454 protein-coding genes, 4 tRNA genes, 1 other RNA gene, 2 pseudogenes and 1 riboswitch (2 of these 462 cut by a window edge) are annotated in these 444,475 nt (G+C 61.2%); of the genes and pseudogenes, 209 read left to right on the top strand and 252 right to left on the bottom strand.

The window, feature by feature from the left end; all coding sequences use genetic code 11:
* The 6 genes from ACLM42_RS03615 to ACLM42_RS03640 all read right to left on the bottom strand — a co-directional run.
* On the bottom strand, positions 1-10 hold the beginning of the coding sequence (locus ACLM42_RS03615) for a hypothetical protein (protein WP_415399772.1). It extends 479 nt beyond the left edge of the window; only the first 10 of its 489 coding nucleotides appear in the window; its start codon is at positions 8-10; its stop codon lies off the left edge, out of view.
* A 320-nt stretch (positions 11-330) separates the two neighbouring features.
* Positions 331-594: a hypothetical protein gene (locus ACLM42_RS03620; protein ID WP_247911288.1), complete on the bottom strand. Its 264-nt coding sequence runs from the start codon at positions 592-594 to the stop codon at positions 331-333.
* On the bottom strand, positions 591-833 hold the full coding sequence (locus tag ACLM42_RS03625) for a DUF3721 domain-containing protein (protein WP_415399773.1): 243 nt from the start codon (positions 831-833) through the stop codon (positions 591-593). Before ACLM42_RS03625 ends, ACLM42_RS03620 begins: the two co-directional genes overlap by 4 nt.
* Entirely contained in the window at positions 830-1,555 is a 726-nt protein-coding gene (locus ACLM42_RS03630; protein ID WP_415399774.1) for a DUF305 domain-containing protein, read from the bottom strand. Before ACLM42_RS03630 ends, ACLM42_RS03625 begins: the two co-directional genes overlap by 4 nt.
* A 563-nt stretch (positions 1,556-2,118) precedes the next feature.
* A complete protein-coding gene (locus ACLM42_RS03635; protein WP_415399775.1) occupies positions 2,119-3,321 on the bottom strand; it encodes an FAD-dependent monooxygenase in 1,203 nt (400 codons plus the stop codon).
* A complete protein-coding gene (locus ACLM42_RS03640) occupies positions 3,318-3,809 on the bottom strand; it encodes an HdeD family acid-resistance protein (protein ID WP_415399776.1) in 492 nt (163 codons plus the stop codon). The genes ACLM42_RS03635 and ACLM42_RS03640 overlap by 4 nt, the downstream gene beginning before the upstream one ends.
* A 100-nt stretch (positions 3,810-3,909) precedes the next feature.
* Between ACLM42_RS03640 and cysK the strand changes: the two genes are divergently transcribed.
* On the top strand, positions 3,910-4,890 hold the full coding sequence (gene cysK / locus ACLM42_RS03645) for a cysteine synthase A (RefSeq protein WP_247911284.1): 981 nt from the start codon (positions 3,910-3,912) through the stop codon (positions 4,888-4,890).
* Here the strand turns inward: cysK and ACLM42_RS03650 are convergent, their stop codons facing one another.
* From ACLM42_RS03650 to ACLM42_RS03665, 4 genes are all read right to left on the bottom strand, one after another.
* On the bottom strand, positions 4,891-5,118 hold the full coding sequence (locus ACLM42_RS03650; RefSeq protein ID WP_247911283.1) for a DUF6447 family protein: 228 nt from the start codon (positions 5,116-5,118) through the stop codon (positions 4,891-4,893).
* Between the two features lie 26 nt (positions 5,119-5,144).
* Positions 5,145-5,531 (bottom strand): hypothetical protein, encoded by a 387-nt coding sequence (locus ACLM42_RS03655; protein WP_247911282.1) that lies wholly within the window; start codon positions 5,529-5,531, stop codon positions 5,145-5,147.
* 9 nt (positions 5,532-5,540) lie between these two features.
* Positions 5,541-7,277: an ABC transporter ATP-binding protein gene (locus ACLM42_RS03660; protein WP_415399777.1), complete on the bottom strand. Its 1,737-nt coding sequence runs from the start codon at positions 7,275-7,277 to the stop codon at positions 5,541-5,543.
* 156 nt (positions 7,278-7,433) lie between these two features.
* A complete protein-coding gene (locus ACLM42_RS03665; RefSeq protein ID WP_415399778.1) occupies positions 7,434-9,152 on the bottom strand; it encodes a putative bifunctional diguanylate cyclase/phosphodiesterase in 1,719 nt (572 codons plus the stop codon).
* Between the two features lie 285 nt (positions 9,153-9,437).
* On the opposite strand from ACLM42_RS03665, the gene ACLM42_RS03670 reads away from it, so the two are divergent.
* From ACLM42_RS03670 to folP, 5 genes are read left to right on the top strand one after another with little or no spacing between them, the layout of a single operon-like run.
* Positions 9,438-10,280: an ABC transporter substrate-binding protein gene (locus ACLM42_RS03670; protein ID WP_415399779.1), complete on the top strand. Its 843-nt coding sequence runs from the start codon at positions 9,438-9,440 to the stop codon at positions 10,278-10,280.
* A gap of 59 nt (positions 10,281-10,339) precedes the next feature.
* A complete protein-coding gene (locus ACLM42_RS03675; RefSeq protein ID WP_415399780.1) occupies positions 10,340-11,530 on the top strand; it encodes a GGDEF domain-containing protein in 1,191 nt (396 codons plus the stop codon).
* A gap of 9 nt (positions 11,531-11,539) precedes the next feature.
* The gene (locus ACLM42_RS03680) at positions 11,540-11,764 is read left to right on the top strand and encodes an RNA-binding S4 domain-containing protein (protein WP_247911277.1); all 225 of its coding nucleotides are present in this window, start codon (positions 11,540-11,542) and stop codon (positions 11,762-11,764) included.
* 45 nt (positions 11,765-11,809) lie between these two features.
* Positions 11,810-12,541 carry a triose-phosphate isomerase gene (gene tpiA, locus ACLM42_RS03685; protein ID WP_247911276.1) on the top strand — a complete coding sequence of 244 codons (732 nt, stop codon included), beginning with the start codon at positions 11,810-11,812 and terminating at the stop codon, positions 12,539-12,541.
* Complete coding sequence (gene folP, locus ACLM42_RS03690) at positions 12,541-13,374, top strand: dihydropteroate synthase (RefSeq protein ID WP_415399781.1); 834 nt, start codon at positions 12,541-12,543, stop codon at positions 13,372-13,374. Before tpiA ends, folP begins: the two co-directional genes overlap by 1 nt.
* Here the strand turns inward: folP and ACLM42_RS03695 are convergent.
* Positions 13,371-14,051, bottom strand: coding sequence for a hypothetical protein (locus tag ACLM42_RS03695; protein ID WP_415399782.1), 681 nt, complete (start codon positions 14,049-14,051; stop codon positions 13,371-13,373). The two genes, folP and ACLM42_RS03695, sit on opposite strands and share 4 nt — an antisense overlap.
* A gap of 183 nt (positions 14,052-14,234) precedes the next feature.
* On the opposite strand from ACLM42_RS03695, the gene ACLM42_RS03700 reads away from it, so the two are divergent.
* The 5 genes and pseudogenes from ACLM42_RS03700 to ACLM42_RS03720 all read left to right on the top strand — a co-directional run bounded on the left by ACLM42_RS03700 (position 14,235) and on the right by ACLM42_RS03720 (position 39,679).
* Positions 14,235-15,968 carry an ABC transporter transmembrane domain-containing protein gene (locus ACLM42_RS03700; RefSeq protein ID WP_415399783.1) on the top strand — a complete coding sequence of 578 codons (1,734 nt, stop codon included), beginning with the start codon at positions 14,235-14,237 and terminating at the stop codon, positions 15,966-15,968.
* The gene (locus ACLM42_RS03705; RefSeq protein WP_415399784.1) at positions 15,965-18,109 is read left to right on the top strand and encodes an ATP-binding cassette domain-containing protein; all 2,145 of its coding nucleotides are present in this window, start codon (positions 15,965-15,967) and stop codon (positions 18,107-18,109) included. Before ACLM42_RS03700 ends, ACLM42_RS03705 begins: the two co-directional genes overlap by 4 nt.
* A 35-nt stretch (positions 18,110-18,144) precedes the next feature.
* The gene (locus tag ACLM42_RS03710; RefSeq protein ID WP_415399785.1) at positions 18,145-19,542 is read left to right on the top strand and encodes an HlyD family type I secretion periplasmic adaptor subunit; all 1,398 of its coding nucleotides are present in this window, start codon (positions 18,145-18,147) and stop codon (positions 19,540-19,542) included.
* A 292-nt stretch (positions 19,543-19,834) separates the two neighbouring features.
* Positions 19,835-20,575: pseudogene (locus ACLM42_RS03715) on the top strand (DUF5801 repeats-in-toxin domain-containing protein); the annotation flags it as partial.
* 99 nt (positions 20,576-20,674) lie between these two features.
* Positions 20,675-39,679: a hypothetical protein gene (locus tag ACLM42_RS03720; RefSeq protein WP_415400195.1), complete on the top strand. Its 19,005-nt coding sequence runs from the start codon at positions 20,675-20,677 to the stop codon at positions 39,677-39,679.
* A gap of 7 nt (positions 39,680-39,686) precedes the next feature.
* Here ACLM42_RS03720 and ACLM42_RS03725 read toward each other — a convergent pair whose 3' ends face one another.
* On the bottom strand, positions 39,687-39,959 hold the full coding sequence (locus ACLM42_RS03725; RefSeq protein WP_247911257.1) for a Nif11-like leader peptide family natural product precursor: 273 nt from the start codon (positions 39,957-39,959) through the stop codon (positions 39,687-39,689).
* 88 nt (positions 39,960-40,047) lie between these two features.
* Complete coding sequence (locus tag ACLM42_RS03730) at positions 40,048-44,049, bottom strand: magnesium chelatase subunit H (RefSeq protein ID WP_415399786.1); 4,002 nt, start codon at positions 44,047-44,049, stop codon at positions 40,048-40,050.
* A gap of 156 nt (positions 44,050-44,205) precedes the next feature.
* Here ACLM42_RS03730 and dapB point away from each other — a divergent pair, with 156 nt between their 5' ends.
* From dapB to ACLM42_RS03755, 5 genes are all read left to right on the top strand, one after another.
* Positions 44,206-45,060: a 4-hydroxy-tetrahydrodipicolinate reductase gene (dapB, locus tag ACLM42_RS03735; RefSeq protein ID WP_415399787.1), complete on the top strand. Its 855-nt coding sequence runs from the start codon at positions 44,206-44,208 to the stop codon at positions 45,058-45,060.
* A gap of 26 nt (positions 45,061-45,086) precedes the next feature.
* Entirely contained in the window at positions 45,087-45,734 is a 648-nt protein-coding gene (locus tag ACLM42_RS03740) for a hypothetical protein (RefSeq protein WP_415399788.1), read from the top strand.
* A gap of 74 nt (positions 45,735-45,808) precedes the next feature.
* Complete coding sequence (locus ACLM42_RS03745; protein WP_247911253.1) at positions 45,809-46,063, top strand: high light inducible protein; 255 nt, start codon at positions 45,809-45,811, stop codon at positions 46,061-46,063.
* A gap of 70 nt (positions 46,064-46,133) precedes the next feature.
* Positions 46,134-47,294, top strand: a complete 1,161-nt coding sequence (locus ACLM42_RS03750) for an FAD-dependent monooxygenase (RefSeq protein ID WP_415399789.1) — start codon at positions 46,134-46,136, stop codon at positions 47,292-47,294.
* A 13-nt stretch (positions 47,295-47,307) separates the two neighbouring features.
* The gene (locus tag ACLM42_RS03755; protein WP_247911250.1) at positions 47,308-47,520 is read left to right on the top strand and encodes a DUF2949 domain-containing protein; all 213 of its coding nucleotides are present in this window, start codon (positions 47,308-47,310) and stop codon (positions 47,518-47,520) included.
* 10 nt (positions 47,521-47,530) lie between these two features.
* Here the strand turns inward: ACLM42_RS03755 and ACLM42_RS03760 are convergent, their stop codons facing one another.
* Complete coding sequence (locus ACLM42_RS03760) at positions 47,531-48,055, bottom strand: adenine phosphoribosyltransferase (RefSeq protein ID WP_415399790.1); 525 nt, start codon at positions 48,053-48,055, stop codon at positions 47,531-47,533.
* A 39-nt stretch (positions 48,056-48,094) separates the two neighbouring features.
* Between ACLM42_RS03760 and ACLM42_RS03765 the strand changes: the two genes are divergently transcribed.
* From ACLM42_RS03765 to ACLM42_RS03785, 5 genes are read left to right on the top strand one after another with little or no spacing between them, the layout of a single operon-like run.
* Positions 48,095-48,631, top strand: a complete 537-nt coding sequence (locus ACLM42_RS03765) for a DUF3038 domain-containing protein (RefSeq protein ID WP_415399791.1) — start codon at positions 48,095-48,097, stop codon at positions 48,629-48,631.
* Positions 48,632-48,639: 8 nt separating this feature from the next.
* A complete protein-coding gene (locus ACLM42_RS03770; protein ID WP_415399792.1) occupies positions 48,640-49,236 on the top strand; it encodes a DUF4335 domain-containing protein in 597 nt (198 codons plus the stop codon).
* Positions 49,237-49,272: 36 nt separating this feature from the next.
* The gene (locus ACLM42_RS03775) at positions 49,273-49,521 is read left to right on the top strand and encodes a hypothetical protein (protein ID WP_247911244.1); all 249 of its coding nucleotides are present in this window, start codon (positions 49,273-49,275) and stop codon (positions 49,519-49,521) included.
* The gene (locus ACLM42_RS03780; protein ID WP_415399793.1) at positions 49,518-49,913 is read left to right on the top strand and encodes a hypothetical protein; all 396 of its coding nucleotides are present in this window, start codon (positions 49,518-49,520) and stop codon (positions 49,911-49,913) included. The genes ACLM42_RS03775 and ACLM42_RS03780 overlap by 4 nt, the downstream gene beginning before the upstream one ends.
* 47 nt (positions 49,914-49,960) lie before the next feature.
* The gene (locus ACLM42_RS03785; protein WP_415399794.1) at positions 49,961-50,536 is read left to right on the top strand and encodes a linear amide C-N hydrolase; all 576 of its coding nucleotides are present in this window, start codon (positions 49,961-49,963) and stop codon (positions 50,534-50,536) included.
* A 139-nt stretch (positions 50,537-50,675) separates the two neighbouring features.
* On the opposite strand, the gene ACLM42_RS03790 is transcribed toward ACLM42_RS03785, so the two are convergent.
* The 3 genes from ACLM42_RS03790 to ACLM42_RS03800 form a co-directional block, all read right to left on the bottom strand.
* Positions 50,676-51,023: a hypothetical protein gene (locus tag ACLM42_RS03790; protein ID WP_247911239.1), complete on the bottom strand. Its 348-nt coding sequence runs from the start codon at positions 51,021-51,023 to the stop codon at positions 50,676-50,678.
* A 42-nt stretch (positions 51,024-51,065) separates the two neighbouring features.
* Entirely contained in the window at positions 51,066-51,257 is a 192-nt protein-coding gene (locus ACLM42_RS03795) for a hypothetical protein (protein WP_247911237.1), read from the bottom strand.
* A gap of 235 nt (positions 51,258-51,492) precedes the next feature.
* Positions 51,493-51,577 (bottom strand) — tRNA-Ser (locus ACLM42_RS03800).
* Between the two features lie 127 nt (positions 51,578-51,704).
* On the opposite strand from ACLM42_RS03800, the gene ACLM42_RS03805 reads away from it, so the two are divergent.
* Complete coding sequence (locus ACLM42_RS03805; RefSeq protein WP_247911236.1) at positions 51,705-51,875, top strand: hypothetical protein; 171 nt, start codon at positions 51,705-51,707, stop codon at positions 51,873-51,875.
* 3 nt (positions 51,876-51,878) lie between these two features.
* Here ACLM42_RS03805 and ACLM42_RS03810 read toward each other — a convergent pair whose 3' ends face one another.
* Complete coding sequence (locus ACLM42_RS03810) at positions 51,879-52,076, bottom strand: hypothetical protein (RefSeq protein WP_247911235.1); 198 nt, start codon at positions 52,074-52,076, stop codon at positions 51,879-51,881.
* A 98-nt stretch (positions 52,077-52,174) separates the two neighbouring features.
* Here ACLM42_RS03810 and ACLM42_RS03815 point away from each other — a divergent pair, with 98 nt between their 5' ends.
* On the top strand, positions 52,175-52,450 hold the full coding sequence (locus ACLM42_RS03815; protein ID WP_415399795.1) for a hypothetical protein: 276 nt from the start codon (positions 52,175-52,177) through the stop codon (positions 52,448-52,450).
* Positions 52,451-52,483: 33 nt separating this feature from the next.
* Here the strand turns inward: ACLM42_RS03815 and ACLM42_RS03820 are convergent, their stop codons facing one another.
* From ACLM42_RS03820 to nrdJ, 3 genes are all read right to left on the bottom strand, one after another.
* Complete coding sequence (locus tag ACLM42_RS03820) at positions 52,484-52,687, bottom strand: hypothetical protein (RefSeq protein ID WP_247911233.1); 204 nt, start codon at positions 52,685-52,687, stop codon at positions 52,484-52,486.
* A gap of 58 nt (positions 52,688-52,745) precedes the next feature.
* A complete protein-coding gene (locus ACLM42_RS03825) occupies positions 52,746-53,012 on the bottom strand; it encodes a hypothetical protein (protein ID WP_247911232.1) in 267 nt (88 codons plus the stop codon).
* 137 nt (positions 53,013-53,149) lie between these two features.
* Complete coding sequence (nrdJ, locus tag ACLM42_RS03830) at positions 53,150-55,486, bottom strand: ribonucleoside-triphosphate reductase, adenosylcobalamin-dependent (protein WP_415400121.1); 2,337 nt, start codon at positions 55,484-55,486, stop codon at positions 53,150-53,152.
* Positions 55,487-55,666: 180 nt separating this feature from the next.
* Here nrdJ and ACLM42_RS03835 point away from each other — a divergent pair, with 180 nt between their 5' ends.
* From ACLM42_RS03835 to ACLM42_RS03850, 4 genes are all read left to right on the top strand, one after another.
* A complete protein-coding gene (locus tag ACLM42_RS03835) occupies positions 55,667-56,329 on the top strand; it encodes a class I SAM-dependent methyltransferase (RefSeq protein ID WP_415399796.1) in 663 nt (220 codons plus the stop codon).
* A 22-nt stretch (positions 56,330-56,351) separates the two neighbouring features.
* Positions 56,352-57,995, top strand: a complete 1,644-nt coding sequence (locus tag ACLM42_RS03840) for a peptide chain release factor 3 (protein WP_415399797.1) — start codon at positions 56,352-56,354, stop codon at positions 57,993-57,995.
* Between the two features lie 78 nt (positions 57,996-58,073).
* The gene (locus ACLM42_RS03845; RefSeq protein WP_415399798.1) at positions 58,074-58,298 is read left to right on the top strand and encodes a hypothetical protein; all 225 of its coding nucleotides are present in this window, start codon (positions 58,074-58,076) and stop codon (positions 58,296-58,298) included.
* Positions 58,299-58,335: 37 nt separating this feature from the next.
* Complete coding sequence (locus ACLM42_RS03850) at positions 58,336-59,028, top strand: CPP1-like family protein (RefSeq protein ID WP_247911224.1); 693 nt, start codon at positions 58,336-58,338, stop codon at positions 59,026-59,028.
* A gap of 235 nt (positions 59,029-59,263) precedes the next feature.
* Here the strand turns inward: ACLM42_RS03850 and hslO are convergent, their stop codons facing one another.
* Both hslO and ACLM42_RS03860 read right to left on the bottom strand, forming a co-directional pair.
* Positions 59,264-60,181, bottom strand: coding sequence for an Hsp33 family molecular chaperone HslO (hslO, locus tag ACLM42_RS03855; RefSeq protein WP_247911932.1), 918 nt, complete (start codon positions 60,179-60,181; stop codon positions 59,264-59,266).
* Positions 60,182-60,218: 37 nt separating this feature from the next.
* The gene (locus ACLM42_RS03860) at positions 60,219-60,863 is read right to left on the bottom strand and encodes an ABC transporter ATP-binding protein (protein ID WP_247911221.1); all 645 of its coding nucleotides are present in this window, start codon (positions 60,861-60,863) and stop codon (positions 60,219-60,221) included.
* A 69-nt stretch (positions 60,864-60,932) separates the two neighbouring features.
* Between ACLM42_RS03860 and ACLM42_RS03865 the strand changes: the two genes are divergently transcribed.
* Positions 60,933-61,391, top strand: a complete 459-nt coding sequence (locus tag ACLM42_RS03865) for a DUF3531 family protein (RefSeq protein WP_247911220.1) — start codon at positions 60,933-60,935, stop codon at positions 61,389-61,391.
* A gap of 4 nt (positions 61,392-61,395) precedes the next feature.
* Entirely contained in the window at positions 61,396-62,142 is a 747-nt protein-coding gene (locus ACLM42_RS03870; protein ID WP_415399799.1) for a 16S rRNA (uracil(1498)-N(3))-methyltransferase, read from the top strand.
* Between the two features lie 12 nt (positions 62,143-62,154).
* Here the strand turns inward: ACLM42_RS03870 and ACLM42_RS03875 are convergent, their stop codons facing one another.
* Positions 62,155-62,547 (bottom strand): hypothetical protein, encoded by a 393-nt coding sequence (locus ACLM42_RS03875; RefSeq protein ID WP_415399800.1) that lies wholly within the window; start codon positions 62,545-62,547, stop codon positions 62,155-62,157.
* Between the two features lie 126 nt (positions 62,548-62,673).
* On the opposite strand from ACLM42_RS03875, the gene ACLM42_RS03880 reads away from it, so the two are divergent.
* Positions 62,674-63,438, top strand: coding sequence for a DUF92 domain-containing protein (locus ACLM42_RS03880; protein ID WP_415400122.1), 765 nt, complete (start codon positions 62,674-62,676; stop codon positions 63,436-63,438).
* Here ACLM42_RS03880 and ACLM42_RS03885 read toward each other — a convergent pair.
* The 7 genes from ACLM42_RS03885 to ACLM42_RS03915 form a co-directional block, all read right to left on the bottom strand.
* Positions 63,435-64,196 carry a sigma-70 family RNA polymerase sigma factor gene (locus ACLM42_RS03885; protein WP_415399801.1) on the bottom strand — a complete coding sequence of 254 codons (762 nt, stop codon included), beginning with the start codon at positions 64,194-64,196 and terminating at the stop codon, positions 63,435-63,437. The two genes, ACLM42_RS03880 and ACLM42_RS03885, sit on opposite strands and share 4 nt — an antisense overlap.
* A gap of 78 nt (positions 64,197-64,274) precedes the next feature.
* Entirely contained in the window at positions 64,275-64,952 is a 678-nt protein-coding gene (locus ACLM42_RS03890) for a GDSL-type esterase/lipase family protein (RefSeq protein ID WP_415399802.1), read from the bottom strand.
* A gap of 9 nt (positions 64,953-64,961) precedes the next feature.
* Entirely contained in the window at positions 64,962-66,497 is a 1,536-nt protein-coding gene (locus ACLM42_RS03895) for a phosphonate ABC transporter (protein ID WP_415399803.1), read from the bottom strand.
* A complete protein-coding gene (locus ACLM42_RS03900; RefSeq protein WP_415399804.1) occupies positions 66,494-67,243 on the bottom strand; it encodes a phosphonate ABC transporter ATP-binding protein in 750 nt (249 codons plus the stop codon). Before ACLM42_RS03900 ends, ACLM42_RS03895 begins: the two co-directional genes overlap by 4 nt.
* Positions 67,244-67,334: 91 nt before the next feature.
* Positions 67,335-67,571, bottom strand: coding sequence for a hypothetical protein (locus ACLM42_RS03905; protein ID WP_247911213.1), 237 nt, complete (start codon positions 67,569-67,571; stop codon positions 67,335-67,337).
* A gap of 39 nt (positions 67,572-67,610) precedes the next feature.
* Positions 67,611-68,570: a putative selenate ABC transporter substrate-binding protein gene (locus tag ACLM42_RS03910; RefSeq protein ID WP_415399805.1), complete on the bottom strand. Its 960-nt coding sequence runs from the start codon at positions 68,568-68,570 to the stop codon at positions 67,611-67,613.
* Between the two features lie 34 nt (positions 68,571-68,604).
* A complete protein-coding gene (locus ACLM42_RS03915) occupies positions 68,605-69,783 on the bottom strand; it encodes a pyridoxal phosphate-dependent aminotransferase (protein ID WP_415399806.1) in 1,179 nt (392 codons plus the stop codon).
* A gap of 82 nt (positions 69,784-69,865) precedes the next feature.
* Here ACLM42_RS03915 and ACLM42_RS03920 point away from each other — a divergent pair, with 82 nt between their 5' ends.
* The 4 genes from ACLM42_RS03920 to ACLM42_RS03935 all read left to right on the top strand — a co-directional run bounded on the left by ACLM42_RS03920 (position 69,866) and on the right by ACLM42_RS03935 (position 73,579).
* Positions 69,866-70,255 carry a VOC family protein gene (locus ACLM42_RS03920; RefSeq protein WP_415399807.1) on the top strand — a complete coding sequence of 130 codons (390 nt, stop codon included), beginning with the start codon at positions 69,866-69,868 and terminating at the stop codon, positions 70,253-70,255.
* 10 nt (positions 70,256-70,265) lie between these two features.
* A complete protein-coding gene (locus ACLM42_RS03925; RefSeq protein ID WP_247911205.1) occupies positions 70,266-70,865 on the top strand; it encodes a uracil-DNA glycosylase in 600 nt (199 codons plus the stop codon).
* A gap of 37 nt (positions 70,866-70,902) precedes the next feature.
* Entirely contained in the window at positions 70,903-72,126 is a 1,224-nt protein-coding gene (gene ispG, locus ACLM42_RS03930; protein WP_247911204.1) for a (E)-4-hydroxy-3-methylbut-2-enyl-diphosphate synthase, read from the top strand.
* A 100-nt stretch (positions 72,127-72,226) separates the two neighbouring features.
* Positions 72,227-73,579, top strand: coding sequence for a S41 family peptidase (locus ACLM42_RS03935; protein ID WP_247911200.1), 1,353 nt, complete (start codon positions 72,227-72,229; stop codon positions 73,577-73,579).
* A 78-nt stretch (positions 73,580-73,657) separates the two neighbouring features.
* Here the strand turns inward: ACLM42_RS03935 and ACLM42_RS03940 are convergent, their stop codons facing one another.
* Complete coding sequence (locus tag ACLM42_RS03940) at positions 73,658-73,846, bottom strand: hypothetical protein (protein ID WP_415399808.1); 189 nt, start codon at positions 73,844-73,846, stop codon at positions 73,658-73,660.
* Positions 73,847-73,921: 75 nt separating this feature from the next.
* Positions 73,922-77,473 (bottom strand): transcription-repair coupling factor, encoded by a 3,552-nt coding sequence (mfd, locus tag ACLM42_RS03945; RefSeq protein WP_415399809.1) that lies wholly within the window; start codon positions 77,471-77,473, stop codon positions 73,922-73,924.
* Positions 77,474-77,565: 92 nt separating this feature from the next.
* On the opposite strand from mfd, the gene ACLM42_RS03950 reads away from it, so the two are divergent.
* The 4 genes from ACLM42_RS03950 to ACLM42_RS03965 all read left to right on the top strand — a co-directional run bounded on the left by ACLM42_RS03950 (position 77,566) and on the right by ACLM42_RS03965 (position 81,701).
* Complete coding sequence (locus tag ACLM42_RS03950; RefSeq protein ID WP_415399810.1) at positions 77,566-78,291, top strand: hypothetical protein; 726 nt, start codon at positions 77,566-77,568, stop codon at positions 78,289-78,291.
* Positions 78,292-78,402: 111 nt separating this feature from the next.
* Positions 78,403-79,746 carry a hypothetical protein gene (locus ACLM42_RS03955; RefSeq protein WP_415399811.1) on the top strand — a complete coding sequence of 448 codons (1,344 nt, stop codon included), beginning with the start codon at positions 78,403-78,405 and terminating at the stop codon, positions 79,744-79,746.
* A gap of 6 nt (positions 79,747-79,752) precedes the next feature.
* A complete protein-coding gene (locus ACLM42_RS03960) occupies positions 79,753-80,091 on the top strand; it encodes a hypothetical protein (protein ID WP_415399812.1) in 339 nt (112 codons plus the stop codon).
* 848 nt (positions 80,092-80,939) lie between these two features.
* Positions 80,940-81,701, top strand: coding sequence for a hypothetical protein (locus ACLM42_RS03965; protein WP_415399813.1), 762 nt, complete (start codon positions 80,940-80,942; stop codon positions 81,699-81,701).
* A gap of 435 nt (positions 81,702-82,136) precedes the next feature.
* On the opposite strand, the gene ACLM42_RS03970 is transcribed toward ACLM42_RS03965, so the two are convergent.
* The 4 genes from ACLM42_RS03970 to ACLM42_RS03985 form a co-directional block, all read right to left on the bottom strand.
* On the bottom strand, positions 82,137-82,385 hold the full coding sequence (locus tag ACLM42_RS03970; protein ID WP_415399814.1) for a hypothetical protein: 249 nt from the start codon (positions 82,383-82,385) through the stop codon (positions 82,137-82,139).
* Positions 82,386-82,647: 262 nt separating this feature from the next.
* Positions 82,648-83,394, bottom strand: coding sequence for a M20/M25/M40 family metallo-hydrolase (locus ACLM42_RS03975; protein WP_415399815.1), 747 nt, complete (start codon positions 83,392-83,394; stop codon positions 82,648-82,650).
* Between the two features lie 795 nt (positions 83,395-84,189).
* Positions 84,190-84,360, bottom strand: a complete 171-nt coding sequence (locus ACLM42_RS03980; RefSeq protein WP_415399816.1) for a hypothetical protein — start codon at positions 84,358-84,360, stop codon at positions 84,190-84,192.
* A 608-nt stretch (positions 84,361-84,968) separates the two neighbouring features.
* Complete coding sequence (locus ACLM42_RS03985; protein ID WP_415399817.1) at positions 84,969-85,601, bottom strand: hypothetical protein; 633 nt, start codon at positions 85,599-85,601, stop codon at positions 84,969-84,971.
* Positions 85,602-85,845: 244 nt separating this feature from the next.
* Here ACLM42_RS03985 and ACLM42_RS03990 point away from each other — a divergent pair, with 244 nt between their 5' ends.
* Complete coding sequence (locus ACLM42_RS03990) at positions 85,846-86,016, top strand: hypothetical protein (RefSeq protein ID WP_415399818.1); 171 nt, start codon at positions 85,846-85,848, stop codon at positions 86,014-86,016.
* On the opposite strand, the gene ACLM42_RS03995 is transcribed toward ACLM42_RS03990, so the two are convergent.
* Both ACLM42_RS03995 and ACLM42_RS04000 read right to left on the bottom strand, forming a co-directional pair.
* A complete protein-coding gene (locus tag ACLM42_RS03995; protein WP_415399819.1) occupies positions 86,011-87,042 on the bottom strand; it encodes a hypothetical protein in 1,032 nt (343 codons plus the stop codon). The two genes, ACLM42_RS03990 and ACLM42_RS03995, sit on opposite strands and share 6 nt — an antisense overlap.
* 822 nt (positions 87,043-87,864) lie before the next feature.
* Entirely contained in the window at positions 87,865-88,647 is a 783-nt protein-coding gene (locus ACLM42_RS04000) for a hypothetical protein (protein ID WP_415399820.1), read from the bottom strand.
* Positions 88,648-88,709: 62 nt separating this feature from the next.
* On the opposite strand from ACLM42_RS04000, the gene ACLM42_RS04005 reads away from it, so the two are divergent.
* The 5 genes from ACLM42_RS04005 to ACLM42_RS04025 all read left to right on the top strand — a co-directional run bounded on the left by ACLM42_RS04005 (position 88,710) and on the right by ACLM42_RS04025 (position 92,698).
* Positions 88,710-89,453 carry a TerC family protein gene (locus ACLM42_RS04005; protein WP_415399821.1) on the top strand — a complete coding sequence of 248 codons (744 nt, stop codon included), beginning with the start codon at positions 88,710-88,712 and terminating at the stop codon, positions 89,451-89,453.
* Positions 89,454-89,458: 5 nt separating this feature from the next.
* On the top strand, positions 89,459-89,806 hold the full coding sequence (locus ACLM42_RS04010; RefSeq protein WP_415399822.1) for a DUF6464 family protein: 348 nt from the start codon (positions 89,459-89,461) through the stop codon (positions 89,804-89,806).
* Positions 89,806-90,453: a hypothetical protein gene (locus ACLM42_RS04015; protein WP_415399823.1), complete on the top strand. Its 648-nt coding sequence runs from the start codon at positions 89,806-89,808 to the stop codon at positions 90,451-90,453. Before ACLM42_RS04010 ends, ACLM42_RS04015 begins: the two co-directional genes overlap by 1 nt.
* A 208-nt stretch (positions 90,454-90,661) precedes the next feature.
* On the top strand, positions 90,662-91,906 hold the full coding sequence (locus ACLM42_RS04020) for a DEAD/DEAH box helicase (protein ID WP_247911930.1): 1,245 nt from the start codon (positions 90,662-90,664) through the stop codon (positions 91,904-91,906).
* 6 nt (positions 91,907-91,912) lie between these two features.
* Positions 91,913-92,698, top strand: a complete 786-nt coding sequence (locus ACLM42_RS04025; RefSeq protein ID WP_415399824.1) for a DnaJ domain-containing protein — start codon at positions 91,913-91,915, stop codon at positions 92,696-92,698.
* Here the strand turns inward: ACLM42_RS04025 and fmt are convergent.
* From fmt to ACLM42_RS04080, 11 genes are all read right to left on the bottom strand, one after another.
* Positions 92,695-93,726: a methionyl-tRNA formyltransferase gene (gene fmt, locus ACLM42_RS04030; protein ID WP_415399825.1), complete on the bottom strand. Its 1,032-nt coding sequence runs from the start codon at positions 93,724-93,726 to the stop codon at positions 92,695-92,697. The genes ACLM42_RS04025 and fmt overlap by 4 nt on opposite strands.
* 9 nt (positions 93,727-93,735) lie before the next feature.
* Positions 93,736-95,109: a TldD/PmbA family protein gene (locus ACLM42_RS04035; RefSeq protein ID WP_415399826.1), complete on the bottom strand. Its 1,374-nt coding sequence runs from the start codon at positions 95,107-95,109 to the stop codon at positions 93,736-93,738.
* 1 nt (position 95,110) lies between these two features.
* Complete coding sequence (locus tag ACLM42_RS04040) at positions 95,111-96,463, bottom strand: TldD/PmbA family protein (protein WP_247911929.1); 1,353 nt, start codon at positions 96,461-96,463, stop codon at positions 95,111-95,113.
* A gap of 205 nt (positions 96,464-96,668) precedes the next feature.
* Positions 96,669-97,766, bottom strand: coding sequence for a magnesium-protoporphyrin IX monomethyl ester (oxidative) cyclase (acsF, locus tag ACLM42_RS04045; protein ID WP_247911175.1), 1,098 nt, complete (start codon positions 97,764-97,766; stop codon positions 96,669-96,671).
* A 78-nt stretch (positions 97,767-97,844) separates the two neighbouring features.
* Positions 97,845-98,273 carry a DUF2996 domain-containing protein gene (locus tag ACLM42_RS04050; RefSeq protein WP_415399827.1) on the bottom strand — a complete coding sequence of 143 codons (429 nt, stop codon included), beginning with the start codon at positions 98,271-98,273 and terminating at the stop codon, positions 97,845-97,847.
* Positions 98,274-98,317: 44 nt separating this feature from the next.
* Positions 98,318-98,821: a hypothetical protein gene (locus ACLM42_RS04055; RefSeq protein ID WP_247911173.1), complete on the bottom strand. Its 504-nt coding sequence runs from the start codon at positions 98,819-98,821 to the stop codon at positions 98,318-98,320.
* Between the two features lie 20 nt (positions 98,822-98,841).
* Entirely contained in the window at positions 98,842-99,480 is a 639-nt protein-coding gene (locus tag ACLM42_RS04060) for a flavin prenyltransferase UbiX (protein WP_247911172.1), read from the bottom strand.
* 4 nt (positions 99,481-99,484) lie between these two features.
* The gene (locus tag ACLM42_RS04065) at positions 99,485-101,782 is read right to left on the bottom strand and encodes an RNB domain-containing ribonuclease (protein WP_415399828.1); all 2,298 of its coding nucleotides are present in this window, start codon (positions 101,780-101,782) and stop codon (positions 99,485-99,487) included.
* 142 nt (positions 101,783-101,924) lie between these two features.
* On the bottom strand, positions 101,925-102,239 hold the full coding sequence (locus ACLM42_RS04070; protein ID WP_247911170.1) for a TMEM165/GDT1 family protein: 315 nt from the start codon (positions 102,237-102,239) through the stop codon (positions 101,925-101,927).
* A gap of 5 nt (positions 102,240-102,244) precedes the next feature.
* On the bottom strand, positions 102,245-102,598 hold the full coding sequence (locus ACLM42_RS04075; protein ID WP_247911169.1) for a TMEM165/GDT1 family protein: 354 nt from the start codon (positions 102,596-102,598) through the stop codon (positions 102,245-102,247).
* Positions 102,598-102,978 (bottom strand): YkgJ family cysteine cluster protein, encoded by a 381-nt coding sequence (locus tag ACLM42_RS04080; protein ID WP_415399829.1) that lies wholly within the window; start codon positions 102,976-102,978, stop codon positions 102,598-102,600. The genes ACLM42_RS04075 and ACLM42_RS04080 overlap by 1 nt, the downstream gene beginning before the upstream one ends.
* A 116-nt stretch (positions 102,979-103,094) precedes the next feature.
* Between ACLM42_RS04080 and psb30 the strand changes: the two genes are divergently transcribed.
* Positions 103,095-103,202: a photosystem II reaction center protein Ycf12/Psb30 gene (gene psb30, locus ACLM42_RS04085; RefSeq protein ID WP_010317475.1), complete on the top strand. Its 108-nt coding sequence runs from the start codon at positions 103,095-103,097 to the stop codon at positions 103,200-103,202.
* Between the two features lie 74 nt (positions 103,203-103,276).
* Here psb30 and recJ read toward each other — a convergent pair whose 3' ends face one another.
* Positions 103,277-105,217, bottom strand: coding sequence for a single-stranded-DNA-specific exonuclease RecJ (gene recJ, locus ACLM42_RS04090; RefSeq protein WP_415399830.1), 1,941 nt, complete (start codon positions 105,215-105,217; stop codon positions 103,277-103,279).
* A gap of 101 nt (positions 105,218-105,318) precedes the next feature.
* On the opposite strand from recJ, the gene ACLM42_RS04095 reads away from it, so the two are divergent.
* Both ACLM42_RS04095 and ACLM42_RS04100 read left to right on the top strand, forming a co-directional pair.
* Positions 105,319-106,080, top strand: a complete 762-nt coding sequence (locus tag ACLM42_RS04095; RefSeq protein WP_415399831.1) for an HAD-IA family hydrolase — start codon at positions 105,319-105,321, stop codon at positions 106,078-106,080.
* Complete coding sequence (locus ACLM42_RS04100) at positions 106,077-106,421, top strand: DUF565 domain-containing protein (RefSeq protein WP_247911165.1); 345 nt, start codon at positions 106,077-106,079, stop codon at positions 106,419-106,421. Before ACLM42_RS04095 ends, ACLM42_RS04100 begins: the two co-directional genes overlap by 4 nt.
* A 72-nt stretch (positions 106,422-106,493) precedes the next feature.
* On the opposite strand, the gene rpmF is transcribed toward ACLM42_RS04100, so the two are convergent.
* A complete protein-coding gene (rpmF, locus tag ACLM42_RS04105) occupies positions 106,494-106,670 on the bottom strand; it encodes a 50S ribosomal protein L32 (protein ID WP_185187802.1) in 177 nt (58 codons plus the stop codon).
* Between the two features lie 127 nt (positions 106,671-106,797).
* On the opposite strand from rpmF, the gene ftsH (ACLM42_RS04110) reads away from it, so the two are divergent.
* A complete protein-coding gene (gene ftsH, locus ACLM42_RS04110) occupies positions 106,798-108,612 on the top strand; it encodes an ATP-dependent zinc metalloprotease FtsH (protein WP_371820660.1) in 1,815 nt (604 codons plus the stop codon).
* Here the strand turns inward: ftsH (ACLM42_RS04110) and ACLM42_RS04115 are convergent.
* From ACLM42_RS04115 to thrC, 3 genes are all read right to left on the bottom strand, one after another.
* Positions 108,609-109,592: a cupin gene (locus ACLM42_RS04115; protein WP_415399832.1), complete on the bottom strand. Its 984-nt coding sequence runs from the start codon at positions 109,590-109,592 to the stop codon at positions 108,609-108,611. The genes ftsH (ACLM42_RS04110) and ACLM42_RS04115 overlap by 4 nt on opposite strands.
* 106 nt (positions 109,593-109,698) lie before the next feature.
* Positions 109,699-109,974 (bottom strand): MoaD/ThiS family protein, encoded by a 276-nt coding sequence (locus tag ACLM42_RS04120; protein ID WP_415399833.1) that lies wholly within the window; start codon positions 109,972-109,974, stop codon positions 109,699-109,701.
* A 35-nt stretch (positions 109,975-110,009) separates the two neighbouring features.
* On the bottom strand, positions 110,010-111,290 hold the full coding sequence (thrC, locus tag ACLM42_RS04125; protein ID WP_247911162.1) for a threonine synthase: 1,281 nt from the start codon (positions 111,288-111,290) through the stop codon (positions 110,010-110,012).
* A gap of 164 nt (positions 111,291-111,454) precedes the next feature.
* On the opposite strand from thrC, the gene ACLM42_RS04130 reads away from it, so the two are divergent.
* Complete coding sequence (locus ACLM42_RS04130; protein ID WP_415399834.1) at positions 111,455-114,307, top strand: UPF0182 family protein; 2,853 nt, start codon at positions 111,455-111,457, stop codon at positions 114,305-114,307.
* A gap of 84 nt (positions 114,308-114,391) precedes the next feature.
* On the opposite strand, the gene fba is transcribed toward ACLM42_RS04130, so the two are convergent.
* The 15 genes from fba to ACLM42_RS04205 all read right to left on the bottom strand — a co-directional run bounded on the left by fba (position 114,392) and on the right by ACLM42_RS04205 (position 127,353).
* Positions 114,392-115,465, bottom strand: coding sequence for a class II fructose-bisphosphate aldolase (fba, locus tag ACLM42_RS04135; protein WP_247911160.1), 1,074 nt, complete (start codon positions 115,463-115,465; stop codon positions 114,392-114,394).
* Positions 115,466-115,514: 49 nt separating this feature from the next.
* On the bottom strand, positions 115,515-116,624 hold the full coding sequence (locus tag ACLM42_RS04140; RefSeq protein ID WP_415399835.1) for a Gfo/Idh/MocA family protein: 1,110 nt from the start codon (positions 116,622-116,624) through the stop codon (positions 115,515-115,517).
* An 18-nt stretch (positions 116,625-116,642) separates the two neighbouring features.
* Positions 116,643-117,071 carry a hypothetical protein gene (locus ACLM42_RS04145; RefSeq protein ID WP_415399836.1) on the bottom strand — a complete coding sequence of 143 codons (429 nt, stop codon included), beginning with the start codon at positions 117,069-117,071 and terminating at the stop codon, positions 116,643-116,645.
* Complete coding sequence (gene accD / locus ACLM42_RS04150; protein ID WP_247911157.1) at positions 117,068-117,943, bottom strand: acetyl-CoA carboxylase, carboxyltransferase subunit beta; 876 nt, start codon at positions 117,941-117,943, stop codon at positions 117,068-117,070. Before accD ends, ACLM42_RS04145 begins: the two co-directional genes overlap by 4 nt.
* 33 nt (positions 117,944-117,976) lie before the next feature.
* Positions 117,977-118,819, bottom strand: a complete 843-nt coding sequence (locus ACLM42_RS04155; protein WP_415399837.1) for a prepilin peptidase — start codon at positions 118,817-118,819, stop codon at positions 117,977-117,979.
* Positions 118,819-119,085: a hypothetical protein gene (locus ACLM42_RS04160; RefSeq protein WP_247911155.1), complete on the bottom strand. Its 267-nt coding sequence runs from the start codon at positions 119,083-119,085 to the stop codon at positions 118,819-118,821. Before ACLM42_RS04160 ends, ACLM42_RS04155 begins: the two co-directional genes overlap by 1 nt.
* Positions 119,086-119,197: 112 nt before the next feature.
* Entirely contained in the window at positions 119,198-120,100 is a 903-nt protein-coding gene (locus ACLM42_RS04165; protein WP_415399838.1) for a phosphoribulokinase, read from the bottom strand.
* Between the two features lie 80 nt (positions 120,101-120,180).
* Complete coding sequence (leuB, locus tag ACLM42_RS04170) at positions 120,181-121,263, bottom strand: 3-isopropylmalate dehydrogenase (RefSeq protein WP_247911153.1); 1,083 nt, start codon at positions 121,261-121,263, stop codon at positions 120,181-120,183.
* Positions 121,264-121,297: 34 nt separating this feature from the next.
* Positions 121,298-122,365 carry a UDP-3-O-(3-hydroxymyristoyl)glucosamine N-acyltransferase gene (lpxD, locus tag ACLM42_RS04175; protein ID WP_247911152.1) on the bottom strand — a complete coding sequence of 356 codons (1,068 nt, stop codon included), beginning with the start codon at positions 122,363-122,365 and terminating at the stop codon, positions 121,298-121,300.
* Positions 122,366-122,412: 47 nt separating this feature from the next.
* Complete coding sequence (gene proB, locus ACLM42_RS04180) at positions 122,413-123,486, bottom strand: glutamate 5-kinase (RefSeq protein WP_415399839.1); 1,074 nt, start codon at positions 123,484-123,486, stop codon at positions 122,413-122,415.
* Between the two features lie 2 nt (positions 123,487-123,488).
* Complete coding sequence (locus ACLM42_RS04185; protein WP_256463420.1) at positions 123,489-124,025, bottom strand: YqeG family HAD IIIA-type phosphatase; 537 nt, start codon at positions 124,023-124,025, stop codon at positions 123,489-123,491.
* A gap of 4 nt (positions 124,026-124,029) precedes the next feature.
* Positions 124,030-124,599 carry a DUF3727 domain-containing protein gene (locus ACLM42_RS04190; protein WP_415399840.1) on the bottom strand — a complete coding sequence of 190 codons (570 nt, stop codon included), beginning with the start codon at positions 124,597-124,599 and terminating at the stop codon, positions 124,030-124,032.
* 20 nt (positions 124,600-124,619) lie between these two features.
* A complete protein-coding gene (gene ruvX, locus ACLM42_RS04195) occupies positions 124,620-125,099 on the bottom strand; it encodes a Holliday junction resolvase RuvX (protein WP_415399841.1) in 480 nt (159 codons plus the stop codon).
* On the bottom strand, positions 125,099-126,130 hold the full coding sequence (locus ACLM42_RS04200; protein WP_415399842.1) for a hypothetical protein: 1,032 nt from the start codon (positions 126,128-126,130) through the stop codon (positions 125,099-125,101). The genes ruvX and ACLM42_RS04200 overlap by 1 nt, the downstream gene beginning before the upstream one ends.
* A gap of 41 nt (positions 126,131-126,171) precedes the next feature.
* Complete coding sequence (locus tag ACLM42_RS04205) at positions 126,172-127,353, bottom strand: F420-0:Gamma-glutamyl ligase (protein WP_247911147.1); 1,182 nt, start codon at positions 127,351-127,353, stop codon at positions 126,172-126,174.
* Positions 127,354-127,438: 85 nt separating this feature from the next.
* On the opposite strand from ACLM42_RS04205, the gene ACLM42_RS04210 reads away from it, so the two are divergent.
* Entirely contained in the window at positions 127,439-128,851 is a 1,413-nt protein-coding gene (locus ACLM42_RS04210) for a PhoH family protein (RefSeq protein ID WP_415399843.1), read from the top strand.
* Positions 128,852-128,855: 4 nt separating this feature from the next.
* On the opposite strand, the gene fumC is transcribed toward ACLM42_RS04210, so the two are convergent.
* The 7 genes and pseudogenes from fumC to ACLM42_RS04245 all read right to left on the bottom strand — a co-directional run bounded on the left by fumC (position 128,856) and on the right by ACLM42_RS04245 (position 134,669).
* Positions 128,856-130,232 (bottom strand): class II fumarate hydratase, encoded by a 1,377-nt coding sequence (fumC, locus tag ACLM42_RS04215; RefSeq protein WP_415399844.1) that lies wholly within the window; start codon positions 130,230-130,232, stop codon positions 128,856-128,858.
* Entirely contained in the window at positions 130,229-130,795 is a 567-nt protein-coding gene (locus ACLM42_RS04220; protein ID WP_415399845.1) for a thylakoid membrane photosystem I accumulation factor, read from the bottom strand. Before ACLM42_RS04220 ends, fumC begins: the two co-directional genes overlap by 4 nt.
* Before the next feature lie 32 nt (positions 130,796-130,827).
* Entirely contained in the window at positions 130,828-132,438 is a 1,611-nt protein-coding gene (locus ACLM42_RS04225) for a DUF3685 domain-containing protein (RefSeq protein WP_415399846.1), read from the bottom strand.
* Positions 132,439-132,518: 80 nt separating this feature from the next.
* Positions 132,519-132,878 (bottom strand): Fur family transcriptional regulator, encoded by a 360-nt coding sequence (locus tag ACLM42_RS04230; RefSeq protein WP_415399847.1) that lies wholly within the window; start codon positions 132,876-132,878, stop codon positions 132,519-132,521.
* A 103-nt stretch (positions 132,879-132,981) separates the two neighbouring features.
* Positions 132,982-133,755, bottom strand: coding sequence for a 1-(5-phosphoribosyl)-5-[(5-phosphoribosylamino)methylideneamino]imidazole-4-carboxamide isomerase (hisA, locus tag ACLM42_RS04235; RefSeq protein WP_247911925.1), 774 nt, complete (start codon positions 133,753-133,755; stop codon positions 132,982-132,984).
* Between the two features lie 81 nt (positions 133,756-133,836).
* A pseudogene (locus tag ACLM42_RS04240) lies at positions 133,837-133,977 on the bottom strand (TIGR02450 family Trp-rich protein); the annotation flags it as partial.
* Positions 133,974-134,669, bottom strand: coding sequence for a Coq4 family protein (locus tag ACLM42_RS04245; protein WP_247911142.1), 696 nt, complete (start codon positions 134,667-134,669; stop codon positions 133,974-133,976). The pseudogene ACLM42_RS04240 and the gene ACLM42_RS04245, both read right to left, overlap by 4 nt.
* 87 nt (positions 134,670-134,756) lie before the next feature.
* Here ACLM42_RS04245 and ACLM42_RS04250 point away from each other — a divergent pair, with 87 nt between their 5' ends.
* Entirely contained in the window at positions 134,757-135,677 is a 921-nt protein-coding gene (locus tag ACLM42_RS04250) for an NAD-dependent epimerase/dehydratase family protein (RefSeq protein ID WP_247911141.1), read from the top strand.
* Here ACLM42_RS04250 and ACLM42_RS04255 read toward each other — a convergent pair.
* The gene (locus ACLM42_RS04255) at positions 135,646-136,182 is read right to left on the bottom strand and encodes a CDP-alcohol phosphatidyltransferase family protein (protein ID WP_415399848.1); all 537 of its coding nucleotides are present in this window, start codon (positions 136,180-136,182) and stop codon (positions 135,646-135,648) included. The genes ACLM42_RS04250 and ACLM42_RS04255 overlap by 32 nt on opposite strands.
* Before the next feature lie 76 nt (positions 136,183-136,258).
* Here ACLM42_RS04255 and ACLM42_RS04260 point away from each other — a divergent pair, with 76 nt between their 5' ends.
* Positions 136,259-136,723: a CBS domain-containing protein gene (locus ACLM42_RS04260; protein ID WP_247911139.1), complete on the top strand. Its 465-nt coding sequence runs from the start codon at positions 136,259-136,261 to the stop codon at positions 136,721-136,723.
* 4 nt (positions 136,724-136,727) lie between these two features.
* On the opposite strand, the gene ACLM42_RS04265 is transcribed toward ACLM42_RS04260, so the two are convergent.
* The 6 genes from ACLM42_RS04265 to ACLM42_RS04290 form a co-directional block, all read right to left on the bottom strand.
* A complete protein-coding gene (locus ACLM42_RS04265) occupies positions 136,728-138,062 on the bottom strand; it encodes a hypothetical protein (protein ID WP_415399849.1) in 1,335 nt (444 codons plus the stop codon).
* Between the two features lie 144 nt (positions 138,063-138,206).
* Entirely contained in the window at positions 138,207-138,851 is a 645-nt protein-coding gene (pdeM, locus tag ACLM42_RS04270; RefSeq protein WP_415399850.1) for a ligase-associated DNA damage response endonuclease PdeM, read from the bottom strand.
* The gene (locus tag ACLM42_RS04275; protein ID WP_415399851.1) at positions 138,848-139,426 is read right to left on the bottom strand and encodes a glutathione S-transferase family protein; all 579 of its coding nucleotides are present in this window, start codon (positions 139,424-139,426) and stop codon (positions 138,848-138,850) included. The genes pdeM and ACLM42_RS04275 overlap by 4 nt, the downstream gene beginning before the upstream one ends.
* Before the next feature lie 38 nt (positions 139,427-139,464).
* Positions 139,465-139,911 carry a gamma-glutamylcyclotransferase family protein gene (locus ACLM42_RS04280; RefSeq protein WP_415399852.1) on the bottom strand — a complete coding sequence of 149 codons (447 nt, stop codon included), beginning with the start codon at positions 139,909-139,911 and terminating at the stop codon, positions 139,465-139,467.
* A gap of 90 nt (positions 139,912-140,001) precedes the next feature.
* Positions 140,002-140,172 carry a hypothetical protein gene (locus ACLM42_RS04285; RefSeq protein WP_247911135.1) on the bottom strand — a complete coding sequence of 57 codons (171 nt, stop codon included), beginning with the start codon at positions 140,170-140,172 and terminating at the stop codon, positions 140,002-140,004.
* Between the two features lie 67 nt (positions 140,173-140,239).
* Positions 140,240-140,368 (bottom strand): hypothetical protein, encoded by a 129-nt coding sequence (locus ACLM42_RS04290; RefSeq protein WP_415399853.1) that lies wholly within the window; start codon positions 140,366-140,368, stop codon positions 140,240-140,242.
* Positions 140,369-140,457: 89 nt separating this feature from the next.
* Here ACLM42_RS04290 and ACLM42_RS04295 point away from each other — a divergent pair, with 89 nt between their 5' ends.
* Positions 140,458-140,688: a hypothetical protein gene (locus tag ACLM42_RS04295; RefSeq protein WP_247911134.1), complete on the top strand. Its 231-nt coding sequence runs from the start codon at positions 140,458-140,460 to the stop codon at positions 140,686-140,688.
* On the opposite strand, the gene ACLM42_RS04300 is transcribed toward ACLM42_RS04295, so the two are convergent.
* Both ACLM42_RS04300 and ACLM42_RS04305 read right to left on the bottom strand, forming a co-directional pair.
* A complete protein-coding gene (locus ACLM42_RS04300) occupies positions 140,674-141,156 on the bottom strand; it encodes a nucleoside 2-deoxyribosyltransferase (protein WP_415399854.1) in 483 nt (160 codons plus the stop codon). The two genes, ACLM42_RS04295 and ACLM42_RS04300, sit on opposite strands and share 15 nt — an antisense overlap.
* A complete protein-coding gene (locus ACLM42_RS04305) occupies positions 141,149-141,541 on the bottom strand; it encodes a phosphoribosyltransferase (RefSeq protein ID WP_415399855.1) in 393 nt (130 codons plus the stop codon). The genes ACLM42_RS04300 and ACLM42_RS04305 overlap by 8 nt, the downstream gene beginning before the upstream one ends.
* A 206-nt stretch (positions 141,542-141,747) precedes the next feature.
* Here ACLM42_RS04305 and ACLM42_RS04310 point away from each other — a divergent pair, with 206 nt between their 5' ends.
* Together ACLM42_RS04310 and ACLM42_RS04315 are read left to right on the top strand one after the other, a co-directional pair.
* Complete coding sequence (locus ACLM42_RS04310) at positions 141,748-142,305, top strand: hypothetical protein (protein ID WP_415399856.1); 558 nt, start codon at positions 141,748-141,750, stop codon at positions 142,303-142,305.
* A gap of 98 nt (positions 142,306-142,403) precedes the next feature.
* Entirely contained in the window at positions 142,404-142,709 is a 306-nt protein-coding gene (locus ACLM42_RS04315) for a hypothetical protein (RefSeq protein ID WP_415399857.1), read from the top strand.
* Here the strand turns inward: ACLM42_RS04315 and ACLM42_RS04320 are convergent, their stop codons facing one another.
* Positions 142,710-142,922, bottom strand: coding sequence for a hypothetical protein (locus ACLM42_RS04320; RefSeq protein WP_415399858.1), 213 nt, complete (start codon positions 142,920-142,922; stop codon positions 142,710-142,712).
* Between the two features lie 150 nt (positions 142,923-143,072).
* Between ACLM42_RS04320 and ACLM42_RS04325 the strand changes: the two genes are divergently transcribed.
* Entirely contained in the window at positions 143,073-143,270 is a 198-nt protein-coding gene (locus tag ACLM42_RS04325; RefSeq protein WP_247911129.1) for a hypothetical protein, read from the top strand.
* Positions 143,271-143,278: 8 nt separating this feature from the next.
* Here the strand turns inward: ACLM42_RS04325 and ACLM42_RS04330 are convergent, their stop codons facing one another.
* From ACLM42_RS04330 to ACLM42_RS04340, 3 genes are read right to left on the bottom strand one after another with little or no spacing between them, the layout of a single operon-like run.
* Entirely contained in the window at positions 143,279-145,768 is a 2,490-nt protein-coding gene (locus tag ACLM42_RS04330) for a ligase-associated DNA damage response DEXH box helicase (RefSeq protein ID WP_415399859.1), read from the bottom strand.
* The gene (locus ACLM42_RS04335; RefSeq protein WP_415399860.1) at positions 145,765-147,399 is read right to left on the bottom strand and encodes an ATP-dependent DNA ligase; all 1,635 of its coding nucleotides are present in this window, start codon (positions 147,397-147,399) and stop codon (positions 145,765-145,767) included. The genes ACLM42_RS04330 and ACLM42_RS04335 overlap by 4 nt, the downstream gene beginning before the upstream one ends.
* Entirely contained in the window at positions 147,396-148,421 is a 1,026-nt protein-coding gene (locus ACLM42_RS04340) for a ligase-associated DNA damage response exonuclease (RefSeq protein ID WP_415399861.1), read from the bottom strand. The genes ACLM42_RS04335 and ACLM42_RS04340 overlap by 4 nt, the downstream gene beginning before the upstream one ends.
* 97 nt (positions 148,422-148,518) lie before the next feature.
* On the opposite strand from ACLM42_RS04340, the gene ACLM42_RS04345 reads away from it, so the two are divergent.
* Positions 148,519-149,601 carry a class I fructose-bisphosphate aldolase gene (locus ACLM42_RS04345; RefSeq protein ID WP_415399862.1) on the top strand — a complete coding sequence of 361 codons (1,083 nt, stop codon included), beginning with the start codon at positions 148,519-148,521 and terminating at the stop codon, positions 149,599-149,601.
* Positions 149,602-149,609: 8 nt separating this feature from the next.
* On the opposite strand, the gene nadA is transcribed toward ACLM42_RS04345, so the two are convergent.
* Positions 149,610-150,578, bottom strand: coding sequence for a quinolinate synthase NadA (gene nadA, locus ACLM42_RS04350; protein WP_415399863.1), 969 nt, complete (start codon positions 150,576-150,578; stop codon positions 149,610-149,612).
* Between the two features lie 46 nt (positions 150,579-150,624).
* On the opposite strand from nadA, the gene ACLM42_RS04355 reads away from it, so the two are divergent.
* From ACLM42_RS04355 to ACLM42_RS04365, 3 genes are all read left to right on the top strand, one after another.
* On the top strand, positions 150,625-151,476 hold the full coding sequence (locus tag ACLM42_RS04355) for a TIGR04168 family protein (protein WP_247911123.1): 852 nt from the start codon (positions 150,625-150,627) through the stop codon (positions 151,474-151,476).
* 2 nt (positions 151,477-151,478) lie between these two features.
* Entirely contained in the window at positions 151,479-152,546 is a 1,068-nt protein-coding gene (locus ACLM42_RS04360; RefSeq protein WP_415399864.1) for a hypothetical protein, read from the top strand.
* Between the two features lie 409 nt (positions 152,547-152,955).
* Positions 152,956-153,711: an endolysin gene (locus ACLM42_RS04365; RefSeq protein ID WP_415400123.1), complete on the top strand. Its 756-nt coding sequence runs from the start codon at positions 152,956-152,958 to the stop codon at positions 153,709-153,711.
* Positions 153,712-153,722: 11 nt separating this feature from the next.
* Here the strand turns inward: ACLM42_RS04365 and ACLM42_RS04370 are convergent, their stop codons facing one another.
* A complete protein-coding gene (locus ACLM42_RS04370; RefSeq protein WP_247911120.1) occupies positions 153,723-154,559 on the bottom strand; it encodes a TPM domain-containing protein in 837 nt (278 codons plus the stop codon).
* Between the two features lie 48 nt (positions 154,560-154,607).
* Between ACLM42_RS04370 and ACLM42_RS04375 the strand changes: the two genes are divergently transcribed.
* Positions 154,608-155,774 carry a class I SAM-dependent methyltransferase gene (locus ACLM42_RS04375; protein WP_415399865.1) on the top strand — a complete coding sequence of 389 codons (1,167 nt, stop codon included), beginning with the start codon at positions 154,608-154,610 and terminating at the stop codon, positions 155,772-155,774.
* Here ACLM42_RS04375 and aroB read toward each other — a convergent pair.
* Both aroB and recQ read right to left on the bottom strand, forming a co-directional pair.
* Positions 155,771-156,889, bottom strand: coding sequence for a 3-dehydroquinate synthase (gene aroB, locus ACLM42_RS04380; protein WP_247911118.1), 1,119 nt, complete (start codon positions 156,887-156,889; stop codon positions 155,771-155,773). The two genes, ACLM42_RS04375 and aroB, sit on opposite strands and share 4 nt — an antisense overlap.
* 25 nt (positions 156,890-156,914) lie before the next feature.
* On the bottom strand, positions 156,915-158,741 hold the full coding sequence (recQ, locus tag ACLM42_RS04385) for a DNA helicase RecQ (RefSeq protein WP_415399866.1): 1,827 nt from the start codon (positions 158,739-158,741) through the stop codon (positions 156,915-156,917).
* 57 nt (positions 158,742-158,798) lie between these two features.
* Between recQ and ACLM42_RS04390 the strand changes: the two genes are divergently transcribed.
* The 9 genes from ACLM42_RS04390 to ACLM42_RS04430 all read left to right on the top strand — a co-directional run bounded on the left by ACLM42_RS04390 (position 158,799) and on the right by ACLM42_RS04430 (position 171,124).
* Positions 158,799-159,695, top strand: a complete 897-nt coding sequence (locus ACLM42_RS04390; RefSeq protein WP_247911116.1) for a carbohydrate ABC transporter permease — start codon at positions 158,799-158,801, stop codon at positions 159,693-159,695.
* A 35-nt stretch (positions 159,696-159,730) separates the two neighbouring features.
* Positions 159,731-160,951, top strand: a complete 1,221-nt coding sequence (locus ACLM42_RS04395) for a 5-(carboxyamino)imidazole ribonucleotide synthase (protein ID WP_415399867.1) — start codon at positions 159,731-159,733, stop codon at positions 160,949-160,951.
* A gap of 15 nt (positions 160,952-160,966) precedes the next feature.
* Positions 160,967-161,149, top strand: a non-coding RNA gene (gene ssrS, locus ACLM42_RS04400) — 6S RNA.
* A 556-nt stretch (positions 161,150-161,705) separates the two neighbouring features.
* Complete coding sequence (locus ACLM42_RS04405; RefSeq protein WP_415399868.1) at positions 161,706-163,391, top strand: iron uptake porin; 1,686 nt, start codon at positions 161,706-161,708, stop codon at positions 163,389-163,391.
* Between the two features lie 531 nt (positions 163,392-163,922).
* Entirely contained in the window at positions 163,923-165,710 is a 1,788-nt protein-coding gene (locus ACLM42_RS04410; RefSeq protein WP_415399869.1) for an iron uptake porin, read from the top strand.
* Positions 165,711-165,957: 247 nt separating this feature from the next.
* Positions 165,958-167,610, top strand: a complete 1,653-nt coding sequence (locus tag ACLM42_RS04415) for an iron uptake porin (protein WP_415399870.1) — start codon at positions 165,958-165,960, stop codon at positions 167,608-167,610.
* A 1,738-nt stretch (positions 167,611-169,348) separates the two neighbouring features.
* Positions 169,349-170,032 carry a helix-hairpin-helix domain-containing protein gene (locus tag ACLM42_RS04420; protein ID WP_415399871.1) on the top strand — a complete coding sequence of 228 codons (684 nt, stop codon included), beginning with the start codon at positions 169,349-169,351 and terminating at the stop codon, positions 170,030-170,032.
* Positions 170,033-170,330: 298 nt separating this feature from the next.
* Entirely contained in the window at positions 170,331-170,546 is a 216-nt protein-coding gene (locus ACLM42_RS04425; protein WP_415399872.1) for a hypothetical protein, read from the top strand.
* A 329-nt stretch (positions 170,547-170,875) separates the two neighbouring features.
* Positions 170,876-171,124 carry a DUF1651 domain-containing protein gene (locus ACLM42_RS04430; RefSeq protein ID WP_247911923.1) on the top strand — a complete coding sequence of 83 codons (249 nt, stop codon included), beginning with the start codon at positions 170,876-170,878 and terminating at the stop codon, positions 171,122-171,124.
* Position 171,125: 1 nt separating this feature from the next.
* Here the strand turns inward: ACLM42_RS04430 and ACLM42_RS04435 are convergent, their stop codons facing one another.
* Positions 171,126-171,404, bottom strand: coding sequence for a DUF2103 domain-containing protein (locus tag ACLM42_RS04435; protein ID WP_247911106.1), 279 nt, complete (start codon positions 171,402-171,404; stop codon positions 171,126-171,128).
* 79 nt (positions 171,405-171,483) lie between these two features.
* Between ACLM42_RS04435 and ACLM42_RS04440 the strand changes: the two genes are divergently transcribed.
* Positions 171,484-171,708 (top strand): hypothetical protein, encoded by a 225-nt coding sequence (locus ACLM42_RS04440; RefSeq protein ID WP_415399873.1) that lies wholly within the window; start codon positions 171,484-171,486, stop codon positions 171,706-171,708.
* 9 nt (positions 171,709-171,717) lie between these two features.
* On the opposite strand, the gene clpS is transcribed toward ACLM42_RS04440, so the two are convergent.
* A complete protein-coding gene (gene clpS / locus ACLM42_RS04445; RefSeq protein WP_415399874.1) occupies positions 171,718-172,029 on the bottom strand; it encodes an ATP-dependent Clp protease adapter ClpS in 312 nt (103 codons plus the stop codon).
* 77 nt (positions 172,030-172,106) lie between these two features.
* On the opposite strand from clpS, the gene petN reads away from it, so the two are divergent.
* Genes petN through ACLM42_RS04465 form a run of 4 tightly spaced genes read left to right on the top strand, consistent with a single transcriptional unit; the run spans position 172,107 to position 174,855 of the window.
* Complete coding sequence (gene petN / locus ACLM42_RS04450) at positions 172,107-172,208, top strand: cytochrome b6-f complex subunit PetN (RefSeq protein ID WP_247911103.1); 102 nt, start codon at positions 172,107-172,109, stop codon at positions 172,206-172,208.
* Between the two features lie 24 nt (positions 172,209-172,232).
* Entirely contained in the window at positions 172,233-172,388 is a 156-nt protein-coding gene (locus ACLM42_RS04455; protein WP_247911102.1) for a hypothetical protein, read from the top strand.
* 53 nt (positions 172,389-172,441) lie between these two features.
* Positions 172,442-173,617, top strand: a complete 1,176-nt coding sequence (gene cofH / locus ACLM42_RS04460; protein ID WP_415399875.1) for a 7,8-didemethyl-8-hydroxy-5-deazariboflavin synthase subunit CofH — start codon at positions 172,442-172,444, stop codon at positions 173,615-173,617.
* An 8-nt stretch (positions 173,618-173,625) separates the two neighbouring features.
* On the top strand, positions 173,626-174,855 hold the full coding sequence (locus ACLM42_RS04465; RefSeq protein ID WP_415399876.1) for a hypothetical protein: 1,230 nt from the start codon (positions 173,626-173,628) through the stop codon (positions 174,853-174,855).
* Here ACLM42_RS04465 and psb29 read toward each other — a convergent pair.
* A complete protein-coding gene (gene psb29, locus ACLM42_RS04470) occupies positions 174,852-175,532 on the bottom strand; it encodes a photosystem II biogenesis protein Psp29 (RefSeq protein WP_415399877.1) in 681 nt (226 codons plus the stop codon). The two genes, ACLM42_RS04465 and psb29, sit on opposite strands and share 4 nt — an antisense overlap.
* 102 nt (positions 175,533-175,634) lie before the next feature.
* Here psb29 and clpP point away from each other — a divergent pair, with 102 nt between their 5' ends.
* Together clpP and ACLM42_RS04480 are read left to right on the top strand one after the other, a co-directional pair.
* Entirely contained in the window at positions 175,635-176,225 is a 591-nt protein-coding gene (gene clpP / locus ACLM42_RS04475; RefSeq protein ID WP_247911922.1) for an ATP-dependent Clp endopeptidase proteolytic subunit ClpP, read from the top strand.
* Between the two features lie 18 nt (positions 176,226-176,243).
* Entirely contained in the window at positions 176,244-176,444 is a 201-nt protein-coding gene (locus ACLM42_RS04480; RefSeq protein WP_247911098.1) for a DUF2256 domain-containing protein, read from the top strand.
* Positions 176,445-176,477: 33 nt separating this feature from the next.
* Here the strand turns inward: ACLM42_RS04480 and ftsH (ACLM42_RS04485) are convergent, their stop codons facing one another.
* The 4 genes from ftsH (ACLM42_RS04485) to pyk form a co-directional block, all read right to left on the bottom strand.
* Complete coding sequence (gene ftsH, locus ACLM42_RS04485; protein ID WP_415399878.1) at positions 176,478-178,415, bottom strand: ATP-dependent zinc metalloprotease FtsH; 1,938 nt, start codon at positions 178,413-178,415, stop codon at positions 176,478-176,480.
* A 110-nt stretch (positions 178,416-178,525) separates the two neighbouring features.
* The gene (locus ACLM42_RS04490) at positions 178,526-178,729 is read right to left on the bottom strand and encodes a DUF1830 domain-containing protein (protein WP_247911921.1); all 204 of its coding nucleotides are present in this window, start codon (positions 178,727-178,729) and stop codon (positions 178,526-178,528) included.
* A 169-nt stretch (positions 178,730-178,898) separates the two neighbouring features.
* Complete coding sequence (locus ACLM42_RS04495) at positions 178,899-180,128, bottom strand: ABC transporter permease (RefSeq protein WP_415399879.1); 1,230 nt, start codon at positions 180,126-180,128, stop codon at positions 178,899-178,901.
* A gap of 27 nt (positions 180,129-180,155) precedes the next feature.
* Complete coding sequence (gene pyk / locus ACLM42_RS04500) at positions 180,156-181,613, bottom strand: pyruvate kinase (protein ID WP_247911095.1); 1,458 nt, start codon at positions 181,611-181,613, stop codon at positions 180,156-180,158.
* A 61-nt stretch (positions 181,614-181,674) separates the two neighbouring features.
* Here pyk and ACLM42_RS04505 point away from each other — a divergent pair, with 61 nt between their 5' ends.
* Positions 181,675-182,004, top strand: coding sequence for a nucleoside triphosphate pyrophosphohydrolase family protein (locus ACLM42_RS04505; protein ID WP_415399880.1), 330 nt, complete (start codon positions 181,675-181,677; stop codon positions 182,002-182,004).
* Positions 182,005-182,023: 19 nt separating this feature from the next.
* Entirely contained in the window at positions 182,024-182,533 is a 510-nt protein-coding gene (locus ACLM42_RS04510) for a hypothetical protein (RefSeq protein WP_415399881.1), read from the top strand.
* On the opposite strand, the gene ACLM42_RS04515 is transcribed toward ACLM42_RS04510, so the two are convergent.
* Genes ACLM42_RS04515 through ilvA form a run of 3 tightly spaced genes read right to left on the bottom strand, consistent with a single transcriptional unit; the run spans position 182,530 to position 185,132 of the window.
* Positions 182,530-182,817, bottom strand: a complete 288-nt coding sequence (locus tag ACLM42_RS04515; RefSeq protein ID WP_247911092.1) for a YggT family protein — start codon at positions 182,815-182,817, stop codon at positions 182,530-182,532. The genes ACLM42_RS04510 and ACLM42_RS04515 overlap by 4 nt on opposite strands.
* A 55-nt stretch (positions 182,818-182,872) precedes the next feature.
* On the bottom strand, positions 182,873-183,508 hold the full coding sequence (gene scpB, locus ACLM42_RS04520) for an SMC-Scp complex subunit ScpB (RefSeq protein ID WP_415399882.1): 636 nt from the start codon (positions 183,506-183,508) through the stop codon (positions 182,873-182,875).
* 31 nt (positions 183,509-183,539) lie between these two features.
* A complete protein-coding gene (gene ilvA / locus ACLM42_RS04525; protein WP_415399883.1) occupies positions 183,540-185,132 on the bottom strand; it encodes a threonine ammonia-lyase, biosynthetic in 1,593 nt (530 codons plus the stop codon).
* 118 nt (positions 185,133-185,250) lie between these two features.
* Between ilvA and dxs the strand changes: the two genes are divergently transcribed.
* Both dxs and ACLM42_RS04535 read left to right on the top strand, forming a co-directional pair.
* Positions 185,251-187,158 (top strand): 1-deoxy-D-xylulose-5-phosphate synthase, encoded by a 1,908-nt coding sequence (gene dxs / locus ACLM42_RS04530; RefSeq protein ID WP_415399884.1) that lies wholly within the window; start codon positions 185,251-185,253, stop codon positions 187,156-187,158.
* The gene (locus tag ACLM42_RS04535) at positions 187,151-188,362 is read left to right on the top strand and encodes an NAD(P)/FAD-dependent oxidoreductase (protein ID WP_415399885.1); all 1,212 of its coding nucleotides are present in this window, start codon (positions 187,151-187,153) and stop codon (positions 188,360-188,362) included. The genes dxs and ACLM42_RS04535 overlap by 8 nt, the downstream gene beginning before the upstream one ends.
* Positions 188,363-188,449: 87 nt before the next feature.
* On the opposite strand, the gene psaK is transcribed toward ACLM42_RS04535, so the two are convergent.
* The 7 genes from psaK to ACLM42_RS04570 form a co-directional block, all read right to left on the bottom strand.
* Complete coding sequence (psaK, locus tag ACLM42_RS04540) at positions 188,450-188,707, bottom strand: photosystem I reaction center subunit PsaK (protein ID WP_247911087.1); 258 nt, start codon at positions 188,705-188,707, stop codon at positions 188,450-188,452.
* Positions 188,708-188,765: 58 nt separating this feature from the next.
* On the bottom strand, positions 188,766-189,098 hold the full coding sequence (locus ACLM42_RS04545) for a DUF3593 domain-containing protein (protein ID WP_415399886.1): 333 nt from the start codon (positions 189,096-189,098) through the stop codon (positions 188,766-188,768).
* Entirely contained in the window at positions 189,095-189,397 is a 303-nt protein-coding gene (locus tag ACLM42_RS04550) for a DUF2499 domain-containing protein (RefSeq protein WP_247911085.1), read from the bottom strand. The genes ACLM42_RS04545 and ACLM42_RS04550 overlap by 4 nt, the downstream gene beginning before the upstream one ends.
* Before the next feature lie 22 nt (positions 189,398-189,419).
* A complete protein-coding gene (locus ACLM42_RS04555) occupies positions 189,420-189,605 on the bottom strand; it encodes a hypothetical protein (protein ID WP_415399887.1) in 186 nt (61 codons plus the stop codon).
* A gap of 56 nt (positions 189,606-189,661) precedes the next feature.
* Positions 189,662-190,252, bottom strand: a complete 591-nt coding sequence (locus tag ACLM42_RS04560) for a DOMON-like domain-containing protein (protein WP_415399888.1) — start codon at positions 190,250-190,252, stop codon at positions 189,662-189,664.
* Between the two features lie 2 nt (positions 190,253-190,254).
* Positions 190,255-191,373, bottom strand: a complete 1,119-nt coding sequence (locus ACLM42_RS04565; protein ID WP_415399889.1) for a phosphotransferase enzyme family protein — start codon at positions 191,371-191,373, stop codon at positions 190,255-190,257.
* 86 nt (positions 191,374-191,459) lie between these two features.
* Positions 191,460-191,696, bottom strand: coding sequence for a DUF3136 domain-containing protein (locus tag ACLM42_RS04570; protein ID WP_247911081.1), 237 nt, complete (start codon positions 191,694-191,696; stop codon positions 191,460-191,462).
* A gap of 148 nt (positions 191,697-191,844) precedes the next feature.
* Here ACLM42_RS04570 and ACLM42_RS04575 point away from each other — a divergent pair, with 148 nt between their 5' ends.
* Entirely contained in the window at positions 191,845-192,042 is a 198-nt protein-coding gene (locus tag ACLM42_RS04575) for a hypothetical protein (protein ID WP_415399890.1), read from the top strand.
* 1 nt (position 192,043) lies between these two features.
* On the opposite strand, the gene ACLM42_RS04580 is transcribed toward ACLM42_RS04575, so the two are convergent.
* Positions 192,044-192,697 carry a class I SAM-dependent methyltransferase gene (locus tag ACLM42_RS04580; RefSeq protein ID WP_415399891.1) on the bottom strand — a complete coding sequence of 218 codons (654 nt, stop codon included), beginning with the start codon at positions 192,695-192,697 and terminating at the stop codon, positions 192,044-192,046.
* 75 nt (positions 192,698-192,772) lie between these two features.
* Here ACLM42_RS04580 and ACLM42_RS04585 point away from each other — a divergent pair, with 75 nt between their 5' ends.
* Together ACLM42_RS04585 and ACLM42_RS04590 are read left to right on the top strand one after the other, a co-directional pair.
* Positions 192,773-193,699, top strand: coding sequence for a transglycosylase SLT domain-containing protein (locus ACLM42_RS04585; RefSeq protein WP_415399892.1), 927 nt, complete (start codon positions 192,773-192,775; stop codon positions 193,697-193,699).
* Between the two features lie 20 nt (positions 193,700-193,719).
* Positions 193,720-194,172 (top strand): nuclear transport factor 2 family protein, encoded by a 453-nt coding sequence (locus ACLM42_RS04590; RefSeq protein WP_415399893.1) that lies wholly within the window; start codon positions 193,720-193,722, stop codon positions 194,170-194,172.
* A gap of 3 nt (positions 194,173-194,175) precedes the next feature.
* Here the strand turns inward: ACLM42_RS04590 and ACLM42_RS04595 are convergent, their stop codons facing one another.
* The 7 genes from ACLM42_RS04595 to ACLM42_RS04625 form a co-directional block, all read right to left on the bottom strand.
* Positions 194,176-194,592: a hypothetical protein gene (locus ACLM42_RS04595; protein WP_415399894.1), complete on the bottom strand. Its 417-nt coding sequence runs from the start codon at positions 194,590-194,592 to the stop codon at positions 194,176-194,178.
* Positions 194,593-194,615: 23 nt separating this feature from the next.
* On the bottom strand, positions 194,616-194,864 hold the full coding sequence (locus ACLM42_RS04600) for a hypothetical protein (RefSeq protein ID WP_415399895.1): 249 nt from the start codon (positions 194,862-194,864) through the stop codon (positions 194,616-194,618).
* Positions 194,865-194,928: 64 nt separating this feature from the next.
* Positions 194,929-195,723: an ABC transporter permease gene (locus tag ACLM42_RS04605; RefSeq protein ID WP_415400124.1), complete on the bottom strand. Its 795-nt coding sequence runs from the start codon at positions 195,721-195,723 to the stop codon at positions 194,929-194,931.
* The gene (locus ACLM42_RS04610) at positions 195,720-196,517 is read right to left on the bottom strand and encodes an ABC transporter permease (protein WP_415399896.1); all 798 of its coding nucleotides are present in this window, start codon (positions 196,515-196,517) and stop codon (positions 195,720-195,722) included. The genes ACLM42_RS04605 and ACLM42_RS04610 overlap by 4 nt, the downstream gene beginning before the upstream one ends.
* A gap of 2 nt (positions 196,518-196,519) precedes the next feature.
* Entirely contained in the window at positions 196,520-197,518 is a 999-nt protein-coding gene (locus ACLM42_RS04615; RefSeq protein WP_415399897.1) for an ABC transporter ATP-binding protein, read from the bottom strand.
* Positions 197,519-197,520: 2 nt separating this feature from the next.
* On the bottom strand, positions 197,521-197,844 hold the full coding sequence (locus tag ACLM42_RS04620) for a hypothetical protein (RefSeq protein WP_415399898.1): 324 nt from the start codon (positions 197,842-197,844) through the stop codon (positions 197,521-197,523).
* 11 nt (positions 197,845-197,855) lie between these two features.
* Positions 197,856-199,331, bottom strand: a complete 1,476-nt coding sequence (locus ACLM42_RS04625) for a bifunctional orotidine-5'-phosphate decarboxylase/orotate phosphoribosyltransferase (protein WP_247911072.1) — start codon at positions 199,329-199,331, stop codon at positions 197,856-197,858.
* Positions 199,332-199,584: 253 nt separating this feature from the next.
* Here ACLM42_RS04625 and ACLM42_RS04630 point away from each other — a divergent pair, with 253 nt between their 5' ends.
* Both ACLM42_RS04630 and ACLM42_RS04635 read left to right on the top strand, forming a co-directional pair.
* Entirely contained in the window at positions 199,585-199,785 is a 201-nt protein-coding gene (locus ACLM42_RS04630) for a Nif11-like leader peptide family natural product precursor (RefSeq protein ID WP_247911071.1), read from the top strand.
* Positions 199,786-199,865: 80 nt separating this feature from the next.
* Positions 199,866-200,024, top strand: a complete 159-nt coding sequence (locus ACLM42_RS04635) for a hypothetical protein (RefSeq protein ID WP_247911070.1) — start codon at positions 199,866-199,868, stop codon at positions 200,022-200,024.
* Here ACLM42_RS04635 and ACLM42_RS04640 read toward each other — a convergent pair.
* From ACLM42_RS04640 to ACLM42_RS04660, 5 genes are read right to left on the bottom strand one after another with little or no spacing between them, the layout of a single operon-like run.
* On the bottom strand, positions 199,998-201,122 hold the full coding sequence (locus tag ACLM42_RS04640) for a zinc peptidase (RefSeq protein ID WP_415399899.1): 1,125 nt from the start codon (positions 201,120-201,122) through the stop codon (positions 199,998-200,000). The genes ACLM42_RS04635 and ACLM42_RS04640 overlap by 27 nt on opposite strands.
* On the bottom strand, positions 201,119-201,685 hold the full coding sequence (locus ACLM42_RS04645; protein ID WP_247911068.1) for a rhomboid family intramembrane serine protease: 567 nt from the start codon (positions 201,683-201,685) through the stop codon (positions 201,119-201,121). Before ACLM42_RS04645 ends, ACLM42_RS04640 begins: the two co-directional genes overlap by 4 nt.
* Positions 201,682-202,266: a hypothetical protein gene (locus ACLM42_RS04650; RefSeq protein ID WP_415399900.1), complete on the bottom strand. Its 585-nt coding sequence runs from the start codon at positions 202,264-202,266 to the stop codon at positions 201,682-201,684. Before ACLM42_RS04650 ends, ACLM42_RS04645 begins: the two co-directional genes overlap by 4 nt.
* Positions 202,241-202,816 carry a PCC domain-containing protein gene (locus ACLM42_RS04655; protein ID WP_415399901.1) on the bottom strand — a complete coding sequence of 192 codons (576 nt, stop codon included), beginning with the start codon at positions 202,814-202,816 and terminating at the stop codon, positions 202,241-202,243. The genes ACLM42_RS04650 and ACLM42_RS04655 overlap by 26 nt, the downstream gene beginning before the upstream one ends.
* Before the next feature lie 17 nt (positions 202,817-202,833).
* Positions 202,834-202,992 (bottom strand): hypothetical protein, encoded by a 159-nt coding sequence (locus ACLM42_RS04660; protein ID WP_247911065.1) that lies wholly within the window; start codon positions 202,990-202,992, stop codon positions 202,834-202,836.
* Between the two features lie 136 nt (positions 202,993-203,128).
* Here ACLM42_RS04660 and ACLM42_RS04665 point away from each other — a divergent pair, with 136 nt between their 5' ends.
* The 3 genes from ACLM42_RS04665 (at position 203,129) to ACLM42_RS04675 (ending at position 205,271) form a co-directional block, all read left to right on the top strand.
* Positions 203,129-203,320: a hypothetical protein gene (locus ACLM42_RS04665; protein ID WP_415399902.1), complete on the top strand. Its 192-nt coding sequence runs from the start codon at positions 203,129-203,131 to the stop codon at positions 203,318-203,320.
* A gap of 146 nt (positions 203,321-203,466) precedes the next feature.
* Positions 203,467-204,501 carry an SDR family NAD(P)-dependent oxidoreductase gene (locus tag ACLM42_RS04670; protein WP_247911063.1) on the top strand — a complete coding sequence of 345 codons (1,035 nt, stop codon included), beginning with the start codon at positions 203,467-203,469 and terminating at the stop codon, positions 204,499-204,501.
* 17 nt (positions 204,502-204,518) lie between these two features.
* Positions 204,519-205,271, top strand: a complete 753-nt coding sequence (locus ACLM42_RS04675) for a sulfite exporter TauE/SafE family protein (protein ID WP_415400125.1) — start codon at positions 204,519-204,521, stop codon at positions 205,269-205,271.
* Between the two features lie 2 nt (positions 205,272-205,273).
* Here ACLM42_RS04675 and ACLM42_RS04680 read toward each other — a convergent pair whose 3' ends face one another.
* Positions 205,274-205,474 carry a hypothetical protein gene (locus ACLM42_RS04680; RefSeq protein WP_247911062.1) on the bottom strand — a complete coding sequence of 67 codons (201 nt, stop codon included), beginning with the start codon at positions 205,472-205,474 and terminating at the stop codon, positions 205,274-205,276.
* A gap of 221 nt (positions 205,475-205,695) precedes the next feature.
* Here ACLM42_RS04680 and ACLM42_RS04685 point away from each other — a divergent pair, with 221 nt between their 5' ends.
* Entirely contained in the window at positions 205,696-206,187 is a 492-nt protein-coding gene (locus ACLM42_RS04685) for a WbuC family cupin fold metalloprotein (protein WP_415399903.1), read from the top strand.
* Entirely contained in the window at positions 206,180-206,818 is a 639-nt protein-coding gene (locus ACLM42_RS04690; protein ID WP_415399904.1) for a hypothetical protein, read from the top strand. The genes ACLM42_RS04685 and ACLM42_RS04690 overlap by 8 nt, the downstream gene beginning before the upstream one ends.
* Here ACLM42_RS04690 and ACLM42_RS04695 read toward each other — a convergent pair.
* Positions 206,788-207,264 carry an NUDIX hydrolase gene (locus tag ACLM42_RS04695; protein ID WP_415399905.1) on the bottom strand — a complete coding sequence of 159 codons (477 nt, stop codon included), beginning with the start codon at positions 207,262-207,264 and terminating at the stop codon, positions 206,788-206,790. The two genes, ACLM42_RS04690 and ACLM42_RS04695, sit on opposite strands and share 31 nt — an antisense overlap.
* A gap of 38 nt (positions 207,265-207,302) precedes the next feature.
* On the opposite strand from ACLM42_RS04695, the gene ACLM42_RS04700 reads away from it, so the two are divergent.
* The gene (locus tag ACLM42_RS04700; RefSeq protein WP_415399906.1) at positions 207,303-208,832 is read left to right on the top strand and encodes an alpha/beta fold hydrolase; all 1,530 of its coding nucleotides are present in this window, start codon (positions 207,303-207,305) and stop codon (positions 208,830-208,832) included.
* A 93-nt stretch (positions 208,833-208,925) separates the two neighbouring features.
* On the opposite strand, the gene ACLM42_RS04705 is transcribed toward ACLM42_RS04700, so the two are convergent.
* Positions 208,926-209,738: an ABC transporter ATP-binding protein gene (locus tag ACLM42_RS04705; protein WP_415399907.1), complete on the bottom strand. Its 813-nt coding sequence runs from the start codon at positions 209,736-209,738 to the stop codon at positions 208,926-208,928.
* Positions 209,739-209,793: 55 nt separating this feature from the next.
* On the opposite strand from ACLM42_RS04705, the gene ACLM42_RS04710 reads away from it, so the two are divergent.
* The 6 genes from ACLM42_RS04710 to ACLM42_RS04735 all read left to right on the top strand — a co-directional run bounded on the left by ACLM42_RS04710 (position 209,794) and on the right by ACLM42_RS04735 (position 214,275).
* Entirely contained in the window at positions 209,794-210,618 is an 825-nt protein-coding gene (locus ACLM42_RS04710) for a PAS domain-containing protein (protein WP_415399908.1), read from the top strand.
* 257 nt (positions 210,619-210,875) lie between these two features.
* On the top strand, positions 210,876-211,058 hold the full coding sequence (locus ACLM42_RS04715; protein ID WP_247911055.1) for a hypothetical protein: 183 nt from the start codon (positions 210,876-210,878) through the stop codon (positions 211,056-211,058).
* A gap of 24 nt (positions 211,059-211,082) precedes the next feature.
* Positions 211,083-211,394, top strand: a complete 312-nt coding sequence (locus tag ACLM42_RS04720; RefSeq protein ID WP_247911054.1) for a thioredoxin family protein — start codon at positions 211,083-211,085, stop codon at positions 211,392-211,394.
* A gap of 319 nt (positions 211,395-211,713) precedes the next feature.
* Positions 211,714-212,757, top strand: coding sequence for a polysaccharide pyruvyl transferase CsaB (gene csaB, locus ACLM42_RS04725; protein ID WP_415399909.1), 1,044 nt, complete (start codon positions 211,714-211,716; stop codon positions 212,755-212,757).
* Entirely contained in the window at positions 212,748-213,950 is a 1,203-nt protein-coding gene (locus ACLM42_RS04730; protein WP_415399910.1) for a glycosyltransferase, read from the top strand. Before csaB ends, ACLM42_RS04730 begins: the two co-directional genes overlap by 10 nt.
* A gap of 142 nt (positions 213,951-214,092) precedes the next feature.
* Positions 214,093-214,275, top strand: a complete 183-nt coding sequence (locus ACLM42_RS04735; protein ID WP_247911051.1) for a hypothetical protein — start codon at positions 214,093-214,095, stop codon at positions 214,273-214,275.
* A gap of 5 nt (positions 214,276-214,280) precedes the next feature.
* Here ACLM42_RS04735 and ACLM42_RS04740 read toward each other — a convergent pair whose 3' ends face one another.
* The 3 genes from ACLM42_RS04740 to ACLM42_RS04750 form a co-directional block, all read right to left on the bottom strand.
* Positions 214,281-214,841: a peroxiredoxin gene (locus ACLM42_RS04740; RefSeq protein WP_415400126.1), complete on the bottom strand. Its 561-nt coding sequence runs from the start codon at positions 214,839-214,841 to the stop codon at positions 214,281-214,283.
* Between the two features lie 31 nt (positions 214,842-214,872).
* Complete coding sequence (rpmB, locus tag ACLM42_RS04745) at positions 214,873-215,109, bottom strand: 50S ribosomal protein L28 (protein ID WP_010317109.1); 237 nt, start codon at positions 215,107-215,109, stop codon at positions 214,873-214,875.
* Between the two features lie 62 nt (positions 215,110-215,171).
* On the bottom strand, positions 215,172-216,203 hold the full coding sequence (locus ACLM42_RS04750; protein ID WP_247911049.1) for a mechanosensitive ion channel family protein: 1,032 nt from the start codon (positions 216,201-216,203) through the stop codon (positions 215,172-215,174).
* A 101-nt stretch (positions 216,204-216,304) separates the two neighbouring features.
* Here ACLM42_RS04750 and ACLM42_RS04755 point away from each other — a divergent pair, with 101 nt between their 5' ends.
* Together ACLM42_RS04755 and ACLM42_RS04760 are read left to right on the top strand one after the other, a co-directional pair.
* Positions 216,305-217,819: an FGGY family carbohydrate kinase gene (locus tag ACLM42_RS04755; protein WP_415399911.1), complete on the top strand. Its 1,515-nt coding sequence runs from the start codon at positions 216,305-216,307 to the stop codon at positions 217,817-217,819.
* Complete coding sequence (locus ACLM42_RS04760) at positions 217,779-219,362, top strand: FAD-dependent oxidoreductase (RefSeq protein WP_415399912.1); 1,584 nt, start codon at positions 217,779-217,781, stop codon at positions 219,360-219,362. The genes ACLM42_RS04755 and ACLM42_RS04760 overlap by 41 nt, the downstream gene beginning before the upstream one ends.
* Here ACLM42_RS04760 and ACLM42_RS04765 read toward each other — a convergent pair.
* Positions 219,272-221,020: an alpha-amylase family glycosyl hydrolase gene (locus ACLM42_RS04765; RefSeq protein ID WP_415399913.1), complete on the bottom strand. Its 1,749-nt coding sequence runs from the start codon at positions 221,018-221,020 to the stop codon at positions 219,272-219,274. The genes ACLM42_RS04760 and ACLM42_RS04765 overlap by 91 nt on opposite strands.
* Positions 221,021-221,081: 61 nt before the next feature.
* A complete protein-coding gene (gene stpA / locus ACLM42_RS04770) occupies positions 221,082-222,287 on the bottom strand; it encodes a glucosylglycerol 3-phosphatase (protein ID WP_415399914.1) in 1,206 nt (401 codons plus the stop codon).
* 55 nt (positions 222,288-222,342) lie between these two features.
* Here stpA and ACLM42_RS04775 point away from each other — a divergent pair, with 55 nt between their 5' ends.
* Positions 222,343-223,884, top strand: coding sequence for a hypothetical protein (locus ACLM42_RS04775; protein WP_415399915.1), 1,542 nt, complete (start codon positions 222,343-222,345; stop codon positions 223,882-223,884).
* A gap of 8 nt (positions 223,885-223,892) precedes the next feature.
* Here the strand turns inward: ACLM42_RS04775 and ACLM42_RS04780 are convergent, their stop codons facing one another.
* From ACLM42_RS04780 to htpG, 6 genes are all read right to left on the bottom strand, one after another.
* Positions 223,893-224,936, bottom strand: coding sequence for an ABC transporter ATP-binding protein (locus ACLM42_RS04780; protein ID WP_415399916.1), 1,044 nt, complete (start codon positions 224,934-224,936; stop codon positions 223,893-223,895).
* 39 nt (positions 224,937-224,975) lie between these two features.
* The gene (locus tag ACLM42_RS04785) at positions 224,976-225,767 is read right to left on the bottom strand and encodes a carbohydrate ABC transporter permease (protein ID WP_415399917.1); all 792 of its coding nucleotides are present in this window, start codon (positions 225,765-225,767) and stop codon (positions 224,976-224,978) included.
* Positions 225,767-226,657, bottom strand: coding sequence for a carbohydrate ABC transporter permease (locus ACLM42_RS04790; RefSeq protein WP_415399918.1), 891 nt, complete (start codon positions 226,655-226,657; stop codon positions 225,767-225,769). The genes ACLM42_RS04785 and ACLM42_RS04790 overlap by 1 nt, the downstream gene beginning before the upstream one ends.
* Complete coding sequence (locus ACLM42_RS04795; RefSeq protein WP_415399919.1) at positions 226,658-227,914, bottom strand: ABC transporter substrate-binding protein; 1,257 nt, start codon at positions 227,912-227,914, stop codon at positions 226,658-226,660.
* Entirely contained in the window at positions 227,914-229,383 is a 1,470-nt protein-coding gene (ggpS, locus tag ACLM42_RS04800; RefSeq protein ID WP_247911039.1) for a glucosylglycerol-phosphate synthase, read from the bottom strand. Before ggpS ends, ACLM42_RS04795 begins: the two co-directional genes overlap by 1 nt.
* A 181-nt stretch (positions 229,384-229,564) precedes the next feature.
* A complete protein-coding gene (htpG, locus tag ACLM42_RS04805) occupies positions 229,565-231,466 on the bottom strand; it encodes a molecular chaperone HtpG (protein WP_415400127.1) in 1,902 nt (633 codons plus the stop codon).
* 155 nt (positions 231,467-231,621) lie between these two features.
* Between htpG and ACLM42_RS04810 the strand changes: the two genes are divergently transcribed.
* Entirely contained in the window at positions 231,622-232,458 is an 837-nt protein-coding gene (locus ACLM42_RS04810) for a DUF3598 family protein (protein WP_415399920.1), read from the top strand.
* A 275-nt stretch (positions 232,459-232,733) separates the two neighbouring features.
* On the opposite strand, the gene ACLM42_RS04815 is transcribed toward ACLM42_RS04810, so the two are convergent.
* The 5 genes from ACLM42_RS04815 to ACLM42_RS04835 form a co-directional block, all read right to left on the bottom strand.
* Positions 232,734-233,006 (bottom strand): hypothetical protein, encoded by a 273-nt coding sequence (locus ACLM42_RS04815; protein ID WP_415399921.1) that lies wholly within the window; start codon positions 233,004-233,006, stop codon positions 232,734-232,736.
* A 334-nt stretch (positions 233,007-233,340) separates the two neighbouring features.
* Complete coding sequence (locus ACLM42_RS04820) at positions 233,341-233,565, bottom strand: indolepyruvate ferredoxin oxidoreductase subunit alpha (protein WP_247911035.1); 225 nt, start codon at positions 233,563-233,565, stop codon at positions 233,341-233,343.
* 55 nt (positions 233,566-233,620) lie between these two features.
* Positions 233,621-234,796 (bottom strand): ATP phosphoribosyltransferase regulatory subunit, encoded by a 1,176-nt coding sequence (locus ACLM42_RS04825; RefSeq protein ID WP_415399922.1) that lies wholly within the window; start codon positions 234,794-234,796, stop codon positions 233,621-233,623.
* A gap of 28 nt (positions 234,797-234,824) precedes the next feature.
* Positions 234,825-235,715, bottom strand: a complete 891-nt coding sequence (locus ACLM42_RS04830; RefSeq protein WP_415399923.1) for an inositol monophosphatase family protein — start codon at positions 235,713-235,715, stop codon at positions 234,825-234,827.
* A gap of 8 nt (positions 235,716-235,723) precedes the next feature.
* The gene (locus ACLM42_RS04835; protein WP_247911032.1) at positions 235,724-236,089 is read right to left on the bottom strand and encodes a 2Fe-2S iron-sulfur cluster-binding protein; all 366 of its coding nucleotides are present in this window, start codon (positions 236,087-236,089) and stop codon (positions 235,724-235,726) included.
* A 118-nt stretch (positions 236,090-236,207) separates the two neighbouring features.
* On the opposite strand from ACLM42_RS04835, the gene ACLM42_RS04840 reads away from it, so the two are divergent.
* Positions 236,208-236,294 (top strand) — tRNA-Ser (locus tag ACLM42_RS04840).
* Positions 236,295-236,348: 54 nt separating this feature from the next.
* Here ACLM42_RS04840 and pstB read toward each other — a convergent pair.
* The 3 genes from pstB to pstC are packed head-to-tail and all read right to left on the bottom strand — an operon-like array spanning position 236,349 to position 239,053.
* Positions 236,349-237,164, bottom strand: coding sequence for a phosphate ABC transporter ATP-binding protein PstB (gene pstB / locus ACLM42_RS04845; RefSeq protein ID WP_415400128.1), 816 nt, complete (start codon positions 237,162-237,164; stop codon positions 236,349-236,351).
* Between the two features lie 50 nt (positions 237,165-237,214).
* Positions 237,215-238,096 (bottom strand): phosphate ABC transporter permease PstA, encoded by an 882-nt coding sequence (pstA, locus tag ACLM42_RS04850; protein ID WP_415399924.1) that lies wholly within the window; start codon positions 238,094-238,096, stop codon positions 237,215-237,217.
* Positions 238,097-238,099: 3 nt separating this feature from the next.
* Positions 238,100-239,053: a phosphate ABC transporter permease subunit PstC gene (gene pstC / locus ACLM42_RS04855; RefSeq protein WP_247911030.1), complete on the bottom strand. Its 954-nt coding sequence runs from the start codon at positions 239,051-239,053 to the stop codon at positions 238,100-238,102.
* 92 nt (positions 239,054-239,145) lie between these two features.
* Between pstC and dnaK the strand changes: the two genes are divergently transcribed.
* From dnaK to murQ, 4 genes are read left to right on the top strand one after another with little or no spacing between them, the layout of a single operon-like run.
* Entirely contained in the window at positions 239,146-241,473 is a 2,328-nt protein-coding gene (gene dnaK / locus ACLM42_RS04860) for a molecular chaperone DnaK (protein ID WP_415399925.1), read from the top strand.
* 17 nt (positions 241,474-241,490) lie between these two features.
* A complete protein-coding gene (locus ACLM42_RS04865) occupies positions 241,491-242,453 on the top strand; it encodes a DnaJ domain-containing protein (RefSeq protein ID WP_247911028.1) in 963 nt (320 codons plus the stop codon).
* Positions 242,454-242,482: 29 nt separating this feature from the next.
* Positions 242,483-242,923, top strand: coding sequence for a DUF3110 domain-containing protein (locus ACLM42_RS04870; protein ID WP_247911027.1), 441 nt, complete (start codon positions 242,483-242,485; stop codon positions 242,921-242,923).
* Positions 242,920-243,837 carry an N-acetylmuramic acid 6-phosphate etherase gene (gene murQ / locus ACLM42_RS04875; RefSeq protein ID WP_415399926.1) on the top strand — a complete coding sequence of 306 codons (918 nt, stop codon included), beginning with the start codon at positions 242,920-242,922 and terminating at the stop codon, positions 243,835-243,837. Before ACLM42_RS04870 ends, murQ begins: the two co-directional genes overlap by 4 nt.
* Positions 243,838-243,843: 6 nt before the next feature.
* On the opposite strand, the gene ACLM42_RS04880 is transcribed toward murQ, so the two are convergent.
* Positions 243,844-244,755: an S-methyl-5'-thioadenosine phosphorylase gene (locus tag ACLM42_RS04880; protein WP_415399927.1), complete on the bottom strand. Its 912-nt coding sequence runs from the start codon at positions 244,753-244,755 to the stop codon at positions 243,844-243,846.
* Between the two features lie 69 nt (positions 244,756-244,824).
* Between ACLM42_RS04880 and ACLM42_RS04885 the strand changes: the two genes are divergently transcribed.
* Positions 244,825-245,265, top strand: coding sequence for a peptidylprolyl isomerase (locus tag ACLM42_RS04885; protein ID WP_305852209.1), 441 nt, complete (start codon positions 244,825-244,827; stop codon positions 245,263-245,265).
* Positions 245,266-245,333: 68 nt separating this feature from the next.
* Here ACLM42_RS04885 and ribBA read toward each other — a convergent pair whose 3' ends face one another.
* Complete coding sequence (gene ribBA, locus ACLM42_RS04890) at positions 245,334-246,923, bottom strand: bifunctional 3,4-dihydroxy-2-butanone-4-phosphate synthase/GTP cyclohydrolase II (protein ID WP_415400129.1); 1,590 nt, start codon at positions 246,921-246,923, stop codon at positions 245,334-245,336.
* Positions 246,924-247,042: 119 nt separating this feature from the next.
* On the opposite strand from ribBA, the gene argC reads away from it, so the two are divergent.
* Positions 247,043-248,107 (top strand): N-acetyl-gamma-glutamyl-phosphate reductase, encoded by a 1,065-nt coding sequence (gene argC / locus ACLM42_RS04895; protein WP_415399928.1) that lies wholly within the window; start codon positions 247,043-247,045, stop codon positions 248,105-248,107.
* Here argC and purN read toward each other — a convergent pair.
* Complete coding sequence (purN, locus tag ACLM42_RS04900) at positions 248,104-248,784, bottom strand: phosphoribosylglycinamide formyltransferase (RefSeq protein ID WP_371820647.1); 681 nt, start codon at positions 248,782-248,784, stop codon at positions 248,104-248,106. The two genes, argC and purN, sit on opposite strands and share 4 nt — an antisense overlap.
* Between purN and ACLM42_RS04905 the strand changes: the two genes are divergently transcribed.
* Genes ACLM42_RS04905 through ACLM42_RS04915 form a run of 3 tightly spaced genes read left to right on the top strand, consistent with a single transcriptional unit; the run spans position 248,776 to position 251,706 of the window.
* Positions 248,776-249,120, top strand: coding sequence for a DUF1257 domain-containing protein (locus ACLM42_RS04905; protein WP_247911022.1), 345 nt, complete (start codon positions 248,776-248,778; stop codon positions 249,118-249,120). The two genes, purN and ACLM42_RS04905, sit on opposite strands and share 9 nt — an antisense overlap.
* 19 nt (positions 249,121-249,139) lie before the next feature.
* Complete coding sequence (locus ACLM42_RS04910; protein ID WP_415399929.1) at positions 249,140-250,861, top strand: M61 family metallopeptidase; 1,722 nt, start codon at positions 249,140-249,142, stop codon at positions 250,859-250,861.
* Positions 250,862-250,863: 2 nt separating this feature from the next.
* Positions 250,864-251,706, top strand: coding sequence for an N-acetylmuramoyl-L-alanine amidase (locus ACLM42_RS04915; protein WP_415399930.1), 843 nt, complete (start codon positions 250,864-250,866; stop codon positions 251,704-251,706).
* Between the two features lie 9 nt (positions 251,707-251,715).
* Here ACLM42_RS04915 and ACLM42_RS04920 read toward each other — a convergent pair whose 3' ends face one another.
* Positions 251,716-252,480, bottom strand: a complete 765-nt coding sequence (locus tag ACLM42_RS04920; protein WP_415399931.1) for a helicase DnaB — start codon at positions 252,478-252,480, stop codon at positions 251,716-251,718.
* Between the two features lie 249 nt (positions 252,481-252,729).
* On the opposite strand from ACLM42_RS04920, the gene ACLM42_RS04925 reads away from it, so the two are divergent.
* Positions 252,730-254,331: a glucose-6-phosphate isomerase gene (locus tag ACLM42_RS04925; RefSeq protein ID WP_415399932.1), complete on the top strand. Its 1,602-nt coding sequence runs from the start codon at positions 252,730-252,732 to the stop codon at positions 254,329-254,331.
* 7 nt (positions 254,332-254,338) lie between these two features.
* Here the strand turns inward: ACLM42_RS04925 and leuS are convergent, their stop codons facing one another.
* Positions 254,339-256,987 (bottom strand): leucine--tRNA ligase, encoded by a 2,649-nt coding sequence (gene leuS, locus ACLM42_RS04930; RefSeq protein WP_415399933.1) that lies wholly within the window; start codon positions 256,985-256,987, stop codon positions 254,339-254,341.
* Positions 256,988-257,029: 42 nt separating this feature from the next.
* Entirely contained in the window at positions 257,030-257,215 is a 186-nt protein-coding gene (locus tag ACLM42_RS04935; protein WP_415399934.1) for an Hfq-like protein, read from the bottom strand.
* A gap of 98 nt (positions 257,216-257,313) precedes the next feature.
* Here ACLM42_RS04935 and dapF point away from each other — a divergent pair, with 98 nt between their 5' ends.
* From dapF to ACLM42_RS04960, 5 genes are all read left to right on the top strand, one after another.
* The gene (gene dapF / locus ACLM42_RS04940; RefSeq protein WP_415399935.1) at positions 257,314-258,456 is read left to right on the top strand and encodes a diaminopimelate epimerase; all 1,143 of its coding nucleotides are present in this window, start codon (positions 257,314-257,316) and stop codon (positions 258,454-258,456) included.
* Positions 258,453-259,640, top strand: coding sequence for a cysteine desulfurase family protein (locus ACLM42_RS04945; protein ID WP_415399936.1), 1,188 nt, complete (start codon positions 258,453-258,455; stop codon positions 259,638-259,640). Before dapF ends, ACLM42_RS04945 begins: the two co-directional genes overlap by 4 nt.
* 24 nt (positions 259,641-259,664) lie before the next feature.
* The gene (locus tag ACLM42_RS04950; protein ID WP_415399937.1) at positions 259,665-260,354 is read left to right on the top strand and encodes a DUF1995 family protein; all 690 of its coding nucleotides are present in this window, start codon (positions 259,665-259,667) and stop codon (positions 260,352-260,354) included.
* A gap of 62 nt (positions 260,355-260,416) precedes the next feature.
* A complete protein-coding gene (locus ACLM42_RS04955; protein WP_247911013.1) occupies positions 260,417-260,932 on the top strand; it encodes a DUF4330 domain-containing protein in 516 nt (171 codons plus the stop codon).
* Positions 260,933-260,934: 2 nt separating this feature from the next.
* The gene (locus ACLM42_RS04960; protein WP_247911012.1) at positions 260,935-262,215 is read left to right on the top strand and encodes a D-alanyl-D-alanine carboxypeptidase/D-alanyl-D-alanine-endopeptidase; all 1,281 of its coding nucleotides are present in this window, start codon (positions 260,935-260,937) and stop codon (positions 262,213-262,215) included.
* Here the strand turns inward: ACLM42_RS04960 and ACLM42_RS04965 are convergent.
* Positions 262,212-263,147 carry a hypothetical protein gene (locus ACLM42_RS04965; RefSeq protein ID WP_247911011.1) on the bottom strand — a complete coding sequence of 312 codons (936 nt, stop codon included), beginning with the start codon at positions 263,145-263,147 and terminating at the stop codon, positions 262,212-262,214. The two genes, ACLM42_RS04960 and ACLM42_RS04965, sit on opposite strands and share 4 nt — an antisense overlap.
* A 20-nt stretch (positions 263,148-263,167) precedes the next feature.
* Positions 263,168-263,644: a pantetheine-phosphate adenylyltransferase gene (gene coaD / locus ACLM42_RS04970; RefSeq protein ID WP_247911010.1), complete on the bottom strand. Its 477-nt coding sequence runs from the start codon at positions 263,642-263,644 to the stop codon at positions 263,168-263,170.
* Between the two features lie 83 nt (positions 263,645-263,727).
* Here coaD and ACLM42_RS04975 point away from each other — a divergent pair, with 83 nt between their 5' ends.
* Genes ACLM42_RS04975 through ACLM42_RS05005 form a run of 7 tightly spaced genes read left to right on the top strand, consistent with a single transcriptional unit; the run spans position 263,728 to position 269,914 of the window.
* Positions 263,728-264,210: a flavin reductase family protein gene (locus ACLM42_RS04975; RefSeq protein ID WP_247911009.1), complete on the top strand. Its 483-nt coding sequence runs from the start codon at positions 263,728-263,730 to the stop codon at positions 264,208-264,210.
* The gene (gene uvrC, locus ACLM42_RS04980; RefSeq protein WP_415399938.1) at positions 264,207-266,255 is read left to right on the top strand and encodes an excinuclease ABC subunit UvrC; all 2,049 of its coding nucleotides are present in this window, start codon (positions 264,207-264,209) and stop codon (positions 266,253-266,255) included. Before ACLM42_RS04975 ends, uvrC begins: the two co-directional genes overlap by 4 nt.
* Positions 266,256-266,260: 5 nt before the next feature.
* Entirely contained in the window at positions 266,261-266,548 is a 288-nt protein-coding gene (locus tag ACLM42_RS04985) for a hypothetical protein (RefSeq protein WP_247911910.1), read from the top strand.
* On the top strand, positions 266,545-268,068 hold the full coding sequence (locus tag ACLM42_RS04990) for a cryptochrome/photolyase family protein (RefSeq protein WP_415399939.1): 1,524 nt from the start codon (positions 266,545-266,547) through the stop codon (positions 268,066-268,068). Before ACLM42_RS04985 ends, ACLM42_RS04990 begins: the two co-directional genes overlap by 4 nt.
* Positions 268,069-268,097: 29 nt before the next feature.
* The gene (gene hemJ / locus ACLM42_RS04995; RefSeq protein ID WP_247911006.1) at positions 268,098-268,682 is read left to right on the top strand and encodes a protoporphyrinogen oxidase HemJ; all 585 of its coding nucleotides are present in this window, start codon (positions 268,098-268,100) and stop codon (positions 268,680-268,682) included.
* Complete coding sequence (locus tag ACLM42_RS05000) at positions 268,682-269,350, top strand: PHP domain-containing protein (protein WP_415400130.1); 669 nt, start codon at positions 268,682-268,684, stop codon at positions 269,348-269,350. Before hemJ ends, ACLM42_RS05000 begins: the two co-directional genes overlap by 1 nt.
* Positions 269,351-269,377: 27 nt before the next feature.
* Positions 269,378-269,914, top strand: coding sequence for a hypothetical protein (locus tag ACLM42_RS05005; protein ID WP_415399940.1), 537 nt, complete (start codon positions 269,378-269,380; stop codon positions 269,912-269,914).
* Here the strand turns inward: ACLM42_RS05005 and cobN are convergent.
* The gene (gene cobN, locus ACLM42_RS05010) at positions 269,911-273,600 is read right to left on the bottom strand and encodes a cobaltochelatase subunit CobN (protein WP_415399941.1); all 3,690 of its coding nucleotides are present in this window, start codon (positions 273,598-273,600) and stop codon (positions 269,911-269,913) included. The genes ACLM42_RS05005 and cobN overlap by 4 nt on opposite strands.
* A gap of 86 nt (positions 273,601-273,686) precedes the next feature.
* Here cobN and ACLM42_RS05015 point away from each other — a divergent pair, with 86 nt between their 5' ends.
* Genes ACLM42_RS05015 through ACLM42_RS05025 form a run of 3 tightly spaced genes read left to right on the top strand, consistent with a single transcriptional unit; the run spans position 273,687 to position 278,522 of the window.
* The gene (locus ACLM42_RS05015; RefSeq protein ID WP_247911907.1) at positions 273,687-274,604 is read left to right on the top strand and encodes a branched-chain amino acid transaminase; all 918 of its coding nucleotides are present in this window, start codon (positions 273,687-273,689) and stop codon (positions 274,602-274,604) included.
* A 7-nt stretch (positions 274,605-274,611) separates the two neighbouring features.
* A complete protein-coding gene (gene metH / locus ACLM42_RS05020; RefSeq protein ID WP_415399942.1) occupies positions 274,612-278,220 on the top strand; it encodes a methionine synthase in 3,609 nt (1,202 codons plus the stop codon).
* A gap of 26 nt (positions 278,221-278,246) precedes the next feature.
* Complete coding sequence (locus tag ACLM42_RS05025; RefSeq protein WP_247911002.1) at positions 278,247-278,522, top strand: DUF4090 family protein; 276 nt, start codon at positions 278,247-278,249, stop codon at positions 278,520-278,522.
* A gap of 1 nt (position 278,523) precedes the next feature.
* On the opposite strand, the gene ACLM42_RS05030 is transcribed toward ACLM42_RS05025, so the two are convergent.
* Positions 278,524-278,751: a hypothetical protein gene (locus ACLM42_RS05030; protein ID WP_247911001.1), complete on the bottom strand. Its 228-nt coding sequence runs from the start codon at positions 278,749-278,751 to the stop codon at positions 278,524-278,526.
* A 128-nt stretch (positions 278,752-278,879) separates the two neighbouring features.
* Here ACLM42_RS05030 and ACLM42_RS05035 point away from each other — a divergent pair, with 128 nt between their 5' ends.
* From ACLM42_RS05035 to ACLM42_RS05065, 7 genes are all read left to right on the top strand, one after another.
* Positions 278,880-279,260, top strand: coding sequence for a DUF2237 family protein (locus ACLM42_RS05035; RefSeq protein ID WP_415399943.1), 381 nt, complete (start codon positions 278,880-278,882; stop codon positions 279,258-279,260).
* Positions 279,260-280,177 carry an NAD(P)H-dependent glycerol-3-phosphate dehydrogenase gene (locus ACLM42_RS05040; protein ID WP_415399944.1) on the top strand — a complete coding sequence of 306 codons (918 nt, stop codon included), beginning with the start codon at positions 279,260-279,262 and terminating at the stop codon, positions 280,175-280,177. Before ACLM42_RS05035 ends, ACLM42_RS05040 begins: the two co-directional genes overlap by 1 nt.
* Before the next feature lie 33 nt (positions 280,178-280,210).
* Positions 280,211-281,104, top strand: a complete 894-nt coding sequence (locus tag ACLM42_RS05045) for a PhzF family phenazine biosynthesis protein (protein ID WP_415399945.1) — start codon at positions 280,211-280,213, stop codon at positions 281,102-281,104.
* Between the two features lie 36 nt (positions 281,105-281,140).
* Positions 281,141-281,980: an ATP adenylyltransferase gene (locus tag ACLM42_RS05050; RefSeq protein WP_415399946.1), complete on the top strand. Its 840-nt coding sequence runs from the start codon at positions 281,141-281,143 to the stop codon at positions 281,978-281,980.
* Between the two features lie 60 nt (positions 281,981-282,040).
* Positions 282,041-282,754, top strand: coding sequence for a sigma-70 family RNA polymerase sigma factor (locus ACLM42_RS05055; RefSeq protein ID WP_415399947.1), 714 nt, complete (start codon positions 282,041-282,043; stop codon positions 282,752-282,754).
* 311 nt (positions 282,755-283,065) lie between these two features.
* Positions 283,066-284,631: a DUF3370 family protein gene (locus ACLM42_RS05060; protein WP_415399948.1), complete on the top strand. Its 1,566-nt coding sequence runs from the start codon at positions 283,066-283,068 to the stop codon at positions 284,629-284,631.
* 25 nt (positions 284,632-284,656) lie between these two features.
* Positions 284,657-285,733 (top strand): J domain-containing protein, encoded by a 1,077-nt coding sequence (locus tag ACLM42_RS05065; protein ID WP_415399949.1) that lies wholly within the window; start codon positions 284,657-284,659, stop codon positions 285,731-285,733.
* A 676-nt stretch (positions 285,734-286,409) separates the two neighbouring features.
* Here ACLM42_RS05065 and ACLM42_RS05070 read toward each other — a convergent pair.
* On the bottom strand, positions 286,410-286,904 hold the full coding sequence (locus ACLM42_RS05070; RefSeq protein WP_415399950.1) for an allophycocyanin: 495 nt from the start codon (positions 286,902-286,904) through the stop codon (positions 286,410-286,412).
* A 107-nt stretch (positions 286,905-287,011) separates the two neighbouring features.
* Between ACLM42_RS05070 and rlmD the strand changes: the two genes are divergently transcribed.
* Positions 287,012-288,388: a 23S rRNA (uracil(1939)-C(5))-methyltransferase RlmD gene (gene rlmD, locus ACLM42_RS05075; protein ID WP_247910991.1), complete on the top strand. Its 1,377-nt coding sequence runs from the start codon at positions 287,012-287,014 to the stop codon at positions 288,386-288,388.
* On the opposite strand, the gene pheT is transcribed toward rlmD, so the two are convergent.
* Positions 288,377-290,839 (bottom strand): phenylalanine--tRNA ligase subunit beta, encoded by a 2,463-nt coding sequence (gene pheT / locus ACLM42_RS05080; protein ID WP_415399951.1) that lies wholly within the window; start codon positions 290,837-290,839, stop codon positions 288,377-288,379. The genes rlmD and pheT overlap by 12 nt on opposite strands.
* 116 nt (positions 290,840-290,955) lie before the next feature.
* Between pheT and rpmG the strand changes: the two genes are divergently transcribed.
* From rpmG to ACLM42_RS05095, 3 genes are all read left to right on the top strand, one after another.
* Complete coding sequence (gene rpmG / locus ACLM42_RS05085; RefSeq protein WP_010316985.1) at positions 290,956-291,150, top strand: 50S ribosomal protein L33; 195 nt, start codon at positions 290,956-290,958, stop codon at positions 291,148-291,150.
* A gap of 47 nt (positions 291,151-291,197) precedes the next feature.
* On the top strand, positions 291,198-291,419 hold the full coding sequence (gene rpsR, locus ACLM42_RS05090) for a 30S ribosomal protein S18 (protein ID WP_010316983.1): 222 nt from the start codon (positions 291,198-291,200) through the stop codon (positions 291,417-291,419).
* Between the two features lie 219 nt (positions 291,420-291,638).
* Positions 291,639-293,450 (top strand): ribonuclease catalytic domain-containing protein, encoded by a 1,812-nt coding sequence (locus tag ACLM42_RS05095; RefSeq protein WP_415399952.1) that lies wholly within the window; start codon positions 291,639-291,641, stop codon positions 293,448-293,450.
* Here the strand turns inward: ACLM42_RS05095 and ACLM42_RS05100 are convergent.
* Positions 293,439-295,274: an FAD-dependent oxidoreductase gene (locus tag ACLM42_RS05100; protein WP_415399953.1), complete on the bottom strand. Its 1,836-nt coding sequence runs from the start codon at positions 295,272-295,274 to the stop codon at positions 293,439-293,441. The genes ACLM42_RS05095 and ACLM42_RS05100 overlap by 12 nt on opposite strands.
* Before the next feature lie 73 nt (positions 295,275-295,347).
* On the opposite strand from ACLM42_RS05100, the gene metG reads away from it, so the two are divergent.
* Both metG and lptC read left to right on the top strand, forming a co-directional pair.
* Positions 295,348-296,916, top strand: coding sequence for a methionine--tRNA ligase (metG, locus tag ACLM42_RS05105; RefSeq protein ID WP_415399954.1), 1,569 nt, complete (start codon positions 295,348-295,350; stop codon positions 296,914-296,916).
* Positions 296,916-298,133, top strand: coding sequence for an LPS export ABC transporter periplasmic protein LptC (gene lptC, locus ACLM42_RS05110; RefSeq protein WP_415399955.1), 1,218 nt, complete (start codon positions 296,916-296,918; stop codon positions 298,131-298,133). The genes metG and lptC overlap by 1 nt, the downstream gene beginning before the upstream one ends.
* Here lptC and ACLM42_RS05115 read toward each other — a convergent pair.
* Positions 298,066-298,728, bottom strand: coding sequence for a cofactor assembly of complex C subunit B (locus ACLM42_RS05115; RefSeq protein WP_415399956.1), 663 nt, complete (start codon positions 298,726-298,728; stop codon positions 298,066-298,068). The two genes, lptC and ACLM42_RS05115, sit on opposite strands and share 68 nt — an antisense overlap.
* Before the next feature lie 98 nt (positions 298,729-298,826).
* Between ACLM42_RS05115 and ACLM42_RS05120 the strand changes: the two genes are divergently transcribed.
* From ACLM42_RS05120 to ACLM42_RS05160, 9 genes are all read left to right on the top strand, one after another.
* Positions 298,827-299,252, top strand: a complete 426-nt coding sequence (locus tag ACLM42_RS05120; RefSeq protein ID WP_415399957.1) for a tellurite resistance TerB family protein — start codon at positions 298,827-298,829, stop codon at positions 299,250-299,252.
* A gap of 72 nt (positions 299,253-299,324) precedes the next feature.
* The gene (psb32, locus tag ACLM42_RS05125) at positions 299,325-299,969 is read left to right on the top strand and encodes a photosystem II repair protein Psb32 (protein ID WP_415400131.1); all 645 of its coding nucleotides are present in this window, start codon (positions 299,325-299,327) and stop codon (positions 299,967-299,969) included.
* Between the two features lie 7 nt (positions 299,970-299,976).
* Complete coding sequence (pxcA, locus tag ACLM42_RS05130) at positions 299,977-301,122, top strand: proton extrusion protein PcxA (RefSeq protein ID WP_247910982.1); 1,146 nt, start codon at positions 299,977-299,979, stop codon at positions 301,120-301,122.
* Positions 301,112-301,690: a bifunctional adenosylcobinamide kinase/adenosylcobinamide-phosphate guanylyltransferase gene (gene cobU, locus ACLM42_RS05135; RefSeq protein ID WP_247910981.1), complete on the top strand. Its 579-nt coding sequence runs from the start codon at positions 301,112-301,114 to the stop codon at positions 301,688-301,690. The genes pxcA and cobU overlap by 11 nt, the downstream gene beginning before the upstream one ends.
* Positions 301,691-301,695: 5 nt before the next feature.
* Positions 301,696-302,169 carry a tRNA (cytidine(34)-2'-O)-methyltransferase gene (locus ACLM42_RS05140; RefSeq protein ID WP_247910980.1) on the top strand — a complete coding sequence of 158 codons (474 nt, stop codon included), beginning with the start codon at positions 301,696-301,698 and terminating at the stop codon, positions 302,167-302,169.
* Between the two features lie 155 nt (positions 302,170-302,324).
* A complete protein-coding gene (locus ACLM42_RS05145) occupies positions 302,325-303,377 on the top strand; it encodes a peptidoglycan DD-metalloendopeptidase family protein (RefSeq protein ID WP_415399958.1) in 1,053 nt (350 codons plus the stop codon).
* Positions 303,378-303,431: 54 nt separating this feature from the next.
* Positions 303,432-303,505, top strand: a tRNA-Met gene (locus tag ACLM42_RS05150).
* A gap of 156 nt (positions 303,506-303,661) precedes the next feature.
* Positions 303,662-304,258: a uridine kinase family protein gene (locus ACLM42_RS05155; RefSeq protein ID WP_415399959.1), complete on the top strand. Its 597-nt coding sequence runs from the start codon at positions 303,662-303,664 to the stop codon at positions 304,256-304,258.
* Complete coding sequence (locus tag ACLM42_RS05160; RefSeq protein WP_415399960.1) at positions 304,255-304,902, top strand: alpha/beta fold hydrolase; 648 nt, start codon at positions 304,255-304,257, stop codon at positions 304,900-304,902. Before ACLM42_RS05155 ends, ACLM42_RS05160 begins: the two co-directional genes overlap by 4 nt.
* Positions 304,903-304,918: 16 nt before the next feature.
* Here the strand turns inward: ACLM42_RS05160 and rpaB are convergent, their stop codons facing one another.
* Both rpaB and ACLM42_RS05170 read right to left on the bottom strand, forming a co-directional pair.
* Positions 304,919-305,683, bottom strand: coding sequence for a response regulator transcription factor RpaB (rpaB, locus tag ACLM42_RS05165; RefSeq protein ID WP_247910976.1), 765 nt, complete (start codon positions 305,681-305,683; stop codon positions 304,919-304,921).
* A gap of 110 nt (positions 305,684-305,793) precedes the next feature.
* Positions 305,794-306,123, bottom strand: coding sequence for a hypothetical protein (locus ACLM42_RS05170; RefSeq protein WP_415399961.1), 330 nt, complete (start codon positions 306,121-306,123; stop codon positions 305,794-305,796).
* Positions 306,124-306,277: 154 nt separating this feature from the next.
* Here ACLM42_RS05170 and ACLM42_RS05175 point away from each other — a divergent pair, with 154 nt between their 5' ends.
* Entirely contained in the window at positions 306,278-306,868 is a 591-nt protein-coding gene (locus ACLM42_RS05175; RefSeq protein ID WP_247910974.1) for a peroxiredoxin, read from the top strand.
* Between the two features lie 29 nt (positions 306,869-306,897).
* Here ACLM42_RS05175 and ACLM42_RS05180 read toward each other — a convergent pair whose 3' ends face one another.
* The 3 genes from ACLM42_RS05180 to purS are packed head-to-tail and all read right to left on the bottom strand — an operon-like array spanning position 306,898 to position 308,822.
* Positions 306,898-307,899, bottom strand: coding sequence for a S66 peptidase family protein (locus tag ACLM42_RS05180; RefSeq protein WP_415399962.1), 1,002 nt, complete (start codon positions 307,897-307,899; stop codon positions 306,898-306,900).
* The gene (gene purQ, locus ACLM42_RS05185; protein ID WP_415399963.1) at positions 307,896-308,549 is read right to left on the bottom strand and encodes a phosphoribosylformylglycinamidine synthase subunit PurQ; all 654 of its coding nucleotides are present in this window, start codon (positions 308,547-308,549) and stop codon (positions 307,896-307,898) included. Before purQ ends, ACLM42_RS05180 begins: the two co-directional genes overlap by 4 nt.
* A gap of 3 nt (positions 308,550-308,552) precedes the next feature.
* A complete protein-coding gene (gene purS, locus ACLM42_RS05190) occupies positions 308,553-308,822 on the bottom strand; it encodes a phosphoribosylformylglycinamidine synthase subunit PurS (RefSeq protein ID WP_247910971.1) in 270 nt (89 codons plus the stop codon).
* Positions 308,823-308,913: 91 nt separating this feature from the next.
* Here purS and ACLM42_RS05195 point away from each other — a divergent pair, with 91 nt between their 5' ends.
* A complete protein-coding gene (locus ACLM42_RS05195; RefSeq protein WP_415399964.1) occupies positions 308,914-309,249 on the top strand; it encodes a hypothetical protein in 336 nt (111 codons plus the stop codon).
* On the opposite strand, the gene cobW is transcribed toward ACLM42_RS05195, so the two are convergent.
* The 3 genes from cobW to ACLM42_RS05210 all read right to left on the bottom strand — a co-directional run bounded on the left by cobW (position 309,246) and on the right by ACLM42_RS05210 (position 311,509).
* Positions 309,246-310,313, bottom strand: coding sequence for a cobalamin biosynthesis protein CobW (gene cobW / locus ACLM42_RS05200; RefSeq protein ID WP_247910969.1), 1,068 nt, complete (start codon positions 310,311-310,313; stop codon positions 309,246-309,248). The two genes, ACLM42_RS05195 and cobW, sit on opposite strands and share 4 nt — an antisense overlap.
* 2 nt (positions 310,314-310,315) lie before the next feature.
* Positions 310,316-310,906, bottom strand: coding sequence for a HupE/UreJ family protein (locus ACLM42_RS05205; protein ID WP_247910968.1), 591 nt, complete (start codon positions 310,904-310,906; stop codon positions 310,316-310,318).
* A 23-nt stretch (positions 310,907-310,929) separates the two neighbouring features.
* Positions 310,930-311,078: riboswitch (cobalamin riboswitch) on the bottom strand.
* Positions 311,079-311,083: 5 nt separating this feature from the next.
* Complete coding sequence (locus tag ACLM42_RS05210) at positions 311,084-311,509, bottom strand: pentapeptide repeat-containing protein (protein ID WP_415400132.1); 426 nt, start codon at positions 311,507-311,509, stop codon at positions 311,084-311,086.
* 166 nt (positions 311,510-311,675) lie between these two features.
* On the opposite strand from ACLM42_RS05210, the gene upp reads away from it, so the two are divergent.
* The 3 genes from upp to ilvD are packed head-to-tail and all read left to right on the top strand — an operon-like array spanning position 311,676 to position 314,393.
* Positions 311,676-312,347 carry a uracil phosphoribosyltransferase gene (gene upp, locus ACLM42_RS05215; RefSeq protein ID WP_415399965.1) on the top strand — a complete coding sequence of 224 codons (672 nt, stop codon included), beginning with the start codon at positions 311,676-311,678 and terminating at the stop codon, positions 312,345-312,347.
* 30 nt (positions 312,348-312,377) lie between these two features.
* Positions 312,378-312,674, top strand: a complete 297-nt coding sequence (locus ACLM42_RS05220) for a hypothetical protein (RefSeq protein ID WP_415399966.1) — start codon at positions 312,378-312,380, stop codon at positions 312,672-312,674.
* Positions 312,675-312,716: 42 nt separating this feature from the next.
* Positions 312,717-314,393, top strand: a complete 1,677-nt coding sequence (ilvD, locus tag ACLM42_RS05225; protein WP_415399967.1) for a dihydroxy-acid dehydratase — start codon at positions 312,717-312,719, stop codon at positions 314,391-314,393.
* On the opposite strand, the gene ACLM42_RS05230 is transcribed toward ilvD, so the two are convergent.
* The 7 genes from ACLM42_RS05230 to glpX all read right to left on the bottom strand — a co-directional run bounded on the left by ACLM42_RS05230 (position 314,390) and on the right by glpX (position 321,488).
* On the bottom strand, positions 314,390-314,773 hold the full coding sequence (locus ACLM42_RS05230) for a hypothetical protein (RefSeq protein ID WP_415399968.1): 384 nt from the start codon (positions 314,771-314,773) through the stop codon (positions 314,390-314,392). The genes ilvD and ACLM42_RS05230 overlap by 4 nt on opposite strands.
* Before the next feature lie 7 nt (positions 314,774-314,780).
* Positions 314,781-315,353: a CIA30 family protein gene (locus ACLM42_RS05235; protein WP_247910963.1), complete on the bottom strand. Its 573-nt coding sequence runs from the start codon at positions 315,351-315,353 to the stop codon at positions 314,781-314,783.
* A 4-nt stretch (positions 315,354-315,357) separates the two neighbouring features.
* A complete protein-coding gene (gene pgl / locus ACLM42_RS05240; protein WP_247910962.1) occupies positions 315,358-316,083 on the bottom strand; it encodes a 6-phosphogluconolactonase in 726 nt (241 codons plus the stop codon).
* Between the two features lie 10 nt (positions 316,084-316,093).
* Entirely contained in the window at positions 316,094-317,512 is a 1,419-nt protein-coding gene (gndA, locus tag ACLM42_RS05245) for an NADP-dependent phosphogluconate dehydrogenase (RefSeq protein WP_415399969.1), read from the bottom strand.
* Between the two features lie 147 nt (positions 317,513-317,659).
* A complete protein-coding gene (locus ACLM42_RS05250; RefSeq protein ID WP_415399970.1) occupies positions 317,660-318,955 on the bottom strand; it encodes a glucose-1-phosphate adenylyltransferase in 1,296 nt (431 codons plus the stop codon).
* 136 nt (positions 318,956-319,091) lie between these two features.
* Positions 319,092-320,396 (bottom strand): glutamyl-tRNA reductase, encoded by a 1,305-nt coding sequence (locus ACLM42_RS05255; RefSeq protein ID WP_415399971.1) that lies wholly within the window; start codon positions 320,394-320,396, stop codon positions 319,092-319,094.
* A gap of 87 nt (positions 320,397-320,483) precedes the next feature.
* Positions 320,484-321,488, bottom strand: a complete 1,005-nt coding sequence (glpX, locus tag ACLM42_RS05260; RefSeq protein ID WP_247910958.1) for a class II fructose-bisphosphatase — start codon at positions 321,486-321,488, stop codon at positions 320,484-320,486.
* 236 nt (positions 321,489-321,724) lie between these two features.
* Between glpX and rpe the strand changes: the two genes are divergently transcribed.
* Entirely contained in the window at positions 321,725-322,393 is a 669-nt protein-coding gene (rpe, locus tag ACLM42_RS05265; RefSeq protein WP_247910957.1) for a ribulose-phosphate 3-epimerase, read from the top strand.
* Between the two features lie 81 nt (positions 322,394-322,474).
* Here rpe and ccsB read toward each other — a convergent pair whose 3' ends face one another.
* The 8 genes from ccsB to ACLM42_RS05305 form a co-directional block, all read right to left on the bottom strand.
* Positions 322,475-323,419 carry a c-type cytochrome biogenesis protein CcsB gene (ccsB, locus tag ACLM42_RS05270; protein ID WP_415399972.1) on the bottom strand — a complete coding sequence of 315 codons (945 nt, stop codon included), beginning with the start codon at positions 323,417-323,419 and terminating at the stop codon, positions 322,475-322,477.
* 24 nt (positions 323,420-323,443) lie between these two features.
* A complete protein-coding gene (locus ACLM42_RS05275) occupies positions 323,444-324,646 on the bottom strand; it encodes an LptF/LptG family permease (RefSeq protein WP_247910956.1) in 1,203 nt (400 codons plus the stop codon).
* Positions 324,643-325,371 carry an LPS export ABC transporter ATP-binding protein gene (gene lptB, locus ACLM42_RS05280; RefSeq protein WP_247910955.1) on the bottom strand — a complete coding sequence of 243 codons (729 nt, stop codon included), beginning with the start codon at positions 325,369-325,371 and terminating at the stop codon, positions 324,643-324,645. The genes ACLM42_RS05275 and lptB overlap by 4 nt, the downstream gene beginning before the upstream one ends.
* Positions 325,368-325,925, bottom strand: a complete 558-nt coding sequence (locus ACLM42_RS05285) for an LptA/OstA family protein (RefSeq protein ID WP_415399973.1) — start codon at positions 325,923-325,925, stop codon at positions 325,368-325,370. Before ACLM42_RS05285 ends, lptB begins: the two co-directional genes overlap by 4 nt.
* A gap of 49 nt (positions 325,926-325,974) precedes the next feature.
* Positions 325,975-326,370, bottom strand: coding sequence for a DUF309 domain-containing protein (locus tag ACLM42_RS05290; protein ID WP_415399974.1), 396 nt, complete (start codon positions 326,368-326,370; stop codon positions 325,975-325,977).
* The gene (gene typA, locus ACLM42_RS05295; protein ID WP_247910953.1) at positions 326,367-328,175 is read right to left on the bottom strand and encodes a translational GTPase TypA; all 1,809 of its coding nucleotides are present in this window, start codon (positions 328,173-328,175) and stop codon (positions 326,367-326,369) included. The genes ACLM42_RS05290 and typA overlap by 4 nt, the downstream gene beginning before the upstream one ends.
* 285 nt (positions 328,176-328,460) lie before the next feature.
* Positions 328,461-330,980: a DUF3656 domain-containing U32 family peptidase gene (locus tag ACLM42_RS05300; protein ID WP_415399975.1), complete on the bottom strand. Its 2,520-nt coding sequence runs from the start codon at positions 330,978-330,980 to the stop codon at positions 328,461-328,463.
* Positions 330,981-330,996: 16 nt separating this feature from the next.
* Positions 330,997-331,701, bottom strand: a complete 705-nt coding sequence (locus ACLM42_RS05305) for a D-alanyl-D-alanine carboxypeptidase family protein (protein WP_415399976.1) — start codon at positions 331,699-331,701, stop codon at positions 330,997-330,999.
* Positions 331,702-331,896: 195 nt separating this feature from the next.
* Between ACLM42_RS05305 and chlP the strand changes: the two genes are divergently transcribed.
* The gene (gene chlP, locus ACLM42_RS05310; RefSeq protein ID WP_247910950.1) at positions 331,897-333,261 is read left to right on the top strand and encodes a geranylgeranyl reductase; all 1,365 of its coding nucleotides are present in this window, start codon (positions 331,897-331,899) and stop codon (positions 333,259-333,261) included.
* A 68-nt stretch (positions 333,262-333,329) separates the two neighbouring features.
* On the opposite strand, the gene ACLM42_RS05315 is transcribed toward chlP, so the two are convergent.
* Complete coding sequence (locus tag ACLM42_RS05315; protein WP_415399977.1) at positions 333,330-334,277, bottom strand: fatty acid desaturase; 948 nt, start codon at positions 334,275-334,277, stop codon at positions 333,330-333,332.
* A 227-nt stretch (positions 334,278-334,504) separates the two neighbouring features.
* Entirely contained in the window at positions 334,505-336,670 is a 2,166-nt protein-coding gene (gene glyS / locus ACLM42_RS05320; RefSeq protein ID WP_415399978.1) for a glycine--tRNA ligase subunit beta, read from the bottom strand.
* A gap of 175 nt (positions 336,671-336,845) precedes the next feature.
* Here glyS and sir point away from each other — a divergent pair, with 175 nt between their 5' ends.
* Entirely contained in the window at positions 336,846-338,576 is a 1,731-nt protein-coding gene (gene sir, locus ACLM42_RS05325) for a sulfite reductase, ferredoxin dependent (protein WP_415400133.1), read from the top strand.
* On the opposite strand, the gene ACLM42_RS05330 is transcribed toward sir, so the two are convergent.
* The 11 genes from ACLM42_RS05330 to ACLM42_RS05380 all read right to left on the bottom strand — a co-directional run bounded on the left by ACLM42_RS05330 (position 338,565) and on the right by ACLM42_RS05380 (position 349,363).
* Positions 338,565-339,287 carry a M15 family metallopeptidase gene (locus tag ACLM42_RS05330; RefSeq protein ID WP_247910948.1) on the bottom strand — a complete coding sequence of 241 codons (723 nt, stop codon included), beginning with the start codon at positions 339,285-339,287 and terminating at the stop codon, positions 338,565-338,567. The two genes, sir and ACLM42_RS05330, sit on opposite strands and share 12 nt — an antisense overlap.
* Positions 339,287-341,725 carry an ATP-dependent DNA helicase RecG gene (gene recG / locus ACLM42_RS05335; RefSeq protein ID WP_415400134.1) on the bottom strand — a complete coding sequence of 813 codons (2,439 nt, stop codon included), beginning with the start codon at positions 341,723-341,725 and terminating at the stop codon, positions 339,287-339,289. Before recG ends, ACLM42_RS05330 begins: the two co-directional genes overlap by 1 nt.
* A gap of 14 nt (positions 341,726-341,739) precedes the next feature.
* Complete coding sequence (locus tag ACLM42_RS05340; RefSeq protein WP_415399979.1) at positions 341,740-342,963, bottom strand: hypothetical protein; 1,224 nt, start codon at positions 342,961-342,963, stop codon at positions 341,740-341,742.
* A 31-nt stretch (positions 342,964-342,994) separates the two neighbouring features.
* Positions 342,995-343,651, bottom strand: a complete 657-nt coding sequence (gene tsf / locus ACLM42_RS05345) for a translation elongation factor Ts (protein WP_247910946.1) — start codon at positions 343,649-343,651, stop codon at positions 342,995-342,997.
* A 105-nt stretch (positions 343,652-343,756) separates the two neighbouring features.
* Positions 343,757-344,476 (bottom strand): 30S ribosomal protein S2, encoded by a 720-nt coding sequence (rpsB, locus tag ACLM42_RS05350; protein WP_415399980.1) that lies wholly within the window; start codon positions 344,474-344,476, stop codon positions 343,757-343,759.
* Between the two features lie 140 nt (positions 344,477-344,616).
* A complete protein-coding gene (locus ACLM42_RS05355; protein WP_415399981.1) occupies positions 344,617-345,549 on the bottom strand; it encodes a glycosyltransferase family 2 protein in 933 nt (310 codons plus the stop codon).
* Between the two features lie 72 nt (positions 345,550-345,621).
* A complete protein-coding gene (locus ACLM42_RS05360) occupies positions 345,622-345,777 on the bottom strand; it encodes a hypothetical protein (protein ID WP_006850288.1) in 156 nt (51 codons plus the stop codon).
* 47 nt (positions 345,778-345,824) lie between these two features.
* On the bottom strand, positions 345,825-346,535 hold the full coding sequence (locus ACLM42_RS05365; protein WP_247910944.1) for a DevA family ABC transporter ATP-binding protein: 711 nt from the start codon (positions 346,533-346,535) through the stop codon (positions 345,825-345,827).
* A 4-nt stretch (positions 346,536-346,539) separates the two neighbouring features.
* On the bottom strand, positions 346,540-347,727 hold the full coding sequence (gene devC / locus ACLM42_RS05370) for an ABC transporter permease DevC (protein WP_415399982.1): 1,188 nt from the start codon (positions 347,725-347,727) through the stop codon (positions 346,540-346,542).
* Entirely contained in the window at positions 347,724-348,632 is a 909-nt protein-coding gene (locus ACLM42_RS05375) for an HlyD family efflux transporter periplasmic adaptor subunit (RefSeq protein WP_415399983.1), read from the bottom strand. Before ACLM42_RS05375 ends, devC begins: the two co-directional genes overlap by 4 nt.
* Entirely contained in the window at positions 348,632-349,363 is a 732-nt protein-coding gene (locus ACLM42_RS05380) for a phycocyanobilin:ferredoxin oxidoreductase (protein WP_247910942.1), read from the bottom strand. Before ACLM42_RS05380 ends, ACLM42_RS05375 begins: the two co-directional genes overlap by 1 nt.
* On the opposite strand from ACLM42_RS05380, the gene ACLM42_RS05385 reads away from it, so the two are divergent.
* Together ACLM42_RS05385 and ACLM42_RS05390 are read left to right on the top strand one after the other, a co-directional pair.
* Positions 349,341-350,690, top strand: a complete 1,350-nt coding sequence (locus ACLM42_RS05385) for a M16 family metallopeptidase (protein WP_415399984.1) — start codon at positions 349,341-349,343, stop codon at positions 350,688-350,690. The two genes, ACLM42_RS05380 and ACLM42_RS05385, sit on opposite strands and share 23 nt — an antisense overlap.
* On the top strand, positions 350,687-351,970 hold the full coding sequence (locus ACLM42_RS05390; protein WP_415399985.1) for a M16 family metallopeptidase: 1,284 nt from the start codon (positions 350,687-350,689) through the stop codon (positions 351,968-351,970). Before ACLM42_RS05385 ends, ACLM42_RS05390 begins: the two co-directional genes overlap by 4 nt.
* Here the strand turns inward: ACLM42_RS05390 and ACLM42_RS05395 are convergent.
* On the bottom strand, positions 351,967-352,185 hold the full coding sequence (locus ACLM42_RS05395) for a DUF3148 domain-containing protein (RefSeq protein ID WP_247910939.1): 219 nt from the start codon (positions 352,183-352,185) through the stop codon (positions 351,967-351,969). The genes ACLM42_RS05390 and ACLM42_RS05395 overlap by 4 nt on opposite strands.
* A gap of 55 nt (positions 352,186-352,240) precedes the next feature.
* Between ACLM42_RS05395 and ACLM42_RS05400 the strand changes: the two genes are divergently transcribed.
* The 3 genes from ACLM42_RS05400 to ACLM42_RS05410 all read left to right on the top strand — a co-directional run bounded on the left by ACLM42_RS05400 (position 352,241) and on the right by ACLM42_RS05410 (position 354,898).
* A complete protein-coding gene (locus ACLM42_RS05400) occupies positions 352,241-352,813 on the top strand; it encodes a biotin transporter BioY (protein WP_247910938.1) in 573 nt (190 codons plus the stop codon).
* Entirely contained in the window at positions 352,813-353,262 is a 450-nt protein-coding gene (lspA, locus tag ACLM42_RS05405) for a signal peptidase II (RefSeq protein ID WP_247910937.1), read from the top strand. The genes ACLM42_RS05400 and lspA overlap by 1 nt, the downstream gene beginning before the upstream one ends.
* 61 nt (positions 353,263-353,323) lie before the next feature.
* Positions 353,324-354,898 carry a GTP-binding protein gene (locus ACLM42_RS05410; RefSeq protein ID WP_247910936.1) on the top strand — a complete coding sequence of 525 codons (1,575 nt, stop codon included), beginning with the start codon at positions 353,324-353,326 and terminating at the stop codon, positions 354,896-354,898.
* A gap of 140 nt (positions 354,899-355,038) precedes the next feature.
* On the opposite strand, the gene ACLM42_RS05415 is transcribed toward ACLM42_RS05410, so the two are convergent.
* A complete protein-coding gene (locus tag ACLM42_RS05415; protein ID WP_415399986.1) occupies positions 355,039-356,472 on the bottom strand; it encodes a pyridoxal phosphate-dependent decarboxylase family protein in 1,434 nt (477 codons plus the stop codon).
* A gap of 31 nt (positions 356,473-356,503) precedes the next feature.
* On the opposite strand from ACLM42_RS05415, the gene ACLM42_RS05420 reads away from it, so the two are divergent.
* Complete coding sequence (locus tag ACLM42_RS05420) at positions 356,504-357,052, top strand: nucleoside deaminase (RefSeq protein ID WP_247910934.1); 549 nt, start codon at positions 356,504-356,506, stop codon at positions 357,050-357,052.
* Here the strand turns inward: ACLM42_RS05420 and ACLM42_RS05425 are convergent.
* On the bottom strand, positions 356,982-358,172 hold the full coding sequence (locus ACLM42_RS05425; RefSeq protein ID WP_247910933.1) for a pyridoxal-phosphate-dependent aminotransferase family protein: 1,191 nt from the start codon (positions 358,170-358,172) through the stop codon (positions 356,982-356,984). The genes ACLM42_RS05420 and ACLM42_RS05425 overlap by 71 nt on opposite strands.
* Positions 358,173-358,226: 54 nt before the next feature.
* Positions 358,227-358,757, bottom strand: a complete 531-nt coding sequence (locus ACLM42_RS05430; RefSeq protein WP_247910932.1) for an allophycocyanin subunit beta — start codon at positions 358,755-358,757, stop codon at positions 358,227-358,229.
* Between the two features lie 240 nt (positions 358,758-358,997).
* On the opposite strand from ACLM42_RS05430, the gene glnA reads away from it, so the two are divergent.
* Positions 358,998-360,416, top strand: coding sequence for a type I glutamate--ammonia ligase (glnA, locus tag ACLM42_RS05435; RefSeq protein ID WP_247910931.1), 1,419 nt, complete (start codon positions 358,998-359,000; stop codon positions 360,414-360,416).
* Between the two features lie 52 nt (positions 360,417-360,468).
* Here glnA and ACLM42_RS05440 read toward each other — a convergent pair whose 3' ends face one another.
* On the bottom strand, positions 360,469-360,699 hold the full coding sequence (locus ACLM42_RS05440; protein ID WP_247910929.1) for a hypothetical protein: 231 nt from the start codon (positions 360,697-360,699) through the stop codon (positions 360,469-360,471).
* A 163-nt stretch (positions 360,700-360,862) separates the two neighbouring features.
* On the opposite strand from ACLM42_RS05440, the gene ACLM42_RS05445 reads away from it, so the two are divergent.
* Both ACLM42_RS05445 and ACLM42_RS05450 read left to right on the top strand, forming a co-directional pair.
* A complete protein-coding gene (locus tag ACLM42_RS05445) occupies positions 360,863-361,918 on the top strand; it encodes a class I SAM-dependent methyltransferase (protein ID WP_247910928.1) in 1,056 nt (351 codons plus the stop codon).
* A gap of 56 nt (positions 361,919-361,974) precedes the next feature.
* Positions 361,975-362,292 (top strand): copper-binding protein, encoded by a 318-nt coding sequence (locus ACLM42_RS05450; protein ID WP_247910926.1) that lies wholly within the window; start codon positions 361,975-361,977, stop codon positions 362,290-362,292.
* Between the two features lie 9 nt (positions 362,293-362,301).
* On the opposite strand, the gene ACLM42_RS05455 is transcribed toward ACLM42_RS05450, so the two are convergent.
* Positions 362,302-362,574 carry a hypothetical protein gene (locus ACLM42_RS05455; RefSeq protein ID WP_247910925.1) on the bottom strand — a complete coding sequence of 91 codons (273 nt, stop codon included), beginning with the start codon at positions 362,572-362,574 and terminating at the stop codon, positions 362,302-362,304.
* Between the two features lie 9 nt (positions 362,575-362,583).
* Here ACLM42_RS05455 and ACLM42_RS05460 point away from each other — a divergent pair, with 9 nt between their 5' ends.
* Complete coding sequence (locus tag ACLM42_RS05460) at positions 362,584-362,916, top strand: DUF6439 family protein (protein ID WP_247910924.1); 333 nt, start codon at positions 362,584-362,586, stop codon at positions 362,914-362,916.
* Between the two features lie 9 nt (positions 362,917-362,925).
* On the opposite strand, the gene ACLM42_RS05465 is transcribed toward ACLM42_RS05460, so the two are convergent.
* A complete protein-coding gene (locus ACLM42_RS05465) occupies positions 362,926-363,315 on the bottom strand; it encodes an ATP-binding protein (RefSeq protein ID WP_247910922.1) in 390 nt (129 codons plus the stop codon).
* A gap of 61 nt (positions 363,316-363,376) precedes the next feature.
* Positions 363,377-364,099, bottom strand: a complete 723-nt coding sequence (locus ACLM42_RS05470; protein ID WP_415399987.1) for a GUN4 domain-containing protein — start codon at positions 364,097-364,099, stop codon at positions 363,377-363,379.
* A gap of 96 nt (positions 364,100-364,195) precedes the next feature.
* Here ACLM42_RS05470 and mnmH point away from each other — a divergent pair, with 96 nt between their 5' ends.
* The 4 genes from mnmH to ACLM42_RS05490 are packed head-to-tail and all read left to right on the top strand — an operon-like array spanning position 364,196 to position 367,756.
* Positions 364,196-365,257, top strand: a complete 1,062-nt coding sequence (gene mnmH / locus ACLM42_RS05475; protein WP_415399988.1) for a tRNA 2-selenouridine(34) synthase MnmH — start codon at positions 364,196-364,198, stop codon at positions 365,255-365,257.
* A gap of 24 nt (positions 365,258-365,281) precedes the next feature.
* Positions 365,282-365,650: a photosystem II reaction center protein Psb28 gene (gene psb28, locus ACLM42_RS05480; RefSeq protein WP_247910918.1), complete on the top strand. Its 369-nt coding sequence runs from the start codon at positions 365,282-365,284 to the stop codon at positions 365,648-365,650.
* A 49-nt stretch (positions 365,651-365,699) separates the two neighbouring features.
* Positions 365,700-366,758: an AI-2E family transporter gene (locus tag ACLM42_RS05485; protein ID WP_415399989.1), complete on the top strand. Its 1,059-nt coding sequence runs from the start codon at positions 365,700-365,702 to the stop codon at positions 366,756-366,758.
* Positions 366,755-367,756 (top strand): AI-2E family transporter, encoded by a 1,002-nt coding sequence (locus ACLM42_RS05490; protein WP_247910916.1) that lies wholly within the window; start codon positions 366,755-366,757, stop codon positions 367,754-367,756. Before ACLM42_RS05485 ends, ACLM42_RS05490 begins: the two co-directional genes overlap by 4 nt.
* Here the strand turns inward: ACLM42_RS05490 and ACLM42_RS05495 are convergent, their stop codons facing one another.
* From ACLM42_RS05495 to ACLM42_RS05530, 8 genes are all read right to left on the bottom strand, one after another.
* Positions 367,757-367,954, bottom strand: coding sequence for a hypothetical protein (locus ACLM42_RS05495; RefSeq protein ID WP_415399990.1), 198 nt, complete (start codon positions 367,952-367,954; stop codon positions 367,757-367,759).
* Positions 367,951-368,928: a protein translocase subunit SecF gene (gene secF, locus ACLM42_RS05500; RefSeq protein WP_247910913.1), complete on the bottom strand. Its 978-nt coding sequence runs from the start codon at positions 368,926-368,928 to the stop codon at positions 367,951-367,953. Before secF ends, ACLM42_RS05495 begins: the two co-directional genes overlap by 4 nt.
* Positions 368,928-370,409, bottom strand: coding sequence for a protein translocase subunit SecD (gene secD, locus ACLM42_RS05505; protein WP_415399991.1), 1,482 nt, complete (start codon positions 370,407-370,409; stop codon positions 368,928-368,930). Before secD ends, secF begins: the two co-directional genes overlap by 1 nt.
* Before the next feature lies 1 nt (position 370,410).
* A complete protein-coding gene (locus tag ACLM42_RS05510) occupies positions 370,411-371,394 on the bottom strand; it encodes a pyruvate dehydrogenase complex E1 component subunit beta (RefSeq protein WP_247910910.1) in 984 nt (327 codons plus the stop codon).
* A gap of 172 nt (positions 371,395-371,566) precedes the next feature.
* Positions 371,567-371,923 carry a DUF3082 domain-containing protein gene (locus ACLM42_RS05515; protein ID WP_247910908.1) on the bottom strand — a complete coding sequence of 119 codons (357 nt, stop codon included), beginning with the start codon at positions 371,921-371,923 and terminating at the stop codon, positions 371,567-371,569.
* A 21-nt stretch (positions 371,924-371,944) separates the two neighbouring features.
* Positions 371,945-372,877 carry a 4-(cytidine 5'-diphospho)-2-C-methyl-D-erythritol kinase gene (gene ispE / locus ACLM42_RS05520; protein WP_415399992.1) on the bottom strand — a complete coding sequence of 311 codons (933 nt, stop codon included), beginning with the start codon at positions 372,875-372,877 and terminating at the stop codon, positions 371,945-371,947.
* Between the two features lie 16 nt (positions 372,878-372,893).
* Positions 372,894-373,706: a 16S rRNA (adenine(1518)-N(6)/adenine(1519)-N(6))-dimethyltransferase RsmA gene (rsmA, locus tag ACLM42_RS05525; RefSeq protein WP_415399993.1), complete on the bottom strand. Its 813-nt coding sequence runs from the start codon at positions 373,704-373,706 to the stop codon at positions 372,894-372,896.
* 47 nt (positions 373,707-373,753) lie between these two features.
* A complete protein-coding gene (locus tag ACLM42_RS05530; RefSeq protein WP_371820638.1) occupies positions 373,754-374,230 on the bottom strand; it encodes a YraN family protein in 477 nt (158 codons plus the stop codon).
* A 42-nt stretch (positions 374,231-374,272) separates the two neighbouring features.
* Here ACLM42_RS05530 and ACLM42_RS05535 point away from each other — a divergent pair, with 42 nt between their 5' ends.
* The 4 genes from ACLM42_RS05535 to ACLM42_RS05550 all read left to right on the top strand — a co-directional run bounded on the left by ACLM42_RS05535 (position 374,273) and on the right by ACLM42_RS05550 (position 377,012).
* Positions 374,273-374,767, top strand: a complete 495-nt coding sequence (locus ACLM42_RS05535; protein WP_247910904.1) for a pentapeptide repeat-containing protein — start codon at positions 374,273-374,275, stop codon at positions 374,765-374,767.
* A 12-nt stretch (positions 374,768-374,779) separates the two neighbouring features.
* Positions 374,780-375,229: a hypothetical protein gene (locus ACLM42_RS05540; protein ID WP_415399994.1), complete on the top strand. Its 450-nt coding sequence runs from the start codon at positions 374,780-374,782 to the stop codon at positions 375,227-375,229.
* A 78-nt stretch (positions 375,230-375,307) separates the two neighbouring features.
* A complete protein-coding gene (locus ACLM42_RS05545) occupies positions 375,308-375,742 on the top strand; it encodes a LexA family protein (protein WP_415400135.1) in 435 nt (144 codons plus the stop codon).
* Positions 375,735-377,012 (top strand): Y-family DNA polymerase, encoded by a 1,278-nt coding sequence (locus ACLM42_RS05550; RefSeq protein ID WP_415399995.1) that lies wholly within the window; start codon positions 375,735-375,737, stop codon positions 377,010-377,012. The genes ACLM42_RS05545 and ACLM42_RS05550 overlap by 8 nt, the downstream gene beginning before the upstream one ends.
* Here ACLM42_RS05550 and ACLM42_RS05555 read toward each other — a convergent pair.
* Complete coding sequence (locus ACLM42_RS05555; RefSeq protein ID WP_247910901.1) at positions 377,009-377,272, bottom strand: hypothetical protein; 264 nt, start codon at positions 377,270-377,272, stop codon at positions 377,009-377,011. The two genes, ACLM42_RS05550 and ACLM42_RS05555, sit on opposite strands and share 4 nt — an antisense overlap.
* A 120-nt stretch (positions 377,273-377,392) precedes the next feature.
* Complete coding sequence (gene dnaG / locus ACLM42_RS05560) at positions 377,393-379,495, bottom strand: DNA primase (RefSeq protein WP_247910900.1); 2,103 nt, start codon at positions 379,493-379,495, stop codon at positions 377,393-377,395.
* Positions 379,496-379,541: 46 nt separating this feature from the next.
* On the opposite strand from dnaG, the gene ACLM42_RS05565 reads away from it, so the two are divergent.
* Entirely contained in the window at positions 379,542-380,417 is an 876-nt protein-coding gene (locus tag ACLM42_RS05565; protein ID WP_415399996.1) for a DMT family transporter, read from the top strand.
* Here the strand turns inward: ACLM42_RS05565 and ACLM42_RS05570 are convergent.
* A complete protein-coding gene (locus ACLM42_RS05570) occupies positions 380,414-380,893 on the bottom strand; it encodes a hypothetical protein (RefSeq protein ID WP_371820732.1) in 480 nt (159 codons plus the stop codon). The two genes, ACLM42_RS05565 and ACLM42_RS05570, sit on opposite strands and share 4 nt — an antisense overlap.
* A 22-nt stretch (positions 380,894-380,915) precedes the next feature.
* Here ACLM42_RS05570 and ruvA point away from each other — a divergent pair, with 22 nt between their 5' ends.
* From ruvA to ACLM42_RS05585, 3 genes are all read left to right on the top strand, one after another.
* Positions 380,916-381,569, top strand: coding sequence for a Holliday junction branch migration protein RuvA (ruvA, locus tag ACLM42_RS05575; protein ID WP_415399997.1), 654 nt, complete (start codon positions 380,916-380,918; stop codon positions 381,567-381,569).
* 63 nt (positions 381,570-381,632) lie between these two features.
* Entirely contained in the window at positions 381,633-381,902 is a 270-nt protein-coding gene (rpsO, locus tag ACLM42_RS05580) for a 30S ribosomal protein S15 (RefSeq protein WP_185187548.1), read from the top strand.
* Position 381,903: 1 nt separating this feature from the next.
* Positions 381,904-382,323 (top strand): photosystem II biosynthesis protein, encoded by a 420-nt coding sequence (locus ACLM42_RS05585; protein ID WP_415399998.1) that lies wholly within the window; start codon positions 381,904-381,906, stop codon positions 382,321-382,323.
* Here the strand turns inward: ACLM42_RS05585 and ACLM42_RS05590 are convergent.
* The 10 genes from ACLM42_RS05590 to ACLM42_RS05635 all read right to left on the bottom strand — a co-directional run bounded on the left by ACLM42_RS05590 (position 382,298) and on the right by ACLM42_RS05635 (position 392,840).
* Positions 382,298-385,837, bottom strand: a complete 3,540-nt coding sequence (locus ACLM42_RS05590; protein ID WP_247910895.1) for a DNA polymerase III subunit alpha — start codon at positions 385,835-385,837, stop codon at positions 382,298-382,300. The two genes, ACLM42_RS05585 and ACLM42_RS05590, sit on opposite strands and share 26 nt — an antisense overlap.
* 106 nt (positions 385,838-385,943) lie before the next feature.
* A complete protein-coding gene (gene gatA / locus ACLM42_RS05595) occupies positions 385,944-387,404 on the bottom strand; it encodes an Asp-tRNA(Asn)/Glu-tRNA(Gln) amidotransferase subunit GatA (RefSeq protein ID WP_415399999.1) in 1,461 nt (486 codons plus the stop codon).
* A gap of 59 nt (positions 387,405-387,463) precedes the next feature.
* Entirely contained in the window at positions 387,464-387,709 is a 246-nt protein-coding gene (locus tag ACLM42_RS05600; protein ID WP_415400000.1) for a DUF1816 domain-containing protein, read from the bottom strand.
* Between the two features lie 52 nt (positions 387,710-387,761).
* Positions 387,762-388,988 carry a 23S rRNA (guanosine(2251)-2'-O)-methyltransferase RlmB gene (rlmB, locus tag ACLM42_RS05605; RefSeq protein WP_415400001.1) on the bottom strand — a complete coding sequence of 409 codons (1,227 nt, stop codon included), beginning with the start codon at positions 388,986-388,988 and terminating at the stop codon, positions 387,762-387,764.
* Positions 388,985-389,449 carry a hypothetical protein gene (locus tag ACLM42_RS05610; protein WP_415400002.1) on the bottom strand — a complete coding sequence of 155 codons (465 nt, stop codon included), beginning with the start codon at positions 389,447-389,449 and terminating at the stop codon, positions 388,985-388,987. The genes rlmB and ACLM42_RS05610 overlap by 4 nt, the downstream gene beginning before the upstream one ends.
* A gap of 34 nt (positions 389,450-389,483) precedes the next feature.
* A complete protein-coding gene (locus ACLM42_RS05615) occupies positions 389,484-389,837 on the bottom strand; it encodes a Mini-ribonuclease 3 (RefSeq protein WP_415400136.1) in 354 nt (117 codons plus the stop codon).
* Positions 389,838-389,886: 49 nt separating this feature from the next.
* Positions 389,887-390,234, bottom strand: a complete 348-nt coding sequence (locus ACLM42_RS05620) for an STAS domain-containing protein (RefSeq protein WP_247910889.1) — start codon at positions 390,232-390,234, stop codon at positions 389,887-389,889.
* Positions 390,235-390,335: 101 nt separating this feature from the next.
* The gene (carA, locus tag ACLM42_RS05625; RefSeq protein WP_415400003.1) at positions 390,336-391,481 is read right to left on the bottom strand and encodes a glutamine-hydrolyzing carbamoyl-phosphate synthase small subunit; all 1,146 of its coding nucleotides are present in this window, start codon (positions 391,479-391,481) and stop codon (positions 390,336-390,338) included.
* A gap of 25 nt (positions 391,482-391,506) precedes the next feature.
* Positions 391,507-392,535 carry an anthranilate phosphoribosyltransferase gene (trpD, locus tag ACLM42_RS05630; protein ID WP_415400004.1) on the bottom strand — a complete coding sequence of 343 codons (1,029 nt, stop codon included), beginning with the start codon at positions 392,533-392,535 and terminating at the stop codon, positions 391,507-391,509.
* A 41-nt stretch (positions 392,536-392,576) separates the two neighbouring features.
* The gene (locus tag ACLM42_RS05635; protein ID WP_415400005.1) at positions 392,577-392,840 is read right to left on the bottom strand and encodes a DUF3288 family protein; all 264 of its coding nucleotides are present in this window, start codon (positions 392,838-392,840) and stop codon (positions 392,577-392,579) included.
* Between the two features lie 140 nt (positions 392,841-392,980).
* Between ACLM42_RS05635 and ACLM42_RS05640 the strand changes: the two genes are divergently transcribed.
* The 7 genes from ACLM42_RS05640 to ACLM42_RS05670 all read left to right on the top strand — a co-directional run bounded on the left by ACLM42_RS05640 (position 392,981) and on the right by ACLM42_RS05670 (position 396,866).
* Complete coding sequence (locus tag ACLM42_RS05640) at positions 392,981-394,741, top strand: ABC transporter ATP-binding protein (RefSeq protein ID WP_415400006.1); 1,761 nt, start codon at positions 392,981-392,983, stop codon at positions 394,739-394,741.
* An 83-nt stretch (positions 394,742-394,824) separates the two neighbouring features.
* Complete coding sequence (locus tag ACLM42_RS05645; protein WP_247910884.1) at positions 394,825-395,079, top strand: hypothetical protein; 255 nt, start codon at positions 394,825-394,827, stop codon at positions 395,077-395,079.
* 55 nt (positions 395,080-395,134) lie between these two features.
* Positions 395,135-395,872: a peptide-methionine (S)-S-oxide reductase MsrA gene (gene msrA, locus ACLM42_RS05650; RefSeq protein WP_371820731.1), complete on the top strand. Its 738-nt coding sequence runs from the start codon at positions 395,135-395,137 to the stop codon at positions 395,870-395,872.
* The gene (locus tag ACLM42_RS05655; RefSeq protein ID WP_415400007.1) at positions 395,872-396,165 is read left to right on the top strand and encodes a hypothetical protein; all 294 of its coding nucleotides are present in this window, start codon (positions 395,872-395,874) and stop codon (positions 396,163-396,165) included. Before msrA ends, ACLM42_RS05655 begins: the two co-directional genes overlap by 1 nt.
* Positions 396,165-396,347, top strand: a complete 183-nt coding sequence (locus tag ACLM42_RS05660) for a hypothetical protein (RefSeq protein ID WP_247910881.1) — start codon at positions 396,165-396,167, stop codon at positions 396,345-396,347. The genes ACLM42_RS05655 and ACLM42_RS05660 overlap by 1 nt, the downstream gene beginning before the upstream one ends.
* 121 nt (positions 396,348-396,468) lie before the next feature.
* Positions 396,469-396,777, top strand: a complete 309-nt coding sequence (locus ACLM42_RS05665) for a hypothetical protein (protein WP_247910880.1) — start codon at positions 396,469-396,471, stop codon at positions 396,775-396,777.
* A 15-nt stretch (positions 396,778-396,792) separates the two neighbouring features.
* Positions 396,793-396,866 (top strand) — tRNA-Pro (locus tag ACLM42_RS05670).
* Positions 396,867-396,943: 77 nt separating this feature from the next.
* Here ACLM42_RS05670 and ACLM42_RS05675 read toward each other — a convergent pair.
* The gene (locus ACLM42_RS05675; protein WP_247910879.1) at positions 396,944-397,207 is read right to left on the bottom strand and encodes a hypothetical protein; all 264 of its coding nucleotides are present in this window, start codon (positions 397,205-397,207) and stop codon (positions 396,944-396,946) included.
* An 89-nt stretch (positions 397,208-397,296) separates the two neighbouring features.
* Entirely contained in the window at positions 397,297-398,238 is a 942-nt protein-coding gene (locus ACLM42_RS05680; RefSeq protein ID WP_415400008.1) for a 3'-5' exonuclease, read from the bottom strand.
* Positions 398,239-398,315: 77 nt separating this feature from the next.
* On the opposite strand from ACLM42_RS05680, the gene ACLM42_RS05685 reads away from it, so the two are divergent.
* A complete protein-coding gene (locus ACLM42_RS05685; RefSeq protein ID WP_415400009.1) occupies positions 398,316-398,780 on the top strand; it encodes a peroxiredoxin in 465 nt (154 codons plus the stop codon).
* The gene (locus tag ACLM42_RS05690) at positions 398,777-399,502 is read left to right on the top strand and encodes a DUF1350 family protein (RefSeq protein ID WP_415400010.1); all 726 of its coding nucleotides are present in this window, start codon (positions 398,777-398,779) and stop codon (positions 399,500-399,502) included. The genes ACLM42_RS05685 and ACLM42_RS05690 overlap by 4 nt, the downstream gene beginning before the upstream one ends.
* Here ACLM42_RS05690 and acs read toward each other — a convergent pair.
* The gene (acs, locus tag ACLM42_RS05695) at positions 399,487-401,457 is read right to left on the bottom strand and encodes an acetate--CoA ligase (RefSeq protein ID WP_415400011.1); all 1,971 of its coding nucleotides are present in this window, start codon (positions 401,455-401,457) and stop codon (positions 399,487-399,489) included. The genes ACLM42_RS05690 and acs overlap by 16 nt on opposite strands.
* A 90-nt stretch (positions 401,458-401,547) precedes the next feature.
* Here acs and ACLM42_RS05700 point away from each other — a divergent pair, with 90 nt between their 5' ends.
* A complete protein-coding gene (locus ACLM42_RS05700) occupies positions 401,548-402,222 on the top strand; it encodes an HAD family hydrolase (RefSeq protein WP_415400012.1) in 675 nt (224 codons plus the stop codon).
* Here the strand turns inward: ACLM42_RS05700 and sds are convergent.
* Genes sds through ACLM42_RS05725 form a run of 5 tightly spaced genes read right to left on the bottom strand, consistent with a single transcriptional unit; the run spans position 402,216 to position 406,831 of the window.
* The gene (sds, locus tag ACLM42_RS05705) at positions 402,216-403,187 is read right to left on the bottom strand and encodes a solanesyl diphosphate synthase (RefSeq protein ID WP_247910874.1); all 972 of its coding nucleotides are present in this window, start codon (positions 403,185-403,187) and stop codon (positions 402,216-402,218) included. The two genes, ACLM42_RS05700 and sds, sit on opposite strands and share 7 nt — an antisense overlap.
* A 50-nt stretch (positions 403,188-403,237) precedes the next feature.
* On the bottom strand, positions 403,238-404,086 hold the full coding sequence (gene murI, locus ACLM42_RS05710; RefSeq protein WP_415400013.1) for a glutamate racemase: 849 nt from the start codon (positions 404,084-404,086) through the stop codon (positions 403,238-403,240).
* On the bottom strand, positions 404,083-405,162 hold the full coding sequence (locus ACLM42_RS05715) for an N-acetylmuramoyl-L-alanine amidase (RefSeq protein ID WP_247910872.1): 1,080 nt from the start codon (positions 405,160-405,162) through the stop codon (positions 404,083-404,085). The genes murI and ACLM42_RS05715 overlap by 4 nt, the downstream gene beginning before the upstream one ends.
* A 46-nt stretch (positions 405,163-405,208) precedes the next feature.
* Positions 405,209-406,027 (bottom strand): carbon-nitrogen hydrolase family protein, encoded by an 819-nt coding sequence (locus ACLM42_RS05720; protein WP_247910871.1) that lies wholly within the window; start codon positions 406,025-406,027, stop codon positions 405,209-405,211.
* 48 nt (positions 406,028-406,075) lie between these two features.
* Positions 406,076-406,831, bottom strand: coding sequence for a 2-phosphosulfolactate phosphatase family protein (locus ACLM42_RS05725; RefSeq protein ID WP_247910870.1), 756 nt, complete (start codon positions 406,829-406,831; stop codon positions 406,076-406,078).
* 63 nt (positions 406,832-406,894) lie between these two features.
* On the opposite strand from ACLM42_RS05725, the gene ACLM42_RS05730 reads away from it, so the two are divergent.
* Entirely contained in the window at positions 406,895-408,460 is a 1,566-nt protein-coding gene (locus tag ACLM42_RS05730) for a UbiD family decarboxylase (protein ID WP_415400014.1), read from the top strand.
* 3 nt (positions 408,461-408,463) lie between these two features.
* Positions 408,464-408,898, top strand: coding sequence for an Rrf2 family transcriptional regulator (locus tag ACLM42_RS05735; RefSeq protein ID WP_247910868.1), 435 nt, complete (start codon positions 408,464-408,466; stop codon positions 408,896-408,898).
* Here ACLM42_RS05735 and ACLM42_RS05740 read toward each other — a convergent pair.
* Complete coding sequence (locus ACLM42_RS05740; protein ID WP_415400015.1) at positions 408,895-409,146, bottom strand: Nif11-like leader peptide family natural product precursor; 252 nt, start codon at positions 409,144-409,146, stop codon at positions 408,895-408,897. The genes ACLM42_RS05735 and ACLM42_RS05740 overlap by 4 nt on opposite strands.
* 87 nt (positions 409,147-409,233) lie before the next feature.
* On the opposite strand from ACLM42_RS05740, the gene aroA reads away from it, so the two are divergent.
* From aroA to glmU, 3 genes are read left to right on the top strand one after another with little or no spacing between them, the layout of a single operon-like run.
* Positions 409,234-410,541, top strand: a complete 1,308-nt coding sequence (gene aroA / locus ACLM42_RS05745) for a 3-phosphoshikimate 1-carboxyvinyltransferase (RefSeq protein ID WP_415400016.1) — start codon at positions 409,234-409,236, stop codon at positions 410,539-410,541.
* On the top strand, positions 410,516-411,418 hold the full coding sequence (locus ACLM42_RS05750) for a tRNA (5-methylaminomethyl-2-thiouridine)(34)-methyltransferase MnmD (RefSeq protein WP_415400017.1): 903 nt from the start codon (positions 410,516-410,518) through the stop codon (positions 411,416-411,418). Before aroA ends, ACLM42_RS05750 begins: the two co-directional genes overlap by 26 nt.
* Positions 411,419-411,446: 28 nt before the next feature.
* The gene (gene glmU / locus ACLM42_RS05755; RefSeq protein ID WP_415400018.1) at positions 411,447-412,787 is read left to right on the top strand and encodes a bifunctional UDP-N-acetylglucosamine diphosphorylase/glucosamine-1-phosphate N-acetyltransferase GlmU; all 1,341 of its coding nucleotides are present in this window, start codon (positions 411,447-411,449) and stop codon (positions 412,785-412,787) included.
* Between the two features lie 25 nt (positions 412,788-412,812).
* Here the strand turns inward: glmU and ACLM42_RS05760 are convergent, their stop codons facing one another.
* The 6 genes from ACLM42_RS05760 to menD all read right to left on the bottom strand — a co-directional run bounded on the left by ACLM42_RS05760 (position 412,813) and on the right by menD (position 419,768).
* Entirely contained in the window at positions 412,813-414,171 is a 1,359-nt protein-coding gene (locus tag ACLM42_RS05760; protein ID WP_415400019.1) for a UDP-N-acetylmuramoyl-tripeptide--D-alanyl-D-alanine ligase, read from the bottom strand.
* A 4-nt stretch (positions 414,172-414,175) separates the two neighbouring features.
* The gene (locus tag ACLM42_RS05765; protein WP_415400020.1) at positions 414,176-414,742 is read right to left on the bottom strand and encodes a hypothetical protein; all 567 of its coding nucleotides are present in this window, start codon (positions 414,740-414,742) and stop codon (positions 414,176-414,178) included.
* Between the two features lie 185 nt (positions 414,743-414,927).
* Positions 414,928-416,454: a glycogen synthase GlgA gene (gene glgA, locus ACLM42_RS05770; RefSeq protein WP_415400021.1), complete on the bottom strand. Its 1,527-nt coding sequence runs from the start codon at positions 416,452-416,454 to the stop codon at positions 414,928-414,930.
* 41 nt (positions 416,455-416,495) lie between these two features.
* On the bottom strand, positions 416,496-417,101 hold the full coding sequence (locus ACLM42_RS05775) for a L,D-transpeptidase (RefSeq protein ID WP_415400022.1): 606 nt from the start codon (positions 417,099-417,101) through the stop codon (positions 416,496-416,498).
* Between the two features lie 49 nt (positions 417,102-417,150).
* Positions 417,151-418,002, bottom strand: a complete 852-nt coding sequence (menB, locus tag ACLM42_RS05780) for a 1,4-dihydroxy-2-naphthoyl-CoA synthase (RefSeq protein ID WP_415400023.1) — start codon at positions 418,000-418,002, stop codon at positions 417,151-417,153.
* A complete protein-coding gene (gene menD / locus ACLM42_RS05785; RefSeq protein WP_415400024.1) occupies positions 418,002-419,768 on the bottom strand; it encodes a 2-succinyl-5-enolpyruvyl-6-hydroxy-3-cyclohexene-1-carboxylic-acid synthase in 1,767 nt (588 codons plus the stop codon). The genes menB and menD overlap by 1 nt, the downstream gene beginning before the upstream one ends.
* 53 nt (positions 419,769-419,821) lie before the next feature.
* Between menD and lepB the strand changes: the two genes are divergently transcribed.
* Together lepB and ACLM42_RS05795 are read left to right on the top strand one after the other, a co-directional pair.
* Positions 419,822-420,403, top strand: a complete 582-nt coding sequence (gene lepB / locus ACLM42_RS05790) for a signal peptidase I (RefSeq protein WP_415400025.1) — start codon at positions 419,822-419,824, stop codon at positions 420,401-420,403.
* A 29-nt stretch (positions 420,404-420,432) separates the two neighbouring features.
* A complete protein-coding gene (locus ACLM42_RS05795) occupies positions 420,433-420,780 on the top strand; it encodes a DUF760 domain-containing protein (RefSeq protein WP_247912083.1) in 348 nt (115 codons plus the stop codon).
* Positions 420,781-420,789: 9 nt separating this feature from the next.
* Here the strand turns inward: ACLM42_RS05795 and ACLM42_RS05800 are convergent, their stop codons facing one another.
* Complete coding sequence (locus ACLM42_RS05800) at positions 420,790-421,950, bottom strand: DUF4336 domain-containing protein (RefSeq protein ID WP_415400026.1); 1,161 nt, start codon at positions 421,948-421,950, stop codon at positions 420,790-420,792.
* An 8-nt stretch (positions 421,951-421,958) separates the two neighbouring features.
* Positions 421,959-422,834, bottom strand: a complete 876-nt coding sequence (gene zupT, locus ACLM42_RS05805) for a zinc transporter ZupT (RefSeq protein WP_415400027.1) — start codon at positions 422,832-422,834, stop codon at positions 421,959-421,961.
* Positions 422,835-422,922: 88 nt separating this feature from the next.
* Between zupT and ACLM42_RS05810 the strand changes: the two genes are divergently transcribed.
* Positions 422,923-423,216, top strand: coding sequence for a cell division protein SepF (locus ACLM42_RS05810; RefSeq protein WP_247910854.1), 294 nt, complete (start codon positions 422,923-422,925; stop codon positions 423,214-423,216).
* 141 nt (positions 423,217-423,357) lie between these two features.
* Here the strand turns inward: ACLM42_RS05810 and ACLM42_RS05815 are convergent, their stop codons facing one another.
* From ACLM42_RS05815 to ACLM42_RS05825, 3 genes are all read right to left on the bottom strand, one after another.
* A complete protein-coding gene (locus tag ACLM42_RS05815; RefSeq protein WP_415400028.1) occupies positions 423,358-424,203 on the bottom strand; it encodes a PfkB family carbohydrate kinase in 846 nt (281 codons plus the stop codon).
* A 127-nt stretch (positions 424,204-424,330) separates the two neighbouring features.
* Positions 424,331-425,407, bottom strand: coding sequence for a photosystem II q(b) protein (gene psbA / locus ACLM42_RS05820; RefSeq protein ID WP_415400029.1), 1,077 nt, complete (start codon positions 425,405-425,407; stop codon positions 424,331-424,333).
* Between the two features lie 187 nt (positions 425,408-425,594).
* On the bottom strand, positions 425,595-426,110 hold the full coding sequence (locus ACLM42_RS05825; protein WP_371820730.1) for a YcjF family protein: 516 nt from the start codon (positions 426,108-426,110) through the stop codon (positions 425,595-425,597).
* Between the two features lie 997 nt (positions 426,111-427,107).
* Between ACLM42_RS05825 and ACLM42_RS05830 the strand changes: the two genes are divergently transcribed.
* The 5 genes from ACLM42_RS05830 to ACLM42_RS05850 all read left to right on the top strand — a co-directional run bounded on the left by ACLM42_RS05830 (position 427,108) and on the right by ACLM42_RS05850 (position 430,991).
* Positions 427,108-428,037, top strand: a complete 930-nt coding sequence (locus ACLM42_RS05830; RefSeq protein WP_415400137.1) for a cation diffusion facilitator family transporter — start codon at positions 427,108-427,110, stop codon at positions 428,035-428,037.
* Positions 428,030-428,542: a hypothetical protein gene (locus ACLM42_RS05835; RefSeq protein ID WP_247910849.1), complete on the top strand. Its 513-nt coding sequence runs from the start codon at positions 428,030-428,032 to the stop codon at positions 428,540-428,542. The genes ACLM42_RS05830 and ACLM42_RS05835 overlap by 8 nt, the downstream gene beginning before the upstream one ends.
* A 19-nt stretch (positions 428,543-428,561) precedes the next feature.
* Positions 428,562-429,029 (top strand): hypothetical protein, encoded by a 468-nt coding sequence (locus ACLM42_RS05840; RefSeq protein ID WP_247910848.1) that lies wholly within the window; start codon positions 428,562-428,564, stop codon positions 429,027-429,029.
* A 61-nt stretch (positions 429,030-429,090) separates the two neighbouring features.
* Entirely contained in the window at positions 429,091-430,119 is a 1,029-nt protein-coding gene (trpS, locus tag ACLM42_RS05845) for a tryptophan--tRNA ligase (protein WP_415400030.1), read from the top strand.
* Between the two features lie 209 nt (positions 430,120-430,328).
* Positions 430,329-430,991, top strand: a complete 663-nt coding sequence (locus ACLM42_RS05850) for a glycoside hydrolase family 104 protein (protein WP_415400031.1) — start codon at positions 430,329-430,331, stop codon at positions 430,989-430,991.
* Here the strand turns inward: ACLM42_RS05850 and ACLM42_RS05855 are convergent.
* A complete protein-coding gene (locus ACLM42_RS05855; RefSeq protein ID WP_247910846.1) occupies positions 430,982-431,344 on the bottom strand; it encodes a DUF2605 family protein in 363 nt (120 codons plus the stop codon). The two genes, ACLM42_RS05850 and ACLM42_RS05855, sit on opposite strands and share 10 nt — an antisense overlap.
* Before the next feature lie 176 nt (positions 431,345-431,520).
* On the opposite strand from ACLM42_RS05855, the gene thrS reads away from it, so the two are divergent.
* From thrS to ACLM42_RS05885, 6 genes are all read left to right on the top strand, one after another.
* On the top strand, positions 431,521-433,239 hold the full coding sequence (gene thrS / locus ACLM42_RS05860) for a threonine--tRNA ligase (RefSeq protein WP_415400138.1): 1,719 nt from the start codon (positions 431,521-431,523) through the stop codon (positions 433,237-433,239).
* Between the two features lie 6 nt (positions 433,240-433,245).
* Positions 433,246-434,250, top strand: a complete 1,005-nt coding sequence (glk, locus tag ACLM42_RS05865) for a glucokinase (protein WP_415400032.1) — start codon at positions 433,246-433,248, stop codon at positions 434,248-434,250.
* 31 nt (positions 434,251-434,281) lie between these two features.
* Positions 434,282-435,226, top strand: a complete 945-nt coding sequence (thrB, locus tag ACLM42_RS05870) for a homoserine kinase (protein ID WP_415400033.1) — start codon at positions 434,282-434,284, stop codon at positions 435,224-435,226.
* Positions 435,227-435,380: 154 nt separating this feature from the next.
* Positions 435,381-437,006 carry an NAD(P)H-quinone oxidoreductase subunit 4 gene (locus ACLM42_RS05875; RefSeq protein ID WP_415400034.1) on the top strand — a complete coding sequence of 542 codons (1,626 nt, stop codon included), beginning with the start codon at positions 435,381-435,383 and terminating at the stop codon, positions 437,004-437,006.
* 63 nt (positions 437,007-437,069) lie between these two features.
* Positions 437,070-439,196, top strand: a complete 2,127-nt coding sequence (locus tag ACLM42_RS05880) for a M3 family metallopeptidase (protein WP_415400035.1) — start codon at positions 437,070-437,072, stop codon at positions 439,194-439,196.
* A gap of 38 nt (positions 439,197-439,234) precedes the next feature.
* The gene (locus tag ACLM42_RS05885; protein ID WP_415400036.1) at positions 439,235-440,644 is read left to right on the top strand and encodes a hypothetical protein; all 1,410 of its coding nucleotides are present in this window, start codon (positions 439,235-439,237) and stop codon (positions 440,642-440,644) included.
* Here ACLM42_RS05885 and ACLM42_RS05890 read toward each other — a convergent pair.
* From ACLM42_RS05890 to ACLM42_RS05915, 6 genes are all read right to left on the bottom strand, one after another.
* The gene (locus tag ACLM42_RS05890) at positions 440,618-441,748 is read right to left on the bottom strand and encodes an alpha/beta hydrolase (protein ID WP_415400037.1); all 1,131 of its coding nucleotides are present in this window, start codon (positions 441,746-441,748) and stop codon (positions 440,618-440,620) included. The two genes, ACLM42_RS05885 and ACLM42_RS05890, sit on opposite strands and share 27 nt — an antisense overlap.
* Positions 441,749-441,751: 3 nt before the next feature.
* Positions 441,752-442,207, bottom strand: coding sequence for a hypothetical protein (locus ACLM42_RS05895; RefSeq protein WP_415400038.1), 456 nt, complete (start codon positions 442,205-442,207; stop codon positions 441,752-441,754).
* A gap of 109 nt (positions 442,208-442,316) precedes the next feature.
* Positions 442,317-443,021: a DUF6629 family protein gene (locus tag ACLM42_RS05900; protein WP_415400039.1), complete on the bottom strand. Its 705-nt coding sequence runs from the start codon at positions 443,019-443,021 to the stop codon at positions 442,317-442,319.
* A 76-nt stretch (positions 443,022-443,097) separates the two neighbouring features.
* Positions 443,098-443,697 carry an esterase/lipase family protein gene (locus ACLM42_RS05905; RefSeq protein WP_415400040.1) on the bottom strand — a complete coding sequence of 200 codons (600 nt, stop codon included), beginning with the start codon at positions 443,695-443,697 and terminating at the stop codon, positions 443,098-443,100.
* Positions 443,698-443,701: 4 nt separating this feature from the next.
* Entirely contained in the window at positions 443,702-444,073 is a 372-nt protein-coding gene (gene folB, locus ACLM42_RS05910; RefSeq protein WP_415400041.1) for a dihydroneopterin aldolase, read from the bottom strand.
* A protein-coding gene (locus ACLM42_RS05915) for a glutamate-5-semialdehyde dehydrogenase (RefSeq protein WP_371820729.1) crosses the window boundary here: on the bottom strand, positions 444,070-444,475 show its 3' end. It continues 836 nt past the right edge of the window; the window shows 406 of its 1,242 coding nt (coding positions 837-1,242); its start codon lies beyond the right edge, outside the window; the stop codon is at positions 444,070-444,072. Before ACLM42_RS05915 ends, folB begins: the two co-directional genes overlap by 4 nt.

The following is a 444,475-nucleotide window of genomic DNA, read 5'->3' on the forward strand; positions in this document are numbered from 1 at the left end:
TGACGCTCACCCCGGCTCCCAGAATGCAAGCCGAGGCAAGAGTTCGAACAACGGAATGGAGCACGGACTCGTTCATGCATGGCTTCTCCAACCATGGCGAGGCAGCGAGAGAAATGCCTGAACCAGCAACAGTTCTCAGCTGTCTGGCTCAGGGGCTTCCCGACTAATCATTTAACCAAAAGCGCCCGCTGTCCCGAGGGAGCCATCTGATTCGGGAGTCCTCGAAACTCGAGAGCAAGTGGGATCGATGAAGGGTTCAGCCGCCAGCCGATAGCGCTGCCATTGAAGAAGCTCAAATTCAATTGGGCACTTGAAGGATCTGGGACCAGCTCAAAAACGAAGGTCTTTCTTTCGCGTTGGAACGAGAAGAGAAAGCCCAGACAGGATGATGACCAGTGTAAGTATTCCGAGCGTTGCGGAGTAGTAGGGCTGCAGGTTGATGGGGCCGAAGCGTCCTGTATGGATCTTTAGCAGCCAGAAAGCATCAATTCCCTGCTCAAGTAATCCGCTATAAATCGATCCTGATAGAGCCGTAATTAACAAGGGCGCGGCCGCGATGGGTACGAGAAGTCGGTGGATCTTCCGTGCCTTCATTGCTTTCTTTGGGCTCGATGCAGTTCAGCTTCGTCACGGCAAGGCATCCATGCACCATTGTTTTGATGGGCGCCTTCGCATCCGAGCTTCTTTGCTTGCTCGAGTGCAGCTGCTTCTGTCTTGTAGATCCCTTTGCTGTGGGCGATGGAAGCCTGTGGAAGGATGCCAATCATGGCCAACGAAAGCAAGAGTCTTGAGAGTCCGGCTCTCGGACTCTTTTGATGAAAAAGACGCATCATCTTTTTGCCTTGATGGAGAAAAGGTGATCAAATTGCCGATACTCAGGCTTGCTTAGCCCCTGATGTTTGAGCATTTGCCTTAAGCGGTTGATCTCGTGCCTTTGACTGCGGATGATTTGCTCTGAGAGTCTTTGGATTGTCGTGCTTCTTGACTTTTTCAAGGCATCGTGAGCCATCTGCAGTGCTCCGCCATGGTGCATCAGCATTCCCTCCAGAAACCAGACGACCCTGGTTTCTGGAGTCGGCTTGGTTCCCGTCATTTGCATCCCCTGAATTTGCGCAGGTGTCATGCGTACAAGCTCAGCCTGGTTGTTTGGGTTTGCTCCAGAGCGCCAAGCAACTGGGTAGACGGGTGCGTCTGGATACCAGGCTCTGCGCCACTGGAGCATCGCCTTGATCTCCTTGGCCTGCTCGTACCAAATGTCATTGGCTAATGCGCCAAGACCAGGTGCGCCGATATTGAAAACCTCTTCGCTCATTCGCAAGGCACCCGTGTGGTGCTGAACCATTGCGTCGAGCCATCGCAAGTCGTACGTGGTGCCAGCGGGTCCTAGATCGTGCTGGTGTTCATGGCCGGCATGGGGTGCATCAATTGGCTTTGGGGCACTATGTGCTTCCGGCATCGCGTGATGACCGTGATGCATGTGGTCGTGATGCTGTTGCGTCATCACCGGAGCAGCCCACATGGTTGTGGCGGTGATGGCAGCAAGCAGACGGTTCACGGAAGGGCCAGGGCTGATCAATCATTAGAGCCTCCACCAACTGGAGAGTCAATCCGTTTCTACTGGGATGAGGGCTTGCTGGAGCCCACTTCAAGCAGTCAATCGTGCAATCGACGCTTCAACGAACAGATGTTCGCGGAGTTGGCCTTGATCTCTCGCTTGCGGGCTATGGATCTTCCACTCGTCAACGTCGCGTACTCCAGTCCACCCTCAGAAGCAAGGTGGAAGAGATAGGGGCCCGCTTGGTTGAGCGGTCCCTGTTGAAAGAGGAGCTCTGGTTCCCTTGGGGCCTGAGGATGCCTTGACTGCCTTTTGACCGTAATGACAGTTCTCTATCACCTAGATCTCAATCGGCGGCGGCAGAAGTCGAACCTGTGAGCTAGTGCATCCCAGCTCGATTGATAAGTCCTGGGTTGTTCTGGTGAGCGTGTGCTCTCTGCCAGTACAGCAGCTCAAGCGCTGTACCTCATCCAATCTGCTCTGATGGTTTTCTGCAGCAATCTGCTGCAACGGTTGTTGTTGCTTCGGCTTCTCCTCACTTACCAGGAGATGATGGTCGTCTTTTAGGGCGCTAGCAGCTTTGGCTTCGGCAGCTGCCCTGGGAGTCCATCCCTTAAGGGCCGCTGCCGGGCCATCCAAACCCGTTTGGCGATCGGGCCCATTAGGCCTCGGCTCAGCGCTAACCCGTGGCGCAGCGCATCAGTGCTTCCAATCCAGTGGCCCTGGCGTGCCTCGGCCTGCTGCAGGCTCTGCAATCGATTGACCTCTGGTCGCCGTCTGCGCTCGATTGTTTCCGCTGCGGTGTCAAGGTCCTGGCCGGCCAGCAGCTGTTCGGCGGCAACAGCGCTGTCCCGCAGGGCCAGGTTGATGCCCTGGGCGCGAACCGGACTCATCGGGTGGGCGGCATCGCCAAGCAAGAGAAGGCCTGGTTGCCACCAGCGCTCCGCCATGCCGACCTGGACCTTGAAGCGCACTGGAGCACTAAGCGCGTTCCCCCGCTCCCGAAGCAGCTGGGCTAGGGGCTCTGGCGCCAGTGTTGCCAGTCGCTCAGCCCAGGCCTCGGCGTTGAGACTCTCAGCGCTGTCCTCTTTCCTGAGCAACCAGGCCAGCTGCAGTTGGCCCGAGGCATTCAGGCAGGCACTGCCGATCCGCCCTCCGGCAACGAGGGTCTGGAAACCCCAGACGCAGTCCTTGGGGATTGGCCCGGGCAATTCAAACCACAGCAGCTCCAGGGGCTTGCCCGAGGTGCGGAGCTGGATCCCTGCCTGTTGACGTAGGAGTGATCCGCGGCCATCGCAGCCGATCACCAGGTCGGCCTCCAGTTGCTCGCCGTTGCTGAGTTCCACGCCACTGATGCGCGCCCCCCGTTGAATCACGCGCCGGACGGCTTGCCCAGGGCGCCAGTGCAGCGTGGGGCAGCGCAGCGCCCGCCCAAGCAGCGCCTCCAGCAAGGTCTTCTGGGGCACCAGGCGACAGGGCTGCAGGGACCCCAGAGGTTCCGCGACGTGAAACAACCGGCGCCGCTCAAGCCAGACGCTCCAGCCTTCCAAGGGGCGCTGCGGCAGGTCCCTGAGGAGTGATAGCAGCCCCATTTGGGCCAGGGCCTCCTGGCCGCTGGGCATCAGGGCATCACCACGGAACTGCCGGCTGAAGCGCTCACTGGCTTCGATGAGCTCGACCTGGGCTCCGCCTTCGGCAAGCTTGAGCGCGAGGCTCAGGCCAGCGGGTCCCGCTCCGACAACGATGAAACGGGGCGGTGGGGTCACTCAGCCGTCAGCAGCCTGAACCCAGTGAAGAACAGAGAGATCCCAAAGAGGGTGCCGACGGCCCAGAGGCTGTCGCTGGGCCACTCCGCCACCAGTAGGCCACCCAGGAGTGCCGTCACGAGACCATCGGCCAGCACCAGGCCCCGCGCTTCTGCCTGGTTGGCGGCGGCGGAGGCCAGCTCCATCACTCCTTCGAAGATCAGAAGCAGGCCGACGAAGAGCGTCAGGCTGATTTCACTTTCGACCGGGTAGGCCACCACCCAGATGCCAGCAATGACATAGAAGAGGCCCGAGAGCGCCCGAAAGATCTTTCCTTTGGTGTCCTCGGCTTGGCCGATGCGCAGTAGTTGGGTGATTCCAGCCACCGCGGCAATCACGCCAAAGCTCAAGGTGAGGGCGGTGGCGGAAATGAAGGGCAGTGCGATCGAGGTGACCCCAGCCAGAACAAGCAGCACGGCGGCGATGCGACGCAGGGTGTTGGGGGCCACAGACCGACTACGAAATCAACCGAAAGCTAGGAACGCTTTCCCTATTTGCCTGCCCCGTTCTTAGGGTGCGAACACAGTTGTGTGTGCAGCCCAGAGCCCCATGGCCGCGATCTTCAGCGACAACAGCCTCACGATCGGGCGCACCCCACTGGTTCAGCTGAACCGCATCACTGAGGGCTGCGGAGCGCGGGTGCTGGCCAAGATCGAAGGTCGTAATCCCGCCTACTCGGTGAAGTGCCGGATCGGTGCGGCCATGGTCGCGGCAGCTGAGCGCGACGGTCTGCTCGGCCCCGGCAAAGAACTGATTGAGCCCACCAGCGGCAACACGGGCATCGCCTTGGCCTTCGTGGCAGCGAGTAAGGGGATCAAGCTCACCTTGACCATGCCAGAGACGATGAGCCTGGAGCGGCGCAAGCTGCTGACGGCCTTTGGCGCCCATCTGGAACTCACCGAGGGCCGGCTCGGAATGACAGGGGCGGTGAACCGGGCCAAGGACATCGCCGCGAGCGACCCCGATCGCTACGTGCTGCTGCAGCAGTTCGTGAATCCCGCGAATCCTCAGGTGCACCACGACACCACGGGGCCTGAGATCTGGAGCGATACCGATGGCAATGTCGACGTCTTTGTCTCCGGCGTCGGCACAGGCGGCACCCTGACCGGGGTGAGCCGCTATATCAAGAACACCCTGGATAAGCCCCTGCATACGGTGGCGGTTGAGCCGATCAACAGCCCGGTGATCAGCCAGACCAAGGGCGGCCATGCCCTGCAGCCCGGTCCCCACAAGATCCAGGGCATCGGTGCTGGCTTCGTCCCAGGGAACCTGGACCTGGCCATGGTCGACTCGGTCGAGCAGGTCAGCGATGAAGACGCTGTGGAGATGGCCCGTCGCCTCGCCAAGGAGGAGGGGATCTTGGCCGGCATCAGCTGCGGGGCTGCCGCGGTGGCAGCCCTTCGCCTGGCCAAGGATCCAGCCCATGCCGGCAAGACCATCGTCGTGGTCCTCCCCGACTCCGGTGAGCGCTATCTGAGCTCGGTTCTCTTTGAGGGGATCTTCAACGAGCGGGGCTTGCCGATCGCCTGATCAGTCCGCCATCGGGGTGACGCCCTGCAGCCTTTCGTTCAGCTGCATGGCCATGGACTGACGGCCGACGGCCAGCACCTTCAGGGTGTCTTCGTGCATGCGCAGTTGTGCATCGGCAACCTGCATGCCGCGGACCAATTCTTTGACCTCTTCCGGAAGACCGTTGAGGTCGTAACGCTTCCCTTCAAAGGTCAGAACGGGGGGGATCTGGGCGGCGGAGTCGGTCACGACACAAGGCGGTAGACCGGGCCACCTTACGGGTCTTTCTTGGTCTCTGCTGGCGCAATTTGCTTTGGAAGGGGGCGCAGCGGCCGCTTGAAAAAGAACATCAACAACTGCCCAACCTGGGTGGTGGTCGTGAGCTCCCAACCCTCCTTACCCAGAAGATTCAGGAAGTACTGGAGTTGCTCGGCGGGGTGCTTCGGTGCGGCCTTTGCCTTGGCCTGTTGATCGGGTCCGTACTGCTGCGGAAATTCCCGGCTGATGAATTCGGGGCTGAGCTTGCCGCCCATCCGCTCACTGGCCACCTTCGGGTCAGGGGGAGCAGGCGGATTGTTGTTGTCCACATTGATGTGGATGACCCGATACTCCCAGACGGGCATCTCACCGAGTGGCTTGGCGGTGGGCCCTGGATCCGTCATGGGACCAGGTTAAGCACCGCGAATCAGCTGGCGTTCGCAGAGGTCGCGGTAGCGGCCCGGGCGGCTGATCAAGAGATCGTGGTTGCCCTGATCAACAATCTGGCCGTTCTCCAACACCAGGATGGAGTCGGCCTCCTGCACGGTGGAGAGGCGGTGGGCAATCACCAGGACCGTTCGGCCCTGCATCGCTTGATCAAGGCCCCGTTGCACGGCTTCCTCCGCTTCAGCATCCAGGGCGCTGGTGGCCTCATCCAGCAGAAGCACCGCCGGGTTGCCGAGGACTGCCCGGGCGATAGCCAGGCGCTGGAGTTGACCGCCGGAGAAGTTGCTGCCCCGTTCTTCAACGCGTGCGTCGTAGCCCCCCGGAAGGGCCTCGATGAAGACATCGGCATTGGCCAGGCGTGCAGCCGCTTGGATCTGTTCGCGGCTCGCCGGGCGGCCAAAAGCAATCGCTTCGGCCACGGTCCCGGAGAAGACGGCGCTCTGCTGGGGCACCAGCGCGACGGCCGTCCGCAACTCGGCTGCCTTGAGGTCCGCCAGGTTGCGGCCGTCCAGCAACACCGCTCCGCCTTGGGCGGTGTTGAAGCGCAGCAGCAGTGAAAAGAGGGTGCTCTTGCCTGCACCGGAGGGACCCACCAGGGCCACCACCTGACCCGGTTTGACCTGTAAGGACAGGTTCTTCAGGACAGGCTGCTTCGGGTCATAGCCGAAGTTCACCTGCTCTAAGAGCAGCTCGCCGGCAACGCGGCCCAGGGGTTGGGCATCGGGGCGGTCGGGTTGCTCTACGGCTTCCCGTTCGATCTCCCGCAGTCGCTTGAGGGAAGCCTGGCCCTGCTGGAACTCGTTGAAGTTTGTGGTGAGGTGGCTGATCGGGTCGATCAGCATCAGCAGAGCTGCGACATAGCTGCTGAAGCCCTGACCATCGAGGTCGCCACTTTGGATCCGAGCTGCGCCCATCAGCAGCACAGCCAAGATGCCGGCGGCCTCAAGGAATCCCACCACGGGGTATTGCAGGGCCAGCAGCTTTTGGGTCCGGTAGCGGGCCTTTCGGTGCAGGTCGATCTCGACCTCAAAGCGCTGCTGCAACCAGGGTTCAGCGGCAAAGGCCCGCACCAGGGGGAGCCCTGAGATGGCCTCGCCCAGTAGGGCGGCCAATTCGCTGACTTGCTTTTGGCTCTTCTCTGCGGCGCCCATGACCTTGGCACCAAAGACGCTGACCAGCACCGCCACCAAGGGAGCAAGCAGCAGGGTCCCGATGGACAGCTTCCAGTCCAACCAGACCATGTAGCCGAAGACCACGACCAGCTGCAGAACCGAAGGGGTGGTGTCCTGGATGGTCTTGTAGATGACCTCACCAACCCGGTCGGCGTCTTCGGTGAGGCGGTAGGTCAGGTCGCCGGCGGAGAGCTTCTCGAGGACCCCGAAATCCAGGCGCTGGAGCCGTGCAAAGAGACGGCGGCGCAGTTCCTGGCTGACCTGCAGCGCCGGTCCGGCCAAGAGGGTGTCCTGGCCAAACTGAGCCACCTTCTGGAGCATGAAGACCGTCAGGGCCAGGCCGATGACCTGGAGCACCCTGTTGAAATCACCGGCACCAATGGCAGGAATCAACTGACCGGCCAGCCAGGCCAGCAGCGGCCAGCAGAGCACAAAGACGAGCATGCAAGCCCCACCGGCAATGAGTGCGGGGCGGTGGGGCTTCAGCAGCGGCAGCAGACGCCGGAAGCCGGCCGATGAGGGAGCAAGCATCGAGGCAAGCTATCAGCGCTTTTTGAAACGACTGCCGCTGGAAGAAAGAGTCTCTGGTCGTTTAGGGAAAGGTCCACGCACGCTGTGTCGACGCAAGCTGGTCGAGCTGCTGGCGTACGGCCTTGTCTGATTGGCGCTTGATCTGGCTAGGTCCACTCATCCAGGCTCGGTGCCCATGCACAGTCGCTTCGCATGGCTGAGCAGGTCGTTGAGCTCACTGGCCGTCTCTTCGGCACTCTTCGGCTTTGCCAAAAGAAAGCCTTGAAAGCCATCACATCCCAGTCGCTTGAGTTGCTGGAGTTGTTGGATCGTCTCAACTCCTTCGGCTAGGGATTTCAATCCCAGTCCGTGGGCGAGTTGGGTTGTGGCTCGAACAATCGCATAGTCATTAGGGTCTCGCTCCATATCTGTGACAAAGCCCTTGTCAATTTTGAATCCCTTGAGTGGCAGCCTCTGCAACGTTTTCAGATTGGAAAATCCTGTACCAAAATCGTCAACCCAAAGACAAACCCCCAGCTTTTGAAGTCTTTGAAGGCGCATTGCTGCGTCATTCGGATTTTTGAGTAGTGCAGTTTCTGTGAGTTCCAGCTCGATACGATTGGGTGAAAGACGCTCCTGCTGACAGATTTCGGCTATTAACTCATCGAGCGGGTCTGCATCGGGATTGAGTTGTTCGGCTGAAACGTTGATAGATAGTTTTGGAATGTGGATGTTGTTGCGCTCCAGCTCGGCGAATTGTTGAACTGCTGTTTTTAAAGTCCAGCTCCCAATACCTTCTATTAATCCACTCTGTTCGGCGATAGGGATAAATCTTGTGCACGGAACAAACGCTTCCCCTTGGCGGTTCCAGCGAAGCAGTGCTTCTGCTCCCATGAGGCTGCCGTTGTGATCAAACTGCAGCTGATAGTGAAGTTTGAGTTCATTTCTTTCTATGGCCCTCGAGAGTTTTTGCTCGAGGTCGAGGGCCTCGCGAATCGACGTGCTGAGAGATTCTGAGTACACCTGAACTTTCCCTTGGCCGCGTCTTTGAGCAGCAGCAAGAGCTGTTCTGGCGGCTTTAATCGGATCGTCATCGGCTGTCGTGATGCCAGGCCAGGTGCTGATTCCAACGCAGGCACTGAGGTGTATGGATGGCAATCTTTCTAGGCTCCTCGAGGCTGTTCGAAGACTCTCCTGTAAGCGTTTGCCATGCTGGATGGCGTCCTCAGTGCTCTTGACTACGTCTGTCTGAATGATGACAAAGCTGTCGCTGTCGAACTTTGCAAGCCAGTCTTTGGGGGCGATCTGATCGCGAAGATGTCTCGCTAGCCAGACTAAGAGTCTGTTCCCATTTGAGATTCCAAAAGTGTCATTGATCTCTTCGAAATGATCGATATCTAGGCAGGTGACTGTGATCGTGGTGTTTTTGCTGGCTCCACTGATGATGTCACTGATGTAGATCTCTGTTGCTGCTCGATTGGGTAAATGTGTGAGTCTGTCTGTTTGGATGGGCTCGTATCTTTCGCCTTTAGTGATTTGAAGCTCTGGGTACTCCTGTATGGTCCCGATGGAGTAGAGGGGGTGCCCTTCGTTGTCGAAGCTTGTAAAGCAGCGATGATCCACAAAGCGCTCAGTACCATTCTTCAATCGAAGTCGATGCTCGATTCGAGTGGCTTGTCCGCTCAATTGTGATTGCTGGAGTTCCGTTCGGACTCGCTCTCGATCTTCTTTGGCAACGACATCGAGTAACTGGTCCATGGTCTGCCCGCTTCCTTCCTCCGAGCGAAGAAGCTGACAGAGCTGCGGCGACCAGAGCATCGACCCATCGCCACCATGCTTCTGCAGCCAGCAGCCAAGTTTGAGGTGGTACTCGGCATCCAGTAGCAGCTGAAGCATGGCCTCTGGATCACTGACTGCTCTTGACAGAAGGCACGACGAACCAACTCTTCAGCTCAACCCTAGTCACAGATCTGAGTGAGATCTGCTTCGAGTGAAAGGCTTTTTCCTCAGGGTTGGCCAATAGGTTGAACTTGGCCTCAGGCTGCCCCCTGGATGTCTCGGAGATCCCTTCCTGGCCTACTGCTGGCTGCCTGCCTTGTCTGGTTCGTTGGGTCTTGCGCTTCACGTCGCCCCTCCATTGATGTCCCTGTCTCGAGTTGGCCTGGCTATGAGTACTTCTATTTGGCTCGCGAGTTGGGGTTTGATCGGGTCGAGGGTATTGAGATCTTTCCTCGGCAGTATCCAGATCCTCAATCCATTGTTCATGCTTATCTCAGGGCAGAGCTTCCGATAGCACAATTAACCACTATCGAGTTGGTTGAACTTTGTGCTCGAGTGCCTGAGCGGTGTCCGGTTGTTGTCTTGGTTCTGGATGAGTCAGTCGGGGCTGATCAGATCATTTCTGTTCCGTCACTCCGCTCAATTCGAGATCTGAAGGGCAAGTCGATTGCCGTCTCGCACTCCAACTTTGGGCCGTTTGTCCTCGGTCGGGCACTACAGCTTCATGGTTTATCGCTCAGTGAGATCAAGATGCGCAAGATGGCACTTGGGTTGATGCCAAAAGCCTTGTTCACTGGCTCTGTCGATGCAGCGGTCCTTCCCTCTCCCTCTAGCAGCGTCACATTGCGAGGTGCTGCCTTTCGCCCACTCTTCAATAGTGCAGTCATTCCAGGTGAGGTCTTGACTGTTTTTGTGGTTGAAAAAAACTTTCTTAGATTAAATCAAAATATTGTTGTTTCCCTATTGAGGTCCTGGTCTGCAGCCCACACCGAAGCCAGGCTAAGGCCTCAGAGCGCCCTCCCACTTCTGGCTGAACGGGAACGCCTGACCGTCGATGAGTTCCGAGCAGCGGAACAAGGTTTGCGTTATTTCAGTTTGTCCGATCAGGTCGAAATGCTACAGCCTGAAGGACACGTCGCTCGCAACATTGAAGCGGTGCGTGACTTGCAAGAGAAACTGCAGCTCATTCCCCGGGGGTCGATCACACCGACGGTGACTTCTACGTATGTTGAAGCGGCACAATGAGTCATCTCAGATCAGCACAACGACTTGTTTCATCAACCAAGGGGCTTCTGCATCAACGGGTGAATCAGGAACTGATCTTTCTGTCACTGGTCGTGACCGCTTTGGGTTCTTGCCTCTTGGTTGGGGTTAGCGGATTTCTGGTTGTGCAAGCCGCTATGAGCGAGGCAGAACGCCAGGCACGATCCATTGAGCACGATCTTGTCACTAGTGTCACCAGTTATCAACCTGTCGAGCAGGTCCAGCGGGAACTCCAGCTCAAAGCCGCTTCAAGAGATTTGCAATCGGTTGTTCTTCTAGGTCCAGGTGGAAGAGTCATTGCGGCGAACGACAATACGATGCTGGGTCGTTCAGTCTTTGGCCTCAGCTGGTGGAAAAGGCTGGGGAGAATCCCGAGTGACGTGTTGACTTGCCTTCGTCCAAGCGATGTGGCTGCCGCTTGCCATTCTGTTCAACCAGTGAATCAGTTTCAAGGATTCATCCCTGCCTTCGGCAGCCAGCGACTGGTCCACTTTGCTCCGACTCCCTTAGCGATTGAGGGGCGGCCTGATCTGGGTAACCGTGGGCTATTGGTACTCGAGCTTGATCTCTCTCCCGTGACTCAGCGGTGGTCCCGTTGGATTGCGCTCGTTTTTGTTGCAGGTTTTGCACCACTCTTTCTCACGGAAACGGCGCTGGTGTTCTTTTTGCGTCGCCGCCTTTTGCCAGAGTTACTGGGATTGGCTCAAGTTGATTGTTTGTCTGGGGTTTTTAATCGACGTTCTTTTTTTGAGATGGCTGCCCAGCGGATTGGAGAGTTCAAGCAGAATCAGTGCCTGTGTGTTGTCGCTTTGATTGATATCGATCGTTTTAAGTCGATTAATGATACCTATGGTCATCCTGCTGGGGACGAAGTGATCACTCAGTTATCCGCCCTCTTTCGTGATGTGATTCCTTCTGGCGATCTGATTGGCCGCCTCGGAGGCGATGAATTTGGTGTCCTGATGCTGGAGTCCGCTGCGGAAGCTGCTGCTGTTCTGGAGTCCTTGCGCTGTCAGGTTGCAGCACGTTCCTGGCGGATGAATGACGGGTCTCTTGTGCATTTCACGTTGTCGATTGGCATGGCGGATTCACGCCTGGCTCAGGCCTGCAACATCGATGAGCTCTTGGCTGCTGCGGACGTGGGTCTCTATACGGCTAAAGGCAATGGTGGGAACAGCCTGGTTCCACCGAACGAGGCGGGAACTCAGGGTTGGACAATGCAATTGGCATGAGTTGACAGCGTGAGCACACCCCTGGGGACTTCCGAGCCCATTCGCTTGGATCAATTTCTGAAATGGCAAGGCTTGGTCTTCACAGGTGGTGAAGCCAAGCAGCGCATTCAAGGCGGGGAGGTCCGGGTCAATGGCTTCCAGGAGACCCAGCGTGGTCGGAAGCTGAAAGCCGGTGACCGGATCGAGCTCGCTGGAGAGACAGTTCTCGTACCTCAGCAGCTCGACCTTCGCTGAGGTCCTCAGACCTTAGGTTGGATCGTTAGTCGACCTATGAACGCAGTGCGGAAGGCTGTCATCGCGGGCAATTGGAAGATGCACATGACCTGCGCTGAGGCGCAGGCCTTTGCTGAGAGCTTCAAGCCTCTGGTGGCCGGCCTCCCTAGCGATCGTGAGGTGGTTTTGGCCCCTCCTTTTACGGCCATAGCCAGCTTGAGCAGTTCCCTTGCGGGCAGTGGGATTCGGATTGCGGCTCAGAACATCCACTGGCAAGAGAAGGGGGCCTTTACGGGGATGGTCTCTGCCGGAATGCTCCTCGAGCATGGAGTGAGTCACGCCATCGTTGGCCACAGTGAGCCCCGCAAGTACTACAGCGAGACCGACGAGCAGATCAATCTTCGGGCCCGAAGTGCCCAGAAGCACACCATCACCCCGATCCTGTGCGTTGGCGAGAGCGATTCGCAACGGGAGGCAGGGGAAGCAGAGAAGGTGATCCGCCGCCAGGTGCAGCAAGGGGTGGATGGCTTGGATCCCAGCCGATTGATCATTGCCTACGAACCGATTTGGGCCATCGGCACGGGTAAAACCTGTGAAGCTGCTGAAGCCAATCGGATCTGCGGTCTGATTCGAGAGTGGGTTGGTTATTCCGACGTGGTGGTGCAGTACGGCGGTTCTGTGAATCCAGGAACGATTGACCAGTTGATGGCCCAGAGCGATATCGACGGTGTTCTCGTGGGTGGGGCTTCCCTGGATCCAGAGGGCTTTGCTCGCATTGCGAATTACCAGCCGGTCTGATGGCCAGGGCCTTGGGCCAGCCAACCCAGGTAATGGGGGTGATCAATCTCACTCCTGATTCCTTCAGCGATGGAGGTCGCTTTCGCTCTCCAGACCAGGCTTTGAGGCAGGCCAGGAAGCTGGTCAAAGCAGGGGTAGGGATCTTGGATCTTGGGGCCCAAAGCACCCGTCCCGGTGCTGAGGATGTCGGCGGTGTAGAGGAGCTGAATCGCCTCCTTCCAAGTCTCCAGACGATTCGATCAGCCTTCCCGCCGGGATTGGGTCAGCCGCTGATCTCGGTGGACACCTATCGGGCCTGTGTCGCCCAGCGGGCCATTGAAGCTGGTGCGGACTGGATCAACGACATCAGCGGCGGCGTTCGGGATCCCGATTTGTTGGCTGTTGTCGCTGCAGCGGACTGCCCCTATGTGCTGATGCATTCCCGAGGCGACAGCCATTCCATGGATTCGTTGACGGACTACGGCCCTGAGGGAGTGATTGCTGGCGTGCTCAGGGAGCTTCGGCATGCCACGGAGCGTGCTCTTGCTGCGGGTATTCGCCCGGAGCGCTTGATTTGGGACCCGGGCTTGGGGTTTGCCAAAACCACGGAGCAAAATCTTGAGCTGCTCCAGGGACTTGAGCAGCTCAAGGTGGATGGCATCCCGCTTCTCGTGGGGCCTTCGCGCAAGCGGTTTATCGGAGCTGTGTTGGATGAGCCCCGCCCTAAGGCCCGACTCTGGGGTACAGCAGCTGTCGTCGCCCGGTGCGTCGCGGCTGGTGTGGATGTGGTGCGTGTTCACGATGGAGCGGCCATTGTCCAGGTGGCACGCATGGCGGATGCGCTTTGGGCCTAACTCGCGAATTCAATCTCGCCGGCTGGCGTGAGTTGTGCCTCACTAAAGAACTTGGCCGTTTGCTCTGAAATCACCCCTTGGCTCGCCAGGATCTCTCCAAGCCGCTTGCCATTCATCCGCTGGTCGGCCAGGGCTTGATTGAGTGTGGTCTCGCTGATGAGCTCTAGCTCCTTCAGGCGCTCTCCGAGGCGCTGGTCATTGAAGCCTCGATCGGCATAGAGCGACGGATTGATCAGTAATTCCAGCATCGGCCCAGAGACCTTGAGATTCAGCCTGAGGAATTCACCCAAACGCTGGTTCGCGGCAAAGGGTTGGTAATCCAACAGGAGTTTCTCGAGCTCGTTCAGATCGATCACTCCTGCACCAACCAACTTTTGGCCAAGGGGCTTGGTCTGAAATAAGTCTTTCGCGGCCTCGTCATCGAGCAGGGCTTCTTCGAGTTCTCCTTCGATCACCGTTGGGCTCTGAAAGCTTTCTTGAATCCAGGGGTCGTTTTGAAGAAAGTTCAGTAGATCCCCTGGCTTCACACACAAAGAGCCAAAGTGCTGTTCGACTAACTCCTCAACAAAGGCCATCTCGGTCGCTGGACCGATCACCTGAAAGGGTATGGACTGTCCTTGTCCATTGGCGATTAATTCCACTTGATTGCGCTCAGTGGATAACTCAAAACGAAACACGAGCCAATCCTCGCAGCTGTACCGAAGACTAATCAGATCGATTTCTGCTGTCGGTTGATGGGGTGTGCTTGATGCTTGTGTTTCGAAACGCGACGCGAAACGACTCCCTTTCTTAAGAGTTTCCCTGGGGCCTCCATCAGGCTTGGAGCTGCATATCTTTTCTTCAGGCAATTTTGAGGGCGCATGGTTTCGAGCCTTGATGAGGCGTTCCAATCGCGCAAGAGCGTCCGGCATGTTCTCTCGGCATCGGTTCGTCGCAGCAAACAGTCGCTGAATGCTGCATTTGACCTCTTGGAAGAAGCGATGTCCCATCGCTTCTTCCAGTCCTTGCGAAACGTTCAGTGGTCGGATTACCAGCTGAAGCCCATCTTGGTGGCTTCAGTGCTGATCAACATTCTCGAGCTTTCTTCCCCGCTTTACATCAATATCGTCTTCACCTCAGTCCTCCCCTCTGGCTCGATGTCGAGCTTGGTGGTCTTGAGCGTGGGTGTCGTGCTGTTGATGATCTTGGGGGGCTGGCTCAAAAGTGTGCGTCTGGTGTTGACCGGTGCTGATGGAGCTCGCGTCGAGCATCAGAAACGGCTCGAGGCTGTGTCCCATTTCTTGCAGTTGGGACTGCCGGATTTCTTGGCACTATCTCCAGGCCGGCATTTGCAGCGTTTGAACAGCATCAACCTCCTGCGGGATGAGAGTTCTTTGCAGGCGCTGACCACGGCCATTGATTTGGTCTTCTCGCTGCTGTTTGTGGTCGTCTTGTTCTTGATCGCTGGCAGCGTTGGCGTGATCGCTGTTCTTGCGATCATTGTCTACCTCTTTCGCGCTCTGGCCTTCGCGCGGGACTATGAGCGGCTCTCACGACGTCGGGACCAAACCGAGCTTGAGACCCGCACGTATCAAGACAAGTTGGTCGATGCCATGGATTTGATCAAATCCAATGGTCTTGGTTCGCAGTTTTTGGTGGCTAGTGAGCGCTACCAAGAAGAGCAGGCCTATGACCGGATGCTGCACAACACCTTCGCGGGGCAGTACCAGGCTTTTGGTTCCTTGATGGGACAGATCACCTTCGCCGCTGGCGTCACCTGGGGGGCGCTGTTGGTCGTGAACGATCGTCTACTCGTCGGTGCCCTTGCTGCCGCTCTGCTGTTGCTTGGCAAGATCCTCGCCCCTTGGCAGCAAGCGATGGGGCTATGGAACAGCTATCGCCGCTTGAGCCTTTCGAGGGATGAATACGACGCACTGATGGCCTTGCCTGTCGAGGGTAGTGGGGGCAGCAGGCAGCTTCCATCTGGGGGGCTGCTCACGATTTCGCGGCACGGTTCTCCATTGGTCGAGGCGAAGAAAGGCTCTGTGGTGTTGCTTCGGGATCAGCGCTTTGGCGTCGATGTGCGGCAGTTGTTTTTGGAGTTAATTCAGGTCAGCCCCAACCCTGAGTTGTGCCTGGATGGTGAGCCGATCGCGTCCTATCGACGCGTTCAGCTACGGGATGACATTGCTTACGTCGATCCATCCCGCGCTTTTTTCCAGGGGACGTTGCTGGAGAACATCACCTGTTTTCAGCCCAGTCGTCTGAGACGAAAAGCCTTGTTCTGGTCCTTCCTGACTGGCTTGGACCAACAGGTTCGTGCCTTGCCCCATGGCTATGGAACAGCCATGGGTGGAGCGCTTCCAACGGGCCTCTCGCGTGACGCTCAAGCCCTTGCGCACCTGGTGACGGCTCTGACTCGTAATCCTCACCTCCTGCTTCTTGATCTCAGTGATTGTTCCTACGGGAAGGCTTTTATCGATGGACTCACACGGGTCCTTCATCGCTGTCACGGCCACTTAACCGTGTTGATTGCGGGTAGGGGGTTGGTGCTCTCCGAGCTTGCTGATCAACAACTCGATCTCCAAGCCGCCCTGCAGGAGGCCAGCTCATGACGTTGTCCCGCAATGGCTCTGACTCCAGCAGTCGCGCTCAGTTGATTCGTGATCTCACGCTTAGTTCCGACGCTCCGTTGGCCTTTTGCCTGCGACTGTTGTTGCAGCAGTTGATGTGGATGGGACGGTCAGAGCAGCTGTTTGAGCTGTTTGGTCCTGATCCCCGCCAGATGGACCTGGTTGATGCCCGGAATCTGCTGTTGCGGTTGGGCTACGGCAGCACCCAGGAGATTCTTCAGAGCTGGGATCAGCTACAGGGTTACGGCCTACCGGCGCTCTATCTGACACCCGAGCAGCACCCTTATGTGCTGTCACGGGACGAGCAAGGCCGCCTGTTGGCTGCCAACGCTGAAGGTCGCGTTGGCATTGAAAATGTGCCTGTCGGCGGCAGCCTGGTTGTTTTTTACGAAGCGCCTCCCAGCGACCGCGTGGCCTTGGTGCAGCAGGTGCTGTACCGCTTCCGGAATCGCATTTCGCTGCTCTACGGCATCAGCTTTGCCCTTGCTCTATTGGCACTGGTTGTGCCCTTCTACATCAGGGCCGTTTACAACGTTGTGATTCCCAGTGAAAACCTCTTCACCGGAGCCTGGTTGTTTCTTGGCGTCTTGTTGTTGTTTGGTCTGGATTGGACCTTGCGTCAATGGAGAAGCAGTCAGTTGGCGCAGCTGGCGGCACGCCTTGATGCCTTATTGGGAGTCAAGCTGATCGAGAAGACGATCGGACTGGATTCCAACCAGACTGAAACCTTAGGGACTCGCAGCTACCGCAATCGGCAACGCAATCTCGATGCGCTTTTGGTGTATCTGCAAGGACCGCTTGCCCTGGCCCTGCTGGACTTTCCATTTGTTCTGCTCTATCTGGGTGCGATTGCACTTATCGCAGGGCCCTTGGTCTTGATCCCCTTGGTGTTGATGGGCATCACCGCCATCTTGGTCCTGGTGATGGCTCGTTATTACGGCGTCGCTGCTGATCTGAGCCTCTCCAGTGAAATCGGAATCGCTCAGGCGCAGCAGGAGTTGGTGAGCCGTTTTCTGGAGGTCAAGCAATCCAGTTTGGAGTGGGTCTGGCTTCAGCGGTTGCGCGGTCTCTCGGCTCAGAGCACCAGCAGCGCACTGACGATCAATCGCCAATTGGGGCGCCTGCAGGTTGTTGTCAGCACCGCCTCTCAGCTGGCCGGGGTGTTGACTCTGGCTTTCGGGGTTTGGCTCGCTTCGAACAGTGAGGAGGGTGCCGCTGCCATGGGCACTCTGATTGCCGCAATGTTCTTCGTCTGGAGGGTCTTTACGCCCTTCCAGCAGTTGATGAATGCGATGTTGCGTTTGGGTTCGATGCGCAAGCAGTTCGCCCAACTGGATCAGTTCTTCAAGCTTCGTCAATCCACGCGGATGGCAGCTGAATCACCGCATCATCGGCTCTATGGCTCGGTCCTTTTGGATTCCGGCACCTGTCGATTGGGTCGTGACAGCAGTTTGGCTTTGACGCGGGCTTCCCTGTCGGTCGAACCCGGACAAATCCTGGCCCTGACGGGGAAAGCCGGCTGCGGAAAAAGTGCGGTGTTGCGGGTGATTGATCAGTTGTATCCGCTCTCCAATGGCTCATTGCTCTTTGACGGTGTCGACTATCGCCAGTTCAGTCCTGATCTGATTCAAAGCAACATCGCTTTCGTGATGGAGCGCTCAGAGCTGCTGCCTGGGACGGTGCTCTCCAACCTGATGGCGATGAATACCGACGTCACGCCGACCCACGTGCGCTCGATTTGCGATCGCATCGGGATTTTGGACTATCTGGAGTCATTGCCTGATGGGCTTGATACCTCCCTGGATGAGGCATTCGTCTATCAGCTGCCCCATGGGGTATTGCGTTTGCTCTCCTTGGCGCAGGCCCTGATTAAAGACACCCCAATCCTGTTGATCGACGACCTCAGTCAGGGGTTGTCTCCGGATCAATTCCAAACTTTTCTCGAGGCCCTGCCCTCTTTTCGGGTGTCGTTCTTTAGCGGCCAACCGCGCAGTGTTGTGATCGCCACCGACAACCGCTTGTTACTGGAGAAGGTCGATCAGCTCTGCATCCTCGACAAAGGGGTGACGACCTTCCAGGGCACTCCTGAGGAGTTACGCCAACGGCTGCAAAACAATCCCTAGATCCGATCCACTGTTCACCATTTTCTCTTCATGCCATGACTTCCTTCCCTGTCAACACCAACCCTGAGCCAACCAAGAACGAGGGTGCATCCACTCCCCCCTCTGCCGGCTGGTTTGCCAAGCTGCCTGGCTTGGATCAATCCGACGTGGCGGCGTTGGTTGGACATCAGCGTTTATCCCAGGCCCTTGATCTCGAGCAAAAGCCGGACAATCGTCACCTGCGCTTGTCCTTGTACTTCCTTGGTGGTGCAGCAGCTTTGTTTGTTCCCTGGGCGGCGCTGACTCCGTTGACGCAGGTCGTTCAGGCTTCCGGTGAGGTCGTGCCGGAGGGTGCGGTGAATGTGGTTCAGCACCTGGAGGGAGGGATTGTCTCCAAGGTGGATGTCCGCGATGGCCAGGAGGTGAAAGAGGGACAGGTGTTGCTGGAGCTCAACCCCAAGTTGGTGGGCAGTGAATATGACGCCGCTGAGCAGAAGCTCGAGAACCTGTTGCTGCAGCAAAAGCAACTGCAGGCGGCGATTCGTGGTGACGCCACCATCTCAGTTGGCGATCTCAAGGGGATGGAGCAGGGCAACAAGGTCAGTGCTGCCCAGCAACAGCTGCTGACCAGTCGCCTTGCCAATCGAGCCGACCAGCTGGCGGCTGCTCGGGCGACGGTGCAGCAGAAGCAGGCAGAGGTCGATGGGTTGAACGAGCAGATCAATCTCCAAACCCAGCAGGTGGCGATGTGGGCGTCGCTTCAGGAATCCGGCGGGGCCTCAAGGTTGCAGTTGCTCCATACCAAGACGCAGTTAGCGGAGATGAAGGGGGCGCGGAATGAAGCGCGCAAGGCCCTGAGCCAGGCACAAGCCAACCTGAAGGGGGTGGAATCCGGACTGCAGTTCGAGAACAACTCACAAATTGCGGAGTTGGTGAGCGAAGAAGCTGTCGTGGCCGAAAACATCAAAAAAGTGCGCAACCAGCTCGAGCGCACCAAGGTCACGGCCCCGGTCAGTGGGGTGATCAGCGACCTGCGCTACAAGGCCCCAGGTGCTGTGGTGGGCCCAGGTGCCGTGGTTCTGCAGGTCGTTCCGACTGGCAGTAAGAAGTTGGTGGAGGTGCGGGTGCCATCCAAAGACATTGGCTTTGTGAAGGTGGGTCAACGGGTGGACGTGAAGCTCCAGCCGTTTGATTCCACCATTTATGGCTCTGTGCCCGGCAAGGTGCTGAGTTTGGCGGGCACAACGGTTCAAGATCCGGATACCCGTGCCTACTACTACCTGGCACGGGTGGAGCTGGACCGGCAGTTTGTGGATCAGCGCCGCAAGAAATTTCCGATTCAAGCGGGGATGCCTCTGGTTGCGGATATCCAGGGGCAACGCCGCAGCGTTCTGCGTTATCTCTTCCAGCCGTTTACTCGGACGATGGATTCAGCCCTTCGAGAGAGTCGCTAAAGACCTCTCTTTTGTTTTTTCGCTTGATCACTTCCTTCCAGATCCAAGCCTGCATGCGGGATCTGGAAGGCTTCTTTCTATCTCCTTTCGATTTGCCTTGATTCTTAACCACCTGCCCTACTTCTTTGCCTTCTGAAGGCAACCGATGTCAATACCTTGGCAATAGATGTGCGCTTCGGCGTAGGGATCGATGCCAGCAGAAGAAGGACTCGGTTTTGCTCTCAATCCTGGTGGCGATGCCCAAGCGGCAGAAACCGATCGGGACATGGCGGGCAACGTCCAGGACCGGAAGATGCCCGATCCACACGGTGAGTTTCTTCTGCCAGGTGGGGCCACGGCGTTTCAGAACATTCCCTACGAAGGGATCCCGGAAACGGTGGACCAGCCACCACCGCCAGAGGTTGTGGCGAAGCCCACGATCCCTGGTCCGCAGTACGCACCGCAGGGGAGCAGCGGGGGCATCCCTTTGTTCCCCACTACAACTGTTGAGGAGTCCCAACCGGCATTGGTCCCGCAGCAGGAGCCTGGCCAGCCACCGACGGGGGATGCGTCTGATCCGCTCCAACCCCAGGCATTTGCGGTCGAAGGCGACACGATTAGTGATTTAACGAACACTTCCCCCGGGACGCCGGAGGATCCACCTGAGCTGGAGTTCAGTCTTGATGATGATCCACTGTTGACGCAAGACTCATCTCTCTCTACTGCAACTAATCCAAGCGAGGGATCAAATGTAGGTGACGGTCAAGATGTGGCTCTCTCAGAGGTCACGATTTCGATTCCTGTTGTTGCTCCGGCTCCGGGCACGTTGGCCTTTGAGCTTCTGCTTGGCGATAGTACCGACCTGCCACTGGTGGATGTCAGCACAGGTCAGACGGTTACACTGGTTCAGGTGAGTGAGCTCGTTGTTGAAGGGCGCAATACTGACGGCGATGTTGTCTTTCGTGTCTCCACGGCTAGTACTAGTGGCACTGTCACACTGACGCAGTTGCGAGCTGTTGAACATGGTGTTCCTGGCTCGGAGACTGATAATGAGATTGGCTTGGGTCTCGATACAAGCCAGACTGCGATTCAATTACAAGGGACCCTCACCACTTCTACTGGTACAGCGACGGATATAGTCGATCTAACTCAGTTGATACGGTTCGGCGATGACGAACCGGAAACCACTGCGGTCACCCCCGTCTTCACCGGTCTGTCGCTGATCACGGGCGATGGTGGTTTGTTTGGTGGCAATGACACCGCTCTGGCCGCTTCCGATACGGACGATGGGATCGCTGATGTAGCGGCGGCGTTTATTGCAGCGGTGACGCCTGTATACGGAGCGGATGGATTTGGAACGGTCACGATTAATACGGCTGAGAGTGATGCGGACGGTGACGGAGTAAACGATCAGGGCATTCGATTTGTGTCGGATGATCTGACGGCCGGCGGAGCTGGATTCGATACGGGTCTTGTGCTGTCGTCGGATGGAACGACGAAGGTGTATGCGTTCTTGTCAGCTAATGGATTGACGTTGACGGGAGCGAGCTCTGCCGACATCGGAGCCACCCCATTGTCGACGGCATTCACGATCACGATTGATGGAACGACGGGTGCGATGACGCAGACCCAGTCGCTGTCTTTGGAGCACGGAACGGCGACGGACGGAACGGATTTGAGTTCGTATAGCGGTGTCTATAGCGGAGATCGAGTTGACCTTGCGGACGGCGGGCTGGATCTGAAGATCCAAGCGTCAGTGAGGACGACGGATGCGGATGGAGATTATGTCAATCAGCTGGTGACATCAGCCGATGTGGCGTCGAGCTTTGTGTTTGGCGATGACGGTCCCGGTGATGGAGTCGTTGGGAGTGTGAATTTGGGATCGCTGTCGCTGATCACGGGCGATGGTGGTTTGTTTGGTGGCAATGACACCGCTCTGGCCGCTTCCGATACGGACGATGGGATCGCTGATGTAGCGGCGGCGTTTATTGCAGCGGTGACGCCTGTATACGGAGCGGATGGATTTGGAACGGTCACGATTAATACGGCTGAGAGTGATGCGGACGGTGACGGAGTAAACGATCAGGGCATTCGATTTGTGTCGGATGATCTGACGGCCGGCGGAGCTGGATTCGATACGGGTCTTGTGCTGTCGTCGGATGGAACGACGAAGGTGTATGCGTTCTTGTCAGCTAATGGATTGACGTTGACGGGAGCGAGCTCTGCCGACATCGGAGCCACCCCATTGTCGACGGCATTCACGATCACGATTGATGGAACGACGGGTGCGATGACGCAGACCCAGTCGCTGTCTTTGGAGCACGGAACGGCGACGGACGGAACGGATTTGAGTTCGTATAGCGGTGTCTATAGCGGAGATCGAGTTGACCTTGCGGACGGCGGGCTGGATCTGAAGATCCAAGCGTCAGTGAGGACGACGGATGCGGATGGAGATTATGTCAATCAGCTGGTGACATCAGCCGATGTGGCGTCGAGCTTTGTGTTTGGCGATGACGGTCCCGGTGATGGAGTCGTTGGGAGTGTGAATTTGGGATCGCTGTCGCTGATCACGGGCGATGGTGGTTTGTTTGGTGGCAATGACACCGCTCTGGCCGCTTCCGATACGGACGATGGGATCGCTGATGTAGCGGCGGCGTTTATTGCAGCGGTGACGCCTGTATACGGAGCGGATGGATTTGGAACGGTCACGATTAATACGGCTGAGAGTGATGCGGACGGTGACGGAGTAAACGATCAGGGCATTCGATTTGTGTCGGATGATCTGACGGCCGGCGGAGCTGGATTCGATACGGGTCTTGTGCTGTCGTCGGATGGAACGACGAAGGTGTATGCGTTCTTGTCAGCTAATGGATTGACGTTGACGGGAGCGAGCTCTGCCGACATCGGAGCCACCCCATTGTCGACGGCATTCACGATCACGATTGATGGAACGACGGGTGCGATGACGCAGACCCAGTCGCTGTCTTTGGAGCACGGAACGGCGACGGACGGAACGGATTTGAGTTCGTATAGCGGTGTCTATAGCGGAGATCGAGTTGACCTTGCGGACGGCGGGCTGGATCTGAAGATCCAAGCGTCAGTGAGGACGACGGATGCGGATGGAGATTATGTCAATCAGCTGGTGACATCAGCCGATGTGGCGTCGAGCTTTGTGTTTGGCGATGACGGTCCCGGTGATGGAGTCGTTGGGAGTGTGAATTTGGGATCGCTGTCGCTGATCACGGGCGATGGTGGTTTGTTTGGTGGCAATGACACCGCTCTGGCCGCTTCCGATACGGACGATGGGATCGCTGATGTAGCGGCGGCGTTTATTGCAGCGGTGACGCCTGTATACGGAGCGGATGGATTTGGAACGGTCACGATTAATACGGCTGAGAGTGATGCGGACGGTGACGGAGTAAACGATCAGGGCATTCGATTTGTGTCGGATGATCTGACGGCCGGCGGAGCTGGATTCGATACGGGTCTTGTGCTGTCGTCGGATGGAACGACGAAGGTGTATGCGTTCTTGTCAGCTAATGGATTGACGTTGACGGGAGCGAGCTCTGCCGACATCGGAGCCACCCCATTGTCGACGGCATTCACGATCACGATTGATGGAACGACGGGTGCGATGACGCAGACCCAGTCGCTGTCTTTGGAGCACGGAACGGCGACGGACGGAACGGATTTGAGTTCGTATAGCGGTGTCTATAGCGGAGATCGAGTTGACCTTGCGGACGGCGGGCTGGATCTGAAGATCCAAGCGTCAGTGAGGACGACGGATGCGGATGGAGATTATGTCAATCAGCTGGTGACATCAGCCGATGTGGCGTCGAGCTTTGTGTTTGGCGATGACGGTCCCGGTGATGGAGTCGTTGGGAGTGTGAATTTGGGATCGCTGTCGCTGATCACGGGCGATGGTGGTTTGTTTGGTGGCAATGACACCGCTCTGGCCGCTTCCGATACGGACGATGGGATCGCTGATGTAGCGGCGGCGTTTATTGCAGCGGTGACGCCTGTATACGGAGCGGATGGATTTGGAACGGTCACGATTAATACGGCTGAGAGTGATGCGGACGGTGACGGAGTAAACGATCAGGGCATTCGATTTGTGTCGGATGATCTGACGGCCGGCGGAGCTGGATTCGATACGGGTCTTGTGCTGTCGTCGGATGGAACGACGAAGGTGTATGCGTTCTTGTCAGCTAATGGATTGACGTTGACGGGAGCGAGCTCTGCCGACATCGGAGCCACCCCATTGTCGACGGCATTCACGATCACGATTGATGGAACGACGGGTGCGATGACGCAGACCCAGTCGCTGTCTTTGGAGCACGGAACGGCGACGGACGGAACGGATTTGAGTTCGTATAGCGGTGTCTATAGCGGAGATCGAGTTGACCTTGCGGACGGCGGGCTGGATCTGAAGATCCAAGCGTCAGTGAGGACGACGGATGCGGATGGAGATTATGTCAATCAGCTGGTGACATCAGCCGATGTGGCGTCGAGCTTTGTGTTTGGCGATGACGGTCCCGGTGATGGAGTCGTTGGGAGTGTGAATTTGGGATCGCTGTCGCTGATCACGGGCGATGGTGGTTTGTTTGGTGGCAATGACACCGCTCTGGCCGCTTCCGATACGGACGATGGGATCGCTGATGTAGCGGCGGCGTTTATTGCAGCGGTGACGCCTGTATACGGAGCGGATGGATTTGGAACGGTCACGATTAATACGGCTGAGAGTGATGCGGACGGTGACGGAGTAAACGATCAGGGCATTCGATTTGTGTCGGATGATCTGACGGCCGGCGGAGCTGGATTCGATACGGGTCTTGTGCTGTCGTCGGATGGAACGACGAAGGTGTATGCGTTCTTGTCAGCTAATGGATTGACGTTGACGGGAGCGAGCTCTGCCGACATCGGAGCCACCCCATTGTCGACGGCATTCACGATCACGATTGATGGAACGACGGGTGCGATGACGCAGACCCAGTCGCTGTCTTTGGAGCACGGAACGGCGACGGACGGAACGGATTTGAGTTCGTATAGCGGTGTCTATAGCGGAGATCGAGTTGACCTTGCGGACGGCGGGCTGGATCTGAAGATCCAAGCGTCAGTGAGGACGACGGATGCGGATGGAGATTATGTCAATCAGCTGGTGACATCAGCCGATGTGGCGTCGAGCTTTGTGTTTGGCGATGACGGTCCCGGTGATGGAGTCGTTGGGAGTGTGAATTTGGGATCGCTGTCGCTGATCACGGGCGATGGTGGTTTGTTTGGTGGCAATGACACCGCTCTGGCCGCTTCCGATACGGACGATGGGATCGCTGATGTAGCGGCGGCGTTTATTGCAGCGGTGACGCCTGTATACGGAGCGGATGGATTTGGAACGGTCACGATTAATACGGCTGAGAGTGATGCGGACGGTGACGGAGTAAACGATCAGGGCATTCGATTTGTGTCGGATGATCTGACGGCCGGCGGAGCTGGATTCGATACGGGTCTTGTGCTGTCGTCGGATGGAACGACGAAGGTGTATGCGTTCTTGTCAGCTAATGGATTGACGTTGACGGGAGCGAGCTCTGCCGACATCGGAGCCACCCCATTGTCGACGGCATTCACGATCACGATTGATGGAACGACGGGTGCGATGACGCAGACCCAGTCGCTGTCTTTGGAGCACGGAACGGCGACGGACGGAACGGATTTGAGTTCGTATAGCGGTGTCTATAGCGGAGATCGAGTTGACCTTGCGGACGGCGGGCTGGATCTGAAGATCCAAGCGTCAGTGAGGACGACGGATGCGGATGGAGATTATGTCAATCAGCTGGTGACATCAGCCGATGTGGCGTCGAGCTTTGTGTTTGGCGATGACGGTCCCGGTGATGGAGTCGTTGGGAGTGTGAATTTGGGATCGCTGTCGCTGATCACGGGCGATGGTGGTTTGTTTGGTGGCAATGACACCGCTCTGGCCGCTTCCGATACGGACGATGGGATCGCTGATGTAGCGGCGGCGTTTATTGCAGCGGTGACGCCTGTATACGGAGCGGATGGATTTGGAACGGTCACGATTAATACGGCTGAGAGTGATGCGGACGGTGACGGAGTAAACGATCAGGGCATTCGATTTGTGTCGGATGATCTGACGGCCGGCGGAGCTGGATTCGATACGGGTCTTGTGCTGTCGTCGGATGGAACGACGAAGGTGTATGCGTTCTTGTCAGCTAATGGATTGACGTTGACGGGAGCGAGCTCTGCCGACATCGGAGCCACCCCATTGTCGACGGCATTCACGATCACGATTGATGGAACGACGGGTGCGATGACGCAGACCCAGTCGCTGTCTTTGGAGCACGGAACGGCGACGGACGGAACGGATTTGAGTTCGTATAGCGGTGTCTATAGCGGAGATCGAGTTGACCTTGCGGACGGCGGGCTGGATCTGAAGATCCAAGCGTCAGTGAGGACGACGGATGCGGATGGAGATTATGTCAATCAGCTGGTGACATCAGCCGATGTGGCGTCGAGCTTTGTGTTTGGCGATGACGGTCCCGGTGATGGAGTCGTTGGGAGTGTGAATTTGGGATCGCTGTCGCTGATCACGGGCGATGGTGGTTTGTTTGGTGGCAATGACACCGCTCTGGCCGCTTCCGATACGGACGATGGGATCGCTGATGTAGCGGCGGCGTTTATTGCAGCGGTGACGCCTGTATACGGAGCGGATGGATTTGGAACGGTCACGATTAATACGGCTGAGAGTGATGCGGACGGTGACGGAGTAAACGATCAGGGCATTCGATTTGTGTCGGATGATCTGACGGCCGGCGGAGCTGGATTCGATACGGGTCTTGTGCTGTCGTCGGATGGAACGACGAAGGTGTATGCGTTCTTGTCAGCTAATGGATTGACGTTGACGGGAGCGAGCTCTGCCGACATCGGAGCCACCCCATTGTCGACGGCATTCACGATCACGATTGATGGAACGACGGGTGCGATGACGCAGACCCAGTCGCTGTCTTTGGAGCACGGAACGGCGACGGACGGAACGGATTTGAGTTCGTATAGCGGTGTCTATAGCGGAGATCGAGTTGACCTTGCGGACGGCGGGCTGGATCTGAAGATCCAAGCGTCAGTGAGGACGACGGATGCGGATGGAGATTATGTCAATCAGCTGGTGACATCAGCCGATGTGGCGTCGAGCTTTGTGTTTGGCGATGACGGTCCCGGTGATGGAGTCGTTGGGAGTGTGAATTTGGGATCGCTGTCGCTGATCACGGGCGATGGTGGTTTGTTTGGTGGCAATGACACCGCTCTGGCCGCTTCCGATACGGACGATGGGATCGCTGATGTAGCGGCGGCGTTTATTGCAGCGGTGACGCCTGTATACGGAGCGGATGGATTTGGAACGGTCACGATTAATACGGCTGAGAGTGATGCGGACGGTGACGGAGTAAACGATCAGGGCATTCGATTTGTGTCGGATGATCTGACGGCCGGCGGAGCTGGATTCGATACGGGTCTTGTGCTGTCGTCGGATGGAACGACGAAGGTGTATGCGTTCTTGTCAGCTAATGGATTGACGTTGACGGGAGCGAGCTCTGCCGACATCGGAGCCACCCCATTGTCGACGGCATTCACGATCACGATTGATGGAACGACGGGTGCGATGACGCAGACCCAGTCGCTGTCTTTGGAGCACGGAACGGCGACGGACGGAACGGATTTGAGTTCGTATAGCGGTGTCTATAGCGGAGATCGAGTTGACCTTGCGGACGGCGGGCTGGATCTGAAGATCCAAGCGTCAGTGAGGACGACGGATGCGGATGGAGATTATGTCAATCAGCTGGTGACATCAGCCGATGTGGCGTCGAGCTTTGTGTTTGGCGATGACGGTCCCGGTGATGGAGTCGTTGGGAGTGTGAATTTGGGATCGCTGTCGCTGATCACGGGCGATGGTGGTTTGTTTGGTGGCAATGACACCGCTCTGGCCGCTTCCGATACGGACGATGGGATCGCTGATGTAGCGGCGGCGTTTATTGCAGCGGTGACGCCTGTATACGGAGCGGATGGATTTGGAACGGTCACGATTAATACGGCTGAGAGTGATGCGGACGGTGACGGAGTAAACGATCAGGGCATTCGATTTGTGTCGGATGATCTGACGGCCGGCGGAGCTGGATTCGATACGGGTCTTGTGCTGTCGTCGGATGGAACGACGAAGGTGTATGCGTTCTTGTCAGCTAATGGATTGACGTTGACGGGAGCGAGCTCTGCCGACATCGGAGCCACCCCATTGTCGACGGCATTCACGATCACGATTGATGGAACGACGGGTGCGATGACGCAGACCCAGTCGCTGTCTTTGGAGCACGGAACGGCGACGGACGGAACGGATTTGAGTTCGTATAGCGGTGTCTATAGCGGAGATCGAGTTGACCTTGCGGACGGCGGGCTGGATCTGAAGATCCAAGCGTCAGTGAGGACGACGGATGCGGATGGAGATTATGTCAATCAGCTGGTGACATCAGCCGATGTGGCGTCGAGCTTTGTGTTTGGCGATGACGGTCCCGGTGATGGAGTCGTTGGGAGTGTGAATTTGGGATCGCTGTCGCTGATCACGGGCGATGGTGGTTTGTTTGGTGGCAATGACACCGCTCTGGCCGCTTCCGATACGGACGATGGGATCGCTGATGTAGCGGCGGCGTTTATTGCAGCGGTGACGCCTGTATACGGAGCGGATGGATTTGGAACGGTCACGATTAATACGGCTGAGAGTGATGCGGACGGTGACGGAGTAAACGATCAGGGCATTCGATTTGTGTCGGATGATCTGACGGCCGGCGGAGCTGGATTCGATACGGGTCTTGTGCTGTCGTCGGATGGAACGACGAAGGTGTATGCGTTCTTGTCAGCTAATGGATTGACGTTGACGGGAGCGAGCTCTGCCGACATCGGAGCCACCCCATTGTCGACGGCATTCACGATCACGATTGATGGAACGACGGGTGCGATGACGCAGACCCAGTCGCTGTCTTTGGAGCACGGAACGGCGACGGACGGAACGGATTTGAGTTCGTATAGCGGTGTCTATAGCGGAGATCGAGTTGACCTTGCGGACGGCGGGCTGGATCTGAAGATCCAAGCGTCAGTGAGGACGACGGATGCGGATGGAGATTATGTCAATCAGCTGGTGACATCAGCCGATGTGGCGTCGAGCTTTGTGTTTGGCGATGACGGTCCCGGTGATGGAGTCGTTGGGAGTGTGAATTTGGGATCGCTGTCGCTGATCACGGGCGATGGTGGTTTGTTTGGTGGCAATGACACCGCTCTGGCCGCTTCCGATACGGACGATGGGATCGCTGATGTAGCGGCGGCGTTTATTGCAGCGGTGACGCCTGTATACGGAGCGGATGGATTTGGAACGGTCACGATTAATACGGCTGAGAGTGATGCGGACGGTGACGGAGTAAACGATCAGGGCATTCGATTTGTGTCGGATGATCTGACGGCCGGCGGAGCTGGATTCGATACGGGTCTTGTGCTGTCGTCGGATGGAACGACGAAGGTGTATGCGTTCTTGTCAGCTAATGGATTGACGTTGACGGGAGCGAGCTCTGCCGACATCGGAGCCACCCCATTGTCGACGGCATTCACGATCACGATTGATGGAACGACGGGTGCGATGACGCAGACCCAGTCGCTGTCTTTGGAGCACGGAACGGCGACGGACGGAACGGATTTGAGTTCGTATAGCGGTGTCTATAGCGGAGATCGAGTTGACCTTGCGGACGGCGGGCTGGATCTGAAGATCCAAGCGTCAGTGAGGACGACGGATGCGGATGGAGATTATGTCAATCAGCTGGTGACATCAGCCGATGTGGCGTCGAGCTTTGTGTTTGGCGATGACGGTCCCGGTGATGGAGTCGTTGGGAGTGTGAATTTGGGATCGCTGTCGCTGATCACGGGCGATGGTGGTTTGTTTGGTGGCAATGACACCGCTCTGGCCGCTTCCGATACGGACGATGGGATCGCTGATGTAGCGGCGGCGTTTATTGCAGCGGTGACGCCTGTATACGGAGCGGATGGATTTGGAACGGTCACGATTAATACGGCTGAGAGTGATGCGGACGGTGACGGAGTAAACGATCAGGGCATTCGATTTGTGTCGGATGATCTGACGGCCGGCGGAGCTGGATTCGATACGGGTCTTGTGCTGTCGTCGGATGGAACGACGAAGGTGTATGCGTTCTTGTCAGCTAATGGATTGACGTTGACGGGAGCGAGCTCTGCCGACATCGGAGCCACCCCATTGTCGACGGCATTCACGATCACGATTGATGGAACGACGGGTGCGATGACGCAGACCCAGTCGCTGTCTTTGGAGCACGGAACGGCGACGGACGGAACGGATTTGAGTTCGTATAGCGGTGTCTATAGCGGAGATCGAGTTGACCTTGCGGACGGCGGGCTGGATCTGAAGATCCAAGCGTCAGTGAGGACGACGGATGCGGATGGAGATTATGTCAATCAGCTGGTGACATCAGCCGATGTGGCGTCGAGCTTTGTGTTTGGCGATGACGGTCCCGGTGATGGAGTCGTTGGGAGTGTGAATTTGGGATCGCTGTCGCTGATCACGGGCGATGGTGGTTTGTTTGGTGGCAATGACACCGCTCTGGCCGCTTCCGATACGGACGATGGGATCGCTGATGTAGCGGCGGCGTTTATTGCAGCGGTGACGCCTGTATACGGAGCGGATGGATTTGGAACGGTCACGATTAATACGGCTGAGAGTGATGCGGACGGTGACGGAGTAAACGATCAGGGCATTCGATTTGTGTCGGATGATCTGACGGCCGGCGGAGCTGGATTCGATACGGGTCTTGTGCTGTCGTCGGATGGAACGACGAAGGTGTATGCGTTCTTGTCAGCTAATGGATTGACGTTGACGGGAGCGAGCTCTGCCGACATCGGAGCCACCCCATTGTCGACGGCATTCACGATCACGATTGATGGAACGACGGGTGCGATGACGCAGACCCAGTCGCTGTCTTTGGAGCACGGAACGGCGACGGACGGAACGGATTTGAGTTCGTATAGCGGTGTCTATAGCGGAGATCGAGTTGACCTTGCGGACGGCGGGCTGGATCTGAAGATCCAAGCGTCAGTGAGGACGACGGATGCGGATGGAGATTATGTCAATCAGCTGGTGACATCAGCCGATGTGGCGTCGAGCTTTGTGTTTGGCGATGACGGTCCCGGTGATGGAGTCGTTGGGAGTGTGAATTTGGGATCGCTGTCGCTGATCACGGGCGATGGTGGTTTGTTTGGTGGCAATGACACCGCTCTGGCCGCTTCCGATACGGACGATGGGATCGCTGATGTAGCGGCGGCGTTTATTGCAGCGGTGACGCCTGTATACGGAGCGGATGGATTTGGAACGGTCACGATTAATACGGCTGAGAGTGATGCGGACGGTGACGGAGTAAACGATCAGGGCATTCGATTTGTGTCGGATGATCTGACGGCCGGCGGAGCTGGATTCGATACGGGTCTTGTGCTGTCGTCGGATGGAACGACGAAGGTGTATGCGTTCTTGTCAGCTAATGGATTGACGTTGACGGGAGCGAGCTCTGCCGACATCGGAGCCACCCCATTGTCGACGGCATTCACGATCACGATTGATGGAACGACGGGTGCGATGACGCAGACCCAGTCGCTGTCTTTGGAGCACGGAACGGCGACGGACGGAACGGATTTGAGTTCGTATAGCGGTGTCTATAGCGGAGATCGAGTTGACCTTGCGGACGGCGGGCTGGATCTGAAGATCCAAGCGTCAGTGAGGACGACGGATGCGGATGGAGATTATGTCAATCAGCTGGTGACATCAGCCGATGTGGCGTCGAGCTTTGTGTTTGGCGATGACGGTCCCGGTGATGGAGTCGTTGGGAGTGTGAATTTGGGATCGCTGTCGCTGATCACGGGCGATGGTGGTTTGTTTGGTGGCAATGACACCGCTCTGGCCGCTTCCGATACGGACGATGGGATCGCTGATGTAGCGGCGGCGTTTATTGCAGCGGTGACGCCTGTATACGGAGCGGATGGATTTGGAACGGTCACGATTAATACGGCTGAGAGTGATGCGGACGGTGACGGAGTAAACGATCAGGGCATTCGATTTGTGTCGGATGATCTGACGGCCGGCGGAGCTGGATTCGATACGGGTCTTGTGCTGTCGTCGGATGGAACGACGAAGGTGTATGCGTTCTTGTCAGCTAATGGATTGACGTTGACGGGAGCGAGCTCTGCCGACATCGGAGCCACCCCATTGTCGACGGCATTCACGATCACGATTGATGGAACGACGGGTGCGATGACGCAGACCCAGTCGCTGTCTTTGGAGCACGGAACGGCGACGGACGGAACGGATTTGAGTTCGTATAGCGGTGTCTATAGCGGAGATCGAGTTGACCTTGCGGACGGCGGGCTGGATCTGAAGATCCAAGCGTCAGTGAGGACGACGGATGCGGATGGAGATTATGTCAATCAGCTGGTGACATCAGCCGATGTGGCGTCGAGCTTTGTGTTTGGCGATGACGGTCCCGGTGATGGAGTCGTTGGGAGTGTGAATTTGGGATCGCTGTCGCTGATCACGGGCGATGGTGGTTTGTTTGGTGGCAATGACACCGCTCTGGCCGCTTCCGATACGGACGATGGGATCGCTGATGTAGCGGCGGCGTTTATTGCAGCGGTGACGCCTGTATACGGAGCGGATGGATTTGGAACGGTCACGATTAATACGGCTGAGAGTGATGCGGACGGTGACGGAGTAAACGATCAGGGCATTCGATTTGTGTCGGATGATCTGACGGCCGGCGGAGCTGGATTCGATACGGGTCTTGTGCTGTCGTCGGATGGAACGACGAAGGTGTATGCGTTCTTGTCAGCTAATGGATTGACGTTGACGGGAGCGAGCTCTGCCGACATCGGAGCCACCCCATTGTCGACGGCATTCACGATCACGATTGATGGAACGACGGGTGCGATGACGCAGACCCAGTCGCTGTCTTTGGAGCACGGAACGGCGACGGACGGAACGGATTTGAGTTCGTATAGCGGTGTCTATAGCGGAGATCGAGTTGACCTTGCGGACGGCGGGCTGGATCTGAAGATCCAAGCGTCAGTGAGGACGACGGATGCGGATGGAGATTATGTCAATCAGCTGGTGACATCAGCCGATGTGGCGTCGAGCTTTGTGTTTGGCGATGACGGTCCCGGTGATGGAGTCGTTGGGAGTGTGAATTTGGGATCGCTGTCGCTGATCACGGGCGATGGTGGTTTGTTTGGTGGCAATGACACCGCTCTGGCCGCTTCCGATACGGACGATGGGATCGCTGATGTAGCGGCGGCGTTTATTGCAGCGGTGACGCCTGTATACGGAGCGGATGGATTTGGAACGGTCACGATTAATACGGCTGAGAGTGATGCGGACGGTGACGGAGTAAACGATCAGGGCATTCGATTTGTGTCGGATGATCTGACGGCCGGCGGAGCTGGATTCGATACGGGTCTTGTGCTGTCGTCGGATGGAACGACGAAGGTGTATGCGTTCTTGTCAGCTAATGGATTGACGTTGACGGGAGCGAGCTCTGCCGACATCGGAGCCACCCCATTGTCGACGGCATTCACGATCACGATTGATGGAACGACGGGTGCGATGACGCAGACCCAGTCGCTGTCTTTGGAGCACGGAACGGCGACGGACGGAACGGATTTGAGTTCGTATAGCGGTGTCTATAGCGGAGATCGAGTTGACCTTGCGGACGGCGGGCTGGATCTGAAGATCCAAGCGTCAGTGAGGACGACGGATGCGGATGGAGATTATGTCAATCAGCTGGTGACATCAGCCGATGTGGCGTCGAGCTTTGTGTTTGGCGATGACGGTCCCGGTGATGGAGTCGTTGGGAGTGTGAATTTGGGATCGCTGTCGCTGATCACGGGCGATGGTGGTTTGTTTGGTGGCAATGACACCGCTCTGGCCGCTTCCGATACGGACGATGGGATCGCTGATGTAGCGGCGGCGTTTATTGCAGCGGTGACGCCTGTATACGGAGCGGATGGATTTGGAACGGTCACGATTAATACGGCTGAGAGTGATGCGGACGGTGACGGAGTAAACGATCAGGGCATTCGATTTGTGTCGGATGATCTGACGGCCGGCGGAGCTGGATTCGATACGGGTCTTGTGCTGTCGTCGGATGGAACGACGAAGGTGTATGCGTTCTTGTCAGCTAATGGATTGACGTTGACGGGAGCGAGCTCTGCCGACATCGGAGCCACCCCATTGTCGACGGCATTCACGATCACGATTGATGGAACGACGGGTGCGATGACGCAGACCCAGTCGCTGTCTTTGGAGCACGGAACGGCGACGGACGGAACGGATTTGAGTTCGTATAGCGGTGTCTATAGCGGAGATCGAGTTGACCTTGCGGACGGCGGGCTGGATCTGAAGATCCAAGCGTCAGTGAGGACGACGGATGCGGATGGAGATTATGTCAATCAGCTGGTGACATCAGCCGATGTGGCGTCGAGCTTTGTGTTTGGCGATGACGGTCCCGGTGATGGAGTCGTTGGGAGTGTGAATTTGGGATCGCTGTCGCTGATCACGGGCGATGGTGGTTTGTTTGGTGGCAATGACACCGCTCTGGCCGCTTCCGATACGGACGATGGGATCGCTGATGTAGCGGCGGCGTTTATTGCAGCGGTGACGCCTGTATACGGAGCGGATGGATTTGGAACGGTCACGATTAATACGGCTGAGAGTGATGCGGACGGTGACGGAGTAAACGATCAGGGCATTCGATTTGTGTCGGATGATCTGACGGCCGGCGGAGCTGGATTCGATACGGGTCTTGTGCTGTCGTCGGATGGAACGACGAAGGTGTATGCGTTCTTGTCAGCTAATGGATTGACGTTGACGGGAGCGAGCTCTGCCGACATCGGAGCCACCCCATTGTCGACGGCATTCACGATCACGATTGATGGAACGACGGGTGCGATGACGCAGACCCAGTCGCTGTCTTTGGAGCACGGAACGGCGACGGACGGAACGGATTTGAGTTCGTATAGCGGTGTCTATAGCGGAGATCGAGTTGACCTTGCGGACGGCGGGCTGGATCTGAAGATCCAAGCGTCAGTGAGGACGACGGATGCGGATGGAGATTATGTCAATCAGCTGGTGACATCAGCCGATGTGGCGTCGAGCTTTGTGTTTGGCGATGACGGTCCCGGTGATGGAGTCGTTGGGAGTGTGAATTTGGGATCGCTGTCGCTGATCACGGGCGATGGTGGTTTGTTTGGTGGCAATGACACCGCTCTGGCCGCTTCCGATACGGACGATGGGATCGCTGATGTAGCGGCGGCGTTTATTGCAGCGGTGACGCCTGTATACGGAGCGGATGGATTTGGAACGGTCACGATTAATACGGCTGAGAGTGATGCGGACGGTGACGGAGTAAACGATCAGGGCATTCGATTTGTGTCGGATGATCTGACGGCCGGCGGAGCTGGATTCGATACGGGTCTTGTGCTGTCGTCGGATGGAACGACGAAGGTGTATGCGTTCTTGTCAGCTAATGGATTGACGTTGACGGGAGCGAGCTCTGCCGACATCGGAGCCACCCCATTGTCGACGGCATTCACGATCACGATTGATGGAACGACGGGTGCGATGACGCAGACCCAGTCGCTGTCTTTGGAGCACGGAACGGCGACGGACGGAACGGATTTGAGTTCGTATAGCGGTGTCTATAGCGGAGATCGAGTTGACCTTGCGGACGGCGGGCTGGATCTGAAGATCCAAGCGTCAGTGAGGACGACGGATGCGGATGGAGATTATGTCAATCAGCTGGTGACATCAGCCGATGTGGCGTCGAGCTTTGTGTTTGGCGATGACGGTCCCGGTGATGGAGTCGTTGGGAGTGTGAATTTGGGATCGCTGTCGCTGATCACGGGCGATGGTGGTTTGTTTGGTGGCAATGACACCGCTCTGGCCGCTTCCGATACGGACGATGGGATCGCTGATGTAGCGGCGGCGTTTATTGCAGCGGTGACGCCTGTATACGGAGCGGATGGATTTGGAACGGTCACGATTAATACGGCTGAGAGTGATGCGGACGGTGACGGAGTAAACGATCAGGGCATTCGATTTGTGTCGGATGATCTGACGGCCGGCGGAGCTGGATTCGATACGGGTCTTGTGCTGTCGTCGGATGGAACGACGAAGGTGTATGCGTTCTTGTCAGCTAATGGATTGACGTTGACGGGAGCGAGCTCTGCCGACATCGGAGCCACCCCATTGTCGACGGCATTCACGATCACGATTGATGGAACGACGGGTGCGATGACGCAGACCCAGTCGCTGTCTTTGGAGCACGGAACGGCGACGGACGGAACGGATTTGAGTTCGTATAGCGGTGTCTATAGCGGAGATCGAGTTGACCTTGCGGACGGCGGGCTGGATCTGAAGATCCAAGCGTCAGTGAGGACGACGGATGCGGATGGAGATTATGTCAATCAGCTGGTGACATCAGCCGATGTGGCGTCGAGCTTTGTGTTTGGCGATGACGGTCCCGGTGATGGAGTCGTTGGGAGTGTGAATTTGGGATCGCTGTCGCTGATCACGGGCGATGGTGGTTTGTTTGGTGGCAATGACACCGCTCTGGCCGCTTCCGATACGGACGATGGGATCGCTGATGTAGCGGCGGCGTTTATTGCAGCGGTGACGCCTGTATACGGAGCGGATGGATTTGGAACGGTCACGATTAATACGGCTGAGAGTGATGCGGACGGTGACGGAGTAAACGATCAGGGCATTCGATTTGTGTCGGATGATCTGACGGCCGGCGGAGCTGGATTCGATACGGGTCTTGTGCTGTCGTCGGATGGAACGACGAAGGTGTATGCGTTCTTGTCAGCTAATGGATTGACGTTGACGGGAGCGAGCTCTGCCGACATCGGAGCCACCCCATTGTCGACGGCATTCACGATCACGATTGATGGAACGACGGGTGCGATGACGCAGACCCAGTCGCTGTCTTTGGAGCACGGAACGGCGACGGACGGAACGGATTTGAGTTCGTATAGCGGTGTCTATAGCGGAGATCGAGTTGACCTTGCGGACGGCGGGCTGGATCTGAAGATCCAAGCGTCAGTGAGGACGACGGATGCGGATGGAGATTATGTCAATCAGCTGGTGACATCAGCCGATGTGGCGTCGAGCTTTGTGTTTGGCGATGACGGTCCCGGTGATGGAGTCGTTGGGAGTGTGAATTTGGGATCGCTGTCGCTGATCACGGGCGATGGTGGTTTGTTTGGTGGCAATGACACCGCTCTGGCCGCTTCCGATACGGACGATGGGATCGCTGATGTAGCGGCGGCGTTTATTGCAGCGGTGACGCCTGTATACGGAGCGGATGGATTTGGAACGGTCACGATTAATACGGCTGAGAGTGATGCGGACGGTGACGGAGTAAACGATCAGGGCATTCGATTTGTGTCGGATGATCTGACGGCCGGCGGAGCTGGATTCGATACGGGTCTTGTGCTGTCGTCGGATGGAACGACGAAGGTGTATGCGTTCTTGTCAGCTAATGGATTGACGTTGACGGGAGCGAGCTCTGCCGACATCGGAGCCACCCCATTGTCGACGGCATTCACGATCACGATTGATGGAACGACGGGTGCGATGACGCAGACCCAGTCGCTGTCTTTGGAGCACGGAACGGCGACGGACGGAACGGATTTGAGTTCGTATAGCGGTGTCTATAGCGGAGATCGAGTTGACCTTGCGGACGGCGGGCTGGATCTGAAGATCCAAGCGTCAGTGAGGACGACGGATGCGGATGGAGATTATGTCAATCAGCTGGTGACATCAGCCGATGTGGCGTCGAGCTTTGTGTTTGGCGATGATGGTCCAATTGACACAGTCACGATTCAAGGCCTCTCCGTTCTAAATCTTGCTGCAGAAGAAGGTACATCTAGTCTTGTCGCCTCTGCTACAGATCTGACCGAAGCCTATGGCGCTGATAGTAATGGCAATGTGCGATTTGATGCTTCTCTTGATGGGTTCGTCTCAGGTTTGACCTATCAATATGCTCCTGTAACATATGCACTGAATCCTTCGGGAACAATTCTGATTGCTTCTGCTGGGTCTCAAGTCGTCTTTCAGGTCGAACTTGATTCATCCAGTAACGGGTCGGAGGTTGTGATGACCAAGCCGGTCGACGCAACGACGCAGGTTAGCTTTACTGATGAATATTACGATTACACAGGTGGTAATGGTGCCTGGTCTGGTTGGGGTGATGGATCTGCCCTGGTCGATGACGATAGTTCTAATGTCTTGTTTACGCCTTGGCTTGCTTCCTCTAGTGGGGCAGGCTCGACTACTACCTTCACCTATTCACCGCTTGGGACAATTAACACGAGTGGAATTCTTGGCGGAATCTCATCTGGTCAATCTGTATATCTGAACGAGGCTTACCGAGTTGACTTCGTGACCGACCTGTATGGTTCTAAGGCTAAGGGTAATCAAGACTTCTCTGATCAGGATGATCGCTCTTATAATTTTGATTCTCATTACCTAACGCAGGGGGCAAGTGCTCGTTTGACCCAGACGAATGGATCATCTGTTTTGGTGTCGGCTTGGGATGATGATGATGGTGCTGTTAATTCTGTGGGCGGCCTGAAGGGTGCTGGTCAGTTGAGCGAAAGCACTGTCACCAAGGATGAAATTACGGGTATTGTGATTGGATATCAGTCTGGTATTGCGGCCAATGGTGATCCAATTATTACAAATGGAAGCTATGTGACTTCGTCTACGACTTCTTACCAGTTCGTTGATGCGGATGGTGTTTCTCGTGCCTATCAGGTTGAATTCGGGTACGGATCTGATGGCAAGGATGTCCGTGTAGACGGTGTGGTTGGTGATACGGGGAATTCGCAAACTGGTACGATCATTTTCGCGTATACGGCTAATGGATATAACGCATTGACATATACCAATATTGGTGGCGAATCCTTCAAGATTGGGGACTTTAAGACGGCTGTGCCATCGACTGAGTCGGTCTCTACAGATCTTCCAGTGGTGATTGTTGATGGTGATGGCGACTTTGTCTCCGCTTCGCTTGCTCTTGAGTTTGCTTCGCCGACGCTTCCCCCGATCTCTATTGACTTAAACTCTGATGCTTATATTTCGTACTTGTCTGCTGATAGTGGTTCGGTAGAGATTTTTATCGCGGCCCTCGGAAGCCTTTCGACGGCTTGGGTCGCTCCAGAAGACGGCCTCCTTGTCTACGACTACAACGCCGATGGCTTAATCGCAGAAGCCAAGGAGTTCGTCTTCACGATGTGGGGTGATGACCCTGATGTCCTGACCGATATGCAGGCTCTTGCCGCTTACTTCGACAGCAATGGTGACGGCCTCTTGGATGCCAGTGATCATGCCTGGGAGTACTTCGGTGTTTGGCAGGACCTGAATATTGACGGAATTCAGCAAGAGGGCGAGTTCTACGGCCTTGATCACTGGGATATTGAATCCATTGCCCTGGAGTACCACGCCGATAGCGCTCCCTACACAGCCGCCGATGGTGACGTTCAGGTTTATGGCCAGATGACTGTGACCTATGACGACGGCAGCACAGGCCTGGCGGAAGACGTGGCCTTTGCTGTTGCTTCTGTCGATCACCCCGACGCTTCGTTGGAGCCCATCGTCGTCGACTCGTCTGCTGCGAGCTCCGTTGAGGATCTGGTGAGCAGCTACCTCGAGAGCATGCACACCATCGGTGACCTCGACGGCAATGGCGACCTCTCGCAAGCGGAACTGGCCAGTGGCCTTGACCTTGCGGTCAGTGACTACCTCGATGCCAATGCCCTTTCCGCTGATGCGTACGGCGTGATCGAGCAGGAGGTCTTCAATGTGCTCGCCGAGCAGATCAACGATCTTGAATCCGATTCGCCTGTCGACATCCAGATTGATGATCAGGGCAATGCCGATGGTGCTGATCTGATCGCCGCCCTCGACCAGACCTTCGACGACCTCATGCTCCCTGATTCGCCCGAGCCCCTCGATCTTGTTTCAGTCGGCAGCGAGTACGGCTGATGTCCGTTTATCTCGCAGCCAAGTCGAGTTGTTTGACTTCCAGGCTGATCAAGAAGCGCTCGTGATATGGGGTTTCAAACCACCGTTCCAGTTCTTCATCGGTCAGGCACAGGGTGGTCTGGGCCTCGATGCGCAGTAAGTCAGCCTGCGTCAGTTTGATCCCAAGCTTTCTTGCCATTTCGCAGATCGCTGCAGGGTTCTCGCACCGCTTTACCTCTTTTTGCAGCAGCGGATCATCCTTGAGGATGAATTTCAAACTCATGACGCCTGCAGAGCTCAAGTCCGTTGCCGCATTCTTTCAATCCAACGTATTCACAAAAAAGGCTGGTGGAGGCCACCAGCCATTGAGGGATCCGTTGGACGTCTGACTACTGGGTGACACCCTCGATCCGATCTTCGATCTCCTGGTAGATCTCCTGGAGCTGTTCGATGTTCTCGTCGGAGGTCTCCCAGTAGCCCCGGCCGTTTACCTCCAGCAGGGTGCCGACGATGCGGCGGAAGCTGTGGGGGTTGAGATCCATGAGACGCTTGCGCATCTCCGGATCGTTGATGAAGGTCTCGTTGGCTTCTTCGTAGACGAAGTTGTCAACGGAACCACTGGTCGCGCTCCAGCCCAGGGTGAAGTTCAGGCGCTTGGCCACTTCACGCACACCCTCGTAGCCGGAGTCCAGCATGCCCTCGTACCACTTGGGATTGAGCAGCTTAGTTCGCGAATCCAGGCGGATCGTCTCGCTCAAGGAGCGGACCTGGGCATTGGCGGTTGTGGTGTCGGCGATGTAACTCGAGGGAGCCTTACCGTCGTCCCGCAGCCCTTGGATCAGCTTGGTGGGGTCACTATCGAAGTAGTGGCTCACATCGGTCAGGGAGATCTCCGCTGAATCCAGATTCTGGAAGGTGACATCAGCGGTCTTCATGACCGACTCGAACACCTCACGCTTCTGGTTCATCTCGCCGGGGTTGTCGGCGTTGAAGGCGAAGGTCTTACGGGAGAGGTACATCTCCTGCAGTTCGTTCTCCTCTTCCCAGGTGCTGTTCTCCACCGCCAGGTTGACGTTGGAGCTGTAGCTGCCGCTGGCATTCGAGAACACACGAGTGGCCGCATCCCGCAGGGAGATGCCTTCTTTTTCAGCTTGTTCCTGGGCGTGCTTGCGCACGAAGTTCATCTCCAGGGGCTCATCGGCCTCGGCGGCCATCTTCACGCCCTGGTCGATCAGGGCCATCTGGTTGATGAACAGGTCGCGGAAGACACCGCTGCAGTTCACCACCACATCCACCCGGGGACGGCCCAGTTCTTCCAGGGGAATCAACTCGAGTTTGTTCACCCGGCCCAGGGAGTCGGGCACCGGACGGGCTCCGATGAACCAGAGGATCTGGGCCAGTGATTCGCCGTAGGTCTTGATGTTGTCGGTGCCCCAGAGCACGCAGGCGATGGTTTCGGGCCAGGTGCCTTGCTCCTCGCGCTGCCGCTCGATCAGGCGGTCCACCACAACCTTTGCGGCGGCAACGGCTGCTCGGGTCGGGATGGCCTGGGGATCCAGGGCATGGAGGTTTTTGCCGCTGGGCAGCACGTTGGGGTTGCGGATCGGGTCCCCACCAGGCCCGGGCAGCACGTACTCGCCATCGAGGGCCTTCAGCAGGCTCTCCATTTCCAGATCGGCGCAAACCTGCTCGAGGCAGAACTGCAGGTAACCGAACAGAGTCTCCAGCTCGGCTTGATCCACGTCGGGGAAGCCAGCGGCGTTGCAGGCACTCAGCCAGGGGCTTGGCAGCTTGAAGCCGAAGCGCTCCAGCAGCTCAAAGAACCAACCGAAGTTGCGTCGCAGGGTCACCCGGCCATCGCTGCCGGTCACGGCCTTGACCATCGCACCGATGGCGGCGCGGGAGGTCTCGGTGATGACGCGGTTGAGTTCGACATCGGCGAGGACTCCGTCGTCGTTGCCCTGGTAGACGTCGGCGATCGTGCGGCCTTTGCTCTCCGCCAGCAGAGCAGGCAGGGAGCGGATGCCCTCTTCCTCGCGCTCGAGGGCAGCAATGTTCACCAACGTGGCAATCGCCTCTTCAGCCGTGGGGGGCTTACCGATGGTGTGAAGACCGCAGGGCAGCAGACGGCTCTCGATCTCCATCAGTTGGCGATAGACCGCACCAACCACCCCATCGCGGCCGTCGAGGTCCAGCTCGGAGGCATCGACCTCGGGCAGTTCGACGTCCTTGTCGAGGTTGCACTGGCGGGCTGTCTCGACGACGGCATTGACGATCTGGACGCCGCGGGAGCTCTCACGCAACTGCTGGTATGAACCCACCAGCTCGCCCAGTTCCTTCAAGCCCTTGTAGAGACCAGCGTTCTCAGCGGGAGGGGTCAGGTAGCTAATGGTCTCGGCGTAGCCCCGCCGTTTGGCGATGGTCGCTTCTGAGGGGTTGTTGGCTGCGTAGTAGTAGAGGTTTGGCAGTGCGCCGATCAGGGAGTCGGGGTAGCAGGTCTCGCTCATCCCCATCTGCTTGCCAGGCATGAACTCCAGCGAGCCGTGGGTGCCGAAGTGCAGCACCGCATCGGCGCCCCAGACCTTCTCGAGGTAGGTGTAGTAGGCGGCAAAGCCGTGGTGGGGGCTGGCGCTGCGGGAGTACAGCAGCCGCATCGGGTCACCCTCGTAGCCAAAGGTGGGTTGAACGCCAACAAAGACGTTCCCGAAGTGGCGGCCGAAGATCAGCAGGTTGGTGCCGTCGCTGTTGAGGTTGCCCGGGGGCTTGCCCCAGTTCTCCTCCAGGCGCTCGGAGTATGGGGTCAGGCGCTCGTACTCCTCAACGCTCATGCGGTGTGCAATGGCCAGCTCCGGAGCACCCTCAAGGGCCTCGGGGTCCTGCAGCACCGCCTCCATCAGCTCCTTGGAGGTGCGGGGCAGGCCGCTGACGTCGTAACCCTTGGCGCGCATCTCCTCCATCACCCGATGGATGGAGCCAAAGACGTCGAGGTAAGCCGCTGTACCGACGTTGCCCTTATCGGGAGGGAAGCTGAAGACGGTGATCGCCAGCTTCTTATCGGTGCGGGGCTTGATCCGTAGGGAGGCCCAACGGATCGCCCGCTCAGCAATGGCATCCACCCGATCCTGCAGGGTGTGCGCCTTGCCGGTGGCGTCGTCGCGCCCGGAGAGCACGATCGGCTCGATGGCTCCATCGAGTTCGGGGATGGCGATCTGGAGGGCCACCTGAACAGGGTGCAAACCGAGATCGCTCTCCTCCCACTCCTGGGTGGTTTGGAAGACCAGGGGCAGGGCAACCATGTAAGGGCGGTTGAGTTTCTTCAGCACCTCAATCGCTTTGGGGTGGTCCTGGCGGGCCGGGCCGCCCACCAGGGCAAAACCGGTCAGGGAGACCACGCCATCGACCAGCGGTTGGTCGGGATTGATGGGGTCGTAGAAGAAGGCGTTGACCGGCTTGGTGAAGTCCAGTCCACCGCAGAAGACGGGAATGACCGTGGCACCGCGGAACTCCAGTTCCTGGATGGTTGCCACGTAGTGGGCTTCATCGCCCGTGACGATGTGGCTTCGCTGCAGCACCAGGCCAATCACAGGCCCTTTGCGAGCTTTCTCACTGAGGTCCTGGCGGCTGGCATTCCAGTTGAGGTACTCCTTGAGGTCCTCGAACATCGAGGGAGCCAGCGGGTGCCAGATGCCCAGGTCGGGGAAGACCTCGGGATCGGCAACTTGGATCTCGGGGCGCTCCTCGCTGCTCCTCGGGTAGACGTATTTATCCGCCAGCATCAGCAGGAAGTTCCGGAGGTTGTCCGGAGTGCCGCCCAGCCAGTACTGGAAGCTGAGCATGAAGGAGCGGGCGTCCTGAGCCTTCTCCACCGGCAGGTACTTCAACACCGTCGGCAGGGTGTTGAGCAGCTTCAACATGGCGTCCTGGAAGCCAGCGCCGCCGGCCTCCTTGCGCTTTTTCATGAAGCCGGCGATGGCCGACTTGCTCTGACCGAGCTGGGCCATCGAGAAGCTGCCCAACTTGTTGAGCCGCATCACCTCGGGCATGGAGGGGAAGACCACCGCCGCTTTCAGGCGATCGCGGTGGGGGGCCACTGCATCCACCACCTTCTGGGCCAGGTCTTCGATGAAGATCAGCGAGGCGATGAAGACATCCGCTTCAGCCACATCGGCGCAGAAGTCTGCGTAGTTCTCGGGATCCCGCAGTTCCTCGATCAGATAACCGCTGAGATCCACTGCCAGAGGGCCGTTCTGGTCGTTCAGGGAGGTGGCGGCCTGGGTCAGCGCGTTTTGGTACTGGGGCTCGAGGACCACGTAGACGGCCTTCATCACGGCCCGGCCGTTCACCTCCGCGGGGCTGACGCGGCGGGAGGCGGAGCGGACCTGCGTGAACATTCGCGCTGATTGAGCAATGTGAAGAAGCCTACGCAGGAGTGCGCTGTCTGCGCGAGGGTGATTCCTTCCTGTAACAGGAGTTCCGGGGGACTTTTCGGCCCTAGGAAACCGTGTTAATGGGCGACATAGGCTCGAGCCATCCTCTTGCCTCTCCCCATGTCCCAGGCAGTCGCCAGCAAGCCCATCTCCGTTGTGGTGGCAGGCGCCTTGGGCCGGATGGGCGCTGAGGTGATCAAGACCGTTGTGGCGGCTCCGGATTGCCAGCTGGTGGGTGCGGTCGGTACCACCCCTGGCAAGGAAGGGGCTGATGTCGGACTGGAGCTGGGTCTCGGGGAGTTAGAGGTCGCGATCACGTCCGATTTCGAAGGCACCCTCTGCCAAGCCAGTCAGGCCGTCCGTAATGACGGCCCTGGTCAGGGGGCAGTGCTGGTCGATTTCACCCACCCTTCGGTGGTCTATGACCACACCCGAGCGGCCATCGCTTATGGCGTTCACCCGGTGATCGGTACCACGGGCCTCAGCCCTGAGCAGCTCCGTGACTTGGCCCAGTTCGCGGCCAAGGCCTCCGTCGGCGGTGCCGTCATCCCCAACTTCTCCGTGGGCATGGTTCTGCTGCAACAGGCCGCCGCCGCCGCGGCGCGCTTCTATGACTTTGCGGAGCTCACCGAGCTGCACCACAACCGCAAGGCCGATGCCCCCAGCGGCACCTGCATCAAAACCGCCGAGTTAATGGAAGACCTCGGCAAGCAGTTCAATCCGCTTCAGGTGGAGGAGCACGAAACCCTCGCCGGATGCCGGGGCGGCCAGCGGGAGAGTGGCCTCCGTCTGCATTCCATCCGCCTGCCCGGGCTGGTGGCCCATCAAGAGGTGATGTTTGGGGCTGCTGGCGAGACCTACACCCTTCGCCACGACACGATCGATCGTTCCGCCTACATGCCCGGTGTGTTGCTGACCGCCCGCAAGGTGCGCCAGATCGATGGTCTGGTCTATGGGCTTGAGCGCTTGCTCTAATCCCCACCGCAGCAGACACTGTCGCCATGCTCATCCCGCTTCGCCCAGGAGAGCTGCCGCGTCTGATCCCCGCGGTGGCCACTGGCCCTCAGTTCAATTTCTGTAGTGGCAGTCCCCAGAAGCTGCTGCAGCGGTCCTTTATCTCGATCATCGGCGGGGTGATCAGCCTGCTGATCAGCCAGGGGGTTGCGATCAACAGCCAGGCCTCCCCGATCCTGCTGATGGTCGGTGTGATCTTCCTTCTCTATCTGCTCTGGGGGCCGATCGTGGAGGCCAGTCGTAAGAACGCGACGCTCCGCCGCTACCCAGCCGCCGCCATCTTCGAAGGGGAAGTGGCTGACCTCTACACCAAGGAATTGGTGGAGGGCCGTCAGGAGACCACGGATAAGCAAGGTCGCCTGGAGACCGTCGAAAACCGGCGCACCTGGCTCTGCCTGGAGTTGGAGGACGAGGATGGCTACCTCGGCAGCATCCGCTTCCCGTACAACAAAAAGCACCAGCCAATTCGGCGTGGTGCAGTGATTCGCTGCTTGGTGCTGAGCGAGCGCAAGGACTTCTCTCGCGTTGGCGCCCTTAGTGATGCCTGGCTGCCCCAGATGAAGCTCTGGGTGGGTGAGTATCCGTTTCTCCTGCGTCCGGCCTTCGAGGAGCTCTGCCTGAAGCGGCTTCGCTGAGCTCGGATCAAGGAGGCCTTGTTACATCGCGCAATATTGCGTTACAGTTCTGTTACGTACCGAAGAGACGCGTGATGACCCAAGCCAATCCCTCCGCCCCCGCAGTGATTCGCGGCGCCACCGTGACCGAAGAAGACGGCGGCCGTCTCAACGCTTTTGCCACCGAGCCCCGCATGGAAGTGGTGGACGTTGAGAGCGGCTGGGGCTTCCACGAGCGCGCTGAAAAGCTGAACGGCCGCATGGCCATGCTCGGCTTCATCGCCCTTCTCGCCACCGAGCTTGCTCTGGGTGGTGAGTCCTTCACCCACGGTCTGCTGGGTCTGGGCTGATTCCCTTCAACACCGTTCACCAAGGCCGCAGCACAGAATCGTGCTGCGGTTTTTTTGTGCCGTTTCCCCTGTGCCCCTCACAAAGCGTTCAACCCTGCGCGCTCGGGTGAATGGCGCCGGGCCCACTGGGGCTCTAACGGCCCTGGCTTTGGCGGATGCGGGCTGGCAGGTCGAGCTCTGCGATCCGCTCGAAGCCGCCGCGCTTCAAGGTCGGAATCGGGCCTATGCCCTGACCCATTCCAGCCGGGATCTGCTGCAACGGCTGGGGCTTTGGGATGAGCTGCTTCCAGCCCTGGCCCCGTTTCGGCGGCTGGAGCTCTGTGACCGGGCCACCCACCTTCAGGTCCCGTTTACGGCGAGTGATCTGTCCTGGCTGGGGGAGGGTGATCAGCCCGTGGGATGGATCCTCCAGCACCGCGCCTTGATGCAGGTCCTGCTGGCGGCGGTTCAACGCCAAGACTCCATTACCAATCGCCTGGGGATGCTCCCCGCGCCAGTCCCCGCCGGCTTGGATCTGGTGGTGGCAGCGGATGGTCACCGCTCGGCCACCCGTCAGGCCGCGCGGATCGGGCACTGGGCCTGGCCCTATCGCCAGGGATGTCTGACGGTGCAGGTGCGACTGCGCGGCTCAGCCCCTGATCAGGCCTGGGAGCTGTTTCGTCCGGAAGGTCCCTTTGCGGTGCTCCCCCTGGGGGCGGATGCGTTCCAGTTGGTGTGGAGTGCACCGCTGCAGCGCTTGCGCCAGCTGGAGCAGCTCGATGCTGTGGCATTTCTCGATGCCCTCAGCGGCGCCTTGCCCGAGGAGCTGCAAGCGGAGGTCCTGCTGGATCAACCCAAGGCTTTCCCCGTGGCTCTGGAGTGGGCTTGGCCTTTGGCCCGTCGCTCGACCGTGGTCGTGGGTGAGGTGGCCCATCGCTGTCACCCCGTCGGCGGCCAGGGCCTGAACCTCTGCTGGCGTGATGTCGATCAGCTGCATCGCTTGGCCCGGCGCTGCGCGTCGGGGCGGCTGCGGCCTCGGGCACTGGCTGGCGCCTACGGCCGCTCGCGCGTTCTCGATATCGCCCTGGTGCTGCTGGCCACCGATGCTCTGGTGCGCCTGTTTTCCAACCGTTTTGCGCCGCTCCTGGTGCTGCGGCGCTTTGCCCTGCAGGCCCTGGGCCGTTGGGGATGGATGCGTCAGCTCAGCCTGCGGGCGATGAGCGAGGGGCCTTGCCGCCTCTGGCGGGGCTGAGCAGGATGGCGGCATGGTCATCTGCACCTCGCCGCAACCCGCTCCCCACCCTGAATTGCTGCGCTTTTTGCGCAGCAGCCTCGGGCTCAGCGAGAACGCCCTGGGATTGGGGCTCAAGCAGTCGCAGCTGGAGCAGGCCCCGCTGCCGGTGGTGCTCTGGCGTTTTGGTTTGATCAGCTTGGAGCAGCTTGATCAAGTCCTGCAGTGGCAGGACCTGCACCTTTAAAGCGCCGATCTCAGTAGACGATCAGGGAGTCCACGGGGACCCCGGCCGGAAGTTTGCCTTGGCCGCCGAGATCAGTCAGTTCCACCACAAACGAGAAGCCCACCAGTTGCCCGCCGACTTGTTGCACCAACTCGGCGCAAGCCGCGGCGGTGCCGCCCGTGGCCAGGAGGTCATCCACAATCAGCACCCGCGGGCTGTTCTCAAAGCCATCGGGCACGATTTCGAGCCGGTCGGTGCCGTATTCGAGGCTGTAGTCGACGCCGATCACCTGGCCGGGCAGTTTGCCGGGTTTGCGAACTGGGCTGAAACCAATGGTTTTTGCAGTGGCCAGGGCTGTGCCAACGATGAAGCCGCGGGATTCGATGCCGACGATCAGATCGGGCTGCAGCCGGTCACAGACCTCCCCAAGCTGGCGCATCACCTCCTGCCAGGCGTCGGGCTGGCGCATCAGGGGGATGATGTCGCGAAAGAGGATCCCGGGCTGAGGGAAGTCGGGGATTTCCCGGACCAGGTGACGCAGATTGATAGAGCCCATGGTCGACGAATCAGCGCCAGTGCTGGCAGTATCGCAGCCATGGCCGAAGCCCCTGCGAGCGTGCAAACCCCCTTGTCCCGCCGCGGGATCGAGCGCCTGGATCTGATGCTTCTCTGCGCAGAAGCATTGGATCTCAACGGTGGGGAGGCCATGGTCTGGCTGAGCGAAGAGATGGGTTTCACCGACCTCTTCCCCAACCGGGTTGAGCTGTGGAAGCGCCGTTGCAGCAACCCGCTCCGCCGCAACACCCGCCGGGCATCGCTCAAGCCGGAGGAGACGGATGCCTTAATCCGCATCCTGACGGCCCTCTCTGAGCGTCTCTATCCGATGCTGCGGACCCTGCTTTCTTCGGCGGAGCCCCCTGATCTCAATGAGCAGCGTTGGGATCTCTTCCGGTCGCGTCTGAGGGAGTTGGTGCTTGAGCGCCTGAACCCCAGGCGGGGCGGAGTCCAGCGTTTGCTCGATCCTTTGGAGGGACCTGCGCTGAGCCGTGAACTGGTGCAGTCCATGGCGCTCTGCGCTGGTGAGGGCGGCTTTGAGCGCCTGCGCGCCAGCCTTCTTGATGCAGCTGTTTGATCACCGAGATGAAACTCACGACTCGCTACGAACAAACCAGCTGCCGTCTCATCGTCGAGGGCCTTCCGGATCTCTCCGCCGGACAGTCCTCGAGCACCATCGGCATCCTGACCGGCTTCACGATGGGCCTGGCGGGCCACACCGAACTGGAGGGCCAGCGGGAACACCTGCAGGCCTTGCTCTTCGCCGTGATCCCCTATGCCCGGCATCTTCTCAGCGGCGTTCCCAAGGTTTTCGGAGCCGACGATGCACCGGTGGCCATTGCCCCAGGAGACGGCTGCCATCAGTTGGAGTTGCGCAGCAGCCAGCCGAACACGCCTCCCTTGATCCTGCGTCTTGATGACGCCGAACTCTCGGACTTGGTGCGCTGCCTCGATCAGCTCCGTTTGGATTCCCGGCTGGCCCTTCCCTTTGAGGCGCCACCGCTTCTGCCCCTGGCGCGCAAGGAACTGCGCCATCGCCAACCGTTGCTGCGACGGATCGCCGCTCCGCTTACCGGGGTTGTGGCAGTTGCGGTCAGTGCTGCCTTGATCGCGATGCTGCCGACGCCGAAGCCGGCGTCTCAGACTGCCCCCGAGCTGGCTCCCCCGGCCAAGGGCGGTTGACGTCCTTTTGAATCACCCCACACTTGCAGTACTGCGATGAGCGCATTGAGCTGGTCGGAATTGCGTCGTCGCGTCGCCCGTCTTGGTGCCAGCCTTGATGTGGTCGTGCGCAGCGATCCGGAAGTCTGTGGTCTAAGTGGTCCTGACTTTCACATCTCCTTGCATCACGGCGGCCAGGGGGATTGCACGGTTGGTGATCTGAGCCTGGTGGACTGCCCCAACGACTTGGTCCTGGTTGAATTTGAACGCTGGATGCGCGGAGCCGGACACCAGCTGGAGTCATGACACGGCAACGGCGTTTGCGGGTGGTGAGTAGCGGAGTGGGCGCGGCTGAGCGGCAGCGCCCGGTTTTTCGCAAGCGCAAACCCAAGCGGCGTTCAAGGCTGATCCTTGAGGCGGTCCTGATGATGGCCGGCGGCGTTGGTTTGCTGGTGTTGTTGCTCCAGCTCCCGCAGCTGATTGACCTCGACAGCCTGCTCTTGGTGAGCACCGCCTTGGCCCACCTGATCGGAGGCCTGTCTCAGCTGTTGATGGGTGTCCTGCAGCTGCTTGGCGTGCTGCTCTTGGGTGGCCTGGCCCTGTTGGCGCTGCTCTGTTTGTTGGGTGGCTTGGTGCGTTTTGTGCGAGCCGTGGTGGCCCCAGCCCCCAAAACGGCCCAGCCAAAACGTCGCCGCTGAGCAGCGTTCTGAGCATCCTGTGGAGAGCGCTTCGATCGCTCTTCCCCATGACGACACGCCGGCTTTGGCCCTTGGCTCTGGTTTTACTTGGAGTCCTCAGCCCTGCTGCGGTCCATGCCTGTAGCCGTGTGCTCTCCAACAGCAACGGTCAGTCGGTCGTGGTGGGACGCACGATGGACCTTTACCTCGATGATCAGGCTGCCCTGGTGCTGCGGCCCCGCGGCCTCGAGGCTGTTGGCTTGGTCAGCACCAGTGTTCCGAATGCCAAACGCTGGCGCGTGAAGCACGGCAGCGTTGGCGTGATGAGTGTGGGGACGGTGCTCGCCGATGGCCTCAACGAACGGGGCCTGAATGTCAACCTGCTCTATCTCTCCGGCAGTGATTACGGCTCAGCCAGCAGCGCTAAGCCCGTGATCTCCAACCTGCGGATGGCCGAGTTTGTGCTCGACAACTTCGCCAACACCGATCAGGGCAGCTATGCCTTTCAGCTGGCCCGCAATCCCTATCCGATCTGGGTGGAGCTGAGCCGTTTGAATTTCAGGGCTGGTGGAGCCATGCGCCGGCTCAATGTTCAGTCCCCTGCGCTGACAGGCGATGTCTCGGAGCTGTTGGATCGCTCCTGAGTTAGCCGCCGTGGAGCTGCTGGAACCAGAAGCCTGCGAGCTGCCAGGAGCTCCACAGGAAGATCCCTAGGAACAACCAGTTCAACCAGGGCGGACGCTTGTCGTTCTCAAACACGGTTGCTCTTGGTGCGAAGGGGCATCATCGCCCCCGGAACCACTGCAGGACCAAGCCCTGTGCTTGAGGTCCTGGAACGGTAATGACGGCGAGGGTCTCGACTCCCCGCTGGTAGTCGTAGCGGCAAAAGCCCTGGCCTGTGCCTGAGCACGCACTCAAGCTTGGGAGTCGATTGCCAGCCAGCTGCCGGTCCATGGGCTCTGGCGCCAGTCCCTTGACGGGCTGCCAACCATCCCGCTGCAAACTGGCATCGGCCTGTTCGATGGGCTGCTGCGGGATCAAGGTCACCTCTTGGGCCGCGCTGACTCCGCTGATCCCACTCAGAAGGGTCAGCAGGATCAGCAGTCGGCTGGACGAGGAAACGGCTGCCATGGCAGCGGCCGAGGCGAAGGTCTACTTCGATTAGAGCAACGCTCAGGCAGGAACGGAACTGCGCTGTTCTCTCACTTGATCGTGCAGGGCCTCGAGCTGGGCGTGGACGGAGCGCAATTGCTCACGAACGGCCTCGGTGTTGTCCAGTTTGCTCAAGGTCAAGAGCATGGTTTCGATCTGGTCCTTGCTGTTGATCAAGACGCGGCATTCGCTGGTGCCAGGTTCGTAGCGCACGGAAGAGTGTTCGCTGGAACACCATCGAAGCGAGCCTGAGCGATCAAGAGTGTGGCGAATATTGCCGTTTTGGCAGTTGGACGGAGCGGCGACTGTGACGGACCGCGCAACTGAAATCTTGAGATTCTCTTGTCTCACTTGCAACCGGTGAGGGGCTCGGCAAGATGCTTAATCCGCTTGAGCCCTGAGCTAGCGGCTGGCAGCCCTGGACGCTCTGCTGGCCGGGTTGAAAAAGCGGAGGGGGTGGGATTCGAACCCACGGAAGCTTTCACTTCGCCGGTTTTCAAGACCGGAGCCATCAACCACTCGACCACCCCTCCAGGGACGACCTTGGGTCGGGTTCATTGTTCCATGGGGCGGGACGCTTCCGCTATCTCAGGGGAGAGACCAGTGAGACTAATTTGCAAGGTTGGTTTAGAGCGCAGCGATCGAGAGGTCGCGAGATCGATGGCCGTTCTTTCCACCAACCTGTTGGCCGTGCGCACCAGGGAGTTGGCCGACATGATTGAGACCCTGCCGGTCAGCCTCAGCCCTGATCATCAGTACGAGCGCTGTTGCGAGCTGCTCGAGCAGGTCGCCGTTGCCTTGGACCTGCTTTCCGCTACCGCTCCGGGTTGACGGCTAGGCGTCGAAGCCAAAGCTTTGGCGCTTGCGAGAACCAATCAACTGCTTGGTGACGTGCTTCTGGGCGTGCATCATCTCGGCCATCTGCTTGGCGAGGTGCTTGAGCAGCTCCAGATCATCCATGGCATCGATCGAGCGCTTGATGCGCTCGAGTTCAAAGTTGGATTCCAGTGAGAGGGAGCTGGGCTGGGCCACCGTGCAGACGCTTCTGTTAAGTAACGTTAAGCCTGCTGGGTTCGTCGGTGTGGCTGCTTGGGTCAGTAGACAGCGTCGTTTCGCCACTGAGGTCTTCGATGTCCGCGTCAGTTGAGAGTCAGCGAGGTGTTCGGGAGATGCTGAATGCCCATTTGTTCCCTGTCCTCGCCGGGGTGGGGGCGGTCTGTGCGGTCTCAGGTGCTCTGTCCTTGGCATCGCTTGGGCGACAGGCTGATCGTTGGAGCCGTTGTTATGACATCAGCCTCAGCTACCTCATCGAAAGCAGGCCGCAGCTCAGGCAGCACGCCGATGCCATTGCAGCCAATTTCTGCAATGGGGGTAGGCCGATTGGTCAAAAGTCAGGAGCTTCGTAAGCGGTTCGCTGGGGCGCGCTCCTGACTGGTTCGTTATCGATTTCCGTCTGGACCCTCGTAGGTGAACTCCAGCAACATTGCTGAGAAGAGGTTTTTGAGCTTGACGAGTTGCTCCTGCTCCCTCGGGTCAGGAGCACCGGCCCACTTCTCCAAATGGAAGCTCACGGACTTGTGCAGAAGCCTTGCGGCATTGATGTCAATCGATAGATCAATCGTTGGATTGTTCTCGTCTTGCATCTGAAGAAGAAGGGTTTGCCCCTGACGGTCCAGGCGAATGGATTGAGATGCTCTGATCTCAGCGGCCCGATGGCTTGCTCTCAAGGGCCTTGAGGAAGGCTGCGGGTCCGCTATTCACAGGCGGAAGCTCCAGCGTGGCTTCCCTTCCTTCGAGTGCGGCCTTAAGGGACGCAATCATCACGCTATTGCCGGAGTTCTCAACCGCTTTGAGCGCTTTGAGGAGTCGCGCTTCACGGGAGGCGCTGAGCGCTACGGATTCAGGCTGGGCGCTCTGAGCTCGAACACTCTCGAGTTGCTGAGCGAGGTTCTCCCAGAGCAAGCCCACGTCTGAATCCGCAAGGTCTGAGGACTTTCTCACAAAAAAAAGGTTGCAGCGTGATGGCAACCTCCCGTTGATTCCTTTGGTCACCACCGTCTTCACCCGAGTTGATCAAGACGGTGATGGAGGGATTTTTTCTGAGATCAGTTCTCAGGCTTGGCCAAGGGCAGCAGGCACTTGTCGGAGTCGCATCCAGCCGGACCGGCTTCCATGAGTTCACCACCGTCGTAGCGCTGCAGCGCTTCGAAGAAATCGTTGGTGCTGCGGCGGCCGACCACGGCGGCCTGGAGCTCTTCGTAGGTGGCCTGGTTGATGGGCTCAAACGGCAGGCGCGGGAAGGTGGCGTTGGCGTCAAAGCGAGCCAGTAGGGCCGCTGAGATGTAGCCCTGGCCGTTGTCGATCGCAGCGTGGATTGCGTCGGTGAGGGGTTCGATCTCGTGCTCGCGGAACTCCACCGTTGCCGAGGTGTTGTGGGCCGTGTAGTGCTGCTGCACCTGCATGTAGAAGTCGAACTGGGCCATCGCCGAGAAGTTGTTGATCTCAACGGCGTCCGCGCCGGGGAGGTTCGCCCAGCTCACCTCGGTCGGAATTTCGACCAGCCACTCGGTGCAGCGGGGATCAAAGGCGTCATCCAGCAGACGACCCTCTTCGTCCTTGTCGGACTGGGACGGCACGATTGAGTAGCCGTAGTCCATGCAGGCCAGGGCGACCGGATCGTTCTTGCGGAAGGTGATCCGACGGATGAAGCGCTGGGCCTTGGGGGGGTGCCAGCCGGGGGAGGCACCGGTCAGCAGGCTCTTGGTGCCGGCAGGCTGAACGGTGGTGCAGCGGTTGGGCCTGCGCAGACCTTGGCGATCGCAGTAGTCCCAGACGGCCTTGTTGACGATCTCCTTCCAACGGCTGAGATAGTCCGCCTCCTTGGCCTTGAAGGCACGACCTTCTTCGCTGTCAGGACGACCGGCTTCCCACCAGGTCAGCCAGGGGGTGCCAAAGGCATGGACGAAGAAGTCGAACAGGCCGGTGAAGCTCACGCCAACGATGGGATCCCAGGCGCGGCTTTGGCGGTAGCGCTCGACTTCGAAGCGGTGGTTGAGCAGGCAGGCCACAGCCAGGCCGCCGGCGGTGAAGGCTTCCTCCTGGGCGACCAGATCGTCGGGGTCGATTCGGTTGAGGTGAATCTCGGCGAGGTTGCAGTGGAAGTCCGCGCCCAGGATCTCGCCGCAGGGGTTGAGGCCATAGCGGCCGAGGCGATGCTCGAGCTCCTCGGGGCTGATCTCGGGATGGTTGGTGGAGAGCCACTGACCGGCTTCTTCCCGTCCCTGGTCGCAGTAGACATCCATGAACTCCGTGCGCAGCTCAGGGGTGGAGAGCAGGTCTGCGTTGGAGCGGGCAATGGCTTCAGGGGCGAACTGAATCGCACCTTCACCGGAGTGGAACTGCTTGGTTACCGCTTCTAGAACGGTCTGGCGGTCAGGACGGCTGTGGAAGACCCGCGTGTGATTGGCCATGCGCAGCGCATCGCGTTCGGGATCGATGCGCCAGTTGCCGTCGCTGTCCTGCTGCCAGAGGTTGTCCTTGGCGGTGGAGGCCGCGGTGTCGTCAGCGGCGAACTGACGCATGCCGGCGCTGCGACGAATGTTGCCCGCCACGATTGTGACGGCGGCCTCGTCGATCAGCAGGCAGCACTCCACGGAGGTGAGCCTGCGGCCTTGGGCCTTGTTCAGGATTTGCGCGACGCGGCCATAAAGGTCCTTGAGCTTGACCGGGTTGGCCATGCCACCGAAACCCTTCAGGGTTTCGCCGACGGGACGGACATCCGAGAGGTCAATGTTGACTTCGATCGGGGTGTTGGCGTCGAAGCGCTCGTCGCTGCAGAGCTCCAGCAGCAGCTGGTAACTATCCACCCAGCCGCGGCGGGTGTCGCCCACCTTCACCTGAACGGTTTGACCGTTGATCTGATGGGTGGTGGTCTCCTGACGCTGACCAGCAGGGGTCACACCGATGTCACTGACGCCCGTGACCTTGATGGTGTTGCGGACGGCGGGGAGGCGATCGATCAGGTGCGGCTCAATGATGGCGCCGGTGCCGCAGCCCATCATCGCCAGGTCCATCATCAGACCGAAGGCTTCCCAATCCACCAGGTTGGTGGAGGTGCAGTTGTAGGAACCGGAGAAGTTCGCGTCCTGTTCGATCCAGGGGGTGCCGCCGATCCAGAGCCAACGTCCCGAGGGAAGGGCCTTTTGCTCTTGCTGCATCCGGCGCAGCAGGGCCACTTCCTGATCGTTGAGATTGCCGAGTTTGCGCAGGCCCGAGAGGTTGCGCTCAGCAACCTCGTTCCAGCTTTCGCGACCGTTCGGGGTTTTGCGGCTGTAGGTCCGATAAAAGACAGGATTGGCCGCAGGTGCAGTCGCGGGAAAGTCGGGTCTGGGGCTGTTCAGGGCGCTGGTGCTGCTTGCAGCACTGGCTCCAGGAACTGACACGGTCACGGGCGTCGATCTCTAAGCGTGCCGGCACCCTAACGCCACTGGTGGGGTCTGCAAGTTGCCGTTGCCACTAGTGGCGGTGCGCGGCGCTCGATGCCGTTCTGTGGCCTTTCTGGGACAGGGGATATGGAAAATCTGGAATTTTCGTCAGATTGCGGATTCACGGTCAGCTCTTTGATGCAGCGCACCCCTGAACCGGAATTGATGGATGCCCCAGAGCAGGCATCCGCCTATGCCGCTGCCGATTTCAGCGCAGGCGATCAGGCCTTGGTGGACCGTATTGGCTTGCTGTTCCCCTCCGGATTGGGGCCTCGGGTGCTCGATCTGGGCTGTGGTCCCGGCAACATCAGCTTTCGTCTGGCCCAGGCCTATCCAGACGCTGAGGTGATCGGACTGGATGGTGCCCTGTCGATGCTGCAGCTCGCCGAGCGGCGCCTGGAGCAAGAACAAGACCTGGCTGAGCGGCTGTCCTTTATTGGTGTCTGCTTACCGTCGGCGGATCTGCCCAAGGGTTGCAGCGGCCTGGTCAGCAACAGCCTGCTGCACCATCTGCACGATCCGCTGGTGCTCTGGCTGGCCATCGCCCAAGCCGCTTCTCCTGGAGCGCGGGTCTATGTCAAGGATCTGCGCCGGCCCCCCAGTCCTGAAGCTGCCGAGCAGTTGCGGGAGCGCTACCTGGCCGATGCTCCGGCGGTGCTTCAGCACGATTACGTGGCCTCACTGCACGCCGCCTTCACCGCTGCTGAGGTGGAGCAGCAGTTGCAGGTTTCTGGCTTGGAGATGCTGCAGGTGGCTGAGGTGCACGACCGCTACCTGGAAATCTGGGGGCAACTGCCGTGAGCTCACCTGTCAGGCTGTCGCCATGACCAGCAGCAGCGTGAGCACGACCCCTGAGCTCGAGGCCTTGGCGGAGGCCGTCTCCCGCCGCCGCAACTTCGCGATCATTTCCCACCCCGACGCGGGTAAGACCACCCTTACAGAGAAGTTGCTCCTGTATGGGGGTGCGATCCAACAGGCCGGAGCCGTGAAGGCCAAGGGCGAGCAGCGCAAGGTCACGTCCGACTGGATGGAGCTGGAGAAACAGCGGGGCATTTCCATTACCTCCACGGTCCTGCAGTTCGACTACAGCGGCAGCACGATCAACCTGCTGGATACCCCGGGTCACCAGGATTTTTCCGAAGACACCTACCGGACCTTGGCGGCTGCGGACAACGCGGTGATGCTTGAGGACGCTGCGAAGGGCCTCGAGCCTCAGACCCGCAAGTTGTTTGAGGTCTGCCGGATGCGCCAGATCCCGATCTTCACCTTCATCAACAAGATGGATCGGCCTGGGCGTGAGCCGCTCGAGCTTCTGGATGAGATTGAACAGGATCTGGGGCTTGCTTGTTGGCCGGTGAACTGGCCGATCGGCAGCGGTGATCGCTTTCGGGGCGTGATCGATCGCCGCAGTCAGCAGGTAATCCTGTTTCAGCGGGCCGAGCGGGGCCGGGCTTCTGAAGAGAAGGTACTCAGCGTTGATGAAGCCCGGGGCACTGGAGCGGTTGAAGAGGAGTTGCTGGATGCGGCCCTCGAAGAATTGGAACTGTTGGAGGCCGCTGGCAACGAGCTCGACCTGGAGCTGGTCCACGCCGGAGAGCTGAGCCCGGTGTTCTTTGGTTCAGCCATGACCAACTTCGGGGTGCGGCCGTTCCTCGATGCCTTCTTGGAGCTGGCCCAGAAACCCACCCCCCGCTCCAGCAGTGCCGGCGAGATTGAACCGGTGCGGCCGGGCTTCAGCGGGTTCGTCTTCAAGCTTCAGGCCAACATGGATCCCCGCCACCGCGACCGGGTGGCCTTTGTGCGGGTTTGCAGCGGCAAGTTTGAGAAGGACATGACGGTGCAGCACGCCCGCACCGGCAAGACCATTCGTCTTTCCCGCCCGCAGAAACTCTTCGGTCAGGACCGGGCGGTGGTGGAGGACGCCTACCCCGGTGATGTCATCGGTTTGAACAACCCTGGGATGTTCGCCATTGGGGACACCCTCTACCTCGGCTCCAAGGTCGAATACGAAGGGATCCCTTGCTTCAGCCCGGAGATCTTCGCCTGGCTACGGAACCCGAACCCCTCGGCCTTCAAGAGCTTCCGTAAGGGCGTCAATGAGCTTCGGGAAGAGGGTGCGGTTCAGATCCTCTACGACACCGATCAGAGCAAGCGCGATCCGATCTTGGCGGCCGTGGGCCAACTGCAACTGGAGGTGGTCCAGTACCGCCTTGAGAGCGAGTACGGCGTGCAGACCCGCCTTGAACCGCTGGGGTTCTCCGTGGCCCGTTGGGTCGTGGGTGGCTGGAGTGAGCTGGAGAAGGTCGGGCGGATCTTCAACTGCAAAACCGTCCGTGATGCCTGGGATCGTCCGGTTCTGCTGTTCAAGAACGACTGGAATCTCAACCAGTTGGCTGAGGATCATCCCGACCTCGAGCTCAGTGCTGTGGCCCCGGTGGTCAGTGGTGTGGAGCCCATTGCCCTGTAACGCTCCTGCTGGGCTCGCAGTTGCTTCCGTGATGGCGCCAGAATCAGCTGCAACGAAATATCACAGGCTGATTGGCTGATGCCTGGTTCTCTCTGGTTGGTTCGCCCCAGGACAGATGGGGGCAATGATTACGTCAATTTCGTCCGTGGGGGCACGGGCATTGAGATGCGGGAAGGCAGCCATTTGCCTCCCCAGATGCCCCTGCTGAAGCACCGCTGCTGGCTGCATCTCGATGAGGAAGAGCGTCAACGCATCCTGCTGTTGCGGCAGCAGGGCTTTCAGTCCAGTGAGCCCCTGTTCTGACTACGCTCAGTTATGAATTTCTCCGGCGCGCGGTGGCATGAACCAGGAGCCTGAATCCTCCTCGACCGGTTCCCAGCCCAGTCCCTACGAGCGCCTGGGCATTGAGACCACAGCGGGCTTTGAAGCGGTACAGGCTGCCAAGCAGGCTCGCCTCGATGAGGTGGGTGAGAACCCCCAGGCTCGGGCCCAGATCGAGGCGGCCTACGACTCCGTTTTGATGGACCGGCTGAAGGAACGTCAGCAGGGAAAGGTCAGCACCGCCGCCCTGAATGCTTCGGCACGGGAGGCCAAGGCTCCAACCTCCGCTTCCCCCGCGCGCCCATCGCTTCCGTCATTACCCAAGCTCCCGGCCCTCCCCAGGCCCTCGCTTCCCTCCAGTTCCTGGTCTCTTCCCAGGTTGGAGTTGGCCGAGGGGCAGCAGCGTTGGCTGCCGGTTGGCGGTTTTGCCCTGTTGACGGTGCTGCTGCTGTTCACGCCGGCGTCCTCGGCTGAGCTGGTGCTGGCCCTCTCCACCCTGTTCAGCGTGGTGCTCTTGCAGCGCCGCAATCGGCGCTTCCTGCAGGCGGTTGGCTTCAGTGTTTTGTTGCTCAGCCTGGGCCTGGCCCTTGGGGCCCTGCTGCTTCAGGTCCTCGATCCGAGCCTGCCCCTTGGGCTTCCCCTTGATGCCCACCAGGTGCAGAGCCTTCCGGCCCTGCTCCTCTTGCTGCTGGGTGCTCTGCTGATTGCTTAATTCGGCTTCACTCCAGGGCGGATCCAGCTGTGGCAACGCAGGGTCCGAGCCGACCCTGCGGGGATGGTGATTGCCCAAAGCCGGCAACAGCCGCTTTGGTGGGAGTCATTGAGCCAGAAGTGACTGCAGTTCAGGCAGTGGGGAAACCAGGTCATCGCCAGGGTCCTGCAGGGCTCCCCTGTTACAGCTCCGCTCTGGTCCCTCTAGTGATGGTCTGAGGACACTTTTTCAGGCGCTAGGCCGCGGGGGAGAGCTCGTCGATCAGCTCCTGCAGCTCTGCGGCCTGGATGTCATAGACCTCATTGCAGAAATGGCAGGTGAGTTCCGCCTTGCCGTCCTCGTTGAGCATCTCTGAGAGCTCATCGCGGCCCAGCAGCTTGAGGGCATTGACGCTGCGCTTGCGGCTGCAGGGGCAGTGGAAGGTGATGTCTTGGCTGGCCTCGGCGTCCTCCAGCAGTTGGGGATCGAGGTCGGGAAAGATGTCCTGGAGCAGCGCCTCGAGGTTGCCCTCGCAGGCGGCCAGCCGGTCGCTGAAGTGCTCAATCTCTCGGCAGCGCTCCTCCAACAGCGCGACCAGGGCTGGCTCACGGGCGGCCTTGGGGAGCACCTGGACCAGAACGCCACCGGCGTGCCTCAGGCCGCTGCTGTCGATGCGCTCGCCGACAAAAACCGCCGAGGGCGTTTGTTCGGAGTGCAAGAGGTAGGAGGCCACGTCATCGCCGATGCCGCCACTGACCAGCTCCACCGTCGAGCTGAAGGGTTCCCCCTCACCCAGGTCCCGAACCACATGGAGGTAGCCGGTGCCGGTGGCCTGCTTGAAGTCGAACTGATGGGCCCCATCGACCGTGTCCACCAGATCGAGTTCCAGCTCGGGCGCGCCGACGTAGCCGCGCACTGTCCCGTCCCTGCCGGCATCGACCATGAGTCCCTTCAGGGGGCCATCCGAGGAGATCCGTAGGTTCACCCGGCCATGGGCGACCTTCATGGAGCTGGCCAGTAGCAAGCCCGCCGTCATGGCCCGGCCCAGCAGGGCGGTGGTTAGAAACGAGAGGTTGTGGCGACGGCGGGCATAGCGGACCGTGGTGCTGGTGCTGACAGCAACCAGGCGGATCCCACCCCCTGCAGCTGTTGCTCGCACCAACCGATCTGACATGCCCAGGCCATTGCTCGAGGCACTGTATTCAGGCGCTTCAGCAGGGGATGAGCGCAGGCTGGAGTTGCCCATCGATCAGGGTCCAGCGCTGTCCTGGTTCGGTCAGCGGCTCGAACAGCTCCGGTTCGTGCGTGACGATCAGCACGATGCGATCACGGCTGAGCTGATCGATGAGGTCGATGATCTCCGCGCGCACGGACCAGTCCAGGCCAGCGGTGGGTTCATCCATCAAGAGCACCTTGGGGTCACGCAGCAGTTGGACTGCCATCGCCAGACGGCGCTGTTGACCGCCACTGAGCTCCTCGGGGGCCTGTTGGAAGGACAGACCACTGAGGCCGACCTGGTTCAAGACCGCCTCGGCCTTTTCGCTGGGCAAGCGCCGCTGGCCGAGACGCAGTTCCTGGCCGACGGTCAGTCCAAGGAAATGGCGCTCAGGGAATTGAAAGACCAAGCCACAGAGCCAACGGCGTTGGCGGGCATTGACCGCTTTGCCATGCCATCGGATTTCCCCTTTGCTGGGATCCGCCAGTCCGCAGATCAGCTCCAGCAGCGTGGACTTCCCGGAGCCACTGCGTCCGGCCACCAGTGCGAGACGTCCAGGCTCCAGCTGCAGGCTGGCGCCCCGCAACACCGGATCAGGAGCCGTTGCAGCGTGATAACAGAGCGCGTCGAGCTCAAGCATCGGTGGCCGATGGCCGTCAGGTGCCACCAGCATGTTTGATGGGAGCAAGCCCTGCTGCGCTGCGCTGCAATGGAGATTCGCTTTCGAGAATTTGACCCCTTCAATTGCTGGCTCTGGTTGCGTTTCAGTAATCCCCCGGGCCAAGGAGAGCGGGGATATATCGAAACCACCTTTGACAGCTGGTTTTTCCTGGGCAAGTTGGGCGGTTTTAACGCGGAGAACCTCCAGGTCCATGACGAGGGCGCCGAGGTCAGTTGGATGAGCTACGACGGCGAGGCCGCTGAGCGGGCCATGCCAGCCCTGATGCACAACATGGGTGAAATCGAGTATCAGGGCTCGTGGGCTCGCTGCTGGATGGATCTGGGCACCAGCGATGGCTTTGCCCTTGATGTCCTGATCAACACCCTGCGGCAGATCGACTCCGACGTGGTTCAGATCGAGGAGCTCCTGATCGGTGGTGCCAATGACGACTGGCCTGTGGAGGACCACCCCGAAAGCCTCTTCCCCGTAGGCGCCCCAGACGCGTAGCGCAATGGTCCGGGAGCTGCGTCGGCTGCTGATTGCTCCAGAGCGCTTGGCTCCGCTGGTCTCGTTGACCGGTGAGGAGGAGCGCTACTTGACCCGGGTGCTGCGCTTCTGCGTCGGGGACCGCTTTGCAGTGATCGATGGTCGGGGTTCCCTCTGGACTGCCGTGCTTGGGGAGTCCGCTTCAGCCCAGTTGGAGCAGAGCCTGGAGGCCCCCTTGGAGCGGCATCTGCCGCCGACTCCGCACTTGGTCTTGGCCGCCGCTGTGGTGAAGCGCGACTTTGAAGTCGTCCTGCGCATGGCGGTGGAGCTGGGGGTCGATCGCTTGATTCCGCTTCTCTGCGATCGAACTGCTGTTCAAGGCAGCCTGCGCTTGGATCGATGGCGCAGCATCGCCGCGGAGGCGGCGGAGCAGTGCGAACGTCTCTGGTCTCCCCAGATTCAGGAGCCGATGACGGTCCATCAGCTTTTGGCTCTGAAGGATCAGCAGGACGCCGGGCTCTGGATGACCACCCGTCGAGATGGCCTGCCGCTGTTGGGTTCAGTCCTCGCGGATCTGCCCCTGGAGAACCTCCCCGGCCTCTGGCTGGCCTGTGGTCCTGAGGGGGGCTGGTCCCCGGACGAAGAACAGGCCGCTGAGGCGGCTGGATGGGAACCCGTGGATCTGGGCCCTCGCATCCTGCGCAGCTCAACGGCCTGCATCAGTGGGTTGAGCAGCCTGAGCAGCACCCGCTTTGAGCGCTGCGGGGTCTAGCTCAGATCAGCCTTACTTCTTGCCAAACATGCCGCTGGCCATGCCGCGGAAGCCGGCGATGTTGGCACCAGCGCGGCGGCGGCGCATGGGCAGTGCGCCACCGGCAGTCACGCAGTCCGGAGCAAAGGTGGCGTCGGTTTTGGCCGGACGAGCGGCCTGTTCCGCGGCCAGCTCAGCGGCGATTGCTTCTGCGGTGGTTTGCGAGGTGCCAGTGGGGGCAGCGGCGGCTTCGCTCTGGACGGCAGATGCAGGTGCGGCGGCGGCCTTCACCTCAACTTTGGCTTCCGTTTTGGCGGCCTTCGCTTCCTTGGCGGGCTTCTCGGCGACGGGAGCCACAGTCACCGACTTCTCAGCGGCCTTTTCATCGAGCTCGAGGAAGAAGCTGCCCTTGCGGTTGAACACCATGGCGCCGGTTATTGACCGTTTGAAGGATTATCCGCTGCTGCCGGTGCATCTGAACAGCGGCCTTAGGGCTGTGCAACAGAAGTTTCAGCTGTTGTGTTCTTCTGGAGCCAGTCGCTGATTCCAGGGATGCTCGATCTGCTGATCTTGCTGAGCCCAGAGCGCTTGCAGCACTGGCTTGCAGCCCTGGCGATCAATGCTGTGCTGATTGCTGCAGCCCAGCGGCTTCCGCTGCTGACGCGTGCGGGCTGGGTGCATGCCGGCATCCTTGGCACCGTGCTGCTCGGCAGCCTGGATTGGCCGGGCTGGTGGGCAGTGGCGCTGTATCTGGCCTTGGGATCGCTGGTGACCCGTCTGGGGTACCGGCGCAAGCAGGAGCAGGGCCTGGCGGAGGGGCGAGGGGGCCGGCGCGGTCCCGAGAACGTCTGGGGATCAGCGGCAACGGGTGCTGCCCTGGCGCTGTTGAGTGTTTGGCCCATGGCGCCGGTCATCCTGCTCAAGATCGGCTTTGCCGCCAGCTTTGCCGCCAAGTTGGGCGATACCTGCGGCAGTGAGATCGGCAAGCGTTGGGGCCGCCACACCGTCTCGATCACAACCTTCAAGCCCGTTGCCCCTGGTACTGAAGGGGCCATCAGCCTGGAAGGGACCGCGGCCAGCGCCGGCGGTAGTGCCTTGATGGCCTTCGTGATGCTCCAGTTGGGCCTGATCCAGGGCGGTCAGACCTGGTTGTTGGTGGCGCTGGTGGGCTTGGCAGCGACCTTGATCGAAAGCCTGATTGGCGCCACGGTCCAGGACCGCTTTCCTTGGCTCAGCAATGAGCTGGTCAATGCCCTGCAGACCCTGATCGCAGCCCTGCTGGCCATGGGGCTGGCCGTGCGCTTGGCCTTCGCCTAGTTCGCCGTCACCAGCTGTTGACGCACCAGCGCGCAGGCCTGTTGGTAGCGCCGTTGGGCTGCCCTGGCGCTGACCCCCACCATCGCTCCAAGTTCCTGCCAGGTTCGCTGCTGCAGCACCCGGGCCAGCACGAGTCGCCGTTGACTGGCATTCAAGGTTTTCAGTCCCCTCCACAGCTGCCGGCGCAGCTCACAGCGCTCGAGCCAGCTGTACTGACCTGCCGCCTGGTGATCGCTGAGTTGCTCCACCAGAGGTGTTTCAGGATCTGAACCGCTCCCGGGTTGGTCCAGGCTGGCGATCCGCAAACAGGCCTGCAGGGCCTGGGCCTCTTGCCAGCGCTGCGGCGAGCAGCCCAAGGCCTGGGCAAGCGAGCTGTCGTCCAACGCGCTGGAACCTTGGAGCTGGCGGCGGCGTTGCAGGGCCGCTCCCCTCTGCAGCAACTCGATCACGCTGCGGGCCCCACTGAAGACGCGGCACCGGTCCCTGAGGTAGTGGCGCATCGCCCCTCGAATCCAGGGCACAGCCGCTGTGCTCAAGGTGTTTCCCCGGCTTGGTTCAAAGCGCTCGACTGCCTTGATCAGGCCACTGACGCCCTCTTGAACCAAATCTTCAAAGCTGTGGCCACTGCGTTCGCTTTCACGCCGGGCCACCTTCCAGACCAGGGGCAGGTTGGCGGCCACGACGGCGTTGCGGTGTTCGTTGTTCCGGCACTTGAGGTAACGGGCCAAGAGCCATTGCTGCTGTTCATGCGTTGCCATAGCGGATGGGGTGCTCTGCTCTCACCCTCAACGCCTTCCCCCAATGTCTGAGTCACCCCCGGGGGGGTGTGATTTCCCTCAGTTGAGGGGGGTGCTGGCGCTGAGTGGTTGCAAGTCCGCCCAGCTCAGCAGCGGGCTCCATTGCCGCACCCGCTCATAGACCTGGCGATGCCCATCGCTGTTGAGGTGGATCCCGTCTGGAGAGAGCCATTGCAGCCAAGCAGGATCCGCCAGCAGTGATTCCAGTAGCGGTAGGAACGGAACGTCGGCCTCCATGCAGGCCTCCTCGAGGAGGCCCTCGTACTGGCGGATCTGCTCATTGCTGTACCAGAGCAGATCGGCATAGGGCATGACGTGCTCATCCACCGGGGTCAACCCCAGCACCAGCAGCGGTGCCGTTGCTTGCAGCTGTTTCAGCAGTTGCTGCAGACCGAACAAAAATGCTTCGGCATCGAGTTGGAGGCGACCGTCACGGCGACCCACCCGAGCGGTGTCGTTCAGTCCGACGGAGAGCAGGATGCCCTGGGGCTGCTGTCGCCTGAGTTCCCCCCGGCAACTGAACTCGCCGGCCCAGCGGGCTGCCACCCGCTCCAGTCCATCTCCGCGCACCCCGAGGGGATAGAGCACCGGTCCTCCGGGGAGTCCCATCCAGTGGCGCCGCAGGCGCTCGCACCAGCCCCCCTCTTCAGGATCCCCCCAGCCATAGACGCCGCTGTCCCCAAGCACGATCAACTTGCGGGGAACGGCCAACACCATGGATCTGGGCTAGAGCAGGCGCCGTCTGGCGCGATCGCTCAGATCTTCACCCACCAGGGTGAGTGCCGCATAGACCACAAGCAACAGGGAGATTTGATCCCAGGCAAAGGAACTCAGGCTCTCCTGCAACTGCGTTCCCAAGCCGGTTCCAGCCATCATCCCCACCACCACGGTCTCCCGAAGGATCACATCGCTGCGATAGGCCCCATAGGCCAGATAGGAGCGGGCTAATGCGCTCAGACGCCCGTAGAGGAGGGCGATTCGAGGGCCCACGCCTTGGCTATGCAGTGCATCCTCTGGGGCGCCGCTGCAGGTCTCCGTTCCCTCCAGCAACAACCGCCCCAGAATTCCGAGGTTGTGAAAGCCCAAGGCCAGGGCTGCTGTCCAGAGTCCCGGTTGAAAGACAAACAGGAGCAACAAAGCCGTCAGCGGCGGCGGCCAGAGCCGCCCTAGGGCCCAGAGCAGCCTGAGCAACTGCTGACCAAGGGGCCAGGGGGCCACCAGCACCAGCAGCAGGGGCGCGCCGCCGACCGCCAGGCAGGCCGAGAGGAGTGTCAGCCAAAGGGTGTTGCTGATCAACCGTCCCCAGGGGAGTGCCAAGGCGTCCTGCCAGTTGCTGCCATCCATCGGCGGTAGCGGTTGCCAGTGGAGAAGGGCCGCTGGATCGATCCCCAGGTTCTGGGCGATGGCGAGCAGCAGGGGCAGCAGCAGCGCGAAGAGGATCAGAATTTCCTGGCCCCGACGGCCCACACCGGCCTGCCGCCGGCCAAAGCGGTTGGCCAATCCCCAGCGCTTGCGCAGGGTGCGGATCAGGCTCTCCAGGCTGAGCATCACCGCTAGCAGGAGCCACAGGCCACTCCAGAGTTCGTGAAATTCCAAGGACTGGAGGGTGAGCAGGAGTTCGTTGCCTAGGCCCCCCAGGCCAAAGACCCCCAGCAGGGTGGCGCTGCGTAGGGCGCACTCCAGCCGGTAACCCCCGTAGCTGATGACTCCGGGCAGCAGGGGCGGACCAATCGCCGTGATCAGGGCCGCCGGGCCGCCGCTGCCGCTGCTCAAGAGGGCCTTGAGCGGTTGATCGGGCAAGGCATCGAGCTGGTCGCTGATCACCCGGGCCACCAAGGCGCTGTAGGGGATCACGATCGCCAGCACCGCCACCGCCGGCTGCAGCCCCAGCACCTGCAGCAGGAGTAGGCCCCAGATCAGTTCATGGATCGATCGGGGCAGGGCCAGGAGTCGCCGCAGCAGCTCGGCTGGCAGCGCTCCTCCAATCAAGGTGGTCCAGACCAGCCGGGAGCTGGCGAGCCCAAGCACCAGTCCCAACAGCAGGCTCAGGGACCAGCTCAAGAGGGCCACCCCAACGGTCACCCCCAGTCCCTTGAGCAGGGACGCGAGCACGATCGGATCGAAGGAGGGCTGTAGAGCGGCGGCGGCAAAGGCTCCGATCAAGTCCCAGCCCCCGCCATGGCAGAGCCCTGGCAGCACCACGGCCAGAGGCAGGATCACCACTGCGGGGATCAGGACCTGTAGCGGCGCGGCGACTTTCAAGCTGCACTGCGACCGGCATAGAGGCGCTGCAACGCGTCCTCCTTGAGTTGCGTGGGCGAGCAATCGAACAGGATGCGCCCGTCCCGCAGACCCAGCACGCGGCTGAAGCCCGTTAGGAGATCGGGCCTGTGCAGGCTCATCACCAGTGCCCTCGGCGCTTCGGTTTGCTCCAGTAGCAGCGCCAGCAATTCGCTCGCTAGACGCGGATCGAGGCTGGCGAGGGGTTCATCTGCAAGCCAGAGCAAGGGGTCCTGCCGCAGCAGGCGCGCAATGGCGATCCTTTGGCGCTGGCCGCCGGAGAGCTCCGCCACCGACTGGTTCAGCAGGATGGGGTCCAGATCCAGTTGCCGTAGCGCAGCGCTGCAGGCTTCGGTCTCTAACGGCAGCAGCAGGTTCAAGATCGCCCGAGGCCAGCCCCATTGGCCGAGCCGGCCGCAGTTGAGGTTTTGCTGAACGCTGAGCTCATCAATCAGGCGCAGGTCCTGCCACAGCGTGCCAATCCGCCGCTGTTGACGGCGTTTCAGCCGGGAGCGTCGAGCCATCGCTTCACCGGACCAGAACACCTCCCCCTGGTCGGCTTGGAGCAGGCCATTGGCGACGGCGAGCAGTGTGCTTTTGCCCGCACCACTGGGACCCAGTAGGGCCAGGCGCTCACCGGCCTGGACGCTGAGCTCAATCTGATCGAGCCTGGGTTGCTGGCGTCCCTTGACGCTGACCCCCCTCAACTCCAAGACGGGTGCGCTCATGGTGGGCCTTAGGTCTGGGTGAAGCGGAACACCATCAGGGCCAGGATCAGCCCCAGCAGGGTGAGTTCGAAAATGTCGGGGCCACGCGGGTTCATCCGCGACCCTCCCGTTTCTCCAATTTGGCCACCGACGGCAGGCCGAAGACCAGAACGAGCAGGGGGATTTCCAACCAGAGAACCCCATTGCTGAACAGGATCACCGCCAGATCAATGGCGGCGATGGAACGCAAAAACAGCACCCAGACCTCGTCCCCATCGCTGCAGCTGCGCTGCCAGAGCATCAGCCCAGCCACCAGCAGGAGCAGGTCAACCAGCAGGTTCGTGGGCAATGCGGGGACGAGTCCGGTCCCCGCATTCTGCTCCTGGAATCAGCGGATCTTGCCGATTTGACGGCCGACCTGCTCGATCTGGGCGTAATCGCTGGCCTTGGCCCCCGTGAACTGCTCGGCACCAAAGAGTTCGAGGATCGCCTTCTGTTCAGGGTTGCTGGTGCGCCAGCTCAGGATGGCCTTGCGCAGCTTGTTGGTGAAGCCACCGCCGAAGCGTTGGTCCAGACCGGGTTGGGCGATCCAGTGGTAATCGGGATATCCCGGGGTGGTCCAAATCGCATAGACCTTGGCATTGTTGGCTTTACCGCTGGCCAGGTTGGCTTCCCAGACCTGTTTGTTCAGTGCGCCCGCGTCATAGGCGCCGCTCTGTACCAGGGCCACGGTGGCGTCATGGCTGCCGCTGAAGCCAGGGGCCCCACCGGCGAACTGGCTGGGCTTCACCCCGGCCTGAGCCAGGAAGTACTGGGGCATCAGACGGCCCGAGGTGGAGCTCTGGGATCCGAAGGTAAAGCGCTTGCCCTTGAGCTCCTTCAATCCATCGATCTTGGAGATGGGCTTGAGCTGGCTGCGGCGGTTGGCGATGAAGACCGATTGAAACTTGGCGTCGATGTCGCGCTGGGCGATCACTTGGGCGCCGGGTTTCTGCAGACGGGCCTGGACGCCGGTCAGGCCGCCAAACCAGACCAGATCCAAATTGCCGGTGCGGAAGGCACTGACCGCGGCGGCGTAGTTGGTGACGGGGACATAGTTGACCTCGACACCCAGCTGCTTGCTGAGTTCATTGGCCACCAATCCGTAGAGCCGGTTCAGCTTCTCGGGCTTCTGATCGGGGATGGCGCCGATGCGCAGCACAGGCTTGTTCGTCTGCGCCACCGCGGCGGGGGTTAGAGCACTGCTGAGCTGCGGCAGGGCCAAAGGAGTGGCCACCGGCAGCCATGCAAGCGAGACGCCTACGGCCGCGGCGGCCCAACGTTCTCGGCCGCTGAAACGGATGGTCATTGAAGGGAGTGCAGTGCAATCCCTGATTTTCCCCCTAGAGGGTCTCGATAAAACGCTGCAGCCTGGCCAGGCCGTCCTGGATGGTGGCGTCGGAGGCGGCGCAGGAGAGGCGAATGCAGTCGTTGTCGCCAAAGGCGCCACCAGGCACTACGGCTAAACCCTGCTCATCAAGCAGGCGCTCGCAGAAGGTCATCGAGTCCAGGCCTGTGCTGCTGATGTTCGGGAAGGCATAGAAGGCCCCCTGGGGCGGAAGCAGTTGGACGCCTTCGATGGCCTGGAGACCATCGCTGAGCAACTCCCGTCGATGGCTGAACTGGGCTGCCATGGTCTGGATGCACTCGCGGGAGCCCGTCACAGCAGCCAGAGCGCCGTATTGGGCAAAGGTGCAGACATTGCTCGTGCTCTGGCTTTGCAGAGCGCTAGCGGCCTTCAGGGCGGCGCTGTTGCCGGCGAGCCAACCAATCCTCCAACCCGTCATCGCCCAGCCCTTGGCAAAGCCATTGACCGTGAAGACCCGATCTGCCAGGTCCGGAGCGACGGCCGCGAAGCTGTGATGGCTGTGGCCGGGGGCCAAGAGAAATTCGTAGATCTCGTCGCAGACCACCGCGACTTGTGGATGGCGGCGCAGCACCTCGGCGATCGCCTCGAGGTCGCTGCGGCTGAGCACCATCCCCGTGGGATTGCCCGGGCTGTTGAGGACCAGCAACTTGCTGGCTGGTGTGATGGCCGCCTCCAGTCGCTCTGGGTCGAGTCGGAAACCTTCCGCTGCGGAGCTGGTGATGAATCGGACCGAGGCCCCAGCCAATCGGGCCATCTCTGGGTAGCTGAGCCAGTAGGGAGCCGGCAGCAGCAGCTCGTCTCCGGGCTCCAGCAGCACCTGAAAGAGGTTGTAGAGCGCCTGCTTACCGCCGTTGGTCACCAGCACGTCACCGGCGCTGGTGGGGACGTGGTTCTCCTTGGTCAACTTCTGGGCGATGGCCTCCCGCAGGGCCGGCTCGCCGGCGGCGGGACCGTAGCGGGTTAAACCACTCTCAAGGGCCTGGGCCGCGGCCTCCCGAATGAAAGCTGGGGTGTCAAAGTCCGGTTCGCCAGCGCTCAGGCTGCAGATATCGCGTCCTTCGGCCTTCAATGACTTGGCGCGGGCGGCGATGGCCAGCGTCAACGAAGGCTGCAGCGCTTCGGCCCGGGCGGAGAGTTTCAACGGGCGCGGCATTCGAGCAGCGACGTCAGGGGGTAACGCCTTGCGGCTTACCGGTGATGCTGTGCATCCTGCCGCATGCTGGGCCCCTCATCCGATGTCTTCACAGCCACCCCCGTCCGTTGGCCTGGTGTTGGCGGCCGATGAGCCTGCATCCCTGGCCCGCTTCTACGGCGTCGTCAGCGGCGCTGGAGTGCAGCCGGGGTTGAGCCAGACCCATTGGAGGGTGCCGCTGCCTGGCTCAGGGTGGCTTGAGATCTATGCCCCGAGTCGCTCCAGGCCCCTGCCGCGGCAGCGCGGACGTTTGGCCTTGGCCATCCATCTTCTGGGCGGTGAGCTGGCACTGAGCACAGCGGTCGCCCGGGCTCAAGAGCATGGGGCCCAGTTGGTGGAGCCCACGCGCCAGGAGCCCTTTGGCTGGGAGGCCTGGTTGAACGATCCCGAAGGCAATGCCCTGCTGCTGATTGCTAGAGAGGCAGGCGAGTGATTGCATCGCCATGACGGCCACCTCCCTCGAGCAGGACTTGGCGGCCTTGGCGGAGACCTGTGACGGTTGCCGCCTGTGCAAGTTGGGCACAAGCCGTACCCAGGTGGTGGTGAGTCGCGGGAACCCCCAGGCGCGTCTGATGGTGATTGGTGAGGGTCCAGGTGCCCAGGAGGACGAGCAGGGTCAGCCCTTTGTCGGTCGCTCGGGCCAACTGCTGGATCGAATGCTCGAGAGCGTGGGCATCGACAGCAATCGCGATGCCTATGTCTGCAACATCGTGAAGTGCCGTCCACCGGAGAACCGCAAGCCCACGGCCCTCGAGATGGCGTCGTGTAAGCCCTGGTTAGACCGTCAGATCGCCCTTGTGGATCCGGCGGTGATCCTCTTGGCCGGGGCGACAGCCGTGGAGGGCCTCCTGGGAATTAAGGGCGGGATGACCAAGATCCGCGGTCAGTGGCGCCAGTGGGAAGGCCGCTGGTTGATGCCGGTCTTCCATCCCTCCTATTTGTTGCGGAATCCCTCAAAGGAGCGGGGGGCTCCCAAGTGGCTCACCTGGCAGGACCTGCAGGATGTGCAGCGCCGCTTGGCCCAATTGGACGCTCCGTTGTGACAGGCTTGGCCCACCCGGCCTGCCCAACGCTGCTGCCATGACTGCCTCCTCAATCGCAACGCCCGAGGCGGGGCAGCTGTCCTCCCGTTACGACACGGTCATCCGCCGCCGCAAGACCCGCAGCGTTCGCGTTGGTGACCTCTGGATCGGAAGCGAGCACCCCGTCGTGGTGCAGTCGATGATCAACGAGGACACGCTCGATATCGAGGGTGCAACCGCGGGCATTCGCCGCCTGCACGAAGCGGGCTGTGAAATCGTCCGCGTCACCGTGCCCTCCTTGGCCCATGCCAAGGCGATGGGCGAGATCCGCAAACGCCTGGAGGACAGCTATCAGCCGGTCCCCCTGGTGGCGGACGTCCACCACAACGGCATGAAGATCGCCCTGGAAGTGGCGAACCATGTCGACAAGGTTCGAATCAACCCGGGTTTGTTCGTTTTCGACAAGCCTGATCCGAATCGGACCGAATTCACACCTGACGAAATCGCTCAGATCGGTGATCGAATCACTGAGACCTTTGAGCCCCTGGTCAGCCTGCTGAAGGCACAGGACAAGGCGCTGCGCATCGGCGTGAACCATGGCTCCCTGGCGGAGCGGATGTTGTTCACCTACGGCGACACACCCCTTGGGATGGTGGAGAGCGCCCTGGAGTTCATCCGAATTTGTGATCGCCTCGACTACCACAACATCGTGGTGTCGATGAAGGCCTCACGGGCACCGGTGATGTTGGCCGCCTACCGGATGATGGCCGACCGGATGGATGCCGAAGGTTTCAACTACCCCTTGCACCTGGGCGTGACCGAGGCCGGAGATGGGGACTACGGCCGCATCAAGAGCACCGCCGGCATTGCCACCCTGCTGGCCGATGGCCTGGGGGACACGATTCGGGTGTCGCTGACCGAGGCCCCGGAGAAAGAGATTCCTGTCTGCTACTCGATTCTTCAGTCCCTGGGTCTGCGTAAGACCATGGTTGAGTACGTCAGCTGCCCCAGCTGCGGACGCACCCTGTTCAACCTGGAGGATGTGCTCAACAAGGTGCGGAACGCGACGGCACACCTCACGGGTCTGGACATTGCCGTGATGGGTTGCATCGTCAACGGTCCTGGTGAGATGGCTGATGCCGATTACGGCTATGTCGGCAAAACCCCAGGGGTGATTGCCCTGTATCGCGGCCGCGATGAGATTCGCCGCGTTTCGGAGGCTGAGGGCGTGGATGCCTTGATTGCCTTGATCAAGGAAGACGGCCGTTGGGTCGATCCTTAAGGGACCTCGGCTAACCCTCAGATTTCTCCGGTTTTCACGCCAACTGAGGTTGGGAAACTGGAGCTAATTTGAAGAAATCTCCCCTGTCAGGAGCGCATTGATGACCCAGCCACGCGGCCTCCGCACCCGTCATCGTGCCCTGCTTGTTCTGGCCGGTGCCGGTGCCGTTGGTGCCATCTCTTTGCCGCCGTTGTTGCTGCCCAGTGCGGCATCGCTGGTGAGCGATAGCCCGAAGGAAGTCATTGACCAGACCTGGCAGATCGTCTTTCGGGACTATCTCGATACCAACGGCAAATACACCTCGGATCGATGGAAAGACCTGCGTCGTCAGGTGCTCTCCAAGAGTTATGGCAGCACCAAGGAGAGCTACGAGGCGATCCGAGGGATGTTGGCCACCCTCGACGACCCCTACACGCGCTTCCTTGATCCGCGCGAGTTCAAGGAGATGCAGATCGATACCTCGGGGGAGCTCTCCGGGGTTGGGATCCAGCTGAGCCTTGACAAGGACACCAAAGAGCTGACGGTCGTCAGTCCGATTGAAGGGTCTCCGGCCTCCCGCGCCGGTGTGATGCCCAAGGACGTCATCACCGCCATCGATGGCAAGAGCACAAAGGGGATGACGACCGAGGATGCGGTCAAGCTGATTCGTGGCAAGGCGGGCAGCACCGTGACCTTGCAGCTGCGCCGCAACGGGAAGCTGCTGGACACCCCCCTGGTGCGGGCGCGGATCGAGCTCCATGCGGTCGATACCCAGGTCAACACCAGTGCCGATGGCACCAAGATTGGCTACATCCGCCTGAAGCAGTTCAACGCCAATGCCGCCAAGGACATGGCGAAGGCGTTGAAGGATCTGGAGAAGCAGCAGGTCCAGGGGTATGTGCTGGATCTACGCAGCAACCCCGGCGGTCTGCTGGTGGCCAGCATCACGATCGCCCGTCAGTTGCTCAATGAAGGTGTGATCGTCTCCACCAAGACCCGAGACGGCATCCAAGACACCAAGCGGGCTGTTGGTCGTGCCTTGACCGAGCGTCCTCTGGTGGTGCTGGTCAATGAAGGCTCAGCCAGTGCCAGTGAAATCCTCTCCGGTGCCCTGCAGGACAACCATCGAGCGGTCCTGGTGGGTGAGACAACCTTCGGTAAGGGCCTGGTGCAGTCGGTTCGCGGCCTGATTGATGGTTCGGGGATGACCGTCACCATCGCGAAGTACCTCACCCCAAGCGGCCGCGATATCCACAAGCATGGGATTGATCCTGATGTGCGCGCCAAGCTGAGCGCCCGCGAGATCCAATCCCTGCGGCTGGAGGATCTGGGAACGCAGAAGGACAGTCAGTACCGCGTGGCTGAGTCCACTCTCCTTAAGCAGGTGAAGGCCGCTAACACCCTGACCAAGTCGCGGACCTACAACCCCGCCAGTGCCAATGTGCCTGCGGCGCTGGCGGCGCCGGTTCACTAGGCGAGATCACTACAGGCGATCGCAAAAAAGCCCACGGCATGGGCCGCGGGCTGAAGAGAAGGCTCTAGGGCGTTGAGTTCAGGCGGCGCTTCCGACCGGTTGCATCAGTCCGCCACCAGGGGTGGAGTCGTCGTCGTCATTGCCGGTGTCTGACTGGAGCACGGCATAGACACCTAAGGCCACCATGCTGATGAGTCCGGAGATCAAGCTCAGGCCACCGCCGAAGCCGGTGCTGAGGTCGATGACTTCGCCGAGGCCGGGACCCATGAGTGTCCGTTACATTGCTTCACCGAATTGTAACGGACTTTTGCGCTGGTCGCTCATCTTTGGGGACCAGTTGGCTTAGACCGCAAGCACCGCCTCGTTTTTGGCTTTGAGCTGCTCGGCTCGCTGGGCTTCCGTGAGGCCATCGGCACCAGGGATCTGCTCGGCCATCTGCTTGAGCCAGTTCATGAGCTCCTCCACCTGCTTCTCCATGGGCAAGACCCCAAGGCCCCGGGCCAAGACCTTGGCTGTACTGCCCGAACCGGCCTGGTAGACCAGTCGGCCATGGAGGTGCTGGGGCAAGCCCTGGCGCAGCAGCCGGAAGGCCGGCTCCTCCATGGGCGTTTCCAGCGCAATGTTGGGTTTCTCGGGCTTGATCCGCGAGAAGCCACAGCGCTTGGCCAGCAGCTTGAGCTCCATCAGCTGCAGCAGGGAGATGACCGGCGCGGGGATCGCGCCGTAGCGATCCACCCAGTCGGCCGCGAGTTGGAGCAGGCCATCGGGGCTGCTGCAGTCGGCCGCGGCGCGATAGGCGGCCATCTTCTCGTCGTTGTCGCTGATCCAGTCGCCGGGGATGAAGGCGGTGAGCTGCAGGTCGATCTGGGTGTCATCCACCGCGGGGATGTCCTGGCCCTGGATTTCCGCCAGGGATTCCTGGAGCATCTCCATATAGAGGTCAAAACCGATGGTCTCCATCTGGCCGCTCTGCTCGACCCCCAGCAGGTTGCCCACGCCGCGAATCTCCATGTCGCGCATGGCCAGTTGGTAGCCGCTGCCCAGCTGCGCAAATTCCTGAATGGCGCGCAGGCGCTGCCGTGCCGCATCGCTGAGGGAGGCGTCCCCTGGATAGAAGAGCCAGGCGTGGGCCTGGATGCCGCTGCGGCCCACGCGACCCCGCAGCTGGTAGAGCTGGGCGAGGCCGAACTTGTGGGCGTCCTCAATCAGGATCGTGTTGACCCGAGGAATGTCCAGGCCGCTCTCCACGATCGTGGTGCAGAGCATCAGGTCCGCCTCGCCGGCGTTGAAGGCCACCATGGCGCTCTCCAGTTCGCCTTCCGCCATCTGACCGTGGGCGACCAGGAGCCGTAGGCCGGGGATCATCTGCCGCAGCCCTTCGGCCACCTCTTCGATGCCCTCCACCCGAGGGACCACATAGAAGATTTGACCGCCACGATCGAGTTCCTGGCGGATGGCACTGCGTACGGCCTCTTCGTCGAGGGCCGCCAGGTGGGTCTTGATCGGACGGCGCAGCGGCGGGGGGGTGGTGATCAGGCTCATCTCGCGCACCCCCGAGAGGCTCATGTAGAGGGTTCGCGGGATCGGGGTTGCCGAGAGGGTCAGGACGTCGACGTCCTTGCGCAGGGCCTTGATCTTTTCCTTCTGGTTGACGCCAAAGCGCTGCTCCTCGTCGACGACGAGCAGACCCAGTTCCTTGAATTGGGTGCCCTTGCCCAGGAGTTGGTGGGTGCCGACGACCACGTCCACGGTGCCTTCACCGAGACCCTCTTGGATCACCTTGCGCTCACTGGTGGTGCGGAAGCGGTTGAGCAGGCTGACCTTGATCGGATAAGGGGCAAAGCGCTCGGAGAGCGAACGCCAGTGCTGCTGCGCCAGAACGGTTGTCGGGGCGAGCATCGCCACCTGCTTACCGGCGGTCACGGCCTTGAAGATCGCCCGGATCGCCACCTCGGTTTTGCCGAAGCCCACATCGCCGCAGACCAGGCGGTCCATGGGCTGGGGTTGCTCCATGTCCCGTTTGACATCGGAAATGGCCTTGACCTGATCCGGTGTGGGCTCGTACGGGAAGGAATCCTCGAGTTCGTTCTGCCAGGGGCCATCGACCGGGAAGGCGAAGCCGGGTGCCTTGTGCCGTTCGGCGTAGAGCTTGACCAGATCGAGGGCCACCTTGCGCACGGCCTTGCGCGCACGCTCTTTGGCCTTGTTCCAGGCGGTCCCCCCCATGCGGTTGAGATCTGGAGGGTTGTCGCTGGTGGCCCGGTATCGACCGAGGCTGCCCAGCTGGTCCGCGGCGACCCGCAGTAGGCCATCGGCGTATTGAACGACGAGGTAATCGCGGGCCTCGCTGCCAATCGCCAGCTTCTCGAGCTTGAGGAATTTGCCGATGCCGTGGTTGCGGTGCACCACGAAATCCCCCGGACGCATCTTGTTGGGATCCACCGTCCGGCTGGCTGCCTTGCGCCGGCGGCGGACGTAGCCACTCGCCGCCAGGGAGTGTTGCCCGAAGAATTCCCGGTCGGTGATCAACGCCAACTTCCAGGCCGGCAATTGCAGACCCTCGAGTTCGGCGGTGCCCTTCGTTTTGAGGGCGACGGGGGTGTTCTGCTCGATCAGCCGATCGATCGCTGGGTGATCGGCCGGGTTCGGGACGAAGCGACTGATGCAGTCGTGTTCCTCGAGTAGGGCTACGGCGCGGCTGGGCTGGGCGGAGAGCAGCCAGACCCGGGCCTTGTCCTTCTGGAAGCCTTTGATCAGCTCGGCGAGCTTGCCGAATTGGTTGGGGTAGGCCGGAACGGGCCGGCTGGAGAGGTCGAAATTGTTGGGGTGGTTGTCGCTTTCCTGGAGTTCCGCCAGGTCAAACCCTTGGAAGCCCTCAGCGGCGGCCAGGGCCTCCTCGGGGCTGCGGTGGAGCACGGCCGGCAGCTCGACGCCGAGCTCCGCGCTGACTTCAGCGTGATGCTCGATGGCATGGTCGAACCACTGCTGGCCATGGGAGAGGCAATGGCGCCGCTCATCGATGGCGATCAGGGTGCCTTCGGGTAGGTAATCGAGCAGGGAAGCAGGCTCGCTCCAGGCCAGGCCCATCAGCCGTCGCATCCCCTCCGGCGTTCCCCCCTCCAGCAGTTGCTCGGTGGCCTCGGGGCTGAGCAGCTGATCGAGGCCCTCTGGCATTCCCTCGCGCAGGGCGTCGGCAATGAGGGGGCCGTAGCCGCTGGGGGTGAGCCGCACCACCTCGATGGGATCGAGGGAGCGTTGGCTGGCGGGGTCGAATTCCCTCAGTTTCTCCAGCTCTTCGCCAAAGAACTCGAGTCGAACGGGGAGTTCTGAGCTGACCGGAAAGACGTCGACGATGTCGCCGCGGCGGCTCCAGCTGCCCTCCTGCTCGATGCTCGTGACCCGCTCGTAGCCGAGCCGGGTCAGGGTTTCACCGAGGGCCTCGAGATCAAATTCATCCCCTTTGCGCAGGCTGAGGCACTGGGCTTGCAGGGCCGCCGGCGGCGGTAGGTGAGGCTGCAGGGATCGCTCCGTGGCGACGATGGCGCAGCGGCTACCGGCATCCAGGAGTTCGCTGAGGACCTGCAGTTGTCCCCAGGTGATCTCGCTGGTGGGATCAAAGGGTTCGTAGGGGCTGCCCTCGCTGGTGGGATACAGCTGGGCACTACCCCAGCCCATCAGCTCCAGGAGGGCCGCCCAGCGTCCGGCTTCCTCCAGGGTGGGAACCACCACCAGCAGCGGAGCCTCAGCGCAGCTGGCCAGGACACTGCTGATCAGGGCACGGGCTCCTCGTCCTGCGCCGGATAGCCGTAGCCGCTCGTCCCGGCCACACCGCTGCAGGACCTCTCCACTGAGGGGCACCTGCTGCAGTTGGCGCACCAGGGCGGAGAGGGGCATGGGGCTCAAAGCACAGCTGACCATCTTGGCAAGACAATGGAGAGGTCCCGAGGCCGGCTGCAGCAATGCGAGGGAGCCCTCTGTGGCTGTCGTTGGCGGTTCTTCTCCTGGCCGGCGCTGGCTTGAGTTGGCTGCAGCGTGACGCCGAGCCGCTCCAGGAGGACGTGGCCCAGGCCAGCAGCACCGATGCTGAGGCGCCCTTGGCCTTGCCCCTCAATTGGCAACTGACAGCCTCCAGCCAGCGGCCCTTGTTTGATCGGCTGGATCGGGCGGATCAGCTCTGGCGGCCGAGGGTGGAGCGCCTCCCAGGCGGGGGCCAGCGGATTACCTACCGGCGCCGGCTTGGGGAGAAGCCGTTGTCCACGGTGCAGTTGCGGAAGCTGATGGCCCATCCGCCCAGCTACCGGAACGAGCGCGAGGCGATTGCATTGCTCTTAGAGCAGCTGGAGCGCAGCGGCGTGGTGCTGGTGGTGCGGCAACCCAAGCAACAGGGAGCAGCCGGTGAGTGGAATCCGCGTCGCGGTGAGTTGCGCCTGCGTCCGGATGTCGCCTCCAAGGGGACGGTCAATTTCGCGCGGGTCCTAAACCACGAAGCGATCCATGTGGCCCAGAGCTGCAAAGGCGGATCGCTCTACGCCAGGCCGCGGTTGCTGGGCCTGAGCCGCAGCCTGAGCGCGTCAGGTCGTCGCCACTTGCAGCAGCCCCTCTATGCCAAGGCCTCACGGGAGCAGCGGTTGCTGGAGGAGGAGGCCTACGCCAACCAGGAGCAGCTCAACCTGGGGTGGGAGCTGCTGGCTCGCCACTGCCGGAGCCAATGAGGGTGGTTTCCAGCTGCATGTTGGACACCATGCATGACCAAAACCCAGTTGCTAACATAATGAATGGGATCTTAGCTGCCAGGTACTCCTGTTACTACTGCTGTTATCGGGATGGGGCGTCGTCTTTCCGGGCCACGTAAGAAGAGCAACAGCGGCGACAACTGGTTTGCTTGCCTCACGGTCCCGAAGGCCCAACGCAGAAGGGCAGGTAAGAGCGAGCTGTGGCGGTCTCTTGGAACCGCTGACTACGCCAGAGCACTGGTTCTGTGGGGACCAGTTATGGAGCAGTTGCGGCGAGAGCTTCAGGCTCTGATCAATCCATCGCTCGCTGACCAGGTCCAGCAGTGCAGGCAAGGGGGAGTCACCCTCGACAAAGACGGGTATGAGGTGCCTCTAACTGCTTCTGAGCTCGCTGCAGTTCTGACACAAGACCGAGAGCATGCGGATGCTGAGTTCGGGCTGGTCGCCGCAGCTCTGAAAACTGGCGATGCGATGGCTCTTACGTGGGAAGAACTCATCGATGTCTACGCCAAGGCACGGACTCGGAAAAAGGGAGAGCCGCCATCAAAGGCTGCTCTGTTTGAGTTGAAGCAGGGCACACAAGCAATCAAGCCCTTTGCTGCTTACCCAGACCTTCTCACTCGTTCTGCTTGCAAGCAGCTTCTTCAGTACTTCAGGAACGAGACAACACTGAGCGGTAAGACCATTCAGTCACGAATGGGCATGCTTCAGACCTTGATAAAGATCGGGATACTCGAAGATGCGGTGAAGCTTGAGAGCAATCCGTTTCAGCTCGTTGACTTCGCTGTCACAGCCACGGTTGATGACTCCTACAGATCTTTCTCGCACTCTGAGATCAAGGAACTGTTCTCCATAACAGATCACCCAGGCCTTTGGTATCTCCTGTTTGGAACAGGGCTGAGGGTTGGTGAGCTCTGGAGTAGAGACCCGCAGAAGCACCTTGATGGGGACATTATTGTCATCAATCCCACCGTCAAGCAAGGGAAGAATTGGAAGCCAAAGACGACCAACAGTCACCGAAGAATTCCACTTGATAGACGAGCAATGGAATACGTCGCGACAGTCCTCCCATTTGCTCGTTCTCAGAACACACTTATGCGGATCCTGCGAAAGGAGATCAGATCACTAAGCACTTATGACGAAAAGCTTGTCATTCACAGCACTCGCCATACCTACAAAACACTGCAGCGTCGGTGTGGCATAGCGATGGGAGTAGCTGATGAGCTGTTCGGACATCGAGCCAGCCAGTCCAGCCGTACCAGCGAGGGTTATGGCGATTACTCCGACGACCTGCTTCAACAAGAGCAATCCAAAGTGTGGGAGTACTTAGCCGAGATGTTGACTAACAAGCACACACTGCAGACTCCGAGTGACTCCCTGAAAAGTCAAGTTGTCTTGACAAGCCACGAAAGAGCGATGGCAGCTGATGGCTGATTAGAAATGAGCGACTCGGACATTGATGGCTTCAAAGGGTTCTGGTATCTCCTGAAAGTCCTCGTCGCTGGCGAGACGCCCAAACCCGACGCGTTCTTAATCAGAGATCTAGAGAAGCAGGCTCGGCGGGATAGAAGCCTCGAACGGAAGGTTAAACAGCTGAAACAGATCAAAGAACGTATCGATTACTACAACCATAAATCAATGCTGGCAAAGGATCTGTGGGAGCAGTTTGATGACGCATGGCGAGTCGTGGAACTGGAACAAGCTGGAAATGCACTCCTAGCAAGCATTCAGCTCAAAGAGGATCAAGAAAAAGAAGGCGGACGCGAGAAGAAGAAATGAATGGTCGGTGAACCGAACCGCTTCCAATAACCAGATCTGCCTAGCCTTATGGGGCAGTCACCGCTGCACGCAATTCAATAGGCAGATTCGCTATGGCGCCACGAGCCTCGCGAGTCACCATCACACAAATCACATAGCCCTTAGAGGCGTCTAGAAGGCTTCAGGGCGAGCAATAAACCTGCTTAGATGTCATCTCTGCAGACAGTCTCCTAGAGCCCCTTGTAAGCGATTCTCGAAGGGCTGGCAACCAGTGCCCTATGCAAGAGAACTCCTGCTAAGGGAGATTTCAGAAGAGGTGGGCCATGTATACAAGAGGGGTGTCGGATGCATAAGGGAGGTGTCGGATGAATAAGGGGAACTACCTCTGTACAAGAAGGAGGTGCCCCATCCATAAGGGGAAGGCTGTAACCAGTACCGTTTACAGGGAAAGGCGCGGCAAACAGCTCCCTACACAAGGACAAACATGCAACCAGCTATGTATAGGAGGAAATACAATCAGCTATGTATACAGGAAGAACTCCGTAACCAGTGCCCTATACAGGATGAGCTGCGCAATCAGTACCGCTTACGGAGGGAGAAAGTTTGCCGCTAAAACCTAGACTCATATAGACAACTAAGAACTTTCGGATCTAAACGCCCCGTCGGGATCAGGCTCCGAACTCAAATAGCAATACATAGATAGGGACTGACAAACTCGAAAGACACACCATCTACCAGGACGAGATACCAGTAGGTGGGAATCACTATCACTCAATAATCCACACGTGTGGAGATTTCATATGTCAACACAAATCAACCTAAGACACTTAATAGCGCCAGTAGATAGCGAGGGGACTCCAGACCAACGAATGAGTCCTAGCCTGAACCGAATACTGGAAGAGATCGGAGAACAGACAGCACAAGAACTACTTAAGTTTGCAGCTGAGACAGCAGTTCTCCAACGAAATGCAGCCTCAGCCGGTCTTCGACTAGCCATAGCAGTCTTCAACGAAGCCAAATACCTGGATAAGCATCACCGCTTTGATGATGACAACCAATACGGTTGGCGGTCTAAGCGGTTACGCAAACAGGTTCAGCAAATGGTCGAAGCGGTCGGGTTCAAGCGGAACAACGCGCACAAGCTCGTTGCAACAGCTGATTGGCTGACAAGTCGACACTCAGACAAAGATGAGCAGAAATGGTTTAAGACTCTCACTCCATCTCATATTTATGAGTTGAGTCGAATGTCTGCCGAGGGTTTGGCTGCGGTCAAAAAAGAAGTCAGCTACAGAGACTTTCACTTCAGCGCGGGGCAACTGCCGATGCCGGTTAAACGGCTAGCCGAGATCAGACAGGCGTTTCCAAAATGCAAAGAAGTGGTCGAAGGAGAACACAGCCGTCTGGAGACAACCTCCAAACAGCTAACTGAACTACAAGCAGCCGAGGACACCGATGAACCAAGCACGGCAGAACTAATAGAGCAATTTGTTCGGCTGGCTCAAACAATCAACTGGTCATCTATCCAGCACTCCAATGAGGCGATGGAGTCGCTCAAAACGATTGAGTACACCCTGAGCCACATCTCTGAAGCTCTTGATCAATGGAAGTACGCATCTCGCACATACGCATGAACAAAAAGAACCAAGCTGCAAACCAGCATCCATACATCCGCTATTGGAGGTCTGGTCAGATCTCAGGATCAGCCAAAGAACGCATCGACACACTGCTGAGTTGCGGACAGGCAAAAGACGCAAGGTCGATGGCTGGGGAGTGGATAATCGAGATTAAGAAGTAATCCAAAGAGTCAGGCAGCCGACACACTCCCTTTCTGCACCAGTTGTGTCGGCCCTGATCGCACCACGCTTCTTGCTGCCTGCCTGAGTGGGCTTGGCTGTCTAGCTGTTGTGCTGAGTCTGTCTACTGAGCCCCTGAGAATGCTTCCTGCAAGCCATCTCAATGGAGCTTTATTAGACTCCGAAGCAGTAAAAGACATTCTTGTCCTCGACTTCTATACGTGACGGCAGGCAAAAAACGAAATGAATGAGCACCATCTGTTGACGGTTTGCTCAATTCTTGTGGAACTCACAGTAACGCTCAATCCTCAGTTCGTTCGTCTGCCTAGTCTGTTCTGTCTGAAGTCTAAGAATAGTAGTTGCGCTATATGGCTTCTTGATGCCTAGCTTTTCATATATTTCTTCAACTTCGTCATCGGAGAGGTTACCAACATTTGCCTGAGCGCATAGCTCCCTTTTGTCCACGCATCCAGTGAGCATCATTAGTGCCACGCCAATCAGCAGCGGCAGGAAACGGCGCACCCATATGACTTGTTTCAAGCGAATCTTATCCACTGTGTCAACAGGCTAGTTATTGTCCTCCTCGAAGACCTCAGCAAGAATGCGCTCAATCACAGCACCCTTAGATTGCAAACCGAGTTCCATCATGATGGACTCGATCTTTCCATTGATAGCAGGAGAAAGCTTGATCTGAACAGGGAATAAGTCATTTTCCATGAAGGTAATGAGAATAATCAGGCTGTCTTCTCGATGATATCCTAAACAAGAACGGAGTGGATGCCTCTTAGAGAGTAGACAGCGATTCCTCCAAGCCATCAATAACGCTGGAGTAGAAGCGAAGATCAAGAGAATCAGTCGTGTCGCTCATCTGGTGGTAGTTCGGATTCCTCATGAATGAGGTGTCCGTCACCATCAAAGCGTTGTAGCCATGGTCCCAGAAGGGACTGTGATCGCTAAGCCGAACATCAGGCACATCCCTTCCGGCCCTTGGAACGGGCAAAACTTTTGTTCTGACGTGCTGGCCCATTCGATGGGCAAGACCTGGCAGCATCAGGCCAGCCCTGGCATTCGCGACCAGTGCAATGAAGTCACCACGATTTCCGTAGATCCTGCTCATTGCTGGATGTGGGTAACGCTGAGTCTCTGATGTGAAAGCCAGCATCTCCAGGCTCACCATCAGCTTGAGACGCTGTTTGTCAGCATTCAGCTTCCTAGCTAGAGCCTCACTGCCAAGCATGCCCCATTCCTCTTGATCGAAAGCCACTAACCAAACAGGTCTACGAGGTGGCTTCTGTTTCCACCGTCTGCCGAGTTCAAGTAGCGCTGCCATTCCGCTGGCATTGTCATCAGCTCCAACCGAGTGGAGAGGGCCGTCGTAGTGGGCTCCGATTAGCAGCGGTCTCCGCATGTAATTCCTTCCAGGCAGCTTCAAGATGAAATTGATGCCTTCGTCAGTTCCGCTAAAGAACCGGTGCTCCTCAACCTCGCCTAGTTCAGCTAGCCGCTGTCCGACATAGCTTCTAACAGACATCAAGCCCACAGGGTCCCAGCGTGCGTGACGTGGAATGGCAATAGATTTCAAGTCTTCTAGACAAGATGCAAACCGCCCCGAAGGATTAAGATCCAGCATTAACGAGAGTGCGAAACCGTCATTTACCAATTAGTATTATTCTAGACGAAGGAAGTCAGCATAAGACCATTTCCCAAATATGTCTCGAGCACGAGCCATGCACATAGAACTTGGACAGTGTCCACCATCAATATCTTTATGGATTCGATCTTGGTGGCAAGCCTTCACAGGAATCAGGAAAAATCGATACAGACTGCAGGGATTAAAATATCAGAGCAAGCAGCTTGAACAAGTACTTCGAAGGATTCACGCTTATGAAGACGAGATTGAACAAGTTCATAATCTCAATGAGCGATTAGCTCTCGCGGCAAAGATAGAAAGCCTTTATCAGGTAGCCGTAAGTCTGGAGGCGTTAATAAGTGAGGAGGCACACTAACAAGTCCAAAGCTTGCTATCCCATACGGGTTGAGGGCAACGAGAGAAGGATTGATCGATCTTTTTCCTTTTCTTTGTGAAGCATGGATCTTTACTATAGATAGACAGACGAAGCCGAAATAGTTCAGCCTCAAGCCTATTCATCTCACACCTCGCAGGCCTGTAGTCCCGCGACTGACTCTTCTCCGCTCTTCGAAAGCGATATACAGCTTTCAGGTACAGGTCCTCAGCGTCTTGTAGCTTGTGCTCAGCAGTGAAGGCTCGAACGTGCATCTAGTTCAAAAGGTAGACAGGAGATGGCGATAAGAGAAGTACGAAGAGTCAATCCGCTTCGCCTACCTGATCATCATCGACATCCTCAAAAACCTCTCGAAGAAGTCGCTCGATAAGACAGCTCTTTGATCGCAACCCAAGCTGTTCCATTATGCTCTCAAGCTTTTTATCAATGCATGCTGGAAGCATGACTTTTACCGGAATGAGAGGCTCTTCCATACTCTAGAGTTAAGATCTAGCTCTGCCTGAGAGTACTGCCCAGAGCGTTGAAGGATGACAATAAACAATGAATCTTAAAACGAAATCCTTAACTCGGACTTGCTGGATCTACCGGATATAGCTACAGGCATAGAGCCAGCAGTCCTAAAGGGTAATAGCTAGATAAGCAGGAAGACTTCTAATATCTGCTGACTACCTGAGCTGACCAAGGAATAACAGGATAAATACGGCCACCACGACCAGTGAAAAATGGGTAAACCACCAGCTTTCACCTTTTGAGTTTTTATCGGCCGACTTCACACATGCCGCATTTTCCGATAGGCGATACTGAAGACGTAGTGGCTGCCGAGCCGAATATGACTCCCGGATATCCTTACCAAGCACCGAGTCACACTTTTCTACATCCCACTGCTTTAACTGATGCCGTGCGACCAGGGTTACTGGAAGAAGGCAAATAGAAAAGACAAGAAGAACTCCTCCGGCTTTTAATACGAACACTGAAAGGTCTCGATTGAATGACATCGCTCTAGATCAGGCGGACAGACATGGAAAGGATTTAAGATTGAAAGATTTTGATCATCAACTCATGGCTATTGCAAATATTTTTCTTAGTCAGTAAACCTGTCATTGCGATAGCAGTAATTGTAATAGATTATGAAAGCTATATATCCTATTACTACAGAAGTCAAGAAGTGCTGGCCAGCAAGCATGGCTACACCCCAAGTGACAGCAGCTATAAGGAACGAGTTTCGTGAGATCTTGCCATCACGCCTAGCTTTGGCTTGGCGTTTCAACCGTTGCTCTGACTCTAAGGCTCGCTTTTCCGACTGTATGCTTATCAGCTCTTTTCTTCTCTCTTCCTGCATGGTGTCAATCCGCTTCTTGACAGCCTCTAATGCTTCAGGGGGAGGATTGAAGACATCTTTCCATTTTTTGTTTAATTGGTTCTGAAGCATATTCCTGAATTGCGGATCAACATGAGTTTCCTCTTCTATTGGTAACTGAGGAATGGGGACTCTGTAGGACTCCCAGTCTTTAATGATCTCGCGAAAAAGGGAGTCAATAACACCAGCATCATGTTCAATGCATGAAATCGTTATCCAGTAAGGGTAGTAGGGGCATCGGTCTGGTCTAATAATATATTTCCCACAGCAGACGCGGATGTTGTCCTTGTTTGTCTCCTGGTCAAGAACCAAGTAGCAAGGCCAGTCGAGTTCGTTACTTAACTCTTCAACACTCATTACTCTTGCCAAGAGTTAAGGTAACTATACATGGACAAAGCAATTGTCTGCGGGCTTAACTGCTAGCCAACCCTTTCATAGACGCTGGTCTTGATCCAAAAATCAAGGGCTACACAGCAGTTTCGGCGATTTCCGAAGCGTTCAAGATTCTGCAGACGGGTGTCATTGAGCGTGAACAGCGCCGGGAGCTTCAGCAGATCAAAGACGCGTTGGACGCCATGGAAGGCAACAACGTCATCGACGTATGAGCGAGCAGGAAATACAGGAGCGGATTGCAGCGGGCTGGCATGTAGAACCGCCGACGCTTGAGCTGATTGAACGGGACTACGACAGTCCTCAGCGCAAGCGGTTTGTTCGTAGCCAGCAGCAGCTCAAATTCCTTTTCACTGCCAAAGTCGATCGATTCCAGTTATAGCTTCATCTTTAGGGTTGGAAGTGTTCTCGCTTTTGGGCAAAACTCCTCAATTATCTCCAGGCTCCAGGAGCTTTCGCTCGCTGGCAGCCAGCCGTAGCTAGTTCTTGTTTCATCTCTTCTCTTGTAGCTTGCATAAGTCTCATCTTTGCAGTCAACAACTCTCGTGAAGCGCATGGATCTTACCCCTCCAGGAGTTGCGCTTCTTCCGGGAATGTATGTACCTGGTGAGGAAGTCGTACTGCAGCTAATTGATCCGCCAAGATCAACGCAGTCTGTCGATGCTGAGCCTCCGCCAATAAAGCTTCCACTGCTGCCCGCTTCGGGGTTTCGGTAGAAGCGAACAATCTCTGGCCTGGCAAGGTATCTGTACCCTTGGTTTTTGTGCGGAACCCGGTACACCGTCGGACTGAAGTAGTTGACTCGATCTCCCTCTTCTGTTTCGTAGTAAAGCCATCCAACTGGCTGCTTCAACCCGAAGATGTCTTTCCCTGGAAATTTGATTACGCAGCGGCCGTCAGGCTTGCAGTCATTTCTGCTGGCTGAGTTCGTTCGTCTTGATTCGACCACCCTTATGCAACCTTCATAGTCTTTGGCGTCAAGGCATTTTTCGTGTGCGTTGCCTTGGCTGACTTGCCCTTTTCTGGGTTTTTTCAAAAGCGGCTGTGCCAACCGCCATGCCTTGATCTTCTTTTCATTATTGCAATATTGGCTAGGGTTCTTTCCAAACCATAGCCGAGCGTCATCGATAAATTTCTCATATTTAATTGCCTTGGTGTATTCAGGTTCGCTAAGTTTTAGGGCTTTCATCCATAGATTTCTGTACTCCCATGCCAGGTCTTTATTGCCGGGATCGTAGAATTCTTTTGCGCAAAGGTATGCGCTAAAGGCTTGCAGTGACTTGGTATAGCTTTCACTAATCGAATAGTTCTCGGGATAGTTCGCGAATGCTGGTGCGTCCGATGCCGCTACGGCTATTGCGCAAGCTGCGGCGGTAGCCGCTTTCGATATTCGTCCCATGCTGCTCATTCCGCGTTGACGAGGCTAACTCCGGATCTTGTGAAGGACGGGTTTCTGCTTCTCGGTACGCTTATTCCCAAGGCGTCCTTGCTACTGAGCCAGTGTTTAGGTGTAAGCCGATCAAGGATTTATTCGGCGCTCTGTCACTGGTACTCGCGACCAAACATCCCGGAGCCATCCTTTCCTCTGTTGTCGTACCCACCACTTGATCCAGGAGAGGGGCAGCGGTTTAGCAGGCTTCGCTCGGAGCAAGGCACCCTCTCCTCCGATTTGATGCAGGCTCCGATCCCCCCAAGTATCAGGAACGTGATTGCTACACCGCCAAGGACGATGTTCAGTTCGCTTTTGGGCTTGTCTTTTGCCATCTGCGCTTGAGCATCTAGTCAATCCTGGCAGCTTCCGGCAGTAAGGACTTGACGTTTGTCGCTACTTTGTCGCTAATACAGCCCGTTTAGACTGGCTGGAACTAGTGTCTGACTGGCTTTTTGCTTGTCGTTTCGGCTGCTCCCAAAGCACCCGCGCTACCAAGTTTTGGCATCTCCGTCAGCAGGCTTCCAATCCTCAGTAAAAATTTCTCAGCCCGTATTCGGTAGTCACCTAGCCACTCATCTCCCCCATCCCCCGGTCTCGTTTTTGAGCTGAGAGGGGCGGGGTGTCATCACTGCTCCTCCCTCCTGGCGCCGAAAGGAGAGCTGGGTTCGCGTTCCGATCACGGTCAATGCAAAACCCTGCAGATCCGAGCTGGCTGATGACTCCTCTTGCCTAGATACTCCTGTTATTACTCCTGTTACGGTTTTAAGGTCACCCTCAAACTGCTGTCTGCAGGCGGCTTCATGACGCCTTTGCAAGGGTATCTTCCAGTTGCATGTTGAACTCCAACAGCTGCTCATCACTCAATTGCTGACGGCTGCTGAGTTTGAACTGCTGCTCAAGGGCCTGCCGGCCGCGGTTGGCATCCCACTGCAAGGCAGCGAGCAAGTCATCGCTTTGGCTAAGTAGATCGCGCCGCCGCAGGGGAATCGAGGCTGCGGCTGGGTCAGTGCTGGGCTTGAGGTCCCTCAGGCTGCGGACATAGGCCGCCAGGTCGGTGTAGTTGGTGATTCGGTTGCGGCTGGGGTGGCCGAAGGCCCGCTGCAGATAGGTCCCCTCTTGGTTCCTGTCCCACCCCAGTCGTTTGAGCTGGATGTCGATTTCAGCGAGTTCGTCGCTCCAGTCCTCAGGGTCGGCGGCGGGTTCATGCGGTTCAGCGGTAACAGCAGGCGCTTCGGGTTGGGATTGTGCCTGGGGCAGGCTCGGCTGAATCGTCTCAGCAGTTGGAGCTTGCGCCTGGATCGCTTCGGCTGAGTCCTCAGCAGGGGGGCGCCGCACGACGGGGTGCCGCACGGGGGCCTCGGGCTGCGGTGGCGGATTCGGAGGCTGGTGCTGCTGGGCAGGGGGTTGATTCAGGCGAGCTTGCAGCCTCTCGAGGGCTCTCTCCTCCGCGAGCTCGGCACTCTCCGCTTCCCCCAGGGCACTGCCCAGGCAGCTGGAACCCTGCCAGGCGCTGAGCTGAACCACGCGCTTGCCGGCCTCGGCGTGCACCAGACGCGCCCGAAAGGACAGGCTGCTCTCCATGCTCTGGATCTCGGTTCCGCGTTTCTACACTGGCTGGCCTTGGAATCCTCTGCAGCAACTGAATGGAAGCGGAGTCAATTCCATCCCTCTCACCCCTGATCCAAGCGGCCGATCAGTGGGGTGAGTTGCTGCTGCTCTTGCCGCTGCTGGTGGCCCTCGAGGCGGTCCTCTCGGCTGACAACGCGATTGCCCTGGCGGCGATCTCTCGCCGGCTGCATGACCCGAAACTGCAAGCCCAGGCCCTGAACCTGGGCCTGGGGCTTGCTCTGGTGTTCCGCTTGGTGTTGATCGCGGCGGCCCGGTGGGTCCTGGACTTCTGGCCGCTGCAGATGCTGGCGGCGGGCTATCTCCTGTGGCTTTGCGTCACCAACTTGAGGCCGGGCGACTCTCAGGCGAAGGAGGAGCAGGGCCAAGGTAATGAACCCAGCGCAGAGGTGGCCCAGAAGGGGCTCTCGGGGGTGGTGGTCACCCTGGCGTTGACGGACTTGGCCTTCTCGCTCGACAGCGTTGCTGCCGCGGTGGCCGTCAGCGACAACCTGCTGTTGGTCATGACCGGTGGGGTCTTGGGGGTGGTGGCCCTGCGGCTGACCTCCGGGCTCTTTATCCGTTGGCTCGAGGTCTACCGCCATCTCGAATCAGCGGGCTATCTGGCGGTCGGTCTGGTGGGCATCCGCTTGCTCCTTCGCCTTTCGGCGCCCCAATTCGTTCCTCCTGAATGGGGGCTGCTTGGGATCGTGGCCCTGCTGTTCGCTTGGGGGTTCTCTAAGCGCAACAGCGAGCCCTTGGCTGAGGAAGTGGAGGGTTAAGGCCGATGCGCGTTGAACTGCGTCAGGCCGGCAGTAACCAACTGATCGATCGACTCGAACTGGAGGATGTGCCCCATCCCGGGCGCTGGCTAGAGCTGCCTGAACGGAGTTATCTGGTGCTGCAGCGCCATCACCGCTATCAGCTGCGGGACGGCCGCTATGAGCTCAGCTCGATCGCCCTTCAGGTCAAGGCCCAACGTCGCCCGGTGGATGCCCGGTGGTGGCAGGGGCGCTGGGTGATTGGCGACCCCAGTTGTCAATTCAATGCCCGCTCTCCGCTGCTTCGTTGCGCGGTTTTGCCTGCGGGTCCCTGTGAGCGCTGCGCTCACCACAGTTTGCGCAGCGAGAGTTGATGGACTGGACCTGGCACCGGGGAATCGTGGCCGCTGGCCATGGGGTGGCTTCGGGATCGTCGAGCGACAGCCCCTATCCCGCCGGCACCATTGCTCTTCAGTCTCCTTACTTTCTGCAGGGGGGATTGGACCTCTCCGGTTGCGTCCAGGGGACGATCAATCTTGATTTCCCTGGCTGTCGCTGGGCGTTGCGTCAGCCCGACTGGTGTTTTGAGCAGTTGGAATTGACGCCACTGCATCCGCCAGAGACCTTTTCCTTCTGGCGTGTTCTCCTCCGCCAGAGCTCAGGCAAGCAGCTCGAGGGGTGGATCTACTACCCCCATCCGGAGACCAAGGTCCGCCATTTCCAACGGGACGGCCGCCTGGAGCTGTTGGCACCGTGGCTGCCAGAGCTGACGGTGGGCTCAGCCCTGGAGTTGGCTGTGGATCCTGCCCGTTGCCAGTTGATTCCGGTCGCCCGCTTGCGGGCTCGCCTGCTGGAGTTCTTGAAATTTCGGGTCCTGGCGGCCCAGGAGAGCTTTTTTCTGCAGGAACTCCCGCTGCTCCGCCAATGGCTGGATCAGCACTGGCCGGAAGCCTCGGTTCTTAGTGATGCGGAGGTGCAGCTCAGCCTCGAGCAGGCCAGGCAGCTGTACACCGAGTCCTGAGCCGTAGGGTGAAGCTTCGTGAGGTTTGCTTATCTCCTCCCCCGATCGTTCTCCCCGGCGTCGGAGCCGGCCGGCTCCGGTGAAGCGGTTGCCTACGGCAGGCGCTGCCGCGGCGGCGCCTGCCGTGGCCCTGCCGCCTGTGGATGAGGAGCAGCTCGCGGCGTCCCCCTTTACGGCGCTCGGGCTGGGTCGGCCGATCGTTGAGGCCGTGCTGCAAAAGGGCTACAGCCAGCCCTCATCGATTCAGCAGCAGTGCATCCCGGCTGTGTTGGCGGGTCGGGATGTGATGGCGGCTGCCCAAACCGGCACGGGCAAAACCGCTGGGTTCACCCTGCCGATGCTGGAGCGGCTGCGCCATGGTCCCCATGCCCGGGGACGGATTGTCCGGGCTTTGGTCCTGACCCCAACTCGCGAGCTGGCGGCTCAGGTGGCCGACAACGTCAAGGCCTATTCGAGGAACCTGGACCTGCGTTCCGATGTGGTCTTTGGCGGGGTGAAGATCAATCCCCAGATCACGCGCCTGCAGGCCGGAGCCGATGTGCTGGTGGCGACGCCTGGCCGCTTGATGGATCTGGTGCAGCAGGGGGCGATCAGCCTCGATCGCGTCGAAATCCTGGTGCTCGATGAAGCCGATCGGATGCTCGATATGGGCTTCATCCGCGACATTCAAAAAATTCTGCGCTTGCTTCCCCCCAAGCGCCAAAACCTGCTGTTCTCCGCCACCTTCGAATCCTCGATTCGCAGGCTGGCAACGGGCCTGCTGCATGAGCCCGTCCAACTTCAGGTCACCCCTGAGAACCGAACGGCGACCACGGTCGAGCACATCCTTCACCCCTGCGACATGGGGCGTAAGGCTGATCTGCTCTGCCACCTGATTGCCAGCAATGACTGGCAGCAGGTGCTGGTCTTCTCCCGCACGAAGCATGGAGCCAATCGCGTTGCCGAACGCTTGAGTGCTGAGGGCATGGCGGCTGCCGCGATCCATGGCAACAAGAGCCAAGGGGCCCGCACCCGTGCCCTGGCTGGCTTTAAGAGCGGCGAGTTGCGGGTTTTGGTGGCCACCGACATCGCCGCCCGCGGCATCGATATTCACCAGCTCCCCCATGTGGTGAACCTCGATCTGCCGAACCAGGCAGAGGATTACGTCCACCGCATCGGCCGCACAGGCCGGGCTGGCCACAGTGGCCATGCCGTTTCCTTGGTGGCCGCTGAGGAGCACGAGCTGTTGCGGGCGATTGAACGCCTCACGGGCAAGAAATTGCCGAAGCAGGAGATCCCGGGCTTTGAGCCCACGGTGCTCTCGGCACCTCCCTTGGATCTCAGTGGTGGGCGCGGCCGCTCCAATCGCGGTGGGTCCAGTCGTGGCCCTTCCTCAGGACGTCCTGGAGGGGGGCGGAGTGGGGCAAGCCGCGGAGGGCGCCCAGCGGCACGCTCGTCCTCGCGCCGCGGCTGATCTTGCGTGGGATTTGATCCCAGGCGCTGGTCCGCAGAGCCTCGGCCCCAGCAGCGGGTCACCAGCAACGTCGATGCGCTGCTCCAAGAGAACGAGGCCCTGAGGCGGGAGGTGCGTCAGCTGCGCCGGCAGTTGGAGTCGCTCCGCCAAAGGCCTGAACCGAGCCGGCAGCGCTGGCGATGGCAGGAACCCGCAGAGCCCGACCCGCTTGTGTGTGCTGCCCAGGTGGAGCGTTGGGGAGTGGCCCTGGCGGAGCAGAAGGGCTGGTCTGTTTTGCGCCTGGCGGGATTGGAGCAGCTCATTGAGCAGCTGAACCGCAGTAGTTTTCTGCCGCAGCTGACGCTGCAGCAGCGCCTGGATCACCTGGTGCCCGGACTTGGCCGGGACCTGTTCGCGGCGATCCCAAGCCCTGTCAATAAGAGGCGCTGTGCCGTATTGGCGGCTTTTGCCCTCTATGGCGTGAGCGCGATCGAGTGGCTCGATGACGATCCCCAGCGTGTCGTGCTGGAGCTGCGTCAGCGGCAGGGCCAGAGCAGGGGTGGCGATCGCAGGACCCGCAGTGATCAGCGCCACACGGATCGCCAGAGCAAGCCGGGGAGCTCAGCCGATCCTCGTGGCCGTGATGCCCGAACGGTGGCGGCTCTTCAGGTCTTGGGGTTGGAGTGGGGGGCGTCCAGGCAGGCCATTAAGCAGGCCCATCGCCGGTTAGTGAAACAGCACCATCCAGATGTGGGCGGAGCGGCTGAAGCGTTTCGTCGGGTCAACGACGCCTATCAGTTCCTTGTTGCCTAGTCGCCGAGGCGATCGCCGGGGACCGCCCCGAGTTGCTGGAGCAGCTGGGTTCCCTGACTGGCGCTTTTCCCTTCCAGCTGGGCCTCTCGAATCAGGAGGGGACAGCCTGAGCTGGCCACCACCAGGCCAGTGGCCTCGACGCACTCCAGCACGGTTCCGGGTGTGTGGGTCGAGGTCTCACCTGGGTTGAGTCCCCAGCGCTCGGCCAGTGCTGAGGCTTCCGGGCTCAGTTCCCCAGATCGACGCTTGATCAGGGGTTCGCTGGAGAGCACCTTGAGGCGTTTGCCCTTCCAGCTGCTGGCTGCACCGGGATAGAGCCCCATCACCTTGCGGTGGATCTCCAGGGCCGAAGCCGTCCAATCCAGCTGGAAGTCCTCTTTCACAAGCATCCGGGCGTAGGTCATTCCCTCGTCCGGTTGGCTGCGAACCCCTAAGCGCTCCAATCGGACCTGTTCAGGACCCGCTCCAGCTGCCTCGATCAGGGGCAGAGCTTCCACCAAAAGCTCTCCGGTGAGCCGTGCCAGCCGTTCGGCCAGTTGGTGGGCGTTCTCCAGTAGACCGATCGGGATGGCGCGTTCAAGCAGCACCGGTCCGGTATCGAGTCCCTCCTCCATCGCCATGATCCCGACACCCGTTTGTGCGTCGCCTTCGATCAGAGACCACTGAATTGGACCGGCGCCGCGCCAGCGGGGGAGCAGGGATCCATGGCCGTTCCAGCAGCCCAGGGGCGGTTGCTGCAGCACCTCCGGCGGAAGGATCTGGCCGAAGGCGACCACGATGTAGACATCAGCCCCTAGTTCGGCCAGCTGCCGTTGGCATTCGGGATCCTTTCGAATTCGCTCCGGGGTGAAGACGGGGATCTTGAGTTCAGTGGCCCGGACCTTCACTGGTGAGGGCACGAGCGCCTTGCCGCGCCCCCGCCGACGGTCCGGCTGGGTGACGACCCCGACGAGTTGGTGTCCGGCTGCCACCAGCGCATCGAGACTGATGGCGGCATAGGCCGGAGTACCCCAGAAGAGGATCCGCATCGCTTGCGTTTAGGCCTCGCCGGTGATCGAGAGCCCCTCCACCCAGACCATCGGGCAAAGCCCGTCGGGGGTCACCTTGGCTTCGCCTTCGAAGCCGACGATGGCGTTGAGCACCTGACGGATATCGCCAGCCACGGTGGCCGCTTCGATCGAACGGGCTTCCCCGCCTTGGATCAACCAACCATCGAAGGGGAGGGAGAAGGACCCTTGACTGGCCTTGACGCCCGCATGCAGGGCGGAGAGGGAGTCGATCCAAATGATCGGCTGATCGGCCTTGAAGCGATCTAAGCCGCTCTGCCCTCCGTCGCTGCCAGGGGTGGGGCCAATCTCAAACCAATCGGGACCGACGGAGACCTTGGCGCCCAAGCCGGCATGGCCGGTGGGTTCAACGCCAAAGGCGCGCGCTGTGGCTTCGGAGTGCAGGAAGTTCTTCAGCACTCCGCCCTCCAGCAGGGCCAGCTTGCGGGTGGGGGTTCCCTCGCCGTCGAAGTTGGAGGCGCCGATGTTGCCCGGGTGCAGCCCGTTGTCGTGGATCGAGAGGAAGGGCACCGCCAGGCTTTGGCCGATGGAGTCCCTCTGGCTCAGGCTCACTCCATCCAGCACCGAGCGGGCGTTGAAGAGGTTGCTGAAGGCGCCGACCAGATCCAGGAAGGCTTCAGGACTGAGAACACAGGTGTAGCGACCGGTTTCCACCGGTGCGTAATCCAGGTGGCTGATGGTTCGCTCGGCGGCCTCGTCAATGCAGCCGGCAATGTCGAGGTCTGAGGCGCCGTAGGCCAGACGGACGGCTCCGGAGCTGCGCGGTTTGCGGCCGCTCTCCTCGGCTCGGGCATAGAGGTAGATGCTGGCGGTGGTCATCTGCTGCTGGCGGCAGGCCCCGTCGCTGTTGAGGTAGATCCGCTCGCTGCTGCGCTCGGCCAGGCCGTTGTAAGGAACGGTGCTGATGGCCTGATGACGTCCCAGAAGATCCCGTTCAGCGACCTTCAGCTGCTCAAGCAGCTTGAGGATGCCCTGGGGCTGATGCAGGGGTTGATCCAGGCTTGTCAGGGGAGCCGTTGCCAGGGGTGAGAACGATGGGGTCTCACTGGCATTGCCGAACGAAGCGGCGTCTCGGGCTCCTGAGAGGGCGCGTTCCAATCCACTGGGGGAGAGATCGGAGGTGCTGGTGGTGCCCACCAGGCCATCGCCGTTCCAGACGCGGATCGTGATCGAGCTGCGCTGGGCTCCCTTGAGCTGCTTGGGTTCCCCGCGGTCGACTTGGACGGAGGTGTCCGTGCTGCAGGCCGCTCCGAGGTCCCACTGACGGATGCCGTGTTCGTTGGCGATTCCCTCCAGTTGGCTCCGGAGTTGTTCGGCGTTGAGGGTTTGGTTGGTGTTGCTCATTTCAGCGGCCCCCCACGGTGATGGAGTCGACCTTGATGTGGGGTTGCCCCACGGTCACGAAGATGCTGCCGCTCACGGAGCCGCAGAAGCCGGCTGCCAGCTCGAGATCGTTGGCACACATGGAAATGCGAGGCATCACTTCCTTGGCTTCGCCGATCAAGGTGGCGCCCTTCACCGGTTTGGTGAGCTTGCCGTCCTCAATCAGGTAGCCCTCTTCCACCGCGAAGTTGAACTGACCGGTGGGGCCGACACTTCCGCCGCCCATGGATTTGCAGTAGAGGCCGCGATCCACCGAGGCAATGAGGTCCTCCGGTTGATGGGGGCCTGCTGCGATGTAGGTGTTCCGCATGCGGCTGGCGGCCGCAAAGGTGTGGCTCTGGCGACGGCCGCTGCCGGTCCGTGCATGGCCCGTGCGCAGTTCGCCAGCCCTGTCGCTCAAGAAACGCTGAAGGACGCCGTTCTCGATCAGCACCGTGCGCTGCGCTTCTAGCCCCTCGTCATCCATGGACAGGGAGCCAAAGGCGCCACCGGTCAGCCCCTCGTCGATAGCCGTCACGGCCTCGTGGGCGATGGGTTCACCCACTTTCTCGGCGAAGGGTGTGGTGCCGCGCTCCACCTGGGTGGTTTCCAGCAGGTGCCCGCAGGCCTCGTGGAAGATCACGCCGCCGAAGCGATTGGCGAGCACCGCCGGCATCTGGCCGGCTTCGACGTAGTCCGCATAGAGCATGTTTCCGGCGCTCGTGCAGACCTCATCGGCGGCCTGGGCCACATCCCACTGGCGAAGATTGTCCGGGCGATCAGAGGTGCCGTACCGACGCCCCACCCCGGCGCGGTGATCACCATCGGCGGCCAGGACATTGAGGCCCACGGATTGATGGAGGCGGATGTCCCGTCCAAAGGTGCCGTCACTGGCGGCCACCATCACTTCCTGCCAGTCCCGGGCATAGCTGCCCCGGCGTGCCTGCAGATGCTTGCCTTTTTGCTGCAGCTGGGCCGTTCCTTCGAGCAGTTTCTGGGTGGTCTCGGTTAGCTCGGGACAGCTGCTGAGCCAGAGACCTTTGTCCAGGGCAAAGTCCCTGAGGGCCGGTAAACCCTCAAACCCGCTCAGTCCTGCCCCTTGGACATCCAGCCCCAACATTCCCAGGGCCTGGGTGAGCGCTGTGGATAGTCCGGCTTCGCTGAGGTCATTGGTACTGACGAAGCCGTCGCGCTGGTCCCGGAAGACCCGGATGCCTGCGCCCATGCCGAAGGCGGGAGTGACGCTGGTGATCGTGTCCTGTTCAGCGAGAACCCCGATGTGGTCGGTCCGTTCAAGAAAGATCTCAACGAGATCAGCTCCGGCGGCTTTGCCCATCGCCAACAGGGACTCGAGGCGGGGACTCCAGCGCTGATCAAAGGGGCCGAGCAGCAGCTCTGCGTGGGACGGGATGGAGGCAATCACGCGGGTTGTCGACAGATGGGCATGGACGGCTGCAGGCCATCACGGTCCTAGCAAGAAGGCCCTGGCCGAAGCGACCAGGGCCTCTCCCCCGAGGGGGAACTCCGGATGAACGGAGGGATCAGCGCACGGCGGCTTGGTAGTTCTCGCTGCGAATGGGATTCATGAAGAACAGCTTGGCCATTTCGCCGGCGTTTGCAGCCCAGTAGGGCAGCTTGCGGAGGGCCTTGAGCGGAGCCGGAGCATTGCCCTGATCGGCGGCACTGAGTTTGTCGTTGTTGCGCACCAGGCGCTCAAGACGCGTGTAGAACTTGGGATGGTCGACGTTCAGAACCACGGGGAAGACCCGGGCGGTGGTCTCGTTGGTCTTGGCGATCACGTACTTGTCGTACTCGCGAGCGTCGAGGCCGAGGGCTTCGTAGAACTCCTTACGGGCCACGTCACGCACGTACATCGTGGCGAACACAGCAAGCAGGAAGAAGCGGCACCAGAGGCGGGCGCGCAGGCCCGTGACGCTCTTGGGCTGGGCCTTCATCAGGGCGTCAAAGAAGTCACCATGACGGTTCTCGTCTTGGCACCAGTTCTCAAAGAAGTTGAAGATCGGGAAGATCTTGCTGTCGGGGTTCTTCTCGAGGTGGCGGAAGATCGCGATATAGCGCCAGTAGCCAATCTTCTCGCTCAGATAGGTGGCGTAGAAGATGTATTCGGGCTTGAAGTAGGTGTAGGCCTTGCTCGCGGTGAGGAAACCGAGGTCCAGCTGCAGACCGAAGTCGCTCATGGACTTGTTCAGGAAGCCAGCGTGGCGGGCCTCATCGCGGGCCATGTGCGCGAAGCACTCGGCCAGCAGGGGATTGCGCTCTTTGATCCGGCGGCTCAGCTCTTTGTAGAGCAGAAAACCGGAGAACTCGGAGGTGCAGCTCTGCTCGAGGAATTCGACGAAGACCTTGCGGGTCTCGGGATCGAGCTTGTCGGCGGCGCCTTCGAACTCTTCGTTGCGGACGAAGTGATGACGGTTGTAGTCCTTCCGGAACTCCTCGCAGATGGCTTCCAGCTCATCGGCGTTAGGGCTGAGGTCCATGGCAGCCATGGCCTCGAAATCCGTGGTGTAGAACCGCGGAGTCAGGATTGTGTCCTTGACCGGATCTTTGGTGGCCGGTGCATTGGGCGTGCCGATGGCTGTTGCGGCGTCAGATGAGGCAACGGCGGTGGGAGGCACCATCGGGCAGCTTGAGCGGAGCAGATCCCATCGTAAGCGGCTTCGGTGTCAGCCCGTTGACCGCCTTCATCACTCGCAGGCTTAGTTCGCCCCCAGCCATTTCTGACCGTTGAGCCGTTGCACCAAGCGGGAGACCAGCAGCGCCTGAGTCATTTTTTTCTCATCAATCAAGAATGACTCCAGCAGGCTGGGTTCACTTCCGGCCTCTGCCAGGGCAATGGTCTTGGCAGAGCTGATCGACTCACTGGTGAAACAGAGCCAGAAGCGACGGCCGCTGGGCAGGGTGCCTTTGACCTGCCAGCAGGAGCTGCCGACGACAGGCATGGGGCCCTGCTCGAAGCTCAGGCTGCAGTTGGGACCGCCGTAGGCCTCGATTTCCTTGGCCAGCGCTGGAATCAGCAGATTCGGGACGAAGTCAGCGAAGGGTTTGTCTTCTGGGGCTGGGGGCTTCGCGGGCTTGGCTGGCTTGGTGTCTGCCGCCTGTGGTGCGGGTTTGGCGGAATCGGTCACCGGCGAAGGCCTCAATCCAGACGTTGGTGAACTTTAGGGAGTGCTCACCAGTCCTCAGGGCTGCTGTTGCCCCAATCGTCTGGATCAGCGGTGCTCACCGGAGCTGCCGCAGCGCTGACGGGCTCCTTGCTTGGACTTTGTTGACTTCGCCGAATCACGCGAAAGGGAACGGAGACGGTGGGCGCAGGTTCCGCTGCCGCGCGGCTGGGTCCTGCCCAAGCGCTGGGGGGACGCTCGGGTTCTGCTTCAAAGGCCCAGTCTTCGCTCTCGAAAGGGGGGCGGCCCTCTCTGGCCTCAGGGTCAGGGCGGCGGCGTACCGAGCGTCTGGGCAGGATTTGAGGGCCTGATCCTTGAAGGGCCAAGGCAGCGCCGGCAGCGCTGAGGCCGGCCCCCAGGCTGGAGGCTCCCGCCAACCAGAGGCCCAGGGGCAGAGCTGGGGAGGTCCAGGTCAGGACGCGCACCGTGACTGCGGGTTTGGTGTTCAGGCCCCCTACGACCAGGGTCGCCAGGAGCGGCGAGAGCAGCGGCAGCAGCAGGATGCGTTTCAACACAGGGGCGATGCAGTGCCTCAGGGCTGGATCGGCCCGGTCCAGCGCTGCAGCTGACCAAGCTCATATCCGAGGCAATCGAACACGCGAATCACCAAAAAGTCCACCATCTCGTCGAGGGATTGCGGCTGGTGATACCAGGCTGGGGCTGGGGGTGCGATCCGTGCTCCCGCCTCCGCCAGGGCGGTGAGGTTGCGTAGGTGGATCAGGTTCCAGGGGGTTTCTCGCGGGCAGATCACCAGCGGCCTTCCTTCCTTGAGATGGACATCGGCGCACCGCTCCATCAGGTCAGTGGCGACCCCCGAGGCGATGCGGCCGACGGTCCCCATGGAACAGGGCAGGATCACCATCCCGCGGGTGCGATGGCTTCCACTGGCAATGGACACGGATTGGTCGTTCCAGCGGTGGCAACGCAGTTCACCGGTGCTGCAGCCGCTGCGCTCCCGCCAGAAGGCCTCCTGGGCCGATGGCTCGTTTGGCACCCGCACCCCCAGCTCCGCTTGCCAGACGCCGATGGCACCGCGGCTGACGATCAGATCCACAGACTCCCCGGCCTGCAGCAAGAGCTGCAGAGCCCGCTCCGCAAGGGGTTGGGCACTGGCACCCGATACCGCCAGAACAATGGGCAGCGGCGCTGCCTTGGCGCTGCTGTCACTCAAGGGTTCAGTCCTCGCTTCCTGCTTCGGCGTCGCTGGGCTCTTGGGTGTCTGAATCCTCGGGGGAGAACTCTTCGTAGCCCTCAGGCAGGACGACGGCCAGATCGATCTGGTGTCGCAGTACATCCACCTTCTGGATGGTGACCTCCACCTGGTCGCCCAGCATGTAGGTGCGGCGGTTCTTGCGACCCACCAGCTTGTTCTGACGGGAGCGGTATTCGTACCAATCGTCCTTCAGGGAGCTGACATGAACCAGGCCCTCGACGTGGGAGGGCGGCACCTCAACAAAGAAGCCATAGCTCTGGACGCCACTGATGACCCCGGTCAGGGTTTGGCCCACAAGTGGTTCGGCCTGGCGCGCCTGGGCCATGGCCAGGGCATCGCCCTGCAGCTCGCTGACAAAGCGGCCGCGCTCATTCAGGCGATGCAGCAGTGCTCCGGTGAGTCCCTCGTCGACTGGGCTGAGCTGGCTGCCGGTCAGTAGGGGCCAATCGATGACCCCGTGGCTTTGATCGGAGGCGATGTCGACCCGGGTCTTGTGGCGAACGGAGGGACGATCCTTGCCCTCGCTCAAGAGCAACACCAACAGGTGCTGGTTCCAGAGGTCGGCGTAGTGGAGGGCTGCGCAGCACCACGGGGCATAGGCCTGGTCTTCAGCAGCCAGGGTGTTGATGCCGGGCTCTGCGTAGAGGCTCACCGGTTTGAGCGGGTCCCGCAGTTGCTGCAGCAGCACGCGCGCACGATCGCTCGCGGCAAACGCCACGGCTAGTTCCTGGGCACTGGCGTTGCCATCGGCGGAGAGTTCCAGGGGAATCTCCAGGGCCAGAGCAGCCTTGGCCACGTCGTTGAGGGCTTCGGCCTCAGGGGCTGCATTGACGGCATAGATGGCCGGCAGCTCCAGAGCGGCCATGTGCCGTCCAAAGGCCCGATGGGCCTGCAGGACCATTTCCCGTAGCAAGCCAGCGGGGGAGAGGGCGGGATCAAGCTGAATCATCCAGCCCTGGCGGCGTTCATCCGGTTCGGGGATGGACAGCTCACCCAGTCCCTCGAGGCTGGGGATGCCCAGATCTAGATCGATCGAGCCTTGGCTCAGGCGGTTCTGCCTCAGGGTCTGGGCTAGGGCAATCAGCTGCTCCAGGAGTGGCAGCTGATCCTTGAGCGATTTCAGGGCAGCGGGTGTCGTTCGTGCCTTGGGCTTGCGATCGGCCAGGGCCTGCAGGGCTTTTGCATCGACCAGGCCATCGGCGGAGATGGTGCTGCGGCAGAAGCGGAAGTGCTGCAGCTCACCCTCGGCGTTCAGATCAAGGGCGACCGAGAGCGCTGCAGCGGGGGTTCCGGTTTTGAAGGCCGCTGCTTTGGTGGTGGCGCTGGGGAGCAGCGGTAGCCAGCTGTCACCCACGCACAGGGCTTCGCTGCGCTCCCGCAGGAACAGATCGAGGGCGCTACCAAAGCCCACACGCTCGGCGATGGCGGGGGCGTGAACCCAGAGGCGCTGACCGTCCTCCAACGACTCCAAGGAGACCGCCGGCAGGAGCGGGGAATCAGCACTGCCCCAAAGCTGGAGCAGCAGGGTTGGCAGGGCGGTCAGGTCATCCCGCGTTTTGAGGTCGGGGGCTTTGGCGCTGCTCTTCGGTGCCACCGGCAGCTCGCGCAGACCGTGCTTGGTCAGCAGCAAATCCAGATCGGCTTCCGGACCGGCATTGACCGCGAGACTGCGGGCCACATGACCCTCGGGGGGAAGTTGCCCCACGGGGTAGCGGTCCAGCTTGACTTCCACCACGGCTTCCGTGGCGGGTTTGAGGTGCTCACTGTCACCGGCCGGCAGGTTGATCGCCGTCAACAGACGATCGTCCAGGGGCACGGCCACAAGCGTGTCGTTCTGCTGCTCCACCTGGGCGAGCAGGCTCGTGGTGTTGCGCTGGAGGATGCACTGCACACCACCTTCCGGTGAGCGCCGCCGCCCACCTTCGCGCGTGACCCGCACCAGCACCCTGTCGCCGTTCCAGGCGTGATTGAGCTGGTTGTCGCGGATGTAGATGTCTTCGCCACCGTCCTCGCGCAGCGCGAAGCAGAAGCCTTTGCTGCTGCAGCGGAGCCTGGCTTCGATGAGGGACTCGTCCTCGATGCGGCTGATGCCCTCTTCGGCTTCTTCGAGCACCCCGACCCGGGCCAGGGCACTCAGGGCAATGCTCAGTTGTTCCTTGTCGGCCTTGGTGCTCAGGCCGAGACCTTTTTCGAGCTTGCTCAGGCTGAGGGGCTCCTGCTTCGGGAGCTGCTCAATGAGGTCCGCGACCGTGAACTTCATGGCTTTTCGGGAGGGCTTCTGCGGAGCGGACAAGCCCCAGGGAGATGGAGGTTCTGCGTGCCGTAGGCATCACACGAAGACGGCCAACGCCTTCAAGCAGTGCTGCACCTCTCCATCTTACTCAGCGCCTCAGGTCGGTCCGCTAGGCGTCATCCGTTGCTTCGGTCGCAGCGCCTTCGTCCTCTTGGCCGGCCTTCAAGAGCAGCCGGCCTCCAATCACCAAAAATCCCACCGAAGCCGCCAGCTGCAGCGCGTCTGTTGGGATCACCGCGGAGAGGGAACCGCCAGCGCCAGCACCGAGCAGGCTCGCCAGGACAAGGGCACTGGCACTGCCCGCGAAGACGGCACCGCTGCGGTTCGAGGTGCCGCTGATGGTGACGATTGCCAGTTGGGTCTTGTCCCCTAGCTCTGCGAGGAAGACGGTCAGGAAGGTCGAGGCCAGAAGAGGGAGTTGCATGGCAATCAGGCCAGGGGGAACATGCTGAAGGCGGCCTGCCGGCCAAGCCAGAGCCCCAAGCCGATCATCAAGATGCCGGCCAAGCGCTCGAGCTGGCCGGGGGGCAGCACCCGCGAGAGCCAGCGGCCGAGAACAACGCCCACCAGGCTGGAGCTGATCAGGGCGAGGGAGGCTCCAATGAACACCAGGACTGGGCGTCCGGATTCCGCCGAGAGGAGCAACGCGGCTAATTGCGTCTTGTCCCCGAGTTCCGCCAGAAACACGGTGGTGAAGGTCGTGAGGAAGACCGCACCAAAGCTGGCGGCTTGATCCTCTTTCTTGGGATTGGGCGTGTCGCTGCTAGGGGCGGACTCAGGCATCAGGGCTGGCAATCGTTGTCTTCAGCGGGCTGGCGGATCGCCTGCTCGAAACGCTTCATCACCATGCCACGACCGCCGTGTTCGCAGCGGATTTGCTGTCTGCAACAGGCGATGGCGAAGTCGTTGGCCTCCTCGTCAGGCACCTCAAACAAACGGGCAAGGTTCTCCACGCGGCAGAAGACGGGCCGCTCGTCGTAGATGCGGCAGCTGCTGGAGCCGGTGTCGAAGTGGATGCACCAGCCGTCAGGCCCCACCATCGAGAGATAGAGCTGCTGTTGTTCTTCGTTCAGGGCTTCCAGGGCCTCGTTCCGCTCCCCTGGGTCAAGCCGGCAGCAGGAGCCGCAACCACTGATGCAGCGCCATTGGAGCGCCTCAGTCATGGTTCAACTCCGTGGTGCTGTGACAACCCGTCACAGGAGCGATCCACCCATCAGCCGGACGGGACCGTCTGCTTTTAGGCTTCACCCAACATGTGCAGCTTCCGAGCCGTTCTCCCATGGGAATCGACTTCCACCTGATCGCCAACTTCGCTGCTCTGTTCCTGATCACCCTCGTTGGCCCAGCAGTGATCTTCATCCTCTTCTACCGCCGCGGCGCCCTCTGATCTGAGGGTCTTTCCTGCGCACGGCCTAGAGACAAGCCCCCTTTGAGGTCCGTCCTCGGGGGGCTTTGTTGTGTCTAGGCAGCCAGTCCCATGGCCCGCGCCGCGTCCTGCACCAGGGCTCTGACATAGGGGTGGTTCGCTTTGGGGTGATCGATCTGGAGTGCTTCAAGACGGCCCGGCTGGGCTTCACCGCGTAACTCCTCACCGTCGGCATTGCGGATCACCACGGCGTTGCCATCGCGCCGGACCCAGTAACTGCGCTCCTGACGTTGCAGCACCAGGGCCTCTCCGCTGCTTGGCCGGATTCCGATCAGTTCGAGCTGAAGGGTCTCCTGGCCATTCCAGCGGTTCAGCCTGAGGTGATACGCCACATCCACCTGTTTGGGGAGCAGATGTCCAATGGGCCCCCAGCGCCAGGCCATGGCCCTCACCCGTGCTTCGCCTTGGCGCAAGGTGAGCTGGAGGTGACCGCCCCGCAGTTCCCGTTGTTGGCTGATCGTGCAGCCGCAGCTCCAAAACAGCGGGGTGGGGTTTCCAATGCCGAAGGGTTCTAGCTGTTGCAGTTCACGCCAGAGCGGCCGGTTGATGTCCTCAAGCTGCAGCAGGGCCTCGGGCATGACCAGCTGCAGTCCCTCCCGTTCACGCCAGGCCTGCGCCAGCTCATTCAGCCGTTCATGCAGGGGTGTGACGCGATCGGCTCTGACGGTGAAGCCTCCAGCTGCGGGGTGGCCCCCAAAGCGCTCCAAGAGGTCTCCGCAGGCCTGAAGGGCGGCATCGACGGCGAAGCCCTTGGGCGCCCGCACCGAGGCCCGCATCCGGCCATTCCCCTCAGCGGCGAGGAGGGCGACGGGAGCGCCGTAATGCTCCACAAGTCGAGCCGCAACAATGCCAATCACCCCGTGGTGCCAGTGGCTTTGCGCGAGCAGTAGGAACGGACTGCGCTGGTCCCCATCGGCTTCGGCCAGGGCACGTGCCTCCGCTTCGATCGCATCACAGAGTTCCCGGCGCTGACGGTTCAGGCTTTCGCATTCCCGCGCCAACTCCAGAGCCTGTTCCGCGTCGTCTGTGGTCAGTAGATCCACCACCAAGCGGGGATCGCCAAGCCGTCCGACCGCATTGATACGGGGGGCCAGCTGGAAACCAACGGCACCGGCATCGATTGGCGCATCGTCCATGCCGGCCACCTGCTGCAGGGCCTGCAGTCCCGGTAGGGGACTGTCTTTGAGTCGGGGTAATCCATCCATCAACCAGCGGCGATTGACCCCCTGAAGCGGAGCCATGTCGGCGATGGTGCCAATGCAGAACAAATCCATGGCCATGGCCAGGGCCTTCGCCGATCGGCTGGCTTTCGCCAGGGCCCCGGCGAGGACGTAAGCGATGCCGACCCCAGCCAGGCCTCGGTAGGGGGAGCCCTCTGGGGTGCACTGGGGATGCAGGAGGGCGCTGAGGGGCGGACGCTCCTCGGGGATGGTGTGGTGATCCGTGACGATGACCTCCACGCCCAGGCCATGGGCCCGCTCGAGGGCCTCCCGCGCGGAAACCCCGTTGTCAACGGTCACCAGTAGCCGGATCCCTTCTGCGGCCAGCTCCTCCACCATGGAGACGTTGAGGCCATACCCATCGGCCTGCCGGCTGGGGATAGCCGCTTGCGGTTGGGCTCCTAACTGCTGCAGAACACCGATCAAGAGCGCCGTGCTGGTCATGCCATCGGCGTCGTAGTCGCCGCAGATGGCGAGGCGTTCGTTGGTTTTGCAGGCCTGCTTCAGGCGCTTGACCGCCAGGCCCAAGTCGGGGAAGTGCTGCTTGGGATCAGGGGCTTCCGCGGGGTTCAGCAGGGCCGTGATGGCCGCAGCGTTCGTAAACCCTCGCCTGGTGAGGAGGGCGAGGACGGGCTCCGAGAGCCCCAGGGCCCGCGTTTCGCTGCTCAGACCCTCAAGATCAACCGCTGCAGGGAGCTGCCAGTTCTGGTGCAGGCGCTGGTCCAACAAGCGTTGCTCTGGAGACTCGAGGAGCACGCCTGCGTTTCATCAGCTTTCATTCTGGGCCGTGAGTAGGCCCTGTCCAGGCTCCACCGTCCAGCTCCCTTAGCCTCACCACAGCATTCGGCAGCCCCTTGTTGCGATTGGCCCCCGAGGCTCTTCTCTGGGATGTGGATGGCACGCTGGCTGAGACAGAGCTGGACGGCCATCGCTTGGCCTTTAACCGCGCCATGGCCGAGGCGGGGTTGCCCTGGCAGTGGGACCCCCCCACCTATCTCCAGTTGCTTCGGGTCACCGGGGGCCGTGAGCGGATGGCCGTGTTTCTCGAGCAGCGGGAAGGCCTGCGCCCGATCGATGCTCGCCTGGATGCCCTCCAGCGGTCCAAGCAGGCCCACTACAGCCAGCTGGTGTCGGCCGGTGAGATCCAGTTGCGTCCTGGCGTCCTGCGCTTAATGAAGGCCGCTGCGGCCGCTGGCCTGCGGCAGGCGATTGTGACCACCAGTGGGCGATCGGCGGTGCAGGCCCTGCTGACCCGTCAGCTTCCGCAGCATCGCGATTGGCTGGAGTTCTGGGTCTGCGGTGAGGACGTGAGCACCAAGAAGCCTGACCCCGAGGGCTATCGAGTTGCCCTGGAGCAACTGGGGTGTTCAGCGGACTGCGTCCTTGCCCTGGAGGATTCAGGTCATGGGGTGACGGCGGCCCATGGCGCGGGTCTGACCGTCCTGGCCACCCGCAGTGCCTCTAGTTCCCATGAACCCGACGCACACTTTGCGGCTGCTGCTGCGGTGGTGGACGGCCTTGGAGAACCTGACGCCCCCTGTCAGGTATTGCGGGGGCCGGCTTGCCCTGAGGGCCAGATCACGCTGTCCTATCTCAAGCAGCTCTTCCCAGACGGATGACCCGGATGCCCATTCAGGCCACCCGCTTTGACCGTCTTCAGCGTCAGGGAGCCCAGTTCCTCTGGGGATCGTTCCAGGGCAGTTGGCGCCGCCGCAGTGCCGGTGTCCTGTCCCTGCTCTTTGGCTTCTATGCGGGCCAGAACGTAACCAGCTGGTGGCTGCAGACCATTGGTCAGCGTCCACTGGTGGTTCTCTCGGTGGTCCTGCTACTGGAGCTGGTCGTGCGCCTTCGCACCCGAATCGTTCGGGGACGTCCGCCCCTTGGGTGGCTCGTGCTCGACAACCTCCGGTTCGGCTTGGTCTACGCCGTTGTCCTGGAGGCCTTCAAGCTGGGTTCCTGAGCTCTTGTCTTGAAGTCTCTGCCGCCTCCTTTCAGTGCAGGGAAGCGGCAAAGCAAGCGTTGAGGCCTCAGATCAGGCCTCGTCGCCGTCCTCTTCAGCCACGGGATAGACGAAGCCTTGGGCGCGGCCGCTCAGCACGGCCTTGCCGATGGAGAGAGCCTTCTGCGCTGCCACGGCAGCTTTGCCCTTCCAGGTGGCGTGGCGCTGGTTCCGCTTGCCCTTGGACGTTTTCTTCTTGGGAACAGCCATCCCGCTTACCTAGTCAGCCAAACCAAGATCTTCCCTTGCCGTCTTTCCTTTCGTCAAATGGCTAAGCTCCAGCCAACGACAGATTGATGTGAGCAGCGGCGCGTCTCCGGGTCAGCAAGCGCAGCAGGTGCCCTCATCACAAGCTTCGCCCGCCCCTGGGTCCAGGCGTGCCGAGCTCTGGCGAGATCTGGGCATCAACCGTCCGGCTCCGCCCAGTTACAGCCAGCTGCTCACGCAGCTCAAGAGCGGACAAGTCAAAGAGCTGCTGCTGTCCCCGGCCCGTCGCGAGGTCCAGGTGACCTATGCCGACGGCAGCCGCACCCAGGTGCCGGTCTTCAGCAACGACCAGGTCCTCTTGCGCACGGCCCAAGAAGCGCAGGTGCCCCTGACGGTGCGTGACGACCGCCAGGACCGTGCAACCGCCAGCTTGGTGTCCAACGGCCTGCTGCTGTTGCTGTTGTTTGGTGGCTTGGCCCTGTTGATTCGGCGCTCAAGTCAGGTGGCGAATCGGGCGATGGGTTTTGGCCGAAGCAAGGCGCGCATGGCTGAGCCCGAATCCGCGGTGGCCGTGCGTTTTGAGGATGTGGCCGGCATCAATGAAGCCAAGGAAGAGCTGCAGGAGGTGGTGGCTTTCCTGAAGGAGCCGGAACGCTTCACGGCCGTTGGGGCACGCATTCCCAAAGGAGTGTTGCTGGTGGGCCCTCCGGGTACGGGCAAGACCCTTCTGGCTAAGGCCATCGCCGGCGAAGCCGGTGTGCCTTTCTTCTCGATGGCTGCCTCGGAATTTGTCGAGCTGTTTGTGGGTGTCGGTGCCAGCCGCGTCCGTGACCTGTTCCGGCAGGCCAAAGAAAAAGCCCCCTGCATCATCTTTATCGATGAGATCGATGCTGTCGGCCGCCAGCGTGGTGCCGGAATTGGTGGGGGCAACGATGAGCGCGAGCAGACCCTCAACCAACTCCTGACGGAGATGGATGGTTTCGCCGAGAACTCTGGGGTGATCCTGCTGGCGGCGACCAACCGGCCGGATGTGCTTGATGCGGCCCTGATGCGTCCCGGGCGTTTTGATCGGCGAATCCATGTGGATCTGCCCGACCGGCGGGGCCGCGAGGCAATTCTGGCGGTGCATGCCCGCTCCCGTCCGCTTGAACCGGAGGTTTCCCTGGCGGATTGGGCCAGCCGAACCCCTGGCTTTTCAGGGGCCGACCTCTCAAACCTGCTGAACGAAGCGGCCATCTTGACGGCCCGGCGCGAGCGGCAAAGCATCAACGATGCGGCCATCAGCGATGCCCTTGAGCGGATCACGATGGGGCTGACGGCGGCGCCGCTCCAGGACAACGCCAAGAAGCGTCTGATCGCCTACCACGAGATTGGCCATGCTCTGCTGGCCACCCTGTTGCCCAAGTCGGACGAACTCGACAAGGTCACCTTGCTCCCCCGGGCCGGAGGAGTCGGTGGATTTGCCCGCACGATGCCCGATGAAGAGGTCTTGGATTCGGGTTTGATCAGCAAGGCCTATCTCGAGGCTCGGATGGTGATGGCCATGGGTGGCCGGGCCGCCGAGTTGGTTGTCTTTGGCCCCAGTGAAATCACCCAAGGTGCTTCCAGTGACCTGGAGATGGTGAGCCGGATTGCCCGGGAGATGGTGACTCGCTACGGCTTCTCAGCCTTGGGACCGCTCTCGCTAGAGGGGGAGGGGGCCGAAGTCTTCTTGGGCCGAGATTGGTTGCGTTCAGAGCCGCATCATTCCCAGAGAACCAGCAACCGCATCGATGCGGAGGTGCAGCAGCTGGCTCGCCATTCCCTCAACCAGGCGGTTTCCCTGTTGGAGTCACGCCGGGACTTGATGGACGAACTGGTCAATTTGCTCATTGAGCGAGAGACCATCGAGGGGCCCGATTTTCGGGCTGTGGTCGAACGCCATCAGGCCGCCTTGGCGACCTAGGCAAAGCGGATGTCGAGGCTGCGCAGGTAGGTCTGGAGTCCTGCGTCCTGAATCGGAAGCAGATAGGCCGGATGGCCACTTTCGTTCACGTGGGAGTGCCAATACCCGGGGGGGGTGATGAAGGCACCACCGGCCTGCCAGTTGATCCGTTTCGGATTGCGGATGGTCCCATCGGCATTCAGTTCAGTGCCCACCAGGGTGTAGACCCCTGGCTGGCAATCGATGATCAAGTCCAGGGCCACCGATTGATGGCGATGGGGGGGCTGGGTCGCCGCGGATGGAACGATGCCGTACATCGCCCAAAGCACATGGGTCACCGTGCGGGTGCTTGGGAGATCTCGGTTGGCGAGGAGGAGGCTGATGCGGTTGCTGTTCGCGCTGCCAGGTTTCTGGGCCAGTTTGCGCAGCTCAGAGCGGAGCCACTCGCCCCGGTAGTGGGTGGATTCGAAGCGGGGCTGGCTGGGAACCACGCCCAGGTAGTTCAGCAAGGGGGCGTCGTGCACCCAATAAAGAACGCTGGTGGAGCTCGCCTCTAACAGCGGGGTACCGCCGGAGGGCAGTACGAAGAGGTCGCCTTCGCTCCATTGGATGTTGGTGTCCTGGTCGGTCTCACGGCAATGGCAGATACCGCGACCGGAGAGGACAAAGAACAGCGAACTGGTGGCGCTCGCTGCGGCACGCACACCCTCTCCAGCTTCGATGCGGATGAAGTGGGCAGCGAGGCCGGGGCTGGTCGCGGGACCGCTGGCTCCTAACTCAGCACTGAGGTCCAGAGGGATGATTCCACTGGGTCCGCTGGCGTGGAGCTCGGGTCCCCAGCTGCAATAGGGAATCGGTTCCGTCAGACCGCTGCGGATGGGGTTTGCCGCCTCGCGGTAATCAAACAGTTCGGCCTTGTCTGCCGCAGCCGACTGCTGAAGGTCCTCGCCCTGGACGCTGGGCAGACAATCCATCGATGGACGATCAGGGGTTTGAGTCATCGGGTGACACCAGGTCCAGAGAGAGGTGACTCGAGCTTGAGCCTGCTTCCGTTTGATTCAGTCAGCTTTTGGGGCGTGGTGCTGCAGGAATCGCTACAGCTGGGGGTCAGCCTCCAGCAACGGCGGGAACGATGCTGACTTCGTCCCCATCCTTGAGGGAGGTGGTTTGGTTCTCGAGGAAGCGAATATCCTCGCTGTTCACGTAGACGTTCAGGAAGCGGCGGAGTTTGCCGGCCTCATCGCAGAGACGACCTTTGAGACCGGGGTAGCGGCCGTCGAGCGCATCAATCAGGCTATCCACGCTGGAGGCGTCCAGAGAGACGCTGGCCTCATCGTTGGTGAACTTCTGCAGGGGGGTGGGGATCAGGACCTGAACGGGCATGGCAGGGAGGTGATGGGTTGAGGTGACAGTCGAGATCAGGCCTGCGCTTGATCGGCCTGGGCTTGCTTCCAGGCGTTGTTGAAGCTGTCGAGTTGTGCTTCGATCGTGTAGGGCTTGCCGATGGCATCCACCACGGCCTCAGTGGTCTTCAGGCCGTTGCCGGTGATGTAGGCCACGGTGCGCTCCTCAGGGTTGATCTTTCCCTGCTCCACCAGCTTCTTGAGGACAGCAATGGTGGTGCCGCCGGCGGTTTCGGTGAAGACGCCCTCGGTCTCAGCCAGGAGCTTGATGCCTTCAACGATCTCCGTGTCGTTGACATCGGTGATGTTGCCGCCGGTGCGGTTGGCGATGTCGATGGCGTAGGGGCCATCAGCCGGATTACCGATGGCGATCGACTTGGCGATGGTGTTGGGCTTCACCGGGGTGATGAAGTCCCGACCTTCGGCAAAAGCCTGGGCGATGGGGTTGCAGCCCTCGGCTTGGGCGCCGCTGAAGCGCACGGCCTTCTCATCCACCAGTCCGCACTTGATGAATTCGTCGAAGCCCTTGCGGATTTTGGTGAACAGGGAGCCGGAGGCCAGGGGGGCGACGATGTGGTCAGGGAGTTCCCAACCCAGCTGCTCGATGACCTCGTAGCCAAGGGTCTTGGAGCCCTCGGAGTAGTAGGGGCGCAGGTTGATGTTGACGAAGCCCCAGCCGTAGGTGTTCGCCACCTCTGAGCAGAGGCGGTTGACCTGGTCGTAGTTGCCCTTAACCGCCATCAGGGTGGGGTTGTAGATCAAGGTGCCCAGCACCTTGCCCAGCTCCAGATCGCTGGGGATAAAGACACAGCAATCCAGGCCGGCGTGTGCGGCGATGGCGGCAGTGGAGTTGGCGAGGTTGCCGGTGGAGGCGCAGCTCACCGTCTTGAAGCCCAGCTCGCGGGCCCGGGTCAGCGCCACCGAAACCACCCGGTCCTTAAAGGACAGGGTCGGCATGTTGACGCCGTCATTCTTGATGTAGAGGCTCTTGAGGCCCAGGCGCTTGGCCAGGTTGTCGGCCTTCAGCAGGGGGGTGAAGCCGGTGCCGACATCGATCGGATCCCCTTCGATCGGCAGGAAATCGCGGTAGCGCCAGATGGAGGCTGGACCGGCTTCGATGGTGGCGCGGCTGACGCGGTTGCGGATCGCCTCGTAGTCGTAGACCACCTCGAGGGGACCGAAGCAGACGTCCTCACAGACGTGGCGGGCACCAGAGTCGTAGGCCTGGCCGCATTCCTTGCAGCGCAGTCCGGTGAAGGTCGGTCCAACGCTGGAGCGGGAAAGGGTTGCGGTCAAGTTCAGACCCTGAACGTTGGAAAGAAATTAGCAGCGCCAATTCAGCGACTTGTTTAAACCCGATCTCTTGAGTCGGGTATTTGCCGAGATGCCTGCTGATCCCTAGGCCGCGCCTTGACCGCTCGGTTCTGCTGCCTAGTCTCGGCCAGGGATCGGCTCGGCTTGTGCAGGTATCGGTTCAAGGCCTCAAGCGTCTGTTGCGCTGGCTGGCCAGCGGCGCCCTGGTGCTGGGGTTGGTGGTTCTGATCCCACGCCTGGTGATCGAGGCGCTCTGGTTTGCCCAGTTCGATGCCTTGACGGTGGTGTTGCGCCGTTGGCTGTTCCAGTGCCTGGCCTTTCTCCTGGTCTTGGGCTTGGGTTTGCCGCTCCAGCTTCAGCAGTTGCGGCGTTGCTGGCGCCTCAGGCAGGACGCTCCGCGCAAGCAACTGCGGGAGCGGCCTCTTGCGCCCCTCTCCAGTGGTCCGCTGGTGGCGGTGCTGATCGGCCTGCTCCTGCTGCTGGTGGTGGGCCTGAGCTATCTCTTCCTGCAGGCCCGGGGGCTGATCCTCGATCCCTTTGGTGGAGAGGTCATCACTGGTCTCTCGGTGTTGGCCGACCTGCCGCCAGCGCTGGTCCTGGGCCTGGTCGTGGTCTTGCTCCCTTGTCTGCTGCGCTGGCCCTACACGACCTTGCGGATCAGTCTGGCGGCGGCCCTGGCGGGCTCGGCCACCGCCTGTGCCCGTGGTTGGAGCCTCTGGCTGCCTGGTCTGTTGGCCGTCCCCTTTGGCGAGGCCGATCCGCTGACGGGCTTTGACCTGAGTTTCACGGTGCTTCGCCTTCCGGCATTGCATCTGCTGGTCAGCCTGGTGATCGCCCAGGTCTTGATTGGCTTCGTGGGCTGCCTCTGGCTCACCTTCAGTGAGGGCACTTCACTGACGGACTTGCGCTTCCCGGGGTTGAGCCGGGAGCAGCAGCGGTTGCTGCAACCGCAGTTGGCGCTCTTGGCCCTGATGGCGGCCCTGAGTTATGGCCTGAGTCCATTTGACTTGATGGTGGAAGGCAGCGGGGTGGCCTCGGGGGCTGGCTTTGTCGACCTCCACATCCGCCTTCCCCTGCGCCTGCTTTTGGCCCTGCTCCTGTTGATGAGCGGCTTGGGCCTGCTGGTGCCAGTCCCCCGCTCCTGGTTCCGTCGCGTCGCGATGTTGCCCTTGCTCGCGGCTGCTTGTTTGCTGCCGGTCGTGGAGTGGGGCTTGGCACCGCTGGTGCAGCGGGTCTGGGTGCAGCCCCGGGAGCTTCAGCTGGAGACGCCCTATCTCAAGCGCGCCATTGCCGCGACACGCCGGGCCTTTGGCCTGGAGGCTGTGCGGGAGTTGATCCTCGAGCCCAAGCAGCAGCTGAGTGCCGTGGATCTCAAGAGCGCCGAGGGCACCTTGGCCAACGTGCGGCTCTGGGACAGTGTCCCGCTCCTGGAGGCCAATCGTCAGCTGCAGCAGCTGCGGCTCTACTACAACTTCCCCTCCGCCGCCGTTGACCGCTACCCACTGAATGCCGATGCCAGTGCATTGGGGTCCCAGCAGGTCTTGATCGCAGCCCGCGAGTTGGATTCCTCCTCCTTGGCCAAGGGGTCGCGCACCTGGCTGAACCGTCACCTGGTCTTCACCCACGGCTATGGCTTCACGGTCTCCCCGGTGAATGTCTCGGGCAGCGATGGGCTCCCGCTCTACTTCGTCAAAGACCTGGGGCGCAGCGGCCGGGTTCAGGCCCTGCCCCAGCTGGGCCAGAGCCAGAAGCGCGTTGAGCAGTACCTGCCTGTGGGTCGCCCCCGGCTTTATTTCGCTTCGGCTCCGGCGCCCTACGCCATTGCCCCCTCCCAGGTGCGTGAGTTCGATTACCCCGAGGGTGATCTCAATGTCTATTCCCACTACGACGGGGAGGCGGGGGTGCCGATCCATGGACCCCTCGATCGCCTGATGGCCGCGATCTACCTCAATGAGGCGCGTCTGCTGTTCACCGGGTCCTTGACCCCTTCCTCGCGCTTGCTTGTTCGCCGGCAGGTCAACGACCGGCTCCAGGCCCTGGCCCCCTTCCTGCGCTTTGAGAGCAAGCCTTATTTGGTCACGGCCCGCGTGGACGATGACCCCGACTATCGGCCTGAGCACCATCAGTACTGGATGCTCGACGGCTTCACCGAGAGCCGCAGCTACCCCTACTCCGATGCCAATCCCGATGGGGTTCGCTACTTCCGCAACCCCGTCAAGGCGGTGGTCAATGCCTACAACGGCGCTGTCTGGCTCTATGTGAACGATCCGAGCGATCCGGTCCTGCGGACCTGGCAGAAGGTCTTCCCGGATCTCTTTCGTCCACTCTCAGCGATGCCCAAGGCCCTGCTGGCCCACATCCAGGTCCCCAAGAGTCAATTCAACGTCCAGGCTGAGCGCCTGTTGCGCTACCACGTCACTGACGTGCGCACCTTCTACAACGGTGATGACGTCTGGGCGTTGCCGCTGGAGATCTACGGCGATGCCTCGGCTCCGGTGCCCGTGCGTCCTTATCACGTGACGATGCAGCTGCCCGGTCAGCAGCGGCCTGAGTTTGTCTTGCTGCTTCCCTTTACCCCGCTCAAGCGGCCCAACATGGTGGGCTGGTTGGCCGCCCGCAACGACACCCCGAACTACGGCGAGTTGTTCCTGGTGCGCTTCCCGCAGCAACGTCTGCTCCTCGGACCGCAGCAGATTTCGGCCCTGATTGAGCAGGATCCGGCGATTAGCTATCAATTCGGTCTCTGGAACCGCGTTGGCTCCCGCTTGCTGCGGGGCAATCTGCTGGCGATGCCCGTGGGCCAGGGCCTGCTCTACGTGGAGCCGATCTATCTGCAGAGCAACAACAACGCCCTGCCGACTCTGGTTCGGGTGGTGGTCACCGATGGTCGCCGCTTTGTGATGGAGCCAACCTTTGATGAAGCCCTCGCCAAACTCGTCGCAGCCCAGCCCAGCTCAGGGATGCGCGCCTTGACCCTTCCCCAGCTGGCCCTGCCTTAAGGGGCAGACCGATCGATGGGAATTGGGTCCGCATGAAAAAAGGGGCCCTTGAGGGCCCCTGGAGACATCCGTTGGAAGCCTGAATCAGGCAGCAACGGCGGACTTGGCGTCCAGTTCGCCCTTGGCGTAGAGGCCGGCGTAGTAGTTGATGTCGCGCTGCTTGATCTTGCTGGCGTTGCCGGCACACCAGAACTGCTGGTAGCGATCGAGGCAGACCTGCTTCATGTAGGCCCGGGCGGGCTTGTTGAAGTGGCGGGGGTCGAAGTTGGCGGGATCCTTCATCGCGGCTTCACGCACAGCGGCGGTGAAGGCCAGGCGGTTGTCGGTGTCGATGTTGACCTTGCGGACACCGTTGCGGATGCCTTCCTGGATTTCCTCGACGGGAACGCCATAGGTCTCGGGGATGGCACCACCGAACTTGTTGATCATCTCCAGCCATTCCTGGGGCACGGAGGACGAACCGTGCATCACCAGGTGGGTGTTGGGGATGGCCTTGTGGATTTCAGCAATCCGGCTGATGGCCAGCACTTCACCGGTGGGCTTACGGGTGAACTTGTAAGCGCCGTGGCTGGTGCCAATGGCAATGGCCAGAGCGTCGACCTTGGTCTTGGCGACGAAGTCAGCAGCCTCGGCGGGGTCGGTCAGAAGCTGGCTGTGGTCGAGCTTGCCCTCGAAACCGTGGCCGTCCTCGGCTTCGCCCATGCCGGTTTCCAGGGAGCCCAGGCAACCCAGCTCACCCTCAACGCTCACGCCGATGGCGTGGGCCACATCCACCACTTCCTTGGTGACAGCCACGTTGTACTCGTAGCTGGCAGGGGTCTTGGCGTCGGCCTCCAGGGAGCCGTCCATCATCACGGAGGTGAAGCCGTTGGCGGCAGCACCGAAGCAGGTGGAGGGGCTGTTGCCGTGGTCCTGGTGCATCACGACGGGGATGTCGGGATAGGTCTCAACGGCAGCCAGGATCAGGTGACGCAGGAAGTTCTCACCGGCGTACTGACGGGCGCCGCGGGAGGCCTGCAGGATGACGGGGCTATCGGTCTCGTAGGCAGCCTCCATGATCGACTGCACCTGCTCAAGGTTGTTGACGTTGAAAGCAGGGATGCCGTAGCCGTTTTCAGCGGCGTGGTCGAGCAGCAGCCGAAGCGGAACGAGCGCCATGGGGACACCATCAAGGGAATGGCGGGGATCCTAACCGGCGCCTTTTCCGTTAAAGCCTGGCTCTGAGCCCGCTGTCGGCCGATTCCAGTGCCAGATCGCAAACCCGCTGGCTCCAGACGGCTTCTGAGAGCCCGGGAACGATCGGCCGGCCCTCTTGGGCGGCCTCGGCCCACCACTGGGTGATGCGGCGGACGGCGGCCAGTCGACCGTCGGGCCAGGTCTGGGGGAAGGCCAGGCTGGGATCAGGGCTGATTTCCTCGAGGGCACCTGAGCTGCTGGAGCGCCAGAGCTTGAAGCCGTGGACGTAGTCGCTTTGGTTGCTCGACCCCAGCACCAGGCTGCCCTCGCTGCCGTAGACCTCGATCCAGTAGCCCCGTCCGGGTTTGGTCACCGAGGCCAGGGCGACCTGGGCGGGGATGGAGCGGCCCTGACGGTCCTCTAACTCCAGTTGCAGTAGGGCAATGTCTTCGGCATCCACGGCGGCCATCCGTCCACTGCCATCCGCCAGGGGACGCTGGGGGATGGCCATGCTGCGCTGGGCGCTCAGGCTGCGGGTCGGCCCCACCAGCCAATGCAGGGTGTCAAAGGCATGGGTTCCCAGCGATCCGAGCACCCCACCGCCAGCGGCCCGCTGGGAATACCAGTTCCAGGGACGACTGGCATCGGCCCGGCTTCCCATTAACCAGTCCAGTTTCACCAGCCAGGGCGTGCCGACAGCACCGCTCTCCAGCAGTGCCGCGACTTGTTGAAACTCCGGGACGCCGCGGTACTCAAAGTCCACGGCCACGCTCACGCCCGCCTGGAGGGCCTGGCGTTGCAGGCTCTCCACCTGGGCGGCCTCAAGGGCGACGGGTTTTTCCAACAGCAGGTGTTTGCCGGCGGCGATGGCGGCCTGCGCCAGGGCGAAGCGGGGTTCAGGAGGGGTGGCGATGACCAGGGCCTCCACCCGGGGATCGGCCAGAAGGGCATCGAAATCGCTGAAGCCGGGTAGTCCGTGGCTACTGCAGGCTTGATCGAGCCGCTCGCTGCGGTGATGCCAGAGGGCCACCGGTTCGGTGAGCGGGCAGTCCCGCAGGGCGGGCAGGTGCACCTTTTCCCCGAACCCCAAACCAACAAGGGCGACCCCCAGGGGACGCTGGGGGGTGGTGGATCCGGTCACGGCGGCTCTGCAGTGGTTTTAAAAGCCTGCCAGGAGGTCTTCCCCAGCGGTGCAGACGGCTTCGATGGTGGATTCGATCAGGCCGTCATTGCCGGAGGCCTGCCACTGGCTGCCCCATTGGGGGATCCCGTTGATGGAGGTGTCCCGGTAGAGCCGTTGGCCGCAATCCAGCTCCATCACGTAGAGACTGCTGGCGGGCGGACGAGGTTCTTTGCCGTCTGCGCTGGACTCGGCATCCTCAGGAATGGGGGGCTGGAAACGACTGAGCACGGTCAGATTCCCGCTTTTGTTGACCCGCAGGCTGCCGCCATCCCACCACTGCCGCCCCTCGCTGGTGGCGGGAACCTCTTGCCAGTCCACCGGTCCCGCCAAGGCTTCTTGAGGAAGGCCGCTGAGCAGCAGCAGCCCGAGTAGGACCGCGCAGAACGCGCGAAGGGCCCGCTTCATGCGGCGACCGCTTTGCTGTAGCCGTGCATGGTCAGCAGGCTGGCCAGGGTGCTGCGGAGCTTGGTGCGCGGCACGATGTGATCCACGAAGCCGTGGTCCTGCAGGTATTCAGCTGTTTGGAAATCGTCGGGCAGTTTCTCCCGCAGGGTCTGCTCGATCACGCGCCGACCAGCAAAGCCAATCAAGGCCTTGGGCTCCGCCAGGATCAGGTCGCCGAGCATGGCGAAGCTGGCGGTCACCCCCCCCGTGGTCGGGTGGGTCAGCAGCGGCAGGTAGAGCAACTCCGCTTTGCGATGGCGCTCCAGGGCACCGGAGATCTTGGCCATCTGCATCAGGGAGAGCATCCCTTCCTGCATTCGTGCCCCACCCGAGGCGCAGACGATCAGAACGGGTGCCCGTTTAGCGGTGGCCGTTTCAATCAGGCGGGCCAGCTTTTCGCCGACGACGGAGCCCATGGAACCGCCCATGAAGCGGAAATCCATCACCCCTAGGGCCATGGGGATGCCCTCGACGGTGCATAGCCCGGTGATGACGCTGTCCTTCAGTCCGGTGGAGCGCTGGGTGTCACGAATGCGATCGGCATAGCTGCGACGATCCTTAAAGGCGAGGGGATCGGTGGGGCAGAGCTCGGTATCGAGCGCTTCAAAGCTGCCCTCATCGGCGATCAGACGAATCCGCTCCTCGCTGAAGATCCGATGGTGGTATCCACAGCCGCTGCAGACGCTGGCGTTGGCTGCCAGATCCTTGCGATAGACCACCAGCCCGCATTCAGGGCATTTGCTCCAGAGGCCATCGTCCTCGTTGACCTCCTGGGCATTGCGCACCGCAGGAGCGGTCTTGCGGCGATCGGCAAACCAGTCGAATAGCGACATGGTGAAAGCGGTCTCCGGGGTCTGATCAGACCATTAAAGGGCGCTCCAGCCCAAGTGCCTGCTGAGCTGTTGCAGCCAGAAGCTGTTTCCAGCCATCCAGACCGCCAGTCCAGCGGCGGCCAGGAAGGGGCCAAAGGGGAAGGGTTGACCGCGCTTCAAGCGGCCGCTGAGCAGACCGATCAGGCCAAAGATCGCGCCGGAGAGCACGGCGAGGGCCACGCTGAGCCCGAGGCCTGTAAGCCCAAGCCAGGCGCCCAGTAGGGCGGCCAACTTCGCATCGCCTAAACCCAGGGCAGGCTTGCCGAGCAGGGTCTGGCCTGCGGCGCTGGTGGCTTCAAACCCCAGTAGGCCAGCACTGGCGGCTAGCAAATGCCAGAGCAAAAGCTGCGGCTCGGGCCCTCCGCTTTGGCTGAAGACGGCCAGCAGGGTGAAGACAAAGCCCACCAGCACCCCGGTGCGGCAGAGGGGCTCAGGCAGCCAGAGCTGGTCCAGATCAATCAGCACCAGGGGGAGCAGCAGGGACACCAGGCACCAACCAGCCACAAGGATCAGGCCCCCTGGGGCTTGGCCAAGGGCTTCGGGGTACCCCAGGGCTGCAGCCAGGAAGAGCCCTCCGCAGAGCAGCTCTACCGCCGGGTAGCGCAGGCTGATCGGGCTCTGGCAGTGGCGGCAACGCCCGCGCAGCAGAACCCAGCTGAGGACTGGGATGTTCTCACTCCAGGCCAGGCGCGTACCGCAGTCCGGGCAGTGGCTGCGGGGCTGCACCACCGATTCTTGGCGGGGATAGCGCCAGGCGACGACATTTAAAAAGCTGCCAATGCAGAGCCCCAGGGCCGTGATCAGCAGCAGAACCGTGGAGGGAAGAGTGCCGAGCATTAGAGGCCGCGGTAGGGCGAGCGGGAGGTGCGGGTGCGGGACGGGCGGGCACGGACCCAGTCGAGCGGGATGAATTGCTCATCGGGCAAGAGCACCGGTAGCTCGAAGACCACCCGTCCCTGGCCTGGACTCAGCACGATCCCCTGGGGCTCGAGGGCGGATGAGGAGCGCTCGAGAAACTGGAAGTAGATCCGCCGGGCCTGGGCAATCACGTCTGCGCTGTTGATCCGGTCCCAGCGGGGCTGCGTCGATACAGAAGAACCCACCGCCCCTCGAATCTCAAATGAGAGAGGAGCCGGTGGGTTAGAGCGCTGAGGAGCAACCGAAATGGGAGGACCTTGTCCGCCAGTTGCGCCCCAGCCTAGGGGCGAAGCAGGCTCAGGCCAGCTTCTTCTTCTCTTCGATCATGCGGTGAATGATCGGGGTCAGGATCAGCTCCATCGCAAAGCCCATCTTGCCGCCGTTCACCACGATCGAGGTGGGGCTGGACATGAACGAATCGTGGATCATGTCGAGCAGGTAAGTGAAGTCGATACCCCACTTCTCGCGAGCACCCTTGCGGAAGTGAATGATCACGAAGGATTCATCCGGGGTGGGGATGTTCCGGATCATGAAGGGGTTCGAGGTGTCCACGGTGGGGACACGCTGGAAGTTGATGTCGGTCTGGCTGAACTGCGGGCAGATGTGGTTGATGTAATCCGGCATCCGGCGCAGCATCGTGTCAACGGTGGCCTCGGCGGAGTAACCGCGCTCGGCGTTGTCGCGGGAGATCTTTTGGATCCACTCCAGGTTGACGATGGGAACCACGCCCACGAGTAAATCGGCCAGGCCTGCCACGTCGTAGCCCTCGCCTTTCACACCGCCGTGCAGGCCTTCATAGAAGAGCAGGTCGGTGCCGGAGGGGATGTTTTCCCAGGGGGTGAACTGACCGGGTTCGAGGTTGGTGCCGAGGCGGGCGTTGTGGTCGGCAGCCTCTTCAACGGAGTGGAGGTAATAGCGCTTCTGGCCACCGCCGCTCTCGCTGTAGCTGCGGAACAGCTCCTCGAGCTTGTCGAACAGGTTGGCTTCGGGGCCGAAGTGGGAGAAGTTCTCGCCCTTGGCCAGAGCAGCGCCCATGGCCTCCTTCATGGCGGCGCGCTCGTAGCGGTGGTAGCTGTCGCCTTCCACCACTGCAGGGGTGATTCCCTCGCGCTTGAAGATGTGCTCAAAGGCACGCTTCACGGTGCTGGTGCCTGCGCCGGAGGAACCGGTGACAGCCACAACCGGGTGACGCTTCGACATGCGCAGGGATCAGTGGGACTGCCCGCGAGTTTGGCAGGTCGCGTGACCAAAAACTCCGATCCGTTGATCCCTGTTGCGGATCAGGCTTCCAGGGCTGCCAGCAGTTGATCGCCCATGGCCTTGCAGCCCAGTTGGGTGCAGCCCTGAGCCATCAGGTCACCGGTGCGATAGCCCTGGGCCAGGACCCGGTCGACGGCCTGCTCAAGGGCGCCCGCGGCGGCGTCTTGCTTGAGGCCCACCCGCAGCATCATCGCAGCGCTGAGAACCATTGCCATCGGATTGGCCTTGTCCTGGCGGGCGATGTCTGGTGCGGAGCCGTGGATCGGCTCAAACAGGCCAGGGCCGCTCTCGCCAAGGGAGGCGGAAGGCAACATGCCAATGGAGCCGCTGAGCATGGCGGCTTCATCGCTGAGGATGTCGCCGAAGAGATTGCTGGTGAGCAACACGTCGAACTGACGGGGGTTGCGGACCAGTTGCATCGCAGCGTTGTCCACGTACATGTGGCTGAGCTCCACGCCTGAGTAGCTGCTGGCATGCAGCGCTTCGACGCGGTCGCGCCAGAGTTGGCTGACGTCCAGGACGTTGGCTTTGTCGACGCTGCAGAGGCGGCCGCTGCGCTGCTGGGCGATGTCAAAGCCCACCTTGGCGATGCGATCAATTTCATCGTCGAAGTAGGCCATGGTGTTGAAACCACGCACCCGTCCATCGGCTTCGACGCGGCCTTTCGGGGTTCCGAAGTAGACGCCACCGGTGAGTTCGCGGACCACCATCAGGTCCACCCCTTCAATCACCTCCCGCTTGAGCGTGGAGGCATCAATCAAGGCCGGGATGATCTTGACCGGGCGCAGATTGGCGAAGAGACCCATGCCGGAACGCAAACCCAGCAGTCCGGACTCAGGACGCTTCTCGCGGGGCAGGGTGTCGTATTGGGGGGAGCCGATCGCGGCCAGAAGGACGGCGTCGGCTGCTTTGCAGGCCGCCAGGGTGCTGGCGGGGAGCGGTTCGCCGGTGGCGTCGATCGCACAGCCACCCATGGGCTGCTCGTCGTAGATCAGCTCGAAGCCGTGGCTGCGGCTCACCGCATCCAGCATCTGGCGGGCCACCGCCGTGATCTCAGGACCGATCCCGTCACCGGGGAGCAAGGTGATCCGGAAGCTGGTCATCGAAGTCCGCTCGGGCTCTGGGCAGGCGGCGAGGCTACGGCTTGGCTTGTTTCTCGAGCTGGCGGAGCGCCTTGGTCAGCTCGGGCAGTTTGTTGAAGACCGCGGAGCAGCGCAGCCAGAGGCGATTGGGGATGGCTGGGTAGCCGCTCACGACCTCGCCAGCGGCAACTTCTCCATGGACCCCGGATTTGGACGAGGCGATCGAGCGATCCCCCATGACGGCCTTGTTGGCCAGCCCCACCTGTCCGGCCAGGATGACTCCGTTGCCGAGCCGGGCTCCGCCGGCAATGCCGACCTGGGCGGCCAGGGCGCAGCCTTTGCCGGTGGTCACGCCGTGGCCGATATGGACAAGGTTGTCGATCTTGCTGCCGGCTCCGATGCGTGTCTCCCCCACGGACGGGCGATCGATCGTGCTGCCACAGCCCACCTCAACACCGTCCTCGAGAACGACCAGGCCGGTCTGCGGCATCTTGCGCCAGCCGCTGGCGGTGGGAACAAAGCCAAAGCCCTCGCTGCCGACCACCGCATTCGAATGAACGACGCAGCCTCGGCCGAGGCGGGAGCCCGGGTGGAGCACGGCTCCCGCATGCAGTTCACAGCCATCGCTGATCTGCACGTCGTCGTAGATCACGACGTTCGGGTGGATCGTGCAGGAGGCACCGATCTGCACATCGCTACCGATGACGACATTGGCCCCGACATGGCTGCCCATGCCCACCACCGCCTCGGGGGCAATGACGGCGCTGGGGTGAACCCCCGGGGCTTTCGGGGCGCGGGGGTAAAGGGCCTCGAGGGTTTCAGCAAAGCCCAGACGCGGGTCGGCGAGGGCCACCCAGGCCATGCCCTTGGCGCTGGCTTCGGTTTGGGCGGCTTCGCATTCGTTGCCTTTGGCGGGCAGCAGCACGGCACTGGCGCCACTGGCATTGAGAGCGGCCGCCAGGGCATTGCCGGCCTCCAGGAAACTCACCTGACCACTGAGGGCCTGATCGAGGGCTGCTGCGGTTCCCAGTTCGGGATCGTCCCCGAGGTGGTGCTGAAGGGATTCGATCCCACCTGCGGCCTTCACCTCGCTCAGTTGGCTGAGCAGTTGGCTGAAGCGCATCGGCGGCAGGGGGATGTGATGCGGATCGTAGGCCGATTCCGCAGGTCTCAGCTGCTGGCGATCACCACCAGGTGATCCCGGTGAATCACCACGCCGCGTTGTCCTTGGATCGCCATTAATTCGTCACTGGCAACTGCGCAGAGGCCCCGGGCCACCTCCCGGCCGTCCTGGCTGATGACGCGTACCGCTTCGCGCCGGCCAAAGGTGCCCTCCACGTTGCGGACCCCAGCCGCCAGCAGAGAGGCCCCCTGCTCCAGGAGCGCCTGTTCGGCCCCGGCATCGACGGTGATGCTGCCCTTGGGCAGCAGCGCATGGGCGAGCCAACCCTTGCGGCTGCTTAGGGGTGTCTCACTGGGGCGGAAGAGGGTTCCAACCGGTTCCCCAGCCAAGAGGGCTTCCAGCACAGCGGGGTCGCGGCCATCGGCCAGGCGCACCTGAATCCCGCTGGCTGTGGCGATCCGTGCGGCTGAAAGCTTGGTGGTCATTCCGCCGGTGCCCCAGCGGCCTCCCCCCTTGGCCACACCGGCCAAGGCTTCGATCTCGGCCAGGGAATTGACCTCAGGGATCGGCCTGGCCTCGGAATCATTGCGGGGATCGCCGGAATAGAGGCTGTCGATATCGGTTAGCAGCACCAGCTCATCGGCCTGGATGGCCACTGCCGCCAGCGCTGAGAGGGTGTCGTTATCCCCAAAGCGAAGCTCATCGGTCGCCAGGGTGTCGTTCTCGTTGATCACCGGGGTGACCCCCCAGCACAGCAGCTGCTCGAGGGTGCGGCAGGCGTTTTGGTAGCGACGCCTGGAGGCCAGATCGGCCCGGGTCAGCAGCACCTGGGCGACGCAGCGACCGTGGGCGGCAAAGGCCTGGTCATAGAGGGTCATCAGCCGGCCCTGTCCGACGGCCGCTGACGCCTGCAATGCCTCCAGTTCCATGGGTCGATCGCCCAGTTGCAGGGCCTGGCACCCCAGGCCCACGGCGCCACTGGTGACAAGCACCACCGGTTCCTCGCGCCGCCAGAGGCCGCAGAGGCTGGAGGCCAGATCGGCGATGACCTGGTCGGTCCCGCGGGCACCGGAGCCCCGCAGAACGCTGGTGCCGACTTTGATGACCCGGCGTCTAGCCATCGTTAGGAGAGGTCTGCTCCAGCGAGTTGGGCCAACTTCACCTCAAAGCGCTGCCAATGGTCATGGCGGCAGGCCTGACCACTGGGATCGATGGGCTTCACCAGCACGGTGTAGAGGCCCAGCCGATTCCCCACCAGAACATCGGTGAAGACGCGGTCCCCCACCATCGCCACCTGGGCGGGGGGGATGTCGAGTTGCTCAAGGACCCGCCGTAGGGGAGAACGCCGCGGTTTTCCAGCACTGGTGGTGAAGTCCACGCCCAAGCGTTCGGCTACCCCGCCAATGCGGGCGCGGGAGGGGTTGTTGCTGAACAGGTGAAGGGGCATGGTCGCCTGGGCCTGCTTCAGCCAGGCCTCCATCGGTTCAGGCAGGGTTGAGCCCCGGTGGGGCAGCAGGGTCCGATCCACATCCAGGACCAGGGCCCTGATCCCCTGGGTCAGCAGGCCATGCAGGGGAAGGTCCACCAGGGTGCCGGCCGCCACCAGATCGGGCTGGAGCAGCTCAGAAATGGAGCGACGGGTCACCGAGTCAGTCGTCAACGAGTCAGTCGTCACCGAGTTCGCGGTCGTCGAGTTCCGCTTCGATCAAAGGCTGGACCCGCTCAAACTCCTCGCCTTCCACCAGCACGCCTTCGCCGTTTTCCATGCGGGCGACCACAAAGAAGGGATCCAGAGGGATGAACAGGCCGTATTCCTTGTCCTCGGCCTTGAACTGGATCAGCATTTCGTAGAGGTCGGTTTCGTCCTCTTCATCACCTTCGAGCTCGTCGTCCTCGTATTCCTCGGGGTCGGGCTCTTCCAGGTCACCACTGACGGTGAGGGTGACGGCGGAGCGCACGAGGGTCAGGTCGTGCTCCTGCAGCACCACATCCGCGATCGAGAGGATCGGCTCGGCGTTGCTCAGCTCTTCGATGACCTCGTCTTCGCCATTCTCGTTCTCGGCGATTTGCACCAAGCAAACCGGGGTGTCGACGGGGGTCAGTAGGGCGTAATCCTTGCCCTCGAGAGGGATCAGTTGCTCAAGGAAGCAGAGCAGTTGACGCCCGCTCTGGTCCCGCACCAGCACGGTGGGGACATCACCGGTGCCGTTGATGCTGGGGCCGTCAGTGCTCATGGCGCATGGGGGAGATGCTCTCAGGATGCCTGGGCATCGGACCCCAGGCCAATCGCTGGGGTCGCCTTGCTGACCGCTGCCGGTTCGGGTCCTTCCTGCAGCCACTGCTCCAAGAGCAATGCGGCGGCGGCACTGTCGAGGGCTCCTGTGCGGTCACCGCGCAGGCCAAAGCGCTCGGCCGCATCCCAGCTGCTGGCGTACTCATTGACGAAGGCCAGGGGCAGCTCCAGATCCCTGGCTAGACGCTCGCCATAGCGTCGGCAGTGCTCCGCCTGGGCGGTGGGCTGCTGCTGGGCATCGAGGGGGAGCCCCACCACCAGTGCCACGATCCGGCGTTCCCGTACCAGGCTCTGGAGGTGCTTGAGGTCCGCGGGATAGCGGCCGCGATGGAGAGCTGGAAGCGCTTTGACGGTGAGCCCCAGTGGATCACAACCGGCCAGGCCGATCCGTTTGCGCCCCACATCCAGGGACAGCACCGATCGGGCGGCCGGCGCCGCCACTAGCGCTCCACCGGCGTCGGAATGGGCTTTTGCCCCGGCTGCAGCTGGCCGAGGACCGCTTCGAGCTTGCGGCTGACCACTGGGGTTGTTTGCGGAGCATGGCGGCGCCAGACACTGCGAGCCATCACCACTTCCTCCCCCTCGGGAGCCATCCCAAGGCTTTGCAGCCATTGGTTGTGCTCGTGCTTAAAGACATCACTGCGGATCAGCACTTCCCCCAGGCCGCTGGAGCTCTGCTCCAAGAGCAATTGGAGGGGTTCACCCAAGAGGTGTTGCCAGCCCGGGTGGAGGCTGAGTTCGAGTTCCGGTATGTCACGGCTTCCAGGCCGCAGCCGCCGGGCACCCGCAACGGCCTGTTGCCGGTTGGTGTCGAGCAGCATCAAGCTAGGTCGCTCGCTCTGATCAAGCAGATCGTCAACACGACGGTCCAGGAGCTGACGCAACTGCGCCGGCAGGGCGGCCTGCTCCAGCTGCCACATCGCCAGGGCCGTTCGGCGATTGAGAGGCAGCAGTTGCAAATCGGAGGGCAGGGCTCGATCGAGGGGCTGCTTGGGGGGTTCCCAGCGCCACAGCGTCTCATGGCGAAGTTGCTGGAAACCCTGTTGCCGCAGAAGGCCCAGGCGATTGCTGTCGGTGCTGGCGCTGGTGGCAATCCAGCTGGCTGCGTTCGGGCTCCCTTGGATTGCTGCGCGCACCAGAGCGGCTTCGATCGCCATCCGGCCCGCCTCACCCGCTTCCAGGCTGGCTTCACTGCTACGCAGGTGTTGGATCTGCCAGCAGCTGCCGCTGCGGTTGAGCCGTTGGCTCACCACCAAGCCCAGAGGGATCTGGGGGTCCCGGAAGGCAACGAAGATCTCCGAGGCCAGCGCCGGGCGGGGGGCCAGGCGGTGCAGCAGGCGCTCAGCTCCCTGCAGCAGCAAGGAGCGCTGCAGCATGGGCAACAGGTCGGTGAAGCAGGTGTCCTGCAAAAAAGGCAGCTGCCATCCCCGCAGCGGCTTCACCTGAAGGCTTGGTTGAGCGGCTGAGGACACGGCGGCGCCGAAGGGGCCACTCCCAATGTTATGGGCGATCGCTAGTTCGGGCGAACGAGCACCAGTGGGGTGCGCTCGTTGGCGTTGCCGGCGGGGTTGGGCTTGAGGGCGCGCTCCAGGAGGGCTTCGTCGCAGCCGGGGCTGGAGGCCAGCACCTTGACCCGGCCGAGATCATTGACATCGACGACCGCGACGGAGACTCCCAACTCAGTTGCCAACTGGCGGCAGACCTCGCTGCTTTGCACTGGGCCCAAAACAATCGTCTGGTCGTAGGGCGGGGTGGTGCCCGTCACGTCGTCGATCAGGCGGGCCTGTTCTCCGGCCAGCCGGTAGAACCAGCCCTTGGAGCCCACGAGTTTGAGGGCGGTGCCGGCGAGCCAGGCGCAAAGCACCCGGGCGGGGCCGACGTTGTCGATCAGGGTCTGCAGGCCGCAGGCGGTCGCCAGGGAGCTGGTGGGGTGGAACACCCGGCAGAGCAGCCGGGCCAGGCTGGAGGGCTGCAGGTTGGCCGGGTGGTTGTAGCGGCCCTGCATCACCGCCAGGGGTGTCTCACCAATGGTTAGGACGTCACCGGGTTGCAGTACGGCACCGGCGTAGTGGCGAAGCACCTCGGCTGGATCGTCGAGGGTTCCGAGGAGATGGGTGCGAATCGGCAACACGCTGCAGCGATCGCCTTGGCGCCAGTTGGCGGTGGAGACCTGAGCTGGAGCCGGCCGGCGCAGAGGAATCAGCACCCCATCGCGTTGCTGCAGACGACCGAAGGGGCCGTAGTTGATCCAGAGGATCTCCAGCCAGAGGGTGTCCAGCAGATGGCGCAGGTCGCTCCCGTCGGCGGCCTCGAGCGTGATCAGCGCTTCGGCTTGGGTGGTCTTGCGCCCTTTGACGATGTAGGCAAACCAATAGCCATCGGCGCGCGCGTCCTCATCGGGGTGCTGCGGGGTGAGGCTGCAGCGCACGTTGACGCCTGAGAGGTCCGAGCGGCCCAGCAGAGTGGGTTTCAGATCGATCTCAGGAACGAAGACCTCCATCCGTCGATGGGGGTTGCGGATGCTGATCGTTCCTTTGACGTGCCACTGGTTGCCGCTCGTGCGCTGCACCTTCCAGCCGCTGCTGCTCAACCGCAGGGGAGAGGCCGGCCGGAGGCGATGGCGCAGCTCCAGCCAGAGCAGCGCCAGGCCAAAGACCAGGGAGGCGATTAAGACAACGGCAAACAGGGCGGCCAACGGCAGAGCTTTGCGTTCTGCGGGAGCGTAGGTGGTGCAGCCGAAAAACCCGCTTAGCGTTTCGGCAACGCGGTGGTGAACTCCGATGCGCAAGACCTTCGTTCTCGATACGAATGTGTTGCTGCATGACCCTGAGGCCCTCACCTGCTTTGAAGACAACGCGGTGGTGATCCCGATCGAGGTGGTCGAGGAGATCGATCGCTTCAAGAAGGACCCCTCCGAGAAGGGCCGCAATGCGCGTCAGATCTCGCGCCTGCTCGATGCCCTGCGCGAGAAGGGCAACCTTGCTGACGGGGTGCCGATCGATGACAGCAGTGGCGGCACCCTGCAGGTGGTGTTCTGCCGCAGCGAGACCCTGGCGCAGTTGCCGCCAGAGCTGAAGGGCGGCAGCGGTGACAACAACATCCTGGCGGTGGCGCTCGAGCAGCTTCGCTCCGGCTTGATTGCCGATCAACCGCCGGTGGTGCTGGTCACCAAGGACACCAACCTGCGGATCAAGGCCGATGCTGTTGGTCTGATTGCCCAGGACTACACCACTGACAAGGTCGACATTGCGGACCTCTATCCCGGGGTCTGTGAGTTGTCCGCCAGTGCCACGGCGATGGACACCCTCAAGACCGAGGGGGGGCTGGCGCTAAGCGAGCTGCCCTCGGCGGAGGGAGCAGCGCTGCAAGCCAATGAGGGGGTGACCCTGGTGGATCAGGCCCAGCCCAACCACACGCTCTTGGCACGGTTTGATGCCCAGCGCCAACTGTTGGTGCCGCTGCAGCGCAGCACGCGCGCCCGACTGGGGAAGATCTCAGCCCGCAACCGCGAGCAGACCTTTGCCCTGGATCTGCTGCTGGACCCGTCTGTTCAATTGCTGACCCTGGTGGGTAAGGCCGGCACGGGTAAAACCCTGCTGGCCCTGGCGGCCGGCTTGCATCAGGTGGCTGATGAGCAGCTCTATGAGCGGCTACTGGTGACCCGGCCGGTGATCTCGTTGGGCAAAGAGATCGGCTTTTTGCCGGGAAGCCTCGAGGAAAAGATGGGCCCCTGGATGCAGCCGATCATCGACAACCTTGATTTCCTGCTCGGCAATAGCCCTGAGGAAGAGGGGCGCTCGGGCGCGAAAGGCTCGTCGGGGCCTGCGAACCGTGCCGGGACCAACCGCGCCCCCCGCAGCAACTGGACCGACCTCAAGGGGATGGGTCTGCTGGAGGTCGAGGCGATCAGCTACATCCGCGGTCGCTCAATCCCGCGGCAATTCATGGTGGTGGATGAGGCCCAGAACCTCACCCCCCACGAGGTCAAGACGATCGTGACCCGGGTGGGCGAGGGCACCAAGATCGTTTTCACGGGCGACCCCTATCAGATCGACAACCCCTACGTGGATGCCGAGAGCAACGGTCTGACCTGGCTGGTGGAGCGCTTCAAGGGCCAGCCACTGGCGGGCCACATCACCTTGATCCGGGGTGAGCGCAGCGAACTGGCAGAGCTGGCGGCGAACCTGCTCTAGCCGCCTAAACCATCGCCTCCGGGCGCACCCATTGGTCGAACTCTTCGGCGCTGATCTCGCCGAGCACTAGGGCGGCTTCCTTGAGGCTCAAGCCATGCTTGTGGGCATGTTTGGCGATGCCGCTGGCGCGGTCGTAGCCGATGGCTGGGGTCAGGGCGGTGACCAGCATCAGGCTCTGGTTCAGCAGCCGCTCGATCCGCGTCTCGTTGGCCTTGAGACCCTCGATGCAGTGCTCGCGGAAGCTGCTGCAGCCGCCGGCCAGCAGCTCGATGCTCTCCAGCACGTTGTGGGCGATGAGCGGCTTGAAGACGTTCAGCTCGAAGTTGCCCTGGCTCGCGCCGATCTGAACGGCGGTGTTGTTGCCCATCACCTGGGCCGCGACCATCGTCAGGCTCTCGCACTGGGTGGGGTTCACCTTGCCCGGCATGATCGAAGAGCCCGGCTCGTTCTCCGGCAGGACCAACTCCCCAAGGCCGCAGCGGGGGCCGCTGCCGAGCCAACGGATGTCATTGGCGATCTTCATCAGCGAACCCGCCAGCACCGTCAGGGCGCCATGGGCTGTGGCCAGCGCCTCATGGCTCGCCAGGGCCTGGAACTTGTTTGGGGCGCTGCTGAAGCCGGTGCCCAGCCGCTCACTCAGTCGCGTGGCGACGGCTTCTCCAAAGCCCTTCGGGGCATTCAGGCCCGTGCCGACGGCGGTGCCGCCAATGGCCAGTTCCCGCACCCGCGGCAGGCTCTGGCGGATGGCCTCGATCGCCAGTTGAAGCTGGGCCACATAGCCGCTGAACTCCTGGCCCAAGCTCAGGGGAACGGCATCCTGCAGGTGGGTGCGGCCGATCTTCACCAGATCGGCATAGGCCGTGGCCTTGGCCTGCAGCGCGGCGGCCAGGCTTTCGACGGCGGGGAGCAGCCGTTGTTCCAGCTCAATCACCACGGCGATGTGCATGGCCGCCGGGAAGGTGTCGTTGCTGGATTGACTGAGGTTGACGTGGTCGTTGGGGTGCACCGGGCTCTTGCTGCCCAGCTCACCGCCGAGGGCCTCGATCGCCTTGTTGGCGATCACCTCGTTGGCGTTCATGTTGCTCTGGGTGCCCGATCCGGTCTGCCAGACCTTCAGCGGGAACTCCTGATCCAGCTCACCCGCAGCGACCTGCTCGGCAGCGGTCACGATCGCGCCGCAGAGGCCCGCATCGAGTTTGCCGAGATCCCGGTTGGCTTCCGCGCAGGCGGCCTTCAGTTGGCCGAAGGCATGAACGATCGCCAGGGGCATCCGCTGGCCAAAGGGGAAGTTGCCAATCGAGCGCTGGGTCTGGGCCCCCCAGTAATGCTCGGCGGGTACCGCAATGGCCCCCAGGCTGTCGGTCTCTTGGCGCTGACTCATGGGGCGGCGACGATTTCGCTGTTGAGTTCGTTCACCTCGCGGTTGAGGCTGAGCTTCACATCACCCTGCGGGCGCAGGCCGGTGACTTGGCTCAGGGCCTCGTTAATGGCATCGATGCTCACCGGGCCGCTCTCATCCAGGACAACCTTGCCGTCGTTGTTGATCACCACCACTTGGGGGATCACACCGCTCCAATAGCTGGCGGGATCGCTCGGGCCGTGGGTCTCGCGGTTTTGCAGCGGGTCGGTTTGCAGCAGGATCAGCTCGGCACTGCGCCCCCAAAGGCGCTGCAGTTCGTTAAAGACCACGGCGTATTGCTTGCTCGCGGCGCTGTCATCGAGGAAGAAGCCCAGCACGATCGCCCGGTGCTCATCGAGGGCCTGCGAGAGCGTTGTTCGCGGCGGCACGAGGGAGCCGTTGCCGGCATAGAGCGCATAGATGTTGCCGTCGTAGCTGTTGGTGTCCCGGGCGGCCTGGGTTGGTGCGGCAAGTCCAAGCACCAGAACCAAGCCGAGGGCCAGCGCTGCGAGGGGCTTCAGCAGCCGGGCCAAGGTGCGGGGCATCAATGCAGGGAAAGCTCAGGCCATTGTGGCCTTCAGCCGCGGCCGACGCTGCGTCCCATGCCCTGCAGGATGCCGCGACCGACCAGACCAATGGCCCGGCCAATCACCTGGGTGAGCACGACCACCAGCAGGTCCCCGAGACGTTTGAACAGCGACTGCACCTGCGGGGCAAGGGCATCACGGCCTTCCAGCACCAGGGTGATCAGTTGCTGGCCCCAGCTGAGCTGTTGCAGCTCCTGATCACGGGGTTCCATCTGCTCGATGGGAACGATCGCCCCCTGTTGGAGGCCATAGAGCAGGCGACGGCTTTCGTAGAGCTGCACGGGCCGCTCAAAGAGGGCATCCCAGCGCTGTTGTGAATTGAGCTGGTTGCGCAGTCGCTCCAGGTTGCGGGTGGGGAGCAGATCACTGCGCAGGAGGTAGCGGCGTAGGTCGGGCCAGGCACTGCAGCTGGCCAGGATTTCTGCGCTGATCAGTTCAGCGCTGCGGATCAGCCAGTTGCTGATCAGGGCCTCGAGATGGAGCAGGGCCTGCGGCTCATCCGGGGCTAGCAGGCGACCATCCACCAGGATCGGCTGGGCGGTGATCAGGGCCGCGAGCATTGGCAGGGCGCTGGGGAGCTCTGGATCCACGGCGGACAGGTCACTGGCTTCGCTCAGGCTCTTGGCAACGGGCAGCAGCCCACCCTCCAGGGGGAGCTGAACGTATTCACCCGCCATGGAGCGAAGGGACAGACGTCGCAGCTCCGGTTGCTGACCGAGCCAACGGCTTTCAAGGGCCTCACCGCGCAGCTGCTCATGGCGGAAGCGGGTGATCAGCAGATCGAACTGGGCCAGCAGGGCCAGCAATAGGTCACGGCGGTGGTCAGGGTTCAGCCCCTCCAGGGCCATGAGCTGCCCGCTCTGATTGCTGAGACCCGCTGAGGCGGCCGCGATCAGCCGCTCCTGGATCGCGTTCCAGACACCGATCGCTGTGCGCTCCCTCAGGGTGATTCCCACAACGGCCTGGGGCTCAGGGCGCTGGAGTGGGGCTTCGGCTGGGAAGGCCATGCTGACGGGCCCCCAGAGCCAAAGCAGTAACCGCTTGGCAAGGCTCAGTTCCCGTAGTCGCCCAGCGAGCAGTAGGGCGTTCAGGCCAACGGGCTGGAGGTCAAGCCAGCGCTGACAGCGGAGCGCTTCCGCCTCGATCTGGGCCAGTCCACTCTGTAGAAGCCACTGTCCAAGTCCAAGGACTTCGCGGTTCTCGTGGGGGATCTGAACGCCATGGAGTGGTCGGAGTTCCACCACCCGACCGCCTGCGAGCAGGGTCTCGATGGCAGAGCGGATCTCCTGGGGGGCCGCTTGTTGCAGCAGACCATCGGCCTCTAGCTGCAACAGCCAGCTGCTCGGAAGATTGGTCTCCGCAGGCAGGAGCAGCAGCAGCGGTGCCGGTTGCCAGCGTTCCCGCAGCTGCATCAATTCCCGCTCCAACGTGGCAGCGGGCATTCCAGCGCTGACGCTCCAGACCACCAGCGCGACGCGCCCGGTCTCCGGCGAGGCAGCCGTCTTCAGCTGGAAGGAATCCTCCAGCAACCGCTCCAGCCCAGCCTGTATCAGGGGCTCAGCAAGGATCAGGATTGGTGGGGCGTCCTTCGCCTCAGGCACGGATCAGCGTTGAGCCTTATTGCGGTTCAAGTTAACGGGGATTGGAGGAGTTTCCAGTCCTGCTCAAGGCTTTGGCTGGATTAACGCCGGCGACCGCTGAGATTGAGGGTGTAGCTCTCGATGCGATATCCGGTTTGCTCTTCAATGCGATCCAGCAGATCGGCTGGTAGTTCCACATCCAGGTCCTGAATCGAGCCTGAGTCCAGACAAGTGATGTGGCTGTGGGGATCGCTGCGGTAGCCGTAGAGGCGACCGTTGGCGCGATCAAGGCATTCGATCACCCCTGCGCTCTGCAGCGCCTCGAGGTTTTGGTAGACCGAGGTGTGGCCGATGTTGCGGCCCTTGGCATTCAAGCGCTCGAAGATGTCGCGGGCGCTGAGGTGATCCCGCTCATCCCAGAGCAGTTCAAGGACCATCCGCCGCTGGCGCGAAAGCCGCATCCCCAGGTCTTTGCAGCGCAAATAAGCGTGATCCACCCCGTGGGTCCCGCTTGTTTGTGCGTTGTTGGGTGCTGGAGAAGCAGCCACGACCCAGATAGGTCTCTTACACCGTTATAGAACCCGTAGGCGGATTGAGTGCGTCCTGGAGGCGCTCAGGTCCTATGGCCTGGAGTGCTTCCGCTAGATCGACCGCGCCGTCATAGAGGGCTCTCCCGACGATCACACCGCTGACCCCAAGCGGTGCAATGGAGAGCAACGAGAGGATGTCCTCGAGGGTGCCAATGCCACCGGAGGCGATCACCGGAATACTGCTGGCCTCCGCCATGGCGCGCAGGGCTTCGATGTTGGGACCGGCCAGGGTGCCATCGGTGGCGATGTCAGTGCTGATGATCGCGGCAACGCCGCTGCCCTCAAAGCTTTTGGCCAGTTCCGTGGCTTGAACGGTGCTGGTTTCCACCCAACCGCGGGTGGCCACCAGTCCATCCTTAGCGTCGATTCCCACGACGACCTTGCCCGGGTGACGGCCGGCGAGCTCCTTCACGAGCTCGGGCTTCTCGATGGCGACGGTGCCGAGGATCACGCGATCGAGACCGCATTGCAGCAGTTCCTCAGCCCGTTCGGCGCTGCGGACCCCACCGCCCAGTTGCACCGGGATGGAAAGGGCCGAGGTGATTGCTTTGACTGCCTGGTCATTCACCGGTTGACCGGTCTTGGCGCCATCGAGATCCACCAGGTGCAGGCGCTCTGCCCCCTGCCGTTGCCAGTCGAGTGCTTGGGCCACCGGGTCATCGTTGAAGCGTGTGACCTGGCCGTAATCACCCTGATGCAGCCGAACGCAATGGCCATCCAGCAGGTCGATGGCGGGGATGATCTGCATGGAGGCCGGTCGGCTCAAAGACTGCCAGCCAGGCTGCCAGAGGCTGCGATCCCGCAATTGCTGCAGTGGAACGACCAGGCGGACGCTCCGCTCCAGCACAGCCTCAAGCTCCAGCCGTCGGTCTTTCCCTTTGCCTCTCTCCCCCAGGACGCGGAAGTGGCGATAGCCACGGCTGAGACCCAGGACGGGCGACTGGGCGGTCCACTGCTGGGGCCACTTCATGGCTCAGAGAGCTGCTGGGCTAGTCCGTAGGGCTCGCCATCAGCCGGATCCACGATCCCCAGCTCTTGGCGCCATTGGCTGATTGGCTTCTCCCAGCCCTCTTCCCAGCGGGCGATGGCCAGGCAGTGGGCCTGGCGCGCGATGGCATAGCCGTGGGCGGTGGCGCGGCTGATGCTCTCGAACTCCTCGAGTTTCAGGCGGAAGTTCGCCAGTTGGCTGGCGCTGGTGAGCAGGACGTAGGCAGGAAAGCCGATCTGCGCGGCGGTGATGGCCAAGACGCCGGTCTCACCGGCCCGTTCGGTGCCGAAGCCGCTGATGACGTGATGGACGTCGTGGGTGGTGGCAATGCGCTGGGTCAGCCACTGCCCGTCGCTTTCGATCGGCCGGGGACGGAAGAACTCCGGGTCATAGCCCAGCTTGAGGATCAGGCGGGCGTACTCACGCCCGAGGGTTCCGGAAGGGAGCTTTTCCAGTCGATCGATGGGCGGTTGCAGGGGCGGGAAGCGTCCATCCATCAGCGCGGCCCCACCGGGGAGTTCGCGGAAGCGGCGGATGCAGTCGTCCATCTGGGGGCTTCCGAGGAAGTTGTCCACCAGATCGGCGATGTTGCTCAGTTCACCGCCGCTGCGGCCTACGGCCGCCAGCAGTTTGAGGTTGTTGAGGGAACGCAGGACCTCGCTGAATCGCCCCATGGCACCTGCCCGTGAGAACCCTCAGTCTGCTGCTGCCTTCAGTCGAGTGCCCAGCGTTTTGAATGGGTGGAACGTCAGACGGCTGCGATGAAGATCCTGGTGATGGGCGGGACCCGCTTCGTTGGGCGTCCCCTGGTGCAACAGCTGCAGGACGCCGGTCATGCCTTGACCCTGTTCACCCGCGGCAAGAACCCCGTCCCCGCTGGTGTCGAGCACCTCCGCGGGGACCGCAGCACAGCTGAGGGGCTCTCGGCTCTGGCCGGTCGTCAATTCGATGTGATCGTCGACAGCTCCGGGCGCACCGTTGCCGATAGTCGCTCCGTGGTGGAGGTGACGGGAGCCCCGACCCATCGCTTTGTCTACGTCAGCTCCGCCGGCGTCTACGCCGACAGCGAGTTGTGGCCGCTGACGGAGACCTCCCCGACCGATCCCGAGAGCCGCCACAGCGGCAAGCTCGACACCGAGGCCTGGCTGACGGCAGAGAAGATCCCCTTCACCAGCTTCCGGCCCACTTACATCGTTGGCGCCGGCAACTACAACCCCGTCGAGAGCTGGTTCTTCGATCGGATTGTTCATGGACGGCCCGTCCCCCTACCCGGTGATGGCAGCACCATCACCCAGCTGGGTCATGTCAATGACCTGGCGACGGCGATGGCCCTGAGCATCGGGGTCGATGCGGCGACGAATCGGATCTACAACTGCTCCAGCGCCCAGGGCATCAGTTTCCGTGGACTGGTGGCCGCCGCCGCTCGGGCCTGCGGCAAGGACCCGGCCTCGGTCGAGATCCGCAGCTTTGATCCCGGCAGTCTCGACAAAAAGGCCCGCAAGGCCTTCCCCCTGCGCATGGCTCACTTCCTGACTGACATCCACCGGGTGCAGCGCGAGCTGGCTTGGACGCCGCAATACGACGTCGAGCGCTCCCTCGCCGATAGCTACAGCAATGACTACGCCAAGCGCATGCCGACCAGCCCGGACTTCAGCTCAGACGATCAGCTGCTGGCGCTTTGACGTAGCCCCAGGCTGAGCTCAGGGCGAGCACGAGCGAGGGCCAGAACAGCCAGAACCCGAGGCTGTTCAGCAGCTCATCTCCGCCGCCGGGCCAGAGCAAGAGCAGCAGAGCAGCGAACTGCAGGATTGTCTTGGCCTTGCCTCCCCAGGAGGCCGGGCCACCGCTGCCTTGTCCCGCACGCCAGCCGGAGATCAATAGTTCACGGGCCAGCAGCAGCCAGATAGCCCAGAGCGGCAGGGCGCCGGCGGCACCGAGCCAGAGCAGCGGGGCCAAGATCAGGATCTTGTCGGTTAAGGGGTCAAGCCGTGCCCCCCAAACTGACCCGCCCCCTGCCCTTCGGGCTAGCCAGCCGTCGGCAGCATCGCTGAGGCCCCCAAGGAGCAGTAGCCACCAGGCCAACCAGCCGTGGCCCTGGCTCAGGGCCAGGATCAAGGGCAGGCCGATGGCGGCGCGACCGATGGTCAGACCATCAGCGAGCCGGCGGCTGAGGGGTGGGTGCGGCATGGCTTTCCGACCAAGCGTTGCGGTTCATTCTTTCGCCTGACGGAGCGGCCACAATGGCGGCATCCGCAGCGCAGTCATGGTCGTTGAACGCCGGGTCTCCGAAGTGATGACCACGCCCGTCAGCAGCGTCACCAGCGAGACACCACTTCAGAAGGCGGTGCAACTGATGAGCGACCACCACATCAGTGGCTTGCCCGTCGTGGATGGCAACGGCGCCCTGCTCGGCGAACTGACGGAGCAGGACCTGATGGTGCGCGAGAGCGGCTTTGATGCGGGCCCCTACGTGATGCTGCTGGATGCGGTGATCTATCTGCGCAACCCACTGCAGTGGGATAAGCAGGTGCATCAGGTGTTGGGCAATAGCGTTGGCGAAGTGATGAGCCAGAACCCCCACACCTGCAGCGCGGACACCCTGCTCCCTGAGGCGGCACGCCTGCTGCATGAGAAAGGCACCCAACGGCTGTTTGTCCTCGACGAGCAGAAGCGTCCGCTGGGGGTGCTGACCCGCGGCGATGTGGTGCGGGCGCTGGCTTCGGCCTGACCCCCTAAAGCGGCGGGGGCGGAACCAAAGGCAGCTTGCTGGCTCCATTGATCGGTGGCAGCGGCCGTGGCGGGAGGAGCGGCGGCGGGGGCGGTGCACCAATCGGCATCTCCCCCGGTGGCATCGCTTCGGCTGGGGAGAGAGCATCAAAATCTCCGTCCACAAACTCCGGTTCCTGCGGTAGGGACTGGCCCTCCAGCAACACCAAGGGCGGTGGAAGGTCGGGGGCCGCGGGGGTGAGCTCGTTGCCCAGTTGGCTGTTGGCGGCGTTCTCCTGCAGTTCGCGCAGGGCCAAGGGGTCTGCCGTGATCGGAGGTTCCCGCAGGGGTGCTCGCTTGCTATTCCCGAGGGGTTGCGCCAGAGGCGCGGGCGACCAGATCAGGCGCGCCACTGGTTCGACGCCTTGTTCCATCAGGCGGTTCAACCCGGCCAGGGCCCGATCGGCGAGCTGCGCTCCAAAGCTCTGGCTGCACTGCAGTGGGTTGCTGCAATCCCGTTGCCCAAGCCGGGGCGTCAGGCTGGCGAGCAGATTTCCCCGTAGGGGTATGGCTCGGGGGCTCAGGCGCAGCAGGTAGGGGACGTGGACAAAGCTGGTGGCTCCTCCACTGATCCAGTTCGCATCCGCCTCGCTGAATCCCTTGACCCCGGGAATAATCAGGCGGCTCTTTGAGGCGTGATCGGGGAGGTAGGCAGCCTTAAAACCGCGCTGGCGCGCCAGGCTTTTGGTTTGCTCCAGGGTGAGGCCATCTCGGCTCATCAGCACCTCCAGCCGACCATCGCCCCGCAGGCCGATCACCATCCGGATGCGGGGGAGGTAGTAGCGGATCTGCTGCCCCATGGAGACGCTATAGGCCCCGCGGTAGTCCGGTGGGGGATCCAGGAGATCGTTGTAAAGGCTGTGCAGTCCGCCGATGAAGGTGTCGTAACGAGCCGCCCGCTCTGGCGTGAGTTCGCCGAAGCCAAAATCGGCCCCACCGTCATGCCGAATTCCGACAAACGCCCGTTGGCGTGCCGCGGTCCGGTTTCTGCCTCGCCAGACCTGATCTCCCAACTTCAGGTCCCCGAGGGGAACGGTGATCTCCCGGCCAAGGCTGTTGACGTGACGCTCGTACATCGGCCCTGAGACATAGGCCAGTGCAGAGGGGTCGCTGAAGGCCTCCTGCTCCCGGTCCCAGCCTTCGAGCAGGCCAATGCGGACTTTGCGCGGGTCGAAATCGAGGGCGTAGACGTCCTCGTCAGGCAGATAGCGAAAGGGTTCGCTCTGGCTGCCGGCCGGGATCAAGCGCGAGGATCCCGTCTTGGTTGGCTCGCCTTCTGGCAAAGGGGGGGCGATGGCCACCAGAAACGCAAAGAGCCCGGCTGGAAGCCAGATGGGGATCCAGCGCTTGCGTCGCCAGTGGGGGCGCTTCGGTTTGGACGGAGGCGCTGCGGCGGAGTCCAGATGAAGGGAGCCAGAGAACAGAAATCTAGGGAAAGCTTGGGACTAGGCCGGCAGCTTCAGCACCTGGTCCTCGGCGATCACCCAACGCTCCAGTCCGGCTGGGGCGGGATGTCCTCCGGTGAGATCCCCGAAGGCCGGCAGCAGCAGCCGATGATTGATCTGGTCGAGGCCAAAACAGGGCAGTCGCATGCGATCGGAGCCCTGCCCCAGGAGCGCTACGGGATGGAGATGGCCGCAGATGTTCAGCAGTCCCTCTGCTGGCGGTCGTTCCGGTTCATGGCTGAGCCACCAGGACCCAAGTTGAAAGGAGGGTTGCGCCCGAAGGGAGGGGAAGACGGCTCCGCGATCATGGTTCCCGCCGACCAGGACCAGTTCGCAGCCCATCAGTTCGGGGAGAGCTGAGAGCTTTTGCTGGAGTTCGCTGGTCAGGCCAAGACGGCTATGGATCAGGTCACCAAGGACGAGCACCTGTAGGGCTCCCAGCGTTGAACTGAGCTCCAGCAGCCGATTGAGGTTCCCCTGGTCCCCATCACTGGGTAAGGGGATGCCCTGAACCTGGAAACTCTCGGCCTTCCCAAGGTGCAGATCAGCGATCAGCAGGGCCCGTCGTTCGGGATCCCAGGCCGCACGCTGGGGCAGCAACTCCAATCGGCTGTCGCCCCAGATCAGGGTTTCGTGCTGGCTCAACGCTGACCCATGCCCCGTTGGTAGGCGGGCCGTTGTTGAGTCGCTGCGATGGTCGCCTGAACGTGGGGGTAGGGGCTCAGGTCAATTTGCGGAAAGAAGATTGGTAGGTAGGCCAGGTAGGCGTTCACCGCGCAGTCGGCGACTCCCCAGTCGTCGCCCATCAGCGGACCCTCTGCCAGCTTGAGATCCAGCACGTCCATCAGGCGCGGGAATTCCCGCTCGCGGTTGGAGGGGACAAAGAGAGCGGTGGCCAGCGTCGCATTGGCAAACAGCACCCACTGCTGCGCCAAGCCACGCTCTGCTGCGGTTTGGCATTCACCCCCAAAACGCTCCGCCAGATAGAGCAAAATCGCGCCGCTTTCAAACAGTTGCAGACGGCCCGAGGGGAGAGCTGGATCCTCATCCACCAACGCCGGCACCTTGGCGAAGGGGTTAATGGCTGTGAACGGTTCTTGGCGGTGCTCCCCGGCTTCCATATCCAGCAGTTGCCAGGTGTAGGGGATCCCCTTCTCCTCGAGGTACCAGCGAGGCATGGAGGCACGGCTGCGGGCGCCGCCGAACAGGGTGAGGGCCATGGGTCAGCAGGAAACCGGCCTGAGCGTAGAAGCCGCGGTCACCTTGAACCGTTGTTTCCAGGTCCATGGCCATGCCCCCGCCGGGATGCTTGTTGGTGGCGGTCTGACTCGCTCCAGCTCCCGCTGGGCATGGCTTGCACAAACCTCACTTGCTGGGGACTCCCGAGATACACCCAGGCTCTCCGACCATCCAGTAACGAGCGCAGCTCGCGCTGGTAGAGCCGAGGCGCCCCCTCGAAGCGATCCAGTGCCTGGAGTTGCTGCGTGGTGACTCTGTAGATCTCCCCGCTCACTGGGGTCTGGGCTTGGGCATTGCTGATTGCCATTGGAAAGGGCCCAAGGTTGTAGAGCTCCAGTCCCCTCAGCTCTGCACTCCCTTCAAAGATGGCCCCGCCTAGCTCTTCGTGATAGCGCTCGCCTCGCTTGAGGGTGCCGTAGACGAACACCAGGCCGACATAATCAGTGCCACTGCTGGCTCCACCCATGACGATTGCGTTGCTACTGGCCCTGGCTGGCTCCCTGGGTGCGATGGCCTGGATCGTGCGCCGTCTAGAGAAGTCCTGAGCGGACTCCGTTTAAATCGCCCAGACGTCCGGATCGGAGTCCCCGCGTCTGGGCACCAACTGGAGGTCGTGATCCGGAAAGAGATCGCGGCTGAGATGCCAGGCCTGCTCTTGGCTCTCCGCTTGAAGAGGAACGGTCAGAATTCTGTGGGGCAGATTGACGTTCAGCTCGTAGAAGAACATCTGAGGCCACCAGCTCTATCCGGTTACTAGCGACGAATGGCAGTTCTGGTCTGAATCCACCAGGGATTCACCCGAATGCATTGTGAAAGACCGCTTGAAAGTTGGCGTGACCGTGGATCAGCAGGGCCGCCGAGAGGGGCACCACGGCAATCACCAGGGCCAAAAAGAGAGCCGAGAGGGGGCGGTGGTTGTTCATGGGCTGCATTCTCGCGCTCTGTTTGGGTGAGCTGACGCGTGCCGAAAAAGCAGTTCTTCCCTTTGCTTTTCCGTTTATGAGGACCTCACTTGTATTGGACGGTGCCGATGGATGGGCTGGATCGGGAGCGACTGGGACGGATTGACCCTGAAGTCCTCGCCGACCTCTTAAAGCTCAGCCCCGAGCAGCGTCGTCAAATGGTCCTGCAACTCAGCAGTCGCGAAGCCAAGGGCACCTCAGACGGAACAGTTCCTGTGGAAGTCGCGATGCGTGCCGCCCAACGCGCCAAAGCCTCAGGCGAGTCCCTAGATCTCGCTTGACCTCCAGACATTGAGCCATTGCACCAAGGCTTTCTCGGGGGCCTGAAGTTCTTCGATCGATTCGTAGAACCAGTTTTGCCAGCCCTGTTGGGGTAAGCCGCTAAAGACCATCAGATTCAGGGGATAGTCCTCTGAATCGCTGCAGCGGCGGAAGTCATCGCGATAAAGGAAGACGGGTTTTCCGAGGGCAATCGCTGCGCCCAGTTCAAGCATCACCCCCTCGTCTGGAGGCGTTCCATTGACGATGGCGAGGAGGGCGTCGGCGTCGCGTACGTCCTGGAGATCGGCCTGGGCAACCCGCCAGGCCCAGCCAGGTTGAGCCAGGTCCACTTGGCCGTTGCGGGAGAACGGCTCCCAGACCTCGAATCCAAGATGCTCCAGGGCCTCGACAAAATCGGGCAGCAGTCGGGTCCTCCAGTGGCTGGAGAAGCCGTAGGGGGAGGCCAAATAGAGCGTTGGTTTAGCCATTGGTGCGGGAGGCGCGGTATTGCAGTTCATCCGCATTGGCCGCCGCGGCGTTCTCCCAGGGGAAGAGCACCCATTCATGGCCTGGCTGGATCTCGAGGGCTTGCCACCACAGCGGAGGGACCTTGCTGATCCAGACGACTGTGGTGATGTCCGAGCGCTCGCGAAAGGGCTCAACGGTCTGCCCGGTCTCATAGATGTCGTCGACCACAAGACACCCCGCCTGAGGCTGTTCGAGCAGCGGAATACCAAGGCGATGGCTCAGGCAGACCGCGAGAACCAGTCCACCGCGGGGGACCCCATAGACCCCAGAAAACCTGGACGACTCAAACCGCGTCAGGGCTGTCTCTAGAGCACGGTCCAAGTCAGCCCAGCTGAGGGTGCGCATGCGCCTGCATCCGGTTCCCTGAGCATGAGCCATAGCCCACTGAGATGGGCTGCGGCGCGGCCAATCGAGAGAACGGCCAGGCCGATGCAGAGGGGACAGTGCATGGGGCTCATCACCTCAGCATGGAGGGTTTGCGACCGTCCGTTCTGATTCCCGCTCAATCTTCATGAGAGCGGCTACAAGAGAAAGGCGATAGATGGGGCCCCATGCGCCTGCTGCTGGTGTTGGCGCTGCTGTTGGCGGGCTGCCAGAGCAGTGAGGACAGTCAGGATGTGTCCGTGACGACCAGCTCCGGTCAACGCCTCCTGGTGGAGGAGGGGGCGGTGCAGCTGGAGGACCGCCGCATCGCGCAGCGGGTCAACCTGGAGTCGCTCAAGGCCGAGATCGCCTGGGCCAAGAAGAACGTCGACTTCAACGAACGCGACGGCATCCCGGTTGATTTCTGGCAGAAGGATCTCGAGGGGGACCAGGCCCGACTGGCTGCTGCCGAGGCCTTGCTGGACAGTGAGCGGGAGCACGGCGTTCTCTATCGCGTTGCCCGTTTCGCTCCGATCGTCGAGGGGCCGAAGGGTGAACGCCAACAGCTCCCTTCGGTCACGGCCTACTGCGTCCGCGATTCGCTTCCTGGAGTCGCGGAGAACCTCGCACGGTTCAAGATCAACCAAGGGGAGCTGGACTCCCAGGATCCCAGGGAGGTGCTGGTGGCGAAGTTGTGTCGGCGTTATGGCGCTTTCCCGGCTCCCAGAGCCCAGACGTCCCTATAAAAAAAGCCCCCAGAGCAGGGGGCTTGGGTCTTGTCTCTGCGTGAGCGCATCCAAGCGTCCCGCCTTGGCCTGCACCATCGGTGTAACCACCTAGAGGATTGATCTCGCTTGAATGGCCAGAGGAGTGTGTCGTGGTGGTGGCAGCTCAGGAGAAACGCGATCAAAAGCGTCAGGGCCGGCCCGGTTCAGGTTGGTTGCGCTCGGCCTGCGGCAGCAAGGTCGTTCGCATCACCACGATTGATCCCACGGCCCACGCCCAGTGGTGCGAAGTGGTCAACGCCGACCTGGCCAGTGACGGTCAGATCCAGGCGTTCCACAACAGCCGAATGCTCCGCTACAACGCTGTTCGCCTCTGGCAGAACCTCTTGCGACAGGGCTGGAGTGAGGTCCCTACTCAATGGTGATCAGGCCGGCACGAACCGCTCCTTCAGCCCCTTCCACCAACGCACCAGCTGTGACCACCAGCGCCGCACCCCGTGCTGGACGGTCTGAGGGCGGGCCATGGCCGCGTCGCACGGTCTGGGGCTCAGTGGTTGAAAGCCATCGACAAAAGACAGGGCCTCTGCTTTGACCTGCTGCTCGAGTCTGTGGCGGGCGGCTGATCGATTGCGTGACACCGACATGCGCGACCTCGCGTACCAGCCTTGTTATTGCTCCGGCCCCGGTCTTGGGCAATGAGTTCTGATGCTCAATTCCGCGTGAGCCCTCTGCAGCCGGTTTTTTCAACTCTTGCTAGAGCCGGAGAGTGGGTCCGAAGGGACTCGGCGTTGCTGTTTGGTTGGAAGGGGATGGTGCGCAAACGGGTGATTGGCGATGGCCAGCTCCGCGATTTGGAGCAGACCTACATCCAGGCGATCTACCGCTACCAGGAGGCCCTGGAACAAGGCCCCAGCCTGGCGTGCAAGGCGCGGCGTGAGATGTACCGCCTGGAAGTGGAAGTGCGGCGTCTGCGCTACGGCTACTGAGCTCGCCTTCAGCGTTCGGCTTTGGTGGCTTCGGCAATCAATCGCTGCACGCGATCGAGAACGGACTCATTGCTCAGTCGGTTGTTGAGCCTCTCTACGAGTAACGGGAAGGCCAGAGGACCGGGACGTTGGGTGCGCTCCATCAGCCATTCACTGGAAGCCATGCGCCCCAGGGCCGCGCGCAGACGTTGGGTTTCCAGTTGTTCCTCGAGCACTTCCTGTCGTGCCTGCTCGAGCAGTAGGTGATTGGGTTCGTGCTTTTGGAACACGTCAAAGAGCAGGGCAGCACTGATCTGCAATTGGCCGCCGGTTTTGTTCTGCCCGGGCATGGCCTGGGTGACCAAGCCGCTGACCTGGGCGATCGAGCGAAAGCGACGGCGGCAGAGTTCTGAAAAGTTCAGGGCCTGCTCGAGGTCGTCATCGAGGTTCTCCACGTCGAGGAGCTCATCGCCATGGAGCTCAATCAATTCATCAAAGGGGTAGCGCTTGGGGGCCAGGAGTTCAAAGCCGTAGTCGTTGATCGAGACCGTGATCGTGCTGGGCCGGTAGCGCGCCAAGCGCCAGGCCCAGAGGAACCCGATGCCTTCATGAACAAACCGCCCTTCAAAGGGAAAGACGAACAGGTGATTTCCTTCGCGGCTGGAGCAGACCTCCAGCAGGATCTGCTCACGCCTGGGGATACGGGAGAGGTCGGCTTGGCGCTGTAGCAACGGTTGGAGTGCCCGCAATTCCGGTGTGTCCAGCTCCCCCTCATCGCTGAGGCCTTGGGCGCAGCGATCGACCTCGTCGCGTAGGTGTTGGCTGAGCAGATCGGAGAGAGCCATCTGTCCCCCGGCCCAGGCCGGAACAGTCGAGCTCTTGCGGCTGGTGGCTTTGACCTGGGCTGTCATCTCCCGCAGCCGCACGAACTCCAACTGACGGCCGGCAAAGAAAAAGACATCCCCTGGCTTCAGCCGTCCGATGAAGGCCTCCTCCACATGGCCGATAACGGCTCCGCGCACAAAGCGCACCGTGACGGAGCGGTCCGCGGTGATCGTGCCGATGTTGAAGCGATGGTGCCGCGCAATGGTCTTGTCCAGCACCCGGTAGCGATAGGGCTTAGCGCCTTCGGCTGGCTCGTCACTGCCGGGCTGACAGCGCACCAACTTGCGATAGCGGGGGTAGGCCCCAAGGCATTGGCCCCCGTGCTCAAGAAAGTCCAGGCACCACTGCCACTGGCTCTCGCTGAGGCGGCGAAAGCTCCAGCTCGTGCGGACCGTCTCCAGCTCCTGGGACGGTGCAAACCCCGGGCCGCAGGCCAGGGTGACCAGGTGCTGAAGCAGGACATCGAGGGGGAGCTCCGGTGGTTTGCGGTGCTCCACCAAGCCATCGGCCAGTCCCCGCCGCATGGCCGAGACCTCGAGTAACTCCAGGGCATTGGTGGGCATGAACAGCACCTGAGAGGTGCCCCCTGGGCAGTGGGCGCTGCGGCCAGCTCGCTGCAGTAAGCGGGCCAGATTCTTGGCACTGCCGATTTGCACGACCCGTTCCACCGGCTGGAAGTCCACGCCGAGGTCCAGGGAGCTGGTGCAGACCACCCAACGCAGACCACCGGCCTTGACCGCCGCCTCGATCGCCTCGCGCTCCGTTCGATCGATGGCGCTGTGGTGGAGTGCCAGGGCGTCCTCCATCTCCGGGCAGGCAAAGCGCAGACATTGATGCCAGCGCTCCGCCTGGTTGCGGGTGTTGGTGAACAGCAGGGTGCTGATGGCCGGATCCAGCCCGGCAATCAATTCCTCGTACATCCGCAGTCCGAGGTGCCCTCCCCAAGGGAACCCATCGATCTGCTCAGGCAACAGGCTGCGGATGGCCGTCTCCCGTTGGAGCGGTGCCGTCACGATCAGGGGCTTGGCCGCTTCTGCGCCAAGGGCCGCCCGTGCCGCCTCCTCCAGGTTGCCGATCGTTGCGCTGATCGCCCAGGTGCGCAGGCTGGGCCGGTGGCGCCTGAGCCAGCTCAGGCAGAGCTCGCACTGGCTCCCCCGTTTGCTGCCCATGAGCTCGTGCCACTCGTCAACCACCACCGCCTGCAGCCCCTCAAAGAGAAGTGGTGCCTTCGGGTTGGCCAGCAGGACGCTTAGGGATTCCGGCGTAGTAATCAGGATTTCAGGGGGGGTGCGCAGCTGCTTACTGCGTTCGTAGGTGCTGGTGTCGCCATTGCGAATCCCCACCCGCAGCGGCCAGCCCATCGCCTCGATCGGTTGCTCGATCGCCAGGGCCAAGTCCCGTGACAGCGCGCGCAGGGGCGTGATCACGAGCAACCGCAGCCCCTTCCCTCCTCGCTCGAGCATCTCGGCCATGGGACCCATCACGGCTGCGTAGGTCTTGCCTGAGCCAGTGGGCACCTGCAGCAGTCCGCTTTGCCCCTCCAGGTAGGCCCGCCAGACCTCCTCTTGAAAGGCCATCGGCGTCCAGCCTTGGCCGCGAAACCAGTCCTGAATCGGCTGCAGCGTTGCGCTCATCGCCCCTCCATCAGGGCCAGGGCCGTGGCGACGCTGTCGGCTTCTGCGGCGGGTTTGTCCTGCCGCCAGCGGCTGATCCGCGGGAAGCGAACCGCCAGGCCGCACTTGTGTCGTTTGGAAGGCTGGAGGCCTTCAAAGGCCACTTCGAACACCAGCGTCGGCTCCACGGCGCGCACTGGACCAAACCGGTCAGTGGTGTGGGCCCTGATCCAGCGGTCCAACTGGCGAATTTCCCCATCGTCGAGTCCGGAGTAGGCCTTGGCGAAGGTCACCAACTCGCCGTCGTCGTTCCAGAGCCCAAAGCTGTAGTCGGTGTAGAGGTTGGCCCGGCGACCGCTACCGGACTGGGCGTAGAGCAGGACCGCATCGAGGTGAAAGGGCTCGAGCTTGTGTTTCCACCAATGGCCCCGTTTGCGGCCCACCAAATAGGGGGACTGCTTGGCCTTGAGCATCAAGCCTTCGGCTCCCTTCTCCCGCGCTTGCTCCCGCAGGCCCTCGAGTTCACTCCAAGCCGTCAGGACTGGTGTCTCGGAGAGGCGTAGACGTGAGGCCCCCTCGCTGTCGGCTTCGCTCCAGTCCTTGACGAGTACTTCCAACTGGCGACGGCGCTCCTGCAGGGGAATCTGGCGTCGATCGCTTCCCTCCACCTCCAAGAGGTCATAGGCCATGAAGGCTGCTGGACACTGCTTTTGCAGCGCTCGGCTGGGGGCCTTGCGCCCGAGCCGCCGCTGCAGGGTGGCAAACGTCTCAGGGGTTTCGGCGTTCTCCTGCCAGATCAGGACTTCCCCATCGAGCACCGTCCCCTGCGGCAGCGACTCAGCGAGGCTGATCAGCTCTGGGAAGGCCTCATTGATGAGGTCCTCTCCGCGGCTCCAGAGGCTGCAGCCACCACTGCGGTGAATCAGCTGACCGCGGATCCCATCCCATTTCCACTCCACTTGCCAGTGATCAGCTGGTGTCTGCTGGATCTGTTCGAGCTCGATCGGGCTGGCGAGAAAAAACGGAAAAGGACGGGCCGCCAGCGCATCGCCATCAGTGGCCGTTGCTGTCAGAGCTGCAAAGGTCTCAGCGGATGGAGCAAAGCCACCCATCAAGCGATGGGCAATTAAGGCTTCATCGAGATCGGCGCTCCGTGCCACGCCCCGGGTCACCAGTCCCGTGGACACCCCGACGCGAAAGCCGCCGCTCAGCAACTTGTTGATCAGCAAGAGCTCTGCGTTAGGCAGGCTCTGCCAGCAGCGAATCACCGCGGCCTCCTGCTGCTCCCCCTCGGCTGCTGCGAGTTCAGGCAAGACCTGCACCATCCAGTCACTCAGGCTTCGCTCTGGGCTTCGCTCCACCGGGTCTGACTGCTGCTGACTCCACAGAAGCGAGACCGTCTCAGCGGAATCCCCCACCTGGTTGCTGCAGGCTTCAAACAACCAGTCGGGAAGCGAGAGGGCGTTGAGACAGATCTCCCGCAAGCGCCGACCACTGATCAGGCGTTTGCGGCGTTTTCCCAGCAGTAGGGCCAGGGCCCAGGCGGCATCGGCAGGGGGCGCGCTGCGGAAGTAGGCCTCGAGCGCCTCCAACTTGGCCGTGGTGCTGCTGGTGCCATCGAGTTCGGCAAAGAGCTGGGAGAAGGCCTTCATGGCGCCTCCTCCTCATCGAACCGTTCGGCTTCAAAGGCCCCCTCGAGGGGTTCAGCGTTGATGCCCTCCTCCTCCTTCAGATATCTGGAGAGCACGGCGCTTTGGCCATGGGTCACGTACACCTGCTGGGCTTGGCTCTCCCGCACGGTTCGAAGCAACCCCGTCCAATCGGCGTGATCGCTCATGACGAAACCGCGGCCGTAACCGCGCCGGCGGCGGGCTCCCCGCACCGCCATCCAGCCGCTCACAAAGCCGTTTTGTGCCTTCGCCAGTCGGCTCATCCCTCGGCTGCGATGGGCCGCGGGAGGCGCAATCACCAGGCGACCCGCCAGCGACTCATCCTTGGGTAACGCGGAGAGAGGCATCGTGGGGGGCATGGCGATCCCCGCTTCGCGATAGGGCCCCATTAGTCGATCGACGGCGCCGTGCAGCAGCACTGTGTCCTCGATTCCGAGTTGATGCAGCTCCGCCAGGACCCGCTGCGCCTTGCCAAAGGCATAGGAGAAAAGCACCGATGGCTTGTCTGGCGCAGCTCGCCACCAGGCCAGGATTTGACGGGCCACCTCCGCCCCACTCTCCCAGCGGTAGATCGGCAAGCCGAAGGTCGCTTCGCTGATGAAGACGTCGGCCTGCACCGTTTCAAACGGTGCGCAGCTGGGGTCATGGCAGCGCTTGTAGTCACCGCTGACCAGCCAACTCTCCCCGGCGGCCTCCAGGCGGATCTGGGCCGATCCCAGCACGTGACCGGCGGAGTGAAAGGAGACCCTGGCCTCGCCAATGCGGTTCAGGTCGCCGTAGCCCACCGGCAGCAGGTTGATCTCTGCTCCGAGCCGCTCCCGCAGGATTCCCTCACTGGAGGCCACGGCCCAGTACTCCCCACATCCGGGACGGGCATGGTCCGCATGGGCATGGGTAATCAGGGCCCTGGGGACTGGCCGCCAGGGATCAATCCAGGCACCAGCCGCCGCGCAGTACAGCCCCTCTGGGGTGAGCTGCAGCAGGCCGCCTGGGGCGAGTGGCATGGGCGCTGGGCGGCGTGATCGGCCTGAATCATGACCACTCACCTTCCAGGAGTGCGTTTTCGCGCTAGCTAAGGGGTAGACCCCCTCTGCGGATTCGATGGCATTGCAAGCGTTCCGCGATGAATTGGCGAGCACTGCTGCGGCCTTGGCCGCCCCCGGGACAGGCCTGTTGGCTGCGGACGAATCCACCGGCACCATCGGCAAGCGCTTCGATGCGATTGGCCTGGAGAACAACGAAGAGAATCGGCGTGCCTACCGCACTCTTCTGGCCACCAGCGAGGGCCTTAGCGACCACATCTCCGGTGTGATCCTGTTTGAGGAAACCCTCTTTCAAAACAGCACCACCGAGGCCGGAGGGGCGCCGCTCGTCGACTTGTTCAAGGCCCAAGGGATTGTCCCCGGGATCAAGGTGGATCAGGGGGTGGAGCCCTTGGCCGGCGGTTTGAGCGGTGAGACCTGCTGCACGGGTTTGAAGGGTCTTGCAGAGCGGGCTGCTCGTTACTACGAACGGGGGGCACGCTTTGCCAAGTGGCGCGCGGTGCTGCAGATCAGCTCCAACGGCTCGCCGTCTGAGCTCTCGGTCCGTGAGAACGCCTGGGGACTGGCCCGTTATGCCCGGACCGTTCAAGAGCAGGGGTTGGTGCCGATCGTCGAGCCGGAAATCCTGATGGATGGCGACCACGACGTCACCACCACCGCCGCTGTTCAGGAATGGGTGCTGCGCACCACCTATGAGGCTCTGGCTGTCAATGGGGTGTTTCTTGAGGGCAGCCTCTTGAAGCCTTCGATGACCTGCGCGGGGGCGACCTGCCCGCAGCAGCCCAGTGCTGAGGAGGTGGGGGAATTCACTGTGCGCACCTTGATGCGCACGGTCCCCTCGGCGGTTCCCGCGATCCTCTTCCTGAGTGGGGGACTCAGTGAAGAAGACGCGAGCCTCTGTTTGAACGCAATCAATCAAGTGGCCGGGCCGTCAGCTGCTCCCTGGCATCTCGGCTTCTCCTACGGCCGGGCCCTGCAACATTCGTGTCTCAAGCATTGGGCTGGCCGGGACCTCAAGGCGGGGCAAGCGGCGCTTCTGGCCCGGGCCCGGGCGAATGGTGCCGCCAGCTTGGGCGCCTACATCCCCGGTTCTGAACCGTCGGATGACAGCAGTCTGTTTGTTGCGAACTACAGCTACTGAGCCCTGACTTAGCGGCTCATCTCCAGCATCTTTTGGATCGGAGCAAGGGCCCGCAGGCGCATGGTCTCGTCCATTTCGATGGCGGGGGCCATCTCCGTCAGGCACTGCCAGAGCTTCTCGAGGGTGTTCAGACGCATGTAGGGGCAGGCGTTGCAGCTGCAGCCATCGGCACCCGGTACCTCGAAGAACTGCTTCTCGGGGACCGCCTTACGCATCTGGTGCAGGATCCCTGGCTCGGTCAGGACGATGAACGTCTGTGCCTCACTGGCTTCGGAACGCCGCAGCAGGGCGCTGGTTGAGCCAATGAAATCGGCGTGATCGAGCAGGTGCTGCTGGCACTCCGGATGGGCCAGCACTTCGGCACTGGGGTGATCGAGTTTCAGCTGCAGCAGGGCCTGCTCACTGAAGGTCTCATGGACGATGCAACTGCCGGGCCAGAGGGTGAGTTCCCGCCCGCTTTGGCTTTGCACCCAGCGCCCCAGGTTTTGATCCGGTGCAAACAAGATCGGTCGATTGGCTGGCAACTGCTTGACCAGATCAACGGCGTTGCTGCTGGTGCAGATCAGGTCGCTCTGGGCTTTCACCGCCGCTGAGCAGTTGATGTAGCTGACCACCAGGTGGTCGGGGTGATCGGCTCGAAACTGGGCGAACCCATCGGCGGGACAGGCATCAGCCAGGGTGCAACCCGCATCCAGGTCCGGCAGCAATACGGTCTTGTCTGGACTGAGAATCTTGGCCACTTCGGCCATGAAGTGCACCCCGCAAAAGACGATCACGTCGGCGTCAGTGGCCGCCGCCTTGCGGGAGAGCTCCAGCGAATCGCCGATGAAATCAGCGATGTCTTGAATCTCAGGTTCTTGGTAGTAGTGGGCCAAGATCACGGCATTCCGCTGCCGTTTCAATGCGGCAATGGCCTCCGGCAGGTCCCGGTGGGGAGGGCAACCGGATGAGCTGTGCTGGGCTGCCGCGAAAACCAAGGCTCCGGACCCAAGTGGTGCAGGATGGCGGAAGCCTAGGCACCGCTTGGCCACCCTCCGCATCGCCATCGCTGGAGATCTGCATGGCCAGTGGGATGGCCTGGACGAGGAGGTCTTGTCCCAGCTGGCACCAGACGCCCTCCTGGTGGTTGGCGACCTGAGTGACGGTCAGCAGCTCATCCCAAAGCGGCTGACGCGGCTGCCCCTTCCTTTGGCCTGCATCCTTGGCAACCACGACACCGGTCGTGATGCCAGCGGTCGCACCCTGCAGCGCCAGCTGAATCTTTTGGGTGATCTCCATTGCGGCTGGAGCCTCCGGGAATTGCGCCCACCGGGATTAGCCGTTGTGGGTGCCCGCCCTGCCAGCGCTGGCGGCGGTCACTACCTCAACCGTGCGGCTGAGGCCGTCTTTGGTCCGGTGAGTTTGGAGGAGTCAGCCGAGCGGATCAGTACGGCGGCCCTGCGCGCAGATCCAAGCTTGCCTCTGGTGCTCCTAGGCCATTCCGGACCGAGTGGCTTGGGGAGCGAGGCGGCCGATCCCTGCGGCCGTGATTGGAAGCATCCCGCCTGCGATTGGGGCGATCAGGATTTGGCCTTAGCGATCGACCGCATTCGCCGGAGTCGTCCCGTCCCACTTGTGGTGTTCGGCCACATGCATCACCGACTCAAACGCGGGCAGGGGGAGCGGCAGAGCTTCTGCAGGGACCGTGCCGGAACGACCTATCTCAATACGGCCTTTGTTCCTCGCCACGGGGAGGACGCCCAGGGCCGTCCCCTCCGGCATTTCAGCTGGGTGGAGTTCCAGGACGGTGTCCTCAAGGAGGTCTCCCATCGCTGGTTCAGCAGCGGGGGTGCGCTCCCCTATCGCCAGACCCTCTTTCGCGCTGAGACGGCCTGACCATGCTGCTGTACGTCTGCATCAGTGGCCATGGATTCGGCCATGGTTCGCGGGTGGCCTCTGTCTTGAGCGCCGTGCACCGCCAGGAGCCGAGCTGGCGCATCGTGCTCTCCACGCCCTTGCCCGCGAAGTTCTTGGCGCTGGCGTTCGCCGAGATCCCTTTTGAGCAGCGTCCGCTGCGCTGGGATGTGGGGGTGATGCAGGCCGATGCTCTGGGGGCTGATCCCGACGCGACCTTGGCGGCGCTGGAGGCCGTTGAGCAGCAGATGCCTGAGCAGATCGAGCAGGAGCTGGCCTGGCTGCAGAAGCAACGGGACTCGGTTCTGGTGCTTGCCGATGTCCCTCCGGCGGCCGCCCGCTTGGCGTCGGCCTTGGAGGCACCGCTGGTGTGGATGGGCAACTTCGGTTGGGACGCCATCTACCGGCCGATGGCTGGGGCGTTTACGGCTTGGGCCGACCGATCCCTCGAGCACTACCGCCAAGGCACGGCCGTGATTCGTTGTCCATTCGCGATGGAGATGGACTGGGGACTTCCCAGCGAGGACATCGGTTTGACCGCTGGTCGGCCGCGCCTGGATCCAGGCCGATTGCGTGACCGATTGGGCCTGACCTCGGCGCTGGAGCGGACTGTTCTGATGGGCTTCGGTGGCTTGGGTCTACAGCTGGATTCCAAGCTTTTTGAGCGCTGGCCCGAGCACCACTTCTTGGTCAGTGATCCAGGGCTGCACTGCGAGGCCGTCAATGTGACCGTGATTCCAGAGGACCTCAGACCCCTGGAGTTGATGCCCCTCTGCAGCCGGGTGATCACCAAGCCCGGTTACAGCACCTTCTGTGAAGCCATGGCCATGGGATTAGGGGTGCACCTGGTCCACCGCGATGGGTTTGCTGAGGCCCAGGTTTTGGAGGAGGCCCTTCAGCGCCATGCCCCCCATCGACTGTTGAGCCGTGGACAACTCGAGCAGGGGGACTGGCAGCTGGATCTCCCCCTGATGCCCGCTTCGGGAGCTGGATTGAGCCCTGATGGGGCTGAGCAGGCAGCTCGTTTCTTAAGCGCCCTGGCGGGCGAATAGGTGCGGATTGACGCAGATTTTCGATTTCTGTTCTTTTTGCGACCGCACATTCAGATCCAACAGTGAATTGAACCGCGCTTCGCAGTTTTTGATGCTTGTGGACGGTTATTGCACTGTCATGAATTACTTGCGTGATTGACGGTTAATTAGGCAATCTCATTGCATCCAATCGATTAGTTGTCTTTTTGACGCCGAATTGATTTCGCGTTTTTGTAGTCAGCTCTTTGATTTGGTGCGCTCGACGCCGCTTTCCATCGGAAAGCCTTGACTTGCGCTGTTCTCTGCTTTTTATGGTTTGTCCGCACAGATCTCCTCGAAGTTGACTGCTCCTTCGAGCTCTGCGCGTTCTCCTCTCTCACTTTCGGCTGCAGCGTCACTTGGCCTGGGCTTGTCAGCTGTTCTGGCCCCCATGCCGGTGTTGGCCAATGCCGGTCAGTCCAAATTGCAGGCTCCCGAGGCCAGCAAGGTCAGCCTGCTGCCTGCGCTCCCGCCGGTTCCGCGGGCGCCTGTGATGCCTCGCTCCCGCCTGGCCAAGTTGGACGCCAGCGATGGTCAGATCGCCCCTGGTGGTCCCTTCCGTTACGCAATCACCCCAGAGCGCCGGGCTCTGTTGAACACCATTCGCTTTGCCGAAGGCACTTGGGCCCGCGGGGAGGACCTGGGCTACCGCGTGATGTTCGGTGGTGGCCTGATGGGAGGTCTAGATCGCCATCCCGACCGGGTGATCTACTCCGGTCGCTATGCCAGCGCCGCCGCCGGGGCCTACCAATTCATGCCCTTCACCTGGACGATGGCCAGCCGGAAACTGGGTCTGGCCGGATTTGGACCCCACGTTCAGGACCAGGCCGCCATCTTTCTGATTCAGCGCCGCGGTGCCCTCACCTTGGCCGATCGGGGTGAATTCACCCCTGAACTTGCCGCCAAGCTCGCTCCGGAGTGGGCGTCCTTCCCGACCCTGGCTGGCTACAGCTATTACGGCCAGCCGGTCAAGCGTTATGCGGCCTTGAAAGCCTTCTACGAACGGAGCTTGGCCCAATTGAAGGCCGTGGCTGAACCCGCGGTGCCTGTCGTGGAACTCCCGGCTTGCGAGCCGGTGGAGTCCCTTCGCTGTCGCCTGCAGGCTTTGGATCGGATCGGGCCCAAGCCCAAGAGCCTGGGCATCTAGATCAGGGTTCTCTAGCCCTGATCGCCTTCCTTCAGTCGGGTCTTGCCGATCGTGTTCTGGGCGATCAGATACGCAACTGCAATCGCTCCGACAAAGCCCAGGGCGTTTCGGAGCAAGGGCAGGAGATCAGAGGTGCGGGTGATGATCGGCGCAACACCGAAGACCCCAAACAAGATCACCCAGAGCGGTGAGAGCAGCAGAACCCAGGCCCACTCCACTGTGTGTTCCGGTTTACGGGGGTAGGCCGCAAACCCGACGATCAAACCACCAAGGATCGAGGTGGCCAGGGTGAGCAGCCATTGCTCTTGGGGCAGGCCAGGAACCACCTGGCAGCCGCCGATCTCCAGGCACCCTTTAACGGCATGGAGCGAGTCGAGCAGAGCCGCATCCTGACCGTGGTCACGGACGTAGTACTGGTTGCCAAAGCGGGTCTGCAGCTCCACCCAATAGGTGCGGGGCATCAAGGCAAAGAGGGCGTCGCCGACGTTGAAATTCAGCAGGTTGCCGCCGCGCTCGTCCGCGATGAGCAGCAGGGATCGCTCATCGAGGCCCCAGAAGTCCTTCACGGCGAGGCCTGGGGTGCGGTCGTACTGGGTCAGGACCCGCAGCTTCCAGCCACTGACGGCTTCAAAGTCGTTGATCTCAGCTTCCAGAGCAGCCCGCTGGTTGTCGGTGAGGATCTTCGCCAGGTCAATCACCGGGGTCGGGTGATCGGGCAGCAGGTCCGGATTGTCAAAGGCCCAGGCCGGAGCAGCCCCCCAGCCCAGCAACAGCGCCAGGCTGAGGGCTAGGCCCACCAGCCAGCCGCGGAGGGCGGAGGCGCTGTGGGCTGCACGCGGCTCGGTCATGGCACCTGCTTCAGTGGCCAGCATTCTCCCTGAGTCCTCCGCAGCGCCGTGAGTTCTGCTTCGTCCCCTCTGCATGCGGCACCCGACTGGCTGACGGAACGGTTGCAGGCTGCCGGTGGCTGGGTCGCCTTCAGTACCTACATGGACTGGGTTCTGCATGACCCAAGCCATGGGGCCTACGGCGCTGGACGCCTGCAGGTTGGGACCTCGGGAGACTTCGCTACCTCGCCGTCCCTGGGGCCTGACTTTGCGGAGCTCTTGCTGCCTCAGCTCCTGCAGTGGTTCGAGCAGCAGCCAGGCCATGGCCCCATGGCCTTGATCGAGACGGGCCCAGGGGAAGGCCACCTCGCCTTGCAGCTTTCTTCGGCCATTGCACGGGAGGCCCCGGAGCTCCTTGAGCGTCTGGAGTTGGTCCTGGTGGAGCCCAACCCCGGGATGGCGGAGCGTCAGCGCGCCCTCTTGGCAGAGGCGCCCCTGCGCTGCAGCTGGCAGTCCTTTGCCCAGCTCAAGGAGAGGCCCCGTGCCGGCGTGATGCTGGCCCATGAAGTGCTGGATGCCCTGGCGGTTGAGCGGGTGCTCTGGGACGGTCAGTGCTGGCGTCTGCAGGGGGTCTCGCTGGTGGGTTCCTCTGAATTGGAACTCGCGGCTGGTCCCCCGCTCAGCGAATCGCTTCGGCTCGAGCTGGAGGCCCTGATCCCTGGGCCCCAGCGTCCTGCCGGCTGGTGCACGGAGCTGCACGTGGGCGTCGGTCCCTGGCTTGAGCAGGCAGCCTCCTCCCTCAGCCATGGGCAGTTGCTCGTGATCGACTATGCCCATGAGGCTTGGCGCTACTACGCCCTCCAGCGCAGCAATGGCACCCTGATGGCCTACCGCCAGCAGCAGGCCAGTGATGACCCCCTGCAGGAGCCAGGCCAATGGGACCTGACGGCACATCTGTGTCTAGAGACCGTCGAACGTGCCGCCGCTGCCAGCGGCTGGCGTGTGCTCGGACAGCGGCGCCAGGGTGAAGCCCTGCTGGCTTTAGGTCTGGCCCAGCGTTTGCACGCCCTGCAGCAGGGATCACCGGCGGAGTTGGCCGATCTACTCGGTCGCCGCGAAGCCCTGCTGCGCTACGTCGACCCCTCGGCTCTCGGAGATTTTCGTTGGATTGCCCTGCAGCGTTCTGCCGAGGCCATGGCTCAGCCCCTGTTCTTGCAGGATCCGCCCCTGGGCTAGGCGCAGCGAGATAGGGCTGCCAGCACCTGTTCGGGCGCCACGTCACTGCGGATCTCCACGGTGCCGATCGCTGTGGGAAGCACGAAGCGCACGCGGCCATCGCGCACCTTCTTGTCCCCTTGGAGGCAGCGCAGGACCGCCTCTGGCTCGAGCTCGGGCCAGCGCATCGGCAGACCTGCCGCTTTGATGACGGCCCGTTGCCGGCGTTGGTCCTCGGCATTCCAGAGACCCAACTCCAGGCTGAGCTCGCCAGCGGCGACCATGCCGATCCCCACGGCCTCGCCATGGAGATAGGTGCCGTAGCCGCAGAGGGCCTCGACCACGTGGCCGAGGGTGTGCCCGTAATTAAGGATGGCCCGCAGGCCCCCTTCCCGTTCATCCGCTGCGACGACCTTGGCCTTGGCGGCGGCGGAGCGCTCCAGGATGCTGCTCAGCAGGTCTCCAGGCAGGGTCGCCATGGACGCCAAGTGTTCAGCGGCTTCCTCCAGTTCGCGGAAGAGCTCCGGGTCACCGATGACGCCGTACTTGATCACCTCGGCCATCCCAGCGCGGAACTCCCGCTCCGGCAGGGTGGCCAGGGTGGCTGGATCAATCAGGACCAGCTTGGGCTGGTGGAAGGCCCCAATCAGGTTCTTGCCTCCGGGGTGGTTCACGCCGGTTTTGCCTCCGATCGAGGCATCGACCATGGCCAGCAGGGTCGTGGGCACCTGGACCACGGCGATGCCCCGCAGCCAGCTCGCTGCGGCGAAGCCCGCCATGTCACCCACCACGCCCCCGCCGAGGGCGACGATCAAGGACCCCCGCTCCAACTTTTGGGCGAAGGCTGCGTCGTGAATCTGCGCGACGGTGTCTGGGGTCTTCTGGTCTTCCCCGGCCTCGATCACGAGGAGCTCAGCCTCGAAGCCCGCTGCCTGGAGGCTGCCCAAGGCCTTGGCCCCGTAGTGCTGATTCACCACGGGATTGGTCACGATCAGGACCTTGATGCCCGCTTTGATGCCCTGGCCCAGGATCTGCTGGCCGAGGCCCGAGAGCGCTCCGCGTCCGATCACCACGGGATAGGGATTCGCGCTGAGCGCCACCTCGATGGTGCGGATCGCGGCGGCCGTGGCGCTCATGGAACAACCCTGCAGTCGCTAGAGGCTATCCGTCGCTTGTTGCCGTCAGCACCTCCAGCAGTGCTGCGCCGTAGCGCTCCTGTTTGGCGTTGCCGATGCCGCTCACGCCTGCGAGTTCGCTGAGGGATCCGGGACGAAGCGCCGCTAACTCCACCAGGGTCCGGTCATGGAACACCACATAGGGCGGTACGCCCTGCTCACGCGCCTGCTCGCGTCGCCAGCTCTTCAGGGCCGCCAGCAGTGGGTCATCTTCTGCCACGGCCGCATCGCTCGTGATGCTGCGGCGCCGTTGCTCCTTCGCTGGCGGCGGCAGCACCAGATTCAGCTCCCGCTCGCCCCTCAGCAGCGGCTGAACCAGCTCGGGTGGACCGAAACACAGCCCCCCCTTGGCGTCCTCCGGGGAATGGAGGGCCCCAAGACTCACCAGCTGCCGCAGCAGAGCCCGCCACTGGCCCCGGTCCAGTTCCTTGCCGATCCCGTACACACTCAGCTGCTGGTGCCCCAGCGATCGGATGCGCTCGGTGTTGGCGCCGAGCAGCACGTCCACCACGTGGCCCGCTCCGAAGCGTTGGCCGGTCCGATACACAGCCGAAAGCCCTTTCTGCGCCGCGACGCGGCAGTCGCTGCGCTGCTTGGGTTCAAGGCAGCCATCGCAGTTGTTGCAGGGCTCGGCCAGCTCCTCGCCGAAATGGCTGAGCAGCACCTGACGCCGGCAGCCGCTGGCTTCGCTGTAGGCGATTAGGGCCTCGAGCTTCCCGCGCTCGATGCGCTTCTGCTCCTCACTGGCTCCTGAGTCATCGATGAAGCGGCGCAGCTGTGGGATGTCGCCTGCGCCGTGGGCCATCCAGGCCACCGCCGGTAGGCCATCGCGACCCGCCCGACCGGTTTCTTGGTAGTAGGCCTCGAGGCTTTTGGGCAGGTCCACGTGGGCCACAAAGCGCACATCGGGTTTGTCGATCCCCATGCCAAAGGCGATCGTGGCGACCACGACCACGCCGCTGCCAAGGCGGAAGCGCTGCAGGGCCTCCCGCCGTGACTCGGCGTCCATTCCGGCGTGGTAGGCGATGGCATCGATGCCAGCGGCCTTGAGTTCTGCGGCCACGCGGTCCACACGGTTGCGGGAGCGGGCGTAGACAATCCCCGATTCGCCGCGGTGCTCCGCCAGGAACTGCAGCAGCTGCGCATGACCGCCTTGTTTGTGGCGCAGCGTGTAGCGGATGTTGGGCCGATCGAAGCTGGCCAGAAACACCTCGCCCTGCTGCAGCTGCAGGCGCTCGCGGATGTCCAGCTGGGTGCGCGGGTCGGCGGTCGCGGTCAGGGCCAGCCGCGGCACCTGGGGAAAGCGCTTCGCGAGCTGATCGAGTTGGCGGTATTCAGGCCGGAAGTCATGTCCCCACTGCGAGACGCAATGGGCCTCATCGATGGCAAAGAGGGCCAGCGGCATGGATCCCAGTCGCTCCAGCACATCACCGCTGAAGAGTCGCTCCGGCGAGACATAGATCAGATCAAGCTCGCCGTTCCCGAGCTGCCGCCAGATGGTTTGGCTTGCGCCGACCTCGAGGCCGGAATGCAGGGCGGCGGCCGCAACACCGAGTTGCTGCAGCGCTTCCACCTGATCCTGCATCAGGGCGATCAGCGGAGAGACCACCACGGCCAGCCCAGGCGTGCAGAGGGCCGGTACCTGGTAGCAGAGGGATTTGCCGCCGCCGGTGGGCATCAACACCAACCCCGATCCGCCGCCGAGCACATGGCGCACGATCGCCTCTTGCGGGCCGCGGAAGCTGGCGTAGCCGAACACCCGTTGCAGCACCTCCAGCGGATCGCTGCTTGGCTGGGCCGGGCTACTCAGCATGGGGCGACTGGCTGATCGGAAAAGATCCACCACAATGGCGCGATCAAGGCTGGCTGCATGGCTGAGCGTTCCCTCCGTACCGGTGCTTCCTCCGCCACCGCCTGGTCCTTTCTGGCGCCGGCGCTGCTGCTGATTTCCCTCTCGGTGCTGATCCCAGCGGCGATGGCCCTGGTGATGAGCTTCACCCAGACCGGTTTGGACGTCTCTGAACCCCTCCGTTTTGTTGGCCTAGCCAACGTGCGGCGCCTGTTGGCGGATCCGATGTTCTTCAAGGTCCTGGGGACGACCTTGGCCTATCTCTTTGGGGTGGTGCCGCCGGTGGTGCTGGGGGCGCTCGCGTTGGCGGTCCTGGTGAACCGTCAGCTTCCAGGGATCCACTGGTTTCGGGCCGCCTTCTACACCCCGGTGCTGGTCTCGATCGTGGTGGCGGCGATTGCCTTCCGTTGGCTCTACGCCGAGAACGGCTTGATTAATGGATGGCTCGGCACGCTCTTGGGTCCTGGTTTTGAGCCGATTGGCTTCCTCACCAACCCATTGCTGGCGCTTCCGGCCGTGATGCTTGTGACCCTCTGGAAGGGCCTGGGGTATTACATGGTGATCTTCCTGGCCGGTCTCCAGGGGATCCCGGGCGATCTCTATGAGGCCGCGGAGCTCGACGGCAGTGAGGGTTGGCGTAAGCACCTCGACATCACGCTGCCCCTTCTGCGTCCCTACGTCACCTTGGTGGCGGTGATCTCAGCGATTGCGGCCACCAAGGTGTTTGAGGAGGTCTATCTGATGACCCAGGGGGGACCCGCGAACAGCACGAAGACCCTGGTGTATTACGTCTACGACCAGGCCTTCGCCGAGCTGGAGATCAGCTACGCCTGCACGGTTGGTCTGGCCCTGTTCGTGATCGTGCTGCTGTTGTCACTGGTTCGCTTCCTGTTTGCAGGCGATCGCGGCTTGACCTAGTGCATGCGACATTGAACGATTGGAGCTCAAGGCGCATGGGCCCTGCGATCGGCATCGTCGGCGGCGGGCAGTTGGCCTGGATGCTTGCCGAGGCTGCCCAGCGCCGGCAGATCGCCCTGCAGGTTCAAACCCCCTCCACCGATGACCCCGCCGCCGCCTTGGCCGCGGGGGTCGTGGAGGCAGCCGTTCGCGATGTGGCGGGCACGGCGGAGCTGGCGACACGCTGCTCGGCCATCAGCTTTGAGAACGAGTGGATTGATCTGGAGGGCCTGGCGCCACTGGAGGCCCAAGGGGTCCAGTTCGTCCCCAGCTTGAGTGCTCTGCAACCCCTGGTTTGCAAGCGCAACCAGCGGGAGCTACTGCGGCGGTTGAATTTGCCTTCGCCGCGTTGGTTTCCGCTCACCGCGGCCTGCCCGCCAAAGTCAACACCTGTTACGTCCGCGCCGCCCCGGAGCCAAGCGGTGTGCCCCGAGGGATTCAGCTTTCCCTTGATGGCCAAGGCAGCGACCGGCGGTTACGACGGCAAGGGCACCGCGATCCTTCAGGGTCTCGATGACTTGGCGGCCTTAATCGCTCGGGTTGATCCCGAAAACTGGATCGTTGAGGAGTTTGTCGCGTTCGAGCAGGAACTCGCCCTGGTGGCCGCTCGCGATCGCTTCGGTGAGGTGGTCTGTCTGCCGTTGGTTCAAACCCACCAGCATCAGCAGGTCTGTGATTGGGTGCTGGCCCCTGTGGAAGCCAGCCATGCCTTGCAGCAGGCCGCCCGCAACATCGCCGCATCCCTCCTGACCTCCCTGGACTACGTCGGGGTGCTCTCACTGGAGTTTTTCTATGGGCGCCAAGGATTGCTCATCAACGAGCTGGCCCCTCGGACCCACAACTCCGGTCACTATTCGATCGAGGCCAGCAGCTGCAGCCAGTTCGACCTGCAACTGCTCAGCGTGAGCGGTCAGGCCGTACCAGAACCGTCCTTGCAGGTTCCTGGTGCCTTGATGGTCAATCTCTTGGGCTTTGAGCGGCGTTCCGCTGATGACCCCGAGGCGGACTATGGCCGTCAGCGTCACGCTTTGGCGTCCCTGGACGATGCCCACCTTCACTGGTATGGCAAAAGGGGGTCCTCCCTCGGACGGAAGTTGGGCCATTTGACCGTCTTGCTGCGGTCCAGCGAAGCGCAACAACGCCGCCAGGAAGCGATGGAACGTCTGCAGCAGATCCGGGCGATTTGGCCCTTGCCGGAGGAGACAGTGGCTGCCTAGTGGGCCTAAGATTTCGGAGGACTGCTGTGTTGGTCACTGCCTTTTACAGTTTTCTGATCTGACTCCCTTTTCGACTTGGGGCGTCTGTCGCGACAGTGCCGTAGACCGGCCTCGTAGCCGGAAACGAATCTTCGCTTTGACTCCCCTTCTGGTTTATCCAGGTCGGAATCTGGGGCAGAACGGCACAGCGGTTCACCCCTTTGCTGCAACGGGGTTCTCAGCGTTCTTAATAAGCGTTTTGCACCCACAACTTGCACCAACAACTTGATCAGCGCAGCTAATCGGTCAAGCCACTGCTCGATTTCTTCAACACAGATTCACCAGCCGCAAGATATGGCTCATTCTCAATAAACTCTTGCTATTGAGAATCGTTTAGCCCTTGCTGTGTTTGTGGAGCCAATCCCAGATTCAAATAGGGGCAGTCAGCGCCCACACGCTTTCCTTGCTGGGATCCAGGGGCTTCTATGTCCAGCTCACTAAAAAGACCACTGTTGGCCCTTGGTTGGCCACCCCGCCCCTCCTCAGCTCAACAACGAGAACGGGGGATAGGGGTGATTCAAGACGAGGTCAGTACCGAATAGGGGCTGGGAAATATCTGCTGGACATATCCGGGCTGTCTGTATGAGGAATGGAGTGCCGCTGGCTACTTAGCGGTGAGCTGGCTGGCACAGAGGGTGTTCGCACCAATCGCTTTCGGGGTCATTTTGTATTAACGATCACTTGTGGTCGTATTCCTCGTTTGGTGTGAGGACCAATGAAACTGTTCCAGAAGCTTCTTCTGGCGCCTGCAGCTCTGGGCCTTCTGGCTCCTGTTGCTGCAAACGCCGCTGATGTCAACATCGCTGGCCTGAGCCAGTACGGCACCGAAGAGCAGGTGACTTCGATCACCCAGTTCTCCGACGTGCAGCCCACCGACTGGGCTTATCAGGCACTGAGCAACCTGATCGAGCGCTACGGCTGCGTCGCTGGCTACCCCAACGGCACCTACCGCGGCAACCGTGCGATGACCCGCTATGAAGCGGCCGCACTGCTGAACGCTTGCCTCGACCGGATCACTGAGGTGACCGACGAGCTCAAGCGCCTGATGAAGGAATTCGAGCGTGAGCTGGCTGTGCTCCGCGGCCGCGTGGACGGCCTCGAGGCCCGCGTGGGCGAACTGGAAGCCACCCAGTTCTCCACCACCACCAAGCTGCGTGGTCAGGCCACCTTCGTTCTCGGCGCTAACGCCTTCTCTGGCACCAGCACCCAGAACTCGGCTCTGCCCTTCAACAACAACTACAACCGCGCGAATTACGGCGCGACCGTCTTCAACTACGACGTTCGCCTGAACTTCGACACCAGCTTCACCGGCAAGGACCTGCTGCGCACCACCCTGCGCGCCGACAACTTCTTCGGTGCTGACGGTCACGGTGATCACACCCACGCCAGCCCTTACGGCTATGGCCTGACCTTCCTGGAGGTGGCGACCAACGCCCCCACCCAGAACAACGTGGTCGAGGTCAACCGCCTCTTCTACAACTTCCCCCTTGGCGATAGCTTCAGCGTCAACGTTGGTGCTCGCGTCCGCATGGACGACGCCGGCATGCTCGGCATGTGGCCCAGCGTCTACCCCGCTGACAGCGTCCTCGACGTCTTCACCTACGCCGGTGCCCCTGGCGCATACAACACCAGCTATGGCCTCGGTGCTGGTGCCGGTATCGTCTACAACGACGTGCTTGGCGCTGATGGTTGGACCCTGTCCACCAACTACGTCTCCGCCAACGGTGGTAGCGGCAACCCCACCCTCGGGACTGCTGGCAACGGTGGCATCGGAACCGAAGCTTCCTCGAGCACCTCGGTGACTCAGCTGGGTTACACCGGCGGCAAGTTCCCCGTGGTTGGCGGTAGTGCCTGGGGCTTTGCAGCTGCCTATGCCTACAGCCAGAACATGGCTTTGCCTATCGGCACCCCTCTGGCCTTGGTTTACGGCGGCACTGGCACCACCAACAGCTTTGGTCTGAGCGGCTACTGGGTTCCCGAGAGCACCGGTTGGATCCCCTCGGTCAGCACCGGTTGGGGTACCAGCTCCATCCAGAATGGCCCCCTCTACACCAATACCTGGGCTAAGGCTCAGTCCTGGTATGTCGGTCTGCAGTGGCCCGACACCTTCGTGAAGGGTAATGACCTTGGCATGGCCGTTGGCCAGGCTCCGTTCATCACTAACAAGGGTAAGAGCACCGAGTTTGCTACCGCTAACGGTGTGAACACCCCGTTGGACTCCAACTACATGTGGGAGTGGTGGTACAAGTTCCAGGTGACCGACAACATCACGGTGACCCCGGCTCTCTACTACATCAACAACTACGATGGTATGGCTGGCAAGAAAAACACCCGCACCGGTGCTCGCAACGCCACCGACACTGTGTTCGGCGGCCTGCTGAAGACCACCTTCAAGTTCTGATTTATAGAGTCAACGCTCTTATAATCAGTTGCTTCTCACACCACAGTGGCCCCGGTTTCGACCGGGGCTTTGTTTTTTGTGGTTCACAACACTGATGACATCAGTCTTAAATGCAGAAAGTATTAATAGTGTTTCGGGGCTGATCTATTATGCCGCTAAAAGTATCCAGTCTATCTGGTTTATACCTCTTGCATATGGCCTGAACTATCTGTGGCGGTTGGTCAAGGTCCTGGATATTAGGTGATCATTCTTGTCCAATTTCCATGATGACACTTTTGCCAAACTCTGTATCCATCAGGCATGATAGATAGAGTTGCTTCTTGAGACTTGGATGAACCCCAACCCTGGCTTTAGTCGGGGTTTTTCACGGACAATCTCAGCAAGAAAATACAGATCACCGACCCTTTGGGAGTGCCTCTGGCTACTTGGCAGTGAGTTGGCTGGCACAGAGGAAACTCGTCCCAATCGCTTTTCGGTCATTTTGTATCAGCGATCACATTTGGTCGTATTCCTTGTTTGGTGTGAGGCCCAATGAAACTGTTCCAGAAGCTTCTTCTGGCGCCTGCAGCTCTGGGCCTTCTGGCTCCTGTTGCTGCAAACGCCGCTGATGTCAACATCGCTGGCCTGAGCCAGTACGGCACCGAAGAGCAGGTGACTTCGATCACCCAGTTCTCCGACGTGCAGCCCACCGACTGGGCTTATCAGGCACTGAGCAACCTGATCGAGCGCTACGGCTGCGTCGCTGGCTACCCCAACGGCACCTACCGCGGCAACCGTGCGATGACCCGCTATGAAGCGGCCGCACTGCTGAACGCTTGCCTCGACCGGATCACTGAGGTGACCGACGAGCTCAAGCGCCTGATGAAGGAATTCGAGCGTGAGCTGGCTGTGCTCCGCGGCCGCGTGGACGGCCTCGAAGCCCGCGTGGGCGAGCTGGAAGCGACCCAGTTCTCCACCACCACAAAGCTGCGCGGTCAGAGCACGTTTGTTCTGGGTGCAAACAGCTTTGGTGGTACCCAGTACCCCAACCCGGTTGCGGTTCAGCGTCCCGGCCGTGCTCCCAGCGGCTTAACTCGTAATCCTGATCAAATTGGATCCGAATCATCTCCAGTAGGAACTAACTCCTTGTCTCTTTACGGAGATGAAGTCGGGACGACGCAATATCTAAAACGTCAATTTGGTGCTACCACGTTTAACTATGACCTTCGCCTGAACCTCGACACCAGCTTCACAGGTAAAGATCTTCTGCGCACCACCCTGCGTGGCGGAAACTTCTGGAGCTCCAGCAACGCCTATGCCAACGGACTGACCACTCTTGAAGTGGCTGTGAATGAACCCACCAGCCCCAACGTGGTGGAAGTCAATCGCCTCTTCTATAACTTCCCTGTCGGCAAGGAATTCAGTGTCACCGTCGGTGGGTTAGTCCGCATGGATGACGCCGGCATGATTGGCATGTGGCCCAGCGTTTATCCCGCTGACACCATCCTCGACTTCTTCACCTTCGCTGGTGCACCCGGTACCTACAACACCAACGGTCTGGGCTCTGGTGCCGGTATTTCATGGAACAACGTTTTGGGCGCCAAGGGTTGGACCCTGTCCACCAACTACGTCGCCATCAACGGCAACGTTGGCAATCCGAACCAGGGCGGCATCATGACCGATGGCTCCAGCAGCACCTCGGTCACCCAGTTGGGCTTCACCGGCGAGAAGGCTCCCCTGGTGGGCGGCAGCGCCTGGGGTATCGCAGCGGCCTACACCTACAGCCAGAACCTGGAGATCGCCTCAGGAACTCTTTTGGCGTTGTACGCATCCGACGGAGGTGTTGGGACAAGTACTTCCAATAACGTTGGGATAAGCGGCTACTGGATTCCAACACAAGCTGGTTGGATACCTTCTGTTAGCACAGGGTGGGGAATCAGTACGTTCAATCCAAAAGATAACTCGTTGACAATAAATGGTAATACGTACAGGCCAAATATTTCCCCGCAGGCAAGTTCTTGGTATGTTGGCTTGCAGTGGCCTGACGCATTTACAAAGGGAAACGACCTGGGTGTGGCCGTTGGGCAAGCACCTTTTATAACCAGAAACGGTGGTGGTGATCATAGTAAGGTCTGGGGAACAAATGGCAATCTCGACTCCAACTACATGTGGGAGTGGTGGTATAAGTTCCAGGTGTCAGACAACATTAACGTCACCCCTGCTCTGTACTACATAAACAACTATGGCGGACAGATAGGTCGAATAAACTACTCCAATGGCAGCTACAGTGCTTCCAATAATCTTTTTGGAGGTCTTGTAAAAACCACCTTTAAGTTCTGATACATACTATCTGCGACTCTCCTCTCACGCATAGGGCCCCATCACCTCGTTCTATAACCCTGGCTTTAGTCGGGGTTTTTTCATGGACAATCTCAGCACGAAAATACAGATCACCGACCCTTTGGGAGTGCCGCTGGCTACTTGGCAGTGAGCTGGCTGGCACAGAGGAAGCTCGTGCCAATCGCTTTTCGGTCATTTTGTATCAGCGATCACATTTGGTCGTATTCCTCGTTTGGTGTGAGGCCCAATGAAACTGTTCCAGAAGCTTCTTCTGGCGCCTGCAGCTCTGGGCCTTCTGGCTCCTGTTGCTGCAAACGCCGCTGATGTCAACATCGCTGGCCTGAGCCAGTACGGCCCCTCTTCTGCGTCAGGCAGAGCAGCCGAGCAGGTGACTTCGATCACCCAGTTCTCCGACGTGCAGCCCACCGACTGGGCTTATCAGGCACTGAGCAACCTGATCGAGCGCTACGGCTGCGTCGCTGGCTACCCCAACGGCACCTACCGCGGCAACCGTGCGATGACCCGCTATGAAGCGGCCGCACTGCTGAACGCTTGCCTCGACCGGATCACTGAGGTGACCGACGAGTTGAAGCGCCTGATGAAGGAATTCGAGCGTGAGCTGGCTGTGCTCCGCGGCCGCGTGGACGGCCTCGAAGCCCGCGTGGGCGAGCTGGAAGCGACCCAGTTCTCCACCACCACAAAGCTGCGCGGTCAAAGCACGTTTGTTCTGGGTGCATTGAATTTTGGAGGGACGAATACGACATCCCGCGACCTTTACAACCAACGACAAGGGGGCACAACATTTAATTACGACGTCAGACTCAACTTTGACACCAGTTTTACAGGAACAGATCTGCTTCGAACGACGCTTCGTACGGGAAACTTTTCAAGCTCTGGCTTCGGCAACGGCCGATATCCATGGCAGCTTGAAGCGGCATTTCAGGAGTGCACTATCGGTTATGACTGTGAAAATACTCTTAATGTAAACAGACTGTTCTACAGGTTTAATGCCTCTAAAGACATAGTCCTAGGTGTCGGTGGCTTGATCAGGCAAGACGACCTTCTTGCCATGTGGCCAAGCGTCTATCCCGCTGATTCAATACTTGACTTTTTCACCAGGGCAGGCGCCCCTGGTGCCTACAGCTTGAATCTTGGATCTGGTGCTGGCGGATGGCTCAAGAAGGGTGACTGGAGCTTGAGTGCTAGTTATATCGCGGCAACAGGAAATGCTGGCAACCCATCAGGCTGGGGTCGAGATAAAGGAGGAATTGGAACTCGCTATTCCAATGCAACAGGGTCTGTTCAACTGGGCTATCAGAAAGAGCAATGGGGTGCGGCAGCCTTATACAACTACACAACCCCCTTTGATTACAGCCAGGTTTATGGTGGTGGTGCAACCCGTGCAGCCGCGTTTGTCCCTGCAATCGCAGATAGCACGAACTCCTTTGCATTGAGCGCATACTGGCAGCCGTCGAACGCCGGGCTCGTGCCATCAATCAGTGCGGGTTGGGGATGGAATTCGAGCAATGGCTTTTCAGCATCAACACTGCCAAACGTGTCTTACCTTAAACCAGTATTTTCAAACTGGAAAGGGAACATTACCTCTCAGTCATGGTCCGTTGGCCTCCAATGGGATGACGTTTTGGTGAAGGGGAATGAACTGGGTATGGGTGTTGGCCAAATGACATTTATCACGAGCGGAATTGATCTGCCAGCAACCGACGGAAACTATGCATGGGAATGGTGGTACAAGCTGCAGATGACTGATAACATCTCCGTCACGCCAGCACTTTTTTACCAAAGCAGGCCGTATGGTGCGGTCTCTGGTCGTCGCTCAGACAATCCCACCAGCACCTTCTCAGCTCTAGGCGGACTGATTAAGACAACATTTAAATTCTAAATCAGTACTTTTAGAGGCTTGTAAGTTGAAGGACCAGGATGGCATCCTGGTCCTTTTTCTTTCGCAGTCATAGGTTGGTAAGACTTAGGCTTAAGGAATTACAAAGTGCACCATCTAGATATCTTTTCGCATCGCAGAGATCTATTGTTAGCAGTATGCCTGCCCTGGTCAGTGTAGTTTCGTTGATGAGCATCTTTTCCTGAGGCTATTTCTGATGCATTGGAGGCTTGAACATCACATCTCATCCCTATGCTTGCCATTTCTTACCCTTGCGCGCATCAAGATTACAGTGCATGACTCATGAGATTCGCAGTCAACCAAACCAAAGACTGCCATTAGTGTGGTTGCCATTTCTTCTTATGGTGACAACGTTAGTGGCTCAGTCTTGTGCACTTGAAAAAGTTCCTTCTGTTGGCTGCTCTAAGTGGAGCATGCTCTGCTTTCATTGCTGAAATCCCAGCCGTTGCAGAAGAAATTAGGACTGATCAGGAGTCTTACTTATCGCAAGCTAGCTTGACGGATAGAACTAAGACAACGATAGGGATTCAGGCTCGAGGCCAAGCTGCTGGCATGCCTAATCAGGCTGGTGTCGGAGGATTTGTCCCACTATATACAACAGCTAATAGCGTCTTGTTTGCTGATATTCAAGGCAATGTCAGCTTCCCAGACGTCGGTGACATTTCAAGCGTTGTCAATACGACTATCTCGGGCTCAGCGATTCGACATCGTCTCGCCTTGGTTATCGCTGGTTGAATGGCGATTAAAGATGGATGTATGGCTAATGCTGGGTACGATACTCGACCTGTTACCAACAGCGGAATTAATAGTGGGGTCACTGTTGGAGGAGAGAAGACATTCTTATTTCAGCAAGTAGGCATTAATGCGGAGGCTATAGAAGGTTGCTTTCGCATTGCTAGAAATCAAGAGTTCCAGCAGTTCCTGCATCCTCTTGCTGGAGGAGGGGCTCCGTCTCACCATTTAGCCATCAATATTCGGCACGACGTCACGCTGACAGTTTTAGTTCAACCATGGAAGGCGGCCACAGGGGCATATGAACTCCTCGCTGCTACGTGAAGGTGCTTCTGAAACTTGCGTCTGGGACTACCGCAACGGGTTATCTCACGAATTCTTGCTGCACTTGATCGTAGTTTCGAATCCGGTCGCTGGACTTCATTTACGCGCGGACACGCTGGCGCATGGACTTGCGGCCGCCCTGCTGCAATAGCTTCAGTTCATGCCAGCGCATCTGCTTCCATCATCGCGGGATCCACGCACCACGTGACTGCCGAGGAGCAAACAGTCGAAGAGCTTCTGCACCTACAGGCCTTTCGGCGACAGGCCAGAGCAATTGTGATCGCTCGACCATTGCATAGGACTTGGGTGGATGGCACAGCGATTCACCGCCATCGCAGCGCAGTCCTCTCGGGCCATGGACTCACCAGACCCTTCAGCCTGCACAGGCGCCGCTGACGCCATTTGTCAAAAAGAGGTGTGAGAGAGGCAGTAGGCGTGACCCCACCCACCAAATCAAGCAACCACGCAAGACAGGGTCTCCCCCTCACACCAAAACAATAGACAAGGACAGGTTGGCCACCTTGACCTTTCCCTGGGACTGTCCCCTGATCCTCTGGGTCTGGCTTTTCGTGATGGATGGAGCTTGCCGACACATCCTTTTGGTTGAGTGGCTGGAGCATGCGTCGCTACAGCAAGGGATCAGATGCCCCAATAGCGTCCGGCCATGATCTGGCCGTGGATTAGTTCCCTTCTGTCTTTTCCCCGGTCTGCTGGTGCAACCGCACCAGAATCCATTGCTCAGCCATCGCAACCCGAATCCACGAATGGTGTTGCGACTCAACCCATCGCCTTCTGGCGCTATTACGCCCGACTCAGTTTTCAGACGCCCCTGACCGACCTCAAGCGAGACGGCGAGGTCCGAAGACAGCATCCTCCCAAGCTCCAACCGATTCAGCGCAGTGGCAAGGGATGCGGCGATTGGATTCCCTATCGATCCGATGGCTTTGTCGCCGTGGCTGAACTCAGCTCCGCTCAGATGGAGTGCTGGACCGCAGAGTCAGGCGTCCAGCGTGAGCCGAAGCTCAGGCTTCTCATCCGCTTCCGCGAGATCTTCGAGAGCAAGGTCCTGCACGTGGATCAGAAACTCATGCAGATCTATGCCCTCGTTGATCAGGACGGCGCTCGGTCGGTGGCCTCCAGCCTGATGGGCGAGCACTTTCCAGACGATGTCTTTGTCGCTGAGCTGACCACACTGCGAGGTATTGGCCTTCAAAAAGCACTGCACCTTTGGAATGCCGGTCTTCGGACACCAGCCATGGTTCAAGCCGCCTCAGACGCCGAACTACGCGCGATTCGCGGCATCGGTCCCAAACTCATCGCTCAGATTCGTTCCCAAGCAGTGGCCTGAAGATCAGGGAAAACAAGGTCGCTGCCTTGCTTCCCTCGCCCAACTCATTGCCAGCAAACCCAAGGGCTTCACGTTGATAGGCGGTTTCGTGCAGCGGGCGCCCTTGGCACTGCGTTTGCGGTTGGTTGGTTTTTTGAGTTCCTGGATCTTGGGTTGGGCCCTTAATTCGTTGTTGAGACGGGGTTGATCTGGGGTCATGGTGAAGTCCCAGTTGTCCTCGAAGACTGCCAGTTCTGCATCAGCTGACAAGGGTCTCACCTGTTCCCAGACTTCAGGGGGTCAGAACAGGATTCGCTCGATGACGCAGCGACTGTTAATTGCCCTCGGCTGCAGCCTGGGCTTGTTGGTCTCACCAGTGCTCGCGGAGGTCAATCAACCCGCTTCGGCGGAGGCCCAAGAGCACCTCAGCGATTGGGAGCGAAGGGAGCTGGCCCGCCAGCAACGGAAACGCATGGAAGCCAGACGCTGCATTAGTGATTGGAGGCTCGGTCTCTGCAGTCGCTCTTACCGTTAGGCCTTTCTGAGCGAAGCCGCAGTGGGGGATGTCAGCGTCGTCTCAGTTGCGCTGATCGCGGCGGGGCTCAGTGCGACCTGGCTGGTGCTCTTTTACGGCTTCACGCGGACGACCCGTTACGAGAAGGAGCGCACGCAGATGAATCGCGTGCGCCGGCAAGTCATGAAAGCTCTGGCGGAGCGCCGGCCATAGCCGATTGTTGACAGCTCAGCAAAAGCCGGCTAGTACAGGTGTACTTGCGCCGGGTTCATGTCCCCTGTTGCTTCCCCCTACGCCACGTTTCGGGCTTCCGACTGGGTCTGGCCGGCCGCTTCAGTCGTCACGCCCCCATGCCAGGACACGGTTGGCTCCAAGATTCCGTCACGCTCGCGACCAAGCGCTTCCATCGCGACGAAAAAAGTTGGTCGCAAGACCCGATGGTCTTCGTCGATTCAGGGCGACCTTTTCCAGCTCAGCCCCCTTTGCTCCAGTCCCGTGACCACCTCCACCGAGACCAGGCAATTGAGCTTTGGCGGTCTCTCCTGAGGCGAGGTTGGGTTGAGGTGAGCCCCCAATGGGGCCAGGAGCTCGAGGTTTAGCTCACCTCGAAAGGACCTGCTGGATCCGCTCTTCCAGTTCCACAGCGCTCAGCCCTGTCACCACAAACACCTCTTGGGCGCTGCTTCCCCGTCGCGCGACCACTTTCCATCCACCACGAATCGGAATCGAGACCTTCAAGCGCAGCTCTGGTGCCCGTCCCTTGACCCGCGAGATGACCGCCGGAGTGATCGTGTCGATCTCAGGCTCCCGAATCAACTTCTTGAGGCAGGGAATGAGGCCCTCGAGGTAGGTGCTGTGGGTGATGACCAGCCGTCCCATGTCGAGCACCCTAGAAACTCAGACCCCGTAGCCGGATGCCGTCGCCGCTGCTAGAGATGCTGTCCCCTCGTTTTGCCGCATGGCAGGCCAGCAGGCTCCTGAGTTGCGTGAGCAGCTGCGTCAACGGCTCAGTGACGAGCTCGGTGGCGTCGCACAGTTGGTCAGTGTTGAGCGCAGTTCAGACAAGAGTGTCAAAGGTGTGGCGGTCTGTTCCGGCCGAATCCTGACCTTCGTTTTGGATGCTGAACAGGAGCGTCTGCGGACGTTGCCGATGTTCGAACTGCTGCAACGTCGTTTCGCCTGATTTCCGTCTTCAGCCCCGTTCGACGGGGGCCATGGTCAGGCCCTCTCCGGCCAGGAGCTGGTGGTACAGCTCTGCCTGCTCCAGAGGCCCACTCCAGACCACAGCAGAACCTTGGGAGTCGATTTGATGGGCCAGCTCCCAAGCACGGTCGGAGTTCATGCCAGGAATGTGTCTCACCAGTACATCCACAACATGCTGGAAGGTGTTGTGGTCGTCGTTGAGAACGATGACCCGACCTTTCGGGTAAGGGGCCCGCACCTGTTGACGCTCCATGACGGCCTGGCCACCTGGCGAGGAGCTGATGGAGCGGATGGGTTGCATCTCGAGACAGCCAACAAATCAGATCCAGTTTGGGTCACAGCCCTGGTTACACTGGCTCAAACGCTTGTCGCACAACGATGCTGATCACTGTGGGTTGGGCCGCTCTCGCCGCCGTCTTCACCTTCTCGATCGCCATGGTGGTGTGGGGCCGCAACGGCGACGGCACCATCAACTTCTGAGCTTGAGCTTCGGGTCACTCATCCGTGATTGAGTCAATCAACCTCAACAGTGTGCTGGCGGTGACCTCCGCCGCACTGTTGGTTTTTGTCAGTGGTGGAGTGATCTATCTCTCCACGATTGAATGGCGGGACAGGCGTCGTCGCCAACAACCCGTTCAATCCTCCCGCGCCCGCAAGTGAGCGGCGAGCCGGGGGTTTTTGAACCTTGGGCCTGGAAGCGTTCCGTCGAGCTGTTGGTCACAGCTCCGGAGTCATCTGATTCTCAGGACTCTGTCCCCTGGACTCCAGAACTGCTCCAGCCCTTGCGGGCGGCCGTTCGCCTGAATCCCTCAAGCCCAGCTGCCTTGGCTGCGGCTGAGGTCCTGATGGCAACGACCAATGCCGCCAGCCTCCAAGAGCAGGCCGATGCCCTGCGGCAAGAGCTGGTGGGTGAGACGGTGACCTACGTGGTGAACCGAAATCTCAATTTCACCAATCACTGTGTACAGCACTGCAGTTTTTGCGCCTTTCGTCGTGATGCCGGTGCAGCTGGTGCCTACTGGCATGGCCGTGAGCTGTTGCAAGGCAAAGCCTCTGAAGCTGCAGCCCTTGGGGCAACCGAACTCTGTATCCAAGGGGGCTTGAATCCGCAGGCCCGGACCAATGGTTCGGCCCTCACTTACTACGCCGAGCTTTTGGAGGCCCTGGCCGAGGCAGCACCTGGCTTGCATCTGCATGCGTTTTCACCCCAGGAGCTCCTGTTCATTGCGGAGCAGGACGGGATTCCCCTGCAGGCCGTGCTTGAGCGGCTTCGCGATGCAGGCTTGGCCTCGATCCCGGGCACCGCTGCTGAGGTTTTGAGTGAAGACGTTCGGCGTCAGCTCTGTCCCGAGAAAATCACTGCCCGGCAGTGGTGTGCCGTGATCCTTCAGTGCCATCGCACCGGACTCCCCAGCACCGCCACCTTGATGGCCGGTCACATTGAGACCAGCCGTGACCGTGCTCTTCATCTCCTCACCCTCGTTGCTCTCCAGCAGGAGGCCGAGCGATCCCAGCAGCGTGGTTTCTCCGAGTTTGTTTTGCTCCCCTTTATTGGCGCTCAAGCACCGGCAGCGTTGCGCCATCGCGTGGGACGGGATCAACCGGATCGAGCTGAGATGCTGCGGCTGACAGCTCAGTGTCGACTGCTGTTAGGGCCATGGTTTCCCAACCACCAGCCCAGCTGGGTCAAGCTCACCTTGTCTGGTGCTGCCGAGGCCCTGCGATGGGGCTGCAATGACCTCGGCGGGACGCTGATGGAGGAGAGCATCACCAGCATGGCCGGAGCCGAGGGGGGCACCTGCCAATCGGTTGAGGCCCTCCGTTCAGCTGCGCTTGAAGTGGGTCGGCCGGTGCGAGAGCGCACCACTCTCTACGGATCCGTGGCTTGATGAAGGGCATGCGCGCCACCCTGGGCCTCACCGCTCTGTTGCTCGCGCTACCGGCCTTGGCCTTGTGCCTGTTCCCCAGGGGATCTGCGCTCGGTCTGGATCGGCTTCTGCTTGAGGCGGCTCTCCTTCAAACCCATCGCTCACGCCCCGCCGATCCACCGCCCTCCCTTTGGATAGACCGCCTTGGTTCCCAAGCTGCTCCACTTTGGTCCGCCCGTGAGCAGCTCTGGTGGCAACTCTGGGGGTCCCATGGTTCATCGGGTGCGGTCCTGGTCCTCGAGGCACCCGCCCTATCTCCCCTACCGGCTCATGCCTTCCGCCATCAGCAGCTGACCTTGGTGGCTCCTAATGCCCTGGTTCGCCAACAACTGCAGGAGGGACTGACCTTGGAGCGCCCGTCGTTGCGCGGCCTGGAGCGCCGCTGCGCGCAGCAACTCAAGCGCAGCGATGCCGTCTATTGGAGTGCTGCGGGTCTGTCGTCATTGCTCGGTCCCCTGGCACCCCTGGCCGGCAGCTTGCAGCAGGGTTGCTTGGCCCTTACCAGTGAAGGGTCCAGACTTCTCTGGAGTGGTGAGGCTGACGCGGCTCGCGGCAGCTTGGCGGCTGCCCCGCGCTTTGCGCCCAGATCCCGCGCGATTCCCCTTTCAGCCCCATCACTCCTTGAGCTTCAGGGGCCGAAGCTTGAACTCTTGCTCCGTGGCCTGCTCAGCAGTGGAGCTTTAAAGCAGGCTCTGGCTGAGCGCTATGGATTAAAGGCGGAGGCCCTGAAGCGGCTCTCTGATAGTCCCTTTGCGTTGCGACTGGTTGCCGTTGAACGGGGCCCCTTCTTGGCCGGCCTTCAAGTGCAACTCCTCCTGCGGGATGGCCGCTCTTTTTGGACGACACCCCTGGCCTCGTTGGAGCAGGCCCTGAAGGATCAGGGGCTGACCGTGGCGACTGGGTCCGGCGATCAGCGCCTCTGGAGCCGGGATGGTGCGGCCCAGGGGGGCTGGCGCTGGCTGTCGGATCGTCAGCTACTGCTGTTCTTGGGGCCAGCTCCACGGGATCTCAAGACCGAAGCTTTGGCATCGGAGCAGGGGTGGTCCCTGCGGATTCGGCCGAAGCAGCTGCAGGCCAAGGGTCTGCTCCCCCCGCTGCTGCCATTGGTTGTTCGCCAAGCCCGGCAGCTGGAGTTCACCGGCATGAGCTCCAGTCCAGGCGAGGGGCAAACGGCCCTCAACGGCGAGCTGAAGCTCTAGTCCGCCGACTCGTGTTCGGCTTCAGCGCGTTCACGGCGACGACGCTCAGCGGCCACGGTCTCCTCCATCAGTTCCACCGCCTGGGTCATCTTTTCGATGTTCCCGGCATAGAGGCTGAGATCCTTGTCGACCCGCGACTTGATCAAGCCCATCGCTTCGCCAATCTCGTGGGCGGCACTGCGGAGTGCCTGAGGATCAATGGCTTCAGCACCCTGGGCCCGTTGGAGAAGGCTGAGCAGACCGACGGCAACCAGCCTGGAGTAGTGGAAGTCTTCCCTTTGGACACCCTGCAACAAGCTGGCAATCGGAGCAGGGGCACCCTCCCCACGGTTGCTTAGCCAACCTTTGACCTCATCGAGGCTGTGGTGACCGACCTGGGTGGCGGCGTCCGCTGCCATTTGACGGAAGCCCTCACCATCGAAACCGTTGGCGCTGCAGAGCGCCAGGAAGAGCGGTTCACGTTGAGTGTCGGGCTTGTAGCCGTTGGAGAAGCTGTCGAAGACCTGGGTCAGCCCCACTGCGAACAGCCCATCAGGGTGGAAGCCCTTCTGGTGGCTCAGGAGGTGCAGCTCCACCAGCAACTCGTCCACCAAGCGGCGGTAGAGCGGGGCAATGACGTAGGGGAATGCCTTGTGAAAGGCCCGCTTGCTATCGGCAACGGTGAGGCTCGCACTCACGCTGGAACATCCATCAAGTTGGGGCGACCCTAGCTCGCTGAGAACGCTGAACAGGGCACAACCTCAGTAAGATCCGCCTACCTGCAGAACCTCCCAGTGACCATGATCCCGATCGTGATCGAAGAGTCGGGCCGTGGTGAGCGGGCATTCGATATTTATTCCCGTCTTCTGCGGGAGCGCATCGTCTTCTTAGGCGAGCCGGTGACCTCCGAGTCCGCCAACCGGATCGTGGCCCAGCTGCTGTTTTTGGAGGCAGAAGACCCCGAGAAGGACATCTTCCTCTACATCAATTCCCCGGGTGGCTCCGTCTATGACGGCCTGGGCATCTTCGACACGATGCAGCACATCAAGCCCGACGTGCAGACCGTCTGCGTTGGTCTGGCGGCCTCGATGGGCGCCTTCCTGCTTTGTGCTGGTGCCAAGGGCAAGCGCAGCAGCTTGACCCACTCGCGGATCATGATTCACCAGCCCCTGGGTGGTGCCCAGGGCCAGGCCAGTGACATTCGGATCCAGGCCGATGAAATCCTGTATCTCAAGAAGAAGCTGAACCAGGAACTCTCCGATCGCACTGGCCAGCCCCTGAGCCGCATTGAGGACGACACCGACCGGGACTTCTTTATGTCTCCCGCTGAAGCGGTCGAATACGGCTTGATCGACAAGGTGATCGATAAGCGTCCTGTTCGCCCTGTCTGATCGCAGACAAGAAGAACCATGCCCCGCGGCCGCGGTCAACGCAGCGGAGCGGTGGGCGGCCGTGGCCGACCACCAAGTGAACGCCCAAGCAAACTCTGTCCTGTTTGTCAGCGCCCATTCCAGTGGCGTAAGAAGTGGGCTTCAGTTTGGGAGCAGGTGATTTACTGCTCCGATCGCTGTCGCAATCAGGGTCTAGACAGCAAAAAGCCCGCGGGTTAACCGCGGGCTTTGTTGTGAACTGCTTGGTGGCCCTCAGGCCGAGGCCGTTTCAGCAGTGTTGAGCAGAGGAGAAAAACGCTCCTTCTCAGGGACGGTGGTGAATTCGCTGACGATCGCCCGGAATTCATCGCCATCGAGGCTCTCCTTCTCAATCAGGAGTTCCACGACCCGATCCATGCAGGCCCGGTGCTCGGAGACGAGCTTGACGGTCTCTTCGTAGCAGCTCTGGACGATCTTGCGAACGGAGGCGTCAACACGCGCTGCGGTGGCGTCAGAACCATCGCTACGGGTCATCAGATCACGGCCCAAGAAGACTTCCTGGCTACCTGCATCCAGGGAGCATTGACCCAGATCACTCATGCCGAAGCGCGTGACCATCTGGCGTGCAATGGATGCCACCTGCTGGATATCACCGCCTGCACCGGTGGTGACCTCGGAATAACCGAAGACCACATCCTCTGCGGCGCGGCCGCCCAGGGCACCCATGATGCGGGCGCGCAGTTGTGCTCGGCTCACCAGCATCTGCTCCTCATCCGGCGAGAACCAGGTCAGTCCCTGCGCTTGGCCGCGGGGAATCAGGGTGACTTTCTGAACAGGATCGTGGGCTTTGACCAGCGTGCCGACGAGGGCGTGTCCGACCTCGTGGTAAGCGATCAGGCGCTTGCTGCGGCCATCGGTCAGAGGCTTGCCCTCCATCCCGGCAATGATGCGATCGACCGCGTCATCGATTTCGGCGAGGCTGGTGGCCTCCTTCCGGCGACGGGCGGTGAGAATCGCAGCCTCATTGAGCAGGTTGGCTAGGTCGGCACCCGAGAAGCCAGGGGTCCGTCGTGCGATGGCCTCCAGGCTGACGTCATCGGCGAGTTTCTTGTCGCGGCAGTGGACCTTGAGGACTGCCAGTCGACCCTTGATGTCGGGGACATCGACTTGGACCTGTCGGTCGAAACGGCCGGGACGAAGCAGAGCCGAATCAAGAACATCAGCCCGGTTGGTCGCCGCGATGATGATGATCCCGCTGTTGCCCTCGAAGCCGTCCATTTCGGTCAGCAACTGGTTGAGGGTCTGCTCGCGCTCGTCGTTGCCACCACCGACACCTGCACCACGTTGACGGCCGACGGCGTCGATCTCGTCAATGAAGATCAGACAGGGGCTGTTCTCCTTGGCACGCTTGAAAAGGTCACGCACGCGGCTGGCGCCAACGCCGACGAACATCTCCACGAACTCCGAGCCGGAAAGGGAGAAGAACGGAACGCCAGCTTCGCCCGCGATGGCTTTGGCGAGCAAGGTTTTACCCGTACCAGGAGGGCCCACCAGCAGCACGCCTTTGGGGATTTTGGCCCCAACCGAAGTGAACCGTTCAGGGGTCTTCAGGAAGGTCACGACCTCCTGGAGGTCTTGCTTGGCTTCCTCAACACCGGCGACGTCGTCGAACATCACACCGGTTTCAGCCTCCATCAGGAAGCGCGCCTTGGTCTTGCCAAATTGCATGGCCTGACCAGGGCCGCCGGGCATGCCGCCGCCGCCACGGCGAGACAGCAGCACCAAACCACCAATCAACAGAAGGGGGAAGAGCAGATTGCCAAGCAGGCCGAGTGCCGGAGGCGCCGTGCGGGGGGGATGGATGTCAAAGCTGATGCCTTGCTCCTTGAGGTTGTTGACCAACTCAGGGGCGAGACCTGGGAGATCCACCCGGAGACGCTGAACGCGGTTGTCCAGGTCCGGATCAACGGCTTCGACGACGGCGGTCCGACCACCATCGAAGATGTCCACGGCTGTCACACGGCCCGCATCGACATAGTCAATGAAGCGTCCGTAGCTCATTCGAGCCACGGCTGCGTTGCGGGGGGCAACGGTTGTTCCGGAAGAAGGACTCACCCCACCGAAACCACCGCCCAGCACTTGCCAGCCGAGAAAGACGGCGACGCCAATGGGTAGGACCCAGAGGACGATCGTTCGCCAGCGTTGATTCATGGCCGCCTCAGGTGCAGATCTGAATGTTTAACAAGTGTAAAGCGAGCGAGGCCTGTTCTGGGCAGATCTCAGACAGCGCAGCACTTCATTCCTCTCATTCGAGCTGAAGATCAGGCCGATTTCGGCCACTCCACCTCGAAATCGGTGGTGAGCTCTTCGGCCATAAAGCGCTCGAGCAGCTCAGGACCACCTAAGGAGTGACTCCAGATCTCGATTTCGGAGGCCGCCGGCGCCTCGAAGCCAAGGATTTCCACTGGAAACACCACGCGCTCCAAGAAAAACTGATCGGGTCCGATGCAGCGAAGGATCACCATCCGATCGCCGCGGTTTTGGTACCCACACTGGAGCTGGTTCAAAAACCCTTAGGAATTCAGTGGACCATTCACGCCGCTTTCTCCGACCTGATTTGTCGTCGATGAGACCTCAAAGGATTTTGCGGTTTCTTCTTTCGATTCTCTAAAGATTGCCTGAAATGGCTTTCATTCAGAGGCTGCGCAGGGCCGTGATTGGGTCAAGTCGTGCAGCCCGCCGCGCTGGCAGCACCCCAAAGACGAGGCCGATAGTTCCCGAGAGGCCCATGGTCACCAGCACGCTGCTGGTGCCAATTGCTGCGGGTAGCGGGGTGATCGCCGCCACGATTGCAATGGCCGAAAGTCCCAGACCACTCCCGATCAATCCCCCCAGGGTGGAGAGCACCAAGGCTTCCACCAAGAACTGAGTCAGCACATCACTGCTCCGCGCTCCAATCGCCTTGCGCAGGCCGATTTCAGAGGTTCGCTCACTGACCGAGACCAGCATGATGTTCATGATCCCGATGCCACCAACCAGGAGCGAGATCGCGCCAATGGCACCCAGCATCAAGGTCAGCCCGCCGGTGATGGTGCCCACGATCGACAGGGCATCTTTTTGGGAGCGAACCGCAAAGTCGTCCTCACGAAGAATGTTGTGTCGTTGCCGCAGCAGGTTCGTGATCTGGAACTTGGCCGCACCGGTGCTGGCCTCATCGACGGCCTCCACGCTGATGAAGTTCAGGCTGACTCCGTAGGTGGGATCGCGGCCCGAGAGCTTGCTGACCATGGTGGTCAAGGGGATGTAGGCGGCTTCGTCTTGGTTCTGTCCGAAGACTGCCCCTTTGGGTGCCATCACCCCGATGACTTCAAAGCCCTGATTGCGTATTCGGATGCGCTGTCCGATCGCTGAACCGGATGGAAGAAGTTTTTGCTTGAGGTCGGGGCCGATGACGACCACGTTCCGGGCCCCATCCATGTCCCGCTGGTCGATGAACCGACCGCGTGCGACCTCAAAGCGCCGAACCGTCAGAAATGCGGGATTGATTCCAGAGACGGTTGCGCTGGCACTTTTTGCTCCCGCTTGCAGAACCGCGCTCAGGGTGATCTGTGGGACAACGCGGCGAACGCTCGGGACCTGCTCGGCGATGGCTTCGGCGTCCTCAAGAACCAAGGTCTTGGGGAAATCAATGCCGCGCCGGCGGCTGTCGTTGTTGCCTGGAACCACGAACAGGACATTGGCCCCAAGCGTGTTCAGCTGACCTTCAGCGAGGTTCTGTGCGCCGCGACCAACGCCTACCAAGGTGATCACGGAAGCATTCCCGATCACGATGCCCAGCATGGTGAGTAGCGAGCGCAGGCGATTAGCCCTGAGGGTGGCCAAGGCCATCCCGACGGTCTCACGCATGGGCAGCTTGGCGGGCATTGCCGGAACGGCCAGCTAAGGCCTGTTTTAAACGATGCTCGGGTTCAGCACGGTTCCCTTACCTACAACGCTGACCTTGACCAGGTCGGTCGAGCCGCTGACATCGGCAAAGGTACCGGCGGTTTGGATCACCAGATCACCTTCTTTAAGCAGGTTGGCCTCGGACGCCACTTCCATGGCGCGGTTGAACGTTGCTGCTGCGTTGTCCATGTCAGAAACCACGAGCGGTGTCACGCCCCAGACCAGTTGAAGTTGGGAGGCGACTTTCGTGTCGCTCGTGATGGCGAGGATCGGGGTACTGGGTCGGAACTTGCTGACGTTGCGCGCGGTGGATCCGCTCTTGGTCAGAGGGAGGATGGCGGCCGCCTCCAACTGGCTGGCAATGGAGCTGACGGCGTGGGAGATGGCGTTCGGCACGGTCGAAGCCAACTGACCGTCGCTGCTGCGGCTGGGGTAATCCCGCTCAATCCGACGGGCAATTTGGCTCATGGTGGCCACTGCCTCGACCGGGTAATCCCCCACGGCGCTCTCGTTGGAGAGCATCACGGCGTCGGTGCCATCGAGGATGGCATTGGCCACGTCGCTGACTTCAGCTCGGGTCGGTCTTGGGCAGCTCACCATCGAGTCGAGCATCTGGGTGGCGGTTATCACCGGAATGCCCAAGGTGTTGCACTTGCGAATCAGCTCCTTTTGCAGCAGCGGAACTTCCTCGGCAGGCATCTCCACCCCGAGGTCACCACGAGCCACCATCACGCCGTCGCACATCGGAAGCAGCGAATCCATCTGGTCGATGGCTTCAAACTTTTCGATCTTGGCGACCACCGGTGTGTTGTGGCCGTGGGATCGAATTAGAGCCTTGATCTCCTCCATGTCCGATGGATTGCGGACGAAGCTCAGGGCGACCCAATCAACCCCTTGGCTGAGGCCGAACTCCAGATCCACCCTGTCCTTGTCGGTCAGTGCACGGATCGAGAGTTGAACGTCTGGGAAATTGACGCCCTTGTTGTTGGAGAGAACTCCGCCAACGGTGACGGTGCAATAAAGAGTATGGGTGGGCTTTTCAACCCGATCGACGACCATCTCCACCCGGCCGTCATCCAGCAAGATTCGGCTGCCGGGAACGACCTCATCAGCCAGCTTGTCGTAGGTGACAGTCGCGATGGTTTGGCAGCACTCGACGTCCCTGGAGGTCAGGGTGAAGGAATCACCCTTGGCAACGGTGATTGGACCGTCTTTAAAACGACCCAGGCGAATTTTCGGTCCCTGAAGGTCCTGCAGGATCCCGATATGAACGCCCATCTCAGCCGCAACTTGGCGGATGGTGGTGATCCGAGCCGCATGCTCGCTGTGATCGCCGTGGGAAAAGTTCAGCCGGAAGGTGGAGGCACCAGCTTCGATCAGACGCCGGAGCTGCTCCGGGGATTCAGTCGCCGGACCGATGGTTGCCACGATCTTGGTGCGACGCGTGAGATCGGGCAGGGCCATTCGGGGGCGCCAAAGGGGTGAAGTGACACTATCATCGAGGCCCTCCAGCGCTGTTGTACCAATGGATCTCAACGCTTACCAGCAGGGCGCGAGGCAAACGGCGCGCTATCCCAACGTGGGTTCGAACCCCATCTACCCAACCTTGGGTCTGTGCGGAGAGTCCGGCGAGGTGGCCGACAAGGTCAAAAAGGTTCTGCGCGATCGCGGCGGTGAGTTCAGCGCAGAGGTAAGGGATGCCTTGAAGCTGGAGCTTGGCGATGTCCTTTGGTATGTCGCTCAGCTGGCGAGCGAGTTCGACTTCAGCCTGGATGAGATTGCGCAGTCCAATCTCGACAAATTGGCCAGTCGCGCCGCCCGTAACGTGATCTCTGGAAGCGGCGACCACCGCTAGAGACCTGGAGCAAGGCTTGATGCAGACGCGCAGATCGGTTTCAAGCCGGATCGCCAGCGCCCTTGCGGGTTTGGCGTTGACGGTTGTGGTGATCCTCGGCGCTGTTCCCGGGGCGTTCGCTGCTGGCCTAACGGTCCACGACGTGAGCTTGGATCCCTGTCCTTCCGAGGATGTTGGGGCGCAACCTCAGCTCAAACGTCCCAGCGGTGCTAGCTGCTTTGTCTTGCGGGGCAGCGTTGATAACCCTGGGCGAAAGACGGTCTTCGATACCGATGTCTTTGCACAGATCCTGGATGCCAGTGGAGAGCCTGTGCTGCAGAACCGCTCACGGGTGGGCTCGATTGGCGATGTGGAGCAGGGCACCTCGACGTTTGCCCTGCGTCTCGCGGTCCCAGCAGGAACTCCTGGGCCCTTCACCTTTTCCAACGTCAAGGCCCGAGGATTCAGTGCTCCCGTTCGTACCCGCGCTGGCGAATTTGATGACATCCTCCCCCTGGAGCAGGCCGTAGCTGAGACCGATCTTTCTTAGAAGAACGCGGGATAGAAGTAACCGCGGCTTTGCTCCAATAAGCCTTGGAGCAACTGCAGGGCCAGAAAAGCCACGATTGCGGAAAGGTCCAGGCCACCAAGGGGAGGGATGAGTCCCCGGAAAACATTCAGGTAGGGGTCGGTGATGGCACTCACCGTCGAAAGCACAGGGTTGCCCCAATCAAGGTTGGGGAACCAGCTCAGCAGCACCCGAACAAACAAGACCAGCGTGTAGATCGAGAGGGTCTGGATGAGGACGCCGATCAGATCGCCGAGGATGGACATGGCTGCAGCTGCGTTGGAAGAACTCTATTGAGTGAATGCGGAGGCTGGGATTGGCCTACGCGGCCTGTTCCCATTCCTCATCGCTGACCGCAGGCGGATCGCTGGTCTCAACAGAGGGGCTAGCAGGAACCGGCTTCACGGCTTTGCGTTGAGCCACCAACTCATCGGTCTTGACGGAGAAGGTGCGATGGAATTTTTCGCTGAGGCTTAACCAAAAGGAGCGCCCTTCGCTTTGGCGCTTGCGCTCAATGAAGTTCTGAGCCAGCAGTTCCTTGATGTGGTCGTAGGCCCCCGATCCGCGCAGATCGACCAGATCGGACTGCAGGATCCGCTTTTTGATCGCGATCGTGGCCAGGGTGCGTAGCGCTGCGGTGGAGAGATCGACGGGCAGAAGGTTCTGCACCAAATCCCCCAGGCCGTCTCGCAGTTGAAGGCTGTAGCGCCTGCCCTCCTGGCGAATCTCCAGGGCCGTGTCCCGATGCGCGTAGTCGGCCATCAGGGTGATCAGGCCCAATTCGACCTCATCTCGACTGGCGCCAGAGATTTCAGCCAGCTCCCCCTGGGTCAGGGCCCTGCCTTTGAGATACAGGATCGCCTCTAAACGGGCGGGGAGGGAGTGGTTGCTGCTGGCCGGCTGAAGCGCAATGGCATCGCTATCAGCGGGGATCGGCTCCTGGGTTTCGCCTGTCATACCCCGTGCCGAACAGCGCGTTGTTGGCAAGTTATCCCACGCTCAGGCTGCCGGCCAGTTCACCGAGGAATAGGCGGTAGGCCGGGTTATCGGTTTCGTCGGCGTACTGATAGCCGAGGCCATCCAGGAAGCTTTGCCAATCGTTCATCTCCGCCTCAGGAACCTGAACGCCTACGACGATGCGGCCGACATCAGCACCGTGGTTCCGGTAATGAAAGATGCTGATATTCCAGTTGGGATGCAGGCTCGTCAGGAAGCGCATGAGCGCGCCTGGTCGTTCCGGGAATTCGAAGCGATAGAGCAGTTCACGGCCATGGCCAGCGGCTTCACCGGTGCTGGCCGGCAGGCGTCCTCCGACCATGTGCCGCAGGTGCAGCTTGGAGAGCTCGTCATTGGAGAGATCCAGGCAGGGGAAGCCGGCATCGCGCAGGCTGTGGATCAGTTCCTGTTCGTCGGAACTCCCACTGGTTTGGACCCCTACGAAAATGTGGGCCCGACTGGGGTCGGCCAGCCGGTAGCTGAATTCGGTCAGGCTGCGTTCACCCAGCAGGGTGCAGAACTGACGCAGGCTCCCGGCTTGCTCAGGGATCTCCACCGCCAACATCGCTTCGCGGTCTTCAGTGATCTCGGTGCGCTCAGCGACAAAGCGCAGTCGATCAAAGTTCATGTTGGCTCCGCAGGCCACAGCCACGAGGGTTCGCCCTTCGAGCTTCCGGCGGCTGATATCGGCCTTCATCCCAGCCACTGCAAGGGCTCCGGCTGGCTCAAGGATGGAGCGGGTGTCTTCAAAGACATCCTTAATGGCCGCGCAGATGGCGTCGTTGTCCACGGTGACCATGGCGTCAACGACTTCCCGTGCCAGGGCAAAGGTCTGGACACCGACCTCCCGAACGGCGACACCGTCAGCGAAGAGCCCGACTTGCTCCAGCTTCACCCGCTCCCCCAGCGCCAGTGAGCGGGTCATGGCATCGGCATCCACCGGTTCCACTCCGATGACTTCGACGCCAGGCCAAAGGCTTTTCACGTAAGCCCCCACCCCAGCGATCAGACCTCCGCCACCCACGGCGATGTAGATCGCATCGGGTGGCTCGGAGCATTGCCGAAGGATCTCCAGTCCGATGGTCCCCTGACCCGCGATCACCTCAGGGTCATCGAAGGGATGGATAAATGTCAGACCCCGCTCGTCGGCCAGGCGGTAGGCCTCAGCGCAGGCGGCGTCATAGGTATCGCCCTTGAGCACCACTTCGGCCCCACGGGCTGCCACGGCCCTGACTTTCATCTCCGGAGTCGTGACCGGCATGACGATCACCGCCCGGCAGCCAAGCCGCTGGGCCCCCAAGGCCACGCCCTGGGCATGGTTGCCGGCGCTAGCCGCGATCACCCCCCGTTCCAGCTCTGAGGGGCTCAGGCTGGACATCTTGTTGTAGGCGCCCCGAAGCTTGAAGCTGAAGACCGGCTGCAGGTCCTCACGCTTCAGCAGAACGTTGTTCTTCAGCCGCCTCGAGAGATTGGGAGCGGGGTCGAGCGGGGATTCGATCGCCACGTCGTAGACCCTGGCCCGCAGGATTCGCTGCAGCATTTCCATGCCAGAGCTGGAGTTCAGGGCAGAGCCGGTGGCTGTCATTGCGACTGGAAGATCACACCAGTGTCGCAAGCCCCGCATATCGATCTAGGGGGGTGCCGAATTCACCCCAGGTGGCGTCTTGCTGCGCGTAGGCTGAATCCAAATCTTGGCCGCAGGCATGCATCTCAGCGAGCTGACGCATCCCAATCAGCTGCATGGCCTCAGCGTCGCTGAGCTGGAAGGAATCGCCCGGCAAATCCGCGAGCGCCACCTCGAGGTGGTGAGCACAAGCGGTGGTCACCTGGGTCCTGGTTTGGGTGTGGTTGAACTGACCCTGGCCCTTTACCAGACCCTGGATCTGGACAAGGACCGCGTGGTCTGGGATGTGGGTCACCAGGCCTATCCCCATAAGCTGATTACTGGCCGATACAACGATTTCCACACGCTGCGCCAACAGAACGGCGTGGCGGGCTACCTCAAGCGCTGCGAGAGCTCCTTTGACCACTTCGGTGCTGGTCACGCCAGCACCTCCATCTCTGCTGCTCTCGGCATGGCTTTGGCCCGAGATCAACGGGGTGAAGACTTCAAGAGTGTGGCCGTCATCGGCGACGGCTCCTTGACCGGGGGCATGGCTCTCGAAGCCATCAACCACGCCGGTCACCTACCCAAGACTCGGCTGTTGGTTGTTCTCAATGACAACGACATGTCGATCAGCCCTCCTGTGGGGGCCCTTTCAACCCACCTGAATCGCATGCGGCATAGCCGCCCGCTTCAGTTCCTTCAGGACAACGCTGAAGAAGCGATCAAGCACCTGCCGTTCATGCATGGAGAGCTCCCGCCAGAGCTCAAGAACCTCAAGGAGAGCATGAAGCGCCTTGCTGTTCCCAAGGTTGGGGCAGTGTTTGAGGAGCTGGGCTTCACTTACATGGGCCCTGTCGACGGCCACGACATCGCTGGTTTGATCGATGTCTTTGAGCAGGCCCATGCCCATGAGGGCCCCGTCCTGGTTCACGTAGCCACCACAAAGGGCAAGGGCTATGCCTTCGCTGAGGAGGACCAGGTCGGGTATCACGCTCAGAGCGCCTTTGATCTGGCCACAGGGAAGGCTTACCCCTCCAGCAAGCCCAAGCCCCCCAGCTACAGCAAGGTGTTCGGCCAAACGCTGGTCAAACTCTGTGAGCAGGACCCCAGGGTGGTGGGTATCACGGCGGCCATGGCCACCGGTACCGGTCTGGATTTGCTGGAGAAGGCTCGTCCCAAGCAGTACTTCGATGTCGGGATCGCCGAGCAGCACGCTGTGACCATGGCGGCTGGCATGGCCTGCGAAGGCCTGCGGCCCGTTTGCGCCATCTACAGCACCTTCCTGCAGCGTGCCTATGACCAACTCATCCACGACGTTGGGATTCAGAACCTGCCGGTCACCTTTGTGATCGATCGCGCCGGCATCGTTGGTGCTGACGGCCCGACCCACCAGGGCCAGTACGACATCAGCTACCTGCGCTGTGTGCCGAACTTCACGGTGATGGCACCCAAGGATGAAGCTGAGCTGCAGCGCATGCTGGTCACCTGCCTGGACCACAACGGCCCCACGGCTCTCCGTATTCCCCGGGGTGAAGGGGAAGGGGCGCCACTGATGGAGGAAGGTTGGGAACCTCTGGAGATCGGTCGCGGTGAATTGCTGACCGACGGAGACGACCTGCTGATCGTGGCCTATGGCTCAATGGTTGCGCCGGCCATGGCTACTGCCGGTTTGCTCCAAGAACAGGGCGTCCGCGCTGCGGTGATTAATGCACGCTTCCTCCGCCCTCTGGATGAGGCGCTGATCCTGCCGATGGCAAGCCGGATCGGCAAGGTCGTCACCATGGAAGAGGGCTGCCTCGCTGGCGGCTTTGGTGCCGCTGTTGTCGAGATCCTCAATGACAGAGATCTGATAGTGCCGGTTCATCGGATTGGCATCCCGGACGTCCTCGTCGACCACGCGACCCCTGCCCAAAGCAAGGAAGCCCTGGGCCTCACTCCAGCTCAGATGACGGAGTCGATCCTGAATCGCTTCGGCACTCTGAAGCGTCAGACCGTGGGTGTCTGAGCCCATCCTTGATCAAACAATCTGGGATGTACTGATTGCTGGGGCTGGTCCCTCGGGATCTCGCTTGGCCCAGCAGTTGAGTGCAGCCGGGGCTTCGGTCTTGCTTGTTGACGCTCTCACTGATTTCTCTCAGAACGCCTTCAGCAGTGCGGCCTTACCCCTCAGCGCTGCTGAGGCTTGGCAGCTCCCAGAATCGGTGATTGCCTCCCGCTGGAGCCAGTGGCAGCTCTTGGGTCCAGGCGAACGTCGTCGTTCCTGGTCTTCCGCTTCCCCACTCGGGGTGGTTCTGGACTTCGCGGTGCTGCGCCGCTGGTTGGCTGATCAGGCCTGCTCCAGTGGTACTGAGCTGCGCCTTGGCTGGAGGGTGTGCGCGTCGCAAACGCTGGCCTCGGGTTTGGCCAGGACCCAGCTGCGCGGCCAAGGGGGTTGCGCAACCTCCATCACCAGCCGTTTTGTGATCGATGCGACCGGCGAAAAGCGAGCCTTGCTGGGCGACCCTGAACCAGCCGGAGGCGCGCTCATCAGCGGTTCTGGGGTGGAGTGGTTGCTCCAGGTGTCTCCCGATCAGTGGCAGGACTGGGCAGGGCGCCTCAGTTTCATGCTGGGCAGCCGCTGGGTTCCCCAGGGCTACGGCTGGGTCTTTCCGATGCAACCGGGGCTCTTGAAGCTTGGTGTCTGCCGATTGCATGACAAAACTCGCCCTCAACCTCCGCTGCATCAGTTGCAGCAACAGCTGCTTCAGCGTCTGGAGCTTCAGCCTCAAGCGGTCGTTGATCGCCATGGCGGCTTGATTCGGAGCACCATCAGCAGACGTGAAACGCATCAACGCGGAGCCCTGGTGGGCTTGGGAGATGCCGTCAGTACCGGAAACTTGCTTGGTGGCGAAGGGATCCGTCATGCCCTCGCCAGTGCTGATGTGTTGGCGCCCCTCTTGCTCGCTGCCCTCGGAGGCCGGCCCAGGGCCTTAGCGGCATACCCGAAGCGGTTGCGCCAGCGGCTCGGATGGCGCTGGTCCTTGAGCGGCCGTCTGGCAAAACGCACCTGGTTGGGGCTTGCGGATCAACGGGCCGATGGCCGCTTGGAGCGGTTGCTGGAGGGCCTTCAGGCAACAGCCACTGCCGAGGCCCTTTCACAGCTCTTGTTTGAGTACCGCTTTGAGCGCTATGGCCTGCGGGCCCTTCCTTACTTAATCGGTCTGCGTTGAGTTGGCGATGAGTACAAAAACAGCCCCCCTGGACCAGGAGGGCTGAAGAGGACCACGACCACAGCAGAGTGGTCGGGAGGGAGTGCTTCAGACCACGCCGCGGGCGGCCAGGCCGAGGATCGCGCCCATGCCAAGGATGTGGCCAAAGGAGGTGGTGGCCAGCAGTGCGGCGTGGCTCATGCCGCCGAACATGGCGGAGTTGGGCAGTTGGGCACCCTCGTTGGGGTACTTGATGGTGGCCTTGCCGAGGCCGATGGCGATCACATTGGCGATGATCATCACCAGGCCCACCTTGGGAGACCAGGCCACGGAGGCGGGGGCGATAGCCAGCAGAGGAGCGAGCATCGAAATCTTTGGGTGACACCTCATCTTCCGAGGGCCTTTGGCCGATGGCGCCCTTCGCTTAAGACTTGTTCACCCCCTTCTCCATAAACCCAAGCAGGATCATCACGTTGCTAATGGTCAAAAACAGCTCGGCTCCGCCATGCAGCGGGTCCACATCCGCCAGCTGACGGCCGTAAAGCCCTTCAGCAACGATGGCGGCCGCAATGGTGATCAAGACAAAGATCAAGGTGAAGCCAAACCCCCAAAGAGCCAGCCTTGGAAAGCGCTTGGACTTCCAGGCCCACCAGAGAAACGCGAGGTAGGGGAACAGCGAGGCGGCGAAGAGGGGGGCAGGATCCACGGCTCCGAGTTGCCGCAGACCCTCACTGAGGGCTGGGATCAGGCCATTCATCCTGGGTTGACTCTTTTGCGTTGAAGATTCCAGGCCGCCAGCGCCATCGTTCCGTTGCCAAGGACCGTGCAGCCTGCCTGCAGCACCACCAATCCATAAAGCTCTTCAGCGTTATCAAACAGGTGCCAGGTGCAGGCCGCCATGGCGCTGATCAGGGCCGGAACCATCGCCAGAGCGAGCCAGTTCCATTCAGCTTCCCCTCGGCGTAGTCCCCAGCGTTGGATCGCAAGCATGGCCAAGCCCCATTCCAAGACGGAGGCCACATGGATCCACCAAGTGGGTAGAGAAAGGGCGTGCATCCGCTGTTTCTAGCCACCCCGTCTAGACGACGTGGGTACTGAGATGCTCAAACACCGTCTGCAAGACGCTGGCCATCTCGGCCTTGAGCTGGCAATCCGGCGTTGTCTTGGATGCCAGTAGCAGCAGAGCGCAGGCATCCACCAGCTGAGACGCTTCATCCCTCGTCAGGCTGATCAGATGCTCTTCCCCGCAGTGGGTGACGTTCAAACTGGCAGAAACGCGGTGTGTCTGTAGCGCAGGCTACAGAGAAGTTTCCTCTTGCTTCAAAGCACGAGAATGTCTTCGGTTTTGTTATCGCCGTTTACAGGGTTATTGGGCTCGGTGAACCTGAAGCTTTCACGGCGGTGAAAATCAGCTTCATCCGAACAGTGCTGTAGGGCCCAAAAACTCAAACCGAAATCTTTCTGTTCAACGACAGCGGTCAGAGAGTATTCCAGTTCCCCTACGGCAACAAAGGTCTCTCCCAGATCGAGGCAGATTTCTGCTTCCAGACTGCATTCAGAATCCCCGACGCTCGGTTGGAAGCTGATCGCTTGAATCCCCATCCCTGTTTCGCGGGTCAAGCCTCGGCGGTAGTCCTCTAAGCGGTAGAGGTTCCAGTCACCACTGGGGCTGATGTTGAACTCCCAGTACTGAGTCAGACCAGGGATGCCAAAAAAGGCCTCCAGGCAGGTGGAATTCCACAGACCATCGAGCCGGCGTGGTTCAGGTGTCTCTGGCGGGCAGATCAGCTGGTCTTTGGGGCCTTTGAGTCTGAACTGGAGCTGGAGCTCTGAGCGACTCCAGCGCAGGGCAGCCTCAAGGGAGAGTCCATCCAAAGCTGGTTCGTCTTGGAAGGGGTGCAGGCGAAGCATCGTTAGGCCGCATCCAGCGCGGCTTTTGATTTGGTGCTCAGGCGGAGCAGGAGAGCTTGAAGCGCGTCCCATTGCTCTTCAATGCTCTGGGTTAGTGCAAATTGCACCCTGGCGCGCCTGAGGTTTTGCCCAGGTTGGCTGACCTTGAAATAGCGATCACCGTTGAGGTGGTCGGTGAAGAAGCGAAGCCCCAGTTCAAAGCTGATCAGGCGAGCGGATTCGGGGATAAAACGTCGATCTGATGCCGTCAGCAGGGAACCGGCAGCTTCGAGATACCCGCGCAAGATGGCCTCGGCCAAGACCAGGTCAAAGCGCACCCCCCTGAGGTCCGTGGTTTCCTCGCCAGCAGGGTTGCAGCACGAGCGCAAGCAATCGCCGATGTCGTAGTGCACCAGTCCTGGTTTGACGGTGTCGAGGTCGATCAAGGCAATGGCCTCGCCGCTGACGTTGTCGAGCATCACGTTGTTGATCTTCGGATCGCCGTGGATTGGGCGCTCCTGCAGTTCACCGCGAGCCTTGGCTTGCTCGAGGACTGAGCAGAACTCCTCCCGTTCTCGGATAAAGGCGATGCAGTAATCGGTATCGTCCGAGGACTCAGCACGGGTTCGCACAAGCGCCTGGCGGTATTGATCCAGGTACCGCGGTGTGATGTGAAACCCCTCGAGGGTGTCGTGGAGCTCTTCGGCAGGCAGGTCACCGATCAGCTGGTGAAATCGCCCGAGCCCTAGGCCAAGTTGATAGGCCTGATTTTCATCTTCGATCCGATCAACGCTGCGGGCATTGCCGATGAAGCTCATGCAGCGCCAGATTTCACCCTCTGGGCACCGGTGCCAGAGATCGTTTCCACCGGTTGCTGGTGCCAGCAAGCGGGGGTGCTCCCAGCGCGATCCACCTAAAGGGCGACCTTTGCGCTCAATGTGGGCTTCAAGGGTTTGCAGGTTCCGCATCACCTGCTCGGGGGCAGGGAAGACAGCGGTGTTGAGGCGCTGTAAGACGAAGGCTCCCCTGCTGGTCTGCACCAGGAAGGTGTCATTGACATTTCCGCTCCCCAGGGGGCTGACCTTCAGCACCGCTCCGGGGGGATGAAAGGCCTGGGCAGCGGCGAGGGGGGCTTGATCCATCAGCCTCCGTCACAGCTGTCTAATCAAGCTGTCACGAAATGCTGGCCACAACGTTGTTCGAGGGTCAGCTGGTTGAGAGGTCTGACCTAGCTGGCGGGGCGCTCGCGCTGGATCTCCCGCTGGAGTTGATAGCGGATCTGATCGGGGGCCTTGTACTGACGGGGAAGGCAGTTATGGAGGGTCTCGAGCCGGCTCCAACAGAGGGTTTTCTCAATGCCAGCACTCGAGCGACCTTCCAGCAGGAGTTGCTTGAGGGCTTTGCGATAGAGGAAGTACTTGGATTCCAATTCGCCAATGGTTAGACCTTCCGAGCTTGCTGACATCTGAAGGTCCTGAACCAGAGTTCAACCTACGCGAACGCCCGGGTGTAACGGGTCACAACGTTGCAGAGCCAAATCAGGAACTTTTTGGCGAATTTCTGGTGGATCTCGCCTTGGCGGGTTCTCATGGACCCAACTTTGGGACTGCCGCATGCTTGCTGCTGTTGCCAACGCCGCGCTGCTGGTGCTGTACGGAGTCGTCGGACTTCAGATGCTGCGTGCGTTTGTGAGCCATCGCCGTCGGTTGCGCCAAAAGGCCAAGCGGCTGGTCCTCGAGCTGGCCTTCTCGTCTGAAGAGCGCTCAGGTGCCCGGGTTCGCCCAGACCGCGATCGCGACATGGCGGCTTAGGTCAGTTCGAGGGCTTTTTGCTGATAACGGCAAAAAAGGGATCACCTGGCTGTCCGAGTAGTCCCATGACCCCAGAGGCCTTGGTGGTTTCAGCGATCCGTTCGGCTTGCTGCCAGCCCTGGGCTTCAAGGACCTGGGCGACGTAATCGAGATGGTCCTGGTCACTGCTGTCGGTCCAGATCAGTGGGGCCTTGGTGAAGAACATTCGGTTGGAGAACGCCACGATGACCTGGCCGCCTGGCCGCGTCACCCGCAACAGTTCGCTGGCGATGGCTTCTGGGTATTGCAGGTACTGCCAGCCGGCCACGATCAAGGTGGCGTCCACGCTTTGAGCCGGCAACGGGAGCTCCTGGTTCTGGTTGAGGTTTTGCAGCCAGTAGCTGTCGAGTCGGGGGTTGGCGGCTAGTTCTTTCTCGTTTAAGCCGTGGCCAATCACCCGCTCAAAGGGTTTGTCCTCGGGCAGGTGGGAGACCCAGCTGGACATCAGATCCAGGACAACGGCGTTCCTGGGGATGCGTTCGGAGTAAAGGGACGTGAGGCGCGTCCTGAAGGCCTGATCGAGGTGATGCACGAGCCTCGGCTCGGCATAGAAGAGCACGTCATCCGATCCATCCCATTTGCGTCTCTGGGACTCCTCCAGCACCAGAACGGTCATGGCTGATTCATTGGTGTACGCAGTCTGCAACCTGAGTCCCAATGCTGTAGGCATGGGCGCAGCTGCCTTGAATCCGTGACGCGACCTGCAGGCTTGGTTCTTGCTGTTGCCCTTGCAGGACTCAGCGTTGCAGCCGGCGGGGTGGCTTGTTCCCCCCTGAATGCTCCTCAGACCGGCGCGGTAGCCCAGTCCGCACCGCGGACCTACCCAACGGTTCCGGCTGACGCAGGCACCATCGCTCGCCGTTTGGTTGAGCTGGAGAGACAGTTGCGAGATCCGGCGACCCCGCCGTCGCAACTCCCGGATTTGGCACACCAGCAGCAGGTGATCTACCGCGTGCTGTCCGCAGATCGCCAGCGAAGTACCCAAGTTGTGCAACAGCTCCCCGCTCGTTGGCGTTCCGTTGCTGAACGCCACTTGGCCGCCAGGCGTGCGTTCTTGGCGATGAGCAAGCGCCGTCCCACGCGGGTTCCGGCCTGGCGAATCATTGCGCCAGAACCTCTTTCACAGTTGTTGGATCACTACCGCAAGGCCGAGGCGGCAACGGGAATTGAGTGGGAGGTCCTGGCTGCGGTGAACCTGGTGGAAACCGGGATGGGTCGCATTGACGGGGTCTCCGTTGCCAATGCCCAAGGGCCGATGCAGTTTCTGCCCACGACCTGGGCTGAGCCAGGGATCGGTAAAGGCGACATCCGTAACCCCCACGACGCAATCCAAGCCGCTGCCCGCTACCTCGTTCGTCGCGGGGGCCTGAAGAACATCCGCCGCGGCCTTTGGGGCTACAACAACAGTGATCTCTACGGCGAGGCGGTGCTGCTCTATGCCTCACTGCTGAAGGACGATCCCCAAGCGATCGTTGGTCTGTACCACTGGGAAATTCACTACAACGCCCAGCAGGGAGATCTGTGGCTTCCCGTTGGCTACGAGCAACTGCAACCTCTGCCTGTGGAGCGCTACCTCCAACTGCATCCCCGCAGCGCCCCACCACAGACGGCAGGATGAGACTGCTTAAACCTTGAGCTGTGACTGTTTCACCATCTGGATTTCAACTCCCGTTAACGGAGCAGTCCCTTCGTCAATTGTTTACCAAGCCCTACGGCGCTCCAGCTCCAAGCCATGAGCAGTGGAAAGCGGTGTATGCCGCGGATGTTCATTTCGAGGATCCGACCCAATCCCGCGACGGCCTACTGGCCTACCTCGAGGCCCAAGACGGTTTGGTGAAACGCTGTGATGATGTCTACTTGGCGCCTCACGCTGTGGCCATGAGCGGCCAAACCGCCTTCATTGAGTGGACGATGGGGCTCAAGATCAAGGGCATTGAATTTGTCTATCCGGGTGCGACCCGTCTGCTCCTCAATGGTGAAGGATTCATCGTTGATCATCGCGATTATTTCGACTTCGTTGGCCCAACCTTTGCGCCTGTTCCCGTGATTGGCGGTTTTGTGCGATGGCTGTACAAACGCTTCGTTGACTAAGCCTTAGGCGCCGAGTTGCTCCTCGGCCAGCTCGGCCACTATCAATGCCTTGCAGGTCTGCTCCATGAGTTCCAGATATCTGGGGTCATCCGGACGCAGCTCAGCGGCTGTGGTCCAACAGTGAATCACTCCGGCGCGGACCGCGCGGCGCTTGATCAGACGGCGTTCGTCTTCCTGCACCGGAGACGTCTCGAGCCAGTCGTCGATGCAGCTGTGCATGGCGGCGAAGACGTCGACCATTCCTTGCTCTGCTCCCCTGGTGGCCACGAGGTCGTGGGCCACCAATTGCCCGGCGTGGATCCCGAGCCGATCACTGGCGGGGCTGTCGTGGCTGGTGGCCGGCCCGAAGCGCTGATCAAGCCATCGCCCCAGCTGGACACAGGTTCTCAGGCTGACGCCAGAGCCGAAAGAGAGGGTCATTGGATCGAACATCTGTGTAGGTCCTACCCGCGTTTGGAGCGCAGCCAAATCTCGAAGTCCATCGCGAACTTCTCCCGCAGAAACACTGAGAAGTCAGCGTCTGACACGCCGTCGAACACCGCCTGGATCGGCAGGGTAGTTCGCTGCTGAATGGCCTCCTCGACAAGGATGGCAATGGCCTTGGAAATGGAGTGGCGCTTCTCCTTGGAGAAGTCGCGCACCCAGCCTGCCGCGGTCTCGCTGAGGATGACTTGGTGGCGTTCGCTGGCCAATCTGCGCCTAGGACCTACACGTAATATTACTCATTCTGAGTAGTTCATGCAAGCCGTGTGGCCGCTAGCTACTCGCCGATGTGTAGTGACGCAGGGCAAAGCGCCAGAACCAGCGGCTCGCCATCAGGCTGCAGGCCGCCATCAGCAAGGAGCCCATGGCCCACGGCCAGGAGCCTTCGCCCAGCAGAGCCTGTGATGGAACGGTGGTCATGAACGCCACCGGAAGAACAAAGACGAACACCAGGCGCAGAGCTGGCGGGTAGGCGCTCACCGGATAGCGTCCAGCCACGAGGGTGTACCGAAGAACCTCGGTGGCATTCCAGACTTTCACGAACCAAATCGAGAGAGCCGCCAGCGAAAACCAGAGGCTGTAAAGGATCGCGGCGCCGCTCAACAGCAGTGCTCCCCCAAGCAGTAACGATTCGGCTTGGATGACAACAGCACTGCGCTGAAGGCCCAGGACAACAAGGACGCAGCCCGCCACCAGGGCTGGACATCCCCAAGGAGAGAAACACCGCAGGGAGAGCCAGAACTGACTGTCCACCGGTTTCAGCAGAACGAAATCGAGGGTTCCCTCCTGAACATGGTTGACGATCTTGCTGAGGTTCGGCTGCAGGAGGCAGCTCGTGAATCCATCAAGCAGGGTGTAGAGCCCCAGCACGATCAATGCTTCATTCCAACTCCAGCCCCCAAGGTTTGACTGACCTGAGAAGAGCAGCGACAGCACGAAGACACTGCCCGCCAGATTTCCGGCGACCGCCAAACACTCGAGCAGCAGATTGAGCTGGTATTCGCTCTCAGCCTCCAGGGAGCTGCGCCAGAACTGCAGCAAAGTGCTCAAGCTGCGGGAGCGCCTCATGCCCCCATCGCTCCGTAGCGCCGCACCCCTCGACGCCAGCCCCACCAGCAGAGCGGTCCGAGGATCAAGCACCAGATCAACAGGCTGAGGAATCCGCCAGCCAGATCCACGGGCAGACCCGACAAGAGGCGTGCGGGAAAGTCGACCATCGCCGGAAAGGGGGTGGCCAGGGCGAAGCTCTTGATCGCAGGAGGGAAGGTGTCCAGCGGTGCCACTAGACCCGAGAGAAAGAGATAGGGAATGACCAGGAGCCGATCCAGCGCCGCGGCTCGCTCACTCCAGAAACAGAGCATGCTGCTGAGGGTCTGCAGTAGAAACCGCAGGACGAACGCGCCCCAGATGGCCGCGATGCCCAGCACGAGGTTCTCCAAGCTGGGCCTCCAGAGCAGCCCAGGATTGATCCAGGCCAAACCCAGCAGCATCAGGGCAACAAAGGGAATTCGCGTGCCCTGCTCAGCCAGGTGTGCCGCGAAGTAACGCCACAGGGGCTGGAGCGGTTGCAGCAGAAACGGCGAGAGCTTTCCGCTGACCACGTCCTCTTCAAAGACATGGATCAGCCAAACGACGCTGAATTGACGGACCAGGAACGCGGCCACGAAGTAGTGGCGTAGTTGCTCTGGGGTCCATCCCGCCTGGCTCGCCGCTCCACTGTTTTGCCAGACCCCGAGCATGATGAGGGGCAAGACACCTGAGAGAGCCCAGAGCGCGATCTCGGCGCGGTACTCCAGCATGTAGGCGTACTGCGTACTCAGCAGTGTGCGCGCGATTCGGATCGCGGTGCCGGCGGAGCGCACGTTTAGGTTCTCCCTGCCTGTTGAAACAGGCTCCGCATCAGCTCTTCGATCGGTGGGTCACTGACCTCTAGGTCCAGAACCTCAAAGCGGGTCAGGAGTGCAGCAACCGTCTCAGTTAGTTGATCCCTTGGCACCAAGAGTTGAACTTGATGGTCTTGATGGGATTCAACGGTCCCGAATGCTTCAAAGACGCCACGGGGTTGGGCCTGATGCAGCTCCAACCGGACTTGTCGATGGGGCGCCAGTTTGCTGGTCAGCGCGTCGAGGGGCCCGTCATGAAACAGCGCCCCCTCATGGATCAGCAGGACCCGCTCGCAGAGAGCAGTGATGTCTGCCATGTAATGGCTCGTGAGCAGGATTGTTGCGCCTGTGCGCTGGTTGTAGGTGGCCAGAAAGTCGCGAACCCGCCCCTGCGCCGTGACGTCCAAGCCCAGGGTTGGCTCATCCAAGAACAGCACCCTCGGCTCGTGAAGCAGTGAAGCCAGGAGCTCAGCTTTCATCCGTTGGCCAAGGGAGAGCTTGCGGACTGGCCGATGCAGTTCTTCTCCGAGTTCCAATAAATCGGCTAATTCGCTGACTCGCCGCTTCATCTCCCGCTCAGGGATGCCATAAACCGCCGCATTGACCCGGATCGAATCCCACGGCGGTAGGTCCCAGATCAGCTGCTGTTTGTTCCCCATCACCAAGGTGATGTCCTGCAGAAATCGTGCCTGTCGGCGCTGGGGCTGCGACCCCGCCACCAGCAGCTCACCGGCGCTTGGGTGAATGAGCCCGCTGAGCATTTTCAAGGTGGTGGTTTTGCCCGCACCATTGGGCCCCAGAAAGCCCACCATCTCCCCTTCTTGGATCGAGAAGCTGACGCCCTTGACCGCATGGAGGTCGCGGTAGCGCCGTCGCAGGAGGTGACGAACTGTTCCGCGTAATCCCGGTTGTTTCTCGGCAATCCGATAGGTCTTGCTCAGGCCTTGAGCGGAGACGATGGCTGGTGACGTGCAGGTCAATCTCAGTCGGTGATGCAGGCCTGGGCTTGCTCCAGGCGTTGCTCGCTGGGCTCAACGCCGAGCTCCGCCTGCAGCTCCTGGACTTGGCGAACCCGTTCGCAGGCCAGGTCATTTTCGCCGCGGTTGAACAGATCCTCCGCTTCTGTGCTCAGGGTTTGGAGTCGTTCTTCGTCTTCCTGGCGTTCCTTTTGGGCCTCCCTCGATGGGCCTTGTTCGGACTCCCGTTCAGGACTGACCTGCCCAGCGGGGGGCCCGCAGCTCACCAGCAGCACGCCCAGGGCCATGAACCCAGTCGCTGTGCCCAGGAGCTTGCCCACCTGCTTCATCAGAACTGCACCTATCCCAGCACCTTGGCTTGCTCAGCCGTGAGTCGCCCGGCGTCGAGCAGGGCTTTGGTGATCCGCTCAATGTCCATGACCGCGTGGAAGTCATAGCCCTTGGCCTTTAGCCGCTCGCGCGCACTCTGATCGCGCTGCCCGCCGTGATCGATGAAAACAACGACGTCTTTCACCTCAAGGCCGGAGCGCTCCAATTTGGCAATGCCCTCCAGCACACTGCCTCCGCTGATCAAGATGTCATCGACAACGATCACGCGATTCCCCTCCTGGAAGTCCCCTTCGATGAGGCGTCTGGCGCCGTGCGCTTTGACTTCCTTACGGGGATAGATCAGCGGCTTGTGCAGTTGTAGGGCCAGCCCTGTTGCGGTCGGCAGAGCTCCATAGGGAATGCCCGCAATCCGGTCAAAGTCCAGCCCCTCCATGAGTTGCGCGTAGCCATGCAGCACTCGATGGAAGAGGTTTGGGTCCGAAATGATTTGCCTGAGGTCGATGTAGTAGTTGAACACCGCTCCCGAGGCTTGGACGTACTCGCCAAAGAGGAGGCATCCGATATCGAAGAGCTCAACGATCAGCTCGGCCATCGGGTCGGCCGTGCTCTTGGCATCCGTTTGGTTGGCAAGCCAAAGTTCGCAGGTCTCGGCTTTCTCGGAACGGTGCTGTTCCATCCAGCTGGTGCGGCGCCGGTTGATTCGACCTTTGAGAGCCTCGGCTTGTTCGGATAGGTCGTCTTCAACCAGGAGGTTTTGGGGCATGGGAATCAGCAGCCCGTCCCCTGAATTGCTCAGGCCGGCTTCAAGCAATCCATCCACGCGCTCCTCTTCACTCCAGATGGAGCGGAGCATCAAGACCCGTTCTGGGGCCGCTTGCCTCACCTGTGAAAGCACCTTCGGATCACTGGTGCCGACTTCCAGTAAGACCTGATCGGGTGTTCCCCAGAGTTGGCTTTCGCGAACAATCTGGAGGAAGAGTGGATCGCTGTCGTTGGGGTGGTACTGGATTCGTTTGGCCGCCGGGTTGGAGCTGCGGCAGGTGATCACCACGGCCTTGTCCCGATAGAGCAAGAACGGGGCGGCGATGTCCTGTCCGGCGAGGGGCGAGAGGGTGACCGCATCGACCCCCAAGTCCTTGAACAGGTAGTGGGCTAAGGCCGTGGAGGAATTCAGATCGCCATGCTTGGCATCAATGATGAGGGGGAGATCGCGCGGCACCAGGTCGCGCACCTCAAGCAGCAACTCCAGGCCAAGGGGGCCAAGGGCCTGATAGAAGCCGAGGCTGGCTTTGATGGCACAGACATGGGGACTGGTCTCCTCCACGACAGCCTTGATCCAATGGCGGGCCTGGCTGAGGAACGAGCGATTCCCCATCCCTCGGCTCAGAGCCCAGCTCTGGAGCATCTCTGGGTTGGGGTCGAGTCCCGTCATCAGCAGGGACTGACGCTCTGCGATGGCTTCAGTGAGTTGAACGAAGAAGCCCATCGCCCGCTGGCGGCTTGAGTCGTTGTTAAGGGATCAGCGGCGTTCTGGGAAAGGGCATGACACAGCTCGTTGCAAAAAAGACCAGTCTCATGTGCCCATCAGGGGCCAAGCGTTGCTCTGAACCACGGGAGGTTCAAAGGGCTTCTCGCGACAGAGGCGGAGCCGTTGAGCCTCAGGAGGCTCGCGAGACTCGTGGCCAACATCTGGCTTCCGGCCTCTGGCTTTGCGATGGTTTGGAACCCGGTGAAGCGTCATGAGCTGGCAAGAACTCGAGCGCTTGGTCGACGAAGCGGAAGCCCGACCGCATCTGCGGCGTTTGCTGTGCCACTGCAGTGATGACAACGCCCTGTTGCTTCAGGCTCGTCTCTTGGGTTACCGCATTACCCGGGTGGATCTGCAGCAGGCCTGGCTCCAGCATTGTCAGGAAGAGGAGCTCAAAGCCCTGCAAGGTTGAGAGGGCTAGCTGCGGATCTGACCACCAGCGCTGGATGGTGTTCACGCCCCACGGTTCGATCCGATCGCTGCACCCCATGCGTGAATCTCGAGTTCGATCGACGTTGTTTGGAACTGGCGGTCGCGGACCTCATACACCTCCCCAGCCAGGATCGAGTGATGGCCCTTGGTCACTTACGCGCCATCGATGCAGCCCTGGCGGAGAAGCTGGCCCTAGAGCTCTTGCTTGAGGGCAGCTAGGTCTTTGCAGTCTCTCGAGGCCAGGATCGGAGCCTGACCTTTCCCGTCCCGCCCGATGGGCTGTGGATCGAAATCATCGGCGCTGATGTCAAAGGTGCCGCTGTTGCACCACAGGGTGAGTTGACGTTCGGTGTAGCTGCCTAGGGCACGCCCCTTTCCCTGTTGCATGGCCATCCCAACGCACTGGTCTTGGCTGCCCCAAACGCAGCTGGCCGCGCCCAACAACCCGCCGATCAGGTTCGTGGCAATTTGTTGGCCCCGTTCAATCTCAAAGCGCCGGACCTCGTAGCGGCGCGCTCCAAGTGGTGCATCCCCTGGCTCCTCAGGAAGTCGACGGCTGAAGGTCTCGGAGGTGTCGACCGTCCATTCCCCAATGGATTGCCCTGGTTGGAGTTGGGAGCTCAAGCCCCGGGTCAGCGCCCTAAACCGGTCCTTGGGGTAGCCATGGTGCTGGCGTGAGATGCGCTCGTAATCCCCCATCTCAAACAGAAGATTCGCGGTCTGTGAGAAGTCATCAACCTTCAGGGCGCCAACGTTCATGAGCCAGCCGAGAAAGACACCGGTTCGCCAGTCGGCGGCAAGTTCCTCTTGTTTGACGGTCAGTCCTATGCCGCCACTAAAAGGACCTAGCCCCTTCTCACGGTTGACGTGATGCCCCCATTCATGAGCTAAAACGGCGAGATCGAGCAAGAGCAGTGAGGCATCACTGAGTCCCTTGGCAGACCTGACGCTCCTGCGGAGCTCGAGGGCCATGGCGATCTGTTTGCTCGGGGGGCAGTAGAAGGCCATTGGATGCTGCACGCGCTTGATGCCACAGCCATTGGCCGTGTCGCCGGCAAAGAGCAGCTCCGGCTTGACCCGGGTGCCCCAATGGCGATGGAGCAGGTCATGGGCTGCCTTGAGGTAGGGCTTTCGCTGCCCCCCTTCGCGCATCGCATCCACGTTCTTGGCTTCTTGGGCGCTGGCCGGCTCGAGCACAGGCGGCGGCTCCATGCCCGGTGCCCAGGGCTGCGCTGATGCCCCAAGGCCCATGGCGCTCACCAGGGCGGAAACACCAAGCCACTGGGGTATGGATTGCCGACGCTTGGTACCTGTCATGGTCTTGATCGCGAGACCGCTGCAGCGGCGAGTAGTCCTCCGGTAAATCCGCCTGCGTGGCCGATCCAGCTCACACCTGCTGGTGTGAACAGGGGCAGCAAGCTTGGCAGGACTCCTCCGTAGAGCACGAGGGTGCTGACGGAGAGGAGCATGCTCAGGGGTCTGCGCTCAAGCCAGCCAATCAGCAAGAGATATCCGAGTAATCCATAGATCACCCCCGAAAGCCCGTGGCTTCCATTGCGCCACCACAGCCAGACCGGGATGGTCGTGATCAATACACCAAACCAGACCGCGACGTAATCGCGCTTGCTTTTGAAGCAGACCAACCAGGAGAGCGGTAAGAACATCGTGCTGTTCGCCAGCAGGTGTCCCCAGCCGCCGTGGCTGAAGGGAGCGGTCAGGATCCCTAGGGCGGAACCGCCGGGAAGCATGGGCAAATTCCACTGCCCTCTGAACAGGATCTGATCGATTCCTTCCTGCAGCCAAGCGATCGCAAGCAGGACCACTGGGATGAGCAGGGCCGCTTTCAGCTCCTGGCCTAGGGGGCGTTCGCTCGGGGTCACGGCCTGAGGAACTGGACATCCATGACGGCCAGGGCTTCATCGGGAAGGCCCAGAAAGGCATTCAGCCAGCCGTCTTGGCAGGGGGAAATGGTGGCCACGCCCACCAGGCGACCCCTGCCCTCGTCATTGAGTGGTTGCCCCTGGCTCCGGTGCCGCCGGCCATGGCTGGTGCCGCTGGTCAATGCCGTTTCCACGATGAGATCGGACGCTTGATAAAGGGGGCGACTGGCTGGTCCCAGGGTGAAGCGAAAGCGAGAGCGGAAGGTCAGGTTGACTTCGCCACTGCTGGGGTTCAGGACGCCTTCCAAGCGGTCTGGCTGGATCTGCACGCTGATGCCCGGTGGCAGGGGGACCCCGAAGAGGCGTGCAGTCTGGCGATCGAGTGGGGGAATGGTCAGCCCTTCACAAGGAACCCGCAGTTGCTGTACTCCATGAGCATCCGCTGGTGAGTGGAGAACGAGCCCTCCGCCGCGGGAGGCGTCGTAGTCGAAGGGGGGAAAGCGTCCAATGACCAGCTGACAACGAGCCCCTGTTCGGAGCTGCCAGGTGCTGGTGTCAGGAGCCAGTGCGGAAGCGCTCAAGTTTTCCTTGGCCGTGCCAGTCAGCAAGGTCCTCGTATCCGCCGATCATCGTCCCCTCAATCCAGATTTGGGGCAGCGAACCTGCTTCGGGAGCGGCTTGCTCGAAGGGAATTCCCAGACTGCGGAGCATCCGCATGGCCCGGCTGGACCAGGGGCAACCCTCTGCAACCGCAAGCTTGATGCGCGGTTGTCCCGGGACGCTCGGGCTTCCGGGTTTGTTGGAGCGCTTGAGGAGGCCCACCAACACATCGGCACCCCTCAGGACTTCGCTTCCATGCTCGAGGTGGCCGCCCCAAACCTGGCAGTCACCATCGGAGAAGCTCAGATGTAGGTGCACCCCCTTGGGGGAGACGGTTCCTTGCAGGGTGATGATTTCCAGCTCACCGCTGAGCACCGTGGGTTGATTGCTTCCGGGGCAGGCAAAGGCTGCTTTGCTGAGGTTGCCGACAACGCTCAGGACAAAACCTTCGGCTTGCTCTTCCTGGGCCAACGCCTCAAGGCTTTTGCGAAGGTCGGCACCCGGACCCAGGTGAATCGCTTTGGGCTCCATGCCGTTCAGGGCTGCACTCAGGCGCCGATTTTTTCACTCGGAACCCACTGAGCCAGGCGCTGTTCATGGCGCACGAGCTGGTAGCGGTTGAAATCCGTCGGAGAGTGGCCGTAGCGGAGCTTGAGCTCGTGCAGTTCTTGGCGCATCGACTGCAGGACGGGGTTGTTTTCGTTCACTCCCAGTGCTCAAACCTAAAATCAATCTTAAGGGTCTTTCTTGGGATGCGCTAGTCCCCCTTGAGACGACTGTGATCAGGTCGCTCTGCCGTGGCTAGGGGTGGGGTTGGACCGTACCCAATGGAGCCCTGTGGAGATGGAACAAGCTTTTTCCGTTGTGACGCATCCCCAGGCGCTGGTTGCGGCTGGGGGTCTTGTTGTTCTGATCACGGCCTTAACCATTGAGCTGACGCTGTTGGCCCGTTTGACCCTCCCGCGATCAGCCGAACCCAAGCCCAATGCGTTGTCGCCTGCGAGCCCTGAATCCTTCGATTGGATGTACGAGTAGTCAGATCGGACCTGTGGCCAAGGGGGGTTGGGTCAAGATGACCAGCCAGTGGGGATCACTGTTTCCAACGTGTTTCCCGCTTGGTCGAGGGTGGTCTCCCGTTCGGCACTGTGGCCCTTGGCATCGGTCCTACAGATTCCATTGGCGTGACATCACCGAGAGACGATTCCTGGTCCGTTGATGCGCTGGCTTCAGACGATCGCCGCAGGGTGGTCGATGCCCTGCGCTACGTCGGCCGTGATCTCCACCACCGCTCGTTTTCCGTCACCTCTGAACGAAGGGAGCTCCTTTGGAACGAGATGGATGCGTGTTTGCAGCTCGCCGAGCGCTTGTCTTCCAGCTCTGATTCGCTGGCATCGCTCGAGCAATTTTCCGATCCTGCTGCCTGTCCCTGCACGCTGATCACCGGCGCCTCCAGTGGGATTGGCGCGGCGTTGGCTCATTCCTTTGCCCAGCGCTCAGGGGTCCTGGTGTTGGTGGCACGCCGACAGGAGCGTCTGGACCAATTGGCCGCTGGTCTGGAGCAGCGCTTTGGCATCCGGGTTGTCGCCATGGCCTTGGATCTCAGTGGGCCCAGGGCCGTTGAGCAGCTTCTGGCTCGTGTGGCCGCCCATGGGCTGTGGGTGGAGACCTTGGTGAACAACGCTGGTTTTGGTCTGCGCGGGACCTTCGAGGCTTCTCCCTGGCTGCAGCTTGAGGCCATGCTTCAGCTGATGGTCCAGGTGCCAACGGAGCTGACGCGTCATCTCCTGCCTGAGATGCAGCGGCGCCAGCGGGGAACAGTTTTAAACGTCGCGTCCCTTGCTGGTTTGATTCCTGGACTGCCCGGAAGCACGCTCTACAGCGCGGTGAAGGCCTATCTGATTCGTCTGTCCCAATCCCTCGCGGCGGAGAACGCCGGTTCTGGGGTTCGGGTGATGGCGCTCTGCCCGGGATACGTCCACACGGAATTCCATTCCGTCCTTGGGGTCGAAGAGCGGATGCAGCGTCTACCGGGCGTGTTCTGGATGACGGTTGATCAGCTCGTGCAGCTGACGGAGCGTGGCCTCCAAGACCAGCGTGTTGTCGTCGTCCCAGGACGGCTGAATCGCTTGATTGCAGCCGTGGCTCAGTACCTACCCCTGCCGTGGGCGAACGCTCTCAGTGCGAGCTTCTCTCGGCGGTTTCGGAGTCGTCCTTGAGCATCCCTGAGCTCTGGATGCAGCTGGGGTTGCTGTCTGTCGCGCTGCTGGCCAATGCCCTCTCTGCTCTTGCGGGAGGTGGGGCTGGTTTGGTGCAGTTGCCGGCGCTGATTTTGATGGGTTTGCCCTTCCCAGTGGCCTTGGCTACCCACAAGTTGGCCAGCGTCTCCCTTGGTGTGGGTGCCAGCCTGCGCCATGCCCGAGAGAGCACCCTGAATGCGCGCCTTTCGGCGCTGATCCTGCTGAGCGGTTTGCCAGGGGTTTGGTTGGGGGCTCGCGCCGTTCTCGCCCTGCCTGCCCAGCTGTCGACAGTGTTGCTCGGGCTCTTGACCATTGCCTTGGGGGGCTATTCCGCTTCTCGCCCGCAACTGGGAGCCAGCTCCCGCGAGTTCCGTTGGACGAGACAGCGAGTGGGTCTGGGCGCGCTCGTTCTCTTTTTGATTGGTTTCCTCAACGGCTCGCTGACCTCGGGGACGGGTCTCTTTGTCACGCTCTGGCTCGTGCGTTGGTTCGGCCTGGATTACGGCAAAGCCGTTCCCCACACATTGATCTTGGTGGGGTTGTTCTGGAACGGAACCGGCGCTCTAACCCTGGGGGTCCAGGGGCAAATCGCTTGGGGCTGGCTTCCCATGCTTTTGCTTGGATCCCTGGCTGGCGGTTACCTGGGCGCCCACTTGGCGCTCAGGCAGGGGTCCCAGCTGGTCAAGCGCGCTTTTGAGCTGCTGTGCTTGTTGATGGGGCTGTCGTTGTTGCTGAAGGCTCTGGCCTGAACTCAGGTCAACCCGTTTGGTTCATCGAGGTTGCCTTCAGCTTCCATGGGATCGCGCCCCTTGCCGGCCATCACCTGGACTTGGCATGCCGGGAACAACTCCTGGGCTGCGATCAAGGCCTGTGCATGGCTCTGGGCATGCATGACCATGCTGGTGACGCCGGCGCAGCCGGTATTGACGATGAGTCGACAAAGAAATCCCAACGGGACCCAGGGTGTGGACGAATGTGCAATCGTCACACTAGCGAGGTTTAACCCCCAAGGGCGGTCAGCAAGCCGACGCTGCAGCTGGTCAGACTGACGGCAATCAGAGGTCGGATCCAATCGGGCATGGCCACTGCTCATGACTCAGCCACAGTCGCTGACCCATCCCAGGCTGTCGGTACGTGTCGCTACCGACCTGTGTTGATTCCTCGTTGTTGTCGATGACTGCGCCTGCGCTCCAATTGATTGATCAAGACCTGTTTGATCAGGTGGCGCTGCGCTCGCGCCAGAGCGATCGCCAACGGATGAATTTCAACCTGCACCAGGAGAGCGATCTGGTGCAGCGTTTCTTGAACGTCATGCAGCCCGGTACTTATGTCAGGCCGCATCGGCACAGCCGTCAGGGAACAGGGGAGGGGTTTGAGTGTTTTGTGGTGCTTCAGGGCTCAATCGGTGTTCTGCTGTTTGACGACAATGGAGTGTGTATTCAGCGCCACCGGCTCGATGCCGCGGGCCCAGTTCGTGGCCTGCAACTGAGCGAGGGATCGTTCCACTCCCTGGTCGCCTTGACGGCCGATACGGTCATCTTTGAGCTCAAACAAGGTCCTTACCAGCCCCTGGCCGACAAAGACTTTCTGGTTGGGTTTCCCCAGGAAGGCGAGCTTGAATCGGTGAACCAGGAAGTCGAGTGGAGGAGCTTGTTTGATGTCTGAGCTCTCGGCCTTCCTGGAATGGAATACGCCCGACCTGCTTGCCGATGACGTCCGAGAGGCCAGCTGCCACTGGTTGGTTCTAAAAGGCCTGGAACTCGACCCGGGTCCCTCCAAGCCCAATGCCGATCTTCAGTCCCTTGTGTTGCCGCTGAAGGGTTGGCAATTGGCAATTTCTACGGCGGCGTTCTACAGCTCAGCCGACCAGCTGAAGCCAGGCACGGTTCAGTTCCGTATCCCCGGTGGTGAGGCCACCACCTTGTTGTTTGCTTTGTTGGGGGAGAGCACTTCTGCTCCGACCAATCCCCTTGAGCCAGCGCAATGGCTGTTTTGGCTCGTCCCCACCGCGAAGTTGCATCCCGATCGCCAATCGATTGGCTTGAACCCCCTGAAGCGTGCCTTTGGTGAGGGTCTGACTTTTGATGCGTTACTGGCACGGCTGCAACCGAAGCGACCGGTGTTTCGCATCGTTCTTGATGGGCAGGACGCCAATCCGCACCCAAGTGATCCCATTGCGGGGCAGGACTTCGAGAGTTACGACGCGGCCTATGACGTCCTTGAGCGCTACTACGCCGATCTTTGTTGCTCCGACGAGCGCAGTTATTACCGCATTGTTGAGCGTCCCCCGGCTTGATATCGGCCTAGGGCTTCCAGTGTTGATTCGGCCAGGGGGCGAGAGGTCTGCAGTTTCGAGCTGAACCCTTGGCCCGACTCCAGAAGCTCCGGTGGGAACAGCGCCAGGTCCTGCCCCTCCATCAAGTCCAGCCGGCAAAGCGGTATCTGCAGAGGTGCACGGAAGATATGACGGATTTTGCTGGGGCTGCGGGAGACGTACCAAGGCTCCACGGAGCCCACCTCCAGCCGGATTTCTTCCCAGAGTTCCCGGCGCAGCGCTTGTTCTGGGGATTCCCCTGGATCGAGGTGACCACCAAACAGACCCCAGCAGCCAGGGGCAACGATTCCTGCAAGGTCATCGCGCAACTGCAGTAGCCAGCAGCCGTCTTTCTCAAGAACAGCCAGTGCGACCTCCACTGGAGCGTCGTGTTGGAGGGAAGAGGACGGGGTGCCGATCGCAGTCATGCCCCGATGATGGAGAGCGGATCGCGGCTGCGCCTGTGTTGAGCTTCCAGTGGTTTCAGCGGCTGAGCCTGGCCCTGCTCGCCGCCGCCTCTCTCCCCTTCACGGCAGCGCCAAGTCGCGCGATTGAAGAGGTTCTGATCGAGCTGCCCCTCTTGCAGACGAGTTTCAGCGTTCGGATCAGCGAGCTGAAAAGCCCCCATGCCCTGATGGCTGGTCGCAGCGACTTGGCGGAATTGGACCGCGCCTCCAATGGCGCAGTCAGCCAGGCCCTGCTTCAGCTGCTTCAGCGGCCAATTCCGATCTCCCTCACCCGATTGGCGGATGGCTCCGTTGGATCACCGCTGTTGGAGCAGGCCCTTCTGGTGGTGTCATCCCTTGGGACCATCGAAGCCCGTCGTCCTGATCTCACCGGCAATACTTTTCGGATGGCTCTGGAGCAAGCCATGGCCAACTCCAACAGTGGTGTTCCAACCCTGGTGGAGCTCATTGAGGCGCTGCCTGGTCAGCGTGTTCGCTTCAACCTTGGACAGGTGCGCACAATCTTGGGCCGGATGCTGGCTCAGCGCGCCCAGGCCAACAGTTTTTTTGCGCAAGCTGATCCCCCTGTTCTGCCTATGGCTCCTGCAAAGGAGACATCTCAATCCGCACGGCAACGTCAGGTTCGTCTTCAAGTCAACCACCGCCCAGAACCGTTGGATGTGCTGCTGGTCGAACCCACTCAACGGCGCAATGGACGCTTGGTCCTGATCTCCCACGGTCTTTGGGACAGCCCAAGGAACTTCGCCTCTTGGGGCACTGTGCTGGCTTCCCGCGGCTACACAGTGGCCTTGCCCCGCCACCCCGGCAGCGACAACAAGGAGCAGGTGCGCATGCTCACCGGCGCCGTTCCACCGCCCAAACCCGTTGAGTTGGGCCTGCGCTTTCGCGACCTCAGTGCTTTGACCGATGCTGTAGCGGCCGGTCAGCTGTCGGGTGTCTCTGGGGTCAACGCCGATGCGGTGGTCGTCATTGGCCACTCATGGGGAGCGACGACGGCGCTGCAGCAGGCGGGATTGGTGCCGCAAGCCGCAAAGCTAAAAAGCCGTTGCCCACAACTGGATGATCCCCAGCGCAATCTGAGTTGGACTCTCCAATGCAGCTGGTTGGATGGCGTGGACCAGGCGGCACTCCAGGATCAACGCGTTGTGGCGGCGGTGGCTGTATCGCCCCCGATGTCATTGCTGTTTGCGATGCCGGAACTGCGCGCCACTAGTGCCCGTCTCCTGGTTGTCAGCGGCACCCATGACTGGGTTGTTCCTCCCGATCCGGAGGCGATTACGCCGATGCGTCAGGCGGTGCCCTTCGGCCACCAGTTGGTCTTGGCCAAGGGCGGCGATCATTTCAACCTGCGGCCTGGTGAACAGGTCAATGGTGGGGTGCTGGGTCCATTGCTCCTGGCCTGGGTCGATGCTGTTTACCAGGCTGGTTCAACGCTCGTTCCGCGCCCCGGCGCTGAACCTCTCCTTGGCGCTGGACCCTGGGGCAATGACTCCATTCCGCTGAAGGACATCAGCCCTACCCTTCGCTAGGAACGGTTGAGTTGTTCTACCCATCGCCTGCTGAGGTTGGCTCCGGTTCTATGGCAGCGAAGCCTCCTCACACAGCCCTGACCGGGCTGTTTTTTATGGCTTGATCCCTAGCGGTTTTGATTGCGGTACAGCCTGGCGCCATCCCCCCTGCTGAAGAACAGCAATCGGTGTCTCAAAACAATCACTGAGGCCTTTGCTGGTGAGTCGATCCGCCGCAGCACCATCCGCAACGATGGAGCCTTGCTTGATTAGAACTGCCCGTTGGATCTCCGGAATGACGGCATCCAACTGATGCGTCACCAGCAGCAGTGTGGTGCCCTGCTGGCTCAGCGTTCTGAGTGTTTCAAGCAACTGATGCTTGGCTTTGAAGTCGAGTCCGTTGGTTGGCTCATCGAGAACCAGAACCTCGGGCCTGTGAATCAGTGCCCGGCCTAAGAGCAACCGACGCCGCTGGCCATCCGAGCATTCACCAAAAGGACGACCACAGAGATCGGCTAGACCGATGGCCTCGAGTTGGTTAAACGCCTGTTCCCATTGCTGGCGGTTCGGTTGTTGGGGGCGTCCCAATCCGATTGATCCAAAGAGCCCAGAGAGAACGACCTCTTCAGCGGAGACGCTCGGGATGTATCCAGCTTGAAGATCGCTAGAGACAAAGCCAATCCGTTGGCGAAGTGCCCAGAGATTGACGGTGCTGCTGCCAAAGAGGTGAAGCGATGACCCCGGCTTGACCACCGGATAGAGGCTGCGACTGATCAGCTTGATCAAGGTGCTTTTCCCGGCACCGTTGGGACCGAGTAGCACGGTGGGCTCCCCCAGTCGCAGGGTCAGATTCAGGCCGTCGAAGATTCTGCGAGAGCCAAGCCATGCCTCAACGGCGATGGCTTCGAAGTAAGGGGCCGCAACCATCTCCTTAGCATCGGCCCTGGAACGACCGATAGGGTTGGTGCCTGGGGAATCTGGAATGCAACCTTTCTTCCTGCTTGAGCCCGGTGATGGTCTGGTGCTCTGCGGGGCGAATGGCCAAGTCAGCCATGTGGGTCGCACCGCAATGCATCGCCTGGGGCATCAGTCCCAGGAGTGGTGTGGCCAATTCATTCGCGATTGCTGGCCTCAGCTGGCCGATCTGATCTTCCAAGAGCACCGGCGCCTCACGGAGGGACCGCGGGACCATGTCCTCCCTCTCCCCCATCCCACCGGCGTTGAGTTGGCCACTCGAATACGGCTGTTTGCTTGTGACTCTGGTTTTGGTGTTGGCGTGTTGCGGCGTCGTGCCCAGCGTCTTGATGCCTCCCCCGAAGAAACCAACGAAGACGCCTATCGGCGATTGCTCGAGGGTGTCCTCGACACGGCCCAAGACGCCGTTCTCGTGACCCTGGCCGAGCCGTTGGATGCTCCTGGACCAGTGATTGTTTATGCCAATCAATCGCTCTTGGAGCAAACGGGCTACGCACTCCATGAGGTCCTTGGCCGGAGTCCGCGTTTGTTCCAAGGACCTGAGACATCGCGGGACAGTACGGCTGCCCTGCGGGCGGCCATGGATCAGTGGAAGCCGGCCACCATGCAGGTGATTAATTACCGGCGTGATCAATCCACCTGTTGGATCGAGCTCAAGGTCTCGCCCTTGGCGGATTCCACCGGCTGGTACACCCACTGGGTTTCCGTGCAACGGGATGTCACCGACCGCGTGCTGCTGGAGCGCCAGCTCGCTCAAGAGGCAAGGGCTTTGGCCGACAAACTCGATACCAAGCAGGAAGTGACTGGTCTCAATGCGGATCTCTCGCCCTAGAGCCAGCTGCGGCAGGGCCGATCCCTGACCTGACACCTGCAAGCTGAGTCCTGCTTTACGTCTCTTTACAATTGAGGCACTGGGTTTGGTCCTTTGCTGTCCCGCGTCGCGATTGATTTCGTCAGCACGGTCTTTGGCCTGCCCTTGCGTCAGCTGGTGCTGGCCTGCAGCTTTGCCCCTGCCTATCTGCCGGTTCCCGTTCTGCGTTGACATCCCCCTGATTGCGGCCATCGTTGCGGCAGCGATTCGCCAGGGAGATGCACAGCCTTCCATTTTTGGGTGACGAGCGCGTCAAGGTCACCTGCGATATCCGCCGCGTCCACTTAGCTCGCCTCGACGCACTGAAGGAGGAATGGGGTTTGCCATCTCGGGCGGCTGCATTGCAACGTCTTCTCGATGTTTGTTTCTTGGGTGAGATCAGCTTCGATCAATGCCTCTAAGTTTCTGAGGTTGCAGCAGACGACATGGCGTTAACGGTCCTCAAGTTCAGTTCCGAGGATTGCGGCACATGCCATCGGATGAGCCACTACGACGCGAAAGTGGTCGAAGAACTGGGTTGCATCTTTGTCAGTGTGATGCTGCAGGACACCGAGACCTATCGGAAGTACCGCAAGATTCTTCTGGCGCAGTACCCGAATAAGGAGGGCATGGGCTGGCCGACCTATCTCCTCGTGGAGAATCTCGAGGCCGAGTTCACGATCCACGGGGAGCTGAAAGGAGGGATGCCCAAAGGGGATTTCAGAACTCGTCTTTCAGCACTGTTGCCCAACCTTTGAAATTTCTTCCGTTCTGGCGGTTGTGCCTCGGATCGGCTGACGCTCTAGTGACGTAGGTCCTCATGGCTGAATGTCGGATTTACAGCAGATCCCTGCTTGGATTCATCGGGGGTGCCGTATCGCTCTACAGGCCCATCCCCAACAACCCCATTGCTTTGAAATCCGTCACAGCAGTGGCTTGTTTTTGGGAACAACCGCATCGCTTGATCATGCGCGTGAATTGATCGATCAGGAACTTCCTTTGCTGCGTCAACGGCTTGTGGCAGTGGCCTAGGCGATTTCCATCGATGCGAAACTGGTGATCGCGCGATGCAGTGGTGTGCCCCAGTCTGTTTTGCTCTGCGGCTACTACGGCGAACACAACCTGGGGGATGACGCACTCCTGCAGGCGCTGCTGGGAGAGCTTCCTGAGTCCCTAACCCCCGTTGTCACGGCCTTTGATGAAGTCGAGGTTCAGCAACGGCATGGCGTTGAGACCGTCCAACGGCGAGATCTGAAGGCAGTTCTCGCTCGTCTGCGCTCCTGCCAGGCACTGGTGTTAGGTGGCGGCAGCCTGTTGCAGGACAGCACCAGCTTCAACAGCCTCCTTTATTACGGCGCCTTGCTCACGGCGGCGCGCCTGCAGGGGAAACCTGTCGTCCTCTGGGCCCAGGGCCTGGGTCCGCTCAAGCGCAGACGCAGTCGCGCGTTGGTCCGTCTGCTTTTGCGGATGACCACTGCCGTTAGTTGGCGTGATCCCGAATCGGCAACCTTGGCTCGCGGTTTGGGCTGTGATGCCGAGCATGCTGGCGATGCGGTTTGGTTGCTGCCGCCGCAGCAATGGCTTGGCCGTGGCGGTCCGATCGTTGTCTGTTGGCGTCCGACCCCCCTGCTCCAGGGGACCGATTGGAGTCCCTATCTCGAGGCCCTCGATCAGCTCGCTTCCCAGGCGGATCGCGAGGTGCTCTGGCTTCCGTTCCACCGCGAGCAGGACGGTTCGCTTCTGGAGCAGCTGCGCAGCGAAGGGTTGATGCCTGAGGGGTTATCCCGGCGTAGCCGCCAACTCAGCGCTGGCCATCCCAGGGAGGCGATGGCGGTGTTCCGCTCTTCTGGCCTAGTGCTAGCGATGCGTCTGCATGCCCTGATCTTGGCTGCCCTCTCCGGTGCTCCAGTCAGTGCTCTGAGCTATGACCCCAAGGTCAAGGCCTGTGCTGATCAGTTGCGTTGCGATGCCTTGGATGTGGCCTCTAGCAGGTCGGCATCCGAGTGCCTGCAGCAGTGGAGCCGGAGCTTGGATCAACCTCCAGCGAGCTCCGTGATTGCCTCGATTCGCTCGACCTTGGAGCTGCATCGGCGGATTCTGAAGAGCGCTCTATGCCGCTGATCCTCTGGCTGGCTAGCGCCAGCAGTGCCTGCTTGCTGCTGTTGTTGCTGGCCCTCGAGCTGCAACTGGGCCGCGCACCGAGGCTGAGCGCGAGTGGCTCGCAGGAACGGCCCAGCGGCTGTAGCTGGTTGCGGATCCTGGTGCCCGCCTACAACGAGCACGACAACATCACGGACTGTCTCGGAGCCATCGTCGCTGCACTACCGCCTGATTGGCCGATCGAGCTGGTGGTGATCGACGATGCCTCTAGCGATGACACCCAGGCCTTGGCCGACTCGGCGCGCCTGGCCTGCCCGCGCACGGATTTGAGCTGGAGAGTTGTGCAAGCCGGCCCACGTCCCGGCGGTGAGCGTTGGTCGGGCAAAAACTGGCCGGCAAGCGTGGGGGCTGATTTGTCTTGGCCCGTCGGCGATGCCTCCAGCCAGTGGTTGCTTTTCCTGGATGCCGATGTGCGTTTACGCCCGGGTGTCATCGAGGCCGCCCTTCAAGAGGCCTGCTCGCAAGGCAGTGACCTACTGACCCTGGCTCCGCGCCTGGAATGCAGTTGTTTGGCGGAATGGTTGGTCCAGCCAATCGTGGCGACGTTGCTCGGCCTTGGCTTCCCGATTCGCCGCAGCAATGACCCCGATGATCCAACCGCTTTTGCGGCGGGGCCCTTCATGCTCTTTCGCTATTCCAGCTACCGAGCCATTGGTGGTCACCGTGGAGTTGCCTCGGAAGTGGTTGAGGATCTCGCCCTGGCGCGCAAGATCAAGCAAGCGAATCTCCGCTTGCGGTATTTGCTGGGTGTGGATCTTGTCGACCTGCAGATGTATCGCTCCCTGGCTGCCCTCTGGGAAGGCTGGACCAAAAACTGGTTCTTGGGGGTGGATCGCAATTGGTTCAAGGCGGCAGGGAGCGTAGGCGTCGTGCTTCTTTTGTTCGCGGGGCCTTGGGTCGCTGCTGCTCTGTTGCTTCTCCAGCAACTGTTGGGGGGAGCAGTGATGCCGCTCACGGCCATCACTGTCGGGGCGTCATTGGTTTTGGTTTTGGCGATTCGTCTTTGGAGTTCCTGGCGCTTTGGCACGCCGATCCGCTTTTGGTGGCTTAGCTGGCTGGGTGCGTTCTTGATTGCAGCCATCGTTCCGGCCAGCATCTGGAAGACGACCACGGGCCGTGGCTGGACCTGGCGGGGACGTTTGCTCGAGGGCTAGGTGTCAACGGATGCGCGCGTCTCTGGTGCACTCCAGTTGTTCCTCCTTCGGCCGTTCGCACAACCGCCATCGTTTGAGTCGAAGCACCTATGGCACGGGCTATCCAGCCGAGCCACTCTCTGCTCGTTCCTCCTGCACACCCATGGCCCAGTCCCCTGTGTTGGTTGATCCTCAAGGTGGAGCCATCTACCAACTGCGCTCCAGCGAAGGAGATCTCTTCCAGGTTTGCTTCGAAGGAAGCTGCCTCTACTGCGACAGCCTTCCTGTTGGCCAGGCGCATCTGCGCTTGATGGAGGAGAAGCACTCTCGATTGTCTGTTGGCTGAGGGACTCAGCTTTTCGCTTGAAGTTGCTCCAAGCGTTCGAGGATCTCCCTGCTGTGACCCAGTGGCCTGACTGCGAGCCAGGTTTCTTTGAGTACCCCCTCTGGGTCAATGAGGAACGTGTGCCGTTGGGAGAAAGGAGGAATCCAGCTGCCATAGCGCTTGCTGATTTGGCCTCCGGGATCCGAGAGAAGCGGGTAGGTGAGGGCCTCACTGCCGCAGAACTCCTTGTGGGAGTCCGTGTCGTCGGCGCTAATGCCGACGACCTCGGCATTGAGAGCATGGAACCGCTGAAGATCCCGTTGAAACCCTTTGGCTTCAATCGTGCAGCCTTCGGTGAAATCGCGGGGATAGAAGTAGAGGACGAGCCACTGGCCTTGGAAGTCCCTCAGGCTTCGCTCCGCTTCGATGGCGCCGTCGTCGCCGGGGACCACTCCTGAGAGCATGAAATCTGGAGCCGGCTCACCAAGATCCGGCAGGGTGCCACCCATTGAAAATGCCTGTTGGGGTCTTCCCAACAGGCCGAGGGCCGCAGCACCGAAGGAGAGGAGCAGATCGCGGCGGTTCAAGAGCATCCTGAGGAACTCTCAGGATTGAAGCTCAGATCTTGGCCAGGTTGATGCCCAGCTGCTTGGCATAGGCGCCCAGACCCTTCTTCTGGATGGTCTTCAGGGCGCGGGTGGAGACCCGCAGCTTGACGTAGCGGTTGCCTTCGGCCCACCACAGACGGCGCTCTTGCAGATTGACCTGCTGAAGCTTCTTGGTGCGGATGTGGGAGTGCGAGACGGCCATGCCGTTGTTGGCGCGCTTGCCGGTGAGTTGGCAGACCCGGGACATGACCGTCTTCTAAAAACACAACATTGGGCATTTCGCCCAAGAGCAGATCATAGCAAGTGGGGTCACACCCCAGTCTCCAAAGCGTTGTGCAGGTGCAGGGTCTGGGTCGGGAAGGCGAATTCAATGCCCTCCTTGGCGAAGCGCTGAACAATGTCGAGATTGATCCGTTGCTGCGCTTCCATCGCCTGGATGTAGTTGTTCGAGGGAACGAAATACACCAGCTCAAAATCGAGGCTGCTGCTGTTAAACGCCACAAAATGGGCCCGGTCGAAGCGGGCATCACCGCCCTGCTCAACGATGGCTTTCAGAAGGCCTGGAATCCGCTCCAATGTGGAGTGGCTGGTGTCATAGGTCACCCCCAATCGATAGATCAGCCGCCGCTCTTGCATTTCCCCGTAGTTCGCCACCACCGAACTGGTGAGCGCGCTGTTGCTCATCACGATGGCTTCACCGTTGACGCTGCGCAGACGGGTGGAGCGAACCCCGACCCGATCCACCGTTCCCCAGACCTCGCCCACGTTGATGAACTGCCCGGGTTGGAAGGGCTTGTCCAGCAGGATCGTGATGTACTCAAAAAACTCAGAGACCGGCTGCTTCAAGGCCAAACCTGCTCCGATGCCACCAGCGCTGAGCAGGGCCCAGATCGCAGCCATCTGGACGCCAATGTTCTGCAGATAGAGAACAGTGCCGATGCTCCAGACCAGGGCGCGAAGCATTGGGGCAAGCGCCCGAAGCATGTTTCCGACTGCCGGATCTCCGCTGTGAACAGCGGAGCGTTGCAGCAGGCGCAGGCTGATGCGGTTGACCAGTCGCACCAGGAAGATCACCAGGATCAGCTTGGCGATGGTGAAGACCACTCGATCCGCCTCGGGAGGCGTTGGCACGAGCCACCAGGCCCAGCTGGCGCTGATCACCCAGCCCAGGATCGGGATGGTGTCAACGATGACCTGAACGATGAAGTCGTCGGTTTCACTCCTCGTTTTTCGTGTCAAGCGACCGAAAAATGCTCCAAAGACCCGGGCGGCGAGAAGCGATAGCAGCCCCCCTCCAAGCAGAGCCGCCAGGGCAGGCGCGAGTGTCCACAACGAGGTCATCAGCAGCAGCGACGTCATGCGATGGCACCACTGTCTCGTGCTGCGTCAACCCCCTGACAGATCCACTGAGTACCCGTAAGAGTGGGGAAACCCTTTTGCCTGTGTCCGAGTCCTATCTCTTAGCTCTCGATCAGGGCACCAGCAGTTCCCGAGCGGTTCTGTTTAACGCCCGAGGTGAGTCGGTCGCCTCGGCCCAAGTGTCCCTTGCGATCCACTATCCGGACGACGGCTGGGTGGAACAGGACGCCTCAGCGATTTGGCAGAGCCAGCTTGAGGCCATGGCTCTGCTGGAACAGGGTTTAAGCCCGCAGCAACGCCGTTCTGTTCAGGCCTGTGGCATCACCAACCAACGGGAAACCACCACCCTCTGGCGCCGCAGTACTGGAGAAGCCTTTGGCCCTTCCCTGGTCTGGCAAGACCGGCGGACCGCCGCGATCTGTGCCCGTTGGAAGAGCGAGCCAGCCGCAGCGCGCTGGCAGAGCCAGACAGGACTTGTGCTCGATCCCTATTTCAGCGCCAGCAAGGTCGCGTGGATGCTTGAGGCCCATCCTCAGGCCCAGCAGGCCTTAGAGGCGGATGACCTCTGTTTTGGCACGGTCGACAGCTGGCTGCTGTGGCACCTAACCGGAGGAACGCGTCATGCCACGGACATCAGCAATGCCAGTCGCACCCTTTTGCTGGATCTGGAGCAGTTGAGTTGGCTGCCTGAGGCAGTCCAGCGTGTTGGCCTGACCACCGCTGCACTTCCTGATCTGTTGCCGACCCGCAGCGCCTTCGGGGTGATTGCCGATGGGCTGCCCTTTGGCGGTGTTCCGATTACGGCGATGCTCGGTGATCAGCAGGCCGCCAGCTACGGCCAGTTCTGCCACCAACCGGGTCAGGCCAAATGCACCTACGGCACCGGTGCTTTTCTTGTAGTCAATTGCGGGAAACAACCGCAACGGGCCTCAGGAGGTCTCCTGAGCACCGTCGGCTGGAGCAATCGCGATGGCAGCACCACCTACTGCATTGAGGGCAGCCTCTTTAATGCCGGGACGGTGATCCAGTGGCTCCGTGATGGTCTCGGGATCATCAGCGAGTCCGCGGAGGTTGATGCCCTGGCTTCGCAGGTTGCAAGTGCTGGTGAGCTGATGCTCGTGCCGGCCTTCACCGGCTGGGGATCACCCCACTGGGATCCCAATGCCCGGGGGGTGCTGATTGGGATGACGCGCGACACCGGTGCTCCGCAGATTGCCAGGGCCGCCCTGGAGGGGATCGCCTTGGCTGTGACCGGTTTGTTGCGGGGGGCTGCGGAGGCCCTGGGAGCTCCACTGCAAACGATTGCCGTTGATGGGGGAGCCGCCGCTTCTGCGGTTTTGCTCCAAGCCCAGGCCGACAGTGCAGCTGTTCAGGTGGTGAGACCGGCCAACCTGGAATCCACGGCCCTTGGGGTGGCGCTGATGGCCGGTGAGTACGTCGATGTCGTGAGTGATCTCGAGTCCATCGCCGCGACCATCCGCAAGTCCTCAACCCAAGTGAGCCCGCAGAGAACCGAGGCCGAGCGGGAGCGCTGGCGACGCCGTTGGGATCAGGCGGTTGAGCGTTGTTTGGAGTGGCATGGCGATGGAACGGTTTGATCTCTTGATCATTGGCGGCGGCAGTAGTGGCGCCGCCCTGGCCTATGAGGCCGTGCGTCGTGGCTTGCGCGTGGCGTTGCTCGAGGCTGGCGATCCGGGCCAGGGCACGAGTTCCCGCAGCACCAAGCTTCTGCATGGGGGTGTTCGTTATCTCGAGCTGGCCTTTAAGCAACTCGACGCAGCCCAGTTGAAGTTGGTGCGGGAGGCCTTGGCTGAGCGGCAGTACTGGATCGATCAAGCTCCCTTTTTGGCCCAGTCCCTGCGCATAGCCCTGCCCACTCAGGGGCCCTTGGAGCAGGCCTACTTCCGAGTGGGGTTGGGGATGTATGACCTATTGGCTGGCTCAGCTGGTCTTGAGCCCAGCAGTGGTGTGGACCGCCAGCAGCTGCAACAGGTCCTGCCTGGCCTGAATTCTGATCGCCATAGTGCTGTGCTTTACAGCGATGGTCAATTCGACGATGCACGACTGAATCTGCTGTTGCTGCTGACGGCCCAGGCAGCCGGTGCAGTGGTCCAACGGGACTGCGCGGTCGTTGGTTTTGAGCTGGAGCAGGGCAGGGTGGTTGGCGTCACGGCTCGTCAGCCCGATGGCTCCACGAGCCACTGGTCGGCTCGCTGTGTGGTCAATGCCACGGGTATCCAGGCCGACAGCCTCCGTGCCCTGGCGGAGCCCAACTGCCAGCCGCGGCTGCTGGTGAGTCGTGGTGTCCATTTGGTTCTCGAAGAGCAGTTCTGTCCAAGCGGTGTCGGCCTGCTGATTCCCAAGACCAGTGATGGTCGTGTGATGTTTGTGCTGCCCTTCCAAGGCAGAACACTGGTGGGTACCACAGATACCCCCTGCAGGGTTGCGGAAGCGACCACGGTCTCCGATGCCGAGGAGGCGTTCCTGCTGGATCACCTCCGGCGCTGGTTCCCGGGCCAAACCAGCTTGACAGTGACCAGCCGGTGGGCCGGTGGTCGGCCCTTAATCCAGCCGGACTCCGAGCGCGGCAGTAGCAAGGTGGTTCGTGAACATGAAGTTGAGCAGCTTGATTGCGGTCTGATCAGCCTTCTTGGTGGCAAGTGGACCACCTGCAGAGTTCTGGCCGTTGATGCCCTGAAAGCCATCGCTGGCCAGCTGGGGCAGACGCTTCCTGCTCCAGACCCCATGCCGCTCCTGGGAGCTGCCCAATCCCCAGAGCAAACAACGGCTGATCTTTCAGACCTGCGCGCGCGGCTCGAGTGTGTGGTGCCGCGTGGTGCGCTCCAACATCAGCAAATCGACCATCTGATCGCCAATTACGGCCTGCAAGCCGAGCAGGTGCTCCAGCAGGGACTGGATGCCTCTGAAACGACACCCCTCAGCCCCGTGGTGCCCATTTGTGTGGCGGAGTGGCGCTACAACATCCAGTTTGAATGGGCGAAGACAGCAGCTGATCTGCTCAATCGGAGAAGCCGGATTGGCTTTCTCGATCAGGCCGAAGCGGAACGGCTCACGCCGGCTGCAGAGTCACTGTTGCTGGCGAGTTCCATATCCCCGATCAACCACCAGCCAAAGCCGTAGGCCTGCAGGTAGACGAACCAATCGCTCGAGGCTTCTGGGAATTCACACCCCCAGAGCAGTTCGCGGATTCGCTCCCCTTCCCAACGACTGAGGTCGATCTCGGTTGAGGCACCAGTGCCACTCAGATTGACGGCGACGAGCACAGTCATGGCCTCACAGCGGCGAATGAAGCTGACCACGCTCGGGTGATGGCTGGGCAGCAGTTCAAAATCGCCATGCTTCAGGGCCGGCAGCAGCTTGCGGCTCACCAGCATGTGCCGATGCCAATTAAGGAGCGACCCTTTAAGCGACTTCTGAACCTCAACGTTGATCACGCGGTAGTCGTAACCAGGCGCGGTAATCGGCGGCAGCACCAGAAGTGGATCAGGGGCTATAGAAAAGCCACCGTTGCGATCCGGACTCCAGGCCATAGGAGTGCGATTGGGGTCCCGGTCTCGCAGTCCTGGCCAGTCCCCCATTCCGAGCTCATCGCCGTAGTAGACGCATGGCATACCCGGCAGGCTGTAAAGCAGGGCGTGGAGCGCCATGTTGGGCCTGGTATCTCCGTTCAAGAGTGGTGCCAGCCTGCGATTGATTCCCCAGTTCAGCCAATGGCCATGGGCGGCGGGCAGCCCATGGCGCACCCAGTGAATGACCTCCTCAGGTACGAGATGGCCATCACCAAGCCACAGTTCATCGTGGTTCCGGAGCGGAAGGGCCCAGCCCCGGCCGCAGTCCAGGTTGCTGATTTCCTTGAGAAATCGGTTCAGTCCCTTGGTTTCGCCATGGGCTACAGAGGCGAAGAGATGGGCGGTGAGGGCGAAATTAAACGCCGCATTCAGTTCCCCGTCTTCGAGGTACGGCATCGCTTCATCGACCGGCTGAATCGCTTCAGCCAACAGAAGAATGTCGCGCCCAGGGTTCGCCCCGCTGTAGGCATCCACCCTTTGGCGCAGGGTTTTTAAAAAGGCATGGGTTTCCGGTAGACCCTCACAACGGGTTCCTTCTCGCTCAAAGAGAAAGGGAATGGCATCCAGCCGAAAGCCATCGATCCCACGGGCTAACCAGAAGTCCACGACCTGAAGCACCGCTTCCTGGACGGCGGGGTTGTCGTAGTTGAGGTCCGGTTGGTGATGCAGGAAACGATGCAGGTAGTACTGCTGTGCAATCGGATCCCAGGACCAATTGGAGTCCTCGAAGTGGCGGAAGAGGACAGGCGCATCCTTGTAGCCGTCGGGATCGTCTCGCCAGACATAGAAGTCGCGATCGGCGCTGCCCCGTTCAGCAAAACGTGCCCGTTGAAACCAGGGGTGAAGCTGACTGGTGTGGTTCAACACCAGGTCAATGACCACCCGGATCCCATGGGCATGGGCGGCTTCGATAAAGCGATGAAACGCGTCGAGGTCCCCAAGCTCCGGATGGATATCGGTGAAGTCGGTGATGTCGTACCCCCCATCCCGCAGGGGAGACGGGTAGATCGGGGTCATCCAGATCGCATCGACCCCGAGCCAGCGCAGGTAGCCCAGACGTTTGGTGAGACCGCCGAAATCCCCGATCCCATCCCCATCGGAATCGCTGTAACACCGGGGGATCAGTTCATAGATAACCGCCCCATCCCACCAGGGATGTTGTCCCGGTGCTGGGGGCCAGGTTTGTGTCCTGCTGGCCCCCTCTGGCATCAGAACGAACGGTGACTACCCCTGGGATAGGCCGTTCTGGAGCTGCTGTCAGCCCACGTCTTTAGAAGACGTTGCTTGCCAGTCCGTTGAACCACTGGACATAGGCCCGCGGTCCCCCTGGCACCAGGACATCCAGCTGTAGGGGATCCTCTGGATCGCTCAGACCTCTGAGCTCTGGATCCTGAAGGCTGGGGCGATCCAATTCGCCCCCACTGCTGTCCACCAGGACCACCCGGTTGGTTCTTCCGAACGCCCGGCCGATTTCTTGCAACAGAGTCAAGAAGCCTCGATCGCTTCCGCCTCGTCTCCAACACTGTTGATTCCCATCCATCAGCCGCTCGGAGGTGATGGTGTCGGCAATGCCGACCAAGGTCGGCATCTCCTCTGGCGCAATGCTCTCTTGTGCCAAGGCGAGCAGGGCCTCGGCCGATCTGGGGGCCGTTCTGACATTGAAGTCAGCCCCCAGGGGGGCGCGGCCGCTTTGCCTAGCGATGTGTTGGTTCAGCAGCACCAAAAGTCCGGCTTCCTTAACGGCTCCGCGGAGCATGAATTGGAAGTCACTGGTGCCGCGATGCTCACGGCTCGCCCATTTGAGCAATTCCTTGCCGTCTTGGCTGCCGAGATTGGGGGCGAGGTGTAGGAAAAAGGAGTCGCCGAGACCCTGCTGCTGCGCTTGCCTCTCGATGGTCTCAAGCAGCTGCAGGCTCAGCTCTTGCAGTTGACGCTGCTGATCGGGCTCCGGGCACAGGCAAGCAAAGAGAACGTTCAGGTTGAGGGTTGGTGAGAGTTCGTTGTCGAGAACAGCTGCTTGGCTCAGCTGCTCGAGCTCCTCTGCTGCGCAGCTGGGGCTGATCTGTTCAATGATTTGACGCACCCCGTTGCCAAGCTGAGCAGTGACGGTCTGCAGAAACTGCAGTTCCGCCTGACTCACCCCTGGATGGCTGATCTGGCCGTGGCCTGTTTGCGATTGGACCCCCCCCGCCGCTAACCCCGGTAGATAGAGCCCCTCGGCGGCGGGATCTCGCCTCGGTCCGAGGGCCTGCTCCACCAGCCGGTTCACCCCGCGGGCACCACTGTGTTCGCCATTGGTCAGGACGCGAAATCGGTCGCCGAATCTCGCTACGGCTTCGATGTACTGAGGCGGAAGGACCCGTGTGAGCGGGTCGCGCACCAGCGGCATGCAAACGCCATCGAGGTCTTGGATGAGCAGGATGTCGCGGTCGGCGCTGATCTCCTCCTGTAGTTCGTTCAGGGAGAGACGCGCCATGGATTCGCCGTCGAGCTGCCCTACACCCTCCCATGGGTCCGCCTGGGCCGTCAGGATGGGTGGAGGCCAAGTTGTGATCTTGCAGAACGGTTTTTTCGAATCCAACCTTGACCCTGAACGGATCCGAAGGCGCCTGATCGCGCTGGAAGAGGGAAAGGTGGGCTTCTACAGCGTTGGGCTGTATCCAGCCTCGTTGGCGTACAACTGCGCGATGCAAACCGATGGCTCTCGGTTGCTCTTGGCTCCTCGTGCTGGTCGTCAGATCCTTGGGGCGTTCAAGGCCGAGGAGCTCTCAGGGATGGACCCGGAGCATCGCGCCACCATGGAGCGCATGGGTACCCATGCCCAGGCGGGTCACCAGGTTCCAAATGACCTCGGTCATTTGATTCAGCACTGCGAGTTGGTGGTGCTCAGCGCCAACAGCAACCACATCGAGGAAGACCTTCAAGAGGCTCTGCGACTGCGGGAGGAGCTGGGTCGTGAGCACGTCGTCTTGGCTTGTCTGGCCGGTTCTTTCACCCACGATCCGATCTCGAATGAGGCCTATGTGTTGTGCCAAAAAGCCCCGAACTTGGGCTTTTTCACGGGGTTTCACCGGCATGGAGCCCTGCGCAATCCGCTCGATAGTTTCACGGCGAATTTCTGTCATCCCAATGCCCTGACGGCACTCCTGGGTGCGCGTCTGCTGGATCGCCTCTCCCCCAACCTCCAGGTCTCCGCTGGGGTGCACAACATTGAAGGGCAATACATCAAGGCCGCCAAAAACATGGCCTCGATTTTTGCGGGATTTGGCTACACCTTTCACAGGGATAACCCTGGGGTTCTGCCCACATTGTTGACCCTGCTGCTCGAGCAGTGCCTGGACCAGGCGGCAACCGTGTCAATGGCTCGCACCGATCGCCAACGCCTCTATCACCGTCAGCCGATTGCATTGACTGAACTGGGCTATGGGGTCCAGCGCATCGAGGCTGCCCTGGTCAGGGATGGCGACATGGAGAAGGTCCGTGACCACACCTTTTCGCAATTGACGGCCATGGTTGCCGATGTGCGCGGCAGCATGATGCTGCCAACCGCCGGCAGTCCGACCCGGAATTTCCAAGCGGGTGCTGTGCTGGCCACTCGCATGCGCGAGTGCGGCCGCTGTCCGGCGAATGTCGAAGAGTTCGAGGCCTGGTGCGATGAGGCAGGTTTATCGAAGGGGGGCCTCGAGGGCCTGCGTTCTTTGCGCTACTGGCCTCAGATCGTTCGTCAGTACGGCATTCCCCTGCATGACGCCTCACTGATCAACTTGCTCTATATGGCCATCTTTGGCCGTCAAAACTCCAAGCAATCCGCCTTCTCTGTGATGACGGAGAGCCGTGAGCTCAGCAACTACTGCCAGGAGTCTGTCCGCCCGACCCACAGCCGGCGCTATGCCGAAGCGCTGCAAAACCTCGACAATCCCGCAGCGGTTGATTTGGTGGTGAGTGCGGTCGTTGCTGACCTTGCGCGTCGATCGGGTAGTGGTGACAGCTTTGTCGACGACGAGTCCGCGACGAGCGATGACATTCCGGCCTACCTACAGGCGATGAACGTGATCGAAACGGTCTGGGATTAAGGCGCTCCTTAGCGGAGTCGCCGACCGCTGGCTTGCTCGAAATGGAGCTCATCCTCCCGTCTCCAGCGCAATTGGAGCGGGCGGTTGCTTTCTTGCGCCAGTTCTGCGCTGCTGCTTTGGGCATCGGAGAGAACCTTCACCCTGGTATCCCGCACTCTCCAGTGGCTGATGACGCGATCCCCAAGCCACTCCAAGTGCTCGCGATGGGCATCCACTGCTGCGTACGTGCTGCTGAGGGGGGTTGAAGCATCGGCGACCTCAAGATGCTCAGGCCTCAGGCCAACCAATTCACCAGGATTGAGCGGTAGGAGGTTGATCGAGGGACTTCCAAGGAAACTGGCGACGAATTGGTTCTGTGGGTTTCGGTAGAGCTCTGCGGGGCTGCCGACCTGTTGCAGCTCCCCTGCCTTCAAGACGGCGATACGGTCCGCTAGCCCCATTGCCTCGTGTTGGTCATGGGTCACGTAGACCACCGGTGCACCGGTGCTGCGCAGAAGACCGCGCAATTCGCCTCGGAGGTCCTCTCTGAGCTGAGCATCTAGGTTGCTCATGGGCTCATCGAGCAAAAACAAGGCGGGTTTACGCAAGAGTGCTCGAGCCAAGGCGACCCGCTGCCGTTGCCCCCCCGAGAGCTCTGCAGGCTTGCGGTCCCTGCAGCTTTCAAGCTGAAGTAGGGCCAGGACCCGTTGTAATTCTCCCTCGATCATTGGTCTGGGGACTCGCCTGAGTTCGAGCCCCAGGCTCAGGTTCTTGGCGACGCTCAGATGGGGGTAAAGGGCGTAGCTCTGGAAGACCATCGCCACATTCCTTTGGGCAGGCGGTAGCGGTGTGATGGTCACTCCAGCCAGTTCAATGTCTCCGCCACTCACGGGATCCAGGCCTGCGATTAAGCGCAGGGTGGTGCTCTTGCCACAACCACTCGGCCCCAGCAATGCCAGAACTTCGCCGGGGGCGACCTCGAGGTTGAGGTTCTGCAGCAGGGTCTGCTGCCCCACCCGGCGGCAAAGCTGGCTCAGAACAAGACCGGAGCGAGCAGGGCTGGAGGAGGTCATCAATGGGCGAAGAGAACGTGGTCGAGCTTTGGTTCAGGGCTATCCCTTAATGGCCCCTTGGGTGAGGCCGCTGATGATCTGACGTTGAAATAGCAACATGATGAGCACCAACGGCACACTGCCCAGCACGGTGGCGGCGGCAAAGGCTCCATAGGGAACAGAGAAGATCGAGGAGCCGGCAATGCGGGCAATGGCTGGGGCCAGGGTGAGTAGGTCGGCCCGACTCAACCAGGTCAGAGCGATCGGATATTCGTTCCAGCAGAAGATGAAGATCAGCAGTGCTGCACTGGAGATGGCTGGGGCCATTAGTGGAAGGAGCACCCAGCGCAGGCGTTGCCAGAGGTTCATGCCCTCAATCAGGGCGGCCTCTTCCAGATCTACGGGGATATCGCGGAAGGCTGCCTGCAGCAGCAGGATCGCCAAGGGCAAGCACAGCCCGGCATAGGGAAGGCTGAGGGCCAGGAGATTGTTCGACAGATGGAAGTCGCGGGCCACCTCCAGAAGCGCCAAGAACAGCAAAACGGCTGGGAATGCCGCTGCAGCAGCCACCAGGACGCTGATGTTGCGAGCACGATGGGCCTGCATACGGCTGAGGGCGTAAGCGCAGGGGATCGCCAGAAGGAGCGTCAAGAGTGTGCTGCTCAACCCGACGATCCCACTGTTGAGGAGATAGGTCAAAAACGGTGGTTCACCGTTGAGGAGCTGCTTGTAGTGATCGAGGGTCCAGCCTCCACTGCCTGAGCCAGTCAGGGCCGCGGTCGGCCGAAAGGAGGTGTAGAGCTGCCAGAGCATCGGGCCCAGGCTCCAGATCAAGAGGGCGAGGCGTGCCACTAAAGGTCACCTCCTGTCATGGCCTCGCGCCCGCTGCTGAACCACCAGAGCCCCGCGAGTCCTGCGCAGAGCACCAAGAGTCCGGCGAAGGCGCCGAGCATGACGGTGGCGCTGTAGCCAAAGTCCAAGAAACGCATCGCATTCAGGTAGGCGTAGAGCGCCAGACTTTCCGTGCTGCCCGCTGGACCTCCTCCCGTCAGCACTTGCACCAAGTCGAACACTCCCAGCGCTTGGGCGAGGCGAAAAACGAGTGCAATGAGTAGATAGGGCGTCAGCAGAGGCACCGTGATCCTCCAGAGGGATTGCCCGGCCGATGCCCCCTCCAACTGCGCAGCCTCGTAGAGATCGCGGGGAATGTTCTGCAGGCCCGCCAGCAGAAGTAAGGCCACAAACGGGGTCGTTTTCCAGGTATCGGCCCAAACCGTGGCGATCCAGGTGATTGATGGGTTGGCCAGAAAGGCCACGGGTGCCATTCCTACCCAGTGCAGAGCTTGATTAATCGGGCCGTATGGATCATTGAAGATCCAGCGCCAGCCCAAGGCCATCACCGTTGTTGGCAGAGCCCAGGGCAAGAGGCTGATCATTCGCAAGCTGCTCTTGCCTCGCAACGGCTGGTTCAGGAGCAAGGCGATCGCCAGCCCTAAGACCATTTCTGTGCTCACCGAGAGACCAGCAAAGCGAAGGGTTTGCCAGGCGTCCTGCCAGAAGCGGCTGTCGTTCCAGAGCCGGACCCACTGGGCGGTCCCCGCAGGAATGGGTTGAAGTTCCGTCAGCACCGTCTGGGTCTGGGTGCTTAACCAGAGGTAGTGACCAATGGGCACCAGGAAGATCAGGCTGAGCAATCCCAGGGCCGGCAGCAGGAGCCAGAACTGTTGGCGCCAGCGGATCATTTACTGCACTCCTCGTGTGGAACGTTCCAGCTGAAGGCTGTTGCGCTGCAGGTTGTCCATGGCCGGCGCCGCTGCGATCTCACCGGTGATCACGGTGTTCACCTCGCGGTAGAGCAGGTCACTGAGTTGGGCATAGATCGGTGTCAGCGGTCTGAGTACGGCATCGGCCAGTGCTGATTGCAATTCCGGCAGGATCGGATTGGCGCGGACCAGTTCTGGGTCGTTGAAGACACTCAGGCGCGTTGGTGTGTAGCCCCAGTTCAAGTTGAGTTGTTTTTGGGCGGCGGTGCTGGTCAAAAACTGCAGTGCCTCGATGGCGGCTTGCTTGTGTTTGGAGCTTGAAAGGACGGAGAACCCCCAGCTGCCCTGGGTTGCGACATGGGGTTCATTCGGGAGGCTGACCATGGTTGTGATTCCGACTTTCCCAGCCAGCGCAGAACCCTCCTTGTTGAGTTCGGCCCAGGCGTAGGGCCAGTTCCGCATCAAAGCGGCATCACCACTTTCAAAGACCTGAAGCGCTTGCGGTTCGGCCATGTTGGCTACGGCAGGAGGCGTAATGCCCTGATCGACGAGTTGGCGTAGCCATTGGCTGGCCGTAATCGCGGCTTCACTGTTGAGGTCCGGTGAGCCATCGCGGAGCCAGCGACCGCCGAAGCCCCGTAGAACCTCCAGATAGGTGCAGCTCAACCCCTCGTATTGACGGCCTTGCCAGACGTAGCCCCAGCGGACTTGCCCCTTTTCTTGAAGAGACCGGCTGATGGCTTCGAGTTCGGCGGGTGTCCTGGGGGGGCTGTCCATCAGGTCGGTGCGCCAGAACAGCAGGCCCATGTCGGCCACGAGGGGGAAGCGCCAGAGGTGGCCGTCAAAGCTGTTGCCCAGTTCCGCTCCAGGGGCGAGATCGACCAGGGCATCGACTCCGAGCCAGGGTTCCAAGGGCTCAAGCCAGCCAGCCCTGGCATATTTCGGTGTCCAGGTGACGTCCATTAGCAGGACGTCGTAGGGACTGTTGCCCAGCAAGAGGCTGCTGATCGCCAGGTCTGAGACTGCTTCTGTCTCTAGAGGTCCACGGGTCACCGTGAGGGCAATCTCTGGGTGCTCGCGATTGAACTCCTCAACGAGTTCAGCCGTGGCATCGGCAAATGGAGCCGGCATCAGGATCGAAACGGGCTCCCGTGCTGGTTTGGCCCAAAGCCCCAGCACCAGCAGCAGGCTGCCCAGCACGCAGGCCAAACCCAGCAGCCAACGGCGCTGGTTCATCACTGCGATTCAATCGCCTCCAGTTGTTCTTTGACCCAATGATCAACGCTGAGTTGATCCACCGATGCCGCCATCGATGCCATTCGTTGCTCCTGATCCTGAAGCGAGAGGCCTAGGGCCTTGTCGATCGCCTCATCCATGCGCCTGTGGGAGTAGGGATTGGTGAGAACGGCTCCCTTCATCACTACGGAGGCACCGGTGAATTCCGAGAGCACCAACGTTCCGCCTCTTCCCTTGCGGGCCGCCGCATATTCCTTGGCTACCAGGTTCAGGCCATCCCGCAACGGCGTGATCCAACAGATGTCCGAAGCAGCAAACCAGGCCACCATCTCCTCGTAGGGAATACGTTGCGTTGTGAGACGAATGGGGACCCAATCGATCTTGCTGAAGCGGCCATTAATCCGGCCAACGGTTTCCTCAATCCCGCGCTGCGTGTCTTCGTAGACCTTCATGCCGGTGTTGGCGGCTACACAGGCCAGGACCAACACCACCTGGCCGTGGATCGCCTCATTGCGCTCCAGCAGTCGCTCATAGGCTCGAAGCAGTTCTTCGTTGCCTTTGGTGTAATCCACTCGGCTAGCGGAGAGGATCAAGGTCCGGCCGCGCTTGGTGTTGGTCTCAATCTCTTGGATTAGCTCCTGGACGGGCTTGGAATCCCTGAGCTCGCGAATCACATCTGGACTGGTGCCGACCGGCGTCGAGACGAGCTTGACGCGATGGCCGTTGTGCTCAAGCCATGGCGTGGCGTCGGGCTGGGCCAAGGCGCTGCCACAGGGCATGAAGTGATCGGCAATCTCCGATTTGGGGCCCTTCTTGACCGGCAACAAGCTGGAGGCCGCCCGGGCGAAATTCTCGGCGTAGCGGGGAATGTGAAAACCCACCGCATCGCAGCAAAGAAGACTCTCGATGATCTCTTCCCTCCACGGCAGGATGCTGAAGACATCGCTGCTTGGGAAAGGTGTGTGGTGAAAAAAGCTGATCTTGACATCCGGTCGTAGGGCCCGAATAAAGCCCGGTGCCAACCAGAGGTTGTAGTCGTGAATCCAGATGGACGCCCCTGGAGCCGCTTCGTTGCAGGCCGCTTCGGCGAACCGCTGGTTGACTTCACTGAAGGTCTGCCAGTCGGCGTTATTGACCTCAAAAAAACTAGGGAAGCTGTGAAGGATTGGCCAGATCGATTCCTTTGAAGTGACGTGATAGAAACTGCCGATTTGCTCCTGGCGGAGCGGAATCCGTCTCAAACGGATTTGGATCGGCTCATCAATCGTCAGGGTTTCGTCTTCAGCAGCGGGATCCTCGTTCTCACGCCAGGCAATCCAGGTGCCGGATGGATGGGAGCGAAACAGGTTTCGCAGCGTCGGAATGATGCCGTTTGGGCTCTTCTGGTCTTGCCACTGCCTGGTGCCGTCCTCGCCGATGACCTCGTCAAATGGAGAGCGGTGATAGACCAGGACGAAAGAGCTAGGCACACGGAATCGGCAGGGAACGCCTGTCCCTAAGGCCGTGCATACCGGTGAAGGCCAGCAAGATCGGCCCTGGGCTGCGCGAGGGAGGTCTCCCTCGGGATGGGATTAGCCAACCCAGACAGGCAATCTCCACCATCCCCCAGAGCCCTGGGGATGTCAAACCCAGGGCCCCTGAACCGTGGCTTTAGAGACCGCGTTCCATCAGCTGGCCCATCAGGTCACAACTGCGTTGCTGGAAACCTGCCAATTCGTTGGGCTCCAGACCACCCACGGCCAAGCGAGCCATCTCATAGAGATGGCGGCTGAGGTTGTCCGCCAGCTCTTGGCTCGGGCTGGAACCTGCGCCTGTGATCACCGATCCTGCCGAGAGCTTGATCAACCCTTCGACCAAACGGTGCTTGCGATTGACCAGCAACACGTGGTGATCAGGCAGACCGGGTAGCCGCTGTTCCATCAAGGCCCCCATATCGTTCATTCGGCGCATTTGCTCTGGAAGCAGAATCAATGCGGCCGGAGCGTTGTCGCCTTTGAGGGCTTGAACCTGGATGGTGACCTTGTCGTTAGAGAGGGCTGCCTTAAAGAGATCCCGCAGCTTCTCTGAGCTGTCTTTGCCCTCCGCGTCGCTGATTTCGCTTTCTTTCTCCTGGAGCGAATCGTCCAGTTCGCTATCGACCCGTTGGAACTTCAGCTCCTCATGGCGGTACTCCAGCCAGGGAATGAATTGGGTATCAATAAAGGTGTCAGCCAAGAGCACCTCTGCACCCTGGCTTTTCCACAGGGCGAGAGCCCCGGCCTGGCCTGCCTCGTCGGTGCAGTAGAGGATTCGCTTGTCGTTGTCGCTGCCAAGGCGTGAGCGATAGCCGCCCAGGGTGGTGAAAGCCTTGCCTGCTTCAGCGGCGATCGGATCTGCGTTGTCTCCCTCGGCCGCTGCAGCTGTGGTGCCAAACAGCACCAGCTCGGCCACCTGGTCGGCGAACTTCTCGTCTTCCATGGCGCCGATCTTGATGAAGGGAGCCAGCGATTCCCAGATCTCGGCGTAGCGCTTGGGTTCGTCTCTGTGAAGTTCCTTCAGCCGGTCACCCACCTTCTTGGCGACGAAGTTGCCTATGGAGCGGACCCGTCGATCCGTCTGCAGGGCTGAGCGGCTGACGTTCAGCGGAATATCGGGTGAGTCGATCACGCCCCGCAGGGGCAGCAGGTAGCGGGGCACAACCTCCTTGATCGAGTCGCTGACGAACACCTGGTTGCAATAGAGCTTGATTTCACCCTTCTCCCAGTCCGCACGGCCCGTGGATTTCGGGAAATAGAGGATTCCCTGCAGGTTGTAGGGGTAGTCGGTGTTGAGGTGAACCCAGAGCAGTGGGTCACCCTGGAATGGATAGAGGTAGCGGTAAAGCTCGATGTAGTCCTGATCGCTGAGCTCGCGGGGGCTCTTGCGCCAGGGGGCTTCCCTTTTGTTGACGGTCTCGCCTTCCAGCTGGACCTCCACCGGCATGAAGTCGCAGTAGGTGGTGATCAGGGTCCGGATTCGTGCCGGCTCGATGTATTCCTCCTCTTCCTCCATCAGATGGAGGATGACGTCGGTGCCGGGCTCCGAGCGTTCGGCGGCCTCCAGGCTGAAGTTGGGGGAGCCATCACAGCTCCAACGAACGGCCTCGGCATCGCCGCGAGCGGAGCGTGTCACCAGCTCCACCTGTTTGGCGACCATGAAGCTGGAGTAAAAGCCCAGGCCGAAGTGGCCAATGATGGCGTCGGACTCTTGCTTGTATTTCTCGAGGAAGTCCTCGGCGCTGGAGAAGGCGACTTGGTTGATGTAGCGCTTCACCTCATCGGCGGTCATGCCGATCCCGTTATCGGAAATGGTCAGCGTCTTGGCTTCGCGGTCGATCCGGATGCTGATTGTCCCCTCGGGCCCTTCACTGCAATCACCAGCCATCGAGGCCATACGGCGCTTGCTGATGGCATCGACGCCATTGCTCACAAGCTCCCGGAGGAACACTTCGTGGCCGCTGTAGACGGCCTTTTTGATGATCGGAAAGATGTTCTCGGTGTGGATCTGAATTTGACCCTGTTCCGCCTGAAGCACCACGGCTCTGATCACAACGTGTTGTCCAGAATCCCTCTAGCTAGGGGCTCACGCCAAGGGGGAACGGTGGGCAGGAAACCGACCCCCAGAAGCTCCACCCCTCGCAGCGACAGACCGCAAGCCTTAGTTTCCGCAGCCCAACCTCAGGCGATTCCATGGCCAGCCAGTGGGCCAACTTTCTGCTCAACCTTGGTGAGTGGCGCGGCAGCTTCTGTGGCTTCGCCCCCGATGGCTCCATCGCCGACACCACCCCCTCGATCTTGAGCCTGGAGGCCGGGGACAGCGAGCGTCTGGTCCACTTCAGGCTGCGTCGTTACGGGCCAGATGGTCTCGACGGTGAGCCCATCCATGAGATGGCGCAGGACTACCGCAACCTCGGTAAGCAAGTTGTGTTTTTTGCCAATGGGACCTTCTGCAAGGGGTCAATGCAGGTTTCTCCTTGCGCTGAGTTCGGTGGCGAATTCGGCTTTGTTGATCAGGACCGTCGCCACCGCATGGTGCAACTGCACGGCACGGACGGGACCTTTAGCAAGCTGGTCTTGATCCGCGAATTCCGCAATGGGGGAGCTGGAGAAGAGCAACCTCCCGCCAGCCTCGATCGGCTGAGCGGTCAATGGAGCGGTGAGGCCTCCACCATCAATGCGGAATGGCTTGAACCCACCATTGAGCAGGCCTCCTTTCAGATCTGTAGGGACGGCGAACAGGGGTTTTCCTGGTTGACGCAGATCGGCAACCAGGTTTCTGAGCGCAGGGGAGTACTGGAGAGCACGCGCTTTGGCCGCACTTTCGGTGCTCAAGAGCAATGTCTTCAGCTTTTGCCGGATGGAGGTTTCAACCTGCGGCCTGTGCGGGTCAACCACCGTGCTGCCTTCCAGATGGAGGCGGGCTGGATGCCGTCTCCAGGCAGGATGCAGCGCTTGATTCGTCGCTACGACGCTTCTGGAGCTTGGGTATCAGCGACCCAAATCCTGGCCACCTGCTCAGAGGGCTGAGGACGCCGCGGAGGGCTGGGCTGCACTGCGATCCAGAGCAAGGTGATCAGTGGTACGACGAAGCCACTGATCACTAGAACCGCCGCGAGCTGACTGCCCCTGACATAGGGCTGCTGAATCAGAGGATCACCGCAGTAACCGCAGTGGGGAGCTCCGCTGGAACCTTGGATGGCCCGGGTCGGCCGAGGAGCGCAGTAGGGGCAGTGGTACTCCCCTGGCTTTGTCCTGCTCACCCTTTTCGCCACCGTGTTCGCATTGCTGACGCTGCTCGTGCCCTACCCCGCGGCTTGGCTTCTCCAAGTGCAAAACAGGGGTTCCGGCGACCGCAGCGTGCGCCAGTCCCCGGATGCGGTTGCCACTTCAACGCCGACGGGGTGTTCAACGGGATTGATGCTGCTGTTCTGCAACCAGCCGATGGCATCGTCGAGGGCTGATTCCAAGCTGGGGTATAGGGCGTCTAGTTGGCGATGGGGTTCGCAGAGTCCATCGACCAGGCGGTAGAGCTTCTGCTTCAGGACCTGGGGTTGGTTCAAATTTCGCCAATTCATATTTCTCTCCCCGAAGGAAATTCCACTTTGGGGAGGGTTTGAGGGAGTGGATCAACTCCTCACACTGTCTTAACCAACGGAACTGGCTTGATCCAGGTCGCTGAGGTTGACGGTGAATGTTGAGGTATGGGCTTGAACAAGGGGCCAAGGCCGCACCCAGGCGGAGCCGCTCGCCTCATCCAAATTGACCAGCTGCAAGACACAGTCTGGGTTCTGACTGAGTGTGACCAGAGCGCCTGGTTGAAAAGACACGGCTGAATCACCGCAGATCTCTCCACTCAAGCGCAACGACGGGCGCAATGCCAAAGAAATTCTTAAGCCCTGACCAATGGGTTCAGCTGGCCCGCTGGAGTTCAGGCTTTTCTTCGGGAATGATCGCTCCTGCCACTGGGCAAACCTGCAGGCAGATCCCGCAGTCAATGCAGGTGTCGAAATCGATCCAATAAAACTCCGTTCCTTTGGCATTGGCCCCGCTCCCGGGGTTGATGCAGGCCACGGGGCAGGCATCAACGCAATCGGCCACGCCTTCGCAGACGTCGGTGACGATTGTGTGGGCCATCAGCAGTGCCTTAACGGAGCTGGGATCCTAAGGACCCCATGGTCCAGGCGCTGCTCTAGCCGATCCAGATCACCTCTCGACAGCCGCGGGCTTCTGCTTGCGTTCTCGCATCCGCCTCTGAGGGGCAGGGCTGATGCAACAGCAAACAGGCTTGCCCCTGTTGGTGCTGTGCGGACTGGGCCGCCAGGGCGGCCGGCAGATGAGTGGCGTCCTTAAAACTGACCAACGTCACGTTGGGACGTTTGGGGGCTGTCTTCTCGGTGCCGAGCAACGTTTGGATGGCTTCTAGATCGAAGCTGAAGCCCAGCCCTGAGGCTTCGCCGCCAAAGCGTTCCACCAGGGCGTCGTAGCGACCGCCACTGGCGATTTCCACTGGTGCGTCCACGCCCTGGCAGACCAACTTCAAAACAAGGCCGTCGTAGAGATCAAAGTGCGGCTGGAAGGTGGGGTCGAGCTGCAGTTCCACATGCCCCTGAGCTGCTGCCGGTGCCACGACTTTGAGGCAGTCCGCGAGTTCGTCGAGATGGCGAGACGGGCCAAGCAACGTCTCCAGTTGCGCCAGCACCATCTGGGGTGCCCCACGCAACCGCATCAATTGCTCGAGTGACTGGCGTTGCTCGTTCGGGAGCTCAAGGCTGGCCAGGGCCAGGGGATCAAAGCTCACGAGGGCTTTGCGCACGGCAGTGCGCTGCGCAGCTGGGACTTGGTCGAGCAGGGCCGAGAGCACACCGTGATGGCCCAGCAGCAACTTCGGGCGCTGTTGGGCGCCGATGCCGACCTTCTCGATGCAGGCCAGCAACAGGCGCAGGAGCTCGGCATCGGCGACGCTCGCGCTGCCGTTGGCTAGAGCGAAGAGTTCGACACCGCTCTGCAGTTGCTCTTCGAGGCGTTGCTGACCGGTATCACTCTGGACGCTGCGGAAGACCCTGCCGCAACTCCAAAGACGCAGTGGCCGGGGAAGTTGCGCCATCCGTGTGCAGGCGGCCCGGGCAATGGAGGCCGTCATCTCTGGGCGCAGACCCAGGGGGTCATCACTGGCGAGACGAACCAATTCGCGGTCGTTGATCCGTCCGCCGGCCTCCAGGGTTTCTAGGCGTTCGACGCTGGGAGGACTGACTTCGACGTAGCCCCAGAGGCGATAGACCTGGCCGAGTTGCTCCGACAGCCAACGGTTGCCATCCACCTCGCGGGGATTCAGATCCCTGGTTCCGGCCGCCGGTTGAAGAGCCATCGCAAGGCCAGGTCGAAGTGGGGCGATCCTATGGACTGGGCTGATCCAGCTCCGGGGCGCCGAAACTTGCCCCCGTCAGCGGCCTGCAGTTCCCCAGGCCCTCGATCAAGGCCTGCTCCAGCCCAGGTGTGCAAGCGATTAACCGACCAGTCGCGAGCTGCGCCGGGGATCCGTCGTAGGAACAGACCACGCCACCGGCCTGCTCCACCAGGGCCATGCCAGCGGCCAGATCCCACGGCGAGAGCCCCCGCTCCCAATAGCCGTCCAGGAGTCCCTGGGCTACGAATGCAAGGTCCACAGCAGCAGCGCCGCCTCGACGCACGCCCCGCGTGCGATGGGTGAAATACGCGAATTCGGCGTAGTTGTTGTCCAAGCGGTTGTGCCGGTCGTAGGCAAACCCAGTCACCAGGAGGGAATCTCCGAGGTTGTTGCAGCCGCTGACAGTAATGGCGGCATCGTTGCACCAAGCACCCAGCCCTGGCGCGGCCCAATAGAGCCGATCGAGTGCTGGAACGGCCAGGGCACCCAGGAGGGGCTGCCCGCGCCAGGTCAAGCCAATGGAGGTTCCAAAAAACGGATAGCCATGTGCATAGTTCGTCGTCCCATCGAGGGGATCGACACACCACTGCAAGTCGCTCCCTTGGCCTTCCTTGCGGCCGCTCTCCTCTGCAAGGACCCCTAACTCAGGTGTCTCCTCGCTCAGGACCTGCAGGACGGCCTGTTCAGCGGCCACATCGGCCTCGGTGACGAGGTCACCGGCGCGGCCCTTTTCGCGGATGCGCTCCAGTCGCCCGAACAGGGCCTTGAGTTGAGTGGCACCAGCCGTCGCGGCTTGACGGGCAATGCCACTGAACCGCTCCAGATCAGCGTGGCTTAAGCCGGAGTGCTGGGCGGCCTGGTCGGTGAGACGTGGGTTCATTCCGGGGCTTACTCCTCATCCAACGGCAGGCCTGCGCGCACCTTGCCACGACCGAAGTGGCGGCCGAACTGCAGCTCATACACCTCGTCCTCGTCCTGGGTCTCTACTTCCAGAGGACCGGTGGCCCGAGCGACGCAGAGCAGCCCATAGCCGCGGCTTCGGATCTCCTTGGAGAGGCCAAGGGCTTCGCGCTGGTCGATCTCTCCATCGAGGACGCGAACGGCGCAGGCGGTGCAGCAGCCATTGCGGCAGCTGAAGGGCAGGGGCTCCCCCTGTTGTTCAAAGCTCTTGAGGATGTACTCGCCTTCGGGCACGTTCAACTGGATCGTGCGGTTCTCTTGGCGCCAATGAACCGTGATCGGGTGACTGTGCATGGAGCAGCAATCCAATGGGGGAGCAGTGACTGCTACATTCTCGTCGTTGCCCCCGCGCAGCCGCGACGCCCACTGATCCCTTCAAGGTTCAGAGGCGGAGCTGCGAAAAGCCCCTCACGGAGAGGTGGCCGAGTGGTCGAAGGCGCAGCACTGGAAATGCTGTATAGGGGCAACTCTATCGAGGGTTCGAATCCCTCCCTCTCCGTTTGAAAAGCCGCTCTTTGAGCGGTTTTTTTGTGGGAACTTTTGGCCGGACGAATTAACCGAAGCGACCCGTCACATAGTCCTGGGTGGCCTGCTCTTTGGGGGCGTTGAAAATCTGTTCCGTTTCAGCAAATTCGACCAGCGATCCAACCTTGCTCTCGCGGTCGCTGCGTTGACTGACGTTGAAGAAACCGGTGTAATCGCTCACCCGGACGGCCTGCTGCATGTTGTGCGTGACGATCACAATTGTGTAATTCTTCTTGAGCTCATGCATCATCTCCTCGATTTTTAATGTCGAGATTGGATCGAGCGCAGAGCAAGGCTCATCCATCAAGATCACTTCAGGCTCGATCGCAATGGTCCGAGCAATGCAGAGCCGCTGCTGTTGACCGCCGGAGAGGGCATAACCGCTCTCTTTAAGCTTGTCCTTGGTTTCATCCCAAAGGGCTGCTTTCCGCAGGGAGCGCTCCACGAGCTCATCCATGTCGCCTTTGTAGCCATTGACCCGAGCGCCAAAGGCAATGTTTTCGTAAATACTTTTGGGGAACGGGTTGGGTTTCTGAAACACCATTCCAATGCGTCGGCGGACTTCGACCGGGTCGACGTGCCGGGCGTACAGATCCTGTTCATCAAAGATCACCCGACCCTTAATCGAACAGCCGTCGATCAGATCGTTCATGCGATTCAAGGCCCGAAGCACGGTGCTCTTGCCGCAACCCGAGGGGCCGATGAAGGCCGTGACTTGACCGCGAGGAATATCCATGTAGACGCCCCGTACTGCTTCCTTGCTGCCGTAGCTAATCGAGACGTCCTGAAGGGACAGGCAAACCCCGTTTCTGCTGGATGAGGAGCTGGCCTGGGGAGAGGAGATCACGATCGAGTCGTTCGGGCTTGGGTGAGAAAGCGGGCGCAGGGAGGAGATCAGGCGCGGGAGAGGCGGCCGATCCATCGGGCCAAGAGATTGGCCAGCAGGATCATCATCACCAAGACAAAGGACGCCGCCCAGGCCAGGGAGATCTGGGCCTCGTAGGGCATGATCGCGTAGTTGTAGATCAGCACTGACATTGAGGCGATGGGGTTGAGAACCCCATCAGCCCAGAACGGTGAAAACAGTGCGGTAAAGATCAGCGGTGCGGTCTCACCCGCCGCCCTAGCAATCCCCAAAACCACACCGGTGGCGATCGGTGCGAAGGCGGCTGGCAGGGTCACGCGCGTAATTGTGACCACTTTGGAAGCCCCGACACCCATGGCCCCCCAACGCAGTTCCTGGGGCACCAGCTTGAGGCCTTCATCCGTGGTCTTGATGACCGTGGGGATCATCAGAACAGCAAGGGCCATGCCACCGGCAATCGCGCTGTAGCTGTGACCAGCAATCGCTCGGGTGCTGACGATCAGGCCATAAATAAAGACACCACAGATAATCGACGGCACACCCGAGAGCACGTTGGTGCCGAAGCGCACGAACTGAGCAAAGCCACCCGAGCGGGAGTACTCCGCCAGATAGATGCCACCGCCCACACCGATGGGAATGGCAATTGAGCTGGCGAGAACAGTGATCAGCAAGGTCCCAACGATGGCGTTGCCAATGCCGCCACCATCGAGGCCAGGCGGTGGCGGCAACTCAGTGAGGAGCTGCCAGTTGATCAGTGCTCCGCCCTTAATCAGCACATAGACCAGGACCAACACCAGCGGCAGCACGGCAAGTCCCGTGAACAGGGCAGCGATCGAGGTGAAGACCCGGTTCCAGATGTTCCTCGAGAGGCTGTTGCGGTAGCGGAGAGAGCCGCGCTTCGAAAGGGTCATGGCTCAGTACTTCAGGCTCAGTCGCTTCACGACTTGCTGGGCCAAAAGGTTCACCAGCAGGGTCATCAGCATCAGCACCAGTGCCGCGTACATGAGTGCTGAGACCTGGATGCCATCGGCTTCACCGAATTGGTTGGCCAACATTGACGAAATCGTGTTCGCTGGAGCCAGCAGGCTGAAGCTGAAATTGTTGGAGTTGCCGATGATCATGGTGACGGCCATGGTTTCGCCCATGGCACGACCCAGCGCCAACATCACCCCGCCGGTGATTCCAGAGATTGCGGCGGGAAGCATGACCTGAAGGATGGCCCCCCAGCGGGTGGTTCCAATCCCATAGGCCGCCTGCCTCAGCCCATCAGGCACCTGTCTCAAAGCGTCCCGTGAGATCGCCGTGATGATCGGCAAAATCATCACAACCAAGATCAAGGAGGCCGGGGCCATCCCGGGGCCCTGAGGTTCTGTCGAGAACAGGGGAATCCAGCCCAGATAGCGATGGAGGTCCGACAGGAAGGGGCGCAGAAATGGCTCCATCACAACGATGGCCCACAGTCCCAGGACCACGGAGGGAATGGCTGCGAGCAGCTCCACCATCACGCCCAACACTTCCCTGATGCCCTTGGGGATGATGTTCTCGGTCAGAAAGATTGCCGTGCCAACGCCGAGGGGCACAGCGATCAGAAGAGCCACCCCTGAGCTCACCAATGTGCCGTAAATCGCGGTGAAGGCGCCGTAGTGCTCGCTGATCGGATCCCAGTCCGACGTGGTAATGAAGGACAGACCGAAGGTCTGGATTGCCTCCCAAGCACCGGTGAAGACCGTCAGCAGGATGGCGAAGACCAACAGGCCAACGGCCCCTGCCAGGGCAACGGCAAGTTGCTGAAAACCACGGTCGGCAGCCCGTTCGGTGGCCGACCGACGCCGCAAGGCGAAGAGCTCAAGGCGCGGACTCCTGGCCATGGGGTTCTTAACCTCCTAGGAATCTATCCCTCTGCCCCATTGCCGTTAGCTTTGGGGCACGACGTGGATGGCCCCAGGGCGCAGGAACGCAGTTGGCACGGATCGTTGGAATCGACCTGGGAACCACCAACTCCGTGGTTGCGGTGCTGGAGGGTGGACGGCCGCAGGTCATTGCGAGCGCGGAGGGCGGTCGCACGACCCCTTCAGTGGTCGGCTTCAGCAAAGACCACGAACTCCTTGTCGGTCAGCTGGCCCGTCGCCAGCTGGTCCTGAACCCACGGAATACCTTCGCGAATCTCAAACGTTTTGTTGGCCGCCAGTGGGATGAGCTCGATGACGGCAGTCTGGCCGTTCCCTACACCGTGCGCGCCAACGACCAGGGCAATGTGCGCGTGGTCTGTCCAGCTACGGAGCGGGAGTACGCCCCTGAGGAACTGGTAGCGAGCGTGTTGCGCAAGCTGGTGGATGACGCCAGTACCTACCTCGGTGAGCCCGTGGAGGCCGCGGTCATCACGGTTCCGGCTTACTTCAATGACGCCCAGCGTCAGGCCACCCGTGATGCCGGCCGCCTGGCCGGGATTGCGGTGGAACGGATCCTGAACGAACCCACCGCAGCAGCCCTGGCCTACGGATTCGACCGAAGCACCGTGAAGCGCGTGCTGGTCTTTGACCTTGGCGGTGGCACGTTCGATGTCTCGATCCTTCGGATCGCCCAGGGGGTTTTTGATGTCAAAGCCACCAGCGGTGATACCCAACTGGGTGGCAACGACTGGGATCGCAGAATCGTGGATTGGTTGGCTGATGCCTTCCAAAAAGAGCATGAGATCGACCTGCGGCGGGATCGTCAGGCCCTGCAGCGCCTGACTGAGGCGGCCGAGAAGGCCAAGATCGAACTCAGTGGTGTTCAGAGCACTCCTATTTCCTTGCCCTTCATCGCCACGGGCAAGGACGGACCGCTCCATATCGAGACGACTCTCGAGCGCAGCACCTTTGAAGGGCTCTGTCCGGACCTGCTCGATCGTCTGCTTCGCCCGGTGCAACGGGCTCTGCGCGACTCCGGATTTGCCGCTGAGGACATCGACGATGTGGTCCTGGTGGGTGGCTCGACCCGGATGCCGATGGTCCAGCAGATGGTTCGCACCTTGATTCCTCTGGAACCCTGCCAGTCCGTCAATCCCGATGAGGTCGTTTCGATTGGCGCCGCTGTCCAAGCCGGAATCCTGACCGGCGAACTGCGGGATCTGATGCTCAATGACGTGACCCCGCTCTCCTTGGGATTGGAGACCATCGGCGGGGTGATGAAGGTTCTGATTCCTCGCAACACCTCGATACCGGTGCGGAAGAGCGATCTCTTCAGCACGTCTGAAGCCAACCAAAGTTCTGTTGAAATTCACGTGCTCCAAGGGGAGCGTCAGATGGCCGATGGCAACAAGAGCCTTGGCCGCTTCAAGCTCTCGGGCATCCCCCCTGCACCCCGGGGCGTCCCCCAAGTCCAGGTTTCCTTTGACATTGACGCCAACGGACTCCTCCAGGTGTCGGCCACAGACCGCACGACGGGTCGGCAGCAGAGCGTCAGCATCCAGGGCGGATCCAACCTCAGTGAAGAGGAGATCAAGACCCTGATTGCGGAGGCCGAAGAAAAGGCCAGCGAGGACCGTCGCAAGCGGGCGGAGATCGATCGACGCAACCGCGCCCAAACCTTGGTGGGTCAGGCCGAGCGTCGGCTGCGGGATGCGGCCCTGGAATTGGGTCCCTACGGCGCGGAGCGCCAGCAACGCGCCGTTGAGATCGCCATGCGCGATGTGCAGGAGATGTTGGCCGATGGAGATCTCAGCGAACTCGACATCAGCGTCAGTCAGCTGCAAGAGGCCATCTATGGCTTGAACCGGCGTCTGGCCAGCGAGCGCAAGCAGGACTCCAATCCGATCCAGGGAATCAAAAACACCTTGGGCTCGCTCAAGGATGAACTCTTTGCTGAAGACGATTGGGATGACTGGGATCGCCCGGGCCGCTCCCGCGACCCCTGGAGTGAACCGCGTCTCGGTGGTGGCTGGCAGGAGGACCGCTGGGATCGCCCGAGCCTGGACCGCTTTGATGCCCCGCGTCCGAGTTGGGATCGGCCGATTGAGGCCCCACCCCGCTGGGATCAATCGCCTCAACCCCGCAACCAGCCCTGGGACGAGCCCGCTGATCGCTACGGCCGAACCGAACGGGAATTCGAGCCAGCCCCCCGCTACGGGGAGTTCGATCGCTACCCCGATCGCGATGACGCCCGCTACGACGATCGCTATGAGGAAGGGGTGGATCAGCCCCGCGAAGCCCGCGTTGTCGAGCGGGATAATGCCCCCCGTCCCAGAACGGCGACACCGGCCACACCTGATCACGGCTCCTATGAAGGAGATCCCTGGGCTGAGGACTGACGGAGGTGAGTCCTGTGATGTCCGAGACGGGCAGCATCAACCATTGGGCCGTCCTCGGCCTTGATCCCGGCGCTGATGCTTCGTCCCTGAAGCGAGCGTTCCGGCAACAGGCTCGCCGCTGGCATCCCGACTTGAACGGGGATGACCCCCACGCAGAGGAGCAGTTCAAAGCGGTCAACGAGGCCTACGCCGTCCTCAGTGACCCCCAGCGGAGGCAGCAGTGGGAGGCCAGTCTCGATGAATCAGTCGCCGCAGCGGCGGGGTTGGACCCCTTCGCCACTGGTTTCCCCGACTTTGAGGACTACCTGGACGTGGTCTTTCACCGGGAGCGGAGGCGTTCCCCTCGACACGTCTCCGATGACGGTTTCATCCCTCAGGAACCAGAGCCGTTCGAGGAGGACTCCTCCCCCGCCGGCGGGGTGACCCCACCTGTACCGCCCCCGCCCCCCCCGGTGGTGGCCAGTGAAGAGCTGGAATCGTTGGTGGAGCTCACCCCTGAGCAGGCACTCGAGGGCGTCCGTGTGGAATTGGAACTGCCCGATGGAACAGCCATTGAGGTCTGGACGCCAGCCATGGCAGGAGATGGCTGGCGTCTCCGCCTTGCTGGGGTCGCCCCAGGCGGGCGCGACCATTTCCTTCAGCTTCGGGTTCGTACCGATGCTGGATTACGCATTGATGGTTTGCGGGTTCACTACCAACTGGAGTTGTCACCCGCTGAGGGGGCGCTGGGTTGCACCGCCGTTGTGCCGACGCTGGATGGTCCGGTGCAATTGCGTATTCCGCCTGGCTCCTCGAGCGGCCGCCTCTTGCGTCTTCGCTCCCGAGGCTTGAGCCATCGCGAGCAGCGGGGTGACCAGTTGGTTGAGATCCGTCTCGTCGTTCCCCAAGGGCTCAGCGAAGCGGAAGAAGCGCTCTACCGCCGGCTGCAACAGCTCGCTGAGGAAATTGATGGCGGGCGTGATGGCGTGATCAATCAGTGAGAGACTGGTGATTGACCCGTGCGTGCTGGATGTCGGTTCACGTTCTGCTCTTTGACGCTGGCAGCGAGAACGAGGGCATTCACTCCCTGGAGTTAAACGGCTCCACCGTGGTCCTTCTCTTTGAGGACCGAGACGACGCGGAACGTTATGCCGGCTTGCTGGAAGCGCAGGACTTCCCGATGCCGAGTGTTGAAGCGATCGAGCGGCGCGAGATGGAGGAGTTTTGCTCCAGTGCTGGCTATGAAGCCCGTTTTGTTCCTAGCGGCTTTTTGCCCCAAACCGCTGAGGAGCGCCTGCTGATCGCCCCTCCTGAAAAGAACATGGATGTGACCACCTGGCGCGATCAACCGGAACCGGGTCAGGAAGCCACACAAACAGCCGAAGCCCCAGTCGCTCCAACGGAGGAGCCCATCAGCACCGGTAATAACGAACTGGAAGATTTCCGCCGGCGTCTCGAGGGATTGCTGTGAGTCCGTCCTCTTTTGAGGATGTGCAGCGGGGACACCTCCTGACCGAACAGGTCAATCCGGCGAGCGCCGAATTGGATGCCTTGAGCACGGAAGACCTGGTTCAGGTTTTCGTTGCCGAGGATCGCAAGCCCCAGGAAGCTGTTGCGGCTGCCTCAGCCGCGCTGGCCCAGGCCATTGATGCCATCGCCGAGCGTCTTCAGGCCGGTGGGCGCCTGTTTTATTTAGGCGCTGGCACATCAGGACGCCTTGGGGTCCTCGATGCAGCGGAATGCCCACCAACCTTCTGCAGTCCTCCGGATCTGGTTCAGGGTGTCCTGGCCGGTGGTGCGCCCGCCCTACTGCGCAGTTCCGAGGGACTCGAGGACCTTTCTGAAGCCGGCCGAGCCGATCTCGAAGCAAGGGGGTTTAGTGCGAAGGATGCCCTGGTGGGTATTGCTGCAGGGGGGACCACCCCCTATGTCCACGGCGGTCTGACCTACGCCAGCTCCATCGGTGCCCTGGCCATTGCCCTGGCCTGTGTTCCGGCGGAGCAGGTGCCGATGCCCTGCGCGATCGACATCCGCTTGATCACCGGCGCGGAGGTCTTGACGGGATCCACCCGCCTCAAGGCCGGAACGGCCACCAAGATGGCGCTCAACATCCTGAGTACCGGCGTGATGGTCCGCTTGGGGAAGGTCTATGGGAATCGGATGGTGGACGTCGCGGTCACCAACAGCAAGTTGGAGGATCGAGCCCTGCGGATCATGTCCGATTTGGCCGGCGTCAGCCGCGTCCAGGGGCGAGCGTTGCTGGACGCCAGCAAGGGTTCCGTCAAGCTGGCTTTGGTCATGGCCTGCCACTCCCTCGAGATCTCCGCAGCTCGGGAGCTTCTCGAGAGTTGCGGCGGCAACCTCAGGAAAGCCTTGCGCTCCTGAGGAGCTCTAGCCCTTGAAGGTCCCCCAGTAGGGCTCGGTGAACAAGTTCAGCTTGCGCCGAGTCGCTGCCGGGACCTGATCGGCGGGAGTCATCAGTGCATCCTGCAGGGCGTGGTGGGCCGCGCTGGCTGGTCTCAGCGCTGCGATCCGCTCGGCCGTGGTTTTGACAATCTCGGTTGCGAGGGCTGCATTGGCTTTGAGATTGCCGATGACCATCTCCACGGTCACGCTGTCGTGGTCGGCATACCAGCAGTCGTAATCGGTGGCCATGGCCAGGGTTGCGTAGGCGATTTCGGCTTCCCGGGCGAGCCTGGCTTCGGTGTGGTTCGTCATTCCGATCACTGAACAACCCCAGCTGCGATAGAGGTTCGATTCAGCGCGTGTTGAGAAGGCGGGGCCTTCCATGCAGAGGTAGGTCCCGCCGCGGTGCAGGGTCCGTCCCTCTGGCATCAGGCTGTCGGCCACGTCCGCCAGCACGCGGCTGAGACTTGGGCAGAAGGGATCGCCCAGGGCGACATGGGCCACGGCACCTTCGCCAAAAAAGCTTTTGGGGCGGTCCCGCGTCCGATCAATGAACTGATCGGGGACGACCATGTCCAAGGGGGCAATCTCCTGCTGGAGAGATCCCACGGCAGACGGGGAGAGGATCCAGCGCACGCCCAGGGAGCGCATCGCCCAAATGTTGGCTCGGTAGGGGACTTCCGTCGGCAGGAAGGTGTGATGGCGCCCGTGGCGTGCCAGGAAGACCACCTCCATGCCCCCCAATCGGCCTAAGCGCAATTGGTCCGAAGGGGAACCAAAGGGAGTCTCGATCGTGAGTTCTTGGATCTCTTCCAATCCCTCCATCGCGTAGAGCCCGCTGCCGCCCAGCACTCCAAGGCGGGCTTGGCTGAGGTCAACGGAAGGGGGGACGGACATCACCACTGATCAGGTCCCATCACTTCTACCGGAGCGCCCATACTGAGGCGGTTTGCTGACGATTTCCCCGTGACCAAAGCCGTGATGGAGACCGACGCCGGCACGATCGAACTGGAGCTGTTCGAAGCCGACGCGCCCAACACCGTGGCCAACTTTGTGAAATTGGCCAAGGACGGCTTCTATGACGGCCTGGCCTTCCACCGTGTAATTCCAGGTTTCATGGCCCAGGGCGGCTGCCCCAACAGCCGTGAGGGTGCCCGTGGCATGGCCGGCACCGGCGGCCCTGGCTACCAGATCGATTGCGAAATCAACGCCCAGAAGCACCAGGCCGGAACGCTGGCCATGGCCCATGCAGGCAAGAACACCGGCGGCTCGCAGTTCTACATCTGCCACGAAGCACAACCCCACCTCGACGGAGTTCACACCGTCTTCGGCCACACCGGGAACATGGACGTGGTCTTGGCCCTGAAGAACGGGAGCAAGATCAGCAAGGTCACGATCCAAGGTTGATTGCTTAGGGGCTGGCCGCAGCCCCTTCCGATCAGTCTCCTTTCGTTCCCCTTAGAGCCCTGTTGCGCTTAACACCAGCGCAGCAGGGCTCCGCTTTCGAACGCAACACCCGCCTGACCCGACTGGAGTTCCTGCAACGGCCGTCGTTGGGCCTCCAGGGTGTTGCTTGGGTGTGAGCTGCGCTGGGCATCGGGTGCAAGCAGCAGGCTGACGCTTTGGGTCTGCGGCCAGTCCGCCATGGTTTGCAGGATTTGGCGAAGACATTCAGCGGTGCCCCCATTGACCAGAACGGCCAGTTCCGGTTGATCCATCAGGGCCAACACCCGTGAGTGCTCCTCGCGCTCCAGTTCCAGCCCCTTCTGTTCTGCCCAGCCGGAGAGCGCCTGGAACAGCTTGGCGCTGCCCGCTTCGTCGTGGCCGGAGCTTGGATTCCACGCCAGGACTGCCGCCGGCCCCCGTACCCCAGTGGGATCCATCAGGTGTCCCAACTTCGCCTGCTTGGTTTGCAGGTAATTGACGTTGTGCTGGCCTGGATCCATGACCAGCGGAACTCGGTCCACCACTTCGAGGCCATAGCCCCCAAGGCCGGCGATCTTGCGCGGGTTGTTGGTGATGAGCTTCAGGCGGTGAATCCCCAGATCACTGAGGATCTGGGCCCCCACTCCATAGTTGCGGAGGTCGGCCGGGAAGCCCAAGCGTTCGTTGGCCTCCACGGTGTCCAACCCACCGTCTTGGAGGGAGTAGGCCTTCAGCTTGTTGATCAGGCCGATGCCCCGACCTTCCTGACGGAGGTAGACCACGACACCCTCCCCCGCGTCCTCGATCATCCGCAGCGCCGCTTCCAGTTGGGGCCGGCAATCACAGCGCAGGGAGCCGAAGGCATCTCCAGTTAGACATTCGCTGTGCACCCGAACCAAGACGGGTCCGGACGATTGTTCAGGGTTTCCCTTGACGATGGCCACATGGTCGGAACCATCCAGTTCATTGCGATAGCCGATCGCTCGGAACTGGCCAAAGGCGCTGGGCAGCATTGCTTCGGCCTGTCGCCGAACAAAGCGCTCTGTATCCAGCCTGTAGCCGATCAGATCGGCAATGTTGATCAACCGCAGGCCATGGCGTTTGGCGTACTCCGCCAGTTGAGGTAGCCGGGCCATCGACCCATCAATGTTCTGAATTTCACAGATCACGCCAGCTGGGTAGAGGCCTGACATGCGGGCCAGATCCACAGCGGCCTCGGTGTGACCGGCACGTTTGAGGACGCCGCCTTGCTTGGCCCGTAGCGGGAAGATGTGGCCTGGACGTCGAAGATCACTGGGACGCGTCCCAGGGTGAATCGCCACCTGGATCGTGCGAGCACGGTCTTCAGCGGAGATGCCGGTCGACACACCGTTTTCGGGGCCGGCGTCCACACTGACTGTGAAGGCGGTCTGGTTGCTGTCGGTGTTTCGATCCACCATCAATGGGAGATCGAGCGCATCCAGGCGTTCCCCTTCCATGGCCAGACAGATCAGGCCCCGCGCTTCGGTGGCCATGAAGTTGATCTGCTCAGGGGTTGCGAATTGAGCGGCGCAGATCAGATCGCCTTCGTTTTCCCGGTTTTCATCGTCCACCACCACGACCATCTCGCCGTTGCGGATTGCGGCCAGACCGTCGGCGATGGAATCAAAGCGAAACGAGTCCTGAGTCAGGGGCTGGTTCAGGGAAGGCGGGCCCTACGGCCAGGTGGACTGACACTTTTATAAAGCCCGGTACGATCTGACGTCCCCCTGTGCATGCCATGGCAAGTCAGCGCGTCGCCGTGATCGGGGCCTCGGGCTATGGCGGTTTGCAGACGCTGCGATTGCTTCAGGGGCATCCCGAATTCATCGTCAGCTTTCTTGGGGGTGAGCGCAGTAGTGGCAAGCGGTGGAGTCAACTCACCCCGTTTTTGCCGCTCCCCGGTGACCCGGTGGTGCAAAGCCCGGAGGTGGATGCCATTGCCGAGGCCGCGGACTTTGCGGTCTTGAGTCTTCCAAATGGTCTGGCCTCACGCCTCGCACCCGAACTGCTCGAGCGTGGAGTCAAGGTTGTCGACCTCTCCGCCGATTACCGCTACGGCTCTCTGGATCAGTGGAAGGATGTCTACAGCGCTGAAGCACAGGAGTTTCCGCGCGATGACACGGCTCTCTGCCGGGAAGCTGTTTACGGCTTGGTGGAGTGGGAGCACGAGAAGATTGCCCAAGCGCGGCTGGTAGCAGCACCGGGTTGTTTCCCCACCGCAAGCCTTCTGGCTCTCACTCCCTTCCTGAAGCAAGGCCTGATCGAAACCAGCGGAATCATCATTGACGCCAAGACCGGTACCAGTGGCGGCGGACGTGCGGCGAAGGAGCATCTCTTGCTCGCGGAGGCCTCTGAGGGCATTTCCCCCTACGGCGTTGTCGGGCATCGCCATACCAGTGAGATCGAACAGCTCTGCAGCCGCGCTGCGGGCACCAGCATCCAGCTCCAATTCACCCCTCACCTGACCCCGATGGTGCGTGGTCTGCTGGCCACGGTCTATGGACGCCTGCGCGACCCCGGACTGACCGCTGAGGACTGCACCACCCTGCTGGAGGCTGCCTACCGACATGCGCCCTGCGTTCAGGTGTTGCCGGCGGGGACTTACCCCTCGACCAAGTGGGTTCGCCAGACCAATAAGGCGCTGCTGTCGGTCCAGGTGGACCAGCGCACCGGTCAGCTCATCGTGATGAGCGCGATCGACAACATGGTCAAAGGTCAGGCGGGCCAGGGCGTGCAGTGCCTGAACCTGATGGCCGGGTTACCTGCGGAAACCGGGCTTCCGCTGCTGCCCTTCTACCCCTAAGCCATTAGCCCTAATCGCTTGGCTGCCAGTGCCACGGCGAAGGGCAGGATTTTGTGTTCCTGGCGATGGATGCGCTCCGACAGGGTTGCTTCGCTATCCCCCTCAAGAACGGGAACAGCGGCCTGCACAAGGATCGGCCCTTTGTCTACCTCCACTTCCACGAGATGGGCCGTGCAGCCGGTCAGCTGGACACCAGCCTCCAGTGCTTGGCGGATCGCTTGCGCTCCACGAAAGCTCGGCAAGAGTGAAGGGTGGATGTTGATGAGCCGCTCGGGATAGGCCCTGATCAGTTCTTCGGTCACGATCCGCATCCAACCGGCCATAACCACGAGGTCCACCTGGGCGGCCTGAAAGCAGGAGATCAAAGCGTGATCCAAGGCCTCCCTGGAGTCGTAGAGGCGATGGTCCAGCACTTGTGCGCTGATGCCCAGTCGCTTGGCGCGTTCGAGGGCCCCAGCTTCGGAGTTGTTGACGATCAGGAGGCTCACCTCTGCACCAAGTCGACCCGCTTGGCAGGCCTGCACTAAGGCCTCGAAGTTGGTGCCTGAGCCGGAGGCCATCACGCCCAAGCGCAGGGGATGTTTGGTGACGATGGCTTGCTCTGGTGGCAACGGCCACTGGACTGCGAGTCCACCCCCGCTAGGGTCTGAAAAAGTGGAGTCCTGGCCATGTCCCATCTCTCCATCCTGCCAACGGTCCTCGACGACGAGAGGCTCCTGGCCCAGGCTCTTCAGGAGCTGGGTTATGCGGTCCACTGGGGCGGCCAGCTCAACGGTTTTGCGGACCAACGCGAGTCGGTTGCGCTCTGGGTGCAGGTGAACCCTGAGCAGCAGTTGGGGTGGGCCCGTCAGCCCAACGGCCGCTTGGCGCTTGTTGGCGACCTTCAACGCCTTGGCCGCTCCCACTCTGTTCAGCAACTGGTCGGTCAGATCACGCGCAGCTACGCCGCACTGCATGCCCTGAAGACGGCCTCAGAAGAGCTGGGCCACGCTTCAGTTGAATTGATCAGCTGACTGCAAAAGGATGTCGGGAATGGTTCAGGTCCATCTTGATCTGAGCAACCCTCAGACCCATCTGGTCGATGTACGCGTTCAGATTGAGTCGCCCCATCAGCACCAGAAGGTCTCGCTGCCCGGCTGGACGCCTGGGTCGTACCTGATCCGCGACTACGTCAAACAACTCGAAGGCTTCAAGGCCTGCCAGCAGGGGCTTGAGCGGCCATTCAACCGCTCTGCTCCCAGTACTTGGCTGATCGATGCCGATCCGGATAGGGGACCCTTGACCCTGACCTACTCGGTGATGGCCACGGAGCTCACGGTCCGCACCTGCCACCTTGATCAGGATCACGGTTTCTTAGCCCTGGCGGCTGTCGTCCTGGAGGTCGATGGACACCGCTGGCAGCCCCACCGCCTGACCTGCGTCTTACCTGAGGGGTGGAACGCTTTTGTTCCGTTGCCAGAGGACAGCACTGGTTGTTGGCTGGCGGCGGATTTGGATCAACTGATTGACAGTCCGATCGAAGCCGGCCCCCATCAGGCGCACCGTTTTTCGGTCTTCGGTCTTCCCCATCGCTGGGTGACCTGGTTCTCGGATCCCGCCGATGAGGCCTGGTTCTTCGATCGTTTTCCTCGATTTTTTGAGGATGTGGAGCAGGTCTGTCTGGCCTGTTGCCGATTGATGGGCCAAAGCGCACCGGCCAGTGCCGACTACCTCTTTGTCCTTCATCTACTGGACGAGGGCTATGGCGGTCTAGAGCACGACGACAGCACGGTTCTTGTCTATGGCCGCCGCAACCTTGAAGCAAGTCATGGCTACCGCAAGCTGCTGCAGCTCATTGCCCATGAATACTTCCACCAATGGAACGTCCGGCGCCTGACTCCTGCGGAGTTGAGACCGATCGACTACCAGCACGCCACGGTGGTCCCCACCCTTTGGTTTGCCGAAGGCGTCACGAGCTACTTCGATCAGCTGCTCCCACTGCATGCCGGGTTGTGCTCAGCCAAGGACTACCTCAACGACCTCGAGGAGGACCTCAGTCGCTACATGCTGAGCCCCGGTCGGCAGGTGCAGACCCTCAGGCAGAGCAGTGAGGAGGCCTGGGTCAAGCTCTACAAAGCGGACGCCTATTCCGCCAGTAACCAAATCAGTTACTACCTCAAGGGGGCGGTCGTGGCTCTCTGCCTGGATCTGCACCTGAGGTCCCATCAGAGCTGTTTAGCCGCCGTTGTTCAACAGCTTTGGCACAGCCATGGACGGCACCGGCGCGGTTATCAGGAATCAGATCTATTCAGCGCTTTTGAGGCGGCTGCACCGGGTCTTGGTGCGCGTCTGCAGCAATGGCTGACGGAGGTCGACGATCCAGATTGTTCTGGCTACCTGTTGGATGTAGGCCTGGCGCTGGAGCCGGAGATGTCCACCCATCCATGGACAGGGATGACAACGCGGCTCGATGGCGGCCGGGTCCTAGTGCAGCGCGTCCAGCGCCATAGCCCAGCGGAGCGCGCCGGCCTGATGGTGGGCGATGAGCTCATTGGCGTGGCGGGACAACGGGTTGCCCAGCCAGATCAGATTTCACCGCTGCTTCGCGCCGAAGAGAGCCAACCGCTTTTGATGGCACGGCGTTCAGCCCTACGGGAGCTAGCGCTCCGGAGCGACCCGCCGAAGCCCAAGCGCTACAAGCTGGTCCCTGTGTCTAATCCGACGGCTTCCCAACAGGCTGGCCAGGACGCCTGGTTGCAACAGCGCGCGGGCTAGCCATGGTCCGACTCGTTCCGCAGCAGCACCTTCGAGTCCCCTATCGACGGGCGATGGGCCTCGCTTTGATTGCGCTGGCAGCCCTGGCCTCAATTCCCCTTTGGCAGCGCGACTCTCAGCCAACAAAACGCCTGCTACCCGGGCTGCCCAATGCCCGCCCCGCTCCGGTCCCCCCAGCGCAGGCCGCCTGGATCAGTCCGCTGCAGAAGCAGTGTGAGGTCAATGATCGTGCCCTTGTGGCTCGACTCAAGACGCAACAACAGGGCTATCGCTCCGCGCTCAAACGCGTGAGGATCGATCCGTCTAACTATTCCCAGCGTGTTCCTTACGACGCCTTCGGCAATCCACTGGAAACAACGCCGTCACTTGTGGTTCTGCACGAAACGGTGTTCGGTCTCCAATCAGCGCTGAACACTTTCATTAAGCACAACCCCAGGGATGAAGACCAGGTCAGCTATCACCTCTTGATCGGTGAGAACGGCGACGCCGTTGAAGCCTTGCATCCCCGCTTTCGTGCCTATGGAGCTGGCTATTCAGCCTTTGATGGTGAATGGGCAGTGCTGAACCCAGATTTGCCCGGCTCCACGAACAATTTCGCTTTACACCTCAGCTTGGAAACACCCCTGGACGGGGAGAACAATGCTCAAGCCCATAGTGGTTACAGCTCTGCGCAGTACGACGCTCTCGCTGTCGCCCTAGCCGACTGGATGAAGCGTTATTCCATCCCGGCGGAGCGGATTACAACGCATCGGCATGTGGACCTCGGCGCGGAACGTGCCGATCCACGCAGTTTCAACTGGACGGCCTTGCAGCAACGCTTAGCCGCCCTGGGGATGCTCTGCTGACCGCTCTGCTCAGATCAGTGGGGGCATCGGCTTTTTCGTTCTCCCGTAGACGATTCCGTGGAGTTCTGGATCTTGCATGTAGCGCAGGATCCGAGCCGGATAGTCCAGCTTGCCGTTATGGAGATAGGCCAAGGTCGCTACGGTTTTGGCGTGGCGATGGGAGCGACTGACATTATTGGTTTCTCTGGCTTCGCGCTCCAGCAACTTCAAGAGGCGCATCATCTTTCCGGCCAAGAGCTCAACATTTCGCTCTGGATCGAGGAGCTGATTGCGGGCATCCTGGATTTCAGTGGGACTGGCATTGGGGCGCAACAGCCCTTGTTTCTCCATCTCGCTCAGCCCCAACTGGGCCGGTCCGTGGGTGCTGAACAGTCCCGAATGGGCTGCTAACGGGTGGTCCTCTCCGGGCTTGGCGTGCTGCATTTCATCAAACAAAATGGCCGCCAGGAGCATTGGATTCAGCCCAGTACGGCGGCTTTGCTGCTGAATGACGGGCTGCAGTGACTGCAGTCGCGAGACCGTGTGGTTCCGCAAGGGGGTGAACTGGTCGACCCCTTTGGTGAACAGGCGTGCCAACGGTGGTTGAGGACCATGAACGCCAAAACGGCGCTGGAGTTCCTGGAGTTCCTCTGGACTAAAGCTTGTCGGATCCGAGTGGCTACTGCTGTCGATCCGATCAACGGCAACGCCGTTGCCTGGACGCAAACTGGATTGAACAAACGGGTAGGCAGCCAAGCTGGCCAGGGCGGTGGTTGCCGCCCCAAACCACGCCAAGAGATTGCGCCTGGTGCGATGGGGCCGAAGCCGCTGGCTGTGGCGCTTGATGTGAGCCAGAACCCGCTGAAGACTGTCTTTTCAGCCTAATGCGCTGTTTCAGTGATGACAGCTCAATCAGGCCTTGGATGCTCGCGTCCACAGGATCGCGATCTGGACTCGCTTCAATGCGCAGAAATAGCCAAAAAAGGTATCCCTGATTGGATTTCACGGATAGGTTCGACCTGCGGTGCCCTCCATTTCGGCCTGATGTCTTCCTCCCCCTCTGCTCCCGCTCTGGATCCCGCAAGCCAGTGGCAGAGGTTTTGCAGCCAGCTCTGGCACAACCAGACGCTTGGATTCTGGTTGGACGTCAGTCGCATGGGCCTCGACGAGCCCACGCTGGCGTCCTTAAAACCCCGGTTTAGTCAGGCCTTTGAGGCCATGGCGGCTCTGGAATCGGGCTCGATCGCCAACGCCGATGAGCAGCGCCAGGTCGGTCACTACTGGCTCCGCAATCCTGACCTTGCACCCGACGCTGCCAGTGGTCAACACATCCAAGCTGAGGTCGATCGGATCGAGTCCTTTGGTCGTGATGTCCTCAGCGGTGCCATTGGCAATGGTTCAGGGCAGACCTTTACCGATGTGCTCTGGATTGGGATCGGTGGTTCTGGCCTCGGCCCCCTGCTGATGATTCGGGCCCTTCAGGACCCCGGGGCCGGACTGCCGTTCCACTTCTTTGACAACGTGGATCCCGACGGCATGCGCCGGACCCTGGCTTCCCTTGGTGGGCGCCTGAAAACCACCCTGGTGATCGTCGTCAGCAAGTCCGGCGGCACCCCGGAACCCCATATCGGCATGCTCCAGGCTCGCCGGGCGGTGGAGACCGCTGGTGGCAGCTGGTCTCAGCAGGCGGTTGCTGTGACGATGGTGGACAGCAAACTCGACCGTGAGGCCAAGGATGCCGGTTGGCTGGCCCGCTTCGACATGTTCGATTGGGTCGGTGGACGCACCAGCATCACCAGTGCGGTTGGCTTGCTTCCGGGCGTCCTGATTGGCTCGGACATTCGCGAGTTTCTTGCTGGTGCCGCTGAGATGGATGCGGTCACCCGCGTTGCTGACTTCGATCAAAACCCCGCGGCGCTTCTGGCCGCCGCTTGGTACTCGGCGTGTGGTGGCAAAGGGCTGCGCGACATGGTGGTCCTCCCTTACCGCGATCGTCTGGAGGTGTTCAGTCGCTATCTCCAACAGCTTGTGATGGAGAGCCTGGGTAAAAAGCTGGACCGCAACGGTCAGGTCGTGCACCAAGGCATTGCTGTCTACGGCAATAAGGGTTCAACGGACCAACACGCCTACGTCCAGCAACTCCGTGATGGCGTCGACAATTTCTTTGTCACCTTTGTCGAGGTCCTTGAGGATCCAGGCGATATTCCGCCACTCGAGGGTGAGAACCCTGGAGATTTCCTTGATGGTTTCCTGCAGGGGACTCGCTCAGCCCTCACTGAAGAGGGACGCTTCAACCTGAGCATCACGATGCAGCGACTGAATGCCCACAGCTTGGGTGCCCTGATTGCGCTGTTTGAGCGTGCCGTTGGTTTGTACGGCGAGTTGGTGAATGTGAACGCCTACCACCAGCCTGGCGTTGAGGCCGGCAAGAAGGCCGCAGCTGCACTCCTTGACCTGCAATCCAGGTTGGAGATGGTCATGGCTGACCAAAGGGAGCACACCCTGGCGGAACTGCAGACGAAACTGGATCTAGAGACCGCAGAGCCGCTCTACTGGATCCTCCGCCACCTCTGTGCCAACCGCCGTCACATCTCAGCCAACGGGGACTGGGGTCAGCCCGAGTCCCTCGTCTTTATCCACGACTGAGGTGGGGTTAAGGCACCAGATTCACCAGTTTCCCAGGGACGACGATGACTCGGCTGGGGGCTTTGCCCTCGAGCCATTTCGCCGCAATGTCGCTTTCTAGGGCCAGCCGCTCCAGGGTGGCCTTGTCAGCATCCGCTGGGACCTCGAGGTTGCCTCGAACCTTGCCCTTGATCTGAATCACCAGCGGGACTGTGTCCCGGACAAGGGCTGAGACGTCGCTTTCGGGCCAACGCTGCGTGTGGATGCTGGTGTCAGCGAGAGTGTCATCACCGTTGCGGCCGCCGAGCTTCAGCCAAAGCTCTTCCGCCAAGTGCGGTGCAAAGGGTGCGAGCAGGATCAACAGCGTGCGAAGGGCTTCACATGCGAAGACGTCGGAGCTGTCCGCCAGGTGGGTCCCCATGGCGTTGCTCAGTTTCATCAGCTCAGAGACCGCCGTATTGAACTGAACGTCTCCATCGAGGTCGTCGGTGACCTCTTGGATGGCGGTGTGCACGGCGCGGCGAAGCTCCTGCTCGGCCGTAGAAAGGGGTACGGCCGAGCCCATGGCCTCGGCCACGGCCTCAGCCGAACCTGCTCCATGAGCCAAGCTCAGACCCCGCTCTCGGGCGGTTTCCGCCAGGCGCCAGATGCGCTGCAGGAAGCGGAACTGGCCTTCCACATCGGCGTCATCCCACTCCAGATCCTTCTCTGGGGGTGCTTTGAACAGGATGAACATTCGCGCCGTGTCGGCGCCGTACTTGTCGACCACGACAGCGGGATCGACGCCGTTGTACTTGGACTTCGACATCTTCTCGAAGAAGGTGTCGAGGGGATCTCCTGTGAGTGGATCCCGAGGATCAGTGGCATCCGCCACCTCGGAGGGGGGGATGTACTTGCCCGTTTTTGGGTTTTTGTAGGTGATGCCCTGGACCATCCCTTGGGTGAGGAGGCGTTGGAAAGGCTCGTCGAAACCCAGGAGGCCTCGATCCCTCAGCACCTTCGTGAAAAAGCGGGAGTAGAGGAGATGAAGAATGGCGTGCTCGATGCCGCCAACGTATTGATCGACAGGTAACCACTGATCAACAGCGTTCTTTGCGAACGGCAGCTGGCTGTTCTTGGCGTCGCTGTAACGGAGGAAGTACCAGCTGGAGCACATGAAGGTGTCCATCGTGTCGGTCTCCCGCCGGGCAGGTTTGCCGCAACAGGGGCAATCGACGTTGACCCAACGCTCCAGCTGGGCGAGTGGCGAGCCGCCCTTGCCACTGAAGGCAATATCCCTAGGGAGTTCGACTGGAAGTTGCTCGCTGGGGACAGGAACAACACCGCAGCTCTCGCAGTGAATCACCGGGATTGGGCACCCCCAATAGCGCTGCCTTGAAATCAACCAATCCCTTAGGCGGAACTGGACTTTCCCCTTCGCCCAGCCGCCCTCCTCGCCGGCCTTCGTGATGGCGGTTTTGGCGGCTGTGTTGGTCAAACCATCGAAGCCCGCCGAGTGGATCAGCACTCCGGACTCGGTCCATGCACCCCCTTCAAAGGCATGTTCATCACTGCCTTCGGGAATGATCACCTGCTTGACGGGAAGTTCGTACTGGCGGGCGAAAAGGAAATCGCGTTGGTCATGGGCTGGTACGCCCATCACGGCCCCCGTCCCGTATTCGGCCAGGACGTAGTCAGCAATCCAGATCGGGATCAGTTCGCCATTGGCGGGGTTCCGCACCTGTGAACCGATCGGAACACCGCGCTTGGGCTTGTCCTCTGCGGTGCGATCCTGCTCGCTTTGGCGTGAGACCAGGTCACAGAAGGCCTCCACCTCCGTTTGGTGAGCAACGGTCGTTAGGGCCGGGACCAAGGGATGCTCGGGTGCCAAGACCACATAGCTCGCACCAAACAAGGTGTCCGGCCGGGTGGTGAAGACGGTGACACGCTCCTCAGTGTCCTGACCGCCGGCATCGACAACGGTGAAGTGCAGTTCAGCCCCTGTGCTCCGACCAATCCAGTTGGCCTGCATTGTGCGCACCCGCTCAGGCCAGCCGTCCAACTGGGAGAGGTCGTCGAGCAGCTGCTGCGCGTAGTCGGTGATTTTCAGGAACCACTGGCGCAGTTTGCGCTTCTCCACCAGCGCACCGGAGCGCCAGGAGCGTCCCTCGCTATCCACCTGCTCGTTGGCGAGCACGGTCTGGTCAATCGGATCCCAATTGACGGTGGCATCTTTTTGATAGGCCAGTCCTGCCTCAAGGAATTGCAGGAAGAGCCATTGGGTCCAGCGGTAGTAATCGGCGTGGCAGGTGGCCACCTCCCGATCCCAATCGATGGAGAGCCCGAGCTGATCAAGCTGCTCCCGCATGGAAGCGATGTTCTGATCGGTCCAGGCACCGGGGTCCACGCCCCGTTCAATGGCGGCGTTCTCGGCGGGCAGGCCAAAGGCGTCCCATCCCATCGGATGCAAGACCTTTTTTCCGCGTAAGCGTTGAACCCTGGCGACCACATCGGTGATCACGTAGTTACGGACGTGACCCATGTGCAGGTTCCCTGAGGGGTAAGGGAACATCGAAAGGGCGTAAAACGCCTCATCGCCGGCCTTGACCTCTGGGGTGCTGTGCAGCCCGTTTGCCTTCCAGGCCCGTTGCCAGCCGGCCTCTGTGGCCTGGGGTTGGTAGCGGCTGGACTCGCTCACGGGCGGATCGGGAGTGGAGCAGTGATGCTCCCATAGCTGCTGTTAAGTCAGCGGCCGTAGCAGCACGATGGCGTCCCGATTGATCAGAACAGCGGCTGCTCCTGTCTCAGGCTCCAGAGCCAGAAAGCAGGCATCGATCCACAGCGGACGACCGCTCAGGCTGCTGCCATTGCTGAGTTGAAGGGAGAGCGGACTCTCTGAACGAATCCATGCCTGGATTTGACGCACTCCCGGTTGAGAGGTGTCGAGGTCTCCGGACCGCCCTTCTCGACTGCTCCCCATAGGATCGATCGAACTGGTGAGCCTGCATCAACAGGCTGTCGCGCGTGTTCCAATTCAGCAAGTACCAAGGGCTTGGCAACGACTTCTTGATGCTCGACGGGCGTCAATCCGGCGATACCGAATTTCTCTTTGGCTTGACCCCAGATCTGGTGGTTCAGCTCTGTGACCGGCGTTTTGGTGTCGGAGGGGACGGCGTGATCTTGGCGCTGCCGCCAAACGCCGGGGGGGAACTGCGGATGCGCATCTTCAACGCCGATGGCACCGAACCCGAAATGTGCGGCAATGGCATCCGCTGCCTGGCGCGCTTCCTGGCGGATTGCGATGGGGACGGCCCTGGGCGCACCTGGCAGATCGACACTCTGGCTGGGCGCATCGTCCCGGAACTGCTCCCCGACGGGACGATCCGTGTGGACATGGGGGCTCCCTTTCTCAACCCCAGCGACATCCCTACAACCCTGGAAGTCGGGGAGGCCCGACTTCCCATGGGTGAGCTGGAGATTGATGGGGAGCGGTTTGCCGTGGCGGCCGCTGGCATGGGGAACCCCCACGTGGTCGTTCCCGTGGATGCCGTCGCTGAGATCGATCTCGATCGCTTTGGCAGTCAGCTGGAGGTGCACCCTGCCTTCCCCGCCAAGACCAATGTTCACTTCGTTGAGGTGCTCTCGCCTTCGCACCTGGTGATGCGGGTCTGGGAGCGCGGAGCTGGTCCAACGCTGGCCTGTGGCACCGGCGCTTGCGCCACGTTGGTGGCCTGTCACCTCCTGGGTCTCTCCGAGCGCACGGCTCGCCTGGATCTCCCGGGTGGACCACTTCAGATCCATTGGGATGCCATCAACGGCAAGGTCTTTATGGACGGGCCGGCCGAGCACGTTTTTGACGGTTCGATCCCTGACCCGGCGGCTGTTGCCGCTGCGCGCCAGCAGGCCGCTGGAGGGCTTCGCTCGGATCATTCCGAGGTGGATCTGCCAGCAGTCGAACAGCCGCAAGGCTCAGGGAGGAGCGAGGAAGGGATTGATTGCTCCACGGTCTGCGCCAATGGCTGCATTCGCCCAGAGAATTGCCCAAGCGAGGCTGCACGGGCCAAGGTCGCTGAACTGCTGAACAACACCTCGTTGGATGACCTGGTGACGATTGCCACCAACTCCCTCGAATCGCGCACGCGGGCCCGTTTTGAGCGGGAGACATGACCTTGGATCTGCGCCGATACCTCGACTGCGCAGCTACAACCCCGGTACTGCCAGAGGTACAGGCGGAGATCCAGCGCGTTGATCGCGAAGCCTGGGCGAATCCCTCAAGCCTCCACGGCTTCGGCCTAGCGGCTGCTGAGCAGCTCGAGCGCAGCCGTGAGCAGATCGCCGGCCTGCTCGGTTGCAGCGGTCAGCTGATTTTCAGCTCAGGTGGCTCAGAGTCGATTCATCTCGCGCTCCAGGGTTCTGCTGCGGAGCTCTGGGATCAGCAAAGCAACCCGCCACGGCTCTTGCTCTCAGCCGTTGAGCATCCCGCCACCGAAGCGGCGGCGCAGCAGCTCCAGCGACAGGGCTGGAACGTAGAGCGAATCCCTGTGAGCCCTCAAGGTCTGATCGATCTGGACGCCTTGCGCCACCACCTGGCGCGGCCGACCCAATTGGTTTCGCTCATCTGGGGTCAGAGCGAGGTCGGTGCGTTACAGCCGCTCCAGGAGATCGGAGACCTCTGCCGCGAGGCGGGCGTGCTCCTTCACGTCGACGCCGTTCAGGTGGCGGCTCAACGCCCCATTGATTTCGACGCTCTCCCGATCGATCTGATGAGTGTGGCCAGCCACAAGCTCAACGGTCCCCGTGGGGTCGGCGCTTTGTTAGTTCGTGAGGGGATCAAGCTCCGCCCGATTCAGTCCGGTGGTGGCCAGGAGCGGGGCCTGCGCTCCGGCACTGAACCGGTGGCCTTGATCGCTGGCTTTGCCAAAGCCCTCGAGCTGCTCCAGGTCCGGCGCTTCAAGGACGGGCAGGATCCGATGCCCTCCCTGCGCGATCGTCTGTTGTCCGCAGTGCTGCAGGTCCCTGGCCTGCAACTCACAGGCCCTGACCCACGCGCCCATCCAAAATTGCGCCTGGCGAATCACCTCAGCCTGCTCGTGCGGGCGGCAGATGGCCGGCCCCTGTCCGGGCGCGCTGTCGTCCGGGAACTCTCGCGGTCCGGCTATGCCATCAGTAGTGGTTCAGCTTGTAGTAGCTCCAGGGCTGCTGGTAGCCCTGTTCTTGAGGCGATGGGCATTGATTCGCACTGCTCGGCCAGTGGGATTCGTCTCTCCCTTGGTTCCTGGCACACCGAGTCCGATCTTCAGGACATTCCGGAAGCGTTGCGCTTGGCCATCGCGTCGGTGGCGGCTGATTAGGGTCAGCCGAACGACATGGTCTGGATGCTCCCCGCCGATCTGCGACGTGCTGAAGCCGAAGCCGTCGAAGCGATTCTGGCTGCCTTGGCTAGCCAGACCAAGGGCTTCTGGACCGCTGAATTTCGCTTTGAGGGACTGCGCATCCTCCCGGTGGCCCTTCGTTTGTTGAGCGCCCTGACCCACGCCCATTCCGATGCACGCCTGGTCTTCCCCGATGCGGGGGCTGCTGCCTTGGCGAAGCGTGATGCGGCGGAGCAGGCGGCTGGCATCACCGAACTCAGTGGAATCAAGCGCCTCCAGCAGGCCGATGGCGGCAGTGATGGCCTTCTGGTCCTCGTGGCACCAACCCCAGCGGACTATGTGGATGTGGAGGCGGTCTGTGCCCTGCACCGCGGCAGTGTTGTGCTGCTGAACGGCAAATTGGAAGATGCCGCAGTCGGCATTGGCACTGTTGCCCGAGAGCGCCGCAAGGGCTTCCTGTCTGGTTGGCAATCCGCCTATGCCCTGATCCCGACAGGCGATGGGGCACTGCGACGCGCCTTTCCCCAGGATTGGCAGCTCTACCGCCAGGATCCCGATGGCTACCGCTTCGTTCGGGAGTTTGAGGCGAAGCCGGATGCCGAGCAGATGACCGATGCCCTCGAGGGTGAAGACGGCGGAGTGGTCCGTGGCCTCAAAGCCGTCGACCGCCTGATTGAGGGTCTGCAGAACTAGGCCAGGGGAATGCTTGTTTCGGCGGCCCAGCCTCCGTACAGTTTGAACTCTGTTTCTCTGCCATGCCTGTGTTGTCGCGTCGTTTCTCGCTGGTGGATGCGGGGGCTGCGGCGGCTGTGGTCCTGGCTATTGGCGGTGTGCTCTGGAGTCCCAAGCTGAGTGGTGCCGTCGCCCGTGCCACCGGTGGTCTCCAACCCGTCACGGTGTTTGTGGATGTCCGCAACGTACCGGTGGCCAACCCGTCGGCCTTGATCGCTGGTGCAAAGGAGCAGGGCAAGGTCGCGATCGTGATCCGCAACCAACCCCATGGTTCGGTGACCGTGGATGACGTCATTCCGCTGCAACGGCAATTGGCTGCGGTCTTCGCTGACGGCAAGGTGGTCACCGCGCCAGATCCCAACCAGAACCAGCTCGGCAACTTGGACGCCCGCTTTGTTCTCAAAGGAGAAGGGCGTAAGGGTGCAGGCGGCGTCGTCTTCGGCAACCAGACCCTGAAGATTGGAGCACCGATTGAACTAGAGGGCCGTGCGTTCCGGCTGAACGGTTCAGTCTCTGGTCTCCAGCTCGGTCAGTCCTGACCATGGCGGGGCTCCGCGCTGGAGTGGGTCTCGGGCTAGGCCTGGCTTTGTTTCCCTGCGTTGCCCTGCAAGCGGCGATTCCAGAAACCACCCAGGCAGCCAGGGCCATTGCCCTGCCCCCGGCGCCTCCGCCGTTGGGGCTGCCCCAGCTGCAGGCCCGGGTCAGTTGCCCGGCCCTTCAGAACCGCCTGCGCCAGGTGCTCGGCAGTGAGGCCAGTGTCTGGAGTGTGAGCGTGGCCGATGAATCCGGTCGTCTCCTGGCAGATCTCAATGGTCTGACGCCTCGCATCCCCGCCTCCAATCAGAAATTGGTGGCGACTGCGATTGCCCTGGATCGTCTCGGACCGGATTACAGCCTCACGACGCGACTTTGGCGCCAATCCGACGGAAGCCTGCTGATTACCGGCGAGGGGGACCCCGATTTCAATACCCCTCAACTGCAGCGCTTCGCCAAGTTGGCGCTGGGTCAAGGCGGTAGTGGATCGCCGGCACCGTCCGCGGTCCGAATCCAACTCCAGGAGGAGCCTCCCCAGCGTTGGTGGCCAGCGGGATGGCCCGGCGAGGATCGCGTCGAGGCCTACGGCGCTCCGATCACCCGTTTGGCGGTGACGAGCAATGCCAAAGCGATGGCCGTGAGCGATCCCCCCAGTCGCCTGCAGCAACTCTTGGGCGCGGAGATCCAGCGTCAGGGCGGTCAGGCGGTGATCACCACCGTGAGTCCAGCCCGATCGGGAAATCCCTCCTCAGGCGCTGTTTTGCTCCATGAGGAGCGCTCCATTGGCATGCACGGCCTGCTCAGCCTGGCCAACACCGAAAGCCACAATTTCACCGCTGAGGTGCTCCTACGTCAGGGCACAGGGAGTTGGGACCAGGCCACCAGTCAGGCGCTGGCCAGCCGATGGCTCGCCGCCCAGGGGTTACCGATGGCAGGGGTCAAGGTCGTCGACGGCAGTGGCCTTGACCGCGGGAATCGACTCACCAGTCGCCTGCTGGTGGCTCTGATGTTGCGGATGGCTCAACATCCGATGGCGGATCACTACTTCGCTTCGATGGCGATCGCTGGCGAGCGTGGGACCTTGCGTAACTACTGGTATGACACCGAGCTGCAGGGTCAGTTTTTCGGCAAGACCGGAACGATCCGTGGGGTTCGTTCCGTCAGCGGGTTGTTGGACACCAGCTCGGGCCCCCGCTACATCAGCATGATCTCCAACGGATCTGCAGCCCCCAATTCGGTCATGGGGCAACTCTTGCGTCAAACCCGCAATGGGGCGCTCTGCCCCTAGCGATTTCCAGCTGCCCTGCGGATGCGATCAGCTGCGCGGCGGGCGCGGGTGATCGGCACGGCTTGCTGACCTGAGGTTGGATTGGGCACAAGGGAGGCGGGGTTAACGCCTTGGAGCTTCACCAGCTCTCGCTTGCCGGCAACGACCACCTGGCCCATCTCCCGCAGACGGTCCTCCAGTTCACCCAGAACCTGCTCGGCGTAGCGGTTAGCACCCTCTTGAATGGAGCTGGCTTCCTGCCGGCTGCGGGCGATGAGTCCCTCGCATTGTTGCTGGGTCTGCTGGCGGAATTGCAGAGCATCGCCCTGAACGCGCTCGGCTTCGGCCTGGCTGCTCTGTTGAAGCCGAAGGGCCTCAACACGGACTTTTTCCAGTTCCGCAATGCTTTGCTTGCGCGCTTGTTCGTGTTGTTCGCTCAGCTGGCGCTTGAGTTCAATGGCTTCCTGGTCCAGCTGTTGTCGGCGCTGCAGTCCTTCTTGTTCCAGCTGCTGACGACGCTGGCTGAACTGTTGCTCCAGCTGGGCCAGCCTGGTTTGGTGTTCCTGTTCTGTTTTGGCGACCTGCTGGCGCGCTTGGGCGATCATCTGCTCGCACTGCTGGCGGGCCTGCTCGCGCAGCTCGGCCACCTGACGCTCCGCCTCGCTGCGGATGGACTGGCTGTTGATCAGCTGGTCGCGCTGCTGTTTGGCCTGGGCAACGATGTCGTCGGCCTTTTGACGGGCCTGCTGGATGAACTCGTCCTTTTTCGCCACCAGCTCGTCGGCCTTCACCAGCTGAGCTGGCAGCGCATCACGAACGGCATCCATCAACTCGATGGCGTCCTGCTCGTTCACCAGGCGACCGCCGCTGAACGGGACGCGGGTGCCGTCGAGGACGACTTCCTCCAGTTGATCCAGCTGGTCGAGCACGGAGGTCAGCTGCGTCTCAGACATCAGCGGGGTGCATGGAGGGATTACTGATTAAAAAGCCTCGATAGATCTTCTGCCACTCCTGTGGGGACCATGTGACCAACCGGTCCGCCGAAACGGGCCACCTCTTTGACGACTGAACTGCTCAGAAAGCTGTGGGCCGTTGCCGTGGCGAGGAACAGCGTTTCGAGTTCTGGAGCGAGGCTTTTGTTGGTGTGTGCGATCTGGAGCTCGTACTCAAAATCGCTCAAGGCTCTGAGGCCGCGCAGGATCACCCCTGCCCCACTCCGATGGGCAAATTCCACGGTCAATCCGTCAAACGCCGCGACTTCGACCTGGCTGAGATGGCTCGTCGCACCACGGATTTGTTCGATCCGCTGGTCAACGCTGAAGCACGGATTTTTGCTCGGATTGCGGAGCACGGCCACCACCAGACCGTCGAAGAGATGGGACCCCCGTTCAATCACATCCAGATGCCCCAGGGTCAGGGGATCAAAGCTGCCGGGATAGAGGGCTTTCATCCTCTGATCCTAGAAAATCCCGGCTATGGGAGACCCGCAGACGGACTGCTGTTCCTAGAGTTTGGGCACTGTGAGACCGATCCATGGCACTGAATGCAGACGCCAAAAAGACCTTGCTTCGCAAGATTCCCCACGGTGTCTTTATCTGCGGCGTGGCGGAAGGCGATGAGGTGAACGGCTTCACCGCGAGCTGGGTGACCCAGGGCTCCTTTGAACCACCCCTGGTGGTGATGGCTGTGCGCGCAGATAGCACCAGCAACGGGATGATTCAGCGCACCAAGCGCTTCTCGTTGAATGTCCTGGCGGCCGATCAGAAGGACCTGGCTGCGGTGTTCTTCAAACCGCAAAAAGGCGTTGGTGGTCGTTTTGATGCTGCCCCCTTCAGCCTGGGTGAACTCGGACTGCCGATCCTGAATGACGCCCTGGGCAGTGTCGAGTGTGAGCTGATCGGGCAGGTCGCCCATGGAGACCACACCGTCTTTGTCGGTGAGGTCAAGAGCGCCGTTCTCAACCGTGATGGTGCCGCCCTCGAACTGAGCAGCACTGGCTGGCAGTACGGCGGGTGAAGTCCCTGCTGCAGGACCCGGCTCGGCTGAAGGCTCGTCTGAAGGAGGTCCCCACTGAGCCGGGCTGCTACCTGATGCGCGACGCGGAGGACCGGATCCTCTACATCGGCAAGGCCAAGGTTCTGCGCAACCGGGTCCGCAGCTACTTCCAGAGCGGGAGCGGCCATGGCCACTCCCCGCGGATTGCCCTGATGGTGAGGCAGGTTTGCGAGATTGAGTTCATCGTCACCGACAGCGAGGCGGAGGCGTTGGCCCTCGAGGCCAACTTGATCAAGAACCACCAGCCGCACTTCAACGTGCTGCTCAAGGACGACAAGAAATACCCCTACCTCTGCATTACCTGGAGCGAGGCTTATCCGCGGATCTTCATCACCCGTCGGCGTCGTTTTCGCTCCCCCTTAGATCGGTTCTACGGGCCCTATGTCGACGTTGGGCTGTTACGCCGCACCCTGGGCTTGGTGAAACGGGTTTTCCCCCTGCGCCAGCGTCCGCAACCGCTTCATCGCGATCGGACCTGCCTGAACTTCGATATCGGCCGCTGCCCAGGGGTCTGCCAGGAAAAGATCAGCTCTGAGGACTACCACCGCACCCTTCGGCAGGTGGCCATGGTCTTTCAGGGGCGCAATGAGGAGCTACTCGAACTGCTCCACGAGCAGATGCAGCGCTACGCCGAGCGGCTGGACTTCGAAAGCGCTGCTCGCGTTCGTGATCAGCTCCAAGGCATCGACACCTTGACGGCCGACCAAAAGATGAGCCTGGGCGATAGCTCGGTCTCTCGGGACGTACTGGCCTTGGCGGCCGACGAACGCGTGGCAGCAGTACAGCTCTTTCAAATGCGGGCAGGAAAGCTGGTGGGTCGCTTGGGCTTCACTGCCGATGCGATTGGCATGCCCCCGGCGGCGGAGGGCGCTGGCGGAGACCTTCCCCCATCGCCGGAGCGTCGAGACGCCATGGGGCGGGTCCTGCAGACGGTGATTGAAGAGCACTACAGCCAGGTCGAGGGGGTGGAAATACCCCCTGAGCTCTTGCTTCAAGCCCCGTTGCCTCAACAGCAGCTCATCGAGGACTGGCTCTCTGAACTGCGCGGACGCAAAGTCCGCTTGGCGGTGCCGCAGCGTGCCCAAAAGGCGGATTTGATCGAGTTGGTCGAGCGCAACGCCAACTACGAATTGGAGCGCGCCCGACGGGCCAGTGAACAGAACCTGCTTGCCACGGAGGACCTGGCTCAACTGCTCGAACTGAATACGCCTCCACGCCGCATTGAGGGATACGACATCAGTCACATCCAAGGGAGTGACGCGGTGGCCTCCCAGGTGGTCTTTATCGATGGCTTACCGGCCAAGCAGCACTACCGCAAATACAAGATTCAGAGCAGCTCGATCCGCTCCGGACACTCCGATGACTTCATGGCGATGGCCGAGATCATGCGCCGTCGTTTTCGCCGCTGGGCGCAGGCCAAGGCAGCGGGAGCGGACCTCAGGGACTTGCGGCGATCAGCAGGCTCAGCGCTCCACACCGGTGGGCTCAACGACTGGCCCGATGTGGTGATGATCGATGGAGGAAAGGGCCAGCTTTCGGCAGTCATGGAGGCCCTGCGTGAACTGAACCTGGATGAGGATCTGGTCGTCTGCTCCTTGGCCAAGCAACGGGAAGAGATCTTTATCCCAGGGGTGAAGGACCCGTTGGATAGCGAGCCTGAGCAGTTGGGCGTTCAGCTCCTGCGCCGGCTGCGAGATGAAGCCCACCGTTTTGCCGTGAGTTTCCACCGTCAGCAGCGGGGCGAGCGGATGAAACGCTCACGCTTGTCCGACATTCCAGGTCTTGGACCCAAGCGCATCAAGGAGCTGTTAGCCCACTTCCGCTCCATCGATGCGATTCAGCTGGCGAGTCCTGAGACGCTCGCTGCCGCCCCAGGCATGGGGCCAGGTCTGGCCAAGGTGATCTGGGATCACTTTCACCCGGGCGCAGACGAGGTCGTCTCGGCCGATCCGCAGGATGGAACGTCCGACATCGAGAATGGACGTTCTTTGGAGCTCGCTGGTTGAAGCCGTTGCGTTGGATCTTGGCTTCCATCAGCGTTCTGTTGCTGGCCTGTCCCCCCACGGTCTGGGCGGCCCCAGGCCTGTGCATTGGACCCATCTGCGCCGATGAAATCAGCCGCAGCGCGAAACATCATTTTCAGCTCCGCATGCGAATCAGTGACCAACGGGGCCATCGCGAGCGGATCGTGATTGATTGCCGCAACGGGCAACTCTCACCGGCCGCCGGGCTTGTTGAGCGTGGTTATGCCAAGGCAGTAGCCAGCAAGGCCTGCCGTCTGGCAGGTGAGCCGGCATGACCATCGGGATTTGGGTCCTAGGCGATCAACTCAGCCTTGAGCAAGCTGCCCTGGCCAGCTCGAGACCTGAGCGTTCCCGCGTGTTGCTGCTGGAGAGCTGCTCCGTCCTGGAGCGGCGGGCTTATCACGCCCAAAAGATGGTTCTGGTCTGGAGTGCCATGCGGCACTTCGCCGGCGATCTCCGCGATCAAGGCTGGACGGTGGACTGCCTTGAAACCGAGCAGTTCAGCACAGGATTGTTGGCCTGGATCGAACGCCACGGCATCGAGGAGCTGCGTCTGATGGAGCCGGTCGACCGCGGCTTCCGCAACGCAATCGAGCGGCTTTCACTCCCGATCCCTCTGCAATGGATTCCGAGCAACGCGTTCCTTTGGAGCCGCGACGACTTCGCCGATTGGGCGGCCCGGTACAAGCAACTGCGGATGGAGCTCTTCTATCGCGAAGGGCGCAAACGCTTTGGCGTGCTCATGGACGATGACGCTGAACCGATGGGCGGGCAGTGGAACTACGACCAGGACAACCGCAAGCCGCCCACCAAGGGCCTCTCAGGCCCAGCGCCCCTCTGGTTTAAGCCCGACGCCATCACGGAAGCCGTCATCGAGAAGGTCGAGGGGCTGCGAGAGCGCTTTGCCCTGCCAGGTCGTGCCCACCCCTTCCGCTGGGCGGTCAGTCGCAAGCAGGCCCTGGAGGTCCTGGAGCACTTCATCGCGACCCGCCTTTCCGGGTTTGGTCCCTACCAAGACGCGATGGTCAGCGGTGAACCGACCCTCTGGCATGCCCTGCTCTCTCCCTACCTGAATCTGGGTTTGCTCCATCCGCTGGAAGTCATCCAGCGTCTTGAGGCAGAGGGCCTCGCTCGACAGGTACCCCTAGCTGGTCTGGAGGGTGTGATTCGCCAGATCCTGGGCTGGCGTGAATACACACATGGTCTGTACCACTGGTTTGGTGAGGACTACGCAGTGGTCAATCATTTCAAGGCCACAGCGCCACTACCGCACTGGTTTGAGGAATTGGGCGGCAGCGGCATGCGTTGCCTGGACACCGTCTTGGGTGAGATCAAGACCAGTGCTTACGCCCACCACATCCAACGCTTGATGCTGCTGGCGAACTACGGGCTGCTCGCTGGACTGGATCCCCAGGCACTGACCGCTTGGTTCCATCGGATGTTCATCGATGGCTTCGATTGGGTCATGCTCACCAACGTCCTGGGAATGGGCGTGTTTGCCGATGGGGGGCGCCTAGCCAGCAAGCCCTATGCCGCCAGCGGGAACTACATCAAACGGATGAGCAACTACTGCAACGGCTGCGCGTTTGACGTCAAACAACGCACCGGTCCGCAGGCCTGCCCCTTCAACAGCCTTTATTGGGACTTTCTCGCCCGCCATGAGCCAGAACTCAAGCGAAACCACCGCATGGGCTTGGTGATGAAACAGTTGAGCAAGCTGCCGGAGGAGGAAATCGCCGCGATTCGGTCCAGCGCAGCGAACCATCGCGCCATGGCCGCCTCTGGTGCCACCTAACTTGTTGCCCAGTTCGGCTCCGGCCTGTGATGACCCTGGCGGCCCTTCCCCCTGAGGCCTACCTCTGGTTCAAGACCCTGCACATCGTTGGGGTCGTGGTTTGGTTTGCCGGCCTCTTCTACCTCGTACGGCTGTTCATCTATCACCGAGAGGCCGAAGAGCTCGAGCCTGCTCTCAAGGACGCCTTCCAGGCCCAGTACGGCTTGATGGAGAAGCGACTGGCGAACATCATCACCACCCCGGGCATGGTGGTTGCAGTCTCCATGGCGATTGGGCTGCTTGTGGCCAATCCCGCCTGGCTGCAACAGGGTTGGATGCACGCCAAGTTGGGCTTTGTCTTGGCCCTGCTGGCCTATCACTTTTTCTGCTATCGCCTGATGGGGCAGCTGCAGCAGGGAAGTTGCGGCTGGAGCCCCAAACAGCTGCGAGCCCTCAATGAACTGCCGACTCTGCTGTTGGTGATCGTGGTGATGTTGGTGGTGTTCAAAAACCAGTTCCCAACGGGAGCTGCCACCTGGTTCCTCGTGGCGCTGGTGGTGTTCATGGCCGCGTCGATTCAGTTCTATGCGCGCTGGAGGCGCCTACGGGCTGAGAAAGAAGCCGCTGCCGCCTGATCCCTGTGCCCAGCGACGCTCGCCACCACCCCCTGGTCCCGGTGCTGGAAACGGTCACTGCTTCCTGCTGCCCTGGTCGGCTGAATTTCCATTGCCACACCACCAACAGTGACGGCAGTCTTCACGCGGAGGCCTTGGCTGCTCAGGCGCTCTCCATCGGTTTAGAGCACCTGGCGGTCACCGATCACCACAGCACCGATTCCTTCAGGCCGATTCAACAGTGGTTTGAGCAGCAATCAGAGGCCGGTGCCACCACCCCTCATCTCTGGAGCGGGATGGAGATCAGTTGCTTACTCGAAGGCTGTTTGGTTCATGTGCTGGCCTTGGGCTTTGAGCTGGACCATTCAGCGCTGGAGCCCTACCGCCAGGGGCAGGCCCCCGTCGGAGAGCCCTTAAAAGCAGTTGAAGTCCGCCGCAGGATTCATGCGGCAGGTGGATTGGCCGTTCTGGCGCATCCGGGGCGCTATCGATTGCCGTTTCACAGGCTGATTCCTGCGGCAGCGGACCTGGGTTTCGATGGGGCCGAGGCCTTCTACGACTACGAGATGCAAGCGCGTTGGCATCCAACACCATTGGTCTGTGAATCAGTGACCCAATTGCTCGACAAACACGGCCTTCTGCGAACTTGCGGCACTGATACCCATGGCTTGGAGCTTTGCGGCCGCTAGGGTCTCCCAAGATCGTGAAATCTTGCGATGGGCCTGTTTGACCGTCTCCTAGGGAGTGACAAGCAGCAGGCACCCGCCACAAAGCGGGAACCTGCGAAAAAAGAAGAGGCGTTCTTCCTTGATGCTGATACGTCCAGCAGCATGGGAAATGTCGACTTCATGCGGCAGTCCAACACGATCCGGCGAACCTTCCCAGGCACAGTCGACAGCCCTGGGAACAAGGAGATCGTCGATGAAGTGGCTTCGTTGACTGCACGTCGAGTGAAGGAGTCCGCTGGATTGGGCGACCCGAAGCCTGCAGAAGCTCAGGCGGATCTCACCGGTGGGATTCCCAAACAGGTGAAGAAGACGTTCTGTGAGCCAATGACCATGGCTGAACTGGATGAACGCAAGCGCGGTTCCTCCTTCGGTGTGAACGTTCCTGGTGGTCCCGCGGCGATCAAAGCTGAGCAGGAACAACAGGCAGAGGTTGCGGCACAGGAGCAAAAGCCTGCATCGACGTCCACGTCCCAGTCCAAGGCCGGTGACATCGGTGCCTTCAAAGGCTGGGTGAAGGACCTCTAACCCTCAATCAAAGCCTCAGCGCTTAAGACCAGCTCCCGCAAATGCGCGAGCTGGTTTTTTTGTGCCCCACTCCAGAGCCCACGGTGGTGAGCCTCCAAGAGCCGCTCGCCCATGTCCCGTAGGGCCCAGGGGTTGTGAGTTTTAAGAAAGTCCAAGACCGCAGGGGACTCAAGCCACTGCTGACAGATCGAGCCATAACTCCAATCCGGAACGCGGCCGGTGCTGGCGTCATAGGCGAAGAGGTAATCGAGGCTTGCGGCCATTTCGAAGCCACCCTTGTAGCCGTGCTGCAGCATCCCTTCAATCCAGCGAGGATTCAAAACGCGGGAGCGCAGCACTTTGTCGAATTCCTTCTCAACCCGATGGATTCGCGGCCGCTGATGCCGTGAATGGTCTCCAAACCAGACAGCGGGAGCGACTCCGCGCAGGGACTCCACCGCTGCACTCAGACCGCCCTGGAACTGGTAGTAATCGTCAGAATCCAGGCAGTCGTGTTCACGGTTGTCCTGGTTCTGCAAGACAACTTGAACAGACTCAAGCCGCTGCTTGAAGCCGCCGCGGTCGGACGCGATCCGCAGGGCACCGGTGCCATCCCCCTCGTAGCGCCAGCTCCCCCAATTCAGGTAGGCCTGGGCCAGATCAGCCCGCTCCTCCCACTCGCCACTGTCAATGAGCCCTTGGAGGCCAGCGCCATAGGCACCAGGGGCAGAGCCGTAGACCCGCCAGGCATGACCATCCTGTTTGGCGGCGGCCGCGAGGGGGTTATCGCTGGCTGATTCATCGGCGAAGGCCACCAATGCGGTGGCACGGTTCACCCAGCCCACCAATTGGGGAAAGGCATCCCGGAACAGACCCGAGATCCGCAAGGTCACATCCACCCTGGGCCGGCCTAAGGCCGAGAGCGGGATCAATTCGAGATCCACCAGCCGCCGACTCGGCCCATCCCAGACTGGCCGGACACCCATGAGGGCGAGGGCCTGGGCAATGTCTTCGCCACCATTGCGCATCGTGCTGGTCCCCCAGACCGAGAGGGCGAGATGGTGCAGCGGTTCGCCCTCCTCCATGAGGTGTTGATCAATCAGCAATTCGGCGCTGCGGCGGCCAAGGTCCCAGGCCGCTTCTGTCGGTAGACCGCGCAGATCAACGCTGTAGAAATTGCGGCCTGTGGGCAAAAGGTCCGGACGTCCACGGGTCGGAGCACCGGAGGGGCCGGCAGCAATCCTCTGGCCAGCGACCCCGCGCAGGAACGCGGACTGCTCGGCCTCCCCGCAGTGCAACAGGTTCGGAACCAAACGCGTCTTCAACCGGGTCAGCACGATCTCGGTCTGTGGACCAATGCTCGAGCTGATGCTGGATTGGCCCAGAAGATCGCGGCAGAGCTGCAATGCCTGTTGCTCCAGCCACTCGATCGCGTCACCGCAGCGACGCGGCTGCTGGAGACCGAACTCCATCAGACGCCCTTGATCAGCGGCATCGAGGGGTGTCTCTTCGAGGTCGCTCCAAGGATCGACAAGAAGGGCGGCATCGCGGGCCAAGGCCTGGGTGAGGCCAAGCCCTTGGTCCTGGGGGGGGCGGGCCAGACAGGCCAGCAATTCGGCCAGGGCCTCGTCCGCGGGGAGTGAACCAAAGCGGTGTAGTCCTGTGCGGATCTGCGCTTCCTTGAGCTCACACAAATACCCATCGGCAGCATCAAGGGGGTCATCCCCTTCTGCGCTCGCCAAGACATCGCCCAGTTCCGAAACGCTCAGCTGCTCCAAGATCTCGGAGCGCAGCGCTTCACTGCGGGCGCTCCCAAGTTGCACAGCTTCCCAGTACTCATCAATCAGCGCCTCGAGCTCGCGCAGATCTCCGTGGAGTCCGGCGCGCCCTAAAGGAGGCGTCAGGTGATCAAGGATCACGGCCTGGGCGCGGCGTTTGGCCTGGGACCCTTCACCAGGGTCATTGACGATGAAGGGATAGAGGTGGGGCATCGGCCCAAGAGCCAGTTCCGGGAAGCAGCTGCTCGAAAGTCCCAGACCTTTTCCGGGAAGCCATTCGAGATTCCCGTGCTTGCCGACATGGCAGACCAGCTGCACCTGAGCGCATTGGTTCAGCCAGAGGTAGTGGGCGAGATAGTGATGGGTCGGAGCCAGATCCGGAGAGTGGTAACTCAGGCTCGGATCCCTGTCGTAACCACGGGATGGCTGGATCATGACCACCACGTGACCGAAACGCAGACCATGGATCGGGAACCCATCCCGTTCAAGACAGGGGTCTTGCTCGGGTGGCCCCCACTGGGTCTCCAGGCTGCTTCGGACAGCGCTGGGCAAGGCCCCATACCAAGCGAGGTAGTTCTGAAGGGAGAGATGGGCTACCGGCTTGAGGTGGGTGCTCTCCGGATCATTGGTACGGCCGGCCAACAGGGCCGTGATTAAGGCATCGCCATCGCAGGGGAGATCAGAGCCGACCTCATAGCCAGACGCCCCTAACCAATGGAGCATCGCTGCAGCGCTGGCTGGGGTATCGAGACCAACCCCATTGGCCAGACGGGCGTTGCGCGTCGGATAGTTCGCCAAAACAAGCGCAAGTCGGCGCCTGGGCGCCGGTGTGGCACGCAGGTCACACCAGCGCTGAACCAGCTGGGCTATCCAATCGAGCCGTTCGGGGTCTGGTACGTAGTGATGCAGGGCGGTGGCTAGGCGGTCGTCGGCATTGGCAAGCTCCTTGAAGGCTCCGACCCGTGTGGTGATGCGGCCATCAAGTTCTGGCATCGCCACCTGAAGGGTCAGATCCAGCGAAGCCAAGCCCACGGGACTGGCCTGCCAACCCTCCCGTGACTGGGTGCTGCAGAGCACCTGAAAAATCGGGACACCGAGCTCCTCCCAGAGCGGGGCACCAAGACCCGCCTCGGCGAACTGAACAGAAGCAAAGGATGTGGTGCAGAGAACCGCATCAACCTGTTCCCGTTGGAGCAGATCAAGGGCACCCCTTTGAACACCCGGGTCCCGCAAACTGCTGACCCAGAGAGCGCGCGGACTCATCCCCCGCTGCCTGAGGGCATCCAGGAGAGCCTCCGATAGCGCCAGATCACCGGATTGCAGGAGCGCTCTGTAGAGAATCACCCCAACCCGAGGTCCGGGCTCGTCTCGCCAGTCATGGGCCTTGGGATCCTCAACGGCTTGCGCCTGGGGCAGCGTGACCTGGCCTTGCTCGAGAAAGGAACCCAAGCTCTGCAGGACAGACAGAAGATTCCCAGCACCGCCTTCCCGTAGGCACTGACTGCTAGCCACCGCCAGCGCAGCAGGAACACTGCTCAAGGCAGCCAAGGCCTGGTCTTCATCCTCGGTTCCCGCCAAAACCACAAGATTGCGATCCGGGGCCGACTGCGCCCACTGCCTGAACTGTTCGAGGCCATAACTCCAATGGCCCCGTCCGCCCAGCAGACGGATCAAGACGATCCGCGTGCCACTCAAGCTGGTGCGGATGTAGTGGTCCAGAACCGCCGGGTGCTGGAGGCTCGCCAGATTCAAGCCCTGGATTTGACGTCCTTCGCCAGCCGGAAAGCGGTTTTGATCGAGCGTGGATGAGAGCGCGGCCAGGTCCGTATCAGCGCTCGAGAGGAAGACCAAGTCGGCCCCCGGCTGCTCCACGTAAGTGACCCCGTCATCAGGGCTCTGGCTACCGGGGACAGCCGCGAGACGGTGCATCAATCCATCTTGCTGGTTCAGGGCTCGCGCTTGGGCACCAGGCAGTGAGAAGATCGTCTGCAGCTGTGGCCGCCCCCACCGACCCCATGCATCAGTTCCTGCCCTACGCCTGGTTCGGTGGCAAGTGTGTTCCTTTTGCTGAGGCCACCCTCTCGGTAGCGACCCACGCCCTGCATTACGGCACCGGTGCGTTTGGTGGGATGCGGGCCATTCCGAACCCCGCCGATGCCAACGAAATCCTGCTGTTCCGAGCGGATCGCCATGCCAGACGTCTGAGCCAAAGCGCCCGTCTTCTGCTGACCGAACTCAGCGAAGACACGATCCATGCTGCGATCCACCAATTTCTGCGCGCCAATAAACCGACGTCTCCTGTCTATCTGCGGCCATTCGTCTATACGAGCGATCTCGGTATTGCACCCCGCCTACACAACATCGAGACGGACTTCCTGATTTACGGGCTCGAGCTGGGTGATTATCTGTCCCCCGAGGGTGTCAGTTGCAGGATTAGTTCCTGGACCCGCCAGGAGGACCGTTCTCTCCCCCTACGCGGCAAAATCAGTGGTGCATACATCACCAGTTCATTAGCGAAGACCGAGGCGGTCAAAAGCGGTTTTGATGAGGCCCTGCTGCTCAATAGCCGCGGCAAGGTCAGCGAGGCCAGCGGCATGAATTTGTTCCTGGTTCGCGACGGTGTCCTGATTACACCTGGGGTCGATCAGGACATCCTTGAGGGCATCACTCGCTCCAGTGTTCTTGAACTGGCCAAGACCATGGGCATACCCACCCTCGAGCGGCCCGTCGATAAAAGTGAGTTGTTCATCGCCGATGAGGTTTTCCTAAGCGGCACGGCTGCGAAGGTCACCCCCATCCGCCGGGTAGAAACGACAGAACTCAGTGCCGAGCGTCCGGTGATGAACGCCATCCGTGAGCGCCTGACGGCCATTACGGAAGGGCGTGATCCAGCCTTCGACCACTGGGTCACCCGCATTCGCCTCGACGGCTGATCGATCGATGCTGGCGACTCAACGAATCGGTTTTCTCGAGCGACTGCACAGCCCCGAGCGGCCCGTGTTGGTTTTTGATGGCGCAACCGGAACGTCCTTGCAGCAGATGGATCTGACTGCCGATGATTTCGGTGGTCTGGCCCTCGAGGGCTGCAATGAAAACCTCGTCTTCACCCGACCCGATGCCGTCCAGGCCGTCCATCGACAGTTCCTTGAGGCGGGCTGCGATGTGATCGAGACCGACACCTTCGGAGCGACCTCCACGGTGTTGGCCGAATACGACATCGAAGACCGGGCTTTTGAGCTGAATCAGCGAGCGGCGGAACTCGCTCGGGAAATGGCTGCGGCGTACTCGACGCCCGATAAACCAAGGTTTGTGGCGGGCTCCATGGGCCCGACGACAAAGCTGCCAACCCTGGGGCACATCGGCTTCGATGAGATGCGCGACTCTTTTGCCGAACAAGCAGAAGGCTTGATCGCAGGCGATGTTGATCTTTTCATCGTTGAAACCTGCCAGGACGTTCTGCAAATCAAGGCAGCGCTCCAAGGGATTGAACAGGCCTTTGCAAAAACGGGACAGCGGCGGCCCTTGATGGTCAGCGTGACGATGGAGACCACCGGCACGATGCTGGTGGGCTCGGACATCGCTGCTGTGGTCTCCATTCTTGAGCCATTTCCGATCGATGTCCTCGGTCTGAACTGCGCGACGGGCCCCGAGCAGATGAAGGAGCACGTCCGCTACCTCTCGGCCCACAGTCCCTTTGTGGTGAGTTGTATCCCGAACGCGGGATTACCCGAAAACATTGGGGGTGTGGCGCACTACCGGCTCACCCCTACTGAGATGAAGATGCAACTGATGCACTTCGTTGAAGACCTGGGTGTTCAGGTCATCGGTGGATGCTGCGGCACCACACCGGCCCATATCGCAGCTCTTGCTGAGCTCGCTTCAGAGTTGAAGCCGGCTGAACGCTCCGTGCGTGGCAGTGTTGAGCCCGATCCCGAGGCACCCCGGCCAGCCCTGCAGTACGAGCCGTCGGCGAGCTCGATTTACGGCGTCACCCCTTACCAGCAGGACAACTCCTTCCTGATCATTGGTGAGCGTCTCAACGCCAGCGGCTCCAAGAAAGTTCGGGAGTTGCTCGCTGAAGAGGACTGGGATGGCCTGGTGTCGGTGGCCAGGGGCCAGGTCAAGGAGAACGCCCACGTTCTCGACGTCAACGTCGACTACGTCGGTCGCGATGGTGAGGCCGACATGCATGCGTTGGTGAGCCGTTTGGTGACCAACGTCAACCTTCCACTGATGCTGGACTCCACGGAGTGGCAAAAGATGGAAGCCGGCCTCAAGGTGGCCGGTGGTAAGTGCATCCTCAACTCCACCAACTACGAAGACGGTGACGAGCGCTTTTTCAAAGTGCTCGAACTGGCACGCAACTACGGCGCCGCCGTGGTGGTCGGGACCATCGACGAAGAGGGGATGGCCCGGACTGCGGAGCGTAAGTTTGCGATCGCCCAACGGGCTTATCGCGATGCCGTGGAATTCGGCATTCCCGCCCACGAGATCTTCTACGACCCTCTAGCGCTACCGATCTCAACGGGCATCGAAGAGGACCGCGAAAACGGACTCGCCACGGTTCAGGCGATTCGCATGATTCGCGAAAACCTCCCGGGCGTGCATGTCGTCCTGGGAGTCAGCAATGTCAGCTTTGGTCTCTCACCAGCGGCTCGGATTGTCCTGAACTCCGTCTTTTTGCATGACTGCTGTGAGGCGGGCATGGATGCGGCGATTGTCAGCCCCGCCAAGATCCTCCCCCTGATCAAGATCAGTGAGGAGCACCAACAGGTCTGCCGAGACCTGATCAACGACAGCAGGCGCTTTGAGAATGGAGTCTGCGTCTATGACCCCCTCACCGAACTGACCACCCTGTTCGAAGGGGTCTCAACAAAGGAGGCGAGAGCTTCCGGTCCGTCCTTGACCGATCTGCCCATCGAGGAGCGTCTGAAGCAACACATCATCGACGGCGAGCGCATTGGTTTGGAAGATGCGCTGAAAATCGCACTTGAAACCTATCAACCACTCCAGATCATCAATACCTATTTGCTGGATGGCATGAAGGTGGTTGGTGAGCTCTTTGGTTCAGGCCAAATGCAGTTGCCCTTCGTCCTGCAAAGTGCCGAGACGATGAAGTCAGCCGTCGCCTTCCTCGAACCCTTGATGGACAAGGTGGAAGGCGAGAGTTCAGCTAAGGCCAAGTTTTTGATCGCCACGGTCAAGGGTGATGTCCATGACATCGGCAAGAACCTTGTCGACATCATTCTGACGAACAACGGTTATGAAGTGATCAACCTGGGGATCAAACAGCCCGTTGAGGCGATCATTGAAGCCCAGCAAGAACACAACGCCGATTGCATTGCCATGAGCGGACTGTTGGTCAAATCAACAGCCTTCATGAAGGACAATCTTGCGGCCTTCAACGATGCGGGGATCAATGTTCCTGTCATCCTTGGCGGAGCGGCCCTGACCCCTCGCTTTGTCAACAAGGACTGCCGCGAGGTCTACGGCGGGCAGGTGATCTACGGGCGGGATGCTTTCGCAGATCTTCGGTTTATGGACGCCCTTGTCTCGGCCAAGGCGGACGAGCAGTGGGACAACGTCCAAGGTTTCCTTGGGTCGATCCCCGATGGACTGGGTCTCGAAAACGTCAACGAGGTCGCCCACTCCGATTCCTCCGCTGATGCACCCGCAGCGGAAAGCGCCGGAGCTGCGGCTCTAACCGTCACGACGGAGCGCTCAGACACCGTCCCGGAGGAACAGGCGCTGACCCCTCCGTTCTGGGGAAGCCAGGTCCTCCTCGAGGACACCATCGATATCGAGGAGGTCTTTGGCTTCCTGGATCGCAATGCCCTCTTCGCTGGTCAGTGGCAGCTGCGTAAGGCCCAGGGCCAGTCCCGAGAGGACTACGAAGCGATGTTGGCGGAGAAGGCCGAGCCGGTCCTCCAGCACTGGAAACAACGCTGCATTGACGAGGGGTTACTCACCCCTCGAGTGGCCTATGGCTATTTCCCCTGCGGCAGGGATGGAAACGCTCTTGTGGTGTTCGATCCCGAGGAGCGCCAGATCGAACTGGGGCGCTTTGAGCTGCCTCGCCAACGCTCCGGCAACCGCTACTGCATTGCCGATTTCTACCGCGATCTAGCGCCCGGAGCCTCTGACGTCCTGCCCATGCAGGCCGTGACCATGGGTGAGCGAGCCACGGAGTTCGCCCAAGAGCTCTTTAAAGGAGATCAATACAGCGATTACCTCTACTTCCATGGGCTTGGTGTGCAAATGGCTGAAGCCCTGGCTGAGTGGGTCCATGCCCGCATTCGCAGTGAATTGGGTTACCCCGACCCTGCGGAGATGCCCCTGCGGGATGTTCTGGCCCAGCGCTATCGCGGCAGCCGCTATTCCTTTGGCTATCCGGCCTGCCCCAATGTGCCTGATTCCCGTCAGCAACTGAGCTGGCTGGGCAGTGAGCGGATTGGGCTGAGCATGGATGAAAGCGACCAGTTGGAGCCGGAGCAGAGCACCACAGCCCTCGTCGCATTGCATAGTCGGGCCCGTTATTTCTCCGCTTAGGGTCGAGGGCCTCTCACAATTGAGCAATGGCCATTGCTGGACCTGGCGGCGTTGATGCTGCAATCGCCTCGGGCATTGACCTTGATGGCAGTCCAATTCCCCAGGACATGTTGGCCCTCTACAACGAGGTAATGGACCTGGAGAGCCAGCGCGCTCGTAGTGGCGTCAAGAAATCGATGCGGAATCGAGTGGTCAAGACCGGTTCGAAACACTTCGACCAGCAGACCCTCGATGCTCGCCTCAAGGCTGCCGGTTGGGATGGTCTGAAGGAGAAAGAGGTGGCCTTCTTCTACGGCAGCTGACTCAGCCGCAGAGGTTTTCCATGGTGTCGATCACTTCCTGCTGAAAGGCTTCCAAGTCAGTGGAGTCCGAGAGGTCGACACCTTCTCCAGCTGCGTTCTGCGCTAATTCCTGAAAGTGGAATGCGCCTTCGCCGTTGGCCAAGAACTCAATGGCAGAGCTCTCGCCGCTCTCCTTGAAGGCATCGCAGAGGGCCAGGAAGGCTCCGTCTTCGGTGAAGTCCCAGCTCATGTAGGGGGGTTGGCTGAATGACCTTTAACGCCTCCCCCCCCGATTCCGTCAACCTCCCAGACGGTTTTGTGCCACTCCTTCGTCAGAATTGGGCTCCAGATCCCGGTCTGATCGGACCCCAACCAACGATGAACGCAGCCGAGACCATGCCCCTCAATGTTTTGGGAAACCCCTTGCAGGAGTGTGGATGTGACCCGATGACAGGCTGGTTTCGCGATGGAAGCTGCCGGACGGATGCGGCCGATTTAGGGCGTCACAGCGTTTGTTGCGTCGTCAATGAGCAATTTCTCAGCTACTCGAAGGCCCAGGGGAATGATTTGACGACGCCGATGCCGGCCTACGACTTTCCAGGGCTCAAGCCAGGTGATCACTGGTGCGTTTGTGCAGCCCGCTGGTTGGAGGCTTACCAAGACGGCATGGCCCCGCCGGTACGGCTGGAGGCCTGTGAGGACTCCGCCCTTGCCATCATTCCTCTGGAGCTCCTCCAGGACCACGCCGCGGCGGCCTGATGTCTCTGGCCATTGGCGTCCTGGGCCTTGGAGCCTGGGGTCACACCCTGGCAGGCCTCTTTGAGCGGCAAGGGCACAGAGTTCGGAGTTGGAGTCGTCGCAGTGGGGGAGATCCTTTGGCGGTCATCCAGGGGTCTGATCTGGTGCTTGTTGCTCTTGCCCTTGATGGGGTCAAGCAGCTCGCACCAGAGCTGGGCCCGCGGTGGGACCAGCAGGTGCCCCTGGTGAGCTGCAGCAAGGGACTCGATCCTGAATGCCAACGCACCGCCAGCCAGATGTGGAACGGTGCGAACCCGGAGCTGCGTCTGCTGGTGCTGAGCGGTCCCAACCTGGCCAGTGAATTGGCCCAGGGTTGTCCAGCAGCCAGCGTCCTGGCAAGTCAAGACCAACCGCTGGTGGAACAGCTGCAGAGACAGCTCAGCAGTGACCAATTGCGTCTCTATGGAAGCGACGATCCACTTGGGGTGGAGCTGGCTGGAGCACTCAAAAATGTGATGGCTATCGCAGGGGGGATCTGTGATGGCCTGCAGCTTGGCGCCAACGCCAAGGCCTCCTTGCTTTGCAGGGGCATGGCGGAAATGAGTCTGGTGATTCAGCAGCTGGGGGGTGACCAGGCCAGCCTCTATGGCTTGGCAGGGCTGGGTGATCTCTTGGCAACGGCCAACAGCCCTCTAAGCCGCAACTACCGCTTTGGTTTGGCCTTGGCAGGTGGGCAAACCGCCCCTGAGGCCCTGATGGGTGTCGGTGCCACGGTGGAGGGCTACAAGACCGCCCAAGCGGTCGCAGGCATGGGGCAGAGACACGGATGGGCACTGCCGATTTGCCAGCAGGTCGTGGCCCTGGCAGAGGGGCGCTGTAGCCCGAAGGAGGCCGTCCATGCCTTAATGCAGCGGAGTCTTCGCGGCGAACAGGGATAACGCTGAATGGTTCTGGTTCAGTCAGAGAAAGCGGTGCAGCGCGCTGTGCTGATTGAGGCCTTCGCCGAGGGGCCGCTGCGCGGGAATGGTGCAGCGGTGGTTGAACTCAACCAGGCGGCGGGCGCCAAGTGGATGCAAGATCTGGCTGGCAGTTTGAAGCAGTCGGAGACCGCCTTTCTTTGGTCGAACCCAGAGGGACAGTGGTGTCTGCGCTGGTTCACACCGACCTGCGAGGTGCCTCTGTGTGGCCACGCCACCTTGGCTTCAACGTTGGCCTTGCAGCGTTGGGGAGGGATACGAAGCGGAGAGGATCTGGTGCTGGCCTCTCGAAGTGGCGGCTTAACGATTCGAGTGGAGCCAGAGACGGAGGGGGCAGCTTCACTCGTCCTGCCCAGTGAGCCGCTGGTTGGACTCGATTATCCGAGCTATCTAACCGATGTCTTGGGTGGCGAACCCCTCGGCTATTGGGGATCGACTCTGGGGTATCGCGCCGTGCTTCTCAGCAACGACATCGTGCTCGAGACGCTCACAGGGGTCAGCGAATGCCTTGAAGGAGCAGATCGGCAGGGCCTTGTCGTCATGCAAGCCCTCCCCTCGGACAGCTCCATTCGCCTCTTCGGCCAACCGTGTGACTATCAGCTTCGATTCTTTGCTCCAGGGCTTGGCATTGAAGAGGACCCCGTCACGGGTTCGGCCCATGCCTTGGTGGCGCCCTGGTGGGCAGAGCAGCTTTCTAAAACTGAGTTGCATGGATGGCAGGCCTCAGGGCGCTGTGGCGGGATGCGCTGTGAGGTGCTCGAGGGCTATCAGATCCGGCTAACTGGAACAGGCCACGTGCTCTGGGAGGGCACGATCGATGCCGGCACACCAGGTCATGAGCCTGGCGCTTGGGGCGTCTGCAGGACAGAGCGTCATTCAGCAGCCTGAGTGGCGCTTTAATCAGGACTGGTCTTGTTCTGGGAGATGGGCGATCTTGGCCGCTACGGAGCGGCGGCGTTGCTCTGCAGCGACGTTGCCGAAGCCAATGGCGCCCTGGTTCCCCTGGAGACCGCACTCGAGCCCTTGGAGAGCTGCGCGCCGTTCGTTATCCGGCGATTGGAATCGGCGACGCCAAAGCACCTACGCCGGGAAGGCCCCAAACCGAATCCTTTTTTGCCTTGGGATACGCGGTTGGAGGTGGAACGCCTCGGAACCACGCATCTGTTGCTGCTGAACAAGTACCCGGTGCAACGGGGCCACCTGCTGTTGATCACGCAGCAGTGGAAACCGCAATCGGGTTGGCTGGAGACGGACGATTGGGCGCAGTTGGCTGCGGTGGATGGCGAGACCACGGGCCTGTGGTTTTTCAACAGTTGTGCTGAAGCCGGAGCCAGCCAACCGCACCGTCACTTGCAGCTACTCCCGCGGCAGGCCTCAGAGGTCAGTTGCCCTCTGGATGCCCCGATCACAGCCCAGCTCGCTGGAGACGAAGAACCCTGGCCCTGGCGCTATCAACTGAGCCGGCGTACCCAGAGCCGGGGTCCAGAGGCTTCGAAAGAACTCCAGCAGCTCTACCACCAACAGTTGTCGCGCTTGGGGCTGGGAGATCCCCAGACAGCGGACCGTCCGCTCGCTCCCTACAACGCCCTGATCAGTCCTGAGTGGTTCATGACGGTGGCCCGGGGCAAGGAACATTCCGCCGGTTTCAGCGTGAACGCCCTCGGGTTCGCCGGTTACCTGCTGCTCACAGAGGGGTCCGATCGCGAATGGTTAGGCAGACACGGACCGTTGGAGTTGTTGCGCTCTGTGGCCATGGCTCCGTGAATTCACGGATGACGCGGGCTTGATCCAAGGTCTTGGCTGGAACGAGCACACCCTCGTTCCATGCGTACCCATCAGCTCCAGAGCGTCCAGGCCGAAGTCATCGAGCGGCATCGCGGTCTCGTTCAAGCCACGGCAATGCACTACGCGATGCGCTGCCATGAGCCACTGGAGGACCTGATCCAAGAGGGCTGGATCGGCTTTCTAAGAGCTTGTGAGCGGTTCAAGCCTCAGCGGCAATCAAGCCTTGGGGCCTATGCCAAGCCCTTCATCCGAGGAGCGATCTTGCGTCATCTCAGGGACAGAAGCCGACTGGTGCGCTTGCCTCGCTCAACTCAGGAGCGACTCCAGCAACTCAGGGTGCTCAAGACCAGAGCCGAAGCTGAAACCAAGGACCGTTTCACGTCGTGCGCACTGACTCCGTGCACATTGAGCCATCTGACCGGCTGGAGCGAAGCGGCGGTCGTGGCGATCGAGCAGGCCGAACAGCTCAACAGGCTCCTGCCTTTGGAGCCAGAACGGTGTGAAGCCTCGTCGAGGGGCTCCAGTGGCGAACCGGCATTGGATGCGGAAACCGTGCAGAGCTGGTTGGCATCAATTCAGAAACACCAACGCAAGGTTGTCGAGCTGGTGGTTTTGGAAGGATTCAGCCTGCGCCGAACGGGTGCTGAACTCGGAGTCAGCGCCGCCACAGTGCGGCGTCGGCTGCAGGCAGGGTTGGAAGGTCTTAGGACTCAGCTGGATCTGAATCCTGCATCTGGCGCTCCAAGGTGCTGAGGGCGGCATTGATCGCAGCCAGCTGCCGCTCGAGCCCATCTCGCCAGAACGTCAGCATCTGGTGCTTGCGCTCTTGATGCCGGCGACGCATCTGGGCGGGGGAACCGGAGTCAACGCAAGCAAAGAACGGCGAAATCATGGAGAATGCTGCGGTTATGCCGTTCTAGCCAGCAGCAGCGGTTTGCCGCGACAAGGGGCCGGGCCAAGCCCCAGTGTTGATTTTGATCAGCCGGAAATAAAACAATTCCAAGCAGCAACGCACCCATCCGCAAATCATTCGCACGTTGAGAGCAGTTGGTCCCACAGGTCTGATGAGACCCCTTGCATTTGCTCTGGTTGGCGGCGTTCTGATCGCCCCTATTCCTGCTCTGGCTGATGTGGCCCTGATGGCGGGCCAGCAGGCCAGGCCACTTCAAGGGAGTTTCAACACGGTCCCGGTTCTGCATTCGAACCAGCCTGAGGAGGTGCATGGTCCAGGGATTCTGGTCACGACGACGCCGGGGCAGACCATTGCCGCTGAGACCGGACAACCGCTCAGGAATGCCGCTTACACCTTCAATGGTGAGTTCGGCCTGCATGTCCACCACAAGTACTACCCCAACGACAAGAGTCGAATGGGGAGCGGCGGCGGCCGCCGCGGTGAGCTCACCTTGGCCACCCTGCTGATCAATCCATCAAGCCAACCTGTTCAAATTCGTTTCGAGAAGGGCGCCGTTCGCAACAGCTTTGAGGCGCCTTATCAGGCCAACAATCTGATGGGGGTCAAACCCCTTGGTCATCGTCCGTGGAACACAGGACCAGGCGATGCCACCGCAGTGCAAATGCTGCGCGGCAAGCTCGATCGCAAATTGGCCGACGAGATTACAATCCCAGCCCACAGCAGGATCGTGCTCTTCAGCACCCAACTTCCAGCGAAAGGAATTGCCAATGGACTCTTAAAAGGTCGCAGTGACGGACCCTTTCAAATGGCGGTCGTTGCAGCCGAAGATCCCCAGTCCGATGCTGATCTCATCGCCGTCCTTGACCAACGCCGTCTAGCTCCCGGCCGTGTCTATCTCAGCCGAATTCGGCAGATCGAAAACGGAACAGTGTTCTCACGGGTCGCGGGCGTTGCGATCGGTGATGAATACACCGCAAGCCTGTCCCACGACCTCCAACAAGGGGCACTGCATGTTCCGCTGACCAGCACCAATCGCCATCACTTCGGCACCGGGGAAGTCCAAATCAATCCCCTGGTCAGCCGGATGGTGGATTCCTCGCTGAACAACGTTGGGACCTATGGAGTGCGCTTTGACGTCTCCATGAACCTGAGCGGCTCAGGCCCGCATCAATTGGTGCTGAGCCATCCAACCATCAGCGGCCGAGGTCGTTTTACGGCCTTCCGAGGTTCGATCCGGATTGAAACGGCCGATGGCTTCCAGGAGGTGCACGTCGGGATGAAATCCGGAGACAGCCTGCCCATTGCTGATCTCTATCTCAAACCAGGACAGAGCAATCCAGTCAAGGTGAGCCTGGTGTATCCCGCTGATGCAACCCCTGGACACCTCTTGAGCGTCGTGCCCAATCAACAGTTGGCGGATCTCAAACAGCGGGACTCCATGGCTGAGGTCGCGGAAGTCGCCGCGAAGTTGAACCCGCCAAATGTCCCGGCGGCTGTTGCGCCACCGCCGGTGTTTGAACCAGTCACGATCCGGCCCGCCGCCCCCGCAGTGGTGCCGCCACCGCAATGGGTTCAACCACCACCCGAACTCCCAAAGTTGAACGGAGTACCAGCTGCGGTGATCAGTCCGACTCGGATGAGCGAAAGCCTGATGCTGCGCTACCAACAGGCTGTGGAGGCCCAACAAAAGATGATGAACAGCCTGTTGGGTCGATAACCTCAAGAACAGTTCCCGAGGCTGCGTGAGCCAGCGAGAGACCGACAAACGCCGGATCTCGCTGGAACTCAGCGAGGAGCTTCTGGGTTGGATTGATGGCCTGAAGGGGCAACTCGGTCTTCGCAGCCGCGGAGCAACGGTTGAGCGCCTACTCCAGGAGGTCAGGGGAGGGCAGGACGAGGACAGCGAACCATTTGAAGCGGCTGAAAAGACCGTTGCGGGCACTGAGGCAGTGCCGCAGCTTGAGCTGAACGCGTCGACTGAGGCAGCCGAGGAGGAGCCACCTGGGCTTCTCGACGAAGACCTCTCCATCGTTCTCGTTCACTCCAGTCTGGTCGCATTAACAGACCAAGGAAGGGTCGCATCCGAGAACTCCGAGACAGTCGCTGACCACCGCCCGGCGGCGGTCGGAAGTGGTGGTGGAGGCATCCAGCTGCCTGGCTTTGTTCGAAAGCAAGCTAAGCGTGTCAAGCAAACACTCGAAGCTCCGGCGCGGGCCAACACTTCCGACCCGACCCTTGCGTTGATCAGGGGCCTGGATTTGGATCAAGCCCTCCAGCAAGCCGGACAACATTGGAGCGAGGTCTACGGCCAAGCACCGACGGAGGCCGCACTGGAAGCGGCGATGGTCTGGCTAGGACGAGATGTTTGGCCTCAGTCCGGCGACAGCGACGGCAGACCCTTTGGCTGGAACTTGGTGCAACAGGTCATGTACTCCTATGCACCTGAGTGGGAGGAAGGCCACCCCACCCTGGAACGGGTGATCGTTGCAGCGGGAATCCTCGAGGATCCCTTTGGCGGCACGACCCTGGCTGCTCGTGTTCCCAGCTTGATTACGCGCTTTGTGCAGCGTCACCGCACGCGAACCAAGCGCAGCACATCCTTCGATGCCATCGATAACAGCATGACCGTGCACAGCGCGCTGCGGATGCTGCAACTCGCAACCGTTGCTGATCGGCCCTACAGCCTGCGCGAGATTCGCGAGGCCTATCGCACGCAGGCCGTGAGCCATCACCCCGACGCTGGCGGGTCAGCCGACGAAATGCGCCGGCTGAACGAGGCCTATCAATTCCTCAAGGAGCGCTACCGCGAAGCAGCTTGATTGCACGTCTCAAACCTGTCTCTGCACTTGTCCAGAGCAGAAACAAACCTGGGACACTAGAGCAGCCTTGCACCAGTTGTTTATAGATAGTGTTTTACTTGCAATCTGAGCTGTTGCGTGCATGACCTTTCCCGGAGCCAGGTACCAAGGCAATTTGGGATTGTCCGCACTCCAGAAACCTCTTGTCCATGAGCGTGGACAAGGAAAAAGAATCCAGTGATGATCAGCTTTTTGTGAGCTGCGTACCTGCTGTAGACACAGGTACGCAGCTTTTTACGCCATTCAAGGCACCCAGAAGACATAGGCAGAGCACGGTTGCGCGCGTCTCGGATGAGACGTGTGCTCAGTCTCAGGCTTCCGGCAAGACGAGACGACTTGGAGTCTTCGATCTGCCTGTCTAGGCATGCGCGCTTGGCGAGTGCAGGCAAGTATTCCGCACATCTAGTTTTGGACTCGCCTTCAGTCCAGCTATGCGGATAGAAGGAGGCAGCTGGGTTGACCCATTGCAGGCCTCAGGCACCTGCTGAAGAAGAGTGTCTTGCTCGTCGCGTTCAGCGCTGAAGACGGGACTAGACATGAGGCTTGCCTGGGACAGCTGAGAGAAAGCGCGGTCAGTACGCGGACACAAAAAAGCCGGCTTTCGCCGGCGATTGTTGTGCAGAAGTGAAACAGGTGGTTAGCAGGGGGTCTGCATTCCCTGGATCAAGAAGTCGAAATAAGGCGCTGCGACAGCCGCATCCTCTTGGCTGAGGAGGACCAGGGCTGCTTCCTTCATGCAGCGCATGGACTCGACCATGCCGGGCATGGGGACGCCAAGGCTGTTGTACATCTCGCGAGCGCCCTCAAGTCCGATCTTCTGGATCAGTTCGGTACTTCCAGCGAGAACGCCGTAGGTCACCAGCCGCAGGTACCAGCCAAAGTCGCGGAGGCACTGGGCGCGCTGCTTGGCGCCGTAGGCATTGCCACCGGGCGCTACGTATTCGGGCTTACGGCTGAAGAGCTGCTTCGAAGCCTCATCAACGATCTTCTTCTCGTTGTCGGTCAGGATCCGGACAACGGAGAGGCGATTGGAACCAGTGGAGAGGAACTCCACCATGGAGCGCAGCTCACCGCCGGTGGGGTAGCGGAGCTGATCGTCTGCCTGAAGGATCAGATCGCGTACGACGCTCATCGAAACCACCGTTGACCGTGACACTGTATCGAGGAGAAGCACTGAAAAGCCTCGCTCTGGGCAGGTGTTTACGCACCGATAGGGTCAAAGAACGACGGAAAGGGGTGATGGGAGCAAGCAAGGTGCAATTGGGTACAACCATTGATGTGGTTGTGACTGGTCTTGGCCACGAAGGGCAAGGGGTCGGCCGTTGGAATGAAACGGCTGTCTTCATTCCCGGGGCCCTACCCGGTGAAACGGTTCAGGCCCGTGTGCGCCGTTGCGCAAAGCGCCACCTGGAGGCGGATCTACTCGAGGTCAGCCAAGCGAGTCCAGAGCGGCAAAAGCCCCCCTGCATCCTTGCGGAGCGCTGCGGTGGTTGCAGCCTGCAGCACTGCTCAAGCCAGATGCAGCTCGAGCTCAAGCGGGATCTCGTTCAGCAGAGCCTGAGCCGGCTGGCCAAATTAGATGTGAATGTCGAGCCCGTCTGGGGCTGCAATCTCGAACTGGGCTACAGAAACAGAGCCCTGATCCCACTGGAGCGCGCTCCCGACGGACGGCTGCGTGCCGGGTATTACCGCCGCGGTAGCCACAAGATCGTCAACCTCAATCACTGCCCGGTCCTCGATCCAAGGATCGATGCATTGATTGAGCCCATCAAGCGGGATTTGGAGAAAGCTGGCTGGCCCGTTGATGTGAACTTGGGGGCCAAGGGTGGGCTGCGTCACCTGGCCCTGCGGGTGGGGTCAGCAACCGGGGAAATCCTGATCACGCTGATCAGCAGTCACCGGCAACTCAAGGGACTGGAGACCCTGGCCCAGCGATGGATGGAGCGTTGGCCCGAGGTCGTCGGGGTTGGACTGAACATTCAGCCCAAGGCATCAAACGTCGTGATGGGTCCAGAAACGGACCTGATCGCTGGTCGCCCCTGGTTGCTTGAGGTCTTTGACGGCATCGAGTTGCGCATCGCTGCGGACACGTTCTTTCAAGTCAACACGCCCCAAGCTGAACGTCTGGTTGAACCGTTGCGAGCCTTTTTTGCCACAGGTCAAAGCGCAACAGTGATCGATGCCTACAGCGGTATCGGCACCTACAGCCTGCCCTTGGCTCGCTCTGGTCTGAAGGTCTTAGGCCTGGAAGTGCATCCGTCCTCGGTCAGCCAAGCCACGGCCAATGCAGAGCGCAATGCGATCAAAACAGCCTTCTTTGAGCAGGCCGAGGTGGCCAGCGTCTTGGCCGATCGCTTAAAAATGACCGGATCGCTGCTGGTCGATCCGCCCCGGAAAGGACTGAGTACGGAGGCGCTGGCGGCCATCCTCGACGAAAAGCCAGAGCGGCTGGCCTATATCAGCTGCAATCCCTCAACCCTGGCTAGGGATCTGCAACAGCTCTGCAGCGAGGAGGGTGGTTATCAGCTTCAGCGGGTTCAACCGGTGGATTTCTTCCCCCAGACCAGCCATGTTGAGTGCTTGACCCTCCTCACGCAGACGGGATCAGGCACGTAGCTGGGCGCCGAATTGCTTTTCGAGAGCAGCACGGATTTTCTGGTGGGCCTCATCAACCTCGACGTCCTTCAAGGTGCGCTTGGGATCCCTGTAGCGCAGACGAAAGGCCTGGCTGCAGGATCCGGCCGCCACTTGTTCCCCGTCATAACGATCCACCAGTTCTGCCTGCTCCAGCAGGGGCTTACCCGCCTTACGAATGGCGTTGAGCAGCTGGGCGCTTGCTGTATCCGCAGAAACCACCAGGGCAAGGTCACGCTCTGAGGCGGGCACGGTTGCGAAGGGGGCAAAGGTCGGTTGCCAGCGGTTGCGTCGGGTCGCAGCACTCAGCAGCGCGCTGACCTCCAACTGGAACAGATACGTGGTGGCAGGCAGATCAAACTGCTCGGCCAGCTCGGGATGGATCTGACCAAAGAAACCGGTAGGGCGACCCTCGACAACAACCTGGGCGGCACGACCGGGATGAAGCAGCGGATGCTCACTCAGGCGCCGATCTTCCAGGGGAAGCTTGAGACCAGCCAACGCGGACTGAAGGACACCACGGGCGCTGAAGTAATCAGGGGCCTGGGGCTTGCCGCTCTGGCTCCAAAGCTCAGCCTGCCTGGAACCGCAGATCAAACCAGCCAGGTGTTGGCTCTGGGGTGCCCCCTTGGCTGTGGCATCAAAGACATTGCCAATCTCGAAGGCCCAGAAGCCACTGCGACCAGCCTTGAGGTTGCGCTGAGCCGCCAGGAGCAACTCATCGACAAGGCTGTCGCGCAAATGGCTGTAGTCCGCCAAAAGCGGGTTGGCTAGAGGCACTCGGCAATTCGGGTCGGCACCGGGGCGCTCAGCCTCTGCGGGTCCCAAGGACAGGCTGCAGACCTCCTGAAGACCGGCGGCAGTCAGCAGTCTGCGGAGCCTCCGCTCAGCCTCTTGCAAGGGCGTTAGCCCACCGGGGGCGATGGGGTCCGGCAGGTGGCTGGCGAAGCGGTCATAGCCAACCAGACGAGCCACCTCTTCGATGAGGTCTACCTCCCGTTGCAGGTCCATGGCGCGGGCCGGGGGCACCTGGACCAGCCAGCCGTCATCCGCAGCCTGAAGGGTGCAACCAAGGGCCTGAAGAATGCGCTCGATCTCCGCATCGGGCAGATCCTCTTCAAGGCCATCCGCTGTGGCCACCGGACCGAGGAGGTTGTGGAGGGCATCGCGGCGCAACTCCAATGGTTCAACCGCTGCCTCGGCGCGCTGATGCAGCCAGCGTCCTTCAACCGTGGCACCACAGAGTTCCTTGAGGAGCGCCACAGCCCGATCCGCAGCGCTCAGCGTGACTTCCACAGGCAGGCCCTTCTCAAAGCGACTGCTGGCGTCCGTGCGCAAGCCCAGGCTCCGGGCACTCTTGCGGACGGTTTGGGGGGCGAACATCGCCGCCTCCAACCAAATCGACTGCGTACCGAGATGAACAGAGGTGCCTTCGCCGCCCATCACACCGGCAAGGGCGATCGCTTGGTCGGCGTAGCTCACGACCCAGGCGTCCTCGCTGAGGGTGTGGCTGCAGCCATCGAGTGTGGTGAAGGCCTCGCCGGAACGGCCCGCACGCAGGTCGATGCCCGTTGGGTCCAAACGATTTCCGCTGAGCTGGCCGAGCCGATCGGCATCAAAGGCGTGCAGGGGCTGACCTTGCTCCAGCATCACCAGATTGGTGATGTCGACCACGTTGTTGATCGGCCGCAGACCGGCACGCTCAAGCCTGCTCTGCAGCCAGCGGGGAGAGGGACCGACCTTCAGCCCGGAGAGAGCCGTCAGGCTGAAGAGACCGCCCTCCTCAATGCGGGCCTGGACATCTGCTCCAACCGGCAGGGCCTCCGAAGCGAGGGGTTCTGCAAGAGGAGGAAGGCTCAGGGGGGCTCCCGTCAGGGCCGCCACCTCCCGGGCAATGCCCAACATCGAGAGGCCGTCGGGTCGATTGGCGGTAATCGCCAGCTCCAAGACCTGGTCGTCGAGTCCAAACAGAGGTCCAACGGGGCTGCCCACGGCGGGCACGGACTCCAGGGCCTCATCGAGGATCACGATGCCGTCGGAGCTGTCGGCTAGTCCCAGCTCTGAGAGGGAGCAGATCATGCCGCTGCTGGCGACGCCACGCAGCTCAGCGGGCTTGATCTTGAGATCCACAGCCGGTAGGTAGGCACCAACGGTGGCCACAGCGACGTGGATTCCTGCGCGCACGTTCTTGGCGCCGCAAACAATTTGAAGGGGTGCGTCCGCGCCGACGGCAACCGTGCAAACGCTCAGCTTGTTCGCATCGGGGTGGGGCGCCCGATGTTCGACGAACCCGACAACCACCCCTGCGGCACGGGCGGCAAGATCGGTGATCTCTTCCACCTCGAAGCCCGCAATCGAGAGCTTTTCGGCGAGTACATCCGGTGCCAGATCGCAGGCCACCAGCTCCCGGAGCCATTGGAGCGAGACCTGCATCTGAGACGGGCAAACAGAACGCCGAGTTTAAAGAGGCAAGACACCAGGCCTGGTCAGGCGACAAGGTATGGTTGTCCACTGTCCAATCGCATCGCTCCAGCGGCGCAACGTCCTTTATGGCTAAGAACAAGGGCGTCCGGATCGTGATCACTCTCGAGTGCACGGAATGCCGGTCCAACCCCGCGAAGCGGTCTCCTGGCGTGTCTCGTTACACCAGCCAGAAGAACCGCCGCAACACCACTGAACGGATTGAACTCAAAAAGTTCTGCCCGCATTGCAACAAGTCGACGGTCCACAAAGAGATCAAGTGATCTCAGCGGCGTGATCTCCATGTTCTGCATTTCCTCTCCGTTCAGTCATGCCTAGTTCCTTTTTCAAGAAACGCCTTTCACCGATCAAGCCCGGTGAACCGATCGACTACAAAGATGTTGATCTGCTCAAGAAGTTCATCACCGAGCGCGGCAAAATCCTGCCCCGTCGTCTGACTGGCCTCACCGCCAAGCAGCAGCGTGATCTGACCAATGCCGTGAAGCGTGCTCGCATCGTGGCCCTTCTGCCCTTCGTTAATCCTGAGGGCTGATCCCTGAGCGGTGCGGTCTTCCACAGCGGCGATCTCGTCGGCCTGCAAGAGACGCGTACCGCTCAAATAGCCATCGTCGAATCAATCCAGGGCAGCAAAGCGCGGCTCAGGGTTGGTTTTGACTCCAAGCAACAGGTTGTCCCCCAGAGGCAACTGGAGTTGATCTGCCCCCTACCGAGTGGTGCCTCTGCACCGCTTCGGCTGGGGGCTTCTCCGTGGGTGTTCAATCGCGAGGTTTTAGCTGAGGCCAAGCCACGTCGCTCGGCCTGGGGTGCCGCCTGGTTGCTGCTCAAGGACGAAAGCGAACCCTTGGGTCTGTATGACTTCTGTGATCTGGTTTGCGGGGGAACCGAACCAGTCCAGTTGAGTGCCTGTTGGCTTGCCTTGGTGGGCGGGCAACAGTGGTTCCGCTGGAAGCAGGGAGGTGTCCATGCCCGCAGCCTTGAGGAGCTGAAACCCCTACGCCGCGAACGGCGTCTCAAGGCCATTGCGGAAGAGGCGGAACATCGCTGGTTTCTTCTGCTCAAAGAACGACGGCCGATTGAGCCCAGCCTTTGCAGCGAACTGCAGCTGGAGCGCATCGAGTTACTCAAAAAAGTGGCCAGTGGGCGCCTTGAGCTTGAGGGGCTACCTGAAGCAATGCGACAAAGCTTGGGCCAATTGCACCTGACCCAAGAGCGAAGCCAACTGCGTCATCTCTTGGTGGACTTGGGGCAGTGGGACCCGCATCAGCTGGTCTCCATGACTGGGACGGTCTGGAGCAGTGGCTTTTCCGAGGAACTACTAAAGCAAGCCCAACAGATCGAGCAAAACGCTGAACAAGAGCAGCCCAGCGATGCCAGTCGCCGTGATTTATCCGGCCAGCGCTGCGTCACCATTGACGATGAGGACACACGCGACATCGACGACGGACTTTCGCTGGAGCAGACCGCCGCTGGCCCAACGCGAATCTGGATCCATGTGGCCGATCCAGGACGTCTGATCTCAGCTGGCTCGCCGCTCGATCTGGAGGCTCGCAGGCGTGGAAGCAGCCTGTATCTCGCCCAAGGGAACGTGCCGATGTTCCCGGAAAACCTCTCCACCGGAGTCTTCAGCCTGCGGGCCGGTCAGCGCACGGCAGCGTGGAGCACCTGGGCCGAATTGAACGACGACGGATCCCTGGCGGACTACGGCGTGGTGCGTAGCTGGGTCAAACCGATCTATCGCCTGAGCTACGAGGACGCGGATGAACTGATCGAATTAGCCCCACCACAGGACCGTGACCTCGCCGATCTCGAAGCACTCTTGAGCCGCAGACGGCTTTGGCGGTTGAGTCAGGGGGCGTTGCAGATGGACCTCCCTGAAGGACGGATCCGCTGCCGTGACGGCGCTCCTCAGCTGGAAGTCACCGAGCCGAGCTCCTCTCGGCAAATGGTTGCTGAGGCGATGATCCTGGCCGGCGCAGTCACTGCTCAGTTGGGACAGGACAGGGAGCTAGCCCTTCCATTTCGCAGTCAGCTCCCAGCGGAACTGCCGGCCAAAACTGAATTGGAGGCCTTGCCAGATGGGGCAGTCCGCTACGCCGCCATCAAACGCTGCCTGAGCCGCGGGCTGATGGGAACCAAGCCCGCGGCTCACTTCAGCCTGGGCCTTCCGGCCTATGTCCAAGCCACCTCCCCAATCCGCCGATACGGTGACCTGCTGGTGCAACGGCAACTGGCCGCCGAAACCCCCCTCAGCGAAGAAAGCCTCCAGGAGCTGGTCAACGAGGTCGATGGTGCCGTTCGAGAAGGCATCGGCATCTCCAGGGAAGATCAGCGTCATTGGCAACAGGTCTGGTTTGAGGCGCAGAAAGGTCAGCAATGGCGCGCTCAGTTTTTGCGCTGGTTGCGTCCCCAGGACAACCTTGGCTTGGTTCGGATTGATGAACTCGCTATGGATTTGGCAGCTGAATGCCCAAGCCAAGCCAAGCCAGGGGATGGATTACTGCTTCGCGTCCAGTCCGTGGACTCTCTTCGTGATCAGTTGAGACTCAGCGCGTCACCCTTCTGAGGCCTGGTTCGCGACAGCTGAGACCCGCAACCAGGGGCCCCACGGGTTGAAGCAGCCCATGAGCTCCACGTTCTTGGCGCAATCAAGCTTCGCCAGCCAGGTATCAACGGCCGGCTCCAGGGTGATCACGGGCCAGCGGCGAGATCCGAGCATGGGCCTGGCGAGATCGAATGCATAGGTCCCGTCCTCGATCGGAACCAACGACCCCTGGAGTCGTTGTTGCGCTCGATCCAAGGCTGAGGCCCCCTGAGCGGCGCCAACGGATCGGCCTGAGGCGGCCCCCTGCCAAAGACCGGTTTGGCTCAACAGCTCCGGCGCCTGAAGAACGGCGCGCTGTCTCTGGGCCCAGTCCGGATGATTCCATGCCGTATCCCAGAGCGGAACCACACCAGCTGGCGCCATTGGGTCACGAATCAAGCGTTCCTGCAGGGCCAGAACGGGCAGCTCGGCTGGCGGCTTCCCCATCTCCACGGACAACGCCGCCGCGGCACCTGCTGCCTGACCAAGATTGAAAATCAATGGCTGCAGGCGCGTGGCACCGTTGGCCATGTGGGAGGTGCTGAAGGCTTTGTCAGCCGCCAGGAAATTGTCGAGATCAGCGCTCAAGAGCGCGCCGTAGGGCACACAGAAGGGTGTCCCTGACCAGCGCCCACCCCAGCGGCAGCTTTTGGGAGCCAACGGCCAGTCACCGCCTGGGTAGTGGTGGTCATTGGCGTAATTACCAACGGCAATGGAGTTCACCTGCCCTTTGTCATCGCGAGGAAGTTCGGCGATGGAGCGACCGGAATGCTGGGGGAGGAGGTCCTGTTCAATCACGGTGTTGCGGCCCCTGATTCGCCGGCCTTCTCGCCAGTAGGGCATGGCGGCGAACCAGGGGGCTGGGCTACCCGAATTCCTGGGGAAGGCATCACCGAGTTCGAGCCAACCATGGGAGGCTTCCCGCAGCTCAGCCGCGAAGGAAGAGGTGTGATCCTGCATCTCGCGATAGAGATCGGACTCAGCGGCTCTCTCAGCGCTGAAGGCCCGTGCGAGGTCCTGATGCCAATCGTTTCCATCCAGGGGCCAATTGAGCATCACCAGGCCACCCGGTAAGCGCCCATAGGTGAGTGTCTTGGCCAGGCCAAAGGACTGGCAGGCCTGCTCAAAGGGGGCAGAGAGCCGTGGCTTCTCCGGCAGCCCCGGCGGTGGTTCATCCGCACTGAGTTGACCCATCACCACCCAGGTGGGGGACTGCACAGGTTGCTTGCGAAAGAAGGGCTCAGACGCCATGCGCCTGGCGCTCGGAGCACTGGGCTCATTCCAGACCTCCTGGGCTTCCCAGCCAAAGCGAAAGGGCAGGCCCAATAGAGGAAGCAAATCGCCGCGATCACTGCCGTCAATGAGAACGCTGCAGGCCAGCTCTTGCCTCACGCCTGCCTGCTCGACTTCGATGGATCGGATCAGGCGCTCTGAGCGATGCACGGCCAGAGCACGAGAGCCCGCTAACCAGCTCAAATTGGGGAGAGCCTGGACCCAACGCTGCAGCAGGTCCTCGGCCTGAGCCGGCCGAAAGCCAAAGCAACTGACCCAATTCTGGTCGAGGCCGCCGGGTTCCGCGTCAGCCATCCCACGCAAGAACGCACCCCAAAGCCCGGTTTGCCATGGACTGAGCTCATTGCCATCCGGGCAGCACACCCCGGCAGCACTCACCATTCCCCCCAACCAGGCACCAGGGGTCAACAGGATGGTGGCGGCCCCAGATCGCGCGGACTGAATGGCGGCTGACACGCCCCCCGTTCCACCTCCCCACACCACCACCGGGGCGGATTCGATGTGGGCTGGCATGCCTTGATTGAGCAGTCACTCCCAGGCTCGCAGCTGAAGGCGGGATCGGGAAGGGCTGCGTAGGATCCGGCCGATGACTTACACCCTCACCACCCCCCTCTACTACGTCAACGACAAGCCCCATTTGGGGAGTGCGTACACAACCCTGGCCTGTGATGCCCTGGCCCGGTTCCAGAGGCTCAAAGGGGAAGAGGTGCTGTTCATCACCGGCTGTGATGAACACGGGCAAAAGATTCAGCGCACAGCTGAGGCTGCTGGCCTCACGCCTCAGGCCCACTGCGATGGTGTCAGTGCTCAATATCGCGATCTCTGGGAACGCTGGCAGATCAGCAACAACCGGCTGATTCGCACAACGGATTCACGTCATCACCAGATCGTTCAGCAATTTTTTGCTCGGGTCGAAGCCAGTGGAGACATTGTTGAAGGACGCCAACAGGGCTGGTATTGCGTCGCCTGTGAGGAGTTCAAGGACGATCCCCATGAGGCCCAGGATCCGGAGTGCCCAATCCACCGCAAAGCCCTGGAATGGCGCGATGAACTGAACCTGTTTTTCCGGCTGTCGCGCTATCAGGAGCAGATTGAAGCCCTGATTAGCAAGCCTGGTTTTATCCAACCGGTCAGCCGCCGCCGTGAGGTCGAGAATTTCGTCAAGCAAGGGCTGCGGGATTTCTCGATCTCCAGGATCAACCTCCCTTGGGGCATCACGGTGCCGGGCCATGAGGGGCACACCTTCTACGTCTGGTTTGATGCGCTGCTCGGCTACATCACCGCGCTGCTGGAGGAGAGCGATGCTCCCGATCTCGAAACGGCACTGCAGCGTGGTTGGCCCGCTTCAGTTCATGTCATTGGCAAGGACATTCTTCGCTTCCACGCCGTGTACTGGCCGGCAATGTTGCTTTCAGCCGGGCTGCCTTTGCCCGCCAAGGTGTTTGGCCATGGCTTCTTGACCCGCGAGGGGCAGAAGATGGGGAAATCCCTGGGCAACGTGCTCGATCCTGTCGACTTGCTGGATCGCTGCGGCCGTGATGCAGTCCGCTGGTATCTGTTGCGCGACATTCCCTTCGGTGAAGACGGCGATTTCCAGCAGCAGCGCTTCAGCGATCTGGTCAATAACGACCTGGCCAACACGATCGGAAACCTGCTGAACCGCACCAGCTCCATGGCACGTCGCTGGTTCGATGAGGCCGTCCCTCCAGCGGCTCAGGCCAAGGACAGCAACCATCCCTTAGCGCTCGCGGCCTCCCAGGCCAAGAGCATCAGTCTTCCTGCGCTGGAGAACCTGGAGTTCCGCTCCGCCGCTGAAGCAGCGCTGCAACTCGCCATTGCAGCCAACGGCTTTCTCAATGAGCAGGCCCCCTGGAGCCTGATGAAGAAAGAAGGCACCCGCGAACAGGTGGCCGAAGACCTCTATGCGGTGCTGGAAGCAGCACGAATGGTGGCGTTGCTGATGGCACCCCTTCTGCCAGATCTCTCGAGCCGGATGCTGCAACAGCTCGGACAACCCATTCCCCAGTCCGGAGCCCAGGCCGGTGTCAGCTCAGATTGGCTCGAGCAGCTGAATTGGGGAGGCCTGCAATGCGGAGCCCCATTGCCTGAGCCCTCACCGGTCATGGCGCGTCTGGAACTGGAGGATCCCCTCTGATGGCATGGACGACCCGATCGCTCCTGATCGCCTCTGCTTTCCTTCTTGTGGGCTGCTCGACGGCCACTCGGCAAACGGCTCAACCATTCGCCTTTCGAGCGCTGGACCTCCGCCAACAAGACCCCAACGGAGCTCCGGCCTGGGAACTAAAGAGTCCAGAAGCCCGCTACGACATCCAGCGCAAACTCGCCCAGGCCTTGAAACCCCGCGGCACCGTGTTTCGACGCGGCCAACCCAGCATCTTGATTGCGGCCCAACGGGGAACCGTGATCGGCGACGGTCAGGCGATCCAGCTTGAGGGCCGTGTTCGTATCACCCTGCTGGGTAACGAACCTGTGGAGATCACCGGCGATGCGGCCCGCTGGCTCCCGCGCGAAGAGCGAATGGTCATTGACCAACGCCCTGTGGCTTTGGACCGGACTTCGCGCATCAGTGCGCAGACGGCCCAATACTTCATCAAGCGGGATCTGGTCGAGCTGCGGGGTGCTCCTGTGCTCGAGCACTGGCAGGACGGACGCAGCAAGGTGAGCAATCCCAAAGCCCCCGCCCCACTCCCCCTCAAAGTCAAAGCTCAATGGGTGGATTGGAAGCCCGAGCAGGGCGATCTCAAGGCCCCTGCCGTGATCCGGGGTGAACGGTTTGAGCCCAACGCGTCCTCAAAGGATCAGAACCAAGGAGTCAAGACACCAACGCCCAGTCTTGTCCTGACCGCTCAAGGGCTACGCGGCAATCTTCGTCAGGGCTTTGTTGACCTCGTCGCCCCAGTGAAGATCCGCAGTGCCGATGGCAAGGGTTGGCTTGATGCACAAGAAACACGCTGGGCGATTAACGATCAGCAGCTGAGCAGCAATCAGCCCTTCAAGGGTCAGTTCAATGCCCTTCAAGCGCAAGGCGATCGCTTCTCGATTGATCTGGAGAAGAGTGATGTCAAGGTTTCACGAAGCTGCGAGCTCAAGCAGCCCGGAGAACGGCTGACGGCCACCCGCTGCCTTTGGAATTGGCCCAGCGGTCGATTTGAAGCCCTTGATCAGGTGGTCCTTGAACGGGACACCTACAAACAAGTGACACGAGCCAAGCGACTCGAGGGCAAGATCGGTGATGACGGAACGGCAGTCTTCAGTTCTCCTGGCGCACGGGTGAACTCACGCTTCACGCTTCCTCCGAAGGGCCAGGGTGGAGAGGGGAAGAAACGAGCTCCCGCTCCAATTGCATTCTGAGCTTCTGGCTCCAGCCCTCGATCCAACTTTCATCGCTACGGGTGAAGCAACGGGGGGACCAACCAGCCACCAACAACAATCCATCCTGCGCAATGGGTTGAACGATCACGGCTGGTGTGTTCGTCGGAAGCCCTTCAAACTCGTTGCGGCCTGGATACAGGGCGAGGTTCACAAGATTGATCGCTTTTTGGGTTGTCCAGGCCCGCGCACAGATCGGGCCTGGCTGAAAGCGGGAGTCCGCCAACACACCTCGGCGCAACAGCACTTGACCGCGCCAAAGCAGCAGCAGCGAGGCAGCGGGGGTAGCCGTCAACAGCATCTGACTACCCCAACCCAATTCCTGACGGAGTGGTTCTGGCAGATCGGCCGCCAACTCCAAACCCTCCTCCCCATCCAATGCAACCCGTTCCGGGGCAAGCGGAGCAGCCCTGGTCCAGAGAATGGAGATGAGCATCAAGCCAACGGAGAGCAGACTGCTCAGCACAGCTGCCCTCTCCAGGGCTGGACTCAACTCCGGTGCCGTGAGTTGATTGCCCACAGACAGCAGCAAGCCAAGGACGCCAATGACCAGGCAGAGGCGAGCTGGGAGAGGCAAGGCGTCGGCGAAAAAGTGCTCTCACGTTGTCACAGGCTCACATCAGAAGCGATTTCGCGAAGGAAGACGCTCAAATGGGGGCGACCAGCGCAAGCTTCATGAGCAAACCCGAGCTCACTTCAGCGTCCGAGGCGTTTGCAGCCGTCGCCCTCGCGGCGATTGCTTCGGACGGGGAGCTCAGTGCAGTTGAAGCCAGGGCGTTGCGCCAACAACTGGAATACCGCCAGCCCTTCCGTCGCTTGAGCGATCAAGAGATGGGGTCGCTTCTTGATCGGGTTTTGAACCAACTGCGTGGCAGCAACTGTGAGGCGTTGATCGAGCAGGCGACGCCCCTCCTCTCCATCGCTCAACGGGAAACGGCCTTGGCTGTGGCCGCCCATTTGATTCACGCCGACCACATTGAGACCCAGGCGGAATTGACCTTCCTCGAGCAATTGCAGGAGGCCTTTGGCCTGGAGCCAGCCCGAAGTACATCAATCCTTGAGGTGATCTCCCTGCTTCATCGCGACAGCCTGGCCAGCTAACGGCAGACTGTCCGGAGATTCAAGCGTTCGCTGGTGCGTCATTTCCTCCGCAGCAAGCTCTGGTCTCTGGTGATGGCCACCGCTTTGGTGATCACCGGCCTCATCGCCCCATCCGCTGCGCTGGCAACTGGGGCCGCTGATTTTCCCGCCCAGCGGCCCAGCAGTCATGTCCTCGATGGCGCCGAAGTTCTCAGCCGGGCTGCCAGTGGCGATGTCAACCAGCGCCTCGAGCAATTTTCCGATCTCGGCGTTGATGCCCGTCTGGTGACCCTGCGTCGCCTCGACTACGGCATCAGCCTTGAAACCCTCGGGGAGGAATTGCTTCAACAGTGGCAGGACGCGAGCAGCCGTGAGGGCTTGCTGCTGCTGTTGATTGAGGCACAGAACAACAGCGCTTCCGTCGTGGCGAGTGCAGACCTGCTCGAGCAGCTGCCGTCCAACCTGCTTTCCAGCACGGCCATCAGCACGATGGGGCTCCCTCTGCGGGAGGGAGCCCGCTATCGCCAAGCCAGCCTCGATGCCCTCAATCGCCTGGAAGTGGTGCTCCAAGGGGGCGAGGATCCCGGCCCGCCGCAACTGGTGGAACGGATGCCGGTGGAAACCAATATCCCGACCAAGGAAGAAACCGAATCCAGTAACGCGTTTCTTTGGGTTGTCGTTTTGTTGGTCGTTGGCACGCTGGTACCAATGATCACCTGGTGGGTCTTCTCCCGCTGAGAAATCCATGGGGCTGACCGATTGGATTGGAAGCTTTGATCGGGCCAGTTCCCATGATCTGAGCAACAACCTCGAGAGGGCTTACGAAGCGGCTTTGCTGATTCAAAGCCTTGAGCTCGAGTACTACAACGATCGACCGGTTCGGCCGGAGCTCGAACTCAGCATTCCGAAATCAGCCAAGGCCCTGATGCTTCGGCGCTTTCGTGCGGCTCTTCAGGTCGCCCAAGACAACCTTGCTGATATCGCGCCTCGGCGGGCCGAACTCGACAGTCAGGAGCTCAGACAACTGCAATTGGTGGAGAGCGTTGTCTCCCGCTACGGGAGGGCTCGCTCCACAACTCCGTCGATGTCTCGCTCCCCTGAGATGTTGCCCCGCAGCCTGCTGGGCATGTTCGACGGAGTCCGCCGTCAACTCGACCCGGAGGCAGAAGCCTCAGTTGTGGCGGGCTTCCGTCGCCGCAGGGACTCGACCCTGGTCTCGCTGCGGGTCCTGCTGCTGCTGATCTTGGTGCCGCTCGTGATTCAACAGACCAGCCGGAGTCTGTTGATCTCACCGCTGATGGATCGCTTTGCACCTGAAATCCCCTTCCTGAATTACACGAAGCCCCATCTGCAGGAGAAGGCTGTCGCCAAGTTGCGGCTCTTCCAGCAGGAATTGGAGTTTGAGGCTCTGCTGGAGGGGAAACAGCCTCCCTCGCCTGAAGAGATCCAGTCCGCCCTCGCCCGTCGAGCCAATGCCCTCAAAGATGAGGCTGATGCGGAGAGTTTGGAGGCTTCGAAAAACGTCCTGGCTGACCTGGCCGCTCTGATTGGGTTTGTCTTCGTCTGCCTCTTCTGCCGGCGTGATCTCCAGGTCCTGCGTGGCTTCCTGGACGAGGCCGTCTATGGATTAAGCGACAGCGCCAAGGCCTTCGCAATCATTCTCTTTACCGACATCTTTGTCGGATTCCACAGTCCCGAAGGTTGGACGGTCCTATTGGACGGGATTGCTCACCACCTCGGGCTGCCAGCTGAGGAAAATTTCATCCTGCTGTTCATCGCCACCTTCCCAGTGGTGTTGGCGACGATTTTTAAGTATTGGATCTTCCGCTACCTCAACCGTGTGTCCCCATCGGCTGTGGCAACCCTGAAGAACATGAACGGTGGCGGCTGAAGCCAGGGTTTCGGCCGGACTGGTTCTCGTCACAGGTCCCAGCCGCAGCGGCAAAAGTCGTTGGGCGGAGCATCTCGCAGCTCAACATCCCGGGAACGTGATTTACCTCGCCACCGGAGAGGCCCCTGGCGAGGACCAGCGTTGGGCCCAGCGGGTCGCTGCACACAGGGACAGGCGCCCAAGCGAATGGGAGACCTTGGAGGTCGGTCCTGATTTGACGGCGGCCCTTGCCGCACTGAATCAATCAGCGGATGCCAAGCACCCGCGCCTTCTGCTGATCGATGCCCTCGGGACCTGGCTAGCCCAACACCTTGATGCCAGCCCACAGCATTGGCAGGAGCGCTTCACGGCCCTGCTTCAGCAGCTGGCCATTCAGACCGAGCCGGTGGTGTTTGTCATGGAGGAAGTGGGCTGGGGTGTGGTTCCGTCCACAGCCATTGGCGGTCTCTTCCGCGACAGGATGGGTGAGCTGCAACAACGGTTGAACGCCATCAGTCGCGAGTCCTGGCTTGTGGTCAATGGGCGAGCCCTCAACCTGAACCAGCTTGGAATCCCTGTCCCTGGCTGATCTCCATGCCCAAGGTCGTGCTCTTTCAACCGGAGATCCCACCTAATACAGGGAATGTTGCCCGCAGTTGCGCCGCAACCTGTACTGAGCTCCATTTGATTGAACCGCTGGGATTTCGGATTGATGACCGAACCTTGAAGCGCGCTGGACTCGACTACTGGCCTTGGGTCCAACTTGAGTGCCACAGCAGCTGGGAGGACTTCCTCCGTGTCCGTAGCCAACGGGGTGGCCGCCTTCTGGCCTTGAGCCGGCATGCCAGCGAGCCGTACCACCAGATCCAGTACCGCAAGGACGACTGGTTGTTGTTTGGACGGGAAAGCAGCGGCCTTCCGCAGGAGCTGCTGAGTCAGGTCGATCAACGCTTGCTGATCCCGATGCCCGGCTCAATCGATCACGGAGGTGGAGTGAGAAGCCTGAATCTCGCCACTGCAGTTGGAGTCGTTCTCTTCGAAGCCATCAGGCAACTTGAACACAGCTAACCGCTTGCAGCACGGTTGGTCTCGGCCTGAGACTCAGGTGTGTTCGACTCAGAAGTTGACCCCTTGGACTTGCATGGGTGCCGGCCAGTCGTTAATCTCGCGCCGTCCGGAGGATGTTGGCTTCTCCACCGGGCTTTGACCTTTGGCCAAACTGGATGAAGCCTGTTCACTTTCTACTGACAACAGCAGCCAGCACAGCAGCCCTAGGGGCTGCCGGCTCTGTTGTCGCTCCTTCTCTGGCTGACTCCAAGTCAGCCTCCCTACCCCAGCTCTCGGCGCCCCCCGCAATTAGCGCTGATCTGATTGCCGCCGCCGACAGCAAACCCAGCACCGAAAAGATCTGGGTCAAGGCACGGCAAGCCATCACTCTCAAGCACCTTGCACGCCAGCTGGAGCAAGAGGAGTCACTGCTCTCCTCGCTGAACGATGTCAAGGCAGATCATGTCTTCGGCCGCAGCGAATGGTTAGTGCTGCCAAGCGGCAGCATCAAGCGGGTCAAACAGGTTGCTGCCGTTGACACCTCAGAACTTCGCCGCACACCGCCGCTGGAGGCACCGCCCGAGCCCAGTGACACCGCCCGCATCCGCCGTGGCGACAACACCCTGGCCAAGGTGGCTCAGCGCTACAACCTCAGCATCCAGAAGCTCCTGAAATTGAATCCGGGCCTTCGAGGTGCTCAGCTCGTTGTGGGCACTCCGATTCGCGTCGCCCAGGCCAACGCTGCTCGCAGCCGAATGGTGCTCGGCCTCAAGCCCGTCGGCTCTGGTGGTCTGAGTTGGCCTGATCAGCCCGACTTCGGCTTTGGGGCAGGTGAGAACCTCAACGATCGAGCTTGGGTCTGGCCCACCAAAGGCATCTTCACCTCTGGTTACGGCTGGCGGTGGGGTCGGATGCACCGCGGGATCGATATTGCCAACAACATTGGAACTCCCATCGTGGCGGCCAAATCTGGTCAGGTGGTTTCGGCCGGATGGCATGGCGGCGGTTACGGCTACCTCGTCGAGCTGCGTCATACCGATGGAACCGTGACCCGTTACGGCCACAACAGCCGAATCCTGGTCCGCGCTGGAGAGAGCGTCGCCCAGGGCAAGGTCATCTCATTGATGGGGAGCACCGGCCGCAGTACAGGACCACACCTGCACTTCGAAATCATCCCCGCTGGCCGTGGAGCGGTGAATCCGCTTCAGCTTCTCCCACCAAGGGCCTGATCGCTGCTGCGAACAGGGTTTCGGACCGGCGATCCTCTACAATCACATCACCGCGGCTCGGTAGCTCAGCTGGTTAGAGCGTGGGATTCATAACCCCAAGGTCGGGAGTTCAAGTCTCCCCCGAGCCACTTTGATCGCCATTGATCAGGGCCCCGCGAGAGCGGGGTTTTTTTGTCTGAAGATTCCAATGCCCGACCTAGGGTCGTCACACCAGAACACTCTTGAGAACGGTACGTCCCCAAAAGCTTTGAACTGCGGCCGCTTCTCTCTGGGCTGTTGAAGCAATGATCCCTCTGTTGTGCATTTGCGGACCCTCAGCGGCTGGCAAAACCACCATCGTCCGAGCACTCCAGACGACCTTGTCAGCTCAGGGCGTGAGAGCACTGCAGTTGTCCTGCGATGACTACTACTGGCCCAATTGGACGCCCGATCCGGTTTACGGCTACGACACTCCAGCGGGGATTGACACAACGACACTGCTCCAGGAGCTCAATCAGATCTGCCGCCGTGAAGCGGACACCCTGCGTCGCTACGACATGGTCAGTCACACGACCTGGCGCGAGCCGCTGGATCAGGTCTATGAACTGGTAGTCCTCGAGGGAGCCTTCGGTCCGCAAGTTCTGCTGAATCAGCCGCTCCTCCAGTCGCTGGTCTATCTCGAGCTCGGACTCCCGGTGCGGCTCTGGCGCCGCCTCTGGCGTGATCTGAACGAACGGGGGCATTCGTTGTCTTTCGCACTTCGCCAAACCGTTTTTGAAACGCTCCCCGGCGAGCGTCAGTTCATTGATCCGTTGAAACAGGAGGCTGATTTGATCATCGAAAACAGCCCTAACGGGCTAGCGAGACTCACCCGTCACGCCCAATCCCTTCTGGCGCGATGACTCGTTGTGATGGCTCCAGGTTGGTCGATGGACCAGAAGCGTCGGACACCACCATTCTTTTGGCTCATGGAGCTGGTGCTCCGATGGATAGCGACTGGATGAGCACCATGGCCGAAGGCCTAGGAGCCTGTGGACTCCGGGTGGTTCGCTTCGAGTTCCCCTACATGCAGCGAAGCCGGGAACTGGGTCGCCGATGTGGGCCCGATCGTCTCCCCAAGCTTCTGGATGCCTACCGGGACGAGGTGAGCCGGGAACGACAGCACAGTCCTGAGAGCAGCCTCATCATTGGTGGGAAGTCCCTCGGGGGCCGGATCGCAAGCCTCCTGATCGATGCCTTGCCAGAGGTCCAAGCCTGTCTCTGTCTTGGCTATCCCTTTCATCCCCCAGGAAAACCAGAGTCCCTGCGTACTGAGCATCTCAAGGTGATGCGCTCACCTTGTCTGGTTCTCCAGGGGGAGAGAGACAGCTTCGGCAAGCGAGACGAAGTGGAGCAGTACGCCCTGGCCCCCTCCGTTGAACTGGCCTGGCTGCCGAGCGGAGACCACAGCTTCACTCCCACGAAAGCCTCCGGTCTGAGCCAAGCGGAGAACCTGGCCGCAGCGATCGATCAGTGTCGGCGCTTCATCAGCCGCCAGGTCGGTTAGTCCCTCAGGGATCGCTTTAAGCGCTGATGGCCTCCATAGCCTGAGGGATGCGCTGGAACATGTAACCCAGACCCCGTGCCGTCAAGATCAGCTCGGGGTTCTCGGGGTCGTCTTCCAACTTGGCTCTCAGACGGGAAATGTGCACGTCAACGACGCGGCTATCCGAGGAGCGCTCCGGCTTGTAGCCCCAGACCTTCTCGAGCATGTCGAGGCGGCTGATCGGTTCGCCAGATCGGCTGATCAGCAGCTCCAGCAGATTGAACTCCATGCCGGTTAAGCGGATCCGCTCATCGCCCCGATGGGCCTGACGCTTGTTGAAGTCGATACTGAGGTCACCGACCACCACCACATGGGCGGTGCGCCCCGGACCAGCCACTCCATTGGCCTGAACCGACGAAACACGGCGCATGACACAGCGGATCCGCGCTTCAAGCTCCTTCGGGCTGAAGGGCTTAACCATGTAATCGTCAGCACCGAGTTGCAGGCCCGTAATGCGGTCGGCGACATCACCCAGGGCGGTCAGCAGGATGATCGGAACCTCTGACTGAGCGCGAATGCGCTCGGTTACGGCAAAGCCGTCGAGCTCGGGCATCATCACGTCGAGCACCACCACATCAGGCTCGGAAGCCCGGAAATGCTCGAGGGCCTGAGCTCCATTCTCAGCCAGGGTGATCTCGTGGCCGAGCATCACCAATCGGGTTTCCAGGATGCGGCGAATGTTTTCTTCGTCGTCAGCAACCAGGATCTTGAGGGGAGCGGTCGAGGTCGTCGCTTCAGTCATCAAGAGGAAATTGGATGCTGCTCTGACTCAACGAATAGCTGAAGGAGATCCCGTTTATGAAGGAACAACAGGGTTTGTAACGAAGACCAGTACCGCAGGCCTGTCACTGCTTAGTTGTCTGGTTCTTGAAAGGCGTCCAGAAGAACTGGCACGGTCACGATCGGATCAAAGCTTGTGATCGCAGGTTGCTGGGGCTCGGGCTGGCGACGGCTACGGCTGGGAGCGCTCCTGACAGGCGCAGGGGTCGCAGAAGGGCTGGACGCGGTGTGCTGATCCGGTTCAGAGCGGCGACGGACCGGATTGCGGCGAGTGGCCTCGGGACGACTGGTGGCCAGGGGACGCTGGATCGGTTGGTCCTTCAACTCACCACGGAGCTGATTGAGCAGCCGAAAATGCCCTGTGGTGTTGTATTTCCGCAGCAGCGACGGATCCCAAGCCATTAGCGCTGTTCAGTAGTGCCCTCAGCCTATGGGGCAACCTGCGGCCTGGAGAAGCGTGATAAATTGTTGCGGTGACAACTGGAAGTCGATACGGGTTCGGGTTAACCGAATGTCGGCACTTCCGCGCCTGTCTCAACCACTCATTTCACTGACTATGTCGAGGCTCGTCGGTCTTCAAGCTCCTGACTTCACTGCCACCGCAGTGGTCGATCAGGAATTCAAGGAGGTGACCCTCTCCTCGTACCGCGGCAAGTACGTGGTGCTGTTCTTCTATCCCCTCGACTTCACCTTCGTCTGCCCGACGGAGATCACCGCCTTCTCCGACCGCTACAGCGATTTTTCCAGCCGGAACTGTGAAGTGCTGGGCGTGTCTGTGGACAGCCAGTTCTCCCACCTGGCCTGGGTTCAGACCGACCGTAAGAACGGTGGTCTTGGCGACATCGCCTACCCACTGGTGGCGGACCTGAAGAAGGAGATTGCTCGCTCCTATGAAGTCCTTGACGAGGATGCTGGCGTGGCCCTGCGCGGTCTCTTCATCATCGATCCCGATGGTGTGATCATGCAGAGCACCATCAACAACCTCCCCGTCGGCCGCAGCGTTGATGAGACCCTGCGCCTGCTGCAGGCCTTCCAGCACATCCGCAACCACCCCGACGAGGTCTGCCCCGCCAACTGGACCCCTGGCGAGAAGACCATGAACCCCGACCCCGTGAAGAGCAAAGAGTTCTTCGCCGCCGTCAACTGACACCTGTCTTCAGTGCAGGGTTGAGGGGCCTAACGGCCCCTTTTTTTGTGCTGATGCACTGGCTCGTGCGCCGACACCAAACTCAATTGACCATTGCCCCCATCCAGTCGCGCCTGAACACCCAGCGGTAAGGCCATATTTGGCCGTCCATGGCCGACGGGCAGATCCTTCACCAAGGGAATGCTCAAGGACCCCAAACGCTCCTCAAGGATCTCGTCCATCGAGAAATCCCCTGGCAGCACATCATCTTCGGCCCAGCTAAAGCGACCAAGACCGATACCTCGCACCCCAGCCAGCTGACCGGACGTCCGCCATTGGGTGAGCTGGCGATCGATCCGGTAGGGAGCTTCACCGGTGTCCTCGAACACCAGAATCGTGCCCCGAAGCGAGGGCAGCCATGGCGTCCCAATCAAACTGGTGGCGATGGTGAGGTTGCTCACCACCAACGGTCCCTGAACCAAGCCGGGACGCAGCCCTTGACCATGCAAGGCCGGAACGTTCATCCCCTTTAACAGGGCAGCAAGGCGTCGCCACTGCTGATCCGAGCCACCAAACCAGCCATGGATAGCCCCAAAACTGCCAGCCGCCAGCTGAGCCAGAAGCAGGGCAGAACAGTCAGAGAAGCCAACGCACCAGCGTGGTCCAGGCGGGATCGACCAACCCTGTTCGAGAACGCGAGCACTCCCCCAGCCGGCCCCGACCAGGAACAGGGCATCGATAGAGGGATCAAGCCAGGCCTGACGAAGGGCCGAGGCCCGCTGCTGATCCGTCGCCGAAAACCATCGCCATTGACCGCCTAACTCAGGAGGCGTTAACAACACCCAGCCCTCTTGCTGGCAGCGCCGCCGCAGTCCCTCAAGCATGGGATCCGTCCGCTCAAGCCAGGTGCCTGGCGCAAGCGCCGCGATGCGCGCCCCCTGTTTCAGGGGTGCAGGACTGTTCTGGAACGTCGCCCCGGCGGCGAGGGCAGCCAGTGGGGCAGCCGCCGTCACCGCCCCAAGGAGCAGCTCACGGCGGCCCCAGAGCGTCATCCCAGCAAACTGGCCAACAAGCGACGACCATCCACACCACCTGTCGCGGGATCACAGGCTCTCTCAGGGTGAGGCATCAGACCGAGCACATTCCCCTTGGCATTGGTCAGACCTGCCACATCAGCCATCGAACCATTCGGATTGCGGCAGTACCGCAGGACCACTTGGCCCTGATCCTCCAGAACCTTGAGTTGATCAGGATCGGCCTGGTAGCGGCCCTCACCGTGGGCGATGGGGAAGTTCACCACTTCGCCGCTGGTATAGCCCTGAAGCCAACTGCACTGGCCGGGTTCAACCCGCAAATCAGTGGGTTCACAAATGAAGTGCAGTTTTTGGTTTCGGGTCAGGGCACCAGGGAGCAATCCCATCTCCGTCAGCACCTGGAAGCCGTTGCAGATCCCCAGTACGCGCCCGCCTCGGTTCGCGAAAGCAACGACCTCCTCCAGCACAGGGGCAAAGCGAGCGATGGCCCCACAACGGAGATAGTCGCCATAACTGAAGCCACCGGGAATCACAACGGCATCGAGTCCGCTCAGATCCCGCTCTTCATGCCACAGGAAACGGGTCTCAATGCCGAGGCAGCCCTGGGCTGCCCACTGAACGTCCCGGTCACAATTCGACCCGGGAAAGACGACTACGCCGAGGGTCATTGCTCAGGCTCCTGCGTTGGAGTCGTCCTTGAGCTCGAGGCTCCAGTCCTCGATAACAGGATTGGCCAAGAGCCGGTCGCTCAAGAGCTCCAGCTGCTGACGTGCGGTCTGGGCGTCGGGGGCAGTCAGTTCCACCTCGACAGCTTTGCCAATCCGCAGCTTGCTAATGCCGTCTACACCCAAGCGTGATGCGGCGGCTCGGGTGGCTTCACCGGCGGGATCGAGCACGGAGGGCCTCAGGGAGACCAACACACGGGCAGAGAAGACGGGCACCTGAGCTCTAGGTGGGGTTTGTTAAATCTTGGCAGGCCGGCTGTCGCCAAGCCTCTGCGTGATCAGGTTGGTGGTGGTCCCACGGGGCGCTATGAACCACCTGCATCCGCTGCCCTCGCTGCTGACGGCCTGTGCCGCCCTGGCCTGTCAGACCGCAGCCCAGGCCGGTGAACCGTTCACAGTGCCCTTGGAATGCCGCCTCGATTCCAATGCCTGGCTTCCCTGCACGATGACCGTCGAGCGGCTCGGTGAGCACTGGTGGCTGCAGGTGGGTCGCCGTCGCTTCGACTTCCGCCATGACGGACGAGGTCGGATCGAACTCCAGGAAGCCCAAGGAACCAGACGCCTGGTGCAACCCAGCTGGAGGTCCCACCAGGCGCTCTGCTGGGACGGAATCTGTGCGAAGGGAGACCTGCCCCTCGATTAGGACAGGGCCGCGCTCAACTTTTCCTTGAGCTTTGAGCTGTCCAAGGAAAGGCCTAAGGCGACCAGCTCCAGCCCGTCGATCTCGGGCCGATCCAAGCGGGAGCTGGTGTCAAACCAACACTCCAACCGTGGGCCCACGGCCTGGATCTGGAGGGGGTGGCTTTTTCCAGGCAGCCAAGCCCGTCCCTTCAGCCTGAGCAGACCGTACTCAGCGATCACAGCCGGAAGAAGCAATTCCAGCTGTGCCTTGCTGGTCGATCCCTTCCAGTCCAAAGCCATGGACTCCATCGCCACGTGGGTGTGGTCGTGATGGTCGTGGTCATGGTCGTGGTCGTGGTCGTGGTCGTGGTGATGGTCCTCGTGTTCCGGGCGATCCAGTCCCATCAGCAGGGCGGCGGGAACATTGCCACGGGCCATGGGCAGGACGGAGACCCCGCTGCGGAGCTTGGCGCTCAAGCGCGTTTGCAGGGCGCCAATGGCCTCGTCACTGAGGCAGTCAGCCCGGCTCATCAGCACGAGGTCCGCGGCCTCGAGTTGGTCCTCAAAAAGCGCATTGATGTCGCTGAGGTGATCCAGGCTGGGATCCGCTTGACGTTGCGCTTCAAGGGCCGCGGGATCAGCAACGACGCTGCCGCCACTGAGAGCCTCCCCATCGACGACCGTCACCACACCGGTCACCCGAGTTCTGGTGCGGATCTCGGGCCAGCGAAAGGCCTGGACAAGCGGAACAGGTAAGGCCAAGCCGCTCGTCTCAACCACGATTCCGTCGAGCTGATCGGCCCGCTGAAGGAGCTGCTGCATCACCGGCAGGAACTCATCTTGAACAGTGCAGCAGAGACAACCATTGGCCAGTTCGACCACACGGCCCTCGAGCTCGTCCTCGGGGCAAAAGCCGCAGCTCCGAATTAAGTCGCCATCGATCCCGACCTCACCGAACTCATTCACCAGAACGGCGAGTCGGAGGCCACTGGAGACGAGCAGTTGGCGCAGCAGCGTGGATTTACCAGCGCCAAGGAATCCGGTCACGACGGTGACCGGTAGGCGGGATGCAGGAGCCGCAGTCATCGTCAGGCCAGAAGGGCGGTCCAGGTGAAGGCAGCGCCAATGCCGACCATCACACCAGCCAACAACTGTCTAACGGTGGGCTGAATCTCAAGGCTGACGCGGCGCATGGCCACCAAGGACACCACAAGAAGAGCGCCTTGGCTCAGAAGCAAGCCGAGCAGATAGAAGGCAATTGGGGTGGACTCCCAACCGATGACCGAAGCACTGAGGACGTAACCGTGCAGAGCAAAAGCAGGGATCAAGCTCAAGGCCGGTAAGCGTCCTGCGATCACCAAGCCTTCAACCACCAAGGACAGCGAGACGAGGGCCTCAGCTCCAGGCAATCCAGGAAGCCAAAGACCCAGGGCACTGGCGGACAAACCAACCACGAGCAAGGCCATGGTCCAGCGCATGGAGCGCTGTAGCCCAACCAAACCCAGGGCCATGAGGAACAGCAGATGATCCGGCCCCAACAGCGGGTGGGCCAGACCACTCAGCAGGCCGCTGACGGGTGACGGTGCCAGAGCCAGGGACTCCATCGGGTGATGGGCCAGTGCTGGCGAGGCAAGAACGGGAGCCAAGAGGAGCGCAGCGGCCCCAAAACGCTTCAACATCAAGAGAACTGGTCCGCGCCAGGGGTCATTTGGATGGAACCGGCGGGCGTTCTGACTGGAGTCCTGGGGTCAGGACTCTTCACAGCTGCGGGACAGCGCCGGAATTTCACCGGACTTTCCCCGTTTCCTCTTCGGGCTGATCCCCCGAAGAACCGGAGACCAGAGCCTAAGCGCTGATTAACGGCAGGCCAGGCTTTCGCGGGTGTCGACTCCGGTACGCGGGTTCACACCACTGGCCCGGACACAAAGGGCCTTCTGTTGAGGAAGATCCAGCACCGCATCGGTGAAGTCCGTTCCCTCGATGACGGCACCGGTGAATTTGCTGTTCATCAACATGGCGTTGCGAAAGACAGCACCACTGAGATCAGCGTTGTCAAAGCGGGTGGCGAAGGCGACGACGTCTTCAAGATCCGCTGAGGAGAGGTTCGCCTTTTGAAGATTGGCGGTGTTGAACACAGCACCGCGCAGGTCGGTTTCGCTCAAGTCGAAACCTTCCATGGAAGCTTTCAAAAACTCCTGCTGCTGCAAGTTGCGGCCGTGCATATCCGGTTGCAGATCCTGGGCACTGCGCTGACTCCGAAGCTCCGGGGCTGTGATCGCCATGGCCGGAGCGGGAGAAGGCAGAACGGCCGTCAGCAGTAGAGCCAGGCAGAGGGCGAGGGCGGTGAGCGACCGGGCCACGAGCGACTGAGCAAGAGCTCCGAGGTTCCGCACTGCAGCTTTAGCTTGGGCGCTCAAGTTATTGCAGGCGGATACCGGAGCGCGACCGATGAGCAAGACCCTTCGGGTGGTGGTGCCGCCCCATCCACTCATTGGCCACTGGTTGACCCTTCTGCGGGATGCGGACACGCCACAGCCGTTGTTTGCCACGGCCATGGCGGAATTGGGGCGCTGGTTGACCTACGAAGCCATGCGCGACTGGATCCCCTACCAGCGTGTTCAGGTGCAAACGCCATTAGCCCAAACAGAGGGAACCATCGTCGATGGTTCGATTCCACTCCTGGCCGTTCCCGTCCTGCGTGCTGGTCTTGGCCTCTGGGACGGGGCGAAGACAGTGATCCCCAGTGCGTCGGTGGCCCACATGGGCCTGCAACGGGATGAAGCCAATGGACGGTGCCGTTGTTACTTCAACGGCTTGCCCGAATCCATTCCAGCCAACGCGGGCGTGCTGGTCTTTGATCCGATGGTGGCAACCGCCGGCACCCTGCTGAATGTGCTCGAGCAACTGGAGACCAAGGGCGTCACAGGTCAACGGGTGCGCGTGATCTCCGCCCTGGCGGCTAGTCCGGGCCTGAAAACCCTGGGGGAGCGCTACAGCGATCTCACCATCTACACCGGCTGCATCGATGCGGAGTTGGACGGTCAACAGCGAATTCTCCCCGGATTGGGTGACGCTGGCGACCGTCTCTATGGCAAGCCGCAGTCAGGCTTCGTAGGCTGAGCACACTCCTCAGACCCTCGACCTGCAGCTATGTCCAACCGAGACGGCGGTTCCGGATCTCTGGGCACCCTCTTGGCTGGTGCAGTGATTGGTGCGGCTGGTTTCGCATGGTGGCTCTACTCAGAAGCAGAACGGCGCCAGCAGCACACCCGCCAAGAGCGCAGCCTGCGGCTCAGCCGTCTGACCGATCACGACGAGCAGGCCTTCGACCCCAACAGAGAAAGCCCCGTGGTCCGAGAACACGAACTGCAGGACAAGGTTCAGCAACTGAACCAAGCGATTGAGGATGTTCGCCGGCAACTGGAAGGCCTAAGCCCCCAGAGCTGATCAGGCTCCTCGGTAGGTTGCTGTTGAGATCAAACCGCAGCCATGCTCCGCTCCGCCGCGATTACCCAGGGCATTCAGCGCTCCCCCAACCGCGCCATGTTGCGGGCTGTCGGTTTTGGGGATGCTGACTTCAACAAGCCGATCATTGGCATTGCCAACGGCTACAGCACGATCACGCCCTGCAATGTCGGTCTCGATGACCTAGCCAGGCGTGCGGAGCAGGCAGCCCTCGAGGCCGGGGCGATGCCACAGATGTTCGGCACCATCACCGTCAGCGACGGCATTTCGATGGGCACCGAGGGAATGAAGTACTCCCTGGTGAGCCGCGAAGTGATTGCTGATGCGATTGAAACGGCGTGCAACGGCGAGTCCATGGACGGGGTCCTGGCCGTTGGCGGCTGTGACAAGAACATGCCCGGCGCCATGTTGGCGATGGCGCGGATGAACATCCCGTCTGTCTTTGTCTATGGCGGCACAATCAAGCCGGGCAAGTTGGGCGGTTGTGATCTGACCGTTGTCAGTGCCTTTGAGGCCGTCGGTCAGCTCACCAGTGGCCAGATCGATGAGGAACGCCTCACCGAAATCGAAAAAAATGCCTGTCCCGGTGCGGGGAGCTGCGGCGGCATGTTCACCGCCAACACCATGAGTGCGGCGATCGAGACGATGGGCTTGAGCCTGCCCTACAGCTCGACCATGGCCGCCGAGGATCCAGAAAAGGCGGAGAGCGCTGCCCGCAGTGCTGAGGTCCTGGTCGAGGCGATCAAGGCCGATATCCGCCCCCTGGACCTTCTGACCCGTGAGGCCTTCGAGAACGCCATCAGCGTGATCATGGCCGTGGGCGGCTCCACAAACTCGGTCCTGCACCTACTGGCCATTGCACGCACTGCTGGCGTCGAACTGAGCATCGATGACTTTGAGCTGATTCGCGAGCGGGTCCCGGTGATCTGCGATCTCAAGCCCAGCGGTCGCTACGTCACCGTCGATCTCCATCAAGCCGGGGGGATCCCCCAGGTGATGAAGCTGCTCCTCGATGCAGGTCTGCTCCATGGCGAGTGCCGCACGATTGAAGGCAAAACCCTGAAGGAAACCCTCGCGAATGTGCCATCCGTTCCTGCCGCGGACCAAGACGTCATACGGCCACTGAGCAATCCCCTCTACGCCAAAGGGCATTTGGCGATTCTCAAGGGCAACCTGGCCCAAGAAGGAGCCGTGGCCAAGATCAGTGGTGTCAAAAATCCCGTGATCACCGGCCCCGCTCGGGTGTTCGAAAGTGAAGAGACCTGCCTCGAGGCCATCCTCGACAAGCGGATCAATGCTGGTGATGTGGTCGTGGTGCGCAACGAAGGTCCTGTCGGCGGTCCCGGCATGCGCGAAATGCTTTCCCCCACCTCGGCCATCGTGGGTCAAGGCCTGCTCGACAAAGTGGCCTTGATTACCGATGGACGCTTTTCAGGGGGGTCCTACGGCCTGGTGATCGGCCACGTGGCCCCAGAGGCTGCCGTCGGTGGCAACATCGGCCTGATCCATGAAGGCGACAGCATCACGGTCGATGCCAAGCAGCTGTTGATTCAACTGAATGTTGATGAGAGCGAATTGGCCTCCCGTCGTGCGGCTTGGAGCAAGCCTGAGCCCCGTTACCGCACGGGTGTGCTGGGTAAGTACGCCCGGCTGGTGAGCTCCAGTAGCAAAGGAGCGGTCACAGACCAGCCCGACCTCTAAGACTCGCCGGCAATCAGGGCACGGATGCGCCGGCAGAGGGCCTCCAGGGGGGCGCCGGCGCTGGGACGCTCGCAGCGTTCTCCAGAGTTGGACTGCATCCAGACTGGGTGGCTGCCGTGCCAGAGCATTGGTGATTCCTCATCCGCCACCATGCTCAGCATCAGATTCAGCTCCTCACCACTGCGGTAGATCTCGAGCTCCAGATCGCGATCTGGGTGACGCACTCCCTCAGCGTCGCGGGCCTCGATCAGCAGACAGCAGTCACTGCAGTCTCCGACCGTTGACGGAGGCTCACCACTGAAACGAAGGGCATGGCGATAGGGCTTGAGGCAGACGTCAGCCGCCTTGGCCAGTTCACTGAGCAGGGGTTCGAACTCCACGGGTCAATCAGGCCACTGCACGAATGGAGCGGATCAGCAGCCGCAGGGGGCCCGGCCGGAAGCCTGGATTCCGGCCACCCACGTCTCCAAATTTGGAATGAAGGACCTGGATGCGTGTCACACGAGCGGGATCGAAGCGAAGCGGGAAGCCAATGGGGGTCGCACGCACGCTGGGAGTGAGTCGATTGAACGGAATCGTCACCACCGTGGTTCCGCTCGGTCGAGTTGAGAATTCAGCGACCCAGCGCAATCCCCCTGGAATCAGCTCAGTCAATCCGCCCACACCATCGCGGCAAGCGATGGCGAGCTTGTAACGACGACCATCGCCATCAAGCTGCAGTTCGATGGCGCCGTAGGACGAGAGATCACGGGCTGGATCCAGCACAGGCGAGCGGCAACTGACAAAGCCGCCACCCTCGGACTCCACAAAGGCCTCCATCAGCAGGCCATCAGCTGTCGCTCTGCACTGGCCCTGACTGCGGCCGCCCATGATGGTGTCGTTCAGGGATTGCCATCCCGGGAAGTCAGCTCCGTTTGCCAGCACCAGCGGGGCAACCATGGACGCGATCCAAGCGGACATGCCCTCAGCCTGCCGCAGGCACCCCCTCCAGCGCAGCCTCATCAGCCAGCACCAGAACCTCCGTGCGAGGAGTCACCAGCTTGGCCGGAGTCCTTTGGGGGGATTCCGCGGGATCCAGTAGACGTGCCAGGGCCTGAGACTTGCCCGCGCCGCTCACCAGGAAAATCACCTGGCGGGATGCACTCAGCACAGGTGCAGTCAAGGTGATGCGCTCGAGACCTTTACCCCGTCCGATCGCGGTCCAGCGATCCGTGATGGTCGGCGCCTCGGTCCCTGGAAAGAGGGACGCCGTATGACCGTCTTCCCCTAGGCCGAGAACCATCAGATCAAAGATCGGTGGTTCGCCAGGACAGACCTTCTCGATTGCTGCCTGGAAGGCCGCAGCGCTGTCCTCTGGGGTCGGCAAACTAACCGTCGGGACAGGATGAAAGGCGGCATGGCTACCCGGCGCTTCCTTCAGCAAAGATTGCCTCAGCATCCGAGCATTGCTAGAGGGATCGTCGCCATCCACCCAACGCTCATCCCCAAGAAAGACGTCGACCCGCTCCCAGGGCAGATGTTCCTGGCCCAACAGGCCATAGGCAACCGCAGGGGTACTGCCGCCTGAGAGGGCAAGTTGAGCGCGATCCCGTTGATCCAGGGCGAGATCGAGATGGGAGGCAATGGTCTGGGCCGCGATCCGGGCCAGATGCTGGGCGTCCCGTGCCCGTTCAATGCGGTAGGTGGTCATTGCCCCTGCCTCAATCGAGCCATTCGGTGTGGAAGGTGCCCTCTTGATCCACCCGTTGATAGGTGTGCGAGCCAAAGCAATCGCGCATGGCCTGCACCAGGTTTTGGGGAAGACGAGCCGTGCGATAGCTGTTGATGTAGTCGAGCGTGCTGCTGAGGCAGGGCGCGGGGATCCCCGCTTCTGCAGCTCCAGCGACCACCTTGGCCAAACCCGGCAGGCGTCGGTTGACCTGCTCGGCAAACCAGGGGTCGATCAACAGATTCACCAATTGAGGATCGGCGTTGAAGGCATCTTGAATGCGCTTGAGCAGGCGCGCGCGGATGATGCAACCCCCCTTCCAGATCTGAGCAATGGAGGGCATGTTGAGGTTGTAGTCATGCTCGGCGGAAGCGATCCGCAGCAGCTCCATCCCCTGGGCATAGCTCGCCACACAGGCCAGGACGACGGCATCCATCAGGGGACCTGTTCCATCGGCGGCATTGACGAGGTCGAACCCTCTGACAGCCGGTCCATGCAGGATTGATTCAGCCGCCGTGCGCTGAGACTTCATCGAGCTCATGACCCTGCCGTTCAGTGCGGCGTAGATCGTGGGGACCGAGGCACCCATCTGAAGCGCGCTGACCACGGTCCAGAGTCCGGTGCCCTTTTGCCCGGCCTGATCGACGATCTTCTCGACTAGATCAGTCCCATCACTGGGGTCCTTCGTGCGCAAGCAGACCTCGGTGATCTCAACGAGATAAGAGGCAAGCTCTTCTGTGCCGTTCCAGTGGCGGAAGATCTCAGCCATTTGGGTGCCGTCATGACCGCCCACACGCTTGAGCAGGTCGTAGGCCTCGGCAAGGATCTGCTCGATCCCGTACTCAATGCCGTTGTGGACGGTTTTAACGAAGTGGCCAGAACCGCCGGGGCCGATGTAGGTGACACAGGGACCGTCCTCCACCTGGGCGGCCATCTTGCAGACCAAGCTCTCGATGGCGTCGTAGGAGGCCTTGGTCCCACCGGGCATCATGCTCGGCCCCTCCAGAGCCCCCTTAGCTCCACCGGAGACACCCATCCCGATAAAGCCAAAGCTCTTGCTCTCCAGCTCAGCCACACGGCGCTCGGTGTCGCGGTATTCGGAGTTCCCGCCATCGATCAACAGATCACCGGCTTCGAGGTAGGGGGAGATCTCTTGGATGACCGCATCCACCGCTGGACCGGCCTTGACCATCATCAGGATCCGGCGGGGGTGCTGAAGCTTGCTGACAAAGTCCTCCAGGCTGGAGGAGCCAACGATGTTTTTCCCCGCTCCACGGCCGGCCAGGAATTCTTCTGTTTTGGCGTACGTGCGGTTGTAGACCACGCTTGAGAAGCCATTGCGCTCAGCGTTGAGCACCAGGTTCTCGCCCATCACACCGAGACCGATCAAGCCGAAATGGGCCTTGTCCATGGAGCTTTGATGTGTCCGATGTCACCAGTCTGGCGGAGCCCTCTGGATGCGTGAACGGATGTTGGGGAACACTGAAACAGGGAGAACAGGCACAAAAAAACCTCCCTGGATGTCCAGGGAGGTTTAGCCAAGTCCGTGGGGTCAGGACTAGATGACAGTGTTGTCAGGAATGGTGGCGTTCTTCACAACAACAACAATGCCGTTGCGGATGTAGAAGCCGAGCTCAGGCCGATCCGCTTCGTCAATGTTGTCCTTGTTGACGATGGTGACGTTGTCACCGATGCGGGCGTTCTTGTCGAGGATCGCGCGCTTCACCGTGGTTCCACGGCCAACGCCCACGGGGGTGCCGCCCCGATGACGTAGGGCATTGCGATCAGAGGACGACTCGAAGAAGTCATTGCCCATCACCAACGTGTCCTGGAGGACCGCATCCTCCTCAACACGGCTGCGGACACCGAGGACGCAGTGGTGAACGCTGCAGGCCTTGAGGATCGAACCTTCGCCAATGATCGATTGGGTGACCTGAGAATCCAGCAACTTGCTGGGGGGCAAGTAGCGAGGACGGGTATAGATCGGGAAGGATTCCTCGTAGAACGAGAAGGCGGGGTTCGGTTGATCAGTCAGGGCCAGGTTGGCTTCGTAGAAGGCACCGATGGTTCCGATGTCTTCCCAGTAGTCATCAAAGAGGTAGCTCTGGATGTGGTCGCCCCGTTCCAGAGCAGCCGGGATGAGCTCCTTACCAAAGTCGGTTGCGCTGGGGTTCTTGGCCAGGAGATCAAACAGGGTCTCGCGACTGAAGACATAGATCCCCATGGAAGCGAGGTAGGGACGCTTCTCGGCTTCGTCAGCGGAGAGGCCCAGGCGTGAGGTGTCAACCCACATCTGCTTGAGAGCATCACCCTTGGGCTTCTCTCGAAACTCGCGGATCTTGCCCTTCTCATCGGTATGCATCAAGCCAAAGGCTTCTGCTTGAGCCGCATCCACGGGCAACGCTCCGATGCTGACGTTGGCACCGGTAGCGATGTGGTGATTGACGAACTCGCTGTAATCCATCCGGTAGAGCTGGTCACCGGAGAGGATCAGGTAGTGGTCGACGTCCCATTCCTGGAAAAGCCACTGGTACTTCCGCACTGCGTCGGCAGTTCCCTCGAACCAACTGGGACTCTCAGGGGTTTGCTGGGCCGCCAGCACTTCCACGAAACCCTGGCCGAATCCGGAAGAGAGGTTGTAACTCTGGCTGAGGTGGCGGTTGAGTGAAGCGCTATTGAACTGGGTCAACACGTACATCTTGTTGATGTCCGAGTTGATGCAATTGCTAATGGGGATATCAATCAGGCGATATTTGCCGGCCAGGGGAACGGCGGGCTTCGCCCGCATCTTGGTCAGAGGGTAAAGGCGGGTGCCCGCGCCACCGCCCAGAATGATCGCCAGAACTCGCTTCATCGCTTCCCTCTACGCCTAAAAGCACGGCGACGTTAAGCGATTCTTGAGGCCGCTCCAAGACTTTTGGGGCAGATTGGCGGGAATTGGTACGGGTTTTGCTGCAACAGCCTCGATCCCTGGAAAAACCAAGCTGATCTCAGCTCTGCAGGTCATCCAAATCGAAGAGGTCCTGAACGACCTTCATGGCCTGGTGGCGCTGTTGACGGGGTTGGGGAGCCCGCAATTTCGTAACCGGTCCGTGCAGGATTTTGTTGATGATGCCTTTGCTCAAGGCTTCCACGACCTTCCGCTCCCGCGCTGAAAGATCTGGACCCATCCGACTCAAGGCTTTTTGAAGCTCCTGCTCGCGGAATGACTCCAGTTGCATTCGCAGCCTGTTGGCCACTGGAACGGCCTCGAGTCCGTCCCACCACTCAATGAACTGCTGACCCTCTTGCTGGAGCATCCCCTCGGCCTCCGCTGCAATCTCACGGCGGGCTTCCTGATTACGGGCCACGACCTCCTGGAGGTCATCAACGTCATAGGCCGCGATGCCGCTCAGCTCCGAGACATCAGCAGAGATGTTCCGTGGGACACCGATGTCCACCAACATCAATGAAGAGCGCCGGTTCAGTTGGCCAAGACGCTCGGCAGTGATGATCGGATCGTCTGCACCCGTGCTGGTGAAGACCAGTGAACAGGTGCTCAGGCAGTGGTTCAGATCGGTGAGGGGACGGCACTGGACCGGCAGAGCTGGGAAGTCAGCCGCCATCGCCTCGGCACGGGAGACGGTGCGGTTCAACAGAACGACGCCGCTAGCCCCCTTGGCCTGGAGATGTTGGAGCAATAGCCGGGCCATTCGACCGGCGCCCACCACGGCGATTTGTTCTTGATCCAGGGGGACCAGATCATCAATGCCCCGGGCCTGACCGACCTTGAGCTGGGCGAGCTCGACGGCGGCGGAGCTAATGGACACAGCGCCGGTACCAAGATTGGTCTCAGAGCGCACTCGCTTGCCAGTGCTGACGGCCTGGTTGAGCAGCCGGTTGAGGATCGGACCAATTGAGCGATGCTCCTGGCCCAAGCGGTACATCTTTTTGACCTGGGAGAGGATCTGACCCTCACCAAGGACCAGGGAGTCCAGGCCCGCCGCCACGCGCATCAGATGCCCGATGGCTTCTTCGTGGTGGTAGGCGAAAAGATGGGGCATGAGCTCAGAGAGCTCAAGTCCGGAATGCTGAGAGAGAAAACTGCCAACGGCTGAAACCCCCTGCTCAGGGTTGCGCAGCAGGGTGTAAATCTCGAGTCGATTACAGGTGCTCAGAATCGAAGCCTCGAGGACCTGCTCATCCGCCCGAAGGCGCTGGAGGGAGTCCTCCATGCTCTGCTCAGCAATGCTGAGACGTTCCCGGATCTCAACCGGGGCCGTTCGGTGACTGAGTCCGACGACGGCGATGTGCATGAAGGTTGACCCTGGGGTGCGCAACAGGAACGGCTAAAAAGAAAGCCGGGACTCCGCGAGAAGACCCGGCTTGAACTGATCGATTGATCAGCGCAGAGCGATGCTCTGGGCGCCGTCCTTGATGTGCACCGTGGTGGTGAAGCGGGCGGTGTTGTCGAGGGTGCTGATCACCAGGGAGCTGGTGCGGGTGCAGTCCTTCTCAAACTTGACGCCGTCAAACAGCAGACCGTCGGTGATACCGGTGGCAGCAAAGACGACGTTCTCACCACAGGCCAACTCATTGGCTTCGTAGACGCGATCGGGGTCGGTGATGCCCATCTCGGCCAGTCGGGCCAGGTTGCCTTCCTTGGTCAGGCCTTCCCATTCGGAGGTCTGAGCCACTGCAGGGTCATAAACCAGCTGACCTTGGAAGTGACCACCCAGGGCGCGCAGAGCAGCGGCTGAGATCACACCTTCGGGAGCGGCGCCAATGCCCATCAGGCAATGCGTGCCGGTGCCAGCGAAGCCGCAGGCGATGGCAGCTTGGACGTCACCATCAGAGATGGGCTGGACGCGAGCGCCGGTCGCACGGATCTCTTTGATTAGGTCTTTATGGCGGGCACGGTCCATGACCACGATCACCAGCTCGTCAGCGGGGAGGCCGAGGCACTCGCTCAGGATCTTGATGTTTTCAGTGGCCGACTTGTTGATGTCCACCTTGCCCTTGGCTGCCGGGGGAGCAGCCAGCTTCTTCATGTAGAAGTCGGGGGCGTTGAACAAGCCACCGCGGTCGGAGGCGGCGAGAACGGCCATGGAGCCGCGCTGGCTGTTGGCACACAGGTTGGTGCCTTCGCAGGGATCGACAGCGAAGTCAACGCCAGGGCCGGTGCCGCTGCCCACTTCTTCGCCGATGTACAGCATGGGAGCTTCGTCGCGCTCACCCTCGCCGATCACGATGCGGCCCTGCATCTGGATCTTGTACATGCGCTCACGCATCGCCTCCACGGCGGCTGCGTCTGCCTCGTTCTTGAGGCCCATGCCGGTGAGCTTGGCGGAAGCAATGCCTGCCTGCTCAACAACCTCGAGAATTTCTTGAATCAGGGTGCGATCCACGGCGGTCCGGCGATGGGAAGGGATGAAGCGCAGAGAGGCATCTGGGGGGCTGGGACACTGCGCTGACGGCCCATAGAGCCGATCATTGAGTGGAAGTCCAGCGGCAGCAGGGCCTCTCGGGCTTTAAGCGCCGCTCACTGTATCAGTGCTTCCTGGTGAACCGAGTTCCGTCTTTGGCCTGAAGGGCAGCCAGGGTGATTCCTACAATCGAACCCTGTTCAGCCGCGGTTGCGCCCATGAGCACCAAGTCACTGGTGATCTCCCCTTCGATCCTCTCCGCGGACTTTTCCCGGCTAGGTGATGACGTACGCGCTGTGGATGAGGCGGGTGCGGACTGGATCCACGTGGATGTGATGGACGGACGCTTTGTCCCCAACATCACCATCGGACCGATGATCGTCGAGGCCCTGCGACCGGTCACCAAGAAGCCCCTCGATGTTCACCTGATGATCGTCGAGCCCGAGAAGTACGTCCCTGACTTCGCGAAGGCCGGTGCCGACATCATCTCCGTCCAAGTCGAAGCTTGCCCGCACCTGCACCGCAACCTCGGTCAAATCAAAGACCTCGGCAAGATGGCTGGCGCTGTCCTTAACCCCGGCACCCCGATTGACACCCTCGAGTACTGCCTCGAGCTCTGCGATCTGGTGCTGGTGATGAGTGTCAACCCCGGTTTCGGCGGCCAGAGCTTCATCGAAAGCCAGGTGCAAAAGATCCGTGACCTGCGTCGGATGTGCGACGACAAGGGCCTCGATCCCTGGATCGAAGTCGATGGTGGCATCAAGGCCGAGAACGCCTGGAAAGTGATCGAAGCTGGCGCAAACGCCATCGTCAGCGGCTCTGGCGTGTTCAACCAGCCCAGCTACGCCGACGCCATCACCGGCATTCGCAACAGCAAGCGTCCCTGAGCTTCCCAAAGAGTCCAACGCGAAAGCCCCGGCATGCCGGGGCTTTTTTGTGTCTTAAGTGGACCTATCTAGCAGCGCAAGTCAGCTAAAAAACCAGCCATAGCTGTGCAAACCAATGCCCAGCAAGTTGACACCGATGTAGCAGACGCAGATCACAACAAATCCAGCCACAGCAACCAGTGCAGGGCGACGTCCTTGCCAGCCGCGGCTCAGGCGGGTGTGCAAATAAGCGGCGTACACCAGCCAACAAATCAAGGCCCAAGTTTCCTTGGGATCCCAACTCCACCAGCTTCCCCAGGCCTCATTGGCCCAGACCGCACCGCTGACGATGCCAACGGACAGCAACAAGAAACCGACGGTGATGGTGCGGTAGCTGAGGCTGTCGAGCTGCTCGCTCAATGACAGGGACGCACTGCTCAAGGAGAGGTCGGCGGGTGCTCCATCAGCGGCCAGCCGCGCTTGGCGAAAACCACCGCTGCCAATGGAACTACTGCGCAGTTCCAAGGCTTGGCCGCGATCTGTGAAGAGGACCGCCATCGACAGCAGGGATCCGACCAGCAAGGCGGCATAGCTGACCATGATCACGCTGACGTGCATGACCAACCAACTGGAGCGCAAGGCGGGGACCAGTGGTGCCGCTTGTTGCAGTTGATCAGGCAGGGCAAAGGAGGCGAAGGCCACGCAGCCCAGACCCATCGGCGTGGCGGATGCCGCCACCAGGGGGGAGCGGTAGGTGCGCTCCACCAGCAATTGGGTCAGGGTGCAGGCCCAAGCCAGGAAGCAGAGCGATTCGTAAAGGTTGCTGATCGGGAAGTGACCCGACTGCCACCAGCGCAAGACCAACTGGGCGGTCAACGCCAAATTGGCCGTCGCCACCAGAAGACGAACAACGGTGCTGCCTTGACCGGCACCACTCACGCTCCAGAACGACAGGGGAAGGGCCAGGAGCAGCAGCGCGAAGGCTGAAAGGCCAAGCGCAAGAACCGGATCGGTCACGAAACCGCTGACGAGATCAAAGATGTGCACCAGTCTGCCGCGCCAGCGACAGGATCAGCGGCTTGCCTTGCGAAGCAGAACAAGACCGCCACCGAGACCAATCAGGACCGGTAGCCAAGCTGCGAAAAACGGATAAAGGGTGCCCTTGATGCCAAGAGAGCTAAAGATGAATGACATCAAGTAGTAGCCAAAGATCAATAGGACGCTGATGCCAAAGCCCTGGCTTCGGCTCGTGCGGGAATTGGGCCTGACCCCAAGGCTGCTGCCAATCAAACCGAACACCAGGCAAATCGCGGGGAAGGCAAATTTCTCTTGGATGCGAACCCGTAGGCGGCGCGCTTCCTTTTGATCACCCGCCTGAATCAGCAAGGCTTCGGCACGGCGCGCCTGGGCCACGGTCATCTGGGCCGCATCACTGGGAAGCATTCCCACATCCTGCGGTGCCCGAGTGAATGGGTAGTAGTAGCTCGTGTAGTTGGCCGAGGTGGTGAAGTTGTTCGCGGCGTCGATATTGAGGATGCGGCCGTTCCGGAACTCCCACATCGCCCTGTTCTCATCCCAGACCGCGGTGTTGGCCGTCAGGACCTGCTGTTGGTCTTCACGGGAGAAATCGAGCAGGGTGACCCCCTGCATTTCTCCATTCTTAAATTCCTTGGCATAGAAAAGCTGGGTCAAACCCTCTCCGGCATTCCCACCGGGTTCCTTGGGGGTGATCCGGCCGAAGCGGGAATAGACGACGTTTTTACCGGTCTGTGCGGAGAGGGCACGCCCAAGGGCACTGTCGAGAACGTTCGAGGCTGAATAGTTCGCACTTGGAACGATGACATCGTTAAAGACGAACGTCAGCACCGTCATCAGGGCAGCCATCACCAGGGCGGGGACCACCATGCGCCAGGTCTTCACGCCGATACTGCGCAAGGCCGTGAGTTCGCTGCTTCCGGAGAGACGACTGAAGGCCAACAAGGTGGCCATCAACGTCGCCATCGGGAACGACAGAACGAGGAAACCCGGCATGCGGAGGGCAAGAACTTTGCCAGCGGCCCAAAGCGGGAGGCCAGCTTCCGCCACCTTGCGGACTAGCTCAAAGACCACCCCGACCGACAAAGAAACCGCCGTAAAGGCAGCGATGCCAAAGAGCAACGGCCCGAGCATCTCGGCAAACAGCCAGCGATCCAACAGAGGAAGGGATCTCCACTGACGCTGCAGCTTTTGGGACTGCCGGCGCAACGGCTCAGTCCAGGTCGGGGCGATCGTCACAGCCGGAAGTCCTCTCCGAGGTAGTGGCGACGCACCAAAGGGTCATTGGCCATCTCCCGGGAGGGACCACTGGCCAAGATGCTTCCCTCCGTAAGGATGTAGGCGCGGTCAGTGATCGAGAGGGTCTCTCGCACGTTGTGGTCCGTGATCAGAACGCCCATGCCTCGATCTCGCAAACCAGCAATCAAGGTTTGTAGATCGGACACAGCGAGAGGATCGACGCCGGCAAACGGTTCATCCAACAACAGGTACTGCGGACCGCTTTGCCCCACGGCAAGGGCCCGTGCGACTTCGCAGCGTCGCCGTTCACCACCGGAGAGTTGGTAGCCCAGGCGGTGTTGAAACGGCTTGAGGTGGAAGTCCTCGACCAACTGCTCCACCCGCTCCCGTCGCTGCTCCTTGGAAGCCCCACTTTCTTGAAGAGCCAGCAGCAGGTTGTCCTGAACGCTCAGGCTTCGGAAGACGCTGGCCTCCTGGGGCAGATAACCGATGCCCAGGCGCGCGCGCTCCGGCATCGAAAAATCAGCCACGCAGGTGCCGTCCATGGTCACCGCCCCTGAATCGGGACGCAGCAATCCGGTCACCAAATTGAAGGTGGTGGTTTTTCCTGCACCGTTTGGCCCGAGCAGACCCACCACCTCACCTGGATTGAGGTTGAGGCTGACCTCTTTGACCAGGGGGCGCCCCCCGATCGTCAGGGCGACGCGATCAAGAACCAGGCTCATGGCGTCCCAGGGCCCGAGCTAGGGATGGTTTGCAGGACGACACGACTGAAGACCTGCTGTCCGCGCGCTGGGATGGCCTGCATCCGCTCACTATCCACCAGGTAGATGACCTGCTCAGCCCGCAACCAATTGCCGCCGTCCTGAAGAATGTCCACATCCCCGCTTAAGACAACCCGTCCCTCGTTGCTGAAGTACTGGGCCTGGCGTGCAGTCGCAACCACCCGCTCATCGGGATAGACGATTCGAACATTGCCGCGGGCCGTGATCACGCCGGTCTGCTGATCTGCCTGCTGCTGGTCGGACTCGATGGTCACCAAACCGGTGTTGATGCGAAGCGGCTTGGTGGGAATCGGGGAGGCGCCTTCTAACTCAACGCTGCTCTCCGCCACCTCTTCAACGCTGATGACTTCAGCCGCTGGCACCACAGCCTGGGACCAGGCCGGAAGGCTGCAGAGGCTTAAAAAGCCAAGGCTGGCGGCAACGCTGAGGGGAAGGCGAATGCTCAGGAGGCTGCTCCGGAGACGGGCAGTGCTGCGATCTGCGGCCAAGCCCACTCGTGCAACGCGATAACCCCCATCGTATCGCCGTGCTCCGCTGAGCACCTCAGGAATCAGCACGAACGGTGGCGAGCGTGGGAATGGGGAGGGACTCGAGAGAACGGTTCTCGTGCAGGGCCAAGAGTCGGTCGCGGGCGGCCTGGCGCAGGGGATCCAAGGCCAGGTTGAACTGCACCGCCCCTGCCCCCTGCAGGCGCCCAAGCCCCTCGCCCAACAAAACCATCGCACCGCGCTGATTGCCGCGATCAAGGTGGTGATGCGCCACCGCAATCTGAAGAATGCCCTGCAGGGTCCGCCGACACGGCCCTTGGGTTTCATGCCAGAGCTCTTCAAAACCGTCGTGGCAGGCGTACCACTCGCCGGCATTAAAAAGCCTGACGGCTTCCCCAAAACGGGGATCGCGCATCAGGCTGGTTTCCTCTGGATCGAGGTACTGGGTCAACGCTTCGCAGGCTTTTTCGCCGGCAGCTTGCGCAAACGAATGGACTCCGGAGTGACCTCGAGCATCTCGTCGGGGCCGATGTACTCCAGGGCACGCTCCAGGGTCATCTGCATCGGGGCCTGGAGGGTGTCGAGCTCCTCTGCACCGGCCGAGCGCATGTTGGTGAGCTGCTTGGTCTTGCAGACGTTCAGGTCAAGATCCTGGGGGCGGTTGTTCTCGCCAACAATCATCCCCTTGTAGACCTTGGTTCCCGGGCTGATGAAGAACTGACCACGGTCCTCGGCGTTCTTCAGGGCATAGAAGGTGGCCGTGCCTTCCTCGAAGGCGATCAGAACACCGTTGCGACGGGTGTCGAAGTCACCCTGCATCGCGCGGTAGTCCAGGAAGGAATGGCTCATGATCCCCTCACCACGGGTGGCGCGGATGAACTCACCGCGGAAACCAATCAGGCCACGGGAGGGCACCACGAACTCCAGCTGGGTGCGGCCGTCGTTGGTGTTCTCCATGTTCTGCATCTCGGCCTTGCGGACGCCGAGCTTCTCGATGCAGGCACCAACAGACTCCTCAGGCACATCCAGCACCAGGGTTTCGTATGGCTCCGATGGGGTGCCATCAATGGTGCGGAAGATCACCTGAGGCTGAGAGACCTGGAACTCATAGCCCTCGCGGCGCATGGTCTCAATCAGGATTCCCAGGTGCAGCTCACCGCGGCCACTGACGGCCCAGCGGTCAGGGGAATCGGTGTCTTCAACCCGCAGTGCAACGTTGGTCAGCAGCTCCTTGTTCAGACGATCGCGCACCTGACGGCTGGTGACGAACTTGCCTTCCTTACCGGCGAAGGGGGAGTCGTTGACCACAAAGGTCATCTGCAAGGTGGGCTCATCCACCTTGATCAGGGGCAGAGCCTGGGGCTCATCGGGGCAGGCGATCGTTTCGCCGATGTTCACCTCGTCAAAACCGCAGACGGCGACCAGGTCACCGGCGCGGGCTTCTTCGACCTCGACGCGCTGGAGGCCCTGGAAACCCAAAAGCTTGCTGATGCGACCGCGCTTGACGCTGCCATCGTCACGCAACAGGGCGACGGGCTGGTTGCCTTTGATGGTGCCGTTGTGGATCCGGCCGATCATGATCCGGCCGAGGAAATCGCTGTAGTCGAGGGTGGTTACCTGCAGCTGCAGGGGCTTCTCGGGATCACCGACCGGGGGCGGAACATGGCGCAGAATCGCGTCGAAGAGCGGACGCATGTTCTCGCTCTCGGTCTTCATGTCGGGCTTGGCGTAGCCGCCCATGCCACTACCGAACAGGTAGGGGAAGTCGCACTGGTCGTCGTCAGCGCCGAGTTCCAGGAACAGATCGAGAACCTTGTCGACGGCCTGCTCGGGGTCAACGCGGGCGCGGTCGATCTTGTTGACGAACACGATCGGCCTGAGGCCCTTCTCCAGGGCCTTTTTCAGCACAAACCGGGTCTGGGGCATCGGCCCCTCGTTGGCATCAACGATCAGAAGGCAGCCGTCGACCATGCCGAGGACTCGCTCCACCTCACCGCCGAAGTCGGCGTGGCCAGGGGTGTCCACGATGTTGATGCGGATCCCCTCGTAGTCCACCGCGGTGTTCTTCGAGAGGATCGTGATCCCACGCTCACGCTCCAGGTCGTTGGAGTCCAACACGCAGGTGGGGACGGCCTCGTTGTCGCGGAAGATGCCCGATTGCGCCAACAGGGCGTCCACCAGGGTGGTTTTGCCGTGGTCGACGTGGGCAATGATCGCGATATTGCGAATCGGTGTTCCGGGATGCTCGCCGCTCATGGGTTGGGCTCGAGGGAGGAGGTCAGGGATGGTCTGGCTGGAGCACGCCGCAGCTCGAGCTAGCGGCCGCAACGCTCAACTCAAGAGCAGGCGTTGGCGTGGGAACGGTGGCTGAAACCCATGGGCAAGGTCGCAGGGATGAACCTGATCGAACAGAGCCGGTATCTCTTGCAGCGTGGCTGATGTGTTTGGAACGTTCGTGACGAACGACCACACACCAAAACCAAAGAACCCTTCGGTGCGTTAACGCAATCTATCCCAGCAGCACACCCGGAAGTTCCCCTCTCACTGACGCTCCGTGAGGGTTCCGCGGGTGACCCCCAGTCGACTTTCCAACTGTTCGCTCTGCCAAACCATCCGGCCGCTGATCTCTCCGTTGAGGGCCTGGCGGTAGAGAGCGACACGGCGCTGAGTGTCAGCCGGGCTCTCCTGCAGCAATTCGAGCCTGAAGTGGCGCACGCCAGCGTCGAGGAACTGGGGGATGGCCTCGGCGGCAGTCTGCGCGCGGCCATTAAACAGAGTGTTCCGGCAGCCCAGGTCAGCGCGTAGGGGATGCTCTGCGCCACTGCGGTCCCGCAGGAGGACCTGATGCTGCTCACAGGGACGGCCGCAATCGGTGTGGTCATGCCCATCAGAGAGAAAGGCGCAAAACAGGCAGTGCTCCATATGAAAGAGCGGCATGTGCTGGTGCAGGGTCAGCTCCAGGGCATCGGGGGGACATCCCCGCACGAGAGCCAAGAGTTGATCGAGGGCTAGGTCATAACTGGCGGTCAGCCGCTCCAGTCCCCAACGCTCGAGCAACCAATGGGCTGTGATCGGGTTGGCGACGTTCAGTGAGAAATCGCCTTGGCAAGGGGCAAGGGGCGTCAGACGCTCCAGCTGATCGGCATTGCGCACCAAGAAGCCATCAGGCTCGGCCCTGATCAAGGGCTCCAAGCTCCAGGACTCATCGGGCCTGCAGATCCGCTGACCCGCGAGCCAGATCCCGCCAGGCCAGCAATCCTTACCGCGTTTCACAGCCTCGCGCAGTTGCGCAGGATGTTCGAGATCAACGATCACCCGATCAACGGGGAGGTCCCTGAGTACATCCAGTTGCTCCAAATCCCGAACCAGGACCGATAGCTGCGGTGCCTGCGTCTGCGCCAAACCAACAGAAGGCATCAGCGACGCCAAAGCCGCCGCCACAGGCCGCTGCTCCTGCAGAGCCATGGGTGTCGTCGTGGGTTCGATCCGCCGTTCAGCGAGCTGGTCCACCAGCTGCCGACGCAGTTGGTTCAACTGAGCAACTGGCAAAAACAGAGCGTCTTGAAGCTCCAGCTCCAGGCGCTCCAAGCGCCATGGCGTTCCGCCGAGGCGACCGAGTTGCTGCATCAAGCGCTGGCGGGTCAAGGCCTGGCCTTGGGCGGGCTGCAGGGACTGCTCGCTGAGAACCATGCATCCCTCGACTGCCACACCAGAGGCTGTCGAGACCTCAAGCCTGAGGGGTTCTCCACTGGTGCCAGAGACTTTCAGGACCAGGGGTCGCCGCTGCTCCTCAAGCGGGCGGTCCGCCATGCGTTGGAAGCGACTTTCTCGCTGTGGATCACTGGTCAACCAACAGGGGCTGCCAGTACGCAAGTCCCTCAGATCCACTCGTTTCGGACCCAGCCGAACTGCACATCCTCCGCGGGGCCTGGACTCAATCGCCATCACACGGCCCCCCACTTCTTTGGGAGGCAGAAGGGGATCGGGATTGGGCACCTCGAGCACGAGCCCATCTCCGGCCTTGCAATCCACCCTCCGCCGAAACAGCAGCCAATCCCCTTCAACACGCTCCAAACGCCCAAGCCAGGGGCCCCGTTTTTTGCTCCAACGCCCATGGACCAAGAGGCGGTGATCAATGCCGGCGAGCCAACCGGTGCTGAGGCCTCGAGAGAAACTCAACTCAAGGTTGCGTCTGAGCTCAAGCTGATCCGCCGGCGACACGGCCTCACGTTCGCCAGAAAGCTGATCAAGCCCCTGGCGATAGGCGTCGGTGACAGCGGCCACATAGGTGGCATCTTTGAGCCTCCCTTCAATCTTCAGGCTGGACACGCCGGCATCGACCAGATCGGGAAGAAGCTCCCACGCAGCCAGATCTTGGGGTGAAAGGAGATAACGCTGTTCGCCGAGGTCCAGCTCCTCTCCATCGACGATCAGCTCATAGGGCAACCGGCATGCCTGGGCGCATTCGCCGCGATTGGCACTGCGCTGACCGAGGGCTTCACTCGTGAGGCACTGGCCGGAGTAGGCCACGCACAGTGCGCCGTGAACAAAAACCTCCAGGGGCATCTCCATCTGACGTTTCACCAGCTGCTGCTGAATCCGTCGAAGGTCCTTGAGGCTCAACTCCCTGGCCAGGACCACCCGCTGGCAACCCAGCTCCTGGGCCATGGCCACACCCGCCGCGCTGGTGATGGACATCTGGGTCGAACCATGGATGGCCAGTGCTGGGGTGAGTTCTTGTGCCAGCACAGCAAGCCCGATGTCCTGAACAATCAGGGCGTCGACCCCAGCGGACTCAGCGGCCAAGAGCAGCTCTGCAGCACGGGTCAGCTCATCGCTAAAAACCAGGACGTTGAAGGTGAGAAACCCTTTGAGGCCGCGGCGATGCAGCCAATCCATCACCTCTGGGAGATCAGCAACCTTGAAGTTCTCGGCCCTTAGACGCGCGTTGAAGGTCTCGACTCCGAAGTAGACCGCGTCAGCTCCGTTGGCAGCGGCAGCCTTCAGGGACTCCCAACAGCCGGCCGGTGCCAGCAACTCCGGCATGGCGGCCTCATGCATAAATCGGCCTCATCGATTAATCCGAAAACTTGCCAGCGGCATCAAAGGTCTTCAAAGCATCAGCCGATCCTTCAAAGCGCCAGTGCCAGGGCTCGTAGCTCACGCCCTGACGGTTGTCCTCAGGAAACGAGAGAACGAAGTGAAAGCGGTTGGCATTGCGCTTGAGCCAGGCAAAAGATTCGGTGCTGTCAAAACTCGGTGCGAGATGGGTCTCTGGCCTGCGGCCATCACCAAAATCAACCGCATAACCAGTGCTGTGCTCCGAGAAACCCGGCGGAGCGCTGACTCGGGCTCGTTCACGGGCGCTTTGGTTGCGCTCCGATTTGACATCAAAAAAGATCTGCTTCTGCAAAGCAATCGAGCGGAAGGCACTCAAAACCCTGAGGTCCACACCCTCGGCATCGGCAGCCCGGCGCATCTCACGAAGCGCTTCGGCTGCCTGGGCATTCAGCGCGACGCCCGGGCCAATGCTGATCAACTCCGCATCGCCGGCCTCGGGATAGGGGAAGTGGCCGAGCAGACGCCCATCGGAGCTCAACCGTGCGCTTAGTCCGGCCACCGGAACAGGGGCCAGCTTTTGCAGGATCGGAGCCCTCAGCGCATACAAAACTGAAGCCACCAACACCAGTGCTCCGCCTGCACTCGCCAAAGCGACGGGAGTCCGGCGTTTGCGCTGCAGGCTGGGGGAGACAGTGCGCGTGGCGAGGGGTATGTCATCCATGCCAGGCCGATCAGCGCCGCCCTTGCTTGAGCCTGCCCTGTACTGACTGGTCAGTCGACCGGGGCTAGGCAAGCAAAAACTCCCGTTGGAACTGGGGTTGTGTGATGTTACGAGCTGATGCTGTAGATGCCAGCGGTTGCTGATCCAGCGGTGTTAGCTTCAGCCCAACATCCTTCTGGCGGAGCGGGTTTCAAGATGTTGCGAGTCGCGGTGGTGGGCGGCGGCCCGAGTGGTTCCTGTGCTGCAGAAATTCTGGCCAAAGCAGGGATTGAGACCTGGATCTTCGAGCGCAAGCTCGACAACGCGAAGCCCTGTGGCGGAGCTATTCCCCTGTGCATGGTTGAGGAGTTCGACCTGCCCGAGTCGATCATCGACCGCAAGGTCCGCAACATGAAGATGATCTCCCCCTCCAATCGTGAGGTGGACATCAACTTGGATAACGAGAACGAGTACATCGGCATGTGCCGCCGGGAGGTCATGGATGCCTTCATGCGTGACCGGGCCGCCGAACTGGGTGCCCACCTGGTGAATGGTCTCGTCACCAAGATCGACACCGGAGCCAATCGCCAAGGCCCTTACAACCTCACTTACTCCGACTACAGCGAGGGCGAGGCAACAGGTGACACCAAGACCCTCGAGGTTGATCTGATCATCGGCGCCGACGGTGCCAACAGCCGCGTGGCCAAGGCCATGGATGCCGGCGACTACAACGTGGCCATCGCCTTCCAGGAGCGCATCAAGCTGCCTGCGGAGGAGATGAAGTACTACGAAAGTCTCGCTGAGATGTATGTAGGCACGGACGTGTCCCCCGACTTCTATGCCTGGGTCTTCCCTAAGTACGACCACGTCGCGGTTGGGACAGGCACCATGCAGGAAAACCAGTCCCTGATCAAGAGCCTTCAGGAAGGGATCCGCGAGCGCGCCAAAAAGCGTCTGGTGAATGGCGAGGTGATCAAGGTGGAAGCCCACCCGATTCCTGAGCACCCACGGCCTCGCCGCGTTGTGGGTCGGATGGCCCTCGTGGGCGATGCCGCTGGCTACGTCACCAAGAGCTCCGGTGAGGGCATCTACTTCGCCGCCAAGAGCGGTCGGATGTGTGCCGAGCAAATCGTTGAAGCCAGCCAGGGCGGTAAGCGCGTCCCCACAGAAGCTGATCTCAAGAAGTACCTGAAGAAGTGGGATCGCCAATACGGCGCAACCTACAAGGTCCTGGAGATCCTCCAGAACGTCTTCTACCGGAACGATGCTGCCCGTGAAGCCTTCGTCGAGATGTGCGACGACAAAGATGTGCAGCGCCTGACCTTCGACAGCTACCTCTACAAGCGAGTGGTGGCGATGAATCCATGGCAGCAGCTCAAGCTCACCTTGCTCACCCTCGGCTCTGTTCTGCGTGGCAACGCCCTAGCACCCCAGGGATACAAGCCCGTTCCAAGTGCCGTACGTGAAGACGGTGAAGTGAATGCGATGCTTGCCGTTAGCACCATCAAGGGAGGAATTCGCGTTGGCAGCCAAAAGGCCAAAGTGAAGTCTGAACGTGAACCTGTCCTGACCAACAAGTAAACCAGCTACTTAACAGCTGATAAAAGGGCAGTGGATCTCCACTGCCCTTTTTCTATGGCAAAAAACGACTACGAAGCTTTCATCTGGGCCTGATGAATGCTGACCAGTTCCAGCGCATCGGAGTCCCAAAGGATGAGGTCAAAGCAGCGAGGAATGTCGCTGAGCCTCAGATAGGTGCATCGCTTCAGCAGTTCTGAATGTAAAAGATGGCACTCCCTGAGCCTGTAATTCGGAATACGCTCACAAAGATGATGGACTGAATGAAAGGCGATATCAGCGGTAAACCAGTTCAAGAAACCTGGCAACACAAGGTTGCTGCTGCCTTCAATGGCTCCTTTGAAATAGCTCCAGCCTTCCGTTCCACTGGTGTAGGACCCACTGAAGTTGTGCTGGACAAAAAAGACACAGATAAACATGGCCGCTGAGCATGCCATGACAAAGGAATAGCAGCTCAAAAACAAGCCAAGACCTAGCCAAGAAGCCATCCAGTACCAACTGGCGATCACGACCACGTTGTTCGCAAGCAGGTCCATCCACTCACCAGTCGTGTACCAATGGCTGGACTTGAAGGACAAAACAAAACGCCTCCAACCCTGAGGACTGGTTCGCGGGAATTGAACGGCGTGCTTTATGGCTGCTCCGATGAACTCAGCCACCCCAAGCAGTAGCTGGAGCCTTGGCCGGATCACCAGATAGAAAAAGCCACCAGGGAAAAGCATCAAGGGGTGCCGGATGACGCGGTAGCGCCACTGGGCAGCAGGCGACAACTTCAGGAACTGATTGACACTCAGGAGTGAAGACGGCCCCCGATAGACATCCCAATTCCCATTGTGTTTGTGATGGAAGGCATGACCACGAGACCAGGGAAATTGCGGAATGGCATTCAGACACCCCAGGACAAAACCGGTCAGTCGATTGCACCAGGTGGTCGACCACAACGTGTTATGCCCGCAATCGTGCATCAAAGAGAAGCTGCGGGCCGAAAACAAGACCAGTGCCAGCAGCACAGGGGCCATCAGCCAGCGCAGGCCAGGTTCAGACGCGCAGATCGGTATCAGTGCCCAGAGCAGAGCAATGGGCACCAACGTCACGGCAAGTTGCCAAAGCGCTTTGGCGTTACTGGATTGCCGGAAAGGAGCGAGGGAAAAGTCGCCGCGACTTAATGGCTTTTGGAGCTCCGCAGAGCTTGTGGAAGTCGTCAGCTGAACGCCCGCTCGATTCCCCCCAGGCTAGGACGTTTGCCTTAGCCACTGATCCGGCTGAAGTCAGCCAGAACCGACGCCTGGTTGTTGAGTACTCCCAACAGATTCAAGCGATTGGTGCGGATGGCCGGGTCCTCGGCCATCACCATCACGCTGTCCTCACCATCAAAGAAGTTCGACAGAGCGGAGGAACCAGCGATCAAGCCTTGGGCCAGTTGGCCGTAACGATCGGGATCAGACCCCGTGGCGATGGGCTCTAGCCCATTCAGCACCACGAGCATCCCCGCTTCACTGCCTTTTTCAAAGAGCGTTTCGTCAACAACCGCGTTGGCGGAGAGAACAGTTGGTGAGAGGTCACCCTTGGCGGCCAACTTCGCGGCGCGGGTGACGACAGCCTGCACCGCACTGAGATCGCCACCAGAACGAAGGGATTGCAGCAAGGCAGCCCGCTGGCGGGCATCGGCCGGATCAGCCAAGAGGCGCTGGAGAGAGACACTCTCACCCGCGACGGCTTGAACCAGATCGGCGTCAGTGCCCGCCTCCTCGAGCAGACTTTGCAGGCGTTGACGCATCAGTTCGCCCAGTTCCTCAGCCAACGCAGGGGCATCGACCTTGAAGTGGGGCAGAAGCGAGGCCCAATGCACGGTCGCCCGCTCGAGCAGGCTCTTGAGGTTGAGGCTCCATCCCTGATCCCAAAGGATCTGGAGAATCCCATTGCCAGCGCGGCGGAGGGCGTAGGGATCAGAGGAACCAGTGGGCCGCTCACCCTTTGCATAGATGCTCAGGAGCAGCTCAAAGCGCTCCGCCAGAGCAACGACGGCCCCCGCAACAGAGCTGGGCAAGGCATCGCCGGCGCCCTTGGGCTGGTAGTGCTCCAAAACAGCAAGGGCGACCTCCCGCGGCTCACCTTCAGCCAAAAGGTATTTGCCGCCCATCACCCCCTGGAGTTCAGGGAACTCACCGACCATCTGGCTCACCAGATCGTGTTTGCAGAGGTGAGCAGCACGGCGCGCATGGGCGACCGACTCCTTTGAAAGGTCGAGCTGGTCGGCCAGGACATCCGTGAGCCACTCCAGCCGTTCGACCCGGTCCAAGAGGGACCCCAAGCCCTCAGCAAAGGTCACACGCTTGAGCTGATCGCGGCGATCGATGCTGGGGACAGCACGGTCCGCTTCAACAAAAAACTCGGCATCGGCCAGACGGGCCTTCAAGACCCGTTCATTGCCCCGTCGAACGGTGTCCGTCGCCTCCGCCAGGCCATTACCAATGCAGAGGAATCGGGACAGAAGGCTCTTCCTGGCATCCAGCGCCAGGGGATCGGCATCAGCCTCCTTGCGGTACAAGGGCACGTAGCGCTGGTGGGCACGCATCACGGTGCTCAGCACTTCAGCGGGCAGCCCTAGATAGTGATCTGCGACGTCACCCTCAATGAGCAGCGGGGTCTCGACCAGATCCGTCAGTTCTTCGAACAGATCGTCAGGGAGATCGGGGACGGCGTCCAGGGCCGCCGCGCTCTGCTCAACGGACCTGCGAATCGTCTCAGCTCGTTCATGGCGATGGACCACGACCCCAGCGGCGGCCAAGGCAGAGGCGTAGACCTCAGCCGAGGGGATCGGGACGGCATCGCTGAAAAGACGATGACCGCGGCTGATCTGGCCGGAGTGCACAACCGGGTCACTACCGGTGAGGGTGACGGGAATTAACTCCGAGCCCAACAGGGCGACGAGCCAGCGAACGGGGCGGGAGAAGCGGCTTTCTCCCACACCCCAGCGCATGAAGCGACGGCCCTGGAGCGCAGCGATCCACTGGGGGATGGCCTCTGCCAGTAGCTCCCGAGCAGGGCGACCCTCTTCAAGAACCTCAGCGAAGACAAAGGGACCCTTAGGGGTCTCGCGCACCTCCAGAACAGAAGGTTCGACCCCGCAGCGCCTGGCGAAACCAATGGCGGCTTGTGTCGGAACACCATCCTTGAACGCCTGGGCAGCCGGTGGTCCCTTGCGCTCATCACGCAGATCGGGTGCTCCATCAGCCAACTCGGAGACCTGAACCACAAGACGGCGTGGGGTGCTGGTGGTCTCCACCTGGCTGTAGGTCAGTCGAGCCGCCTCGAGATCACGCTTGACCTGCTGCTCCAGCTGCGGCAGCGCCAAACGGGCGAAATCCGCGGGCAACTCCTCGGTCCCGATCTCAAGCAGAAAGGTGGACACGGAGCAGGAGGCCTCGACAGCCGATCAGCTTATTGAAACGGCCCCAGTCCCAAGCCTGATCGGTGCTTCGCTACGGTCGAAGGACATCTGTACGTGGTGCGTGAGCGTGGCCGTAGGGCAGTCCGTAGGGGATTCGGAGCAGAGCAGCCCTGAGGATCGGACGTTTTCCCCATCGATCGCCACAGGCGCTGAACGCACCAAGTTTGAACAGCTCAAGGCGGACAGCGGGTACCTGAAGGACCCACTGGCCGCTGAGCTTCAAAACGACCTCAGCCACTTCAGCGATGGGGCTGTTCAACTGCTGAAGTTCCACGGCAGCTACCAACAGGACAACCGCGAGAACCGCCAAAAGGGTCAAGACAAGGATTGGCAGATGATGCTGCGGCTGCGCAGCCCTGCGGGACGGATCTCGACTGGCCTGTATCTGGCGATGGATGAGCTAGCGGATCGCCTCGGGAACGGAACCCTGCGGGCCACCACCCGCCAGGCCTTTCAGATGCATGGCATCCGGAAAGAGAACCTCAAAGAGGTGATCGGGACGATCCTGCGCTCCATGGGATCAACCTTGGCGGCCTGCGGGGATATCAACCGCAACGTCATGGCACCAGCGGCCCCCTTTGAAAAGGGCGGCTACCCAGCGGCCCGCCAGTTGGCCAATGACATTGCCGACGTCCTCAGCCCTCAAGCTGCGGAGGGCAGCTATCTCGACCTCTGGGTCGACGGTGATCTGAGCTACCGGATCAAGCCCAGTCGCCCCGTCAAAAAGGCCCGTGAACGTCAGCAGGATGGCGGGGTGTTCAGCGGTGACGCGAACGAACCTCTCTACGGAACGACCTACCTACCTCGCAAGTTCAAGGTGGCCGTCACGGTTCCCGGCGACAACTCCGTTGATCTCCTGACCCAAGACATTGGGCTGGTGGCCTTTGCCGATGCCAATGGCGAACTCAGAGGCTGCAACGTGTATGTCGGTGGAGGCATGGGCCGCACCCACAACAAAGAAGAGACCTTTGCCCGGACTGCCGATCCGCTGGGCTACGTGGCAGCGGAACACATCTTTGATCTCGTTCAGGCGATCCTCGCGTTGCAACGCGACCACGGCGACCGCAACAACCGGCGCCACGCACGTTTGAAATATCTGATTCATGACCAGGGGATCCGCTGGTTCAAGCAGGAGCTCCAAGGCAAGTACTTCTCGCAACCGATCAAAGGGATGCGACTCGAGCCCAAAGCCAAGCTGGAGGACTATCTCGGCTGGCACCGGATCAGTGCCGGGAAATGGTTCATCGGTATTCCGCTGCTGTGTGGGCGCCTCTCCGGTGATCTCAAGCGCGGCTTGCGCCAGCTGGTTGAGACCTATCAGCTGGAGATTCGGCTGACCCCCAACCAGGACTTACTGCTCTGCAACATCGGCACCTCCCAACGGTCCGCCGTGAAAGACGCCCTGGCGGCGTTGGGCGTTGAGACCCCCGAAGCACCAGATCTGCTGGCCCGCCATGCCATTGCCTGTCCCGCTCTTCCGCTTTGTGGGCTCGCGGTAACCGAAGCGGAGCGAATCCTTCCCAATGTGTTGGATCGTCTCGATGCGCAATTGCGTCGCCTGGAGATCGAGAAATCAATTCTTGTTCGCATGACCGGCTGCCCCAACGGATGTGCCCGTCCCTACATGGCGGAGTTGGGTCTGGTGGGTGACGGTGTCAATCAGTACCAGCTCTGGCTGGGGGGTACCCCCAATTTGAGTCGCCTTGCGCAGCCCTACCTCGAGCGCATGCCCCTCGAGAAGTTGGAGACCACAATCGAACCACTCCTCAAAGGCTGGAAGGCTGCCGGTGGTCGCCGCAGCTTCGGCGACTACGTCGCCAAGCTGGGCAGCGAGTCAGTGAAAGAGCTGGTCAACTCAACCCTCTGACGAGCGGCCATAGAGGGCCTGGGGTTGGCCGGTGCGCCAGGCCCATAGCTGATCTCCGTAGCTGAAATGCCACCACTCATTGGGGTGTTGCGCGAAGCCAGCGGCGACCATCGCCTCAGCGAGCAGACTGCGGCGGTGGTGCCACTGGAGAGCTTGATCCCGTTCTTCGCCATTGCCCGTGCCATTGGCAACCTCCAGGTAGTGATTCGGTTCTGAAACAGCTCCAATCGCATCGATCGCAGAGCCCATATCGACAAGCTGTCCGCTGTGATCCAGCAGGGTGAGGTCGACAGCCGCACCTGTGCTGTGGGGTGGTGGCGAGCTGGGATCCAGGCTGGGGGGAGCCCAAAAGCGTCCGACTTCCTCAATCACGGAACGGACTTCGGGCAAATCCTGCTGGGGATCCAATCCCCGTGCGTTGCACTCCACGCCGATGGTGTGATCGACCATGTAGCGCTGCACGGCGATCGGGCGCCAAGCATCAAAGATCGCCAATCGGTAGCCAGTGCCCTGATCCAGCAGGTGGCTTTGGGCTTGCAGTAGACGTTTGATGACCCCACGGCGCAGGCGAAAGGGGCAAGAGCCTTCGCCATAGGGAGCACCGATGGCGGCATAGGGGTGCGGTTCCATCCGAAACAGAGCCACGGGTAGCGGCTCCAGCAACTCACCGCAGTCACTGATGGCGATCTCACTCCAGGGCCGCAGAGACATCAGTTCAGACGGGCTGCTTGGGCAACACGGTGACGTTGGTCACTCAGCACCTTGGCAAGGCCTGGATGCTGCTGGAGGTCAGGGTCCGCCGCGACGATCTCCTGGGCCACCCGCCGGGCCTGCTCCAGAACCTCGCCATCATCGGTAAGGCTGGCCAGGGCGAGATCCGGAAGGCCGCTCTGGCGGGTGCCTAGAACCTGTCCAGGGCCGCGCAGGCGCAGATCCATCTCAGCAATTTCAAATCCGTCGTTGGAGCGCACCAAGACCTCTAAACGCTGACGGGCAAGGGCATTACGACTGTCATTGACCAGCAGGCAGTAGGAGGCAGCAGCCCCACGGCCAACGCGGCCCCGCAACTGGTGTAGCTGGGCCAGCCCGAAGCGATCGGCATGGTCAATCACCATCACGCTGGCCTCCGGCACATCGACACCGACCTCCACCACGGTCGTGCTGACCAAGACCTGGGTCTCACCACTCGCAAAGGCTGTGATCGCGGCCTGCTTCTCAGCACTGGGCATACGGCCATGCAGAAGACCGACCTGAAGATTGGGGAACACCTGCTCACTGAGCTGCTGGTGGACATCAACAGCGGAGCGCAGATCGAGCTTCTCTGACTCCTCAACCAGGGGCAGGACGACATAGGCACGCTGGCCAAGGGCCACCTGCTCGCGAATCAGGCTGTAGGCCTCATCACGATCGGCACTGGCCAGAAGGCTGGTTCGAATGGGCGTCCGACCAGGGGGCAGCTCATCAATCTGGCTGACCTCCAGGTCCCCGTGAATCGATAGCGCGAGGGTCCGAGGGATCGGCGTAGCCGTCATGGTCAACAGATGGGGCTGCAGACCCTTATCCAGCAAGCGGTTGCGCTGATGGACGCCAAAGCGATGCTGCTCATCGACAACGACGAGACCCAGGCGTTGGAACTGGACAGGATCCTCCAGAAGAGCATGGGTTCCAACCAGCATCTTCAGGGTTCCATTGGCCAAATCGGCCAAGAGTTCACGCCGCCGTCGCATGGTCGTCGAACCGGTTAACAGGGCGCAGGTGACATGCAGTTGCGGAAGCCACTCGCAGAGCTTCCGGTAGTGCTGTTCCGCCAAGACCTCGGTCGGTGCCATCAAGGCCCCCTGACAACCGGAATCAATGGCGGTGAGGAGTGCGGCGATGGCAACAACGGTCTTACCGCTGCCGACATCCCCCTGCACCAGCCGGGCCATCGGTTGATCCCGGCAGAGATCAGCGCGGATTTCTGCCAAAACACGCTGCTGGGCTCCCGTCAGGGGGAATGGAAGCAGCTGCAGAAAGTCCTGAAGCAGCGCATCGCCCCCGACCGCAAGCGCTGGAGCCGGGCGACTGGTCAGCTGGCGGCGACGCTGCAACAAGCCCAACTGCAAAAGCAGGAACTCGTCAAAGACCAGGCGGTGGCGTGCCGCACTCAAGCTCTCTTGGTTGGTGGGCCCATGGATCTGGTTCAACGCCTCCGGCAGCGGAACAAGTCCCTCGCTGGCCTGAACGTCCTGCGGGAGAGGATCACCCCAGTGGCACGCCGCAGCCACCACAGGACGGATCAGATTGCGTAGACGATCGGCCGTCAACCCCTCCGTCAGCCCATAGACAGGCAGCAGACGCCCAATCTGCTCACTGCGCACCGTGGCATTGGGGCTCTCCAGGACCTCCATTAAGGGGTCTTGAAAGGCTGGACCGTAGGGGGTTTCCTTCACCAAGCCACTAATCGCCACGGAGGCCCCGACTGGATAGTTCCGTTGCTGGGCCTTCAGCCAAGCGGGCGAACTAAAGCGCTTTCCTGCGAAGAACTTCGAGACCCGGATCCGGCCGGTGATATCGGCCAAATGCAGTTCAAGAATCGAGAGGTTCGGATTGCGGGGACTGGTAAAGCTGTGGCTCCGGCGGACCGTGGCCACGATGGTGGCTGTCTTGCCTGGCTCTAGGCCAGCAATTCGAACCAAATTGGCGTAATCGAGGTAATCGCGCGGGTAGTAGCGAACGAGGTCCCGAGCGACCCAAAGATCGAGGGCAGCCAGCCGCGTTGCACTTTTGGGGCCCACACCACGGACCTCACTCAAAGGGGTCTCCGGCCGGATGGCCTGCCCAGGGGCCGAGGGGACCGAGGGGCCTGTGGACACCACGCGCAGCCTGGGTGGTGCAACCGGTTGCACCGGCTGGACCGCCCGTTGCAGTTCAAAGAGGTACTGCCGGCAGCGGCGAACCAGGCTCTGACGACGGGACTGGCTCATCTCCCCATAGCGGGAGAAGTCATGAGCCAGCGCACTGAGGCCTGAGAACCGCTGCCCATCGAGGTCCTCCGGTGGTGTCCCCAGGGCCCGCTCAAGAAAGCTGCTGAAGCGCTCCTTGCGGCCCAGCAGATCTTCAAAACCGCGATCAGCCTCCAGCTGGAGCGCCTGTTGCAACGGACGCAGCCAGGCCTGGATCGCTAGATGCGATCCCTTGCTGGATCCTGGGGTGGGGCACTGTCCTGGAACCACTGCTGCTCTGCCTCGAGGGCGCTGACCCGGCGCTGCCAGGTGCGATACCGCTTGGCCATTGTGCGCAATGTGCGGCGCCGCTGTTCGAGGCGCTGACGGCAGGTGCGCAAACGGGGTTGTTCAAACTCCAGATCAGCACTGCGCAATAGCAAGGTCAGAACCTCGCTCGGGGCACTGGCAGGCGCCGCTGGATTCAACGACAACGGCAGGGCTATCCGCAGGACATTGGCGGGCGCTGGCAGCGCTTCGACTTGCCCATCCAAAACGGCATCCAGGAGGTTCAAGGGCAGCAGACCTTGCGCCAGGCCCACGCGCATCATTTCGACATTGATCGCATGGGAAAGATTGCGAAGACGCCTGCGCAAGGCCCGATCGAAGTGGGCCCACCAGCGAACCTGGAGCAGAGGGTCTTTGGGCAAATGCGAACTGGTGACCTCCAAAGAGAGCAGCTCCAAGGGGGAGCCGCTATCTCCCTGCTCCTCTTCCTCCTCTTCGGCTTCTGAGTTCTCGGGCACCGAAGAGGCGGTGTTGAGGGTCTCTGAGGCCATCGCGAAGAGCGACTGGAGCAGTGCCAAGTCGCCTTCAGGGGGAGCCGGCTCTGGGGAAGCCTCCTCCTCCTCGCTTGCGTGACGGGGCGGTGTCAATGGGGGCAAGCCGGGGACGCCGCTGTCAAACAGATCAGCCGTCAGGGGGAGATCCAGACTCAAGTTCACCGACTGAGGGGCCTGTTCCGCTGGTGCAAGCTCAGAAGGGGATAAAGCTTCAGTGGGCGATGAGTGAGCTGGATCTCGCCCTTCCAGCATCGATTGCAAGAGCTTCTGCTGCTCCTGCAGCTGACGACGCTGCTGCTTGCGGGTCTGCTGAGCTGCCAGGACCATGACCTGCTCCACCGTCAACAGAGAGCAGGAACGCTTGACCAAGCTCTGGAGGCGCCGTTGAAAGGTCTGTCGGCGCTCAGGCGGCAGTTGGTTGTAACGCTCAGGAACCACCTGAGTGGCCAAATGAAAACAGGCCTGCTGCACGCTGTGCAACAGGCCATCGCGCAGCACCTGGAGGTACAGGGCCAAATCGCGATACAGGGCCGGGGTGAACTCCTCCTGCTGCTGAAGCAGCGAGAGGAGTTGTGCTTTGGCCTCGTCTAGGGATCGTGCGTTGGGGTCCACAGGACTCACAACAACAGTGAGCTGAGAGGGCGGCTCCCGATCAAGCAGCCTGCATGGCGGCCACTTCGGCTGCGAAGTCCATCTTCTCGATTTCGATGCCTTCGCCAAGGTTGAAGCGAACGAAGCGGCGAACCTGAATGTTCTCGCCAACCTTGCCGGAGACTTGCTTGACCAGCTCGTCCACGGTCATGCCGCTGTCCTTGATGTAGGCCTGATCGAGCAGAGACATCTCTTTGAGGCGCTTGCCAATGCGGCCCGCAACGATCTTCTCCTTCATCTCTTCTTTCTTGCCGGCGAGGTCATCGCGGCCCATCTCGATCTGCTTCTCACGCTCGGCGACTTCAGCGGGGATCTCGTCCACCTTGACGAAGTCAACGTTGGGGCATGCGGCGACTTGCATGGCCACGTTGCGAACCAGCTCCTGGAAGATTTCGCCACGGGCGACGAAGTCGGTTTCGCAGTTCACTTCAACCAGAACGCCGACGCGAGCACCGGTGTGGATGTAGCTGCCGATGGCGCCCTCAGCAGCAGCACGACCAGACTTTTTCTCAGCGGAGGCAATGCCCTTCTGACGCAGCCATTCCACGGCTTTGTCCTTGTCGCCGTTGGTCTCGTTGAGTGCCTTCTTGCAATCCATCATTCCTGCGCCGGTCATGTCGCGCAGTTCTTTGACGAGCTTGGCGGAAATCTCAGCCATGGGGAGTAGCGGTGATGAAAGGGGGAAAATCAAGACAGGGGCTAAACACCGAAGAGCTTCCCCGAGGGGAAGCTCCTGGCATCAACCACTGGGGGCAGAAACGAATCAGGCCTGGGCTTCTTCGTAGGCGCCTTGCTCAGCGGAGCCGTGGCGGCCTTCGTTGATGGCATCTGCAAGACGTCCGAGCACCAGCTGCACCGAACGCACTGCGTCGTCGTTGCAGGGAATGGGCACGTCGCAGAGATCGGGGTCGCAATTGGTGTCAAGCATCGACACCAGGGGGATGTCCAGCTTGCGGGCCTCGAGCACAGCGTTGGTCTCGCGGCGCTGGTCCACCAGAACCACCACGTCGGGGAGACGGCGCATGTTCTTCAGACCGCCCAGGTACTTCTGCAGACGGTCGAGCTCGCGGCGCAGAACAGCGGCTTCTTTCTTCGGACGCATGGCAATGGCGCCGGAGGACTCCATCCGCTCGAGGTCTTTCAGACGATCGATACGGGCGCGCATCGTGGTCCAGTTGGTGAGCATGCCGCCCAACCAACGCTGGTTGACGTAAGCCGCACCGCAACGGCTGGCTTCGATGGCGATGACCTCCGAGGCCTGCTTCTTGGTGCCCACAAACAGGAAACGCTTGCCGCTGCGTGCAGCACTACGCACCCACTTGTACGCGTTGTTCATGCAAACCGCGGTTTGCACAAGATCGATGATGTGGACACCGTTGCGCGCGCAATAGATGTAGCGCGACATCTTGGGGTTCCAGCGGCGAGTTTGGTGCCCGAAGTGGGCACCCGCCTCCATCATTTCGGAGAGAGTGACGACAGCCATGTTGTGTTGAGGTTTCGGGTTTGCCTCCACCTGCCAGGGACCGACCGAACAGGGCGAACCTGAATGAACGGTTGATCACCCGAAACGCGCAGGTGTGCGGTTTGAAAGTGCCTGTGAACACTACCAAACAGGACTTCTAGTCAGCGCAAGCCAGCGGCCCGTGCCTCGGCATAGAGGGCTCGAACTCCGATCCGATTCAAAGGAAGCCTGAGCAGCTCCATTGCCCAAGCCGCCTGGCCCTTTCGGATCAACCAGGCGAGCACAGGCCGGAGACTGCGCTCGTTCAGTGCCCCACCCAGGGTCAACAGCTCCCAAAGGATCCGGTGGAGGACAGTGAATTGAATGATGAACCGCACTCGGCGGGTGGGGTGTTTCTTGTAGAACACCAATCCCATCTTGGCCCGTTGCCCTTCAACGGCAATCAGGCGAGGAACCTGCTCCAAACTCAGGGGTGGGTGCCAGTGATAGCCAACAGCGGCTGGACAACGCACCAGCGCGACCCCCATTTGGCGCAGGCGCTCCCCCAACTCCAGATCTTCCCAGCCATAGAGGCGGAAGCGAGTGTCAAAGAGACCACTCCGTTCCAGGACCTCACGGTCAATCGCGACATTGCCGGTGGCGAAGTAAGCCCAGGAGAGGTCGCGGATCTTATGGGGTTCGCTCGTTGGATCCTCAAAATTGGCTGTATTAATGACCGCTCCGTAGGTGAAGCAGAGGCGATCACCCCGCTCCTCCCAGCTCTGCTGGAGTTGGCTGGCGTGGCTTAAGAGGAACTCCTCGGTCACCACCAGGTCGCTGTCAATGAAGACAATCACGTCCCCGCGAGCGTGGTCGACTCCCCGGTTGCGCCCTGCAGCAGGCCCACCATGATCCTGCTCAACCAGGCGGACATGCGGGAGTTCAGCCTGATGCTGGCCTAACCAAACCACCGTCTCGTCGGTGGAACCGTCATCGACAACGACCACTTCGTAGTCGGTGATCGGTGACGCCAGTCGCTGCCGTTCGAGGGCCCGAAGGCACTTCTCGAGAATCGGCAAACGGTTGTAGGTGGGGATGACGACGCTGAGAAACATGGCCAGGTCGACGGATAGAGCAAAAAAAAGGGATCCCACGGGATCCCAGAGCGGTCAAGTTCGGACGGACGGTCAGTCGGCAGCGCCGCCGTTGTTGGCCGTACCGGTCACACCGTTACCAGCACCTTCGCCACGGCCATCGTTCCGCATTTTCCGCTTTTTGAACTTGCGGGCATAGGCGCGGTTGCGCTCTTGCTTTTCCTTCTTGAGGTTGCGGCGTTTGGCCATCGAAACGGCAGACAGTTCGGATTAGTCACCACCCTACTGAATCGCCCTCAACGGTGGGCAGAGAGGGCCGGTTTTGCATCCTCAAACAGACGGCCGTCTTCCATGCGCACCAGGCGATCCGCGATATCCAAAATCCGCGGGTCATGGGTAACCATCAAGACGGCACAACCCTGATCCCGGGCCAGACGCCTGAGCAGCTCCACGACTTCTCGGCCCGTTTGCGAATCCAACGCTGCGGTTGGTTCATCGGCCAGGAGCAGGCGCGGATGAGCCGCAAGAGCACGGGCAATCGCGACCCGCTGCTTCTGACCACCGGAGAGGTCATGGGGCAATTTATTGAGCTCGTCACCGAGACCCACGGCCCGCAACCATTCCCTGGATTGATCGCGCCGGACGCGATAGCTCAGGCCGGGCAACAAATCGGACCCCATCTGCACGTTCTGTTCTGCTGTGAGGCAGCGCAAAAGATTGTGACCCTGAAAAATCATGCCGATGGAGCGGCGAAGGCGCTGGCGCTCGCGGCGACTGGCTCCAGCCAGTTGTTGGCCCAGCACCTCCACAGATCCCTCCTGAACGGAGCGAAGGGCGCCAACCAGGGTCAATAGCGTGGTCTTGCCACAACCCGAGGGTCCAGTCAGGAGGACGACCTCTCCTGCTGCGACGGTCAAATTGACGCCCTGGAGCACCTGACGGCGCATGGTTCCCGCTCCATAAAAGTGGGAAAGCTCGCGGAGATCGACTGCAGCAGAGGGAGCCATCAGTTCAGAAAATCTCTGCAGGATCCGCGTCAGCCAGACGCCGCATGGCGAGCCCGGCCGAAGCCATACACATCACCAAAATCATGGTGAACACGGTGATCGCTCGTGTGGAGTTCATGAACACCGGGAGTTGCGTCGCGGAGCGCACAAGCCAATAGAGCCCCTGGCCTGCGGCATAGGCCGGGAGGTAACCGAAGGCGGCCAGCAGTAGACCTTCGCGGGCAACCACCCCGAGCAGGCTGGGCAACTTGTAGCCCATGGCCATCAAGGTCGCGTATTCCGGAAGGTGGTCACTCACATCGGAATAGAGGACCTGATAAACGATCACGCAGCCGACCACAAAACCCATGGCAGCACCCAGGGTGAAGATGAAACCGATGGAGGTACTGGTGCGCCAGTAGTTCTGCTCGAAATCAATGAAGCCCTGCTTGGTCAACACCTTCACATCGCTGGGGAGCTGAGCCTGTAAACGTTGCGCCACGGCCTCGGGATCACTGCCGGGCTTCAGTCGAACCAGTCCGACCTCAATACTGCCGGGGGGGGTATTGGGGAGGAGATCAATAAAGGTCTCCGAACTCGTGAGCAGATTCCCATCAGCCCCAAAGGAGGTGCCCAGGCCCACCAGACCGGCCACTCGGACGCGCTTGCCAGCGATTTCACTCTCCACGGTGCGGCCTTCGCGAAACCACTCCGCCACCGGACCGAATTCAGGGCGGGACTGCTCGTCAAACAGAACACGTCCTTTTTGGGTCAGAGCACGGGCCTTTGGGGCCAGCGAGGGATCCGTGAATAGGGGATCGTTGGGCTCGAAGCCCAAGGTGAGGATCGAGCGTGTGCCCCGTGTCTGCGGGTTGCGCCAAAGCAGGAGGTTCCAGTGCACAGGCGTGATGCCCTCAACCTCAGCCGCCGCCATGGTCTGAACCAAACGGCGTTTTGGAAAGCCCGCCATGCTCACCGAACTGGTGGAGCGGGGACTGATCAAGACCAGATCGGCATCAAACAGCCGGTGAATCGTGACGCTCGCATCAAACAGGCCGTCTCGAAAACCCAACTGCATGAACATCAAAATTCCTGCGAAGCTGATGCCTGCAAGAGCAACGGCCAATCGCACGGGCTGCCGGGTCAGCAGCAAGAGGGCCAGTGGGATACGCCGGCGTTGCAAGGCTCCCTCAAACCAACGCTGGACACTCACGGATCAAAGCGAGCGATGATCTTGAGGCCTGAAAGCTGTTGAACCCGCTTGGCATCAGCCGGGTCCAAGGCCAGTCGAACTTCGACAATGCGGGCATCCGCATCCCCTGTGGGGTCCGTTGAGAGCACATCCCGCTGCCTGATTTGCGGGGAGATGCGCACGACCTCGGCCTTCAACTTGCCGCTGAAACCTCCGTTTTCGCTGATCAACGAAGCGCTCTGGCCCAAGCGAATTCGACCGATGTCACTTTCGTAAACCTCAGCAATCGCCTCCATACGATCGCTGGCACCAACCGCCAGGATCCCCTCGGAACCTGGACGCTCGCCGGGCCTGGCGTAGATCCGCAAGATGGTGCCGTCGATCGGTGAACGGAGTTGGCTGTCCTTGAGGTCCACCTCCACACCACGGCGCTCCGCCAGGGCTTGGCGGCGTTGACCTTCGAGCTTGACGAGCTCGTCTTGCTTCTCCTCCAGCACCACCATGGAAGCCGCGCCTTCGCGAGCAGCCTGCTGGTAGCGACCGACCTCTCTCTGCTGCATCGCAATCTCGCGATCCAGGGTGCTGATCCGAGCATTGATCGCCGCCAGGTCAGCCAATAGGCCCGGACGGTTATCGAACGTCGCCAAAAGTTGACCGCGTTTCACACGGTCCCCCTCTTGTACAGAGAGGCTGCTGAGGCGCGGACTCCCGCCCATGGAGCCCATGGGCGCGGCCAGTTGGCGGACGTCCCCGGCCGGCTCTAAGCGGCCTAAGGCCGAAACGGATTCAATCCTGGGCTGAACAACCGGGGGCGGAGGGGGCGCCGCAGGGCGGTCAAAGACACGACCAATCGCGACAAAAGCCAGCACCAAGGCCGCGGCGCCTCCGGCGCTGCGCCAGGGATGCCGCTGAACCCACCGCAACATCACTGCAGGGGCAATGGATCGTCGAAAAGCAATTCTTCGATGTAGCGATCGGCCCACTCCGGATTGAACGCCTTCTCCAGAACGCGGCGGGTTTTGTCGTTGCGCTTCTGTTGCTGGCAATAGGAGAGCTGGCCGCTATATCTCCTCACGGTATCTGGGTGATCGATGGGCTGAGCGGTTGCTTCCCTGCTGGCCTCGCCCAAGACCTGAAGGAAATCACTCACCACTTCAATGAAGCGTTGTTCCTCCTCGTCATCGGCGGGACGAACAAAGCAGACATAGGGAGAGAAGATCGTGCCCCATTCCGGCAGCTCACGCTCTTGGCTAAATCTGCGCTTGGGAAGGGCCTCGAGCCGCTGCAAGATCGCCCGCGGAAGGGTTCCATCGACAGGCGAAAGATCAACAATGGCGGCAGAGACCACGCCACGGCCCGCAACGATATCTGCGCCAAAAACAGGCAGGTCGAAGCGAGGGTCGGGGAAGAACACGCAATGGAGAATCTGGAGACCAGCCCCAAGTCGAGCGGTTTCCAGATGCAATTTGCGTAAGCCGCGGCTGGAGCGCAGCTCATTGCGGATAAACAGATCTTCCCCATCGAGGCTGCCGCTGATGGCCTCCAGTTGGGGATCAACCGCCAGGGGCTGCACCTCCGGCAATGACGCCCACTGCTGACGAATTCGATCGGCCAGCCCATCAACAAGCGGATGAATGCCGAGGGCTGCAGAACTCATCGGGGCTGAGAAGGCGACCGTCCTGGCGATCCTGCCAGCAGAATGGGGCAAACCACAGGTTCGCGATCCGTTGTCAGGTCTGAACACCGCTCCGCTGCCTGAACCGCAGCGTGGTCAGCTCGCCAACGGAACGGCTCTGGTGCAACTCGATCTACCCAATGCGCCAGTGGTCTGCCTCGACTTCTGGTGCCGGGCTGGCAGTGGGGTTGAGGCTCCAGAGGAGTCGGGTATCGCCCACTTCCTCGAGCACATGGTGTTTAAGGGCAGTCGGGCGCTTCAGGCGGGGGAGTTTGACCAGCGCATCGAGGCGCTTGGCGGGAACAGCAACGCCGCAACGGGATTCGATGACGTGCACTACCACGTGCTGATTCCACCGGAAGCCTGTGCAGAAGCGCTGGGGCTGTTAACGGATTTGGTCCTTCAACCCAGGCTGGACCATGCCGATTTCGACATGGAGCGCCAGGTGGTGCTCGAGGAACTCGCCCAGAGCGAAGATCAGCCTGAAGAAGTGGCCTTTCAGCAGCTCCTCCGGCAAAGCTGCCTGAATCACGCCTATGGCAAACCCATCCTTGGCGAACGGGATGCACTCCTGAGCCACACACCGGAAGCCATGGCGGCTTTCCACGGGCGTCATTACCGGGCCGACCGTTGCTGTCTCTCCGTTGCCGGCCCCCTAGCGGCACTGCAACTTGATGAGCAACTGTCGCGCTCAGCCCTGGCGGGATTGCAAGCATCCAAGGGCGATGCCCGCCCGACTCCCCTTCAGTTCGCTCCCGGTGAAGACCGTCTAGAGCTCCCTCGCCTCGAGGCCGCACGTCTATTGATGGCCTGGCCCTTGCCGGGTGCTGCGGATCAGATGAGCGTGGTTGGCGGAGATCTGCTGACCACGCTGTTGGCGGAGGGACGGCGCAGTCGACTGGTGGAGCGTCTACGGGAACAGCTGCGCCTCGTGGAGAGCATTGATCTGGACCTGAATGTGTTGGAGTCGGGATGCCTTGTCTTACTGGAGGCGGTCTGCGAGCCCGAACACCTCAGCGCCGTCCGCGCTGAGATCAATGCCGTCCTGCTGGAACTGCAACAGGAGATCCCCAGCGATGCGGAGATGGATCGTGCCCGTCGGCTGGTGGGGAACGGCTACCGCTTCAGCCTGGAAGCCCCCAGCGCCGTCGCGGCCATGGTGGGCAACAGCGCTCTGTGGGATCGCAAACACAATCTGCAAGCACCGCTGGACTGGCTGAATGAATGGGATAGCCAGCGCCTGGTGAAGGAAGTCATTCCCCAACTTCAACCGCAGCATGCCTTCGTTTTGGAGGCCGTCCCAGCGTGAGCACAGGCGGCACACAACAGCTTTCCCTGAGCGGAGGTTGTCCGCTGTGGCTGATCGAGCGGCCTGGGCCGGCGATCCTCTCGGCCAAGCTCTGGATCCGAGGCGGAAGTAGCGCCGACCCCGTTGGCCAGCGTGGTGTTTCTCAATTGCTGGCCGGGGTGCTCAGCCGTGGCTGCGGCCGTCTCAGTGGTGACGCTCTGGCTGATCTCGTGGAGGGACGGGGGGCGGGACTGCGCTGCGAAGCAGCCGAGGACGGCACCTTGATCAGCCTCAAATGCGCCAGTGATGACGCCGCTTTGCTGCTGCCACTGATCCTGCAGATGGTGACAGCCCCGTGGTTGGTCGAGGATCAAATCACGCTCGAGCGCCAACTCAATCTGCAAACGCTGCAACGGCAGAAGGAAGACCCATTCCAAGTCGCCCATGACCAGTTGCGTCAGCAGCTCTATGGCTCAGGGCCCTACGGCCATGACCCCCTCGGGGTTGAAGCCGAACTCGCCCAACTGGGACGGCCGCAGCTCGAGCAGATGACTCGCCAGCTGGGTCTCGAGGGGGCCGTACTCGTGTTGGCTGGACAGATCCCATCACAGCCTGAGCAACTGCTGCTGCAGGAACTCGACGGTCAGGCCTGGAGCACACAGTCACCTGTGCGCAAAGCCGGAGCCAGCGGGCTCAAGCGGGGCTCACTGGCCAGCAACCTGGATAACACTGAGCAATTGGTGCTGATGCTGGGGACCACCACCGGTCCGCTCGGCAGTGACCAGGCGCTCGCGCTACGGCTCCTCCACTGCCACTTGGGCATCGGTATGTCCAGTCGACTGTTTGTGGCTCTGCGGGAAGAAAACGGCTTGGCCTACGACGTGGGCGTGCACTACCCGGCCCGTCTGGGGGATGCACCCTTTGTTTTTCATCTCTCCAGCTCCAGTGATCGGGCCAAGGAGGCCACCCAAGAACTCCTCAATGAATGGTGGCGCCTGCTTCAGGAGCCCATCAGCGAAGAACAACTCAACTTGGCCAAGGCCAAGTTCAGAGGCCAGGAAGCCTTAGGCCGCCAAACCTGCAGTCAAATCGCCGATCGCCATGCCCTGGTCCTGGGACATGGTCTTCCCTTCGATTTTGCGGATCGCTGCCTGACCGAAGCCGAAGAGCTCAGCCCAACTGACCTGCATCAAGCCGCAGTGGATCTCCTGCAGAATCCTTGCTTAAGCCTTTGCGGCCCCAAGGAAGCTCTGGCATCAGCCGCGGCAGTTTGGAATCAGCACCCGCTGAACCGCTCTTAAACCGACTCCAGCTGCGTCAGCTCCAGCAAGAAGGTGCCGCGACGAAAGCGAACGGCGACTTGATCCATCGCCTTCAGGGCCACAACCTGGCCGATCTCACCGGCATCGATGAGGTCTGGGGGACGCAGCATCGACATGGCATCGGCGGTTTTGAGGTAGCTGGGTTGCTGCAGAAGCCGCACCTGGGTGCCAACGCTGATGGATTCCTGAGACATCGGTCCTTGCAAGACCACCACTCTCCTGCAGGATGGTCGCACTGAGAGGCCAACTGTGCGCGCCCTTGCCAACTGGAGTGGTGCCCTCGCCGGATTGCTACTCATCCTCTGTGGCGGGTTAATTCAAGCCGCAATCCCATGGCCCGGGGAGCAAGGCGTGTCGCTGCTGCCGTTGCCGATGACCTTGCAGGTGCCGGCGCTCCTCTTCACGGCCCTGGTCTGCGGGCACCGACCGGCCATGTTGGCCGGCATGGCCTACATCAGCTTGGGGCTGTTCCAACTACCCGTCTTTCAAGGAGGAGGGGGACTGAGTTATCTCAGCGACCCAGCTTTTGGCTACCTGGCGGGGTTCCTACCTGCGGCCTGGCTGACCGGACGCCTCGCACAACAGCAGGACATGGATGATCTGCTGAATCTTCTGGGCGCAGCAGTTTTGGGACTACTCATCCTGCAGGGCTGTGGCCTCGCCAACCTGCTGCTGGGGGGCATTTTTCAACGTTGGGGTGGACAACTGCCGCAGCTTGTCTTGACCTACAGCCTTGGTCCTCTGCTCCCTCAACTGCTGCTGTGCTGCGCGGTTGCCGTGCTGGCTTGGCCGACTCGACGCCTGTTGTTGCTGGAGCGTTGATGGCACCGAGCTACTGGATCGCCATCGCCGTCGTGCTGATCGACCAGCTCAGCAAGGCCTGGGCCATGGATCATCTGGCCGGAGTTGGCATCCGCCCACTGATCCCCGGTCTGCTCCAACTGCAGCTGATTTTTAACTCTGGAGCCGCCTTCAGCATGCTCGAAGGCAACGCGCAACTGCTAGGGCTCGTGAGCCTGGCTGTTGCGGTGGGTTTGGTGGTCTGGATCAAAACCAGCGGACCACTCGGTCGCTGGCAAGCCATGGGCCTCGGCTTCCTGCTGGGTGGCGCCATCGGCAATGGGATCGACCGCTGGCGCTTGGGTCGGGTCGTGGATTTCCTGGAGTTTGTTCCGATCAGCTTCCCGATCTTCAACGTGGCCGATGTCGCCATCAACCTCGCGATTCTTTGCCTGGCGTTATCAGTGTTGCCTGCTTGGCGAAGGCGTTAATCACAGAGATGATCAGTCCGTGTGGTCGAGGCACCATTGACCTCCACCAACAGGTGCTGCCATGAAACCCCCTGGTCGAATCTGGCTGTGGCTCGGCCTAGCCCTAGGGGTCTTGGTCGTGGTGACCGCCGTTCTCCAGGCGGTCAACAATCTGCTCTGGCAGCTGAGCTATTTGCTGCCCAGTTGGCTCGTCGGTCCGTTCAGTTTGCTGCTCTTCGGCGGAGCGGCTCTGCTGATCGCTCGCTTTGCCTGGCCTTGGTTCAACAACCTCAGGCGCTCGGGTTGGCAGGTCTTCAAAGAGCCCAACCCAGTGTCCAGCCAACGGATCGAAGCACCGGTCAATCGCCAGGAGGCCGTCCAAAAAAATCTCGCCGGGATCGATTCACTCCTGCAGCGCATCCGCAATGAAGTGCAGCGTGAGGCCCTGCAACAAGAGAGGGAACGGGTTGCCGCTGAGCTGGAACGCGGTGATCTGGTGATTGTGGTCTTTGGCACCGGATCAGCCGGCAAAACATCACTCATTCGCGCCCTCCTCCGCGATGTCGTGGGTGAGGTCGGGGCCGCGATGGGATCGACCAGCACCACAACGAGCTATCGCCTGCGCCTGCGCAACCTGGAGCGAGGCATTCGTCTGGTGGATACACCAGGGATTTTGGAAGCCGGCATCGAGGGGCAAAAGCGAGAGCAAATGGCCCGTGATCAAGCCGCCAATGCCGACCTGCTCCTGCTGGTGGTCGATGGGGACCTACGGGCCGCTGAGTTGGAGGTCTTTGCGGCCCTTTCCAGCCTTGGCAAGCGGCTGTTACTGGTGCTGAACAAGTGCGACCTACGTGGTGAGGACGAGGAGAAACGCTTGCTCGAACTCCTGCAGCGCAGAACGCAAGGGCGCATCGCAGCAGAGGACGTCTTGACCGCGAGTGCCTCTCCGCAGTCGGTTCCGATGCCGGGAGGTCAACCCCTCCAGCCGCCCCCGGAAATTGATCGTCTCCTGCGAAGGATCGCTCAAGTCCTCCATAGCGACGGTGAGGAGCTAATTGCCGACAACATCCTCATGCAAAGCAGCAGGCTGAGCGATGCGGGACGTCGGCTGCTTGGCCAGCAGCGTCAGCTCGATGCTGAAGCCGTGGTGGATCGCTACAGCTGGATCAGCGCCGGGGTTCTAGCAGCAACACCTCTACCTGGCATCGACTTACTCGGGGCCGCTGCAGTCAATGCCCAAATGGTCATGGAAATCGGCCGCGTCTATGGCGTGAGCCTCTCCAAAGCTTCCGCACAGGAATTGGCGGTCTCCGTCGGACGGACCTTGGCGAGCCTGGGGCTGATTAAAGGGGGAATCAGCCTGATCAGTGCTGCCCTCAGCCTGAATCTGCCGGCCCTCCTGGTGAGTCGTGCGATTCAGGCGGTAGGAGCGGGCTGGCTCACACGAATCGCTGGCCGCAGCTTCATGACCTACTTCCAACAGGATCAGGATTGGGGGGACGGCGGAATCCAGGAAGTCGTGCAACGGCAGTACGACCTCAACAAGCGCGAATCTGCCCTCAATGCTTTCCTGACGGCAGCGATGAACCGAGTGGTCGAACCGCTTCAGCGTCAGGGAAAGCAGGGGCAATTGCCGCCACGCCCCCCGCATCGTTGAAGGCCTCCGGCGGCGGCGGTTGCATGGGACCGCGGGCATCCAAGACGGTGATGAACGCCAGGTAAGCAACGGCAATGAGGATCGAAATCGCACCAGTCACGATTGCGACCCAGCGACCTTGGGGATTGGGTTGATTCATCTCAGGCGGGGGCCAAGGATTGCTGAATGACCGATGCCACAGCGGCAAGGTCACTGGAACGGGTGTGGGGATTACCGAGGACAGCTTTGAGGTGATGCCGACCGGCGTAGAGCGGTCGAGACAGCATGAGCTGCTGCTCCAGCAACTGCTGCCTGGTCTGGATGGACCAACGCTCAGCCTCGTGGGCCTCCAGCGCCGATGGCGTAAATGCAAGCAAGTGCAGTGGACCACTGCGCAGCATCAAGGGCAAGGCTGAGAGGTGCTGCTGAAGCTCTGCGCGGCGCTGAAGGGCGCCATGCAGCAGGCTCTCAATGCCATCAAGCCCGAGCTGACGAAGTCCAAGCCAGAGTTTGAGAATCTCGGCAGGCCTTGTGCCCTGCAGCCCGCATTCGCCGCCATGGGCGTCCGCCCAACTGGGCTCCATGTAAGGCAAACCAGTTCCAAAACAAGAGGCCAACAGCTCCGGACGTTTAAGGAGGAGCAGGGATGAGGTCTTGGTGATGCCCAGCAGCTTTTGCGGATTCACTGTTAAAGAATCCGCTCGATCGAGATCGGGGACCAACTGCTTGTGGCTCTGGCTCAGGCCAAAGACCGCGCCAATCGCACCATCGACATGGAGCCAAACACCATGGAGGCGGCACAGGTCGGAAATCGACGCCAGCGGATCGACGGCTCCACGCACCGTGGTCCCAGCCGTGGCGACGACAGCCAAGACACGGCGACCATCCCGCTCAGCATCCTTCAGGGCCTGGGCGAGCGCATCTGGAGAAAGACGCCCTTCTGCGTCGGTCTCGATGGTCTGCAGGCTCTGCTTGGGCAGGCCCATCACCATCCAGGCCTTGGCGATTGACACGTGGGCATCGGCGCTGCAAAACACAGTCAGGCCTTGAGCCTCAGCGAGGCCGGCCTGGTGACGAGCCACAACCAAGGCCATCAAATTGCTCAAGCTGCCGCCGCTGGCGGCGACACCGCCGGCCGATTCACCCAAGCCGAGCTGCTCCGCCATCCAGGTCGTCAAGCTGCGCTCCAAGCGCGAGAGGCTCGGGGACAGCTCCTCAGCCAGCAGGTTGTTATTGAGCCCAGCACAGACCAGATCAGCCGCCACCGAAGCGGTCAGTGGCGGGGGATCCAGGTGAGCCATCGCACCCGGGTGAATGGGGTTGTAGGCCCCATCCATCACCAACTGCAAATCCTCGAGAAGGGCCTCTGGGGAGAGCCCCTGTTGCAGGGGACCCGGTTCAGGCAGGACGCTCAGCAGGGGGAGAGGCGAGCGCTGGGCGGATCCAGCCCACCACTGGCAGAGGCGAGCGCTGGCCTCACGCAGAAAGGATTCCAAGGCCGGATCCTCCCGCAGGGGATCCGGGAAGCAGGCAAGGCTGCGCTGCGGCTGGCTCGGATGGGCGTGAGCCAAAGACCCTGAGCGTTCAGCGGCCATTGTCCCGTGTCATCGGACCCGCCGTGCTGGCATGGTTCAAGAAGCCTGCAGATGGGCGTCTGGTTTGGACGAGGTTCAAAAGCACGAGCGTTGGATGGAGCTGCTGCTGCGCCGAGCGGCGGCGATCGGGGAGATCGGCGAAATCCCTGTGGCTGCAGTTGTTCTTGACAGCCTTGGACGTGCCGTCGGATGGGGTGTGAACCGGCGGCAACGGGAACAACGCCCCCTAGGCCATGCGGAACTGATGGCCCTTGAGCAGGCGGCGCGGCTGAGGGGGGACTGGCGGTTTAACGACTGCAGCTTGATCGTGACTCTGGAGCCCTGCCCCATGTGCGCAGGCGCCCTGGTGCAGGCGCGGATGGGCCGAGTAATTTTCGGCGCCCACGATCGCAAACGAGGGGCCCTTGGGGGCTGCCTGAACTTGGCGACCGATCCGAGTGCCCATCACCGGATGGAGGTGATCGGCGGGGTGATGGAGCCGGAATGCCGAAGCGGCCTCGAGGCCTGGTTCAGGCAACGGCGGCAGCAACGGCAGGCGCAGAAGAACGGAATGCCGGTAGTTCCTGCTCCAGCAGGTTGAGGAGCAGGTCGACGTTCTCTTCGCGGCTGTTGTAGCCCATCAGGCCAATGCGCCAGACCTTGCCAGCAAGAGCGCCGAGGCCACCACCCACTTCGATGCCGTGGGTGTTGAGCAGATGGGTCGTAAAGGCCTTGCCGTCCACACCCTCAGGGATTCGAACGGTGGTCAAGGTGGGGAGCCGCAGCTCCAGAGGAACGTGGGGCTCAAGGCCGAGACGCTCAAGACCAGCCCAAAGGCGCTCGGCATTGCGGCGATGGCGTGTCCAGACGTTCTCCAAACCTTCTTCAGCGATCAGGCGCAAAGCCTCACGCATGCCGAAGTTCATGTTCACTGGGGCGGTGTGGTGATACACACGGTCGCTACCCCAGTACTGGTTGAGCAGGCTGACGTCGAGATACCAGTTGGGGACTTTGCCAGTGCGGGCCGCGAGCTTCTCCTCAGCTCGGGGTCCCATGGAGAAAGGACCCAGACCAGGGGGGCAGCTCAGTCCTTTCTGGCTGCAGCTGTAGGCAAGGTCGACCTTCCAGTCATCGAGGTAGAGAGGAACCGCGCCAAGGGAGGTCACGGTGTCGAGCAGCAGCAAGCAGTCGTGCTGACGGCAAAGGTCACCGATGCCCTCCATCGGCTGGCAGACCCCAGTGGAGGTCTCGGCGTGAACCATCGCCAGGACTTTGGGCTTGTGCTGCTTGAGGCCAGCTTCGATCTCGTCGAGACTGAAGGCTTCGCCCCAAGGCTTCTCGATGGTCTGAACAGTCGCGCGATAGCGGCCTGCCATGTCTTGAAGACGCAGACCGAAATAGCCCTTGACTGCCACCAGGACGGTGTCGCCGGGCTCAACGATGTTGGCGATCGTGGCTTCCATGGCCGCCGACCCAGTACCGCTCATGGGCAGGGTCAAACGGTTATCGGTCTGCCAGGTGTAGCGAAGAAGCTCCTGGACCTCACCCATCAAGGCGACGTAGAGGGGATCCAAGTGTCCGATCGGCGATCGACTCAGAGCCTCAAGAACTGTGGGGTGCGCATTGGAGGGGCCAGGTCCCAACAACAGACGCTCCGGGGTGTCAATCGGAGCAAGCGACAGCCGATGTCGATCTGACACGGTTGATGTGGTGGAAGCCAAGGCCTGGGAGGGGGCTGGATGGGTTGAGACTACGCAGTCGCAGGTGCGACCGAATCAGCGGTTGCGGACGTTGGTGACGCCCAAGCCGCGGCAGAGATGCTCGAAGGGGGCTCGAACGACCGCATTGATCGCATCAGCACTGGCCGCGCCGGAATCAAGGAGCTTTTCGCAGACCACATCGGCCATTAGGGCGATGCTGCGAACGGTGGGACCGGTGGGGACGCCCAGACTTTTATAGGTGTCATCAAGACCATTGAGAACACGCTCGTTGAGGATCGTGCTGTCGTCGGCCACAAGGGCGTAGCTGGCGTAGCGGAGGAAGTAATCCATGTCCCGCAGACAGGCGGCCCAGCGTCGCGTGGTGTAAGCATTACCGCCAGGCAGCAACAGCTCTGGATCGGCTTGCCAAAGTCGCTGACTGGCCTCGCGAACGATCTCAGCGGCTTCGCAATTGATCAGTTCAACTGCGGACAGCCGCAGGGCAGCTTCGGAGTAATAGGTGGAGATCCGGTCGATGGCCGACCCATCCAAATAACGACCCAGTTGGTCGTAACGGCCGATCAGACCGGTGATGGCATCACGCATGGGGGTGGGAGATCGACGCACCTACGGCGGACCGTAGCACCGGCAAACGTCCAGATCCCTTGCCAGATCGAGCCTTTGAGGAAGTTGACAGAAACGGTTACTCAAACCGGATGCCCAGTCCAAACCAGGCCCATCAGTCCGCCATTTGGTTACCAGTGATACAAAGAGGGTTCCACCTCGCTCCGTACCGTCTGATCCGCCCGGCATAGGCGGGCACCCACCAAGCCACTTCAACGCGTCATGGCCAAGACCGCCCAGGACGTCCTCCGTCAGATCAAGGACGAAGGCATTGAACTGATCGACCTCAAGTTCATTGATCTCCACGGCAAGTGGCAGCACCTCACCGTCACCCCTGACCTGGTTGAGGAAGAAGCCTTCACCGAGGGCGTGGCGTTTGATGGTTCGTCGATCCGCGGCTGGAAAGCCATTAATGAGTCGGACATGGCGATGGTGCCCGATCCGAACACCGCCTGGATCGATCCGTTTTATGGCCACAAAACCCTCAGCCTGATCTGCTCGATTCAGGAGCCCCGCAGCGGCAAGCCCTACTCCCGTTGCCCCCGGGCACTGGCCCAGAAGGCCCTGGATTACCTGAGCTCCACCGGCCTAGCCGACACGGCCTACTTCGGCCCCGAGCCCGAATTTTTCGTCTTCGACGACGTCCGTTACAAGAGCGGCAACGGCTCCAGCTCCTACAGCGTCGACTCGATCGAGAACCCCTGGAATACCGATCGCGTTGAAGAGGGCGGCAACCTCGCCAACAAGATCCAACTGAAGGAGGGCTATTTCCCCTGCGCCCCGAACGACACCCTTCAGGACATGAGGACCGAAATGCTCCTCACCATGGGTTCCTTGGGTGTACCGATTGAGAAGCATCACCACGAGGTGGCAACGTCCCAACACGAATTGGGAATGAAGTTCGCCGAACTCATCACCGCGGCGGACAACGTGATGATTTACAAGTACGTGGTGCGCAACGTTGCCAAGAAGTACGGCAAAACAGCCACGTTCATGCCCAAGCCGATCTTCGCCGACAACGGCAGCGGCATGCACGTCCACCAGAGCATCTGGAAGAACGGCGACACGCTGATGTGGGGCGACGGCACCTACGCCAATCTCTCCCAGACCGCCCGTTGGTACATCGGTGGCCTTCTGAAGCACGCACCGAGCTTCCTGGCCTTCACCAACCCGACCACCAACAGCTACAAGCGTTTGGTACCCGGCTTTGAGGCCCCGGTGAACCTGGTGTACTCCCAGGGCAACCGCTCTGCCGCCGTTCGCATTCCGCTCACCGGCATGAACCCCAAGGCCAAGCGCCTGGAATTCCGCTCCGGCGACGCCCTGGCCAACCCCTACCTGGGCTTTGCCGCCATGCTCATGGCCGGCATCGACGGCATCAAAAACCAGATCGACCCAGGCAACGGCACCGACGTCGACCTATTCGAGTTGCCCGCTGAGGAACTGGCGAAGATTGCCACTGTTCCCGCTTCGCTCAACGGATCACTGGAAGCCCTCAAGGCCGACCATGAGTACCTCCTGGCCGGCGGGGTCTTCACCGAGGACTTCATCGACAACTGGATTGCCCTGAAGTACGAGGAGGTGCAGCAGCTGCGCCAGCGGCCCCACCCCCACGAATTCACCATGTACTACGACGCCTGATCCGCGTTGCACTCATGGATGCCCCGGCCAAGGCCGGGGCTTTTTTTGAACCTCAAACGTGGTGCAGTTGCTCAAGGGCGCTGTCGTGCAGACGTTGCTCGTGGGCGTGGCGCTCAGCCCAGACCAAGGTCTGGGAGTCCACACGCTCCCCATGCTCGAGATCTGGCTTGGCACGACGTTGAGACAACCAACCCGAAAGACGTCGAGCGGACTTTTGACGCTCCCGCACCCAAGCGACGTAGTGGGGCTCGTTTAAGCGAGCACTGGGGCTGGAATCAATCATCGGCTCCTCTCCTTTCCTTTTCACAACTCAATTCTGTAGCCGTTGCTACCGAATTGAAGGTTTCTCAATCAATCTTGATCAGAGTTCAGTCGGATACAGGCCCACGACGACACCGCCTGATCAGCTGAAATAGACACCCCTTCGTTTCGCTACGACCTCGCCCATGGCTGATGCCGTCACCAAGCTCGCCTATGAGGCCCTGCAGCAGGGCAAGAGCCTGGTTGGGGTCGCCCACAAGGAGATCAGCACACGTCTGATGGAACTGGTGGCGCCCGATGGGGCGCCCAAGACCCTGCCCATACCGCCTGAAATGTTGCGGGACCTGCAGGCCTCCCACAAAGCCTTGCTCGATGTGGACTGGCAGGAAGCCGAGGCTGGTCTCTACCCCACTGCGTTGCTCTTCGATGCACCCTGGGGCGATTGGGCCACCCGCTACCCCTTGGTTTGGCTGGATATGCCAAGCACCTGGGCCAGGCGTTCGGAGCGGAACGTTCGCGATCTACCGACCACAGTTGAAAAGGAGAACTACCCCGATTACTACCTTCAGAACTTTCACCATCAAACCGATGGGTACCTGAGCGATCACTCAGCATCGCTCTATGACCTGCAGGTCGAAATCCTGTTTAACGGCACCGCCGATCCCATGCGGCGGCGAGTGATCAAGCCTCTCCTGCAGGGGCTACGGGCCTTTGAGGGACGCTCCAGCAGCTCCATGCGGGTCCTGGACGTGGCCACGGGCACGGGACGCACCCTCTACCAGCTGCGAGCTGCTCTGCCCCAAGCCCAACTGGTTGGTCTGGACCTTTCCTCGGCCTACCTGCGCCAAGCCAACCGCTGGCTCTCCCAGCGACCATCGGAATTGCCACAACTGGTCCAGGGCAATGCGGAGTCGATGCCCTTCGCAGAGTCGAGCATGCAGGGGGTGACCTGCGTCTTCTTGATGCACGAACTGCCGGCTGAAGCAAGGCAGGCCGTGATCGAGGACTGCTTCCGAGTGCTCGAGCCCGGTGGAGTTCTGGTGCTCGCCGATTCGGTTCAACTGGCCGACTCGCCACAATTTGAGGTGGCGATGGACAACTTCCGTCGCGTCTTCCACGAGCCCTACTACCGCGACTACATCAGCGATGACATCGATGCACGCCTGAGCGCTGCTGGTTTCAGCGGCATCCGTGCCCAGTCCCATCTGATGACACGGGTCTGGACTGCCACCAAGCCCTGACACAGGGCTAGCCATCGCCTGCAAAGTCCATAGGGTCTTCAAAACCGAAGCCCCGGATGAGCAATCCTTTCAAGGTGCGATGGCTAATGGGCTGGACCTTCCAAACCGTCTTCATGGAAGGGGCTGTTCAAGTGGAAGCACGAGGGTTCGGGATTTGCCTGCGCACTCCCCTGCGCCACAACGAAAGCCCGACCGTTGCAGCCGATCGCCTCGTCCTGGCAGAAGATCGCCGGCGCCGTGCTCTCCATGCCGCCTGGCTGCGGGGAGAAAAGCTCAGTCAGGCCACCGATCAGAACCAACCCATGGGTGATAGCGCTGAACTGGATCCCAGCTCAAGACCAGCGGCGCGTTCTCTGATCCAGGTCACGGCTTGAGCCGGGTGTTCAGCGCTTCAGGAGGACTGCCAGAAGCGCGCCAACACCACCCCAACGCAAAAACTGCCAGAGGGCACGCTCTCCCCAGACGGTGGATTGCAGGGGACTTGGCAGTGGATCCAGGAGTCGCTGAGCCGCCGCTAGACGTTGACGGAGGCGGCGGGCCTGGAGGCTTTCGTCAGCAGCATCAAGTCGTTCAGCCGCTGAAACTGTCGCCAGCACGTTGGCCAGCTGATGCAGCCAGCGAATTGGCTGATACGGGGAACGCGGTCGCTGTTGCATGGCGTCAGGATGACCTGGTCCGAACGGATCCGTCCAGTGCAGGCTCAACAGGCAAAGCAAAATCCCCGGGAATGGCCCCTGGAGAGTCAGCAGCTGGCACAAGCTCTGCACCACAAACTGGCAATCGGAAACCAGGACTGGCATGCCCTGAAGGGACAGCCGCAGCGGCGGGCAGCAGAACAGCTCACCGCGGCGCTCGTGCTGCTGCTTGACCGCGAGAACAGTCCAGCTGCAGCCAGTGTCAGTCCCCAGCGACGAGAGGCGACGGCCCTGGTGGAGAGTGCCCTCGGATGGCTGAAGGGTGACCTCAAAGACCCCGGGTGCCCCAGCCACGGTCACTAGAGCGGCGCCCTAGGCCCGGCGGATCGCCACCTGCACGCGATTACCTCTATGGCTCCAGCGCACATCTTCAAAGCACTGGTGGATCAAAAAGAAGCCCCGACCGGTGACGGCATCGAGTTGATCGGGAAGCATGGACTGCCGAGCGGCAGGAGGCACGCCAGGGCCTTCGTCTTGAACTTGAAAAACACACCAGCGCGGAGTCAAGATTCGGCGGACACGCACGCACTTGAGCGGGTCATTGCCGTTGCCATGGCGCACGGCGTTGACCAACACCTCTTGGAGGCCCAGCTGCAGGCTTGCCAGTTGCTCTGCACTCTGAATCGGCTCTAGCAACAGCTCCAGGAGCGGAGCGAGGTGCAGAGTCGATGGGGTGATGTAGTCAGCCCAACGCAGCGCCATGGAGCCCCAGAGAGGGGAACAGCGAATGAATTGACACTACCCCTGAGTGAGGGGCTGTGCCTCAGGAAGGAACGCGTTGTTGCACCCCTGGATGGGATAGCAAGGCGTCCATCAGGCGAACTCCCCTCAGCTGGTTCACCAGGGGCATATGCCCCTCAGGGGCTTCCAGGGTCCAGGTAAAGGCTTTGGGGTATCGGGTCCAAATTCCCGCTTGCTTCCAGCCAATCCGCGGCCAGAGCTGCTCCCAGCGGTTACCCAGGCTGCGCAGAAGGCGCAGTTGGACGGAGAAACCAAAGCGGGCTTGGGAGTAGGTCACCCACAGACGGTCGAGGCCTCCGAGATCAACGGCGGCCATCGGCGGCACCTCGGAGTAGTAGACGTACCCCCGCTTTTCGGCGGCGGGTCCGGCCAACTGACGAAGGTGCTCGCTTGTCAGCCGATCCGCTTCTTCAAAGTCCTGGCGGATTAACGCCAGCTGCAAAGGGACGTAATCCAGCCCCTGACCGCTGGTCACCGCTAGCCAACCGTCTGGATAGCGGGCCCAGAAGGCCTGGGCCAGAGCATCGTCTTGCGAGACCAACAGCTGAATCAAGCAACCGCAGGCCCAGTCATCGCCCGTGGCATCCCAGCGATCGATCTGATCGGCAATCAAGGGACGACACTCGCTGCTGCGCTTGAGGACTTGCGGCAGCAAGGTGCGGCGCTGACGAGGAGCGCTGCTGAGAAAGCGCTCAATCAACTGGTCAGCGCTGAGCGTGGTGGTGACGGGTGGTCCGGAGAGCATGGAAAAGGGCTGACCTGACGCTGGCCTGACAGCGTTGGCCCACTATGTCAGGCATTGCAGTCGCATAGCGGCAAGAGCCCAACCAGGATCAACGCCATGGCCGAACGGCAATCCATCGAGGCCTTCTTGCAAAGCCAAGGACCTGTGGTGGATGTCCGCGCTCCAGCGGAATTTGAAAAGGGCCACATCCCTGGTGCCCAGAACCTGCCACTGTTCAGCGACCTCGAGCGAGCCGAGGTCGGAACGACCTACAAGCAACAGGGGCGAACGGCTGCTGTTCAATTGGGGCTTTCCCTGGTGGGGCCAAAGCTGGCGCCCTTGGGGAAGACGTTGCAGCAGTTGGGTAGCCGTTGCCCAGGCCAGCCCCTCAGGATCCACTGCTGGCGAGGCGGGATGCGCTCGGGGAGCATGGCCTGGCTCGCTGAAACCCTCGATCTGCACGCTGTGGTGCTCGAAGGCGGCTACAAGAGCTATCGACGCTGGGTTCTCGAGCTGATGGAGCAGCCATGGCCCATTCAGCTTCTGGGCGGGAAAACGGGTACGGGAAAGACTGATGTGTTGGTTGAGCTGGCGAAGAAAGGGGTCGCCGTCGTGGATCTCGAGGGGCTAGCCCATCACCGCGGCAGCAGCTTCGGAGGCTTGGGCCTTCCTCCCCAACCGAGCACAGAGCATTTTGAGAATCGGATCGCCGCGGTCCTCAAGCAGCAGCGATCGGCAGCGCAGATTTGGCTCGAAGCGGAGAGCATTCAAGTTGGACGCTGCCGAATTCCAGCCGGGCTTTGGCGACAGATGCAAAAAGCACCGCTTCTGGAGATCACCAGACCCGTTGAAGAGCGCCTGGATCAGCTCGTGGCCGTCTACGGCGTGCAAGATCCTGAGGCCTTAGCCGATGCAACCCAGCGGATCGCTCGGCGCCTCGGTCCCCAACGCACGAAGACAGCCCTCGATGCAATCGCAGAGCGTGACTGGCATGGGGCCTGTGCCCAGATGCTCGATTACTACGACCGCTGCTACGACCATGAGCTCGAGGGGCATGGCCAGGCTGAGCAAGCCAGCCAACGCGAACGGATGGATTTGGCAGGGTTGACCGCGGCGGAAGCCGCCGAACGACTCATCAACAGCGGAGCCGCAGCCAGATCGCCTGAGCATCATCACTAGGATCAGCCTTTGCGAAGACGGGCGATGGCCGCGATCCAGTTTTTCCCCGGTGTGGACGAGCCGGTCGTGCCCGATATCCGTATGACCCGTTCTCGCGATGGCCGCACTGGCCAGGCGATTTTTGTCTTCGATCAGCCCCAGGCCCTCTCGCCCGAGAGCATGGCTGACATTGGTGGCATGTACCTGATCGACGAAGAAGGTCAGATGGTGACCCGTGATGTGAACGCGAAGTTCGTGAACGGCAAGCCCGCGGCTCTGGAAGCGACTTACACCTGGAAAACCACCGAAGATTTCGAGCGGTTCATGCGCTTCGCCGAGCGCTATGCCCAGGCCAATGACCTTGGCTTTGCCCAGAAGAACAAGGATGAGGCTGGCGAAGGGGACGCCAACTGAATTCAATCGCCGTAATCGGCGCTAAAACAACACGAGTTGGCCTCCCCTTTTGAGATTCGGCCAGTGGCTCGGAGTAATGGCCACGGCAGTGGCGCTGCTACTGCTGTGGAGCCTGCGAGAGGTCCTCGTCCTTGTCTTTGCCGCTGTGGTGCTCGCCATGGCGGTCTGCACCCTGGTGGGTGTAGCCCAAGAACGTCTGCGATGTAGCCGTCCGCTGGCGCTTCTGGTCAGCCTCAGCGGCTTGCTGCTGGTGGCTGTGGTCACCATTGCCGTCGTCATTCCCCCCTTCATCGCGCAGTTCCAAGAACTGCTGATCCAGCTGCCGGCGGCTCTGCAGTTGGCCGTGCAGCTCCTGCGCAGGAGCCTCGATCAGAGCAGTCAGATGCTCTATGGACGTGAGGCGCTGCAATGGTTACAGCAGAGCTGGCAAAACCAGGGCTCCGGAAGCCTTGATCCAACGGAAGGACTGCTGAAACTGCTGGGGATTGCCGGGAACCTCGGAAGTGGCTTGTTGGAGTTGTTCTTTGTGATCGCCGTCAGCTTGATGGTGTCAATCCAACCCACTGCCTATCGGGAGATTGCGGTCCTGATGGTCCCGTCTTTTTACCGGCGGCGATTCCGAGACGTGCTCTCGCTTTGTGGCGAGGCCCTGAGCAGCTGGATGGCCGGAGTACTAATCAGCTCGCTCTGCGTCGGTGTGTTGGCCGCCATTGGCCTCTCGCTATTGGGGGTGAAATTGGTGGCGGCCAATGCTCTTTTGGCGGGTCTGTTGAACATCATTCCCAACGTCGGACCAACCCTGAGCACGGTCTTTCCGATGTCGGTCGCGCTGCTCGATTCACCCGTCAAAGCACTACTGGTCTTGCTGCTCTATGTGGTGATCCAACACATCGAGAGCTACCTGATCACCCCTTCGGTGATGCACCACCAGGTGAAGTTGTTGCCTGGGCTGACCTTGATCGCTCAGTTCCTCTTCACGGTCATCTTTGGTCCTCTCGGTCTGCTCTTGGCGCTGCCCATGGCGGTCTGCCTGCAGGTTGTCGTGCGAGAGGTACTGATCCAGGACGTCCTCAACGGCTGGGAGCTCCCTGTGGGTGGGCGGCCATGACACCACGCAGTTTGCTGCTGCTGCTCTCCCTGGTGGTCCTTGGGCTCCTCGCCTGGCAACTGCGTTGGGTGCTGATGGTGCTATTTGGCGCAGTGGTGCTGGCCGTGGCCCTGGATGTGCCGGTGAGCTGGCTGCGCAGGGTGGTCCGCTTAAGCCGTCCGCTGGCCCTGCTACTGGTCTTGATGGTTCTGGGCCTGCTGAGCTGGCAACTCGCAGAGCTGCTGCTGCCTGAACTGCTGGAGCAGCTCAACCAGTTGACCCAACTGGTTCCGGCCTTAATTGCGCGGCTTGCGGAACTGCTCGGCGGTGTCAGCGTTTTGGAAGGACTAGGTGGTCGACTCTCCGAGCTGATCACCATCGACAAGCTGCAGCCGATTGGCGCCCAACTGCTTGGCTTCGCCGGTGGCGCCGCCAGTGGAACGGTTCTGTTGCTGTTGATGGGTCTGCTGGCGATTCTCTTGGTGCTCGATCCACGCAGTCATCAGCGTCTGGTCCTGGCCCTGACGCCCGCCCACAGCCGAGCTTTGGTCCAGAACCTCCTCACCGAGAGCCGCCAGGCCTTGGGGGGCTGGCTGGCGGGGATGACCCTCTCGGCATCGGCGGTCTTCCTGCTGACCTGGGCTGGGCTGGCCGCCCTCAAGGTGCCATTGGCCCTCTTGAGCGGGCTGCTCTGCGGCCTGCTCACCTTTGTCCCCACCATCGGACCGACCCTGGCAAGCCTGTTGCCTGTGGCGGTCTCCCTGTTGATCTCGCCAACCCTGGCCGTTCAAGTCATCGTGCTGCGCTTGGTGCTGCAAAACGGGGAGGCCTTCCTACTCACCCCGCTGTTGCTCAGCAGAACGGTCAACCTCTTGCCCACCGTGGCCCTCATGGCCCAACTCAGCCTGGGGGCACTGCTGGGCTTGCCCGGGGTGCTGCTTGCCCTGCCACTTGTGGTCGTGCTCCAGGTCTTCTCCCAACGGGTGCTGGTGGAGCAGGTCATGGACCGTTGGACCTGATCAGCGCCGCGGCTGACGGGATTGACGCATGAGGGTCGGGGTCAGCAAGAGCACGGTCACCGCCAAAAAGTGAAAGCGGGGTATCGCTAGCAAGCTGATCCAGGTGAAATGCTCAGCGAGGAGCTTCAGTTCAGAGCGCAGATCCCAAAGGGCAATGGCGGCGAGAAGAAGTGGGGCCCAGGGAATGCGACGCGTCATCGTCGCGAGAGCACGGGCAGCAGGGTCGGAGCAATCCCAATACTCGACCAGCTGCCGACCCCGATGCCGATGGTCAGGGCCACGGCAAACCAGAACAAGCTGCTGCCGCCAAAGAGGAGCAACGACACCAGAGGCAAAAGGGTGGTGAAGGAGGTGTACAGAGAGCGGGTCAATGTGGCATCAACAGCTGCATCGACCTGCTCAAGCAGTGTCAGACCCTGCAGCGCGCGTTTTTGCTCTCGGATCCTGTCAAAGACGACCACCGTGTCATTCACCGAGTAGCCCGCCACGGTGATCAGAGCCACGGCAAAGAGGGAATTCACTTCGATGCCACTGATCAAACCAAGCCAAGCAAAGACCCCACAGGTGATCACGATGTCGTGGGCGAGGCACAGCAGGGCCAGGCCCGCAAACACCCCGTCGTAGCGGAAGCTGATGTAAGCCGCGATCGCCGCAAAACTGACCAACAGGGAAATCAAGCTGCCCTTGAGCAGCTGAGAACCAAGGGTGGGGCCGATGGTGTTAATCGAGACCTGCTGCGGATCGACCGTGCCGATCACTGGAACCAGGCCCTGGATCAGGGCGCGGGTCTGTTCAGGCTCAAGATCCGGCAAACGCAGATCCACGGAACGACCGCGATCCAAGACCTGAACACCTGCATTCGACAGCTGAGGAGCGGCTTGTCCTGCCACCTCCGGCAGCGTGAGCGAACGCAACTGTTGACGAACGTCGGCGGCCTTGAGACCAGAGCAGTCAGCACCGCCGCAAGTGCGCTGGATCTCCACTTGAGTACCACCGGTGAAGTCCAAACCGGGCTTCAGGGGAGCTGCGATGCGAGGGTTGCTCCAACACAGAGCCATGCCGACCAGGCTCAGCAGAACCGCCAAAGCGGAGGCCAGCCAGCCCTGACGGCGGATGCGGCTGATGCGAAAGCGGGGAGCGGGGGCGGCCACGGCGGTCGAGGGGTCGGACATCAGGAGGCCTGGGCAGGAAGCTGAGACTGGGGCAGGAAGTTGGTGGAACGGCGGAGGGCGGGATAGCCCATCAACAGCCGCAACAGGGTGCGGGTGCAGGTCAGCGCAGTGAAGAGGCTGAGCACCAAACCAATGCCCAATGTCACCGCAAAGCCCTTAACCAGACCCGTTCCCAGAGCAAACAAGGCCACGCAACTGATCAGGCCGGTGATATGGCCATCCAGGATTGAGGAGAAGGCCAGCGAGAAGCCCGCATCAATCGAGCGAATCAGGGTGTTCCCGCGCCGCAATTCCTCTTTGACCCGCTCAAAGATCAGCACGTTGGCATCAACAGCGATACCAACCGAGAGGATGAAACCGGCGATCCCAGGCAACGTGAGGGTGACCGGAATCAGGGCATACATCGCCAGGTTGAACAGGGCGTAGAGCGCCAAGGCCACGACGGCGACCGCGCCAGGCAAGCGGTAAACAACCACCATGAAGACGGCCACCAGGGCCAGACCGAGGAGAGCCGCCTGCAGGCTGCGTTGGACGTTCTCACTACCGAGCGTGGCACCAATGGTGCGCTGCTCGATCACTTCGACCGGCAACGGCAGTGAGCCGCCTCGGAGCTGAACCTCAAGGTCCCGGGCCTCTTCAGCGCTGAAGTTGCCCGTGATGCTTGCAGCACCTCCGCTGATGCCGGCGGGCTTGAACTCAGGACCAACACTGGCTTCGCTGATGGAGCGGCCGTCGAGAACGATGCCCAACAGACGCCCGCTGCCAGCAATGCTTTGGGTGAGTTGGGCGAATTTGCGGCCACCCTCGGTGTTGAAGCTCAACGTCACATCCCAGGCGCTGCCGGCCTGGTTCTGCTGCCGACCAGCTCCGGTGAGGTCCTTACCGGTGAGAGCAGCGGGCTCGTAGAGGTCAACGATTTTGGTGTTGACCGCGGCCAGAAGGAGTTCCAACTGATCGATCTCACTGCTACCCGCCGGGGCGCTGACCCCAGCTTCACTCAGAAGCTGTGCCAGACCGTCCGCATCCAGGTCAGCCGCCTTCGCTTGATCCTGATCCTTGGAGCGACGCAAATTCAGTACGGCTTGGGCCTGGCGCTTGAGCTTCAGCAGACCGCTCATCTGCTGTTCAGTGCCCGGCTTCTGAGCGCGAAATTCAAGAAGGGCCGTGGTACCCAGAACCTTGGCGGCACGGCTGGGATCCTGCTCGCCGGGTAGTTGCAGCAGCAGCTGATCGTCACCGATGGTCTGGAGGGTGGATTCACTCACACCGAGACCATTGATGCGGCGGTCCAGCACGTCCTTGACAGCCTCCAATTGCTCGCTCTGGACGCGCTTAATCGCGCCAGCTGGCATGACCTGCAGGGTCAGCTGACTGCCACCACGCAGGTCAAGGCCCAATTGCAGTGGGAAGGAGGTCAGAACGGCTCCGGCGGCAAAAGCCAGGGCCAGGATCAGGGCAAACCACCCCTGTTGACGTGCCATCTCAGACCTGGCCAGCCTTAAGCGCTTTGGCCGCTTCCACGATCTGGTGCGGCTGAATGATCGTCAGATTTTCGAGGGTGCCGTTGTAAGGAGTCGGGATGTCCTGGGAGGACAGGCGGATGGGGCGTGCATCGAGATCGTCGAAGCAGTGCTCGGTGATCAGAGCGAGCAGCTCGGCGCCAATGCCACCAGTCTTCATGCATTCCTCGACCACCAAGACCTTGTGGGTCTTGCGAATCGAGCGGGAGATGGTCTCCATGTCAAAGGGCTTCAGGCTGATCAGGTCGATCAGCTCAACGCTCACACCCTCCTTTTCCAGCTGCTCCACGGCCTTGAGGCAGTGGTGGCGCATGCGGGAGTAGGTGAGGATCGTGACGTCGCTGCCTTCCTTGACCAAGTCGGCCTGATCCAAGGCACAGGTGTAGTCGCCCTCAGGGATCTCTTCAGAGAGGTTGTAGAGCAGAACGTGCTCGAAGAAGAGAACGGGGTTGTTGTCTCGAATCGCCGCCTTCATCAGGCCCTTGGCGTTCGTCGGGGTGCTGACCGCCACGATCTTGATGCCAGGCACCGCGTGGAAATAAGCCTCAAGCCGCTGGCTGTGCTCAGCACCAAGTTGACGGCCGACACCGCCAGGGCCACGGACCACAGAAGGGATCGTGAAGTTGCCGCCACTGGTGTAGCGCAGCATCCCCATGTTGTTGGAGATCTGGTTGAACGCAAGCAGCAGGAAGCCCATGTTCATGCCTTCGACGATGGGGCGAAGGCCCGTCATGGCAGCACCAACCGCCATGCCGGTGAAGGCGTTCTCAGCAATCGGGGTATCCAGGACCCGCAGTTCGCCGTACTTGTCGTAGAGATCCTTTGTGACCTTGTAGGAACCGCCGTATTGGCCGACGTCTTCCCCCATCACGCAGACATGGGGATCACGGGCCATCTCTTCGTCGATGGCCTCACGCAGGGCGTTGAAGAGAAGGGTCTCTGCCACGGTTGAAAAGCGGGTCCGGCACTGGACCGGGGTGGGGCCAACCTATCTCAACCGCCTGCGGCGAAGGTCAGCAATAACAACACCGACAACAGCATTCCTGGTGAAAGGAGCAGCACCAGCAGCTGCAGGTCGTGGCCGGTCATGACGAGGAGGGGCAGCCCGTGACCAGAGGCTAGGGGGTTTCTTCGGCTTGTTTCCAACCCGGTAAGAGGCTGCGGATAAATGTCAGAAACAACCCCAAGCCAACAAAGGCAAAGGTGAACGTCGCCAGAAAGCTCATGCCGACCGCCAAGGTCTTCAGGAACACCGCGATGCTCTGAGCAAAGCCGGCTTCGTAATGGGGAGGATGCTCGGCGTAGTAGCCGACGACCTTGCCGGCCAACTGCAGAGCAAGCCAGCCCAAACCAAAGCTCGTCAACGAACCGCTCAAGAAGCTGATCGGACCCTTGCGCGGCCTCTGGGAGATCTGACCTTCGCTTGTCTGCTGAGCACTGGCGAGGTCTTGGCTGTCGCTTTGGGTCTCACTCACGCGGGGTGCATGGGGATGCGTTCAGACCAGCGTGGCACCAGAGCCCGTGCAACGGCACACCCAGAACGCAAAGCCAGCGGCCTCCAGGGCAGCGGCCAGCTGCTGCTGGGCCCGGGTAGCGGCCTCATGATCTGCGAACAACGCGAACATGCTCGGACCAGAGCCACTCATCGACACCGCCAGAGCAGCATCAGCGCGCCGAAGGATCGATAGACCCTGACGCACGCTGGCCACCTCAGGCTCCACCACCTTCTGAAGATCGTTACGAATCTCTTGAAGCGGACCTTCGCCGCTCAATCCCGTCAGCAGGGCTGCCTGACGCAGGGCCCGGCGGCGCTGCTCAAACTCCGCCTCACCTGAGAGATAGCTCGCCCCGAATTGCTCGCGGCACTGCTTGTAGGCCCAGGGGGTTGAGACGCTCGAGTCGGGATGCTTGATCAACAGCACCCCCAGGGAGGGGGGCTTGGCCAGGCCAGCGGATTCCAGGACCTCTCCCCGTCCAAAGCAGAGCTGGGTTCCACCATCGATACAGAACGGCATGTCCGAACCGAGCTCAGCGGCCATGGCTGAGAGCTGCGCGCTGCTGAAGCCACAGCCCCAAAGGGTGTTCAGCCCCACCAGGGCCGCCGCACCGTTGCTCGAGCCTCCGGCCAGACCAGCACCAATCGGAATGCGCTTGGTCAGCTCCATGGCGACGCCCAGCTCCGGTAAGCCAACCCGCTGTTTGATCAGCTCCGCCGCCTTGACAATGAGGTTGTTGCCGTCGGTCGGAAGGTCCGCTCGGTCGCAGCGCAGGGTCACCGCCCCATCAGCCGTGGGACGAAGGCTGAGGTTGTCCGCCAAATCCAAGGTCTGCATCACCATCGCCAGCTCGTGAAAGCCGTCGGGGCGCAGGCCCAGCACCTCGAGATGCAGGTTGATCTTGGCGGGGGCGCTGACCTGCAGCTCTGCCATGGCGAGGTTGCGTGAGTTAGGAGATCAGCCGATTCAAGCCCGCCGCCAGGCGCACCCAACGCTCTGGCGACACCTCCTGAGGACGCTGCTGCAATTCAATCTCGGCTTCATCCGTCAGACCCTGCAACTGCTCGGCTTCCACCAGTCCGGAGAGGGTGTTGCGGAGCATCTTGCGACGGGCAGCAAAGCAGCGCCGCAGGAGCATCTCCACCGTTTTGGCCAGAGCAGGATCCAACCGTTGCTCCACCGGCAGGGGGTCGAGCGCCACCACCTCACTCATCACCTTCGGCGGCGGTTGAAAGCAGCGGGGGGGCACCGGGCAGACCGTGTTGCAGTGCGCCAACAACTGCATGCGCACACTCAGCGCCGAGAAGGCACTGCTACCGGGACGCGCCCGGATGCGCTCACCCACCTCCTGCTGCACCAACAGAACCAAGCGGCGATAGGGCCGGGCCACCGGGTTATCGAGGCGACCAACCAGGCGCTCCAACAGCGGGCCTGTGATGTTGTAAGGGATGTTGGCGACCACGGCTGTGGCCTCGGGTAATTCGACGGCCAGCACATCCCCTTCGGTCAGAGCAAAGCGGGGGTTGGCTCCAAAGCGCTCCTGCAGCCCAGCCACCAAATCACGATCCAGCTCAACCGCACGAACCCCGCTGGCGGAGGACTCCAACAGCCGCTCCGTCAGTGCTCCACGGCCGGGTCCGACCTCAAGCACCGTGTCAGCGGAGGTCAAGTCAGAGGCATTGAGGATCTGATCGAGCACGGACTGGTCCTTCAACCAGTGCTGGCCAAAGCGTTTGCGGGCGCGATGGGCCGCGAAGGACATCAGTTGGGGTGCAGGCCTCCCTCCACATTGCTCCAAGCCCGGCCCGATCAAAGCCAAGGCATCCAACGCACGGGCACACGACTGGGGGGAAGCGGAACCAAGGCACAGATCCATTCCCAGCGGCAGTCCTGATACGCGGGATGCAGCTGCAACCACAGGTTCAAGGTCGTTTCAAGCCGCCGCCGCTTGGCGCCCTTCAGGGCAGCCACCCCCCAGCCATCCCGCCCTCGACAGGCTCGCCCCTTGACCTCAACCAACAGCAGGCGCTGAGGTTTGTGGAGGAGTAAGTCCAATTCACCCCAACGGCAGCTCCAGCGCTGCTCCAGCAGAGTCCAACCCGCAGCCTGCAGCAGACGCAGGGCCCGCTGTTCAGCCCAATCCCCTCGCCTTTGAGAAGCGGAGCGTCCCATGGCATCGGCCGCAGTCTGCACTGCTCTTGAGGCTTCCCCGACCTCCGGCCCTTGCGCTCCATCACTGCCCAGCGACGGACTGGGCCGTTCACCGCAACCCCAAACCGTCTGCATCAAGGCACCCTGCCTAGGGTTGCTCGATACCGGCTCTCCACCATGCGTCGCTTCTTCCGGTCACTGCTCTGCCCCGCGCTGTTGGCTCTGCTGATCAGTGCTGCAGTTCTGCCTGCCCAACCGGTGCAGGCGGCCATGGACTACGCCAAGCAAGTGCTGATCGGCCATGACTTCGCCGGAGTTGACCTGCACGGCGCCACCTTCAATCTGACGAACCTGCGGGAAGCTGATTTCCAAGGGGCCGACCTGCGCGGCGCCAGCCTCTATGGCGCCAAGCTGCAGGACGCCAACCTCGCCGGCGCCGACCTCAGTGACGCCACCCTCGATTCGGCCGTCCTCGATGGAACGGACCTACGCAACGCGGTGCTGGAAAACGCTTTTGCCTTCAACACACGGTTTAAAGATGTCCTGATTGAAGGGGCGGACTTCACCAACGTTCCCTTCCGCGGCGACGTGCTGAAAACCCTCTGCGCCAGCGCCAGTGGCACGAACCCCATCACCGGTCGCGCCACCAAAGACACCCTTGAGTGCAGCTGAGGCCGGCCCGCCATGAGCTTCGACGCCCGCAGCCTGGAGCGCCTCCAAGAACTGGGGCGATCGCTCCCCAAGCCCCTACCCAAACCAGAGAGCAGCAGCGAGCCGAAGGGCTCATCCGGCAAACGCCATCGCGTTGAAACCGAGACGAATCCCCAAGCTCTCTTTGGCGAGTTGATGAAGGCCAGCGAGGACGGCACCGTTCCGCCCCATCTGATGGATCGCCTGCGCCAGAGCGAAACCGATCAAGAACGGAAGCGCCAAGCCGCCCAGCGGGATCAACTTCAGGCCCTGCAAAACCGGACCAACCGCAACCCAACCGGCTTACAAGCACAAGGCAAACCCCAGGAACTCCGGCCGAACCAACAGCGCCGCCGCCCCGCCACGAGCGAAGAACAGGATCTCTATGTGGCCTTCCAGCAACTTCTCCTGGAAGGGGACGAGGAAGACCAAGTCACCCCATAAGTAGTACAGGCGAACTATCCTGCAGGGGTTCCTGCGGCGCCCGTGGCCTTGCCAGCTTCCCTGTCATCCGACGGTCCGCTGCAGCTGTTGGGCCCACTGCGGGATGAGCCCCTGGGGCTGAGGCTGCCCCTCGCCGCCAGCACCGTGGCCGCTGGCTTCCCCAGCCCGGCCGATGACTACATCGATGTCGGCATCGACCTGAACGAAACCCTGATCCGGCACCCCAGCAGCACCTTCTTTCTGCGGGTGAGCGGCGATTCAATGGTCGATGCCGGAATCCAGCACGGTGATCTCTTGGTGGTGGACCGCAGCCTCGAGGCCAGGCCGGGCCACATCGTCGTGGCCGTGCTCGATGGCGCCTTCACCTTGAAGCGTCTGGCCCGCCACCAAGGCCGGCTGCGGCTCGAGGCAGCCAACAGCGCCTATCCCCCCTTGGAACTGCACCACTGCGGCGACGTGCAGATCTGGGGCGTGGCGATCCACGCCATTCACAGCCTCTCCACCCATGGCTGATGCCCTCGGGCTGATCGATGCCAACAACTTCTACGCCAGCTGTGAGCAGGCCTTCGATCCAGCGCTCCTGGGCCGTCCCGTCGTGGTGCTCTCCAACAACGATGGCTGTGTGGTCTCCCGCAGCAGTGAGGCCCGGCAACTCGGCATTGGCATGGGCAAGCCCTACTTCCAGATCGCCGAACAGCTCCAGCAGCACGGTGTGATCGTGCGCAGTTCCAACTACGCCCTCTACGGCGACATGAGCCAACGGCTGATGAGCAGCCTGGAGCCCTTCGTCGCCGACCTGGAGGTCTATTCGATCGACGAAGCCTTCATTCGTCTGCCGAGGCCCCAAAACGGTGACCTGATTCCCTGGGCCAGTGCCCTGCGTAGCCGGATTCGCCACAACCTGGGGTTGCCCATTGCCATCGGTCTCTCCACCAGCAAGGTGCTGGCCAAAGTGGCGAACCACATCGCCAAGGGGGATCGGCAACACGCGGGGGTTTTTGATCTCAGCCCACCCGAAGAGACCACAACCTGGCTGAAACAAACACCGGTGGAGGAGATCTGGGGTGTCGGCCGGCGCTTGAGTCGCTGGTGCCGGCTGCGGGGTGTCAGCACGGCGCAACAACTACGGGACATGCCCAGCGGAGAACTACGGGCCAAAGCCGGGGTGGTGGGTCTGCGCCTGCAACTGGAACTGCAGGGCATCAGCTGCCTACCGCTGGAGCAGCAGGCCGGGGACAAGCAGGAAACCTGCGTCAGCCGCAGCTTCAGCCGGCCCGTCACAACCGAAGAGGAACTGCGCCAAGCCATCGCCAACTACGTCAGCCGCGGAGCGGAGAAGTTGAGGCGGCAACGGCAACGGGCCGGACGGCTCACGGTCTTTGCCCGCACGAGTCCCTTTGCCTCTGGCTTCTACAGCCAGGCCGCCAGCGTCAGCCTGCCCCTCGCCAGCAACGACACCGGCGTCCTGCTGCAGGCAGCCTGCCAGATGGTCCCCAGTCTTTATCGGCCCTACAAACGCTTTGCGAAGGCCGGAATCCTGCTGCAGGAGCTGCAACCCGAAAGTCAGTTGCAACACCACCTGCTGCAACCGCTCAGTGGCACCGAGCAGCAGCGGCGGGAGGCCCTGATGGCCAGCATTGACGATCTGAACCGCCGCCATGGCCGCGGAACAGTGCAGTGGGCCGCCTGCGGCCTACAGCCCGCTTGGTTCATGCGACGGGAGCAACTCTCCCGGGCCGCCACCACCCGACTCAGCGACCTCCCCACAGTCTGGGCGCGCTAAGGAGACTTAACAGCGCCGTATTTCGCGGTGCTCTGTTTCACGCAGAAGGTTTTTGCCTCCTCGATGGAGTCGAGCTTCTCGATGCGCTCGGCAACGCAGTTGCAGGTGTCTTGAACCATGCCAGGCGGCGGAGTTTTACCCGCGGCCTTGAAGTCCGCATTCATCGCCCTGGAGCACTGGTTCTGAATGATCTGAACGACCATGTTCTGCGCCGAGACAGGCACGGCAACAAACAGGCTGCTGCCGCTAAGAACAGCCACACCGGCGGCGCGAGTCGCGAGTGAACGGACGTCAGTCAGGGGAGAGACCGGAGAGCTTCAACCTTGTGATAGCGACGGTGGGCAGGAAAGAACAGAGCTGTAGGGAAAGGACATTGCGCCCTAAGCCGGCTGAGCGTCCTGGGACTCAGCAACGACGTCTTCAAAACTGGCCCGCCGCTGAGAATCGAGGTGGTCAATATGTTTTCGCTCGTTGTAATAGAGGTCCTGGAAACGCAGGGCATCGCTGTTGAGCTCGGCAAACATCGCTTCGATGCGGGTTTCCATATCGGAGCTCTCGGCCTCCGCCTCAGCGGGCGGAGCCTGGGAGTCATCCAGCAACCGGGCAATGCAGCGCTCCAGGGTCTCCAACCGCTGACTGCTCCAGGCATCCAGGAGGTGACGGGCACGCTTCATGCTCCGCTGGCGTTCCAACGCCGCGGTGGCACCCCGCAGTTGCAGGGGAGGGTTGCTTAGAGATAAACGCTGAACGTCACTGGGCTCCAGCAGTGGTGTGAGACGAGCGAGCAATTCCGTAGACAGTCCTGAGTCGGGATCGTCCGCAAGCAGAAGCTGATCGCTCAGCAGGCGCGGCAGATCCAGATCGGTCAACTCCATGCCGGGATCGCTGCCCCGGTTGATCGCCTCCAGTCGTCCGACACCGAGGTTGTCCTCCTCCAAGGAGCTGATCACAGCCCAGAGCTGGCGGTGATGGGCAATGGCGAAATCATCAAGCTCACGGCGCCGCAACTCGGCGCGAATCGGACCGCGATAGGTCGGGCAATGGAGGTAGAGCCGCAGGACCTCCGCTTCGGCCCGCTCCCGCAGACCCGCCTCACCGGGCTGCTCCCAACGGCGGGAGCGGCCATGCCAGCGCTGACCTTTGACCTGCTGACGCAGATCGTCCTCCAACTGCAGCGCGAGCCGGGCCTGTCCGCCACTGAGACGCTCGGCCACCTGCTGCAGGTAGCGGGATCGAACGGCGCTGGCAGGCAGCTTGCCCAGCAGGGCTACCAGGTCGGTTACCGCCTTTTGAAACTGATCGGCCTTGCTGAGATCGCAGCCGTGCAGAACCTGGTCGATCTGCCAATCGAGCCAAAGGGGAGATTGATCAAGCAGAGAGCGGTAATCCGCTGCTCCGTGCACCTTCAGAAATTCGTCGGGGTCCTTACCGCTGGGCAGGTGCAGAACCCGCAGCTCCAACTGGCCCTGGAGAGCCAGTTGCTCGACTTCGCCGATGGCGCGCTGGGCGGCACGGACCCCAGCACCATCGGCGTCAAAATTCAGTATCAGCCGCTTGCCATCACAGCAACGGCAAAGCTGGGTGATCTGCTGATTGCTCAGGGCCGTGCCAAGGGCCGCCACCGCATTGGTGATCCCAGCGGCATGGAGGGCAATCACGTCGAAGTAGCCCTCGACCACAACGGCGCGATCCGCCTTGCGAATCGCATTGACCGACTTGTCGAGGCCAAACAAATGTTTGCCTTTCTCGAAGACCTCGGTCTCCGGAGAGTTGAGGTACTTGGGCTCACCACCATCGAGGCTGCGGCCACCAAAGCCAATGATGCGGCCCTGGCGATCCGCAATCGGGACCATCACCCGATGGCGAAAGCGGTCGTAAAAGCCATCCCCCCCGCGGCGTGGCACCACAAGGCCTGCAGCCTCCAAGAGCTCCGGGCTCAGTCCCTCCACCTGCTGGAGATGGCTTAAGAGACCATCCCAACGCTCTGGGGCATAGCCCAGGCCAAAACTCTCGAGGGTGGCCTCATTGAGACCACGACTGGTCTTCAAATAATCCAGCGCAGCGGCTCCCTCAGGAGCACGCAGTTGCGAGCGAAACCAACCAGCAGCCAAAGAGAGGGCCTTGTGGAGCTGATCGCGGCGAGAGAGCTGCTGACGAAGGCGCTCCTGCTGGGGGCCCTCGAGGGTTTCGACGGGAAGCTGGTACTTACGCGCCAACTCCAGGACCACGTCACTGAAGCTCTGGCGCTGCAACTCCATCAAAAACTTGATCGAGTTGCCACCAGCACCGCAGGAGAAGCAGTAGTAGAACTGCTTGGCCGGTGACACCGTCATCGACGGTGATTTGTCGTCGTGGAAGGGGCAAACCCCGACGAATTCCCTGCCCTTCTTTTTGAGCACGACGTGCTCACCCACCACATCGACGATGTCAGCGCGCTCTTTAACGGCCTCGATCGTGCGGGGATGGAGGCGAGGGACTGACACGCTCCGGACGCAAGTGACGCTCCAGGATGGCAGGGCCAGCCTGTGGATGCTGTCCAGCACGCTGAGCTTCAGCCTGATGGGCGTTTGCGTCAAAGCACTGGGCGGACGGATCCCTGTGGCCGAGGTCGTCATGGCCCGCTCCGCCATCAGCCTGTTGCTCAGTGTGGTGATGCTGCGGCAGGCGGGGCTGGATCCCTGGGGACAGCGCAAAGGACTGCTGATCCTGCGGGGAGCCATTGGCACAGGAGCCCTCTTTTGCGTCTTCGCGGCTCTGGCAACACTGCCCTTGGCACCGGCCACGGTCCTTCAGTACCTGCAGCCCACCTTCACGGCACTGCTGGCCTGGTTGCTCTTGAAGGAACGGCTGGGAGCCAAGGTCTGGATCGCTGCTCTTCTGGGCTGGATGGCTGTGGTGATCCTCAGCAACCCAATGGAGCTCACGGGCATGCTTGGCCCACTCGGCAGCACATGGCTCGGGGTCCAGGCCTCGCCATTGCCCTTGGGGGGAGTTTTGCTGGCACTAGCGGGGGCGCTGCTATCCGCCTGCGCCTATGTCAGTGTCCGCGCCCTCGGTCGCACCGAGCACCCGCTGGTGATCGTCTTTTATTTCCCCTTGGTGGGATTGGTGCTCACCGCTCCCATGGTCCTGCTGCAGCCGGTTTGGCCAAGCAGCTGGGAACTCTTAGCCCTGGTTGGTGTGGGTCTGTTCACGCAGCTGGGACAGATCGGAATCACGAAGGGACTTCTTGGGATGCCGGCCGCACGGGCGACGGCCATGAGCTATGGACAGGTCCCGCTGGCGGCCCTTTGGGGCTGGCTCCTGTTCCAGGAGCCCTTGGACCCTGACACCACCACAGCAGCGATCCTGGTGCTGACCGCGACGCTCTTGAGCCTGAAGCCCGAGCGACGCAAGTCCGCTTAGGTCTGTTCTCCCTTCAAGGGCAGGGGGTAGGTCAACCAGTCCTGGGTTGCTCCGTCTTCGCTGCCGCTGGGGCGAGCCAAGCGCCAACTCTGGCCTCGCTCGCCCCGCTGCAGATAGAGGTCAAAGGCGCTGTCAACACGGATGGGGTCCCCTGCGAGGCGCCAATCAAAACGGCCACTGAGATGGATGCCCTTGCCGCCACCGATAGGAAGGCTCTCCTGGGACTCCACGCGAACGCGACTGACCTGCGGCGGACCAGCGGCATCCAAGGTCAGGGCATCGGCGATCGAGCGTTGGGTCAGGTCGATCTGGAGTGCCAGAGCCGAGAGCAACACCTTTTGGGGCGGCTGCCCGGAACCGACACATCCCCCGAGCCCCAGGCCCAGTACGGCCGTCAACAGCAGGGCGAAACCCCAACTCAACAGGCGGGAAAGTGGTGCAAGGCGATCAGCCTGGGTGGTCAGACCGGGCAGCATGGGCAGCAGTAAGCGTCTCCCCATGATCGGCTGGCTGCAAGGGCAACTCGCCGATCGCTGGCATCTGAACAACCGATTCGGCGTTCTGCTGGTCTGTTCAGGCGTGGGCTATGAAGTCCACATGCCCCGCAGGCACTGGGATCAGCTCGGGGGAAACGGCACAGAGGCCACCCTGCATATCCACCAGGTCATCCGTGAGGACAGCTGGACGCTCTACGGCTTCTCTGCGCGGCATGAGCGGGATCTATTCCGCGAGCTTGTGGCCGTCAGCGGCGTTGGGCCGCAGATGGCCCTGGGGCTACTCGGTCTTCTGAGTTGCGAAGAGCTGGTGCGAGCGATTGTGCAGGCCGACCTGCGTCAGCTCTGCCAGGCGCCCGGGGTGGGCAAGCGCACCGCAGAGCGGCTCTCAGTGGAGTTGCGAACGCGGCTGCAGGAGCGCCACGGCGAGAGCCTGCAGTTGAGCCAAGCCGATGATCTTCAGGCCGGCGACGGCGTAGGGGGGCCAGCGGAGGGCGTCAGGGAGGAAGTTCAGCTGACCCTTGCGGCCCTGGGCTACGAAGCACTGGAGATCAACCGGGCCCTGCGGGCCGTCAGCCAGCAAAGCCAGGAGTTGGGTGAGGACGGTGACGCCTGGCTACGTGAAAGCCTGCGTTACCTCTCCCGCGATGCAGCCTGAGGCGTGGTCTGCCCCACGGGGCAGTAAGTTGGTTGTTTGCACCGTCAGGGCCAGACGCCGCGCATGTCGCTCGACACAACCAAGAAGCAGGAACTAATCAACGCTCACCAGACCCATGGCACCGACACCGGTTCCGTGGAAGTTCAGGTGGCGATGCTGAGCGAGCGCATCAGCAAGCTGAGTGGTCACCTGCAAGGCAACATCCATGACTTCTCGTCCCGCCAGGGTCTGCTGAAGATGATCGGTCGCCGCAAGCGCCTCCTCAGCTACCTGCGCAGCAACAGCGAGAAGCGCTACACCGACCTGATCCAAAAGCTGGGCATCCGCGGCTGAGATGGCAAAGGAGGGGAAAAACCGCTCCCGCCCACAAACAGGTGGCGGCGGACTTGCTCCAAGCGTCCCCTCGAGCCAATCCAAAGCAACCAAAGGTCGTTCCACACAGGCCATCCCACCCGCCGTCGCCAATCGCATGGCACGACGTGTGGCCATCGCCACCGGGCTCCCCACCTTGATGGGTATGGGCAGCTTCATCGGCAGTTATGTGGTGGTGAGCCGTGGTCTGTTGGACATTCCCCCCGTCGCCACCCTGGTGACGTCTGGGGGTTTTTTCCTGTTGGGACTGGTTGGATTGAGCTACGGGGTCTTGTCAGCGAGTTGGGAAACCTCAGCAGGAAGCCTGCTGGGATTTGAGCAGGTCGGCGTCAACATCAACCGCCTGCGCAACTCTGTTAAGCGGCCACCAGCTTCGAGCTGAGACGTGCTCGGAAGGCCTGCGCCTCCAGACTGCTGAGTGCGGCGCGGCTATCGCGCACGCAGAACTGGTGGCCCAGGCGCACATAACGAACTTGGCTTTGGTCCTTGACCATGGCCACGACGGGGACCCGCACGCCGCCCTCATCTTTTTCCGTGCGGTGCTGGTTCAGGCATTCCCGCAGCTTGTGCTGAATGGCAATGTCACTGGCCTGGTGACCATCCAGTTCCACCACCAAAAACTGCAGCTCATCGATCACGCGACAGTCGTCCACGATCAGCTGAACCTGCTCGTCTCGCCGGTCGACGGACGCCCAGACCAACAGGCGGGCATCGACCATGAGGTGATCCGAGAGGCGGGCATAGGTCTTCGGAAAAACGACTGCTTCGCAACTGCCGCTGAGATCCTCGAGTTGAAGGACGGCCATGCGGTCACCCTTTCTGGTGGTCACTGGCCGCAGTCCCGACACCATGCCCACAACACTGACCCTCGCCTTGTCGGCTTGCTCCTCGAGACCACCGAGGCCCACCGGTGAAAGCAGCTGGACAGGACGGGTGAGCTGCTTGAGGGGGTGATCGGAGAGGTAAAAACCGACCAGCTCCTTCTCAAGCCTCAGCTTCTCAGTGGGGGGGTAATCCTTCACCGGTGCCGCCTTTGGAGCGGTGCTCACATCGTTGCCGCCCCCCTGGGATCCATCGGCTTCGTTGGCTTCAGGAGCCGCAAACAGATCAAAGAGGTTGCCTTGACCACTGGCTCGATCACGGGCCCTGGAGGCCGCCCAATCAACGATCAAGTCCAGGTCTGCCATCAGCTGAGCCCGGTTGGCCTCAGGTTCGAGGGCATCCATGGCACCGCAGTGGATCAGCGCTTCAAGGGAGCGACGGTTCAAGGTGGTCCCCGGAATCCGGTCGCAAAGATCAGCCAGAGACTGGAAGGGACCATCATTCGTGCGGGCCTCTAACAGGACGCGAATCGCCCCATCCCCAAGGTTTCGAACAGCCGAGAGACCGAACAAGATGCGATCACCGACGGGGGTGAAGTCAATGCCAGAGGCATTCACATCGGGGGGCATCACCTCGATCCCCATCGCATTGCAATTGGAGATGTAGCGCTGCACTTTGTCGGTGCTGCCGGCATTCACCGTGAGCAGCGCCGCCATGTAGGCCACGGGATAGTGAGCCTTGAGGTAGGCGGTCTGATAGGTCACCGCGCCGTAGGCGGTGGAATGGCTCTTGTTGAAGCAGTACTCCGCGAAGAGCACCATCTGATCGAATAGCTCATCGGCGATCTTGGCGTCGACGCCGCGGTCACTGGCCCCCTTCACAAAGATGCCTCGGTGCTTCTGCATCTCCGACACCTTCTTTTTGCCCATAGCCCGGCGCAGCAGATCTGCTTCTCCAAGCGAATAGCCAGCCAGATCCTGAGCGATCTTCATGATCTGCTCTTGGTAAACCATGATCCCGTAGGTCTCCTGCAGGATCGGTTCCAACTTGGCGTGTGCGAAATCAATCGCCTCACGGCCGTGCTTACGGTTGATGAATTTCGGGATCAAACCAGCATCCAGCGGGCCGGGTCGATAGAGGGCAAGGATCGATGAGATGTCCTCGAGGGAAGAGGGTTTGAGGTCGCGCACGATCTGTCGCATCCCACTGGATTCCAACTGGAAAATGCCTTCGAGATCTCCGCGGGCCAAGAGACCAAAGGTGCCTGGATCATCCAGCGGAAGGGCATCAGGATCGATGCTCACTCCAGAACTCTGGTGAACCAAATCGACGGTCTTGTCGATCATCGTGAGGTTTTTCAACCCCAGAAAGTCCATCTTCAGAAGGCCCATCGACTCCACGTCTTCCATGAAGTACTGGGTGATCACCTGACCGTCGTTGTTGCGTTGCAACGGCACAACTTCATCGAGGGGATCCGCTGCAATCACCACGCCGGCGGCATGGACGCCAAAGGTTTTGTTAGTGCCCTCGATGCGCATGGCCATGTCGACCCAACGCTTCACCGCGGGGTCGCCGAGATACTTCTCTCGGAACTCAGGAGCTGGTGATTCCTCGCCAATCATCTCCTTGAGCTTGGCGGGCTTTCCGCGCACCACCGGGATCAACTTGGCGAGACGATCGGCATCGCCGTAGGGGATGTCCAGCACGCGGGCCACATCCTTGAGGACGGCCTTCGAGGTCATCCTGTTGAAGGTGATGATCTGAGCGACCTTGTCTTCGCCGTAGCGCTCGGTGACGTAGTCGATCACCTCTCCACGTCGCTCGATGCAGAAGTCCGTGTCGATATCAGGCATCGACTTCCGCTCTGGATTCAAGAAGCGCTCGAACAGCAGACCGTTCGTGACCGGATCAATGTTGGTGATGCCCAGGGCGTAGGCCACCAGTGAACCGGCGGCGGAGCCTCGACCGGGGCCGACGGGGATGCCGTTGTCACGGGCAAATCGGATGTAGTCCCAGACCACCAGGAAGTAGGTCGGGAAGCCCATTTGCTCCATCACCTGAAGCTCGAAGTCAAGCCGTTCCCCGTAGGTGGGTTCGAAACCACTGTCCTCGGGCAGACCCAATCGCACCCGCAGGCCCTGCTCGGTGACCTCACGCAGGTAACTCACCGGCGTGTGTCCCTCGGGAATGGGGAAACGGGGCATTTGGTAGCGCCCAAGAATGTCGTAGTCCTCAACCTTTTCGGCGACCAGTGCCGTATTGGCGACGGCCTCGGCCACGACCTCAGGCTCGAGATGGTCGGCGAAGAGCCCGAGCATTTCCTGCTCGCCTTTAATGAATTCGGTGCCTGTGTAGCGAAGACGCTTCTCGTCGGTGACCAGCTTGCCGGTCAGGACGCAGAGCAGGGCGTCATGGGCTTCGGCGTCGTTGCTGGTGAGGTAGTGGGCGTCGTTGGTCGCCACCAACGGGATCCCCAATTCTTTGGAGATCTTGGCCATCTCCACATTGACGATCCGATCTTCCGGGGACCCATGGTCTTGGATCTCGAGGTAAAAATCGTCACCGAAGACCCCCTGATACCAGCGAGCCACATCCCGAGCAACGTCTGGTCGGTCCCGCAAGATCGCCTGGGGAATCTCTCCGCCGAGACAAGCGGTGGCAATGATCAAACCCTCGCTGTAGCGCTCGAGGGTTGGTTTATCGATGCAGGCCCTCGAAAAGATGCCCCGACCTCGCATGCCGCGCAGGTGGCTGATGCTGGTCAACTTGACCAGATTGCGATAGCCGACGGCGTTCTTGGCCAGAACAACCAGGTGATAGCGGCGCTCTTTCTTCGGTGGGTTGGGGTCATCAATGGAGCCATTGATGACGTACATCTCGTTGCCAATGATCGGCTTGACCGAGCTGCCGCGGCAGAGCTTGAGCAGCTCAATGGCGCCATACATGACGCCGTGGTCCGTCAGGGCAATCGCCGGCATGCCCAACTCCTCCGCCCGCTTGACCATGGCCGGCAGCTGACTCGCCCCATCCAAAAGGCTGTAATCGCTGTGGTTATGGAGGGGGACGAAGGCCAAGCGGGAAGAAGACAATGGGGCCAGGGCTGGGCCAAGGCTAAGCCGGCAACACCAGATTCAGGGCTTTGCTCGCCAGTTCTTCAGCTCAACACCCCATCCCTAGCGATCAAGGAACCAGGGACGCCTGGGGACGCTTCTCCATGACGCGAGCGGCCTGCTCGTAGTGGTAAGCCACCTGCAGGAGCCGCTCCTCTTGGAGCACGCCGGTGATCAGCTGAACACCAATGGGCAGGCCCGAACCATCGAAGCCACAGGGAAGGCTGATTGCAGGCAAGCCAGCCATGTTCGCGGGGATCGTCAGCAGATCAGCCAGGTACATCGCCAGGGGGTCTTCGGCATGGGCGCCAAAGCCAAAGGCAGTGGTTGGAGAGGTGGGGGTCAGAAGCACATCGACCTGGCCAAAGGCCGCGTCAAAGTCGCGGCGGATCAAGGTGCGGACCTGCTGGGCCTTCTTGTAATAGGCATCGACATAACCGGCGGAGAGGGCGTAGGTGCCGATCAAAATTCGACGCTTCACCTCATCGCCAAAGCCTTCCGCCCGGCTGCGGGACGTCATTTCCGCCAGGCTGCCGACCTCTTCTGCGCGATAGCCGTACTTCACGCCGTCGTAGCGGGCCAGGTTGGCTGAGGCCTCCGACGGAGCAATCACGTAATAGGTCGCAATGCCGTCGTTGAAGCGAGGGCAACTGACATCGACGAGGTCACAGCCCAGGGCTTCCAGCAGGGCGGCGGCGGCCATCACCGAGGCCTTGACCTCAGGATGCAGACCTTCCGCTTCAAAGCACTCCCGCACGATCCCGACCCGCAACCCGGCTACGGGCTGGGTCAAGGCAGCCCGATAGTCGGGCACAGGTGCCTTCAAGCAGGTGGAATCCCGTGGATCCTCACCAGCGATGACCTGAAGCAGCTCAGCCGCATCAGAGACGCTGTTGGCGAAGGGGCCCACCTGATCCAGGGAGCTTGCGAAAGCAACCAAGCCGTAGCGGCTGACGCGCCCATAGGTGGGCTTCAAGCCGACGACGCCGCAGAACGAGGCGGGCTGGCGAATGGAGCCACCGGTATCCGAACCCAGAGCACCCACGCACTCGCCGGCCGCAACCGCAGCGGCACTGCCACCAGAGCTTCCCCCAGGAACTTTCTCGGAGTTCCAGGGGTTACGGCTCGGGCCGAACACCGAGGTCTCGGTGGAGCTTCCCATGGCGAACTCATCGAGATTGGTCTTGCCAAGCAAGACCGCGCCCGCGCCCCACAGGCGCTCGGTCACCGTGGATTCGTAGGGGGGAACAAAGTTCTCCAGCATCCGACTGGAGCATGTCGTACGGATCCCTCGGGTGCAGAGGTTGTCCTTGATCGCAAGCGGGACACCGGCCAACGGGGGCAGCTCGGCTCCGGAGGTCCTCAGGGCGTCAATGCGGTCGGCATCGGCCCGCGCCCGCTCTGCGGTGACCTCGGTGTAAGCGTTGACGCTGGGTTCGACCGCCTCAATCCGGCTGAGGTGATGGTCGGTGAGCTCGCGCGCGGAGACATCGCCACTCTTGAGCTGGTCGCGCCACTCGGCGATACCCATCAAACCCAGGTCCAAACCAAGGGTTGACGCTATCAGCCAACCCGGGGTCCCTCAGGACCTCAGGCCCCTGCCTCAATGGTCAGGGGTTCAGCCCGCCGGGTCTTGAGCAGGGCATGGTTGATCTCAGCTGCCCCTTCACTGCGCAGATCAGCCAAGAAAGGAGGAAGGGCCGCCTCCAGGCTGCTGCGCCGGATGTAGGGGCCAAACCAGTAGGTCACATCCGGCTGCCTGGTTTCGACCCGGGCCCACCAAGCCATGCCAAACCCGTTGGCAATGCTGCGCAGAGGCCGAAGAAGGGGGGTCATCCAGGCGTATGGCGATCAACCCATTGTGGCTCCGGATCGGCAGAGCGCAGCATTAGAGCTTGATGTCGGAGGAGAACGTCGCGGAGGGATCGGCCCCATCAGCGGAGTCATCTGAAAGCTCAACGGCCCCATCCCCCTGATCCGGCATGGGTTGGGCATCAGCCTGGAACTCAGCCATGACATCGTTCACGAGCTGTTCAGCCCGGACCTCCTCGGCAGGGCTGATCGCCACTTCGGCTACGGCCGTGCTGTCCTCTTCGGGGAGTTCCAGCGGAGGAGGCGTGGGCATCTGCGGACGCACAATGCGAGGAGCAGGAGCGGCTCCGGAGATCTTCTGCATCCAACTGCGGCGAGCGACCTCGTAGAGCACCATCGCGGTGGCCACCGAGGCGTTCAGGCTGGGGGTTGCACCCCGGATCGGGATCCGCACCAGCTGATCGCAGTGCTTGCGGGTCAACATCGAGAGGCCATCGCCTTCCGAGCCAGTCACTACCACCAAGGGACCATCGAGATCAGCCTCACTGAGGGCAACGCTGCCCTCACCGGCGAGACCGATGACGCGATAACCCTCGTTCTTGAGGCTGTCGAGGGCTCGGTTCAAATTGACCACACGGGCCACGGGTAGGTGCTCCAAAGCACCCGCAGCCACCTTAGCGACCGAACCGGTCAGCCCCGCACTACGCCGTTGGGGCAGGACAAGGCCGTGGGCCCCCAGGGCTTCAGCACTGCGAACGATCGCCCCGAGATTGTGGGGATCAGTGATGCCATCAAGGGCCATCAACAGGGGCGGTTCGCCCAGATCACGACAACCGTCGATCAGGCTGCCCAGGTCCAGGGTGTCGGCCGCAGCGGCCTGCATGACGATGCCCTGGTGAACCGCTCCATTGGTCAGCTGGCCCAGGCGTGACCAGGTGACTTCCTCCACCAACACCCCGCCAGACTTGGCCTCGCGCAGCAACTGAAGGAAGCGGGGCTGGAAGCGCATCTCAGGGGTACACCAGATGCGATGCACCGGACGACCGCTCTCCAGGGCTGCCTGGGCAGCGTGGCGGCCCCAGATCAAGTCATCGGCGGGATAGGCGTTGAACCGTTCGGCTTCGCCGACCGGAACCTCAACGGCAATCGGCTTGGCCTGATCGCGATCGCGGGAGAACGGTTTACGACCGCCGCGCGGATCCTCGCGACGTCCGGCAAAACGGGCCCTACCGCTATCGCGGCCACCGTCGCGTCCAGAATCTAAGCCAGCATCACGGAAGCGGTCGGAACCGCGGCCCTTCAAGAACGGTCGACCCTGGGGACGAGCCCCACGCCGCTCAGGGCGACTGGAGGCATCGCCACGGCTATCAGGCCGTCCCTCTGAACGGGAGAACCGCTCACGCCCCTGACCAGCAGAACCGCGGTCTTCGCCATCGGGACGCCACTCACCACGGGGGGAGAAAGGACGGGAGGAGCTGCCTCGGAAGCCAGGTCGGCCGCCGCCGGGCCTGCCCGCTGGGCGACCGCCAGGACGGCCGCCTGAGCGGTAAGCAGGACGGGCTCCACCAGCCTCGTCTCCACCGAAGCGATCTCCTCCAAAGCGCTCTCCGCCAAAGCGGTCGCCACCCCGGTCGGCGCTCGAGCGCTCACCGCCGAAACGATCGCCGCGGCGCTCTCCACCCGATCGTTCACCACCAAAACGGCCTCCGGCACGGGGAGGTTTTCCACCGCCAGAACCCGAACGCTGGTCTTTACGACGATCAAAACGGGGGCTCATGGTTGTCAGGCAAAGGGTTTATCAGTCGGCGTCCTCGAGTTCTGCCAGCAGCTGTGCAAGGCGGCTGGGGTTCTGCAGAAAGAGCCAGCCCACCATTGTCTCAAATCCCGTGGCCTTGCCATAAACACCGGCCTCGCCTTTGCGGGGCCCCCGGCCCGCCTTATTGCGGCCTCGCCGCACCCACTCCAGTTCTTCCTCCAGGAGAAACCCCTTCTGCTGCAGGCGATCCAAGGCGTCAGCTTGAGCATCGGCACGGACGTCGGCGACAACGGCCCGGTGCAGATCAGCGCTCCGCCCAGCTTGGCGGCAACGGCGCATGCGCTGATGCAGCTCCCAGACGGCATCACCCAGCCAGGCCAGTTGAAGTGGACCCAACTCCCCGGTCAATCCCGGCGGTTGGAGCTGGGTCAACCAGGCGGACGAATCAGGCTGCGATTGATCCGAGGGCAGTGTTGAGGTCAGGCTGGAGATGGAGGAACTCCTCAAGCCTTACCAGTTTCACCGTCTGGACGACCCTCGCGTTACCGACCACCAAAAACTGGATCTTCTGGTCGTTGCAGTGCTTGGCGAACTGCACGAGAGCACCGAGACCAGATGAATCGATGAAGTCGATCTTGCTCAGGTCAATCACCAGCGGCTGAGGGGTGCTGGTGAGGTGGTCGTTGATGAAGGCGAGAAATTGCTTCTCGGAGTAGGCATCCAACTGCCCGGTGAAGCTGAACAGAAGACAACCGTCCTGCTGTTCAAAACCACCGCGTAGAGAGACGGTCAATCGCTGCAGATCAGTGATGGCTGCTGACCTCTGACGTCACTGGCGAACGCAGTGTAATGAGAGTTTTCGAAACGGGCAGGACCGAAACAAAGTTCGATCGATCAGCCCCGTCGCTCGCTCATCAAGGCTGCAAAGCGGCCGAAGTGGTGGTCCGCATCGTGGGGCCCCGGACTGGCCTCTGGGTGGTACTGAACCCCGAAGATCGGCTTCTGGCGATGGGCAAACGCCGCAACGGTGCGGTCGTTCAAATTCAAGTGAGTGACTTCCATCTGGTCAGCCGGGAGGGAGTCGGCATCCAAAGCAAAGCCATGGTTTTGGCTGGTGATCTCCACCACGCCCGTGGTGCCGCAGGGGTGGTTCAGGCCGCGGTGGCCGTACCCGAGCTTGAAGGTGGTTCCGCCCAGGGCCAGTCCGAGAATCTGATGTCCGAGGCAGATCCCAAACAGGGGGAGATTCTCGTGCGCGACGAGAGCTTTCGCCAGGTCAATCCCACTGGACACGGCCGACGGATCACCAGGACCGTTGGAGAGAAAGACACCTTCGGGCTGCCGCTCCAGCACCTGCTCCGGGGTGGCATCAGCTGGCAAGACCGTGACATCACAGCCATGGGCTACGAGTCGCTCGAGAATGGCCCGCTTGATACCGAAATCGATCGCAACGACCCTGTAAGGGGTGGCCGGGTTGTCCTGCAGACGTTGATCGAAGCTCGCCGGACAGAGGGACGTCCAGCTGTAGGGCTCAGGGGTTGAGACCTCCTTGGCGAGGTTCAGGCCCGCCATCGACGGCATCGCCCGAACTTGCTCCAACAATTGCTGTGGCGTGGTGCCATCGGTGCTGATGGCGCCATTCATGGCCCCGCCCTCGCGCAGATGGCGGACCAGAGAACGGGTGTCGATGCCGGAAATACCGACGACAGAGTGATGCTGCAACCAGGCTTCCAGGCTCCCTTCACTGCGCCAGTTGCTCTCCCTTGGGGCCAACTGACGGGCGATCACACCGCGCACATGGGGGGCATCGGCCTCTTGATCGCTGCTGTTCACCCCGGTGTTCCCCAGCTCGGGGTAGGTAAACGTGACCAACTGGCCGGCGTAGCTGGGGTCGGTCATGACCTCCTGATAGCCCGTCATGCCGGTGTTAAACACCACCTCGCCCAAGGCGGTCGCCTTGGCGCCAAAGGCTTCACCACGCAACACCAGGCCATCAGCCAACACAAGGAGGGCTGGTTGAGAAGTCGGTGAGCTGCTCATCCCTTCATCATCCCGTAAGGGGGTTCTAAGCCAGGGCCTGACTGAGGCTGAGCAGCCTTGCGTAGGCACTACCGCTCACCATCGCAGCCTGGGCTTGTGGCAGGGCCGCCTGGACGGACTCAGCCAAGCCAGCCGCCCAAATCACTAGGGCCGCATTGAGGGCCACCACATCCTGTTGAGCCTGGGTGCCCTGCCCCTGCAGGACCGCGTTAAGGATGCGGGCGTTGTCCTCGAGTTCTCCACCTTGGAGGGCCTCCATCGGAGCAAGGCTCAGCCCCAGAGACTGGGGATCCAGCAGCTGGCGCTCCACCTGAGCATCGCGAATCAGGCGCAACTCACTGGGACCGGAAAGGGAGACCTCATCCAGGCCGCCATGGCCGTAGACCACGACGGCACGACGACATCCCAGTCGAGCCAGAGCGTCGGCCATGGGATCCAGGAGATCAGCAGCGCCGACGCCCAGCACTTGATAGTCCGGGCGGAGTGGGTTGACCAGGGGACCCAACAGGTTGAACACCGTCCGTACCCCTAGGGCCCGACGAAGCGGCGCCAATCCCACCAAGGCGGGATGCCAGCCAGGGGCAAACAAAAAGGTCACTCCAGCGGCGTTCAAGGCTTGAACCACCTGATGGGTCGGAGCCTTGAGGTTCAGCCCTACCGCTTCGAGAACATCGGCGGAGCCGACCTTGCCACTGGCACTGCGATTTCCATGCTTGGCCACCTGGGCGCCGCAGGCGGCAGCAACAAACGCAACCGCGGTGGAGATGTTGAAGGTGTTGGCCCCATCCCCACCGGTGCCGCAGGTATCCACCAGAGGGAGCTCAGGGCGATCACAGGGGAGAGGGGCAGCCGCCCGCAAGACCTCGGCCATGGCCGCCAGTTCTTCACCCGTGACCCCCTTCGCCCGCAGGGCAGCCAGCAGAGCACCCGTCATCACGGGCTCCAGTTGCTCGGAGAGCCAACCCTCCATCAGGGACTGAGCCTGGGATCCCTGCAGGGACTCACCGCACAGAAGTTGATCGAGAAGAGCTGACCAGGACTGGGAGGCTGCCATCAAAAAGGGTGATCAGGGTTGGTCTCTAGCAAGAAATAGGTTCAGGGATTGTCCTGATCGGACGTATCAAAACCAGAGCCCACGGCCTGCGGGGCAGCCTCGACCCCTGGGCGGTATCCGGCAGCCCAGATGGCTCGCGTGCGCTGATGCAACTGTTCGAGGCTCAAGCCCCAGAGGCGCAAGGTCTTGTGCAGATCGTCCTGAAGATCAGAGGCGCCGGGAAATCCCTCGTAGCGCATCAACAAGCGGCCGAGCTCCACCAGATCGGCATCGACCGGAGCCTCAGTGGCTAGCAACCGGTCCACCAGGTCGCGTTCGGTTGCATAGAGAGGATGTACCTGTTGGTTCTCGTCCATCGACCTAACGGAGGAAGCGCCGGGACAGCATCGCTCAACAACGCGGTTCTGGGGTCGCTGCCTAGGTTGGCGGGACCTTGCCTGGATTCATGGCGGCGATCCGCTTCGGACTGATCCTGCGCTACCTGCGGCCCTATCGCCGCACGGTGCTTCTGGGCGTCGCCGCGCTCGTGGTCGTCAACGTCCTGAGCGTCACCATTCCGCTGATGGTGCGGGCCGTCATCGACGACCTCCAGGACGGCTTTACCTACGGCGCCGTGCTGCGCATGGCCGGGGTCATCGTGGTGCTCGCGACCCTGATGGGTGGCGTCCGCCTGCTCTCACGGATGCTGGTCTTTGGGGTGGGCCGGCAGGTCGAGGCCCAACTGAAGCAAAAGATCTTTGACCACATGCTCCGCCAGGAGCCCGGTTGGGTCCAGAGCACCGGTAGTGGCGAAGTCATCAGCCGGGCCACCAGCGACGTTGAAAACGTCCGGCGCCTTCTGGGTTTCGCCGTCCTGAGCCTGACGAACACAGTCCTCGCCTATGCCCTGACCCTGCCGGCGATGCTCGCCATCGACCCGCTCTTGAGTCTGGCCGCGGTGGGGCTCTACCCCTTGATGCTGATCACTGTTCGCCTATTCGGCGGCCGGATGATGCGCCAGCAACGCCGGCAGCAGGAAGCCCTAGGGGAATTAAGCGATCTGATCCAAGAGGACCTCTCGGGCATCAGCGCCATCAAGATCTATGGCCAGGAACGCACGGAGCGGGACGCCTTCGAGAGGCGTAACAAGCGCTATCGCGACGACGCCCTGCAATTAGCCCGGACCCGAAGCACACTTTTCCCGCTGCTGGAAGGCATTTCCTCGGTCAGCCTGCTGCTTCTGCTGGCCCTCGGGAGCGGACAGCTTGAAAGCGGCCGACTCTCCATCGGCGACCTTGTGGCCTTGATTCTTTATGTCGAGCGCCTGGTCTTTCCCACCGCTCTCCTTGGCTTCACCCTCAACACCTTTCAAACCGGTCAGGTGAGCCTGGAGAGGGTTGAAGAGCTGTTGCGCCGCAGACCGCGTATCCAATCCCCCGCCGCTCCACGCCCGATTCCCAGACGGACTGGCAGCCAAGCGGCAGGAATCGAAGCGCGAGGTCTGACCTTGCGCTATCCGGATGCAGAGCGAAACACACTCGAGGACGTCAGCTTCAGCCTGAACCCCGGTGAACTCGTGGCCGTCGTCGGGCCCGTGGGATGCGGCAAAACAACCCTGGCCAGGGCGCTGGGCCGGATGGTGGAGGTCCCCCAGGGGCAGCTTTACCTCGACGGGACCGACATCACAGAGCTGGAGCTCGAGCGGCTGCGCCAACAGGTCGCCCTGGTGCCCCAGGAGGGGTATTTGTTCACCGCCACCCTGGCTGACAACCTCCGCTATGGAGACCCCGAAGCCGATCAAACACGGGTGGAGCAAGCCGCCGAGCAGGCCCGGCTTGCCGCTGATGTACGGGGGTTCCCGGATCGCTACAAGACCCTGGTGGGAGAGCGCGGCATCACCTTGAGTGGTGGTCAGCGCCAACGCACGGCCCTCGGACGAGCCTTGCTCGTTCAGGCTCCGCTGCTGGTTCTCGATGACGCCCTGGCCAGCGTCGATAACAACACCGCCGCAGAGATTCTCAGCTCAATTCGGGCACAACAGGACCGAACGATCTTGATGATCAGCCACCAGCTCTCAGCAGCGGCGGCCTGTGATCGGATCTTGGTGTTGGACGAAGGACGCCTTGTGCAACAAGGTCACCACAGCGCGCTGTTGGAGCAACCTGGCACCTACCGGCGCCTCTGGGAACGTGAACAGGCGGAAGAGCAACTCAGCCAAGTGGCCTGAAAGACGACATCGTTCTTGCAACAACTCCAGACAAGAGCGCTGGAGCTCGCTTAGCTGGAGGGAATGCCTCCGCTGAGCGTCCCATGCTCACCAGCACCGCCTACCGCCTGCGCTGCACCCTGACGTTTGGCGATATCTACGGCCAAATCCTGATCTGGATGTTGGTGATTTTTGTCAGCCTGGCGGCCGGACTCGCCCTAATGGGCGCCAGTAAACCCTTGGTCGCTCTTGTTGGCGTCGGACTGATCCTGGTGTTGTCGTTGCCGTTTTTGCTCTTTGCCTTCACCACAACGCTGCTGAATCACATCGCACTGGAATCCACTTCGGCCGAGGGTTGAACTCTCTAGGCTCTTGCCAGCAAAGGCTTCTGTGGTGTTCGGACTGTTTCAGGGAATGGGTGGATCCAAAGCAAACCTGATCGCTCCAGAAGCCGCCCTGCCAGGGCGCCCCGATCCCATCAACACCGCCGAGAGGCACGTGGTGCTGGGCACGGCGCTGAAGGCCCCCTTGAGCACCAGCCAACAGGAAGCCCTCTTTGGCTGCGGTTGTTTCTGGGGCGCGGAAAAAGGGTTCTGGCGACTTCCAGGGGTCATCACCACAGCCGTCGGTTATGCCGGTGGCTACACCCCTAACCCCACCTATGAGGAGGTTTGCTCGGGCCGGACGGGCCACACGGAAGTGGTGCGTGTGGTTTGGGATGTGAATGCGGTGGATTTCAGCGATCTCCTGAAGCTCTTCTGGGAGTGCCACAACCCAACCCAGGGCATGGCCCAGGGGAATGACACTGGCACCCAGTACCGCTCCTCGATCTACGTCCACGACCCGAAACTCCTGGAGGTCGCCAAGGCGTCCTGTGATCGCTACCAACAGCTACTAGATGGCGCAGGGAAAGGAGCCATCACCACGGAAATCGCTGTTGGTCAACCCTTCTTCTTCGCCGAGGGGTACCACCAGCAGTACTTGGCACGCCCGGGCAGCCGCCCCTACTGCTCAGCCCAACCCCAAGGTGTGTTGCTCGACCAGCAGTGGGAGGGCTGCCATTACCAACTTCCCGCCGCGGTTTGGCAGCACTATGACTGGAGCGTCAGCCACTGCGTCCTTCGGGGAGACAACACCCCCATCGGCCTCTGATGCTCGGATTCGCCCTACTCATGGCTCAAGCCATGCAGTCCCCGTGGTGGGAGGACTACGCGATCAAAGACCGCTACCTCTGCCATGACAAGGGCATGCTCGTGATCGAGCGGAACCAATCCCAAGCCTCACTGATCAGCGGTGGTCACCGCAGAACGTTCTTTCGGCTGCAAAGCAATGAACCCGGAGTCCGCTACAGCAGCGACGGCATGGAAATGATCCTTCGCGGTGATGAACTCACCCTTGAGCAACTGCCGATGCGAATGCACTGTTTGCGCGTGGATCAGGTCTGATGAATCCGTTGCCCGATCGCACCGTGATCATTGGAATGCTGGCCACTTTGGGCTTGGTGTTTGCCCTGGTGTTTTGGTATGTCCGCCTGGCGCCCAGCACTGAATCACCGATGCTCTGGAAAGACCCACCGGCCCTGGAGAGCCCCAGCTCCCCCCAGAGTCGACCTGCTGAGGTCATCTGAAACGGACAGCTCTGACTCTGCCCCCCTTGGGAGTGAGCGTCGGTTGCGGAACAATGGCTCCGGCGCTGACGCGGAGCCAAGACCTATCACCGAATCGGCTGAGACCAACGCCCCTCGGCAGTTGCATCCCCTCCCCCGTGGCTTGGTGGAGCTCTACGGGTTGCTGGCCGTGCTGTTTGTCCTGGTACCCGAATGGATGGCCGATGGAGCGCTCTCCAGCCTGAAGCCCGGTCGTCTTGGCAGTGCTTTGCCGCCCGCTGCCAACGCCTGGCAAAAGGTCCCTGAACTGCGCCTGGCCTCGATGAACCTGCGGGAATTGAGGGAGCTGGCCCAGGCCCTCCGCCTCTGGGGCTATGCGGGCTTAAACCGCGAACAACTGAGCCGCAGGATGCTGAGAAAAATTCGCTCGAAACGCGGCAAAGCGCTGTGATAACTTCTTTCTCGCCGGGGCGTAGCGCAGCTTGGTAGCGCACCACTTTGGGGTAGTGGGGGTCGTGGGTTCAAATCCCGCCGCTCCGATTTGATCACCGGCAAGTTCACCAAGAGCCACCTCTCCCGGGGTGGTTTTTTTGTGTCCTGAATCCGACAGGCACGGGTTAACTCTTTGAATCGGACTCCAGTCGTGTCATCACGTGATAGCCCTGGAGCCAGCGGTTAACTCTGGGACGCAGACCCGGCGGCACCTCCTCAAGCAATTGCGACAACTCCAGCGCCGCCAGGCGATGAAGTTCGCGCACATCCACATGCCAAAGGGCTTCCGCTTCACGGATCAGACGTGCCCACGTGCGGCTGCGCTGCCAGCGCTGGACCTTACTGACCGCACAGGGCCTTGAGGGATGACCACGAGCATGAGCAGACATGCGTTCAACCAGAACTCACCCACCAAAATGAAGAACTTGCTCACACAGTCCGTGAAATGAGCGGGTCCGCTTCCTGTTGCTGAAGCAAATCAGGCGCTGCGCAGGTCACCTGCCTCATCAACCGGAGCAACCGGAAAGTTCAGCAGCGCCACCTCCCGCTCTGACAAACGGCGACTCCAGGCTCCACTGACCGGCTGATTCCAGCGGAATCCAGCCTCACGGGCCTTGTGGCGCTCCTCATAGGACAGGCGTGCCCTATAGAGGCGGCGCGGCTCCATCGCCTGCAGCAAAAGGCTCTCGAGGTCATCACAGCGCTCAAACACCTGGGCTAAATAAATGCAGTCGGTCAAGGCGCGATGGGCCGCCCAAACCGGAACGCCGTAGGCCAAGGCCAGATCACGGACCGAAGGTGTGGATCGCAGCTGGCGCTCCTGGGGCCAGCGAATGTCCTCCATCGAGCAGAGCCAGGGTTTCGTCAAGGCAGGGAGCGAACCAAGGCCGAACCACTGTTGATCGAAGGCAGCGTTATGGGCCAGCAACAGATCAGCGGCGGCGACCATCGCCTCGAAGCAGGCCAAGCCGGCCTGCCAGGGCTGAGGACGTTGGGTCAGGGCTGGTGCGATGCCATTCACCGGCTCAGCCGCATTGCTCTGGCAAGGCAAGAGGAACGAGACCTGACTGAGCACGGAGCGATCTGGAACTGAAAACAGAACGGCGCCGACCTCGATACAGCGGTGCTCACCTGGGGAGAGTCCCGTGGTCTCCGTGTCGAGGATCAAGAGTCGCTCAGGTGGCCCCGGCGGCGAGGCACTAGCGACTGGGGAGGGATCAGGTTGCTCAGGCAGATCAGGGACGGGGTCCAAGAAAGATTCCGGATCCAGTTGACGCTCAGCTTCAGGCTCCGGCTCCGGCTCCGGCTCCGGCTCGGTACGTGCCACTGACACAGATCCACTGACCAGGCTGAGCAGATCAACCTGCTCCCAAGCAGAGAGCGTCTGTTGATCGCCCATCTCAGCGTCACCCCTGGCCATCTCCACCTCTGCAGTGGCCCCATGATCTCAGCCTTGGCCAGCCCCTCCCTAGGGTTTGAGGAACTGTTGAGTCGGCCTTGGCCCAAGCCCTGAAGAGCGGTGATCGCGCTCCCCTGATCGCCCTGCAGGATCAGAACGGCATTGAGCGCCGCAGCGATCAACTGTCCGGCAAGTCCCTCGTGCTGTTCTTCTATCCCAAGGACGACACCCCAGGCTGCACTATTGAAGCCTGCGCCTTCCGCGATAGCTACGCAGACCTGCAAGCTCTGGGGGCGGAGGTTTGGGGAGTCAGTGGCGACAACGCCAACAGTCACCAGCGCTTTGCCAGCCGCCACAACCTGCCCTATCCGCTGCTGGTGGATCACAACAACCAGCTGAGAAAGGCCTTTGGTGTGCCCGGTGTGCTGGGCCTTCTGCCGGGTCGTGTCACCTACGTCATCGACGCTGCAGGGGTGGTCCGCCACGTCTTCAACAATCTCCTGGACGGACCGGCCCATCGCCGTGAGGCCCTGGATTGCCTGAAGCGCCTGCAGGCCGCGTGAGCTGGCGGCAGCGGGGAAGTCTTTGGTGCTGGACCCCTCCCCAACCCAAGGGATTGGTCGAGTTCATTGGCGGCAGCTACCTGGCCGCGACACCGCAGATCAGCTACCGACGGCTCTTGGAAGCGCTGGCGCGGCAGGGGTTCGCGATCCATGCCTGGAGCTACGTCCCAGGGTTTGACCATCAGGCCCAGGCCAATCAAGCCTGGAAGGCCTTTCGCCAGCGGCGGGACCCCGAGCAGCCTGCACCACTGCGGCTCGGCCACAGCCTGGGCTGCAAACTTCACCTGCTCGCTCCAGATAACGGTCGAGGCTGCAGCGCATTGGCCGCGATGAGCTTCAACAACTTCTCCGCGGAGCGCAGCGTGCCACTCCTGGCAGAGCTCGGACCAGCCCTTGGGGTAACCAGTGAGTTCAGTCCGTCCCCCGAGGAGACGCTGCGCCTGATCGCGCGGAATTACAGCCAAGCCAACAACCTGCTAGTGCGCTTTCGCAGCGACCAACTCGATCAGAGTGCACGTCTTCTGCAGGTGCTTCAAAACCGGAGCCGAGACAGCTCCCAATTGATCGAGCGGGCTGGGGATCACCTGACCCCAGCCAGCGCCGGGCTTCGTCAAAACCTGCTGGGGGGATGGGCCGATGATCCAGCCCGGCAGAGGGAACTGGATCAACTGGCCGATCAACTGCTGCAGTGGTGGAAGAGCCCGAATCAGACCCGCAACTGATCGAGGACCGAGCGATCCTCGAGGGTTGAGGTGTCGCCACTGACCTCCTGACCAGCGGCCAGGGAACGCAGGATTCGGCGCATGATCTTGCCGCTGCGGGTCTTCGGAAGGGCGTCGCTGAACTTGATCACATCGGGGCGGGCAATGGGACCGATCTCTTTGCCCACATGGCTGCGAAGCTCTGCAATCAAGGCGTCATCACCACTGCGACCGGCCTCAAGGGTGACGAAGGCCACGATGCCCTCACCCTTGAGATCATCCGGGCGGCCCACCACAGCGGATTCGGCCACGGCGGGGTGGCTCACCAGGGCGCTTTCAATTTCCATCGTCCCAAGGCGGTGGCCGCTGACGTTGATCACGTCGTCGACCCGGCCCATCACCCAGAAGTAGCCGTCGGCATCGCGGCGAGCACCATCACCGGCGAAATAGATGTGGGACCCATCAGCAGGGCGAATCTCTTCCCAGTAGCTCTTGCGGAAACGGTCGGGATCCCCGTGCACCGTTCGCATCATCCCCGGCCAGGGCCGACGAATCGCGAGGTAACCCCCTTGATCGGCTCCTTGGGAGTTGCCGTCGTGGTCGACGATGTCGGCCTGAATGCCTGGAAGGGGAAGGGTTGCTGAGCCCGGCTTGGTCGGTGTCGCCCCAGGCAGGGGGCTGATCATCACCCCCCCGGTTTCGGTCTGCCACCAGGTGTCGACGATCGGACACCGTCCTCCACCAATCACATCCCGATACCAGATCCAGGCCTCCGGATTAATCGGCTCACCCACGGTGCCAAGGATCCGAAGGGAGCTCATGTCGTACTGATCCGGCACCTCACGGCCGCTCTTCATGAAGGCGCGAATCGCCGTTGGTGCGGTGTAGAAAATCGTGCAGCGGTGTTTCTCGATCAGCTCCCAGAAGGCACCCGGCTTGCTGGGGCGAGGCGCACCCTCGTACATCACCGTCGTGGCGCCGTTTGAAAGGGGTCCGTAGACGATGTAGCTGTGGCCGGTGATCCAGCCCACATCCGCTGTGCACCAGTGCACATCGTCTTCACGGATGTCGAAGATCCACTGGAAGGTCAGGTGAGCCCAGAGGTTGTAGCCGGCCGTGGTGTGAACCACACCCTTGGGTTTCCCCGTGGAACCCGAGGTGTAAAGGACGAAGAGGCGGTCTTCGCTCTCCATCGGCTCGGCCGCGCAGTCGCTGCTCTGGCCATCCACCAGCTCATGCCACCAGTGGTCGCGGCCGGACTCCATGCCACAGCCAGAGTCGATGCGCTTGACCACAAGGACGTGGTCAACGCTTGGAGCCCCACCTTTGGCCGCCAGCGCTTCATCAACGGCGGGCTTCAGGGAAACGGGCTTGTCCTTGCGGAAGCCGCCATCAGCGGTGATGACGACTTTGGCCTCGCCATCGATCAGACGATCGCGCAGGGCATCGGCGGAGAACCCACCGAAGACCACGGAATGGGGTGCGCCGATACGGGCACAGGCCAGCATGGCAATGGCAGCCTCAGGAACCATTGGCATGTAGAGGGCCACCAGGTCACCTTTACCGATGCCCAGGGCCTTCAGGGCGTTGGCGGCTTTGCAAACTTCCGCATGCAGTTCGCGGTAGCTGAAGCGGCGCACATCACCCGGTTCGCCTTCCCAGATCAGGGCCGTCTTGTCCGCCCGAGGCCCATTGAGGTGGCGATCCAAACAGTTGTAGGAGAGATTCGTTTGCCCCCCCTCAAACCAGCGCGCAAAAGGTGGATTGCTCCAATCGAGCACCGTCTCAAACGGCTTAAACCAATGCAATTCCTGCCGAGCGGCCTCACCCCAGAAGGAATCGGGATCGGCCTGGGCACGGGCCGCCAGATCGCGATAGGCCTGCAATGAGCCGATCCGAGCCGCTGCGGATAGGGCCGCCGGTGGATCAAACACCCGCGCTTCATTGAGCACCGACTCGATCCCGGTCTCGGACATGGTCCATCGACAACGCAATGGAGCCATTCAAGCGAGGAAAAAGCCCTCTCTGAAGCGCTGTAACGCTGTTGCAGGGTTCAGGATGGGGTGATGGCTCATCCCGCTGGCTGCCTGTTTGACCTCGATGGGCTGCTGCTCGATACCGAACCCCTGCATGCGCAGGCCTGGCAGCAGGCCGCCCGTCACTTCGGTCGAGCCCTAAGCGATGGAGAGCTCATGCAATTGCGGGGGCGCCGGCGCCTGGACTGCGCCGATCAGGTCCGCCAGTGGATCAGCGCAAGCGGCCTGGTCGTCCCCAGCACTGAGGCACTCTTGGCCATCCGACAGCCGATCGCCGAGGCGCTCTTGATCCAGGCCCAACCGATGGCAGGGGCTCAGGCCCTTGTGCAACGCTGCCTCGACCTGGGCCTACCGATGGCCCTGGCCACCAGCAGCTCAGGGGATGCGGTGAAGCTCAAAGCCAAGCCACACCCCTGGCTTGAAGCGATACAAGAACGGGTCCATGGAGACGACCCGGAGCTCAAACGCGGCAAGCCCCATCCGGACGTCTTTCAACTCGCCGCCCAGCGCTTGGGGGTGAGCTGCGAGGAAAGCTGGGCATTCGAAGACTCACCAGCCGGGGCGCAAGCCGCCTTGGCTGCCGGCTGCCGCGTCTTTGTGGTGCCGGCACCAGGGGCCGATCGAAAGCTCTACCCGAACAAGGTCACTGACTTTCTCGACTCACTCCAAGATGTTTTAGCTCTACTGAACGAAGGAACTCAGTAGAGACGACTCAGAACAAACTCGGGTAACTCCAACAGTGCCGTACGGCAATCGGAGGGTGGCAGGAAGCTCAAGGCTTCATAGGCCTCGTTGGCGAAGGTTTCAGCCAAGGTGCGGGAGCGCTGAATGGCGTTACTGCCGCGAACCAACTCAAGAGCTTGCTCCAGATCACCTTCTTGGTTGAACTCACGCTCAATCAGGACAGCCAAGGCAGGGCGCTCCTCAAGGGCGTACAACGCCGGAGCAGTCAAATAACCACTGGCCAGGTCGCTGGCGGCTGGCTTACCCAGTTGTTGATCGCTGCCGGTGAAATCGAGGATGTCATCGACCACCTGGAACGCCAGACCGAGTTGACGGCCAAAGCGATAGAGGTCATCGAGCTGGGCTTCGGGCAGATCACTCAGCACTCCAGCAGCCCGAGCGCTGTTGGCGATCAAGGACGCGGTCTTGCAGTAGCTCTTCTCGAGATAGGTCTCGAAGCTCTGGCCAGTGTCGTAGCGGTAGAGGCCTTGCTTCACTTCACCATCGGCGAGATCCATGATCACGCGGGAGAGCAGCTTGACCACCTCGAGGTTGTCGAGATTGGCGAGGTGCCAGCTGGCCTGGGCAAACAGGAAGTCGCCGGCCAGAACCGCAACGCGGTGGTTGAAACGGCTGTGAACTGTGTCCACCCCACGACGCGTGGAGGCTTCATCCACGACGTCGTCATGGACGAGTGAGGCCGTATGGATCATCTCAGTGATCTCAGCCAGGCGCCGGTGGCGACTGGTGAGCTCACCCTGGGGCGCGAGGGCCCGGGAAATCAGGAGAACAATGCCAGGACGGAGCCGCTTGCCACCGGCACTGAACAGGTGCTCTGCAGCGGCCTGAAGAATCGGATGACCAGCACCGATCAGGCTGCGGAGATCACTCAGCAGAGCCTCGAGATCGGACTCGACGGGCTGTAGCAGCTCTGCAACGGTGGCCATGACCCCCAGCGGTGGCCTGATCCTAGAAGGCGCCAACCTCCGACCGCTGCCTAAGCGGGGCCAAGACAGCGGGATTCATCAGAACGCGGCATCCAGATCAACGCCTGACAGGAGCTGTTCACGCCCACCAGCCGCGCGAGGGCTCGATTGAAGGCCGAAGGATCAGCGGTGGTGGCAAAGCGGTACCGGGAGGGCTGCGCCACGGCCCCCTGTTGACCAGAGGCCAAAAGACCGGCCTTCTCCAAAACATCCGCGAGATGACGTGCCACGGCAGGAGCAGGGTCCAGGACCGCCATCGCCGGGCCCACAAGACGGCGGATGGACTCGATCACAAAGGGGTAGTGGGTGCAGCCCAAAACAATCGTGTCGGCACCAGCAGCCAGCATCGGCTGGAGATAGCTCATCAACCTGGCATCGCAGTCGGAGCCCTCCAGGTCGCCCTGCTCCACCAGCTCCGCCAGACCCACGCAGACCTGCTCCACCACCTGAACGGCCGTGGCATAGCGACCGACGGTGGCGCGATACAGCTGCCCTTGAAAAGTTGCCGGCGTGGCCATCACTCCCACCACTCCGGAGCGGGTCAGCTGAACCGCAGGCTTCACCGCCGGCTCTAAGCCCAAGATCGGCAGCTTGGGGAAGCGCTGTCGCAGGGGTTCCAACGCCACGGCTGAAGCGGTGTTGCAGGCCACCACAATCGCCTTGCAACCTTCAGCAACCAGATAGTCAGCAATCGCCAAGCTGTTGGCCTGAATCTCGGTTGCCGAGCGGTTGCCATAGGGAACATGGGCCTGATCCGCCACGTACAGCAAGGACTCAGCTGGCAGAGCATGCACCACCTGACGCCAGATGCTTAAACCGCCAACGCCGGAATCAAACAGACCGATGGGGGCCCCACTCATGGGTAAGCCACCAGGTAATTGAGGATGCCCATAGCGATAGCAACAGCCAGCCGCCGGCGGAAACCGGGATCGGCCAATCGGGGTGCATCCAATTGCCCCGTGACAAAGCCCATCTCCACCAAAGCCGCCGGCATCACCGTGCGGCGAATCACAAAGAAGCGACCGGAGCGCGCTCCCCGGTCAGGCGTTCCCGGTGAAGCTGCCAAGAGCTGGTTTTGAATCGATTGGGCCAAGCTCAAGGAGCGGCCTCCTTGGAAGTAGAAGGTCTCCACACCATTGACGTCTGGGCGATTCATGCTCAGGGCATTGGCGTGGATGCTCACAAACAAGTCCGCACGGTTGTTATTGGCCAGCGCCACCCGAGGAGGCAAGTCCACATCCACTTCCGAGGAACGGGTTAAGAGGACGCGAACACCCTTGGCCTGAAGGATCTGAGCCACCTGGAGACTCACATCGAGAACGACGTCCGTCTCCCGCAGGTTGTTGATTCCGATCGCCCCAGGATCCGGGCCGCCATGGCCGGGGTCGAGGACCACCGTGTAACGACCCGCGGGAACCGATGGAAGGTCCCCAAGTTTGGGAATCGGTCCGCGGGGCAGCTGCAGGGCAGGGGGCGGAAGGGCGCGCCAACTGGGGCCTTGGGGGCGTTCGAGACTGCCTTCGCCGATGGCCCGAAGACCGCGGACACTCGGTCCAAAGTCCATGGACCAACGATCGACATCGGTACCAACCAACTTGATCTGACGGGGATCCAGCCGGGTGCCAGGCTCAAACTCAATCACCAAGCGCGTGGCGTTGTCGGTCGGTCGACCGATACGAACCTCTCGAATCGCACCATTGCCCGCCAAGGTTCTGGAGCGTTGAGGCGCCCCGGGCAGGTCCACCCAGATCCGAGGGCCCACACCACCGCTACCCCCCTCAAAAAAAGCCTGAAGACGGGTGGCTGGTGGGGTCCTCAGCTCCAGAACACCGTCGCGACTGATGGCCCAGGCCGACAGAGCACTCCAGGCGCGGGCCGGAAGCGCCGAGAGGAGCGTTACGCAGGGAAGCAGCAGGGCTAACCCCAGACGAGACAAGCGTCTGACTGGGCGATGCAGCGTCTGTGGCGACACAGATCTCGCCTTAAAACAAAGCGGGTTTGCGGTGCTGAAGGCTTGGCATCTGAGCCTGAATCCGCTGGCGATGGCCGACGTCGATGGGTGCCACGGCCTGCCCCACGGAGGTGCCGGCATCCGAGAGAACGGTGCCCCAAGGATCGATCACCAGGGAATGGCCGTGGGTCTGGCGTCGCGCTCCGTGCTGGCCTGTCTGCGCCGGGGCAACCACGTAGGCCGTGTTCTCGATGGCGCGTGCCTGCAACAGAACATTCCAGTGGTCCTTGCCCGTAAAGGCGGTGAAGGCCGCGGGGATGAACAACAGATCAGCCCCCTCGGCAGCCAGGTGCCGGTAGAGCTCAGGGAAGCGAACGTCGTAGCAAATGGAGAGGCCAACGCGGCAGAGGCCGGGAACCGCCACCACAGGAGGCAAGGCGTTTCCGGGTTGAACGGTCGCCGATTCCTGGTAGGTGTTGCCGTCAGGCAAATCGACGTCAAAAAGGTGAATCTTGTCGTAGGTCGCCAGGATTTGACCGTCCTTCGCCACCAACTCGGCCCGGTTGCTGGTCAGTCCAGATCCAGCGGGAACCGGATAACCACCGCCCATCAGGGTCACCTGATAGCGGCGAGCCATGGTGATCAGAAAGCGCTGCGCCTGCTCTGCGATGAGCGCGGCCTGCTCAAGGCGCTGGCTGTCCTCGCCCATGAAGGCGAAGTTCTCCGGCAAGCCGACCAACTCGGCACCACGGCGAACAGCCAGCTCAATCTGCTCTTCGGCGGCAGCGAAATTGGCGGTTAGATCAGCGCTGCTATTGAGCTGGATTGCCGCAGCCAGAAAGCTTGTCAACGCTGGAGTTTTGCCACCGAGACCACTGTAAGGGTGGCCGCAATGGGATCAAGCGGCCTGCAGAACGCCCGGGCTGGTTTGGGTGGGAACCATGGTCATGGTGTCGACGGCTGCACAGCAGGCGAAATCGGCGTCGTGGTTCCCCAAACCCATCAGACGTTGGCCGTGGCTCGCCGCCCGCAAGCACGTTTCGGTGTCATGGCGCCACTGTTGCCAAAGGGCCAGGGCAGCCAGGGCTTCGTCATTGGCACAGCGCACCCCGACGTGGGGAGAGACGGCCAATTCCATCGCGGCAGAAATCACGGCGCCGGCTGCCAGGCTGTCCTCCAGGGAGTAGTCGCCCTCCCAGCCACTGCCGACGACCCAAACCCGCTCGACCCCATGGTCAATCAGTCGTTTAGCGACGGCGGTTCGATTAGGCAGGCAGGCCGTGACCAGCAGCGGCACAGGTTTGACTGCCTCCAGCGAGCGGGTTCCATTGGTGGTGCTGATGAAGATGCGCTTGCCGCCCACCACCTCTGGAGTGACCGCCAGAGGGGAATTCCCCAGGTCATAGCCCTGGACCCGCTGACCGCCCCGTTCCCCAGCCCGGAGGCAGCGCTCGGGCACCCAGGCATCAGCCGCCTGGTTGAGGGCCTCGAGGTCCGCGAAGGCCTGGATCGCTTCGGCACCGCTCTGCAGTGCACAGGCGATGGTGGTGGTGGCCCGCAGGACATCGATCACCACGGCCGCATCGGGACCACCCTCAGCCACGGGGCGCAGGCTGGGAACGTTCTCCGAGGTGTGGAAATAGGAGATCTGCACGACCGCAGTGGCTCAAGGGGGTGCGTCACAGTAGGCAGAACCTGCTGAAAAGTTGAGAGCGCCATGGGATCTGCGGCTAACGCGAATGGATCCCAACGTGATCTCAGGGGCTTTCTGGAGCTACTGGAAGCGCGGGGCCAACTGCGCCGCATCAGTGCTCCTGTGGACCCCGATCTCGAGCTTGCAGCGATTGCCGATCGGGTCTTGGGCTGTGGCGGCCCAGCCCTGCTCTTCGAGAACGTCAAAGGCTCGAGCATTCCGGTAGCGGTGAATTTGCTGGGGACCCTGGAGCGGGTCCTCTGGTCGATGGGGATGGAGAGGCCCGAGGAGCTGGAGGCCCTTGGGGAGCGCCTGGCTCTGCTCCAGCAACCCAAACCCCCCAAAGGTCCGCGGGAAGCCATCCGTTTCGGCTCCGTCTTGCTGGATGTGCTGAAGGCCAAGCCCGACCTCGACCTGTTGCCCCCTTGCAGACAGGAGGTTTTCCAGGGCGATGCCGTTGACCTCGATCGCCTGCCGCTGCTTCGGCCCTGGCCGGGTGATGCCGGCCGCATCATCACCCTCGGCCTGGTCATCACCAAGGACCCGGAGACCGGCACCCCAAACGTCGGGGTCTATCGGCTTCAGCAGCAGTCCATCAACACGATGACCGTGCACTGGCTGAGCGTGCGGGGCGGTGCGCGCCACCTGCGCAAGGCCGCAGCCCTGGGCAAGCCGCTGGAGATTGCCATTGCCATCGGCGTTCACCCTCTGCTGGTGATGGCTGCCGCCACCCCGATTCCGGTGCAACTGAGCGAGTGGCTCTTTGCTGGGCTCTACGCCGGTGAGGGGGTGCGTCTGGCGAAGTGCAAAACCGTGGACCTGGAGGTTCCAAGCCACAGCGAAATCGTGCTGGAAGGAACGATTACCCCCGGGGAAGAACTGCCCGACGGCCCCTTTGGCGATCACATGGGCTTTTACGGAGGTGTTGAGCCGTCACCACTGGTGCGCATCCAATGCGTCACCCAACGGCGTAATCCGACCTACTTCACCACCTTCAGCGGGCGTCCGCCCAAGGAGGACGCCATGTTGGCGATCGCCCTCAATCGGATCTACACGCCGATCCTGCGCCAGCAAATCCCTGAGATTGTCGACTTCTTCCTCCCCATGGAGGGCCTCAGTTACAAGCTGGCGGTGATCGCCATCGATAAGGCCTATCCGGGCCAAGCCAAGAGAGCAGCCATGGCCTTCTGGAGTGCTCTACCCCAATTCACCTACACCAAGTTCGTCGTTGTCGTCGATCAATCGATCAATATTCGCGATCCTCGGCAGGTGATCTGGGCGATCAGCTCCTTGGTCGATCCGCAGCGGGATCTCTTCGTCCTCGAGAACACGCCATTCGACACCCTCGATTTCGCAAGCGAGCAACTGGGACTGGGGGGGCGCCTCGCGATCGATGCCACAACGAAGATGGGACCCGAGCGCAACCACCCCTGGGGTGAGCCCCTACAGCGGCCCGCCGACCTGGAGGCCCGCTTGGACGAGCGCTGGGATGAACTGGGATTGGCCGATGTCGGTCAACAGGATCCCGACCCGGCCCTGTTTGGCTACGTGCTCGAGCAGGTTCTCGAGCGACTGCAACGGCCGACCTAAGCCATGCTGCGGCGCAGTGGTCTACAGGCACTCCAGGCGTTGCTGCACCTCGCCATGGCCAGCCCACGCTGGTGTTCGGTCAATGACATCGCAGAAGCCCAGGGGCTTCCGGCTCCGACGCTCGAGCAACTGCTCCTGCAACTGCGGCGAGCCGACCTCGTGGAAGCCAAACGAGGCCGTCAGGGGGGCTACCGCCTCAGCCGCCGAGCTGAATCCATACCAGTCAGCGAAGTCCTCAACGCGGTCGGGGCGCCCCTGGCGCTGAACGCCCCCGGGGAGAGCAGCCGAGCTGAACAGCAGGTGCTCAACAGCATGGGACGACGGCTTCAGGCCGCCCTGGATCGAGAGCTCAAGCAACTAACTCTCCAGGAGCTCCTCTTTGACCTCCAGAGCTGGCAGGAGTGCCTGAGTAATGGGGGAGGGCTAATGCTCGGTTAGAGCAGCGCGTCCCGTTGCAGATAGACGCGGATCAACTTCTCATCCATCAGCCCAGATCGAGCCACCGAAGCCTCGTTGCAGCGCTCGAAGACACCCAACAACGTGGCCGCCTCAAAGGGGTGACCCATCTCCGTCGCGATCGCCGCCACTTCATCGGCAGTGCAGACCTCATTCAGGCGTGCACGAAGCTCCGGGTTGTCCTGGATCAGAGCGAGAAAGCCAAAGAGAGACGGAAGTTGCTCAGCCATGAACCCGTTTGGGTGGGTGGTCTCAGTTTGGCGAGAAGAGCTGAATTTCAATCACTTCCTACGCTCGCTGAAACCAAGTCGTTCTCCATGTCGCTCGCCCTGGGCACCACTACCGGCCGCAGCCTCAAGGGCCACGTTCGGGTCCCTGGGGACAAGTCGATCTCCCATCGCGCTCTGCTCTTTGGAGCCATCGCCGAGGGGACGACCCGAATCGAGGGACTGCTTCCAGCTGAGGATCCCTTGAGCACCGCCGCCTGTTTGCGGGCGATGGGGGTCGAAGTCTCGGCAATCGAAGCCGGGAAGACCGTCGTCGTCGAAGGCGTCGGACTCGACGGTTTCCGAGAACCCGAGAGCGTGCTGGATTGCGGCAATTCCGGCACGACCATGCGCCTCATGCTTGGCCTGCTGGCGGGGCGCTGCGGACGCCACTTCGTTGTGACCGGTGACGACTCCCTGCGGCGCAGGCCGATGAAGCGGGTGGGTGGCCCCCTCGCGGAAATGGGCGCCACCATCCATGGACGCGCAGGCGGGAACTTGGCCCCACTGGCAATCGAGGGCTGTCAACTCAAGGGGGCAACGATTCGGACCCCGGTCGCTTCCGCCCAAGTGAAGAGCGCCATCCTGCTGGCGGCCTTGACGGCTGACGGGCCGACCACGGTGATCGAGCCGGTCCAGAGCAGGGACCACAGCGAACGGATGCTGCGCGCCTTTGGCGCAGAACTCACGGTGGGGGGAGCCGGGCAAACCGAGGTCACCGTGATTCCGGGCGCGAGGCTCAAAGGCCAGGACGTCGTTGTCCCTGGAGATATCAGTTCGGCAGCCTTCTGGTTAGTCGCTGGAGCGATCACCCCAGGCTCTGACCTCACCATCGAGAACGTCGGTCTCAACCCAAGCCGCACGGGGATTCTCGATGTGCTCGAGCAAATGGGGGCCCGCATTGAGGTCCTCAATGCCCGGGATGTGGCTGGTGAGCCCGTGGGTGATCTGCGTGTGGTCCACGGTCCCTTGAAGGCCTTCACCATCGGCAGCGATCTCATTCCCCGGCTGGTGGATGAGATCCCCGTGCTGGCGGTCGCCGCCTGCTGCGCCGAGGGACGCAGCCGGGTGACGGGAGCCGAGGAACTCCGGGTGAAGGAAACCGATCGCCTGGCGGTGATGGCCCGTCAACTCGGGGCCATGGGGGCACAAATCGAAGAGTTCCCCGACGGAATGACCATCCAAGGTGGTGTCCAGTTGCACGGCGCTGAAGTCGACAGCGAAACCGATCACCGCGTCGCCATGAGCCTGGCCGTGGCAGCGCAGATCGCGTCCAGTGCGACCACGATCCAGCGCCCAGAAGCGGCGGCTGTGTCTTACCCCGGCTTCTGGAATGACCTCGAACGGCTTCAAGCTTGAAGCCCGCAGCACCGGCGACGGCAGCTTCAGCCTGTTCAGTCCGGAGTTCGGCGAAGCCTTCCACAGCAGCCGCGGGGCCCTTACCGAAGCGCGTGAAAAGTTTGTCGAGCCTGCTGGGCTCGAGCGCTTTCCCCCAGGCAGCAGCCTGCGGGTTCTCGATGTTTGCCTTGGAACGGGCTGCAACACGGCGGCCCTCCTAGAGGCCTGCGGCAGCCAGCAGCTCACACTGCAGTGGTGGGGACTCGAGCTCGACCAAGAGCCCTTGGCTCAAGCCCTCGCGAGCCCTGCCTTCTGCGCCCAATGGCAACCCGGCACGGTGGCGTGCCTCCAAGAGCTCTGCAGCGGCGAAGGCATGCTTTGGGGAGACGCCAGGGAGAGGGTCCAACCGCTTGTTGAACAGCTGAAGGGGCAGTTCGATCTGGTGCTGATGGATGCCTTCTCACCCAGTCGCTGTCCTCAGCTCTGGAGCGTTGAATTTCTCGGTGCACTGGGGGCCCTCTTGCGGCCCGAGGGCAAACTGCTGACCTACTGCAGTGCCGCAGCCATAAGGCAAGCCTTGCGGCTCGCCGGCCTGGAACTGGCGGCGATCGAGGCCCCCTGCGGTCTGCAACAGCACAAACAGGATTGGAGCGGCGGCACGGCCGCAAGCCCATCCCCCGTCGCTCCCGGTCCGCGCCTGCGCCCACTGACGGTGATGGAGGAGGAGCATTTGCTCACAAACGCGGCAGAGCCCTACCGCGACCCCGGCTTCAGCCTGGACCGCAAGACGATCCTTCAACGGCGGCAACAGGCCCAGGCCCGGGCCATGCAAGAGGGCAAGGTCGAGGGCACCAGTGCCTGGCGCCGGCGCTGGGGACTGACGGGCAACCACCAGTAGATTCCCGCTCAGCTACCTGCCCTTGCCGATGCTCGCCGTTGCCGTGTTGGCTGCCGGAAAGGGCACCCGCATGAAAAGCGACCTGCCCAAGGTGCTCCAGCCCCTCGCGGGAGCCACCCTGGTGGAGCGTGTACTCGGCAGCTGCCGTGCCCTGAAGCCGCAGCGCCAGATTCTGATTGTCGGGCACCAGGCCGAGCGCGTCGAGCAATCCCTGAGCCAGCACGCCGGGCTGGAGTTTGTCCTGCAGCAGCCCCAGAACGGCACCGGCCATGCCGTCCAGCAGCTGCTGGCGCCCTTAGCGGATTTTGACGGGGATCTTCTGGTCCTCAATGGTGATGTGCCCCTGCTGCGGGAAGAGACGATCACGGCACTGCTTGAACAGCACCGCAGTTCCCAGGCTTCCGTGACTTTGTTGACCGCAAGGCTGGACGATCCAACCGGCTACGGACGGGTCTTCGCCGATGCCAGTGGCCAGGTCTCAGCCATCGTTGAGCACCGCGATTGCACGGACGAGCAGAGGGCGAACAACCTCACCAACGCCGGGATCTACTGCTTCAACTGGAAGAAGCTGGCCGCGGTCTTGCCTCAACTCAGCACGGATAACGACCAGGGGGAGCTGTACCTGACGGACACCGTGGCGATGCTCAGCCCCGCCATGCACATCGAGGTCGCCGATGCCGATGAGATCAATGGCATCAACGACCGCTATCAGCTGGCCCAGTGCGAAGCGGTGATTCAGCAGCGCCTTCGTCGCCATTGGATGGCCGAAGGCGTGACCTTTGTCGATCCAGACAGCTGCACCCTCAGCGATGGCACCCGTTTCGATCGCGATGTCGTCGTCGAACCGCAGTGCCATTTCCGCGGAACCACGACCATCGGCCGGGGCTGCCGCATTGGTCCCGGGAGCTTCCTCGAGAACGCCAGCGTTGGCGAAGAGGTCGAAGTGCTCTATTCAGTCCTGCGTGATGCAGTCGTCGCTGATCGCTGCTCGATTGGCCCCTACGCCCAGCTCAGACCCGGGAGCGAACTGGCCCGGGACTGCCGAATCGGCAACTTCGTCGAAGTCAAAAAGAGCCAAATCGCCGCAGGAAGCAAGGTCAATCACCTCAGCTACATCGGGGATGCCCAGCTGGGGGAAAACGTGAATGTGGGTGCAGGGACCATCACCGCGAACTACGACGGGGTCAACAAACACCAGACCGTCATTGGCGCTGGTAGCAAGACCGGGGCCAACTCGGTGCTTGTCGCGCCGATCACCCTGGGGGCCAATGTCACGGTGGGAGCCGGCTCCACCTTGACCAAAGATGTTCCCGCTGGTGCCTTGGCCTTGGGCCGAGCCAAGCAACTGGTGAAGGAGAACTGGTCCTAGGCGGGCAGGAACGCAGCAGCCTGGCTCAAACCTGGGGCAGCAGAGGAATCAGACGCTCGAGTGCAACACCGCGACTCGCCTTAAGGAGCAGCACATCACCGCTCGAGAGCCACTGCTGCAGCGGGCCAGCAGCGAGGTCAGGTTCCTCGACCACCGCTAACCGGGGAAGGGCCGTGGCCGCCTGGGCCATGGCCTCAGCTTCAGCTCCGCTTGCCACGATCACTAAGCCATCGAGGCCCAAGGCCGCTGCCCGCGCTGCCACTTGGCGATGCAGGGCCACACTCTGGTCCCCCAGTTCAAGCATGGTTCCGAGGACCGCAAAACGGCGGCCGGGCTGCCCTGCCAGGAGATCCAAGGCCGCCAAGACGGCTTCTGGGGAGGCGTTGTAGGTCTCATCCAACAAGGTCAGACCACCAATCTTCTGGCGGCGGTTGCGTCCTCCGGGCACATCCACGGCCATCTCCGTCAGGGCGGCCGTGGGCACCCCCAATTCAGCGGCAACGGCCAAGGCCAAGAGCAGATTGCGGGCGTTATGGCGCCCGTCCAGCGGCAGGTGGATGCGTGATCCATTGACGCTGATCACCCCCGCAGCTTCCTCCCAATCACCGATCCAATCGGCATCCCTGGCGCCATCGTCATCCGCCAAGGCCACCCGAGCGACCCGGCCGGACCAGACCCGCGCGAGGGCTACCTCTAGGAGGGGATCGCCGGCAGGCACCACGAGCAGTCCGTCCTGTCGCAGGGCTGCCGTGATTTCCAACTTGGCCTGGGCAATCGCCTCGCGGCTGCCCAAGCGACCAATGTGCGCGGTCCCGATATTGGTCACCACCGCCACGTCCGGGGCAGCAGCGTGACTCAGGCGTTCAATCTCGCCAAGACCCCGCATCCCCATCTCCACGACGACCGCCCGGTGTTGCTCGCCCGCGTTCAGCAAGGTGAGCGGAACGCCGATGTCGTTGTTTTCATTGCCCCGGCTGGCTTGCACAGGCCCCAGGGGCATCAGTGCGGAGCGAATCAGTTCTCGCGTGGTGGTCTTGCCCGCCGAGCCGGTCACGGCCACCACAGGGCAACGCAACATCTGGCGGTGCAGCAACGCCAACTGCTGGTAGGCCTCCAAGGTGTCATCGACGAGCCAATGGAGAAGTCCCTTGGGAACAAGATCCTTCCTGTCGCGTTGAACAACGGCGGCCAGCGCACCGATGGCCGCCGCCTGGGGCAAGAACGCATGGCCATCAAAGCGCTCACCCACCAGGGGAATGAACAGCTGTCCGGCGCAGAGCTGCCGGCTATCGGTGCAAATCTCGACCTCAGCAGACCCGGGTTCCCACTCCTGTGGGGCACCCTGGGGTGCACCCCAACGGGCTATCAGAGCGCCAAGCTGCATCGGCTCAGGTGGACGGAGATTCAGCGAGGACGATCATGCCTTCACCCACCAGGGCATCTCTGGCGATGAGGCCAGAGCGGGAATCGCGCAGCTCCAAGTGGTCGTACCCCAACTGCAGCGCCCATTGCTGCCAGAGCTCCGCACGACGCTGCTGCTCCTGCTGGCTCAAGGCGGGGAATGCCCGCCGCACCTGCAGGATCAGCAGGGATTGATCGGCCACACCCTCCGCCTGCACCAAGAGGCCATCGGCCTCGGGTCGCTGCACGAGCTCAACCAAGGGATCCGGGGCATACGGGCCCTCCAGGCCTTCAGGCTCAAGATCGGCTGGCGGCTCCTGGATCGGCGCCATCAACGCCTCCTCGAGCGGAGATGGCGGCAGTGGAGCCTCTTGGGCCGCCATCGGTTCGCTGAACGCCTTGGGGGCCTGCTGCGGCACGAGCTCTTCTTGAATCACCGACGAAGGAGCCGGTGCCTCCACGGCATTCGGGGCGATGGGCCATCGGTTCAGCAACAAGGTTGTTGAACCGATGGCAAGAGCGACCAGCAGCAGACCTAGACCGGGCCAAAACAAGGGAGCCAGATCAGCCGGCCACCAGGCCGGTGCCGGCAGGGTTCCCTGGCGATTGCGCCTCCAAAGCTCCTGAGCACGCAGGAGGAGGTCAGCACGGACAGCGCGAAGGTCCTCCGCCAGGGAGACCCAAGGATTCCGGTAGGGCGCTGGCAGATTGCTGCGCCGTTCAGTAGGCGGCGGTGCGCTCAGCGTGCGTTCCGCCGGCGCAGCAGCGAGAGGGGATTCCGCAAGCCCGTATTCGGCACGGCTTCAGAACCTTGATCCTCTCCATGCCGGCTGGGATCAGCCTGTTGTCCCAGGGAGAACTGCTCGACAGCCTGGGCATCGGGAGTGGGCTCCTTCACGCCTTTGACCTCCTTGTACATCCGGTCGTACTCCAGGGCGGAGCGATCCCAACTGAAGTTGGCCTGCATCGCCCGCCGCTGCAGCTCCGTCCAACTCTGGCGATGGCGGTACGCCTCCCAGGAGCGAACGATCGAGGTGTAGAAGTCGAGGGGCTCGTAGCGGTCGAAGCCAAAGCCAGTGCCGGAGTGGTCATTGGGGTCATGGGGCGGGACCGTATCGACCAGACCACCAACGCGGCGCACCACCGGAATGGAGCCGTAGCGCATCGCCAGGAGCTGACTGATGCCGCATGGCTCAAAGCGGCTCGGCATCAAGAACGAATCGCTACCGGCGTAGATCAAGCGCGAGAGCGCATCGTCATAGGTCAGAAAGACCGCAAAGCGACCTGGGTAGCGGGACGCCATCTGCCATAGGCCCGCCTCCAGGTGACGATCCCCAGTTCCAAGCACCACGATCTGACTGTCGGAGTAGGCCAAGACCCGGTCGGCCACTTGAAGCAATAGGTCAATGCCCTTCTGGTCGACCAAACGGCTCACAACACCCATCAGGTAGCTGTCCGGATTCACCGCCAGCCCCATGCGCTCCTGCAAAGCCCGCTTGCAAGCAGCGCGGCCCGAGAGATCATCCGCGGAAAAATTGGCGGGAAGGGTGGAATCGGTAGCCGGATTCCAGGCGTCTTGATCGATGCCGTTGAGGATGCCGCGCAGCTTGCCGCTGACAAAATTCAACAGGCCATCGAGATTCTCGCCGTACTCGGGTGTCCGGATCTCTTGGGCATAGGTGGGTGAGACCGCATTGACCCGATCGGCGTAGAGCAAGGCCGCCGCCATGGTGTGATCACCCTGCATGTACCAGGGGCACCAGGTCATCCGGTCCAGCTTCCAGCGCCAGGGACCCTGGTACTTCAGGTTGTGGATGGTGAAGACCGTGCTGATCTCGGGGTCCTGGTGCATCCAAACCGGAATCATCCCGGTGTGCCAGTCGTGGCAGTGCAGGATGTCGGGCTTCCAGTGGTGCCACGCAAACTCGGAAACAGCGCTGGCGAAAAACGTGAAACGCCAGTCCTCGTCTTCCCCGCCGTAGATCCGCTCAGGATCGAAGACGGGGTGCCCCACCAGATACAAGGGCAAACCATTGCTGGGGTGGCGGGTTTCGAACACCGCAAAGTCGGTGCCCATCGTGTGCCCCCGCCAGACGGGATCAGCTGGGATCTGCAGCAGGCTCCACAACCGGCCGTAGCCGGGCATGATCAGACGAACGTCATGACCAAGCGGGGCCAAGGCCGGGGGCAGTGAGCCGACGACGTCCCCCATGCCTCCCACCTTGACCATCGGTGCACATTCAGCCGCAGCAAAGAGCACCCGCATGGCGATGGGATCGCAAGTGGGCGCAACTTTACGGGCAGTCCCTAGGGAAGAACCGTCACCAAGGTGCCGACTTCGACGAGCTCAAACACTTCCTGAACGTTTTCCTCGTAGAGGCGCACGCAGCCGTGGGAGACAGCGCGACCGACCGTCCAGCGATGGGGGGTGCCATGGAAGCCCGCCACGGTGCAGCCGTTCACGCTGAGATAGCGCTCACCATCCCAAGCATTTTCCTTTGGGGTGCAGTTGCGATGGAAGCCAATCCAGCGGGACCCCAGCGGATTCTTCGGTCCTTGACCCACCTTGTTTCCATTGCCCGGATGCTGCCAAACCGGCTTGGCCACCTTTTCGAGAACGCGATGGGTACCGGCGGGTGTTTCCCAACCATCGGTGCCGACGGCGGCGGGGTAGCGATGCAGCATTCGGCCATCCTTCATGACCATCAGCTGACGGGTCTGGCGGTCCAACACCAGATGCAGACCCTGCTGGCTCTTGAGCTCAACGGGGATACGCGAGAGAGCCACCGTGTCGCTGATGACTGGCGCTGGAGGGGGAATGGGATCGGGTTGCCGCGCCTCAGCCACCTGCGGAAGCAGGGCCAAAGCGAGGGGCGCCAAAAGGGCGAAGCCAGTCGGGCGGGAGAAGGTCACGGGTCAAGCAGCAGTCTCACCTAGGACTAGCTACAAGACTGGTGTTGTGCTACGGCAGCCAGTCGGAGCCGGAGAAATCAGGAGAACGCTTCTCCAGGAACGCATTTCTGCCCTCCTGCCCCTCCTCCGTTCGATAGAAAAGATGGGTGGCTTGACCGGCCAATTCCTGGATGCCGGCCAGACCATCGGTCTCAGCATTGAAAGCCGCCTTCAGGCAACGGATTGCGGTGGGGCTGTGTTGCATCACCTCGCGCGCCCAGCGCACCCCCTCCGCTTCCAACTGATCGAGGGGAACCACTGCGTTCACCAATCCCATGTCCAGGGCCTCTTTGGCGCCGTACTGGCGGCAGAGGAACCAGATTTCGCGGGCCTTGCGTTGGCCGACGACCCGAGCGAGGTAGCCCGCGCCAAACCCGCCATCAAAGCTGCCCACGCGGGGTCCCGTCTGCCCAAACCGTGCGTTGTCCGCCGCCAGGCTGAGATCACAGAGCAGGTGCAAGACCTGACCACCACCAATGGCGTAACCCGCCACCAGAGCGATGACCACCTTGGGCAGGCTGCGGATCAGGCGCTGGAGATCGAGGACATTCAGTCGCGGCAGGCCGTCATCCCCCACATAGCCACCGTTCCCGCGGACGCTCTGATCGCCCCCGGCACAGAAGGCGTAGCCGCCATCGGGGGCTGGACCCACGCCGCCGAAGAGGACCACGCCCACCTTCGGGTTGTCTCGCACCCGTGAGAACGCATCAAACAGTTCGCTGACGGTTTTGGGACGAAACGCATTGCGCTTCTGGGGACGGTTGATCTGAATCCGAGCGATGCCCTCGTCGCTCAGATCAAACAGGATGTCCTCATAGGAGCCCTGGGGGATCCACTGCACGGCGACCGCAGCGGCTGACATCAGCTGGTGGCGAGTTGGACCATTGTGCGGCGCAAGGCCTGACGCAACTGGGCATCCACCTGGCGGTCGGTCCGCAGCACAAGCAGGCTCAGGGTTTGCTCCTGCGCCCAAGCCAAAGCCTCTGGCAATGCCGCCAGGCTCGCGACGCCTCGCGAAGGAATGCCGTAGCCCTCGGCCCAGCGCCGAGGGTCCAAGGCTTGCGGCATGGCGAACAGGCGCTCGAAATCCAAGGCCGGACGGATCGGCAACTGCTCAAAAATGCCGCCGCCGCCGTTATCCACCATCACGACCGTCAAGCGAGCAGCACGCTCGCGAAGCTGCTGGTGCCATAGCCATCCATTGGCATCGTGCAGGAGGGCCAAATCGCCGCTGACGAGCAGCAGGGGGCCAGTGCTGCAGGCCAAACCAGCCGCCATGGATAGCGTTCCATCAATGCCAGAAGCTCCGCGGAAGCCATAGGTCTGGCGGCAGGGAGCATCAGGGGCCGAGAAACTTTCCCAATCCCGAACGGGGCTACTGCTGGCCAACATCAGGCCCCAATGGGCCGGGACCAGACGGCTGAGGCATCGCGCCAACGCAGGCTCGGAGGGGTCAAAGCCATCGAGCTCCTCATCTAGCCGCTGCTGAACCTGCTGCTCGGCGGCGAGCCAACGGGTGCTCCAGCGCTGGTTATCGCCTGAGGGGTGCCCTTGCCGCCTGGCCTCAGGCAGCTGATGCCACCAGGATTCCAAGCCACCGGACCAGCGCTCCGTGGCGCTGCCCAAGGCATCGAGGTTGCGGGGGTCCTGCTCCGTCAGCAACAGCTGAGGCCCAGCGCACTGCTGGATCCAGCCCTGGAGCCGGCGACTGGCTGGCACTGGGCCCAGGCGCAGCAGCTGGGGTGACGCGGGTAGGCGGTGACCGTCCGCCAGCAGGAGGTCATAGCTGTGGATGCACTTCAACCCCGGCCAACCCCGCAACCCCGAGAGCACGTCCGCGAACACCGGCCAGCCGGTGCGCTCTTGCAGACGTGTCAAGGCAGTGGCAAAGCCCGGGAGGGCTTCCGCGCTACCGCGCCAGGGACCGGCCACCACCACGCCTGGACGATCAAGATCCAAGGGTGGAGGGGCCTCTGGCTCAGGGATGAAGCCATGGCCACTGACCTCCTCAAGAACCAGCGATCGCAACTCCGATTGCAACCGGATGAGACTCTCCCCCGAGGCATGCAGGGGTTCCTCAAAGGGCAGGTTGCAGTGGACGGGGCCCCAGGGGGGAACCAGTGCTGCTGACCAGGCCTCCTGAGCGAGTCCCCGCAGCGCCGCTCTCTCCATGGCCGCTAAGCCGGAGGGATCACCCTGAAGAAAACGCCGGCAGGAGGTGGACAGAAAGGTCTCCTGATTGACCGTCTGATTGGCACCACAGCCCTTCAAACGATGGGGGCGATCGGCGCTCAACACCAGCAGCGGTATGGCCCCAAAATCAGCCTCCACCACAGCTGGCAGCAGGTTGGCCACCGCTGTTCCCGAGGTGGTGACCAGGGCTGTCGGCCGTCCATCGCCCCGACTCAGGCCCAAGGCCAGAAACGCCGCAGAGCGCTCATCCACTCCGCAGAACAAATCCAATCCCTGCTCCGCGAGCAAGCCAGCGGCCAAGGCCAATGGAGCTGAACGGCTTCCAGGGCAAAGCACCAGACGGCTCAGGCCCTGGCGTTTGAGCTCCAGTAACAGCTCCAGTGCGGCCTGAAGATTCGCCTCGGCACTGCAGGGGTGGGGAGAGGGAAGAGGCACCGAGCCGGGCCATTGATCAGGATGTGGCGATCATGCCGGTCCAGGCTCAACCGATGGAGACACCGCCTCAAGCACCCGGCTCTGCGGCAAAGGGCTGGAGGTCAATCCTCGTCTGGTTGGGCTTAGCCCTGGTGCTGCGCTGGGCCGTGATTGAACCGCGTTGGATTCCCTCGGGCTCGATGCTGCCCACCCTGCAACTGCAGGACAGAATTCTTGTGGAGAAAATCAGGCCCAAGCTCGGTTCTGGCATTCCAACCGGAAGCGTGGTCGTCTTCCATGCTCCCCAACAACTCGTGGATGCGGGCTACGACCCAACCGCAGCCCTGATCAAGCGAGTCATTGGACAACCCGGCGATGTGATCGAAATCCGTGGGGGCAACCTGCTGCGGAACGGAGAGCCGGTGCCTGAACCCTGGAGAAGCGAGGCGATCGACTACGACTTTGGCCCGGTGACAGTCCCCGATCACCAGCTCTTGGTGCTGGGGGACAACCGAAACGCCAGCCTTGATTCCCATGTCTGGGGACCGCTACCCGAGCAGGATTTGATCGGCACCGCCGTGCTCCGTTACTGGCCCCTCAACCGCGCCGGCTTCATTCGGTTCCCCGCCCCAGAGCCGGACAATCAGCTGGGGTAGGGTGCAAACCTGACGTGGAGCACGCCGGAATGTTCAACCCGGAGTTCCTGACCAGCGACAGCGAACCGATCAGTGGCAACTCCCTGATCCAGTACCTGCAGGAACAGTCTCCGGACGTGTTGCAACGCGTCGCTCGTTCCGCCAGTGGCGACATCCAAGACATCATTCGGCACAACGTCCAAGGCCTGCTGGGGATGATCCCCGGCGAGCAGTTCGACGTCAAAATCACCGCCAGTCGCGATCACCTGGCGGGCTTATTGGCCTCCGCGATGATGACCGGGTACTTCCTGCGCCAGATGGAGCAGCGCATGGAGTTGGAAGCGACCTTGTTTGACGACGACGCTGCTGATGCCGACCCCGGCGAACTCAGGCTCTAGATCCAGCCTTCAGGGCGATTCTTCGCTGGGAACAACGCCTGTGCGCACCAGCAACTGATCGATCGACGCCAGGTAATCCCAATTGCCTTGGCTCGGTGCCCACTGCCGTTGCTCGAAGGCATCAGCCAACTGGGCCAGTTGCTGGTTGGAGCAGGGAACTGGGGCGTCGTAATGGGCTGGCACCAGCCAACGCACCTGGGGCAGTTGAGACAACTCCCGAAGCCAGCGGACCACGACCGGACGCGCCCGGGGGAAAACCAGGCGCTCCAGAACCGGCGCAACCAGGAGGGGGCTGCCCTGCTGGGTCAGAGCCTCAAAGGCTTCACGGGAACTCGAGCGCCATTGGAAGGGGAAGAACCCGAAGTAACTCCGGGCTGAACGACAGCCTGGCCGAAAGGCCTTGGCCAAGAGCTGCGCCAGGGGGGGGACCTCAAGGGCCTCCGGCCGCAGAAACGAGGCGAACAGTGCCAGGCGCTCCCACCCCTTTTGACGCAGTTCTGGGGTGTCCTTGAGCGGTTGATCGCCACTGTCGCGGGCGTGAAACAGCAGAGGTGTGGGGTCAAGGTCAAAGATTGCCGGGGGTGTCGAGTTGATCGCCACCAGCGCATCAGTCAGGAGCAGCGAGCCACTGGCCTGATGTAAACAAGCGAATTCCTGAAAGCGTCCCAGCCCCAAATCGAGCGGTCCAAGGGACGACCAGCTCAGCTCATCGCCATGGGGATAGCCGTCCTCCTGAAGCACCCGGGTCCGTCCCCGAGGGAATCCCAGCCAGGCGGGCGGCAGATTGACCGGAAAGCTCCATTGACCTGGCGTGATCCAGACCTCCGCCTGAGGGAAGGCCCTGGCCATTGGGGGGACAGGCAGTTTGTGCTCCAAGCCTGAAGCCGTCGGCAAAACGATGGATTGGACCGGTCCAAATCGCGCCTCTAACGCCTGCAGAGCTGCACGCACCTCCTGGGTTGGCGCCACGGGGGCGTAAAGCATCAAGCCCCCCCGCACCCGGACCACCGTCATCCGAATGGGGACGGCCACATAGAACACACCCTGCAGTTGCTCAAAGCTCCAGAGCTGCTCTGGGATCAACTCACGCACCAAGGTGCGCTTGCGCCCGTAGGGATAAAGCGGCAACAGCGGCCACCAATTCCAGCGCTGATCGGAAGCTGCAACCATCGAGCGCTTCAGCTGAGCAGCACCAGACTGATGCTCATCACCAGCATCCCTGCCGTTACACCGGCCATCATCAGGTGGTGCTTGGCGCCGGTGCGCTGGGCAGCCGGAAGCAGTTCGTCAAAGCAGATGTAGACCATGATTCCGCCGACGCTGGCGAAGACCAAGCCGAGAACCACATCGTTCAGGAACGAACGCAGGAAGACATAGCCGATGAGCGCCCCGAGGGGTTCGGCCAAGCCCGAGGCACAGGAAATCCAAAACGCCTTGCTGCGGCTGCCCGTGGCGTAATAGACGGGGGCTGAAACCGCCAGTCCCTCAGGGATGTTATGGATGGCAATGGCAATGGCGATGCCAATGCCGAGACGGGGCTCGGAGAGTGCCGCCACAAAAGTGGCCAAGCCCTCAGGAAAGTTGTGGATGGCGATGGCAAGGGCTGAAAACAACCCTGTGCGCATCAGAGCGGAGGCATCAGAGCCCTCCCTCAAGGGCAAGATCGCCAGTTCATGGGAGGGGAGCAGTCGATCGATCAGGGCCAGGGCCAGCATCCCGGCAAAAAAGGCCAGAACCGTGACCAAGTAAGCGGTACTGGAGCCCAGGGCTGGCGTTAGGGACTGCCGTGCCTTGGGGAAGATCTCAACAAAGGAGACAAAAATCATGACCCCGGCCGAGAAGCTCAAGGCCGTGGTCAGCAATCCAGGGCTGAAGCGCCGGCTCAGCACACCAAGCCAACTGCCAATACCCGTTGAAAGGCCCGCTCCGAGGGTGAGCAAGAAGGCCGGCAGTACCTGGTGGTCCAGCGCTTGCAAGCTCGGCTCCTCGGCAAAGGTGGTTCGATGATCGCAGGCCAGGAGTCCATTGGTGGGTGGATCGATCGATCCACGCACGTTTCAACAATCGCCCCCTGAGCCCGCGCTGCCCTGGACAGACGCCCCTGCATGGGGCAGAACACAGACAACGCTGCACGAGCGGTCCATGCAGACACCATTTGGGATCTGGCTGCCGCAGGTCACGGTGCTGCGCTGTCAGCAGTTCGAGCAGGCCAGTGATGCCGTCGACGCGGTCCGAGAGCGGCAATGCGTCGTCCTGCAGCTCGAGGGGATGGAGCCGAGCGAAGCCCAGCGGATCCTTGACTTTGTCGCCGGGGCCGTCCATGCCCTGGATGGGCAAATGGAGCGGGTTGGCGATGGGACCTATCTCTGCGCGCCTGCGGGGGTGGGGGTCAGTCAGCTCCGTGGCTCGTCAGACGTATCTGTAGAGCCAGCCTGAAGACGGCGCTCCAACTGCACAAACAAAAACCAAGCCAGCCCCGCCGAGACGCCCCCAGCCCAATCCGAACGCAGCAGCTCAATGATGGAGGCGGTGCTCGCCGTCACCCTGAGCAGACGCAAAGCAAAACGACCGATTGGACTAGCCATAGGGCCCAAATCGAGTGGCACAGACCGCGCCACACTGGGCGCCGAGCCTGATGGCATCCGCCAAGGACCACTGCGCGGCCATACCTGTTACCAACCCTGCCGCAAAACTGTCACCACAGCCATAGCTCTCCACCATGGGGCCTGGAAGCGGAGCTGCGAGGTAACGCCCGCCCGGAGAACTGATGCCACCTGAGGCTCCTTCAGTGCGGATCAAGGCCTGAGGCGCTGGATTGAGTTGATCCGGGTCCACCAACTCGCCGGGATCCAGTCCACTGCCAATCAGGGCATCCAGTGGCACCGCGGCCTGCTGAAGCACCGGAAGACGAACCCGCGGGGTTGCCGCCAGAACTTTGGCGCCGCGGCACGCCCTCAGCAGAGGGGGATCAGCCGCCGTCACAAAAAGGCCGTCGCAGCGAGCCAGGTCCTCCCAAGGCAGCGCGTCATCAAGAGAGGGACTCAAACGCTCTCCAATCACGGTGATTGCCCGATCTCCCTCACGGTCAACGAAACTCAGGCCCCGCCGGGTTGGCGCATCCCTCCAGGCGACATGGAGCTCAAGGCCCAATTGCTCAAGGCGCTGGACGGCGGCCTCTCCCACCGCATCGCGGCCCAGAGCTGTGAAGAACTGGACGGGCTGCTTGAGCAAACGCGCCATCTGGACGGCGACGACGGCTCCACCGCCGGCAGGTTCCTCCAAGGTCTGGAGTGCGTGACCAATCGCTCCCGGACGAGGCAGTTGATCCACCGCCAGGAACTGCACCCATTCGACATGCCCAACAACCGCCAAGCGAAGGGATGGCAACGCTGGCCATGGCGGCAGAGCGGAGGCGGAAGACAACGAGGGCCAAGAGCACGTGCAGACCCCATCAAAGTCCAATCAAACCCTGAGACCAAACAAAAGAGCCCCCGCCGAAGCGAGAGCTCTTGGGCCTGAGCCTGAACTCAGGGGTGATGCGGGCTGGTCCTCAGCCGATGATGGGAGCGCTCAGAGCCACAGGAGTGGTCTCGGACGCAGCCAGGTCGAGAGGGAAGTTGTGAGCGTTGCGCTCGTGCATCACTTCCATACCGAGGTTGGCGCGGTTGAGCACGTCAGCCCAGGTGTTCAGCACACGACCCTGGGAATCCAGGATCGACTGGTTGAAGTTGAAGCCGTTCAGGTTGAACGCCATGGTGCTCACGCCCATGGATGTAAACCAGATCCCGACAACAGGCCAAGCACCCAGGAAGAAGTGGAGGCTGCGGCTGTTGTTGAAGGAGGCGTATTGGAAAATCAGGCGACCGAAGTAACCGTGGGCAGCGACGATGTTGTAGGTCTCTTCCTCTTGGCCGAACTTGTAGCCGTAGTTCTGGGACTCGCTCTCGGTGGTTTCACGCACCAGGGAGGAGGTCACCAGGGAGCCGTGCATGGCGGAGAACAGGGAACCACCGAAGACACCAGCCACACCAAGCATGTGGAAGGGGTGCATCAGGATGTTGTGCTCAGCCTGGAACACCAGCATGAAATTGAAGGTGCCAGAGATGCCCAGGGGCATGCCATCCGAGAAGGAACCCTGACCGAAGGGATACACCAGGAACACTGCAAAGGCAGCAGACAGCGGGGCGCTGTAGGCCACGCAGATCCAGGGGCGCATGCCGAGGCGGTAGGAGAGCTCCCACTGACGGCCCATGTAGCAAGAGATGCCAATCAGGAAGTGGAAAACCACCAACTGATAGGGACCGCCGTTGTACAGCCACTCGTCGAGACTGGCAGCTTCCCAGATGGGGTAGAAGTGCAGACCAATGGCGTTGCTGCTGGGGATGACAGCGCCAGAGATGATGTTGTTGCCGTAGATCAGGGAGCCGGCAACAGGCTCACGGATGCCGTCAATGTCAACCGTAGGAGCGGCGACAAAAGCAACAATGAAGCAGATGGTGGCGGCCAGTAGGCAGGGAATCATCAGCACACCGAACCAACCCACATAAATGCGGTTGTCGGTGCTGGTGACCCACTCACAAAATTGCGTCCAAGAACTGGAGCCGCTCTTCCGAAGAGCAGTGGTCATAAGAAAAGGCTCAATTGAGCCAAATGAGTACGAATGCTGCGACTGCAGCCTGCAAAAACTAGAGGGACCCAGAAACCATTTCCTAGAGCAAAAATTAAATTCAAAAAAGAACCAAGATGTTTACAAAGAAATTCATGAAGTCTTCATGAAGTTATGCATAGCAACGGCTTCGAGGGGGCTCCGGTGGTTATGCCGATGCGGGTTGTTGTTTCAACCACTGCTGTGCTGACGCCACAAAAGCGCTCCAGTCGAGTTTTTCCTCTTCGGCCGCGCGGGCAACCAGCAGCGGAGCTTGACGCTGCAACAAGCTCTCCAACTCCTCTTCAGGAACGCCCACGGCCAAAGCCATGTAGTCAGCCATTGCACGGCCCACAACCCGAGTGAGGTAGGCCGCACTGAGGGCTTGCATGGCACCGCCCAACAACCAGGTCGGGCCATGCCACTTCACCACCGAAGCCAAAGCCTGGGAACTCCATTCCACGACCCCCAAGGCCAAGGCCGCCTTTCCCAACTGAGCAGCCCCAGCCTGCAATTGCTCCAGAGACCAAGGGCAATTCCAAAGCCGGGCCATCTCCTGGAGCATCAAGCCATTGGCAGCAGCCAAGACCAAGAGATCCAAGCTGGGGACTGGAGTTACAACAACACCCGCGGCGACCGTCCACTGGGTGCGTTGCAGCAAGCGTGACCAGGACTGACGCCTAATGACCTCAAGTTCGCGTTGCCAACCCTCATGCAGTTCCTGCAGGCAACGCTGCTGGTTGCGTTCACGGGTCAGGGGCGTGGACTCGGCTAACCAGGCCGAGAGATCCCGCCATCCGCTGGCCTCCAGATCAGGCAAAAGCCAACACCGCCCGCGCAGGTGAGCGGGAAGCTGCTGCTCGAATTGCTGCACCTGCAGGGGGGTCTCGAGCCCCGGCAGGGTCCGCACGAGAATTCCCACACGCTGCTGCTCTGGCAGGGCTTCAAGCCAACGCAGATCGGCCGCTGTCAGAGGCAGATCAAGCCGGTAGAGAAGCAGCTCGCACTGGCGAAACGTCTCGGTCCATTCCCAATGCAGCGGAGACAAGGGCAAGGCCTGACTGCGGTGGACCCGCAGGGGGTGGGGGCAGTGGCACTGACTGAGAAGTGCCTCTTGCTCAAGATCGCTCCAGGCTTGAGTCCCGACGAGCGCCAGGTGAATGCAGGACTCCTGTTGACGTTGACGCAGCGACTCCAATTGGGCGCGGCGCTGTGCCTGATCCCGCTGAAAGCGATTGACCTGGGCAGGGCTCACGTCGCTGCTGCCCCCTTGCAGGGTTTGGAACTGTTCGAGAACTGCCTCACAACGATCAAGCCAGCCCTGCGAAGACCGCGGCAGCTGCTGACCAGAAGGGCGCATTCGCCCCCCGAGCAACCAGAGCCCTGCACCAGCCGCTCCCAAGCTCAAGAGGGATGAGAAGGGGCCATGCACCGTCTCAAGCAGCATCCAGCCGCCCCCGGCTGCCGCAAACCAAGGCCAGTGGCGCAGGCCCTGGCGAAGGATGCCCGCTGTGAGCTGCTCCCCCAGGAGCACGGGCCTCGGCGATGGGGATTCAGCTGAGACCTGAGGAACAGTCAAGGGGGGGGGCCTGAACTCGGCGACCGCGCCAACTCTTTAGCTCAGCTATTAACCCATGCCCAGACCCAATAACTTGGGAGAACCTCAGCGAGCCTCCTTGGCCATGGGTCTTGCCGGCCAAAACAGCAAGCACGCCGACCGCCGATCGGAGGTTCAGCGAGTCCTGCTGGTGGCCCTTGGGGTCAACGTGGCGATGTTGCTGCTGAAGCTGATCATCGGACTCCTCAGTGGATCGCTGGCCCTGCTGGCCGATGCGATGCACAGCGCGACCGATGGCTTCTCCAGCCTGCTGGGACTGATCACCAACGGCCTATCGGACCCCAAGCCAGACCGTGATCACCCCTACGGCCACGACAAGTACGAAGCCATTGGCGCCCTTGCCATCGCTGGCTTCATCTGTTTGACGGCCTTAGAAATTGGGCGGACCGCCCTGGAGCGGATCACCTCGGGACTCCAACCGTTGCGCCTCGACGGGCAAGAGCTCTTGATGCTGTTGATCGTCCTGGGCTGCAACCTGCTGTTGGCCGGGTACGAGCGCAGTGAGGGCAAGCGCCTTAACAACCAGCTCCTTCTCGCTGACGCACAACACACCACCAGCGACATCTGGACCACCGTGGTGGTGCTGGTGGGCTTGTGCGGTGTCGTTTTCTTCAAGCAGACCTGGCTGGATGTGGCGATGGCCATTCCGCTTTGTTTGCTCTTAATCCGGGTCTGCTGGCAGGTGCTCAAAACCAACCTGCCGTGGTTGGTCGATCAAATCGCCATCGCACCGGAATCCATTCACGAAACTGCGATGGGCGTGCCTGGGGTGCTGAACGTCCATGACATCGCCAGCCGCGGCGTTCTCGGTCAAAGGGTGTTCATCGAGCTGCACATGGTGGTGGATGCCGATGATCTACCCAAGGCCCATCGCATCACCGAGCTCGTGGAGGACCATCTCGAGCGGCGCTTTGGACCTGTCCGCTGCACCATTCACCTGGAACCACGGGAGTACGCGGAATCGACCATCACCTTCCAGGGAACCCATGGCTGAGCTGAGGAGTTGGCTCACCCCCCATCAGCAGGACTTACTGGCGGATCTCAGCGCCCGCCAACAGCTGTTCAGTCGATGGGATGGCGATCGACCGATTGCCCTACTGGAACGCTGTTGGTTGCGGCTGAGGATCCTGCCGATCAGCAAGCTCAACGCGGTTCTCCCGCCGGACAACAGTGGGGAAGCTCCGGAGTTGATTCGCTTCCGGAACCTGATCCGCGCTGGCTTCTCAGCGGCAGACGCCGAAGAGCAGTGCTGGGAGGACTTTGGCAAAGCGGCCTGCTCCGAGGCGCTCCAACGCTTTTGGGCCGCCCAGGACCAAGGCTGCAACGGCTGGACTCTGCAGGCCTACCTCGACCTGCTCTCGCGCTACCGCAGCAGCATCGAGGCGGAGGGACCAAATCCTTTACCAGTACTGGTCTTAGCTCGATCAGGCAGTCCAGAGCACCATCGCTTGATTTGGCACTGGCCTGCCTCCCTCTCCATAGGGCACACTTGCCGCTGACTTCTTCAGGTGTGCGGCCATGGCCGACGGTGATTTCCAGCGGAATTCGGGCGATCAGTCCCGCGACAACCGTGGTCCTCGTGAAGGGGGCGGATTCCGCATTCGCCTGAGCGATAACGAAATGCGCGCCGCCCGCGCCGTTCAAGAGGCCTTTGGCGTTCGCTCGACCGTGGCAGCCCTGGGCCTGTCCCTACGAACCGTGGCTCAGCTAATCGAAGAGGGCCGGATCGACGACATCGTTGCCCAACAGAAGGCCAGCGCCGGTTCCCGCGGCCGCGGCGAGCGCAGTGATCGTCGTGGCGGTAGCCGCGGCGAACGCAGCGAGCGACCTGGCAATCGCCCCAACCCCTTTGCACGCCCGGCCAAGCCTCCGGCTCCCGTCGCTGAAGAGGAGCCGGTGAGCGACTCGACTGCCGCTGCAAGCGATGCCGCTCCCGCCGAGGCCACTGCCGATGCAGTGGAAGCCAGCGAGACCACCGAGGCCTGATCGACGGCCGCTGCCGGGGACTGCCTCCAGGCAGAATCCGGCGAACATTTCGCCAGCTCGCATGCAACGCGCCAGGGTTCTGTCCGGAGTTCAGCCCACTGGCGCCTTGCATCTGGGCAATTGGCTTGGGGCCATCCGCAACTGGGTCGACCTGCAGAAGAGCCACGACACTTTTTTTTGTGTCGTTGATTTGCATGCGATCACGGTCCCCCACGACGCGGAGGTCCTGGCCCGTGACACGCGCAACACCGCTGCGCTCTACCTGGCTTGCGGGATTGACCCAGACGAAGCCACGGTCTTTGTCCAAAGCCACGTCTCAGCCCACAGCGAGCTCTGCTGGCTGCTGAACTGCGTCACCCCGTTGAACTGGCTGGAGCGGATGATCCAGTTCAAAGAGAAAGCGGTGAAACAAGGGGACCAGGTGTCCGTCGGCCTACTGGACTACCCCGTCTTGATGGCGGCCGACATTCTTCTCTATGACGCGGACCTCGTCCCCGTTGGTGAAGACCAGAAGCAACACCTGGAGCTGGCCCGAGATATCGCCCAACAGCGGATCAATGCGCGGTTTGCCCCGCGGGATGCCGAAGGCGAGCCCATCCCCGTACTGAAGGTCCCCGAGCCGCTGATCCTCAAGGAAGGAGCCCGGGTCATGAGCCTCACCGACGGCCGCAGCAAGATGAGCAAGAGCGACCCCAATGAGGGGTCCAGGGTCAACCTTCTGGATCCCCCTGAGGTCATTACTAAAAAGGTCAAGCGCGCCAAAACGGACCCCGTGATGGGTCTGGAATTCGGAAACCCCGAGCGGCCTGAAACCGACAACCTGCTTGGTCTCTACGCCCTGCTCAGCGGCAAAGGCCGAGATGCCGCTGCCGTGGAATGCGCCGAGATGGGCTGGGGGACCTTCAAACCCCTGCTCGCTGAGACCCTCGTGGAGGCACTTCGGCCGATTCAGGAGCGTTACAACACCCTCAGCTCCGATCCAGCCGAACTCGATCGTGTTCTTAAGGCGGGTAGCGAGCGGGCCAATGCCGTGGCTCAGACCACCCTGGAGCGAACACGGGAAGCACTGGGGTTCCTGAAGTCCAACTGACTTCCAAAGCCCTTAATCAAAAACGGAAGGAAAGATAAAGGTGGCTAATTCATCAACGCAAGCCCAGCTCACCAAGTCCACCCAAATCACTCTCCCCAGCTCAAAAACTTCCAAAGCACATTGACCTGCCCACTGTCCAGTTCGGCCGGGAAGTCTCACCTTGGGACTCGATTAGCCAGCAGTCTCGTTGAACTGCGCAGTTGTGCCGCTTGCCAATCCGTCATCCGCTACAGCACTCCCTCAAGCCGAGTCGTGCAGCCGCTCCGGCCTGTTCCCTCGGTCTGCTGCTCCTGGCCGCTGGCCCCCTTGTTGCCCCCTCAAAAGGCACAGAGGTGGATCAATCCCTCGAGCACGTTGTGGCCGCTGCCAGCCGAAGCGATGCGGACGAGCTCTACGCGATCACGCCCGAGCGGCGCGCACTCCTGAACACGATCCGCTACGCCGAAGGCACCTGGAAGCAGGGCCATGAGGGCTACCGCACCCTCTATGGCGGCGGCCGTTTCAGCAGCTTGGCTAAGCACCCAGAGGTGGTGGTGGTGAAGCGCTACACCAGCGCGGCCGCAGGGGCCTATCAGTTTTTACCCGGCACCTGGAAAGAAGCCGCCACCAAACTCAGCTTGCGCAGCTTCAAGCCCCGTAATCAGGACCAGGCTGCTCTTTATCTGATCGATCGCCGTGGTGTGCTCGACCAGGTCGACCGCAGCGGTCTCACCCGCAATGTCATGGCTGTCCTCTCGAAGGAGTGGGCCTCGTTCCCGAGCCATAACGGCCTGAGCGCCTATGGCCAACCGGTGAAGAAAGCCACAGAACTGGCCAACTTCTACGAGAACAACCTCAAGCAACTCAAGCGCAGCCGCTGGGCTCAGGCCTGAGGAGTCTCGGGGCGCTGCTGCTCAGGCAACGGGACTCCCGCCATCCGCAACATCGCGGAGAGATTCCAGACCCGCATCATCAGGCGATGCCAGGGGGTCATGGCATCCATGTCTACCGCCATGGGTGTCGAGCAAGCAGCCCGAAGCGACTGCGTGGCAGCAATCGCCTGAAGCCCCTCCTGCAGAGCCGCACGAAACTCCCGCTGCTCCTGCGGAGGGACCAAGTGATCAGGGGCATGATCCAAGAGGACCAGACCTCGCTCAAACCAATGGCAGAAGTCACCAAACAGTGACTCGAGCAAATGGTCGAGCAGCTCAGCGGACTCAGCCTGGGATCCTTGAGGGTTGGTCACCTCCACACCCTAGTGATGGCCTGAATTGCGCTGCGTAGGATCGGGGTCGCTATGCCGCCGCCGTGACCGCGACCCGACCTGCCGAGCCTGCAGCCAGTGAAGCGGGGCAGGACGTGGTGACGGTGCATCTGCCCAAGACCAGCGAGAGCGAGCAGCTTCTGCGCATCCGCCACTCCATGAGCCATGTGATGGCCATGGCGGTCCAGCGGCTCTTTCCAAAAGCCCAGGTGACCATTGGTCCCTGGACCGAAAACGGCTTCTACTACGACTTCGATAATCCCGACCCCTTCACGGAGGCCGACCTCAAGGCCATCAAGAAGGAAATGATCAAGCTCATCAACAAGAAGCTCCCGCTGGAGCGCCTTGAGGTGAGCCGCGCTGAGGCCGAACGCAAGATTCAGGCCCAAAACGAGCCCTACAAGCTCGAAATCCTGGCGGGGATTCACGAGCCCATCACCCTCTACACCCTTGGAGAGGAGTGGTGGGATCTCTGTGCCGGCCCCCACGTCAGCAACACCAAAGACCTCAACGCCAAAGCCTTCGACCTCGAGAGCGTCGCCGGTGCTTACTGGCGCGGCGATGAGAACAATGCCCAGCTTCAGCGGATCTACGGGACCGCTTGGGAAACCCCAGAGCAGCTCAGCGAGTACAAGCGCAGGCAGGAAGAAGCCAAGCGACGGGATCACCGGCGGATCGGCACCGACCTCGATTTGTTCTCGATAGAAGACGAAGCCGGTGCCGGCCTGGTGTTCTGGCACCCCCGCGGCGCCCGCATGCGCCTGTTGATCGAGAACCTCTGGCGAGAGCTTCACTTCAACGCCGGTTACGAGCTGCTCTATACCCCCCACGTCGCAGACATCAGCCTCTGGAAGACCTCCGGGCACCTCGACTTCTACAGCGAGTCGATGTTCGGCCCGATGCAGGTGGATGAGCGGGAATACCAGCTCAAGCCCATGAACTGCCCCTTCCACGTGCTGACCTACGCCAGCACTCTGCGCAGTTACCGCGAACTACCGATCCGCTGGGCCGAGCTGGGAACGGTCTACCGCTATGAGCGCCCCGGGGTCATGCATGGACTGATGCGCGTCCGCGGCTTCACCCAGGACGACGCCCACGTCTTCTGCCTCCCTGAGCAGATCAGCGACGAGATCCTGGCGATTTTGAATCTGACCGAACAGATCCTCTCGACCTTCGATTTCCTGAACTACGAAATCAACCTCTCGACCCGTCCCGAGAAATCCATTGGTGAAGACGCGGTCTGGGATCTAGCGACGCAGGGCCTGATCGAAGCGCTGGAGCGCAAGGGCTGGGACTACAAAATCGATGAAGGAGGCGGTGCGTTCTACGGACCGAAGATTGACCTCAAGATCGAGGACGCCATTGGCCGGATGTGGCAATGCTCCACGATCCAGCTGGACTTCAACCTGCCGGAGCGCTTCGACCTGAACTACGTCGCCGCCGACGGTTCAAGGCAGCGGCCGATCATGATCCACCGCGCCATCTTTGGCTCGCTGGAACGGTTCTTCGGGATCATGACCGAGAACTACGCCGGCGACTTCCCCTTCTGGCTTGCGCCCGAACAGATCCGTCTACTGCCGGTGACTGATGAGGTGCGCGACTACGCCGAATCCGTTGCCGCAGGCTTGAAAGCGGCTGGAGTCCGGGCCAGCGTCGACCACTCCGGTGATCGACTGGGCAAGCTGATTCGCAACGGCGAACAGATGAAGATCCCCGTCCTAGGGGTGATCGGCGCCAAGGAAGCCGAAGGTGGGACCATCAGCCTCCGCAGCCGCCGGGATGGAGACCTCGGCAGCATCGCCTTTGACACCCTTGTGGCCGCTGCTCAAGCGGCGAATCAAGATCGGGGAGCGGGGCTCAAGATCAGTCCCTGCTGATCCTCGATGACCACGCTTCTAGCCGGCGATATCGGCGGCACCAAGACCCTGCTCGGCCTGTACAGCGTCGAAGGAACGGCGCTGATCCAACGCGCGAGCCAGCGCTACGTCTCCGCCGATTGGCCTGATTTCTCAGCCCTGGTCAACCACTTCCTCGAAGGCCAAGCCCAGACCTTCGAGCGCCCGCAGCAGGCCTGCTTTGCCATTGCTGGACCGGTCCGGCAGGGACGCGTCAAGCTCACCAACCTGCCCTGGCTCCTGGAGGAGGAACGACTAGCGCGGGACTGCCAGCTCAAGGCCGTCGAGCTGGTCAATGACTTTGCGGTCTTGATCTACGGGCTACCGCATCTGCAGCCCGAACAACAAACGACCCTGCGGGACCCGTCTGGCGGTCAGCCGGACCCGAAGGCTCCCATTGCCATCCTCGGTGCTGGGACTGGCCTCGGGGTCGCCGTGGGAATTCCAACGGCCAGCGGCTTGCAGGCCGTGGCCAGCGAAGCCTCCCACGGCGAGTTCGCCCCCTGCAACGAGAAGCAGTGGCAACTCAAGCGCTGGCTGATGGCCGAGCTGAACCTCTCGCGCCTCTCGATCGAACGGATCGTCAGCGGCACAGGGTTGGGGGATGTGATGCGCTGGCACCTGGCAACCCAGCCCGATGGGCGCAACCACGCCTTGATGGGCACCGCGGACACCGAGCTTCCAGCGGCCACAGCGGCGGCGGCGGGCGGCGGTGATCCCCTCGCCCGCGCGGCCTTGGATCTCTGGCTGGAGGCCTACGGCAGCTGTGCTGGGGATGTGGCTCTACAGAGCCTTTGCTATGGCGGTCTCTGGGTGGGAGGAGGAACAGCGGGCAAGTTGCTCGATGAACTGAGGTCAGAGCGGTTCCTCCGCCCCTTCCTCAACAAAGGACGTCTCAGCCCAGTGGTGGAACAAATCCCAGTCCATGCCTTGGTCGATGGAGAGACAGGGCTCTTCAGCGCCGCCTGCCGGGCCCAGCATCTGAACGCCTGAGTGGGACACTGAGCCCAGCAGAACAGAGCGCATGGCCCGCCCCCGCATTGGACAGGGGGTTGTGGTGGATGTCCCCGCCACAACAGCCAACTTGGGTCCCGGTTTTGATTGCCTTGGAGCAGCCCTCGATCTGAATAACCGCTTCGAGATGCGCTGCATCGAAGGCAGTGGCGAGCGGTTTGAACTGGTGATTGAAGGCAGCGAGGGATCCCACCTTCGCGGAGGCCCCGACAACCTCATCTATCGCGCCGCTCAGCGGGTTTGGAAGGAGGCAGGTGAAGAACCGATTGCTGTCGAGGCACGGGTTCGCCTAGCGGTCCCCCCCGCCCGGGGACTCGGAAGCAGTGCCACGGCGATCGTGGCTGGATTGATGGGAGCCAACGCCCTGATCGGCGAGAAGCTCAGCCGCGAGAAGCTGCTTGAGCTCGCCATTGACATTGAGGGGCACCCCGACAACGTGGTTCCTTCTTTGCTGGGAGGCCTCTGCTTGACGGCGCGGGCAGCATCCCATCGCTGGCGGGTCGTGCGCTGTGAGTGGGACCCCAAGGTGATGGTGGTGGTCGCCATTCCTGCGATCCGCCTATCCACCAGCGAAGCCCGGCGAGTCATGCCGAAGGCCATCTCCATCCCGGATGCGGTCACCAACTTGGGTTGCCTGACCCTGCTGCTGCAGGGCCTGCGGACCGGAAACGGCGACCTCATCGCCGATGGCATGCACGACCGCATCCATGAGCCCTATCGCTGGGGCCTGATCCAAGGGGGCCAGGAGGTCCGCAATGCAGCCATGGGTGCAGGAGCCTGGGGCTGCGTCATCAGCGGCGCCGGGCCAAGCATCCTGGCGCTTTGCCCAGAGGAATCCGCTGTGGCGGTCAGCAAGACGATGGTGCGGGCCTGGGAGGGTGCCGGCGTTGCCTCGCGCTCTCAAGTTCTGCAACTCCACCAGGGCGGGAGCCGCTGGGACCACCTGCCTTCCTAGGGGCTGCACCCTGGGTAGAAATGCCTAGGGCAGATCTGTCTCGCTGGTAGATTTGATCGCCAATAGGCACCTCCCGTAGGAGGAGGGTTGAGTCCCCTGAGGGCTGGACCCAGATACGGGATATCACCGAACACATCCAAAAGCCGTGTACGCGATGGACGCCAACCTGCCCCTGATGGCCGCGTCCGCTGCGCTTCCAGGCTCAGCCTTTGGTGACTCCGCCATAGCCGATGGCATCCTGGCGGCGGCGCCCACCACTTTCCCTTGGCTGAGCCTGATCGCTCTGCTGCCAGTCGCGATCGCTCCGCTGGTGATGCTCCTCCCGGGAGATGGCACCGATCCCAAACTCCCTCGGACCGTTGCCCTGATCACGCTTTTGGCTGATCTGGTGCTGATGCTCTACGTCTACAGCCAGCATTACGACGGCTCGATCGCTGGGCTGCAGTTGGTTGAGCGTTTTGCCTGGGTCCCAGCCCTCGGACTGGAGTGGTCCCTGGCCACCGATGGGCTCTCAGCACCGCTTGTGGTTCTTTCTGGACTGGTCACGTTGCTCTCGGTGGCAGCGAGTTGGAACATCCAGAAAAAGACGCGGCTCTACTTCGCTCTGCTTCTGGTCCAGGCATCAGCACAAGCCTTGGTGTTCCTCTCCCAAGACTTCCTGCTTTTCTTCTTGGCCTGGGAGCTGGAGCTGGTTCCGGTCTACCTACTCATTGCCATCTGGGGCGGCCAGCAGCGTCAATACGCCGCCACGAAATTCATCCTCTACACCGCCACAGCGTCACTGCTGATTCTTCTCAGCGGCCTTGCCCTTGCCCTCAATGGCCCCTTCACCCTCAACCTGAGCGAACTCATCGCCCGCTCCCCCGGGGGTGTCTTCGGCTTGCTCTGTTATCTGGGCTTCCTGGTGGGCTTCGGTGTGAAGCTGCCGATGTTCCCGCTCCACACCTGGCTCCCGGATGCCCACGGTGAAGCCAATGCACCGGTGTCGATGCTTCTGGCGGGGGTGCTGCTGAAGATGGGGGGATATGCCCTGCTGCGCTTCAACGTGCAGATGCTGCCGGAGGCACACGTGCAATTGGCTCCGGCTCTCATTGTCCTGGGCATCGTCAACATCGTCTATGGGGCCCTCAATGCCTTCGCACAGGACAACGTCAAACGACGGATCGCCTGCAGCTCCGTCAGTCACATGGGCTTTGTGCTCCTCGGCATCGGAGCAATCGACAGCCTTGGCATGAGCGGGGCGATGCTGCAGATGATCAGCCACGGGCTGATCGCCGCAGCGATGTTTTTCGTCACCGGTGTTTTCTACGAACGCACCAAGACCCTCTCGATCCCCAACATGGGTGGCCTGGCCAAGGTTCTGCCGATCACCTTTGCCTTCTTTGTCGCCAGCTCCCTGGCCTCCCTTGCCCTGCCGGGCATGAGCGGTTTCGTCAGTGAAATCACGGTATTTCTCGGCGTCACCAGCAACGACAGCTTCACGGTCGGCTTCCGGGTGATCGCCGTTGTCCTGGCCGCCATCGGAGTGGTTCTTACCCCCATTTACCTGTTGAGCCTCTGCCGACGGGTGTTCTTTGGCCCACGGATCCCCGCACTGGCAGTGCTTGGCGACATGAAGCCCAGGGAGTTAATGATTGGCCTGACCCTGCTGGTCCCGACCCTGGTCATTGGCTTCTGGCCCCGCGTGGCGATTGACCTCTACGAGGCGTCCACAACAGACCTTTCCAACAACCTCGCGCAACACGCAGTGGTTGCCCTTCGGCTACCCGCCCTCGGCTAATCCCCGCCTGGCTCTGCAACTGGGCTGAAATGGGTTGATCACAGGCCCATTGCCTCAGCCCCAATGACTGTCAGCAGCGCTGCCACCGCTACCAATCGGCCGGAGATCCTCCGCGGCGAGGGGCTGCCGAACTTCGAGGCCATCACGCCCGAGGCTGTCAGCGAACACATCCCCGGACTGATGCAGTCCCTGGACTCTGAGCTGGGAGCACTGGAGGAAGCCCTAAGCCAGAAGCTGGATCAGGGCCTGGCACTCAGCTGGAACGACGTCATCGCCCCCCTCCAGCGACTCGGTGAACGGTTGCGCTGGAGCTGGGGTGTGGTCAGTCACCTGAACGGGGTCTGCAACAGCCCTGAGCTGCGCGATGCCCATGCCAGCCAGCAGGCGGCGGTTGTTCAATTCGGCAACCGCGCTGGCCAAAGCCAGATGATCTATCGGGCCCTCAAGCAGCTGAAGGAACGGCGATCAGAACTCGATGGCACGCAACAACGAATCCTGGACGCAGAACTGCGGGACATGCAGCTGCGTGGTGTCGGTCTAAGTGGAGCCACTAAAGAGGCCTTTAACGCCACCAGTCAGACCTTGGCTGAGCTCTCGACCCGCTTCGGTAACCACGTTCTTGATGCCACCAACAACTGGACCCTGCGCCTAACCGAATCCGACCAGGTCATAGGACTACCGGCGAGCCTGCTGGAGCAGTTAGCCCAATCCACCCGCCAGGCCGGTGATCAGAGCGCCAGCGCCGAGGAGGGCCCATGGCTCATGGGGCTCGACATGCCTCGCTATGTCCCGTTCATGAAATACAGCCGCAGGCGTGACCTGCGGGAGCAGGTCTACAAGGCCCACATCAGCAGGGCATCGGGTCAGAACGGCAGCGATCTCAACAACTGGCCATTGATCGAAGAGATCCTGACCCTGCGACGGCAACAGGCTGAGCGTCTGGGATTTGCCAACTGGGCGGAGCTCAGCATTGCCTCAAAGATGGCCGACTCTGAGCAGTCGGTCGAAGCGCTACTGGAGGACCTGCGCAGCGCGGCCTATCCGATCGCGCAACGGGAATTACAGGCCCTGGCCGCCTGCGCCCAAGCCCATGGGGCTTCTGAGGCAGCGGAGCTCCAGGCCTGGGACATCAGCTACTGGGCTGAGATTCTTCGCCAGGAGAGTTTCGAGCTCGACAGCGAAGCCCTTCGCCCCTGGTTCCCTCTACCCCAGGTCCTCGATGGGCTCTTTGCCCTGAGCGAACGGCTGTTCGGGATCAGCATCGAAGCGGCCGATGGGGACGCGCCGATCTGGCATCCAGATGTGCGTTTCTTCCGAATCCTGGAGCAGGGCGAGGCCATCGCCGGGTTCTACCTCGATCCCTACAGCCGTCCCGGGACAAAGCGTGGCGGAGCCTGGATGGATGAATGCCTTGTGCGCTCCAAGCGCAATGACGGCAGCTCGGTCCTGCCGGTGGCCTACCTGATCTGCAACCAGAGTGCACCAGTCGGGGACACACCGAGCCTGATGACCTTTGACGAGGTCGAAACCCTCTTCCACGAATTCGGGCATGGCCTCCAGCACATGCTCACCAGCGTGGAGCACCCTCAAGCCGCCGGCATCAATGGTGTCGAGTGGGACGCCGTTGAGCTGCCCAGCCAGTTCATGGAGAACTGGTGCTACGACCGCGCCACCTTGATGGGGATGGCCCGGCACTGGAAGACCGGTGAACCCCTACCGGAGGCTGAGTACACCAAGTTGCTATCCGCGCGAACCTTCATGGGGGGTTCGGCGACCCTGCGGCAGGTGCACTTTGCCCTGGTGGACTTGCGCTTGCACAGCCAATGGCAACCTCACTCCGGCGTGAGTCCAGAGGCTCTCAGGCGAGAGATTGCCACCACCACATCCGTGTTAGCCCCCATCGACGAGGACGCCTTCCTCTGCGCCTTCGGTCACATTTTTGCGGGGGGCTATGCAGCCGGGTACTACTCCTACAAGTGGGCGGAGGTCTTGAGTGCCGACGCCTTTGGCGCCTTTGAAGAGGTTGGACTGGAGAACGAGGAGCAAATTCGCGAAACGGGTCGCCGCTTCCGAAACACGGTCCTCAGCCTGGGGGGGAGCCTGGATCCCAAACAGGTATTTGAGTCCTTCCGTGGTCGTCAACCCAGTAGCGATGCCCTGATCCGTCACTCCGGCCTGGTAGCCGTCTAGGACGAGCCTCTGCAGGATGGGGGGAGATGGGCCGCAACATGGCTCCTGGCTCTCCCCTCTTCTCCATCACCGATCCTCTGCAACTGGATCCGGAGTGGACCTGCGGCGTTCCCTTGCTCGCCTTTGAAGAAGCCCTCGAGCAAAGCGTCTTTCGCTCCGGTTTGACCCGATCGGACTGGCTCAAACGCTTGGCGCACCAGCTCCACAGGCCCCGCTTGCTGCCGCTGCTCTGGCTTCTGCCCAAGGGATGGAAGTTAGCTCCAGCGGACTTACCGCAACGGGTGCAGTCCCTTGGAGGACTCGTGGAGCGCGAATTGCTGACTCCAGCCCTGCTCGGGGCTGTGGCCGATGGACTCCCCCACCTCTTGCCGGAGGAGAACGGGGCGATTGGGCGTTGGCGTGGGGCACCAGAGGTCAACCTCCCCACCAGCCTGGAGCAACTGTTACGGCTTGATCCCGCACTCTCAGATCCAGCAGAAGCCAACGGAGACTCCGCGGATGCCGGGCACTTGAGCGGTGGGCTGATCTGGCACAACATTGGCCTCAACCATGAACAGTCAGCTGGCGAACGGCAACGCAATGCTCTGACCGCCCGCGTCCTGAATCGTCTCTCCGCCAATGGACTGGGGGGCGTTCCATGGCAGATCGATGGAGCGAGCAGCTGCAGGAGCTGGTTCGAGCAGTTGCAGCAAAGCGGCTGGATGCTGCGTGCTCAGTTGCGCGCGAGCGTGGCCAGTTTTGGCCTGGGTGCAAGTCTGCCGAGGTCAGGTCAACCCACGCCAGGCTGGAGTCAGGTGCCTTTGGCATTGCCCATCCGTACGGGGCTCTTAGGGGACGACGGGCAGGAGATTCAAAGCTTGCTCCCCCACAGCTGCCTGGAGCTGGAATGGCGAAAAGGCGAGGATCTCCTTCGCCTGCAGTACTACCAGGGAACAGAGGGGCTATGCGGTTGGGAAGCGCTGAACGATCTGCATCGTCCCTGGCAGAACGACCGTGATAATGGAACAATCCGCTACTTGGGAGAGCCGTTCGAGGGTGAACGTCTCCTGGACGTCATGGATCTCTGCGAGCTCGTGGCGTTGATCCATAACCAGGAGAGCGAAGATGATGGCCTCTGGCTTGGGGGCTATGGCGCCTTGGGGTTCTGCATCGATAGCTCAGCGGTGTTGCAACAGGCCTTGGATGGACGCTGCGATCTCTTTCCCTGCCTGCTCGGCGGCATCTGGCGCGAACGGCTGCTGCATCGGGCCCGGCGGTTGGAACAGCAGCTGAACCCGCAGCATGAGCTTCAACACAGGGCGCTGCAGCGCTACTGCCAAGCGATCACGGCTTTGCCCCACGACGGATTTTGTTTTGGCGAGACCAGGCGGGATGCTCAACGCCGCCTGAAAACCTGCCAACCCCAGAGCAGTCCGTTCCGCTTAGCCCAGCAGGCCCTCCTCCTCTGACTCAATCGCCAGAACGATCTGCTGGACGACATCCTGCCGATGCAATTCGGCAAACGGTCCCTTCAGACCATTGTGGTTCATCCCGTCAATCTCGCGCCGTTCGATGCAGGAGCACTTCAGCGCTCGATTCCAATTGGAGAGGGGAAGCAACGGCGATCGCCCCGGATAGGCAATGCGACCAAAGGCCGCCACTGGGTCACGACTGCCAACAATCATCGTGATTTTCGAAAGCTGGTTCAACAGTTGGTTGCCACTGAACACGCCACAGAAGCTGACGATGCTCACCGGTGCCCGGCAAATGCGACGCAGGTACTCCGCCACCCCCATCGCCATCTCTGCTCCACCGCTGTATCCCACAAGAACGACCCGTTGGCCCTGATCCGGCCTGAAGCCGACCTCTCCCAAGCGCAACGCAATCTTGAGGGAGAGCTCGTAATTCATGATCGGGCCGTAGCGATGATCCGATGAAATCCCAACCTTGATGACGTTGTTGGCTTGAACCAAGACAGCGGCCAGCAACTGGATCCAGCCGTTGGGATGCTCTTCTTGCAACGCAAACAATCGGCGCCAGAACCAGGCACTACCGAGGTCTTGGGCGAGGGCCACGGGCAAAACGGTGTAAGCCTCTAACCCCTTCACCAGTCGGGTGGAGCCATTGAGCTGCTGATCCAGGAGTTGAAGAAAGGCTGAGACCCTTGGCGGATGATCCCGCTCCAACTGGTGGATCCCATCGAGGTAGACCACAAAGCAGCGGTGCTCCTTCGCTGCAGGAGTCTCGGGGAAAAGGGCCGTTGGTTCAGGGAGTCCATCCAACCAGCCCTCCCAAAAGGCAAATTGCGTTACCAGCGAATAGATCCCAGCCGTCGGGATTAACACCAAGAGCAACAGGCCAGACCAGCGCAACAGCAGGCTGATGTCCGTCCAGTCAAAGATCGATCGCAGGGCCAAAAGGACATGGCCCACACCAAACCAACTCACCCCCAGGCCAACGGCCAACACCAAGACGACAAGTCCGAGCCTGGAGCGCAGACTGTGCTGCTGCACCTGAATTGCGGCTTCATTGGCCCTAGGGCGCATGGGACCGGCCTCGGACCTGGGGTTCATGACTCAAGACCCATGGGCATCGGAGAGTTGAGAGGCCAGGGTGCTGTATCCCGCCTGCCAGCTTTGGCGGAAGAGCAACCAGACCAACACCACAGCCACGGCATATCCAGGCGTCGCCAGGAGCAGCGCTTGGCCATAGGGCAAGTCGAAGCGCGCATGCAACAACGTCACCACGTTGAGATGCATGAGCACCCAGATCACAAAGCCAATGGTTTCACCGACGTAGGGGGCTGCCACGAACAGATAAAAGACTGCAGGAAGCAGGCAAACAGCCACCCCATTGACGAAGGCACTGGGATGGATATTGGCGCTAGCACTTGTGGCCAGAAGCACCATATCAATGGTGCTGCTTAAGAGAAAAGCCACCGAAAGCATCAAAGCATCAAGAATCAGATGAATGATGATCTGGCGGCGATTGAGGCGATTGGCCAGAAGGGAAAACACATGGGAAAGAGACATCGAAAGCCCCACCAAGAGCAGCAAGCCCAAACCGATATCAGCTTGAACAAGCCAACCGCCTAAAGCATCCAGTGCTGTTTGCACCCCCACGCTGAGACCTCCTGAAGATCTACTGACCTGATGCAGCGCGCAGGGCAGGCCGATTCACAATCCAGATGACGTAGATGGAGAGCACAGCGGAGTAGAAACACCAAACGGAATTAAATGTGGCGCTATAGGTCAACCAGGTCAGGAAGATCGAGACAAAGATCAGGACACCAAACAGCTTGACGGCTTTATCCGAGAGTGCGATCAACGGGAGAACAATGAAGCCCCAGTAAGCCAGTTCACCCACGGGCTCGGTGTTCACAAAGTTATGGATAATGCTGTGCAGGTTGGAAACGTCGTAGAGCAAACGGCCATTGCTATGAACTGCCGGTTGAAGGGCCGGCGGGTCAAACAAGACGGGCAAGTAGAAGGCAACCCCGAGGACCGTTGCCACAATCGCGACCCAGCGGAGCCGCTTTTGCAGTCCCTTGGAGTCGGTCGTTCGACTGATTGACCAGGCACTCCATGGAATCCAGATCATCCAGAAGCAATAGGCGAAAAAGAGAAAGCCAAGGCCGGCCAAACTACTGAGCGGCTCCACGCCACCGTTATCAATCGCTGTCCACTCCAGGCCTTCAACAAGTTGTTGGACCCCAAAGAAAAAGGGCACCAGTGCCAAGGGCACATAGTCACGCTTGCCCGTTTTCTGCGCGATATGGGTGCTGTAGAGGCCCAACGGCATCAACACCGCTGATGCCGTGAAACTGGCCGAGGCTGAAAAGCACATGCGAGGCCTTCAAACTTGGCCTACCCATAGACACGTTGCCAAAAGGAGACAACAGCGTTGATGAGATTCGTTGTTGTTAAGGAGCGAGCAAAACATCAGCCACTACCGCTGCGGCGCGCGGGTTAGCGATCAGTTGGCGATGCGTCCAAACGGGCAGGGCCTGCCGCGGCCCCTGGGGGAGAACCGCTCGCCAACCAGGAAACACCGTGATGTCCGTGCGGCTGTACAAACTCACGCACTGCAAACCATCCAATTGATCACGCCCTGCATCCAGATCACGCAGAAGTGCGCTTCCGATCTTCATGTCGGCAATGCCCGCCAATGGCCAACTCGGGATCAACTGGGCCGTCAAGGTGCCCTGCTGAGGACTCCCCAAACAGACAAAGCGGCGGGTCCGTCGTGCACCACCCCACTCCTGCAACCAGGTGCGGGCAATCACCCCACCCATCGAAAATCCGAACAGGTCGAGGCAGGTCTCGCCGCCAAAGCGCTCCTGAATCACCCCGTCCAGTTGACGGGCGAGCTGTCGAATCGGGGTCGCCCCCAGGCGATGGGGCAAGTGGGGAGCAAAGAGCTCTAAATCTGGTGCTCGCTCCAGCAACATCTGCTCGAGTCGCCCAAAGAGGCGAGGGGTATCCCACAGCCCATGGATCAGCACCAGAGGACGCTCTGACATGGTTTCAGGGCGATTGGTGACGGCTGCGCCGCACGCCCACCTGGCCGCCAAATCCAGGCACTGGAGCCTGGCATTTACGCAGTTCAATGGCCATCGGCACCGGACCGTAGAGGTCCTCAAGCAAATCCAGGATCAACTCACTCCAGTGCTCCAAGGTCTGACAGCGCAACTGGGTGGCCTGGCGCTGCAGGGCCTGAATGGCGCGGCTGTAATCCAGGGTTTCTCCCACGTCATCGCTAGCAGCAGCGGCGCTGAGATCCCAACCGAGGTGGAGATCGAGTTCGAACCACTGACCTGTTGCACGCTCGTGGGGAAGAACGCCTACGTGCGCCCAGAGGCGCAGGTCACGCACCAGGATCCGGTCGGAGCCACTCACAAGGGGCAATCGCGATGGCTGAAGTTGCGGGCCCCTGAGGCGTAGTCAGCCGCGATATGACCATCACCACGCAACAGGTAGCGATAGGTCACCAGACCCTCCAGACCCACGGGACCGCGAGGCGGGAGGGTTTGGGTGCTGATGCCAACCTCAGCTCCAAAGCCGTAGCGGAAGCCATCGGCGAACCGGGTGGAGCAGTTGTGATAGACACCGGCGCTGTCCACACTGCGTAGGAACGTCTCCGCCGTCGAGCCGTTGGAGGTGCAGATGCACTCCGTGTGCCGAGAGCCGTTGCGGGCGATGTGATCCAGGGCCTGCTGCAGGTCATCCACGACCCGCACCGAAAGAATCAAATCGGAATACTCCGTTCGCCAATCCTCCTCACTGGCCGCATTGGGGACA

Origin of the sequence: Synechococcus sp. W4D4 (assembly GCF_047716805.1) — a bacterium.
Taxonomy (GTDB): domain Bacteria; phylum Cyanobacteriota; class Cyanobacteriia; order PCC-6307; family Cyanobiaceae; genus Vulcanococcus.

What these genes read in the sequence shown, in the direction of transcription:
- ACLM42_RS03985 (WP_415399817.1), bottom strand. Translation starts at nt 85,601, where the DNA reads ATGAGTGTTGAAGAGTTAAGTAACGAACTCGACTGGCCTTGCTACTTG.
- ilvD (WP_415399967.1), top strand. Translation starts at nt 312,717, where the DNA reads ATGCTCCGCTCCGCCGCGATTACCCAGGGCATTCAGCGCTCCCCCAAC.
- ACLM42_RS04440 (WP_415399873.1), top strand. Translation starts at nt 171,484, where the DNA reads ATGGCAGGCCAGCAGGCTCCTGAGTTGCGTGAGCAGCTGCGTCAACGG.
- ACLM42_RS04815 (WP_415399921.1), bottom strand. Translation starts at nt 233,006, where the DNA reads ATGAATTGGCGAAATTTGAACCAACCCCAGGTCCTGAAGCAGAAGCTC.
- ACLM42_RS04100 (WP_247911165.1), top strand. Translation starts at nt 106,077, where the DNA reads ATGACCCGGATGCCCATTCAGGCCACCCGCTTTGACCGTCTTCAGCGT.
- ACLM42_RS04005 (WP_415399821.1), top strand. Translation starts at nt 88,710, where the DNA reads ATGGAAGCGGAGTCAATTCCATCCCTCTCACCCCTGATCCAAGCGGCC.
- ACLM42_RS04865 (WP_247911028.1), top strand. Translation starts at nt 241,491, where the DNA reads ATGTCCGAGACGGGCAGCATCAACCATTGGGCCGTCCTCGGCCTTGAT.
- ACLM42_RS05830 (WP_415400137.1), top strand. Translation starts at nt 427,108, where the DNA reads ATGGGTCTTGCCGGCCAAAACAGCAAGCACGCCGACCGCCGATCGGAG.
- ACLM42_RS05700 (WP_415400012.1), top strand. Translation starts at nt 401,548, where the DNA reads ATGGCTCATCCCGCTGGCTGCCTGTTTGACCTCGATGGGCTGCTGCTC.
- ACLM42_RS05895 (WP_415400038.1), bottom strand. Translation starts at nt 442,207, where the DNA reads ATGTCTCTTTCCCATGTGTTTTCCCTTCTGGCCAATCGCCTCAATCGC.
- ACLM42_RS03920 (WP_415399807.1), top strand. Translation starts at nt 69,866, where the DNA reads ATGTCTTCACAGCCACCCCCGTCCGTTGGCCTGGTGTTGGCGGCCGAT.
- pstC (WP_247911030.1), bottom strand. Translation starts at nt 239,053, where the DNA reads ATGGCCAGGAGTCCGCGCCTTGAGCTCTTCGCCTTGCGGCGTCGGTCG.
- ACLM42_RS04035 (WP_415399826.1), bottom strand. Translation starts at nt 95,109, where the DNA reads ATGAGCAACACCAACCAAACCCTCAACGCCGAACAACTCCGGAGCCAA.
- cobN (WP_415399941.1), bottom strand. Translation starts at nt 273,600, where the DNA reads ATGCACCGTCTCGCGGCTGTCCCCGGTAGCCAGAGCCCTGATGACGGG.
- clpS (WP_415399874.1), bottom strand. Translation starts at nt 172,029, where the DNA reads ATGCAACCCATCCGCTCCATCAGCTCCTCGCCAGGTGGCCAGGCCGTC.
- ACLM42_RS04765 (WP_415399913.1), bottom strand. Translation starts at nt 221,020, where the DNA reads ATGCCAGAGGGGGCCAGCAGGACACAAACCTGGCCCCCAGCACCGGGA.
- ACLM42_RS04145 (WP_415399836.1), bottom strand. Translation starts at nt 117,071, where the DNA reads ATGAAGCGGGCCCTTCGCGCGTTCTGCGCGGTCCTACTCGGGCTGCTG.
- ACLM42_RS04575 (WP_415399890.1), top strand. Translation starts at nt 191,845, where the DNA reads ATGCTTGCTGCTGTTGCCAACGCCGCGCTGCTGGTGCTGTACGGAGTC.
- proB (WP_415399839.1), bottom strand. Translation starts at nt 123,486, where the DNA reads ATGGCTAGACGCCGGGTCATCAAAGTCGGCACCAGCGTTCTGCGGGGC.
- ACLM42_RS05205 (WP_247910968.1), bottom strand. Translation starts at nt 310,906, where the DNA reads ATGTTGAAGCGTTTTGGGGCCGCTGCGCTCCTCTTGGCTCCCGTTCTT.
- lspA (WP_247910937.1), top strand. Translation starts at nt 352,813, where the DNA reads ATGGCACCGAGCTACTGGATCGCCATCGCCGTCGTGCTGATCGACCAG.
- cobW (WP_247910969.1), bottom strand. Translation starts at nt 310,313, where the DNA reads ATGACTGCGGCTCCTGCATCCCGCCTACCGGTCACCGTCGTGACCGGA.
- ACLM42_RS05680 (WP_415400008.1), bottom strand. Translation starts at nt 398,238, where the DNA reads ATGGCCAGGGGTGACGCTGAGATGGGCGATCAACAGACGCTCTCTGCT.
- ACLM42_RS03860 (WP_247911221.1), bottom strand. Translation starts at nt 60,863, where the DNA reads ATGCTTGAGCTCGACGCGCTCTGTTATCACGCTGCAACGGCTCCTGAT.
- ACLM42_RS03865 (WP_247911220.1), top strand. Translation starts at nt 60,933, where the DNA reads ATGGAGATTCGCTTTCGAGAATTTGACCCCTTCAATTGCTGGCTCTGG.
- ACLM42_RS05235 (WP_247910963.1), bottom strand. Translation starts at nt 315,353, where the DNA reads ATGTCCGCTTGGATCGCGTCCATGGTTGCCCCGCTGGTGCTGGCAAAC.
- ACLM42_RS05380 (WP_247910942.1), bottom strand. Translation starts at nt 349,363, where the DNA reads ATGAGTTCTGCAGCCCTCGGCATTCATCCGCTTGTTGATGGGCTGGCC.
- ACLM42_RS04965 (WP_247911011.1), bottom strand. Translation starts at nt 263,147, where the DNA reads ATGTCTGAGACGCAGCTGACCTCCGTGCTCGACCAGCTGGATCAACTG.
- ACLM42_RS05070 (WP_415399950.1), bottom strand. Translation starts at nt 286,904, where the DNA reads ATGAGCGTCGTACGCGATCTGATCCTTCAGGCAGACGATCAGCTCCGC.
- thrB (WP_415400033.1), top strand. Translation starts at nt 434,282, where the DNA reads ATGGCCCGCCCCCGCATTGGACAGGGGGTTGTGGTGGATGTCCCCGCC.
- ACLM42_RS04405 (WP_415399868.1), top strand. Translation starts at nt 161,706, where the DNA reads ATGAAACTGTTCCAGAAGCTTCTTCTGGCGCCTGCAGCTCTGGGCCTT.
- ACLM42_RS05385 (WP_415399984.1), top strand. Translation starts at nt 349,341, where the DNA reads ATGCCGAGGGCTGCAGAACTCATCGGGGCTGAGAAGGCGACCGTCCTG.
- ACLM42_RS03935 (WP_247911200.1), top strand. Translation starts at nt 72,227, where the DNA reads ATGACCCAGCCACGCGGCCTCCGCACCCGTCATCGTGCCCTGCTTGTT.
- argC (WP_415399928.1), top strand. Translation starts at nt 247,043, where the DNA reads ATGGCAAGTCAGCGCGTCGCCGTGATCGGGGCCTCGGGCTATGGCGGT.
- ACLM42_RS05800 (WP_415400026.1), bottom strand. Translation starts at nt 421,950, where the DNA reads ATGGTTGCAGCTTCCGATCAGCGCTGGAATTGGTGGCCGCTGTTGCCG.
- ACLM42_RS04210 (WP_415399843.1), top strand. Translation starts at nt 127,439, where the DNA reads ATGCGCAAGACCTTCGTTCTCGATACGAATGTGTTGCTGCATGACCCT.
- psb32 (WP_415400131.1), top strand. Translation starts at nt 299,325, where the DNA reads ATGGCCACCGCTTTGGTGATCACCGGCCTCATCGCCCCATCCGCTGCG.
- ACLM42_RS04410 (WP_415399869.1), top strand. Translation starts at nt 163,923, where the DNA reads ATGAAACTGTTCCAGAAGCTTCTTCTGGCGCCTGCAGCTCTGGGCCTT.
- ACLM42_RS03625 (WP_415399773.1), bottom strand. Translation starts at nt 833, where the DNA reads ATGATGCGTCTTTTTCATCAAAAGAGTCCGAGAGCCGGACTCTCAAGA.
- ACLM42_RS05315 (WP_415399977.1), bottom strand. Translation starts at nt 334,277, where the DNA reads ATGGCCCCTGTGCTGCTGGCACTGGTCTTGTTTTCGGCCCGCAGCTTC.
- ACLM42_RS04040 (WP_247911929.1), bottom strand. Translation starts at nt 96,463, where the DNA reads ATGGGCAAAGCCGCCGGAGCTGATCTCGTTGAGATCTTTCTTGAACGG.
- ACLM42_RS04120 (WP_415399833.1), bottom strand. Translation starts at nt 109,974, where the DNA reads ATGCCCGTTCAGGTCCTGATCCCCACCCCCCTGCAGAAGTTCACCAAC.
- ACLM42_RS04710 (WP_415399908.1), top strand. Translation starts at nt 209,794, where the DNA reads ATGCAACCTTTCTTCCTGCTTGAGCCCGGTGATGGTCTGGTGCTCTGC.
- ACLM42_RS03710 (WP_415399785.1), top strand. Translation starts at nt 18,145, where the DNA reads ATGACTTCCTTCCCTGTCAACACCAACCCTGAGCCAACCAAGAACGAG.
- ACLM42_RS04560 (WP_415399888.1), bottom strand. Translation starts at nt 190,252, where the DNA reads ATGCTTCGCCTGCACCCCTTCCAAGACGAACCAGCTTTGGATGGACTC.
- hslO (WP_247911932.1), bottom strand. Translation starts at nt 60,181, where the DNA reads ATGTCAGATCGGTTGGTGCGAGCAACAGCTGCAGGGGGTGGGATCCGC.
- secF (WP_247910913.1), bottom strand. Translation starts at nt 368,928, where the DNA reads ATGTCCGACCCCTCGACCGCCGTGGCCGCCCCCGCTCCCCGCTTTCGC.
- ACLM42_RS05450 (WP_247910926.1), top strand. Translation starts at nt 361,975, where the DNA reads ATGAGCAATCCTTTCAAGGTGCGATGGCTAATGGGCTGGACCTTCCAA.
- ACLM42_RS03885 (WP_415399801.1), bottom strand. Translation starts at nt 64,196, where the DNA reads ATGGCAACGCATGAACAGCAGCAATGGCTCTTGGCCCGTTACCTCAAG.
- ACLM42_RS05645 (WP_247910884.1), top strand. Translation starts at nt 394,825, where the DNA reads ATGCTCACCAGCACCGCCTACCGCCTGCGCTGCACCCTGACGTTTGGC.
- ACLM42_RS04775 (WP_415399915.1), top strand. Translation starts at nt 222,343, where the DNA reads ATGGGTGGAGGCCAAGTTGTGATCTTGCAGAACGGTTTTTTCGAATCC.
- ACLM42_RS03960 (WP_415399812.1), top strand. Translation starts at nt 79,753, where the DNA reads ATGAGCGACTCGGACATTGATGGCTTCAAAGGGTTCTGGTATCTCCTG.
- ACLM42_RS03660 (WP_415399777.1), bottom strand. Translation starts at nt 7,277, where the DNA reads ATGCTTGCTCCCTCATCGGCCGGCTTCCGGCGTCTGCTGCCGCTGCTG.
- ACLM42_RS03915 (WP_415399806.1), bottom strand. Translation starts at nt 69,783, where the DNA reads ATGCCGCGCCCGTTGAAACTCTCCGCCCGGGCCGAAGCGCTGCAGCCT.
- gatA (WP_415399999.1), bottom strand. Translation starts at nt 387,404, where the DNA reads ATGGGTATCGCCGAGTGGCGCGACCAGCTCAAGAGTGGCGATGTCTCC.
- ACLM42_RS04570 (WP_247911081.1), bottom strand. Translation starts at nt 191,696, where the DNA reads ATGTCAGCAAGCTCGGAAGGTCTAACCATTGGCGAATTGGAATCCAAG.
- trpD (WP_415400004.1), bottom strand. Translation starts at nt 392,535, where the DNA reads ATGGCAGCCTCCCAGTCCTGGTCAGCTCTTCTCGATCAACTTCTGTGC.
- ACLM42_RS04260 (WP_247911139.1), top strand. Translation starts at nt 136,259, where the DNA reads ATGGTCGTTGAACGCCGGGTCTCCGAAGTGATGACCACGCCCGTCAGC.
- ACLM42_RS05570 (WP_371820732.1), bottom strand. Translation starts at nt 380,893, where the DNA reads ATGCTGCCCGGTCTGACCACCCAGGCTGATCGCCTTGCACCACTTTCC.
- accD (WP_247911157.1), bottom strand. Translation starts at nt 117,943, where the DNA reads ATGTCGCTATTCGACTGGTTTGCCGATCGCCGCAAGACCGCTCCTGCG.
- carA (WP_415400003.1), bottom strand. Translation starts at nt 391,481, where the DNA reads ATGAGCAGCTCACCGACTTCTCAACCAGCCCTCCTTGTGTTGGCTGAT.
- ACLM42_RS04220 (WP_415399845.1), bottom strand. Translation starts at nt 130,795, where the DNA reads ATGCCCCGCACCTTGGCCCGGCTGCTGAAGCCCCTCGCAGCGCTGGCC.
- ACLM42_RS03700 (WP_415399783.1), top strand. Translation starts at nt 14,235, where the DNA reads ATGGTTTCGAGCCTTGATGAGGCGTTCCAATCGCGCAAGAGCGTCCGG.
- ACLM42_RS03835 (WP_415399796.1), top strand. Translation starts at nt 55,667, where the DNA reads ATGCAGCGCACCCCTGAACCGGAATTGATGGATGCCCCAGAGCAGGCA.
- ACLM42_RS03755 (WP_247911250.1), top strand. Translation starts at nt 47,308, where the DNA reads ATGGTCATCTGCACCTCGCCGCAACCCGCTCCCCACCCTGAATTGCTG.
- ACLM42_RS05360 (WP_006850288.1), bottom strand. Translation starts at nt 345,777, where the DNA reads ATGGCCAAACGCCGCAACCTCAAGAAGGAAAAGCAAGAGCGCAACCGC.
- chlP (WP_247910950.1), top strand. Translation starts at nt 331,897, where the DNA reads ATGTTGCGAGTCGCGGTGGTGGGCGGCGGCCCGAGTGGTTCCTGTGCT.
- ACLM42_RS05740 (WP_415400015.1), bottom strand. Translation starts at nt 409,146, where the DNA reads ATGGCTGAGCAACTTCCGTCTCTCTTTGGCTTTCTCGCTCTGATCCAG.
- ACLM42_RS04000 (WP_415399820.1), bottom strand. Translation starts at nt 88,647, where the DNA reads ATGGAGAGCAGCCTGTCCTTTCGGGCGCGTCTGGTGCACGCCGAGGCC.
- ACLM42_RS05880 (WP_415400035.1), top strand. Translation starts at nt 437,070, where the DNA reads ATGACTGTCAGCAGCGCTGCCACCGCTACCAATCGGCCGGAGATCCTC.
- ACLM42_RS04550 (WP_247911085.1), bottom strand. Translation starts at nt 189,397, where the DNA reads ATGCACGCCCTTTCTCTACCCACTTGGTGGATCCATGTGGCCTCCGTC.
- ACLM42_RS04010 (WP_415399822.1), top strand. Translation starts at nt 89,459, where the DNA reads ATGCGCGTTGAACTGCGTCAGGCCGGCAGTAACCAACTGATCGATCGA.
- ACLM42_RS04430 (WP_247911923.1), top strand. Translation starts at nt 170,876, where the DNA reads ATGCCAGGACACGGTTGGCTCCAAGATTCCGTCACGCTCGCGACCAAG.
- ACLM42_RS05140 (WP_247910980.1), top strand. Translation starts at nt 301,696, where the DNA reads ATGCCCAAGGTCGTGCTCTTTCAACCGGAGATCCCACCTAATACAGGG.
- rpe (WP_247910957.1), top strand. Translation starts at nt 321,725, where the DNA reads ATGAGCACCAAGTCACTGGTGATCTCCCCTTCGATCCTCTCCGCGGAC.
- upp (WP_415399965.1), top strand. Translation starts at nt 311,676, where the DNA reads ATGAGCAAGACCCTTCGGGTGGTGGTGCCGCCCCATCCACTCATTGGC.
- pyk (WP_247911095.1), bottom strand. Translation starts at nt 181,613, where the DNA reads ATGGCCCTGCCCGATCTCACGCGTCGCACCAAGATCGTGGCAACCATC.
- ACLM42_RS05885 (WP_415400036.1), top strand. Translation starts at nt 439,235, where the DNA reads ATGGCTCCTGGCTCTCCCCTCTTCTCCATCACCGATCCTCTGCAACTG.
- ACLM42_RS03790 (WP_247911239.1), bottom strand. Translation starts at nt 51,023, where the DNA reads ATGGCAGCCGTTTCCTCGTCCAGCCGACTGCTGATCCTGCTGACCCTT.
- ACLM42_RS04115 (WP_415399832.1), bottom strand. Translation starts at nt 109,592, where the DNA reads ATGACTCAAACCCCTGATCGTCCATCGATGGATTGTCTGCCCAGCGTC.
- ACLM42_RS04565 (WP_415399889.1), bottom strand. Translation starts at nt 191,373, where the DNA reads ATGGATCAAGCCCCCCTCGCCGCTGCCCAGGCCTTTCATCCCCCCGGA.
- ACLM42_RS03620 (WP_247911288.1), bottom strand. Translation starts at nt 594, where the DNA reads ATGAAGGCACGGAAGATCCACCGACTTCTCGTACCCATCGCGGCCGCG.
- clpP (WP_247911922.1), top strand. Translation starts at nt 175,635, where the DNA reads ATGATCCCGATCGTGATCGAAGAGTCGGGCCGTGGTGAGCGGGCATTC.
- ACLM42_RS05470 (WP_415399987.1), bottom strand. Translation starts at nt 364,099, where the DNA reads ATGCTCTCCGGACCACCCGTCACCACCACGCTCAGCGCTGACCAGTTG.
- cysK (WP_247911284.1), top strand. Translation starts at nt 3,910, where the DNA reads ATGGCCGCGATCTTCAGCGACAACAGCCTCACGATCGGGCGCACCCCA.
- ACLM42_RS05890 (WP_415400037.1), bottom strand. Translation starts at nt 441,748, where the DNA reads ATGAACCCCAGGTCCGAGGCCGGTCCCATGCGCCCTAGGGCCAATGAA.
- ACLM42_RS05030 (WP_247911001.1), bottom strand. Translation starts at nt 278,751, where the DNA reads ATGAGCTGGGACTTCACCGAAGACGGAGCCTTCCTGGCCCTCTGCGAT.
- ACLM42_RS04505 (WP_415399880.1), top strand. Translation starts at nt 181,675, where the DNA reads ATGGATCTCAACGCTTACCAGCAGGGCGCGAGGCAAACGGCGCGCTAT.
- ACLM42_RS03665 (WP_415399778.1), bottom strand. Translation starts at nt 9,152, where the DNA reads ATGCTTCAGCTGCTACTGGATGCCGAGTACCACCTCAAACTTGGCTGC.
- ACLM42_RS04365 (WP_415400123.1), top strand. Translation starts at nt 152,956, where the DNA reads ATGCCGGTGTTGGCCAATGCCGGTCAGTCCAAATTGCAGGCTCCCGAG.
- ACLM42_RS04330 (WP_415399859.1), bottom strand. Translation starts at nt 145,768, where the DNA reads ATGAGCGCAACGCTGCAGCCGATTCAGGACTGGTTTCGCGGCCAAGGC.
- ACLM42_RS04870 (WP_247911027.1), top strand. Translation starts at nt 242,483, where the DNA reads ATGTCGGTTCACGTTCTGCTCTTTGACGCTGGCAGCGAGAACGAGGGC.
- petN (WP_247911103.1), top strand. Translation starts at nt 172,107, where the DNA reads ATGCTGATCACTGTGGGTTGGGCCGCTCTCGCCGCCGTCTTCACCTTC.
- ACLM42_RS05250 (WP_415399970.1), bottom strand. Translation starts at nt 318,955, where the DNA reads ATGAAGCGAGTTCTGGCGATCATTCTGGGCGGTGGCGCGGGCACCCGC.
- ilvA (WP_415399883.1), bottom strand. Translation starts at nt 185,132, where the DNA reads ATGACAGCCACCGGCTCTGCCCTGAACTCCAGCTCTGGCATGGAAATG.
- ACLM42_RS04780 (WP_415399916.1), bottom strand. Translation starts at nt 224,936, where the DNA reads ATGACCTCCTCCAGCCCTGCTCGCTCCGGTCTTGTTCTGAGCCAGCTT.
- ACLM42_RS03850 (WP_247911224.1), top strand. Translation starts at nt 58,336, where the DNA reads ATGAACCAGGAGCCTGAATCCTCCTCGACCGGTTCCCAGCCCAGTCCC.
- glmU (WP_415400018.1), top strand. Translation starts at nt 411,447, where the DNA reads ATGCTCGCCGTTGCCGTGTTGGCTGCCGGAAAGGGCACCCGCATGAAA.
- ACLM42_RS04925 (WP_415399932.1), top strand. Translation starts at nt 252,730, where the DNA reads ATGTCTTCCTCCCCCTCTGCTCCCGCTCTGGATCCCGCAAGCCAGTGG.
- ACLM42_RS03775 (WP_247911244.1), top strand. Translation starts at nt 49,273, where the DNA reads ATGAGCGCATTGAGCTGGTCGGAATTGCGTCGTCGCGTCGCCCGTCTT.
- ftsH (WP_415399878.1), bottom strand. Translation starts at nt 178,415, where the DNA reads ATGAATCAACGCTGGCGAACGATCGTCCTCTGGGTCCTACCCATTGGC.
- ACLM42_RS04490 (WP_247911921.1), bottom strand. Translation starts at nt 178,729, where the DNA reads ATGGTGATCCTTCGCTGCATCGGACCCGATCAGTTTTTCTTGGAGCGC.
- ACLM42_RS05060 (WP_415399948.1), top strand. Translation starts at nt 283,066, where the DNA reads ATGAGACCCCTTGCATTTGCTCTGGTTGGCGGCGTTCTGATCGCCCCT.
- ispG (WP_247911204.1), top strand. Translation starts at nt 70,903, where the DNA reads ATGACTGCCTCCTCAATCGCAACGCCCGAGGCGGGGCAGCTGTCCTCC.
- thrS (WP_415400138.1), top strand. Translation starts at nt 431,521, where the DNA reads ATGAGCCATGTGATGGCCATGGCGGTCCAGCGGCTCTTTCCAAAAGCC.
- ACLM42_RS05675 (WP_247910879.1), bottom strand. Translation starts at nt 397,207, where the DNA reads ATGTCTGCTCATGCTCGTGGTCATCCCTCAAGGCCCTGTGCGGTCAGT.
- leuB (WP_247911153.1), bottom strand. Translation starts at nt 121,263, where the DNA reads ATGACCAGCTTCCGGATCACCTTGCTCCCCGGTGACGGGATCGGTCCT.
- ACLM42_RS04685 (WP_415399903.1), top strand. Translation starts at nt 205,696, where the DNA reads ATGACTGCGCCTGCGCTCCAATTGATTGATCAAGACCTGTTTGATCAG.
- ACLM42_RS04915 (WP_415399930.1), top strand. Translation starts at nt 250,864, where the DNA reads ATGGTCCGACTCGTTCCGCAGCAGCACCTTCGAGTCCCCTATCGACGG.
- glk (WP_415400032.1), top strand. Translation starts at nt 433,246, where the DNA reads ATGACCACGCTTCTAGCCGGCGATATCGGCGGCACCAAGACCCTGCTC.
- ACLM42_RS03820 (WP_247911233.1), bottom strand. Translation starts at nt 52,687, where the DNA reads ATGCAAGACGAGAACAATCCAACGATTGATCTATCGATTGACATCAAT.
- ACLM42_RS04510 (WP_415399881.1), top strand. Translation starts at nt 182,024, where the DNA reads ATGCAGACGCGCAGATCGGTTTCAAGCCGGATCGCCAGCGCCCTTGCG.
- ACLM42_RS04390 (WP_247911116.1), top strand. Translation starts at nt 158,799, where the DNA reads ATGGCTGAGCGTTCCCTCCGTACCGGTGCTTCCTCCGCCACCGCCTGG.
- ACLM42_RS05410 (WP_247910936.1), top strand. Translation starts at nt 353,324, where the DNA reads ATGAAACCCCCTGGTCGAATCTGGCTGTGGCTCGGCCTAGCCCTAGGG.
- ACLM42_RS04945 (WP_415399936.1), top strand. Translation starts at nt 258,453, where the DNA reads ATGACCTTGGATCTGCGCCGATACCTCGACTGCGCAGCTACAACCCCG.
- ACLM42_RS04630 (WP_247911071.1), top strand. Translation starts at nt 199,585, where the DNA reads ATGAGCTGGCAAGAACTCGAGCGCTTGGTCGACGAAGCGGAAGCCCGA.
- purN (WP_371820647.1), bottom strand. Translation starts at nt 248,784, where the DNA reads ATGGGACATGGCCAGGACTCCACTTTTTCAGACCCTAGCGGGGGTGGA.
- murI (WP_415400013.1), bottom strand. Translation starts at nt 404,086, where the DNA reads ATGAGTGGGGCCCCCATCGGTCTGTTTGATTCCGGCGTTGGCGGTTTA.
- pgl (WP_247910962.1), bottom strand. Translation starts at nt 316,083, where the DNA reads ATGACCACCTACCGCATTGAACGGGCACGGGACGCCCAGCATCTGGCC.
- ACLM42_RS04070 (WP_247911170.1), bottom strand. Translation starts at nt 102,239, where the DNA reads ATGCAACTCCCTCTTCTGGCCTCGACCTTCCTGACCGTCTTCCTCGCA.
- ACLM42_RS04820 (WP_247911035.1), bottom strand. Translation starts at nt 233,565, where the DNA reads ATGGCCCACACAATCGTCACCGACGTCTGCGAAGGCGTGGCCGATTGC.
- ACLM42_RS04975 (WP_247911009.1), top strand. Translation starts at nt 263,728, where the DNA reads ATGGCACTGAATGCAGACGCCAAAAAGACCTTGCTTCGCAAGATTCCC.
- ACLM42_RS04810 (WP_415399920.1), top strand. Translation starts at nt 231,622, where the DNA reads ATGGCCAGCCAGTGGGCCAACTTTCTGCTCAACCTTGGTGAGTGGCGC.
- ACLM42_RS04285 (WP_247911135.1), bottom strand. Translation starts at nt 140,172, where the DNA reads ATGTTCTTCTACGAGCTGAACGTCAATCTGCCCCACAGAATTCTGACC.
- ACLM42_RS05330 (WP_247910948.1), bottom strand. Translation starts at nt 339,287, where the DNA reads ATGTCTCTGCGGCCCTGGAGTGAGATCGCCATCAGTGACTGCGGTGAG.
- ACLM42_RS03740 (WP_415399788.1), top strand. Translation starts at nt 45,087, where the DNA reads ATGCTCATCCCGCTTCGCCCAGGAGAGCTGCCGCGTCTGATCCCCGCG.
- ACLM42_RS05415 (WP_415399986.1), bottom strand. Translation starts at nt 356,472, where the DNA reads ATGGCCGCTGAACGCTCAGGGTCTTTGGCTCACGCCCATCCGAGCCAG.
- ACLM42_RS05585 (WP_415399998.1), top strand. Translation starts at nt 381,904, where the DNA reads ATGGCAAAGGAGGGGAAAAACCGCTCCCGCCCACAAACAGGTGGCGGC.
- ACLM42_RS05005 (WP_415399940.1), top strand. Translation starts at nt 269,378, where the DNA reads ATGGGCCTGTTTGACCGTCTCCTAGGGAGTGACAAGCAGCAGGCACCC.
- ACLM42_RS05840 (WP_247910848.1), top strand. Translation starts at nt 428,562, where the DNA reads ATGGCCGACGGTGATTTCCAGCGGAATTCGGGCGATCAGTCCCGCGAC.
- rsmA (WP_415399993.1), bottom strand. Translation starts at nt 373,706, where the DNA reads ATGTCCTTCGCGGCCCATCGCGCCCGCAAACGCTTTGGCCAGCACTGG.
- dxs (WP_415399884.1), top strand. Translation starts at nt 185,251, where the DNA reads ATGCATCTCAGCGAGCTGACGCATCCCAATCAGCTGCATGGCCTCAGC.
- ACLM42_RS04750 (WP_247911049.1), bottom strand. Translation starts at nt 216,203, where the DNA reads ATGACCTCGTTGTGGACACTCGCGCCTGCCCTGGCGGCTCTGCTTGGA.
- ACLM42_RS05355 (WP_415399981.1), bottom strand. Translation starts at nt 345,549, where the DNA reads ATGTTTCTCAGCGTCGTCATCCCCACCTACAACCGTTTGCCGATTCTC.
- ACLM42_RS05460 (WP_247910924.1), top strand. Translation starts at nt 362,584, where the DNA reads ATGACCTGGTCCGAACGGATCCGTCCAGTGCAGGCTCAACAGGCAAAG.
- fmt (WP_415399825.1), bottom strand. Translation starts at nt 93,726, where the DNA reads ATGCGGATCCTCTTCTGGGGTACTCCGGCCTATGCCGCCATCAGTCTC.
- ACLM42_RS05180 (WP_415399962.1), bottom strand. Translation starts at nt 307,899, where the DNA reads ATGACGCTCTGGGGCCGCCGTGAGCTGCTCCTTGGGGCGGTGACGGCG.
- ACLM42_RS04695 (WP_415399905.1), bottom strand. Translation starts at nt 207,264, where the DNA reads ATGACTGCGATCGGCACCCCGTCCTCTTCCCTCCAACACGACGCTCCA.
- ACLM42_RS04290 (WP_415399853.1), bottom strand. Translation starts at nt 140,368, where the DNA reads ATGAACAACCACCGCCCCCTCTCGGCTCTCTTTTTGGCCCTGGTGATT.
- ACLM42_RS05395 (WP_247910939.1), bottom strand. Translation starts at nt 352,185, where the DNA reads ATGTCTCAGGAATCCATCAGCGTTGGCACCCAGGTGCGGCTTCTGCAG.
- ACLM42_RS04245 (WP_247911142.1), bottom strand. Translation starts at nt 134,669, where the DNA reads ATGGGGCGATTCAGCGAGGTCCTGCGTTCCCTCAACAACCTCAAACTG.
- ACLM42_RS03995 (WP_415399819.1), bottom strand. Translation starts at nt 87,042, where the DNA reads ATGAGCAGCATGGGACGAATATCGAAAGCGGCTACCGCCGCAGCTTGC.
- ACLM42_RS04720 (WP_247911054.1), top strand. Translation starts at nt 211,083, where the DNA reads ATGGCGTTAACGGTCCTCAAGTTCAGTTCCGAGGATTGCGGCACATGC.
- ACLM42_RS03990 (WP_415399818.1), top strand. Translation starts at nt 85,846, where the DNA reads ATGAGCGAGCAGGAAATACAGGAGCGGATTGCAGCGGGCTGGCATGTA.
- scpB (WP_415399882.1), bottom strand. Translation starts at nt 183,508, where the DNA reads ATGACAGGCGAAACCCAGGAGCCGATCCCCGCTGATAGCGATGCCATT.
- ACLM42_RS05440 (WP_247910929.1), bottom strand. Translation starts at nt 360,699, where the DNA reads ATGATTGATTCCAGCCCCAGTGCTCGCTTAAACGAGCCCCACTACGTC.
- ACLM42_RS05495 (WP_415399990.1), bottom strand. Translation starts at nt 367,954, where the DNA reads ATGACGCGTCGCATTCCCTGGGCCCCACTTCTTCTCGCCGCCATTGCC.
- ACLM42_RS05145 (WP_415399958.1), top strand. Translation starts at nt 302,325, where the DNA reads ATGAAGCCTGTTCACTTTCTACTGACAACAGCAGCCAGCACAGCAGCC.
- ACLM42_RS04015 (WP_415399823.1), top strand. Translation starts at nt 89,806, where the DNA reads ATGGACTGGACCTGGCACCGGGGAATCGTGGCCGCTGGCCATGGGGTG.
- ACLM42_RS04335 (WP_415399860.1), bottom strand. Translation starts at nt 147,399, where the DNA reads ATGAAGGCCTTCTCCCAGCTCTTTGCCGAACTCGATGGCACCAGCAGC.
- ACLM42_RS04790 (WP_415399918.1), bottom strand. Translation starts at nt 226,657, where the DNA reads ATGATCCGCTGGCGCCAACAGTTCTGGCTCCTGCTGCCGGCCCTGGGA.
- ACLM42_RS04280 (WP_415399852.1), bottom strand. Translation starts at nt 139,911, where the DNA reads ATGGGTGGAGCCAGCAGTGGCACTGATTATGTCGGCCTGGTGTTCGTC.
- ACLM42_RS04075 (WP_247911169.1), bottom strand. Translation starts at nt 102,598, where the DNA reads ATGCCTGAGTCCGCCCCTAGCAGCGACACGCCCAATCCCAAGAAAGAG.
- ACLM42_RS04255 (WP_415399848.1), bottom strand. Translation starts at nt 136,182, where the DNA reads ATGCCGCACCCACCCCTCAGCCGCCGGCTCGCTGATGGTCTGACCATC.
- ACLM42_RS05900 (WP_415400039.1), bottom strand. Translation starts at nt 443,021, where the DNA reads ATGTGCTTTTCAGCCTCGGCCAGTTTCACGGCATCAGCGGTGTTGATG.
- dapB (WP_415399787.1), top strand. Translation starts at nt 44,206, where the DNA reads ATGTCCCAGGCAGTCGCCAGCAAGCCCATCTCCGTTGTGGTGGCAGGC.
- ACLM42_RS05100 (WP_415399953.1), bottom strand. Translation starts at nt 295,274, where the DNA reads ATGCCAGCCCACATCGAATCCGCCCCGGTGGTGGTGTGGGGAGGTGGA.
- ACLM42_RS03785 (WP_415399794.1), top strand. Translation starts at nt 49,961, where the DNA reads ATGACGACACGCCGGCTTTGGCCCTTGGCTCTGGTTTTACTTGGAGTC.
- ACLM42_RS05195 (WP_415399964.1), top strand. Translation starts at nt 308,914, where the DNA reads ATGAACCACCTGCATCCGCTGCCCTCGCTGCTGACGGCCTGTGCCGCC.
- ACLM42_RS04395 (WP_415399867.1), top strand. Translation starts at nt 159,731, where the DNA reads ATGGGCCCTGCGATCGGCATCGTCGGCGGCGGGCAGTTGGCCTGGATG.
- ACLM42_RS03805 (WP_247911236.1), top strand. Translation starts at nt 51,705, where the DNA reads ATGGCCGTTCTTTCCACCAACCTGTTGGCCGTGCGCACCAGGGAGTTG.
- ACLM42_RS05430 (WP_247910932.1), bottom strand. Translation starts at nt 358,757, where the DNA reads ATGCGTGATGCCATCACCGGTCTGATCGGCCGTTACGACCAACTGGGT.
- tsf (WP_247910946.1), bottom strand. Translation starts at nt 343,651, where the DNA reads ATGGCTGAGATTTCCGCCAAGCTCGTCAAAGAACTGCGCGACATGACC.
- fumC (WP_415399844.1), bottom strand. Translation starts at nt 130,232, where the DNA reads ATGAGTCAGCGCCAAGAGACCGACAGCCTGGGGGCCATTGCGGTACCC.
- ACLM42_RS04735 (WP_247911051.1), top strand. Translation starts at nt 214,093, where the DNA reads ATGGCCCAGTCCCCTGTGTTGGTTGATCCTCAAGGTGGAGCCATCTAC.
- psb30 (WP_010317475.1), top strand. Translation starts at nt 103,095, where the DNA reads ATGGGAATCGACTTCCACCTGATCGCCAACTTCGCTGCTCTGTTCCTG.
- ACLM42_RS05905 (WP_415400040.1), bottom strand. Translation starts at nt 443,697, where the DNA reads ATGTCAGAGCGTCCTCTGGTGCTGATCCATGGGCTGTGGGATACCCCT.
- ACLM42_RS04795 (WP_415399919.1), bottom strand. Translation starts at nt 227,914, where the DNA reads ATGAACCAGCGCCGTTGGCTGCTGGGTTTGGCCTGCGTGCTGGGCAGC.
- ACLM42_RS04950 (WP_415399937.1), top strand. Translation starts at nt 259,665, where the DNA reads ATGCTCCCCGCCGATCTGCGACGTGCTGAAGCCGAAGCCGTCGAAGCG.
- ACLM42_RS05465 (WP_247910922.1), bottom strand. Translation starts at nt 363,315, where the DNA reads ATGGCGCTGCGTTGGGCTGACTACATCACCCCATCGACTCTGCACCTC.
- ACLM42_RS05835 (WP_247910849.1), top strand. Translation starts at nt 428,030, where the DNA reads ATGGCTGAGCTGAGGAGTTGGCTCACCCCCCATCAGCAGGACTTACTG.
- ACLM42_RS04435 (WP_247911106.1), bottom strand. Translation starts at nt 171,404, where the DNA reads ATGGGACGGCTGGTCATCACCCACAGCACCTACCTCGAGGGCCTCATT.
- psb28 (WP_247910918.1), top strand. Translation starts at nt 365,282, where the DNA reads ATGGCCGCGATCCAGTTTTTCCCCGGTGTGGACGAGCCGGTCGTGCCC.
- gndA (WP_415399969.1), bottom strand. Translation starts at nt 317,512, where the DNA reads ATGGACAAGGCCCATTTCGGCTTGATCGGTCTCGGTGTGATGGGCGAG.
- lptB (WP_247910955.1), bottom strand. Translation starts at nt 325,371, where the DNA reads ATGAGCCTGGTTCTTGATCGCGTCGCCCTGACGATCGGGGGGCGCCCC.
- ACLM42_RS04360 (WP_415399864.1), top strand. Translation starts at nt 151,479, where the DNA reads ATGCTGCTGTACGTCTGCATCAGTGGCCATGGATTCGGCCATGGTTCG.
- ACLM42_RS04415 (WP_415399870.1), top strand. Translation starts at nt 165,958, where the DNA reads ATGAAACTGTTCCAGAAGCTTCTTCTGGCGCCTGCAGCTCTGGGCCTT.
- folP (WP_415399781.1), top strand. Translation starts at nt 12,541, where the DNA reads ATGGCCAGGGCCTTGGGCCAGCCAACCCAGGTAATGGGGGTGATCAAT.
- ACLM42_RS04835 (WP_247911032.1), bottom strand. Translation starts at nt 236,089, where the DNA reads ATGCACAGTCACCCGATCACGGTTCATTGGCGCCAAGAGAACCGCACG.
- ACLM42_RS03655 (WP_247911282.1), bottom strand. Translation starts at nt 5,531, where the DNA reads ATGACGGATCCAGGGCCCACCGCCAAGCCACTCGGTGAGATGCCCGTC.
- rpmF (WP_185187802.1), bottom strand. Translation starts at nt 106,670, where the DNA reads ATGGCTGTTCCCAAGAAGAAAACGTCCAAGGGCAAGCGGAACCAGCGC.
- ACLM42_RS05420 (WP_247910934.1), top strand. Translation starts at nt 356,504, where the DNA reads ATGGTTCAAGAAGCCTGCAGATGGGCGTCTGGTTTGGACGAGGTTCAA.
- rpsR (WP_010316983.1), top strand. Translation starts at nt 291,198, where the DNA reads ATGCCTAGTTCCTTTTTCAAGAAACGCCTTTCACCGATCAAGCCCGGT.
- ACLM42_RS04480 (WP_247911098.1), top strand. Translation starts at nt 176,244, where the DNA reads ATGCCCCGCGGCCGCGGTCAACGCAGCGGAGCGGTGGGCGGCCGTGGC.
- sds (WP_247910874.1), bottom strand. Translation starts at nt 403,187, where the DNA reads ATGGCCACCGTTGCAGAGCTGCTACAGCCCGTCGAGTCCGATCTCGAG.
- ACLM42_RS05490 (WP_247910916.1), top strand. Translation starts at nt 366,755, where the DNA reads ATGACACCACGCAGTTTGCTGCTGCTGCTCTCCCTGGTGGTCCTTGGG.
- ACLM42_RS05530 (WP_371820638.1), bottom strand. Translation starts at nt 374,230, where the DNA reads ATGCAGACGGTTTGGGGTTGCGGTGAACGGCCCAGTCCGTCGCTGGGC.
- ACLM42_RS03840 (WP_415399797.1), top strand. Translation starts at nt 56,352, where the DNA reads ATGACCAGCAGCAGCGTGAGCACGACCCCTGAGCTCGAGGCCTTGGCG.
- ACLM42_RS05155 (WP_415399959.1), top strand. Translation starts at nt 303,662, where the DNA reads ATGATCCCTCTGTTGTGCATTTGCGGACCCTCAGCGGCTGGCAAAACC.
- ACLM42_RS03760 (WP_415399790.1), bottom strand. Translation starts at nt 48,055, where the DNA reads ATGGGCTCTATCAATCTGCGTCACCTGGTCCGGGAAATCCCCGACTTC.
- aroB (WP_247911118.1), bottom strand. Translation starts at nt 156,889, where the DNA reads ATGAGCGCCACGGCCGCCGCGATCCGCACCATCGAGGTGGCGCTCAGC.
- ACLM42_RS03780 (WP_415399793.1), top strand. Translation starts at nt 49,518, where the DNA reads ATGACACGGCAACGGCGTTTGCGGGTGGTGAGTAGCGGAGTGGGCGCG.
- ACLM42_RS03975 (WP_415399815.1), bottom strand. Translation starts at nt 83,394, where the DNA reads ATGTCTGTTAGAAGCTATGTCGGACAGCGGCTAGCTGAACTAGGCGAG.
- ACLM42_RS04625 (WP_247911072.1), bottom strand. Translation starts at nt 199,331, where the DNA reads ATGGGCTTCTTCGTTCAACTCACTGAAGCCATCGCAGAGCGTCAGTCC.
- ACLM42_RS03910 (WP_415399805.1), bottom strand. Translation starts at nt 68,570, where the DNA reads ATGACCATCCGTTTCAGCGGCCGAGAACGTTGGGCCGCCGCGGCCGTA.
- ACLM42_RS04250 (WP_247911141.1), top strand. Translation starts at nt 134,757, where the DNA reads ATGAAGATCCTGGTGATGGGCGGGACCCGCTTCGTTGGGCGTCCCCTG.
- mnmH (WP_415399988.1), top strand. Translation starts at nt 364,196, where the DNA reads ATGGCCGAACGGCAATCCATCGAGGCCTTCTTGCAAAGCCAAGGACCT.
- psaK (WP_247911087.1), bottom strand. Translation starts at nt 188,707, where the DNA reads ATGCTCGCTCCTCTGCTGGCTATCGCCCCCGCCTCCGTGGCCTGGTCT.
- ACLM42_RS04065 (WP_415399828.1), bottom strand. Translation starts at nt 101,782, where the DNA reads ATGAAGTTCACGGTCGCGGACCTCATTGAGCAGCTCCCGAAGCAGGAG.
- ACLM42_RS03765 (WP_415399791.1), top strand. Translation starts at nt 48,095, where the DNA reads ATGGCCGAAGCCCCTGCGAGCGTGCAAACCCCCTTGTCCCGCCGCGGG.
- ACLM42_RS04345 (WP_415399862.1), top strand. Translation starts at nt 148,519, where the DNA reads ATGGCATTGCAAGCGTTCCGCGATGAATTGGCGAGCACTGCTGCGGCC.
- ACLM42_RS05365 (WP_247910944.1), bottom strand. Translation starts at nt 346,535, where the DNA reads ATGGCTCCCTCTGCTGCAGTCGATCTCCGCGAGCTTTCCCACTTTTAT.
- ACLM42_RS03730 (WP_415399786.1), bottom strand. Translation starts at nt 44,049, where the DNA reads ATGTTCACGCAGGTCCGCTCCGCCTCCCGCCGCGTCAGCCCCGCGGAG.
- ACLM42_RS04580 (WP_415399891.1), bottom strand. Translation starts at nt 192,697, where the DNA reads ATGACCGTTCTGGTGCTGGAGGAGTCCCAGAGACGCAAATGGGATGGA.
- ACLM42_RS05255 (WP_415399971.1), bottom strand. Translation starts at nt 320,396, where the DNA reads ATGCACATCGCCGTCGTCGGACTCAGTCACCGAACGGCCCCGGTTGAG.
- glgA (WP_415400021.1), bottom strand. Translation starts at nt 416,454, where the DNA reads ATGCGGGTGCTCTTTGCTGCGGCTGAATGTGCACCGATGGTCAAGGTG.
- ACLM42_RS04960 (WP_247911012.1), top strand. Translation starts at nt 260,935, where the DNA reads ATGGCGGGGCTCCGCGCTGGAGTGGGTCTCGGGCTAGGCCTGGCTTTG.
- lepB (WP_415400025.1), top strand. Translation starts at nt 419,822, where the DNA reads ATGGAGACACCGCCTCAAGCACCCGGCTCTGCGGCAAAGGGCTGGAGG.
- metG (WP_415399954.1), top strand. Translation starts at nt 295,348, where the DNA reads ATGACTTACACCCTCACCACCCCCCTCTACTACGTCAACGACAAGCCC.
- rpsO (WP_185187548.1), top strand. Translation starts at nt 381,633, where the DNA reads ATGTCGCTCGACACAACCAAGAAGCAGGAACTAATCAACGCTCACCAG.
- ACLM42_RS04620 (WP_415399898.1), bottom strand. Translation starts at nt 197,844, where the DNA reads ATGAAGCAGGTGGGCAAGCTCCTGGGCACAGCGACTGGGTTCATGGCC.
- ACLM42_RS05055 (WP_415399947.1), top strand. Translation starts at nt 282,041, where the DNA reads ATGCGTACCCATCAGCTCCAGAGCGTCCAGGCCGAAGTCATCGAGCGG.
- ACLM42_RS05050 (WP_415399946.1), top strand. Translation starts at nt 281,141, where the DNA reads ATGGGCGATCTTGGCCGCTACGGAGCGGCGGCGTTGCTCTGCAGCGAC.
- ACLM42_RS04545 (WP_415399886.1), bottom strand. Translation starts at nt 189,098, where the DNA reads ATGAATGGCCTGATCCCAGCCCTCAGTGAGGGTCTGCGGCAACTCGGA.
- ACLM42_RS05300 (WP_415399975.1), bottom strand. Translation starts at nt 330,980, where the DNA reads ATGCATGAGGCCGCCATGCCGGAGTTGCTGGCACCGGCCGGCTGTTGG.
- ispE (WP_415399992.1), bottom strand. Translation starts at nt 372,877, where the DNA reads ATGGCAGAGCTGCAGGTCAGCGCCCCCGCCAAGATCAACCTGCATCTC.
- ACLM42_RS03870 (WP_415399799.1), top strand. Translation starts at nt 61,396, where the DNA reads ATGGTCCGGGAGCTGCGTCGGCTGCTGATTGCTCCAGAGCGCTTGGCT.
- ACLM42_RS05550 (WP_415399995.1), top strand. Translation starts at nt 375,735, where the DNA reads ATGGCTGATGCCCTCGGGCTGATCGATGCCAACAACTTCTACGCCAGC.
- ACLM42_RS05455 (WP_247910925.1), bottom strand. Translation starts at nt 362,574, where the DNA reads ATGCAACAGCGACCGCGTTCCCCGTATCAGCCAATTCGCTGGCTGCAT.
- ACLM42_RS04690 (WP_415399904.1), top strand. Translation starts at nt 206,180, where the DNA reads ATGTCTGAGCTCTCGGCCTTCCTGGAATGGAATACGCCCGACCTGCTT.
- ACLM42_RS05025 (WP_247911002.1), top strand. Translation starts at nt 278,247, where the DNA reads ATGGCCATTGCTGGACCTGGCGGCGTTGATGCTGCAATCGCCTCGGGC.
- psbA (WP_415400029.1), bottom strand. Translation starts at nt 425,407, where the DNA reads ATGACCACTGCTCTTCGGAAGAGCGGCTCCAGTTCTTGGACGCAATTT.
- ACLM42_RS04595 (WP_415399894.1), bottom strand. Translation starts at nt 194,592, where the DNA reads ATGACCCTCTCTTTCGGCTCTGGCGTCAGCCTGAGAACCTGTGTCCAG.
- glnA (WP_247910931.1), top strand. Translation starts at nt 358,998, where the DNA reads ATGGCCAAGACCGCCCAGGACGTCCTCCGTCAGATCAAGGACGAAGGC.
- ACLM42_RS05015 (WP_247911907.1), top strand. Translation starts at nt 273,687, where the DNA reads ATGCATCAGTTCCTGCCCTACGCCTGGTTCGGTGGCAAGTGTGTTCCT.
- recQ (WP_415399866.1), bottom strand. Translation starts at nt 158,741, where the DNA reads ATGCTGAGTAGCCCGGCCCAGCCAAGCAGCGATCCGCTGGAGGTGCTG.
- lpxD (WP_247911152.1), bottom strand. Translation starts at nt 122,365, where the DNA reads ATGCGCTTCAGCCAACTGCTCAGCCAACTGAGCGAGGTGAAGGCCGCA.
- ACLM42_RS03815 (WP_415399795.1), top strand. Translation starts at nt 52,175, where the DNA reads ATGTCCGCGTCAGTTGAGAGTCAGCGAGGTGTTCGGGAGATGCTGAAT.
- rlmD (WP_247910991.1), top strand. Translation starts at nt 287,012, where the DNA reads ATGGGAGCAAGCAAGGTGCAATTGGGTACAACCATTGATGTGGTTGTG.
- ACLM42_RS04715 (WP_247911055.1), top strand. Translation starts at nt 210,876, where the DNA reads ATGCACAGCCTTCCATTTTTGGGTGACGAGCGCGTCAAGGTCACCTGC.
- ACLM42_RS04165 (WP_415399838.1), bottom strand. Translation starts at nt 120,100, where the DNA reads ATGTCGAAGCGTCACCCGGTTGTGGCTGTCACCGGTTCCTCCGGCGCA.
- ACLM42_RS05445 (WP_247910928.1), top strand. Translation starts at nt 360,863, where the DNA reads ATGGCTGATGCCGTCACCAAGCTCGCCTATGAGGCCCTGCAGCAGGGC.
- ACLM42_RS03705 (WP_415399784.1), top strand. Translation starts at nt 15,965, where the DNA reads ATGACGTTGTCCCGCAATGGCTCTGACTCCAGCAGTCGCGCTCAGTTG.
- secD (WP_415399991.1), bottom strand. Translation starts at nt 370,409, where the DNA reads ATGGCACGTCAACAGGGGTGGTTTGCCCTGATCCTGGCCCTGGCTTTT.
- ACLM42_RS04665 (WP_415399902.1), top strand. Translation starts at nt 203,129, where the DNA reads ATGGAACAAGCTTTTTCCGTTGTGACGCATCCCCAGGCGCTGGTTGCG.
- ACLM42_RS05600 (WP_415400000.1), bottom strand. Translation starts at nt 387,709, where the DNA reads ATGACCCCCCTTCTTCGGCCTCTGCGCAGCATTGCCAACGGGTTTGGC.
- ACLM42_RS05565 (WP_415399996.1), top strand. Translation starts at nt 379,542, where the DNA reads ATGCTGTCCAGCACGCTGAGCTTCAGCCTGATGGGCGTTTGCGTCAAA.
- fba (WP_247911160.1), bottom strand. Translation starts at nt 115,465, where the DNA reads ATGGCGCTCGTTCCGCTTCGGCTGCTGCTCGACCACGCCGCTGAAAAC.
- ACLM42_RS04190 (WP_415399840.1), bottom strand. Translation starts at nt 124,599, where the DNA reads ATGAGCACTGACGGCCCCAGCATCAACGGCACCGGTGATGTCCCCACC.
- acsF (WP_247911175.1), bottom strand. Translation starts at nt 97,766, where the DNA reads ATGGTGCCTCCCACCGCCGTTGCCTCATCTGACGCCGCAACAGCCATC.
- ACLM42_RS04340 (WP_415399861.1), bottom strand. Translation starts at nt 148,421, where the DNA reads ATGCCACTCGCCCCAGGCGGCCTGCTGCAGCTCACCCCAGAGGGGCTG.
- ACLM42_RS04730 (WP_415399910.1), top strand. Translation starts at nt 212,748, where the DNA reads ATGCCGCTGATCCTCTGGCTGGCTAGCGCCAGCAGTGCCTGCTTGCTG.
- ACLM42_RS04370 (WP_247911120.1), bottom strand. Translation starts at nt 154,559, where the DNA reads ATGACCGAGCCGCGTGCAGCCCACAGCGCCTCCGCCCTCCGCGGCTGG.
- ACLM42_RS05375 (WP_415399983.1), bottom strand. Translation starts at nt 348,632, where the DNA reads ATGTTGCGGTGGGTTCAGCGGCATCCCTGGCGCAGCGCCGGAGGCGCC.
- ACLM42_RS05875 (WP_415400034.1), top strand. Translation starts at nt 435,381, where the DNA reads ATGGACGCCAACCTGCCCCTGATGGCCGCGTCCGCTGCGCTTCCAGGC.
- ACLM42_RS04675 (WP_415400125.1), top strand. Translation starts at nt 204,519, where the DNA reads ATGCAGCTGGGGTTGCTGTCTGTCGCGCTGCTGGCCAATGCCCTCTCT.
- ACLM42_RS03770 (WP_415399792.1), top strand. Translation starts at nt 48,640, where the DNA reads ATGAAACTCACGACTCGCTACGAACAAACCAGCTGCCGTCTCATCGTC.
- ACLM42_RS04830 (WP_415399923.1), bottom strand. Translation starts at nt 235,715, where the DNA reads ATGAACCCACGTCTCACCGACCAGGCCGCCCAGCACTCCGGCTTAAGC.
- rpmG (WP_010316985.1), top strand. Translation starts at nt 290,956, where the DNA reads ATGGCTAAGAACAAGGGCGTCCGGATCGTGATCACTCTCGAGTGCACG.
- pheT (WP_415399951.1), bottom strand. Translation starts at nt 290,839, where the DNA reads ATGCAGGTCTCGCTCCAATGGCTCCGGGAGCTGGTGGCCTGCGATCTG.
- ACLM42_RS04495 (WP_415399879.1), bottom strand. Translation starts at nt 180,128, where the DNA reads ATGCCCGCCAAGCTGCCCATGCGTGAGACCGTCGGGATGGCCTTGGCC.
- ACLM42_RS05735 (WP_247910868.1), top strand. Translation starts at nt 408,464, where the DNA reads ATGCTGCGGCGCAGTGGTCTACAGGCACTCCAGGCGTTGCTGCACCTC.
- ACLM42_RS03745 (WP_247911253.1), top strand. Translation starts at nt 45,809, where the DNA reads ATGACCCAAGCCAATCCCTCCGCCCCCGCAGTGATTCGCGGCGCCACC.
- ACLM42_RS04080 (WP_415399829.1), bottom strand. Translation starts at nt 102,978, where the DNA reads ATGACTGAGGCGCTCCAATGGCGCTGCATCAGTGGTTGCGGCTCCTGC.
- ACLM42_RS05535 (WP_247910904.1), top strand. Translation starts at nt 374,273, where the DNA reads ATGCGTCGCTTCTTCCGGTCACTGCTCTGCCCCGCGCTGTTGGCTCTG.
- ACLM42_RS05655 (WP_415400007.1), top strand. Translation starts at nt 395,872, where the DNA reads ATGCTCGGATTCGCCCTACTCATGGCTCAAGCCATGCAGTCCCCGTGG.
- ACLM42_RS05220 (WP_415399966.1), top strand. Translation starts at nt 312,378, where the DNA reads ATGTCCAACCGAGACGGCGGTTCCGGATCTCTGGGCACCCTCTTGGCT.
- ACLM42_RS05210 (WP_415400132.1), bottom strand. Translation starts at nt 311,509, where the DNA reads ATGGCGATCACAGCCCCGGAGCTTCGGAGTCAGCGCAGTGCCCAGGAT.
- ACLM42_RS05760 (WP_415400019.1), bottom strand. Translation starts at nt 414,171, where the DNA reads ATGCAGCTTGGCGCTCTGATAGCCCGTTGGGGTGCACCCCAGGGTGCC.
- ACLM42_RS05175 (WP_247910974.1), top strand. Translation starts at nt 306,278, where the DNA reads ATGTCGAGGCTCGTCGGTCTTCAAGCTCCTGACTTCACTGCCACCGCA.
- ACLM42_RS03965 (WP_415399813.1), top strand. Translation starts at nt 80,940, where the DNA reads ATGAGTCCTAGCCTGAACCGAATACTGGAAGAGATCGGAGAACAGACA.
- lptC (WP_415399955.1), top strand. Translation starts at nt 296,916, where the DNA reads ATGGCATGGACGACCCGATCGCTCCTGATCGCCTCTGCTTTCCTTCTT.
- rpmB (WP_010317109.1), bottom strand. Translation starts at nt 215,109, where the DNA reads ATGTCCCGGGTCTGCCAACTCACCGGCAAGCGCGCCAACAACGGCATG.
- ACLM42_RS04705 (WP_415399907.1), bottom strand. Translation starts at nt 209,738, where the DNA reads ATGGTTGCGGCCCCTTACTTCGAAGCCATCGCCGTTGAGGCATGGCTT.
- purQ (WP_415399963.1), bottom strand. Translation starts at nt 308,549, where the DNA reads ATGACCCTCGGCGTAGTCGTCTTTCCCGGGTCGAATTGTGACCGGGAC.
- ACLM42_RS05040 (WP_415399944.1), top strand. Translation starts at nt 279,260, where the DNA reads ATGTCTCTGGCCATTGGCGTCCTGGGCCTTGGAGCCTGGGGTCACACC.
- ACLM42_RS04655 (WP_415399901.1), bottom strand. Translation starts at nt 202,816, where the DNA reads ATGGAGCCCAAAGCGATTCACCTGGGTCCGGGTGCCGACCTTCGCAAA.
- ACLM42_RS03925 (WP_247911205.1), top strand. Translation starts at nt 70,266, where the DNA reads ATGACGGCCACCTCCCTCGAGCAGGACTTGGCGGCCTTGGCGGAGACC.
- pxcA (WP_247910982.1), top strand. Translation starts at nt 299,977, where the DNA reads ATGGGGCTGACCGATTGGATTGGAAGCTTTGATCGGGCCAGTTCCCAT.
- ACLM42_RS05160 (WP_415399960.1), top strand. Translation starts at nt 304,255, where the DNA reads ATGACTCGTTGTGATGGCTCCAGGTTGGTCGATGGACCAGAAGCGTCG.
- hisA (WP_247911925.1), bottom strand. Translation starts at nt 133,755, where the DNA reads ATGCAGATCATCCCCGCCATCGACCTGCTGGATGGCCATTGCGTTCGG.
- mfd (WP_415399809.1), bottom strand. Translation starts at nt 77,473, where the DNA reads ATGCCCCTCTCCGCCCTGGTGCGCCAACTGCAGCAGGTGCCCCTCAGT.
- ACLM42_RS04605 (WP_415400124.1), bottom strand. Translation starts at nt 195,723, where the DNA reads ATGAGGCGCTCCCGCAGCTTGAGCACTTTGCTGCAGTTCTGGCGCAGC.
- coaD (WP_247911010.1), bottom strand. Translation starts at nt 263,644, where the DNA reads ATGAAAGCCCTCTATCCCGGCAGCTTTGATCCCCTGACCCTGGGGCAT.
- ACLM42_RS05540 (WP_415399994.1), top strand. Translation starts at nt 374,780, where the DNA reads ATGAGCTTCGACGCCCGCAGCCTGGAGCGCCTCCAAGAACTGGGGCGA.
- ACLM42_RS05795 (WP_247912083.1), top strand. Translation starts at nt 420,433, where the DNA reads ATGTTCAACCCGGAGTTCCTGACCAGCGACAGCGAACCGATCAGTGGC.
- ACLM42_RS05035 (WP_415399943.1), top strand. Translation starts at nt 278,880, where the DNA reads ATGAACGCAGCCGAGACCATGCCCCTCAATGTTTTGGGAAACCCCTTG.
- ACLM42_RS04910 (WP_415399929.1), top strand. Translation starts at nt 249,140, where the DNA reads ATGGTTCAGGTCCATCTTGATCTGAGCAACCCTCAGACCCATCTGGTC.
- rpaB (WP_247910976.1), bottom strand. Translation starts at nt 305,683, where the DNA reads ATGACTGAAGCGACGACCTCGACCGCTCCCCTCAAGATCCTGGTTGCT.
- ACLM42_RS04420 (WP_415399871.1), top strand. Translation starts at nt 169,349, where the DNA reads ATGATCTGGCCGTGGATTAGTTCCCTTCTGTCTTTTCCCCGGTCTGCT.
- typA (WP_247910953.1), bottom strand. Translation starts at nt 328,175, where the DNA reads ATGAGCGGCGAGCATCCCGGAACACCGATTCGCAATATCGCGATCATT.
- ACLM42_RS03880 (WP_415400122.1), top strand. Translation starts at nt 62,674, where the DNA reads ATGCTCGATCTGCTGATCTTGCTGAGCCCAGAGCGCTTGCAGCACTGG.
- metH (WP_415399942.1), top strand. Translation starts at nt 274,612, where the DNA reads ATGCTGGCGACTCAACGAATCGGTTTTCTCGAGCGACTGCACAGCCCC.
- trpS (WP_415400030.1), top strand. Translation starts at nt 429,091, where the DNA reads ATGCAACGCGCCAGGGTTCTGTCCGGAGTTCAGCCCACTGGCGCCTTG.
- ACLM42_RS03890 (WP_415399802.1), bottom strand. Translation starts at nt 64,952, where the DNA reads ATGGTGTTGGCCGTTCCCCGCAAGTTGATCGTGCTTGGGGACAGCGGC.
- ACLM42_RS03900 (WP_415399804.1), bottom strand. Translation starts at nt 67,243, where the DNA reads ATGAGCGCACCCGTCTTGGAGTTGAGGGGGGTCAGCGTCAAGGGACGC.
- ACLM42_RS04425 (WP_415399872.1), top strand. Translation starts at nt 170,331, where the DNA reads ATGACGCAGCGACTGTTAATTGCCCTCGGCTGCAGCCTGGGCTTGTTG.
- ACLM42_RS04300 (WP_415399854.1), bottom strand. Translation starts at nt 141,156, where the DNA reads ATGGCTAAACCAACGCTCTATTTGGCCTCCCCCTACGGCTTCTCCAGC.
- ACLM42_RS05810 (WP_247910854.1), top strand. Translation starts at nt 422,923, where the DNA reads ATGCAGACACCATTTGGGATCTGGCTGCCGCAGGTCACGGTGCTGCGC.
- ACLM42_RS04990 (WP_415399939.1), top strand. Translation starts at nt 266,545, where the DNA reads ATGACCATCGGGATTTGGGTCCTAGGCGATCAACTCAGCCTTGAGCAA.
- ACLM42_RS03980 (WP_415399816.1), bottom strand. Translation starts at nt 84,360, where the DNA reads ATGGAAGAGCCTCTCATTCCGGTAAAAGTCATGCTTCCAGCATGCATT.
- ACLM42_RS04955 (WP_247911013.1), top strand. Translation starts at nt 260,417, where the DNA reads ATGCCTGTGTTGTCGCGTCGTTTCTCGCTGGTGGATGCGGGGGCTGCG.
- ACLM42_RS05120 (WP_415399957.1), top strand. Translation starts at nt 298,827, where the DNA reads ATGAGCAAACCCGAGCTCACTTCAGCGTCCGAGGCGTTTGCAGCCGTC.
- menB (WP_415400023.1), bottom strand. Translation starts at nt 418,002, where the DNA reads ATGTCAGCCGCTGCGGTCGCCGTGCAGTGGATCCCCCAGGGCTCCTAT.
- hemJ (WP_247911006.1), top strand. Translation starts at nt 268,098, where the DNA reads ATGACCCTGGCGGCCCTTCCCCCTGAGGCCTACCTCTGGTTCAAGACC.
- ACLM42_RS04905 (WP_247911022.1), top strand. Translation starts at nt 248,776, where the DNA reads ATGTCCCATCTCTCCATCCTGCCAACGGTCCTCGACGACGAGAGGCTC.
- ACLM42_RS05750 (WP_415400017.1), top strand. Translation starts at nt 410,516, where the DNA reads ATGACCTCGAACGGCTTCAAGCTTGAAGCCCGCAGCACCGGCGACGGC.
- ACLM42_RS04465 (WP_415399876.1), top strand. Translation starts at nt 173,626, where the DNA reads ATGCGCGCCACCCTGGGCCTCACCGCTCTGTTGCTCGCGCTACCGGCC.
- ACLM42_RS03875 (WP_415399800.1), bottom strand. Translation starts at nt 62,547, where the DNA reads ATGGTGTTCAACCGCAAGGGCAGCTTCTTCCTCGAGCTCGATGAAAAG.
- ACLM42_RS04275 (WP_415399851.1), bottom strand. Translation starts at nt 139,426, where the DNA reads ATGGCCCTCACCCTGTTCGGCGGCGCCCGCAGCCGTGCCTCCATGCCT.
- ACLM42_RS04155 (WP_415399837.1), bottom strand. Translation starts at nt 118,819, where the DNA reads ATGCTCGGCACTCTTCCCTCCACGGTTCTGCTGCTGATCACGGCCCTG.
- msrA (WP_371820731.1), top strand. Translation starts at nt 395,135, where the DNA reads ATGGGTGGATCCAAAGCAAACCTGATCGCTCCAGAAGCCGCCCTGCCA.
- ACLM42_RS03940 (WP_415399808.1), bottom strand. Translation starts at nt 73,846, where the DNA reads ATGGGTCCCGGCCTCGGCGAAGTCATCGACCTCAGCACCGGCTTCGGC.
- ruvA (WP_415399997.1), top strand. Translation starts at nt 380,916, where the DNA reads ATGATCGGCTGGCTGCAAGGGCAACTCGCCGATCGCTGGCATCTGAAC.
- pstA (WP_415399924.1), bottom strand. Translation starts at nt 238,096, where the DNA reads ATGACCCTTTCGAAGCGCGGCTCTCTCCGCTACCGCAACAGCCTCTCG.
- acs (WP_415400011.1), bottom strand. Translation starts at nt 401,457, where the DNA reads ATGTCCGAGACCGGGATCGAGTCGGTGCTCAATGAAGCGCGGGTGTTT.
- ACLM42_RS04515 (WP_247911092.1), bottom strand. Translation starts at nt 182,817, where the DNA reads ATGTCCATCCTCGGCGATCTGATCGGCGTCCTCATCCAGACCCTCTCG.
- ACLM42_RS04880 (WP_415399927.1), bottom strand. Translation starts at nt 244,755, where the DNA reads ATGTCCGTCCCCCCTTCCGTTGACCTCAGCCAAGCCCGCCTTGGAGTG.
- ACLM42_RS03955 (WP_415399811.1), top strand. Translation starts at nt 78,403, where the DNA reads ATGGGGCGTCGTCTTTCCGGGCCACGTAAGAAGAGCAACAGCGGCGAC.
- ACLM42_RS05170 (WP_415399961.1), bottom strand. Translation starts at nt 306,123, where the DNA reads ATGGCTTGGGATCCGTCGCTGCTGCGGAAATACAACACCACAGGGCAT.
- ACLM42_RS05660 (WP_247910881.1), top strand. Translation starts at nt 396,165, where the DNA reads ATGAATCCGTTGCCCGATCGCACCGTGATCATTGGAATGCTGGCCACT.
- aroA (WP_415400016.1), top strand. Translation starts at nt 409,234, where the DNA reads ATGTCGCTCGCCCTGGGCACCACTACCGGCCGCAGCCTCAAGGGCCAC.
- ACLM42_RS04640 (WP_415399899.1), bottom strand. Translation starts at nt 201,122, where the DNA reads ATGACAGGTACCAAGCGTCGGCAATCCATACCCCAGTGGCTTGGTGTT.
- ACLM42_RS04230 (WP_415399847.1), bottom strand. Translation starts at nt 132,878, where the DNA reads ATGCGGCTTTCGCGCCAGCGGCGGATGGTCCTTGAACTGCTCTGGGAT.
- ACLM42_RS03845 (WP_415399798.1), top strand. Translation starts at nt 58,074, where the DNA reads ATGCCTGGTTCTCTCTGGTTGGTTCGCCCCAGGACAGATGGGGGCAAT.
- ACLM42_RS05640 (WP_415400006.1), top strand. Translation starts at nt 392,981, where the DNA reads ATGGCGGCGATCCGCTTCGGACTGATCCTGCGCTACCTGCGGCCCTAT.
- ACLM42_RS04305 (WP_415399855.1), bottom strand. Translation starts at nt 141,541, where the DNA reads ATGCGCACCCTCAGCTGGGCTGACTTGGACCGTGCTCTAGAGACAGCC.
- ACLM42_RS04825 (WP_415399922.1), bottom strand. Translation starts at nt 234,796, where the DNA reads ATGGCTCTTCAACCGGCGGCCGGAACCAGGGATCTGAATCCCCGCGAG.
- ACLM42_RS05305 (WP_415399976.1), bottom strand. Translation starts at nt 331,701, where the DNA reads ATGGATGACATACCCCTCGCCACGCGCACTGTCTCCCCCAGCCTGCAG.
- stpA (WP_415399914.1), bottom strand. Translation starts at nt 222,287, where the DNA reads ATGGCGCGTCTCTCCCTGAACGAACTACAGGAGGAGATCAGCGCCGAC.
- ACLM42_RS05730 (WP_415400014.1), top strand. Translation starts at nt 406,895, where the DNA reads ATGGGATCTGCGGCTAACGCGAATGGATCCCAACGTGATCTCAGGGGC.
- rpsB (WP_415399980.1), bottom strand. Translation starts at nt 344,476, where the DNA reads ATGGCTGTCGTCACTCTCTCCGAAATGATGGAGGCGGGTGCCCACTTC.
- ACLM42_RS04310 (WP_415399856.1), top strand. Translation starts at nt 141,748, where the DNA reads ATGCGCCTGCTGCTGGTGTTGGCGCTGCTGTTGGCGGGCTGCCAGAGC.